At 51.9% G+C, this 355837-nt stretch carries 335 protein-coding genes, 7 tRNA genes, 1 other RNA gene, 8 pseudogenes and 2 CRISPR repeat arrays (1 of these 353 running past the window's edge); of the genes and pseudogenes, 230 read left to right on the forward strand and 121 right to left on the reverse strand.

Annotation, left to right across the window (positions count from 1 at the left end):
• A protein-coding gene (gene metC / locus ACLJNW_RS08680; RefSeq protein WP_000130262.1) for a cystathionine beta-lyase crosses the window boundary here: on the reverse strand, nucleotides 1-636 show its 5' portion. It extends 552 nt beyond the left edge of the window; the window shows 636 of its 1188 coding nt (coding positions 1-636); the start codon lies at nucleotides 634-636; the stop codon falls past the left edge of the window.
• 251 nt (nucleotides 637-887) lie between these two features.
• Between metC and exbB the strand changes: the two genes are divergently transcribed.
• Together exbB and exbD are read left to right on the forward strand one after the other, a co-directional pair.
• Nucleotides 888-1622: a tol-pal system-associated acyl-CoA thioesterase gene (exbB, locus tag ACLJNW_RS08685; protein ID WP_000527859.1), complete on the forward strand. Its 735-nt coding sequence runs from the start codon at nucleotides 888-890 to the stop codon at nucleotides 1620-1622.
• Nucleotides 1623-1628: 6 nt separating this feature from the next.
• A complete protein-coding gene (gene exbD, locus ACLJNW_RS08690) occupies nucleotides 1629-2054 on the forward strand; it encodes a TonB system transport protein ExbD (protein WP_001251476.1) in 426 nt (141 codons plus the stop codon).
• A gap of 113 nt (nucleotides 2055-2167) precedes the next feature.
• Here the strand turns inward: exbD and ACLJNW_RS08695 are convergent, their stop codons facing one another.
• From ACLJNW_RS08695 to ACLJNW_RS08705, 3 genes are all read right to left on the reverse strand, one after another.
• Nucleotides 2168-3052: an SDR family oxidoreductase gene (locus ACLJNW_RS08695; protein WP_000019032.1), complete on the reverse strand. Its 885-nt coding sequence runs from the start codon at nucleotides 3050-3052 to the stop codon at nucleotides 2168-2170.
• 123 nt (nucleotides 3053-3175) lie between these two features.
• Nucleotides 3176-3580, reverse strand: coding sequence for a hypothetical protein (locus ACLJNW_RS08700; protein WP_000665657.1), 405 nt, complete (start codon nucleotides 3578-3580; stop codon nucleotides 3176-3178).
• Entirely contained in the window at nucleotides 3567-3977 is a 411-nt protein-coding gene (locus tag ACLJNW_RS08705) for a hypothetical protein (RefSeq protein ID WP_000936445.1), read from the reverse strand. The genes ACLJNW_RS08700 and ACLJNW_RS08705 overlap by 14 nt, the downstream gene beginning before the upstream one ends.
• A gap of 103 nt (nucleotides 3978-4080) precedes the next feature.
• Between ACLJNW_RS08705 and ACLJNW_RS08710 the strand changes: the two genes are divergently transcribed.
• The 14 genes and pseudogenes from ACLJNW_RS08710 (at nucleotide 4081) to ACLJNW_RS08775 (ending at nucleotide 16268) form a co-directional block, all read left to right on the forward strand.
• A complete protein-coding gene (locus tag ACLJNW_RS08710) occupies nucleotides 4081-4584 on the forward strand; it encodes an ESA_00282 family adhesion-associated protein (protein WP_001673723.1) in 504 nt (167 codons plus the stop codon).
• A gap of 279 nt (nucleotides 4585-4863) precedes the next feature.
• Nucleotides 4864-5358, forward strand: coding sequence for a TIGR00645 family protein (locus ACLJNW_RS08715; RefSeq protein ID WP_000439335.1), 495 nt, complete (start codon nucleotides 4864-4866; stop codon nucleotides 5356-5358).
• A gap of 306 nt (nucleotides 5359-5664) precedes the next feature.
• On the forward strand, nucleotides 5665-7308 hold the full coding sequence (locus ACLJNW_RS08720; RefSeq protein WP_021000782.1) for a methyl-accepting chemotaxis protein: 1644 nt from the start codon (nucleotides 5665-5667) through the stop codon (nucleotides 7306-7308).
• An 84-nt stretch (nucleotides 7309-7392) separates the two neighbouring features.
• On the forward strand, nucleotides 7393-7680 hold the full coding sequence (locus tag ACLJNW_RS08725) for a DUF2623 family protein (protein ID WP_001059119.1): 288 nt from the start codon (nucleotides 7393-7395) through the stop codon (nucleotides 7678-7680).
• Between the two features lie 189 nt (nucleotides 7681-7869).
• Nucleotides 7870-8988: a hydrogenase 2 small subunit gene (gene hybO / locus ACLJNW_RS08730; protein WP_000145429.1), complete on the forward strand. Its 1119-nt coding sequence runs from the start codon at nucleotides 7870-7872 to the stop codon at nucleotides 8986-8988.
• A 2-nt stretch (nucleotides 8989-8990) separates the two neighbouring features.
• Nucleotides 8991-9977 carry a hydrogenase 2 operon protein HybA gene (gene hybA / locus ACLJNW_RS08735; RefSeq protein ID WP_001081721.1) on the forward strand — a complete coding sequence of 329 codons (987 nt, stop codon included), beginning with the start codon at nucleotides 8991-8993 and terminating at the stop codon, nucleotides 9975-9977.
• Nucleotides 9967-11145 (forward strand): Ni/Fe-hydrogenase cytochrome b subunit, encoded by a 1179-nt coding sequence (hybB, locus tag ACLJNW_RS08740; RefSeq protein WP_000017678.1) that lies wholly within the window; start codon nucleotides 9967-9969, stop codon nucleotides 11143-11145. The genes hybA and hybB overlap by 11 nt, the downstream gene beginning before the upstream one ends.
• Nucleotides 11142-12845: a hydrogenase 2 large subunit gene (gene hybC, locus ACLJNW_RS08745; RefSeq protein WP_000083044.1), complete on the forward strand. Its 1704-nt coding sequence runs from the start codon at nucleotides 11142-11144 to the stop codon at nucleotides 12843-12845. Before hybB ends, hybC begins: the two co-directional genes overlap by 4 nt.
• Entirely contained in the window at nucleotides 12845-13339 is a 495-nt protein-coding gene (locus ACLJNW_RS08750) for a HyaD/HybD family hydrogenase maturation endopeptidase (protein WP_001221962.1), read from the forward strand. The genes hybC and ACLJNW_RS08750 overlap by 1 nt, the downstream gene beginning before the upstream one ends.
• Nucleotides 13332-13820: a hydrogenase-2 assembly chaperone gene (gene hybE / locus ACLJNW_RS08755; protein WP_024154694.1), complete on the forward strand. Its 489-nt coding sequence runs from the start codon at nucleotides 13332-13334 to the stop codon at nucleotides 13818-13820. The genes ACLJNW_RS08750 and hybE overlap by 8 nt, the downstream gene beginning before the upstream one ends.
• Nucleotides 13813-14154, forward strand: coding sequence for a hydrogenase maturation nickel metallochaperone HypA (hypA, locus tag ACLJNW_RS08760; RefSeq protein ID WP_000544945.1), 342 nt, complete (start codon nucleotides 13813-13815; stop codon nucleotides 14152-14154). The genes hybE and hypA (ACLJNW_RS08760) overlap by 8 nt, the downstream gene beginning before the upstream one ends.
• Nucleotides 14155-14181: 27 nt before the next feature.
• Nucleotides 14182-14430 (forward strand): hydrogenase maturation factor HybG, encoded by a 249-nt coding sequence (hybG, locus tag ACLJNW_RS08765; RefSeq protein ID WP_000334887.1) that lies wholly within the window; start codon nucleotides 14182-14184, stop codon nucleotides 14428-14430.
• 75 nt (nucleotides 14431-14505) lie between these two features.
• A pseudogene (locus tag ACLJNW_RS08770) lies at nucleotides 14506-15558 on the forward strand (ABC transporter substrate-binding protein).
• Nucleotides 15558-16268, forward strand: coding sequence for a molybdate ABC transporter substrate-binding protein (locus tag ACLJNW_RS08775; protein WP_001748656.1), 711 nt, complete (start codon nucleotides 15558-15560; stop codon nucleotides 16266-16268). The pseudogene ACLJNW_RS08770 and the gene ACLJNW_RS08775 overlap by 1 nt, the downstream one beginning before the upstream one ends.
• A 67-nt stretch (nucleotides 16269-16335) precedes the next feature.
• On the opposite strand, the gene yghU is transcribed toward ACLJNW_RS08775, so the two are convergent.
• Complete coding sequence (gene yghU / locus ACLJNW_RS08780; protein ID WP_000774853.1) at nucleotides 16336-17202, reverse strand: glutathione-dependent disulfide-bond oxidoreductase; 867 nt, start codon at nucleotides 17200-17202, stop codon at nucleotides 16336-16338.
• A 226-nt stretch (nucleotides 17203-17428) separates the two neighbouring features.
• On the opposite strand from yghU, the gene gss reads away from it, so the two are divergent.
• Nucleotides 17429-19285, forward strand: a complete 1857-nt coding sequence (gss, locus tag ACLJNW_RS08785) for a bifunctional glutathionylspermidine amidase/synthase (RefSeq protein WP_000033690.1) — start codon at nucleotides 17429-17431, stop codon at nucleotides 19283-19285.
• A gap of 669 nt (nucleotides 19286-19954) precedes the next feature.
• On the forward strand, nucleotides 19955-21013 hold the full coding sequence (locus ACLJNW_RS08790) for a methyl-accepting chemotaxis protein (RefSeq protein ID WP_000475244.1): 1059 nt from the start codon (nucleotides 19955-19957) through the stop codon (nucleotides 21011-21013).
• Nucleotides 21014-21312: 299 nt separating this feature from the next.
• Here ACLJNW_RS08790 and uxaC read toward each other — a convergent pair whose 3' ends face one another.
• The 3 genes from uxaC to uxuA form a co-directional block, all read right to left on the reverse strand.
• Entirely contained in the window at nucleotides 21313-22725 is a 1413-nt protein-coding gene (gene uxaC, locus ACLJNW_RS08795; RefSeq protein ID WP_000190182.1) for a glucuronate isomerase, read from the reverse strand.
• An 11-nt stretch (nucleotides 22726-22736) separates the two neighbouring features.
• Complete coding sequence (locus ACLJNW_RS08800) at nucleotides 22737-24209, reverse strand: fructuronate reductase (protein WP_000437132.1); 1473 nt, start codon at nucleotides 24207-24209, stop codon at nucleotides 22737-22739.
• A 110-nt stretch (nucleotides 24210-24319) separates the two neighbouring features.
• Entirely contained in the window at nucleotides 24320-25504 is a 1185-nt protein-coding gene (gene uxuA / locus ACLJNW_RS08805) for a mannonate dehydratase (RefSeq protein WP_000815487.1), read from the reverse strand.
• Between the two features lie 404 nt (nucleotides 25505-25908).
• On the opposite strand from uxuA, the gene ACLJNW_RS08810 reads away from it, so the two are divergent.
• From ACLJNW_RS08810 to iraD, 5 genes are all read left to right on the forward strand, one after another.
• On the forward strand, nucleotides 25909-27213 hold the full coding sequence (locus ACLJNW_RS08810) for an MFS transporter (protein ID WP_000784371.1): 1305 nt from the start codon (nucleotides 25909-25911) through the stop codon (nucleotides 27211-27213).
• Between the two features lie 395 nt (nucleotides 27214-27608).
• Nucleotides 27609-28487 (forward strand): carbon-nitrogen hydrolase family protein, encoded by an 879-nt coding sequence (locus tag ACLJNW_RS08815; protein ID WP_000089254.1) that lies wholly within the window; start codon nucleotides 27609-27611, stop codon nucleotides 28485-28487.
• Between the two features lie 38 nt (nucleotides 28488-28525).
• A complete protein-coding gene (locus ACLJNW_RS08820) occupies nucleotides 28526-29449 on the forward strand; it encodes a polysaccharide deacetylase family protein (protein WP_000540888.1) in 924 nt (307 codons plus the stop codon).
• 724 nt (nucleotides 29450-30173) lie between these two features.
• Nucleotides 30174-30659 (forward strand): Hcp family type VI secretion system effector, encoded by a 486-nt coding sequence (locus tag ACLJNW_RS08825; protein ID WP_000338745.1) that lies wholly within the window; start codon nucleotides 30174-30176, stop codon nucleotides 30657-30659.
• On the forward strand, nucleotides 30659-31039 hold the full coding sequence (gene iraD, locus ACLJNW_RS08830) for an anti-adapter protein IraD (RefSeq protein WP_000988938.1): 381 nt from the start codon (nucleotides 30659-30661) through the stop codon (nucleotides 31037-31039). The genes ACLJNW_RS08825 and iraD overlap by 1 nt, the downstream gene beginning before the upstream one ends.
• A 135-nt stretch (nucleotides 31040-31174) precedes the next feature.
• Here iraD and ACLJNW_RS08835 read toward each other — a convergent pair whose 3' ends face one another.
• Entirely contained in the window at nucleotides 31175-32659 is a 1485-nt protein-coding gene (locus ACLJNW_RS08835; protein WP_024154695.1) for an NAD-dependent phenylacetaldehyde dehydrogenase, read from the reverse strand.
• Nucleotides 32660-32820: 161 nt separating this feature from the next.
• On the opposite strand from ACLJNW_RS08835, the gene ACLJNW_RS08840 reads away from it, so the two are divergent.
• The 4 genes from ACLJNW_RS08840 to ACLJNW_RS08855 all read left to right on the forward strand — a co-directional run bounded on the left by ACLJNW_RS08840 (nucleotide 32821) and on the right by ACLJNW_RS08855 (nucleotide 36754).
• A complete protein-coding gene (locus ACLJNW_RS08840; RefSeq protein ID WP_001092827.1) occupies nucleotides 32821-34122 on the forward strand; it encodes an NAD(P)/FAD-dependent oxidoreductase in 1302 nt (433 codons plus the stop codon).
• A 14-nt stretch (nucleotides 34123-34136) separates the two neighbouring features.
• A complete protein-coding gene (locus ACLJNW_RS08845) occupies nucleotides 34137-34511 on the forward strand; it encodes a cupin domain-containing protein (protein ID WP_000542980.1) in 375 nt (124 codons plus the stop codon).
• Between the two features lie 208 nt (nucleotides 34512-34719).
• Nucleotides 34720-36219 (forward strand): APC family permease, encoded by a 1500-nt coding sequence (locus ACLJNW_RS08850; protein ID WP_000475960.1) that lies wholly within the window; start codon nucleotides 34720-34722, stop codon nucleotides 36217-36219.
• Nucleotides 36197-36754 (forward strand): DUF3156 family protein, encoded by a 558-nt coding sequence (locus tag ACLJNW_RS08855; RefSeq protein ID WP_000092989.1) that lies wholly within the window; start codon nucleotides 36197-36199, stop codon nucleotides 36752-36754. Before ACLJNW_RS08850 ends, ACLJNW_RS08855 begins: the two co-directional genes overlap by 23 nt.
• A gap of 103 nt (nucleotides 36755-36857) precedes the next feature.
• Here the strand turns inward: ACLJNW_RS08855 and ACLJNW_RS08860 are convergent, their stop codons facing one another.
• Nucleotides 36858-37541: a helix-turn-helix transcriptional regulator gene (locus tag ACLJNW_RS08860; RefSeq protein ID WP_001275363.1), complete on the reverse strand. Its 684-nt coding sequence runs from the start codon at nucleotides 37539-37541 to the stop codon at nucleotides 36858-36860.
• 511 nt (nucleotides 37542-38052) lie between these two features.
• On the opposite strand from ACLJNW_RS08860, the gene ACLJNW_RS08865 reads away from it, so the two are divergent.
• Both ACLJNW_RS08865 and ACLJNW_RS08870 read left to right on the forward strand, forming a co-directional pair.
• Nucleotides 38053-39237, forward strand: coding sequence for an anaerobic sulfatase maturase (locus ACLJNW_RS08865; RefSeq protein WP_023203802.1), 1185 nt, complete (start codon nucleotides 38053-38055; stop codon nucleotides 39235-39237).
• Between the two features lie 68 nt (nucleotides 39238-39305).
• A complete protein-coding gene (locus ACLJNW_RS08870; RefSeq protein WP_020437852.1) occupies nucleotides 39306-41045 on the forward strand; it encodes an arylsulfatase in 1740 nt (579 codons plus the stop codon).
• A 47-nt stretch (nucleotides 41046-41092) separates the two neighbouring features.
• Here the strand turns inward: ACLJNW_RS08870 and ripR are convergent, their stop codons facing one another.
• A complete protein-coding gene (ripR, locus tag ACLJNW_RS08875) occupies nucleotides 41093-41971 on the reverse strand; it encodes an itaconate degradation transcriptional regulator RipR (protein ID WP_000423175.1) in 879 nt (292 codons plus the stop codon).
• 91 nt (nucleotides 41972-42062) lie between these two features.
• Here ripR and ripC point away from each other — a divergent pair, with 91 nt between their 5' ends.
• The 4 genes from ripC (at nucleotide 42063) to ACLJNW_RS08895 (ending at nucleotide 45251) form a co-directional block, all read left to right on the forward strand.
• Complete coding sequence (gene ripC, locus ACLJNW_RS08880) at nucleotides 42063-42905, forward strand: itaconate degradation C-C-lyase RipC (RefSeq protein ID WP_001112897.1); 843 nt, start codon at nucleotides 42063-42065, stop codon at nucleotides 42903-42905.
• A 23-nt stretch (nucleotides 42906-42928) separates the two neighbouring features.
• Nucleotides 42929-43456, forward strand: coding sequence for a (R)-specific enoyl-CoA hydratase RipB/Ich (gene ripB / locus ACLJNW_RS08885; protein ID WP_001094307.1), 528 nt, complete (start codon nucleotides 42929-42931; stop codon nucleotides 43454-43456).
• A 24-nt stretch (nucleotides 43457-43480) separates the two neighbouring features.
• Nucleotides 43481-44806, forward strand: coding sequence for an itaconate CoA-transferase RipA/Ict (ripA, locus tag ACLJNW_RS08890; protein WP_077910371.1), 1326 nt, complete (start codon nucleotides 43481-43483; stop codon nucleotides 44804-44806).
• Between the two features lie 64 nt (nucleotides 44807-44870).
• Nucleotides 44871-45251, forward strand: a complete 381-nt coding sequence (locus ACLJNW_RS08895; RefSeq protein WP_000582675.1) for a VOC family protein — start codon at nucleotides 44871-44873, stop codon at nucleotides 45249-45251.
• A 158-nt stretch (nucleotides 45252-45409) separates the two neighbouring features.
• On the opposite strand, the gene ACLJNW_RS08900 is transcribed toward ACLJNW_RS08895, so the two are convergent.
• A tRNA-Phe gene (locus tag ACLJNW_RS08900) sits at nucleotides 45410-45485 on the reverse strand.
• Nucleotides 45486-45590: 105 nt separating this feature from the next.
• The gene (locus tag ACLJNW_RS08905) at nucleotides 45591-46298 is read right to left on the reverse strand and encodes a DUF554 domain-containing protein (protein ID WP_000234462.1); all 708 of its coding nucleotides are present in this window, start codon (nucleotides 46296-46298) and stop codon (nucleotides 45591-45593) included.
• A gap of 424 nt (nucleotides 46299-46722) precedes the next feature.
• Between ACLJNW_RS08905 and ACLJNW_RS08910 the strand changes: the two genes are divergently transcribed.
• Nucleotides 46723-48858, forward strand: coding sequence for an ornithine decarboxylase (locus ACLJNW_RS08910; protein ID WP_023203803.1), 2136 nt, complete (start codon nucleotides 46723-46725; stop codon nucleotides 48856-48858).
• A 61-nt stretch (nucleotides 48859-48919) separates the two neighbouring features.
• On the opposite strand, the gene ACLJNW_RS08915 is transcribed toward ACLJNW_RS08910, so the two are convergent.
• The 4 genes from ACLJNW_RS08915 to mutY all read right to left on the reverse strand — a co-directional run bounded on the left by ACLJNW_RS08915 (nucleotide 48920) and on the right by mutY (nucleotide 52946).
• Complete coding sequence (locus ACLJNW_RS08915; protein WP_001049804.1) at nucleotides 48920-50176, reverse strand: nucleoside permease; 1257 nt, start codon at nucleotides 50174-50176, stop codon at nucleotides 48920-48922.
• Between the two features lie 216 nt (nucleotides 50177-50392).
• Nucleotides 50393-51478, reverse strand: coding sequence for a membrane-bound lytic murein transglycosylase MltC (gene mltC, locus ACLJNW_RS08920; RefSeq protein WP_000976289.1), 1086 nt, complete (start codon nucleotides 51476-51478; stop codon nucleotides 50393-50395).
• A gap of 112 nt (nucleotides 51479-51590) precedes the next feature.
• On the reverse strand, nucleotides 51591-51866 hold the full coding sequence (locus ACLJNW_RS08925; protein ID WP_000091706.1) for an oxidative damage protection protein: 276 nt from the start codon (nucleotides 51864-51866) through the stop codon (nucleotides 51591-51593).
• 27 nt (nucleotides 51867-51893) lie between these two features.
• Complete coding sequence (gene mutY / locus ACLJNW_RS08930) at nucleotides 51894-52946, reverse strand: A/G-specific adenine glycosylase (RefSeq protein WP_001148949.1); 1053 nt, start codon at nucleotides 52944-52946, stop codon at nucleotides 51894-51896.
• A gap of 154 nt (nucleotides 52947-53100) precedes the next feature.
• Between mutY and trmB the strand changes: the two genes are divergently transcribed.
• From trmB to ACLJNW_RS08955, 5 genes are all read left to right on the forward strand, one after another.
• The gene (trmB, locus tag ACLJNW_RS08935; RefSeq protein ID WP_000786893.1) at nucleotides 53101-53820 is read left to right on the forward strand and encodes a tRNA (guanosine(46)-N7)-methyltransferase TrmB; all 720 of its coding nucleotides are present in this window, start codon (nucleotides 53101-53103) and stop codon (nucleotides 53818-53820) included.
• A complete protein-coding gene (locus ACLJNW_RS08940) occupies nucleotides 53820-54146 on the forward strand; it encodes a YggL family protein (protein ID WP_001107559.1) in 327 nt (108 codons plus the stop codon). Before trmB ends, ACLJNW_RS08940 begins: the two co-directional genes overlap by 1 nt.
• Before the next feature lie 49 nt (nucleotides 54147-54195).
• Nucleotides 54196-54915, forward strand: a complete 720-nt coding sequence (locus ACLJNW_RS08945; protein WP_000984827.1) for a DUF2884 domain-containing protein — start codon at nucleotides 54196-54198, stop codon at nucleotides 54913-54915.
• A 188-nt stretch (nucleotides 54916-55103) separates the two neighbouring features.
• Nucleotides 55104-56150, forward strand: coding sequence for an L-asparaginase 2 (ansB, locus tag ACLJNW_RS08950; protein ID WP_000394188.1), 1047 nt, complete (start codon nucleotides 55104-55106; stop codon nucleotides 56148-56150).
• A 132-nt stretch (nucleotides 56151-56282) separates the two neighbouring features.
• Nucleotides 56283-57290, forward strand: coding sequence for a DUF1202 domain-containing protein (locus ACLJNW_RS08955; protein WP_024154697.1), 1008 nt, complete (start codon nucleotides 56283-56285; stop codon nucleotides 57288-57290).
• A gap of 91 nt (nucleotides 57291-57381) precedes the next feature.
• Here the strand turns inward: ACLJNW_RS08955 and hemW are convergent, their stop codons facing one another.
• Genes hemW through ACLJNW_RS08980 form a run of 5 tightly spaced genes read right to left on the reverse strand, consistent with a single transcriptional unit; the run spans nucleotide 57382 to nucleotide 60688 of the window.
• Nucleotides 57382-58518, reverse strand: coding sequence for a radical SAM family heme chaperone HemW (gene hemW, locus ACLJNW_RS08960; RefSeq protein WP_024154698.1), 1137 nt, complete (start codon nucleotides 58516-58518; stop codon nucleotides 57382-57384).
• Nucleotides 58511-59104 (reverse strand): XTP/dITP diphosphatase, encoded by a 594-nt coding sequence (locus ACLJNW_RS08965; protein WP_001174769.1) that lies wholly within the window; start codon nucleotides 59102-59104, stop codon nucleotides 58511-58513. The genes hemW and ACLJNW_RS08965 overlap by 8 nt, the downstream gene beginning before the upstream one ends.
• A gap of 7 nt (nucleotides 59105-59111) precedes the next feature.
• Nucleotides 59112-59402 (reverse strand): DUF167 family protein YggU, encoded by a 291-nt coding sequence (gene yggU, locus ACLJNW_RS08970; protein ID WP_001277205.1) that lies wholly within the window; start codon nucleotides 59400-59402, stop codon nucleotides 59112-59114.
• Nucleotides 59399-59965: a YggT family protein gene (locus tag ACLJNW_RS08975; protein ID WP_001094848.1), complete on the reverse strand. Its 567-nt coding sequence runs from the start codon at nucleotides 59963-59965 to the stop codon at nucleotides 59399-59401. Before ACLJNW_RS08975 ends, yggU begins: the two co-directional genes overlap by 4 nt.
• An 18-nt stretch (nucleotides 59966-59983) precedes the next feature.
• A complete protein-coding gene (locus ACLJNW_RS08980) occupies nucleotides 59984-60688 on the reverse strand; it encodes a YggS family pyridoxal phosphate-dependent enzyme (RefSeq protein WP_000997790.1) in 705 nt (234 codons plus the stop codon).
• 17 nt (nucleotides 60689-60705) lie between these two features.
• On the opposite strand from ACLJNW_RS08980, the gene ACLJNW_RS08985 reads away from it, so the two are divergent.
• Together ACLJNW_RS08985 and ACLJNW_RS08990 are read left to right on the forward strand one after the other, a co-directional pair.
• Nucleotides 60706-61686 carry a type IV pilus twitching motility protein PilT gene (locus ACLJNW_RS08985; RefSeq protein WP_001055658.1) on the forward strand — a complete coding sequence of 327 codons (981 nt, stop codon included), beginning with the start codon at nucleotides 60706-60708 and terminating at the stop codon, nucleotides 61684-61686.
• A gap of 131 nt (nucleotides 61687-61817) precedes the next feature.
• Nucleotides 61818-62504 carry an IclR family transcriptional regulator gene (locus tag ACLJNW_RS08990; RefSeq protein WP_000098324.1) on the forward strand — a complete coding sequence of 229 codons (687 nt, stop codon included), beginning with the start codon at nucleotides 61818-61820 and terminating at the stop codon, nucleotides 62502-62504.
• Between the two features lie 46 nt (nucleotides 62505-62550).
• Here ACLJNW_RS08990 and ruvX read toward each other — a convergent pair whose 3' ends face one another.
• The 8 genes from ruvX to metK form a co-directional block, all read right to left on the reverse strand.
• Nucleotides 62551-62967, reverse strand: a complete 417-nt coding sequence (gene ruvX, locus ACLJNW_RS08995; protein WP_000017096.1) for a Holliday junction resolvase RuvX — start codon at nucleotides 62965-62967, stop codon at nucleotides 62551-62553.
• Nucleotides 62967-63530 (reverse strand): YqgE/AlgH family protein, encoded by a 564-nt coding sequence (locus ACLJNW_RS09000; protein ID WP_001053167.1) that lies wholly within the window; start codon nucleotides 63528-63530, stop codon nucleotides 62967-62969. The genes ruvX and ACLJNW_RS09000 overlap by 1 nt, the downstream gene beginning before the upstream one ends.
• 215 nt (nucleotides 63531-63745) lie before the next feature.
• On the reverse strand, nucleotides 63746-64693 hold the full coding sequence (gene gshB / locus ACLJNW_RS09005; protein ID WP_000593248.1) for a glutathione synthase: 948 nt from the start codon (nucleotides 64691-64693) through the stop codon (nucleotides 63746-63748).
• Nucleotides 64694-64712: 19 nt separating this feature from the next.
• Complete coding sequence (rsmE, locus tag ACLJNW_RS09010) at nucleotides 64713-65444, reverse strand: 16S rRNA (uracil(1498)-N(3))-methyltransferase (protein ID WP_023203985.1); 732 nt, start codon at nucleotides 65442-65444, stop codon at nucleotides 64713-64715.
• Nucleotides 65445-65520: 76 nt separating this feature from the next.
• On the reverse strand, nucleotides 65521-66228 hold the full coding sequence (gene endA / locus ACLJNW_RS09015) for a deoxyribonuclease I (protein ID WP_000286124.1): 708 nt from the start codon (nucleotides 66226-66228) through the stop codon (nucleotides 65521-65523).
• Between the two features lie 95 nt (nucleotides 66229-66323).
• Entirely contained in the window at nucleotides 66324-66821 is a 498-nt protein-coding gene (locus tag ACLJNW_RS09020; protein ID WP_000856775.1) for a SprT family zinc-dependent metalloprotease, read from the reverse strand.
• A 78-nt stretch (nucleotides 66822-66899) separates the two neighbouring features.
• Nucleotides 66900-68294: a galactose/proton symporter gene (gene galP, locus ACLJNW_RS09025; protein ID WP_001113171.1), complete on the reverse strand. Its 1395-nt coding sequence runs from the start codon at nucleotides 68292-68294 to the stop codon at nucleotides 66900-66902.
• A gap of 492 nt (nucleotides 68295-68786) precedes the next feature.
• The gene (gene metK / locus ACLJNW_RS09030; protein WP_001062140.1) at nucleotides 68787-69941 is read right to left on the reverse strand and encodes a methionine adenosyltransferase; all 1155 of its coding nucleotides are present in this window, start codon (nucleotides 69939-69941) and stop codon (nucleotides 68787-68789) included.
• Between the two features lie 55 nt (nucleotides 69942-69996).
• Between metK and ACLJNW_RS09035 the strand changes: the two genes are divergently transcribed.
• From ACLJNW_RS09035 to ACLJNW_RS09060, 6 genes are all read left to right on the forward strand, one after another.
• Complete coding sequence (locus ACLJNW_RS09035) at nucleotides 69997-70296, forward strand: hypothetical protein (RefSeq protein ID WP_023198014.1); 300 nt, start codon at nucleotides 69997-69999, stop codon at nucleotides 70294-70296.
• A gap of 59 nt (nucleotides 70297-70355) precedes the next feature.
• Nucleotides 70356-70505, forward strand: coding sequence for a hypothetical protein (locus tag ACLJNW_RS09040; RefSeq protein ID WP_001751809.1), 150 nt, complete (start codon nucleotides 70356-70358; stop codon nucleotides 70503-70505).
• 85 nt (nucleotides 70506-70590) lie between these two features.
• On the forward strand, nucleotides 70591-70722 hold the full coding sequence (gene yqgB, locus ACLJNW_RS09045) for an acid stress response protein YqgB (protein ID WP_000729109.1): 132 nt from the start codon (nucleotides 70591-70593) through the stop codon (nucleotides 70720-70722).
• 8 nt (nucleotides 70723-70730) lie between these two features.
• Nucleotides 70731-72707 carry a biosynthetic arginine decarboxylase gene (gene speA / locus ACLJNW_RS09050; RefSeq protein ID WP_001278580.1) on the forward strand — a complete coding sequence of 659 codons (1977 nt, stop codon included), beginning with the start codon at nucleotides 70731-70733 and terminating at the stop codon, nucleotides 72705-72707.
• A 144-nt stretch (nucleotides 72708-72851) separates the two neighbouring features.
• Complete coding sequence (locus ACLJNW_RS09055; RefSeq protein ID WP_000032797.1) at nucleotides 72852-73583, forward strand: hypothetical protein; 732 nt, start codon at nucleotides 72852-72854, stop codon at nucleotides 73581-73583.
• A gap of 153 nt (nucleotides 73584-73736) precedes the next feature.
• Complete coding sequence (locus tag ACLJNW_RS09060) at nucleotides 73737-74537, forward strand: FadR/GntR family transcriptional regulator (protein WP_001576357.1); 801 nt, start codon at nucleotides 73737-73739, stop codon at nucleotides 74535-74537.
• A 314-nt stretch (nucleotides 74538-74851) separates the two neighbouring features.
• On the opposite strand, the gene ACLJNW_RS09065 is transcribed toward ACLJNW_RS09060, so the two are convergent.
• A complete protein-coding gene (locus ACLJNW_RS09065) occupies nucleotides 74852-74929 on the reverse strand; it encodes a hypothetical protein (RefSeq protein ID WP_023228383.1) in 78 nt (25 codons plus the stop codon).
• 840 nt (nucleotides 74930-75769) lie between these two features.
• Between ACLJNW_RS09065 and ACLJNW_RS09070 the strand changes: the two genes are divergently transcribed.
• The 6 genes from ACLJNW_RS09070 (at nucleotide 75770) to speB (ending at nucleotide 82089) form a co-directional block, all read left to right on the forward strand.
• On the forward strand, nucleotides 75770-77242 hold the full coding sequence (locus ACLJNW_RS09070) for a mannitol dehydrogenase family protein (protein ID WP_024154699.1): 1473 nt from the start codon (nucleotides 75770-75772) through the stop codon (nucleotides 77240-77242).
• Between the two features lie 2 nt (nucleotides 77243-77244).
• Nucleotides 77245-78261: a zinc-binding alcohol dehydrogenase family protein gene (locus tag ACLJNW_RS09075; protein WP_000853911.1), complete on the forward strand. Its 1017-nt coding sequence runs from the start codon at nucleotides 77245-77247 to the stop codon at nucleotides 78259-78261.
• A gap of 13 nt (nucleotides 78262-78274) precedes the next feature.
• Nucleotides 78275-79282, forward strand: coding sequence for an Ldh family oxidoreductase (locus tag ACLJNW_RS09080; RefSeq protein WP_000104231.1), 1008 nt, complete (start codon nucleotides 78275-78277; stop codon nucleotides 79280-79282).
• Between the two features lie 38 nt (nucleotides 79283-79320).
• Complete coding sequence (locus ACLJNW_RS09085; RefSeq protein ID WP_000965541.1) at nucleotides 79321-79815, forward strand: YhcH/YjgK/YiaL family protein; 495 nt, start codon at nucleotides 79321-79323, stop codon at nucleotides 79813-79815.
• A 192-nt stretch (nucleotides 79816-80007) separates the two neighbouring features.
• Nucleotides 80008-80964: an alpha/beta fold hydrolase gene (locus ACLJNW_RS09090; RefSeq protein ID WP_077910372.1), complete on the forward strand. Its 957-nt coding sequence runs from the start codon at nucleotides 80008-80010 to the stop codon at nucleotides 80962-80964.
• A gap of 204 nt (nucleotides 80965-81168) precedes the next feature.
• Nucleotides 81169-82089: an agmatinase gene (gene speB, locus ACLJNW_RS09095; RefSeq protein ID WP_000105550.1), complete on the forward strand. Its 921-nt coding sequence runs from the start codon at nucleotides 81169-81171 to the stop codon at nucleotides 82087-82089.
• Nucleotides 82090-82189: 100 nt separating this feature from the next.
• Here the strand turns inward: speB and ACLJNW_RS09100 are convergent, their stop codons facing one another.
• Complete coding sequence (locus tag ACLJNW_RS09100) at nucleotides 82190-82948, reverse strand: M48 family metallopeptidase (RefSeq protein ID WP_000701824.1); 759 nt, start codon at nucleotides 82946-82948, stop codon at nucleotides 82190-82192.
• Nucleotides 82949-83223: 275 nt separating this feature from the next.
• Between ACLJNW_RS09100 and tkt the strand changes: the two genes are divergently transcribed.
• Nucleotides 83224-85215 carry a transketolase gene (gene tkt, locus ACLJNW_RS09105; protein ID WP_024154701.1) on the forward strand — a complete coding sequence of 664 codons (1992 nt, stop codon included), beginning with the start codon at nucleotides 83224-83226 and terminating at the stop codon, nucleotides 85213-85215.
• A 43-nt stretch (nucleotides 85216-85258) separates the two neighbouring features.
• Here tkt and ACLJNW_RS09110 read toward each other — a convergent pair whose 3' ends face one another.
• The 5 genes from ACLJNW_RS09110 to ACLJNW_RS09130 are packed head-to-tail and all read right to left on the reverse strand — an operon-like array spanning nucleotide 85259 to nucleotide 88311.
• The gene (locus ACLJNW_RS09110; RefSeq protein WP_000956925.1) at nucleotides 85259-85915 is read right to left on the reverse strand and encodes an ABC transporter ATP-binding protein; all 657 of its coding nucleotides are present in this window, start codon (nucleotides 85913-85915) and stop codon (nucleotides 85259-85261) included.
• Nucleotides 85909-86586: an ABC transporter ATP-binding protein gene (locus ACLJNW_RS09115; protein WP_001524843.1), complete on the reverse strand. Its 678-nt coding sequence runs from the start codon at nucleotides 86584-86586 to the stop codon at nucleotides 85909-85911. The genes ACLJNW_RS09110 and ACLJNW_RS09115 overlap by 7 nt, the downstream gene beginning before the upstream one ends.
• On the reverse strand, nucleotides 86574-87281 hold the full coding sequence (locus ACLJNW_RS09120) for an energy-coupling factor transporter transmembrane component T (protein ID WP_020839035.1): 708 nt from the start codon (nucleotides 87279-87281) through the stop codon (nucleotides 86574-86576). Before ACLJNW_RS09120 ends, ACLJNW_RS09115 begins: the two co-directional genes overlap by 13 nt.
• The gene (locus tag ACLJNW_RS09125; protein ID WP_000124001.1) at nucleotides 87282-87860 is read right to left on the reverse strand and encodes an ECF transporter S component; all 579 of its coding nucleotides are present in this window, start codon (nucleotides 87858-87860) and stop codon (nucleotides 87282-87284) included.
• Between the two features lie 25 nt (nucleotides 87861-87885).
• Nucleotides 87886-88311 carry a PPC domain-containing DNA-binding protein gene (locus ACLJNW_RS09130; RefSeq protein WP_024154702.1) on the reverse strand — a complete coding sequence of 142 codons (426 nt, stop codon included), beginning with the start codon at nucleotides 88309-88311 and terminating at the stop codon, nucleotides 87886-87888.
• 373 nt (nucleotides 88312-88684) lie between these two features.
• On the opposite strand from ACLJNW_RS09130, the gene epd reads away from it, so the two are divergent.
• The 6 genes from epd (at nucleotide 88685) to ACLJNW_RS09160 (ending at nucleotide 94848) form a co-directional block, all read left to right on the forward strand.
• Nucleotides 88685-89731 (forward strand): erythrose-4-phosphate dehydrogenase, encoded by a 1047-nt coding sequence (gene epd, locus ACLJNW_RS09135; protein ID WP_000218338.1) that lies wholly within the window; start codon nucleotides 88685-88687, stop codon nucleotides 89729-89731.
• Between the two features lie 21 nt (nucleotides 89732-89752).
• A complete protein-coding gene (pgk, locus tag ACLJNW_RS09140; protein WP_000111274.1) occupies nucleotides 89753-90916 on the forward strand; it encodes a phosphoglycerate kinase in 1164 nt (387 codons plus the stop codon).
• Between the two features lie 102 nt (nucleotides 90917-91018).
• On the forward strand, nucleotides 91019-92098 hold the full coding sequence (fbaA, locus tag ACLJNW_RS09145) for a class II fructose-bisphosphate aldolase (protein WP_000034386.1): 1080 nt from the start codon (nucleotides 91019-91021) through the stop codon (nucleotides 92096-92098).
• A gap of 226 nt (nucleotides 92099-92324) precedes the next feature.
• Nucleotides 92325-93185: a small-conductance mechanosensitive channel MscS gene (locus tag ACLJNW_RS09150; RefSeq protein WP_000389833.1), complete on the forward strand. Its 861-nt coding sequence runs from the start codon at nucleotides 92325-92327 to the stop codon at nucleotides 93183-93185.
• Between the two features lie 187 nt (nucleotides 93186-93372).
• Nucleotides 93373-94008 carry an arginine exporter ArgO gene (gene argO, locus ACLJNW_RS09155; protein ID WP_000626863.1) on the forward strand — a complete coding sequence of 212 codons (636 nt, stop codon included), beginning with the start codon at nucleotides 93373-93375 and terminating at the stop codon, nucleotides 94006-94008.
• Between the two features lie 93 nt (nucleotides 94009-94101).
• Nucleotides 94102-94848, forward strand: coding sequence for an oxidative stress defense protein (locus ACLJNW_RS09160; protein WP_000669854.1), 747 nt, complete (start codon nucleotides 94102-94104; stop codon nucleotides 94846-94848).
• 265 nt (nucleotides 94849-95113) lie between these two features.
• On the opposite strand, the gene argP is transcribed toward ACLJNW_RS09160, so the two are convergent.
• Nucleotides 95114-96007, reverse strand: a complete 894-nt coding sequence (gene argP, locus ACLJNW_RS09165; RefSeq protein WP_000828348.1) for a DNA-binding transcriptional regulator ArgP — start codon at nucleotides 96005-96007, stop codon at nucleotides 95114-95116.
• Between the two features lie 153 nt (nucleotides 96008-96160).
• Between argP and rpiA the strand changes: the two genes are divergently transcribed.
• Both rpiA and serA read left to right on the forward strand, forming a co-directional pair.
• Nucleotides 96161-96820 carry a ribose-5-phosphate isomerase RpiA gene (gene rpiA, locus ACLJNW_RS09170; RefSeq protein ID WP_000189741.1) on the forward strand — a complete coding sequence of 220 codons (660 nt, stop codon included), beginning with the start codon at nucleotides 96161-96163 and terminating at the stop codon, nucleotides 96818-96820.
• A gap of 266 nt (nucleotides 96821-97086) precedes the next feature.
• Complete coding sequence (gene serA, locus ACLJNW_RS09175; RefSeq protein WP_001151627.1) at nucleotides 97087-98319, forward strand: phosphoglycerate dehydrogenase; 1233 nt, start codon at nucleotides 97087-97089, stop codon at nucleotides 98317-98319.
• Nucleotides 98320-98699: 380 nt separating this feature from the next.
• Here serA and ACLJNW_RS09180 read toward each other — a convergent pair whose 3' ends face one another.
• The 3 genes from ACLJNW_RS09180 to zapA form a co-directional block, all read right to left on the reverse strand.
• Nucleotides 98700-99296 carry a 5-formyltetrahydrofolate cyclo-ligase gene (locus tag ACLJNW_RS09180; RefSeq protein ID WP_001574944.1) on the reverse strand — a complete coding sequence of 199 codons (597 nt, stop codon included), beginning with the start codon at nucleotides 99294-99296 and terminating at the stop codon, nucleotides 98700-98702.
• Between the two features lie 20 nt (nucleotides 99297-99316).
• A non-coding RNA gene (gene ssrS / locus ACLJNW_RS09185) (6S RNA) lies at nucleotides 99317-99500 on the reverse strand.
• A gap of 41 nt (nucleotides 99501-99541) precedes the next feature.
• On the reverse strand, nucleotides 99542-99871 hold the full coding sequence (zapA, locus tag ACLJNW_RS09190; protein WP_001276011.1) for a cell division protein ZapA: 330 nt from the start codon (nucleotides 99869-99871) through the stop codon (nucleotides 99542-99544).
• 166 nt (nucleotides 99872-100037) lie between these two features.
• Here zapA and ACLJNW_RS09195 point away from each other — a divergent pair, with 166 nt between their 5' ends.
• From ACLJNW_RS09195 to ACLJNW_RS09230, 8 genes are all read left to right on the forward strand, one after another.
• Entirely contained in the window at nucleotides 100038-100616 is a 579-nt protein-coding gene (locus tag ACLJNW_RS09195) for a YecA family protein (protein ID WP_000027236.1), read from the forward strand.
• 25 nt (nucleotides 100617-100641) lie between these two features.
• On the forward strand, nucleotides 100642-101958 hold the full coding sequence (gene pepP, locus ACLJNW_RS09200; protein WP_000193682.1) for a Xaa-Pro aminopeptidase: 1317 nt from the start codon (nucleotides 100642-100644) through the stop codon (nucleotides 101956-101958).
• On the forward strand, nucleotides 101955-103133 hold the full coding sequence (gene ubiH / locus ACLJNW_RS09205; protein ID WP_001591945.1) for a 2-octaprenyl-6-methoxyphenyl hydroxylase: 1179 nt from the start codon (nucleotides 101955-101957) through the stop codon (nucleotides 103131-103133). Before pepP ends, ubiH begins: the two co-directional genes overlap by 4 nt.
• 125 nt (nucleotides 103134-103258) lie before the next feature.
• Entirely contained in the window at nucleotides 103259-104461 is a 1203-nt protein-coding gene (gene ubiI / locus ACLJNW_RS09210; RefSeq protein WP_001192144.1) for an FAD-dependent 2-octaprenylphenol hydroxylase, read from the forward strand.
• A gap of 454 nt (nucleotides 104462-104915) precedes the next feature.
• On the forward strand, nucleotides 104916-106010 hold the full coding sequence (gene gcvT, locus ACLJNW_RS09215; RefSeq protein ID WP_000068738.1) for a glycine cleavage system aminomethyltransferase GcvT: 1095 nt from the start codon (nucleotides 104916-104918) through the stop codon (nucleotides 106008-106010).
• Between the two features lie 25 nt (nucleotides 106011-106035).
• A complete protein-coding gene (gcvH, locus tag ACLJNW_RS09220; RefSeq protein ID WP_001295377.1) occupies nucleotides 106036-106425 on the forward strand; it encodes a glycine cleavage system protein GcvH in 390 nt (129 codons plus the stop codon).
• A 162-nt stretch (nucleotides 106426-106587) separates the two neighbouring features.
• Nucleotides 106588-109461 carry an aminomethyl-transferring glycine dehydrogenase gene (gene gcvP, locus ACLJNW_RS09225; protein ID WP_024154703.1) on the forward strand — a complete coding sequence of 958 codons (2874 nt, stop codon included), beginning with the start codon at nucleotides 106588-106590 and terminating at the stop codon, nucleotides 109459-109461.
• 448 nt (nucleotides 109462-109909) lie between these two features.
• Nucleotides 109910-110803 (forward strand): transporter, encoded by an 894-nt coding sequence (locus tag ACLJNW_RS09230; protein WP_024154704.1) that lies wholly within the window; start codon nucleotides 109910-109912, stop codon nucleotides 110801-110803.
• 47 nt (nucleotides 110804-110850) lie between these two features.
• Here the strand turns inward: ACLJNW_RS09230 and bglA are convergent, their stop codons facing one another.
• Nucleotides 110851-112284 carry a 6-phospho-beta-glucosidase BglA gene (gene bglA, locus ACLJNW_RS09235; RefSeq protein ID WP_001230141.1) on the reverse strand — a complete coding sequence of 478 codons (1434 nt, stop codon included), beginning with the start codon at nucleotides 112282-112284 and terminating at the stop codon, nucleotides 110851-110853.
• Nucleotides 112285-112442: 158 nt separating this feature from the next.
• On the opposite strand from bglA, the gene yqfB reads away from it, so the two are divergent.
• Both yqfB and trhA read left to right on the forward strand, forming a co-directional pair.
• Entirely contained in the window at nucleotides 112443-112757 is a 315-nt protein-coding gene (gene yqfB / locus ACLJNW_RS09240) for a N(4)-acetylcytidine aminohydrolase (protein ID WP_001182977.1), read from the forward strand.
• Nucleotides 112758-112918: 161 nt separating this feature from the next.
• Nucleotides 112919-113578, forward strand: coding sequence for a PAQR family membrane homeostasis protein TrhA (trhA, locus tag ACLJNW_RS09245; protein ID WP_000250289.1), 660 nt, complete (start codon nucleotides 112919-112921; stop codon nucleotides 113576-113578).
• Nucleotides 113579-113693: 115 nt separating this feature from the next.
• Here trhA and ygfZ read toward each other — a convergent pair whose 3' ends face one another.
• Nucleotides 113694-114674, reverse strand: a complete 981-nt coding sequence (gene ygfZ / locus ACLJNW_RS09250) for a tRNA-modifying protein YgfZ (protein WP_024154705.1) — start codon at nucleotides 114672-114674, stop codon at nucleotides 113694-113696.
• 248 nt (nucleotides 114675-114922) lie between these two features.
• On the opposite strand from ygfZ, the gene sdhE reads away from it, so the two are divergent.
• A complete protein-coding gene (sdhE, locus tag ACLJNW_RS09255) occupies nucleotides 114923-115189 on the forward strand; it encodes an FAD assembly factor SdhE (protein ID WP_000351186.1) in 267 nt (88 codons plus the stop codon).
• Entirely contained in the window at nucleotides 115170-115583 is a 414-nt protein-coding gene (locus tag ACLJNW_RS09260; protein WP_000244761.1) for a protein YgfX, read from the forward strand. Before sdhE ends, ACLJNW_RS09260 begins: the two co-directional genes overlap by 20 nt.
• A 52-nt stretch (nucleotides 115584-115635) precedes the next feature.
• Here ACLJNW_RS09260 and fldB read toward each other — a convergent pair whose 3' ends face one another.
• Nucleotides 115636-116157 carry a flavodoxin FldB gene (fldB, locus tag ACLJNW_RS09265; protein ID WP_001055885.1) on the reverse strand — a complete coding sequence of 174 codons (522 nt, stop codon included), beginning with the start codon at nucleotides 116155-116157 and terminating at the stop codon, nucleotides 115636-115638.
• A 112-nt stretch (nucleotides 116158-116269) separates the two neighbouring features.
• On the opposite strand from fldB, the gene xerD reads away from it, so the two are divergent.
• The 5 genes from xerD to lysS all read left to right on the forward strand — a co-directional run bounded on the left by xerD (nucleotide 116270) and on the right by lysS (nucleotide 122372).
• A complete protein-coding gene (gene xerD / locus ACLJNW_RS09270; RefSeq protein WP_024154707.1) occupies nucleotides 116270-117166 on the forward strand; it encodes a site-specific tyrosine recombinase XerD in 897 nt (298 codons plus the stop codon).
• Between the two features lie 23 nt (nucleotides 117167-117189).
• A complete protein-coding gene (gene dsbC, locus ACLJNW_RS09275) occupies nucleotides 117190-117903 on the forward strand; it encodes a bifunctional protein-disulfide isomerase/oxidoreductase DsbC (protein ID WP_024154708.1) in 714 nt (237 codons plus the stop codon).
• A 5-nt stretch (nucleotides 117904-117908) separates the two neighbouring features.
• Nucleotides 117909-119642: a single-stranded-DNA-specific exonuclease RecJ gene (recJ, locus tag ACLJNW_RS09280; RefSeq protein ID WP_001748681.1), complete on the forward strand. Its 1734-nt coding sequence runs from the start codon at nucleotides 117909-117911 to the stop codon at nucleotides 119640-119642.
• Nucleotides 119643-119746: 104 nt separating this feature from the next.
• A protein-coding gene (gene prfB, locus ACLJNW_RS09285; protein WP_010989230.1) for a peptide chain release factor 2 occupies nucleotides 119747-120845 on the forward strand; the annotation gives its coding sequence in 2 pieces (ribosomal slippage) (nucleotides 119747-119821 and nucleotides 119823-120845; 1098 coding nt in all).
• Between the two features lie 9 nt (nucleotides 120846-120854).
• A complete protein-coding gene (gene lysS, locus ACLJNW_RS09290) occupies nucleotides 120855-122372 on the forward strand; it encodes a lysine--tRNA ligase (protein ID WP_000003339.1) in 1518 nt (505 codons plus the stop codon).
• 75 nt (nucleotides 122373-122447) lie between these two features.
• Here lysS and idi read toward each other — a convergent pair whose 3' ends face one another.
• Nucleotides 122448-122993, reverse strand: a complete 546-nt coding sequence (gene idi / locus ACLJNW_RS09295; RefSeq protein WP_000133986.1) for an isopentenyl-diphosphate Delta-isomerase — start codon at nucleotides 122991-122993, stop codon at nucleotides 122448-122450.
• Between the two features lie 264 nt (nucleotides 122994-123257).
• On the opposite strand from idi, the gene actS reads away from it, so the two are divergent.
• Together actS and ACLJNW_RS09305 are read left to right on the forward strand one after the other, a co-directional pair.
• Nucleotides 123258-124016: an amidase activator ActS gene (gene actS / locus ACLJNW_RS09300; protein ID WP_000244328.1), complete on the forward strand. Its 759-nt coding sequence runs from the start codon at nucleotides 123258-123260 to the stop codon at nucleotides 124014-124016.
• Nucleotides 124017-124095: 79 nt separating this feature from the next.
• A tRNA-Gly gene (locus ACLJNW_RS09305) sits at nucleotides 124096-124169 on the forward strand.
• 92 nt (nucleotides 124170-124261) lie between these two features.
• Here ACLJNW_RS09305 and ACLJNW_RS09310 read toward each other — a convergent pair.
• Complete coding sequence (locus ACLJNW_RS09310; protein WP_024150980.1) at nucleotides 124262-124474, reverse strand: hypothetical protein; 213 nt, start codon at nucleotides 124472-124474, stop codon at nucleotides 124262-124264.
• Between the two features lie 208 nt (nucleotides 124475-124682).
• Between ACLJNW_RS09310 and vapB the strand changes: the two genes are divergently transcribed.
• The 10 genes from vapB (at nucleotide 124683) to ACLJNW_RS09360 (ending at nucleotide 134458) form a co-directional block, all read left to right on the forward strand.
• Complete coding sequence (gene vapB / locus ACLJNW_RS09315) at nucleotides 124683-124910, forward strand: toxin-antitoxin system antitoxin VapB (RefSeq protein ID WP_000557549.1); 228 nt, start codon at nucleotides 124683-124685, stop codon at nucleotides 124908-124910.
• Nucleotides 124910-125308, forward strand: a complete 399-nt coding sequence (vapC, locus tag ACLJNW_RS09320) for a tRNA(fMet)-specific endonuclease VapC (protein ID WP_000911337.1) — start codon at nucleotides 124910-124912, stop codon at nucleotides 125306-125308. The genes vapB and vapC overlap by 1 nt, the downstream gene beginning before the upstream one ends.
• 800 nt (nucleotides 125309-126108) lie before the next feature.
• Nucleotides 126109-126645, forward strand: coding sequence for an STM3031 family outer membrane protein (locus ACLJNW_RS09325; protein ID WP_001038506.1), 537 nt, complete (start codon nucleotides 126109-126111; stop codon nucleotides 126643-126645).
• A gap of 46 nt (nucleotides 126646-126691) precedes the next feature.
• The gene (locus tag ACLJNW_RS09330) at nucleotides 126692-127324 is read left to right on the forward strand and encodes a YfdX family protein (RefSeq protein WP_023202174.1); all 633 of its coding nucleotides are present in this window, start codon (nucleotides 126692-126694) and stop codon (nucleotides 127322-127324) included.
• A 718-nt stretch (nucleotides 127325-128042) separates the two neighbouring features.
• On the forward strand, nucleotides 128043-128627 hold the full coding sequence (locus tag ACLJNW_RS09335; RefSeq protein WP_024154709.1) for a fimbrial protein: 585 nt from the start codon (nucleotides 128043-128045) through the stop codon (nucleotides 128625-128627).
• Between the two features lie 120 nt (nucleotides 128628-128747).
• A complete protein-coding gene (gene stdB, locus ACLJNW_RS09340; RefSeq protein WP_024154710.1) occupies nucleotides 128748-131237 on the forward strand; it encodes a fimbrial outer membrane usher protein StdB in 2490 nt (829 codons plus the stop codon).
• A 40-nt stretch (nucleotides 131238-131277) separates the two neighbouring features.
• Entirely contained in the window at nucleotides 131278-132021 is a 744-nt protein-coding gene (gene stdC, locus ACLJNW_RS09345; RefSeq protein WP_024154711.1) for a fimbrial biogenesis chaperone StdC, read from the forward strand.
• Nucleotides 132018-133097: a fimbrial protein gene (locus ACLJNW_RS09350; protein WP_024154712.1), complete on the forward strand. Its 1080-nt coding sequence runs from the start codon at nucleotides 132018-132020 to the stop codon at nucleotides 133095-133097. Before stdC ends, ACLJNW_RS09350 begins: the two co-directional genes overlap by 4 nt.
• A 109-nt stretch (nucleotides 133098-133206) precedes the next feature.
• Nucleotides 133207-133713, forward strand: a complete 507-nt coding sequence (locus ACLJNW_RS09355; RefSeq protein ID WP_000093333.1) for a CaiF/GrlA family transcriptional regulator — start codon at nucleotides 133207-133209, stop codon at nucleotides 133711-133713.
• A complete protein-coding gene (locus ACLJNW_RS09360) occupies nucleotides 133700-134458 on the forward strand; it encodes a transcriptional regulator (RefSeq protein ID WP_024154713.1) in 759 nt (252 codons plus the stop codon). Before ACLJNW_RS09355 ends, ACLJNW_RS09360 begins: the two co-directional genes overlap by 14 nt.
• A 209-nt stretch (nucleotides 134459-134667) precedes the next feature.
• On the opposite strand, the gene ACLJNW_RS09365 is transcribed toward ACLJNW_RS09360, so the two are convergent.
• A complete protein-coding gene (locus ACLJNW_RS09365) occupies nucleotides 134668-135492 on the reverse strand; it encodes a nickel/cobalt efflux protein RcnA (RefSeq protein ID WP_000503695.1) in 825 nt (274 codons plus the stop codon).
• A gap of 121 nt (nucleotides 135493-135613) precedes the next feature.
• Between ACLJNW_RS09365 and rcnR the strand changes: the two genes are divergently transcribed.
• Nucleotides 135614-135886 carry a Ni(II)/Co(II)-binding transcriptional repressor RcnR gene (gene rcnR / locus ACLJNW_RS09370; RefSeq protein WP_000019953.1) on the forward strand — a complete coding sequence of 91 codons (273 nt, stop codon included), beginning with the start codon at nucleotides 135614-135616 and terminating at the stop codon, nucleotides 135884-135886.
• A 30-nt stretch (nucleotides 135887-135916) separates the two neighbouring features.
• Here rcnR and ACLJNW_RS09375 read toward each other — a convergent pair whose 3' ends face one another.
• The gene (locus ACLJNW_RS09375; protein WP_000036837.1) at nucleotides 135917-137146 is read right to left on the reverse strand and encodes an amino acid permease; all 1230 of its coding nucleotides are present in this window, start codon (nucleotides 137144-137146) and stop codon (nucleotides 135917-135919) included.
• Nucleotides 137147-137287: 141 nt separating this feature from the next.
• The gene (locus ACLJNW_RS09380; RefSeq protein ID WP_001519547.1) at nucleotides 137288-137743 is read right to left on the reverse strand and encodes a multidrug/biocide efflux PACE transporter; all 456 of its coding nucleotides are present in this window, start codon (nucleotides 137741-137743) and stop codon (nucleotides 137288-137290) included.
• Nucleotides 137744-137846: 103 nt separating this feature from the next.
• Here ACLJNW_RS09380 and ACLJNW_RS09385 point away from each other — a divergent pair, with 103 nt between their 5' ends.
• The 6 genes from ACLJNW_RS09385 to ACLJNW_RS09410 all read left to right on the forward strand — a co-directional run bounded on the left by ACLJNW_RS09385 (nucleotide 137847) and on the right by ACLJNW_RS09410 (nucleotide 144684).
• The gene (locus tag ACLJNW_RS09385) at nucleotides 137847-138710 is read left to right on the forward strand and encodes a LysR family transcriptional regulator (protein WP_001270769.1); all 864 of its coding nucleotides are present in this window, start codon (nucleotides 137847-137849) and stop codon (nucleotides 138708-138710) included.
• A 122-nt stretch (nucleotides 138711-138832) separates the two neighbouring features.
• Entirely contained in the window at nucleotides 138833-140011 is a 1179-nt protein-coding gene (locus tag ACLJNW_RS09390; protein WP_000665980.1) for an acetyl-CoA C-acetyltransferase, read from the forward strand.
• A gap of 429 nt (nucleotides 140012-140440) precedes the next feature.
• Nucleotides 140441-141277 (forward strand): 5-dehydro-4-deoxy-D-glucuronate isomerase, encoded by an 837-nt coding sequence (gene kduI / locus ACLJNW_RS09395; protein ID WP_000383274.1) that lies wholly within the window; start codon nucleotides 140441-140443, stop codon nucleotides 141275-141277.
• 56 nt (nucleotides 141278-141333) lie between these two features.
• Nucleotides 141334-142095, forward strand: coding sequence for a 2-dehydro-3-deoxy-D-gluconate 5-dehydrogenase KduD (gene kduD, locus ACLJNW_RS09400; protein ID WP_024154714.1), 762 nt, complete (start codon nucleotides 141334-141336; stop codon nucleotides 142093-142095).
• A gap of 353 nt (nucleotides 142096-142448) precedes the next feature.
• Complete coding sequence (gene araE / locus ACLJNW_RS09405) at nucleotides 142449-143864, forward strand: arabinose-proton symporter AraE (RefSeq protein WP_000253635.1); 1416 nt, start codon at nucleotides 142449-142451, stop codon at nucleotides 143862-143864.
• Nucleotides 143865-143976: 112 nt separating this feature from the next.
• The gene (locus ACLJNW_RS09410) at nucleotides 143977-144684 is read left to right on the forward strand and encodes an aspartate/glutamate racemase (protein WP_000848629.1); all 708 of its coding nucleotides are present in this window, start codon (nucleotides 143977-143979) and stop codon (nucleotides 144682-144684) included.
• Here the strand turns inward: ACLJNW_RS09410 and ACLJNW_RS09415 are convergent.
• On the reverse strand, nucleotides 144656-145591 hold the full coding sequence (locus tag ACLJNW_RS09415) for a LysR family transcriptional regulator (protein WP_000741798.1): 936 nt from the start codon (nucleotides 145589-145591) through the stop codon (nucleotides 144656-144658). The genes ACLJNW_RS09410 and ACLJNW_RS09415 overlap by 29 nt on opposite strands.
• Before the next feature lie 117 nt (nucleotides 145592-145708).
• Here ACLJNW_RS09415 and lysA point away from each other — a divergent pair, with 117 nt between their 5' ends.
• Entirely contained in the window at nucleotides 145709-146971 is a 1263-nt protein-coding gene (gene lysA, locus ACLJNW_RS09420) for a diaminopimelate decarboxylase (RefSeq protein ID WP_000056597.1), read from the forward strand.
• Between the two features lie 9 nt (nucleotides 146972-146980).
• On the opposite strand, the gene ACLJNW_RS09425 is transcribed toward lysA, so the two are convergent.
• Nucleotides 146981-148003: a LacI family DNA-binding transcriptional regulator gene (locus tag ACLJNW_RS09425; RefSeq protein ID WP_072161599.1), complete on the reverse strand. Its 1023-nt coding sequence runs from the start codon at nucleotides 148001-148003 to the stop codon at nucleotides 146981-146983.
• Between the two features lie 10 nt (nucleotides 148004-148013).
• Nucleotides 148014-149042 (reverse strand): HTH-type transcriptional regulator GalR, encoded by a 1029-nt coding sequence (galR, locus tag ACLJNW_RS09430; protein ID WP_000201028.1) that lies wholly within the window; start codon nucleotides 149040-149042, stop codon nucleotides 148014-148016.
• A 592-nt stretch (nucleotides 149043-149634) separates the two neighbouring features.
• Here galR and aas point away from each other — a divergent pair.
• Nucleotides 149635-151794, forward strand: a complete 2160-nt coding sequence (aas, locus tag ACLJNW_RS09435) for a bifunctional acyl-ACP--phospholipid O-acyltransferase/long-chain-fatty-acid--ACP ligase (protein WP_000896102.1) — start codon at nucleotides 149635-149637, stop codon at nucleotides 151792-151794.
• Nucleotides 151787-152989, forward strand: coding sequence for a lysophospholipid transporter LplT (gene lplT / locus ACLJNW_RS09440; protein ID WP_000004679.1), 1203 nt, complete (start codon nucleotides 151787-151789; stop codon nucleotides 152987-152989). The genes aas and lplT overlap by 8 nt, the downstream gene beginning before the upstream one ends.
• An 86-nt stretch (nucleotides 152990-153075) precedes the next feature.
• Here the strand turns inward: lplT and ACLJNW_RS09445 are convergent, their stop codons facing one another.
• The 4 genes from ACLJNW_RS09445 to mutH all read right to left on the reverse strand — a co-directional run bounded on the left by ACLJNW_RS09445 (nucleotide 153076) and on the right by mutH (nucleotide 156285).
• Nucleotides 153076-154116, reverse strand: coding sequence for an NADP(H)-dependent aldo-keto reductase (locus ACLJNW_RS09445; RefSeq protein WP_000558960.1), 1041 nt, complete (start codon nucleotides 154114-154116; stop codon nucleotides 153076-153078).
• Between the two features lie 190 nt (nucleotides 154117-154306).
• Nucleotides 154307-154525 (reverse strand): YgdI/YgdR family lipoprotein, encoded by a 219-nt coding sequence (locus tag ACLJNW_RS09450; protein ID WP_000758662.1) that lies wholly within the window; start codon nucleotides 154523-154525, stop codon nucleotides 154307-154309.
• Nucleotides 154526-154694: 169 nt separating this feature from the next.
• Entirely contained in the window at nucleotides 154695-155408 is a 714-nt protein-coding gene (locus tag ACLJNW_RS09455) for a TerC family protein (RefSeq protein WP_000895635.1), read from the reverse strand.
• Nucleotides 155409-155589: 181 nt separating this feature from the next.
• Nucleotides 155590-156285, reverse strand: a complete 696-nt coding sequence (gene mutH, locus ACLJNW_RS09460; RefSeq protein ID WP_001274930.1) for a DNA mismatch repair endonuclease MutH — start codon at nucleotides 156283-156285, stop codon at nucleotides 155590-155592.
• 682 nt (nucleotides 156286-156967) lie between these two features.
• Here mutH and rppH point away from each other — a divergent pair.
• From rppH to recD, 12 genes are all read left to right on the forward strand, one after another.
• Nucleotides 156968-157498, forward strand: coding sequence for an RNA pyrophosphohydrolase (rppH, locus tag ACLJNW_RS09465; RefSeq protein ID WP_000564481.1), 531 nt, complete (start codon nucleotides 156968-156970; stop codon nucleotides 157496-157498).
• A 12-nt stretch (nucleotides 157499-157510) separates the two neighbouring features.
• Nucleotides 157511-159757 (forward strand): phosphoenolpyruvate--protein phosphotransferase, encoded by a 2247-nt coding sequence (gene ptsP, locus ACLJNW_RS09470; RefSeq protein ID WP_000957888.1) that lies wholly within the window; start codon nucleotides 157511-157513, stop codon nucleotides 159755-159757.
• Between the two features lie 215 nt (nucleotides 159758-159972).
• Nucleotides 159973-160848 (forward strand): prolipoprotein diacylglyceryl transferase, encoded by an 876-nt coding sequence (gene lgt, locus ACLJNW_RS09475; RefSeq protein ID WP_000204645.1) that lies wholly within the window; start codon nucleotides 159973-159975, stop codon nucleotides 160846-160848.
• A gap of 6 nt (nucleotides 160849-160854) precedes the next feature.
• A complete protein-coding gene (gene thyA / locus ACLJNW_RS09480; protein WP_000816247.1) occupies nucleotides 160855-161649 on the forward strand; it encodes a thymidylate synthase in 795 nt (264 codons plus the stop codon).
• 184 nt (nucleotides 161650-161833) lie between these two features.
• Nucleotides 161834-162304 (forward strand): prepilin peptidase-dependent protein, encoded by a 471-nt coding sequence (locus ACLJNW_RS09485; RefSeq protein WP_000744668.1) that lies wholly within the window; start codon nucleotides 161834-161836, stop codon nucleotides 162302-162304.
• A complete protein-coding gene (locus ACLJNW_RS09490) occupies nucleotides 162295-162858 on the forward strand; it encodes a prepilin peptidase-dependent protein (protein ID WP_000029153.1) in 564 nt (187 codons plus the stop codon). The genes ACLJNW_RS09485 and ACLJNW_RS09490 overlap by 10 nt, the downstream gene beginning before the upstream one ends.
• Nucleotides 162855-163262, forward strand: a complete 408-nt coding sequence (locus tag ACLJNW_RS09495; protein ID WP_023204008.1) for a DUF2509 family protein — start codon at nucleotides 162855-162857, stop codon at nucleotides 163260-163262. Before ACLJNW_RS09490 ends, ACLJNW_RS09495 begins: the two co-directional genes overlap by 4 nt.
• Nucleotides 163247-163567, forward strand: a complete 321-nt coding sequence (locus tag ACLJNW_RS09500) for a prepilin-type N-terminal cleavage/methylation domain-containing protein (protein ID WP_000019291.1) — start codon at nucleotides 163247-163249, stop codon at nucleotides 163565-163567. Before ACLJNW_RS09495 ends, ACLJNW_RS09500 begins: the two co-directional genes overlap by 16 nt.
• Nucleotides 163568-163582: 15 nt before the next feature.
• Nucleotides 163583-166954: an exodeoxyribonuclease V subunit gamma gene (gene recC, locus ACLJNW_RS09505; RefSeq protein WP_000946831.1), complete on the forward strand. Its 3372-nt coding sequence runs from the start codon at nucleotides 163583-163585 to the stop codon at nucleotides 166952-166954.
• Nucleotides 166955-167131: 177 nt separating this feature from the next.
• Nucleotides 167132-170020 carry a pitrilysin gene (gene ptrA, locus ACLJNW_RS09510; RefSeq protein WP_023204009.1) on the forward strand — a complete coding sequence of 963 codons (2889 nt, stop codon included), beginning with the start codon at nucleotides 167132-167134 and terminating at the stop codon, nucleotides 170018-170020.
• Nucleotides 170013-173558: an exodeoxyribonuclease V subunit beta gene (gene recB / locus ACLJNW_RS09515; RefSeq protein ID WP_023204010.1), complete on the forward strand. Its 3546-nt coding sequence runs from the start codon at nucleotides 170013-170015 to the stop codon at nucleotides 173556-173558. Before ptrA ends, recB begins: the two co-directional genes overlap by 8 nt.
• A complete protein-coding gene (gene recD / locus ACLJNW_RS09520; protein ID WP_023204011.1) occupies nucleotides 173555-175390 on the forward strand; it encodes an exodeoxyribonuclease V subunit alpha in 1836 nt (611 codons plus the stop codon). Before recB ends, recD begins: the two co-directional genes overlap by 4 nt.
• Before the next feature lie 102 nt (nucleotides 175391-175492).
• Here recD and argA read toward each other — a convergent pair whose 3' ends face one another.
• Complete coding sequence (argA, locus tag ACLJNW_RS09525; RefSeq protein WP_023204012.1) at nucleotides 175493-176824, reverse strand: amino-acid N-acetyltransferase; 1332 nt, start codon at nucleotides 176822-176824, stop codon at nucleotides 175493-175495.
• A gap of 232 nt (nucleotides 176825-177056) precedes the next feature.
• On the opposite strand from argA, the gene amiC reads away from it, so the two are divergent.
• Nucleotides 177057-178310, forward strand: a complete 1254-nt coding sequence (gene amiC / locus ACLJNW_RS09530) for an N-acetylmuramoyl-L-alanine amidase AmiC (RefSeq protein ID WP_000011919.1) — start codon at nucleotides 177057-177059, stop codon at nucleotides 178308-178310.
• A gap of 109 nt (nucleotides 178311-178419) precedes the next feature.
• Here amiC and ACLJNW_RS09535 read toward each other — a convergent pair.
• Both ACLJNW_RS09535 and ACLJNW_RS09540 read right to left on the reverse strand, forming a co-directional pair.
• Nucleotides 178420-178496, reverse strand: a tRNA-Met gene (locus ACLJNW_RS09535).
• 29 nt (nucleotides 178497-178525) lie between these two features.
• Nucleotides 178526-178602: transfer RNA gene (locus ACLJNW_RS09540), tRNA-Met, on the reverse strand.
• 207 nt (nucleotides 178603-178809) lie between these two features.
• Between ACLJNW_RS09540 and mltA the strand changes: the two genes are divergently transcribed.
• Both mltA and tcdA read left to right on the forward strand, forming a co-directional pair.
• The gene (mltA, locus tag ACLJNW_RS09545; RefSeq protein WP_000678621.1) at nucleotides 178810-179907 is read left to right on the forward strand and encodes a murein transglycosylase A; all 1098 of its coding nucleotides are present in this window, start codon (nucleotides 178810-178812) and stop codon (nucleotides 179905-179907) included.
• Between the two features lie 109 nt (nucleotides 179908-180016).
• Nucleotides 180017-180823, forward strand: coding sequence for a tRNA cyclic N6-threonylcarbamoyladenosine(37) synthase TcdA (tcdA, locus tag ACLJNW_RS09550; RefSeq protein ID WP_023204013.1), 807 nt, complete (start codon nucleotides 180017-180019; stop codon nucleotides 180821-180823).
• A gap of 51 nt (nucleotides 180824-180874) precedes the next feature.
• On the opposite strand, the gene rarD is transcribed toward tcdA, so the two are convergent.
• From rarD to csdA, 3 genes are all read right to left on the reverse strand, one after another.
• The gene (gene rarD / locus ACLJNW_RS09555; protein WP_077905375.1) at nucleotides 180875-181762 is read right to left on the reverse strand and encodes an EamA family transporter RarD; all 888 of its coding nucleotides are present in this window, start codon (nucleotides 181760-181762) and stop codon (nucleotides 180875-180877) included.
• Nucleotides 181763-182061: 299 nt separating this feature from the next.
• On the reverse strand, nucleotides 182062-182505 hold the full coding sequence (gene csdE / locus ACLJNW_RS09560; RefSeq protein ID WP_000184199.1) for a cysteine desulfurase sulfur acceptor subunit CsdE: 444 nt from the start codon (nucleotides 182503-182505) through the stop codon (nucleotides 182062-182064).
• Nucleotides 182505-183710 (reverse strand): cysteine desulfurase CsdA, encoded by a 1206-nt coding sequence (gene csdA, locus ACLJNW_RS09565; RefSeq protein ID WP_000991056.1) that lies wholly within the window; start codon nucleotides 183708-183710, stop codon nucleotides 182505-182507. Before csdA ends, csdE begins: the two co-directional genes overlap by 1 nt.
• 192 nt (nucleotides 183711-183902) lie before the next feature.
• Here csdA and ACLJNW_RS09570 point away from each other — a divergent pair, with 192 nt between their 5' ends.
• The 4 genes from ACLJNW_RS09570 to rlmM all read left to right on the forward strand — a co-directional run bounded on the left by ACLJNW_RS09570 (nucleotide 183903) and on the right by rlmM (nucleotide 186901).
• Nucleotides 183903-184130 carry a YgdI/YgdR family lipoprotein gene (locus tag ACLJNW_RS09570; protein ID WP_000750393.1) on the forward strand — a complete coding sequence of 76 codons (228 nt, stop codon included), beginning with the start codon at nucleotides 183903-183905 and terminating at the stop codon, nucleotides 184128-184130.
• Nucleotides 184131-184476: 346 nt separating this feature from the next.
• A complete protein-coding gene (gene gcvA, locus ACLJNW_RS09575; RefSeq protein WP_000044409.1) occupies nucleotides 184477-185394 on the forward strand; it encodes a glycine cleavage system transcriptional regulator GcvA in 918 nt (305 codons plus the stop codon).
• An 18-nt stretch (nucleotides 185395-185412) separates the two neighbouring features.
• On the forward strand, nucleotides 185413-185808 hold the full coding sequence (locus ACLJNW_RS09580) for a DUF423 domain-containing protein (RefSeq protein ID WP_000203913.1): 396 nt from the start codon (nucleotides 185413-185415) through the stop codon (nucleotides 185806-185808).
• Nucleotides 185801-186901 (forward strand): 23S rRNA (cytidine(2498)-2'-O)-methyltransferase RlmM, encoded by a 1101-nt coding sequence (gene rlmM, locus ACLJNW_RS09585; RefSeq protein WP_023204015.1) that lies wholly within the window; start codon nucleotides 185801-185803, stop codon nucleotides 186899-186901. Before ACLJNW_RS09580 ends, rlmM begins: the two co-directional genes overlap by 8 nt.
• 58 nt (nucleotides 186902-186959) lie before the next feature.
• Here the strand turns inward: rlmM and fucR are convergent, their stop codons facing one another.
• From fucR to fucP, 5 genes are all read right to left on the reverse strand, one after another.
• A complete protein-coding gene (gene fucR / locus ACLJNW_RS09590; RefSeq protein ID WP_000642330.1) occupies nucleotides 186960-187670 on the reverse strand; it encodes an L-fucose operon activator in 711 nt (236 codons plus the stop codon).
• Nucleotides 187671-187727: 57 nt separating this feature from the next.
• Nucleotides 187728-188150: an L-fucose mutarotase gene (fucU, locus tag ACLJNW_RS09595; protein ID WP_000920848.1), complete on the reverse strand. Its 423-nt coding sequence runs from the start codon at nucleotides 188148-188150 to the stop codon at nucleotides 187728-187730.
• Between the two features lies 1 nt (nucleotide 188151).
• On the reverse strand, nucleotides 188152-189570 hold the full coding sequence (gene fucK / locus ACLJNW_RS09600; RefSeq protein WP_023204016.1) for an L-fuculokinase: 1419 nt from the start codon (nucleotides 189568-189570) through the stop codon (nucleotides 188152-188154).
• 100 nt (nucleotides 189571-189670) lie between these two features.
• Nucleotides 189671-191446 (reverse strand): L-fucose isomerase, encoded by a 1776-nt coding sequence (fucI, locus tag ACLJNW_RS09605; RefSeq protein ID WP_023204017.1) that lies wholly within the window; start codon nucleotides 191444-191446, stop codon nucleotides 189671-189673.
• 31 nt (nucleotides 191447-191477) lie between these two features.
• A complete protein-coding gene (gene fucP, locus ACLJNW_RS09610) occupies nucleotides 191478-192794 on the reverse strand; it encodes an L-fucose:H+ symporter permease (protein ID WP_000528622.1) in 1317 nt (438 codons plus the stop codon).
• Nucleotides 192795-193349: 555 nt separating this feature from the next.
• Here fucP and fucA point away from each other — a divergent pair.
• Nucleotides 193350-193997 (forward strand): L-fuculose-phosphate aldolase, encoded by a 648-nt coding sequence (gene fucA / locus ACLJNW_RS09615; RefSeq protein ID WP_000440819.1) that lies wholly within the window; start codon nucleotides 193350-193352, stop codon nucleotides 193995-193997.
• A 16-nt stretch (nucleotides 193998-194013) separates the two neighbouring features.
• The gene (gene fucO, locus ACLJNW_RS09620) at nucleotides 194014-195162 is read left to right on the forward strand and encodes a lactaldehyde reductase (protein WP_023204724.1); all 1149 of its coding nucleotides are present in this window, start codon (nucleotides 194014-194016) and stop codon (nucleotides 195160-195162) included.
• Nucleotides 195163-195253: 91 nt separating this feature from the next.
• Here the strand turns inward: fucO and xni are convergent, their stop codons facing one another.
• The 5 genes from xni to queF all read right to left on the reverse strand — a co-directional run bounded on the left by xni (nucleotide 195254) and on the right by queF (nucleotide 201785).
• Nucleotides 195254-196009, reverse strand: a complete 756-nt coding sequence (gene xni, locus ACLJNW_RS09625) for a flap endonuclease Xni (protein ID WP_023194889.1) — start codon at nucleotides 196007-196009, stop codon at nucleotides 195254-195256.
• A 170-nt stretch (nucleotides 196010-196179) separates the two neighbouring features.
• The gene (locus tag ACLJNW_RS09630) at nucleotides 196180-197547 is read right to left on the reverse strand and encodes an L-serine ammonia-lyase (protein ID WP_023204723.1); all 1368 of its coding nucleotides are present in this window, start codon (nucleotides 197545-197547) and stop codon (nucleotides 196180-196182) included.
• A gap of 58 nt (nucleotides 197548-197605) precedes the next feature.
• Nucleotides 197606-198895, reverse strand: a complete 1290-nt coding sequence (sdaC, locus tag ACLJNW_RS09635) for an HAAAP family serine/threonine permease SdaC (protein ID WP_000450462.1) — start codon at nucleotides 198893-198895, stop codon at nucleotides 197606-197608.
• A 564-nt stretch (nucleotides 198896-199459) separates the two neighbouring features.
• Entirely contained in the window at nucleotides 199460-200824 is a 1365-nt protein-coding gene (ppnN, locus tag ACLJNW_RS09640) for a nucleotide 5'-monophosphate nucleosidase PpnN (RefSeq protein ID WP_023204722.1), read from the reverse strand.
• Between the two features lie 112 nt (nucleotides 200825-200936).
• Nucleotides 200937-201785: an NADPH-dependent 7-cyano-7-deazaguanine reductase QueF gene (gene queF, locus ACLJNW_RS09645; RefSeq protein ID WP_000100463.1), complete on the reverse strand. Its 849-nt coding sequence runs from the start codon at nucleotides 201783-201785 to the stop codon at nucleotides 200937-200939.
• Nucleotides 201786-201853: 68 nt separating this feature from the next.
• On the opposite strand from queF, the gene syd reads away from it, so the two are divergent.
• From syd to ACLJNW_RS09665, 4 genes are all read left to right on the forward strand, one after another.
• Entirely contained in the window at nucleotides 201854-202399 is a 546-nt protein-coding gene (gene syd / locus ACLJNW_RS09650; RefSeq protein WP_000343990.1) for a SecY-interacting protein, read from the forward strand.
• Between the two features lie 611 nt (nucleotides 202400-203010).
• Nucleotides 203011-203340: a YqcC family protein gene (locus ACLJNW_RS09655; protein WP_023204721.1), complete on the forward strand. Its 330-nt coding sequence runs from the start codon at nucleotides 203011-203013 to the stop codon at nucleotides 203338-203340.
• The gene (gene truC / locus ACLJNW_RS09660; protein WP_000890030.1) at nucleotides 203340-204122 is read left to right on the forward strand and encodes a tRNA pseudouridine(65) synthase TruC; all 783 of its coding nucleotides are present in this window, start codon (nucleotides 203340-203342) and stop codon (nucleotides 204120-204122) included. The genes ACLJNW_RS09655 and truC overlap by 1 nt, the downstream gene beginning before the upstream one ends.
• Nucleotides 204123-204140: 18 nt before the next feature.
• Nucleotides 204141-204590 carry a flavodoxin gene (locus ACLJNW_RS09665; protein ID WP_000807736.1) on the forward strand — a complete coding sequence of 150 codons (450 nt, stop codon included), beginning with the start codon at nucleotides 204141-204143 and terminating at the stop codon, nucleotides 204588-204590.
• Nucleotides 204591-204739: 149 nt separating this feature from the next.
• Here ACLJNW_RS09665 and ACLJNW_RS09670 read toward each other — a convergent pair whose 3' ends face one another.
• Nucleotides 204740-204991, reverse strand: a complete 252-nt coding sequence (locus tag ACLJNW_RS09670) for a hypothetical protein (RefSeq protein WP_001626563.1) — start codon at nucleotides 204989-204991, stop codon at nucleotides 204740-204742.
• 79 nt (nucleotides 204992-205070) lie between these two features.
• Here ACLJNW_RS09670 and gudP point away from each other — a divergent pair, with 79 nt between their 5' ends.
• The 4 genes from gudP to ACLJNW_RS09690 all read left to right on the forward strand — a co-directional run bounded on the left by gudP (nucleotide 205071) and on the right by ACLJNW_RS09690 (nucleotide 210347).
• Complete coding sequence (gene gudP, locus ACLJNW_RS09675) at nucleotides 205071-206429, forward strand: galactarate/glucarate/glycerate transporter GudP (RefSeq protein WP_000097015.1); 1359 nt, start codon at nucleotides 205071-205073, stop codon at nucleotides 206427-206429.
• The gene (locus tag ACLJNW_RS09680; protein WP_000211806.1) at nucleotides 206426-207766 is read left to right on the forward strand and encodes an enolase C-terminal domain-like protein; all 1341 of its coding nucleotides are present in this window, start codon (nucleotides 206426-206428) and stop codon (nucleotides 207764-207766) included. The genes gudP and ACLJNW_RS09680 overlap by 4 nt, the downstream gene beginning before the upstream one ends.
• A 20-nt stretch (nucleotides 207767-207786) precedes the next feature.
• Nucleotides 207787-209127 (forward strand): glucarate dehydratase, encoded by a 1341-nt coding sequence (gene gudD, locus ACLJNW_RS09685; protein WP_000107113.1) that lies wholly within the window; start codon nucleotides 207787-207789, stop codon nucleotides 209125-209127.
• A gap of 77 nt (nucleotides 209128-209204) precedes the next feature.
• Nucleotides 209205-210347 carry a glycerate kinase gene (locus ACLJNW_RS09690; RefSeq protein WP_023204720.1) on the forward strand — a complete coding sequence of 381 codons (1143 nt, stop codon included), beginning with the start codon at nucleotides 209205-209207 and terminating at the stop codon, nucleotides 210345-210347.
• Between the two features lie 43 nt (nucleotides 210348-210390).
• Here ACLJNW_RS09690 and barA read toward each other — a convergent pair whose 3' ends face one another.
• Nucleotides 210391-213147: a two-component sensor histidine kinase BarA gene (barA, locus tag ACLJNW_RS09695; RefSeq protein WP_000186400.1), complete on the reverse strand. Its 2757-nt coding sequence runs from the start codon at nucleotides 213145-213147 to the stop codon at nucleotides 210391-210393.
• 57 nt (nucleotides 213148-213204) lie between these two features.
• On the opposite strand from barA, the gene rlmD reads away from it, so the two are divergent.
• Nucleotides 213205-214500, forward strand: a complete 1296-nt coding sequence (rlmD, locus tag ACLJNW_RS09700) for a 23S rRNA (uracil(1939)-C(5))-methyltransferase RlmD (protein ID WP_023204719.1) — start codon at nucleotides 213205-213207, stop codon at nucleotides 214498-214500.
• A 51-nt stretch (nucleotides 214501-214551) separates the two neighbouring features.
• On the forward strand, nucleotides 214552-216786 hold the full coding sequence (gene relA / locus ACLJNW_RS09705; RefSeq protein WP_024154716.1) for a GTP diphosphokinase: 2235 nt from the start codon (nucleotides 214552-214554) through the stop codon (nucleotides 216784-216786).
• Nucleotides 216787-217135: 349 nt separating this feature from the next.
• Here relA and ACLJNW_RS09710 read toward each other — a convergent pair whose 3' ends face one another.
• The 7 genes from ACLJNW_RS09710 to ACLJNW_RS09740 all read right to left on the reverse strand — a co-directional run bounded on the left by ACLJNW_RS09710 (nucleotide 217136) and on the right by ACLJNW_RS09740 (nucleotide 223918).
• Nucleotides 217136-218167 (reverse strand): hypothetical protein, encoded by a 1032-nt coding sequence (locus tag ACLJNW_RS09710; RefSeq protein WP_023204604.1) that lies wholly within the window; start codon nucleotides 218165-218167, stop codon nucleotides 217136-217138.
• A gap of 54 nt (nucleotides 218168-218221) precedes the next feature.
• A complete protein-coding gene (locus ACLJNW_RS09715) occupies nucleotides 218222-218758 on the reverse strand; it encodes a fimbrial protein (RefSeq protein WP_001079646.1) in 537 nt (178 codons plus the stop codon).
• Complete coding sequence (locus tag ACLJNW_RS09720; RefSeq protein ID WP_000832396.1) at nucleotides 218755-219225, reverse strand: fimbrial protein; 471 nt, start codon at nucleotides 219223-219225, stop codon at nucleotides 218755-218757. The genes ACLJNW_RS09715 and ACLJNW_RS09720 overlap by 4 nt, the downstream gene beginning before the upstream one ends.
• A gap of 14 nt (nucleotides 219226-219239) precedes the next feature.
• Entirely contained in the window at nucleotides 219240-219746 is a 507-nt protein-coding gene (locus ACLJNW_RS09725; protein ID WP_000178258.1) for a fimbrial protein, read from the reverse strand.
• A gap of 19 nt (nucleotides 219747-219765) precedes the next feature.
• The gene (locus ACLJNW_RS09730; protein ID WP_023204603.1) at nucleotides 219766-220539 is read right to left on the reverse strand and encodes a fimbria/pilus periplasmic chaperone; all 774 of its coding nucleotides are present in this window, start codon (nucleotides 220537-220539) and stop codon (nucleotides 219766-219768) included.
• 12 nt (nucleotides 220540-220551) lie between these two features.
• The gene (locus tag ACLJNW_RS09735; protein ID WP_071624329.1) at nucleotides 220552-223248 is read right to left on the reverse strand and encodes a fimbrial biogenesis outer membrane usher protein; all 2697 of its coding nucleotides are present in this window, start codon (nucleotides 223246-223248) and stop codon (nucleotides 220552-220554) included.
• Nucleotides 223249-223330: 82 nt separating this feature from the next.
• Nucleotides 223331-223918, reverse strand: coding sequence for a fimbrial protein (locus tag ACLJNW_RS09740; protein ID WP_000842512.1), 588 nt, complete (start codon nucleotides 223916-223918; stop codon nucleotides 223331-223333).
• Nucleotides 223919-224523: 605 nt separating this feature from the next.
• Between ACLJNW_RS09740 and mazG the strand changes: the two genes are divergently transcribed.
• From mazG to ACLJNW_RS09765, 5 genes and pseudogenes are all read left to right on the forward strand, one after another.
• On the forward strand, nucleotides 224524-225324 hold the full coding sequence (gene mazG / locus ACLJNW_RS09745) for a nucleoside triphosphate pyrophosphohydrolase (RefSeq protein WP_000210451.1): 801 nt from the start codon (nucleotides 224524-224526) through the stop codon (nucleotides 225322-225324).
• A 227-nt stretch (nucleotides 225325-225551) separates the two neighbouring features.
• The gene (pyrG, locus tag ACLJNW_RS09750; protein WP_000210863.1) at nucleotides 225552-227189 is read left to right on the forward strand and encodes a glutamine hydrolyzing CTP synthase; all 1638 of its coding nucleotides are present in this window, start codon (nucleotides 225552-225554) and stop codon (nucleotides 227187-227189) included.
• Nucleotides 227190-227271: 82 nt separating this feature from the next.
• On the forward strand, nucleotides 227272-228570 hold the full coding sequence (gene eno / locus ACLJNW_RS09755) for a phosphopyruvate hydratase (RefSeq protein ID WP_000036734.1): 1299 nt from the start codon (nucleotides 227272-227274) through the stop codon (nucleotides 228568-228570).
• A 135-nt stretch (nucleotides 228571-228705) separates the two neighbouring features.
• Nucleotides 228706-229377 carry a 7-carboxy-7-deazaguanine synthase QueE gene (queE, locus tag ACLJNW_RS09760; protein WP_001199963.1) on the forward strand — a complete coding sequence of 224 codons (672 nt, stop codon included), beginning with the start codon at nucleotides 228706-228708 and terminating at the stop codon, nucleotides 229375-229377.
• Between the two features lie 296 nt (nucleotides 229378-229673).
• A CRISPR array of direct repeats spans nucleotides 229674-231105; the repeat unit is 29 nt; unit sequence GTGTTCCCCGCGCCAGCGGGGATAAACCG.
• Nucleotides 231106-231263: 158 nt separating this feature from the next.
• Nucleotides 231264-232061: pseudogene (locus tag ACLJNW_RS09765) on the forward strand (MBL fold metallo-hydrolase).
• A gap of 87 nt (nucleotides 232062-232148) precedes the next feature.
• Here ACLJNW_RS09765 and queD read toward each other — a convergent pair.
• A complete protein-coding gene (queD, locus tag ACLJNW_RS09770) occupies nucleotides 232149-232511 on the reverse strand; it encodes a 6-carboxytetrahydropterin synthase QueD (protein ID WP_000108313.1) in 363 nt (120 codons plus the stop codon).
• 423 nt (nucleotides 232512-232934) lie between these two features.
• Between queD and cysJ the strand changes: the two genes are divergently transcribed.
• From cysJ to cysH, 3 genes are all read left to right on the forward strand, one after another.
• Nucleotides 232935-234734, forward strand: coding sequence for an NADPH-dependent assimilatory sulfite reductase flavoprotein subunit (gene cysJ / locus ACLJNW_RS09775; protein ID WP_023204597.1), 1800 nt, complete (start codon nucleotides 232935-232937; stop codon nucleotides 234732-234734).
• Nucleotides 234734-236446 carry an assimilatory sulfite reductase (NADPH) hemoprotein subunit gene (gene cysI / locus ACLJNW_RS09780; RefSeq protein WP_024154718.1) on the forward strand — a complete coding sequence of 571 codons (1713 nt, stop codon included), beginning with the start codon at nucleotides 234734-234736 and terminating at the stop codon, nucleotides 236444-236446. The genes cysJ and cysI overlap by 1 nt, the downstream gene beginning before the upstream one ends.
• A gap of 75 nt (nucleotides 236447-236521) precedes the next feature.
• Nucleotides 236522-237256: a phosphoadenosine phosphosulfate reductase gene (gene cysH, locus ACLJNW_RS09785; protein WP_023202642.1), complete on the forward strand. Its 735-nt coding sequence runs from the start codon at nucleotides 236522-236524 to the stop codon at nucleotides 237254-237256.
• A gap of 87 nt (nucleotides 237257-237343) precedes the next feature.
• Here the strand turns inward: cysH and sopD are convergent, their stop codons facing one another.
• The gene (gene sopD, locus ACLJNW_RS09790; RefSeq protein ID WP_023204595.1) at nucleotides 237344-238297 is read right to left on the reverse strand and encodes an SPI-1 type III secretion system effector SopD; all 954 of its coding nucleotides are present in this window, start codon (nucleotides 238295-238297) and stop codon (nucleotides 237344-237346) included.
• 444 nt (nucleotides 238298-238741) lie between these two features.
• On the opposite strand from sopD, the gene ACLJNW_RS09795 reads away from it, so the two are divergent.
• Genes ACLJNW_RS09795 through cas2e form a run of 8 tightly spaced genes read left to right on the forward strand, consistent with a single transcriptional unit; the run spans nucleotide 238742 to nucleotide 247192 of the window.
• On the forward strand, nucleotides 238742-241405 hold the full coding sequence (locus ACLJNW_RS09795; protein ID WP_024154719.1) for a CRISPR-associated helicase/endonuclease Cas3: 2664 nt from the start codon (nucleotides 238742-238744) through the stop codon (nucleotides 241403-241405).
• A gap of 11 nt (nucleotides 241406-241416) precedes the next feature.
• On the forward strand, nucleotides 241417-242976 hold the full coding sequence (casA, locus tag ACLJNW_RS09800; RefSeq protein ID WP_000368586.1) for a type I-E CRISPR-associated protein Cse1/CasA: 1560 nt from the start codon (nucleotides 241417-241419) through the stop codon (nucleotides 242974-242976).
• Nucleotides 242973-243521: a type I-E CRISPR-associated protein Cse2/CasB gene (gene casB / locus ACLJNW_RS09805; RefSeq protein ID WP_000029526.1), complete on the forward strand. Its 549-nt coding sequence runs from the start codon at nucleotides 242973-242975 to the stop codon at nucleotides 243519-243521. Before casA ends, casB begins: the two co-directional genes overlap by 4 nt.
• 13 nt (nucleotides 243522-243534) lie before the next feature.
• On the forward strand, nucleotides 243535-244593 hold the full coding sequence (gene cas7e / locus ACLJNW_RS09810) for a type I-E CRISPR-associated protein Cas7/Cse4/CasC (protein WP_023201011.1): 1059 nt from the start codon (nucleotides 243535-243537) through the stop codon (nucleotides 244591-244593).
• Nucleotides 244594-244603: 10 nt separating this feature from the next.
• Nucleotides 244604-245350, forward strand: coding sequence for a type I-E CRISPR-associated protein Cas5/CasD (cas5e, locus tag ACLJNW_RS09815; RefSeq protein WP_023204592.1), 747 nt, complete (start codon nucleotides 244604-244606; stop codon nucleotides 245348-245350).
• Entirely contained in the window at nucleotides 245332-245982 is a 651-nt protein-coding gene (gene cas6e / locus ACLJNW_RS09820) for a type I-E CRISPR-associated protein Cas6/Cse3/CasE (RefSeq protein WP_023204591.1), read from the forward strand. The genes cas5e and cas6e overlap by 19 nt, the downstream gene beginning before the upstream one ends.
• Complete coding sequence (gene cas1e / locus ACLJNW_RS09825; RefSeq protein WP_000144830.1) at nucleotides 245979-246899, forward strand: type I-E CRISPR-associated endonuclease Cas1e; 921 nt, start codon at nucleotides 245979-245981, stop codon at nucleotides 246897-246899. The genes cas6e and cas1e overlap by 4 nt, the downstream gene beginning before the upstream one ends.
• Complete coding sequence (gene cas2e / locus ACLJNW_RS09830; protein ID WP_023204590.1) at nucleotides 246899-247192, forward strand: type I-E CRISPR-associated endoribonuclease Cas2e; 294 nt, start codon at nucleotides 246899-246901, stop codon at nucleotides 247190-247192. The genes cas1e and cas2e overlap by 1 nt, the downstream gene beginning before the upstream one ends.
• A 96-nt stretch (nucleotides 247193-247288) precedes the next feature.
• A CRISPR array of direct repeats spans nucleotides 247289-247744; the repeat unit is 29 nt; unit sequence GTGTTCCCCGCGCCAGCGGGGATAAACCG.
• A gap of 14 nt (nucleotides 247745-247758) precedes the next feature.
• Here the strand turns inward: cas2e and ACLJNW_RS09835 are convergent.
• On the reverse strand, nucleotides 247759-248805 hold the full coding sequence (locus tag ACLJNW_RS09835) for an aminopeptidase (RefSeq protein ID WP_000490481.1): 1047 nt from the start codon (nucleotides 248803-248805) through the stop codon (nucleotides 247759-247761).
• A gap of 250 nt (nucleotides 248806-249055) precedes the next feature.
• Between ACLJNW_RS09835 and cysD the strand changes: the two genes are divergently transcribed.
• The 10 genes from cysD (at nucleotide 249056) to ACLJNW_RS09885 (ending at nucleotide 256497) form a co-directional block, all read left to right on the forward strand.
• Complete coding sequence (cysD, locus tag ACLJNW_RS09840; protein WP_000372384.1) at nucleotides 249056-249964, forward strand: sulfate adenylyltransferase subunit CysD; 909 nt, start codon at nucleotides 249056-249058, stop codon at nucleotides 249962-249964.
• A gap of 9 nt (nucleotides 249965-249973) precedes the next feature.
• Nucleotides 249974-251413, forward strand: a complete 1440-nt coding sequence (gene cysN, locus ACLJNW_RS09845) for a sulfate adenylyltransferase subunit CysN (RefSeq protein WP_023204589.1) — start codon at nucleotides 249974-249976, stop codon at nucleotides 251411-251413.
• Nucleotides 251400-252005 carry an adenylyl-sulfate kinase gene (gene cysC, locus ACLJNW_RS09850; RefSeq protein WP_001173663.1) on the forward strand — a complete coding sequence of 202 codons (606 nt, stop codon included), beginning with the start codon at nucleotides 251400-251402 and terminating at the stop codon, nucleotides 252003-252005. The genes cysN and cysC overlap by 14 nt, the downstream gene beginning before the upstream one ends.
• A 50-nt stretch (nucleotides 252006-252055) precedes the next feature.
• Nucleotides 252056-252379: a DUF3561 family protein gene (locus ACLJNW_RS09855; protein WP_001537530.1), complete on the forward strand. Its 324-nt coding sequence runs from the start codon at nucleotides 252056-252058 to the stop codon at nucleotides 252377-252379.
• A 190-nt stretch (nucleotides 252380-252569) separates the two neighbouring features.
• On the forward strand, nucleotides 252570-252881 hold the full coding sequence (gene ftsB / locus ACLJNW_RS09860) for a cell division protein FtsB (RefSeq protein WP_000517480.1): 312 nt from the start codon (nucleotides 252570-252572) through the stop codon (nucleotides 252879-252881).
• A gap of 18 nt (nucleotides 252882-252899) precedes the next feature.
• Nucleotides 252900-253610, forward strand: a complete 711-nt coding sequence (ispD, locus tag ACLJNW_RS09865) for a 2-C-methyl-D-erythritol 4-phosphate cytidylyltransferase (RefSeq protein WP_000741653.1) — start codon at nucleotides 252900-252902, stop codon at nucleotides 253608-253610.
• On the forward strand, nucleotides 253610-254089 hold the full coding sequence (ispF, locus tag ACLJNW_RS09870; RefSeq protein ID WP_001219245.1) for a 2-C-methyl-D-erythritol 2,4-cyclodiphosphate synthase: 480 nt from the start codon (nucleotides 253610-253612) through the stop codon (nucleotides 254087-254089). Before ispD ends, ispF begins: the two co-directional genes overlap by 1 nt.
• Nucleotides 254086-255135 (forward strand): tRNA pseudouridine(13) synthase TruD, encoded by a 1050-nt coding sequence (gene truD / locus ACLJNW_RS09875; protein WP_024154721.1) that lies wholly within the window; start codon nucleotides 254086-254088, stop codon nucleotides 255133-255135. Before ispF ends, truD begins: the two co-directional genes overlap by 4 nt.
• A complete protein-coding gene (gene surE / locus ACLJNW_RS09880; RefSeq protein WP_001221537.1) occupies nucleotides 255116-255877 on the forward strand; it encodes a 5'/3'-nucleotidase SurE in 762 nt (253 codons plus the stop codon). Before truD ends, surE begins: the two co-directional genes overlap by 20 nt.
• The gene (locus tag ACLJNW_RS09885; RefSeq protein WP_000253545.1) at nucleotides 255871-256497 is read left to right on the forward strand and encodes a protein-L-isoaspartate(D-aspartate) O-methyltransferase; all 627 of its coding nucleotides are present in this window, start codon (nucleotides 255871-255873) and stop codon (nucleotides 256495-256497) included. The genes surE and ACLJNW_RS09885 overlap by 7 nt, the downstream gene beginning before the upstream one ends.
• A gap of 138 nt (nucleotides 256498-256635) precedes the next feature.
• On the opposite strand, the gene ACLJNW_RS09890 is transcribed toward ACLJNW_RS09885, so the two are convergent.
• Nucleotides 256636-256794 carry a peptidase gene (locus ACLJNW_RS09890; RefSeq protein ID WP_223148970.1) on the reverse strand — a complete coding sequence of 53 codons (159 nt, stop codon included), beginning with the start codon at nucleotides 256792-256794 and terminating at the stop codon, nucleotides 256636-256638.
• On the opposite strand from ACLJNW_RS09890, the gene nlpD reads away from it, so the two are divergent.
• Together nlpD and rpoS are read left to right on the forward strand one after the other, a co-directional pair.
• Complete coding sequence (gene nlpD / locus ACLJNW_RS09895) at nucleotides 256724-257806, forward strand: murein hydrolase activator NlpD (RefSeq protein ID WP_223151197.1); 1083 nt, start codon at nucleotides 256724-256726, stop codon at nucleotides 257804-257806. The two genes, ACLJNW_RS09890 and nlpD, sit on opposite strands and share 71 nt — an antisense overlap.
• Nucleotides 257807-257868: 62 nt before the next feature.
• Entirely contained in the window at nucleotides 257869-258861 is a 993-nt protein-coding gene (gene rpoS, locus ACLJNW_RS09900) for an RNA polymerase sigma factor RpoS (protein ID WP_000081498.1), read from the forward strand.
• A 44-nt stretch (nucleotides 258862-258905) separates the two neighbouring features.
• On the opposite strand, the gene ACLJNW_RS09905 is transcribed toward rpoS, so the two are convergent.
• Genes ACLJNW_RS09905 through ACLJNW_RS09915 form a run of 3 tightly spaced genes read right to left on the reverse strand, consistent with a single transcriptional unit; the run spans nucleotide 258906 to nucleotide 261173 of the window.
• Nucleotides 258906-259142: a non-oxidative hydroxyarylic acid decarboxylases subunit D gene (locus ACLJNW_RS09905; protein ID WP_000562964.1), complete on the reverse strand. Its 237-nt coding sequence runs from the start codon at nucleotides 259140-259142 to the stop codon at nucleotides 258906-258908.
• Between the two features lie 10 nt (nucleotides 259143-259152).
• Nucleotides 259153-260580 (reverse strand): non-oxidative hydroxyarylic acid decarboxylases subunit C, encoded by a 1428-nt coding sequence (locus tag ACLJNW_RS09910; protein WP_024154722.1) that lies wholly within the window; start codon nucleotides 260578-260580, stop codon nucleotides 259153-259155.
• On the reverse strand, nucleotides 260580-261173 hold the full coding sequence (locus ACLJNW_RS09915; protein WP_023204587.1) for a non-oxidative hydroxyarylic acid decarboxylases subunit B: 594 nt from the start codon (nucleotides 261171-261173) through the stop codon (nucleotides 260580-260582). The genes ACLJNW_RS09910 and ACLJNW_RS09915 overlap by 1 nt, the downstream gene beginning before the upstream one ends.
• A 170-nt stretch (nucleotides 261174-261343) precedes the next feature.
• Here ACLJNW_RS09915 and ACLJNW_RS09920 point away from each other — a divergent pair, with 170 nt between their 5' ends.
• The gene (locus tag ACLJNW_RS09920; protein WP_000423338.1) at nucleotides 261344-261748 is read left to right on the forward strand and encodes a MarR family winged helix-turn-helix transcriptional regulator; all 405 of its coding nucleotides are present in this window, start codon (nucleotides 261344-261346) and stop codon (nucleotides 261746-261748) included.
• An 18-nt stretch (nucleotides 261749-261766) separates the two neighbouring features.
• Here ACLJNW_RS09920 and ygbI read toward each other — a convergent pair whose 3' ends face one another.
• Complete coding sequence (ygbI, locus tag ACLJNW_RS09925; protein WP_000613181.1) at nucleotides 261767-262531, reverse strand: DNA-binding transcriptional repressor YgbI; 765 nt, start codon at nucleotides 262529-262531, stop codon at nucleotides 261767-261769.
• Between the two features lie 196 nt (nucleotides 262532-262727).
• On the opposite strand from ygbI, the gene ltnD reads away from it, so the two are divergent.
• Genes ltnD through ACLJNW_RS09955 form a run of 6 tightly spaced genes read left to right on the forward strand, consistent with a single transcriptional unit; the run spans nucleotide 262728 to nucleotide 268806 of the window.
• Nucleotides 262728-263651 carry an L-threonate dehydrogenase gene (gene ltnD / locus ACLJNW_RS09930; protein ID WP_000206958.1) on the forward strand — a complete coding sequence of 308 codons (924 nt, stop codon included), beginning with the start codon at nucleotides 262728-262730 and terminating at the stop codon, nucleotides 263649-263651.
• Nucleotides 263645-264907 carry a 3-oxo-tetronate kinase gene (otnK, locus tag ACLJNW_RS09935; RefSeq protein ID WP_023204586.1) on the forward strand — a complete coding sequence of 421 codons (1263 nt, stop codon included), beginning with the start codon at nucleotides 263645-263647 and terminating at the stop codon, nucleotides 264905-264907. Before ltnD ends, otnK begins: the two co-directional genes overlap by 7 nt.
• Nucleotides 264904-265542 carry an aldolase gene (locus ACLJNW_RS09940; RefSeq protein WP_000209068.1) on the forward strand — a complete coding sequence of 213 codons (639 nt, stop codon included), beginning with the start codon at nucleotides 264904-264906 and terminating at the stop codon, nucleotides 265540-265542. The genes otnK and ACLJNW_RS09940 overlap by 4 nt, the downstream gene beginning before the upstream one ends.
• Before the next feature lie 4 nt (nucleotides 265543-265546).
• Nucleotides 265547-266323, forward strand: a complete 777-nt coding sequence (locus ACLJNW_RS09945) for an HPr family phosphocarrier protein (protein WP_024154723.1) — start codon at nucleotides 265547-265549, stop codon at nucleotides 266321-266323.
• 39 nt (nucleotides 266324-266362) lie between these two features.
• Nucleotides 266363-267313, forward strand: a complete 951-nt coding sequence (denD, locus tag ACLJNW_RS09950) for a D-erythronate dehydrogenase (RefSeq protein ID WP_001522900.1) — start codon at nucleotides 266363-266365, stop codon at nucleotides 267311-267313.
• Nucleotides 267310-268806, forward strand: a complete 1497-nt coding sequence (locus ACLJNW_RS09955) for a GntP family permease (RefSeq protein WP_000202725.1) — start codon at nucleotides 267310-267312, stop codon at nucleotides 268804-268806. The genes denD and ACLJNW_RS09955 overlap by 4 nt, the downstream gene beginning before the upstream one ends.
• A gap of 7 nt (nucleotides 268807-268813) precedes the next feature.
• Here ACLJNW_RS09955 and ACLJNW_RS09960 read toward each other — a convergent pair whose 3' ends face one another.
• On the reverse strand, nucleotides 268814-269779 hold the full coding sequence (locus tag ACLJNW_RS09960; protein ID WP_072202259.1) for a LysR family transcriptional regulator: 966 nt from the start codon (nucleotides 269777-269779) through the stop codon (nucleotides 268814-268816).
• 87 nt (nucleotides 269780-269866) lie between these two features.
• Here ACLJNW_RS09960 and ACLJNW_RS09965 point away from each other — a divergent pair, with 87 nt between their 5' ends.
• Together ACLJNW_RS09965 and ACLJNW_RS09970 are read left to right on the forward strand one after the other, a co-directional pair.
• Complete coding sequence (locus ACLJNW_RS09965) at nucleotides 269867-271075, forward strand: MFS transporter (RefSeq protein ID WP_024154724.1); 1209 nt, start codon at nucleotides 269867-269869, stop codon at nucleotides 271073-271075.
• Nucleotides 271072-271452 carry a DUF4440 domain-containing protein gene (locus tag ACLJNW_RS09970; protein ID WP_001070470.1) on the forward strand — a complete coding sequence of 127 codons (381 nt, stop codon included), beginning with the start codon at nucleotides 271072-271074 and terminating at the stop codon, nucleotides 271450-271452. The genes ACLJNW_RS09965 and ACLJNW_RS09970 overlap by 4 nt, the downstream gene beginning before the upstream one ends.
• Before the next feature lie 55 nt (nucleotides 271453-271507).
• Here the strand turns inward: ACLJNW_RS09970 and mutS are convergent, their stop codons facing one another.
• Nucleotides 271508-274075: a DNA mismatch repair protein MutS gene (mutS, locus tag ACLJNW_RS09975; protein ID WP_001005807.1), complete on the reverse strand. Its 2568-nt coding sequence runs from the start codon at nucleotides 274073-274075 to the stop codon at nucleotides 271508-271510.
• 158 nt (nucleotides 274076-274233) lie between these two features.
• On the opposite strand from mutS, the pseudogene ACLJNW_RS09980 reads away from it, so the two are divergent.
• The 4 genes and pseudogenes from ACLJNW_RS09980 to ACLJNW_RS09995 all read left to right on the forward strand — a co-directional run.
• Nucleotides 274234-274632, forward strand: a pseudogene (locus tag ACLJNW_RS09980) (cytoplasmic protein); the annotation flags it as partial.
• Nucleotides 274633-274850: 218 nt separating this feature from the next.
• Nucleotides 274851-275069, forward strand: a pseudogene (locus ACLJNW_RS09985) (hypothetical protein); the annotation flags it as partial.
• Nucleotides 275070-275225: 156 nt separating this feature from the next.
• Complete coding sequence (locus tag ACLJNW_RS09990) at nucleotides 275226-275894, forward strand: hypothetical protein (protein WP_000445914.1); 669 nt, start codon at nucleotides 275226-275228, stop codon at nucleotides 275892-275894.
• Between the two features lie 26 nt (nucleotides 275895-275920).
• Complete coding sequence (locus tag ACLJNW_RS09995) at nucleotides 275921-276415, forward strand: hypothetical protein (RefSeq protein ID WP_020899151.1); 495 nt, start codon at nucleotides 275921-275923, stop codon at nucleotides 276413-276415.
• 243 nt (nucleotides 276416-276658) lie between these two features.
• Here ACLJNW_RS09995 and pphB read toward each other — a convergent pair.
• Nucleotides 276659-277315, reverse strand: a pseudogene (gene pphB / locus ACLJNW_RS10000) (protein-serine/threonine phosphatase).
• 226 nt (nucleotides 277316-277541) lie between these two features.
• Between pphB and ACLJNW_RS10005 the strand changes: the two are divergent.
• A pseudogene (locus tag ACLJNW_RS10005) lies at nucleotides 277542-277957 on the forward strand (transposase); the annotation flags it as partial.
• Nucleotides 277958-278029: 72 nt separating this feature from the next.
• Here the strand turns inward: ACLJNW_RS10005 and ACLJNW_RS10010 are convergent.
• The 3 genes and pseudogenes from ACLJNW_RS10010 to ACLJNW_RS10020 form a co-directional block, all read right to left on the reverse strand.
• Nucleotides 278030-278557, reverse strand: a complete 528-nt coding sequence (locus ACLJNW_RS10010; RefSeq protein ID WP_000971649.1) for a GNAT family N-acetyltransferase — start codon at nucleotides 278555-278557, stop codon at nucleotides 278030-278032.
• The gene (locus ACLJNW_RS10015) at nucleotides 278554-278844 is read right to left on the reverse strand and encodes a DUF1778 domain-containing protein (RefSeq protein WP_000855694.1); all 291 of its coding nucleotides are present in this window, start codon (nucleotides 278842-278844) and stop codon (nucleotides 278554-278556) included. The genes ACLJNW_RS10010 and ACLJNW_RS10015 overlap by 4 nt, the downstream gene beginning before the upstream one ends.
• A gap of 269 nt (nucleotides 278845-279113) precedes the next feature.
• Nucleotides 279114-279292 (reverse strand): annotated as a pseudogene (locus ACLJNW_RS10020) (IS3 family transposase); the annotation flags it as partial.
• A gap of 240 nt (nucleotides 279293-279532) precedes the next feature.
• Here ACLJNW_RS10020 and ACLJNW_RS10025 point away from each other — a divergent pair.
• Nucleotides 279533-279859 carry a hypothetical protein gene (locus ACLJNW_RS10025; RefSeq protein WP_000393300.1) on the forward strand — a complete coding sequence of 109 codons (327 nt, stop codon included), beginning with the start codon at nucleotides 279533-279535 and terminating at the stop codon, nucleotides 279857-279859.
• Between the two features lie 272 nt (nucleotides 279860-280131).
• Here the strand turns inward: ACLJNW_RS10025 and ACLJNW_RS10030 are convergent, their stop codons facing one another.
• The 3 genes from ACLJNW_RS10030 to invH form a co-directional block, all read right to left on the reverse strand.
• A complete protein-coding gene (locus ACLJNW_RS10030) occupies nucleotides 280132-280479 on the reverse strand; it encodes a DUF1493 family protein (RefSeq protein WP_001669174.1) in 348 nt (115 codons plus the stop codon).
• Entirely contained in the window at nucleotides 280464-280913 is a 450-nt protein-coding gene (locus ACLJNW_RS10035) for an STM2901 family protein (RefSeq protein ID WP_000381612.1), read from the reverse strand. Before ACLJNW_RS10035 ends, ACLJNW_RS10030 begins: the two co-directional genes overlap by 16 nt.
• Before the next feature lie 431 nt (nucleotides 280914-281344).
• Nucleotides 281345-281788: an SPI-1 type III secretion system invasion lipoprotein InvH gene (gene invH / locus ACLJNW_RS10040; protein ID WP_000715096.1), complete on the reverse strand. Its 444-nt coding sequence runs from the start codon at nucleotides 281786-281788 to the stop codon at nucleotides 281345-281347.
• A gap of 456 nt (nucleotides 281789-282244) precedes the next feature.
• Here invH and invF point away from each other — a divergent pair, with 456 nt between their 5' ends.
• From invF to sptP, 22 genes are all read left to right on the forward strand, one after another.
• Nucleotides 282245-282895 carry a type III secretion system transcriptional activator InvF gene (invF, locus tag ACLJNW_RS10045; protein ID WP_001728903.1) on the forward strand — a complete coding sequence of 217 codons (651 nt, stop codon included), beginning with the start codon at nucleotides 282245-282247 and terminating at the stop codon, nucleotides 282893-282895.
• Nucleotides 282892-284580 carry a type III secretion system outer membrane ring protein InvG gene (invG, locus tag ACLJNW_RS10050; RefSeq protein ID WP_000848101.1) on the forward strand — a complete coding sequence of 563 codons (1689 nt, stop codon included), beginning with the start codon at nucleotides 282892-282894 and terminating at the stop codon, nucleotides 284578-284580. Before invF ends, invG begins: the two co-directional genes overlap by 4 nt.
• Complete coding sequence (invE, locus tag ACLJNW_RS10055) at nucleotides 284577-285695, forward strand: type III secretion system gatekeeper InvE (protein WP_000612171.1); 1119 nt, start codon at nucleotides 284577-284579, stop codon at nucleotides 285693-285695. The genes invG and invE overlap by 4 nt, the downstream gene beginning before the upstream one ends.
• 24 nt (nucleotides 285696-285719) lie before the next feature.
• Nucleotides 285720-287777, forward strand: a complete 2058-nt coding sequence (gene invA, locus ACLJNW_RS10060) for a type III secretion system export apparatus protein InvA (RefSeq protein WP_000927220.1) — start codon at nucleotides 285720-285722, stop codon at nucleotides 287775-287777.
• A 23-nt stretch (nucleotides 287778-287800) separates the two neighbouring features.
• The gene (spaK, locus tag ACLJNW_RS10065) at nucleotides 287801-288208 is read left to right on the forward strand and encodes an SPI-1 type III secretion system chaperone SpaK (protein WP_001164066.1); all 408 of its coding nucleotides are present in this window, start codon (nucleotides 287801-287803) and stop codon (nucleotides 288206-288208) included.
• Nucleotides 288205-289500 (forward strand): SctN family type III secretion system ATPase InvC, encoded by a 1296-nt coding sequence (gene invC, locus ACLJNW_RS10070; protein ID WP_000856766.1) that lies wholly within the window; start codon nucleotides 288205-288207, stop codon nucleotides 289498-289500. Before spaK ends, invC begins: the two co-directional genes overlap by 4 nt.
• Nucleotides 289478-289909 (forward strand): SPI-1 type III secretion system protein SpaM, encoded by a 432-nt coding sequence (spaM, locus tag ACLJNW_RS10075; protein ID WP_038804014.1) that lies wholly within the window; start codon nucleotides 289478-289480, stop codon nucleotides 289907-289909. The genes invC and spaM overlap by 23 nt, the downstream gene beginning before the upstream one ends.
• An 11-nt stretch (nucleotides 289910-289920) precedes the next feature.
• Nucleotides 289921-290931, forward strand: a complete 1011-nt coding sequence (gene spaN / locus ACLJNW_RS10080; protein WP_001626424.1) for an SPI-1 type III secretion system protein SpaN — start codon at nucleotides 289921-289923, stop codon at nucleotides 290929-290931.
• Nucleotides 290931-291842 (forward strand): SPI-1 type III secretion system protein SpaO, encoded by a 912-nt coding sequence (spaO, locus tag ACLJNW_RS10085; protein ID WP_000058736.1) that lies wholly within the window; start codon nucleotides 290931-290933, stop codon nucleotides 291840-291842. The genes spaN and spaO overlap by 1 nt, the downstream gene beginning before the upstream one ends.
• Nucleotides 291832-292506, forward strand: a complete 675-nt coding sequence (gene spaP / locus ACLJNW_RS10090) for an SPI-1 type III secretion system export apparatus protein SpaP (RefSeq protein WP_000526016.1) — start codon at nucleotides 291832-291834, stop codon at nucleotides 292504-292506. The genes spaO and spaP overlap by 11 nt, the downstream gene beginning before the upstream one ends.
• A 25-nt stretch (nucleotides 292507-292531) precedes the next feature.
• Nucleotides 292532-292792, forward strand: a complete 261-nt coding sequence (gene spaQ / locus ACLJNW_RS10095) for an SPI-1 type III secretion system export apparatus protein SpaQ (protein ID WP_000342503.1) — start codon at nucleotides 292532-292534, stop codon at nucleotides 292790-292792.
• A gap of 3 nt (nucleotides 292793-292795) precedes the next feature.
• Nucleotides 292796-293587: an SPI-1 type III secretion system export apparatus protein SpaR gene (spaR, locus tag ACLJNW_RS10100; RefSeq protein WP_000498965.1), complete on the forward strand. Its 792-nt coding sequence runs from the start codon at nucleotides 292796-292798 to the stop codon at nucleotides 293585-293587.
• The gene (spaS, locus tag ACLJNW_RS10105; protein ID WP_000097719.1) at nucleotides 293574-294644 is read left to right on the forward strand and encodes an SPI-1 type III secretion system export apparatus protein SpaS; all 1071 of its coding nucleotides are present in this window, start codon (nucleotides 293574-293576) and stop codon (nucleotides 294642-294644) included. Before spaR ends, spaS begins: the two co-directional genes overlap by 14 nt.
• A gap of 137 nt (nucleotides 294645-294781) precedes the next feature.
• Nucleotides 294782-295279, forward strand: a complete 498-nt coding sequence (gene sicA / locus ACLJNW_RS10110) for a SycD/LcrH family type III secretion system chaperone SicA (RefSeq protein WP_000386309.1) — start codon at nucleotides 294782-294784, stop codon at nucleotides 295277-295279.
• A 2-nt stretch (nucleotides 295280-295281) separates the two neighbouring features.
• A complete protein-coding gene (gene sipB / locus ACLJNW_RS10115) occupies nucleotides 295282-297063 on the forward strand; it encodes an SPI-1 type III secretion system needle tip complex protein SipB (RefSeq protein WP_000245782.1) in 1782 nt (593 codons plus the stop codon).
• Between the two features lie 27 nt (nucleotides 297064-297090).
• Nucleotides 297091-298320 carry an SPI-1 type III secretion system needle tip complex protein SipC gene (sipC, locus tag ACLJNW_RS10120; RefSeq protein WP_000909019.1) on the forward strand — a complete coding sequence of 410 codons (1230 nt, stop codon included), beginning with the start codon at nucleotides 297091-297093 and terminating at the stop codon, nucleotides 298318-298320.
• 70 nt (nucleotides 298321-298390) lie between these two features.
• Nucleotides 298391-299422, forward strand: a complete 1032-nt coding sequence (sipD, locus tag ACLJNW_RS10125; RefSeq protein ID WP_000932249.1) for an SPI-1 type III secretion system needle tip complex protein SipD — start codon at nucleotides 298391-298393, stop codon at nucleotides 299420-299422.
• Between the two features lie 18 nt (nucleotides 299423-299440).
• The gene (gene sipA / locus ACLJNW_RS10130; RefSeq protein ID WP_000258818.1) at nucleotides 299441-301498 is read left to right on the forward strand and encodes an SPI-1 type III secretion system effector SipA; all 2058 of its coding nucleotides are present in this window, start codon (nucleotides 299441-299443) and stop codon (nucleotides 301496-301498) included.
• Nucleotides 301499-301516: 18 nt separating this feature from the next.
• Complete coding sequence (locus tag ACLJNW_RS10135) at nucleotides 301517-301765, forward strand: acyl carrier protein (protein WP_001055579.1); 249 nt, start codon at nucleotides 301517-301519, stop codon at nucleotides 301763-301765.
• A gap of 43 nt (nucleotides 301766-301808) precedes the next feature.
• Nucleotides 301809-302069, forward strand: coding sequence for a hypothetical protein (locus ACLJNW_RS10140; RefSeq protein WP_000692254.1), 261 nt, complete (start codon nucleotides 301809-301811; stop codon nucleotides 302067-302069).
• A 26-nt stretch (nucleotides 302070-302095) separates the two neighbouring features.
• A complete protein-coding gene (gene sicP / locus ACLJNW_RS10145; protein ID WP_001147852.1) occupies nucleotides 302096-302488 on the forward strand; it encodes a chaperone SicP in 393 nt (130 codons plus the stop codon).
• Nucleotides 302475-304106 (forward strand): SPI-1 type III secretion system effector GTPase-activating protein SptP, encoded by a 1632-nt coding sequence (gene sptP / locus ACLJNW_RS10150; protein ID WP_024154725.1) that lies wholly within the window; start codon nucleotides 302475-302477, stop codon nucleotides 304104-304106. The genes sicP and sptP overlap by 14 nt, the downstream gene beginning before the upstream one ends.
• A 53-nt stretch (nucleotides 304107-304159) precedes the next feature.
• Here the strand turns inward: sptP and iagB are convergent, their stop codons facing one another.
• The 3 genes from iagB to hilD all read right to left on the reverse strand — a co-directional run bounded on the left by iagB (nucleotide 304160) and on the right by hilD (nucleotide 308341).
• Nucleotides 304160-304642 (reverse strand): SPI-1 type III secretion system invasion protein IagB, encoded by a 483-nt coding sequence (gene iagB / locus ACLJNW_RS10155; protein WP_000558930.1) that lies wholly within the window; start codon nucleotides 304640-304642, stop codon nucleotides 304160-304162.
• 17 nt (nucleotides 304643-304659) lie between these two features.
• A complete protein-coding gene (gene hilA, locus ACLJNW_RS10160) occupies nucleotides 304660-306321 on the reverse strand; it encodes a transcriptional regulator HilA (RefSeq protein ID WP_001120085.1) in 1662 nt (553 codons plus the stop codon).
• Nucleotides 306322-307411: 1090 nt separating this feature from the next.
• Complete coding sequence (hilD, locus tag ACLJNW_RS10165; RefSeq protein ID WP_000432699.1) at nucleotides 307412-308341, reverse strand: transcriptional regulator HilD; 930 nt, start codon at nucleotides 308339-308341, stop codon at nucleotides 307412-307414.
• Between the two features lie 315 nt (nucleotides 308342-308656).
• Between hilD and prgH the strand changes: the two genes are divergently transcribed.
• The 10 genes from prgH to avrA all read left to right on the forward strand — a co-directional run bounded on the left by prgH (nucleotide 308657) and on the right by avrA (nucleotide 316276).
• The gene (gene prgH / locus ACLJNW_RS10170; RefSeq protein ID WP_000450199.1) at nucleotides 308657-309835 is read left to right on the forward strand and encodes a type III secretion system inner membrane ring protein PrgH; all 1179 of its coding nucleotides are present in this window, start codon (nucleotides 308657-308659) and stop codon (nucleotides 309833-309835) included.
• A gap of 24 nt (nucleotides 309836-309859) precedes the next feature.
• Entirely contained in the window at nucleotides 309860-310102 is a 243-nt protein-coding gene (prgI, locus tag ACLJNW_RS10175) for a type III secretion system needle filament protein PrgI (RefSeq protein WP_000235228.1), read from the forward strand.
• An 18-nt stretch (nucleotides 310103-310120) separates the two neighbouring features.
• Entirely contained in the window at nucleotides 310121-310426 is a 306-nt protein-coding gene (gene prgJ, locus ACLJNW_RS10180) for a type III secretion system inner rod protein PrgJ (RefSeq protein WP_000020431.1), read from the forward strand.
• The gene (prgK, locus tag ACLJNW_RS10185; RefSeq protein WP_000621238.1) at nucleotides 310423-311181 is read left to right on the forward strand and encodes a type III secretion system inner membrane ring lipoprotein PrgK; all 759 of its coding nucleotides are present in this window, start codon (nucleotides 310423-310425) and stop codon (nucleotides 311179-311181) included. Before prgJ ends, prgK begins: the two co-directional genes overlap by 4 nt.
• On the forward strand, nucleotides 311153-311752 hold the full coding sequence (orgA, locus tag ACLJNW_RS10190) for an oxygen-regulated invasion protein OrgA (RefSeq protein ID WP_077910375.1): 600 nt from the start codon (nucleotides 311153-311155) through the stop codon (nucleotides 311750-311752). The genes prgK and orgA overlap by 29 nt, the downstream gene beginning before the upstream one ends.
• Nucleotides 311709-312389, forward strand: a complete 681-nt coding sequence (orgB, locus tag ACLJNW_RS10195; protein WP_000916654.1) for a type III secretion system linker protein OrgB — start codon at nucleotides 311709-311711, stop codon at nucleotides 312387-312389. The genes orgA and orgB overlap by 44 nt, the downstream gene beginning before the upstream one ends.
• Entirely contained in the window at nucleotides 312386-312838 is a 453-nt protein-coding gene (locus ACLJNW_RS10200; protein ID WP_000612179.1) for a type III secretion system effector protein OrgC, read from the forward strand. The genes orgB and ACLJNW_RS10200 overlap by 4 nt, the downstream gene beginning before the upstream one ends.
• Before the next feature lie 344 nt (nucleotides 312839-313182).
• Entirely contained in the window at nucleotides 313183-314070 is an 888-nt protein-coding gene (gene hilC / locus ACLJNW_RS10205) for an invasion transcriptional regulator HilC (RefSeq protein WP_000243998.1), read from the forward strand.
• A 384-nt stretch (nucleotides 314071-314454) separates the two neighbouring features.
• Nucleotides 314455-315210 carry a transcriptional regulator SprB gene (sprB, locus tag ACLJNW_RS10210; protein ID WP_001246659.1) on the forward strand — a complete coding sequence of 252 codons (756 nt, stop codon included), beginning with the start codon at nucleotides 314455-314457 and terminating at the stop codon, nucleotides 315208-315210.
• A 160-nt stretch (nucleotides 315211-315370) separates the two neighbouring features.
• Entirely contained in the window at nucleotides 315371-316276 is a 906-nt protein-coding gene (gene avrA / locus ACLJNW_RS10215) for a type III secretion system YopJ family effector AvrA (RefSeq protein WP_077910376.1), read from the forward strand.
• Between the two features lie 98 nt (nucleotides 316277-316374).
• Here the strand turns inward: avrA and sitD are convergent, their stop codons facing one another.
• The 4 genes from sitD to sitA are packed head-to-tail and all read right to left on the reverse strand — an operon-like array spanning nucleotide 316375 to nucleotide 319806.
• Nucleotides 316375-317223 carry an iron/manganese ABC transporter permease subunit SitD gene (gene sitD, locus ACLJNW_RS10220; RefSeq protein ID WP_000480210.1) on the reverse strand — a complete coding sequence of 283 codons (849 nt, stop codon included), beginning with the start codon at nucleotides 317221-317223 and terminating at the stop codon, nucleotides 316375-316377.
• The gene (sitC, locus tag ACLJNW_RS10225) at nucleotides 317214-318074 is read right to left on the reverse strand and encodes an iron/manganese ABC transporter permease subunit SitC (RefSeq protein ID WP_001104336.1); all 861 of its coding nucleotides are present in this window, start codon (nucleotides 318072-318074) and stop codon (nucleotides 317214-317216) included. The genes sitD and sitC overlap by 10 nt, the downstream gene beginning before the upstream one ends.
• Nucleotides 318071-318892, reverse strand: coding sequence for an iron/manganese ABC transporter ATP-binding protein SitB (gene sitB / locus ACLJNW_RS10230; RefSeq protein ID WP_000083151.1), 822 nt, complete (start codon nucleotides 318890-318892; stop codon nucleotides 318071-318073). Before sitB ends, sitC begins: the two co-directional genes overlap by 4 nt.
• Entirely contained in the window at nucleotides 318889-319806 is a 918-nt protein-coding gene (gene sitA, locus ACLJNW_RS10235; RefSeq protein ID WP_023203980.1) for an iron/manganese ABC transporter substrate-binding protein SitA, read from the reverse strand. The genes sitB and sitA overlap by 4 nt, the downstream gene beginning before the upstream one ends.
• Nucleotides 319807-319987: 181 nt before the next feature.
• Here sitA and ACLJNW_RS10240 point away from each other — a divergent pair, with 181 nt between their 5' ends.
• Nucleotides 319988-320332, forward strand: a complete 345-nt coding sequence (locus ACLJNW_RS10240; protein WP_023203979.1) for a nitrous oxide-stimulated promoter family protein — start codon at nucleotides 319988-319990, stop codon at nucleotides 320330-320332.
• Between the two features lie 61 nt (nucleotides 320333-320393).
• On the opposite strand, the gene flhA is transcribed toward ACLJNW_RS10240, so the two are convergent.
• The 6 genes from flhA to hypA (ACLJNW_RS10270) all read right to left on the reverse strand — a co-directional run bounded on the left by flhA (nucleotide 320394) and on the right by hypA (ACLJNW_RS10270) (nucleotide 326379).
• Complete coding sequence (gene flhA / locus ACLJNW_RS10245; RefSeq protein ID WP_024154726.1) at nucleotides 320394-322472, reverse strand: formate hydrogenlyase transcriptional activator FlhA; 2079 nt, start codon at nucleotides 322470-322472, stop codon at nucleotides 320394-320396.
• Nucleotides 322473-322690: 218 nt separating this feature from the next.
• Nucleotides 322691-323701 (reverse strand): hydrogenase expression/formation protein HypE, encoded by a 1011-nt coding sequence (hypE, locus tag ACLJNW_RS10250; protein WP_001059962.1) that lies wholly within the window; start codon nucleotides 323699-323701, stop codon nucleotides 322691-322693.
• Nucleotides 323698-324819 (reverse strand): hydrogenase formation protein HypD, encoded by a 1122-nt coding sequence (hypD, locus tag ACLJNW_RS10255; RefSeq protein WP_001212962.1) that lies wholly within the window; start codon nucleotides 324817-324819, stop codon nucleotides 323698-323700. The genes hypE and hypD overlap by 4 nt, the downstream gene beginning before the upstream one ends.
• Nucleotides 324819-325091 (reverse strand): hydrogenase 3 maturation protein HypC, encoded by a 273-nt coding sequence (gene hypC, locus ACLJNW_RS10260; protein WP_000334871.1) that lies wholly within the window; start codon nucleotides 325089-325091, stop codon nucleotides 324819-324821. The genes hypD and hypC overlap by 1 nt, the downstream gene beginning before the upstream one ends.
• Nucleotides 325082-325954, reverse strand: coding sequence for a hydrogenase nickel incorporation protein HypB (hypB, locus tag ACLJNW_RS10265; protein ID WP_000337636.1), 873 nt, complete (start codon nucleotides 325952-325954; stop codon nucleotides 325082-325084). Before hypB ends, hypC begins: the two co-directional genes overlap by 10 nt.
• A gap of 68 nt (nucleotides 325955-326022) precedes the next feature.
• Nucleotides 326023-326379 (reverse strand): hydrogenase maturation nickel metallochaperone HypA, encoded by a 357-nt coding sequence (gene hypA, locus ACLJNW_RS10270; RefSeq protein ID WP_000544461.1) that lies wholly within the window; start codon nucleotides 326377-326379, stop codon nucleotides 326023-326025.
• Nucleotides 326380-326588: 209 nt separating this feature from the next.
• Between hypA (ACLJNW_RS10270) and hycA the strand changes: the two genes are divergently transcribed.
• From hycA to hypF, 12 genes are all read left to right on the forward strand, one after another.
• On the forward strand, nucleotides 326589-327050 hold the full coding sequence (gene hycA, locus ACLJNW_RS10275; RefSeq protein ID WP_000158074.1) for a formate hydrogenlyase regulator HycA: 462 nt from the start codon (nucleotides 326589-326591) through the stop codon (nucleotides 327048-327050).
• Between the two features lie 145 nt (nucleotides 327051-327195).
• Nucleotides 327196-327804 (forward strand): formate hydrogenlyase subunit HycB, encoded by a 609-nt coding sequence (hycB, locus tag ACLJNW_RS10280; protein WP_001079163.1) that lies wholly within the window; start codon nucleotides 327196-327198, stop codon nucleotides 327802-327804.
• The gene (gene hycC, locus ACLJNW_RS10285) at nucleotides 327804-329630 is read left to right on the forward strand and encodes a formate hydrogenlyase subunit 3 (RefSeq protein WP_023203977.1); all 1827 of its coding nucleotides are present in this window, start codon (nucleotides 327804-327806) and stop codon (nucleotides 329628-329630) included. The genes hycB and hycC overlap by 1 nt, the downstream gene beginning before the upstream one ends.
• 2 nt (nucleotides 329631-329632) lie before the next feature.
• Nucleotides 329633-330556 carry a respiratory chain complex I subunit 1 family protein gene (locus ACLJNW_RS10290; RefSeq protein WP_000110563.1) on the forward strand — a complete coding sequence of 308 codons (924 nt, stop codon included), beginning with the start codon at nucleotides 329633-329635 and terminating at the stop codon, nucleotides 330554-330556.
• A 17-nt stretch (nucleotides 330557-330573) separates the two neighbouring features.
• The gene (hycE, locus tag ACLJNW_RS10295; RefSeq protein WP_001288155.1) at nucleotides 330574-332283 is read left to right on the forward strand and encodes a formate hydrogenlyase subunit HycE; all 1710 of its coding nucleotides are present in this window, start codon (nucleotides 330574-330576) and stop codon (nucleotides 332281-332283) included.
• A gap of 9 nt (nucleotides 332284-332292) precedes the next feature.
• Nucleotides 332293-332835 (forward strand): formate hydrogenlyase subunit HycF, encoded by a 543-nt coding sequence (gene hycF, locus ACLJNW_RS10300; RefSeq protein WP_000493773.1) that lies wholly within the window; start codon nucleotides 332293-332295, stop codon nucleotides 332833-332835.
• Nucleotides 332835-333602, forward strand: a complete 768-nt coding sequence (gene hycG, locus ACLJNW_RS10305; protein ID WP_000067419.1) for a formate hydrogenlyase subunit HycG — start codon at nucleotides 332835-332837, stop codon at nucleotides 333600-333602. Before hycF ends, hycG begins: the two co-directional genes overlap by 1 nt.
• Nucleotides 333599-334009 (forward strand): formate hydrogenlyase maturation HycH family protein, encoded by a 411-nt coding sequence (locus ACLJNW_RS10310; protein WP_001291915.1) that lies wholly within the window; start codon nucleotides 333599-333601, stop codon nucleotides 334007-334009. Before hycG ends, ACLJNW_RS10310 begins: the two co-directional genes overlap by 4 nt.
• The gene (gene hycI / locus ACLJNW_RS10315; RefSeq protein ID WP_023203976.1) at nucleotides 334002-334472 is read left to right on the forward strand and encodes a hydrogenase maturation peptidase HycI; all 471 of its coding nucleotides are present in this window, start codon (nucleotides 334002-334004) and stop codon (nucleotides 334470-334472) included. The genes ACLJNW_RS10310 and hycI overlap by 8 nt, the downstream gene beginning before the upstream one ends.
• Nucleotides 334473-334498: 26 nt before the next feature.
• Nucleotides 334499-335308 (forward strand): hypothetical protein, encoded by an 810-nt coding sequence (locus ACLJNW_RS10320; protein WP_000902281.1) that lies wholly within the window; start codon nucleotides 334499-334501, stop codon nucleotides 335306-335308.
• 200 nt (nucleotides 335309-335508) lie between these two features.
• The gene (hydN, locus tag ACLJNW_RS10325) at nucleotides 335509-336054 is read left to right on the forward strand and encodes an electron transport protein HydN (protein ID WP_001078791.1); all 546 of its coding nucleotides are present in this window, start codon (nucleotides 335509-335511) and stop codon (nucleotides 336052-336054) included.
• A 145-nt stretch (nucleotides 336055-336199) separates the two neighbouring features.
• Nucleotides 336200-338440, forward strand: coding sequence for a carbamoyltransferase HypF (gene hypF / locus ACLJNW_RS10330; RefSeq protein WP_023203975.1), 2241 nt, complete (start codon nucleotides 336200-336202; stop codon nucleotides 338438-338440).
• A 3-nt stretch (nucleotides 338441-338443) separates the two neighbouring features.
• On the opposite strand, the pseudogene ACLJNW_RS10335 reads toward hypF, so the two are convergent.
• The 3 genes and pseudogenes from ACLJNW_RS10335 to norV form a co-directional block, all read right to left on the reverse strand.
• A pseudogene (locus ACLJNW_RS10335) lies at nucleotides 338444-338526 on the reverse strand (hypothetical protein); the annotation flags it as partial.
• A gap of 10 nt (nucleotides 338527-338536) precedes the next feature.
• Nucleotides 338537-339670, reverse strand: coding sequence for an NADH:flavorubredoxin reductase NorW (norW, locus tag ACLJNW_RS10340; RefSeq protein ID WP_023203974.1), 1134 nt, complete (start codon nucleotides 339668-339670; stop codon nucleotides 338537-338539).
• Nucleotides 339667-341106: an anaerobic nitric oxide reductase flavorubredoxin gene (gene norV / locus ACLJNW_RS10345; protein ID WP_023203973.1), complete on the reverse strand. Its 1440-nt coding sequence runs from the start codon at nucleotides 341104-341106 to the stop codon at nucleotides 339667-339669. The genes norW and norV overlap by 4 nt, the downstream gene beginning before the upstream one ends.
• Nucleotides 341107-341291: 185 nt before the next feature.
• On the opposite strand from norV, the gene norR reads away from it, so the two are divergent.
• A complete protein-coding gene (gene norR, locus ACLJNW_RS10350; RefSeq protein WP_000010816.1) occupies nucleotides 341292-342812 on the forward strand; it encodes a nitric oxide reductase transcriptional regulator NorR in 1521 nt (506 codons plus the stop codon).
• On the opposite strand, the gene gutQ is transcribed toward norR, so the two are convergent.
• The 7 genes from gutQ to srlA form a co-directional block, all read right to left on the reverse strand.
• Nucleotides 342809-343774: an arabinose-5-phosphate isomerase GutQ gene (gene gutQ, locus ACLJNW_RS10355; RefSeq protein ID WP_001278206.1), complete on the reverse strand. Its 966-nt coding sequence runs from the start codon at nucleotides 343772-343774 to the stop codon at nucleotides 342809-342811. The genes norR and gutQ overlap by 4 nt on opposite strands.
• Nucleotides 343767-344540 carry a glucitol operon DNA-binding transcriptional repressor SrlR gene (gene srlR, locus ACLJNW_RS10360; protein WP_000804536.1) on the reverse strand — a complete coding sequence of 258 codons (774 nt, stop codon included), beginning with the start codon at nucleotides 344538-344540 and terminating at the stop codon, nucleotides 343767-343769. The genes gutQ and srlR overlap by 8 nt, the downstream gene beginning before the upstream one ends.
• Before the next feature lie 197 nt (nucleotides 344541-344737).
• Nucleotides 344738-345097 carry a transcriptional regulator GutM gene (gene gutM, locus ACLJNW_RS10365; protein WP_000255198.1) on the reverse strand — a complete coding sequence of 120 codons (360 nt, stop codon included), beginning with the start codon at nucleotides 345095-345097 and terminating at the stop codon, nucleotides 344738-344740.
• A 76-nt stretch (nucleotides 345098-345173) separates the two neighbouring features.
• Entirely contained in the window at nucleotides 345174-345953 is a 780-nt protein-coding gene (srlD, locus tag ACLJNW_RS10370) for a sorbitol-6-phosphate dehydrogenase (RefSeq protein WP_001077372.1), read from the reverse strand.
• An 11-nt stretch (nucleotides 345954-345964) separates the two neighbouring features.
• The gene (gene srlB / locus ACLJNW_RS10375; RefSeq protein WP_000111553.1) at nucleotides 345965-346327 is read right to left on the reverse strand and encodes a PTS glucitol/sorbitol transporter subunit IIA; all 363 of its coding nucleotides are present in this window, start codon (nucleotides 346325-346327) and stop codon (nucleotides 345965-345967) included.
• Nucleotides 346328-346338: 11 nt separating this feature from the next.
• Nucleotides 346339-347310, reverse strand: a complete 972-nt coding sequence (locus ACLJNW_RS10380) for a PTS glucitol/sorbitol transporter subunit IIB (protein WP_000199039.1) — start codon at nucleotides 347308-347310, stop codon at nucleotides 346339-346341.
• Nucleotides 347307-347870 carry a PTS glucitol/sorbitol transporter subunit IIC gene (gene srlA / locus ACLJNW_RS10385; protein ID WP_000573333.1) on the reverse strand — a complete coding sequence of 188 codons (564 nt, stop codon included), beginning with the start codon at nucleotides 347868-347870 and terminating at the stop codon, nucleotides 347307-347309. The genes ACLJNW_RS10380 and srlA overlap by 4 nt, the downstream gene beginning before the upstream one ends.
• Before the next feature lie 253 nt (nucleotides 347871-348123).
• Here srlA and mltB point away from each other — a divergent pair, with 253 nt between their 5' ends.
• The 9 genes from mltB to ACLJNW_RS10430 all read left to right on the forward strand — a co-directional run bounded on the left by mltB (nucleotide 348124) and on the right by ACLJNW_RS10430 (nucleotide 355837).
• Entirely contained in the window at nucleotides 348124-349203 is a 1080-nt protein-coding gene (gene mltB / locus ACLJNW_RS10390; protein WP_001582110.1) for a lytic murein transglycosylase B, read from the forward strand.
• A gap of 477 nt (nucleotides 349204-349680) precedes the next feature.
• The gene (gene pncC / locus ACLJNW_RS10395; protein ID WP_000132239.1) at nucleotides 349681-350178 is read left to right on the forward strand and encodes a nicotinamide-nucleotide amidase; all 498 of its coding nucleotides are present in this window, start codon (nucleotides 349681-349683) and stop codon (nucleotides 350176-350178) included.
• 84 nt (nucleotides 350179-350262) lie between these two features.
• Entirely contained in the window at nucleotides 350263-351324 is a 1062-nt protein-coding gene (gene recA / locus ACLJNW_RS10400; protein WP_000963150.1) for a recombinase RecA, read from the forward strand.
• 116 nt (nucleotides 351325-351440) lie between these two features.
• Nucleotides 351441-351941 (forward strand): recombination regulator RecX, encoded by a 501-nt coding sequence (gene recX / locus ACLJNW_RS10405; protein ID WP_001294863.1) that lies wholly within the window; start codon nucleotides 351441-351443, stop codon nucleotides 351939-351941.
• 235 nt (nucleotides 351942-352176) lie between these two features.
• Nucleotides 352177-354807 (forward strand): alanine--tRNA ligase, encoded by a 2631-nt coding sequence (gene alaS / locus ACLJNW_RS10410; RefSeq protein WP_000047224.1) that lies wholly within the window; start codon nucleotides 352177-352179, stop codon nucleotides 354805-354807.
• Nucleotides 354808-355041: 234 nt separating this feature from the next.
• Nucleotides 355042-355227 carry a carbon storage regulator CsrA gene (gene csrA, locus ACLJNW_RS10415; RefSeq protein ID WP_000906486.1) on the forward strand — a complete coding sequence of 62 codons (186 nt, stop codon included), beginning with the start codon at nucleotides 355042-355044 and terminating at the stop codon, nucleotides 355225-355227.
• Between the two features lie 303 nt (nucleotides 355228-355530).
• Nucleotides 355531-355623, forward strand: a tRNA-Ser gene (locus tag ACLJNW_RS10420).
• Between the two features lie 3 nt (nucleotides 355624-355626).
• A tRNA-Arg gene (locus ACLJNW_RS10425) sits at nucleotides 355627-355703 on the forward strand.
• Nucleotides 355704-355764: 61 nt separating this feature from the next.
• Nucleotides 355765-355837: transfer RNA gene (locus ACLJNW_RS10430), tRNA-Arg, on the forward strand.

Consider the following 355837-nt stretch of genomic DNA (forward strand, 5'->3'; position numbering starts at 1 on the left):
CAGATACTTAGTGCCCGCCTGGATAGAGATATCAATATCGAATTCCAGAGCTTTGAACAGAACGCCAGCCGCCCAGGTATTATCAATCATGATGACGGCTTCTGGCGCGACGCGTCTGACCGCACTAACAATGCTCGGAATATCATGTACTTCCATGGTAATAGAACCGGGGGATTCCAGAAATACGACTTTCGTGTTCGGCTGAATATGTTGCGTGATATCAGCGCCGATGAGCGGGTCGAACCAGCTTGTCGTCACGCCCAGTTTGCCGAGAATTTTGCTGCAGAAATCCTGGCTGGGTTCATAAGCTGTGTTGGTCATCAGGATGTGGTCGCCCTGCTCAACGAATGCCAGAATGGTGTTGGCGACCGCCGCCGCGCCGCACGGGAAGAGCGCGCATCCGGCGCCGCCTTCCAGTTCACACATGGCTTCCTGGAGCGAAAAGTGGGTCAGCGTTCCCCGGCGTCCGTAAAATAATTCGCCGTTGGCGAGATTGCGGGTAGCGTGTTTTTTGGCCTCGACGGTGTCAAACACCAGTGAAGAAGCGCGTTGAATCACACTATTCACTGAGCCAAGCGTGTATTTTTTGCTGCGTCCTGCGTTTACCAGTTTGGTATCCAACTGTTTATCCGTCATGTTGCGTTTCCTGATTTTAACCGTCTGGATGTCTAAACTAGCATGAATATAACCATCTGCACCCTGGCGACGTGTGATACAGATGAAAATTTTGCCAAAATAAAAACAGGTGGCTTTTTTAATGCGTAAGCGCAAAGAAAAAGCAGTAAAGGTGCGGCAGTATGTAAATAGTAATGAGAACGACTATCAATTCGACGTTGTTTTGATATTATTATGCTCAGATTTTGTGATTTGCGTCCTGGAGATACAGAGTGGGTAATAATTTGATGCAGACGGATCTTTCCGTCTGGGGCATGTATCAGCACGCCGATATTGTCGTGAAGTGCGTGATGATTGGTTTGATTCTGGCGTCAGTCGTCACCTGGGCTATCTTCTTCAGTAAAAGCGTTGAATTTTTCACTCAAAAGCGCCGCTTAAAGCGCGAACAACTGCAATTAGCCGATGCGCGCTCTTTAGATCAGGCTTCCGACATTGCGGCAGGTTTCAGCGCAAAAAGCCTCAGCGCACAGCTCATCAATGAAGCGCAGAATGAACTGGAACTCTCTCAGGGCAGCGAAGATAACGAAGGGATTAAAGAACGTACCGGCTTCCGTCTGGAACGTCGCGTCGCAGCGGTGGGCCGCTACATGGGACGAGGCAACGGTTATCTGGCGACGATCGGCGCCATTTCCCCCTTCGTCGGGTTGTTTGGCACCGTATGGGGCATTATGAATAGCTTCATCGGTATTGCGCAAACGCAGACCACCAACCTGGCGGTGGTTGCTCCTGGTATTGCGGAAGCGCTGCTGGCGACGGCGATTGGGCTGGTAGCCGCGATCCCGGCGGTCGTCATTTACAACATCTTCGCACGTCAGATAGGCAGTTACAAAGCGACGCTGGGCGACGTGGCGGCGCAGGTATTGCTGCTGCAAAGCCGCGATCTTGATCTGAATGCGAGCGCCAGTGCGCAGCCGGTACGCGCCGCGCAGAAATTACGGGTAGGGTAATGCGTCATGGCAATGCGTCTTAACGAGAACCTGGATGACAACGGCGAAATGCATGAAATCAACGTGACGCCGTTTATCGATGTCATGTTGGTTCTGCTGATTATCTTTATGGTGGCTGCGCCGCTGGCGACGGTGGACGTCAAGGTGAATCTGCCCGCTTCTACCAGTACGCCACAGCCGCGTCCGGAAAAACCGGTTTATCTGTCGGTGAAAGCGGATAACACCATGTTTATCGGTAACGATCCGGTGACGGATGATACGATGATTGCCGAGCTAACGGCCCTGACGGAAGGGAAAAAGGATACTACGATTTTCTTCCGTGCGGATAAAACCGTAGAGTATGAAACCCTGATGAAAGTGATGGATATGCTGCATCAGGCGGGCTATCTCAAGATTGGTTTGGTCGGCGAAGAGACCGCGAAAGCGAAATAAATATTCTGCTGATACTGTAGGCCGGGTAAGGCGAAGTCGCCACCCGGCTTTTTTTATTGCCTAAGATGGCGCCTTGCTTAACAGAATTGCGCCACCTTAATCGACTTCATGCGTTAGCCTAAATGTTCCCCGCCGCACACGCCGTGCACTTCTGCGGTAACGTAACTTGATTCCTGGCTTGCCAGATAGACATACACCGGCGCCAGCTCTGCCGGTTGACCGGCCCGCTTCATTGGCGTCTGCTGGCCAAACTGCGGAATTTTATCCTGTGTTTGGCCGCCGGAAATTTGCAGCGCTGTCCAGATAGGGCCAGGCGCGACAATATTCACGCGAATTCCTTTTTCCGCCACCTGTTTCGCCAGGCCGCGGCTGTAATTAAGGATTGCCGCCTTGGTTGCCGCATAATCCAGCAGGTGCGGACTGGGCTGATACGCCTGGATAGACGACGTTGTGATAATACTGGCGCCTTTTGGCAGCAGCGGAATCGCTTCCTGGGTTATCCAGAACAGGGCAAAAACGTTAACGGCGAAGGTTTGCTGAAATTGCTCGCTGGTCAGATCTTTTATCTCCGGGATTGCCGTCTGTTTACCGGCTACCAGCGCCAGAATGTCCAGCCCGCCCAGCGCTTCACGCGCCTTATGGACCAGCGAACGGGCGAAAGATTCGTCGCTAAGATCGCCTGGCAATAACACCGCTTTACGGCCGCACTCCTCAATCAGCGCTTTAACCTGCTGAGCGTCCTCTTCTTCCGCTGGCAGGTAGTTGATCGCGACATCTGCGCCTTCACGCGCGTAAGCGATAGCGGCAGCGCGCCCAATCCCGGAGTCGCCCCCTGTCACCAGCGCCTTACGATCTTTAAGGCGACCACTGCCGACATAACTTTTTTCACCACAGTCAGGAACAGGCGTCATTTTCGCCTGGACGCCGGGCGCCGGCTGTTTTTGCTTAGGATACTCGCCGGTGTAATACTGCGTGGTAGGGTCGTATAGATGAGACATTGAGCTTCTCCCTTCAGGTTAAACACCCTTTAAGCGTAGACACTTTTACTACCGTAAGAGGGAGAATCAGAACGATCCTTATGCTTCACCCGTATTCACAACAGAGTTAACTAGCCATGAAGGTTATTTTTCTTGCCGTGCGACGGTGGTGACGTTGCGCGTCCGGTAGTCGCCATCGGAAAGCTTACGCGTCAGACGTAGGGTTGCCGTCTCGCGAGCCAGCAGATGCTGCCAGTCACTTTCAAGACGAGACATAATTTTGTCTCGTAATTCAGGATGCTGCTCGATAATGGCATTGATGGTCGCGCCATAAATCTCCTCTTTGACCTGTAACGCATACATCTCCCGTCGGTTTTGCCACTTCAGGCGTACTAACGCCGCCGGTATGGATACCACCTCCTGAGTTACCTTTTCCAGGGTGGCATTTTTACTGGCGATTAGCGCTGCAAGATTTTGCTTTAAGATAAATTCATCACTTTTATGGTTGTCTAAAGCCAAATAAACGTTATTGTCTTCAACTTCTTTCATCTTTATGTTCCAGTGAATAAAATAGCGGCATATCGGTTTCGCGAGTGATTAAATTAAGCCAAATGGCATTGCCTTTTTCATTTATCATTGCGGTTTTATCCGCCAGTATTTTACTTAGCGTTTGGGCATCAATATCGCCTTCTGCCTGTAGTGCGTTTATCAGGCGGGCAAACGTTTCAATTTTAGCCACACAATACAGACGTTCTTTAATATGACGGTCGCGTTCTTCAAATAATACGTTTCTGTGTTGCCCGGCAGCGTTAGCGCTAATTAAAATATCGGGCTCGTAATCGCTGAGTTTTGTCTTTCCCTTAGGCAAATTTTTACTGTTTTCTGTGGCCTCAGGGGGCGGCGATGACAGGCGAAAATGAGAGGAAACCAGATGCTCAGGAAGCATGACTAAATATCCTTTACGATCAGTGGTATACTATTTTTAATAGTGTAGGTTTCGTTGACAATAACATGGCGTAATTTTAAAATCAAAAAAAATGGAGCCTGCTATGAACAGTATTTTTTATTCTGTTATTATATTGCTATTACTGACCGGCGCGATACTCTTCCTGATGTGGGAGGTTAATAAAAAACGTCCTGGTGGAAAAGTCATAAATTTAAATCAAACTGAACCCACGACAAAGGAAGAGGGCGAAGATCATTTCTCAGTATTAATGAATTCGATAACGCCGGTATGGTACTGGCGCGTTAACCATGAATATATCGATTTCCTTCATGCAACGATAAAACGAATGACAATGACTGAGTTGAATGAAACGCCTGGATTATTTGACGCACAGCGTCGTTGCAGCGACCTTAACTCTGCCGTTTATAAGTATTACGACAATATTAAGAAGCGTTGTCTGAACGGAGAAAAGGTGCCGTATTCGGATTTGGACGTCCTTAATTTACGCCAGTGTTTTCGCGAGTTCAGTCTTGAAGCCTACCCGGCATTGGTCGCGCTGGTATGGCCGGAATATCAGCGCCCGCAGGTTAACCCGGATGAGATTTAGAGCCTATCCCATTAGGGCTATTTTACTTGCCATTTTGGACCTGGGCAGTGCTCGCCAAAACGCGTTAGCGTTTTGAACGCCGCTAGCGGCGGCCCGAAGGGCGAGCGTAGCGAGTCAAACCTCACGTACTACGTGTACGCTCCGGTTTTTGCGCGCTGTCCGTGTCCAAACTGGCTGCGCCAATAACGCCTGGTGGGATAGGCTCTTAACTGGCATGTTGATCTGATGTTGCATGGTTGAGATATACTGTTGCTGGTTTTAGTTACCTGACAGGTCCCTATGGAACGCTTTCTTGAAAATGTAATGTATGCGTCTCGCTGGCTGCTCGCGCCGGTGTATTTTGGCCTCTCTTTGGCGCTGATCGCTTTAGCGCTAAAATTTTTCCAGGAAATTCTACACGTTCTGCCGAACGTTTTTGCCCTGGCGGAGGCCGATCTGATCCTGGTGCTGTTATCGCTGGTTGATATGACGCTGGTTGGCGGATTGCTGGTAATGGTCATGTTCTCCGGGTATGAGAATTTTGTCTCTCAGCTGGATATCTCTGCGGGCAAGGAGAAGCTGAACTGGCTGGGGAAAATGGATGCGACGTCGCTAAAAAATAAGGTGGCGGCATCGATAGTCGCTATCTCTTCCATTCACCTGTTACGCGTGTTTATGGACGCGAAAAACGTCCCGGATAACAAATTAATGTGGTATGTCATCATCCATCTGACCTTTGTCCTGTCGGCGTTTGTGATGGGCTATCTGGACAGATTGACGCGGCATAACCATTGAGCCGCCGTCAACGGCGGGGCAGTCGGGCAAAGGATGCTGAGCCCGGCTGTAAAACAGCGCTTCTTTAACGGTGGATAACCGTCTCCCTGCAGCCTTACGCAATATTTTTACTACATCTATTCATTTACTCAGTAATAACACTGAAAGATTTTCTCTGCGTTCACAGATATATAACATCTGCGGGTACGTAAACGGCGGTAACTGTAAAAAAATGGAGAATGCATTATATATTCTCCGCGCCTTGCCGATAACGAGAGTGCGTCATCGTCTGATGACTAATCTCTTATATTCAGCAAGGAAATTCATATGCGTTTGCTGCAAAACTTTACTATTCGTATGGTCATGCTGACGATACTGGGACTTTTTTGTCTACTCTGGTCGGGGGTGGGGTTATACAGCGTCCATGCTTTATCCGAAGTTTCGGAAGGAAATGATATTGACCGGCATCTTGTGCGGCAAATGACGGTGCTAAGCCAGGGTAACGATCAATATTTCCGCTTTGTTACCCGCCTTAGCCGCGCGATGGATGTAAAAATCGGCGGCGGCACGCCCGATTTTGCGCCCGCCCGGCAGTCGCTCGAGAATATGCGTCAGAAGCTGGAGGAGATGAAAGCGCTATCGCCAGGGCCGATGAACCCTGATATCTCAAGGGAGGTCTTGTCCAACTGGCAGGCCTTGCTGGAGAAAGGCGTCGTTCCTCAAATGCAACTGGCGCAGCAAGGATCGCTGACCGCCTGGAGCGAACATGCCAGTACGGTCACGCCCGCACTCAGTCGCGCGTTCGGCGCCAGCGCGGAACGGTTTAGTCATGAAGCTGGCGCCATGCTGGATAACACCCGCGTGATGGTCGATGGTAAAACCTATACCATCCGCATCCTGCTTATCACGGCGGTGATTCTGGGCATTGCTATCCTGATTTTTACCGATCGCTATCTGGTTGCAATGATGGTGAAACCGCTGGAGCGCATCCGTCAGCAATTTCAGCGCATCGCGCAAGGCGATCTTAGCCAGCCGATTGAAGCGTTGGGGCGTAACTGCGTAGGCCGGTTGGTGCCGCTACTGCGCGCGATGCAGGACAGTTTACGCGAAGCCGTGAGTACGATCCGCGCCGGAAGCGACAATATCTGGCGCGGCGCGACGGAAATTTCTACCGGTAATAACGATCTCTCTTCCCGAACGGAAGAACAGGCCGCCGCGCTGGAAGAAACTGCCGCCAGCATGGAACAGCTTACCGCAACGGTGAAAATGAACGCCGAACACGCCCGCCAGGCGAGTCAGCTTGCGGATGCCGCCTCGCTAACGGCAGGAAAAGGCGGTGAACTGGTTTCCGATGTGGTAGAAACAATGAACGGTATTTCCGCCAGTTCGCAGCAGATCGCCGAAATTACTACCGTGATTAATAGTATTGCTTTCCAGACCAATATTCTGGCCTTGAACGCAGCGGTAGAAGCGGCCAGAGCGGGCGAGCAGGGACGCGGCTTCGCGGTGGTCGCCGGTGAGGTACGTAACCTGGCCAGCCGCAGCGCGGGGGCGGCGAAAGAAATTGAAGCCTTAATTGGCGAATCGGTACGTCGCGTAGCGCAAGGCGCGCAGTTGGTCCAGGAGACCGGCGCGACGATGGACGCCATCCTGCGCGGCGTCACGGAAGTGACGACGATTATGAAACAGATCGCGTCCGCCTCCGAAGAGCAGAGTAAAGGTATCTCTCAGGTTGGCGTGGCGATCACGCAAATGGATAGCGTTACGCAACAAAACGCCGCGCTGGTTGAGCAGGTTTCCGCGGCGGCGGCGGCGCTGGAACGGCAGACGGAGGATTTGCAACGCTCCGTACAGCAGTTCCGGCTTTCCGCTAGTGAGCCGCAACAACGCGTAACGGCGAAAGCGGCGCCTGGCGTTCAGAGAATGGCGTCGACTCCCGCACAGTCTACTGATGAATGGGTTGCCTTCTGATGTGAAGCAAAAAAGCGCGTAATGCGCTGGCCTTCATTTAATTAGTCGCTATATAATTTATTATATAGCGACTAAGGAGGTCAGATGAATAATCATTTTGGGAAAGGGTTAATGGCCGGGTTGCACGCGCCATATGCATATAGCGCGCATCATGCGGTGAATTTCTGTTCTGAGTATAAACGTGGCTTTGTATTGGGTTTTACACACCGTATGTTCGAAAAGACCGGCGATCGTCAACTTAGCGCGTGGGAGGCTGGAATTCTGACGCGTCGCTATGGTCTGGATAAAGAAATGGTGATGGATTTCTTTAAAGAGAATCATTCCGGGATGGCGGTTCGCTTCTTTATGGCCGGTTATCGACTCGAAGGTTGATCCAACAGGGGTATTATCTTGCTTTAATTAATTACACTATCGCCTCTTCCCTTCGTTTTACTGTTCCGTCGAAGTATTATGGCGCACATAACCATAAAAAAAGTGTGGTAAATGGCGTACCGATCGCAATAACTTCTTCGCGAACAGTGCAAAATAAAAGCCAGGTCTTCGTAACGGAATAACTATAAAATGACTGGAGATAATACTCTCATCACTTCTCACGGCATTAACCGTCGTGATTTCATGAAGCTTTGTGCAGCACTGGCCGCTACTATGGGGCTCAGTAGCAAAGCCGCCGCAGAAATGGCAGAATCGGTATCCAATCCACAGCGTCCGCCCGTTATCTGGATTGGCGCTCAGGAGTGTACCGGTTGTACCGAATCACTGCTTCGTGCTACACACCCAACCGTTGAAAACCTCGTTCTGGAGACCATCTCTCTGGAATACCACGAGGTGCTTTCCGCCGCATTCGGTCACCAGGTCGAAGAAAACAAACATAACGCTCTGGAGAAGTATAAAGGGCAATATGTTCTGGTGGTGGATGGTTCTATCCCACTAAAAGATAACGGTATCTACTGCATGGTTGCCGGCGAGCCGATCGTGGATCACATCCGCAAAGCCGCCGACGGCGCAGCCGCGATTATCGCTATCGGTTCCTGCTCGGCATGGGGCGGCGTTGCTGCGGCTGGCGTAAACCCAACCGGCGCTGTCAGTCTGCAGGAAGTCTTACCGGGCAAAACGGTTATCAATATTCCAGGTTGTCCGCCAAACCCGCATAACTTCCTGGCGACCGTCGCGCATATCATCACTTACGGCACGCCGCCGAAGCTGGATGCGAAAAATCGTCCAACCTTTGCCTATGGCCGTCTGATTCATGAGCATTGCGAACGTCGTCCACACTTCGACGCAGGCCGTTTTGCCAAAGAATTTGGCGACGAAGGCCACCGTCAGGGCTGGTGTCTCTACCATCTTGGCTGTAAAGGGCCGGAAACCTGGGGCAACTGTTCTACGTTACAGTTCTGTGACGTTGGCGGCGTCTGGCCAGTGGCGATCGGTCATCCTTGCTATGGCTGTAACGAAGAAGGTATCGGCTTCCATAAGGGCATTCACCAGCTTGCTCATGTCGAAAACCAAACTCCGCGTTCAGAGAAACCTGACGTCAATATGAAAGAAGGCGGCAATATCTCTGCGGGCGCTGTCGGTCTGCTTGGCGGCGTAGTCGGTCTGGTTGCCGGCGTCAGCGTGATGGCGGTACGTGAACTGGGGCGTCAGCAAAAGAAAGATAACGCTGACTCACGGGGAGAATAACCGTGAACAGACGTGACTTTATTAAAGCAGCCTCCGGTGGAGCATTGCTGTTGGGCGCCGCGCCGTCTGTCAGCCATGCGGCTGCAGAAAACCGTCCGCCGATTCCAGGTTCGCTGGGTATGCTGTATGACTCCACTCTGTGCGTGGGCTGTCAGGCCTGCGTCACAAAGTGTCAGGATATCAACTTCCCGGCGCGTAACCCGGAAGGGGAGCAGACCTGGTCGAACAACGACAAGCTGTCGCCGTATACCAATAACATTATTCAGGTATGGCGTAGCGGCACGGGCGTGAACAAAGATCAGGAAGAGAACGGCTATGCCTACATCAAGAAACAGTGTATGCACTGCGTTGATCCTAACTGCGTTTCCGTTTGCCCGGTGTCGGCGCTGAAAAAAGATCCGAAAACCGGCATCGTCCACTATGACAAAGATGTCTGCACCGGCTGCCGTTACTGTATGGTCGCCTGTCCGTACAACGTACCTAAGTACGACTACAACAACCCGTTTGGCGCGCTTCACAAGTGTGAGTTGTGTAACCAGAAAGGCGTTGAGCGTCTGGATAAAGGCGGTTTGCCTGGGTGTGTGGAAGTTTGTCCGGCAGGGGCCGTCATTTTCGGTACTCGTGAAGAGCTGATGGCGGAAGCGAAAAAACGTCTGGCCCTCAAACCAGGCAGTGAATATCACTATCCGCGCCAGACGTTGAAAACGGACGACACCTATCTGCATACGGTGCCTAAATACTACCCACACCTCTACGGTGAAAAAGAGGGCGGTGGTACTCAGGTGCTGGTGCTGACAGGCGTTCCTTATGAAGATCTGGATCTGCCGAAGCTGGATGACCTTTCAACCGGAGCGCGCTCCGAGCATGTTCAACACACGCTTTATAAAGGCATGATACTACCCCTGGCTGCGCTGGCGGGCTTAACCGTGCTGGTTCGTCGTAATAGCAAAAACGACCATCACGATGGAGGAGACGATCATGAGTCATGATCCAAAACCGCTGGGCGGAAAAATCATCAGTAAACCGGTCATTATTTTTGGACCGTTAATCGTCCTGTGTATGCTCCTTATCGTGAAGCGTCTGGTCTTCGGGTTGGGCTCCGTTTCCGACCTGAACGGCGGTTTCCCATGGGGCGTCTGGATTGCCTTTGACCTGTTGATCGGCACTGGCTTTGCCTGCGGCGGTTGGGCGTTGGCATGGGCGGTATATGTCTTTAACCGTGGGCAATACCATCCGTTGGTGCGCCCGGCGTTGCTGGCAAGCTTGTTTGGTTACTCGCTGGGCGGCCTGTCGATCACTATCGACGTCGGTCGTTACTGGAACCTGCCGTACTTCTACATTCCAGGTCACTTCAACGTGAACTCGGTACTGTTTGAGACGGCGGTCTGTATGACCATCTACATCGGCGTGATGGCGCTGGAGTTTGCGCCTGCCTTGTTTGAACGTCTGGGCTGGAAAGTGTCGCTCAAGCGTCTGAATAAGGTGATGTTCTTTATTATCGCGCTGGGCGCGCTGTTGCCGACGATGCACCAGTCCTCAATGGGGTCATTGATGATCTCGGCGGGCTATAAAGTGCATCCGCTATGGCAAAGCTATGAAATGCTGCCGCTGTTCTCGGTTCTGACCGCGTTTATCATGGGCTTCTCCATTGTCATATTTGAGGGTTCGCTGGTTCAGGCAGGCCTGAAAGGAAACGGTCCGGATGAGAAAAATTTGTTTGTTAAGCTGACGAATACCATCAGCGTGCTGCTGGCGATTTTCGTCGTCCTGCGCTTTGGCGAACTGATTTATCGCGACAAGCTGTCCTATGCGTTTGCCGGCGATTTTTACTCCGCTATGTTCTGGATTGAAGTCGTCCTGATGGTCTTCCCGTTAGTGGTGCTGCGTGTGGCGAAACTGCGTAATGACTCTCGTATGCTGTACCTGTCGGCGCTGAGCGCGCTGTTGGGCTGCGCGACGTGGCGTCTGACCTATTCGCTGGTGGCATTCAACCCGGGTGGCGGCTACCACTACTTCCCAACTTGGGAAGAATTGTTGATTTCTATTGGTTTTGTGGCTATTGAGATTTGTGCATACATCGTACTCATTCGTCTACTGCCGATACTTCCTCCTTTAAAACAAAACGATCATAATCGTCATGAGGCGAGCAAAGCATGAGCCAGAGAATTACTATTGATCCGGTAACCCGTATTGAGGGTCATTTACGCATTGACTGCGAAATTGAGAACGGCGTCGTATCCAAAGCATGGGCGTCCGGCACCATGTGGCGCGGTATGGAAGAGATCGTGAAGAACCGCGATCCGCGCGATGCGTGGATGATTGTGCAACGTATTTGCGGCGTTTGTACGACAACTCACGCGATCTCCTCCGTTCGTGCGGCGGAAAGCGCGCTGAATATTGATGTTCCCGTCAACGCGCAGTATATCCGTAATATTATTCTGGCGGCGCATACCACCCATGACCACATTGTCCATTTCTACCAGCTCTCTGCGCTGGACTGGGTGGACATTACCTCTGCGCTGAAAGCCGATCCGGAAAAAGCCTCCGCGATGCTGGATGGCGTGTCGAGCTGGCACCTGAACAGCGCGCAAGAGTTCACGAAAGTTCAGAACAAGATCAAGGATCTTGTCGCCAGCGGTCAGCTAGGTATTTTCGCCAATGGCTACTGGGGGCACCCGGCAATGCAGTTACCGCCGGAGGTCAACCTGATTGCGGTCGCCCACTATCTGCAGGCGCTGGAATGTCAGCGTGACGCTAACCGCGTGGTGGCGTTGCTGGGCGGTAAATCGCCGCATATCCAGAACCTGGCGGTCGGTGGGGTGGCGAACCCGATCAATCTCGACAGCATCGGTACGTTGAACCTTGAACGCCTGATGTACATCAAATCGTTTATCGATAAGCTGAGCGATTTTGTCGAGCAGGTGTATAAAGTGGATACCGCAGTCATCGCGGCCTACTATCCGGAATGGCTGGAGCGCGGCAAAGGCGCGGTGAACTACCTGAGCGCGCCGGAATTCCCGACCGACGGTAAAAACGGCAGTTTCCTGTTCCCGGGCGGTTACATTACCAATGCCGATCTGTCGACATACCGTCCGATCACCTCTCACTCCGACGAATTCCTGATTAAAGGTATTCAGGAGAGCGCGAAGCACGCCTGGTACAAAGATGAAGCGCCGCAGGCGCCGTGGGAAGGCACTACGATCCCGGCTTACGACGGTTGGTCGGATGACGGTAAATACTCATGGGTCAAGTCGCCGACATTCTACGGCAAAACCGTCGAAGTCGGGCCGCTGGCGAACATGCTGTGTAAACTGGCTGCAGGTCGTGAATCCACGCAGACCAAGCTCAATGAAATCATTGCGCTTTATCAGAAGCTGACCGGCAAAACGTTGGAAATGGCGCAACTTCACTCTACGCTGGGTCGTATCATCGGGCGTACCGTTCACTGTTGTGAACTGCAAAACATATTGCAGGATCAATACAACGCGCTGATTGTAAATATCGGCAAAGGCGATTACACCACGTTTGTGAAGCCGAACATTCCGGCGACGGGCGAGTTCAAAGGCGTGGGCTTCCTGGAGGCGCCGCGCGGTATGCTGTCTCACTGGATGGTGATTAAAGACGGTATTATCAGTAACTATCAGGCGGTGGTGCCATCGACCTGGAACTCAGGTCCGCGTAACTTCAACGATGACGTGGGGCCGTACGAACAGTCGCTGGTCGGTACGCCGATCGCCGATCCGGCGAAGCCGCTGGAAGTGGTACGTACCATCCACTCCTTCGACCCTTGCATGGCGTGCGCGGTACACGTGGTGGACGCCGATGGCAATGAAGTGGTCTCGGTGAAGGTTTTGTAATGCGGATATTAGTCTTAGGGGTCGGCAATATTTTGCTGACCGATGAAGCCATCGGGGTGCGTATTGTTGAAGCGTTAGAGCAACGATACACCCTGCCGGATTTCGTTGAGATTCTGGATGGTGGTACGGCGGGAATGGAACTTCTTGGCGATATGGCGAGTCGGGATCATTTGATCATTGCCGACGCCATCGTGTCGAAAAAGAACGCGCCGGGAACCATTATGGTACTGCGCGACGATGAAGTTCCGGCGTTGTTCACCAACAAAATCTCCCCCCATCAGCTTGGACTGGCCGACGTATTGTCGGCCCTCCGCTTTACCGGCGAGTTTCCGAAGAAACTGACCCTGGTCGGCGTTATTCCACAGTCGCTGGAACCGCACATCGGCTTAACACCAACCGTCGAGGCGATGATTGAACCTGCGCTTGAGCAGGTTCTTGCTGCGCTGCGTGAATCCGGCGTCGAAGCAATTCCTAAGGAGACGGCGCATGTCTGAAACGTTTTCCGGATTCGACACGGCGCCCGTCGCCCGGGTTCAGGCGGCGTTTGAAGAGATAGCCCATCGTTCGATGCACGATCTTTCGTTTCTGCATCCGACTATGTCAGTGCATGTCTCTGATTTTACGTTATTTGAAGGACAATGGACGGGCACGGTAATTACGCCGTGGATGTTAAGCGCATTAATCTTCCCTGGCCCGGACCAGATCTGGCCCGGGCGTACCGTCGGTGAAAAACTCGGTCTGCAACTGCCTTATGGCGCGATGACCTTTACCGTTGGCGAACTGGAAGGCGTTTCGCAATATCTTGCCTGCTCGTTGATGTCGCCGCTTTCCCGTAGCCTGTCGCCGGAAGAGGGCGTCCGGCTGGCGGATGACTGCGCGCGGATGCTGCTATCCCTGCCGGTAAGCAATCCTGATGCGCCGCAGACAAGCCGGCGTGCGTTGCTGTTTGGCCGTCGGAGCTGTGAGAATGCATGAGCTGTCTCTTTGCCAAAGCGCCGTTGAAATTATTCAGCAGCAGGCAGAACAGCACGGCGTGGCGCGCGTCACCGGCGTATGGCTGGAGATAGGCGCGCTTTCGTGCGTTGAAGAGCGCGCGGTTCGTTTCAGCTTTGACATCGCCTGCCAGGGAACTTTAGCGCAAGGGTGCGAATTGCACATCGACTACAGACCGGCCCAGGCCTGGTGCTGGGATTGCAGTCAGGTGGTGGAAATTCTCAGGCATGACGCGCAATGTCCGCATTGTCATGGCGATCGCCTGCGGGTGGATACCGGCGATTCGTTGAAAGTAAAAAGTATTGAGGTCGAATAACCCGCATTTTATTTCAGGTGGTTAATTATGTGTATTGGCGTCCCCGGTCAGGTGCTGGCCGTCGGAGATGATATTCACCAGCTTGCGCAGGTGGAAGTGTGTGGCATCAAACGTGATGTCAATATTGCTCTGATTTGTGAAGGTAAGCCAGCCGATCTGATAGGGCAATGGGTATTGGTACACGTTGGTTTTGCGATGAGCATCATTGACGAAGACGAAGCGAAAGCCACGTTAGATGCGCTGCGCCGCATGGAGTACGACATCACCAGCGCGTGATCCCTTAATCACCTCTATTATATCGCTCTATAATCGTTGTATAATTATTTATATATCGATTATGGGGCGAAACCTATGAATAAATTTTTGCGCCAGCTCTCTCTGCTGGCGTTGCTTTTTTGCTGGCCGTTAATGTCACAGGCGGCGCGTACTTTTACCGATCAAATTGGCCGCCAGGTCACGGTTCCGGACACCGTCGACAGAGTGGTGGTGCTCCAGCATCAAACGCTCAATCTCCTTGTACAGATGAATGCCACTGACAAAATCGTTGGGGTCATGGCGAACTGGAAACAGCAATTAGGCGACGGCTATGCGCGTCTGGCGCCGGAACTGGCGCAAAAAGCCTCGCTGGGCGATCTAACGCACGTTGATCCTGAAAAACTGGTGGCGCTGCGCCCGCAGGTGGTGTTTGTCACGAATTACGCTCCGCAGGAGATGATCGACAAGATCAGCCGTCTTGGCATTCCGGTAGTGGCGATTTCGCTGCGCCATGATATTGCTGGCGAGCAGGCTAAAATGAACCCGACCCTGGCCGATGAAGAGCAGGCTTATAATCGCGGGCTGCGTGAATGAATAACGCTGATTGGCGATATCGTCAATAAACCGCAAGAGGCGAAAGCGCTGATTGAGGCGATGGATAAAGGTCGCAAGATGGTCAGCGACCGTTTGCAGTCGGTTCCTGAAAATGAGCGGGTTCGCGCCTATATGGCGAATCCGGAGCTGACCACCTACGGTTCCGGTAAATATACCGGTCTGATGATGGCCCATGCGGGGGCGCTGAATGTAGCGGCATCCTCGGTGAAAGGCTTTAAGCAGGTGACAATGGAGCAGGTGATCGCCTGGGATCCGCAGGTGATCTTTGTCCAGAATCGCTATCCAAAGGTCGTCAATGAGATCCTGCACAATCCCCAGTGGCAGGTCATTGACGCGGTGAAGCATCATCGGGTTTACCTGATGCCGGATTATGCCAAAGCCTGGGGATATCCGATGCCGGAGGCGGTGGGAATCGGCGAACTGTGGATGGCGAAAAAACTCTATCCGGAAAAATTCCACGATATTGACATGCAAAAGGCCGCTAACGACTGGTATCAACGTTTTTACCGTACTGACTATCAGGGCGTACAGTGATGCGAATACTGGCTGCGGGGAGCTTGCGCGTCGTCTGGCCGCAGCTAATGACGGCGTTTCAGGCGGATGCGGTATGTGATTTCGGTCCGGCGGGGCTGTTACGTGAACGCATCGAAGCGGGCGAAGCATGCGACTTTTTTGCTTCGGCGAACCTGGCGCATCCGCAGGCGCTGCTGGAAAGCGGGCGGGCGCTGCGGGTCGCGCCTTTTACGACGAACCGTTTGTGTCTGAGCGTGCGGGCACAGGCGATGCGTGAAGGCGAGGACTGGCTGTCGCTATTAACCCGGCGGGATCTGCGGATCGGCACCTCAACAGCAGGTTGCGATCCTTCCGGCGATTATACGCAGCAGCTTTTTTCGCGGATGGGCAACGAGGGCGAAGCGGTCCGAAAACGCGCGGTAGCGCTGGTTGGCGGCAGGCAGACTTTGCCGTTACCGGCGGGCCGGCTGGCAGCGGAATGGCTCATCAATCATGATTACACCGATATCTTTATCGGCTATGCCAGCTATGCTCCCAGGCTACGGCAGGTTAATTCGCTGCGAGTGATTGATATCCCGGAACCTTATAATCCCGTGGCTGAATATGGCTTTGCCTGCCTGAGCGAGCAGGGAAAAACGCTTGCCGACTTTTTACTATCAGCACGGGCGAGGTTGATTCTCATGCAACATGGGTTTAGTGAAGCGCCGAATATGACACACTCGCAGAACTGATAAGCGAAGCGTCAGCAGGGAATACCATGCCGGATGACGACATTACTACCTCATCCGGCATCATGGTTTAACTTTGACGTTTATCTTCGGTATTGTTTTCGAAGTCGCTGGCGTCATGGCGTTCGTGAAGCTGTTCGTTCAATGGGCCGTTGGTCCGGTTGACAATGCGCCCCCGCTTTACCGCCGGACGTTCGGCTACCTGTTTCGCCCAGCGTTGTACGTTTTGATAACTTCCGGCATCCAGAAACTCCGCTGCATCATAGACATTCCCCAGCACCACGTTGCCGAACCACGGCCAGATGGCCATATCGGCAATAGTGTACTCTTCTCCCGCGACATACGGGTGGTGAGCTAACTGCTTATCCAGCACGTCCAGCAGACGCTTGGCTTCCATGGTGAAGCGATTAATGGCGTACTCAATTTTTACCGGCGCATAATGATAGAAATGACCGAAACCGCCACCGAGGAACGGCGCCGCGCCCTGTAGCCAGAACAACCAGTTAAGGGTTTCTGTGCGCTTAGCCAGATCCTGCGGCAGGAAATGGCCAAACTTATCCGCCAGATAAACAAGAATTGCGCCCGACTCAAAAACTCGAATCGGCGGGTTGTGTGAGTTATCGCGCAGCGCCGGGATTTTTGAGTTCGGATTGATGTCAACAAAGCCGCTGGAGAACTGATCGCCCTCGCCGATGCGAATCAACCAGGCGTCATATTCGGCGCCGGTCACGCCCAGCGCCAGGAGCTCTTCCAGCATAATAGTCACTTTCTGGCCGTTAGGCGTCCCCAGCGAATAAAGCTGTAACGGATGTTTGCCGACGGGCAGCGTTTTGTCGTGCGTCGGGCCGGAAACCGGGCGATTAATGTTAGCGAACGCGCCGCCGCCGGATTTATCCCACGTCCAGACTTTTGCGGGTTGATAAGTATTATCTGCCATATTGATCTGCCTTCACAGTGGTGGTGTTGAAGCAGTGTAGCAGCTTGCTAACCGGACATTTAACCGATTGGGACATTCCGGCGAGTGAAATTTTAACCTTCTGGCCTCAGTGTGCCTTATTGAGGTGTATGATTATGTCGACCTCTGTCCGGTTAGTGTCACAGAGCAGACAATCAGAGCGAAATCACGCCAGGCTGCTCAGGCGGTCTTGTTTTGAGGTAAGTGCATGAGCAAAGGAACCACCAGTCAGGATGCCCCCTTCGGGACATTATTGGGTTACGCCCCCGGCGGCGTAGCGATCTACTCTTCAGATTACAATTCCCTCGATCCGTGGGACGACGACGACGCAGCTTTTCGTAGCTACATCGACGATGAATACATGGGGCATAAATGGCAGTGCGTGGAATTTGCCCGCCGTTTTCTCTTTCTGAATTATGGCGTTGTTTTTACTGACGTCGGCATGGCCTGGGAAATTTTCTCGCTGCGTTTTCTGCGCGAGGTCGTGAATGACAATATTTTGCCTTTGCAGGCCTTCCCGAACGGTTCGCCGCGCGCGCCGGAGGCCGGGGCGTTGCTCATCTGGCAAAAGGGCGGCGAGTTTAACGAAACCGGGCACGTTGCGATTATCACCCAACTCCTGGATAACAAAATTCGTATTGCTGAGCAAAACGTTATCCACACGCCATTGCCGCCAGGGCAGCAGTGGACTCGCGAACTGGAAATGGTCGTAGAAAACGGGTGTTACACCCTGCGCGACACCTTTGATGACACGACGATTTTAGGCTGGATGATCCAGACCGACGACACGCAATACAGTTTGTCACAGCCTGACATCGCGAATCAGTCGCTGGCGATTCGCGGCGCAAGACTGCCAGAGAAAGGTCAGTTTGACGGTCAGTGGCTGGATGAGCGCGATCCGTTACAAAAAGCCTATGTACAGGCGAACGGGCACGTTATCAATCAGGACCCGTACCAGTATTTTACCATCACCGAGAGCGCTGAACAGGAGCTTATCAAAGCGACCAATGAGTTGCATTTGATGTACCTGCACGCCACGGACAAAGTTTTAAAAGACGATAATCTGCTGGCGCTATTCGATATCCCCAAAATTCTTTGGCCGCGCCTGCGCCTCTCCTGGCAGCGCCGTCGTCACCATATGATCACCGGTCGTATGGATTTCTGTATGGATGAACGCGGGCTGAAAGTCTATGAATACAATGCCGATTCCGCATCATGCCATACCGAAGCGGGATTAATTCTCGAAAAATGGGCTGAGCAGGGCTATACCGGTAAAGGGCATAACCCGGCGGAGGGCTTAATTAACGAGCTGGCAGGCGCCTGGAAACACAGTAAAGCGCGTCCTTTCGTCCATATCATGCAGGATGATGATATCGAGGAGGACTATCACGCGCAGTTTATGCAGCAGGCGCTGCATCAGGCCGGTTTCGCGAGCAAAATTCTCCGCGGGCTGGGCGAGTTGCGCTGGGATGACGCCGGGCAGTTGATCGATGGCGACGGACGGCTGGTGAATTGTGTCTGGAAAACCTGGGCGTGGGAAACGGCGATGGAGCAGATACGCGAAGTCAGCGAGACGGAGTATGCCGCAGTGCCTATTCGTACCGGGCACCCGGAAAATGAAGTCCGGCTGATTGATGTATTACTGCGCCCGGAAGTGTTGGTGTTTGAACCGCTGTGGACGGTGATCCCGGGTAACAAAGCGATCCTGCCCATCCTGTGGTCGCTCTTCCCGCATCATCGCTATTTGCTCGACACGGATTTTACCGTTAACGATGAGCTGGTGCAGACCGGCTATGCGGTAAAACCGATTGCCGGACGTTGCGGTAGTAATATTGATTTGGTGAGCCATCAGGAAGAGCTCCTGGATAAAACCAGCGGCAAGTTCGCCACGCAGAAAAATATCTATCAGCAGTTGTGGTGCCTGCCGAAGGTCGCCGGGAAGTATATTCAGGTCTGTACGTTTACCGTGGGCGGTAACTACGGCGGTACGTGCCTGCGCGGCGATGATTCATTAGTCATTAAAAAAGAGAGCGATATTGAACCGTTAATCGTCATCAAAGCGTAACGGGGTCATTCTCGTCGGGATATCGGCGTGGGTGCCGATATCCCGCCTGTTGTGTTTACCAGCGAACGGCTATCAGCCTGCCATTTACTGGTAACATATGAGAAATAATATCACAAATTATTCTTAACTTTTCTGACGCAGGCGGTGACGCTCGCCGCGTTGGCGCATCCGTTTCCTGATTTTCGACTAATCGATACTTTTTGCGGCTGGTTACGCTGCCCCCATTCCTTTGGATTTAGGTCATGCCTGTTTGGCTGGTAAACGGACAGCATAATATATTGATGAGTCCAAATGATATTATTGGTCATATAAAAAGTTTACGTTAGGTTATTTTTCTATTGCAAAAGTTTGCGTTTAAACCCTGTCTGCAATCTTCGTGGCGAGATATAGCTACACCTAAGTAAATGCAGTTAATTATTATTCAGCTATTGTTGTCAGCCTTGTAAATAATATTTCCGTATAAAGCGAAACGACTTCCATCATGACTATTAATGGTATTGTTGAATAGTTTACCTTGTAATTATTTAAGTTTGGTGGACGTTTTGTCTTATTCTGGTGAGCGTATGGTTATGGCAGATGACAGCCGATTTTTCATTATGTTAGCATGAGTTGATAATACTTTATCCAGGCATAGATCAGGATGTCCACATATAATAAGGAGAATGGTATATGTTTAAAAAAGTATTAGGCTTGCGCCACTGGAATAATAATGTTGTAAAAATACCGCCGCCAGCAGCAGAATCTGGCGCTAATGCGTCTGACGTGGTGATGGATACTCCTGAGCCTTATGAGCGGATACTGTGTCAAAAAATTCTGATGGGGATCTCGACGATCGATATCATTCGTAATGCCATCATTAAATCCTGTGAGCAGCTCAACATTGAAAAAGAACGCATTAATGAACTTAACGAACAGAATGATAAAGCCAGAAGTTCATTAAAATCGCTCGTGGAATTTATCACCGAAATTGGCACGACTTCATCGGATATTGGCTGTCGTATGGGCGACTTAAATACCTCCTTAACGCAAATTAATGCGTGTATTAAAGAGATACAGAAGATCGCTAACCAGACCAATTTGATAGCGATTAACTCCGCGATCGAGGCCGCGCGCGTAGGGGATGCCGGGCGTGGTTTTAGCGTTATTTCGAAAGAGGTGAAAAACCTGTCCGAAGATGTTAAACACAGTTCGAAAAGCGTCAGTACGTTAACCTCTGTAATCAAAGATAATACGGCCAGAGTGAGTGAGGTACTGGATAACCAACAGCCGGTTATTGATAATATTACGACTAACATAAATCAAATTGTGGAGTCTATTGGCATCGTCATCGATAAATCGCTGAGCATGAAATCGGTCATGCAGTACATCTCTACGGTGCAGTTTTTGAATATTGTCAAAGTTGACCATGTTATCTGGAAAATGGAAGTCTACAAATTACTCTTAAATAAAGACATAAACAGTAAAATAACGATGCACGATCAGTGTCGGCTGGGGAAATGGTACTACGGCTTTGAAGGACAGCAGTTTAGCAATTACTACAGTTTCCGTAGTCTGGAAGCGCCTCATAAAGAGGTGCATACCGCTGGCCACTCTGCGCTGAACTATTTTGCCGCAGGCGATATGAATGCGATGTCGCAAGAACTCGACAGAATGGAGCGATCCAGTAATGAGGTGGTTAACCAGCTGGAAATGCTGGCTGTCGATTTGTTAAAAGAAACCACACTGTGAAGTCATGAGTTATTACCGTATAACCAACAGGAGCCATCATCAACAGGACTGATGTATCGCACTTTCTGCACTGGAGTTATTCCGGACAGAGAAAAGAAGCATGACGCAGAAGATGGCTGTGTTTGTTCACCCGAATCACTTACCTTAGTAAGTGATTCGGGATTAATCAGCGACATCTTTGCTTTTTATCGGCGGCCAGACTTTGGCTGGAAAAGTGCGTTACTGCTAAATTTCTCACTCTCTTACCGCCTTCCTGCCCCTCGAAATACCTGAGACCTGTGCTCACAGATTAATAGCGATTATTTAATCGTGAAATAACGCTGGGCATTATTGAAGCAGATATCCTGAACCATACGGCTTAGCATCGCTTCATCATCAGGAATCTCTCCGTCCTGCGCCCACTGTCCCAGCAGGTTACAGAGAATACGACGGAAATATTCATGTCGCGTATAAGAAAGGAAACTGCGGGAGTCGGTCAGCATCCCGACAAACTGACTTAACAGTCCCATTTGCGACAGTTGCTCCAGTTGGCGCAGCATACCGTCTTTCTGATCGTTAAACCACCAGCCGGAACCAAACTGCACTTTTCCGGCAATTCCCGGCCCCTGGAAGTTACCGATCATGGTCGCCAGGACTTCGTTATCACGTGGGTTCAGGCAATAGAGGATAGTCTTGGGCAGTTCATTGGTCACATCCATACTGTCGAGCAAACGGGAGAGCGCCCAGCTAATGTTATTATCGCCAATGGAGTCAAAGCCGGTATCCGGCCCCAGCAGGCGGAACATCCGGGTATTATTGTTACGGATCGCGCCAATATGTAGCTGCATCACCCAGCCGCGCGCGGCGTACTGGCGGCCCAGCCAGACCAGCACCGCCGTGGTAAACTGGGCGATCTCAAGTTCGCTCAGCGTTTCGCCAGCCAGACGTTTGCCCAGAATGGCGTCAAGCTGCGCGTCGTCGGGCACCGGCGCAAATCGCAGCGTTTCAATGCCATGATCCGACGCGCGGCAGCCGCAGGCGGCGAAATGGTCGAGGCGGCGAGTGAGCGCCTGACGTAAATCGTCGAAACGGGTAATGCTGACATCTGCCGCCGCTTCCAGTTTCCTCAGGTAATCGACAAAGCCGTCCAGTTCGATTTTGAAAACTTTGTCGGGGCGCCAGCTTGGCGCGACTTCAATATCAATGCTGTCGTCGGCGGCTATCTGGCGGTGATATTCCAGAGAATCTATCGGGTCGTCGGTGGTTCCGACCATCCGCACATTCATCTGCTGCATAATACCGCGCGCGGAAAAGGCCGGCGTCGCCAGTTTCTCATTACACTGCGTCCAGATACTTTCTGCGGTATCCGGTCCGAACAGCGTACCTGTAATGCCAAATGGACGGCGTAGTTCAAGGTGCGTCCAGTGATACAGCGGATTACCCAGCGTTTTTGGTACGGTATTGGCCCAGGCCATATATTTTTCATAATCGCTGGTCTCTTTGCCGGTGATCAGCGACTCATCCACGCCTGCGCTTCGTAGCGCTCGCCATTTATAGTGGTCGCCTTCCAGCCAGATCTGACCGAGGTTATCGAAACGGCGATCGTCGGCGATTTCCTGCGGACTTAAATGGCAGTGGAAGTCATAAATCGGCATGGGCGCGGCGTATTTATGGTACAGCGTGCGGGCAATGTCGTTTTTCAGTAGAAAATCTTCAGTCATAAACGTAGCCATGATTTATCTCCTTACTTAGCCAGCGCTTCTACCGTGGCTTTCGCGCCATTCTGCAATAGCTGTTGGTAAGCGTCGGTAACGGCTTGCACAAATTCGTGGTTCTTCGGCAGGTCGTTGCCAAAGATAGACTCGATGGCCAGTAGCCCGCGAACGCGTTCTTCCGGCGTCTGATATTGCTGATGAATCGCCTGATACTGTGCAAGCAGCGGATCGACGACATCAATGGTTTTACCTTGCTCATCGACACCGCCGACATAACGCATCCATCCGGCGACGCCCAGCGTCAGGCGGCGATAGTCATCGCCCTGTTGCAAGTGCAGACGTACCGGGTCCAACAAACGCTGCGGCAGTTTCTGACTGCCATCCATCGCGATCTGCCAGGTGCGGTGTTTCAACGAGGGGTTAGTGAAACGCGCAATCAACAAATTCGCATACCCTTCCAGATCGGTGCCTTCCGGCATTGACAACGTCGGCGCTTGTTCATCAAGCATCAGCGCCAGCGCCGCGCGACGGTAAGCCGGGTTAGTCATAGTATCGGCGATAGTGTCATACCCGCCGAGATAACCCAGATAGGCGAGGAAAGAGTGACTGCCGTTAAGCATACGCAGCTTCATCATCTCAAACGGTACGACATCTGCAACGAATTGCGCGCCGACGGTATCCCAGTCCGGGCGACCATTCACAAAGTTATCTTCGATGACCCACTGGCGGAAGGGTTCGCAGGCGATAGCGCAGGGATCATAAACGCCTAACTGGTCGGCAACCAGTTGTAGCGTCTCTTCGGTCGCTGCCGGAACAATGCGGTCAACCATGGTGCAGGGGAAGGTCACATTGTCGGCAATCCATGCGGCGAGGGCGGCATCGCGAGCTTTCGCCAGGCCGAGGACGGCAGCCTTCGCGACGTGACCATTCTCGCGCACGTTATCGCACGACAGCACGGTAAAAGCTTTCAGTCCTTGCTCCCGGCGCATGTTTAGCGCTTCGACAATATAGCCAATGGCGGATTTAGGCTGCTGTGGATGGGCAAGATCGTTTTGGATCAGCGGGTTATTGACATCAAGCTCGCCGCTGGCGGGGTCGGTGCAGTAGCCTTTTTCGGTCACGGTTAAGGAGACGATGGCGGTTTCCGGGCGCGCCATTGCCGCCAGAATCCCTGCATGACCGTCGAATTCAGGGTGTAGCGCTTCTTTCATTGAACCGATAATTTTCAGTTCGGTGCTTTCTGCGCCGCGTTCTGCAACGGTGTACAGCAGATTTTGCGCTTTCAGGTTCGCGATCAGCCGCGCGTCGTTACCCGGCATCAGGTTCACTTCACAAATGCCCCAGTCGCTGTCGCTCTTTTCCAGTAGATGATGGGTAAAGAGCGCCTGGTGCGCGCGGTGAAACGCCCCGCAGCCCAGATGCACAATACGGGATACCAGACGTGATTTGTCCCAGTTTGGGCGGGCGACGGAAACCTGGGCGGTGGCGATATTCTGTTCCATTGCAAACTCCTGTCATTCGACGTCTTCGCCCGCGATCTCCGGGGCGAGGCATGTTGCTATTGCATTGAGTAGGGGAAATCGCATGACGCGTCGCGCCATGCGAAAGAAGGTTATTTGCTAAAGAAAGCGCGCTGGATAGCCAGTTCGACGCCGCGGACTTCCGCAAGCCCTTTCAGACGGCCAATGGCGGAATAACCCGGATTCGTTTTCTTCTTCAGATCGTCCAGCATCTGATGACCGTGGTCCGGGCGCATTGGGATCAGATCGTCGCTACCTTCGGCTTTACGACGGTGCTCTTCTTCCACAATCGCTTTAACGACTTCATACATATCCACATCGCCGTGCAAATGGGCGGCCTCGTGGAAGGTCTTCGGATTCTCTTCGCGCAGCGTAGAACGCAGATGCGTAAAGTAGATGCGCGGACCAAATTGCTTGATCATATCAACCAGATCGTTGTCGGCGCGCACGCCGTAAGATCCGGTACACATGGTGAAGCCGTTCGCCATGCTATTAACGGTTTCCACCATCCATTGCATGTCTTCAATGGTAGAGACAATGCGCGGCAGGCCGAGAATAGGGCGCGGCGGATCGTCAGGGTGAACGGCCATACGCACGCCAACCTCGTCGGCAACCGGAATAATGGCTTTCAGGAAATAGGCAAAATGTTCACGCAGTTTTGCTTTATCGATATCTTTATACGTCGCCAGGTGTTGACGGAACTGATCCAGCGTATAGCCTTCTTCCGCGCCAGGTAAACCGGCAATAATGTTGCGGGTCAGACGTGCTTTGTCTTCCTCGCTCATGGTGGCGAAACGCCGCTCTGCCTGAGCAATCTCTTCTGCCGTATAGTCGGCTTCTGCTCCCGGACGCTTCAGGATATGCAGTTCGAACGCGGCGAATTCAATCTGGTCAAAACGCAACGCTTTGGAACCATCCGGTAATACGTATTCCAGATCCGTACGTGTCCAGTCCAGTACCGGCATAAAGTTATAGCAAACCGTATAGATACCGCATTGCGCCAGGTTACGCAGCGTTTGCTGGTAGTTTTTGATCCATAAATCGTACTGACCGGTGTGGGTTTTGATATCTTCGTGGATAGGTACGCTCTCTACCACAGACCACTCCAGACCCGCCTCTTCAACGATAGCTTTACGTTTCTGGATCTCGTCTACCGACCAAATTTCTCCATTCGGGATATGGTGTAACGCCGTTACCACGCCGGTTGCGCCAGCCTGGCGTACATCTGACAGCGTTACCGGGTCGTTAGGTCCGTACCAGCGCCAGGTTTGTTTCATATCTCGTTTCCTCTTCTTGCGATAACGTCTTCGTGGTTGACCCATTGCCAGCCAACATCGAAACGTGCTTTGTAAACCCGTTCTGCTCCCTAAATTCAACCAAAATTTTTCTCATGTCAACCTTATTGTCTAAATTGGCTAACCAAATCACAAATATCATCATTCACGGTCTGCCAATTTTATTTATTTGATCTGTGTCAATTTTTGCTGGGTGAAAAGCATTCACCATTCAACTTGAAATGAGTTGATGTATTTATTTCAAGAATATTAAGTGCGGGAGTTGCCGCCAGATTTTGACCGGTCCGGATGAGAAAATATTGATTGGTCAACCAATTTTTGTGATTTCAGTTTTCCCGCTACAGGTCAGACGGCGCGGAGCTAATGTTTTTTAACGAGGCTTTATCATGAAGATGACAAAATTAAGATGGTGGATTATCGGCCTGGTCTGCGTAGGGACCATCGTAAACTACCTGTCCCGTAGCTCGCTTAGCGTTGCGGCGCCAGCGATGATGAAAGAACTCCATTTTGATGAGCAACAATATTCCTGGGTGGTGAGCGCCTTCCAGCTTTGTTACACCATTGCGCAGCCGATCACCGGCTATTTGATGGATGTCATCGGACTGAAAATCGGCTTCTTTATCTTTGCCTTGTTGTGGTCGCTGATCAACATGGCGCACGCGCTGGCCGGCGGCTGGATAAGTCTGGCATTTCTGCGTGGTCTGATGGGGCTAACCGAAGCGTCAGCGATTCCGGCCGGGATTAAAGCCAGCGCCGAATGGTTCCCGACGAAAGAACGCGGTATTGCGGGGGGACTGTTTAATATCGGTACTTCGATTGGCGCGATGCTGGCGCCGCCGCTGGTGGTCTGGGCGATGCTGACCTTTGCTGATAGCGGCATCGGTACTGAAATGGCGTTTGTGATTACCGGTGGGATCGGCGTGCTGTTCGCCATCACCTGGTTCCTGATTTATAACTCGCCAAATAAACACCCGTGGATCACCCACAAAGAGCTGCGTTATATCGAAGACGGCCAGGAAAGCTATCTCCAGGACGATAATAAAAAACCGGCCGTTAAAGAGATCGTTAAAAAGCGTAACTTCTGGGCGTTGGCGATTACCCGTTTTCTGGCTGACCCGGCATGGGGAACGCTGAGTTTCTGGATGCCGCTGTATCTGATTAACGTGATGCATCTGCCGTTAAAAGAGATCGCCATGTTTGCCTGGCTGCCATTCCTGGCGGCGGACTTTGGCTGCGTTGCAGGCGGTTTCCTGGCGAAGTTCTTCATGGAAAAGATGCACATGACCACGATCAATGCGCGTCGTTGTAGCTTTACCATCGGCGCTGTTTTGATGATTTCGATCGGTTTTGTCAGCATTACGACTAACCCGTATGTCGCCATTGCATTGATGAGTATTGGCGGTTTTGCGCACCAGACGCTGTCTACCGTCGTGATTACCATGAGCGCTGACCTGTTCAAGAAAAATGAGGTCGCGACGGTTGCCGGTCTGGCAGGATCTGCGGCATGGATGGGACAGTTAAGCTTCAACCTGTTTATGGGGGCATTGGTCGCTATTATCGGTTACGGCCCGTTCTTCATTGCACTCAGTCTGTTCGATATTATCGGCGCCATCATCCTGTGGGTACTGATTAAAGATCCAGAAAAGCACCACCCGCCAATGACGGAACAGCCGCTGGCGTCTCACCGCTAAAGCTGTCTCGGTTTCACTGGCCTGATAAGCGAAGCGCTACCGGGTTCTAACGGCCACCTTCGGGTGGCCGTCTTCATTACCCTTATCAGTAAAAATACGCGTTGGTTTTATACCAGCGCGTTATCATTTAGTTTGCCTGATTATTTTCAGATGCTGAAAATAATATTGTGGTAAGGGTTATTGTTTTTCGCCTGGATTTTTATCGACTCTCTGTCTCGCTGCGATCATCGATAAAGTCCCCTTTATGTAAATAAAGGTTCAATGCTTCTACTCTTTTCCCCATATATTTTGCGCAGCTTCACAAAAAATAACCTGATGTCGTAATGTCCGCTCCCTAATATTCTCCATGCGCTATACGTTAATTTAAGTTTAAATTTCATGCCGGGGATATCACGATGTCACGTAATTTTACTGTTTCAGCCTGTCAGTATATTGTTACCGAAATAAACACTTTTGAAGATTTCATAACAAAGGTAAGGATACTTCTTAATAAAAGTCAGGGTGCTGATGTCGTTATCTTCCCGGAGCTATTTACCATTGAGTTATTTACATTATTGAAAAAATGGCAAGAAAGACCCATTTCACACCTTACTTTAATTGATCAGTTCACGGATGCCTATAAGCAGCTTTTTCAACAGGAAGCGAAAGAAAGAGGACAGTTCATTATTGCTGGCTCTCATCTGGAGCAGACTGGAGCAGATCGCTATGAGAATGTTGCGCATATATGGGGACCCGATGGCGAACATTATGCTCACAGTAAGACGCATATCTTCCCGGCTGAACGGGGTTGGTATACTCAGGAAGGCGATAAAATGGCTGTTTTTCAACTGCCATTTGCAAAGGTGGGTTTTAATATTTGTTATGAAGCAGAAATACCGGAGTGTGCCGCGACGCTGGCGGAACAGGGTGCGGAGTTAATTTTAACGCCTTCCGCTACGTTTACTGAACAGGGATTTTGGCGAGTCAGGCATTGTTGCCACGCACGTTGTATTGAAAATCAAATTTATCTTGTTCACTGTTGCCTGGGCGGAAACCCGGGCGGGCCACTGCCAGGCTGCTGGGCCCGAAGTTCAATTTTAAGCCCCTGTGATGTCGTGTGGAAAAATCCACAAGGTATTATCGCAGAGGCGCACGTCAATCAAGAGGATGTCATTTCAGGAGAAATTAACCTCGATGTTCTATATGAAAATAGACTTGGGGGGGCAGCAACAACGTTCAAGGACAGACGCAGAAAAGCAGGCATATATAATATCTGGCCATCACACATTAAATAACAGAATGTGTCCCTTCTATGTATTAGCTGGAGGTCGTTATGGGATATTTAAAATTACCTGAGGGTAAAAGGATTGCGGTCAATCTTGGTGTTGATGTAGATGCTCAGTCTTTATGGCTGGGCGGATTTAATCGACCGTCGCCATCCTTTATGTCACGAGGAGAGTTTGGTGCTCAAGTTGGCGTACCAAGGCTTCTGAAATTGTTCAAAGAAAATAATATCAAAACCACCTTTTTTATTCCCGGACACACTGTAGACACCTTCCCGGAAATCATTAAAGCAATTTTTGATGCCGGGCATGAAATCGCTCACCATGGCTACTATCATGAAAATCCGACGCTGGTGAATCGTGATACAGAACGCCGACTTATGGATCTGGCGTTCGCCTGTTATAAAAGACATTTCGGCATACGCCCTGTGGGATACCGTTCTCCCTATTGGGATTATAGCGAGAATACGCTGGATCTTCTGGAGGAAGCCGGTTTTCTCTATGACAGTAGCCTGATGGCGAGAGATCTTGTGCCTTACCATCCTCAACGTTGGCAGGTGAATTGGGAGACGGGAAATATCGCAGGCCCGGCCAGCGCGATTCTGGAAATTCCTGTTAGCTGGTATCTGGATGATTTTCCCGCACTGGCGTATACCGGCAACCAGGAGGGGATGAGCGATACTGACGGTGTTCTGCGACGCTGGAAGGATATTTTTACCTATGCTTATCACCATCAGGAAAACGGTTTATATGCGATGGCCCTTCATCCGCAGATAATCGGTCATGGGCATCATATGATGATGTTGTCACGTTTGATTGAACATATTAAAGGGCATGATGGCGTATGGTTTGCAACCTGTGAAGAGATAGCCAGTGTCTGGGTGGATGACGAAGAGGATCGACAAAAAATGCTCCGTCCTGATGTTCGTGGCGTAGCGCCGGTTCCGGATGATTATGGCTGGCCAGGCAAATGATATCACCTCATGACAATGTTAATATCAGTCGGGTAACGGATTACCCGGGCAGAAGTTACCTGTTTGCCCGCTCGTTAATGCATATTGTCCATCAGAAAGGGAGACTATCCCGGGACGTATAAAATCTTTTTTATTTCGGTCAAAACGTTAATCAACGAGAATAGTTTTTTTTTGATTTAAATCATTTTTTAGTGTTCACAGGATAATAATCAAATAACATTTGTAATGTGAGTATTAAGAAAAATAAAATTTCCATAGTGATTAATTTTTATTTAACGCTTTGATTTTTAATGTTTTTGTATGTGTTAATTGATGTAAATCAATTTGGATTTTTTTATTAAATAAGTAAAAATTAAGTTGATATTTGCTTTTTGATGTGTTTTTTATATATAGCTGATTATTATTCTGAAATGTCAATTTTTGAATAACGACGCTGTGATACCGGCACCAGGGATACTTTGCGATAAAAGGGATTGAATATGGCAGAGAGCGTTCAGTATAACCTCAATTGTATTTGGCCACAGCGGGCCAAAACCCTCTATTGCTTTGCAACCAGCGGAATAACGTTCATCAGACGTGGGTAAACGTCGGCAAAATCCCTGCAAACCTGGCGTTTTTCACGCTGTGTTTTTTGGTAGTTGCGCTTTTAATAAGAGTCACAAGCGTTGGCCGCTGGTATTCGTCTGGCTGCTGAACTGCCACTTGATCAACAAGGAGATAAATCATGGATGCGATTTTTTTAAAGCTCGACAATATCAAAGGCGAAAGCCAGGTTGAAGGCTTTGAAGATCAGATAGAGATCATGTCTTATAGCCACAATGTGGCAATGCAGGTAAATAACGATATTAGCCTCACCGAGCGGACTTCCGGGCGTGCGCATGTTGGTGAAATGTCGCTCACCAAATTTGTCGACCTCGCCACGCCTGTGCTCAATGAGTACTGCTGTAGCGGGAGGCTAATTAGAACCGCGGTGCTGACGTTGTGCCGCAATGACGACGGCAAAATGCGGTCGCTTATCGTTTATACCCTGACAAACGTGCTGATATCACAACTCAGTGTTAGCGGCGGCGCCGGCGGTAAGCCGGTGGAAACGATGTCGCTGAACTTCACGAAAATCAAATGGCAAATCACTGCCGAGAAATCAGACGGCGCTCAACAGGAGTCCAGAACGTCAGTATGGGATCTGGCGATGGACCAGATAGGGAAATGATGATGACGCCAACCATTCCGGTCGCGCTATTCGACAGGCTCTTGGTTGAGGGGATAAGCCCACATGAATTGGTACGACGCAAGTTAATGTGTTTATTCAACTCTTGCGCCGTGCCAGGTGGCGAGACATTACCGCCGCTGCTCACTCGGGGTATGCCGGAATGGCACGAGGTGAATGTGGGTGACAAACGGGTTCTCAACTGGTTTTGCCGTGAGCTTCGCGCTGCTATTTTACGTTATGAACCGAGCATCAACATGCTGAAAGTCAGTGTAAAAGATGCCCATCATCAGACGCTGGCGTTGTCTTTGGAAGCGATGTTACAGGATGAGTCTGAACCGTTAAGGCTGGAGATAGCCTACTCTAACGGTAGATGGCGCTAGTAATGCAGGAAGGAACGCCGGGCCGGGCGTTTAACATTATCCCAAAAGCAAAAAAACGCAGCGAGCGAACCTGATAATCAGGCAGACAGTCCACCTTTCGGTATGGTTGATCTGCCTGCATCATTTTCAGGATGGTTAATAACGGACCATGACAGATTTAAGTTCGGTATAGTCATCAATAAACGCGCTGCCAAATTCACGACCACTACCCGATCCTTTCATCCCTCCAAAGGGTACCGCGGGATCGAGGAAGGTATGCATATTGACCCACACCATGCCAGCATCAATATCTTCAGCGTAGCGTAATGCCTTAGACATATTTTCCGACCACACACTTGCAGCAAGGCCGAATGGCGAAGCGTTGATATGCGAAAGCGCCACTTTTTCATTCTGATAACCGATAAAGCTACAGACAGGGCCAAAGGTCTCCTCGTGCATCAGCGTACTGTTTTTACTACGCACTTTTACCGCCGTCGGCTGTAAAAAGTACCCTTCGCCGGGTAAAGTTTCACCGCCGTAAACAATGGTATCCCCTTCTTCCCGTGCGCGTTGAATCAGACGCAGCACTTTTTCAAGCTGAACCTGATTCGCCAGCGGGCCCATCACCGTTTTTTCATCTAAAGGCGAGCCGGGCACGATCTCCGATAACCGTTGCCTGAGGAGCGTCATGACCGTATCCAGTTTTTCCTGGGGCAGATAAAAACGCTCTGCGGCAGCACAAATCTGTCCTTGATTCAGATAACCGGCTTCAAGAATACCGTTGACCATGGCTTGTGCCGAGAGATCATTGAGAAACAGCGCCGCATTTTTCCCTCCCAGTTCGAGGGTAACGCGTTTTCCTGACGATGTTGCCGAACGCCGGACTTTCTCACCTGTCGCAACTGACCCGGTGAAACTCACTTTGGCGCAATCTGGATGCGCGATCAGCTGTTGCGCTATCTCACCGCCAGCACCGTTTACCACGTTAATTACGCCATCAGGGAAACCTGCCTCTTTAGCCAGCTCAGCGACTCGCAGCAGTGTCAGCGGGGTATATTCACTTGGTTTAATGACGATGGTGCAGCCACATACCAGCGCTGCGGCCAGTTTCCAGATAGCAATCATAATTGAGAAATTCCACGGCACAATACCGACGACCACGCCAATGGGTTGGCGTTGGGTAAACGCTGTGTATCTCTCTTCTCCCATTGATGGCAGGGAGACATTCAGCGTTTCACCGGTTATTTTTCCTGCCCAACCGGCAAAGTAACGCAGGAAGGCCACTGACTGATCGAGTTCAAGACCGCGCGACAGCATAATCGTTTTACCTGAACAGACGCTTTCCAGTTGAGCTAACTCTTCACGATGAGCGGCAAGAGTATCAGCCAGTTTCAGCAGTAATGCGCCGCGTTGTAACGTTGGCATTTTACGCCAGACATCAAACGCCCGTCTGGCGCTCTGCATGGCCTGTTCTGCCTGCGCAGGGGTTGCCGACACAACGTCGGCGATGATTTTGCCGGTGGCTGGGTTAGTGACCGAGAAGTTCGTGCCGTTTCCGGCCTGACGTTCACCTGCAATAAATTGTCCGTGTCGTTGGCGTAAAAAAGTCGTTACTTCGGCAAGTAATGTCACATCGCTCATCAGAAGTGCCTGTAGGTCAGGAATATACGTTTTTCCATCCCAACATACTTTTTCGGAACTGAATATCGTTCCAAAGAACGTCATTCTTCCGGACGATATTTTGTAAAACGTTACCGTGCTGTGATAGCGGTCTTAGTCAAGCGTGATGACAAGGTAACGCGATGAATACAAAAATCGATGCGTTGAATTACTACGGCGCGACGAAAAAATACCCGTTGCATTTTCCTGCTCTGCAAGGGGATATTGATGCCGATGTGGTGATCATTGGCGGTGGCTTTTCAGGCATCAATACCGCGCTGGAACTGGCGGAGCAGGGGATCACTAATGTTGTCGTTCTGGAAGCCCGCCATCTTGGGTATGGCGGCACCGGGCGAAACGGCGGTCAGGTAATGGCCGGTATAGGTCACGACATCGAAGCCGTTAAAAAATATGTAGGCGCAGCGGGAATGGAGACGCTGTTTAAAATCTCGAACCTCGGCGCAGGCATTATTCGGGAGCGAATTCGTAAATACCATATTGATGCTGATTTTGTCCCCGGATATGGTTATCTGGCCTACAACCAGCGGCAGTTAAAAACGCTGCAACAATGGGAAAAAGAATTCAAAGCCGCTACGCCGGAAGACGATATTGAACTCTATACCGGTAAAGACGTGCAGCAGGTTATCGGTTCCGACGTCTACTGCGGTGTTCTCAAGCATATGGGGGGAGGGCATGTCCACTCGCTGAATTTATTGCTGGGCTCCGCTCAGGCTGCGAATTCGCTGGGGGTGAAGATATTCGAATATTCACCTGTGGTTGAGGTCAGTTACGGTAAAACTGTGCGGGTACGTACTGCGATGGGCAGCGTAAAAGCAGCCAAATTGCTGTGGGCCTGTGATAGTTTTCTCAATAATCTGGAACCAGAAATTTATAAGAAAACGCTGGTTACTTATTCTTATCAGGTCTCTACAGAACCTCTCTCCAGCGAGCTTGTTGAGCGGATCAGTCCCTTGCGCGGGGCTTTTAGCGATATCCGCCCGGTTATAAATTACTACCGTCTCACAAAAGAAAACCGTCTGCTGTTTGGCAGCGCCACAAGGTTTCTTGAATATACCCCGCACGATTTTGCTGCCTGGAACCGCACTCTGTTGACGGAGGTCTTCCCTTATTTGAAAGACGTTAAAATCGATTTTGCCTGGGGCGGACCGATGGCCTGTAGCGCGAATCTGTTTCCGCAGATTGGCACGCTTCGTGAACACAATAATGTTTTTTATGTTCAGGGTTATTCCGGATTTGGCGTCACGCCTTCCCATATTGTATGCAAAATCCTGGCCGAAGGAATAAATGGCGGTTCCGAGCGGTATCGTCTGATGAGTAGCATTCCCCACGCGACAATTTATGGTCGCGACAGTCTACGTCTATTGCTGGTCAGTGCGGGAAAACTGATACATCAAACAGCCGGTTTCTGGAAAGGCCGGAATTAACCAGGAGAACATTAATGCACGCTTTTAAACTCAATCAACCTGTTCCTGAATTACAGCCAATCGGGAGTGTCAGCCTGTTGGGGGCGTTGCCAACAGAAGGCGATCCCCAGGTCGCCGTTGCGATGATTTACGGTAAACCTGAGGACGTATTTACCTGTGGACTGTTTTCATCGACCCGCGGCGGTTTCACTATGATTTATCCCTTTACCGAGCACGCAACCGTGCTGGAAGGGGAAGTGGAACTCACTGTTGCGGGTCAGGAACCGATACGTTTTTCACCAGGCGATAGTTGGTTTGTTGAACAGGGAACCGAAGTGGCATGGAAAGTTTTAACGCCCCGTTTTGTAAAACATTATCTGGCAAACGTTGAAAGCCATAAGCAGGGTTGAATCCTTTAATTGTTCGTCAGTAGCGTTGGCATCACTGGGGAGAATAACGCGCTCCCCACTTGCTATTAGCGCATGCGGGGACGGCGTCACAACGTTATTTACCGTTATCCCTCTTCAGGACGATACCTGTTAGATACGGTGCCTGCCATAAATAAGCGTTATTCCGGAGCGGTAATTTATTGTTGTAATAATAGTGAAGAGGTTGACCATGTTTAAAAACAGACTTGCCAGCCATCTTGAACGTGGCGTTATTGGTTTCCCCACGACGCTTGCCAGCTCCGTCGGGCTGATTATGGCAAGCCCGGTGATCCTGACCGTGACCAGTGGTTTTGGCTCAGGGGGAGATACCTTTGCTCTTGCGGTATTACTGGCATTTATTATGATGCAAGCGCAGATTACCACCTTTGCCGAAGCGGCAACGCTTATTCCCACGACTGGCTCCGTCTACGACTATATTTCCTGCGGGATGGGGCGTTTTTTCGCTATCACCGGTGCGCTTTGCGCTTACCTGATCGTACACATTTTTGCCGGCACGGCAGAAACGATTCTCGCTGGCGTCATGGCGCTGGTGAACTTTGAGTCTGTTAGCGAACACGTGGCCATGCAGCACAATACCTGGATGGTTGGCGTCGGCATGGTAGTGGTTTTCGGGTTACTGAATGCCATTGGTGTTGAAGTATTTGGCAAGGTGGAAGTGTTTCTTACATTCGGTATGTGGACTACCCTGACCATCTTCGGTTTATGCGGGATCCTGTTATCCCCGGTCACTCATCATTCCGGGTGGTTTGGCGCACCGCTTGATGTCAGTAATCTTTCTGGTCTGTTTGGTTATATTGGCATGGCGATGTTTATGTTCGTCGGTTGTGAACTGGTCACGCCAATGGCGCCGGAAATTAAAAAAGCGCATCGTACGATTCCCAGAGCGATGGCGCTTGGCCTTTTAGCGGTGGCAGGTTGTATGTTCCTCTATGGCGCTGCGATTAACCGGCAAGTAAATAATGTGGTTGTCGATGCGGCAAACCATATCTTTTTACTGGATACGCCGATGGCTATTCCCGCCTTTGCCAATCGTGTCATGGGACATGTCGGGCAATACTGGCTGGGCGTGGGGTTGTTGTTAGCGGGATGTGCGACGATTAATACGCTAATGGCGGCAGTACCGCGTATTATATACGGCATGGCGCTGGACGGCGCTTTGCCGCGGTTTCTGACCTGGTTGCACCCCCGCTTTAAAACACCGGTCATCGCCATCGCATTCGGTGTTGCGATTCCCTGTTTACATGCCTGGTATCTGAACGGTGATATCGACCACATTGTTCCGCTGATCCTCGCTGCGGTCTGCGCCTGGGGGGTAGCTTATCTGCTGGTAACGTTATCGGTCGTTATCTTACGTATTCGGCGCCCCGATTTGCCACGCGCTTACCGGGCCCCCTGGTTTCCCTTACCTCAGATTATTTCGAGCGTGGGTATTATTATCGCCATTATTAATATCGCGCCTCCAGGAATGAACAGTCGGGATGTACTTATACCATTCGGTATTATGCTTGGATTGACTGCCGCCTATGCCTTATTCTGGACATTATGTGTGCAACGGGTTAATCCTTTCCTCCCGCTTCCGGTAGAAGAGGTCGTGGAACGGGCGATGGGCAATTATGAAAAGCGAAACAATGAAGAGATGACGCCAGATGTCCTCCGCCCCCTGGTTTAAGAACGCATTAATGAATATGGTGTTACGTGATTTGAGCGGCTGGCGTTGTGAAAAATTGACCGAACATAGCGCCGTGCTGCATCTGAATGCATTTACCCAGGTTATCTGCCATGCTCAGCAAAAACGGTTATTCATGGCCAGTATTCACAGTTGTGAATTCAGGGTGAAAGGCACAATCAATTATCCTTTGCAGGGCAAAATTCGCGTTCATCAGCCCGGATGGCTGAAACGTTATCCCGTCATTTTTACTGGCAGCAAAAGTACCGCCGGGCTGATTAACTATCTTAATTGTTTCCCCAATTTACAACAGGCACTGAGTGAACTGGATTATCGTCGGTTTACGCTGGTTTTACATCATAAGGAATGGTATTGCAGCATTGAGCTATGGGCTGCTAGCGAAGTAGTTTGTAAAATGCCGCCGCTGCGCCGTTATCTGCGGCTTGAGCGGCACCAGCGTGTTCTTCTGCTTAGTGTGATAAATATGATCAATCAGGCCATGAATCAATGGCTGCAACAGGATACCGACGCCAGATAATATGACATTTTATTGAGGCATCAGATCAGAGAGTGGTATTAATTCAGGCATATATGACAATGGGGAAAAGACCCGCAATTGACGCGGGTTAAAAAGCACGCTTTCACATATGCTGTGAATGTTGTACCGAAGACATTCTGGTTCGGGAAACCAGTTCCGTGCGATTTATCACTTCTGTTTTAGCAAAAATATTACGTAAATGCGTTTTCACTGTTGAGAGAGAAATATTCAACTGACGGGCAATCAATTTGTTGCTGGCCCCTTCGCAGACCATTCCCACAATTTCACGCTCTTTGGCGGTCAATATTGACTCCAGATCGTTGTCTTCCTGAAGAGAATCATGAATCGCCAGTCCCAGTAATGGTTGTACTGCCTGGGCTCGCAAACGCTCTTCGCTGGAAAAAGGTATATCGCGCATTAATGAAATGCCCGCGATAATACGATGGCCCCGACGAATAAAGATCTCAATCATGTCGCACACATGATTAGGTAGCATAAATTCATGATAATAATGGCGATGTCGGGCACAGATACCGGGCGTCATCGTCGCTACGGTAACAACCTGTTGGCCGAACCGGGAAGGCGATAGCGGGTCTAATGGTTGAAAATGCTCCAGATATTGTTGGTGTGTGCTATTAGAAATGTTATGTAAAACATAGGCTTCTGGCTTTAAATAAGCATTAACACGATAAAAAACCGCCGACGACAGAGGAATGAGTTGCGCAATGCTCTGTAAGCAATGGAGAGTGATCCCGTCATTATGGCCAGTAGTTGATAAGGCTGACATGTTATCTCCTTCCATCCGGATGAGCGCGTCGGGGCGCAGTAAAATAGTGGTATGTTGAAACATACAATTTACATTCGGTTAACACAATCATTCACATGTTAATAATGTGACGTATGTTGCGGTATTTTTTATAACATCTTGAAAATAAATGATTTTAATTTAAATCCTGTCTGGTTTTCTAAAAAATAATTTAAAATTATTAATATGATTTTTTTCTGTCGCGGTTGACTCATCTCCTGAAAATGCCGTGAGTTCTCGTCCTTCAGGACGATATTCTTTTGAGACGACTGTTCTATGATTTTCTGTAATAGCGCAGGTTAACAGAGACTTAATTTCTGGCTCAGACAGGATTTGCTAAATAACGTTTCAATAGCGTCATGCGCTATGCAGAAAACCGGCGTATCAATAGATACAGCCTGCTCTCGGCATTCTGCCCGCAGCGCCAGACGAACGCTATTGCGAAATGTGAGTCATGTCTCCGCATCAGAAATGATAACTACAGGACAGAATAATGTTGAATCTCAACACATTACGGCAACAACAAATCCCCGTAATGACGGAATATCGCGCGCAGATACCCTTTCATATTCTGGCAAAGCCCATAGGCCCTGCATGTAATCTGGCCTGCCGCTATTGTTATTATCCACAGGGCGAAACGCCCGTAGAAAAAATGAATGAATCAACGCTGGAGATTTTTATTTGTCGCTATATTGCGGCGCAACCTGCCAGTGCGCGTGAAATTAATTTTGTCTGGCAAGGCGGTGAACCGCTTTTAGCCGGAATCGGTTTTTATAAAAAGGTAATAGCGCTTCAACAACGATATGCGCCTGACGGCGTGACGATCAGTAATAGTCTGCAAACGAATGCGACGTTGTTAAACGATGCCTGGTGCCGTCTGTTTCGCGACAATAATTTTACTATTGGCATCAGTCTTGAGGGCAGTGAAGACTTGCAAAATCATCATCGTCCGGGCAAACGCGGCGAGGCCAGCTATCCGGCGGTGTTGCGGGGAATCACATTGTTACAACACTATCGAGTCGATTTTAATGTACTGATTGTCGTGCATGATGACATGGCTCGCCATGCGGCAGCCATCTACGATCATGTTGTTAGCCTTGGCGTTCGTTATCTGCAATTTCAGCCACTGATGAACGAAGGCAACGCCCTACAGCAACGTTACCAATTGAGTGCGGATAACTGGGGACGTTTCATGATTGATATCTGGCGTCAATGGCGCAAACGCGGCGATATGGGACGGGTTTTTGTGATCAACATTGAACAGGCATGGGCACAATATTTTACGCATATCAGCGCCACCTGTGTCCATTCCGCCCGCTGCGGCACGAATCTGGTCATGGAGCCGGACGGCAAACTCTATGCCTGCGATCATCTGATTAATAGCCAGCATTACCTGGGACAGCTTGCTAATAATACGTTAGCGCCAGCCGTAGATTCCGCAACCCGGCTTCCCTTTGGTATTAAGAAAAGCCAGCGCCGGGAGTGTCAACGGTGTTCTGTGAAAATAGTCTGCCAGGGAGGCTGCCCCGCACATATCAACAGTGCCGGCTACAACCGACTTTGTAGCGGCTATTACTCTTTTTTCACGGAGATTCTGGCTCCGCTACGCGCCTGGCCCCGGAATCTGAATGGACTGAAGGCCTGGCGTGCTGACGTTATGGGCAGATTTTCGGGCTGATGGTCCCTCTTGCCGCATTTGCCTGCCGCTCTTGTACAACATCCGTAGTCTGAAATGGAGAATAAGCCGTGAAAAAAGAAGTAACACTTGCCACACTCAGCATTATCTTCTCCGGTACGGCACACAGTACGCAAAACGAACGTCCTGATATTATCGTGATTATCGCTGATGATATGGGATATTCTGATATCACTCCCTTCGGTGGGGAAATCCCAACGCCTAATTTGCAGGCGATGGCTGAGAACGGCGTGCGGATGAGTCAATATTACACGTCTCCCATGTCTGCTCCCGCCCGTGCGATGCTATTAACCGGGAACACCAGTCAGCAAGCGGGTATAGGCGGTATGTGGTGGTATGAAAATACCATAGGTAAGGAAGGCTATGAATTGCGCCTGACTGATCGGGTGACGACCATGGCTGAACGCTTTAAAGATGCTGGTTACAATACGCTGATGGCGGGTAAATGGCATCTTGGTTTTACGCCAGGCTCGACGCCAAAAGATCGGGGCTTTCGTCATTCTTTCGCCTTGATGGGGGGAGGCGCCAGTCACTTTGATGATGCCGTGCCGCTGGGAACCGTGGAGATATTTCATACCTATTATACCCGTGACAATCAGCGCATTTCACTGCCCTCCAGTTTTTACTCCAGCGAAGCCTATGCCAGCCAGATTAATCGCTGGATCAGCGAGACGCCACGGGAACAACCTATCTTCGCGTGGTTGGCCTTTACTGCGCCACATGATCCTCTGCAGGCGCCGGATGAATGGATTAGTCGTTTTAAAAGTCAGTATGAACAGGGCTATGCAGACGTCTATCGTCAGCGTATTGCTCGTTTGAAGAAACTGGGTTTCCTGCGTGATGACATACCTCTGCCAGGACTGGAACTTGATAAAGAATGGCAGGCGATGACCCCGGAACAGCAGAAATATACGGCGAAGGTGATGCAGGTTTACGCTGCTATGATCGCCAATATGGATGCACAGATTGGTACCGTTATTGAGACATTAAAAAAGACCGGGCGCGATAAAAACACGATTCTGGTCTTCTTAAGTGATAATGGGGTGAATCCGGCAGAGGGCTTTCACTATGAATCTGAACCAGATTTTTGGAAGCAATTCGATAATAGTTACGAAAATATTGGTCGTAAAAATTCATTTATCTCTTATGGTCCCCACTGGGCTGATGTCAGCAATGCGCCTTATGGTCGCTATCACAAAACGACCAGCGGTCAGGGGGGAATTAATACCAGTTTTATGATTTCCGGTCCTGGTATCATCCATCATGGCGCCATAGATAACGCCACGATGGCGGCGTATGATGTTGCGCCCACGCTCTATGAATTTGCAGGTATTGATGCCAGTAAATCATTATCTGAAAGACCGACACTGCCAATGATCGGCGTGAGTTTTAAACGCTATCTGACCGGTGAAAGTCTGCACGCGCCTCGCACACAATATGGTGTTGAACTCCATAATCAGGCGGCCTGGATAGATGGGGAATGGAAATTGCGTCGTCTTGTCACAGTATTCCCACAGGCGGGTAATGCGCCATGGGAATTATTCAACCTGCAACGTGACCCCCTGGAAACGCATAATCTCGCAGCAAATTATGCGGATAAAGTGAAAATACTGAGCAGCGCATATGAGGCATTTGCAAAACAGACAATGGTGCTTTATGCCAAAGGCAAGCTTATCGATTATGTGGGTATCGACAGTAAAACCGGGCGTTATCTGGCTGTCGATCCACAGACATTGCAGCCAGTTCCTGCTCCGTTAGCGATTCCTTTAGACACAAAATCGGACCAATAATTATTGGTTACGTTTCAAATGATTATTCAACGCTCACATAACCGCATTCAGCCAGTGACTTTCAGGATGAAGTTTCTCAGCGTTGGCGATGTATCGCCGCGCCGGTATGCCAGAGCCAGCTTTGCGACGGGCATCTGGTCTGCAACGGGGCGGTATACTACTCCCTTGACATTAACCTGTCTCATTGAATCTGGAACCATCGACACGCCCATCTCTGCCGACACAAGGTTAATGACTGACGAAATTTGCGGCACGAGTTGACCAATTTTCGGTTCAAAGCCCGCTTTACCGCAGGCCTTGATCACTGCGTCATAAAGCGACAGGCCGATTTCACGTGGGAAGAGTAAAAAAAACTCATCTTTGAGAATCGAGAGTGCAATCTGTTTACACGCCGCAGCAGGATGCGTTTCTGCCAGCACAATAACCATTGGCTCTTCAGACAGTAACCTGAGCTGGAACCGTTCATTGCCTGTAAAACCGGGTCTCAGAAAGGCAACATCCAGCGATCCTTCATTCAATTCATCAGCCAGTTGGGTTGTATTTCCTTCCTCAAGCTGCAAACGAACGTCAGGATAAGCCCGCTTGAAAGTACGGATTGCGCTGGGCACCACACTGTTAAATGCCGCAGAGGCAGTAAAACCCACCCTTAACACGCCCGACTCCCCCCTGGCGACACGCTGCGCCGCCAGCACGGCTCTTGTCGCGGTAGCAGGCATCCCTTTAACAACATCATAAAATGCTTTTCCAGCCTCGGTTAATTCCGCGCCATGAGGCACTCTCCGGAATAGCTGCGCTCCCAGCTCTCTTTCCAGATCCTTAATCTGTTGGCTTAGCGGCGGCTGACCTATGCCTAATTTTGTCGCAGCCCGCGTGAAATGCCGCTCTTCAGCGACGGCGAGAAAATAGCGAATATGGCGCAGTTCCATCCTCATCTCCAAAAGCAATTAAGAATGGCACTATCATATATTGGAAGAATGAAACCAGCGAGCGCATAGTGAGGTTAACAGGAGGTGCAATATGCCCGATATTTCTCATACACCGACACGTAGCTGGCTTTTTACCCCAGCAATTCGACCAGAACGTTTCATAAAAGCAGTTGAAAGTGCGGCGGATATTTCTATTATCGATCTTGAAGATTCCGTCACCCCGAATGACAAGGCGCAGGCCCGGAAAATTGCGATGCAGTTCCTTTCATCCCGACCAAACTCATCGCTGAAAATAGCATTAAGAATTAATGGAATGAATACTCATGCTGGCATTGAAGACCTGCATATGTTACTGGAATGCCGTTTTTTTCCTGATTACATTATTCTTCCAAAAACAGAGTCAGCCGCGCACCTGCAAATCGTGGATAGTCTTATCATGATGGCTGGTTCTGATACTCGCCTTATTGGCATTATTGAGTCAGTTGTTGGGCTTAATGCCGTAGAGTCTATTGCGGACGCCACCCCCAGACTCTGCGGGTTGATGTTTGGCGCCGCAGATATGGCGGCTGACATTGGCGCCACACCCGCCTGGGAGCCTCTTGCGCTGGCGCGGGCCAGAATAGTGGCTGCCTGCGCTATGAAAGGGCTTCTTGCAATAGATGCTCCCTTCTTTGATATAGGCGATTTTTCAGGTCTGAAAGAGGAAACGCTGCAGGCGCTCAGTTTTGGTTTTTCTGCAAAATCGGCTATTCACCCCGCTCAGATTAGTGTAATCAACGCCGCATTTACTCCTACAACGGCAGAAATTAATCATGCTCGTGCAGTACTGACAGAGAATGCCAAAGGCGTCGGGATCGTTAGCGGCATGATGATAGATGCAGCCGTTGCCCGTCAGGCCCGGAGATTACTCGCCCGGGCAGGGATCTTTTCCTGATTTTATTAACAGAGGAATTGATTATGAACACGTTATTACCCGCTTATAAAACCATTAGCGAGGGGCGCTACCGAGAAATTTCGGGTCTTTACTGGGAGGATTTTCATCCCGGTGATGTTTTTGAACATCGTCCCGGCCGGACGGTTCTGGACGCTGATAATGTGTGGTTTACCCTGCTCACTCTCAATGTGCAGCCGGTCCATTTCGATGCGGCTTACGCCAGCAAAACGGAATGGAAAAAGTTACTGGTTGATTCAACGTTCACTCTGGCGCTTTTAACCGGTATGAGCGTGCGTACTGTCAGCGCCAAGGTCGTGGCCAATCTTGGCTGGGATAAGGTACAAGCCGTCCATCCGGTTTTCGCAGGGGATACACTTTATGCTGAAAGCACTGTACTCAGCAAACGCCTGTCAAATAGTCGCCCGGGACAAGGCATCGTTACCGTTCGGACATGTGGTATTAACCAGAATGGTGTAGAGGTCATGCGCTTCGAACGAACAATGTTAGTTTATTGCTGTGGATGTTCGCCTGAAGAAGACGCTGCTTATTGAGAAATCGCCCTGAGGTTTAGAGTCATGATGAATGTTAATGCAGTGTATGCCGAAAAATGCGTGACGCCTGACGAGGCGGTTACTTTAATTACCTCCGGCAGTCACCTCTCTATGGGAATGTTTGCAGCAGAGCCTCCAGCTTTGCTGAATGCGCTGGCAAAGCGAGCGAAAAGGGGAGAAATCAACGATCTGCGGGTTTACTGTTATGAAACAGCCAGCATTGCCGGGAACACTATTTTCCGTTATGAGCTAAGTGACTATATTCATCTCTACAGTATGTTTATTACCGGTATTGAACGGGCTTTAATACGTCAGGGGATTGAGAGTTCCGGGCGAAAAATAGTTAACTATGTACCTTCAAATTTTCATCAGGCGACGCGATTACTGGCTGATGATATTGGTATTGATACCTTTATTCACACCGTGTCCCCTATGGATAAGTATGGCTATTTTAATTTTGGAACTGGAAACGATTATTCCACCCGGATTGCGAGGACAGCTAAAAAGCTTATTGTCGAAGTTAACAAATATATGCCGCGCGTTCATGGAGAAGGTGCTGCAGTCCATATTTCAGAAATTGACGCCATTGTTGAAAACCATGTCCCTTTAATTGAACTACCAATACGTACTGCCGTAGCCGAAGATATTGCTATCAGTCAGATTATCGCTTCTCTTGTGCCAGATGGCGCTTGTCTCCAGATGGGGGTCGGCGCATTACCGGAGCTCATCTGTAATGCGCTCAAGGAACATAATGATCTGGGGGTCCATACAGAGGCGCTGAATCCGGGGTTGGTAAGTTTGATTCAACAAGGCGTCGTTACCAATCAGCGTAAAAATATCGACCGGGGAATGTCTGTATTTACTTTTGCTATGGGACAAAAGGATATGTATGACTATCTCAACGACAACCCCTCTTTTTTTAGTCGGCCTGTCGATTATGTTAACGATCCGGGGATCATTGCGCAAAATGAGAATGTTGTCTCCATTAACGCTACCTTACAAATCGATCTCACTGGTGCCTGTAACTCTGAATATTTGCTTGGACACCAGTACAGCGCTTCAGGAGGGCAATTGGATTTTGTCAGAGGCGCATATGCATCTAAAGGAGGTCGTTCCATTATTACGACCCGCTCAACGGCCGCGAATGATACGATTTCTCGTATTGTTCCCCGCCTTGAGGGGCCTGTAACAACCCCACGAACGGATACGCACTGGATAGTCACTGAATTTGGCTCCGTAAACCTGAAGGGGCTCTCTTCAACCGAGCGTGCGCTCAGCATCATTGAATTGGCACATCCCAATTTTCGGCAGCAACTTAGAGTAGATGCAAAAAAAATGCATCTGATTTAAAAGTAGGTTAATGCTATTTTTTAATGTAGCATCCCTAAAATATAAACATCATGAGTCTATTCAAATGATAATTGACAGAATTGATCACCTTGTATTAACGGTATCTGATATATCAACCACAATAAGATTCTACGAAGAGGTACTTGGTTTTTCTGCGGTAACATTTAAACAAAACAGAAAAGCGTTAATATTTGGAGCGCAAAAAATTAACCTCCACCAGCAAGAAATGGAGTTCGAACCAAAAGCGAGTAGACCAACGCCGGGATCTGCCGATTTATGTTTTATTACATCGACACCGATAAATGATGTTGTGTCTGAGATCTTACAGGCAGGCATTTCCATTGTTGAAGGCCCGGTTGAGAGAACTGGAGCCACAGGCGAGATAATGTCTATCTACATCAGGGACCCTGATGGAAACTTAATTGAAATTTCGCAGTATGTTTAATGTTAAAACTTACTATTACTGCCTTTATTATGATCACGCATCCGTTTATATTGGTCTAATGGAGATCATATGGCAATAATTTCTGGAAAGAGTCTATGTTCAAACTTATTGACTTGAAGACATCGAGGAATTCATAAGAAAGCATAAAAAAGGGAAGGTGGTGCCCGGACTCGGAATCGAACCAAGGACACGGGGATTTTCAATCCCCTGCTCTACCGACTGAGCTATCCGGGCAACGAGGCGCATTAAACCGTAATCGCCTCGCTTCGTCAACGAAATTTCTTCAAATCAACGTAGACTGCACAATCTATCACCACTTTGTTGTTATTGCACGCAGAGTCAGGCAAAAAACATCGCCCATGCGGCGGAGATCGGCATCGCCAGCAACAGCGCCGGGAGCATATTCACTACCGGAAACATTTTGATTCCACATACACGCAAGCCGGTTGCCACCAGCAGCAGTCCGCCCACGGCGCTAAAGTCGCCCATCATTGCCGGCGTAGTCAGTGGAAGAATGAGGGTGGCGCAGGCGGCAAGCGTTAACTGGATAATCAACATCGGTGCGCAAATCGCCGAAACGGCGATGCCAAGCGAACAGGCGAAAATAATGGCAGTGAAAAAATCCAGAAAAGATTTAGCGATCAAAATGTTTGGATCGCCGGTCATCCCTTCATGCATCGCGCCGAAAATACCGGTGCCGCTGGCGCAAAAAAGTACAATGATAGCGACGTAACTTTGAATAAATGAGTCGTGTGTCGGCTTCTTACCCGATGCTATAAATAATTGTTGGATTTTCGCGACTGCGCCATTAATGCCTTTTTCCAGCAAACAAAACTCGCCGATAAGCGCGCCGACCAGCGTCGCCAGCACCATCACCGGAAGATTAGCGCACTTCATCACCAGCAGAATGCCAATTCCCAGAGAGCACAGACCAAAAATAGACGTCATTGAGACGCGAATCCGTTCTGGCAGACGCTGACTTAACAGCGCGCCAATAACGCCGCCGAATAAAATTGCGCCAGCGTTAATAAAAGGTCCAATTACCACAATGACTCCTGTTATTTGTCTTTCAAATTGCCTTATTATCACGCGATTAAGCTGTTAATAGCTTGATTATCTGTGACGTATAGAGCGCTGATTTTACCTTGCGCCGTCTGGTGAAAGGTGCCATGATTGCGCGAAATTTCTCCTGCCAGCATGGGGCTCGCCGGGATGAACATAGCGCCTTTATATTGTCTTCACTGTCGCCTGACTGCGCGAGGTTTGCCCCTTTCTTTCCTTTTTTTTGTCGTCCCCGCTATGCGGTGAGGGCAGCGCACGCTCACTGCAGGACAACAGTAAAATCAGAAACAGTCTGTTTTTACTGATGTCTGGCGGTCGGAGCTGGTATCCAGTTTGACCCGGCATCTCGTTGGGCAAGGCATCGGCCTTGTCCGGGGTTACTCTACTCCCGAAACGGGTATTTGCGCTTATGAAATCAATGAATATTGCCGCCAGCGGTGAACTCATCCCCCGTCTCTCCACCCACCGAAACGTAGTGGCGCTGGACAGTACCGACTTTACCGATGTGGCCGCAGTCGTCATTACCCCTGCCGACAGCCGTAGCGGTATTCTGGCGTTGCTTAAACGCACCGGTTTTCACCTGCCGGTATTTATGCTTGCGGATGAACCCGTCAGCGCGCCTGTCGGCGTTACGGCGGTAATCGGCGGGAACGCGCAGGAATGGCTGGAGCTGGAAAACGCTGCCTGTCGCTACGAAGCGGAACTTCTGCCGCCCTTTTATGGCACCCTGACCCAGTATGTCGACATGGGGAATAGTACCTTTGCTTGCCCGGGGCACCAGCATGGCGAGTTTTTTAGAAAACATCCCGCAGGCCGTCATTTTTATGACTTTTTTGGTGAAAACCTGTTTCGTGCGGATATGTGTAACGCCGATGTGAAACTTGGCGATCTGCTAATACATGAAGGTTCTGCCAAACACGCGCAGAAATTTGCGGCAAAAGTGTTTAATGCGGATAAAACCTACTTTGTGCTGAATGGAACTTCGGCGGCGAATAAAGTGGTCACCAACGCCCTGCTGACGCGCGGCGATCTGGTGCTGTTTGATCGTAATAATCACAAATCCAACCACCACGGCGCCCTGATTCAGGCCGGGGCGACGCCGGTCTATCTTGAAGCGGCGCGTAACCCGTTTGGTTTTATCGGTGGTATTGATGCGCACTGTTTTGATGAAACGTACCTGCGCGACCAGATTCGTGACGTGATGCCGGAAAGCGCCGATGCATCGCGTCCGTTCCGCCTGGCGATCATTCAACTGGGTACCTATGACGGCACTATTTACAACGCCCGTCAGGTGGTGGATAAAATCGGGCATCTCTGCGATTACATTCTGTTTGACTCCGCGTGGGTAGGCTATGAGCAGTTTATCAATATGATGGCGGATACCTCGCCGTTGCGGCTGGAGCTTAATGAAAACGACCCTGGGATCTTTGTGACCCAATCGGTACATAAGCAACAGGCGGGGTTCTCACAAACCTCGCAGATCCACAAAAAAGATAACCATATTCGCGGCCAGGCGCGTTTTTGCCCGCACAAACGCCTGAACAACGCCTTCATGTTGCACGCTTCGACCAGTCCGTTCTACCCGCTGTTTGCGGCGCTGGATATCAATGCCAAAATCCACGAAGGGGAGAGTGGTCGCCGCCTGTGGGCGGAGTGCGTTGCGCTGGGCATTGACGCGCGTAAAGCCATTCTCGCCCGTTGCAAACTGCTTCAGCCCTTTATCCCACTGGTGGTTGACGGCAAGCCGTGGCAGGCACATCCGACGGAGACCATTGCCAGCAATCGTCGTTTCTTCAGTTTTGAGCCCGGGGCGAAATGGCATGGCTTTGAGGGTTATGCGGATGACCAGTATTTTGTCGACCCCTGTAAACTGTTACTGACCACGCCAGGTATTGATGCCGATAGTGGGCGGTACACCGAATTCGGCATCCCGGCGACCATTCTCGCCCACTATCTGCGTGAGAACGGTATTGTGCCTGAGAAGTGCGATCTCAACTCGATTCTATTCTTGCTGACGCCCGCCGAGAGCGAAGAGAAACTGGCGCGGCTGGTCGCGATGCTGGCGCAATTTGAACGGCACATTGAAGACGATACGCCGCTTGCGGATGTATTGCCGACGGTTTTTCAGAAATACCCGGTGCGCTACCGCGATTACACCCTGCGTGAGCTATGTCAGGAGATGCACAATCTGTACGTTAGCTTTGACGTTAAGGATCTGCAAAAAGCGATGTTCCGCAAAGAAAGCCTGCCGCATGTGGCGATGAACCCACAGGATGCCAACAGCGCCTTTATTCGCGGCGATGTAGAGCTGGTGCGTATCAGCGAGGCGGGCGGGCGTATTGCTGCCGAGGGGGCATTGCCATACCCGCCGGGCGTACTGTGCGTGGTGCCGGGGGAGATTTGGGGCGGCGCGGCGCAGCGTTATTTTTTGGCGCTGGAAGAGGGCATCAATCTGTTGCCTGGTTTTTCGCCGGAATTGCAGGGGGTATATAGCGAGACCGATGCCGATGGAATTCAACGCTTGTACGGATATGTTTTAAAGTAACGTTGCCTGCAGGCCGGATAAGGCATTTACACCTTATCCGGCCTGCGAAACAGGGCAAGGATTAATGTGCAACGGGTTGCGAACTTGCCGGAACGCGAACGTGTTTGTATTTGAACAAGGCTACGAACGCGAAGGCCAGCACCAGCGAGTAGCCTGCGAAGATGAGCCACACGGTCTGCCAGTCGGTAATGCCGTTTTGAGTGTAATACTCCACCACTTTACCGCTCACAATGCCGCCCAGGATACAGCCGAAGCCATTGGTCATCATCAGGAACATCCCCTGCGCGCTGGCGCGGATTTCCGGGCGTACTTCTTTTTCGACAAACACCGAGCCAGAAATGTTGAAGAAGTCGAAGGCGCAGCCGTACACAATCATCGACAGTACCAGCAGAACGGTACCGAACGGCGTCGGGTCGCCATAAGCGAACAGGCCGAAACGCAGCATCCACGCCACAATACTGATAAGCATAACGTTCTTAATACCATAACGGCTCAGGAAGAACGGAATGGTCAGGATGAATAACGTTTCAGAAATCTGCGAAATCGACATCATCACCGAGGCGTGCTGCACGATAAAGCTACTGGCGAATAGCGGATCTTTATCAAAGCTATGCAGGAAGGTGTTGCCAAACATGTTAGTGATCTGCAGTTCCGCGCCCAGCATCATGGAGAAGATGAAGAAAATCGCCATCCGCTTATTTTTAAACAGCGCAAAAGCGTCAAGGCCCAGCATTGATGTCCAGCTCTGGTTTTTCTGTTGGTTCGCCACCGGAATGTGCGGCAGGGTAAAGGTAAACAGTACCAGCAGAACGGAAAGCGTCGCGCCGATATAAAGCTGCATATGGCTCAGCTCGAAACCGGAGAAACTCACGCCCCACATCGCCAGAATAAAGCCAATGGTGCCCCAGATACGGATAGGCGGAAAGTCAGTCACAATATCCATGCCGGCAGACTGCAGGCGGTAATACGATATGGTATTGATCAAGCCCAACGTCGGCATATAGGCCAACGAGTTAAGCAGGATCACAAAGAACATCGCCCCAGGCGTAGTGACTTCCGCGGCCATGAATAGCGTGATGGCGCCGACAACATGACACAGGGCATAGACCCATTTCGCGCTCAGCCATTTGTCAGCCACAATGCCTAACAAGGTCGGCATAAAGACGGCGGCAATCCCCAGTGAACTATAAACTGCGCCAATAGATGCGCCGTCAAATTTTAAGGTGACGAACATATACGAGCCCAGGGTAGTGAGCCAGCTTCCCCACAGACAGAACTGCAGAAAAGAGAGTATTTTAAGCTGCAGCTTAAGATTCATGTTAATTTCCTCACACCTGAGAGCGGATGAATGTTTTAAAAGGCACATTTGCCGTTGTGATTTGGTGTGATTCTATCAATGAGAGGCGGGCTTTTTTTGTTACCTGTGACAAATATTTGCAAACAATTTCTGATTGCAAAGCAAAAGGGTGACGGAGTTAACACTTTTACCTTTCCCGCCTCTGTCATTTGCCAACCAGAGGCGGGATGCGATGGTTTATCGGCGGCGATACGATCGCTGGGCGGAATTCACCTTATACAGATAGCGGCGCGACTCCGCAGATGGATGTCGGGTGGTTAATATCTGGTACACATCCCCCGGCGACATGCGGTTAATCATATTCGCGGCCTGAATCTTATCGTTCGAGAATACGCGTAATACGCTGCCTGCGCCGCCATTGTAGGCGGTAATGACCGCATAGCGCCGCGACGTCGGATTTTCGATACCGCTCAGATAGACATTATTCAACATCGCCAGATACGCTGTGCCGGTATCGATATTGCTGGCGGGGTCGAACAGGAAGTTACGGCTTGGCGTGCCGGACTTACCCTGAGAACGGAAAACATCTTTCCCGGCGCTGTGTTGCACTACCTGCATCAGGCCCAGCGCATCCGCGTGGCTGACCGCATACGGGTTAAACGAGGACTCCGTTTGCATAATCGCCAGAATCAGCGACTCGTCAACGCCGTATTTACGGGAGGCCTGGCGTACCATGCCAATGTATTTATGCGCGCGTTTATCAAGGTGGTTCGGCACCAGATTAATGGTGACGCTGTAAATAATACGCAGGCCGTTACTGCGGCTTTTGAGCCGCGTTTTCAGCAAGTAATCCGCGAATGTCGTGGCGCGGCCTTCCCAGCGAATAGGCTGGCCGGTATTGTCGAGGACCTGACCATACAGGAAGGGTTCTTTAGAAATTTTTATGTCATCGACATCGGAGTAAAGATCGACGGAGGTTGGGTCGTCACCCATGAGCAACGTTTTAATAATGGCCCGGCGCAGATGTGCGGTAGGTTCCGTCCCGGCGATGGTTTCAACGGTAATGGTCCCATCATCAAAGTTGATGTGGCTACGGGTCTGGAACTGATCGGTATATTTGACGTAGTCTTTCGGCCCGGCGATCAGGACTTCCTTATATCCCCACAGATTTTCAATATTGTTGGCAAATTGCCCCATCAAAATATCAAAGCCGTTGGTATCCTTGACCCAGGCTTCATTATACGTCTCGCCTTTTTTGGTCGAACTGGAGCAGGAGATGAGCAACGGCGCAATAACAGCAAGCGCGAGTAATTTTTTCATCATTCCGGGAGTGCATGTTGTGTTGTCGTTATGCCATGTTGCCGGGCAGCGGCGCTAAGGGCTTATCCGGCATAACTCACAGGCCGAATAAGCGCAGCCTCATTCAGCAACGGGCCTATTTTTTATCTTCCGGCGTATAACCTTCGATATGAACGTCTTTGCCTTCGAACAGGAAGCTCACCATCTCCTGTTCCAGCAGCTTACGGTGCTCGGCGTTCATCATGTTGAGCTTTTTCTCGTTAATCAACATGGTCTGCTTATGCTGCCACTGCGCCCACGCGTCCTTAGAGATCTCGTTATAGATACGTTTTCCCAGTTCGCCAGGGTAGAGCTGAAAATCTTGCCCTTCAGCGTCGCGTTGCAGGTAAGTACAAAAAATCGTTCTGCTCATAAGTCATCCTCTTCATCGACCGGGGCGTTAAACTGGCGCTCCGGTACGTAACTGCTGTAACAAGCGCTCCACGGGGGCCGCCAGTCCGACTGACGGCGGTTGCGCTAAGTTATACCAGAGCGCGCTGCCTTCATCCATGCAGGCGTCCAGTGACGACACGGGAAGCCACATAGGCACAATATCCAGGTGGAAATGGCTAAATGTGTGGCGAAACGCGTTAAGCTGGGTCAAATTATCAGCGTTAACATGCCGTTGCGCCAGCCATTCACGTAATTCAGCTTCGCTGGCGAACTGCGGAAAGCAGTAGAGTCCGCCCCATAAACCGCTGGGAGGACGCTGCGCCAGGAAAATCTCCTGATTATGCTGTAACAATAAAAAGTAACCCGTCCGCTCCGGCAACGTCTGTTTCGGTTTCTTGCCCGGATAGCGTGACCAGCTTTCATGCGCAGCGGCGATACAACCGTTTTGCAGCGGACACAGGGTGCACTTTGGCTTTGAACGCGTACAAACCATCGCGCCCAGATCCATCATCGCCTGATTAAAACGCTCCACGCCGTGTGCGGGCGTCACTTGCTCGCTCAGCGTCCACAGCGTATTCTCCACCTCTTTTTTTCCAGGCCAGCCGCTAACAGCATAACAGCGAGCCAGCACACGTTTAACGTTTCCATCAAGAATCGGATAATGTTTACCTAACGCGAGGGAGAGAATTGCGCCGGCGGTTGAACGCCCGACGCCGGGGAGCGCGGCGATTTCGGCAAAAGTTTGCGGGAATTCTCCACCGTGAAGCGTCGCCACCTGTTGCGCCGCTTTATGCAAATTACGCGCGCGGGCGTAATAGCCGAGCCCGGTCCATAAATGGAGCACTTCATCCAGCGGCGCATTCGCTAAATCCGTCACCGTCGGAAAGCGCGCCATAAATCGCTCAAAGTAAGGAATCACCGTCGTCACCTGCGTTTGTTGCAACATGACTTCCGAGAGCCATACTTTGTAAGGCGTCTTGTTAATTTGCCAGGGCAGCGTTTTCCGCCCGTATTTGTCGTACCAGTCCAGAACCTGGGCTGAAAATTGAGACGCTTGCATGGAAACTCATTCATTATTGCCGGGGGCAAGATTGCAGCACAGAGGCCGCAGGGTGTAAACCGGAACTTTCCGCAGTGCGCTTCATGCTTGCATCCGGCAACTAACTTTGGATAATGCCCGTTTTCAGAACTCAAACACAGCAGACTACACTTTTATGAAAAACGACGTCATTTCACCGGAATTTGATGAAAACGGTCGCCCGCTGCGCCGCATTCGTAGTTTTGTTCGTCGCCAGGGGCGACTGACAAAGGGGCAAGAACACGCGCTGGAAAACTACTGGCCGGTGATGGGCGTCGAGTTCAGCGAAGCGCCGGTAGATTTCGCCACGTTGTTTGGTCGCGAAGCGCCGGTGACGCTGGAGATTGGTTTTGGCATGGGGGCGTCTCTCGTGGCGATGGCGAAAGCGCGCCCGGAGCAGAATTTCCTCGGCATTGAAGTGCATTCACCCGGTGTCGGCGCGTGTCTGGCATCCGCTCATGAAGAGGGCGTTGAAAACCTGCGCGTCATGTGCCACGACGCGGTAGAAGTGTTGCATACAATGATTCCTGACAATTCTTTATCGATGGTTCAGCTCTTTTTCCCTGACCCGTGGCATAAAGCGCGTCATAATAAACGCCGTATCGTTCAGGTGCCGTTTGCTGAACTGGTATTGAGCAAGCTGAAATTGGGCGGCGTTTTCCATATGGCGACCGACTGGGAAGCGTATGCGGAACACATGCTTGAAGTCATGTCTTCTATCGACGGGTACAAAAATCTGTCAGAGAGCAATGATTATGTACCGCGCCCGGAATCGCGCCCGGTAACGAAATTTGAACAACGTGGCCATCGTCTTGGTCATGGCGTATGGGACTTAATGTTCGAGAGGGTGAAATAATGGCAAAGAACCGTAGTCGTCGTCTGCGTAAAAAAATGCACATTGACGAATTCCAGGAATTAGGATTTTCGGTGGCATGGCGTTTTCCGGAAGGTACATCTGAAGAGCAGATCGATAAGACTGTCGATGACTTTATTAATGACGTTATTGAGCCTAATAAACTGGCGTTTGACGGCAGCGGCTACCTGGCCTGGGAAGGGCTGATTTGTATGCAGGAAATCGGTAAATGTACCGAAGAACATCAGGCGATTGTGCGTAAGTGGCTGGAAGCGCGCAACCTTGAAGAAGTCCGAACCAGCGAACTTTTCGACGTTTGGTGGGACTAATAAGTACAGGGTCGGCAAATGCCGGCCCGCTTTGTCTTGAGGGAAAGTTATGATGCGCAAAACGCTGCTGGCGGCAGTGCTAACGTTTACGGCGATGGCCGCTCATGCAGATTACAAATGCAGCGTCACGCCGCGTGACGATGTGATCCTGAGTCCACAAACGGTGCAGGTGAAAGGTGAAAACGGCAACCTGGTGATCACGCCGGACGGCAATGTGATGTACAACGGTAAGCAGTACACCCTTAGCGCCGCGCAGCGCGAGCAGGCGAAAGATTACCAGGCGGAACTGCGAAGCGCGCTGCCGTGGATTGATGAGGGCGCCCGATCGCGCGTCGAAAAAGGCCGCGTGGCGCTGGATAAAATCATCGCTAAAGAGGTGGGCGAAAGCAGCAACATGCGTAGCCGTCTGACGAAGCTTGATGCGCAATTAAAAGCGCAAATGAACCGCATTATCGAACATCGTACGGACGGCCTGACGTTCCACTATAAGGCTATCGACCAGGTGCGTGCCGACGGTCAGCAGTTGGTGAATCAGGCGATGGGCGGTATTTTGCAGGACAGCATTAACGAAATGGGCGCCAAAGCGGTGCTTAAAGGCGGCGGCAATCCTTTACAGGGCGTGATGGGCAGTCTAGGTGGTTTGCAAACCGCTATCCAGAACGAATGGAAAAACCAGGAGAAAGATTTCCAGCAGTTTGGCAAAGATGTCTGTAGCCGCGTAGTGACCTTAGAAGATAGCCGCAAAGCGCTGGTTGGCAGCCTGAAGTAATCTTTCCTTTTTAAACAATGGCGCAGATCGTATCTGCGCCTTTTTATTCTGTTTTTTCCTGCATTTTGTTATCCATCTCTAAAAAATACTCTCTGTCGGATATATATCGCTGGTTAATCGTATGGCGTCACATTATTCGTCTGCAATATAGAGATAATGCGACCAGTTGACATAACTGGAGATATAACATGGAGTTTTTCAGGAAAACGGCATTAGCTGCTCTGGTAATGGGTTTCAGCGGCGCAGCGTTCGCTTTACCGAATATCACCATCTTAGCGACCGGCGGAACGATCGCTGGCGGTGGTGATTCAGCAACAAAATCAAATTATACGGCAGGTAAAGTCGGCGTCGAAAATCTGGTGGATGCCGTTCCTCAATTGAAGGACATTGCGGTAGTGAAAGGCGAGCAGGTCGTTAACATTGGCTCGCAGGATATGAACGATGAAGTCTGGCTCACGCTGGCGAAAAAAATCAATACCGAGTGCGACAGCACCGACGGTTTCGTGATCACCCACGGTACTGATACGATGGAAGAGACCGCTTATTTCCTCGATCTGACCGTGAAATGCAATAAACCGGTGGTACTGGTCGGCGCGATGCGTCCTTCCACGTCAATGAGCGCAGATGGCCCGTTCAACCTCTATAATGCGGTAGTAACAGCGGCTGATAAACAGTCTGCCAACCGCGGCGTGCTGGTGGTAATGAATGATACCGTTATGGACGGACGCGACGTCACTAAGACCAATACGACTGACGTGGCGACGTTTAAAGCGGTTAACTACGGCCCGCTGGGTTATATCCACAACGGTAAAATTGACTACCAGCGTACGCCAGAGCGTAAACATACCACTTCCACCCCGTTCGACGTGTCGAAGCTGACCGCGTTGCCGAAAGTCGGTATCGTTTATAACTATGCGAATGCGTCCGATCTGCCGGCAAAAGCGCTGGTAGACGCGGGTTATGACGGGATCGTGAGCGCAGGTGTGGGTAACGGCAACCTGTATAAAACGGTCTTTGATACCCTGGCGACCGCCGCGCACAACGGTACGGTAGTGGTGCGTTCTTCACGTGTGCCGACTGGCGCAACCACGCAGGATGCGGAAGTTGACGATGCAAAATACGGCTTTGTCGCTTCCGGCACGCTGAACCCGCAAAAAGCGCGTGTCTTACTGCAACTGGCGTTAACCCAGACTAAAGATCCAAAACAGATCCAGTCGATGTTCAATCAGTATTAAAGATAATGCCCCGGTCGGAAGGCCGGGGCTATCTTTGGAAGACCTCTCGCACAACCAACACTATTATCTTGCTAATTATCATCCTGGTTATGATAATTGTGGGCGTCATGTCTCTGGACGGGAGGTCCACAAGTGGTTCGACAATGGATTGCTGGCGCAGCGCTGTTTGCCCTGATTTCAGGCTATAGTTGGGCAGAGGTTGCTCAACCCTCCGATAACATCTTAAAAGAACAGTTTAGTAAGCAGTACCACGGCATACTTAAACTGTATTCCATTACCTTAAAAAATCTTGATTCGACGGGCAATCAGGCCACCTGGTCTGCCGAAGGGGATATTTCTTCCCGTGAAGATATGTATACCGGCGTTGGTATGGCGGCGGATTATTATTTTGTTGAAAAAACCTGGACCAAAGATCGTCCCGTTAAATTTTCTGCCATGTTAACCAGTAAAGGGACGCCAGCCTCTGGCTGGACGGTGAACTATTACTCATTACAAATGGCAGCCAGCGATCAGGGCCGGGCTATTGACGACATTAAAACGAATGATAAATACCTGATCGTCAACAGTGATGACTTTAACTATCGGTTTGGCAACATTGAAGCCTCCTGGCGTGCGCAGAAAGCGTCGATCCCCGGTCTTGAAGAACAACTCTCTGCCCTGGATAAGAAAATAGCGGTAGCTAAAAAAGAAGCGGACGCGTATTGGGGAAAAGGCGCTGATGGGAAACCGTTGACCCGCGCCGAGGCGTTTAAAAAGACGTTAAAAGAGCGCGATGATTATGTAAAAGCCAACGATAGCAGCGTATATGCCGAGAAATACGAAAAAGAGGTCTATCAACCGGCATTAGACGCGTGTCGTAAGCAGAGTGAGCCGTGCAATGAAGCGGCTATTCAGCAGAAAAGAGATTTAGACATACACGAGCAACGGCGGCAGGTATTTTTGAAATCAGAAGAGCTGCGTCGAAAAGCGCAGAATGACTGGATAACGTTAGAGAAAGGACAATATCCGCTGAATATAGCGGTACAGAAACTTCAGATGCAACAGAGTGATATCCGTGTGAAAATTATGGATATTAATGACGGTTACGAGCGCTGGAAAAAAGATACGGACGATTTGCGTCGTAAAGGGGTTATTAAATAATGCGCTTGCCGGCGGCGCATTAACCGCCACAGGTCGGTAAGCGTCGCGCCATCAGGTATTTTACCCGCTGGCGCGACAGGCTTATTCCTTGTTATTCCGCGAGAAACAACTCAAGAAGAGAGTTTAAAAACAGTTTACCGTGCCGGGTAATCTGCCAGTATTGCTCGCATTCGGTCAGGTAGCCCTGGGCAATAGCCTCGTCGATTGGCTGACGAATAACCGCTTCCGTAAGCCCGGTGTAGTCGACAAATTCGGCGCGAGGCGCGCGCTCCAGCAACCGAAAACGGTTCATAAAGAACTCAAAGGGTTTGTCATCATCACTCACGTCACGCTGGCTTTCCTGGTAACGTCCCTGCATATAACCGCGTGGGTGACGGGTTTTGGTGGTGCGCAAGATCCTGCTGTCCGGGAAGGTGACTTTACCGTGGGCGCCGCAGCCAATACCCAGATAGTCGCCAAAGCGCCAGTAGTTCAGATTATGCTGGCACTGATAACCGGGTTTGGCATAGGCCGACGTTTCGTATTGCTGATAGCCCGCGGCGGTTAATAACTGGTGGCCCTGATCAAAGATATCCCACAGAGCGTCATCGTCCGGTAAAACCGGCGGACGCGAACCGAACAAAGTGTTGGGTTCAATCGTCAATTGATACCATGAGAGATGCGGCGGATTAAGCGCAATCGCCTGTCGCAAATCATTCAGCGCCTCTTCCAGCGTTTGATCCGGCAATCCATGCATCAAGTCGAGGTTAAAGCTGCGTAGCCCAAGTCCATTTGCCAGTCTTGCTGCCCGCATCGCCTCTTGTGGACCGTGAATACGGCCAAGACGTTTCAGCTTAGGCTCACTAAAGCTCTGCACGCCAATGGAGATCCGGTTTACGCCGGCGCGCTGATAGTCGATGAAGCGGTCGGCTTCGACCGTGCCGGGGTTCGCTTCCATGGTAATTTCCGCATCCGCCGCCAGATTCAGGCGCGCGCGCGCGCCGTCCAGCAGCGTTTGCATCGCCGGCCCGGAAAGCAGGCTTGGCGTACCGCCGCCAATAAAAATGGTCTTTACTTCACGCCCTTGCGCCCAGGCGACGTCGGCATCCAGATCGTTTAACAGATGCTGGACGTAGTCGTCATGCGGCACCTCGCCCTTCAACGCATGGGAATTGAAGTCACAATATGGACATTTTTGTACACACCAGGGAATATGAATATAAAGACTGAGCGGCGGTAGTTTAGCCATTGCGTAACGCATCCAGCAGCAGCTTGAGCGCTTGTCCACGGTGGGAAATCGCGCTTTTTTCTTCACGGGTCAGTTCTGCGGCGGTTTTGCCTTCAGACGGTACGAAGAAAATGGGATCATAGCCAAATCCGCCATTTCCGGCCGCCTGGCGAGTAATGACGCCAGGCCAGCTACCGTGACAGACTATCGGTGTGGGATCTTCGGCATGACGCAAATAAACCAGTACACAATGGAATCGCGCCTGGCGTTTGTCGTCCGGAACATCTCGTAGAGTATGCAGCAGTTTTTCCAGATTTTGCTGATCTGTCGCGTTTTCGCCAGAATAGCGCGCGGAATAGATACCCGGCGCGCCGCCTAAAACGTCAACGGCCAGACCGGAGTCATCGGCAATGGCGGGCAGACCGGTCATTTTAGCGGCATGGCGCGCTTTGAGAATCGCGTTTTCAATAAACGTCAGGCCGGTTTCTTCCGCGGAGTCAACGCCCAGTTCCGTTTGCGCTACCACATCAAGCCCAAAATCGCTTAACAGCGACGCGAGCTCGCGCACTTTACCGGCGTTGCCGGTTGCGAGAACAACTTTTTGCATGGAATACCTACTCAGTTAACGCCGCAATTTCCGGCGGGATCTGTTGCGGGTGAATAATTTTTACCTGTTTGTGACGGCCCAGCTCGCCTTTTTCGATGACGATCTGACTTTTCGCCACGCGAAACTGTTTACCAAGAAACTTGGTCAGATGGCTGTTTGCCTGACCGTCAACCGGCGGGGCAGTAATGGCGACTTTCACCTCGTCGCCATGTAAGCCCACAATACTGTCGCGGCTGGCTTTCGGCTGAATATAAAGCCGTAACACCAGACCGTCTTCGCAGCGAGTCACAGCACTCATAGCGCCATCCATAGCCCCGGCAGCAACATGTTGCCTGTCGCTTGTAAGACTTCAGCGATCCCCATATTAACGACATACAGCAGCAGCACCAGAACCATCGGCGAGAAGTCGATGCCGCCCATCGCAGGCAGTATACGGCGAATCGGGCTGAGCAGCGGCTCGGCAAGCTGAATCAATACATATTCAATCGGGCTACGACCCTGGCTCACCCAGCTCATGATAGCCATGACCAGCAGCACCCAGAAGATCAGCAGGCCGATTGTTTTAAGCAAGATAAGCACTGCGGCAATCCAGATAATCGCCTGAAACGTAATGACCTTAAACAGCACTATCGCCTTAATAACGCTAAGAATAAACGCCACCAGCAGGGAAGCGCTGTCAATCGGCCCCATTGGTGGGATAATACGACGCAGCGGTCCGATGATGGGCTGCGTAATTTTCACCACGAACTGGGAGAAAGGGTTGTAAAAGTCACAGCGGGCCCACTGCATCCACACGCGCAATAATAGCACCATGGTATACAGCTCAATTACCGTTGAGAGCAGGAAGGTCAACGTATTCATGGCGTTCCTCAGTTTTCCTTAATTTTTTGTGTAATCACGAGCACCAAAGATAGCGGTGCCGATGCGCACCATTGTGCTACCTGCCGCAATCGCGGCTTCCATATCGTCGCTCATACCCAGAGATAAGGTATCAACGTCAGGGTAGCGCGCTTTCAGCCCGGCAAATGCTACAGCCATTTGACGTGCGACTTCAAACTGCCTTACATAATCTGACTCTGGCGCCGGGATCGCCATCAGTCCGCGAAGCCGCAGACGCGGCAGTGTTGCCACCGCCGCGGCCAGCTCATCCAGTTCCGCCAGCGGAATGCCTGATTTGCTGTTTTCATCGCTGATATTAATTTGGATCAGAACATTTAGCGCCGGCAGATTATCCGGACGCTGTTCGCTCAGACGCGAGGCGATACGCAGGCGATCGATGGTATGACACCAGTCAAAATGCTCGGCCACCAGCCGACTTTTGTTGGACTGTAAAGGGCCTATAAAGTGCCAGTGCAGGCCTTCCACTTTCGCTTCCTGAAAGTGGCGGATTTTTTCCACCCCCTCTTGTACATAATTTTCACCAAATGCCCGTTGTCCGGCGGCAATGGCTTCTGCGATGTCGCTCGCAGGTTTGGTTTTACTCACTGCAAGCAACGTAACTTCTTCTGAAGAGCGGCCGCAACGCGTCGCCGCGGCGGAGATTTTGTCCCGGATGTGTGCCAGGTTATGCGCGATATCGTTCATTTTCCGAGGATGTTTATATGAATATGGAAGAAATTGTGACGCTTAGTGTAAAGCATAACGTCTCGGATCTACACCTGTGTAACGCCTGGCCTGCGCGATGGCGCAAACAAGGACGCATGGAGACCGCGCCTTTTACCGCGCCTGATGTCGACAGGCTTCTGCTTGATTGGCTTAATGATGCGCAACAATATCAGTGGCGAACGCACGGCCAGCTTGATTTCGCCGTCTCGCTGTCTGGCACGCGGCGCCTGCGCGCCAGTGCGTTCACACATCAACAGGGAACGTCGCTGGCGCTACGGCTATTGCCCGAGCGTTGTCCTGATCTGGCGGAAATCCAGACGCCGCCGATAGTACCCGCACTGCTTGCCAGCGAGAACGGACTGATTCTGGTCACTGGCGCTACTGGCTGCGGGAAATCCACTACGCTGGCGGCGATGGTGGGACATCTTAATCAACATGCCGATAAACACATCCTGACGCTGGAAGATCCTATTGAGTACCGTTACACCAGCAAGCGTTGCCTGATACAGCAGCGGGAAATCGGCCAGCATTGCGCCACTTTTGCCGCCGGGCTGCGCGCGGCGTTACGTGAAGATCCCGATGTCATTTTACTGGGAGAGCTGCGTGACAGCGAGACCATTCGCCTGGCGCTGACGGCGGCGGAAACGGGGCATCTGGTACTGGCAACCCTGCATACTCGCGGTGCGGCGCAGGCGGTGGAAAGATTAGTGGATAGTTTTCCGGCGCAGGAAAAAGAACCGGTACGCAGCCAACTGGCGGGTAGTCTGCGCGCCGTACTATCACAAAAACTGGAGGTCGACAGACAGGATGGGCGCGTGGCGTTGTTTGAATTACTGATTAATACGCCAGCCACAGGGAATTTGATCCGTGAAGGCAAACTCCATCAGTTGGCCCACGTGATACAAACCGGGCAGCAGCAGGGGATGATGACATTCGCCCAGAGCGCGCAATGGCGTCAGGCGCAGGGACGACTGTAGCGAAGATGGCGGCGTAGGGGGGTTGTAAAGTGTTGACTGGCGCGGTGGATTGAACGGCATGCAGGCTTGTATCCTGGCGAACCGGCGTTAAAATCGCAGCTTTGTTAAAACCACAGCGAAGCCATTTAACGATGTCATCACAACCGAATCAAAGCCTGATAGATGGCATTCGCTGTCTGCAATATCTGGTCTCCAGCGACCGTGCTATCGGATGTCGCGAGCTTGCCCGGCTGATGGATATTAATACCACGCGCGTTAATCGCCTGTTAATGACGATGGCCTCTATTGGACTCACGATGCAGGATGAGCACCGACGCTATTTACCCGGGCCAGGCATTCATGCTTTGGCGGCGCAGGCGATTCGTGGTTCAGCGCTGTTCTCCCATGCGTTGCCTATCCTTGAACGCCATGCGCCCAAAGACATCGTGGTGGCATTAGGCGTGCTATGGGAAGACCAGATTATCTATATTTATCACTCTACGCCGGGTTCGCAGGGAAGTCAGGCGCTGGCGGGGTTTCGCATGTGCCCGGCCTGGCAGTCGGTAACAGGAGTGGCGTTACTGGCGGCAGAAAGCGATGAGGCGCTAATGCAGCGTTTTACTCCGGAGCAGTGGCGTAATCTGGCGCCGCATGTGGCGCAGCAGCGCCAGCGGGGATACGTGCTGTGGCATCACGCTGATGGTGAAGTTTCTATGGCGCAACCGCTAGACAAGCACGCCGCAGCGCTGGCCTTTGCGGGAATGTGGCGGATTGATGAGGCGGAGGCGGCTGCGCGTTTACAGGCGTTGAAGGCATTAAACCAGCTTATTGCCCAGTAAGCCTGGCAACCGTGACCGCGTTATCCGCCTGCTGACAAAAACGGCTTTAATACCCCTGTTCAAAATAGCTTTCGAGGATAATCACGGCGGAGGCCGAGTCCACTTTGCCTTTGTTCAGTGCGCGATACCCACCTCGTTCAAACAGACCGGAGCGTGCTTCAACGGTGCTGAGTCGTTCATCGTGCAGCGTGACAGTTACCCCGAAACGCCCATGAATACGGTTGGCGAATTTACGTGCGCGCGCCGTCAGCGGCTGTTCAGTGCCATCCATATTGAGCGGTAGCCCGACAATAATTTCGTCCGGCTGCCACTCTTTCAGCAAACGTTCAATGAGCGTCCAGTCGGGCGTGCCGTCCTGTGCTTTGATTGCCGGAAGCGGACGGGCGGTGCCGGTAATGCGTTGTCCTATTGCAACGCCGATGCTTTTTGTGCCGAAGTCAAAGGCCAGTAAGGTGCCGCTCATCAGGCGTGCCCCGCAACGCCAGGCATGGTCAGAATATCAATGCCAATAAGTTTTGCCGCTTCGCGCCAGCGCTCGGCAATGGGTGTTTTGAACAAAATATTGAGATCGGCGGGCGCGGTAAGCCAGGCGTTATCAAGCAACTCTTGTTCAAGCTGGCCTTTATCCCAGGAGGCGTAGCCCAGCGCGACCAGCACATCGGAAGGCTGTTGTTGGGTACCTAACGTTTCCAGCACATCGCGGGAGGTGGTAATCACGGTATTGTCTGAGATACGAATGCTGGAGGCGAAACGTGACGGCGGAGTATGGAGAATAAATCCGCGATCTTCCGCCAGCGGGCCGCCGAGCATCACGGCTTTATCAAGACGAATTGCCGAATCGCGCGGTTCCGGCGTAATTTTTAGTTTTTCCAGAATCCCTTCAATTTGCAGATTTTCCAAAGGTTTATTAATAATAATCCCCATAGCGCCGTCCTGGTTGTGCTCGCAAATATACACTACGGAACGGCGGAAAATCGGGTCCTGGAGCGCAGGCATGGCAATAAGAAAGTGATGCTGTAAATTCATTGTCAGAGGTTCTGTTTCCTGGTTCAAAAAAACGACAGCGTTCAGTATGTGGGGAAAGCGGACGGTTGTCACTCATATAAGCCGTCTTTTGCCAAAGGACGGCGGCCTTATCGGGCAATAGACTGCCGGATGGCGATGCTGACGCGCCGCCTTATCCGACCGGGGCGGCGTGATTGCTCAGGCCCGGTAAGCGCACGCCACCGGGCAATAAACGTTTACTTCGCCAGACGCGCTTCGATGGCGTCCATCAACATCCCGGTGATAGAGATCGGGTATTCCGCTTCAATTTCACGCACGCAGGTTGGGCTGGTCACGTTAATTTCCGTTAAGCGGTCGCCGATAATATCCAGACCGACGAAAATAAGCCCTTTGGCTTTAAGCGTTGGCCCAACGCGGCGGGCGATTTCCCAGTCGCTTTCGCTCAACGGACGGGGTTCGCCGCGACCACCAGCCGCCAGGTTGCCGCGGGTTTCGCCGCCCTGCGGAATACGCGCCAGGCAGTAAGGCACCGGCTCGCCGTCGACGACCAGTACGCGCTTATCGCCATCTTTGATCGCGGGCAAATAGTTCTGCGCCATGCAGTAGCGGTTGCCCAGCTCGGTCAGCGTTTCGGCAATAACGCCTATGTTAGGATCGCCTTCCTTAACGCGGAAAATGGACGCGCCGCCCATACCGTCCAGCGGTTTCATAATGATATCGCCGTGCTTTTCCCAAAACGCTTTGAGCTGCGCTTTATTGCGCGTTACCAGCGTTTCCGGCGTCAGATCGGCAAACCAGGCAGTATACAGTTTTTCATTACAGTCGCGCAGGCTTTGCGGTTTGTTGACGATCAGCGTCCCTTCTTCTTCAGCGCGTTCCAGAATATAGGTCGCATAAATAAACTCGGTATCAAACGGCGGATCTTTACGCATCAAAATGACGTCCAGATCGGCGAGTTTAATCTCCTGCTCGCTGCCGAACTCGTACCATTTATCGTAATTTTGCTCCACGCTCAACGTTCGCGTGCGGGCGCGGGCTTCGCCGTTAATCAGATAAAGGTCGGCCATCTCCATATAATGAAGTTCATAACCACGACGTTGGGCTTCCAGCAGCATAGCGAAACTGGTGTCTTTCTTGATGTTGATGTGTGCGATGGGGTCCATCACGATGCCGAGCTTGATCATTATTTTCTCCGTTAACGCTTCATCCTAAGTCGCCAAAACGCACCTGTAGCGCAGTAATGGCGGTGAGCGCGGTTGTCTCAGTACGCAGAACGCGAGGTCCTAACAGAATATCAGTAAACTGATAGCGCGCGGTCATCGCGATTTCGTCCGCCGACAGCCCGCCTTCCGGGCCGATTAGCAGTCGGACGCGTTCAACCGGCAGCGGCAGAGTGTTAATGCTGGCATGGGCGCGCGGATGAAGATTGAGCTTCAGCCCGGAATCTTGCTCGGCGCACCAGGCTTCCAGCGCCATCGGCGGGCGAATTTCCGGCACCCGGTTACGCCCGCATTGTTCGCAGGCGGCGATGGCGATCTTTTGCCACTGCTGGCGCTTTTTGTTCAGACGTTCACTATCCAGTTTAACGCCGCAGCGCTCAGAGAACAGTGGCGTAATGAGGCTTACACCCAGTTCGATCGATTTCTGGATAGTAAATTCCATTTTTTCACCGCGCGACATCACCTGGCCCAGATGGATATGTAGCGGCGATTCACGATCGTCGATTTCGCCTTTCATCACTTGCACTTCAACGCTTTTCTTACTGGCGCTAATGATTTCAGCATCGAATACCTGATTACTGCCGTCAAACAGCTGTAACGCTTGTCCCGCTCCCATGCGCAGTACACGACCAATATGGTTGGCCGCATCTTCGCATAACGAAATCTGCGTACCGGACGTCAACAATTCAGGGTGATAAATGCGGGGAATACGCATAATAAAAAAATCCGCGTCATGGCCCCGGCGTTTGGCTATCCAGGGCATGGGTTAACAAGAATCCCGCTAGTGTAGGTTAGCTCTTTCGCGCCTGGCAAGCGCGTTGCACATAGGGATTATGATTACCCTGGACCTTCGCGATACGCGCATCGCGCTCGCACTCCCAGGCGGTAACGGGGTACTGCTTATCCCAGACGTTAAAAAGCTGCGTTTGTTGGCGGGAAAGTTTCAGTTGGTATTGGTCGCGCATATAAAAATAAGTGCGGGCGATTGCGCCACGGGCGCGGGCGGGCGGCTCGGCGAGCTTCGCTTTGAAATCTACTTTCATGGCGCACTGCCCGTACTGACCTTCGCCGCCGTTCCACTGGCTATACATAAAGTTGCCGCGATCGCCATTCACTTCGCCAATCGCGGGTTGCAGGTTATGCATATCGCTTTCCATTTTGCGGTAGACCGGGTCTTTAGCGCAGTTTTTTCGCCCGCCGTCCTGCCAGCACTGGCGCTGATGACCGAATTGCCAGGCGGGGACAACGTGCTCCCACTCAATGCGTCTGGCGCGATTCTCGTTTTTACGCACCTTATAGCCGCAGGACTCCAGGTCTACGACGCCTTTTTTACCCTGCCAGCGGATTTGGCACCCGCAGTAAAAGCTGCCGGGCGCGTCAGCATTGACTTTGACGCTCGCCGCTTTGGCCTGAGAAAAATTGTTAATGCCATCGGCCAGGGCCTGGCCTGAAAACGCTGCGGCCAGCAACGCAGCGGCAAAAGAAAAATTACGGTACATTGCACACTCCATAGCAAAACGAGCCCGCAACGTAACGAAAGTTGTGTCTGTATGCAATCAGTCCGCTCAGGAAAGTTCCCGGACGTTTCGGGAAACTACCCGGCGACCAGTGGTTCGCCGCAGTGAACGCAACGATAAACCGCTTCGCCGCGTACTACCCGATTATGACGGCGGACGGTGAGTTGATGTTGCTGGCATTGGCAATGATAGGGAAAGGTATTGCGCCGTACGGATTGCAGCGCAAATTGATGGGTACGTCTGGCCGGAACGCCCAGCACGCTTTCCATCATCCACTTCCATTCCTTGCCATGCGGAGCCTTGCGTCCGAAGTGCTTCCACACCAACAGATGCGCCAGTTCATGCGGCACGACCTCTGCTATAAAGGTGTCGATGTTTTCCAGCAGTAACACCGGGTTGAGGCGGATTTCGTAGCTCTCCAGCCAGGCGGTGCCCGCCGAGGTGCCGCGTTGCGTATACACCAGTTTCGGCTCCGGATAATGTCTATCGAGCTTGAGGTTCGCCTGGGCGAGATTTTCCCGCAGACGGCGCATCACGGCCTGCTGGATAGCGATAGGGAGACGAGGGGTTTTCATAGCGGCAGAGAATAGTGCGACGGAAGAGGGACTGCAAGAAAAACGCTTCCTCCTGTGGCAGGAGGAAGCGTGGAGGGATTAGTCGTGGGCGCCGATTTCGCGCAGTTTACGACCTTTCATCAGGTTACGTTCAATGTGCTCCAGCGAAACGTGTTTGGTTTCCGGCACCAGCCACAGGGTCAGCAGGATAAACAGCACGTTCAGGCCAGCGTAGACCCAGAAGGTGTTGGCGTTACCCAGATTGTTCAGCATGGTCAGGAACGTTGCGCCGACGATCATATTGGCGATCCAGTTGGTCGCGGTGGAGCAGGTGATGCCGAAATCGCGGCCTTTCAGCGGCTGGATTTCGGAGCACAGTACCCAAATCAGCGGACCAGCGCTCATCGCAAATCCAATGATGAACATCAGCAGCATAGCGATAGCGAAGTATTGTGCAGACGGCGAATGGATGCCGATGTGCATCATCGTACCCAGAATCCCCATACCAATCGCCATGACCAGGAAGCCCAGCGTCAGGGTCGGCTTGCGGCCCCAGCGGTCAACCAGGCCGATAGCGATGAAGGTTGCCAGCACGTTAGTCAGACCAACAATAACGGTGCCCCACATCTGCTCCGTGGTATTCGTGTATCCCGCCAGTTCGAAGATTTTCGGCGCGTAATACATGATGACGTTCATCCCGGTAAATTGCTGCATGACCTGCAACAAAATGCCAAGAAACACGGCGCGGCGGAAGTTGCTGTTCTCTTTGAACAGCGCCCAACCGCTCTGTTTAACCTGCAAACTTTCGCGAATTTCATCGAGCTCACGTTTTGCTTCCGCACTGGTGTCACGCAGGCGCAACAGGACGCGTTCAGCATCATGGAAACGGCGTTTCGCCGCAAACCAGCGCGGGCTGTCCGGCAAGAAGAAGACGCCGATCAACAGCAGAATGGCCGGGATGATGATCACGCCGAGCATCCAGCGCCATGCGCCGCTGTAGCTGAACGCGGTATCTGACAGATAAGCGCCCAGAATCCCGATGGTGATCATGAGTTGGTACATTGAGATCATACTGCCGCGAATTTTTTCCGGCGCGATCTCGGACAGGTACAACGGTGCAGTGTAGGAAGCGACGCCGACGGCCAGACCCAGCAGCACGCGAGAAATAATCAGGACTTCAACGTTAGGCGCCGCAGCGGAGAACAGCGAACCGGCGACGAACAGGATAGCGCCGATCATCAGGCTTTTTTTACGACCCAGCTTAAAGGAGAGCCAGCCGCTGCCGACAGCGCCGACGGCAGCGCCAAACATCATGGAGCTGACCACCCATTCCTGAGTGTGTGCGGTAATCTGAAACTCGTCGGTAATGAAGGGTAAAGCACCGGCGATAACGCCGATATCCAGGCCAAAAAGTAATCCTGCCAGGGCTGCAAGAAAGCAGACAAAAAATGTCATGGCCTTGTTGGAACGCCCTTGTTTTTTATTGTCAGGCATTATGCCCTCCGGTTGGGTTAGCAATTTTATCGATGTTAAGAGTAGGTGAGTACGCCGTAAAAAGATGTGAGGCTAATCACAATGGTGTAATCGTTTACACTACTATTTATCTCGGTGATTATTTAATTATCTGAAAAATAATAGTTTTAATAATCTTATAACCATATCAATCGCCTGGTATTCAGACAAAGTTGAAAAATTATGTAATATTTTCATCGCAGAATTAGCATACCGATAGTGATGTAGTCAGTTCTTAATGAAAATGAATGTAACCGCTTTCATGATGACTGAAACTGAATGATAAAAAGTGTAGTCGAAGAAACGAAAGGGGAGAGTGGATTGTGCTGCGCATCACAAAAAGGTCAGTATAAATTCACGCTGGAATATCTGATAACGTTGCGTGTATCAGCAATGATAAAGGCCAGCAGAGCGCTGGCCTTGATAAGTACGGTATGGTTTCCCTGACTGAAAAACAGCGTCAGGCGCGGGCGATTATTTCAGACCGGCAGCATCGCGCAGCAGTTGCGCTTTGTCGGTTTTTTCCCATGGGAAGTTTTCGCGACCGAAGTGGCCGTAAGCCGCAGTTTCTTTGTAGATCGGGTGCAGCAGATCCAGCATCTGAATCAAGCCGTACGGGCGCAGGTCGAAGAATTCGCGCACCAGCAGAATCAACTGTTCAGCAGGCACTTTTTCAGTACCGAACGTTTCCACCATGATGGACGTCGGCTCCGCTACGCCGATAGCGTAGGAGACCTGGATTTCACAGCGATCCGCCAGACCTGCCGCCACGATGTTTTTCGCGACATAACGCGCAGCGTAAGCTGCAGAACGGTCAACTTTAGACGGATCTTTACCGGAGAAGGCGCCGCCGCCGTGACGCGCCATACCGCCGTAGGTATCAACGATGATCTTACGACCGGTCAGACCACAATCGCCCATCGGGCCGCCGATAACAAAACGCCCGGTTGGGTTGATAAAAAACTTAGTGGACGTATTTAACCATTCAGACGGCAGAATGGGTTTGATGATCTCTTCCATCACCGCTTCTTGCAGCGATTTTTGGTCGATATCTTCTGCGTGCTGCGTAGAGAGAACCACGGCGTCGATACCGACGATTTTGCCGTCGTCATACTGGAAAGTGACCTGGCTTTTTGCATCCGGACGCAACCATGGCAGGGTGCCATTTTTACGCACTTCAGCCTGACGCTGTACCAGACGGTGCGCGTAGGTGATTGGCGCAGGCATCAGTACGTCGGTTTCATTTGTCGCGTAGCCAAACATCAGGCCCTGGTCGCCCGCGCCTTGTTCCAGCGGGTCTGCGCGGTCAACGCCCTGGTTGATATCCGGAGACTGTTTGCCAATTGCGCTCAGTACCGCGCAAGAGTTGGCGTCAAAGCCCATGTCGGAATGCACATAGCCAATTTCGCGCACCGTATTACGGGTAATCTCTTCGATATCGACCCAGGCGCTGGTGGTGATCTCACCGCCAACTAAAACCATGCCGGTTTTAACGTAGGTTTCACAGGCGACGCGTGCTTTCGGATCCTGTTGCAGGATAGCGTCCAACACGGCATCAGAGATTTGGTCTGCGATTTTGTCAGGATGCCCTTCTGATACGGACTCAGACGTAAAAAGGTGTTTTGCCATATTTAATTTCACCTAAGGAGAATTTAGTTAGCTCAAACTGTTGTGCGGAATAGTCATGACAGAAGATTCTACCATGAGTCTGAAGGTCACTGACACTGGCAGTCTGAGTGTTAATCGGTATGGATGGATTAACATCTGGACGGCTATTTTAGGTCACTTCTTCGCCCAATTTCCAGCTTTTTTTGAAGGCCGTCGCAATGTCGGTCAAAATCAGGCGGTAAACGTTTCTGATAATGCTGACATTATGCGCATTTATGCTTTGCTTTTTTTCTGCGTTCTGGGTATAAAACGCGACGCGCGGCTCATACAAAAGCACACGACGTTTTCTTCGTGTCGCCACTTCCAGCCGGGTTAAAACGTTGCTTTGGCTTGTGGGTTCGTCTTACGAGGCGGCCGTGGAGGTGATACGAGATAATGAACCGTTGTATTCTGCTGAATCTGTCGCATCGTTCTGGTGCGCGCATGTCCCCCGCAATCTGCATCTCTGCTTTGCATACCTGCCGATGTTATACCCATCTCGGCGCTTCTCAGGATTCCAGAGCCGGCAATGGCGCTGAAGACTGAACAAGGGCGCTCTTGTTAACGCAAGAGTTTTCTCGTGGTTTCGCCGAACCGTTATCTGTGAGTTCGGTTACGTGTTTACAATGATATGAAAAAGAAACCGGTCGCGCAGGCGGAGCATCAGCGCTATCTGCTGGAAAATCCGCTTGTCTATGGGTTGTTATCGCGTCTTCGGATTGCGATAGTAGTCAACTGTTTTACACTTGCTAATAAAAATTGAGGTTCGCTATGTCTGACGACATGTCTATGGGTTCGCCTTCGTCAGCAGGCGAACAGGGTGTACTACGCTCCATGCAGGAGGTTGCAATGAGCTCCCAGGAAGCCAGCAAGATGCTGCGCACTTACAATATTGCCTGGTGGGGCAATAACTACTACGACGTCAACGAGCTGGGCCATATTAGCGTATGCCCCGATCCCGACGTACCGGAAGCGCGTGTCGATCTTGCCAAACTGGTGAAAGCGCGCGAAGCGCAAGGTCAGCGTCTGCCGGCGCTGTTCTGCTTCCCGCAGATCCTGCAACACCGTTTGCGTTCAATTAACGCGGCGTTTAAGCGTGCGCGTGAATCTTACGGTTATAACGGCGACTACTTCCTCGTTTATCCGATTAAGGTCAATCAGCATCGCCGCGTGATCGAGTCCCTTATCCATTCCGGTGAACCGTTGGGGCTGGAAGCGGGGTCAAAAGCGGAATTGATGGCGGTGCTGGCGCATGCCGGCATGACCCGTAGCGTGATCGTCTGTAATGGTTATAAAGACCGTGAATACATTCGGCTGGCGCTGATTGGCGAGAAGATGGGCCATAAGGTTTATCTGGTCATCGAAAAGATGTCTGAAATCGCGATTGTGCTGGAGGAGGCCGAGCGCCTGAATGTGGTTCCTCGCCTGGGCGTGCGTGCGCGTCTGGCCTCTCAGGGGTCCGGTAAGTGGCAATCCTCCGGCGGCGAAAAATCAAAATTCGGCCTGGCGGCGACCCAGGTGCTGCAACTGGTGGAGACCCTGCGTGACGCCGGGCGTCTGGACAGTCTGCAACTGTTGCACTTCCACCTGGGATCGCAGATGGCGAACATTCGCGATATCGCGACCGGCGTGCGCGAGTCCGCGCGTTTCTATGTTGAGCTGCATAAGCTGGGCGTTAATATCCAGTGCTTCGACGTGGGCGGCGGTCTGGGCGTGGATTATGAAGGTACCCGCTCGCAGTCCGACTGTTCGGTGAACTATGGCCTGAACGAATATGCCAATAACATCATCTGGGCGATTGGCGATGCCTGCGAAGAGCATGGTTTACCGCATCCGACGGTGATTACCGAGTCTGGCCGCGCCGTCACTGCGCACCATACGGTACTGGTCTCTAACATTATCGGCGTGGAGCGTAACGAATACACGGATCCGACAGCCCCTGCTGAAGATGCGCCGCGCGCGCTACAAAATCTGTGGGAAACCTGGCAGGAGATGCATAAGCCTGGCACTCGCCGCTCGTTGCGTGAGTGGCTGCATGATAGCCAAATGGATCTGCACGATATTCATATCGGCTACTCTTCCGGCGCGTTTAGTTTGCAGGAGCGCGCCTGGGCGGAGCAACTTTATCTCAGCATGTGCCATGAAGTGCAGAAGCAACTGGACCCGCAAAACCGTGCGCATCGCCCGATTATCGACGAACTGCAAGAGCGGATGGCGGACAAAATGTACGTCAACTTCTCGCTGTTCCAGTCAATGCCGGACGCGTGGGGAATCGATCAGCTCTTCCCGGTACTGCCGCTGGAAGGGTTAGATCAGGTACCGGAACGTCGTGCCGTGCTGCTGGATATAACCTGTGATTCCGATGGCGCTATTGACCACTATATCGATGGCGACGGTATCGCCACGACGATGCCGATGCCGGAATACGATCCAGAGAATCCGCCGATGCTCGGCTTCTTTATGGTCGGTGCCTATCAGGAGATCCTCGGTAACATGCACAACCTGTTTGGCGATACTGAAGCGGTTGACGTGTTTGTCTTCCCGGATGGTAGCGTCGAGGTTGAACTGTCGGACGAAGGCGATACCGTTGCGGATATGCTGCAATATGTGCAACTGGATCCGAAAACGCTGTTAACGCATTTCCGCGACCAGGTAAAACAGACGGATCTGGACGATGCGTTGCAGCAGCAGTTCCTTGAGGAATTTGAAGCGGGACTGTACGGTTATACTTATCTTGAAGATGAGTAATTAAGAGTATTCCGCTTGTGGGTCGATTTAATTATTTAAGTCGACCCTTTTATATTTTATAAATTCTTAATTATCAGCGGTGCCGCTTCTCTATGTGATTTTATGGGCCTACAATCCCCCTAATAATTAAAAAGGGGTATGAGTATGAGCAAATTTAAATTTAATGCCGTCATTGTTGGCTTGTTTTTGCTGTTAGGCGGCTGTTCCAGTGGAATGCAATCTAATAATGGCTCTTCATCCGACGTCGGCACCGCCTGGGGCGGCGACGTGCATTCATCGGTACAAAGCGTTTCGGTAGAACGTGTCGATCGAGAACCTGCCGAAATGGTGATAATAAATTACTCCACTCAATATCCGTCAGGTTACGATAAAGTTTATAGTATACGTATCAGCGATCTTGAATATGCTGTGCGCGACGCTAATTTTAATTCGATTCCAATTACTCGTCGCTACAACGCATCAATGGGACAATGGCAATATAGTATTCCTGCAAGATCAGGGATGAACTATCAGTTATATATTCGTAATTACAGTCATGATACCAATTACGAAATCGTCGCAACGGTTGATGGCCTGGACGTGTTGAACGGAAAAGCAGGCTCGCTGAATCATCATGGCTATATTGTTAACGCCGGCGATTCACTGGCGATTAAAGGGTTTCGCAAAGATAAACACACTGAGGCGGCATTCCAGTTCGCCGACGTAGCTGACGCTTATGCGGCCCACTCCGCGCAGGGCGACGTACGCAACATCGGCGTCATTGGCTTTGCCGCTTTTGCATTGCAGGGTAAAGCAACAAATACGCTACCGCCTTGTTCCTCGCAGGCTTTCCCGGCGGACAATAACGGGTATGCGCCGCCGCCCTGCCGCAAATAAACCCGGCATCAAACGTCAAATATGCGTTATGGGAATCAGCGCCTTTCCTGCCGAGTCTGGTGGGGAAGGACTGTGTGACGCGCATAGCCGTAGGTTGCGGGAAAGAAACGACCACTCTCTGACAGGGAAATTGTTTACCATAAACATTAGGATTTGTTTACACTACCCTCAAGTGGAGCAATTGCTGTCTACATAGGTATGTGCATGGAACAAATTTTAACCAAGCGGCGCTATTTTGATATAGGGCTGCAAATAGAAGAACTACTCTATTCAGGGGTATTTAAAGCTGGCGAGCGACTTCCGGCGGAGAGAGAACTTAGCGAGCGTTTTCAAACCAGCCGCACGACGATTCGTGAGGCGATTATTATGCTTGAGCTGAAGGGAGTGGTAGAGGTTAAGCAAGGCGCAGGCACTTACTTTATTGATAGTCTGGAGAAAATCAATCAAAAAGCGCTCTTGCCTTACTCAGACATTGGCCCCTTTGAATTGCTACAGGCCCGGCAGGTCATCGAAAGCAACATCACCGGTTTTGCCGCTACGCAAATAAGATTTAATGAACTTAAGCAGCTTAAACGTATTATTGAGCAGCAGGAAAAGCAGATTGGCGGCGACAGCGACAAATTTGAAGAACTGGATCGCCAGTTCCACAATATCATCGCGGAATCTACGCAAAATCGTGTATTAATGAAACAATCTGCCGAGCTGTGGCGGGCTGTCAGGACCGAAAATCCGCGCTGGAAGCAGTTAAACTATAAGTATTTACATAAGAAAGAGTTAAGAATGAAATGGGTGGAAGATCACCGTAGTATCTTCCTTGCATTGCAAAAACGCGATGCTGAGCAGGCCAGACAGGCTTCGTGGACCCATCTTGAAAACAGTAAAAATGAGCTGGTAAAAATCTTCCAACAGGATGATTCGCTGGAAGATTTTGATGATTTTTTCTTCGCCACCTGACGGCTATTTTCAGGCGGATGACATTTTTGTCAGCGATTAACCGGGCCTGCCGCCAAAAACAAGCCCGGAGAGAGGGAATCAGGCTTCGTAAACGCTCAGCTTATCCCAGTCAAACTCTACGCCAATGCCGTAGGTGTCCGGTGCCACGGCGCGATAATTGTCGACCACCAGCGGATGTTTGGTATATTGATCGATCGGGAAACTGTGAACCTCCAGTCAGCCAGTCTCGAATGCGGAAACCAGTCTGACGTGTAATTCCTGCATACCGAGCGAGCATACCAAACGACCGCCATTCGTCGACAGACGCGCCGCCTTCAACCAGCCATTTTCCACAGCGGCAGTTTTTCACGTTTGCCTTTCAAATCCCAAAGGGCGATATCCACCGCAGACATCGCAAACGATGCGATGCCTCCGCGACCCACATAGTGAATATGCTATTCCATAAAGTCATAGATATCGTCAATCGCAGCGCCTCTTTCCCTGACAGTACCGGGGCAAGATCGTGGTCGATCATCGCTTTAATTGCATACCCACCCTTTCCGCCGGTATAGGAATATCCGGTGCCAGTTGAACCGTCTTCCAGCGTAATCGTCGTGGTTACCAGTTCGAAATGGCTATTATGCCATGTTTCGCGTCAACTAAGACCTCGGCCAGAGGGGCTTTGAAAGCTTTGTTTCAACGTGCCTAATCTGCGTCTTCATCAATTTTTTCCTGTTTTTAATCAATGGATTAATTTGCCAATTACGTCTAAAGGCGGCTCACTCCTCATCGCTTTAGCAGCGACCCGGATGATCAAAACCGTAACTGATGTTCTTAGGTTAACGTTGATGCTGATAATAAATTGAGTTCATTAATTCACTAGACAAATTATCAGGGTTGGTTTGCTGTATTTCGGGTGATTATTGAACCAATCATGCGTGACATATACGCTTGCAGCGGGCGTGTTATTCAATAAGATATTGTTTTTCATGTGGTTTAATGATTACGGGTTGTATGGGTGGTATGCCAATTCGTGGCCGATTTTTCTAATCAAAATCACGCTTTTGTGAATCGTAAAATTTATCCTGAGAAGTGCTTTTTGTAACTAATTGATAAATAAATTATTTTTATTCATTGGCTATTAGTCAGCATACCATGATAAAGAATTTGGTGCCATGAGTGTGATCATATTCACGGATTTTGGTATGCTGTTTAAGCAGAATTGGTAAACAAAACAGGAGTGGGAAAAATTCATGGACACCATAGCTCGCCAGTTAGACGCCGCAAGGCACCAATTCAAAACGACTTATTCACGTCAGGGAATGGAAGCCAACATCGTACATATTGGATTTGGCGCCTTTCACCGTGGTCACCAGGCTGTTTATAACGATCTCACGAATGAGATAACCGACAACCGCTGGGGGATTTTTGAACTAAATCTGTTCGGCGATGCGGAGCTGGTGGATGCGCTAAATGCGCAACAGGGGCTGTTTTCAGTGGTGGAAACGTCAGCCAGCGCCATCAATAGTCGCCTGGTTCGTACCGTCACCGGCGCGTTGCATACGCCGAAGTCAGGTATTCAGGCGGCGATCGAGAAGCTGACTGAGCCGCAGGTAAAAATTGTTTCGTTGACGATAACGGAAAAAGGTTACTGCACCGATCCGCGGTCCAGAACGCTCGATCTCAGCCATCCGCTCATCAAACACGATCTTGCCGATCCTGAACATCCCCGGTCAGCACTCGGACTGATCGTCGAAGCGCTACGGATACGCCGCCAGCAAGGGCTTCCCCCGTTTAGTGTACTGTCGTGCGATAACATTCCGGAAAACGGTCATTTGACCAAAACGGCGATCGTTACGTTTGCCGATAATCTCGATCCGCAACTGGCGGCCTGGATAGCGAAGCATGTCACCTTTCCTGGCACCATGGTCGATCGCATCGTGCCGGCAATGACGCCAGAGCAATTTGACATGATTAAAGACCAGATCGGTTTTGCCGATCCCTGCGGCATCGTATGCGAGGATTTCCGTCAGTGGGTTATCGAAGATAATTTCGTTGCCGGTCGTCCTGACTGGGATAAAGCAGGGGCGATGTTCGTCTCGGACGTGCTTCCCTATGAAGAAATGAAACTTCGTATGCTGAATGGCAGCCATTCGTTTCTCGCCTATAACGGCAGCCTGGCTGGATATGAGTTTATCTATCAGTGCATGGAAGACGACGCTTTTAAAACCGCCGTACATCATTTAATGACGGAAGAGCAGGCAAAATCGCTGCGCCCGAATTTGGCGGTAGATGTACATCAATATGCGCAGTTGCTCATTGATCGATTCAGCAACCCGAATATTAAACATAAGACCGGACAGATTGCGATGGACGGTTCTCAGAAGCTGCCTCAGCGGGCCGTCGATCCTTATCTGACGCTCCAGGCGCGCGGCGTTAAGGGCAGGGCGTTAGCGACGCTGATTGCGGGCTGGCTCCATTACGTCATTAATACCCTCTCTCAGGGGCAGAGTGTGGCCGACCCGCTCAATGATACTTTCAATGCGGCTATTAAAAATAAAAACACGCGATGGGAACAAGCGCTGTCTTTGCTGCAGATAAATAGCATCTTTGGAACGCTGGCCGGCGACAACGCAGACTTTTTAAACGACATTCAGCAGGCCTTTAACCATATTGAGTTACATGGCGTCACGGCCACCATTCACCGTTTATCTTCAAAGGGTTAAGTATGAAAACGCTTATCTGTAATAATCCGGGAAATATTGAATACATTGAAAGGGATATTCCTCATTTAAAAGACGATGAAGTACTGTTAAAAATTAAAGCGGTTGGTATTTGCGGCACCGATATCCATGCGTTTGCCGGCCGCCAGCCCTTTTTTGCCTATCCGCGCGTGCTGGGTCATGAAATTTGCGGCGTGGCTGAAATGTTGGGTAAATCGTGCAGCACGGCGAAGGTCGGCCAACGCTATAGCGTTATTCCCTGTATTCCTTGCGGCGCTTGCGCAGCCTGCCGGGAAGGAAAAACCAACTGCTGTGAGAACGTCTCGCTGTATGGTGTTCACCAGGACGGCGGCTTTAGCGAATATCTGGCCGTTCGTGAACAAAATCTGGTTGAACTGTCGGATAACCTCACCGACAGCGCGGGCGCGCTGGTTGAGTGTTTCGCCATCAGCGCCCATGCAGTACGCCGCGCTGACGTGAAGCCGCAGCAAAACATTTTGGTGGTCGGCGCCGGGCCGATTGGGCTGGCCGCCGCCGCGATAGCAAAAGCCAAAGGCGCTCGCGTCGCGGTAGCTGATATTGACGCCGAACGCCGTCGTCTGGTCGCCGAAAAGGTAGGCGTTGCAACGCTCGATCCGTCGTCAGACGACTATATTGATGCGCTGAAAGCCTGTTTCTCCGGTGAATTGGCCGGCACTGTGCTTGATGCCACCGGCAATAAATCCTCCATGAGCCGCGCTGTCGATCTGATTCGTCACGGCGGAAAAATCGTCTTCATCGGGCTGTATATCGGCGAGCTCGTCATTGACGATCCGACCTTCCATAAAAAAGAGACCACGCTATTGAGCAGCCGTAACGCGACGCGGGAAGACTTCGAATGTGTCATTGAGCTAATGGCTCAGGGCGCTATTAGCGAAACAATGATGAAAAACCAGGAATTCGATTTCTATACGTTCGGCAACCAGTACCAGAAGAACGTGGTAGAAAACAAAAAATTGGTTAAAGGCGTTATCAAATTTTAATAGCGGGATAGTTATGTCAACAATATTAGTCAAAGAAAATGAATTGAAAGCGCTGGCGTTTAATAAACTCACCCAGGCGGGTCTTGACGCGCAAACGGCGCAGCAGGTAGCCGACGTTTTGGTTCATGCCGATATCACCGGCGTTCACTCCCACGGCGTTATTCGCGTAGAGCACTATTGTACCCGCCTGAACGCAGGCGGGCTCAATCCAAAAGCAACATTCAGCATCGAACAGATTTCGCCTTCTGTCGCTATTCTGGACTCTGATGATGGAATGGGGCACTGCGCGCTGATAAAGGCGACAGACCACGCTATTAGTCTGGCAAGAGAGACGGGGCTGGGCTTCGTCAGCGTCAAAAATACGTCCCACTGCGGCGCGCTCTCGTGGTTTATTGAGCAGGCGACAAGCCAGGGAATGGTGGCTATCGCCATGACGCAAACGGATACCTGCGTTGCGCCGTATGGCGGCGCGGAGCGCTTTCTGGGGACTAACCCAATCGCCTTCGGCTTCCCCGTTAAAGACAGCCATCCGATGATCGTCGATATGGCGACCAGCGCCATTGCGTTTGGTAAAATTCTGCACGCCAAAGAAACCGGGAAACCAATAGGTCATGGCCTGGCGCTGGATAAAGAGGGACATATCACTACCGATCCGCATAAAATTGAAAATCTGCTGCCCTTTGGCGGACACAAAGGTTCTGGTATTGCCCTGGCGATTGATGCGCTCACGGGCGTCCTGATGGGGGCAAACTTTAGCAACCATATTGTTCGGATGTATGGCGACTATGACAAGATGCGCAAGTTAGCGAGTCTGGTTATCGTTATTGATCCGCAGATGTTGGGCAATCCGCTGTTTTCCTCAATAATGAGCACAATGGTCAATGAGCTAAGGGCTGTAAAACCGATGCCCGGTGTTGATAAAGTGCTGGCGCCAAACGATCCGCAAATCGCCTATAAAGAAAAATGTTTAAAAGAAGGTATTCCTGTGGCTGAGGGTATTTACCAGTACCTGATTGGCTGATAATTATAATCACGACCATTATTTAGGATAACTATAGTATGCTATATGGAAATATAGAGCAGCTTACTTTATTACCTTACGTTAACAACATTATTAAAAAACTTATCATCGAAGCGGTGAAGATAGCTGAAGATCAGCCTGCTGGTAGATATGAACTTTCTTTCCCGGAATCATTTCTTATGATAAGCGAAGGAGAAACACACTCTTCGTTAAACCGCAAAGCTGAACTTCATAAAAAATATATCGATGTTCAGATTTTACTAAGCGGTTATGAGGAGATTGGCTATTCCAACAAAATTGATACCAGGATAAAGGAGCTTGAGCATCTTCCTGATGACATCATCTTTCCTGAATGTGTCGCTAATGAGCAGTTCGTTACATTAAATCCTGGCGATTTCGCGCTTTTTTATCCAAACCAGGTCCACCGTCCGCTTTGTACGCGTGGTAAACCTGCGCCGGTTAAAAAAGCGATTGTGAAAATTCCGGCCACGGCATTTAGCGAGTCAAGCTTGCCCTGTCAGACGAAGGAATAAAGAAAGCGCCAAATGCAATTCAGGAAGAGACCTTCAAGTCATCCTGAATTACAGCCAGAATGAATAAGGTGGCACTTTTCTGACTTCAGAGCCTTTTCGCGTTGAGGCTAATCGCGGAAAGGCTTTTTACGTTCTGTAAAAAGAGGATGCGGGGTCTCCCCGGTAAATAAGTGAAAATGATACAAATCGATTTTGATGTTATTTTTGTTCAATCTGAATAATATGGTCTTTTACACGGAAAGTGATTGGCGAGGTGTTATGAATCATATTTTTAAATTAGCATTTATTTTTATTGTCAATATTATATTTTTAATAAATGCTTCAGCAACAACGATGGACAAAGATAAATTTGTGGAAGCGAATGGTATCAAAATTCATTACGTTGAAGAGGGCGAGGGGCCTCCGCTGCTGTTGATTCATGGTGGTGGTCTGACGGCGAAAAGTTGGCAGGGATTAGCGAAAGAGGCATCTCGATATTTTCGCGTCATCATGCCGGACAGTCGTGGACATGGATTAACCAATAACCCGCAAGGAACGTTTAGCTATGATCTGATGACGGAAGATATGGCGGCTTTTGTTAAAGCGCTGAAGATGGAAAAACCGCTGGTGATGGGTTACAGCGATGGCGGCATGGTCGTTCTGAAGTTAACCAGCCGATACCCGGATCTAGCGCGCGCTGCTATCGTCGGCGGCGCAACGCATCGCTTTGCTACGACCCATTACATGCAGGGGATGGAAATTTTTTATGGTAAAGGAATGCCTCAGGGGCAATTGACGGATCGCGATCTGGATAAAATGGCTTCGGATGCGCCCGGGATGGTTAAATTTTATCAGAACATGCATCATCCAGAGCAAAAAGACTACTGGCGCACGTTCCTCAAAGGTGTCTGGCCAATGTGGACAACGCCCACATCGCTGACGGAAGAAGAGGTGAAAAAAATCCACATTCCGGTGCTATTACTGGACGGCGACCGGGATGAATTTTTCACCGTTGAAGAGGTAACGCAGCTGTACCGGCTGCTGCCTCAGGCGGAGATGACCCTCATTCCCGGTAGCGGTCACGCCATTTTCCAGACGCCAGGAAAAACACCGCTGTTTTACGCATTAGTGCTTGAGTTTTTACAGCGGCAACTCCCTAAGGCCTCTTAACTGACCGCGATGGACGTATGAGCCTACTGATTTGCGCTGGATATATATTTTTTTCGGGCGTTGTCTACTGTACCTGGCTAAACTGACTTCAATAATGCGGTCTGTCAGAGTAAACTTTGAGCCGTAAACAAATTCAAACCCTTCCTCGTCGGGCCTAACGACGCGGGAGGGTTTTTTTATATTGACTAAGAAGAGGTTTTTGCCATGAGCACCTTAGGTCATCAGTACGATAACTCACTGGTTTCTAATGCGTTTGGTTTTTTACGTCTGCCAATGAACTTCCAGCCGTATGACAGCGATGCCGACTGGGTGATCACTGGCGTACCGTTTGATATGGCAACGTCCGGTCGCGCTGGCGGTCGTCATGGCCCGGCGGCGATCCGTCAGGTGTCGACCAACCTCGCCTGGGAACATCACCGTTTCCCGTGGAATTTTGACATGCGCGAGCGCCTGAACGTCGTGGACTGCGGCGATTTGGTGTATGCGTTTGGCGATGCCCGTGAGATGAGTGAAAAATTACAGGCGCACGCTGAAAAACTGCTGTCTGCAGGCAAGCGTATGCTCTCTTTCGGCGGCGACCACTTCGTCACGCTGCCGCTGCTGCGCGCCCACGCGAAACATTTTGGCAAAATGGCGCTGGTACATTTTGATGCGCATACCGATACCTACGCTAACGGCTGCGAATTCGATCACGGCACGATGTTTTACACCGCGCCGAAAGAAGGCCTGATCGATCCGCATCATTCGGTACAGATCGGTATTCGTACTGAGTTTGACAAAGACAATGGCTTTACCGTGCTGGATGCCTGCCAGGTCAACGATCGCGGCGTGGATGATATTCTCGCTCAGGTGAAACAGATCGTCGGCGATATGCCGGTCTATCTGACCTTTGATATCGACTGTCTGGACCCGGCGTTTGCGCCTGGTACCGGTACGCCGGTGATCGGCGGCCTGACCTCCGATCGCGCCATTAAACTGGTACGCGGTCTGAAAGATCTGAACATTGTCGGTATGGATGTAGTGGAAGTCGCGCCGGCTTACGATCAGTCGGAGATCACCGCTCTGGCGGCCGCGACGCTGGCATTAGAAATGCTCTATATCCAGGCGGCGAAGAAAGGCGAGTAAGTTGTTTTGCCGGATGGCGCTGCGCTTATCCGGCCTACAGCTGATTGATGCTTGTAGGCCGGATAAGGCGTCCACGCCGCCATCCGGCACTGTTCGGGGATTATTTGATCCCGTCCGCGCTCATACGATCGCGCACATGCTGTGCGCGTGCGGCGGACGCCGGGTGATCGTCGAACATCGAGCTTTGACGACCCGCTTCCAGTTTTGCCAGTTTCTCAAAGCTGGTGGCAAGTCCTGCCGGACTGATACCGCGTTTGCGCAACAGATCGTAAGAATAATCATCCGCTTCGGACTCCTGACGCTGGGAGAACTGCGAGTTCACCAGTTTTTCGCCAAGATCGCCAAGCTGTGATTGCGACAGGCTGCCGACAACGCCTCCTGCCGATGCCGCCGCGACGCGCACGGCGTTAGTGCCCAGCGCGACCTGCATCCCTTTCTTTACATGACCCAGCGCGACATGGCCCATTTCATGGCCGATCACGGCTTCAACTTCGTTGTCGGTCATCATATCCATCAGTCCGCTGTAGACGCGAATACAACCGTTCGCCATGGCAAACGCGTTGACGTCTTTCGTCTCGTAAACCTTATAGTTCACCGGCTGGCCGTTAATGTTATCCCCCAGCGCAGCGGCAATTTTTGCCAGTCGTTTAGCGTATTCGCTGCTCGCCGGCGCGATTTTCGCTTTGCTGTCGAGCTCTTGACAGGATTGATCGCTCAACGCTTTTACCTGCGCATCGCTTAACGTATAGGCCTGAAAAGCTTCAGCGCCCGAAGAAAGCAGTCCATTAGAGTCCATATTCTGGCAACCGGTCAGCACCGTCGCCATGCCCAAAGCAAGCAGTAAAGCGCGAATTTTCATTTTTCTCTTCCATACGAATTAATATTATTTTGAAATGCGCTCGTTGCAGATGAATTAGCGCCTGGGTTAAGTATAAAGAAAAGCGTGGCAGGCAAGTTAGCTAATTGCGCAACATGCGAGCACGATCCGGAGATTTCTGAAGCGGTAAAAGGATGTTCCATGTACATGACGCGCGGCTTGGGGTAAATTGTTGGCAAATTTTCCGGCGTAGCCCAAAACGCGCTGTCGTCAAGTCGTTACGGGCATGGCCTTTCAACATCCGATCTGGAGTCAAAATGTCCTCACGTAAAGAGCTTGCCAATGCTATTCGTGCGCTGAGCATGGACGCAGTACAGAAAGCCAAATCCGGTCACCCGGGTGCCCCGATGGGTATGGCTGACATTGCCGAAGTCCTGTGGCGTGATTTCCTGAACCACAACCCGACCAACCCGTCCTGGGCCGACCGCGACCGCTTCGTGCTGTCCAATGGCCACGGCTCAATGCTGATTTACAGCCTGCTGCACCTCACCGGTTATGACCTGCCGATGTCCGAACTGCAGAATTTCCGTCAGCTACATTCAAAAACCCCGGGTCACCCGGAAGTGGGCTACACCGCTGGCGTTGAAACCACTACTGGCCCGCTGGGTCAGGGTATTGCCAACGCCGTCGGGATGGCGATTGCCGAGAAAACTCTGGCGGCGCAGTTTAACCGTCCTAGCCACGACATCGTTGACCACTTCACCTACGTCTTTATGGGCGACGGCTGCATGATGGAAGGCATTTCTCACGAAGTGTGCTCTCTGGCTGGTACTCTGAAACTGGGCAAACTGATCGCGTTCTATGATGACAACGGTATCTCTATCGATGGTCACGTTGAAGGCTGGTTCACCGATGACACCGCGAAACGTTTTGAAGCCTACGGCTGGCACGTTATCCGTGGCATTGACGGTCACGATGCCGACGCCATTAAACGCGCCACGGAAGAAGCTCGCGCCGTGACTGACAAACCGTCTCTGCTGATGTGCAAAACCATCATCGGTTTCGGTTCGCCGAACAAACAGGGTACCCACGATTCCCACGGCGCGCCGCTGGGCGACGCGGAAATCGCGCTGACCCGCGAACAGTTGGGCTGGAAATACGCGCCGTTCGAAATCCCGTCTGAAATCTACGCCCAGTGGGATGCGAAAGAAGCCGGCCAGGCGAAAGAGTCTGCATGGAATGAGAAATTCGCGGCTTATGAGAAAGCCTTCCCGCAGGAAGCTGCTGAATTCACTCGTCGTATGAAAGGCGACATGCCGGCTGACTTCGATGCGAAAGCGAATGAATTCATCGCTAAACTGCAGGCTAACCCGGCGAAAATCGCCAGCCGCAAAGCGTCCCAGAATGCCATCGAAGCCTTCGGTCCGCTGTTGCCGGAATTCCTCGGCGGCTCCGCTGACCTGGCACCGTCTAACCTGACCCTGTGGTCCGGTTCGAAAGCGATTAACGAAGATGCCGCAGGTAACTACATTCATTACGGTGTGCGCGAATTCGGTATGACCGCTATCGCCAACGGTATCGCCCTGCACGGCGGTTTCCTGCCGTACACCTCCACCTTCCTGATGTTCGTCGAATATGCCCGTAACGCAGTGCGTATGGCAGCGTTGATGAAACAACGTCAGGTGATGGTGTACACCCACGACTCCATCGGTCTGGGCGAAGATGGCCCGACGCACCAGCCGGTCGAGCAGGTGGCAAGCCTGCGCGTAACGCCGAACATGTCCACATGGCGTCCGTGCGACCAGGTGGAATCCGCGGTGGCGTGGAAATATGGCGTAGAGCGTCAGGATGGCCCAACCGCGCTGATCCTCTCCCGTCAGAACCTGGCGCAGCAGGAACGTACTGAAGAGCAACTGGCGAATATCGCCCGCGGTGGTTACGTACTGAAAGATTGTGTGGGCCAGCCGCAGATTATCTTCATTGCGACCGGTTCAGAGGTTGAGCTGGCGGTTGCCGCTTACGAAAAACTGACTGCCGAAGGCGTGAAGGCGCGCGTGGTTTCCATGCCGTCCACCGACGCGTTCGACAAGCAGGATGCGGCTTACCGTGAATCCGTGCTGCCGAAGGCGGTCTCTGCGCGTGTGGCGATTGAAGCGGGTATCGCTGACTACTGGTTCAAATACGTCGGCCTGAACGGCGCTATTGTCGGGATGACCACCTTCGGTGAATCCGCCCCGGCAGAGCTGTTGTTTGAAGAGTTTGGCTTCACGGTGGACAACGTGATCGCCAAAGCGAAAGCACTGCTGTAATCCTTAATACGGCATAAAACGGGTCGCTTCGGCGACCCGTTTTTTATTCTCCCTTTGACAACCTGCCGTTTTCCAGCCGTACCACCCGTGAAAAATGACGCCGGGTAAACGCAGCGTCATGGCTAATCGCCACGACGCTGGTTCCCCGTGCCCGGCATGTCGCCAGCCAGTGTTCAAATACGGTTAGCCAGTGGGCGTCAAAATCCCGGCTGGGTTCATCCAGCAATAACACAGGCGGCGCCATCGCCTCCAGACTGGCGACCGCCACCATCCGGCGCTGTGCGGCGTGCAGATCAAGCGGGTGCGCCTCGGCGACGTCCGTTAGCTGGCATAACCGCAGCGCGGCCTGCGTGCGCCGTGAAATTTCCTCTGCCGATAAGCGTTGTAGTTTCAGCCCAAAAGCGACCTCTTGCGCGACATTGCTGTGGAAAATCTGGTTTTCCGCTTCCTGAAAGAGTACGCCGATAGCGGCGGCGCGTTGACGATTTTTAAGCTGCGCAATCGGCTCTCCATTAAGCGTTACCGAGCCGGAAGTGGGGGAAAGCAGGCCGGCCATAATCCGTAACAGTGTTGATTTTCCCGCGCCGTTATCGCCGGTCAACGCCAGCCATTCGCCGTCACGAAGTTCAAGCGAGATAGCGTGCAGACAGTCGGCTGCGGCATCCGGCCAGCGATAAGCGACCTGATTTAACGTCAACATAATGGGGTTAGCGCTCCGTCGCGCAATTGCCATACCCGCTGGCATCGCGTCAGAAAAGGAAAATGGTTACGCTCAAAAAGCACAATGAGAGAATGACGTTCCAGCGCCCACTGTTGTAGCCGTTCCAGCAGCATCCCGGTGGCCGCTGACGTCAGCCGACTGAAGGCTTCATCAAGAATTAACAGTCTGGGCTGCATGGCAAGCGCGCTGGCAATTACTACCCGCTGCGTTTCGCCGCCGGAGAGCGTGCCGGGATGGCGATGGCGTAACGACTGGCAGTTTGTCAGGGTCAGCGCCTCGTCAATGCGCCGTAGAATTTCCGCTTCATGGAGGCCGAGATTCTCCGGGCCAAACGCCACCTCTTCCTCTACGCTAAAGGTACAGCCGGAAAGCTGTAAATAAGGCGATTGCTGCACCAACTGGATGGTGGGCGACTGTTCTACCAGCGGGAGCTGCCCGATAGGGACGCCAAGCAGTAAGCCTGTGCCGTCAATATCACCGGGAAGATAATCCGGATACCAGCCAGCCATCAGTTGCGCCAGCGTACTTTTTCCGCTGCCGTTATCGCCGACTATCGCCACTATTCCGGGTGTTGAATAGTGGAAATCAAAACATGCCGGCGGGCGTGTCGCATCGGACGGAAGATAACGAAACTGCTCTAACGTAACCATATCCACACTCCCGCTTCCGCCAGTATTAGCAGTACCATGCCATACCGCGCAACCCGTTGTAACATGCTATCTTTCGGCGCCCACAGCGTGGTTCGGGCTCGATGCAGCCGAAACCCCCGCATATCCAACGCCGCGCCGCGTATTGTCAGATCGTTAAGCGCATTTTGCGTAAGCGGCACGATCAGCGCAGGCATTGCCCGTAGCCGCTGATACCAGCCTTCATCCAGCGGTACGCCACGCGCGCGCTGGGCTTCATGAACGATCGTCAGTTGTCGTTTGAGCTGTTCGACGACCAGCAGAGGGCCAGCGAACAGGTAAGCGATGCCGGGCGGCAGACGTGAAGCGAACAGGGCGCGAATAAACCGCTGAACCGGCACATACTGCATCCATAGCTGCGACGTCGACACGATCGCCAGCAGACGTAGCCATAGCGTAACGGCATATATCCAGCGCTGCGGATCGCGAGGCTGCCCGCTTATCCATTCCGTTAGCCAACCGCCATGTACCAGCCATAGCCCAAATCCTAAAGACAGCATCAGCCAGGCGACATACTTCGCCCGCCGCCGCGTTGATTTCAGCGCCAGCAGACAGAGGAAGGCCGCCGCGCTATAAACCGGGAGCACGGTCTGCGCAGGGAGTAGCAGCGTGGTGCAGGCCGCCAGCGCCCATAAGGTTAACGAGGTAAACGGATGCATTTAGCGTACGGCTGACATCGCAGGAAAATGCCGTGTCGTACGTAACGGTAGCTGACGCAGCAGCACCCAAACGATGATCGCCGTCAGAATTTTATCGACCAGATTAGCGCCTATGACGGTAATCGCGACTGACTCCACCAGGTTTTGGCCCATTGAATGCATCCAGGCGACGAACAAATCAGCGCCGCTGCCGGTAACGCCGCCAAAAAGTGCGGTACGAAGCGGTACGGCGACCAGCGTCACCGCTAACGTAATGACGACCCCGCTGACGATCACTTTGGGCAGGGTACGAAACCAGCCTGCGCGCGCCAGCCACCCGGCGACCAGACCGATAACCATCGCTACCGGGGCAAACGCGGCAGCGATAGGATCGGTAAGCAGCCCCCACAGCAAGTTGGTCAGAAGCCCAGTCAACATGCCGATGAACGGCCCTAACAGTACCGCGCTAATTAAGGTGCCGATCGAGTCGAGAAAAATAGGCAGCTTCAACATGCTAATAAGCTGTCCGCCAATCATATTGATGGCAATAGCGATGACAATCAGCACCAGAGACTGGCTGGAAAACGGGCGACGCGCCATAAAGTACCTCTTAAAGAGTCGTCAATTAACGGGAAGAAATATGCAGTTCGTCATAACCGGAAATGGCGCACGGTTGACGGCTGAACGTCAGCGCTGGCAGCTCGCCGATAACCAGCTCCAGCGTGGTACGCACGGTACACCCTGGCATCATATGGCCGCCGAGCATGGCCCCGTAGGGATCCGATACCGCGAGATGCAGATGCTCGCCGGTCAATTCAAGCGTGCCGTTTAGCGAGATAACTTCAAACGTGCCGGTGAGCGATGTGGTCGCCTTTTGCCCGGCATAACGCAGCGCAACGTCGGTCAGACTGCCGGTACACCCTGCAATCCAGGCGGCATGTAATTGGTTCTGTTGCACAAAGGCGTGTAATTGGGAAAACACTTCCTGGCCGGGAAGCAGACGAAGCGCGTAAAAGCGCGCTGTAGAGGCATTGTGGTGAGATACAGTCATCGTTACAGGACTCCGAGACTCGGACGTGGCGCTGATAATATAGACGCTGGCGACAGCGCTTTCTGATATAAATCAGTATTTGTGACGCGACGATGAAAAGATCTGACGGATGTACTGGTGATTCTTAAATATGGAATAAATTGCAGCGTAAGCGGCCATGAAATGTGATGCAGGTCAGATAACTGTCTTCTTCGACTGGACAAACATTCCTTTTATTCCCCGTTTCGCTTATTCTAGCTGAAGCGTTTCAGTTAATTAAATGTTCGACAATTAACCAATCAGTCGCAGTTTGCGACAGGTGAGGTTTTACTCGACAATGAGCTGCATTACTCTGTCAGCCTCATCTGAATCGGGATAGCCTTGCAGGAGACCTATGACCGTACGCATAGCGATTAATGGCTTTGGTCGCATCGGGCGTAACGTGGTTCGTGCTTTGTATGAATCCGGACGTCGGGCGGAAATTACCGTGGTGGCCATCAACGAGCTGGCGGATGCCGCAGGCATGGCGCATTTGTTGAAATACGATACCAGCCACGGGCGTTTTGCATGGGAGGTTCGCCACGAGCGCGAGCAGCTTTTTGTCGGCGACGATGTCATTCGTATTCTGCATGAACGAACGCTGGCGGATCTGCCGTGGCGCGAACTGGGCGTGGATGTCGTGTTGGATTGTACGGGCGTATATGGCAACCGGGAGCATGGCGAGGCGCATATTGCCGCTGGCGCGAAGAAAGTGCTCTTTTCTCATCCGGGCAGCAACGATCTTGACGCCACCGTCGTTTTTGGCGTGAACCAGAATCAACTGCGTGCGGAACATCGTATTGTCTCAAACGCATCCTGTACCACGAATTGCATAATTCCCGTCATTAAATTGTTGGATGATGCTTACGGCATCGAGTCTGGTACCGTCACGACGATCCACTCCGCGATGAACGATCAGCAGGTGATCGACGCGTATCACTCCGATCTGCGGCGCACGCGCGCGGCCAGCCAGTCGATTATCCCGGTAGATACAAAACTGGCGGCAGGCATTACGCGTATATTCCCGCAGTTTAACGACCGTTTTGAGGCGATTGCGGTGCGCGTTCCAACCATTAATGTGACGGCGATCGATTTAAGCGTAACGGTGAAAAAACCAGTAAAAGCCAGTGAAGTCAACCAGTTGCTGCAAAAAGCAGCACAAGGTGCATTTCATGGTATAGTTGACTATACGGAATCACCGTTGGTCTCGATAGATTTTAACCACGACCCGCACAGCGCCATTGTTGATGGCACGCAAACCCGGGTCAGTGGCGCCCACCTGATCAAGACGCTGGTCTGGTGCGATAATGAATGGGGCTTTGCTAACAGGATGCTCGACACCACGTTAGCGATGGCCGCAGTTGGTTTCAGGCTCGACGCGTCAGCGTCGACAAAACTTTAAGCATCATTGAGAGGATTCACCATGTCTGTAATTAAGATGACCGATCTGGATCTGGCCGGGAAACGCGTTTTTATCCGTGCGGATCTGAACGTACCTGTTAAAGAAGGGAAAGTGACCAGCGACGCGCGTATCCGCGCTTCTCTGCCGACCATCGAACTGGCTCTGAAACAGGGCGCGAAAGTGATGGTAACTTCCCACCTGGGTCGTCCTACCGAAGGCGAGTACAACGAAGAATTCTCTCTGCTGCCGGTTGTTAACTACCTGAAAGACAAACTGTCTAACCCGGTTCGCCTGGTCAAAGATTACCTGGACGGCGTTGACGTGGCCGAAGGTGAGCTGGTGGTTCTGGAAAACGTTCGCTTTAACAAAGGCGAAAAGAAAGACGACGAAGCGCTGTCTAAAAAATATGCCGCCCTGTGTGACGTATTCGTGATGGACGCCTTTGGTACCGCGCACCGCGCGCAGGCTTCTACCCACGGTATCGGCAAATTTGCTGATGTTGCGTGCGCAGGCCCGCTGCTGGCCGCTGAACTGGATGCGCTGGGTAAAGCGCTGAAAGAACCGGCTCGTCCGATGGTGGCTATCGTTGGTGGTTCTAAAGTATCTACCAAACTGACCGTTCTGGATTCCCTGTCTAAAATCGCTGACCAGCTGATTGTCGGCGGCGGTATCGCCAACACCTTCGTTGCCGCTCAGGGCCACAGTGTCGGTAAATCCCTGTACGAAGCTGACCTGGTTGACGAAGCAAAACGTCTGCTGACCACTTGCGATATCCCGGTTCCGACCGATGTTCGCGTTGCCACCGAGTTCTCCGAAACCGCACCGGCGACTCTGAAATCCGTTAACGACGTGAAAGAAGACGAGCAGATCCTGGATATCGGCGATGCTTCCGCTCAGCAGCTGGCTGAAATCCTCAAGAATGCCAAAACCATTCTGTGGAACGGCCCGGTTGGCGTGTTTGAGTTCCCGAACTTCCGTAAAGGGACTGAAATCGTGGCGAATGCCATCGCTGATAGCGAAGCGTTTTCCATCGCTGGCGGCGGCGACACCCTGGCGGCAATCGACCTGTTCGGCATTGCTGACAAAATTTCCTACATTTCTACTGGCGGCGGCGCATTCCTCGAATTCGTGGAAGGTAAAGTTCTGCCAGCCGTAGCGATGCTCGAAGAGCGCGCTAAGAAGTAATCGTTACGGGCAGGGGATTCCTGCCCGTTGATTTATCGCCGATCTGACATTCAGGGCGGCCCGTGTTTTTTCCCAAAGCCCGACGATACAGGACAACGAAACATGTCTAAAATTTTTGATTTCGTAAAACCAGGCGTGATCACTGGTGATGACGTACAGAAAGTGTTCCAGGTAGCAAAAGAAAACAATTTTGCTCTGCCGGCAGTTAACTGCGTGGGCACTGATTCCATCAACGCTGTTCTGGAAACCGCTGCAAAAGTTAAAGCACCGGTCATCGTTCAGTTCTCCAACGGCGGCGCGTCCTTCATCGCGGGTAAAGGCGTGAAAACTGACGTACCTCAGGGCGCGGCAATCCTGGGCGCTATCTCTGGCGCGCATCACGTTCACCAGATGGCTGAACACTACGGCGTGCCGGTTATCCTGCACACTGACCACTGCGCGAAGAAACTGCTGCCGTGGATCGATGGCCTGCTGGACGCGGGTGAAAAACACTTTGCGGCTACCGGTAAACCGCTGTTCTCTTCTCACATGATTGACCTGTCTGAAGAGTCTCTGCACGAAAACATCGAAATCTGCTCCAAATACCTGGCGCGCATGTCCAAAATTGGCATGACTCTGGAAATCGAACTGGGTTGCACCGGTGGCGAAGAAGACGGCGTGGACAACAGCCACATGGACGCTTCTGCCCTGTACACCCAGCCGGAAGACGTTGATTACGCGTACACTGAACTGAGCAAAATCAGCCCGCGTTTCACCATTGCCGCTTCCTTCGGTAACGTACACGGCGTTTACAAGCCGGGTAACGTGGTTCTGACCCCGACTATTCTGCGTGATTCTCAGGACTATGTTTCTAAGAAACACAACCTGCCGCACAACAGCCTGAACTTCGTTTTCCACGGCGGTTCCGGTTCTACTGCTCAGGAAATCAAAGACTCCGTAAGCTACGGCGTAGTGAAAATGAACATCGATACCGATACCCAATGGGCAACCTGGGAAGGTGTTCTGAACTACTACAAAGAAAACGAAGCGTATCTGCAAGGTCAGCTGGGCAACCCGAAAGGCGAAGATCAGCCGAACAAGAAATACTATGACCCGCGCGTATGGCTGCGTGCTGGCCAGACTTCGATGATCGCTCGTCTGGAAAAAGCATTTAAAGAACTGAACGCGATTGACGTTCTGTAATATAGTCTGCTGATTGAAATGGCTTCCCTCGGGAAGCCATTTTTTTATCGTTATTTCCGGAGAGCGGCGTTAGTTAGCGCTTTCATCCGGCCAACTCACAATGTACCTGCCTTTTTTGGGATGATGCCGAAAAATGGCATATTCTTCTGTTTTTGTTTACCTTTAAAAAGTTCTTTTCGTGAGAATGATCTCATTTGCTTGTTTTGCTATGACCAAGGAATATTGAATGGAAGATTTGAATGTTGTCGACAGCATAAATGGTGCGGGCACCTGGCTGGTACGCAACCAGGCGTTATTGCTCAGCTATGCTGTGAATATTGTTGCGGCTATCGCTATTATCATCATCGGCTTGATTGTAGCGCGCGTGATCTCCAATACGGTAAATCGTCTGATGCGTGCGCGTCATATTGATGCGACAGTGGCCGACTTTCTTTCTGCGCTGGTGCGCTATGGGGTTATCGCTTTTACGCTGATTGCGGCTCTGGGTCGCGTGGGGGTTCAAACCGCCTCGGTTATTGCCGTACTGGGTGCCGCTGGTTTAGCCGTTGGCCTGGCATTACAGGGATCGCTTTCTAACCTTGCGGCTGGGGTATTGCTGGTTATGTTCCGTCCGTTCCGCGCCGGTGAGTATGTCGATTTAGGCGGCGTTGCCGGTACGGTACTTAACGTGCAAATCTTTTCCACGACAATGCGCGCGGTAGACGGCAAAATTATTGTGATTCCGAATGGCAAAATTATCGCGGGAAATATCATCAACTATTCTCGTGAGCCGGTTCGCCGCAACGAATTCATTATTGGGGTGGCCTACGATTCGGATATCGATCAGGTGAAACAGCTGCTCACGACGATTATCGAGTCCGACGATCGTATTTTAAAAGATCGCGAAATGACGGTGCGTTTGAATGAGCTGGGCGCCTCATCAATTAATTTTGTGGTGCGTGTCTGGAGTAAAAGCAGCGACCTGCAAAATGTCTACTGGGACGTGCTGGAACGTATTAAACGTGAATTCGACGCCGCTGGTATTAGCTTCCCGTACCCGCAGATGGACGTCAATTTTAAACGCGTGAAAGATAACGCCGCGGAGTAATTTTTCTCCCGCGCTGCGCTTATCCGCCTCCAGTATTCTCTGGTTATTGAGCGGATAAGCGTAGCCGCCATCCGTTATTCAGTCTCTTCATTAGCTTTTCTTATTAGTGATTAAAATTATCAATTTCCGCTAATAATATTCCCGCGCTATAGTCTGCCTTTAAGAAAAATAGCTCAGGGTAGTTAACGTGATATCTTATTATTTTCAAGGGTTTGCCCTTGGCGCCGCCATGATCCTTCCGCTTGGCCCGCAAAATGCGTTTGTGATGAATCAGGGAATTCGTCGCCAGTACCACCTCATGATAGCGCTGCTTTGCGCGTTAAGTGATTTAGTCCTTATTAGCGCCGGTATTTTTGGCGGCAGCGCGTTGCTGATGCAGTCGCCGTGGCTGCTGGCGCTGGTCACATGGGGCGGGGTCGCGTTCTTGTTATGGTACGGTTTTGGCGCGCTGAAAACGGCAATGAGCAGTAATCTGGAGCTGGCCAGCGCCGAGGTTATGAAGCAGGGGCGCTGGAAAATTATTGCTACGATGCTGGCGGTAACGTGGCTGAATCCGCACGTTTATCTGGATACGTTTGTCGTGTTGGGCAGTCTCGGCGGACAACTGGCTATGGAGCCAAAGCGCTGGTTCGCCCTCGGCACGATTAGCGCGTCGTTCTTATGGTTTTTTGGGTTAGCGCTACTGGCGGCCTGGCTTGCGCCTCGACTGCGTACGGCGAAAGCTCAACGCATTATCAACATTCTGGTTGGGGTGGTGATGTGGCTTATCGCCTTCCAACTGGCGCGGGAAGGCGTCGCGCATATGCACGCGCTTTTCAACTAAGCGTTGTCTGATGGACAACAGGCCGATATCCGCTAAGCTTGCCTGCATGCGCCCTGTATATCAGGGCAATGACTGCAATATGGAGGAGAGACTGTGAAGTTCAAAGTGATGGCCCTGGCGGCATTAGTGGGTTTAAGTGCAATGTCGGCGCAGGCAAGCGAATTGCCGGAAGGCCCGCACATCGTGACTTCCGGTACGGCAAGCGTCGATGCTGTGCCTGATATCGCCACCTTAGCGATTGAAGTGAACGTCGCGGCGAAGGACGCGGCGACGGCGAAGAAGCAGGCCGATGAGCGCGTGGCGCAATATCTTTCCTTCCTTGAGCAAAATCAGATTGCGAAAAAAGACATTAGCGCGGCAAATCTGCGCACGCAGCCAGATTATGATTACCAAAACGGTAAAAGCATTCTGAAAGGGTATCGCGCGGTGCGAACCGTTGAGGTGACGCTGCGTCAGTTAGATAAACTCAATTCGCTGCTGGACGGCGCGCTGAAGGCGGGTTTGAACGAGATTCGTTCGGTATCGCTGGGCGTGGCGCAACCGGACGCCTATAAAGACAAGGCCCGCAAAGCCGCCATTGATGACGCGATTCATCAGGCGCAAGCGCTGGCAGCCGGTTTTAACAGTAAATTGGGGCCAGTTTACAGCGTTCGTTACCATGTCTCTAATTATCAGCCGAGTCCGGTGGTGCGAATGATGAAAGCCGCAGATGCTGCGCCGGTATCCGCGCAGGAAACTTACGAGCAGCCGACCATTCAGTTCGACGATCAGGTCGATGTGGTCTTCCAGCTTGAACCTGGAACAGGGCAGACGTCGACAACGGCCGCCAGCACGCAGTAATCTTGCCCGTCCTGGGCGCTTCCAGGCCGCGTTTTCTCCCGGTGTTCTCATTTTTTGCTCCGTATTACGCAATGAAATGAAGATTTGCTGATACGGTGAGCGTTTTAAATCGTCTTGCCGCCAGCAAAAAATAGCCAATGGCGCGTCGTTTTTTGCCGCCTGAACGCAATGATTTTGTGATGAATTTCAAAGAAGCGACGGGGGAATAATGGGGCATGCAGGCCGGATAAGACGTTCACGCCGCCATCCGGCATTCATAGAGAGGCTAATCCTGACGCAGCACCTTGTGCCCGTACTCCAGCAGCGCGTCGGTCACTTTGCGCATCATCCGGCTTTCCGGGGCAAAGCGGTGCCAGTAAAGCATCCGGCGTTGTAGCAAACCAGGCGTTAAGTTGATCAACTCGCCGCTTTCCAGCTCTTTCTCAATCTGCAGGTGAGGGATCATGCAGCAGGTCGTGCCCTGACGCGCAAGCTGTACAAACGCTTCGGATGAATTAACGATATGGCACGGCACGCTGCCGGGCGGTAGATCGAAATTCTGTTGCAAAAAGGCCTGATGCATATCATCCAGATGGTCGAACGCGACGGCGGGCGCTTTCAGCAGCGACGACCGGGTAACGCCATTGGGGAAATAGCGCTCGGCAAACGGCCTTGACGCGACAAACAGATAGTCGAGCGCGCCCAGTTTGTCTACCAGGCAACTGGGCAGCGCCTGATGCTGAATACTCACCGCGCCCACCACCTCGCCGCGCCGCAGACGTTCTTGCGTGCGCGTTTCATCTTCCACCTGTAAATTGAGACGGATAGGGGAGTCCGCCAGCACCGGCGCCAGCGCCGGAAGCAGCCAGGTCGCCAGACTATCGGCGTTAACCGCCAGCGACAGCAGCAGCGGTGTAGAGCCGGTTTGTTCATCGCCCAGCCACTCTTCTTCCAGCAGTTCAACCTGACGCAGCAGAGCCAGTAATTTTTGCCCTTGCTCCGTAGGGCGAGGAGGAACGGTACGCACCAATAAAGGTTGTCCGAACATATTCTCAAGCTGTTTTATGCGCTGTGAGACGGCGGATTGCGTGATGCACAGCTTCTGGGCGGCGCGCTCGAACCCTCGTTCACGTATAACGGCATCCAGCGCCTGTAGTGTTCTGTAGTCCGGACGTTTCATTGTTGTGTCATGCTCCTGTTATTTTTTTCCGCACTATGACATAAATTTGCCGTCGGTACAGATGAAATCCGTAGCCTGTGTACGGACACGGAGATTTTTCCCGACAATGTTCTATAATGCGGCTGTATTTTCACACCACAGGCGAAACGATCTATGACGCAGGATGAACTGAAAAAAGCGGTAGGATGGGCGGCACTTCAGTATGTACAGCCCGGCACCATTGTGGGCGTTGGTACAGGCTCAACGGCCGCACACTTTATTGATGCGCTGGGCACAATGAAAGGCCAGATTGAAGGCGCGGTCTCCAGCTCGGACGCCTCGACTGAAAAACTCAAAGGCCTCGGTATTCACGTGTTTGATCTCAACGAAGTGGATAGCCTGGGTATCTATGTCGACGGCGCGGACGAAATCAACGGTCATATGCAGATGATCAAAGGCGGCGGCGCGGCATTAACCCGTGAGAAAATTATTGCTTCCGTGGCGGAGAAATTTATCTGTATTGCGGATGCCTCTAAACAGGTGGATATTCTTGGCAAATTCCCGTTGCCGGTCGAAGTGATTCCGATGGCGCGCAGCGCGGTCGCTCGTCAACTGGTGAAGCTGGGCGGGCGTCCGGAGTACCGTCAGAACGTGGTCACGGATAACGGCAACGTGATTCTGGATGTTTATGGTATGGAAATCCTTGATCCCATCGCGCTGGAAAACGCCATTAACGCGATTCCGGGCGTCGTGACCGTAGGGTTGTTCGCCAACCGTGGCGCCGATGTCGCACTGATCGGCACGCCGGACGGGGTGAAAACCATCGTAAAATGATCCCGCCAGGCGTATTTCCTGCCGCGTAAAAAATTCGGTCAGGGCAAATTTGGTGACATGTATCACGTTTAATCGTTTGCCCTGCCGATCCCTCCAAAGAAAAAGTTATTCCCGGTATTTTCATCTGCTATTTCCCGCTGTATGCGATTCCTTCACGACGCTGGCGCAAACGTTCATATTGCCGTGATAATTTTTTTTGATATGTTGAAGGACGGATGCAAATCCACACACAACATCAGATGGCAAAAAAAGACAGGATCGGGGAAATGGCAAAGGTATCGCTGGAGAAAGATAAAATTAAATTTCTGCTGGTTGAAGGGGTGCATCAAAAGGCGCTGGAAAGCCTTCGTGCGGCAGGTTACACCAACATTGAATATCACAAGGGCGCGCTGGACGCTGAACAGTTGAAAGCGTCCATCCGCGATGCCCACTTCATCGGTCTGCGATCCCGTACTCATCTGACAGAAGAAGTGATTAACGCCGCAGAGAAGCTGGTGGCGATTGGCTGTTTTTGCATCGGCACCAACCAGGTGGATTTAAATGCGGCGGCAAAACGCGGTATTCCGGTCTTTAACGCGCCATTCTCGAATACCCGTTCCGTGGCGGAGCTGGTGATTGGCGAGCTATTGCTGCTGCTGCGCGGCGTGCCGGAAGCGAACGCCAAAGCGCACCGCGGCGTATGGAATAAACTGGCGGCGGGATCGTTCGAAGCGCGCGGTAAAAAGCTTGGCATTATCGGTTACGGCCATATCGGAACGCAGTTGGGCATTCTGGCGGAATCGCTGGGGATGCATGTCTATTTCTATGATATTGAAAATAAACTGCCGCTCGGTAATGCAACTCAGGTGCAGCATCTGTCTGAATTGCTGAATATGAGCGATGTGGTCAGTCTGCACGTACCTGAAAACGCCTCCACCAAAAACATGATGGGCGCAAAAGAGATTGCCCTGATGAAGCCGGGTTCGCTGCTGATTAACGCCGCGCGCGGTACGGTGGTAGATATCCCGGCTTTGTGCGACGCGCTGGCGACGAAACATCTGGCGGGGGCGGCTATCGACGTCTTCCCGACGGAACCGGCCACTAATAGCGATCCGTTTACCTCTCCGCTGTGCGAATTCGATAACGTGATCCTGACGCCGCATATCGGCGGCTCGACGCAGGAGGCGCAAGAAAACATCGGTCTGGAAGTCGCAGGAAAACTGATTAAGTACTCGGATAACGGCTCGACGCTGTCCGCCGTGAACTTCCCGGAAGTGTCGCTGCCGCTGCACGGTGGTCGTCGCCTGATGCACATCCACGAAAACCGCCCGGGCGTATTGACCGCGCTTAACCAGATCTTTGCCGAGCAGGGCGTTAACATTGCCGCACAGTATCTGCAAACCTCCGCCCGAATGGGGTATGTGGTAATTGATATAGAAGCCGATGGCGATGTGGCGGAGAAAGCGCTGCTGGCGATGAAGGCGATTCCGGGCACCATTCGCGCCCGTCTGCTGTACTAATTTCCGCTAAATGGGCAGGAGATGACCTGCCCATCCTTTCTCTGGTTTCCCTGCCTCAACATCTCTTCGTGTAACGCATACATTCTGTTTTCGAGCCTTGCCGCAATTGGTAATTAAAGGCAGCGTTGCGTGTTGTACAGCAATAAAAGGAATTTACGATAAGGGCTCAGCATAGCGCTGAAACGGGAAAGCCCCTACCGAGGCAGGGGCTCTAAAAAGGAAAGGGACGATGATGAGATACGTCATCATGCTGCTGATCCTGTTAATCATCGCTTGCCCAGCATATTAACAGTGAGTACGCAGGAGGGAGGTTCGCCTCCCTCACCCTTCACCGAGAAATTTAGGTCAAAAAAGCGACGCTGTCAATCGACAAAACACGGCTACCACTCCCAAATTTTGGACGGCGTCACCACCGCAGGCAGCGGGATATCCCACTCTTCAACTGGCAGTTTTTCTACTAACTGGCAATCATGCGCGTAGCCCACGGGCTGGATCTTATGCTGCTGCCAGTTTTGCAACGTACGGTCATAAAATCCGCCGCCCATCCCCAGGCGCTGCCCGCCTTCGTCAAACGCCACTAATGGCGTTACCAGCACATCCAGCTTTGCCAGCGGCAATACGTCGCGGACATCAAGCCGTGGCTCCCGGATCTTTAAGCGGTTGGTCACCAGCGCACTCTGCGGATGATAGTGCAGGAACAGGAGGTTGCCAGGGCTGAAGGGATGAAGAACCGGAAGGTAGACGCGCTTGCCTGCTCGCCATAGCTGTTCAATCAGCGGCTGGGTGTCGAGTTCGCCATCAAAGGAGAGAAACACGGCGACAGTGTGCGCCATCACGACGGGAGGAAAGCTGAGCATTCGGGCGGCGGCCTGTTGACCAAAACGGCGTTGCTGCTCTGGCGTTAGCGCACGGCGACGTTGCCGAATCATCCGGCGGATTTCTTGTCGTGATAAAGAGAGTTCGGGAAGTTGCGTCATGGCTGTCGCCAGTCAGAAGGGGAATCTCCGAGATGCCGCCGCAGGCTGTAACCCTTGAACCCTTGGTTCAAGGTGAATGTGTCGTCACAGTTTTAAGGCTTCTCGGACGAACCGAGCATGCTCACCAACCGCGGAGCGCCACATTCTTGTGGTATGAAATATCGGCTCAGGGGACTGGCCCGCTTGCAAACATCTCAGAGAAATTCTGTTTTCACAATCACTTTACCATAGTAAAGCGAAAAGTGTTATTCAAAGTTTTGGCCCGTTTTTTCGGTTATGCGACCTTGATCAAGCAACGCCTGTTCGATGGTCTGTTGTAGCATCCGAATACGTTGTTCCATGCTCGCCGCGTAATCGCGGGTCTTCGCTTTTTCCTGAGTTAACTCATAGCTGATATTCAATGCGGCAATGAAAACCAACTGCTCAGTATTTGTGACTCTAGTGCGAACTTTCAGATCTTGCAACCGCTGATTCAGATCGTCCGCAGCCTGATTCAACGCATCCCTTTGGTCAGGCGGGCAATTCACTCGCAGTGAACGGCCAAATATTTGGATATCGACGGGTTGTGCAGACATGCCACCTTCCTGCTGATTGACTGCGCTGCCTTCGTCTCCAGACCCAGGGTCCGCGAAGGGGCGACACTATAGCTACCCTGGTGTGAAGATACAAGCCCTTTTCTGGTTCACCAGGGTCCAAAGTGGTAGCATATCATGAATATCCTCCCTTTGATGACGAATGCTTATGTCTATACAGAACGAAATGCCTGGTTACAACGAAATGAACCGGTTTTTGAATCAACAAGGGGCCGGTCTGACCCCGGCTGAAATGCATGGTTTAATCAGCGGGATGATTTGCGGCGGCAACAACGACAGCTCATGGCAGCCGCTGTTGCACGACCTGACGAACGAAGGTCTGGCCTTCGGGCATGAGCTTGCTCAGGCGCTGCGCAAAATGCACGCGGCGACCAGCGACGCGCTGGAAGACGACGGCTTTCTTTTTCAGCTTTATCTGCCTGAAGGCGACGATGTCAGCGTATTCGATCGCGCAGATGCCTTAGCCGGGTGGGTTAACCACTTTTTGCTTGGCCTCGGCGTAACGCAGCCTAAACTTGATAAAGTCACCGGCGAAACGGGTGAAGCGATTGACGACCTGCGTAATATTGCGCAGCTTGGTTATGATGAGAGCGAAGATCAGGAAGAGCTGGAGATGTCGCTCGAAGAGATCATCGAATATGTCCGTGTTGCGGCGCTGTTATGTCATGACACTTTCACGCGCCAACAGCCGACCGCGCCGGAAGTGCGTAAACCGACGCTACACTAAGAAAAAACGAAATGGAGGCCATGTCATGACTCAGCAGGAATACCAACGCCGTCGCCAGGCATTACTGGCGCAAATGCAGCCCGGCAGCGCCGCGCTGATCTTTGCCGCGCCGGAGGCGACGCGCAGCGCAGACAGTGAATATCCGTATCGCCAGAGTAGCGACTTCTGGTATTTCACCGGTTTTAACGAACCGGAAGCCGTGCTGGTACTGATTAAGAGTGATGACACCCACAACCACAGCGTTTTGTTCAACCGCGTTCGCGACCTGACTGCGGAAATCTGGTTTGGTCGCCGTTTAGGACAGGATGCCGCGCCGGAAAAACTGGGCGTTGACCGGGCGCTGGCGTTTAGCGAAATCAACCAGCAACTCTTTCAGTTGCTTAATGGTCTGGATGTGGTGTACCACGCGCAGGGCGAATATGCGTATGCCGACGAGATTGTTCTGGCTGCGCTGGAGAAGCTGCGTAAAGGCTCCCGCCAGAATCTGACCGCGCCGGCCACCATGACTGACTGGCGACCGATCGTCCATGAGATGCGCCTGTTCAAATCGCCGGAAGAGATTGCTGTCCTGCGCCGCGCCGGGGAAATTAGCGCGCTGGCGCATATCCGCGCGATGGAAAAATGCCGTCCGGGGATGTTTGAGTATCAGCTGGAGGGGGAAATTCACCACGAATTTAATCGCCACGGCGCGCGCTATCCCTCCTATAACACCATTGTCGGCAGCGGCGAAAATGGCTGTATCCTGCATTACACTGAAAACGAAAGTGAAATGCGCGACGGCGATTTAGTGCTTATCGACGCAGGTTGTGAATATAAAGGTTACGCGGGCGACATCACGCGTACTTTCCCGGTGAACGGGAAATTTACGCCAGCTCAGCGTGAAATTTATGACATCGTTCTGGAATCGCTGGAGACCAGCCTGCGACTGTTCCGTCCTGGTACCTCTATTCAGGAGGTGACCGGCGAAGTCGTGCGCATCATGATAACCGGGCTGGTGAAGCTGGGGATTTTGCAAGGAGAGGTTGATCAACTGATTGCCGAAAATGCGCATCGTCCTTTCTTTATGCATGGCTTGAGCCACTGGCTGGGGCTGGATGTTCATGATGTCGGCGTTTATGGGCCGGATCGCTCCCGTACCCTGGAGCCGGGCATGGTACTGACCGTAGAGCCAGGCCTCTATATCGCGCCGGATGCCGACGTGCCGGAAGCGTATCGCGGCATTGGCGTTCGAATTGAAGATGACATTGTCATTACCGAAACCGGTAATGAAAACCTGACCGCTGGCGTTGTGAAGAAGGCGGATGACATTGAGGCATTAATGGCGGCGGCGCGGCAGCAATGAGCGTCATTATCGTTGGCGGCGGCATGGCAGGCGCGACGCTGGCGCTGGCCATCTCTCAGTTCAGTCATGGGACGTTGCCGGTACACCTGATTGAAGCGAAAGCGCCTGAAGCCGACGGTCATCCCGGCTTTGACGCCAGAGCGATTGCGCTGGCGGCGGGCACTTGTCAGCAACTGGCGCGAATTGGCGTCTGGCAGGCGATTTCCGATTGCGCAACGGCAATCAACACCGTACACGTCAGCGATCGCGGCCATGCCGGATTTGTGACTCTCGACGCGCAGGACTACAGTCTGGCAGCGTTGGGGCACGTTGCGGAGCTGCATGATATCGGGCTGCGTCTGTTTGCGCTCTTGCGTAAAGCGCCAGGCGTTACGCTGCACTGCCCGGAGCGCGTAGCCAGCGTGTCGCGTACCCAACAGCAGGTTAACGTCACTCTGGAAAACGGCAATGTGATAGCTGGCAGCGTGCTGGTGGCGGCTAACGGTACCCACTCCGCGCTCGCGTCAGCCTGCGGCGTTGACTGGCATCAGGAGCCTTACGAACAGTTAGCGGTGATAGCGAATGTCGCGACCGCTATCCCGCATCAGGGACGCGCCTTTGAACGTTTTACTCCCAATGGCCCGCTGGCGATGTTGCCGATGTCGCATGGCCGATGTTCGCTGGTTTGGTGTCACCCGCTCGACCAGCGCGATGAGGTGCTGAGCTGGTCCGACGCGCAGTTCTGCCATGCATTGCAGGCCGCGTTCGGCTGGCGGCTGGGGCGAATTACTCAGGCCGGTAAGCGCAGCGTGTATCCGCTTGCCCTGACTACGGCGGCAAAAGTGTTTACTCACCGGACTGTCATGGTCGGCAATGCGGCGCAGACGTTGCATCCTATCGCCGGACAAGGGTTTAATCTCGGTCTGCGCGATGTCATGAGCCTGGCGGAAACGCTGGTCGCGGCACAGGACGCGGGCGAGGATATTGGCGCCTGGCACGTGTTATCGCGCTATCAGCAGCGTCGTCAGGTTGACCGGGATACGACGATTGGCGTAACGAACGGTCTGGTCCATCTGTTTGCAAATCGTTGGGCGCCGCTGGTTATTGGGCGCAATATCGGTTTAATGGCGATGGAATTATTACCGCCTGCGCGCGATGCGCTGGCACAGCGGACCTTAGGTTGGGTTGCGCGTTAAGCAGATCTGTAGGCCGGATAAGGCATTTACGCCGCCATCCGGCATCGTGTTCGTAAAAATACCGGATGGCGGCTTCGCCTTATCCGGCCTACGGTTTTGATTGTTCCGGTTTCCAGGAGTAAATAGTGCAAAGTGTTGATGTAGCAATAGTTGGCGGAGGCATGGTGGGACTGGCTGTCGCCTGCGGCTTGCAGGGGAGCGGTTTGCGCGTTGCGGTACTGGATCACGTTGTCCCCCAGCCGTTGGCGAACGATGCCCCGCCTCAGCTTCGGGTGTCGGCGATTAATGCCGCCAGCGAAAAACTGCTTACCCGTCTTGGCGTATGGTCAAACATTGTGGCGCGACGGGCAAGTTGCTACCACGGTATGGAAGTCTGGGATAAAGACAGCTTTGGCCGTATTACGTTTGATGACGCAAGCATGGGATATAGCCATCTGGGGCATATTGTTGAAAACAGCGTCATTCACTACGCATTGTGGCAAAAAGCGCAGCAAGCGGCGGATATCACCTTAATGGCGCCAGCGGAGTTACAGCAGGTTGCCTGGGGAGAGAACGACGCCTTCCTGACTTTAAAAGACGGCGCGATGTTAACCGCGCGTCTGGTGATTGCCGCGGATGGCGCCAACTCCTGGCTGCGTAACAAAGCGGATATTCCCTTAACTTTCTGGGACTACCGCCACCATGCGCTGGTAGCGACTATCCGCACCGAAGAGCCGCACGGCGCGGTTGCTCGCCAGGTGTTTCATGGTGAAGGTATTCTGGCGTTTTTGCCGTTAAGCGATCCGCATCTGTGTTCCATTGTCTGGTCGCTTTCTCCGCAGGATGCGGAGCGTATGCAACAGAGCGGCGACGAGGCGTTTAACCAGGCGTTGACTATCGCCTTCGATAATCGGCTGGGCTTATGCCGCCTGGAAAGCGAACGGCAGGTTTTTCCGCTGACGGGCCGCTATGCTCGCCAGTTTGCCGCGCATCGTCTGGCGTTGGTCGGTGATGCCGCGCACACCATCCATCCGCTGGCAGGGCAAGGCGTCAACCTCGGCTTTATGGACGCGGCCGAACTGGTGGACGATCTGCGCCGGCTTCAGCGCCAGGGCAAAGACATTGGCCAACATCTTTATCTCCGTCGTTATGAGCGTAGCCGTAAACATAGTGCGGCGATGATGCTTGCCGGGATGCAAGGTTTTCGTGACCTGTTTGCCGGCGAAAACCCGGCAAAAAAATTGCTGCGCGACATCGGACTGAAACTGGCGGACACGCTCCCCGGCGTCAAACCCCAACTGCTTCGCCAGGCAATGGGGCTAAACGACCTTCCGCAATGGCTTCGTTAAGCGTCTGACTGCACGCCAGCAAGAGTTTGAAACCCGTCACACTTTGCTTTCCCGGCTATCGCGCCGGGGGGCTTTCCTCGTTTGAAATAATCTAATTTCACCGCTTATTTCGCATTATATTTTCTAATGCCGCTATTTTTGGCGAACGCGATTTTCGACATTTTTTCCGCATTTAATATTAATTTATGTTGTAGTAAATCGTATCAGCTTCCTTTTTATGACGGTTATTTAGCGTAATAGTGGTTTTTTGTGCTGATTGGGTTTTAGCATTTTTTAGTCATAAGCTAATGTGATGGTAAATTCAGCCTTATGGTTTAGCGCCTGGTTCGGTGGTAAGTTCAGGAGCAAGAGAACGTTTGCGTCGGCGCAGGAAAAAGGGCGTCGATGCCAGGTTTCGTGGCGAAGATTTCCCATGAAAATGGTTGTTAGCCCCCGCTAATTCAACGAGGAAAAGATGGCCCAACAGACGCCTTTGTACGAACAACACACGCTATGCGGCGCCCGCATGGTCGATTTTCATGGCTGGATGATGCCCCTGCATTACGGCTCTCAGCTTGATGAACACCACGCTGTGCGCACCGATGCCGGGATGTTTGATGTATCGCATATGACCATTGTCGATCTTCATGGCAGCCGCACCCGGGAGTTCTTGCGTTATCTGCTGGCAAACGACGTCGCGAAGCTAACGAAGACGGGTAAAGCCCTCTACTCCGGTATGCTTAACGCATCGGGCGGCGTGATTGATGACCTTATCGTCTACTACTTCACTGAAGATTTCTTCCGTCTCGTTGTTAACTCCGCCACCCGCGAAAAAGACCTCTCCTGGATTACCCAACACGCTGAACCTTATGCCATCGACATCACCGTTCGTGACGACCTGTCGCTGATTGCGGTACAGGGGCCGAATGCGCAGGAAAAAGCGGCGACTCTGTTTACTGACCAACAGCGCCATGCAGTAGAAGGTATGAAGCCGTTCTTCGGCGTTCAGGCGGGTGATCTGTTTATCGCTACCACCGGTTATACCGGCGAAGCGGGCTATGAAATCGCCATGCCGAATGAAAAAGCGGCGGATTTCTGGCGTGCGCTGGTGGAGGCGGGCGTGAAGCCGTGCGGTCTTGGCGCGCGCGACACGCTGCGTCTGGAAGCAGGCATGAACCTGTACGGTCAGGAGATGGATGAAGGTATCTCTCCGCTGGCGGCTAATATGGGATGGACTATCGCCTGGGAACCTGCTGACCGCGACTTTATTGGCCGTGAGGCGCTGGAGATGCAGCGTGAAAAAGGCCATGAGCAGCTTGTCGGTCTGGTGATGACCGAGAAAGGCGTATTGCGTAATGAACTGCCGGTGCGTTTTACCGATGCGCAGGGCAATCAGCAAGAAGGCATTATCACCAGCGGGACGTTTTCCCCAACGTTGGGCTACAGCATTGCGCTGGCGCGCGTTCCGGCGGGCATCGGCGAGACGGCGATTGTACAAATTCGTAACCGTGAAATGCCGGTAAAAGTGACTAAACCTGTTTTTGTGCGTAACGGCAAAGCCGTCGCGTGATTCATCCTTTTTTGGAGATTAATTGATGAGCAACGTACCCGCAGAACTGAAATACAGCAAAGAACACGAATGGCTGCGTAAAGAAGCGGATGGCACTTACACCGTTGGCATTACTGAACACGCTCAGGAGCTGTTGGGCGATATGGTTTTTGTTGATCTGCCGGAAGTCGGCGCGACCGTAAGCGCGGGCGACGACTGCGCCGTGGCGGAGTCCGTAAAAGCGGCGTCCGACATTTATGCGCCGGTAAGCGGCGAGATCGTGGCGGTAAACGATGCGCTGAGCGACTCCCCGGAGCTGGTGAACAGCGAACCGTATGCCGGTGGCTGGATCTTTAAAATCAAAGCCAGCGATGAAAGCGAACTTGAATCGCTGCTGGATGCCACCGCGTATGAGGCATTGTTAGAAGACGAATAATGTTGTGCCGGATGGCGCTAATGCTTATCCGGCCTACTCACTGCAACGCGAATGATTTTGCGTATTCGTTTTCGCACGCGTAGGCCCGGTAAGCGTCAGCGCCACCGGGCAATTGAGTTAGAGACAATCACGATTCACTGCACGTTTCAGGAACCATCGCCCATGACACAGACGTTAAGCCAGCTTGAAAACCGCGGCGCTTTCATTGAACGCCACATCGGACCGGACGCCGCACAGCAACAAGAGATGCTGAATGCGGTTGGCGCCGAGTCGTTAAACGCGCTGACAGGTCAGATTGTGCCGAAAGACATTCAGCTCGCGACTCCGCCGCAGGTTGGAGAGGCGGCAACCGAATATGCCGCACTGGCGGAATTAAAAGCCATCGCCGGGCGTAACAAGCGCTTCACGTCGTACATTGGCATGGGCTACACCGCCGTGCAGCTACCGCCGGTTATCCTGCGCAACATGCTGGAAAATCCAGGCTGGTACACCGCCTACACTCCTTATCAGCCGGAAGTCTCTCAGGGGCGTCTGGAAGCGCTGCTCAACTTCCAACAGGTGACGCTGGACCTGACAGGGCTGGACATGGCTTCCGCCTCGCTGCTGGATGAAGCGACCGCCGCCGCTGAAGCGATGGCGATGGCAAAGCGCGTCAGCAAACTGAAAAATGCCAACCGGTTCTTTGTCGCCTCTGATGTCCATCCGCAAACTCTGGACGTCGTGCGTACTCGCGCCGAAACCTTTGGCTTTGACGTCATTGTGGATGACGCGGCGAAAGCACTGGATCACCAGGATGTGTTTGGCGTGCTGTTGCAGCAGGTTGGCTCCACGGGCGAAATTCACGATTACAGCGCGCTGATTAGCGAACTCAAAGCCCGTAAAGTGATTGTCAGCGTCGCCGCCGACTTTATGGCGCTGGTGCTGCTTACCGCGCCGGGTAAACAGGGCGCGGACATTGTTTTCGGTTCTGCGCAACGCTTCGGCGTACCGATGGGGTACGGTGGCCCGCACGCGGCGTTCTTTGCCGCCAAAGATGAATTCAAACGCTCCATGCCAGGCCGTATTATCGGCGTATCAAAAGATGCGGCGGGCAATACCGCACTGCGCATGGCGATGCAGACTCGCGAGCAGCATATCCGTCGTGAGAAAGCGAACTCCAACATTTGTACCTCGCAGGTACTGCTGGCTAACATCGCCAGCCTGTATGCCGTTTATCATGGTCCGGTCGGTCTGAAGCGCATTGCGAATCGTATCCACCGCCTGACCGATATTCTGGCGGCAGGTCTGCAACAGAAAGGCTTAAAGCTGCGTCATGCGCACTACTTCGACACCCTGTGTGTGGAAGTGGCTGATAAAGCTGCGGTACTGGCGCGTGCGGAAGCGACAGAGATCAATCTGCGCAGCGATATTCATAACGCGGTGGGTATTACGCTCGATGAAACCACCACCCGTGAGAATGTGGCGCAGTTGTTCAATGTTTTGCTGGGCGACAGCCACGGTCTGAACATTGAAACACTGGATAAAGACGTGGCGCTTGATAGCCGTTCCATTCAGCAAAGTATGCTGCGTGACGATGCGATTCTGACGCATCCGGTATTTAACCGTTACCACAGCGAAACCGAGATGATGCGCTATATGCACTCGCTGGAGCGTAAAGATCTGGCGCTGAACCAGGCGATGATCCCGCTGGGTTCCTGCACCATGAAGCTGAACGCCGCCGCCGAGATGATTCCTATCACCTGGCCGGAATTCGCTGAACTGCACCCGTTCTGCCCGCCGGAACAGGCCGAAGGATATCATCAGATGATTAGCCAGCTTTCTGACTGGCTGGTGAAACTCACCGGGTACGACGCCGTCTGTATGCAGCCTAACTCCGGCGCACAGGGGGAATACGCGGGGCTGCTGGCGATTCGTCACTATCACGAAAGCCGCAACGAAGGGCATCGCGATATCTGCCTGATTCCGGCCTCTGCTCACGGCACTAACCCTGCTTCTGCACATATGGCAGGAATGCAGGTGGTGGTGGTCGCCTGTGATAAGAACGGCAACATCGACCTGGACGATCTGCGGGCAAAAGCAGAACAACATGCTGCGAACCTTTCTTGCATCATGGTGACCTATCCGTCCACCCACGGCGTGTATGAAGAAACGATCCGTGAGGTGTGTGAAGTTGTGCACCAGTTCGGCGGTCAGGTTTACCTTGACGGCGCGAACATGAACGCTCAGGTCGGCATTACCTCACCGGGCTTTATTGGCGCGGACGTTTCGCACCTCAATTTGCATAAAACTTTCTGCATTCCGCACGGCGGCGGCGGCCCAGGCATGGGACCGATCGGCGTGAAAGCGCATCTGGCACCGTTCGTACCGGGTCATAGCGTGGTGCAAATCGAAGGCATGTTAACCCGTCAGGGCGCGGTTTCTGCGGCGCCGTTCGGTAGTGCCTCTATCCTGCCAATCAGCTGGATGTACATCCGCATGATGGGCGCAGAAGGCCTGAAGCAGGCAAGCCAGGTCGCGATTCTTAACGCTAACTACATTGCCAGCCGTCTGAAAGATGCCTATCCGGTACTGTATACCGGTCGCGATGGCCGTGTGGCGCACGAATGTATTCTTGATATTCGCCCATTGAAAGAAGAAACCGGCATCAGCGAGCTGGATATTGCCAAGCGTCTGATCGACTACGGTTTCCATGCGCCAACCATGTCGTTCCCGGTGGCGGGCACGCTGATGGTAGAGCCGACGGAATCTGAAGGTAAGGCTGAGCTGGATCGCTTTATCGATGCGATGCTGGCTATTCGCGCAGAGATTGACCAGGTGAAAGCGGGTGTCTGGCCGCTGGAAGATAACCCGCTGGTGAACGCGCCGCACATTCAGAGCGAACTGGTCGCCGAGTGGGCGCATCCGTACAGCCGTGAAGTTGCCGTATTCCCGGCAGGCGTGGCAGACAAATACTGGCCGACGGTGAAACGTCTGGATGATGTTTATGGCGACCGTAACCTGTTCTGCTCCTGCGTACCGATTAGCGACTACCAGTAATTTACTGATTCGACTGTTTTCTAAAGGCGCTTCGGCGCCTTTTCAGCTTGTTAATAAAGTGCGTTTTGTTTATGTCGGATGCAGTGTGAGTGCCTTATTCAGGCTACAAAGTGTTACTAATTCAATATATTACAGTAAATCGTTGGCTCCTGTCAGGCAACCTGGCGTTTGTATCAGTGTATTAGCCAGAATTAAATTACCGGCTTTTTAGAGTTTAATGATTCATTGTGCATCATTTTTACCTTGCTGTTATTTAATCAAAACAACACAGTATATTTACATGTAGTTACAAATAGTTTCTCTCCGGAATCGTTATTTACCTCTCAATATAGTTACAAAAATTTCCGTATATTAAATTCATCAAGTTATTAATTTAAATTAAAAATAACCATAAATAACGTAAATATTTATTAACTTAGCGCTTTGTTTTTTATACCTGGAGGGAATAATGAAACGATTTATATTTCTGCCATTAATGACATATTTTCTATTAATGAATGCAATGGCAGCTGACGGAGAAAATAATCCCAGTAATCTATTAGGTGCACCAGTTAATACCGCTATTTCTGGTGGTTCAGTATTGCCGGAAGGAAAGTTATTAACCGCCGTGAATAGCTCATTTCGCGATAAAGATCATCAAATCGAGGGGCACGGAAGTCCGGATGTTTACTCCCAGATATGGTTATTGAAGATTCGTTACGGTTTGACCGACAGACTGGAATTATCAACTGTGGGTTCCTATATCAATAACAAACGAGACAATCTGTCTCCTGAGCACATAGAGGGAATGGGCGACCAATCGGTGGGGGTCAATTATGCTTTAATGAGCCAGCGAATAGGTGATCCGTTTTGGGTTACGGTAGGCGGGGCATTATTACTACCCACCGGGCAAGATGGAGATAATCATTTGCCTGGGAATAGCGCCTGGGGAGGAAGAGTAACACTCACTTTAACAAAATTATTTACTCCTAACATTAAAGGGGATATGGGTTTTGTCTATCAGGGACCATTTGAGCGCGGTAACCAGGACGTGAAACGAGGTAACGAATTCCAGTGGAATACCCAGGTGCGGTATATGTTTAGCGATTTACCGCTGGATCTTGGTCTGGAAAGTGCCTACAGCAATAATGCCTCTGGAACGAAAAAACTGTCTAATGGCAGCGTAATTAATAACCATTCTGGAACTACCGAATGGGTTGTTGGTCCGTCATTTAATATTGCCGTCGATTCACTGAAATTATGGTTTGGTGCCGGAGCCTTCTTCCCGGTAATGCAGGAAGCGAAGTCGCCAACCAAAATGGAAAATGTACGCTGGGAATTTAAAATAGGTAAGACCTGGTAAGACTCGTTCAAAGTGTTACCCGCCGACTGGCGGGTAACGTGCAGGAGTTAAAGCTTCTCGCCGTTGCTGGCAATCACCTCTTTGTACCAGTTGAAGCTCTTCTTACGCGAACGCGACATATCGCCCGTACCGTCATCGTGCTTGTTCACGTAGATGAAGCCGTAGCGCTTGCTGTACTGACCGGTGGTGAACGACACGCAGTCGATGCAGCCCCACGGCGTGTAGCCCATCAGGTCGACACCATCGTAAGTCACCGCTTTTTTCATCTCTTCAATATGGGCGCGCAGGTAGTCAATGCGATAGTCGTCGTTGATGCTGCCATCTTCTTCTACTTTGTCGTAAGCACCAAAACCGTTTTCGACAATAAACAGCGGCTTTTGATAGCGTTCGTACAGTTCACACAATGAATAACGCAGGCCCACCGGGTCAATCTGCCAGCCCCAGTCAGAGGCTTTAACATAGGGGTTCGGTACGCTGCCTTCAAAACCGGAAATCGCATCGCCGCTACCGCCTTCGGCTTTGACCGCGTTGGTCATGTAATAACTGAAACCAAGATAATCGCAGGTGCCTTCGCGCAGCACTTCAAGATCGCCATCTTCCATTTTGATGTTAAATCCGCGGCGCTCCCACTCGTTCAACACATAGGACGGGTAATAGCCGCGCAGCTGCACATCGGTAAAGACGTAGCGTTCACGCATCGACTCCTGAGCAAACATCACATCTTCTGGTTTACAGGAGAAAGGATACAGCGCGACCATCGCCAGCATACAACCCACTTTCATCTGCGGGTTAATGCGACGTGCCGCTTTTACCGCCAGCGCGCTGGCGACAAACTGATGATGTAAGACCTGATACATGGTTTCTTCTGGATTCTCATGCTCGGTATACACCACGCCGGAACAGCAGTAGCCAAACAGCGGCGCGCGCCAGTTTCGCTGATTGTTGATTTCGTTGAAGGTCATCCAGTATTTGACCTTATGTTTGTAGCGTTCAAACACGACTTCAGCAAAACGGACAAAGAAATCAACGACCTTACGATTGGTCCAGCCGCCGTAGTGCTGTACCAGATGTAATGGCATTTCAAAGTGGGAAAGGGTAATGACCGGTTCGATGTTGTATTTGAGTAACTCATCAAACATGTCGTCGTAGAATTTCAGACCGGCCTCGTTTGGCTGGGATTCGTCGCCATTCGGGAAGATACGCGTCCAGGCAATAGAGGTACGGAAGCATTTGAACCCCATTTCGGCGAAAAGACGGATGTCTTCTTTGTAATGTCCGTAAAAATCCACCGCCTCGTGGTTCGGATAGTATTTCCCAGCAACGACATTCTGGGTGATTTCGCGTGGCACGCCGTGTGCGCCGCCGGTTAGCACGTCGCAGATGCTGGGGCCTTTACCGTCTTTATTCCAGCCGCCTTCAACCTGGTGGGCGGCAACCGCGCCGCCCCATAAAAAATCTTTTGGCAGGGTGAGTTTTCTCATTGTTGCATAATCTCAATTTATTTAGTCTGTTATCATTCATTCTGCACCAAATGACATGTAAAGCGTACGCAAAATTCCAGGGTGCTCGCGTGTCGGGGCAAGAACACATTCAGATCGTAACATCCACTTCAAGGGGTCATATTCAGGGGGATAACCACATGCAGCCAAATGACATTACTTTCTTTCAACGTTTCCAGAATGACATTCTGGCAGGGCGTAAAACCATCACTATTCGTGATGCCTCCGAGTCCCACTTTAAAGCAGGCGATGTGCTACGCGTGGGGCGGTTCGAAGATGATGGCTATTTTTGCACAATCGAAGTGACAGGAACGTCAACTGTGACGCTGGATACGCTGAACGAAAAACATGCGCAACAGGAAAATATGTCGCTTGATGAGCTGAAACGGGTCATTGCTGAAATCTATCCCAACCAGACGCAATTTTATGTGATTGATTTTAAATGCCTTCGATAAATATGAACGCGTGTTAGTTGAGTTTTTGTAATTAACTTATTGAATAATAAGCAAAATTTAATTTTGCGAATTTATTTTTAGCTAACATGTGTTCACTGGAACCATTCTCAGTTACGCTAGAGGCGCAGTTCATCGTTATGAACGTTTCTCCGGAGTAAGTTATGGTGCAAAAACCATTAATGACGCAGGGATATTCGCTGGCTGAGGAAATCGCCAACAGTATTAGCCACGGCATTGGATTGGTATTTGGTATTGTCGGCCTGGTGCTGTTGTTGGTTCAGGCGGTAGAGGCGAATGCGGGTATGACGGCTATCGCCAGCTACAGTTTATATGGCGGGAGCATGATCCTGCTTTTTCTTGCCTCAACGCTTTATCATGCCATTCCTCATCAGCGGGCAAAAATCTGGTTAAAGAAATTTGATCACTGCGCTATCTATCTGCTCATTGCCGGAACCTATACGCCATTTCTGCTGGTAGGTCTGGATTCGCCGCTGGCGCGCGGACTAATGATTGTGATCTGGAGCCTGGCGCTATTCGGTATCCTCTTCAAGTTGACGATTGCGCACCGATTTAAAGTGCTTTCACTGGTTACGTATCTGGCAATGGGCTGGCTGTCGCTGATAGTGGTTTATCAGTTGGCGATTAAGCTGGCGATAGGCGGCGTGACGCTGCTGGCGGTAGGTGGCGTCGTTTACTCGCTGGGCGTAATTTTCTATGTTTGCAAACGTATACCTTATAACCACGCCATCTGGCATGGCTTTGTGCTGGGCGGCAGCGTGTGCCACTTCCTGGCCATCTATTTGTATGTGGGACAGGCGTAATTCCCGGATGCCCGTGCCGGATGGCGGCGCTGTCGTACCTTATCCGGCCTACGAGAACAGCACGTGCGAGCCTGATGGCGTTGCGCTATCAGGCTATCCGGCTTTTAACGTGATATCACTCTTCCAGCGAGTAGGGCAGCGGGACGATATGCAGGGTGTTGGCATCGTCGCGAACGCGGAAGACGCTTTCGGCTTCTAAATCGTTATTCATGACGGCCTGAACCAGTAACTGACCGTCGTCTAACTGCGCCGCCGCCAGAATAGCGCCGGTACGACGCCAGTTCTCGCCCATCTGTAGCTCCAGATCTTCTCCTGCTTCCGGTACCCGGCTGGCTTTGCCCGCCAGCAACCAAAGCGCGCGTTTATTGGCGCCGCGGAATTTTGCCCGTGCGACCATCTCCTGTCCGGTGTAGCAGCCTTTCTTGAAGCTGATGCCGCCCAGCGCCTGTAGGTTAGTCGCCTGGGGGATAAACTGACCGCTGTTCGCCGCGTCAATCACCGGAATGCCTGCTTCAATATCCAATGCCAGCCACTGTTGGCTGTTATTCAGTTCGGCTTCGCCATGCAACTTCTCCGTTAACATGTTGGCCGTCGCGACATCGGTGACAAGCAGGAATCGTTCCGCAGGATGTTCAAACCATAGCAGCGTGGAGGCGCCGTCTCTGACCACCTGATTTTTGCTATTGGGCAGTTCGCTAAAGACATTAGCCAGCGCCGCGCGGGCCTGAAAACCGGCCACGCCAAGCAATACGCGTTCGTCATCTGGCGCGATGACCACTTTGGAAAATACGGCGTACTTTTTCAGCTCCGTTAATTGCGCTTCACGCACGCTACGGCGTTCAATCCAGGCGAAACCGTCGCGCTCACGGAACAGGCGCAGAGTGCTCCACATCTTACCTTTAGCATCGCAGTGGGCGGCGAGAAGGTGTTGCTGTTCAGTCATCTGGCTTACGTCAGCGGTGACCTGGCCCTGAATATACTTTTCACTGTCTACGCCGGTAATGGTCGACAGCGCCCAGTCGTCAAGCGCGATCAGCGTCAGCGGCAGGCGGGCTGACGATGAAGGATGACGTGGTGGAAAGGAGATAAAAGCCATAAATAATGTCCTGGTTAGCTGCAACAATAATGGTTAATGGTAAAAGAGCCATCGGTCATTGCAAGTGCTTTAAATAGCCCATTGAGAGCGGATTGATCGTTTTGCGAGACGGTATCCAAAATGGATGAACATATTGATTCCCAGCTTTTATTTCGCGATCGCGTTCCAGATTACTGAGATTCCCGTAAAACAACGCCAAAAACACGTTACAATAGCCCGGTACTTCATTTTCGCGAGGCAGGAAGAACATGGATATTCACAATAAAGCACGTATTCACTGGGCATGTCGTCGCGGTATGCGCGAACTTGATATTTCCATCATGCCGTTTTTTGAACATGAGTACGATAGTTTAAGTGATGAAGAAAAGCGTATTTTTGTCCGTTTGTTGCAGAGTGATGACCCGGATTTATTTAACTGGTTAATGAATCACGGTAAACCGGCTGACGCTGAACTGGAACAGATGGTCCGACTCATTCAGACACGGAATCGGGAACGTGGTCCTGTGGCAATCTGATTTACGCGTCTCATGGCGCGCTCAGTGGATCTCATTGCTCATTCATGGGCTGGTTTCTGCGGTGATTTTATTGATGCCCTGGCCGCTGAGTTATACCCCGTTATGGATGATACTACTGTCGCTGGTCGTGTTTGACTGTGTACGTAGCCAGCGCAGGATTAATACCTGCCAGGGAGAGATCAAGCTACTCATGGACGGTCGCTTACGCTGGCAGGGGCAGGACTGGACGCTCTTGCGTCCGCCCTGGTTACTGAAGAGCGGGATGGTGTTGCGTTTACGCGCAGAGTCTGGACGTCATCAGCATTTATGGCTGGCGGCGGATAGCATGGAAGAAGCGGAATGGCGTGAGTTGCGTCGGATACTGTTACAGCAGCCGATATCAGGCCAACACTGACGGAACGGCGTAAACGCGGTTCCGTCGAGAGGGAAGTACAGCGAGTAAGGTTTCAGGCGTAGTGTTCGGCCATTTCGCCGAGAATTTGTTCACACCAGGTCTGTATACGCTCATCGCTGAGATCGTACTGGTTCGTTTCATCCAGCGCCAGGCCGACAAACAGTTGCCCATCCGCAATGACCGGTTTATTGCTGGTAAATTCGTAGCCTTCTGTGGGCCAGTAGCCGACAAATTTAACGCCTTTGAGGGCAAGTTTGTCATGCAACATACCCAGCGCATCCAGGAACCACTCGCCGTAGCCGAGCTGGTCGCCCATACCGTAAAGCGCAACGATTTTGCCTTCCAGATTGAGATCGTCCAGTTGCTCCCAGACGGCTTCCCAGTCCTCCTGAATTTCGCCAAAATCCCAGGTGGGGATGCCTAAAATGAGCACGTCGTACTGCTCCATTAAGGCGGGGGCGTCATCCTTGAGGTTATGTAATGTCACCAGCTCCGGGCCGAGGATATCGCGAATTTTCTCTGCGGCCATCTCGGTGTAGCACGTGCTGGAACCGTAAAAAAGACCCATGTTCATTACGTTACATCTCGATTCTGCTATAGCGTTGCGGGTAGTGTAACAGAATCACTGCATTCACGGCACAATGAGGCATAATGCACCAAAAGTAAGCGTGAAGTAGGGAGCGCGAATGGAACAGGATTTAGCGCGTATTGAGCAGTTTCTGGATGCCCTGTGGCTGGAACGAAATCTGGCGGAAAATACATTAAGAGCGTATCGTCGCGATTTATCGATGGTCGTTGCGTGGTTGCATCATCGCGGAAAAACGCTTGCGACGGCGCAGGCTGATGATTTACAAACGCTGCTGGCTGAACGGGTGGAGGGCGGATACAAAGCGACCAGCTCCGCACGCCTGTTAAGCGCTATGCGGCGCTTCTTCCAGCATCTGTACCGTGAAAAGTATCGTGAGGATGATCCGAGCGCGCAGTTGGCCTCGCCTAAGCTTCCGCAGCGTTTACCGAAAGACCTTAGCGAGGCGCAGGTTGAGCGGCTCTTGCAGGCGCCGCTTATTGATCAACCTTTGGAGTTGCGCGATAAAGCTATGCTGGAAGTGCTGTATGCCACCGGTTTGCGCGTGTCGGAACTGGTGGGGCTGACAATGAGCGATATCAGTCTGCGGCAGGGCGTGGTGCGGGTTATCGGTAAAGGCAATAAAGAGCGGTTGGTGCCGTTAGGCGAAGAGGCGGTATATTGGCTGGAAACGTATCTGGAGCATGGGCGTCCCTGGTTACTCAATGGCGTATCGATTGACGTATTGTTCCCCAGCCAGCGTGCGCAGCAGATGACGCGGCAGACCTTCTGGCACCGTATTAAACATTATGCGGTACTGGCTGGAATCGATAGCGAAAAACTATCGCCGCATGTTTTACGTCACGCTTTCGCCACGCATTTGCTGAATCACGGCGCCGACTTGCGCGTTGTACAAATGCTACTTGGGCATAGCGATCTTTCGACGACACAAATTTATACGCATGTCGCAACGGAGCGTTTGCGTCAACTTCATCAACAGCACCATCCGCGGGCATGAGTGCTGACAGGAAAGGATAGTTTATGAAAAAGCGTTTTATGATGTTCACTTTACTGGCGGCGGCGTTTTCAGGCGTGGCCCATGCGGATGATGTGGCTATCCGTCAGTCGCTGGCTAAGCTGGGCGTTCAGAGTACGGAAATTCAGGCCTCGCCAGTGGCAGGGATGAAAACCGTCCTCACTCACAGCGGCGTACTGTACGTCACTGATGACGGCAAACATATTATTCAAGGGCCGATGTATGACGTAAGCGGCGCGCATCCGGTAAACGTGACGAACAAACTGCTGATGAGCCAGCTAAATGCGCTGGAAAAAGAGATGATCGTCTATAAAGCGCCGGATGAGAAACATGTCATTACTGTTTTTACCGATATCACCTGCGGCTATTGTCATAAGCTACATGAAGAGATGAAAGATTATAACGCGCTGGGGATCACGGTACGTTATCTGGCCTTCCCGCGCCAGGGGCTGGAAAGCCAGGCGGAGCAGGATATGAAATCTATCTGGTGCGCCAAAGACAAAAACAAAGCGTTTGATGACGCCATGGCAGGTAAGGGCGTGAAACCGGCAAGCTGTGACGTGAACATTGCTGATCATTATGCGTTGGGCGTGCAGTTGGGCGTCAGCGGTACGCCAGCCATTATATTGAGTAACGGCTATGTGGTGCCTGGCTATCAGGGACCGAAAGAGATGAAAGCGTTTCTTGATGAGCATCAAAAACAGACCAGTGGTAAATAATACGCGTGAAACAACAGAGACAACTTCGTCGGCGCGAGGCTGATGAGACGGCGGAACTCCCCGCCGATCTTCCTCCATTACTACGACGTCTATATGCCAGCCGGGGCGTTCGTAGCGCCCGCGAACTGGAGCGCAGCGTGAAAGGAATGCTGCCCTGGCAACAGCTTAGCGGCATAGATAACGCGGTGGAGATCCTCTACAACGCCTTTCGCGAAGGTACCCGCATTATTGTTGTTGGCGATTTTGACGCCGACGGCGCGACCAGTACTGCGCTAAGCGTATTGGGAATGCGTGCGTTGGGATGTGACAACATCAGTTATCTGGTGCCTAATCGCTTTGAAGACGGCTACGGTTTAAGCCCGGAAGTGGTCGATCAGGCGAAGGCGCGCGGCGCGCAGCTTATCGTCACCGTAGACAACGGCATCTCATCCTACGCCGGCGTAGCGCATGCAAAGACGTTGGGGATTTCGGTGATCGTGACCGATCACCACCTGCCTGGCGACACGTTGCCGGATGCCGAAGCAATTATTAATCCCAATCTGCGCGACTGCGAATTCCCGTCTAAGTCGCTGGCGGGCGTCGGCGTGGCGTTTTACCTGATGCTGGCGTTGCGAACATTTTTGCGCGACAAAGGATGGTTCGACGAGCGTGGCATCGCGCCGCCGAATCTGGCGGAGCTGCTGGATTTAGTGGCGTTGGGAACGGTAGCAGACGTTGTGCCGCTGGACGCCAACAACCGTATTCTGACCTGGCAAGGGCTAAGTCGTATTCGTGCCGGGAAATGCCGTCCGGGAATTAAAGCGTTGCTGGAGATATCGAATCGCGATCCGCAGCAGCTTGCCGCCAGTGATTTAGGCTTCGCGTTGGGGCCTCGCCTGAATGCCGCCGGCAGGCTGGATGATATGTCCGTTGGCGTGGCGTTACTGTTGTGCGACAACCTCGGCGAAGCGCGTGTTCTGGCCAGCGAGCTGGATGCGCTTAACCAGACGCGCAAAGAAATAGAGCAGGGGATGCAGGCGGAAGCGCTTATCCTGTGCGAAAAGCTTGAGCGCAGTAGTGAAACGCTTCCGGGCGGTCTGGCGATGTATCATCCTGAATGGCATCAGGGCGTGGTCGGAATTCTGGCGTCGCGCATTAAAGAGCGTTTTCACCGCCCGGTGATCGCCTTTGCGCCTGCGGGCGACGGCACGCTAAAAGGCTCAGGTCGTTCGATTCAGGGGCTGCATATGCGCGATGCGCTGGAAAGGCTGGATACCCTTTACCCTGATCTGATGATCAAGTTCGGCGGTCATGCGATGGCGGCGGGATTGTCGCTGGAAGAGCATAAATTCGAGCAGTTTCAGCAACGTTTTGGCGAGCTGGTGACGGAATGGCTCGATCCTGCCCTGTTGCAAGGCGAGGTGATCTCCGATGGTCCATTAAGCGCGGCGGAGATGTCTATGGAAGTGGCGCAACTGTTGCGGGATGCCGGACCGTGGGGGCAAATGTTCCCGGAACCGTTATTCGATGGTCGTTTCCGTCTGCTACAGCAGCGTCTGGTGGGCGAGCGCCACCTCAAGGTGATGGTGGAGCCCGTCGGCGGCGGCCCGCTGTTGGATGGCATCGCATTTAATATTGATACGACCTGTTGGCCGGATAACGGCGTGCGGGAGGTAGAACTGGCTTATAAACTGGACATTAACGAGTTTCGCGGCAACCGTAGTTTACAGATTATTATCGATGATATTTGGCCGCTATGATCGGGGCGATTTAACAACACTTTCGCTGTAATTAAGGGGCGAAATCCGCTAATATTTCGCCCTTATAACTGCATTTTGACAAGTCAAATAAAAGAAATCAGACCATGTTTGAAATTAACCCGGTGAATAACCGCATTCAGGACCTCACGGAACGCACCAACGTTCTTAGGGGGTATCTTTGACTACGATGCTAAGAAAGAGCGTCTGGAAGAAGTAAACGCCGAGCTGGAACAGCCGGATGTCTGGAACGAACCTGAGCGCGCGCAGGCGCTGGGAAAAGAGCGTTCATCGCTCGAAGCGATCGTCGATACGCTTGATCAAATGACTCAGGGGCTGGACGACGTTTCCGGGCTGTTGGAACTGGCGGTAGAAGCTGACGACGAAGAGACGTTTAACGAAGCCGTCGCGGAACTGAATACGCTGGAAGAGAAACTGGCGCAGTTGGAATTCCGTCGGATGTTCTCCGGCGAGTACGATAGCGCCGATTGCTATCTCGATATTCAGGCCGGTTCTGGTGGTACTGAAGCGCAGGACTGGGCCAGCATGTTGCTGCGTATGTATCTGCGTTGGGCGGAAGCGCGCGGCTTCAAGACAGAAGTCATTGAAGAGTCGGAAGGGGAAGTCGCCGGCATTAAGTCCGCGACTATCAAAATCTCCGGCGAATATGCCTATGGCTGGCTGCGCACTGAAACCGGCGTACATCGTCTGGTGCGTAAAAGCCCGTTCGACTCCGGCGGTCGCCGTCATACCTCGTTTAGCTCCGCATTTGTGTATCCGGAAGTGGACGACGATATCGATATCGACATTAACCCGGCGGATCTGCGTATCGACGTCTATCGCGCGTCTGGCGCAGGCGGTCAGCACGTTAACCGTACGGAGTCCGCCGTGCGTATCACCCATATTCCCACCGGGATCGTGACGCAGTGCCAGAACGACCGTTCGCAGCACAAAAACAAAGACCAGGCCATGAAGCAGATGAAAGCGAAGCTTTATGAACTGGAGATGCAGAAAAAGAACGCTGAAAAACAGGCGATGGAAGACACTAAGTCCGATATCGGCTGGGGAAGCCAGATTCGTTCCTATGTCCTGGACGATTCCCGCATTAAAGACCTGCGTACTGGGGTGGAAACCCGCAATACACAGGCGGTACTGGACGGTAGTCTGGATCAATTTATCGAAGCAAGTTTGAAAGCAGGGCTATGAGGAATCAACATGTCTGAACAAAACGCACAGGGCGCTGACGAGGTAGTCGATCTCAACAATGAAATGAAGGCACGTCGCGAGAAGCTGGCTGCACTGCGTGAGCAGGGTATCCCGTTCCCGAACGATTTCCGTCGTGACCGTACCTCAGACCAACTGCACGCAGAGTTTGACGCGAAAGAAGCTGAAGAACTGGAAGCGCTGAATATTGAAGTGTCCGTCGCGGGCCGTATGATGACTCGCCGTATTATGGGTAAAGCCTCTTTTGTTACCCTGCAAGACGTAGGCGGCCGCATTCAGCTGTATGTGGCGCGCGATGATCTGCCGGAAGGCGTTTACAACGAGCAGTTCAAGAAGTGGGATCTTGGCGATATCCTCGGCGCGAAAGGTAAGCTGTTCAAAACCAAAACCGGCGAGCTGTCTATCCACTGCACCGAACTGCGCCTGCTGACGAAAGCGCTGCGTCCGTTGCCGGATAAATTCCACGGCCTGCAGGACCAGGAAGCGCGCTATCGCCAGCGTTATCTGGATCTCATCTCTAACGATGAATCCCGTAACACCTTCAAAACCCGTTCGAAGATCCTGGCTGGTATTCGCCAGTTTATGGTTGCTCGCGGCTTTATGGAAGTCGAAACGCCGATGATGCAGGTGATCCCAGGCGGCGCGTCTGCCCGTCCGTTTATCACCCATCACAACGCGCTGGATCTGGACATGTACCTGCGTATCGCGCCGGAACTGTACCTCAAGCGTCTGGTGGTTGGCGGCTTCGAACGCGTATTCGAAATTAACCGTAACTTCCGTAACGAAGGCATCTCCGTGCGCCATAATCCTGAGTTCACCATGATGGAACTCTATATGGCGTATGCGGACTACAAAGACCTGATCGAGCTGACTGAGTCTCTGTTCCGTACGCTGGCGCAGGATGTTCTGGGCACCACCCAGGTTCCGTACGGTGATGAAGTGTTTGACTTCGGTAAGCCGTTCGAAAAACTGACCATGCGTGAAGCGATCAAGAAATATCGTCCGGAAACAGATATGGCTGATCTGGACAACTTCGATTCCGCGAAGGCGATTGCTGAAAGCATCGGCATTCACGTCGAGAAGAGCTGGGGTCTGGGCCGTATCGTCACCGAGATCTTTGACGAAGTCGCTGAAGCGCATCTGATTCAGCCGACCTTCATCACCGAATATCCGGCTGAAGTGTCTCCACTGGCGCGTCGTAATGATGTGAACCCGGAAATCACTGACCGCTTCGAGTTCTTTATCGGCGGTCGTGAAATCGGCAATGGCTTTAGCGAGTTGAACGATGCGGAAGACCAGGCGCAGCGTTTCCTGGATCAGGTTAATGCAAAAGCGGCGGGCGACGACGAAGCCATGTTCTACGACGAAGACTACGTGACGGCGCTGGAACACGGTTTACCGCCGACAGCGGGTCTGGGAATTGGTATCGACCGTATGGTGATGCTGTTTACTAACAGCCACACGATTCGCGACGTTATTCTGTTCCCGGCGATGCGTCCGGTGAAATAAGATGTAAATTGCCGGATGGGGCATTAGCCGCCATCCGGCATCTCTTTGTTCAGGCGTAGCGCCATCAGGCAATCTTTAACGCTGGCAGTAATTGAGCAGTCGTTCACGCGCTTGTTCGTCTGACGCTTGCATGACCATCCACGGGCTAAATGCCCACGGCGTAGCGAGAAGGCTTTTCCATACGCTTTTAAATTCGCTCCACTGATAGTCCATCACCTCTTCGCTGTTAACCTGTAACACACTGGTTGCCCGCGCGGCAAATACCGGACAGACTTCATTTTCCACAATACCGTTTGGATCTGTCGCCCGATAGCTGAAGTGCGGATAGACGGGGGTGAGATCGGTAATTTCCACGCCGAGTTCGAACCGACAACGGCGGATGATCGCCTCTTCGGTGGTTTCGTCTTGTTGCGGATGACCGCAAACCGAATTCGTCCACACGCCTGGCCAGGCTTTCTTGCTCAGCGACCGTCGTGTTACCAGCAACTGACCATCTTCGTTAAATAGCCAGCAGGAGAAAGCCAGATGCAAAGGCGTATTAAGCGTATGAGCCGCATACTTTTCCAGTGTGCCGGAAGGCTTATCCTGCTCATCCAATAAAACGACATGTTCCTCAGTCATGAAAGCTCCTGAAAATTAAAATGACCCGGCAGCATGGCCAGGCCATATACTCAGACGATCAGCGTAGCGCATAACAGAAAGAAAGGCATTACCAAAACAGGCCCTGACAGAACGCAGACGAGCACCATTGTGCCGTGAGTCGATATTATGCTGGCATATCGGATATTCGCGGCATCATCATCCGCGCGGACCCTTTCCGGCGTCAATGGATTGGGCATACGGCATTTGGCTGCTATCATAAGGCGTCTGTCAATAGAGTGAGGAATGGTTTTGAGCGCAGGACGCCTGAACAAAAATAGCCTGGGTATTGCGGTGCTGTTATGCACAGGGCTGCTGCTGGCGGGGTGTTCCAGTAATTCCGGCTCAGGAACGTATTCCGGCTCCGTCTATACCGTTAAGCGCGGCGATACGTTGTATCGTATATCGCGCGCTACGGGAACCAGCGTGAAAGAACTGGCCCGACTGAATGGCATTTCTCCGCCTTATACTATTGAGGTGGGGCAGCGAATTAAAGTGCGCGGCAGCGCAAAGAGTAGCAGTTCAACACGCAAAACCAGCAATAAAACAGCAACAAAAACTGCTGCGGTCAGACCGTCATCTTCGGTGCCAAAATCCTCCTGGCCGCCGGTGGGGCAGCGTTGTTGGGTATGGCCTGCTAACGGTAAAGTGATTTTACCTTATTCCACCGCGGAGGGCGGAAATAAGGGGATCGATATTGCGGGCGCGCGCGGAACGCCTGTTTATGCGGCGGGAGCGGGTAAAGTTGTCTATGTCGGGAACCAGCTGCGCGGTTACGGCAATCTCATCATGATTAAGCACAATGAAGATTACATTACGGCTTACGCTCATAATGACACCATGCTGGTTAATAATGGACAAAGCGTTAAAGCGGGGCAAAAAATCGCTACGATGGGCAGCACGGATGCCGCATCCGTAAGACTACACTTCCAGATTCGCTACCGGGCGACGGCCATCGATCCGCTGCGTTATCTGCCGCCGCAGGGGAGTAAACCGAAGTGCTGACGGCGAATTAATCGCCAGTCAGCCAGTAAGTCTCTTGCCAACCAGAGCGTAAGGTTTATAATGCCTTACGCATCTCAAAGCGGGCGTAGTTCAATGGTAGAACGAGAGCTTCCCAAGCTCTATACGAGGGTTCGATTCCCTTCGCCCGCTCCAGACAACTACCTTCTAATGTCTACTAACTCCACGAATTTACAGCAATTTTTCCTGTCTGAACGTCTGCCGTTTCTTATGTAACCCCATTCTGGTTAACGATCCGCCTCCGAAGAGGTGAAGGAATAGTCCATCAGACGGATTTCCTGTCGCGCGGTCTCAATTATCTTAAGAACAAGCTGGAGATCTGTACCTTCCGGATAAAATCCTGCCTCAATGATGGCTGCGTAAGTATGCGGTACTGGCGCACACCGAGCCAGACCGAGCAAACCGGGCAGAAGCCATGGGCACATATGTTTTTTATGCATTGTTTGCATGGTATTTCCTTCATTGGATGTATTCAGAAATGCCGGAGTCGGGGAAACTCGCTTTCCCCGATTGCCGGGGTTGGACAAGGATGCCCTGCGGAGTGCGCGTCATGTGACTGGATTATTTTTTCCTGTATATCTCTTTGACATATACATCGCCTCTACTCATAATGGATATACGCGTTGTATATCCAGAAAGGAGGCAGTTATGCACACAACACTTTTTTTTAGTAACCGGACCCAGGCAGTCAGATTGCCTAAATCGATATCCTTTCCGGAGGATGTGAAACATGTCGAAATCATTGCGGTTGGTAGAAGCAGAATCATTACTCCAGTCGGAGAATCCTGGGACAGCTGGTTCGATGGCGAAGGCGCCAGTACTGATTTTATGAGCACCAGAGAACAACCCGCAGTACAGGAACGGGAAGGATTCTGATGCTGAAATTCATGCTTGATACCAATACTTGTATTTTCACCATCAAAAATAAGCCCGAACACATCAGAGAACGCTTCAACCTCAATACATCCCGAATGTGTATCAGCTCCATCACCTTAATGGAGCTGATTTACGGTGCTGAAAAAAGCCTGGCGCCGGAGCGTAATCTTGCCGTCGTGGAGGGATTTATCTCCCGCCTTGAGGTTCTGGATTACGATACACAGGCAGCGATACATACCGGTCAAATCCGTGCCGAATTGGCCCGCAAGGGAACACCTGTCGGGCCTTATGACCAGATGATTGCTGGCCATGCCCGTAGCCGCGGACTGGTCGTCGTCACAAACAATCTCCGCGAATTTGAACGCATTCCGGGTATCCGAATCGAAGACTGGTGCTAATTTCTGCATCAGATGTTATCCCCGGATTCAAACTCTTTTCCGGATTTAGTGGCACAGTCAATTTGGTTACCTGCTTAATGGTGGTTTGCATCACATTTTTAGCTGGTGGTATTTTTTATGTTGACTGGAGATATCTGCCAACAGCATAACTTTTACGGCCAGATAATAAATAAAAGAGTACCAAAATGTCGTATTCTGACATGTTTACGAAGGGAGTACCGCTCCCTTCTTTTTTTCCTGGATACTCACTGAACAATGCCGTTACTGCCCGATAACTGCCGCATCCCCCTCTCCATAGCCGTTTCCTGCAACTTAAATCACAGACGTTGATTTACCAGGCCGATATGCCTTCTTTCCCGTTATATACCCTTCATACTTCAAGTTGCTTATGTGTTGGCTACGGATTACTCAGTCCATCCATGGGCCTCGCCCTGACGGGCCGTCGCACGCGACGTTCAAGTCTGCTCCCGGCAGATTTGTTGCTCTCCCCGGTCACAGCGTTATCTATGCTCCCGGGGACTCACTCCCTTGCCGCCTTTCAGCAACTCAAATTATTTTTGGTATATATCAGTGAACTTCTATTTTTGTCAGTTTTTATTTTCCAGTTTATTTATTATTAAATACTGTTTCTGGCCTAGATATATTTTCGTGAATAGCCTCCCGACAGCCGGAGATAAAGTTATTTGCTGGCGTAACAGTGCTCATAATTTAAAAGATTTATTTATAGTTTGTTATCACGGAAAGATTTTAACTTAATACATGCCAGTAAGGCATCAGGTAAAATAACCGGAGAGAAGAAGATGAACAAAATGCTATTAGCCGGAAGTACCGGTATTGTTCTGCTGTCTGCTGCAGCCAGTCCGGTATGGGCAGACGATAATGCCAGTACATTTTCACTTGGATACGCCCAGTCCCATACTAATCACGCCGGGACGTTGCGTGGGGTACGGCTGGCAAACAACTATGAAATGTCACCGGACTGGGGGCTGACAACCTCATTTGCATGGCTAAATGGAAGCCAGCGCTATTCCGATGAAAGCAGTAATGGTCGTGTAACAACCCGTTATTACTCCCTGCTTGCAGGCCCCTCATGGAAAATAAATAACCAGTTAAGTCTGTATAGTCAAGTGGGCCCCGTATTATTGCATCAGCGTGATCACGGGATAAATGAGTCCGACAGTAAGGTCGGATATGGTTATTCTGCTGGCGTGGCTTATACCCCGGTCAGTAGTGTCGCTATAACTCTGGGTTATGAGGGAGCGGATTTTGATGCTACCCATAACAGCGGAAGCCTTAATAGCAACGGCTTTAATCTTGGCGTGGGTTACCGGTTCTGAATAGGATAATACGATAAAAAATGTTACTTTGTGGAGATGATGGATTATGAAAAGCCATATTATGCCAGGCGTTGCGCTGATGTTTATCCTGTTTTCAGGAAATATTATGGCCGCAACAAACATGACTGATAACGTTACTCTGAATAATGACAAGATATCCGGACAGGCCTGGCAGGCCATGCGTGATATCGGAATGTCGCGATTCGAGTTGTTTAATGGTCGGACCCAAAAGGCGGAACAACTGGCTGCGCAAGCAGAAAAACTCCTGAACGATGACAGCACTGACTGGAAGCTGTATGTCAAATCAGATAAAAAAGCCCCAGTTGAAGGAGACCACTATATTCGGATAAATTCATCGATTACGGTAGCAGAAGATTATCTCCCTGCGGGCCAGAAAAATGATGCTATTAATAAAGCAAACCAGAAAATGAAAGAAGGAGATAAAAAAGGGACTATAGAGGCCCTGAAACTAGCAGGCGTCAGTGTTATTGAAAATCAGGAACTCATTCCTCTTCAGCAAACCCGTAAGGATGTGACCACAGCGCTTTCCTTGATGAACGAAGGAAAATACTATCAGGCAGGTCTATTACTGAAATCAGCTCAGGATGGCATAGTTGTAGACTCTCAGTCAGTTCAGGAATCACCCACGCCCCCCGTGCAGCACGACGCCGCGCATTAATATCCCCCAGCCTGCTGTATATATTACAGCAGGCAGCATTATGTCTGACAGCTATTACCAGTTTGCTCTTTGCTGTCGGCATTGTTTTTAAAATTCATCCGTGAAGTTCAGTAATGTCAGGGTACCTGCATTTATATCTATTGTGATGCCCATCACAAATACAGAAGAATATCATTTCATTTATTATTTTTTATTCCTTCCACTTATGATGGTTCATAATGATTTATTAAGTTAATGTTTTGGAATTAAATGCCTTTTACTTGCGTTATATCCAGTTTTTTATGCTACCAGTAATTTCATTGTTATATATGATTAGTATTATGTTTTGTAAATATCCAGTGTAATGGAAAAGCAAAACATACATTCCCGATAATATATTACAAAATATTTCATGTCCGCTGCGAATATCTGTCTGTTAGGTATTCACCCGCTTATAATTACATTAAAAAGTATTTCTTTGATGATTATTCTTAAATTACGATCATAATCATCGATCGTATCGATCTATTTTTATTGTTTTAATTTGAATGAGAATTTTCTTACAACTGATTAGGCATTAGCTGAAATCAATATTTTTCGATGGAAAGTTCAGGTGCTTCGTTTAACACCAGGCGTTTATTATTCATGCGAATCTTTTCTGAACGCTTTCATTAATACCCTCAGAGTTGTTTTCAGCCTTTGCAAAATAATTCTCATTCACCCAAAGGACATATTATCTATGCGTAATAAAATAATACTTGCCATGGCGGCTGCCGGTATGATGTATGGCGCTTCTGTATTTGCCGCCGGTACAACGCCCACAGCAGGCCCGTTCGGCTCAGGTAAAATTACCTTCACCGGCACTATCACCAACTCACCCTGTGATGTCGCACCGGGTGACGATGCGATTACTGTTCCGTTTGGACAGATTTCTTACCGTAAACTGAATACCGCTGACGCAACTACGGACTCAAAACCGTTCACCATTCACCTGCAGAACTGTGCTTTCGATGCGGGTAGCTCCGATGTACCTGGCTCCGCAGGGCTAATGTCTAAAGTGACTGTTTCTTTTTCTGGCACGGGAGACAGCACTCATCACGCATACATCAGTACCGGCAGCGCTGAGCATGTTGGTGTCCAGCTATTAAAAAGTGACAACTCCACAATTATCGAGCCCAACACCCCGATGCCGGATGGCGAAGCTCAGCAACTGCAAAATGGTAATAACGAACTCAACTTCTTTGCCCGCCTGATTGCCCTGAGCACTGGCGTCACCCCCGGTGATGTCAACGCCTCCGTCACCTACAAGCTGAAATACCTGTGATTTTTACGCGGTAAATAACGACAGGGATAAGCCGTCCACGGAGGGTTTCGGGCGGCTTTCATATCTGACCACGCCTGCGGGCTGTCTGTTACACGGACGACAACACGAAAGCGCCATGCCATGAAAATTACCCGGCTTGCCATTCTGATTACCCTGACATTTTCCGTCCTGAAGTCGCAGGCCACGGAGTTCAATGCCAGCCTGCTGGACAGCGGGAACCTGTCTAACGTGGACCTCACGGCCTTCAGCCGCGAGGGGTATGTGGCGCCCGGTAACTATATTCTCGATATCTGGCTCAATGACCAGCCGGTACGGGAACAGTATCCGGTCAGGGTTGTACCGGTTGCCGGACTCGACGCGGCCGTCATCTGTGTGACAACAGACATGGTGGCCATGCTGGGTCTTAAGGATAAGATTATTCATGGCCTGAAACCCGTTACCGGTATCCCGGACGGGCAATGCCTTGAGCTGCGCTCCGCTGACAGTCAGGTACGGTACAGCGCTGAAAATCAGCGTCTGACCTTCATTATTCCCCAGGCCTGGATGCGTTATCAGGACCCGGACTGGGTGCCCCCTTCACGCTGGAGCGACGGCGTCACCGCCGGCCTGCTTGATTACAGCCTGATGGTCAACCGCTATATGCCGCAGCAGGGGGAAACCTCTACCAGCTACAGCCTCTACGGCACCGCCGGGTTTAATCTCGGCGCCTGGCGATTGCGGAGCGATTACCAGTACAGCCGTTTTGACAGTGGGCAGGGCGCATCACAGTCCGATTTTTATCTGCCGCAGACGTATCTGTTCCGTGCCTTGCCAGCACTGCGCTCAAAACTGACGCTCGGACAGACGTACCTCAGCTCCGCTATTTTTGACTCCTTCCGCTTTGCCGGGCTCACTTTGGCCAGCGATGAGCGCATGCTGCCGCCCTCTCTTCAGGGGTATGCCCCGAAAATTAGCGGCATTGCGAACAGTAATGCACAGGTCACCGTCAGCCAGAATGGTCGCATTCTGTACCAGACCCGGGTGTCGCCGGGGCCTTTTGAGCTTCCCGACCTGAGCCAGAATATCAGCGGCAACCTGGATGTCAGCGTCCGGGAAAGCGACGGTAGCGTCCGGACCTGGCAGGTCAACACGGCCAGCGTCCCCTTTATGGCACGCCAGGGACAGGTTCGCTATAAGGTGGCCGCCGGACGTCCGCTGTACGGCGGGACGCATAACAACAGCACGGTCAGCCCTGACTTCCTGCTCGGGGAGGCCACCTGGGGAGCATTTAACAACACGTCGCTGTATGGCGGCCTCATTGCCTCCACCGGCGACTACCAGTCCGCGGCGCTCGGGATCGGCCAGAATATGGGGCTGCTGGGCGCTCTGTCTGCGGACGTCACCCGCTCAGATGCACGGTTGCCGCATGGGCAGAAGCAGTCCGGTTACAGCTACCGTATCAACTATGCCAAAACGTTTGATAAAACCGGCAGTACCCTGGCGTTCGTCGGATACCGCTTTTCGGACCGCCATTTTCTTTCCATGCCGGAGTACCTGCAGCGTCGGGCCACCGACGGCGGCGATGCATGGCATGAAAAACAGAGCTACACCGTGACTTACAGCCAGTCCGTTCCGGTACTCAACATGAGCGCGGCCCTCTCGGTAAGCCGGCTCAATTACTGGAACGCACAGTCCAACAATAACTACATGCTCAGCTTCAACAAAGTGTTCAGTCTCGGCGACCTTCAGGGGCTCTCGGCCTCGGTGTCGTTTGCCCGTAACCAGTACACCGGCGGGGGGAGCCAGAACCAGGTCTACGCCACCATCAGTATCCCGTGGGGTGACAGCCGCCAGGTGAGCTACAGCGTGCAGAAGGATAACCGGGGCGGCCTGCAGCAGACCGTGAATTACAGCGATTTCCATAACCCGGATACCACATGGAACATCAGCGCCGGTCATAACCGCTATGACACCGGCAGTAACAGCAGCTTTAGCGGCAGCGTGCAGAGCCGTCTGCCGTGGGGTCAGGCGGCAGCGGACGCCACCCTGCAGCCCGGACAGTACCGCAGCCTGGGCCTGAGCTGGTACGGCTCGGTGACCGCCACCGCCCACGGCGCCGCCTTCAGCCAGTCGATGGCCGGGAATGAGCCTCGCATGATGATAGATACCGGAGACGTGGCCGGTGTGCCGGTGAACGGCAACAGCGGGGTGACCAACCGCTTCGGGGTGGGCGTGGTGAGCGCCGGCAGCAGCTATCGGCGCAGCGATATTTCGGTTGATGTGGCCGCCCTGCCGGAGGACGTGGACGTCAGCAGCTCCGTCATCAGCCAGGTGCTGACGGAGGGCGCGGTGGGCTACCGGAAGATTGACGCCAGCCAGGGGGAGCAGGTGCTCGGTCATATCCGACTGGCTGATGGCGCCAGTCCGCCGTTTGGCGCTCTGGTAGTGTCCGGGAAAAGCGGCAGAACCGCGGGGATGGTCGGAGATGACGGTCTGGCCTACCTGACAGGTCTCAGCGGGGAAGACCGCCGGACCCTAAACGTGTCCTGGGATGGCCGGGTGCAGTGCAAACTCACCCTGCCGGAAACGGTGACACTCAGTCGGGGGCCGCTGTTACTGCCCTGCAGATAAAAATATCCCTGTCACAGAGCAGGACTAACGGAGAAAACAGGTGAAAAACAGCAGAAGAAGCCGTGTGATTTTACTCGCGCTGGCGGCAGCATGGAGCCAGTGCAGCCCGGCGGCCGTCAATGTCGACCGGACCCGTATTATCATGGATGCGCCGCAGAAAACGGTGGCCATCACGCTGAATAACGATGACAAAACCACGCCGTTCCTGGCGCAGTCCTGGGTGACGGATGCTGACGGGGGGAGAACCGATGCGCTGATGGCGCTGCCGCCGCTGCAGCGTATTGATGCCGGACAGAAATCCCAGGTCCGCATCACCCAGGTTCGCGGGCTGACAGATAAGCTCCCTCAGGACAGGGAAACACTGTTCTGGTTTAACGTGCGGGGCGTTCCCCCGAAGCCGGAAGACGACAACGTCCTGCAGCTGGCCATGCAGAGTCAGCTGAAACTGTTTTACCGTCCGAAAGCCATTATCAGAAGCAGCAGTGACCAGCCGGAAAGAAAGCTGACTGCTGAGCGGAATGCGGGACATCTGACCCTCAGAAACCCGACGCCGTACTACATCACTGTGGCGTGGCTGGGAGCAGACCGCAGCCACAGGCTCAGCGGTTTCCGCGAGGGCGTGATGGTGCCGCCCCTGGGGAGCCTGCCTTTAAAGGCTGTTCTGCCGGCAGAAACCCGGACGCTGTGGGTGGGGTATATTGATGATTACGGTGGACTGCAGATGAACCGCTACGCCTGCGATGCCCTGAACTGCGCGTTTAAGGACGCAGGGGCGACATCATGACAGGACGATTATTCAATATGAAATCACTGATACTGTCAGGTGTGTTTCTTTTCTTTGCTGTCTGTGATTCTGCGAGGGCAAACTATGACTGGTCAAAATGTGATGCCAATGGAAATGTAAATATTCAGAATATCAGTCTGAAGGGAGGACAATATTTACAAGGGCAGGAACTACAGAGGGTTACCGTTCCGATCAGTTATACCTGCTATACAAAATGGAGCAGTTTTGGTTCACTTAGTTACTCCGCAGCTATGTATCTTTCCGGTATGGGGCAGGTAGTAAATGCGCTAAAAAGTACCGGTTTGGGAATGGATATCATTGCTCAGGAAGGGAGTCTGGCGCCAGTCACATTTACATGGAAGGAGATACAGGCAGGGTTTTCTGGGTGGGGCAAGTCAAAAACATTCGGGCAATGGATGGCGCCTGAGAAAACATATAATCTGAGCGGAACCCTTACGTTACGTATATTTGTCGAATCCTCTTTTAAAAATACTTTTGTGAACATAAACATTCCGGCAACTGTGATTCATATTTTACCCTATAACCCAACACAACCTGGGATTTCTGTTGGGCCACCAACTGTTCCTTACACATCTTTAACCGTTTCTGCCTTTAATATCAGGTTTATTCCAGACAATTCTGGCAGGGTTATTATTTCTCCCTCTGTTGTCAATCTTGGACATTTTTATACGGAATATAAGGAAACCATGGTGCCCAGGGAAGTACCTTTCACCGTTACAGCACAACAGAATGTCGGAACGCAGATCCCGTTCGTCGCCCCACTGGCTATAGAGTTCAGGACCAACGGTCTGGCACTGGCAGATGCTGACAGCACCGTGATTCTTAAGAATAATAAACAAGAAAACAATGGTTTCAGACTGTCGGTAATGGATGTGGATAATAACACACCAGTTAAATTTAATGTGAAAACAGATATGGGATCTATCCATCTTGATAACGGTGCCGGTGGCAGAATTATAAAACAGTATAAAGCAAAGGTCGAAGCTATACCCGGTGCGGTAATTAAAACAGGTGCTTTTTCAGCCGCAATGACAGTGATTGTTACTTACAATTAGCAGGATTAAATACCATTTCCTGATAGTTAATTAAAAAATAGCTATAAATTTATCTTTATGATTATTTTTTTCTTCTCGGTCTTTTTCACTAAAAAAACGGAGAGTTTGCATGTCTTCTGATAAATCAAAAGGGAAGATAGTTTTTTCAGGTAACGATATTCATTATCCCGGACAGACCAACCATGATGCCTGTTTTATTCCGGTAAGTGTCCGCCAGTATGCCGGCGAGCCCCTGTATATCATCGTGGCACACTGGTGCCTGTTGCAGCAGAACTGGGTTCAGCGTAACCAGATAGCAGAGGCGTTTCACATCACGGCCAGACGGGCCAGCTACCTGATTGCCTATCTGCGAAGCAAAACATCGCGGGTGGTCAGCATCTGCCGTCACCAGACCCTGCCCAATAAAGCACGACGCTATGAGATTTATGTTATCCGGGTTCTTGACAGTCCCACCCCGTCCACGCGTCGTGAAAAAGCCGGACCGCCGCCGGTATCAAAACGCCGGGTCGGTAATGGTGACAGGTCGATGGCAAATGAACTGTGGAACCGGCTGTGCAGTAACAGAAATGCGGGGAAGATCCTGAAAAAGAAGGAGGATGAGGATGACGGAACATAACCGGATACCGGCCCGGCAGATTATCGTTTACGGTGACTGCTGGCCGGTGACGATCGCCGTGGCACACCTGGTCCGGAGATTTATGCCGGGCTGCAACTGTGAAACCGCATACAGGCAGCCTGTTCTGTTGCAGCAATTACGTCGGAAACCGGAGGCCATACTGATACTGTGTCTGCGTCCCCGTGAACATCTCTTTTTGTTCTATTCCCTGAGACAGATACTGCCGGACTACCCGGTTATGATTATCAGCGATGAGCTGTTTTTCAGCGACCGGGTGGTACTGAAGGTATACGGCGGCATCCCGGCGCTGCTGGAGCCGGAACTGGCGGAGATACTTATCCGGGGGCGGCGGGGTGAACAGTGGGCCGGGGGCGCACGCCTGCGCAGGACAGGAGCGCTGGACGCCTTTTTGTTATCTCCGGCTCCGGTGACGGGCTTTCTGGAAGTGCCACCGATATTTAACAATCCGAAGCGGTTGATGAACTATATGGACCAGTTGATGCACCGGGAGATACTGGCATGCGGAGTGAGCCTGGCCCAGTTACGCTTGCTTCAGGAAGTTTACCGTGGACGGGGAAGGCTGTCAGCGTTGTGTGGAAGGCTGAATACGCAGGAGAAGCAAATCTGGCAGGACAAATACCGGTTACTGGTGAAGCTGGGAATGCGGAACCGATTACGGGAACTGCTGTTTGGTACCCGGTTTTGTAAATCACTGCAGCGAACTCCGTTTATCGCTCCGCAATAACCCGCCTCCGGCAACCCTATCCAGAAACACTGACACTCCGGCTAAACCCGGTGGCGGTGGGGTATGTTTTGCCTGTGGTGTAGTGGAGTAAAACACAGAATTCAGGCGGGACGCTGAATGTATGGCCTTTCATACCGTTTGATAAGTAAAAACGCTTCTGGAATGAAACCCGACGTGAATGATACGGCCTGAGCAGAAGCGTTACATATTTACTGCATGATCCCGGTATAGCCATGAATTCCCATATACACGCCGACCAGACCAATCAGAATGCTCGAAAAATAGGGCGCCCGCCGGGCAAGCGTCGAAAAACCACTCCAGCGCTTTGCTGCCTGTTGAACGCTTATCGCCGCGCCAACGCCTACCGTCACCAGCGTTAATGCCAGGCCAAGACTAAAGCTCAGCACCATCGTGGCGCCCAGCGTAAACGCTTTAAGCTGGATACAAATCAGTAAAACAGTGATCGCAGCCGGACAGGGGATAAGCCCTCCGGTCAGGCCGAATAGCAGGATCTGTCCATTAGTCACTGTTTGACCATCAAAACGGCGTTGAATATCGGCAGCATGGGCGCGTTCATGGGCATCCTGATACGCTTTTGACGTTGCGCCTTCCGGATGTATGTGACCATGATGGTCGTGGTCGTGGTCGTGGTCGTGGTCGTGGTCGTGATGATGGTTTCCCGCCAGCCACTGCTGCTCGCCTCGCCATGTCCGCCAGAACATCCAGCACGCGGTGCTCAGAATAATGATCGCAGAAATTAACTGCAGCCATGGTTCCACTGATTGTGCGGTGAATGCCCGGCTAAGATACATCCCACCCAGAGCGATTAACCAGACGATCGCGGTATGAGAAAGCGTTGCTGCCAGACCGAGCATGACAGCCTGTTTAACCGTACCTTTAATGGCAATGATAAAAGCCGCCATCATAGTTTTGGAGTGCCCTGGTTCAAGCCCGTGCAAAATACCTAATAAAATGGCGCTGGGAATGAAGAACCAGCCGTTTCCTTGCTGAAGAAGTGTCGAAAATTCACCCATGAGAATGATTCTTAGTTGTTTTATGTGGGTGTCATTCTACTCCCCCCCAGTATGGAATACTACCCCCCAGTAGCATCGTAATGCTATAATTTGTATTCGTTAATGTTAGTGAGGTGTTGCAATGTCACATACCATCCGGGACAAACAAAAGCTTAAAGCCAGAACCAGCAAGATTCAGGGACAGGTGATAGCGCTAAAAAAAATGCTGGATGAACCGCATGAATGCGCGGCCGTGTTACAACAGATCGCGGCGATTCGCGGCGCGGTAAATGGCTTAATGCGCGAGGTGATTAAAGGGCATCTGACCGAACATATCGTTCATCAGAGTGATGAAGCCAGACGTGAAGAAGATCTGGACGTAATATTAAAGGTGCTGGATTCTTATATAAAATAGCCGGGAGTTATATCCCGGCTATCTTTTACTTTAGCCGAAAAACATCACCGATACGCAAAGTAAACCGACGACCAACGTAATGAAATTACCTACTGAACGGTAGGGTTTCAATGCCGGTATCAGGTACGTTGACAACGTGGGCATAATAAACAGAATCATCGCAATGAGCGGGCCGCTAATGGCATAAATCATAGAGATGGCATTCGGGTTAATACAGCAAATAATAAACGTAATCCCGGAAACCAGCATGATAGATAGTGCGCGATTGAACGCCCGGCTTTTTTTCACGCCAACCTGCTGTAGGGTGGTTCTTACCATTTCGGTTGCGCCCTCGATGACGCCGAAATAGGTGCCGAGGAAAGATTTCGACATGGCCACGACGGCAACGATAATACCGGAAATAGAGAGCCAGGCCGGCGCATTGGGCATCATCGAGAGCGCGGAAAGGATGGTAACGCCTTCGTTGCGCGCGTCTTCAATGTATGACGGCGGAATGGAGAGCAGGCAGCTAAAGACAAAGAACAGCACGCTCAGGCAGATAATCAGATAGGCGACCTTCATGATCTTTTTGCATTTATCCATGGCCTGATCGCCAAAATTTTCCCGTCTGTCGATGGCAAACGTCGAAATAATGGGCGTATGGCTAAAAGCAAAAACCATCACCGGAATAGAAATCCATACCTGGTGCAACGTGTGACTATCCAAAGACATCTGCCCGGTCAGTAACGAGGGTTGCCAGCTTCCGGTTAAGTAGAGCGAAAGGAACAAGAAGTAAGCGATAAGTGGAAAGACTAAAAAGCCCATTACGCGAAGAGTGGCATGTCTTCCCATTAAGAAAATCATATTCAGGATAAGTACTACGCCGAAGCTAACTGCCATCCGGATGCGAATATCTATCTGAATATGCTTCGCTAATTGCTCTGTCAGGGAATTGGTAATCGCCACAGCATAAATTAATACCACGACAAAAAACGCAATGAAATAAAGCGTGGTAATAATACTGCCGATTTTCTTGCCGTAATAATGAGTAACGGCGCCAGTAATTCCCTCACCTGCAGAAGTCTTTGAGGAAAGAATAAACTGACACAGCGCTTTATGCGGCCAGTATGTTAGAGGCCAGGCGACCAGCGCGGTAATAAATAGCACGATTGCGCCTGCCGATCCCAACTGGATGGGAAGGAAAAGAGTGCCTGCGCCTACAGCCGTTCCGTATAATGCAAAACTCCAGAGAGTCTCATCTTTTGACCAAATTTTAGACATTATTTGAATTTATCAACTATAAAACACACAAAAAGAAGCGCAATTTACCATAAATAGCGTCAGTTGGGGGCGTTTTAAGCAGATGGATGTCGTGGAGGAGGAGGGCCGGGAGCGTTGCGATCCCGGCAAAAAAGAGCAATATCATGCACTAACGCGCTGTTGGCGGCGGGTCACTATTCGCTGGCGTAAAACATCGTATGCCCAGTTGTACAGCATCGTGTACGGCAAAAAGAACAGGAAGAAACCAATTTCCAGGGTGAATGCTTGTAGCAGGCTGACATTCAGTACCCAGGCGACAATACTCACGCCAATGACAATAAACCCACTTTCAAATCCTAACGCATGGAGTGCGCGCACTTTGGCGGTTCGTCTCACCTGATGCGCAGGCCACAGTCGATCAAACAGAGCGTTATAAATGATATTCCAGATCATGGCCGTCGTTGCCAGCAATATCGTCAGGCCGCCCATCTCCAGCACCGAGCGCTGCATTAGCCAGGCGGTCGTTGGCGCCAGTATCGCAGTCGCAATACCTTCAAAACAGACAGCATGGAAAATACGCTCCGGCAGCGAGCGACGTTGTATGGCGTCATGTTGCATAAACGAAAAAACCTTACTCTTAATCAAACGAAAGAAATTTCCGCTATTTTATCGTTTAATGTGATACCTAAAAGATAACATCCATCGATAAAGTAGATAGGTTATGCGTTACTCACCTGAAGCGTTAATGGCATTTGTTGAGACCGTTTCTTGCGGTTCGTTTTCTGCGGCGGCGCGCCGCCTGCGTAAAAGCCAGTCCACCATTAGTACCGCCATTGCGCATCTGGAGGCGGATCTGGGATTTTCATTATTTGATCGATCTTCGCGCCAGCCCGTTCTGACCGAAGAAGGAAAACGGGTGCTTAGCTATGTTCAGGCTATTTTATCGGCGAGCGACCGTCTGGATGAGGTGGCGCTGACGTTATCCGGCGAGACGGAGGCAAGACTCACGTTTGTCCTCTCTGATACCCTGCATCCTGACAGTCTGGAAGAGTTAATGGCGCAGTTTGATCGTCAATTTCCGCATACCGAGTTTGAATGTTTGATCGGAGAAAATGATGATGTCATCGACCTGCTGCAAAAAGGGCGCGCCCAGATAGGCCTGATTGAAGCGCGTGATGACTATCCCACAGACATTGGCGCGACGCGTCTGCCTGTTCAAAGCTGGATGGGGGTTTATGTGGCGACCACGCATCCGTTGGCGTCGCAGACGAACCTGCAATGGGAACAACTGCATACCTGGCGCGAGCTGCGTCTGAATACCTACCTTGACTCTAACGCCAACATTACGCGCGGCCCGGCCTGGTCAGCGCCAAACTATTTATTGCTGTTGAGCATGGCGGTTCAGGGATTTGGCTGGTGCGTATTGCCCTGCGCGCTGGTGGAAGAGTTTGCGGCGGAAAAACCGCTGGCGCAGCTGGATGTTCCTGGCTGGCCGAGGGCGATTGCTATTGATTTGCTGTGGAACAAGAAGACGCCGCCCGGAACGGCGGGGAACTGGCTTCGCTACCATTTGCAGCAGAAATAAGCTGCGTCACCGTCAAATCAGCGTCATTTCCTTTGTGATAAAACTCACTTTTTTTAAACAATCAAGATAACTAATTTTAACAATGCTCTACTATGGCGGTGTCATTTTGCGCTGAGGTGGTAATGAAAGAGGTTGTGATAGTGGGGGCTTTACGGACACCCATCGGCTGTTTTCAGGGAACGCTGGCCCGTCATTCCGCCGTCGAGCTGGGGAGCATGGTCGTAAAAGCGTTAATTGAGCGCACCGGCGTGGACGCTAACGCTATCGATGAGGTCATCCTCGGTCAGGTGCTGACGGCTGGCGCCGGGCAGAATCCGGCGCGCCAGTCAGCCATCAAAGGAGGGCTGCCGACTACCGTTTCCGCTATTACCATTAATGACGTTTGTGGTTCCGGTTTAAAAGCGTTGCACCTGGCGACGCAGGCTATTCAGTGCGGCGAAGCGGACATTGTTATTGCGGGCGGGCAGGAGAATATGAGCCGTGCGCCGCATGTCCTCAATGACAGCCGTACCGGCGCGTTGCCTGATGCCGACAATCTGGTGGATAGTCTGGTACATGATGGCTTATGGGATGCCTTCAACGATTATCACATTGGCGTGACGGCAGAAAACCTGGCGCGGGAATATGGCATCAGCCGCGAGTTACAGGATGCTTATGCGCTCAGTTCGCAGCAAAAAGCCAGGGCCGCGATTGATACCGGACGTTTTAAAGATGAGATTGTCCCCATCGTCACGCAACGTAATGGGCAGACCGCAATTGTCGATACGGATGAACAACCGCGGGCCGACGCCAGTGCGGAGGGGTTAGCCCTGCTGCATCCGGCGTTTGATAGTTTAGGTTCGGTGACGGCGGGTAATGCCTCCTCAATCAACGATGGCGCCGCCGCGGTGATGATGATGAGCGAGGCGAAAGCCCAGGCGCTGGGGCTGCCGGTGCTGGCGCGCATCCGCGCGTTTGCCAGCGTCGGCGTCGATCCTGCGCTAATGGGGATTGCGCCGGTATATGCTACCCGGCGCTGTCTGGAGCGTGCCGGCTGGCAACTGACGGAGGTCGACCTTATCGAAGCCAACGAAGCGTTTGCCGCCCAGGCGTTGTCGGTAGGAAAAATGCTGGAATGGGATGAGCGACGGGTAAACGTTAATGGCGGCGCGATTGCGCTGGGGCATCCCATTGGCGCTTCCGGCTGTCGAATTCTGGTTTCACTGGTGCACGAAATGGTTAAACGCGACGCGCGAAAAGGCCTGGCGACGCTGTGTATCGGTGGCGGCCAGGGCGTTGCTTTAACCATTGAACGCGACTGATCCTGCGCCAGCCACCCTTTTCCTGCTTCAGTATTCCGTCATAAAAAGCCCTCTATCACGAGGGCAAAGCCAGTGACAGACCCCCCTTTTTCGTTATAGCGCGGAACGTCTTGCCGCGTCGGGCATTGCAGACGCATACCGCTTTTAATTCAATTCGCACATCAGACCTCGTTCTAAAACAAGCTTCAATTTTTATCTGAGTAACCGCATACAGCACTTGGCGCACATGTCTGAAAATCAGACAAGTGTGTAAATTTTAGCGCCGATCGTGATCGCTACAGCAGTTTTAAAAATAACCAACCATATAAATGAAACGTTGTTTTATTTATTGTTGAAAACCTTTATCCAGGCGACTATGATGCCGTTAAATAAATCAAAACAGTGTTTTGATTTTATGCCATTGCGATCGATTTATCATTGGAGGGAAAAGTGGACGTAAGGCAAAGCATCCATAGCGAGCACGCTAAAACGCTGGACACCCAGGCGCTGCGACGCGAGTTTTTAATAGAAAATATTTTTGTCGCTGATGAATATACGATGGTCTACAGCCATATCGACCGTATTATTGTCGGCGGCATTATGCCCGTCAGCCATTCTGTTGAAATCGGCGGAGAGGTGGGTAAACAGCTTGGCGTTTCCCGGTTACTGGACCGCCGCGAGCTGGGCGTCATTAATATTGGCGGCGCGGGCGCCATTATCGTTGACGGGCAGCGCCATGATATTGGTCATCGTGATGCTCTGTATATTGGTAAAGGGGCGAAAGAGCTGGTCTTCGTCAGCAATGAGGCGAGCAGACCGGCGAAGTTTTATTACAACTGCGCGCCAGCGCATACCGCTTATCCGACGAAAAAAGTGTCGCCTGCCGACGTTGCGCCCGTCACCTTAGGCGATAACCTCACCAGTAACCGTCGCACCATCAATAAATACTTCGTACCGGATGTACTGGAAACCTGTCAGCTCAGTATGGGACTCACCGAACTGGCGCCCGGCAATCTATGGAACACCATGCCATGCCATACCCATGAGCGCCGTATGGAAGTGTACCTCTATTTCAATATGGAAGAGGACAGTTGCGTTTTCCATATGATGGGGCAGCCTCAGGAAACCCGTCATATTGTAATGCGTAATGAACAGGCGGTTATTTCCCCAAGCTGGTCAATACATTCCGGCGTTGGCACCAAAGCCTATACGTTTATTTGGGGCATGGTGGGAGAAAATCAGGTCTTCGATGACATGGATCACGTTGCGGTACAAGATCTGCGCTAGTCGCGACCGGTGATAACGCCTGTGCGTGACAGGCATGACAAAAATAAGGATTAACAATGATTTTGAATGCATTTTCTCTTGAAGGTAAAGTCGCGGTTGTGACGGGGTGCGATACCGGATTGGGGCAGGGGATGGCGTTAGGGCTGGCGGAAGCGGGCTGTGACATTGTCGGTATTAACATTGTTGAACCGACGGAAACTATTGCGCGCGTCACCGCTCTGGGACGTCGTTTTTTAAGCCTGACAGCCGATCTGCGCCAAATCGATGGTATTCCGGCGCTACTGGAACGGGCGGTGACGGAATACGGTCATATTGATATTCTGGTGAATAACGCGGGTTTAATCCGTCGTGAAGATGCGATTGATTTCACGGAAAAAAACTGGGATGACGTCATGAACCTGAACATCAAGAGCGTGTTCTTTATGTCTCAAGCGGCGGCAAAACATTTTATTGCCCAGGGCAACGGCGGCAAAATTATTAATATCGCGTCTATGCTCTCCTTCCAGGGCGGCATTCGCGTTCCGTCTTATACCGCGTCGAAAAGCGGCGTAATGGGAATAACGCGTCTGATGGCGAACGAGTGGGCGAAACACAATATCAATGTGAACGCCATCGCGCCGGGCTATATGTCCACGAATAATACCCAGCAATTGCGCGCTGATGCACAACGTAGCGCCGAAATTCTCGACCGTATTCCGGCTGGACGTTGGGGGCTACCGGGCGATTTAATGGGCCCGGTAGTCTTCCTGGCATCCAGCGCCGCTGATTATATTAACGGCTATACCATAGCGGTAGATGGCGGTTGGCTGGCGCGTTAATCCGCTACTGACAAATGCGTTTCTGGGAAAATCGACGCTTTGGCCGAAAAAACTGATAAAGCCCTGTCCTCGTACAGGGTTTTTTTATGATCTTATTAGCATAGTCCATATTGTGGGTTTAACTTAATCCATATATTATTAAATAATAGCTATAATCAATGATTTAACTTATTGAAATATTGGTGGTTTGAAAAAATACCTGGCAACGGCGTTAAATTTAAAAAGTGTAATATCCATCACATATCGCTATAGCGTAGCCATTTAATCCATATTTATGCCGTTTCCAGCCTGACACTTGAGGAAGAGTATCCCGTACTTTCAGGCTATGTCTTACTCTGTGGTGGCAGGAAAATATGGTCTCTATTAATGACTCTGCTTTAACGCCGCGTTCGCTTCGCGACACACGACGTATGAATATGTTTGTTTCGGTTTCTGCGGCGGTAGCGGGACTGTTATTTGGTCTGGATATCGGCGTTATCGCCGGGGCGCTGCCTTTTATTACCGACCATTTCGTGCTGACCAGTCGGCTGCAGGAATGGGTCGTCAGCAGTATGATGCTTGGCGCGGCAATTGGCGCATTATTTAACGGCTGGCTTTCATTTCGGCTGGGGCGTAAGTATAGCCTGATGGCCGGCGCGATTTTGTTCGTGCTCGGCTCGCTGGGGTCGGCGTTTGCTTCCAGCGTGGAAGTATTGATTGGCGCCCGCGTGATACTGGGCGTAGCAGTAGGGATTGCGTCCTATACCGCGCCGCTTTATCTCTCTGAAATGGCAAGTGAAAATGTTCGCGGCAAAATGATCAGTATGTATCAACTGATGGTGACGTTAGGCATTGTGCTGGCTTTTTTATCCGATACGGCATTCAGCTACAGCGGCAACTGGCGCGCGATGTTGGGCGTACTGGCGCTGCCTGCGGTGTTGCTCATTATTCTGGTGGTATTCTTGCCGAATAGTCCGCGTTGGCTGGCGCAAAAAGGTCGCCATATTGAAGCGGAAGAGGTGCTGCGTATGCTGCGCGATACCTCGGAAAAAGCCCGTGATGAACTGAATGAGATTCGGGAAAGCCTCAAACTCAAGCAGGGCGGGTGGGCATTATTTAAAGCTAACCGTAATGTTCGCCGCGCCGTGTTCCTCGGTATGTTGCTACAGGCAATGCAACAGTTCACCGGCATGAACATCATTATGTACTATGCGCCGCGCATTTTTAAAATGGCCGGCTTTACCACCACGGAACAGCAAATGATCGCCACGCTGGTGGTCGGACTGACCTTTATGTTCGCGACGTTTATCGCCGTCTTTACGGTCGATAAGGCCGGGCGTAAACCGGCGTTAAAAATCGGTTTCAGCGTAATGGCGTTAGGGACATTGGTGTTGGGCTACTGCCTGATGCAGTTTGATAACGGTACGGCATCAAGCGGTCTCTCCTGGCTTTCCGTTGGGATGACGATGATGTGTATCGCCGGTTACGCGATGAGCGCCGCTCCGGTGGTGTGGATACTGTGTTCGGAAATCCAGCCGCTGAAATGTCGTGATTTTGGCATTACCTGTTCAACCACGACAAACTGGGTATCGAACATGATCATCGGCGCGACATTCCTGACACTGTTGGACAGCATTGGCGCGGCAGGTACATTCTGGCTCTACACCGCGCTGAATATCGCTTTTATCGGTATCACTTTCTGGCTGATTCCGGAAACCAAAAATGTCACCCTGGAGCATATCGAACGCAAGCTAATGGCGGGCGAGAAGCTAAGAAATATTGGCGTGTAATCCCCCCTCCCATGCCGGATGACGCCTGTTATCCGGCATGATGAAAAATAGACTGGAAACGGATGTGTAAGTTTGCTTCACTGCCATAATGCTTTACAAAAAGGAGAGCGCAGTGAAAACGATCGGACTGTTGGGTGGTATGAGCTGGGAATCGACTATCCCTTATTACCGTTTAATCAATGAAGGCATTAAACAGCAGCTGGGAGGCCTGCACTCGGCGAGCTTACTGCTGCATAGCGTAGATTTCCACGATATTGAAGTATGTCAACGCCGCGGCGAGTGGGATAAAGCGGGCGATATCCTGGCGCAGGCCGCCCAGGGGTTACAGCAGGCGGGCGCAGAAGGCATTGTGCTATGTACCAACACCATGCATAAAATCGCGCACATTATTGAATCTCGTTGTTCTCTGCCTTTCCTACACATCGCGGATGCTACCGGGCGAGCTATCGCCCGTCAGGGGTTGCATCGCGTGGCGCTATTAGGGACCCGCTATACGATGGAGCAGGATTTTTATCGCGGGCGGCTGGAACAGCAATTTGCGATTGAGACCATCGTGCCGGAGGCGGACGATCGGGCGCGTATCAATCAGGTCATTTTTGACGAGCTCTGTCAGGGGACATTCACTGACGCGTCGCGCCACTATTATTTACAGGTTATCGAACAACTGGCTGCGCAAGGCGCGCAGGGCGTTATTTTTGGCTGCACTGAAATAGGTTTGCTTGTTCCCCAGACGCAAAGCGCGCTACCGGTTTTCGATACCACTGCAATTCATGCCGCAGATGCCGTGAGCTTTATGCTTTCGTCATCGGCCCCAGAATAACCTCCAGCGGTTCGACCAGGCGCGAAAGATGCGTTTGTAAATGCTTACTGAAGGCGTCAACCAGCGCGGAGGCGGGGCGGTGTAGCGGGCGAATCAGGCTGACGGTAAAGGGCACGTCAATGCTGAAGCGGCGAACGGTGACGCCGCTGGCGGCATAGTCCAGCGCGGTCAGCGGGTTAACGATCGAAACGCCCGCCCCGGCGCGCACCATCGCGCAGACGGAGGCCGCGCTATGCGTTTCCACCACCATTCTGCGCTTCACCTGATGTTCGGCAAATAACGTATCCAACAACTGTCGATAGCTGTCCAGGCGGGAGAGGCTGATAAAGTTTTCCCCCTGAAAATCGTCTGGCGTCAGCACCGTTTTGGCGGCAAGCGGATGGTCGCAGGGCAGTACGCACACTTCATTTAGCGTTAGTAACTCGGTACGGGTTGTTCCTGCCGGGGCATGAAGCGTCTCCGTCAGCCCTAAGTCGTGGCGCTGAGCGGAGAGCCACTCTTCCAGCAACGGCGACTCCTGCGGCACAATATTCAGGCTGACATCCGGATAACGCGCCAGAAAAGGCGGTAGTAGCGGCGGCAAAAAGGATTGTGAAAAGACCGGCAGGCAGGCGATAGAGAGTTCGCCCTGACGGAACTCGCGCAGACTTTCCGCCGCACTGACGATGCGATCCAACCCATACCAGGAGCGTTGTACCTCTTCGAACAGGCGTAGCCCTTGCACCGTCGGATGTAAGCGCCCGCGTGTGCGCTCAAACAGCGTTAATCCCAGCACTTTCTCAAAACGCGCCAGCTCGCGACTGACGGTAGGCTGCGAGGTATGCAGCAGCCGCGCCGCTTCGGTGAGATTTCCGGCGGTCATTACGGCATGAAAAATTTCAATGTGACGTAAATTAACGGCAGCCATACGTTTCCCTGAATCATTTATCCCATATCATTTTTGCATAGACTGACAATAAAACGATATTTTTTATTCTTTCTAAGGTATGGCGTAATCGTTAAAAAGCCTGTTCCGGAGTTTGTTATGTCATTGCCGCATTATTACGCTGAAACTGACCTTAACGCTGAAAATTTGCTCAGATTGCCTGCTGAATTCGGCTGTCCGGTCTGGGTCTATGACGCGCACATTATTCGCCGTCAGATAGCCGCCCTGCAGCAGTTTGACGTCGTGCGTTTTGCGCAAAAAGCCTGTTCGAACATTCATATCCTGCGCTTAATGCGCGCGCAGGGCGTCAAGGTGGATTCTGTTTCATTGGGGGAGATCGAACGTGCGCTGGCGGCGGGCTACGATCCGCAAACGTGCCCTGATGATATCGTTTTTACCGCCGATGTGATTGACGCCGCCACGCTGGCGCGCGTCAGCGAACTGCATATTCCGGTCAATGCCGGTTCGGTAGATATGCTGACGCAGCTTGGTCAGGTTTCGCCTGGGCATCGCGTCTGGTTGCGCGTGAATCCTGGCTTTGGTCACGGGCACAGCCAGAAAACCAACACCGGGGGCGAAAACAGCAAACACGGCATCTGGCATAGCGATCTTCCGGCGGCGCTGGCGATAATGCAGAAATACCGACTGAAACTTGTCGGTATCCATATGCACATTGGTTCCGGCGTCGATTATGGCCATCTGGAGCAGGTTTGCGGCGCGATGGTACGCCAGGTGCTGGAATGTGGTCAGGATGTGGAGGCGATTTCGGCAGGCGGCGGACTCTCGATACCTTATCGTGAGGGAGAAGAGCCCGTTGATACGCGCCATTACTATGGTCTGTGGAACGCGGCGCGCGAGCAAATCGCCCGCCATCTGGGACATGCGGTCAAACTTGAGATCGAACCCGGACGTTTTCTGGTGGCGCAATCGGGCGTGCTGGTAACGCAGGTGCGTAGCGTAAAACAGATGGGAAGCCGCCATTTCGTGCTGGTAGATGCGGGTTTTAACGATCTGATGCGCCCGGCGATGTACGGTAGCTATCACCGTATTTCGGCGCTGGCGGCGGATGGTCGCGCGCTTGAAAATGGCCCGTGGGTCGAGACGGTGGTCGCCGGGCCGCTATGCGAATCAGGCGATGTTTTTACGCAGCAGGAAGGGGGAATGGTTGAAACACGCGCCTTACCTGCGGTCATCCCCGGCGATTACCTCGTATTGCACGATACCGGCGCGTACGGCGCGTCTATGTCATCGAATTACAACAGCCGCCCGCTCCTGCCGGAAGTACTGTTTGACAATGGACAGGCGCGGCTGATCCGCCGTCGTCAGACCATTGAAGAGCTGTTAGCGCTGGAGATGCTCTGAAGCGCATCATTAGGCCGGACGTTGAAAAAACGGGCCTGCGGCGACGGACTCGCGCAGAATCAGCGTGCCGGTAAAGGGTGGGATCGGGGCGACCGGCTCGCTGTTCGCCAGACGAACGGCCTGATCGATCGCGGTGGCTATCATATCCTCGATGGGTAAATAGACTGTTGAAAGCCCCGGTTCAAGCCAGGTTGCGCCCGGCGCATCGTCAAAACCAAACAGCGACACATCCTGCGGGATGCGTAATCCGGCCTGGCGCAGCGCTTTTGCCGCGCCCAGCGCCGTGTCATCATTACAGGCGAATAGCGCGCTAAACGTGACGCCTTCCTCCAGTAATTCCCGGCAGGCGTCATAGCCGCGCGTCAGCGTGTAATCGCCGTATTTCACTTTTGCCGGTTGCCAGGGAATACCATACTTTTCCAGCGCCTTGCGATAACCCGCTACGCGTGATGTGCCAGTGGGAGTATGAACAGGCAGCGTAATACAGGCGATATCGCGATGGCCCTGCGTAATCAGGTATTCCACCGCCTGGAATGCCGCCGTCTCCTGCTCGAAGAAAATAGCGCGATCGCGGGCCTGAGTGACGTTGCGATTAATAATCACCAGCGGCATTTCCGTGGCGTCAATCAACGACAAAATCGCCGGCTCATCCATATAGCGAGTGTAAAGAATAATAGCGTCGCACTGTCTGTCGGCCAACATTTGTACGGCTTTCTGCTCTCGTTCCGGCGTATCGTGACCATCGGTGACGATCAACTGCTTGTTATGCAACTCCGCCTGGCGCGACGCCCGGCGCAACAAACTGCCGAAATAGAAGCCGTCAAACGTAGAGACGACCAGACCGATGCTGTTGCTGGTGCGATTCGCCAGCGAGCGTGCCAGCAGGTTGGGGCGATAGCCCAGAGCCTGCATCGCCGTAAACACTTTCTGGCGCGTGCTTTCTTTTACCTGCCCCGTCCCATTCAGCACTCGTGAGACGGTGGCCTTTGATACGCCCGCATGGCGGGAAACATCCAGCATTGTCGCCATCATGCTACCCTGATTAATCGGTTGTCGACAGGTGCCCGGTATCCGTCGGCGTGGATACCGAATGTCGGCGTACCAGTGTCGGACTAAATACATGGGTCACTTCCGGCGTAGGGCATTTCCCTGCCAGCGCTAAGGCCAGCTCCGCCGCCTGTGTCGCCATGGTGACGATCGGATACCGAATGGTGGTCAGTCGGGGACGCACATAGCGTGAGACCAGTACATCATCAAAACCGATGAGCGATACTTCGCCCGGCACCCCCACGCCATTATCATTTAATACTCCCATCGCGCCGGCCGCCATCGAGTCGTTATAGCAGGCCACCGCGGTAAAATGTCTGCCGCGGCCTAATAACTCAGTCATCGCCTGCTCGCCGCCGCTTTCATCCGGTTCGCCGAACGTCACCAGCCGATCGTTAGCCGGGATATGGCTTTCCGCCAGCGCATCGTAATAGCCCCTCAGGCGATCTTCGGCATCAGAGATAGTGTGATTGGAACAGATATACCCAATACGCGTATGACCTTGCTGGATCAGATGCCGGGTCGCCAGCCATGCCCCGTAACGGTCATCCAGCGCGACACAGCGGTGTTCTAACCCCGGTAAAATGCGGTTAATCAGCACCATGCCGGGGATTTGCTTCATTAATGAGGCCAGGTCCGCATCCGGAATCATTTTGGCGTGTACCACTAACGCTGCGCAACGATGACGAATCAACTGTTCAATAGCCTGACGCTCTTTTTGTTCGTTATGATACCCGTTGCCAATCAGTAAAAAATTGCCGGTGTGATACGCCACCTGTTCAACGGCTTTCACCATCGCGCCGAAAAAAGGATCGGAAACGTCGCCGACCACCAGACCGAGGGTTTCCGTTGCCTGCTGTGCCAGCGCGCGCGCGTTGGCGTTAGGGTGATAGCTCAGGGACTCCATTGCGCTGGTCACCGCCAGCCGGGACGCTTCGCTGGCTTTTGGCGAATCGTTAATAACGCGAGAAACGGTGGCGACTGAAACACCGGCCAGTCGGGCTACATCTTTTATGGTCGCCATGATAATACCTATAGTGGGTAAACGCTTACATTACGCCAGTTTTACGGAAAATGAACGTCTGTTCAAGCCTCTTGCCCCGCCGTGTCGGGCAAATGTGACCTGCACGGGAGAAATGCGTCTGTAAAGTGACAATACAAATCTTTCGTTACAGTTTGCGAAGCGCTGTTGCGATTGTCTGCTGGCAGGCCAGCGAGTCAGGTTGATAGAGTGGTGATCCCAGAGGTATTGATAGGTGGAATCAACGTCATTGTTGATCACACGAATTACACCAACCTGCGTAGAGATGCGCAGGTTTTTTTTTGTTTCGCCTGAACCTGTAACAGTAACGGATAATTTACACAACTCGTTGCATTTCCGTTTATTCCTTTGCGTTTTCGGACTGGCGATGCAGACGCGCGAAGCCCACAATCAAGATCCCAGAGGTATTGATTGGTGAGATTATTCGGTACGCTCTTCGTACCTGTCTCTTGCACCAACCTGCGCGGATGCGCAGGTTTTTTTTCGAACCTATTTTGCTATCGCTCCTGTTACGCAACTCGTGTAATCTGCCACAATTCATCTTTTAGCGAATTGTCGGCCAAAGGGAGTTGAAATGCTGTTTGGATTTTTCCGTAACCTGTTTCGCGTGCTTTATCGTGTGCGCGTCACTGGCGATGTCCGGGCGCTACAGGGGAACCGGGTCTTAATTACCCCCAATCACGTTTCATTTATCGATGGTATGCTACTGGCGCTGTTTTTGCCGGTACGGCCTGTCTTTGCGGTATATACCTCCATCAGCCAGCAATGGTATATGCGCTGGTTAACGCCGCTGATCGATTTTGTGCCGCTCGATCCCACTAAACCCATGTCCATTAAACACCTGGTGCGTCTGGTGGAGCAGGGGCGTCCAGTGGTGATTTTCCCGGAAGGGCGGATTTCCGTGACCGGCTCGCTGATGAAAATTTATGACGGCGCAGGCTTTGTGGCGGCAAAATCGGGCGCAACCGTCATTCCGCTCCGCATTGACGGCGCGGAGCTTACCCCTTTCAGTCGCCTGAAAGGTCTGGTTAAACGGCGCTTATTCCCCCGTATTCAGCTTCATATTTTACCGCCGACGCAAATACCGATGCCGGAAGCGCCGCGCGCGCGCGACAGGCGTAAAATAGCGGGTGAGATGCTGCACCAGATCATGATGGAAGCGCGTATGGCGGTGCGCCCGCGCGAGACGTTATACGAATCGTTGCTGGCGGCGCAATATCGTTACGGCGCGGGTAAAAACTGTATTGAGGACATTAACTTTACGCCGGATACGTATCGTAAGTTACTGACCAAGACGCTTTTTGTTGGCCGGATTCTGGAAAAGTACAGCGTTGAGGGCGAGAAAATCGGTTTAATGCTGCCGAATGCCGCCATCAGCGCGGCGGTGATTTTCGGCGCGGTTTCTCGTCGCCGCATTCCGGCCATGATGAACTACACGGCGGGGGTAAAAGGGCTGACCAGCGCGATTACCGCGGCGGAAATTAAAACGATTTTTACCTCCCGCCAGTTCCTCGATAAAGGTAAATTGTGGCACCTGCCGGAGCAGCTAACGCAGGTTCGCTGGGTTTACCTGGAAGATTTAAAAGCGGACGTCACACCCGCCGACAAGCTGTGGATTTTTGCCCACCTCCTGGCGCCGCGACTGGCGCAGGTAAAACAGCAGCCGGAAGACGCGGCGATCATTCTTTTTACCTCCGGCTCGGAAGGGCACCCGAAAGGGGTGGTGCACAGCCATAAAAGCATTCTGGCGAACGTCGAGCAGATAAAAACGATTGCGGATTTCACCGCCAATGACCGTTTTATGTCGGCGCTGCCGCTCTTTCACTCGTTCGGTTTGACGGTGGGCCTGTTTACGCCGTTGTTGACCGGCGCGGAAGTGTTTCTTTATCCAAGTCCGCTGCACTACCGCATTGTGCCGGAACTGGTCTATGACCGTAACTGTACCGTGCTGTTTGGTACGTCAACCTTCCTCGGCAACTATGCGCGCTTTGCCAATCCGTATGATTTTTATCGCCTGCGCTATGTGGTGGCCGGTGCGGAAAAACTTCAGGAGAGTACCAAACAACTGTGGCAGGATAAATTCGGTCTGCGCATTCTTGAGGGCTACGGGGTAACGGAATGCGCGCCAGTAGTCTCGATTAACGTGCCGATGGCGGCTAAGCCTGGCACTGTTGGCCGCATTCTGCCTGGCATGGACGCGCGTCTGCTGGCGGTGCCCGGTATTGAAAACGGCGGTCGGCTACAGCTGAAAGGGCCGAATATCATGAATGGCTATCTGCGCGTGGAAAAACCGGGCGTGCTGGAGGTGCCGTCGGCGGAAAACTCCAGAGGCGAAACTGAGCGCGGCTGGTACGACACGGGCGATATTGTACGCTTCGATGAAAATGGTTTTGTGCAGATTCAGGGGCGCGCGAAACGCTTTGCGAAAATTGCTGGCGAAATGGTCTCGCTGGAGATGGTCGAGCAACTGGCGCTTGGCGTTTCGGCGGACAAAATGCACGCTACCGCCATTAAAAGCGATGCCAGCAAAGGTGAAGCGCTGGTACTGTTTACGACTGACAGCGAACTCACCCGAGAAAAGTTACAGCACTATGCTCGTGAACACGGTATTCCGGAACTTGCCGTCCCGCGTGATATCCGTTATCTGAAGCAGCTTCCCTTGCTTGGCAGCGGGAAACCCGATTTTGTGACGCTGAAAAGTTGGGTGGATGCGCCGGAACAACATCATGAGTGAGTCAGTACGTACTAACACCTCCATCTGGTCGAAAGGGATGCTGTCGGTGATTGTCGCGCAGTTTCTCTCGGCTTTTGGCGATAATGCGCTGCTGTTCGCGACGCTGGCACTGCTGAAAGCTCAGTTTTACCCGGACTGGAGCCAGCCTGTTTTGCAAATGGTGTTTGTGGGCGCTTACATTCTTTTTGCGCCGTTTGTCGGCCAGATAGCGGACAGCTTTGCCAAAGGCCGGGTGATGATGGTCGCCAATGGTCTTAAACTGGCGGGAGCGGCAGGTATCTGCCTCGGCATAAATCCTTTTGTCGGTTATACGTTGGTCGGGATTGGCGCGGCGGCTTATTCTCCGGCGAAATACGGTATTCTGGGCGAACTGACGACGGGCGATAAGCTGGTGAAAGCCAATGGCCTGATGGAAGCCTCTACGATTGCGGCGATTTTGCTCGGTTCCGTCGCGGGCGGCGTATTGGCCGACTGGCATGTCATCGCTGCGCTGGTTGCCTGCGCGTTGGCCTACGCTGGCGCAGTGGCGGCGAACCTGTTTATCCCGAAGCTTGTGGCGGCGCGTCCAGGACAATCCTGGCGGTTGTCGGCGATGACGCGTAGTTTCTTCAGCGCTTGCGTTGTCCTTTGGCGTAACGGTGAAACGCGTTTTTCGCTGGTGGGGACCGGGCTATTCTGGGGCGCAGGCGTGACGCTGCGTTTTCTGCTGGTGCTGTGGGTGCCGGTGGCGCTGGGGATTACGGATAACGCCACGCCGACTTACCTGAACGCCATGGTGGCGGTAGGCATTGTGGTCGGCGCGGGCGCGGCGGCAAAACTGGTGACGCTGGAGACCGTATCGCGCTGTATGCCCGCCGGGATTTTGATTGGCGTTGTGGTTGCGATCTTCTCATTACAGCACGCATTGCTGCCTGCTTATGCCTTGTTGCTGTTGATAGGTATGCTGGGCGGCTTTTTTGTGGTGCCGCTCAACGCTTTGCTCCAGGAGCGCGGTAAGAAGAGCGTTGGCGCCGGGAATGCCATTGCCGTACAAAATCTGGGCGAGAATAGCGCCATGCTATTAATGCTGGGACTGTACTCGCTGGCGGTGCTGGTTGGCGTTCCGGCAGTGGCGATAGGTATCGGCTTTGGCGTGCTGTTCGCGCTGGCGATCGCGGCGCTGTGGATCTGGCAGCGCCGGCAGGCATCATACTGAGTGAATATGCCGGGCGGCGAGTGCGTGTTATCGGGCTTACATTGTCTCTGTAAGCCCGGAAGCGTAGCGCCACCGGGCACTGACCATCACGGCGCCGGATAGGTATAAACCTGATGCGCCGCCTCAATCTCCGCCAGAACCTCTTCGCTTAACGTCAGATGCAGACTTTCCACATTCGTCTTGAGCTGCGCCATCGTGGTTGCGCCCAGTAACGTACTGGCGACAAACGGCTGGCGGCGAACAAAGGCCAGCGCCATCTGCGCCGGATCAAGATTGTGACGCTTCGCGATATCGACGTAGGCGGCAACGGCTTTTTGCGCCTGTTCGCCGCTGTAACGTGTGAAGCGGCTGAACAAGGTATTCCGCGCGCCTGCGGGTTTGGCCCCGTTCAGGTATTTACCGGTTAATGTGCCAAACGCCAGACAGGAGTAGGCGAGCAATTCAACACCTTCATACTGGCTGACTTCCGCCAGCCCGACCTCGTAGCTGCGGTTTAACAGGCTATAGGGGTTCTGGATCGTGACAATACGCGGCAGGTCATGTTTTTCCGCCAGATGCAGATAGCGCATAACGCCAAACGCTGTCTCATTTGAAACGCCAATATAACGAATCTTACCCGCTCGCTGAAACTCACTTAGCGCGTCTAGCGTCTCCAGTAGACTTACTACTGGCGTGGAGTCCGTCCAGTTATAGCCGAGTTTACCGAAGCAGTTAGTGGGGCGCTGCGGCCAGTGCACCTGATACAAATCCAGATAGTCGGTCTGCAATCGGGTCAAACTGTCGTGTAGCGCTTCGCGAATATTTTTACGATCCAGCGCCTGATGAGGCCGGATGCCTTGATCATTATTACGTGCCGGTCCGCTAACTTTGCTGGCGATGATCAGTTTTTCACGGTTGCCGCGTTTGGCGAGCCAGTTACCGATATAGGACTCCGTCAGCCCTTGTGTTTCCGGGCGCGGCGGTACCGGATACATCTCGGCGGCATCGATAAGGTTAATGCCATTTGCGATGGCATAGTCGAGCTGTGCGTGAGCGTCGGCTTCGCTGTTTTGTTCACCAAATGTCATTGTGCCCAGCCCTAGCGTACTTACTTCGAGCGAGCTGTGGGGTATACGGTGATAGTGCATAGCCGTTTCCTTTTTATTATGAAGTCAGAAATTCCCGACAAAGGACAATAAAAATGGCAGAGGGAAGGCAAAAGGGAAAGTAAAATTGCAGGCTGCGCGGCGTAATTGTTACCGGGCGTGGTCGCCACGCACCGTTACGGGACGCAGCCTGAAGGCCTGCAGAACGCTGACCTTGATCACAGGCCACCGCTTAACGTTCGATGATTTGGGATACTTCGTCACGGTTGATTTGCATCTCGTTTCCCTGTGCATCGGTATAGCTGACCAGACCGGTATCATCGTCAACTTGCGGTTTTCCATCGGTCAGGATCATACGACCATCTTTCGTCGCCATTACATAATCGCTGCTGCATCCGGATACCGCAAAAGCCAACCCTACTGCGGAAATTACAACTGCCCACTTTTTCATCCGTTTGTCCTCACGTAGCCTGCATCTGATAATAGTCTGTTAATCATATGTCTGATAATAGTCTAGTAATAACGCGCAGCTCTGCATGTCGGAAGCAGCAAAATCTTAATCTGTGAGAAGAAAGGAAATAAAGTGAGTATTCGCTCCCCGGCGGGGGAGCGAGACAGGATTACAGCGGATTCTTTTTATTACGCAACAGGTTCAGGCTCTCTACTGCGATAGAGAAGAACATGGCGAAATAGATATACCCTTTCGGAACGTGAACGTCGAAACTTTCCAGAATCAGGGTAAAGCCAACCAGGATCAGAAAGGAGAGCGCCAGCATTTTTACCGACGGATGGCGATCAACAAACTCGCCGATGGGCCGTGCCGCAAACATCATGACACCCACGGCAATAACGACTGCCGCCATCATAATAAACAGATGATCGGAGAGACCAACCGCTGTGATAACTGAATCAAGGCTGAAAATAATATCCAGCAGCATAATCTGCACTATTGCGCCCAGGAAAGAAGAAACCCGGGTTTTTAACCCTTCTTCTTCGCCTTCGATGGACTCATGGATCTCCTTGCTGGCTTTCCAGATTAAAAATAACCCGCCCAGTAGAAGAATGAGATCGCGGGCGGAAATCGCTTCGCCGAAAAGCTCAAACAGCGGATTAGTCAGCCGAGTGACCCAGGCGATTGACGCCAGCAGCGCCAGGCGCATAACCATCGCCGCCGCCAACCCAAGCCGCCGTGCGTGGTTTCGTTGCGCCGTGGGAAGTTTTGCTACCACCAGAGAAAGAAAAATAATGTTGTCGATCCCAAGTACAATCTCCAGCAGCGTCAGCGTACCGAGCGCCAGCCAGGCATTAGGATCGGTTATCCATGCAAATAACATCGAACAAAGTCCTGCCAAAAAAAGAAGCGGTAATTATAGGCCCGTCGAGTGACGGGCGAAAGCCCAGACTGAATTTGCGCAACCAGGAACGGTGTAAAATAGCGGCGTCAATACGCTTACGTTTATCCGGCGCCGGCCCGATGCGTAGCCATAGCGGAGGCGCATTTGCGTGTAATGGACGTTACGGATTCTGCAATAAAAAATGGCGAGCCAGCAGCGCCTGCGTAAAATTTTTTTTCAGATAAAATCCACGCGGTAGCGTCAAAATAGGTTCCCCGCGCGCGCCGATAGCCTCGGTGAGCGCCCTGGCATTGGCGGCTTTGGGCCGCAGTTGCAAGACTTCGCCATGACGGGCGGTAATGCGTTCCACCTGGCCCAGCACTATCATGTCCATCAGCTCTTCCCAGTCGAGGCGTAGCTGCCTGTCCTCTTCTTCACTCGGACTCCAGAGTAGCGGCGAACCTACGCGGCGTTCGGCTAACGGTATGCTGCGATCGCCTTCGACAGGCACCCATAGCACGCGCTTCAATTTATGCCGTACGTGACTTGTCTCCCAGGTCACGCCGCTGTTACCGGTTAACGGCGCCACGCAAACAAAGGTTGTTTCCAGAGGACGACCCAGACTATCCACCGGGATGGTTTTCAGTTCTACGCCTAACGCGGCGAAATCCTGCTCCGGCTTGCTCCCGGCGCTGGCGCCGAGCCAGATCTCCAGCAAGACACCGATCCAGCCTTTGTCTCGCTTCAAATCTTTAGGCGTGGTAATGCCGGCCATCGCCGCCAGCTCGCCTAACGTATAGCCGGAAAGCTGCCGCGCCTGGGCTAACAGCAATGCTTCCGAAGCAGGCGGAGTCAGTAGCGGACAAAGAGCGGACATGACAATTACCTTAGGTCAAAAAATGAGCAGTGATTTTATACCGTATGGGCAGAGTTTATCTTTTTCTGTGTCTTATATTCAATAGACTGATTTTTATTGCCTTTTTTGTGTTGTTTCTTCGTGTTGCGCAACGCTGAAGCGGGTTTTTCAATTCTGGTCACTGACAATAAACAGGATCTTACACTATGTTATCCACAGAAAGTTGGGATAACTGTGTAAAACCACCACTACTGTTTCCATTTACAGCCTTGACGTGCGACGAAAATCGAAAATTCAGACAAATAGTGCGTAAGTTATTGGCACAATCTGTGGATAAAACCGACGCTGGTTGATCTTTCATCAGCATAAGGATCTTAGATGTGATGCTGGTCACGCTTTATGAAGGTAGCATGTAAGATTTGTCTATAACGCAATGAATATAAGGCACTATTTTTACTGTCTCCAGCATGAGGAATTCAGACTGTTCTGGGTTTTCCCGTGGTAATTCCATACTTCTTCACAACTATATCCACAGAAAAGGTGAATAAAATGGCGCAAGGGCGTCATCATCTGTTTATAACTCGGCTATTTACTGTGAGTTATTCAATTGTTATTAGGCTGTGTCACTATTACAGAGTGGTTTACCGCCTCACTGGAGTATGAAACAATCGTTCATATATAAGGTTTATGTTGAGGTAGTCCGGTGATTGATGACGATGGCTACCGCCCAAATGTAGGTATCGTAATTTGTAATCGTCAGGGGCAGGTGATGTGGGCCCGGCGATTTGGTCAGCACTCCTGGCAGTTCCCGCAGGGCGGGATAAATCCAGGGGAGTCGGCAGAACAGGCGATGTACCGGGAACTGTTTGAAGAAGTTGGGTTAAGCCGTAAAGATGTGCGGATCCTTGCTTCTACTCGCAACTGGTTGCGTTACAAGTTACCAAAACGTTTGGTGCGTTGGGACACAAAGCCGGTATGTATCGGCCAGAAACAAAAGTGGTTTCTTTTGCAGTTAATGAGCGCCGACGCCGAAATCAATATGCAAACCAGCAGTACGCCGGAGTTTGACGGCTGGCGCTGGGTAAGTTACTGGTATCCGGTTCGACAAGTGGTGTCATTTAAACGCGATGTCTACCGCAGGGTAATGAAAGAGTTTGCAAGTGTTGTCATGGCGCTTCAGGATAATCCCCCTAAGCTACAAAGCGCGCCTGCTTATCGACGTAAAAGAGGTTAAGCCACGCAAATTATGCTCACTCGCCTGCGCGAAATAGTCGAAAAAGTGGCCAGTGCGCCGCGTCTGAACGAGGCGCTGAATATTCTGGTCACGGATATCTGTCTTGCGATGGATACAGAGGTTTGCTCGGTTTACCTGGCCGATCATGACCGACGCTGTTATTACCTGATGGCGACGCGGGGGTTGAAAAAACCGCGTGGTCGAACCGTTGCGCTTGCGTTTGATGAGGGGATCGTCGGTCTGGTGGGCAGACTGGCGGAACCCATTAACCTTGCCGATGCGCAAAAACATCCCAGCTTTAAATACATTCCTTCGGTAAAAGAGGAGCGTTTTCGCGCGTTTCTCGGCGTGCCGATCATTCAGCGTCGCCAACTTCTCGGCGTGCTGGTCGTACAGCAGCGCGAATTGCGCCAGTACGATGAAAGCGAAGAGTCTTTCCTCGTCACGCTCGCTACGCAAATGGCGGCTATCCTGTCACAGTCGCAGGTCACAGCGCTGTTCGGGCAATACCGGCAGACGCGAATCCGCGCGCTTCCTGCGGCGCCGGGCGTGGCTATCGCAACGGGCTGGCAAGACGCGACCATGCCGCTGATGGAACAGGTTTACGAAGCGTCTACGCTGGATACCTCTCTTGAACGCGAACGACTGACCGGCGCGCTGGAAGAGGCGGCGAACGAGTTCCGACGATACAGCAAACGCTTTGCCGCCGGCGCGCAAAAAGAGACGGCGGCCATTTTCGATCTGTACTCACACCTGCTTTCAGACGCCAGACTGCGTCGCGAACTCTTCGCCGAGGTCGACAAAGGCGCTGTTGCGGAGTGGGCCGTTAAAAAAATCATCGAAAAATTTGCCGAGCAATTTGCGGCGCTAACCGATAACTACCTCAAAGAACGTGCGGGAGACTTACGCACGCTGGGGCAGCGGCTGTTATTCCACCTTGATGATTCAGTTCAGGGGCCAAACGCCTGGCCGGAACGTTTTATTCTGGTCGCGGATGAGCTGTCGGCGACCACCCTGGCGGAGCTGCCGCAGGACAGGCTGGCGGGCGTTGTGGTGCGCGACGGCGCGGCAAACTCGCATGCGGCGATTATGGTGCGCGCGCTCGGTATCCCGACCGTCATGGGCGCTGATATCCAGCCTTCGGTGCTACATCGCCGTACGTTGGTGGTGGATGGCTATCGCGGTGAATTACTGGTCGATCCTGAACCCGTGCTTATTCAGGAATATCAGCGGCTCATTAGTGAAGAGATAGAACTCAGTCGTCTGGCGGAGGACGACGTCAATCTTCCCGCCCAACTGAAAAGCGGCGAGCGAGTCAAAGTGATGCTGAATGCCGGGCTCAGTCCCGAGCATGAGGAAAAGTTAGGCAGTCGGATCGACGGTATCGGCCTGTACCGTACTGAAATTCCCTTCATGCTGCAAAGCGGGTTTCCCTCGGAAGAAGAGCAGGTGGCGCAGTATCAAGGGATGCTGCAAATGTTTAACGATAAACCGGTGACGCTGCGGACCCTGGATGTGGGAGCGGATAAGCAACTGCCCTATATGCCGATCAGCGAGGAGAACCCGTGTCTGGGCTGGCGCGGGATCCGCATTACGCTGGATCAGCCGGAGATCTTTTTGATCCAGGTCCGCGCGATGCTGCGCGCCAATGCGGCGACTGGCAACCTCAGCATTTTGCTGCCGATGGTCACCAGTATTGATGAAGTCGATGAAGCGCGGCGTCTGATCGAACGCGCCGGGCGCGAGGTCGAGGAGATGATCGGCTATGCGATCCCGAAACCGCGTATCGGCATTATGCTGGAAGTACCATCAATGGTATTTATGCTGCCGCATCTGGCTAACCGGATCGACTTTATCTCGGTCGGCACCAACGATTTAACGCAATATATCCTGGCGGTAGATCGCAACAATACCCGCGTGGCCAGTATTTACGACAGTCTGCATCCGGCTATGCTGCGCGCACTGAGCATGATTGCGCAGGAAGCCGAAAAAAATGGCCTCGATCTTCGCTTGTGCGGCGAGATGGCGGGCGATCCGATGTGCGTGGCGATTCTTATCGGTCTGGGATATCGCCATCTTTCGATGAATGGCCGTTCGGTAGCGCGTGTGAAATATCTGCTGCGGCATATCGATTTTGAAGACGCGCAAACCCTTGCCAGACGCAGCCTTGAGGCGCAGATGGCGACCGAAGTGCGTCATCAGGTGGCGGCGTTTATGGAGCGCCGCGGGATGGGGGGATTGATTCGCGGAGGGTTGTAACGACTGGAGCGGGAAAAGAGAGTGACTGTGGATTCACGGCACAGACAACACGCCTGCAAGATGAAAGACAATGCGTATACATATCTTTTAACGGTAATCGGCATCTCGCTTTTAACCCTTGTGCTATTATTCGCACCTTTGGAGCGTCTGCAACGCGCAGGCGCGCTTATCAATCGCTATCTCTTCAGCGAAATAACAAGAAATTGTGGTGACAGATGACCAGTAGCTATCTGCATTTTCCGGACTTTGATCCGGTCATTTTCTCAATTGGGCCCGTCGCGCTTCACTGGTATGGCTTGATGTATCTGGTGGGGTTCGTTTTCGCGATGTGGTTGGCGGTGCGTCGCGCTAACCGTCCGGGAAGCGGTTGGACCAAAAACGAAGTTGAAAATTTACTCTATGCAGGTTTCCTGGGGGTCTTCCTGGGGGGACGTATTGGCTATGTCCTGTTTTATAACTTCCCTCTGTTTCTGGATAACCCGCTCTATTTATTCCGCGTCTGGGACGGCGGCATGTCCTTCCACGGCGGGCTTATCGGCGTGATACTGGTGATGATTATCTTCGCCAGGCGCACGAAGCGCTCGTTCTTTCAGGTGTCTGATTTTATTGCGCCGTTAATTCCGTTCGGCCTGGGCGCCGGGCGTCTGGGCAACTTTATCAACGGTGAATTGTGGGGGCGCGTCGATCCTGACTTCCGGTTTGCCATGCTCTTTCCTGGCTCACGCGCGGAAGATATTGCGCTGCTGCCGTCACATCCGCAATGGCAGCCTATTTTTGATACCTACGGCGTATTGCCGCGCCACCCTTCCCAGTTGTATGAACTGGCATTAGAAGGCGTGGTGCTGTTTATCATCCTTAATCTCTTTATTCGCAAACCGCGTCCGATGGGCGCAGTCTCCGGATTATTCCTGATTGGCTATGGCGCGTTTCGTATCATTGTTGAATTCTTCCGCCAGCCGGACGCGCAATTTACCGGCGCGTGGGTACAGTACATCAGCATGGGGCAGATTCTCTCTATCCCGATGATTATCGCTGGCGCGATCATGATGGTTTGGGCATATCGCCGCCGCCCGCAGCAACACGTTTCCTGAGGAACCATGAAACAGTATTTAGAACTGATGCAAAAAGTGCTGGATGAAGGCACACAGAAAAACGACCGTACCGGCACCGGCACGCTTTCCATTTTTGGCCATCAGATGCGTTTTAACCTGCAGGAAGGCTTTCCTCTGGTGACGACGAAACGCTGCCATTTACGTTCAATTATTCACGAACTGCTATGGTTTTTGCAGGGCGATACCAACATCGCTTACCTGCACGAAAATAATGTCACCATCTGGGACGAATGGGCTGATGAGAACGGCGATTTAGGCCCGGTTTATGGTAAGCAGTGGCGTGCATGGCCAACACCGGATGGCCGCCATATCGATCAGATCGCCACGGTCTTAAGCCAGCTTAAAAACGACCCGGACTCTCGTCGTATTATCGTTTCTGCGTGGAACGTCGGCGAGCTGGATAAGATGGCGCTGGCGCCGTGTCACGCCTTTTTCCAGTTTTATGTCGCAGATGGAAAACTCTCCTGTCAGCTTTATCAGCGCTCCTGCGATGTGTTCCTCGGTCTGCCGTTCAACATTGCCAGCTACGCGTTACTGGTGCATATGATGGCGCAACAGTGCGACCTGGACGTCGGCGATTTTGTCTGGACCGGCGGCGACACGCACCTGTACAGCAACCATATGGAGCAGACGCACCTGCAATTAAGCCGTGAACCGCGCGCGCTGCCGAAATTGGTCATTAAGCGTAAACCCGATTCGCTTTTTGACTACCGGTTCGATGATTTCGAAATTGAAGGCTATGATCCGCACCCCGGTATTAAAGCGCCGGTCGCTATCTAAGCGCTGACGATCCTGCCATAACCGACGTCATCGCGCGTCGGTTTTTTTTACCCTTTGTCTCAATCTTCGGCGCGGATTCCTGAAATTTTGCAACGCGCTGCAAGACATGAACTTTTTTCCGTAACGCGCCGAACAATCTGTATTTGGCGCTCGTTATTTTTGCCCCGCCCGCCATACTGCCGATATGAAAAAACAACAGGGCTATACGCTCATTGAAACGGTGGTCGCGATGTCGCTCATTATCATTCTCAGCGCCACAGGACTTTATGGCTGGCAACGCTGGCAGCAGCAACAGCGACTGTGGCAAACCGCATGTCAGGTGCGGGATTACCTGCTGCAACTTCGTGAGGACGCTCACTGGCATAACCGCGATCATATTCTTCGCGTGGTCAGCGAAGGCGGTTCATGGTGCTTTGTCAGCTCTGTTGCTACGCAAACATCGTGTACGCCATCTTCCCCCTTTGTGTTTACGCCCGACTGGCGTGATGTCGTCCTTGCCGATATCACGCCGTCGTTAGCCTTCTTTGGCCTGCGCAATACGGCATGGGCAGGGCACATCGTACTGAAAAACGCTGCCGGAGAGTGGCGTCTGGTCGTCTCCTCCTGGGGGCGAATCAGGCTATGTGAGCGTAATGAGGCCGCCACGTGTCAATAACCACGCGAGGGTTCTCGCTACTGGAGGTTGTGCTGGCGATGGCGATAGGTTCCATTTTACTGCTTGGGTCCGCACGATTTTTACCGGCGCTACAGCGTGAGATCTGGCACAACACGCGACAGTTATCGCTGGAAGATGAAATCTGGCAGCGAACCTATACCGTAGCGAAGCATCTTCAACGTGCGGGTTACTGTCATGGCCACTGTATTGGCGAAGGGTTACATCTTGCCGAACAGGGGCAATGCGTCATCGTTCAGTGGGACGGGAATAATAACGGTGTCTGGGATACCATACCGGCGAAAGAGGCCGACCAGACCGGGTTTCGTGTGAAGGATAACGTTCTGGAGACATTACGCGGAGCAACATCTTGCCAGGGTAAGGGATGGGAAAAAATGACCGATCCCAATACGGTACTCATCACGGCGTTTACCGTTGAGCGCCGGGATATAACGGGATTCTCGCCAGTGCTCATGCTGCATCTGCGCGGCGCCAGCAAAGCCGAGCCTCAGACGGTTATTGACGCGCAATACAGCGTAACGGGATTTAATCTGTGAATCGGGAACGTGGCGCTTCTTCGCTAATACTGGCGCTTTTAATACTGATTCTGGGCAGTCTGCTACTGCAAGGCGTAAATCAGCAGCAGGCCAGCTATGCCACTCGCGTGACGACGCAGAGCCTGGCGATACAACGCCAGGCGCTCGTACAGTCGGCGCTGGAATGGGGGCGGGGGCAGCTATGGTCAGGCGTAACCGAAATGGAATGTCGGCGCTATTCCCCTTCAGGAGCGAGGGTCTGTTTGCGGAGATTATCGGGGGATGAGGTGGTGATGGCGGCGCAAGATGATGGCATGACGTTATGGCGTTTGGGCAACGTCATTCAGGGAAGCATTGTCTTTTCTCCCCACGGCTGGAGCGATTTTTGTCCGTTAAAAGAGGTGGCGTTATGTCGCATCCCCTGAATTTACAACGCGGGTTTAGCCTCCCGGAAGTTTTAGTGGCGATGGTTCTAATGGTAATGATCGTCACCGCGCTGTCAGGCTATCAGCGGGTATTAATGCACAGTTTTGCATTACGACACCAGTATCTCCAGATCTGGCGGCAGGCGTGGCAGCAAACGGCGCTGTATCCATTTTCGCCTGCTGAGGACTGGAAGGCCAACCGGATGCAGACAACGCAATCGGGATGTGTCAGCATCAGCGTCACGATGGTTTCACCCTCTGGCAGGCAGGGGCAGATGACGCGCTTGCATTGTCCAAATCGTTAATCGTCAGGAGTAATTATGTTAAGGGTCTACCACTCCAATCGTCTGGATGTACTGGAAGCGTTGATGGAATTCATCGTCGAACGCGAGCGGCTGGATGATCCCTTTGAACCAGAAATGATTCTGGTACAAAGCACGGGTATGGCGCAGTGGCTGCAGATGACCCTTTCACAAAAGTTTGGTATTGCGGCGAATATCGCTTTTCCATTACCGGCGAGTTTTATCTGGGAGATGTTTGTCCGCGTGTTGCCGGATATCCCCAAAGAAAGCGCTTTCAGCAAACAAAGCATGAGCTGGAAACTGATGACCTTGCTGCCGCAGTTGCTGGATAAGGATGAGTTTGTACTGCTGCGCCATTATCTGACCGACGACACCGATAAACGCAAACTCTTTCAGCTTTCCGCGCGCGCCGCCGACCTGTTCGATCAGTATCTGGTTTATCGGCCTGACTGGCTTACGCAGTGGGAAGCGGGAAAAACCGTGGAAGGTCTGGGGGAGGCGCAAAACTGGCAGGCGCCGCTGTGGAAAGCATTGGTGGAATATACCGCCGCGCTGGGGCAGCCGCGCTGGCATCGCGCCAATCTCTACCAACGCTTTATTCAAACGCTGGAAAGCGCGACCGCCTGCCCGCCAGGGTTGCCGTCCCGCGTTTTTATTTGCGGTATTTCCGCGTTACCGCCAGTGTATCTCAGAGCATTGCAGGCGCTGGGTAAACATATTGAAATCCATCTCCTTTTTACTAATCCGTGTCGGTATTACTGGGGGGATATTAAAGACCCAGCCTGGCTGGCAAAACTCATGGCTCGCCAGCGTCGTCACAGTTTTGAAGACCGTCATTTACCGTTGTTCCGTGAAAACCAGAATCCGGAAGCCTTATTTAACAGCGACGGTGAACAGGATATCGGTAATCCGCTACTGGCCTCATGGGGAAAACTGGGGCGGGATTATATCTACCTGCTATCTGAACTGGAAAACAGCCAGGAGCTGGATGCGTTTGTTGATATTACGCCAGATAATCTTTTGCATCGGATTCAGGCGGATATCCTTGAACTGGAAAGCCATGCGGTGGCGGGCGTAAATCTTGAGGAGTATTCGCGCAGCGACAATAAGCGTCTGCTCGATCCCGAGGATAACAGCCTCTCTTTTCACGTTTGTCACAGCCCGCAGCGCGAGGTGGAGATACTGCACGATCGCCTGCTGGCGATGCTGGAAGCCGATCCGACGCTAACGCCGCGCGACATTATCGTTATGGTGGCTGATATTGACAGCTATAGCCCGTTTATCCAGGCGGTATTTGGTAGCGCGCCAACGGAGCGCTATCTGCCTTATGCCATTTCCGATCGGCGGGCGCGTCAGTCACATCCGGTGTTACAGGCATTTATCAGCCTACTTTCGTTACCGGACAGCCGCTTCGTCTCCGAGGATGTTCTGGCGTTGTTAGACGTACCGGTATTGGCAGCCCGCTTTACGATCAACGAAGAAGGGCTGCGTTATTTGCGCTTGTGGGTCAATGAGTCAGGCATTCGCTGGGGAATTGACGATGACAACGTACGCGAGCTGGAACTTCCTGCCACAGGGCAGCATACATGGCAATTTGGCCTGACGCGTATGCTGCTGGGGTATGCGATGGAAAGCGCCCAGGGCGAGTGGCAGTCGGTTCTGCCTTATGACGAATCCAGCGGTCTGATTGCCGAGCTGGTCGGGCATCTGGCTTCGCTGTTGATGCAGCTTAATATCTGGCGGCGCGGTCTGGCGCAGGAGCGACCGCTGGAAGAGTGGCTGCCCGTTTGTCGCGACATGCTCAATGATTTCTTCCTGCCCGATGCGGACACGGAAGCGGCAATGACATTGATTGAACAGCAGTGGCAGGCCATTATCGCCGAAGGCGTCGCGGCGGAATATGGCGACGCGGTACCGATTTCGCTACTGCGGGATGAACTGGCGCAGCGTCTGGATCAGGAACGTATTAGCCAGCGCTTCCTGGCGGGCCCCATCAATATTTGTACGCTGATGCCGATGCGTTCCATTCCGTTCAGAGTCGTTTGCCTGCTGGGAATGAACGACGGCGTATACCCGCGCCAGCTTGCGCCGTTGGGCTTTGACCTGATGAGCCAAAAACCCATGCGCGGGGATCGAAGCCGTCGCGACGATGACCGCTACCTGTTTCTGGAAGCGTTAATCTCGGCGCAGCAAACGCTGTATATCAGCTACATCGGTCGCTCCATCCAGGATAATAGCGAACGCTTTCCCTCTGTACTGGTGCAAGAATTGGTGGATTACATCGGGCAAAGCCACTATTTGCCGGGCGACGAAACGCTGACCTGTGATGAGAGCGAAGCACGAGTCAAAGCGCATATTACGCGTCTGCATACCCGTATGCCTTTTGATGCGCAAAATTACCAACCCGGCGAACAGCAAAGTTATGCCAGAGAGTGGTTGCCCGCGGCGAGTCAGTCGGGAAAAGCGCATTCTGACTTTGTGCAGCCGCTTCCTTTTACGATGCCGGAAACATTGACTCTGGAAAGTCTGCAGCGTTTTTGGGCCCATCCGGTACGCGCATTTTTTCAGATGCGGCTTCAGGTTAATTTCCGCTCGGAAGAGAGTGAGATTCCTGATGCGGAACCGTTTGAATTAGAGGGATTGACGCGATATCAACTTAACCAACAGTTGCTCAATACGCTGGTTGAAGAGGACGACGCCGAACGCTTGTTCCGCCGTTTCCGGGCTGCGGGAGAGTTGCCTTACGGCGCGTTTGGCGAAATATTCTGGGATGCGCAATGTCAGGAGATGCAGCAACTGGCAAGCCGGGTTATCGCCTGTCGTAAGCCGAGCCAAAGCCTGGAAGTGGATCTGCTTTGCAATGGCGTTCAGCTAACCGGCTGGCTACCGCAGGTACAGGAGGATGGATTATTGCGCTGGCGTCCCGCTTTAATCAGCGTTGCGCAAGGTGTGCAACTTTGGCTGGAACACCTTGTCTATTGTGCCAGCGGCGGGAGTGGCGAAAGTCGTCTGTTTTTGCGCAAAGAGGGAGAATGGCGATTTCCGCCACTTGATAAAGCGCAGGCAATGGCTTACCTGGCGCAACTGATTGAAGGCTACCGGGAAGGCATGTCTTCTCCGCTATTGGTACTGCCGGAAAGCGGCGGCGCATGGATAAAAGCCTGTTATGACGCTGAAAATGATGTCATGTTAGACGACGATGACACCTTACAGAAGGCCAGAACAAAGTTTCTACAGGCTTATGAAGGCAACATGATGGTGAGCGGCGAAGGCGAAGATATCTGGTATCAACGTCTTTGGCGTCAGCTGGAATCTGAAACGTTGCAGGCTATCATTGCGCAGTCACGGCATTACCTGTTACCGCTGTTTCGTTTTAGTCAGTCTCGTTGATTGTATGAAAATCGCGCCATTAAAAGGCTTCGACTATGATGCGCTCTTCGTCACGGACTGATTACTGATAAAAAAATGCTGCCTGGTTCAGCACAATAATATCCCGTTCCGCTCAGGTCGATGGTTTACGTGACCATACAGATGAGTGGGAATGAAAGTTAATGATGAGGTCCGTGAATGCCCCGCAGCACCTGGTTCAAAGCGTTATTGTTATTGGTCGCCCTCTGGGGGCCTGCAGTTCAGGCGGATATCGGTTGGCAACCGCTGCAAGAAACTATCCGTAAAAGCGATAAAGATACCCGGCAGTATCAGGCGATACGTCTTGATAATGGCATGGTGGTGTTGCTGGTATCCGATCCGCAGGCTGTAAAGTCGCTTTCTGCGTTAGTGGTGCCCGTTGGATCGCTTGAAGATCCTGAGGCTCATCAGGGGCTTGCTCATTATCTTGAGCATATGTGCCTGATGGGGTCAAAAAAATATCCGCAGGCGGATAGCCTTGCCGAATACCTTAAAAGACATGGCGGTAGCCACAACGCCAGCACCGCGCCTTATCGAACAGCCTTCTACCTGGAGGTTGAAAACGACGCGCTTCCAGGTGCCGTAGATCGCCTGGCCGACGCCATTGCCGCGCCATTGCTCAATAAAAAGTATGCCGAACGCGAACGAAACGCGGTGAATGCCGAGCTGACGATGGCGCGCACCCGCGACGGTATGCGTATGGCGCAGGTAAGCGCCGAAACCATTAACCCGGCGCATCCAGGCTCGCACTTTTCTGGCGGCAATCTGGAAACGCTAAGCGATAAGCCGGGAAATCCGGTGCAACAGGCGTTGATCGCTTTTCATGAAAAATACTATTCATCTAATCTGATGAAGGCGGTGATTTACAGTAATAAACCCTTGCCGGAACTGGCGCGTATTGCTGCCGCAACCTATGGCCGCGTGCCGAATAAACAGATTAAAAAACCGGAAATTACCGTACCTGTCATCACCGAGGCGCAGAAGGGCATCATTATTCATTACGTGCCGGCACTACCGCGTAAAGTGCTGCGCGTGGAGTTTCGTATTGATAACAATAGCGCGCAGTTCCGCAGCAAGACCGATGAACTGGTCTCTTATCTAATTGGCAATCGTAGCCCGGGGACGCTCTCTGACTGGCTGCAAAAACAAGGACTGGTCGAAGGTATTAGCGCGGATTCCGATCCGATTGTTAATGGTAACAGCGGCGTATTTGCCATTTCGGCAACGCTGACCGATAAAGGTTTGGCCAATCGTGATGAAGTCGTCGCGGCTATTTTCAGCTATCTCAATATGTTACGTGAAAAAGGGATAGATAAACGTTACTTTGACGAGCTGGCGCATGTGCTGGATCTCGACTTCCGCTATCCGTCGATTACCCGCGATATGGACTATGTCGAATGGCTGGCGGACACTATGATCCGCGTCCCGGTAGCGCATACGCTGGATGCGGCGAATATCGCCGATCGTTACGATCCTGCCGCTATCAAAAATCGCCTGGCGATGATGACGCCGCAGAATGCGCGCATCTGGTACATCAGTCCCCAGGAACCCCATAATAAGATTGCGTATTTTGTGGATGCGCCTTATCAGGTCGATAAGATTAGCGAACAGACGTTTAAAAACTGGCAGCAAAAAGCACAGGGCATTGCGTTGTCGCTGCCGGAGTTAAACCCCTATATTCCTGATGATTTCACGCTTGTGAAGAATGACAAAAACTACGTGCGGCCAGAACTGATTGTCGATAAAGCGGATTTGCGTGTGGTTTATGCGCCGAGTCGTTATTTCGCCAGCGAGCCAAAAGCTGACGTGAGCGTGGTATTGCGTAACCCGCAGGCGATGGACAGCGCCCGCAATCAGGTACTGTTCGCCCTTAATGATTATCTGGCGGGAATGGCGCTCGATCAGCTCAGCAACCAGGCGGCAGTGGGCGGCATTAGCTTTTCTACTAACGCCAACAATGGTCTGATGGTCACTGCGAACGGTTATACCCAGCGTTTGCCGCAGCTTTTCCTGGCGTTGCTGGAAGGATATTTTAGCTACGACGCCACGGAGGAACAGCTGGCGCAGGCGAAATCCTGGTATACGCAGATGATGGATTCTGCGGAGAAGGGAAAAGCCTACGAACAGGCGATTATGCCAGTGCAGATGATTTCGCAGGTGCCTTATTTTTCCCGTGATGAACGTCGCGCTTTGCTGCCGTCCATTACGTTGAAAGAGGTGATGGCCTATCGTAATGCGTTAAAAACGGGCGCTCGTCCGGAATTTCTGGTTATAGGGAATATGAGCGAAGCCCAGGCGACCTCTCTGGCGCAAGATGTTCAAAAACAGCTCGCGGCGAACGGATCGGCGTGGTGTCGTAACAAAGACGTGGTGGTTGAGAAAAAGCAGTCCGTAATATTTGAAAAAGCGGGCAGTAGCACCGACTCCGCGTTAGCAGCGGTCTTTGTCCCGGTCGGCTACGACGAGTACGTCAGCGCCGCCTACAGCGCGATGTTAGGTCAGATTGTTCAACCGTGGTTTTACAATCAGCTACGAACCGAAGAGCAACTGGGATACGCCGTTTTTGCCTTTCCGATGAGCGTTGGCCGTCAGTGGGGAATGGGATTCCTGCTACAGAGCAACGATAAACAGCCCTCTTACCTGTGGCAACGCTATCAGGCATTTTTCCCTGACGCCGAGGCGAAGCTGAGGGCGATGAAGCCGGAAGAGTTCGCCCAAATTCAGCAGGCGATCATTACGCAAATGCGCCAGGCGCCGCAAACGTTGGGCGAAGAAGCATCCCGTTTAAGCAAGGATTTCGATCGGGGTAATATGCGCTTTGACTCGCGTGATAAAATCATCGCTCAGATAAAATTGCTGACGCCACAAAAGCTTGCCGACTTCTTCCACCTGGCGGTGGTGGAACCACAAGGTATGGCAATATTGTCACAGATTGCTGGTAGCCAGAATGGAAAAGCAGAATACGTGCATCCGACAGGCTGGAAAGTGTGGGATAACGTCAGCGCATTGCAGCAAACGTTACCTCTAATGAGCGAAAAGAATGAATGATGTCGCCGAGACTCTTGATCCTCTACGCTTGCCCCTGACAGGCGAGCGTTTGATTGAAGCATCAGCGGGCACAGGCAAAACGTTTACTATCGCGGCGCTGTATCTGCGGTTATTGCTCGGCCTGGGCGGCAGTGCCGCATTTCCCCGCCCGTTGACCGTTGAAGAACTGCTGGTGGTAACCTTTACGGAGGCCGCCACTGAAGAGCTGCGTGGGCGAATCCGCAGTAATATCCATGAGTTGCGTATCGCCTGTCTGCGGGAAAGCACGGATAATCCGCTTTATGCCCGCTTGCTGGAAGAAATTAGCGACAAAAAGCAGGCCGCACAGTGGTTATTACTGGCGGAACGACAAATGGACGAGGCCGCGGTTTTTACCATCCACGGTTTTTGCCAGCGTATGCTCAGCCTGAACGCTTTCGAATCCGGTATGTTGTTTGAGCAACAGCTTATTGAAGACGAATCTTTGTTGCGTTATCAGGCCTGCGCCGATTTCTGGCGGCGTCATTGCTATCCGCTGCCGCGCGACATCGCGCAGGTGGTGTTTGACGTGTGGAAGGGACCGAAGGCGCTCTTAAAGGATATCGATCGTTATCTGCAGGGCGAAGCGCCGGTCATTAAAGCGCCGCCATCGCAGGAGGAGACGCTGGCATCGCGTCATGAACAGATCCTGGCGCGCATCAACCAGGTGAAGCAGCAGTGGTGTGAGGCGGTTAGCGAGCTGGACGCGCTGATCGAATCATCCGGCATCGATCGCAGAAAATTCAACCGCGGCAATCAGGCGAAATGGATCGAAAAGATCACCTCGTGGGCGCAAGAAGAGACGAAAAACTATCAATTACCCGAGGCGTTGGGAAAATTTTCACAGCGTTTTTTAGCTGAGCGCACCAAAGCTGGCGGCGTGACGCCCCAGCACCCATTGTTTGTCGCCATCGATAACCTGTTGGGCGAACCGCTATCGATTAAAGATCTGGTTCTTACCCGAGCGCTCTCAGAGATCCGTGAAACGGTGGCTCAGGAAAAACGCCGGCGCGGCGAGCTGGGGTTTGACGATATGCTCAGCCGTTTAGATACCGCGCTGCGTAGTGAAAGCGGCGAGGCGCTGGCTGCGGCGATTTGTACCCGTTTTCCGGTGGCGATGATCGATGAATTTCAGGATACCGACCCACAACAGTACCGTATTTTTCGCCGTATCTGGCGACATCAACCCGATACGGCGCTATTGCTGATTGGCGATCCTAAACAGGCGATTTATGCGTTTCGTGGCGCGGATATCTTTACCTACATGAAGGCTCGCAGCGAAGTGAGCGCGCACTATACCCTTGACACTAACTGGCGCTCCGCGCCGGGGATGGTGAATAGCGTTAACAAGCTGTTCAGTCAGATGAATGACGCCTTTATGTTCCGCGATATTCCCTTCAGTCCGGTAAAGTTTGCGCCCAGAAACCAGTCGCTGCAATTTAAAGTGAATGACGCGCCTCAACCGGCGATGACCCTGTGGCTAATGGAGGGGGAAAGCTGCGGTTCGGGCGATTATCAAAGTTATATGGCGCAGGTGTGCGCCACGCAAATTCGCGACTGGCTGCGTGCCGGGCAAACGGGCGACGCGCTGCTGACGAACGGCGATTCGTCGCGGCCCGTTCGCGCCTCGGATATTAGCGTGCTGGTGCGCAGCAGGCGGGAAGCCGCGCTGATACGGGATGCGCTGACCTTACTGGCGATCCCCTCCGTCTATCTTTCTAACCGCGACAGCGTATTCGAAACGCTCGAAGCGCAGGAGATGCTGTGGGTGTTGCAGGCGGTGATGGCGCCCGAACGTGAGAATACGCTGCGTAGCGCTCTGGCGACATCAATGATGGGCCTTACCGCGCTGGATATCGAAACGCTTAACAATGATGAAAATGCGTGGGATGCGGTTGTCGAAGAGTTTGATGGCTACCGACAGATTTGGCATAAACGCGGCGTGATGCCTATGCTGCGCGCGCTAATGTCGGCGCGCAATATTGCTGAAAACCTGCTGGCGACGGCGGGAGGCGAACGTCGGCTGACGGATATTTTGCATATTAGCGAGCTGTTACAGGAAGCCGGTTCGCAGCTGGAAAGCGAACATGCGCTGGTGCGTTGGCTGGCGCAGCATATCCTTGAACCCGATAGCAATGCTTCCAGCCAGCAACTACGTCTGGAAAGCGATAAGCATCTGGTGCAAATCGTCACCATTCATAAATCGAAAGGTCTGGAATACCCGCTGGTCTGGTTACCTTTTATCACCCATTTCCGCGTGCAGGACCAGGCTTTTTATCACGACAGGCACTCCTACGAGGCGGTGCTGGACCTTAGTCACGCCGAAGAGAGCATAGCACTGGCGGAAGCCGAACGCCTGGCGGAAGACCTGCGCCTACTTTATGTCGCGCTGACCCGTGCAGTGTGGCATTGCAGCCTCGGCGTCGCGCCGCTGGTGCGGCGTCGTAGCGATAAGAAAGGCGAGACGGATGTGCACCAAAGCGCGCTTGGGCGACTCCTGCAAAAAGGCGAACCGATGGATGCCGCAGGCCTTCGCGCCTGTATTGAGGCGCTATGCGACGAGGATATCGTGTGTCGAACGCCAGGCAGTACGGATAACGACCGCTGGCAAATTGCCGCTGCATCGCACGCGGAACTCAGCGCCAGAACGCTGCAACGTCTGCTTTATGATAGCTGGCGCGTCACCAGTTATTCCGGTTTGCAGCAGCGGGGACATAGCGTGGCGCAAGATCTTATTCCTTGTCTCGACATTGACGCCGCAGGCGTTGGCGAAGCGGCGGAAGCGCCGGCAATGACGCCGCATCACTTTCCTCGCGGGGCATCGCCGGGAACATTTTTGCACAGCCTGTTTGAAGAGCTTGATTTTACTCAACCGATAGACCCCCAATGGGTACAGGAAAAACTGGAGCTGAGTGGTTTTGAAACGCGATGGGAGCCCGTACTTACCCGCTGGCTGAACACCGTGTTACACGTTCCCCTTAACGAGACGGGCGTTAGTCTGAGCGTGCTGACCGGGCGTGAAAAACAGGTCGAAATGGAGTTTTATCTGCCGATTGCCCAGCCGCTTACCGCCGGAGAGCTGGATGCGTTGATTCGTCGATACGACCCGCTTTCAGCAGGTTGCCCTGCGCTGGATTTCATGCAGGTTCGCGGCATGTTAAAGGGCTTTATCGACCTGGTTTTTCGTTATGAGGGGCGCTATTACCTGCTCGACTATAAATCTAACTGGCTGGGCGAGGATAGCGCCGCTTATACCCAGGCGGCGATGGCTACGGCGATGCAGGCGCATCGCTATGATTTGCAGTACCAGCTTTATACGCTGGCATTGCATCGTTACCTTCGTCATCGCATGGCGAATTACGACTATGAACGCCATTTCGGCGGCGTCATCTATCTCTTTTTACGCGGGGTGGATAGCGAACGTCCGCAGCAGGGTATTTTTACCACTCGCCCTGCGGCGGCGTTAATTAACCAACTGGATGATATGTTTGCAGGTGAAATGAGTGAGGAGGCGCAATGACAATCCAGGAGCGGTTGCTGGAGGCCGTTGAACAAAAACTCTTACGGCCCATTGATGCCCAGTTTGCTTTAACCGTCGCCGGTAACGACGATCCCGCCGTGACGCTGGCGGCAGCGCTGCTTAGTCATGACGCAGGTGAAGGTCACGTGTGTCTGCCGTTGTCGCGTTTAACGTTAACGGAGGAGGCGCATCCCTTACTGGTCGCCTGGATAAGCGAAACGGCTACGCCAATCGACTGGAAAAAGCGGTTACTGGCGTCTGCGGCGGTTAGCTGCGGCGATAGCCCCGCGCCGTTAATTCTGTGCGGCGATCGTCTCTACCTGAATCGCATGTGGTGCAACGAGCGTACGGTTGCGCGCTTTTTTAACGAGGTTAACCAGGCCATCGCCGTAGATGAAGATCAGTTATCCCGTATTCTGGACGCGCTATTCCCTCCGACAGACGAGGTGAACTGGCAAAAGGTGGCCGCCGCCGTAGCGCTAACTCGCCGTATCTCCGTGATTTCAGGCGGTCCCGGCACCGGTAAAACCACCACCGTCGCGAAGCTGCTGGCGGCATTAATTCAAATGGCGGATGGCGAACGTTGCCGTATCCGGCTGGCAGCGCCGACCGGGAAAGCGGCCGCACGCCTGACGGAGTCGCTCGGCGCGGCGTTGCGTCAGCTTCCACTTACCGATGCGCAGAAAAAGCGTATACCGGAGGACGCCAGTACGCTGCACCGACTGCTAGGCGCACAGCCCGGCAGCCAGCGATTACGCCATCATGCGGGCAACCCGCTGCATCTGGACGTGCTGGTGGTCGATGAAGCATCAATGATTGATTTGCCGATGATGTCACGTTTGATTGACGCTCTGCCGCCGCACGGGCGGGTCATTTTTCTTGGCGATCGCGATCAGTTGGCATCCGTTGAGGCGGGCGCTGTGTTGGGCGATATTTGCGCCTATGTCAACGCAGGGTTTACGGCGGAACGCGCCCGACAGCTAAGTCGACTCACAGGGAGCGCCATTCCGGCGGGGGCCGGAACGCAAGCCGCATCTTTACGCGATAGCCTCTGTTTATTGCAAAAGAGCTACCGTTTCGGCAGCGATTCTGGCATCGGCAAGCTGGCGGCGGCAATTAACTGCGGCGACAGGTCGGAAATCCAGGCTGTTTTTCAGCAGGGGTTTAGCGATATAGAGAAGCGTACATTGCAAAGCAGCGACGATTATGCCGGGATGCTGGATGAAGCGCTGGCGGGCTATGGTCGCTACCTGCGGTTGCTGCATGAGAAAGCGGCGCCGGAGGCAATCCTGCAGGCTTTCAATGAGTATCAACTGCTTTGCGCGCTGCGCGAAGGCCCATTTGGCGTGAGGGGATTGAATGACCGCATTGAGCAGGCGATGGTGCAGCAACGAAAAATTCAGCGGCATCCGCACTCTCGCTGGTATGAAGGGCGTCCGGTAATGATTGCGCGCAACGATAGCGCGTTGGGGCTATTTAACGGCGATATTGGTATTGCGCTCGATCGCGGGCAGGGGTTACGCGTCTGGTTTGTGATGCCGGACGGCACGATCAAGTCCGTTCAGCCCAGCCGTCTGCCGGAACATGATACAACCTGGGCGATGACGGTACATAAATCACAGGGGTCTGAATTTGATCACGCCGCGCTGATTTTACCCAGCCAACGTTCGCCGGTCGTGACGCGGGAGCTGGTGTATACCGCGGTTACGCGGGCGCGGCGGCGGTTATCGCTGTATGCCGATGAACGGATCCTGGCAGGCGCGATTGTGACGCGTACAGAACGGCGCAGCGGATTAGCCACCTTATTTGATGAAGTCAGTCGTACCGGATAAGAAGAGTTCTCGCCGGATGGCGACGCGTAGCGTCTTATCCGGCCTCCAAATGATGCTTTCGAGCGTAGGCCTGATAAGCGTAGCGCCATCAGGCCCCCCTTGTTATCCTAAATCTGCCATCAGCACCTTTGAACGTCGCTGATAGTTATACATTTTTTTCTTGCTCTCAGGCAGTAACTCAATATCGACAGGCGTAAAACCGCGCTCCTGGAACCAGTGAATACTGCGCGTCGTCAACACAAACAATTTACGCAGCCCCATTTGCCGTGCCTGGGCGGCAACCCGCTCCAGAAGCACTTCTCCACGCGATGAGCTGCGATAATCCGGATGTACCGCTACGCAGGCCATTTCGCCTATTTTCTCTTCCACAAAAGGATACAGCGCCGCGCAGGCGATAGTCATATTATCGCGCTGAATAATGGTAAATTTATCGATCTCCATCTCCAGTTGTTCACGGGAACGGCGTACCAGAATGCCCTGCTGTTCCAGTGGGCGGATAAGCTCCAGAATACCGCCAATATCGTTGATGGTAGCGCGGCGGATCTGCTCGGCGCTCTCCATGACGATCTGCGTACCGATACCATCACGCGAGAACAATTCCTGTAATAGCGAGCCATCTTCCTGATAGCTGATCAGATGGCAACGACGAACGCCGCTACGACAGGCTTTTACCGCGCCGCGCAAAAAACGTACGGTTCCGGAGTTGTAATCGCCCTGCGCTTCCAACTCTTCCACCCGCGCCTGTGCTTCATTCGGGAAGAGTTCAGAAATGATGCCGCCCTCGCTATTGGTAACGCCCTGAGAAGAACAGAAACCGATCATTTTTTCCGCTTTCAGTTTAACGGCGAGTTGAGTGGCAATCTCTTCTGAGGTCAGATTAAAACTTTCGCCGGTCACTGAGACGGCGACCGGCCCCATCAGAACGATCGCGCCGTTATCCAACTGGCGGTTGATCGCATCTTCATCAATGCGCCGGATACGGCCGCTATGACAGTAGTCCACGCCATCATCAATGCCCAGCGGCTGCGCAATGGTGAAATTGCCACTGACGACATTAATGTGCGCGCCCTGCAACGGCGTATTGTTCAGACTCATCGACAGACGGGCGGTAATATCAAGCTGGAGTAAACCGGCGGCCTGTTTCACCAGCTCCAGTGCTTTGGCGTCCGTCACCCGCGTGTTTTTGTGGTAAATCGGTTCATGATGATGCGCGGCCAGATTGGCGTCGATTTGCGGTCGCGCGCCATACACCACGACAAGGCGAATACCGAGGCTATGCAGTAGCCCGATATCGCTAACGATGCTGGAAAAATTGTCATGCTCAATGGCTTCGCCGCCGAGCATAATGACAAAGGTTTTTCCGCGATGGGTGTTGATATAGGGAACTGAATGGCGAAACCCTTCTACCAGTTCGGTTTTACGTTCCTTTATCATTGCGCGCCCCACTATTGAATTATTATTCGAAATTAGTGTATTTTTATTCTGTTTTTGCCCTCTGTGCAAGCGTAAATTTTATGCGGTCCGATCACTTTTCTTAGTAATGCCGTGAATATAAAAAGAATGTTTACCCTTTTATAGATGACAGATTATGCGTCATTCGCTAAAGTTTCCGGTCAATTTGGATGAACTTTGTATGATCTCTATTTAGTTTTTGCTCGGGAGAAGCATGTCGGGAGCCAATTCAGCAATCAGCCGTCGCCGTTTACTACAAGGCGCGGGCGCCATGTGGCTATTAAGCGTGAGCCAGGTCGGGCTGGCTGCCGTAAGCCAGGTCGTTGCGGTGCGTATCTGGCCTGCGTCCAGCTATACCCGCGTCACGGTAGAGTCGAATCGTCTGCTGAAATATAAACAATTTGCCTTAAGTAACCCGGACCGCGTGGTAGTAGATATTGAGGATGTGAATCTGAACTCGGTGCTTAAAGGCATTGGCGCGCAGATTCGCAGCGACGATCCGTATATCAAATCCGCAAGGGTAGGGCAGTTTGATCCTAAGACTGTGCGTATGGTCTTTGAGCTAAAACAAAACGTGAAGCCGCAGCTATTTGCGCTGGCGCCTGTGGCAGGCTTTAAAGAACGTCTGGTGATGGATCTTTATCCTGCCAATGCGCAGGATATGCAGGATCCGCTGCTGGCGCTGCTGGAAGACTACAATAAAGGCGATCTGGATAAACAGGTGCCGCCTTCGCAAAGCGGGCCGCAGCCCGGTAAAGCGGGGCGCGATCGTCCCATTGTCATTATGCTTGATCCGGGACACGGCGGCGAAGACCCCGGCGCGATAGGCAAATACAAAACACGTGAAAAAGACGTGGTGCTCCAGATAGCCCGCCGCCTGCGCGCGTTGATCGAAAAAGAAGGCAACATGAAGGTCTATATGACGCGCAATGAAGACATCTTCATTCCGTTAAAAGTCCGGGTGGCGAAAGCGCAGAAACAGCGCGCCGACCTGTTTGTCTCTATTCATGCGGATGCCTTCACCAGCCGGCAGCCTAGCGGTTCATCCGTATTCGCGCTATCGACCAAAGGCGCCACCAGTACTGCGGCGAAATATCTGGCGCAAACGCAGAACGCCTCGGACTTAATTGGCGGCGTGAGCAAAAGCGGTGACCGTTATGTCGACCATACGATGTTCGATATGGTGCAATCGCTGACCATTGCCGATAGTTTGAAATTCGGTAAAGCGGTGTTGAAGCAGCTTGGTAAAATTAATGACCTGCATAAAAACAAGGTCGAGCAGGCGGGGTTTGCGGTGTTAAAGGCGCCCGATATTCCGTCTATTCTGGTCGAGACGGCGTTTATCAGTAACATTGAAGAAGAACGCAAGCTCAAGACCGCGACGTTCCAGCAACAGGTCGCAGAGTCGATTCTGGCGGGCATTAAAGCGTATTTTGCCGATGGGGCGACGCTGGCGAGAAGAAGTTAACCTGAGATGACGGCGAGTTTATTGCGCGGGTAAGTAGGATGCTGCCCGCACTGTCGTTGCGGACCAGACGACAGATACAAAAAAACACCCGTAAGGGTGTTCATTAAGTTGGTTGCGGGGGCCGGATTTGAACCGACGACCTTCGGGTTATGAGCCCGACGAGCTACCAGGCTGCTCCACCCCGCGTCCGTCTAAACTTGCATTCTCATTGTAATTGGTTGCGGGGGCCGGATTTGAACCGACGACCTTCGGGTTATGAGCCCGACGAGCTACCAGGCTGCTCCACCCCGCGTCCGTGGATGCGCACTATACTCCGCTGAGCTTTTGTTGCAACCCTTTTTTCATATAAATCGCTAATTTCTCATGAATTGCGCAAATACACCGCAGATAGCGCGATTTTTAAACGAATTTACATAATGAGATCGCGATCGCATTTCATTACTTCGGACGGTTTGTTATCTTCACCGGGCACTTTCGATTACGCAGAAGACGAGACACCATGAAAGGACGTTGGGCAAAATATGTGGCGACAGGCGTAATGCTGGCAATGCTGGCTGCCTGTTCATCAAAACCGACCGATCGCGGTCAGCAATATAAGGACGGGAAATTTACCCAGCCCTTCTCCCTGGTAAACCAGCCGGACGCAGTGGGTGCGCCGATTAATGCTGGTGACTTTGCCGAGCAGGTCGACCAGATCCGTTCCGCGTCGCCGCGTTTATACACCAATCAAAGCAACGTCTATAACGCTGTCCAGAACTGGTTACGTTCCGGAGGCGATACGCGCACTATGCGCCAGTTTGGTATCGATGCCTGGCAGATGGAAGGCACCGACAACTACGGTAACGTCCAGTTCACGGGCTACTATACGCCCGTCGTTCAGGCTCGCCATACGCGCCAGGGCGCGTTCCAGTACCCTATCTATAGTATGCCGCCAAAACGCGGGCGCTTACCGTCCCGCGCCCAGATCTACGCAGGCGCGCTGAGCGATAAGTACATCCTGGCCTGGAGTAATTCGCTGATGGATAACTTTATTATGGATGTCCAGGGCAGCGGTTATATTGATTTCGGTGATGGTAGTCCGCTGAACTTCTTTAGTTATGCCGGTAAAAATGGCTGGCCTTATCGCAGTATTGGTAAAGTGCTTATCGATCGCGGTGAAGTGAAAAAAGAAGATATGTCGATGCAGGCTATACGCGAATGGGGAGAGAAGCACAGCGAAGCGGAAGTGCGTGAATTACTGGAGCAGAACCCGTCGTTCGTCTTCTTTAAGCCGCAATCTTTTGCGCCGGTCAAAGGTGCCAGCGCTGTACCGCTGATTGGGCGAGCATCCGTCGCCTCCGACCGCAGCATCATTCCGCCTGGCACGACCTTGTTGGCGGAAGTACCGTTGCTGGATAACAACGGTAAATTTAGCGGTCAGTATGAGCTACGTTTGATGGTCGCACTGGATGTCGGCGGAGCGATTAAAGGCCAGCACTTTGATATTTACCAGGGAATTGGCCCGGATGCCGGGCATCGTGCCGGATGGTATAATCACTATGGTCGCGTCTGGGTGTTAAAAAGCGCGCCGGGCGCCGGTAACGTGTTTAGCGGCTGATTGTGGTATTCTGCGACAACCGGATTGCCCGATAACGCGATCGCTATCGGGCCTGAAAATAGTGAGCAGGGGTGAGGAATAACCTCACCTTTTTTTATTCTGAGGTCATATGTCAGTGGTGATAAGTGATGCCTGGCGCCAACGCTTTGGCGGCACCGCGCGTCTGTACGGTGAAAAAGCGCTGCAGCGGTTTGCTGAGGCGCATATCTGCGTCGTAGGAATCGGCGGGGTGGGATCATGGGCGGCAGAGGCGCTGGCGCGTACGGGCATCGGCGCGATTACGCTGATTGATATGGACGATGTCTGCGTGACCAATACGAACCGTCAGATCCATGCGTTGCGTGATAACGTCGGGTTGGCGAAAGCGGAAGTGATGGCCGAACGGATTCGGCAAATTAACCCGGAGTGCCGGGTAACGGTTATCGATGATTTCATCACGCCGGATAATGTGGCGGGTTATATGAGCGCGGGTTTTACCTATGTCATTGACGCCATTGACAGCGTTCGTCCAAAAGCCGCGCTGATTGCGTACTGTCGCCGATATAAGGTTCCTTTAGTGACCACTGGCGGCGCGGGCGGGCAGATCGATCCGACGCAAATCCAGGTCGCTGATTTGGCGAAAACCATCCAGGATCCGCTGGCGGCAAAACTGCGTGAGAGATTGAAACATAATTTTGGCGTAGTGAAGAACAGTAAAGGTAAGCTGGGCGTGGACTGTGTTTTTTCCACCGAAGCGCTGGTTTACCCACAGGCGGACGGTTCCGTATGCGCGATGAAATCTACCGCAGAAGGGCCAAAACGGATGGATTGCGCCTCTGGCTTCGGCGCGGCGACGATGGTTACGGCAACGTTCGGTTTTGTCGCCGTTTCCCATGCGCTGAAGAAGATCATGGCTAAAGCGGCGCGACAAGAATAAAAGGACGGGGCGGAGTGTCACGCAGACGCGTATCCGGCCCTGCGCCCTTCGTTAGCGAAAGAAGCGCTGTACCCTGCCGAACACCGGTTTCAGACGGGCGCGGAGATAATGGGAATATAAATTTTCAGATATGCATAGAAACAACCCGAACCATACTGCACAAAAGCAGAGCAGTTCCGCGTAATTAATGTGCTCGCCAAATATCATAATGGCAAGTAAGAACTGTAAAGACGGCTCTATATATTGCGCCAGTCCGGTGACAATCAACGAGGTGTGATTTAACGCGATGGCAAATAATACCAGTGGAATGATCGTCACTGGCGCCGTCATGACATACAAAAAGAAAGGAGTATTAGCGGATATAAGTGGTCCGGTATCGCTAAAGAGAAAAATTAATAGTGAGACAGGCAATGCCCATAATGTTTCAATCGTTATCGATGTCATCACATCATAATGTATAAACTTTCGCGCCAGGCCATATAGCGCAAATGATAATCCCATGGTTAGCGCCAGCGCCGGGAAATGCCGTAGCATGATAATTTGAAAAGTCAGGCCGCAGACACCGGAAAAAACGGCGATGGCCTGAAACAACGACAGTTTTTCTTTAAGAAAAATGCATCCCAGCGCAATAACAAATAGCGGGTTGATAAAATAGCCGAGGCTGGCATCAAGTACCAGATGATGGGTTAGCGCATAAATAAAAGATGACCATGAGACAATCATCAAAAGTCCGGCGATCATGCAGAAGAAAAAAGATTTTTTATCTTTCCAGGCATCATGAAATCGCGTTCGCTGCCGAAATAACAATCTTACTGCCAGTAATAATGGAATTGACCAGAACACCCGGTATATCAATATTTGTGCGAGATTTCCCCCTGATAAATATTGATAATATAAAGGTGTTAACCCCCATAATATAAATGCCAGTACCACAAACATGGTACCGCTACGCAGATATTTTTCCACTTATCCATATCCTGTTATAACTTCACCCGATACGTATGAATTTTCCAGTTCACCTGCTACGCTACATCGAGTGGCTTTATTTACTCTAAAATCTTCACGCCGTTTTAACATGGATTCTAACATTGTAATTTCATTGTGATAGCTGATAAAAATCAAAAGAATGTTTATCAGGGAAATCTGACGCCGAAACTAATAAAGTGACTGGATTATTTTATCTGCATCGCCTGACCGCCGCGGACGGCACTGTCAGGCGACAGGATATTTACGCTATTTCAACGCTTATGCGTTGCGGCAACAATCGCTTCGCTCAGCGCGTTCAGCCCCTGACTGCGTGAGGCGCTAAGCTGGGCGCGTAAACCCAGCTCATCAAACAGCGCCAGCGGTGAACGAGCCTGTAATTCGGCGGCGTTTTTTCCTTCCACTGCGGTGAGCAATACCGCCAGCAGGCCGCGGACAATCCGCCCCTCACTGTCGCCGAAAAAGTGCATTGTTCCGTTATCTGATCGGGTGAAACCCAGCCAGACACGATTCTCGCAGCCGGCTATCTCCTTCGCCTGCGCTTTGCATTCATCCGGCAGAGCGGGGAGCTGTTTTCCTAACAGAATCAACTGACGATATTTATCCTCCCACTGGGTCAGCGGGAGAAAGATAGCGCGTAACGTCTCTTCCGTTACCGTTGTGCCGAACGGGTGTCCGGTATAAAGAGGGTTTGTCATTAATCCACCAGCAGTTCCAGCGCGCGGTCAACGGCGTTAACCAACGCATCCACATCATGTTGGGTATTATACGGCGCAAAAGAGGCGCGCAGAGTCCCTGTGACGCCAAGTTCCGCCAGCAATGGCTGGGCGCAATGTTGCCCGGCCCGGAGCGCAATACCGTATTCCGCCAGCAGCGTCACCATATCGCCGTGGTGCACGCCGACAAAATCAAAGGCCAGCAGGCTGGAGTCCTGGCAGCGGAACGAACGAAAGCCCGGGCGTTTCGCCAGTGCGTCTTCCGCCAGCGTCGCCAGCCCCCGGCTCCAGTTTTCGGCCTGTTCAATATCGATATCGGACAGCCATTCCAGCGCAGCGCTCAGGCCGATGACCCCGGCGACGTTCGGCGTCCCCGCTTCCAGCTTCCAGGGAGCGCTTTGAGTGGTGAAGCCTTCAAAGCTAACGTCACGGATCATCTTGCCGCCGCCGAGCCAGGGCGACATCGCCTCAAGAAGCTCCGGCTTACCGTACAGCACGCCGATACCGGTCGGGCCATACAGTTTGTGAGCGGAAAAAGCATAAAAATCGATATCAAGCTGCTGAACATCCGCCGGGAAGTGTACCGCGCCTTGCGCGCCATCTACCATCACGACCATTCCCGCTGCGTGAGCGGTGCTGATAGCGCTTGCGAGATCCGGACAGCCGCCCGTTACGTTCGACATTTGCCCCAGCGCCAGAATGCGGCTGCGCGACGTGATCAGTTCCGGCAGACGCTCAACATCAGGAAGACGTCGGTCATTAAGCGGCAGTTTTATGACCTGCGCGCCGGTTTGTTGCGCCACCATCAGCCAGGGCACAAGGTTGGCGTGATGCTCGGCGACGCTAACGATAATTTCATCGCCGGGGCGCAGACGAGGACGGGCGTAACACTGCGCCACCATGTTGATCGCTTCGGTGGTGCCGCGTGTCCAGACGATACTTTTTTCATCGGGCGCGTTTAACAGTCGCGCCGCTTTTGCTCTGGCCGCTTCATATTGCGCCGTCAGGCGCTGCGCCTGCGCAAACTGGCTACGATGAACGTTACCGGCGCTCAAACAATAAAACTGGTGCGTGGCGTCAATGACTGCCTGTGGCTTTAATGCCGTGGCGGCGCTATCGAGATAAACACCCGCATCGGCTAGCGCGGGAAACTGCGCGCGAAACTGCGTGGGATTAAAAGCGTTCATGATATTCCTCGGTTCAGTTTACCGATCGTGGCGTAAAAGCGCGGCTGATACAAGGTTTGTCCTAACCATCGGAATCGTCTGTATATCCTGGCGAATTATGTAAAGGAGGTTATGCTGAATAATGTTAGGCGAATGTTTAAGCCTGTTACGGAGTCCGCTTTAAATAGCACAAACAGCTTTAAGGAGAAGAAGATGAAAAAGACTGCCGCAATTATCTCTGCATGTATGCTGACTTTTGCCCTGAGCGCCTGTTCCGGTCCTAATTACGTTATGCACACCAATGATGGACGTAGCATTGTGACCGACGGTAAACCCCAGACCGATAACGATACCGGTATGATTTCGTATAAAGACGCTAATGGCAACAAACAGCAGATCAATCGTACTGACGTGAAAGAGATGGTGGCTCTGGAAAACTAACCGTTTGTTATACAAAAAAAAGCACCGCAATATGGCGGTGCTACATTAATCACTATGGACAGACAGGGTAAATGTACAGGAAGTGAAAAAGGGTAGTCTCGCTACCGTGGTCTGAATCGCAGACCAATTGCAAACACAACAACACAACATCACAACCGTAAGCCAAAAGCCCATCAGAACACGCATTCCGATAAAACTTTTCGTTCCGGCTCAGGAAGTGCCGCCACTATAGGTATTTGCTGGTAGAACCTCAACGGACAATTTATAATGTCTCAGATTAAAAAAACTAATAGGTTACATGTTGTTACCTATTTGTTAAATTCATTCGACATTAAGTCCAGAGGCCATGTCAAAACGATTACCTCCTTTAAATGCGTTACGCGTTTTTGATGCTGCCGCGCGCCATTTGAGCTTTACGCGAGCAGCGGAAGAACTTTTTGTGACGCAGGCCGCAGTAAGCCACCAAATTAAGTCACTTGAGGATTTTTTGGGGCTAAAACTGTTCCGCCGCCGCAATCGTTCGCTGCTGCTGACGGAAGAAGGCCAAAGCTATTTTCTCGACATTAAAGAGATATTTTCCCAGCTCACGGAAGCAACGCGTAAGCTCCAGGCGCGCAGTGCCAAAGGGGCGCTGACGGTGAGTTTACCGCCCAGTTTTGCCATCCAGTGGCTGGTGCCCAGGCTCTCCAGCTTTAACTCAGCTTATCCGGGAATTGACGTTCGGATACAAGCCGTTGACCGTCAGGAAGATAAACTGGCAGACGATGTCGATGTCGCGATTTTTTATGGCCGGGGAAACTGGCCGGGCTTGCGCGTCGAAAAATTATACGCAGAATATTTACTGCCCGTCTGTTCTCCTTTATTACTCACAGGCGAAAAACCGTTAAAAACGCCGGAAGATCTGGCGAAACACACGCTATTGCACGATGCCTCCCGGCGTGACTGGCAGGCCTATACTCGTCAGTTAGGGCTCAACCATATTAACGTTCAGCAAGGGCCGATATTTAGCCACAGCGCGATGGTGCTACAGGCCGCTATTCACGGACAGGGGATCGCGCTGGCGAATAATGTTATGGCGCAGTCGGAAATTGAAGCCGGGCGACTGGTGTGTCCATTTAACGATGTTCTGGTGAGTAAGAATGCTTTTTATCTGGTTTGTCATGACAGCCAGGCAGAACTGGGTAAAATAGCCGCCTTCCGTCAGTGGATTTTGGCGAAGGCGGCGACGGAGCAAGAAAAATTCCGTTTTCGTTACGAACAATAATTAACTTAGGGTATGACCATGACCAGCCGTTTTATGCTGATTGTCGCCGCTATCAGCGGTTTTATTTACGTTGCTCTGGGCGCGTTCGGGGCGCATGTTTTGAGTAAAACCCTGGGCGTGGTTGAAATGGGCTGGATTCAGACCGGCCTGCAATATCAGGCGTTCCATACGCTGGCGATCTTTGGCCTGGCGGTGGCGATGCAGCGCCGTATCAGCATCTGGTTTTACTGGAGCAGCGTTTTTCTGGCGCTGGGCACGGTGCTGTTTAGCGGCAGCCTGTACTGCCTTGCGCTTTCGCATCTGCGCCTGTGGGCGTATATCACGCCTGTCGGCGGCGTCAGTTTCCTGGTGGGCTGGGCGCTATTGCTGATTGGCGCCATTCGTATGAAACGTAAGGGCGCGAGCCATGAATAAAGTTGTATTGCTCTGCCGTCCGGGGTTTGAAAAAGAGTGCGCTGCAGAAATTACCGATAAAGCGGGAAAACGGGAAATATTTGGTTTTGCACGCGTAAAAGAGAACGCAGGCTATGTCATTTATGAATGCTACCAGCCGGAAGATGGCGAAAAGCTGATTTCAGAACTGCCGTTCAGTTCGTTGATTTTCGCCCGCCAGTGGTTTGTGGTGGGTGAACTGCTGCAACATTTACCGCCGGAAGACAGAATCACGCCGATTGTCGGCATGTTGCAGGGCGTAGTGGAAAAGGGCGGCGAGCTGCGAGTTGAAGTCGCCGACACCAATGAAAGTAAAGAACTGATGAAGTTCTGCCGCAAATTTACGGTGCCGCTGCGCGCCGCTTTGCGTGATGCGGGCGTATTGACGAATTATGAAACGTCGAAGCGTCCGGTCGTTCATGTCTTTTTTATCGCGCCAGGATGCTGCTATACCGGTTATTCGTTCGCGCATAACAATTCACCGTTTTATATGGGCATCCCGCGTTTGAAGTTTCCGTCTGATGCGCCGAGCCGCTCAACGCTGAAACTGGAAGAGGCGCTCCACGTTTTCATCCCGGAAGATGAGTGGGATGAACGTCTGGCGAACGGCATGTATGCGGTGGATTTGGGCGCCTGTCCCGGCGGATGGACGTACCAGTTAGTGAAGCGCAATATGTGGGTCTACTCCGTAGATAACGGCCCGATGGCGCAAAGCCTGATGGACACCGGACAGGTGACCTGGTTGCGTGAGGATGGCTTCAGGTACCGTCCGAACCGGAATAATATTTCATGGATGGTCTGCGATATGGTGGAGAAGCCGGCCAAAGTCACCGCGTTAATGGCGCAGTGGCTGGTGAACGGCTGGTGTCGGGAGACGATTTTTAACCTTAAACTGCCGATGAAAAAACGCTATGAAGAGGTGTCGCATAACCTGGCGTATCTTCAGGCGCAGTTGGATGAGCACGGCGTTAATGCGCAGATCCAGGCGCGTCAGCTTTATCACGATCGCGAAGAAGTGACGGTACACGTGCGTCGGTTGTGGGCGGCTGTTGGCGGACGTCGCGACGAGCGATAAAAACGCGTTGCCGTCGTCCGGCGCGTCATCAGCGCCGGATGACGCACGCTTATCCGGTCTACGATTGCGGCGCATCTGAAACAATATGCGTCACGTCATCCAGATGGCCGATGCGCGCCTCTCCTGAACGATTAAATTTACTTTTATCAATCAATAATAAAGACTGCGAGGCGCGCCTGAGCAGGATAGATTTAAAATCGGCGTTGATCGCATTGGAGTCCCACAGATCGCCGCCGCCGTCGATCCCCTCACAGGAAAAGATGAACAGATCGATATCAAGCGATTTTAGCTGTGAGATAAGCGACGGATTAACATAACAGCCATATTTACGTTCAAGCTGGCCGCCGGAACTTATCAGCGCAATGCGTTCGCGTTTTCCCAGCTCCTGACAGATAGGATGGCTATTGGTAAAAACCTGAATGGGAATATCCGGCAACTGGCGGGCCAGATACCAGCAGGTTGAACTGGCATCCAGCGCAATCGTCATTCCTTCTTCTATCCACGCTAACGCTTCACGGGCAATATCGGCTTTGTGCGCATAATGGCTTTTCAGGCGGATATGGAATGGATCGCCGCTGTCCTGATTTTCACGATGAATATATTTAGCTCGTCCGTGATTACGCAGCACTTTTCCCTGCGTCTGTAGTTCACTGAGATCGCGGCGGATGGTCTCTTTACTGACGTTAAGCCGGGTGGCCAGCGCTTCGGTGGTCAGACTTTTATGATTGATCAGCAGATCGACTATCGCTTGTTGGCGTGCCGCTTTCATTTTTCTCACCCCATCATTCGATGAACGCCCGCGTCATGCGGGCGCACCGGCAAGAGATTACGGCGTTACCCCTTTTTTTAAAAGAATATTTCCGTACTTCGCGCACTCACCTGTGATAACGATCGCAAACGCTTTTTGCGCCCGCTCATAAAACGCATAACGGTCGATACGAACGATATCCGGGCACGGCGCTTCTAATGACAAAGCATCGCGATAGCGCGCTTCAACGCTGGGGTCGAGCGTGTCGCCTTCCACGGCGGCCATCATTACCAGCGGCGGGGCGTAGCTATCCAGCTCAAAGAGCGGAATAATTGCCCGCAGTAGATCGCTGACGCTAAGACCATCGGCGCGAATCACCTGTGGGCCCAGGCTATGCGCGGGAAAGTGAGCGTCGGAAAAAATGATTTCGTCCCCGTGGCCCATCTCGGCCAGCACTTTGAGCAGTGTCGGGGAAATTAACGGTGAAATGGTTTTTAGCATTTCATACTCCCTCAATAATTTCGGGTTCGGTTTGCGGCCAGAAATAGCGATACTGATAATTGACCTGCGCGCGCGCCTGCTCCGGGCTACTAAATTCGCCTACGCCGTACCAGCCAAACATGGCAGCGCCGGCCACGGTGGTTTCCGCGTCGTCCAGCACCTTGATAGGGATAGCAAGCTGATTCGCTTTAATTTGATTCCATAAAGCGTTGCGACTGCCGCCGCCAACCAGTAACAGTTCTGTGGCGTTAAAATGACCGATTTTCTCCAGCGTGCGCAGATTACGCTGAAGTTGCGCCGTCAGGCCTTCCAGCGCGGCGCGATAGAAATGGCCGCGGGTGGTATTGAGCGTCACGCCCTGCCAGCCTGCATTTTGGCAGGCGAGCAGATCGCACTGCATCCGTACGCCTTCCGCGCCAGCGGGAATAGCGCGCGCTTCGTCGATCAGCGTTTGCCATGGCGTTTCCGGCGTCCACAGCAGTTTTCGTACCCATTCGAGTACGCCGGAGGCCAGCCACTGCATTCCGGGGTTATAAAGCCCCGACTGACTGTCCAGTTCACAGGTCGAGCCCGGATACTGACTGAGCAGCGAGGTATCCACCTGACCGCTGCGCACCATCAGAATCTCCCAGGTTCCGGAGGAGAGCACTGGTTCACCTTGCTGCGCGCCAGCGCCGAATAACGCGAACTGAGTATCGTGTCCGGCAGAGATCACCGGCACACCCGCCGGGAGACCGAGTAGCCTGGCCGCGTCTGTCTGTAGCGTGCCTATCGGGGCGCCCGCTTCCACGATACGCGGGAACAGGCGGCGCGCCAGGCCCGTCGCCTGCAGGATTTCCGGACTAAAGTCGCGCTGATGGATATCCAGTAGTTGGCTGGTGCCTGCCATAGTGATATCGGTCGTAAACTCACCGGTCAGACGGTGGTTAATCAGCGACGAGATAAACAGCCAGCAGTGAGCTTGTTCCAGCAGGCGCGGATGATTCTCTTTAAGCCAGACCAGTTTATACAGCGTGTTAAAGCTGAACGCGCCGACGCCGGAGAGCGTCTGCAATTGCCGGGGCGAGATAAAGCGCTCAATCGTTTCCATCACGGCAGCGGTTCGCGGGCATTTCCAACTGATGACCGGGTAGAGCAGCTTACCCTGCGCATCGACCAGCGCGCCATCGACGCCGAAAGTAGTCACCGTAATACCGCGAACAACACACTCCGACAGGGCGCTGGAGAGTGACCTGCAGCAGTCGGCGAAACGTTGCAGGATGGCGTCCAGCGACCACTGATGCCAGGCGCTATTTTCTGCGGCAATGTCGCTGGCGTTAGCGGTTGAGGCGCGGGCGACAATTTTCCCCTGGCGATCAACGGCGATCGCCCGAACGTTAGTCGCACCGCAGTCGAGAACCAGGATAACGTCTTGTTTCATAGATAACTCCATAAACGCCGCCTGATGGCGCTACGCTTATCCGGCCTACGGTTCACGCGCCCGTAGGCCCGGTAAGCCTGCGCCACCGGGCTAAGCCGCATTAACGTTTATACAGCGGGCCATAATTCTGGCAGGCGCGATAATCCTGGCCTTCGATATCCATACCGTGAGCCGCCCAGGCGGAAGGACGGTAGATCTTCGCCTCCTCCACGTTGTGCATACATACCGGGATACGCAGCATTGCGGCGAGAGTAATAAAATCCGCCCCTACATGGCCGATGGTGAGTACGCCGTGGTTAGCGCCCCAGTTCGCCATCACCGAATAGACATCGGTAAACGGGCCTTTGCCGGTAAGACGCGGCGCAAACCAGGTGGTAGGCCAGGTAGAGTTGGTGCGGGCATCAAGCTGATCGTGCATCGCTTTCGGCAGTTCGACGCTCCAGCCCTCGGCGATTTGCAGTACTGGTCCCAGGCCTTTGATGATATTCACGCGGGTCATGGTGAATGGCACGCCGCCTTCGGTCAGGAAACGGGATGAGTAGCCGCCGCCGCGGAAGTATTCGTGAATCGCCGGGCACCATTCGGTGGCCGCCAGACACGCATCCGCCTCTTGTTGGCTGATTTCCCAGTGTGGTTTCATGGTCGGCTTGCCTTCGCTGTCGCGCTGTTTACAGGCACCGTCCAGAGCGGCAGAACCGGAATTAATCAGGTGAATAATGCCGTGTTCCGCCAGGCCGCTGAGCGCCTGGCCGGTGACGCGTTCTACGGCTTCCGGCGACCAGTAGGTTCGCACGTCGGCGAATATCTGCGCGGTACCAGTGAGTTGATGGCCAAACAGCATCGCTACGCCGTTCAGACTGTCATTTTCGGTGGCGACGACAAACGGTTCGCGTACGCCGTTCCAGTCAAAAGAGCTATTGAGCAGCGCTTCGGCGGTATCGCCATTCGGGTATTGATCGGTCCAGTGGCGCTGGCCCTGAAAGCCGGCGGCAATGGCGTTGTAGCCCAGCGATTCTTCAACTAACCCTTTGTCCGCCAGCGTCTTGTTGCCCTGCATCATGTCGCGAATACACATCGCCATCAGCAGGCTCTCTTTTAACACCGCGCGGTTCTGGGCTTCATTGCGCTTATACTGCGAGGCGTTCTGATCTTCGCCGTAGCGGAAGTTTTTATCCGCCCACGCCAGCGCTATCTCCAGTTCGGCCTCATCATAAATTTTTTGATCGATACGGCGGCGCAGTTCGGTCATATCTACCGCTTGCACCTTCATGCCCAGCCAGGACTCAAAGAAGTTATGATCGACAATGGAACCCGCGATCCCCATCGACACGCCGCCGACGGAGAGGTAGCTTTTGCCTTTCATGCTGGCTACCGCTAACCCTGCCCGCGCAAAACGCAGCAGTTTTTCTTCGACGTCGGCGGGAATGGAGGTATCGTCGGCATCCTGCACGTCATGGCCATAAATGGAGAACGCCGGAATGCCTTTCTGGCTGTGCGCCGCCAGCGCCGCGGCAAGGTAAACCGCCCCAGGACGCTCTGTGCCGTTAAAGCCCCAGATGGCTTTTGGACGCATCGGGTCCATATCAATGGTTTCGCTGCCATAGCACCAGCATGGCGTAACGGTAATGGTCACGCCCACGTTTTGGCTGCTGAATTTTTCTTCACAGGCGGCGGATTCCGCCATTCCGGCAATACAGGTATCCGCAATGACGCACTCCACCTGAGCCCCGCAGGCGTGGCGGATTTTCTCGGTGATGAGCGCCGCCGTCGCTTTCGCCATGTTCATGGTTTGTTCTTCGAGCGACTCGCGTACGCCCATACGACGTCCATCAATCACCGGGCGGATACCGATTTTCGGTAAGCTGATTTTTTTCATGACAGATTCCTCACGTTATTCGGATAAATGTTCAGTTTGTCGCCGCTTGTGAACGGAAACGGGCAAAAATGAAGATGACGGCAAAGCACAATGCCGGAACCAGTTCGGCGGTCGGGATTTTGCCTGCGGCGTCGCTAACGAAGCCCATTACTGGCGTGACAATACCGCCGCCAATGATGGTCATGACGATAAAAGACGAGCCGTACTTAGTGTCCTGTCCCAGATTTTTGATACCCAGCGAGAAGATGGTCGGGTACTGGATTGACATAAATGCGCTACACAACGTCAGCGCCAGCAGGCCGATATGTCCGCCGCTAAAGGCGGAAATCAGACACAGGAGCATGGCAAACAGGGCGTAGGCGGCCAGCACTTTATGCGGCGCGAAGCGGCTGATAAGCCAGGTCCCGGTGAAACGGCCGATAAAGAAGCACACCATCGTGCCGGTCAGGTAGTTGGCGGCGAAACCGGGCGTCATTCCAGGGATCTCCTCAATGGCGTAGCGGATCAGATAGCTCCAGCAGGCGGTTTGCGCCCCCACGTAGCAGAACTGCGCCAGCACCGCCCAGCGCCAGTGGCGGATACGGATGAGTCGGGAGAGAGAAGATAAGAAAGAGCTTTGTTTAGCATCGCTATGATCGTCACTTTGCAGGGCCGGAAATTTGGTCAGCATAATCAGCAGCGCAACTACTAATACGATGGCGACGATAATCATGTATGGCGTTTGTACCGATAACACCAGGCTGTGTTTATAGGCGCTAAGCTGATCCGGCGTCATTTTATCAAGCGCTTCTTGCGATTGATGCGGCACGTTAGACAAAATAAGACTTTGCCCAAACACAACGGCGATAATAGCGCCAAAGGAGTTAAAAGTTTGCGCCAGATTAAGCCGGAAATGTCCGCCGCTTTCTGGACCTAATACCGTAACAAAAGGGTTGGCTGCAGTTTCAAGGCAACCTAAACCGGCGGCGATGATAAACAGGCCAATTAAAAACAATGTGTAATTCATTATCTCGGCGGCAGGCCAGAATAATGCGGCGCCAACAGCATACAAAAAAAGCCCGGTGATAATCCCTGCTTTATAACTGAGTTTTTTCATCAAAATCCCAGCAGGAATTGGAATGACGAAATAACCGAAATAAAAGGCTGACTGAATAAGTCCGGCCTGAAAGTTAGTTAGCGTAAAAGCTTGTTGAAACTGCGGTAATAAAATGTCATTCAGATTATTGGCGACGGCCCACAGAAAAAATAGCGAGCAAAGTAAGGCGAATGGAATAATGTAGCGCTTGCTCTTGCTTTGCTCTGCATCCACAGCACGAAAACTCTGCGTTTGTATTGTTGTGTTTCCCATAGCATCCTCATCGGTTCAGAAGCTTTTGCGTGCGGTCGGTTCTGGTCACCAGACCGTAAAATTAGGTGAGTTCGCTTTTCTTACCGGTAATAAATTGGCGTCCGGAATGAACTCATGGATTCATTTTCAAATAAAAAAGGCCTTTTAATATGATGGCGGTCACATTTATACCTGAGAGCAGAGCGTTCTGTGATTATCATCACTTTAATTTTCATAAAAAAATGACCGTTTGAGATGTTTAATTTAAAAAACCACAGACTGAATGCCCGAATTAAATTATTGCCACGAAAACGGGCAGTAGTAACTTATTCTTCATTTTTGCCCGTTTTAAAAAATATTATTAAGAGCGGGCATTTATCGGCGAGAGAAACGGTAGTCGTCTGGTTTATCGTGGCGAATTAATTGATGTGAATCACAAAATATCGTTATTTAAATTCCCTTCTCTTTATTCAGTATGATGATAGTTGCTAACTATTCGATTATTTCAACAGGACAGCAGCGCGATGCGAAAGGCGGTTTTGTTGTCTCATTTTGAATCACAGAGAGAGGTAAATAATGGAACGAAATAGACTGGCGCGGCAGATTATTGATACCTGTCTGGAAATGACGCGGTTAGGGTTAAATCAGGGGACGGCAGGTAACGTGAGCGTACGTTATCAGGGCGGATTGCTGATTACGCCGACGGGGATCCCCTACGAGAAGCTGACAGAGTCGCACATTGTCTTTATTGATGCTGACGGTCAGCATGAGCAGGGCAAGCTGCCTTCCAGCGAGTGGCGTTTTCATATGGCGGCATACCAGACGCGCCCTGACGCCAATGCTGTGGTACATAACCACGCTGTCCATTGTACGGCAGTCTCGATCCTGAATCGCCCGATTCCGGCGATTCACTACATGATTGCCGCCGCGGGTGGAAACTCTATTCCCTGCGCGCCCTACGCCACTTTTGGCACCCGCGAACTTTCTGACCATGTTGCCGTGGCGCTTAAAAATCGTAAAGCGACGCTGTTACAGCATCACGGGCTTATCGCTTGTGAAGAAAATTTAGACAAAGCGTTGTGGCTGGCGCATGAAGTGGAAGTGCTGGCGCAGCTCTATTTAAGTACGCTGGCCATTGTCGATCCGGTACCGGTACTGGATGACGAGGCGATCGCTATCGTACTGGAGAAATTTAAAACTTACGGATTACGTATTGAAGAGTGATGTCAGGAGACAGGCGATGGCGAACAGAATGATTCTGAATGAAACGGCATGGTTTGGCCGGGGAGCGGTGGACGCATTAACCGATGAGGTGACGCGCCGCGGTTATCATAAAGCGCTGATTGTTACCGATAAAACGCTGGTGCAATGCGGTGTGGTCGATAAAGTGACAAGCAGAATGGATGCCGCAGAGCTGGCGTGGGAGATCTATGCGGGCGTGATCCCTAATCCTACGATTTCCGTTGTCCAGGAAGGGCTTAAGGTCTTTACCCAAAGCGGCGCGGACTATCTCATCGCCATTGGCGGCGGTTCTCCGCAGGATACCTGCAAAGCGATCGGTATTATCAGTAACAATCCGGAATTTGCCGATGTGCGCAGTCTGGAAGGGCTATCGCCGACCCGTAAACCCAGCGTGCCGATTATGGCGATCCCGACAACGGCGGGAACCGCGGCGGAAGTCACTATCAATTATGTGATTACCGATGAAGAGAAACGGCGCAAATTCGTTTGTGTCGATCCACATGATATTCCGCAGGCGGCATTTATCGATGCCGATATGATGGACGGTATGCCGCCCGCGCTGAAAGCGGCAACGGGCGTGGATGCGCTAACCCATGCTATTGAAGGCTATATTACCCGGGCCGCATGGGCGCTGACGGATGCATTACATATCAAAGCCATTGAGATTATTGCTGGCGCGCTGCGCGGCGCCGTAGCCGGAGAAAAAGAGGCCGGTGAGGCGATGGCGCTGGGGCAATACGTTGCCGGGATGGGGTTTTCCAATGTGGGGCTGGGGCTGGTGCATGGGATGGCGCATCCGCTGGGCGCGTTTTACAACACGCCGCATGGCGTCGCGAATGCTATTTTGCTTCCGCATGTGATGCGTTTCAATGCCGGGTCTACCAACGAGAAATTCCGTGATATCGCCCGGGCGATGGGGGTGAAGGTAGAAGGATTGAGTCTTGAAGAGGCGCGTAATGCCGCAGTGGAAGCCGTATTTACGCTAAATCGCGATGTGGGAATTCCGCTGCATTTGCGTGATGTCGGCGTTCGAAAAGAGGATATCCCGGCGCTGGCGCAGGCGGCGTTCGATGATGTCTGTACGGGCGGCAATCCGCGTGAAGCGAGTCTGGCGGACATTGTCGAACTGTATCATACCGCCTGGTAATTTTGCCGGATGGCGCTGCGCTTATCCGCTCTACATTTCGTGCAGTTCTGTAGGCCGGATAAGGCGTTCACGCCGCCATCCGGCAACAAAACTACCGCGCCAGCCGTAGCTGCTGTAAGTTTCCGTCGATATGTAAATCGGTTTGCAGACGTGCAATATCGCGGCAGAGAAATGCCATTTCTCTATGCGTCTCAAGCTTTTTGCGCCACTTTTCCGGCACCTCGTCCAGATGGGCGTAAATTCCCTCCAGATTTTGAAACTGAACCAACAGCTGGGTCGCGCTTTTAGGGCCGATACCGGCAACGCCGGGGACTTTCGAACTACTGATTCCTGCCAGACCCCAGTAATCCGGCAACTGCCGGGGGAGTACGCCAAACTCTTTTTCAATAAACGGCGCGTCCAGCCAGCGTTTCTGGAAGTAGTCGCGAATGCGCAATCCCGGAGAGAGCAACTGGCAATAGCCTTTATCGGTTGACACAATGGTTGCCTGGTGTCCGGCTTCGGTAACTTTTAGCGCCAGCGTCGCCGCCAGATCGTCCGCTTCGTTACCGTCTGATGCCCAACAGCGTACGCCGCGCTGTTCAAACGCGGCGCGTAGGGCGGGCATTTCATTATGTAAATCGTCAGGCATCGGCGGACGTCCTGCTTTGTAGTCCGGCAAACGCTGGTGACGCCAGCCGCTGCTGCGCGCGTCGTCATCAAATACCGCTACGGCATGGGTTGGCTGGCTGTGGATAATCAATTGATCGAGCGCGTGTTGGCAGGTTTCCACACAGGGCGATCCCTGAACGGCGTGAATACGGCGAATCAAATTGAGCGCGTCGACGATAAGCAGATGAGCAGCCACGGTGTTCTCCCTTACAAACCTGCGCGTAGGGTAACATTCACGGCGGGGGGAGGCGAGCATTGCGAAATAGCGCTATCCGTAGGCCTGATAAGCGAAGCGCCATCAGGCAACAAAAGCCGGATGGCGGCGAGCGCCTTATCCGGCTTACAGATCCTAAAATGTGCTGAGAATTAATCGCAGGTAACGATCTTCATCGCCAGGCCGCCGCGCGAAGTTTCGCGGTACTTAGCGTTCATGTCTTTACCGGTTTCGTACATGGTCTCAATCACTTTATCGAGGCATACGCGCGGTTCGCTGGTACGGCGCAGCGCCATACGCGCGGCGTTGACCGCTTTGACTGAAGCAATTGCGTTACGCTCAATGCAGGGAACCTGTACCTGACCGGCAACCGGATCGCAAGTTAACCCCAGATTATGCTCCATGGCGATTTCTGCGGCGATGCACACCTGCGCCGGGCTACCGCCCAGCAGCTCGGCCAGACCCGCTGCCGCCATGGAACAGGCCACGCCGACCTCTCCCTGACAACCCACTTCGGCGCCGGAAATAGAGGCGTTCATCTTATACAGCGAGCCAATCGCGCTGGCGACCAGCATATAGCGAGCAAGCGAGTTAGCATTTACTTCGCGGATAAACTTGTCATAGTACGCCAGCACCGCCGGAACAATACCACATGCGCCGTTAGTCGGGGCAGTGACTACTCGTCCGCCTGCGGCATTCTCTTCGTTCACCGCCAGCGCGAACATATTGATCCAGTCGACGACCGCCATCGGATCGGTGGTGGTCTTATCCTGACTGACCAGCACCCGACGCAGCGCCGCCGCGCGACGCGGAACGCGCAGTTTGCCCGGCAATACGCCCTCGGTGGTGATACCGCGCTCAATACCGCTGCGCATCACCTCCCAGACCCTGGCGAAGTGCTGCTCCAGCGCTTCTTTACTGTGCAGAGCCAGTTCGTTTTGCATCATCAGACCGGAGAGCGACAAACCCGTCTCCTGGCAGTGGCGCTGTAAATCCGCGGCGGTTTTGTAAGGGTACGGTACGTTAACGGGTTCGCTATTCGTCAAACCAAAGTGCTCTTCATCGACGATAAAGCCGCCGCCGATGGAGTAGTAGGTTTGGCTGTAGAGCGCTTTATCGCCCGCCAGCGCGGTAATACGCATCCCGTTCTCATGCAGAGACAGGTTGTCGGCGTGGAAATTCATGCACTTATCGACCGGAAATTCGACTTCATGCTGCCCATTAGCCAGTAGTAAACGCCCATGGGTGTTCACATCCTGGATAAAGGACGGAATGGCGTCGATATCGACGGTGTCCGGCAGATTCCCCGCCAGGCCCATAATAATGGCGATATCAGTGTGGTGGCCTTTACCCGTCAATGACAGAGAGCCGTAGACATCCACCACGACGCGGGTGACATCTGTAAGAATATGGCGGGCAATCAGATCGTCCGTGAACTGCTTGCCTGCTTTCATTGGTCCGACGGTGTGAGAACTGGAAGGGCCAATGCCGATTTTAAAAATATCGAATACGCTAATCATAGGGCATCCATTGCGGTTGTATCATAGAGAAGCGCCGCGGTAAGCGGCGCTAAAGGACTTAGCTGAACAGTGAGTAGAAAATAGCGGAGATGGCAATCAGGCCCATAATCACAACGAATACGTTGCTGATATGACCGCTGTACTTACGCATTGCCGGTACTTTCTGGATGGCATACATCGGCATCAGGAACAGAATCATCGCGATGATCGGGCCGCCCAGGGTTTCAATCATGCCCAGGATGCTGGGGTTCAGCGTCGCCACAATCCAGGTGGTGACCAGCATGAACAGCGCGGTAATTTTATTCAGTTTGTTGATTTCGATGGATTTACCTTTACCACGCAGCGATTTAATCACCATCCCGTTAAAGCCTTCACGCGCGCCAAGGTAGTGGCCGAGGAAGGATTTGGTGATAGCAATCATCGCAATGATCGGCGCCATCCAGGCGATGATCGGCGCGTTAAAATGGTTCGCCAGGTAAGACAGAATAGAGATGTTCTGCTCTTTTGCCGCCGCCAGATCTGCCGGCGTCAGGCTCAGCACGCAGCTGAAGACGAAGAACATCACGGTCAGCACCATCATGATGTGGGCGAAGGCCAGAATTTTAGAACATTTCTTCTCAGCGCCTTCACCGTACTCTTCACGCTTCGCAACCGCGAAGGAGGAGATGATCGGGGAGTGGTTGAAAGAGAAAACCATCACCGGAATCGCCAGCCACAGCGTCATCCACAGACCGTTACCGGTAGACGCGGCGGAATCAAAGGACAGCGTTTCCAGCGCCGCGCCGTTCCACTGCGGGATCAGGTACAAGGCCAGCAGCATCAGCGCAGCGACGAACGGGAATACCAGGATACTCATCGCCTTAACGATCATTTGCTCGCCGAAGCGCACGATGGTCATCATGCCAACAATCAGGATCAGGGAAAGAATCGCCCGCGGCGGCGGATTAATCGCTAACTGGTGGGTCAGGAAGCTTTCCACGGTATTAGTAATCGCCACGCTGTAAACCAGCAGGATGGGGTAAATCGCGAAGAAGTAGAGCAGGGTAATCAGTTTACCTGCGCCGATACCGAAGTGTTCCTCAACGACTTCAGTGATGTCTTCACCCGGGTTTTTACCGGACAGCACGAAGCGGGTTAAACCACGGTGTGCGAAAAAGGTCATCGGGAAAGCGAGAATCGCCATGATGATGAGCGGAATCATGCCGCCGACGCCTGCGTTGATCGGCAGGAACAGAACGCCCGCGCCGATTGCCGTGCCGTAAAGGCCCAGCATCCACATGGTATCCGTTTTGCGCCATGCGCTTCGAGAGTCAATCGAAGCAATCGTGCTGGTCTGAGTGGTTTCCATCTATTTCTCCTGGAGGATGCTAAAAATCAGGTTGCTGGTCTAATCCAATGAAAAAAGACCTGATCGTAAAATGAAATCTGCTTAGGGACGCTTTTTATATAATTTTTCGCCGTAATAATTTTCGGGCGGAAAGATACATTTAAGTGATGAATCTATCAGTGATCCCGATCTCAAATGCAATAATCCGCTTCTTACATGGATAAATTTGGACCATTAATCTATTAAAAAAACGTCATAACGAATTTCCGGGCGCGAAGGCTACCATTAACGATATAAGGCCGGAAAGATTGGGGCGCAAGATACGGAGGTTTGACTATAAAAATCAAGGTTTTTAGTGGATTCTTGCGAAGAATGAGAGTTTGAACCGATAAATCACGGTAAGAGGAGTCAGGTAAACGTTTGCCTGGCAATCTATTTATGATGAATTATAAATGGTGTTTATAAAACAATGCGGGCTATGCCTCTGATGATCATCATAAAAAATGAAGGAATACGTGAATCGCCATACCGCAATGAAAGGAATGGGAGAAGCGCCCGGCTGCTGGCGGCAACCGGGCATAAGCGTTAAGCGCAGATCTCGTAACAGGGGATGTAGGCGGAACCTGGCAATTTCATACGATGCTGCGCGACGAATCCCTGCAGCAGATCGTCCATGCGACGTATCATCTCTCGATCGCCGTGGATTTTATACGGACCATTAGCTTCAATGGCGCGTATCCCGACCTCCTTCACGTTCCCCGCGACAATACCGGAGAAGGCGCGTCGCAGATCCGCCGCCAGAATCTCAACCGGCTGATCCGGGTACAGTTTCAGGTTGGCCATATTCTCATGCGACGGCTCAAACGGCACCTGCAGATCCGGTGCAATACGCATCGACCAGTTAAAACTATAGGCGTCGCCGGTATCGCGGCGATTCTCTTTCACTTGCGGCATCGCTTTCTTCATCAGTCGCGCTACCTCCGCCGCATCGTCAATGATGATGCGGTAATGACGGCGGGCCGCTTCGCCCAGCGTATGGGTAATAAACTCATCCAGCACGCGGAAGTAATCGGCGCTCTCTTTTGGTCCGGTCAGGATCAGCGGCAACACCTGATTTTTATTGGCTGGATTCATCAGAATCCCCAGCAAATAAAGCAGCTCTTCCGCCGTACCCACGCCGCCCGGGAAGATGATGATACCGTGTGCGATACGGACGAACGCTTCCAGGCGTTTTTCGATATCCGGCATGATGATCAGTTCATTCACCAGCGGGTTAGGCGGTTCAGCCGCAATAATGGAAGGTTCAGTCATGCCGATAAAGCGGCTGTCTTTATAACGCTGTTGCGCGTGACCGACCGCCGCGCCCTTCATGGGGGCTTCCATCGCCCCAGGGCCGCAGCCGGTGCAGATGTTCAGCTCGCGTAATCCCAACTGCGTGCCGACGCGACGGGCATACAGGTACTCGTTTTCGTTAATTGAGTGGCCGCCCCAGCATACCACCATGTTTGGCGCTTCGCCGACGTGCAGCGCCCGGGCGTTGCGCAAAATAGAGAACACCAGATTGGTGATATGTGTTGAGCTTTCAAGATCCAGATGCTGGAAACGGCCGGCATTGTGGATCTGCCCATTCACAAAGAGAATGTCGCGCAGCACCGCGAACAGGTTAGCCTGTAGCGCACGAATAATCCGCCCGTCAACAAAAGCGTCTTCAGGCGGATTAATCAATTCCAGCTTCACGCCGCGCTCGCGGCGCAGTACGTTAATATCGAAATTTTCAAAGCGGGACAGCAGCTCTTTGCTGTTGTCGGTCAGGCTGCCGGAGTTAAGAACGGCAAGTGAACAGTTACGAAACAGTTGATACAGGTCGCTACTGGCCGTGCGTTTCAGCATGTCCACTTCCAGTTGCGACAACATATCCATTGAGCCAAGCGGGCTAATATGTGTAATCAAGTAAACTCCTTATGGGACGCAACACGCCATTCCCTGTTGATTACAATAGCCCTGGCTGATGACCTTTCACAACCTTACATGCGCAATCCGGCACGCAAAATTGACAAAAAAATTACTGTCGCGCCAGCCTGCCTGTGGCGGGCACGAAATCGGTATTGCTGCGCCAGGGATTAATGTCCAGCCCGCCGCGGCGAGTATAGCGCGCATAAACGCTTAACGTTTCCGGCTGGCAGAAGCGCAGAATGTCATTAAAAATACGCTCTACGCACTGCTCGTGAAATTCATTATGGTGACGGAAGGAGACCAGATAACGCAGCAGTTTTTCCCTGTCGATTTTGCGCCCGCGATACTGAATTTGTATCGAGCCCCAGTCCGGTTGGTGGGTGATCAGGCAGTTGGATTTCAACAGATGACTGACCAGCGTCTCCTCTACTTGCTTCTCGCCGCTGACCGCATGTTGCAGATAGTCGGTAGTAAACTGGTAGTTGTCGATACTGATATCCTGATCGTCAATACAGGTGCCGTGGAAATGGGCGACAGGCTGTCCTTCCAGCTCATCAAGACGATGAAGCCTCACGCTAACGTTGCCCTGCGCGCAGGCGCGCAGATCGCGCTCCAGCGTCTGGCGCACCGTCTCCCAGGTGTCAAAGCGCGTCTGGTTAAAGCTGTTCAGATACAGTTTAAAACTTTTGGATTCGATTAAATTAACGCTGGTGTAATCCAGTTCGACATGCCCGACGGCGACCTGCGGAAGACCCTGGCTGTTAAGCCAGGAAAGTTCATACAACGTCCAGATATCCGCGCCGTGGAACGGCAAATTATCGGCTGTTAATCCGAGCGGGTCGCGATTCAAACTGCGCGGTACGCCCTGCAGCAGGCTGGCGTCATAATTGTCCCGGTAATCCGTTGATTTTCCGAGAGTCAGGCCATCAAGAGCCTGATGGTTTTCATAAGAAGACATGTTTCACCGTCATAAACCAGATACACTATGCGTCAAGTGTATCCTGGCTTTTATGAAGAGAGAAACTGGTGGACGAACTGACAGCGCAGGCATTGAAAGCCTTTACGACGCGTTACTGCGACGCGTGGCAAGAAAAACACGGTAGCTGGCCGTTGAGCGAAGAACTGTATGGCGTACCTTCTCCGTGCATTATTTCTTCAACCCGCGATGCCGTTTACTGGCAGCCGCAACCTTTTGAAGGCGAAGAAAATGTAAACGCGGTTGAACGCGCCTTTGATATTATGGTACAACCTGCGCTCCACGCGTTTTACACCACGCAGTTTGCTGGCGACATGCCCGCGCAGTTTGCGGATGAAAAGCTTACGCTACTGCAAACCTGGAGTCAGGATGACTTTCGGCGCGTGCAGGAAAATCTGATAGGCCACCTGGTCACGCAAAAGCGGCTCAAGCTTCCTCCCACGCTTTTTATTGCGACGCAGGAAAATGAGCTTGAGGTCATTTCGGTCTGTAACCTGTCCGGCGAGGTGATTAAAGAAACGCTGGGCACCCGTAATCGCACCGTTCTTGCCGCAACGCTTGCGGAATTCCTTACGCAACTTAATCCTCTTCTGTAATCGTTTGCCCTAACGGGTGTGAGAGATCTCTTACAAAGTCTGTAGGAGATCGCCAGGATATCAGCGGATACTGAGTTCCGTTTTCTTATGTAAGTCTATATAAAACAACTAATTAAAATGTTTTTGCGCACTTTCATATGAAAATTTACTTAAGGTATTGTCTGTAAGCGTCTTGTAAGACAAGGTGAAACAGGCGATTCTATCTTCGTCGACAGGGAGTCGTACAACGAAGCGAACGTCAGGATGATGACGCTTCAGCAGGACACGCCAGGATGGTGTTACAAGGAAAGGCTTCAGGATGAAGCAAAGTGGAAAGCGCAGGATGCGTTAAAGGACACCTCCAGGACGGAGAACGAGAGCCGATCAGGATGTTCGGCGGGTCTGGATGACCAGGGACGCTTCAGGAAGAAGCTATCACATCGGGCGATGTGCGCAGGATGCAAACGTTCAGGATGAACAGGCCGTAAGGTCACAGGAAAAGTTGTCACGGATGAGCAGGGAGCACGAAAAGTAGCTGGAATGCTGCGAAACGAACCGGGAGCACTGTTTATACAGTGCTCCCTTTTTTTTGTTATTCTTCGCGCCAGATTTTCATCATTGAGGTTTTTAACATGACGACTCATGACCGTGTGCGTCAGCAGTTACATACGCTTGAAACGCTGCTGCGCGAGCATCGCCACTGGCGGCAGGATGCGCCGCAGGCGCACCTGTTTACCAGCACCCAACCATTTTTTATGGATACCATGGAACCGCTGGAATGGCTGCAATGGGTATTGATTCCACGTATGCATACCCTACTTGATAATGCGCAGCCGCTGCCCGAGGCATTTGCCGTCGCCCCTTATTATGAAATGGCGCTGGCGGCGAATCATCCGCAGCGGGAGGCGATCCTGGCGGTTTTGCAGGATCTGGATGCGCTATTCGTCCGCGATAAATCCTGATGCTGGAGATCCTCTATCAAGACCCGTGGCTGGTTGCCGTGAATAAACCCGCAGGCTGGCTTGTTCACCGGAGCTGGCTGGATCGCGACGAAAAAGTCGTGGTCATGCAAACGGTGCGCGACCAAATCGGCCAGCATGTTTTTACCGCCCACCGTCTCGACAGACCCACGTCGGGCGTACTGTTAATGGGGCTGTCCAGCGAAGCGGGACGCCGTCTGGCGCAGCAGTTCGAGCAGCACCACATCCGTAAACGCTACCATGCCATTGTGCGCGGCTGGCTGATGGATGACGCGGTACTGGATTATCCGCTGGTGGAAGAGCGCGATAAAATTGCCGATAAATTCGCCCGCGAAGATAAAGCGCCCCAGCCGGCTGTAACGCAGTATCGCGGACTGGCGACGGTCGAAATGGCGGTACCGACCGGGCGTTATCCCACCACGCGTTATGGTCTGGTTGAGCTGGAACCAAAAACGGGACGTAAGCACCAGCTCCGTCGTCATCTGGCGCATCTGCGTCATCCTATCATCGGCGACAGTAAACATGGCGATTTGCGACAAAACCGCAGCGCCGCAGAGCATTTTGCCTGTCGTCGCCTGATGCTTCATGCCAGTCGGCTTGAGCTGACGCACCCCTTCACCGGACAGCCGTTGATGATTCAGGCCGGGTTGGATGAAACCTGGATGCAGGCGCTGACACAGTTTGGCTGGCGTGGACTTCTCCCTGACAATGAAAGGGTTGAGTTTACGGCGGCGTCCCGGCAGGATGAGACTCATCAGGCATAATTCAGGGAGATACGCATAATGGCAGAAATTGGTATTTTTGTCGGGACCATGTATGGCAACTCACTGCTGGTGGCGGAAGAAGCGGAAGCGATCCTCGCCAGACAGGGCCACAGCGCGACCGTGTTTGAAGATCCTGAACTGTCCGACTGGCAGCAATATCAGGATAAGGTTGCGCTGGTCGTTACCTCGACGACCGGGCAGGGCGATCTACCGGATAGCATTGCGCCGCTCTTTCACGGCATTAAAGATACGTTGGGTTTTCAGCCAAACCTGCGTTACGGGGTGATTGCGCTAGGTGATAGCAGCTACCCCAATTTCTGTAATGGCGGCAAACAGTTTGATGCCCTGTTGCAAGAGCAAAGCGCGCAGCGGGTGGGGGAGATGTTATTCATTGACGCCAGCGAACATCCGGAGCCGGAGAGCCAATCCAATCCCTGGGTTGAAAACTGGGGAACTTTACTTTCCTGAGGTAAATCCCTCCCCCCTACGGGAGGGTACCTTTTCGTTTGCTTGCGTTGCCAGTAAGCAAAATCACGACCTGTACACAGTGTAAAGTAACTGAATCGTGTTAGCTTTGGGCATATGCCCGCAAAAGCGGCAGTTTTTTACGGGCGTTTTCATGTAATCAAGCGACCTGTTTCACATTCTTCTCTTTTTACTCCTCCTGCGTCGACGCCGACGCCTTCTGATTTCATTTCCGTGAAGTGGCTTCCACTGTCCTGGGCTTTTGCCATAAACAGGCGTAATTCATCGCCAAAATACTGTGTTGTTGCACGGTGAGTGTGTGTGGCGCGCTTTTTATACTTCTCCTGCCAGTGAATAAAAGCATGCAGCGTGCAAAGCAAACGACCTAATAAAAGCTGCAACAAGGAAACGTTATCTCTGATTCCCTACCGGTTGTGCAGTTCAGAGTGAGCGTAGCTAACGCGAAATTTCAGGAGTGCAACAATGAGTTCATTAAGTCACGCGGCGAGCAGTGCGGAGAAACGCACGAACGCCCGCTACTGGATAGTGGTGATGCTGTTTATCGTCACATCCTTCAACTACGGCGACCGCGCCACATTGTCCATTGCCGGCTCAGAAATGGCCAAAGATATCGGCCTTGATCCGGTAGGCATGGGCTATGTTTTTTCTGCTTTTTCATGGGCCTATGTTATCGGGCAGATCCCGGGCGGCTGGCTGCTGGACCGCTTTGGTTCCAAACGCGTCTATTTCTGGTCTATTTTCATTTGGTCAGTCTTCACCCTGTTGCAGGGTTTTGTCGATATCTTTAGTGGTTTCGGCATTATTGTCGCCCTCTTTACGCTTCGTTTCCTGGTCGGTCTGGCGGAATCGCCTTCTTTCCCGGGCAACAGTCGCATTGTTGCAGCCTGGTTCCCGGCGCAGGAGAGGGGAACGGCGGTGGCCATCTTTAACTCCGCGCAATACTTTGCCACGGTTATTTTCGCGCCAATTATGGGCTGGCTGACGCACGAAGTGGGCTGGTCGCATGTCTTCTTCTTTATGGGCGGGTTAGGGATCATCATCAGTTTTATCTGGTTGAAAGTTATCCATGAACCAAATAACCATCCGGGCGTAAATAAGAAAGAGTTGGAGTACATCGCAGAAGGCGGCGCGCTGATCAATATGGATCAGAAAGACACCAAAGCGAAAGTACCGTTTAGCGTCAAATGGGGCCAGATCAAACAGCTGCTGGGCTCTCGTATGATGATTGGCGTTTACATCGGTCAGTACTGTATTAACGCATTGACCTATTTCTTTATTACCTGGTTCCCGGTCTATTTGGTCCAGGCGCGCGGCATGTCGATTCTCAAAGCGGGCTTTGTCGCCTCGGTTCCTGCAGTCTGCGGCTTTATCGGCGGCGTGTTGGGCGGCATCATTTCCGACTGGCTGATGCGTCGTACTGGCTCCCTGAATATCGCGCGCAAGACGCCGATTGTGCTGGGAATGTTGCTGTCAATGGTTATGGTGTTCTGTAACTATGTGAACGTGGAATGGATGATCATCGGCTTTATGGCGTTGGCCTTCTTCGGTAAAGGTATCGGCGCGTTGGGCTGGGCAGTAATGGCGGATACCGCGCCGAAAGAGATCAGCGGTCTTTCCGGCGGCTTGTTTAATATGTTCGGCAATATCTCCGGTATTGTGACGCCAATCGCGATTGGTTACATCGTTGGCACCACCGGTTCCTTCAACGGCGCGTTGATCTATGTCGGCGTACATGCCCTGGTGGCCATCATCAGCTATCTGGTGCTGGTAGGTGATATTAAGCGTATTGAACTGAAACCTGTCGCAGGACAATTATCATGACAACGCAATCCAGTCCCGTTATTACGGACATGAAGGTCATTCCGGTTGCCGGACATGACAGTATGCTACTCAACATCGGCGGCGCGCATAACGCGTACTTCACCCGTAACATCGTCGTCCTCACCGATAACGCCGGGCATACTGGCGTCGGCGAGGCGCCGGGCGGAGAAGTGATTTATCAGACGCTGGTCGATGCTATTCCGATGGTATTAGGCCAGGAAGTCGCCCGCCTGAACAAAGTGGTGCAGCAGGTGCATAAAGGCAACCAGGCTGCTGATTTTGACACCTTTGGTAAAGGCGCATGGACGTTTGAACTGCGGGTTAACGCGGTGGCAGCTTTGGAAGCGGCGCTGCTTGATCTACTGGGGCAGGCGCTTAATGTGCCGGTCTGTGAACTGTTAGGACCCGGTAAACAGCGCGATGCCGTCACCGTGTTGGGCTATCTCTTCTATATTGGTGATCGCACTAAAACCGATCTGCCGTATCTGGAAAGCACGCCGGGCAGTCATGAATGGTATCGCCTGCGCCATCAGGAAGCGCTGAACAGCGACGCGGTCGTGCGGCTGGCGGAAGCGTCTCAGGATCGCTACGGCTTTAAAGATTTTAAACTCAAGGGCGGCGTGCTGCCGGGCGAACAAGAGATTGATACCGTTCGCGCGCTAAAAAAACGCTTCCCGGACGCACGTATTACCGTGGATCCGAACGGCGCCTGGCTACTGGATGAAGCCATTGCGTTGTGCAAAGGGCTGAATGATGTACTGACCTACGCGGAAGATCCGTGCGGCGCGGAGCAAGGATTCTCTGGTCGTGAAGTCATGGCGGAGTTCCGCCGCGCGACAGGACTGCCGGTGGCGACCAATATGATTGCCACCAACTGGCGTGAAATGGGACATGCAGTGATGCTCAACGCGGTAGATATTCCTCTTGCCGACCCGCATTTCTGGACCCTCACCGGCGCCGTTCGCGTGGCGCAACTGTGCGATGACTGGGGGCTAACCTGGGGCTGCCATTCGAATAACCATTTTGATATTTCACTGGCGATGTTTACCCATGTCGGCGCGGCGGCGCCAGGCAAACCCACCGCTATTGATACGCACTGGATCTGGCAGGAGGGCGATTGCCGCCTGACTAAAAATCCGCTGGAAATTAAAAACGGCAAAATTGCCGTTCCGGATGCGCCAGGACTGGGCGTGGAGCTTGACTGGGAACAGGTGCGAAAAGCGCATGACGCGTATAAAAAGCTGCCAGGCGGCGCGCGTAATGATGCAGGCCCGATGCAATACCTGATCCCCGGCTGGACTTTTGACCGCAAACGCCCTGTTTTTGGTCGTCACTAATTCTGAATAAGGACACAGTTATGAGTACTCAATTTACGACGCCTGTAGTGACTGAAATGCAGGTTATCCCGGTTGCGGGTCATGACAGTATGCTGATGAACCTGAGCGGCGCGCACGCCCCGTTCTTCACGCGCAACATCGTCATTATTAAAGATAACTCCGGTCATACCGGGGTCGGCGAGATTCCTGGCGGCGAAAAAATTCGCAAAACGCTGGAAGATGCGATCCCACTGGTGGTGGGAAAAACGCTGGGTGAATATAAAAATGTCCTGACCGCCGTTCGCAACCAGTTTGCCGATCGCGATGCGGGCGGACGCGGTTTACAAACGTTCGATCTCCGTACCACTATCCATGTGGTGACGGGCATTGAAGCGGCAATGCTTGACCTTTTGGGCCAACATCTGGGCGTCAACGTCGCTTCGCTGTTAGGCGACGGTCAGCAGCGCAGCGAAGTCGAAATGCTGGGTTATCTGTTCTTTGTCGGCAATCGCAAGGCTACGCCGCTGCCGTATCAGAGCCAGCCGGATGAGCAATGCGACTGGTATCGTTTGCGCCATGAAGAGGCGATGACGCCGGAAACGGTAGTGCGTCTGGCGGAAGCCGCCTATGAAAAATACGGCTTCAACGACTTCAAACTGAAAGGCGGCGTGCTGGCGGGCGAAGAAGAGGCCGAGTCAATCGTGGCGCTGGCGAAACGTTTCCCACAAGCGCGCGTTACGCTCGATCCAAACGGTGCCTGGTCGCTGAACGAAGCGATCAGCATTGGTAAATACCTGAAAGGTTCTCTGGCCTATGCAGAAGATCCGTGCGGCGCGGAGCAGGGTTTTTCCGGACGTGAAGTGATGGCGGAATTCCGTCGCGCGACCGGATTACCGACGGCCACCAATATGATAGCGACCGACTGGCGTCAAATGGGGCATACGCTGTCGCTGCAATCCGTCGATATCCCGCTGGCGGACCCGCACTTCTGGACTATGCAAGGCTCTGTACGCGTGGCGCAAATGTGCCATGAGTTCGGTCTGACCTGGGGCTCGCACTCTAACAACCACTTTGATATTTCGTTGGCGATGTTTACCCATGTTGCCGCGGCGGCGCCGGGCAAGATCACCGCGATCGATACCCACTGGATCTGGCAGGAAGGCAACCAACGTCTGACTAAAGAACCGTTTGAAATTAAAGGCGGCATGGTGCAAGTACCGACCAAACCGGGTCTGGGCGTTGAGCTCGATATGGATCAGGTGATGAAAGCGCATGAGCTCTATCAAAAACATGGCTTAGGCGCGCGTGACGACGCGATGGGAATGCAGTACTTAATTCCTGGCTGGACGTTTGATAATAAGCGTCCTTGCATGGTGCGTTAAGTCAGAGCCGGTTCCGTAAGGAACCGGTTCTTCTCTGGGTGTATGCTTAACAGGATCAACATGCGTAAGGACGACTTATGAAAATAGTGATCGCACCAGACTCGTATAAGGAAAGTTTGAGTGCTCTTGAGGTAGCGACCGCCATTGAACAAGGATTTCGCGAGATCTGGCCTGACGCCGATTACCTGAAATTGCCGCTGGCTGATGGCGGAGAAGGTACTGTCGAAGCGATGGTTGAAGCGACGGCGGGTCGAATCGTGCATGTTGAGGTCACCGGGCCGTTGGGGCATCGCGTCAATGCGTTTTATGGGCTTTCCGGCGATGCGCGTTCCGCATTCATTGAAATGGCGGCCGCCAGCGGGCTGGAGCAGGTGCCGCCCGCGCAACGCGATCCGTTGAAGACCACGTCATGGGGAACTGGCGAGCTGATCCGTCATGCGCTGGATGCGGGCGTTGAGCATATCATTATTGGTATCGGCGGTAGCGCCACCAACGATGGCGGCGCGGGGATGGTACAGGCGCTGGGGGCCAGGCTACGGGATGCGCAGGGCAATGATATTGCGCAAGGCGGCATTGGGCTGGAAACACTCGCCAGCATTGATATCAGCGGCCTGGATAAGCGTTTGTCGGCGTGCCATATAGAGGTCGCCTGCGATGTCACGAATCCCCTTACCGGCAAAGAGGGCGCGTCTGCGGTTTTTGGTCCGCAAAAAGGGGCGACGCCGGAAATGATTGAACGCCTGGATACGGCATTGACTCGCTATGCGCATTTGATTGCCCGCGATCTGCATGTCGATGTGTTGGATCTGGCAGGCGGCGGAGCGGCAGGCGGCATGGGGGCGGCGTTATACGCGTTTTGCGGCGCGCAGCTACGGCGTGGTATTGAGATTGTCACCGATGCGCTTCATCTGGAAGCGTGTCTTGCGGATGCTGATTTAGTCATCACCGGCGAGGGACGCATCGACAGCCAGACCATTCACGGTAAAGTCCCTATTGGCGTGGCAAACATCGCCAAACGGTATAACAAGCCGGTAATTGGTATAGCGGGTAGCCTGACGGCGGACGTTGGCGTGGTTCATGAACATGGGCTTGATGCCGTTTTCAGCGTGATTTATACCAGCTGCACGCTGGAGGACGCGCTGAAGAATGCGAGTGAAAACGTACGAATGACCGCGCGCAACGTGGCTGCAACGCTGAAAGCGGGGCAACAGTTACGCTGAGTTGTAGGCCGGATAAGGCGGTCACGCCGCCATCCGGCGAATATCAGCCTAATATCTTCTTCGCTTCACGCGCGACATTATCCATCTCATCCAGCAGCTCCAGAAACTCAGGCTCCAGCTCCTCTTCGTGGACGCCGCTGCGAAGCTGTTGCTCAATAAGCTGGCAAAGGTTCTTCATCCGCGGTACGCCGCTATAGCCGCAGCTCCCGTGTAGCTTATGGACCAGATCGACCAGGCCGTTGGGATTTTCTCCCACCAGTTGTTCTTCAATTTTGTTGCGCACTTCCGGCAGAAAATCAATCAGCATTTGCAGCATATCCCGCGCCAGATCGGGCTTACCGGCAGCCTGGCGGAGCGCAAGCTGCCAGTCGAGCGTTGCATTCGGATTGAAGATAAATTCAGCTGGTTCCGGCGCCATCAGACGCGCTGCTACGTTGGCGCCAGGTTTATAGCGCAGCAACAGATTATGCAACTTCTCTTCTTCTATCGGTTTAGCCAGATAGTCGTTCATGCCCGCGCTGAGCAACTTCTCTTTTTGCCCGGCCATCGCATGTGCCGTAACGGCAATAACCGGTGTTTGCTGCTGATGAGGAAGCTGGTGAATCAATTCGCAGGCGCGTATGCCGTCCATATCCGGCATCTGAATATCCATCAAAATCAGATCAAACTGCATTTGTTTCGCCCGATCCACCGCCTGATGTCCGCTATCACAAAGCTCTACGTGCTGGACTTTATCTTCCAGTAACGCGCCGATAAGCTTCAGATTAGCGGGATTATCATCAACCGCCATAACCGTCATGGTGATTTTACTGGTATCCATTAGCAGCGGTTCAGGATGGTGATTCAACTGGCAATATTCTGTCAGCGCTGGCAACAGGCGCGTTGACGTCAATGGTTTTAACAGACAGGCCGCCGCGCCTCCTTGTTTCAGCTTTTCGGCGTTAATTTGCGCATGGCAAGGTAGCGCCAGCAGTAGAAAGTCCGTCATTGACGCCGCTTTCGCCAGACGTTCATGCTGCATGGTGAGCGGCTCGCGGAAGGTCACCGGAACGCTCAAAATCATAATATCGTAGTGCGCTAACGGCAGCGCGGAGAAGGTCGGGCTGTAAACCACCTCCACCGGCGTGTCGCTCAGTAGATCCAGGGTACATTGCGCGGCGGTAGCATTCGGTTCGACATAAGCCAGCCGTTTTCCGGCCAGACATGCGGTCGACGGCCCGTCAATAATAACATTTGGGTTAAGATCAAGATTAATATGAAACCAGAAGGTCGAGCCGCGATTAGGCTGGCTGTGGAAAGAGATATCCCCGCCCATTTCGTTGACCAGCTTTTGCGTAATCACCAGCCCAAGCCCGGTGCCGCCGTGACGGCGAGAAATACTGGCATCGGCCTGGCGAAACGCCTGAAACAGTCGCGACTGGTCGCGTTCCGGAATGCCGATCCCCGTATCCCGGATCTGCACTTCAATCTGTACTTTGGTGTTACTGAGCGCCCGCTTTTCTACCAGAATATCGATATTGCCACTCTCGGTGAACTTAATGGCATTACCCACCAGATTAGTAATGACCTGTTGCAGGCGCAGCGGGTCGCCAATCACATTATCCGGGACGTCGTTTTTAATATTTAACGTCAACTCCAGCCCTTTATCATGCGACGAGTGGGCCAGCAGCGTAACCACTTCATCCAGCGTGTTGCGCAGTGGAAAAGGGATACTTTCCAGAATGAGCTTACCGGCTTCCAGCTTGGAGAAGTCGAGCACGTCATTAATGATCGCCAGCAGATTATTCGCGGAACGCTCAATGGTGTTCAGATGGTCACGCTGGGTGGGGTTCAGCTCCGTTTTTAATGTCAGGCGGGTAAAGCCAATGACGCCGTTCAGCGGCGTTCGCAGTTCGTGCGACATGTTCGCCAGGAACTCCGACTTAATACGCGCCGCTTCCTGGGCGCGCTTTTTCGCCAGATCCAGCTCAACGTTTTGGATTTCCATCTGCTCAAGGGTTTCACGCAGGTCTGAAGTGGCCTGATCGATATTATGCTGCATCTCTTCGTGATAGGCGGCAAGCGACATCGCCATGGAATTAATGCCGTTTTTCAGCATATCCAGTTCGCCCAGCATAAATCCTTCCACACGGCTATCCAGTTGTCCGCGGCGAATGCGGTCAACGGTATTCACCATATTACGGATAGGCCCGGTGACATCGCGCATAAGCCGCCAGCCAAAGATTAGCGCAATGCCAATACAAAAAAGCATCATCACGCTGGAGATAAAAATCTCTTTGTATTGCTGTAGCCTGACCGACTTGAGATCCAGTTCAAGCGCCACATACCCCAGCATATTTTTGGTATTTTTCGCGTCAGCAATCGCTGACTCGTCCGGCGAATAGCTCTCCGAGATAATCGGGGTGCGCAGAATCATAATATCGCCGTGGCGATCAACGCTCAGACGACGTGGAAACGGCGCTCCGGCGGGAAGCTGCATCTGTGAGGGGTCCAGATGGAAATTAGACGTTACAAACAGGCGGTTATGATCGTCATAAACGGAAATTGCCCGCACAATATCAGAGTGTCTGCGGTGCAGGACGCTGATAAGTTGGCCGATAGACTCCCGGTTTTGTAAGTTCATACCATATTCGCTGGAGACGGCGAGCGGTTCAATAATACTGGCGCCGGCATCTTCCAGTTGACGCTGCAGGTCGTTATAGCGGTGCACTACAAAAAAGATACTGAGCAGCAAACCTATCAGGACGGTCGGGGCCAGGATCAGAATCATCATGCGTGCGCGCAGGCTGTAGTTGGTCATGGAGTTCCGTTATGGGACAATTAGGGTCACACTGTTAAATTGAGAAAAAGCTGGTCAATGGCGCAATTCTACTCTGCAAAACGGCGCGTGACGACGCGTCAGATCATAACCGTTAAAGTCAATGACCTCGATTCATTTGGTCAGGGCGTAGCCCGTCATAACGGAAAGGCGCTGTTTATCCCCGGTTTATTGCCTGAGGAAAGCGCAGAAGTCATTATTACAGAAGATAAAAAGCAATTTGCCCGCGCACGCGTTTCGCGCCGTTTGAATGATAGCCCGGAACGAGAAACGCCGCGCTGCCCGCATTTTGGCGTCTGCGGCGGTTGTCAGCAACAGCATGTCAGCATCACCCTGCAACAACGCAGCAAAAGCGCGGCGCTGGCGCGTTTGATGAAACACGAGGTGAATGACATCATCGCCGGTGCGCCCTGGGGTTATCGGCGTCGTGCGCGGTTAAGTCTGAATTGCCCGCCGGATAAACCGCTGCAAATGGGATTTCGCAAAGCGGGTTCCAGCGATATCGTCAATGTCGAACAGTGCCCCGTTTTGGCGCCCCAGCTTGAAGCATTGCTGCCCCGAATCAGGGCGTGTCTGGCGAGTTTACACGGCACCCGACATCTTGGGCATGTTGAGCTGGTACAGGCGGGAAGCGGTACGCTGATGATTCTGCGCCATACCGCGCCATTAAGTGCGGCGGATAAAGAAAAACTGGAACGCTTTTCGCATTCTGAGGGATTGTCTCTGTTTCTGGCGCCGTTTAGCGAGATACTGGAAACGGTATCTGGCGAGGCGCCCTGGTATGATTCGCACGGCTTACGTTTAGCCTTCAGTCCGCGAGACTTTATTCAGGTTAATGAGGCGGTAAACCAGCAAATGGTCGCCCGCGCGCTGGAGTGGCTTGATGTGCGCGCCGAGGATCGTGTCCTGGATCTGTTCTGCGGAATGGGGAATTTTACGCTGCCGCTGGCAACGCGCGCGGCAAGCGTGGTAGGGGTTGAGGGCGTTCCGGCGCTGGTAGAAAAAGGCCGTGAAAACGCCATCCGCAATGGTTTACATAATGTGACATTCTTCCATGAGAACCTGGAGGAAGATGTCACGAAGCAGCCGTGGGCGAAAAACGGCTTTGACAAAGTCTTACTCGATCCTGCGCGTGCGGGGGCTACAGGAGTGATGCGACATATTATAAAATTAAAACCTATTCGCATTGTTTATGTATCCTGTAACCCGGCGACGCTGGCGCGCGATAGTGAAGCGCTGGTCAATGCGGGATATGAGGTTACGCGTTTAGCGATGCTCGACATGTTCCCGCACACAGGACATCTGGAATCAATGGTTCTGTTCGAGCGCATGTAATGATTACCGGCTTACCGACTTCGGTAGGCCTGGTCCCTTAAGGAGAGGACGATGGTCGCGGTAAGAAGTGCACATATTAATAAAGCTGGTGAATTTGATCCGAAGAAGTGGATCGCAAGCCTGGGAATTTCCAGCCAGCAGTCGTGTGAGCGCTTAGCCGAAACCTGGGCGTATTGCCTGCAACAGACACAAGGACATCCGGATGCGGATCTGTTGCTGTGGCGTGGCGTGGAGATGGTAGAAATTCTTTCCACGCTGAGTATGGATATCGACACGCTGCGGGCGGCGCTACTGTTCCCTCTGGCCGACGCCAACGTAGTCAGCGAAGATGTACTGCGCGAAAGCGTCGGCAAATCTATCGTTACCCTGATTCATGGCGTGCGCGATATGGCGGCGATCCGCCAGTTAAACGCCACTCATAACGACTCTGTTTCTTCGGAGCAGGTTGATAACGTCCGTCGAATGTTATTGGCGATGGTGGATGATTTCCGCTGCGTGGTCATCAAACTGGCCGAGCGAATCGCTCATTTGCGCGAAGTGAAAGAGGCGCCGGAAGATGAGCGCGTGCTGGTGGCGAAAGAATGTACCAACATCTATGCGCCGCTCGCTAATCGTCTGGGCATCGGGCAACTGAAGTGGGAACTGGAAGACTACTGTTTCCGCTACCTGCATCCGGCGGAATACAAACGCATCGCCAAACTGCTGCATGAGCGCCGTCTCGATCGCGAACATTACATCGAAGAGTTTGTTGGACATCTGCGCGCCGAAATGAAAAACGAAGGCGTGCAGGCGGAAGTCTACGGACGACCAAAACATATTTATAGCATCTGGCGCAAAATGCAGAAAAAGCATCTGGCGTTTGATGAACTCTTTGACGTGCGCGCCGTGCGTATCGTCGCTGAACGTCTGCAAGACTGCTACGCCGCGTTGGGGATAGTGCATACGCACTATCGTCACCTGCCGGATGAATTCGATGATTATGTCGCTAACCCCAAACCGAACGGTTACCAGTCTATCCACACCGTGGTCCTGGGGCCGGGCGGTAAAACCGTTGAGATCCAGATCCGTACCAAACAGATGCATGAAGACGCCGAACTGGGCGTGGCGGCACACTGGAAGTATAAAGAAGGCGCCGCGTCCGGCGGCGTGCGTTCCGGTCATGAAGACAGAATTGCGTGGCTGCGTAAGCTGATCGCCTGGCAGGAAGAGATGGCCGACTCCGGCGAAATGCTGGATGAAGTGCGCAGCCAGGTGTTTGACGATCGGGTCTACGTTTTTACGCCAAAAGGCGACGTGGTTGACTTGCCTGCCGGATCTACGCCGCTCGATTTTGCTTACCACATCCACAGCGATGTTGGGCACCGCTGCATTGGCGCTAAAATTGGTGGGCGTATTGTGCCATTCACCTATCAGTTGCAGATGGGTGATCAAATTGAAATTATCACGCAGAAGCAGCCGAATCCCAGCCGCGACTGGCTGAATCCAAACCTGGGCTATGTGACGACCAGCCGCGGACGCTCGAAAATTCACGCCTGGTTCCGCAAGCAGGATCGTGACAAAAATATCCAGGCTGGACGGCAGATCCTCGACGATGAGCTGGCGCATTTGGGGATTAGCCTGAAAGAGGCCGAAAAACATCTGCTGCCGCGCTACAACTTTAATGAGCTGGAAGAGTTGCTGGCGGCGATAGGCGGCGGCGATATCCGTCTTAATCAGATGGTGAATTTCCTGCAATCACAGTTCAATAAGCCGAGTGCAGAGGAGCAGGATGCAGCGGCGCTGAAACAGCTTCAGCAAAAAACATACGCGCCGCAAAATCGTCGTAAAGACGACGGGCGCGTGGTGGTAGAAGGCGTGGGTAATTTGATGCACCACATCGCCCGCTGCTGCCAGCCGATTCCGGGGGATGAAATTGTCGGCTTCATTACTCAAGGGCGAGGGATTTCCGTGCACCGGGCCGACTGCGAACAGCTGGCGGAACTGCGCTCCCATGCGCCGGAGCGGATCGTAGAGGCGGTATGGGGCGAAAGCTACTCGGCGGGATATTCGCTGGTGGTGCGCGTCCAGGCCAACGATCGCAGCGGCTTGCTGCGCGATATCACCACTATTCTGGCTAACGAAAAAGTCAACGTGCTGGGCGTCGCCAGCCGCAGCGACATTAAACAGCAGATCGCCACCATTGATATGACCATCGAGATCTACAACCTGCAGGTGCTGGGCCGCGTGCTCGGTAAGCTGAACCAGGTGCCGGATGTGATTGATGCACGGCGACTGCACGGGGGGTAAAGTGAAACGTTATTATCTACAAAGTAGTCTGATATATCTACCCGTTATACTTTACGTTGCCTGTGTGTTTGCATGGCCCGGCTCTCCGGGCCTCGCCCTAAAGGGCCGCCGTAAGTGGCGTTCACATCGGCCTTGCCAATTTGTCCTCGCTCCCCCCAGTCACTGACCAGCGTAAGCCCCGGGGATTGATGGGGGACATCCTTGTCCCCCACCGCAGGCAGCCTTCGGCTGTTCAAATTCGTATCAGACGAATTTGTCACTGCGTCGCCGCCTGCCTGCAACTCGAATTATTTAGGGTATATGAGTATAAAAGTATGCAATCGTAAACTCAGATCTATTAAGAAAAATACTATTGCCAGGGCAAAATAACTGTCACGCTGCAATTAGTATCAACGTTTATTCGTTCCCAGTTGCCGATTATTCTTCCCAGTTCGCCATTGTTGCATGCCCCCATATCACCATTCCTACATTGATAATCTACATTTGTTTTAATCCTGCTATCAGCACAAACTACATTGATCGTGCTATTTTCCAATGTATAATCGAATCCTTCACCCCACGTGACATTTTTCTCCTTATACATCAAATAAATTTTCCCTAGTTCTATATTTTCTGCCTTATCGTTATAATGAAGTTCATTATAATTTAACACGGAGTTCTTATCCAAAGACGCAGTTATGAAACCAATCGGCGATGCAACCGTATAAGTTGAATTGTTATTCGTAAAAACAGAACCTGTCCCAGAATGATATTTGTATTGACCGCATCTAGGTACCGTAAAAATAAACCCGGGATCATATAGTGGTGGCATTGTTATGTTAGAAATAACACCCGTATTAGGGGTTGGTGTTATTGCGCCTGTATTAATTACTACTGCACCACCAATCGCCATACCCTGAAAGCCACTGCCATCCATCGGGATCTCTGTTATATATCTCATTGTTCCTGTAGCATATAATTTACTTTCGATAATTGACATGCCATTATCTGTCCTTACAGGTACAGCTTTGTCTGTGTCATAACCAGTAACAAAGCATGTTATGCCGTAATAACCAGGAAAATTACCATTGAGTAATGTACACTGGGCATCTGTATTAACTTTGACATCTGCTGTTGTATATAAATTAACTGTTATGCCACCAATAAACATAGATATGAGACTTCCATTAAGCAGGGTTGCCTCATATTTTGCTGGAATAACAGTGCTATCATGCGGCCAGCTTTTGCATTGTGAGAATTCAGCCTGTTGAGCCTGAGGTAGTACTAAATAATTTGTTGAGTCACGTATTACTAATGGTTCAATCATTACATTTTGGTTAATGGCCTGAGTTATCCCAGGATATGCAATTATACTTAGAAAAAATAATACTTTTTGATTCATTTAAATTTCCATTATTTAAATAAAATATTAGAAATGAGTATATAACTTGAGAAGTTACTGATATTCAAAACTCACTGTTGCGCTACCCGAAAATTCCCCCGGCATAACCTCTTCACCAGCGTATTTTTGCAGCCTGGCCTGCAAGTTGATGGTGGTAATCCCTTCTTTCAGCACAAAAGCTGTACCCACTGTTGCATTGATACTCACTGGTTGCTGTGCAGCCGTTTCCACGCCAATCGCAAAACCACTGGCTTCCGACGAGGGCTCCAGCGCCAGCAGTCCGGGCAGGGTACTGTCTTCAACGCCCTGAAAGGTCACCAGCACGCCGTTGGCTAGCGCTGTTTTGCAATCCTGGAGGCTAAGTGTGAATGGAACAGGAGTCGTTTGCCCGCTGGCGTCGAAATTGTCACTGCCAATAGTATGAAAATCCACCGTCGCCATCGTGTCATTATCCACTACCAGGTTACAGGCGCCGGCAACCAGCTTACCGCTGTAGTGCACATTAGGCGTGGCGGCAGGTAGCGTATTGCAAACCGCCCATAACATTACGCCTCCGATCAAATGCCCGGCAGTTTGAAAAATACGGTTCATTGGTAATCCACCTGTAACGTGGCAAAAGCCTCAAAATCGCCTTCGGCAGGCTCTTTACCGGGCTGTTTTACCGGCACGGCTTTTAATGTGGGAAGCGATGACTCATCGATGGTTAGCGACGTGCCGGGAGGAAATACCGTGCCGTTCTGCTGAAGTTCAATGCCCAGCTCAGGGACATTGGTGGTTAAGGCATTTGCGGAGTAAGGCGTCGCCGTGCCCAGATAGCTCAACGTAAAAGTTAATGCGTCATCGCGAAAGCTGCTGTCGCAGGTAAGGGTCCACGGGATCTCGGTCAGGTAATTGACGCCGTCAATATTATCAATAATCACGCTACCAAAACTGACCTCCAGCGTTTCACCATTATTGATAGTACAGGCGGGCGGGTTTATCAGTTTGCCGTGAAAGGTCAAATTGTCGGCGCAGGCAAACTGGGTGATTAAAAGCGTCAGGATAAGCACCCTTTTCACTATGAATCTCTCCATCACTGGTAATCCACGACTAACGTCGCACTGGCGTTAAAATCGCCCCCCGCTAACTGCGTGGTGGGCTCTTTAACCGGTACGGCTTCCAGCTCCGGCCCATTGCTGCCGCTCAGGGTGAAGTTCAGCCAATCCGTTATGCCAACCGGAACCAGTTGCTTATTGCCCGCCTGCTGAATACGGATGCCTAACCCCTGCACCGAAGTTTGCAGAACCTGCTCCCCGCTGATGGTGGTAGTGGTCCCCTGAATTTGTAGCTTCAGATAGTCGCTCGCTCTGCCATCGCAGTTCAGGCTGTAGCCCACAGGTTTCGTTTGAGAAGCATCGCCAACTTTGGTGGTCAGGACATCGCCAAACTCTACGGAAGCGCCGCCTATCGTACAGGGCGGTGGTTGAGTGACGACCAGATGCAGCTCCAGTTGCACGGTTTTTGTGCCGGCAGCCTCGGTGCCGGTAACGAATCCACCGCACAGCAGCACCAGTATTTTCCAGCGAGTCAACATCGTCATGGATCTCTTTCGCACAGGATTACTTATTCGCTTTCTTCTCAGCGTCACGGGTTTTTTCCTCATTGACCTTGCAGGTATTCCCTGAGCAGGTAAAAACCAGCAGGCGATGGCCGCCGTAATCATCGACGTAGCCCACCACCGGCGAGCTGCCGAGCGAGGCATCTTTGATGGGAGAGGTCACTTTTTCACGCGGGGCAATCAGCAGGTTTTTAAAGCCGGAGGCGGTTTCGTTCTCTTTGCTACCGGCATTGCTGATGATGAGGTAAAACGGTGTGGGGTTGTCGAAGATCACACCATCGCCCTGGTAGGTCAGCGTGAGCTTCGTCTGCCACGGGTGCGTCTTATCCACCTGCCGGGCGACGGCTACCGGGCGGTAGAAAAACTTAATACGCGTTTGCAGCGCCAGCTGGAGCGTATTAGGCTTATCGCTTTTCGGCGGAATTTCCCGCACGTTGAAATAAAACAGACTTTCCCGGTCCTGCGGTAGGCTAGCCGCGGCTGGTAACGGCTGGACTTTAACCTGCCCGTCGGATTTTGGCTCAATACGCTGCAGTGGCGGCAGGGCGGTAAAATAGCGGGTATCTTTGGCGAACTTATCGTCTTCCAGCCACGCCTGTGCGAGGTAGGGCAGAGTGGCGTTGCCGTTTTTCAGCGTGACGGTGATTGAATTTTCATTGCCGTTAAAAATAACGCGGGTACGATCCGGCACAATCGCGCTGTGCGATACCAGCGGCGCAGCCAGTAATACCGAAGCGATAAGCGCCTGGCGCTTAAAATGGTTGGTCTTGTTCATTACAGGTTCCCTTTATTCCATATCCTTGCGATTCACCGCATGGTTGTCAGCCAGCGGTATGGGCGGGGTTTGAGTGGTTGTCGCCACCGGCGCGGCCGGTTGGCCATCGGTTTGCGTATGTTCCTGGATTAGCGGTTGCGCAGGCAGCGGAGAACTTTTCTGCGGTGCGGTGGGGGGCTGACCTTCCAGCATTTTGCACGGCAGCAATAGCGCGTTGGCCAATAGCTCCGGTGTAAACGTGGGCGGGAGTGATGCTTCACACTGCGCCGCGCCATCCCAGAAGACTTTCAATGTTTCCCCGGCTTTTACGCCCGCCAGCCAGGCGTTGCCGTCATCGGCCACCAGGCCCAACTGCTGCTGGCGTTCGTTTTTCACTTCGGCGCCGAACGGTGGGAAGTCGCCGTCTGCCAGCCGGAAAACCGCCATCATTTTCTCGCCGCTGACCACGTCAAAGTGACGGTAGCCGATGGCGCCTTCGGTGAGCGTGATCTGCACAACCGACTTAGTAGCTTCCGCCTTCTCCGGCAATTTGTTCAGATCGATACGCGCCAGGCTGCGCGAATAGCTTCCGACATCCGCAATCACGGCCTTGCCGAAAATGTTGGTTGAGGTTGGCGAGCCGTTACCGCTAACGGGGACGTCCGCAATGCCGTCGGTATCAACCAGCAAACGTGTGCTGCCCGCTAAACTTCCCCGGTGTAGCGCGCCGCCCTGGGTGGTTAGCGTCATGCCGCCGCGCAGCGACATACCCAGCGAACGGTACGATCCTTCTTCATAATCCGCGCTCAGATCGATGTCCGTCAGCGCGCCCTGATGGCTGTAATAACCGTCTGCCTGTGCGCCTTGTTCATCCTGCCCGACGTGAAGCTGCCAGTTATCGCCGTTCTGGCTGTGGCCGGAATAGCCGAGCTGATTACGGTGTTGACTACCGTTAAACGTACCGTTGTAGCTGATGGAATCATTGCCCCAGGGAACAGACAGCGAGATATAGACGCCATCATCTTTATCACCGTTATATTCGCTGCGATAGCCGTTCAGCGACGCACTGAGATTTTTTATCGACCCTAAGTCGAAGTACCAGGAAAGAGACAGGTTATAGTTACTCTGATCCGGGCTGTCCCAGAAGGTACTGCGTGAGTAGCTGAAATAGGCGCTCATGCCTTGTTCACGGAAGTTCTGGTTATAGGTGACCGTATAGCGTTCTTTTTCGTGACCGGCATTGAGATGATGATAGGTTTTCGCATCCAGATAGTCGCTCATGCTCATAAAGTTCTTTTCTGAGAAGCGGTATCCGGCAAAGGTTAGTCGGCTGTCGATTTCATCAAAGTCACGGGAGTAGCTGATGCGATATGAGTTACCCTGCAGCGTTTCGCCGTCAAACCCGTCGTCTTGCGGCATGTGGGCGATGGAGTGCGTAATGTCGACCGCCACCGCGCCCACCACGCCAAGATCCTTACCGCTTCCCAGCGCCACGGCCTGATAGTTGCTTTCTCCAATTGCGCCGCCATAGAGCGACCAGCCGTTGGTGACCCCCCACGAAGCTTCCGCCGAGGCGAATGTGCCGGTAATGGGGTGATGATCCCAGTCCTGCGGGCGGCCCAGCGCCATCTTGTAGCGCACCATGCCGGGGCGCGTCAGGAAGGGAACCGATGCGGTGTTAACGTCAAACTCCTGGGTCTGACCGTTCTGCTCTTCCACGGTGACGTGCAACGTACCGGAAACGGACTGGTTGAGATCCTGAATACGGAACGGTCCTGCGGGCACCTGCGTTTCATACAGTACGCGCCCCTGCCAGGAGACTTTGACTTTGGCATTAGAGCGCGCAATGCCCACGATCTCCGGCGCATAGCCGCGCAGTTTCGGCGGCAGCATCTGATCGTCAGAAATGACGCTGGCACCGATATAGTTAAAGCTGTCGAAAACATCGGACTGGAGATAGCTTTCGCCCAGCGTAAGTTTGGCCCCGAGCGTCGGTAGTGCGCGATAGGCGTAGTAGCGGCTCCAGCTCTGATCGTGGAGGGTGGAAGTGTTCTCGTCATCGTCACGATGGTCGTAGCTGGCCTGCCAGTCGGCCCGCAGTCGCCATGCGCCCAGGTTCGCGCCTAACGTCCCGTTGCCGCTGATGCTTTGCTCTTCGCTGCCGCTTTCTTGATCGTGGCGGAGCTGATTATTAATGTTGTAATCCAGAATTATGCCGGGAATACCATTATCCCAGCGGGCGGGTGGGTCCCAGTCGACATCGCTGTATTCCATATACGCCTGGGGTAAATTCACCAGCAGCGTGGAGTGTCCCAGGTCGGCCTGAAAATCCATGCCCTTCAGTGAATCTGGCGCCAGACATTGTCGTTCACCGTGCATTATCCAGACGAGTTTTTCCGCGAGTTCCGGTTTTATACCCAATTGCGTAACTAATTCTGGTTCTGCGCAAACCTCACTTCCTTGTGGATCATGTTCTGGTATAACCCAGTTAACAGGAAATTCCTGCGGCAGAGTCTGTCCGTTAATTTTAATTTGTAAGAGGTAGACGCCTGGCAGAATAAAACCCTTACGAGAAAACTGTGCAATGTTAACGTTATCGCGATTTTTTACATCGAGGAAATCGGTATTAAATTCGATGTCTTTGCCTGACGCGCTATAAGGGGAGACGCTTAGAAGCATTCCCACTCCGCACGCTATTGGGCAAAGAACACTTTTCCATGTGTTATTCATCAAATATATTCCGCAATAAAACTCAACAGGAATACCCTACCTAAAGCGGCAGGGTATTATCGTCGTGACTCTGTTAACTGAATTACAGGTAAGAGATAGTGACGTTGGCGGCGCTGCTGAATTCACCTGTGCCTACGGTGCCGGTTGCTGCGCCAACCAGCCAGGCGGTGAAATTCAGGCTTTGCTTCTCATCAAGAATGGTATCTCCGTCCAGGTCCGCAATGGCCTGTGTATAGGTATCGCCCAGTTTGATATTGTTTTTGCCAGCATCGCCGATTGCCAGGCTTACATTGCTAATAGCGCCGGTGCCGTCAGTCTTCATCAGCGCGAGATTATCCGTGGCGCCTGTAGCCGCTGTGGTTCCACTACCTGTAGTGAATACCACATTCATATTTTTCTCGGTAGCCCAGGTACAACCCTCAAGATCGATATGAAAGGTACGGGCATTGTTGATGGTCGTTTTACCATTACTCAGCGTGCCATTACCGATACTTGAACCCATATTGACTGTTTGATCTTCCGTATCCAATGTGACGGAGCAGGGGGAGTCAACAATATTACCAAGGAAAGTGACCTTCGCTGTGTTGCTACCCGCGGCTTGAGCGCCGGAGACAATTCCCATAACTAAAGATGCAGTTACTGCCAGTTTACAAAAATGAGATGACTTCATCGTGTTATCCTTAATTAACGTGTTTTATGGCAACATTTTGTACGCGTATACCAAGGGATATGCGGCATAGAGCCATGCTGCGGGCTTTGGGTAAAAATAGGTCATAATAAAAATATTATATTTCTACATTTTTATGAGTATATTCTTATGAGCTGAATAATCGTACCTGCTCATAGAATATTATATGTAATACTTTCAATATATTTATTTCATGTATGTTCCAGAAAAAAACAAAAAAAGTGGTCTTTTTTGAATATTAAACTGGCGTGCATGCTACTCGTTTTTGCGTAAAAGTGAAATAATTTATTTTTTTTGAAAGGGAAGACTCTTTGGGTAGGGGGCTTATAGCGTTTGCATGATTTTTTACTTAATTGATGTTATTTATAATGCTTGGTGCAAATATCTGTTTTTTTAATAAATTAGTTATATGGTTATTATATTGTTGTGTATCGATTAATAATTTTAAAGTTATACGGGAAAGGTAGCATTCAACACCTGTTAACAATATATTTTATTATATAGGCGTTACCGTAGTGTCTCTGTGCGTGAATGGTTAAGAATAATACGTTACAATTGTCGCTAGTATTTACAACCGATTAAAAACCATGACAACTAACCATCAAATTGACCGTCTTCTCACCCTCATGCAGCGCCTGCGCGACCCGGAAAACGGCTGTCCGTGGGATAAAGAGCAGACCTTCGCCAGCATCGCGCCTTATACGCTGGAAGAAACCTATGAAGTACTGGATGCGATTGCGCGTGAGGATTTTGACGATTTGCGCGGAGAACTGGGCGACCTGTTGTTCCAGGTGGTGTTTTACGCGCAGATGGCGCAGGAAGAAGGCCGCTTCGATTTTAATGATATCTGCGCTGCCATCAGCGACAAGCTGGAGCGCCGCCATCCGCATGTTTTTGGCGAGCTTTCCGCGGATAATAGCGAAGAAGCATTAGTTCGCTGGGAGCAAATCAAAACGGAAGAGCGCGCGCAAAAAGCGCAGCATTCCGCGCTGGACGATATTCCGCGCAGCTTACCGGCCTTGATGCGCGCGCAAAAAATCCAGAAACGTTGCTCAAACGTGGGCTTTGACTGGACGACGCTGGGACCGGTCGTCGATAAGGTCTATGAAGAGATCGATGAGGTGATGTTCGAGGCGCGGCAGGCGGTTGTTGATCAGGCTAAACTGGAAGAGGAAATGGGCGATTTGCTCTTTGCCACGGTCAACATGGCGCGTCATTTAGGTACGAAAGCGGAGCTCGCTTTGCAAAAAGCGAACGATAAATTTGAACGTCGTTTTCGCGAAGTTGAACGTATTGTCGCAGCCAGAGGCCTGGAAATGACCGGGGTGGACCTGGAAACAATGGAAGAAGTTTGGCAGGAAGTAAAACGCCAGGAAATTGATCTCTAAAGGTTTTAGGCGGTCAAGAGCGATTTGTGTGATTTTTTAAATAACAAGCGCTTGATTTACGTCAAAAACATTTACCTCAAAGGGGCTATTTTCTCCCTCCCTGTGTGAATGTCAGCCTGACGAAGAGGAGGAATAATGAAAGTTTGTGGCGTAGGTCATGTTCGGGTATACTGCTTTCCCGTCCTGGTTATTCCATCGTCTTTTAAACCTAACTTCTCAGGTTCCGCATGACAACGAACTATATTTTTGTGACCGGCGGGGTCGTATCCTCTCTGGGTAAAGGCATTGCCGCAGCCTCCCTCGCAGCCATTCTGGAAGCCCGTGGTCTCAACGTGACCATCATGAAACTGGATCCGTACATCAACGTCGATCCGGGTACTATGAGCCCAATCCAACACGGGGAAGTGTTCGTTACTGAAGACGGCGCTGAAACCGACCTGGACCTGGGGCACTACGAGCGTTTCATCCGCACCAAGATGTCTCGCCGCAACAACTTCACGACTGGCCGCATCTACTCCGACGTTCTGCGTAAAGAACGCCGTGGCGACTATCTGGGCGCAACCGTACAGGTAATCCCTCACATCACTAACGCGATTAAAGAGCGCGTGCTGGAAGGTGGCGAAGGCCACGATGTGGTACTGGTGGAAATCGGCGGTACCGTCGGTGATATCGAATCGCTGCCGTTTCTTGAGGCGATTCGTCAATTGGCGGTAGATATCGGTCGTGAACACGCGCTGTTTATGCACCTGACGCTGGTACCTTACCTGGCGGCTGCGGGCGAAGTGAAAACTAAACCGACTCAGCACTCCGTGAAAGAGCTGCTGTCTATCGGTATTCAGCCCGATATTCTGATTTGTCGTTCCGATCGCGCGGTTCCTGCCAACGAGCGTGCAAAAATTGCATTGTTCTGTAATGTGCCGGAAAAAGCCGTTATTTCAATGAAAGATGTCGATTCCATTTATAAAATTCCAGGCCTGTTGAAATCTCAGGGGCTTGATGATTATATTTGTAAACGATTCAGCTTGAACTGTCCGGAAGCTAACCTGTCTGAATGGGAACAGGTCATTTACGAAGAAGCGAACCCGGCAGGCGAAGTGACTATCGGCATGGTCGGCAAATATATTGAACTGCCGGATGCCTATAAGTCGGTGATCGAAGCGCTGAAACACGGTGGTCTGAAAAACCGCGTTACCGTCAACATCAAATTGATCGATTCGCAAGATGTTGAAACGCGCGGCGTCGAAATTCTGAAAGATTTGGACGCTATCCTGATCCCCGGCGGCTTCGGCTATCGTGGCGTTGAAGGTAAAATCGCCACTGCGCGCTATGCGCGTGAAAACAATATTCCTTATCTGGGCATTTGCCTGGGGATGCAGGTTGCGTTGATTGAGTTCGCTCGTAACGTGGCCGGCATGGACAACGCCAACTCAACGGAATTTGTGCCAGACTGTAAGTACCCGGTTGTGGCGTTAATTACCGAGTGGCGCGATGAAGACGGTAACGTTGAAGTCCGTAGCGAGAAAAGCGATCTGGGCGGCACCATGCGCCTGGGCGCGCAGCAGTGCCAGCTTAGCGATGACAGTCTGGTACGTCAGTTGTACGGCGCGTCGACGATTGTTGAACGTCATCGCCATCGTTACGAAGTCAACAATATGTTGTTGAAACAAATTGAAGCAGCGGGTCTGCGTGTCGCAGGCCGTTCCGGTGATGATCAGTTAGTCGAGATCATTGAGGTACCGAATCATCCGTGGTTCGTGGCCTGTCAGTTCCATCCGGAATTTACTTCCACGCCGCGTGATGGACATCCGTTGTTCGCTGGCTTTGTTAAAGCCGCCAACGAGCATCAGAAACGTCAGGCGAAGTAAAAAAGTTAGAACGGCGGTGCACCCTCAGCGGTGCACCGTTTGTCTGAAGTTTTAGTTTAACTAGTGACTTGAGGAAAACCTAATGTCCAAAATCGTTAAAGTCATCGGTCGTGAAATCATCGACTCCCGTGGTAACCCGACTGTTGAAGCTGAAGTACACCTGGAAGGTGGTTTCGTAGGTATGGCGGCGGCTCCGTCAGGTGCTTCTACTGGTTCCCGCGAAGCGCTGGAACTGCGCGATGGCGACAAATCCCGTTTCCTGGGTAAAGGCGTAACCAAAGCTGTTGGCGCGGTTAACGGCCCGATCGCTCAGGCTATTCTTGGCAAAGACGCTAAAGACCAGGCTGGCATCGACAAAATCATGATCGACCTGGACGGTACTGAAAACAAATCTAACTTCGGTGCAAACGCCATTCTGGCTGTCTCTCTGGCTAACGCCAAAGCTGCTGCTGCCGCTAAAGGTATGCCGCTGTACGAGCACATTGCTGAACTGAACGGCACTCCGGGCAAATACTCCATGCCGGTTCCGATGATGAACATCATCAACGGCGGCGAGCACGCTGACAACAACGTCGACATCCAGGAATTCATGATCCAGCCGGTTGGCGCGAAAACGGTTAAAGAAGCCATCCGTATGGGTTCTGAAGTTTTCCATCACCTGGCAAAAGTGCTGAAAGGCAAAGGCATGAACACCGCTGTGGGTGACGAAGGCGGCTATGCGCCGAACCTGGGCTCCAACGCGGAAGCGCTGGCTGTTATCGCTGAAGCGGTTAAAGCGGCTGGTTACGAGCTGGGTAAAGACATCACCCTGGCGATGGACTGCGCAGCATCTGAATTCTACAAAGACGGTAAATACGTTCTGGCTGGCGAAGGCAACAAAGCGTTCACCTCCGAAGAATTCACCCACTTCCTGGAAGAACTGACCAAACAGTACCCGATCGTTTCCATCGAAGATGGTCTGGACGAGTCTGACTGGGACGGTTTTGCATACCAGACCAAAGTACTGGGCGACAAAATCCAGCTGGTTGGTGACGACCTGTTTGTAACCAACACCAAAATCCTGAAAGAAGGCATCGAGAAAGGCATCGCTAACTCCATCCTGATCAAATTCAACCAGATCGGTTCTCTGACCGAAACTCTGGCTGCAATCAAGATGGCGAAAGACGCTGGCTATACTGCTGTCATCTCTCACCGTTCTGGTGAAACTGAAGACGCTACCATCGCTGACCTGGCTGTTGGTACCGCTGCAGGCCAGATCAAAACCGGTTCTATGAGCCGTTCTGACCGCGTTGCTAAATACAACCAGCTGATTCGTATCGAAGAAGCTCTGGGCGAAAAAGCACCGTACAACGGTCGTAAAGAGATCAAAGGCCAGGCGTAATCCTGCTTTTAGCTCTTAACGTAAAAACCCGCTTCGGCGGGTTTTTTTGTATCTGTTCAATAGCGCAGCCGCTGTGCATGACCGGGCAGACGAAATCTGCAATAATTAACGATTATCCCCTTAACAGAGAACGCTATGCAGTACCCGATTAACGAGATGTTCCAGACCCTACAAGGCGAGGGTTACTTTACCGGCGTCCCCGCTATTTTTATTCGTTTACAGGGATGTCCGGTCGGCTGTGCCTGGTGCGATACCAAACACACCTGGGATAAACTTAGCGATCGGGAAGTGTCCCTGTACAGTATTCTTGCAAAAACCAAAGAGAGCGACAAATGGGGGGCTGCGAGCAGTGAAGATCTGCTGGCGGTGATTAATCGTCAGGGCTATACCGCGCGTCACGTTGTCATCACCGGTGGAGAACCCTGTATTCACGACCTCATGCCGCTCACCGATCTGCTTGAAAAGAGTGGTTTTAGTTGTCAGATTGAAACCAGCGGGACGCATGAAGTGCGCTGTACGCCTAACACCTGGGTCACGGTTTCACCAAAAGTGAATATGCGCGGAGGATATGACGTGCTTTCCCAGGCGCTGGAGCGCGCCAATGAAATCAAGCATCCCGTTGGGCGAGTTCGTGATATTGAGGCGCTGGATGAACTGTTAGCCACGTTGAGCGATGATAAACCGCGCGTGATTGCTTTGCAGCCCATTAGCCAGAAAGAAGACGCGACGCGTCTGTGTATTGAAACGTGTATTGCACGTAACTGGCGGCTGTCTATGCAAACGCATAAATATTTAAATATCGCCTGATGCATTACTAATCTTACAGACGGCCTGCCGATGCCGTCTGTGACTCATCCATTACCTTGCATTGTTTATTTTCTCTATGTGAATTTCGATGAGTGTATAAAAGCGCTGATAAATTTTTCCATAGCGATGCACGGATCGCGCTATTTTGGTAAATTTAAAGAAAAAATCATTCTATGAACTTTTTTGCATCAAAATCAGCAAATTAGCTGTTCTTTAATAATTTAAATTGTTGCGATTATGTTGGTGGAATGTGGTGCTGATAAAAAGTAGTTTATAAACAATGATATACGTTTAGTGTGTTCCCCGCGCCAGCGGGGATAAACCGTTAGTCGCACCACCGGAACCTACCTGCGCCTCGTGTTCCCCGCGCCAGCGGGGATAAACCGTTGTCATGCGGCGCTGCGAGCGTGCGGCCTTTGTGTTCCCCGCGCCAGCGGGGATAAACCGCGTCCAATACGAGCCGAGTGCGCACGCCCTTAGTGTTCCCCGCGCCAGCGGGGATAAACCGGGCTAGCCTACCCTTTAAGGGGTTCCACAACGGTGTTCCCCGCGCCAGCGGGGATAAACCGGCTGCCAGCACTACTACCCGCCGTCGTTCCGCGTGTTCCCCGCGCCAGCGGGGATAAACCGCGTTTATGGCCGGTGCAAAATTTGGTGCTAATGTGTTCCCCGCGCCAGCGGGGATAAACCGCGCCGCGAGGTGATCGAGATGCTTGAGGGTATGTGTTCCCCGCGCCAGCGGGGATAAACCGGTATCTCGAAGAGCGTCAAAAAAGCCGGAATGGTGTTCCCCGCGCCAGCGGGGATAAACCGGGGCATGAGTGCTACTGCTTTCAACCCGAAAGGTGTTCCCCGCGCCAGCGGGGATAAACCGATAAATTATCGGGAAATCATAATCAGCGCCGCGTGTTCCCCGCGCCAGCGGGGATAAACCGTCGAGTTCTGGCATGTCAGACTGACGTATCGCGTGTTCCCCGCGCCAGCGGGGATAAACCGAAAACCCTCAAATATGCGTAACGGGAGGCTGGGTGTTCCCCGCGCCAGCGGGGATAAACCGGGGATCGCGCTGGCGGTCGCATCCGTTGCCGTGTGTTCCCCGCGCCAGCGGGGATAAACCGTCAGCGTAGGTTGTTGACGTCCCCACCAGCCCGTGTTCCCCGCGCCAGCGGGGATAAACCGCCATTTTTGATCATCTCCTCCAGCCTGCTGAGGTGTTCCCCGCGCTAGCGGGGATAAACCGTGGGAACCGTCAAGGCCCGAGGGTGACGGCTGGTGTTCCCCGCGCTAGCGGGGATAAACCGGATTGTTCAGATTGGGAATTTGACCAACGCCCGTGTTCCCCGCGCTAGCGGGGATAAACCGGTTACTGTATTATCTCTCGCATAGACCCGGCAGTGTTCCCCGCGCTAGCGGGGATAAACCGCCTGAGGAGATATTCACCTTCCTGCATTTCATGTGTTCCCCGCGCTAGCGGGGATAAACCGTCTGGTGGCTGCCTCATATTGTTGCGCATCTAGTGTTCCCCGCGCTAGCGGGGATAAACCGAAAAAAATGCGATCGGTACTCAACCCGGCCACGTGTTCCCCGCGCCAGCGGGGATAAACCGCGCCGGTTTCGGTGGGGGCTGAATCCTGAACCGTGTTCCCCGCGCCAGCGGGGATAAACCGTGGGACATTCTCGCTAGTCACGGTCATGTCATGTGTTCCCCGCGCCAGCGGGGATAAACCGTGCGCCAACGACTGGAATTTTTGCGTGTAGCCGTGTTCCCCGCGCCAACAAGGATAGCCGTTGCATAATCATAATCTGTGTACCAGTAATGGCTGCTACAAACCTGTAAAGTAAAAAGGCCGCGTTTTCCCGGGGAGGCTTTTATACAGGAGAAGGCCATGGCGTTAAGGATCAGGGTATTGCTCGAAAATCATAAGGGAGCTGGAGCGGATAAATCGTTGAAGGCCCGGCCAGGATTAAGCCTGTTGGTCGAGGATGAGTCTACGTCGATCTTGTTCGATACCGGCCCTGATGGCAGTTTTATGCAAAACGCGTTGGCGATGGGGATCGATCTGTCCGATGTGTCTGCTGTGGTGCTTTCGCATGGTCATTACGATCATTGCGGCGGCGTGCCGTAGCTTCCTGATAACAGTCGAATCATCTGCCATCCCGATATTGCGCGCGAACGTTATGCGGCAATGACTTTTCTCGGTATTACCCGAAAAATAAAAAAATTGTCGTGTGAGGTGGACTATTCACGCTATCGAATGATGTACACGCGTGACCCCCTGCCGATTGGCGAAAACTTTATCTGGTCAGGGGAAATACCGCTGGTCGCGCCTGAAGCCTACGGCATTTTTGGCGGCCACGATGCGGAGCCGGACTCTATTTTGGATGAGGGCGTACTGATTTACCAATCGACAAAAGGATTAGTCATCATTACGGGATGCGGGCATCGGGGGATCGCAAATATTGTCCGGCACTGTCAGAACATTACCGGTATAAAGCGGATTTACGCGCTTGTCGGCGGATTTCATCTCCGCTGCGCATCACCGTTCACGATGTGGCGAGTCAGGCGCTTTCTGCAAGAACACAAACCTGAAAAACTATGCGGTTGTCACTGTACAGGGGCCTGGGGGCGGTTGTGGCTACCGGAAATAACCGCACCTGCAACCGGTGATGTGCTGCGTTTTTAACACCGCGCTGGACAATGTTTTCACTGATAAAACGTCGTGTGGATGGGCTGGAATCAATTTGGCATCCAGCCCACGCGTTAATAAACCTTATTCGCCGCGATAGACGCAGCCGGCTGTACAGGTCTCTTTCACCATCACGGCGCTCAGTAGCGGCACGACGGGCTTAACCTGATCCCAAATCCATTTCGCCAGCACTTCGCTGGTGGGATTGGACAGCCCTGGAATATCATTCAGATAGTAGTGATCAAGACGATCGTAAGTAGGTTTAAACGCCGCTTTGAGATCCGCGAAATCCATAATCCAACCGGTATGCGGATCGACTTCACCGGTAATTTCGAGACGCACCATAAACGAGTGTCCGTGCAGGCGGCCGCACTTATGCCCTTCAGGCACGTGAGGCAGGCGGTGAGCGGCTTCAAAGGTGAAATCTTTATACAACGTGGTGGACATGATGAACTCTCAGGCAATAAAAAAACCGCCGTAGGGTACCGGAAAGCGCATTTTTTATCATTAACTAAAACCATTCTCCGCCTTGTGACGGGCAATTAATTTAAGAATTTCCAGAAAATTTAATAATTATCAATCAATTATGAAATCGATTTTGGCGTTAATAACGATAACTAAAACAGGTTAGTTCATTTGGTTATTTGTTATTTCCAACCCTTCTTTAATTGTTATTCCTCTCACCGTTACCCTTATCCTTAGTTTGGGATTTATCGCTTATACATTTCATCTTTCAAGCCGCATCTGTGTTGACTGCGTTTACTCACCCCAGTCACGTATTTATGTACGCTCCTGGGGCGCGCTCAGCTTACAGCGAACTTGAATGATTTTGTGTATAGATCCGCTTTGCTTACTGGAACATAACGACGCATGACGACACCGGCTCCACTGACTGGGTTGCTTCCGCTTAATCCGGAGCAACTGGCGCGCCTTCAGGCCGCGACAACCGACCTTACTCCCGAACAGCTTGCCTGGGTCTCCGGCTATTTTTGGGGCGTACTGAACCCGCGCTCAGGCGCTGTTGCCGTCACGCCTGCTCCTGAGGGGAAGATGTCGGGGATTACGCTTATCTCCGCTTCGCAAACCGGCAATGCGCGTCGTGTGGCGGAAGCGCTGCGTGATGATCTGCTGGCGGCCAACCTTAATGTGACACTGGTGAACGCCGGCGACTACAAATTCAAACAGATTGCCAGTGAAAAACTGCTGGTGATAGTGACGTCCACTCAGGGAGAAGGCGAGCCGCCGGAAGAGGCCGTCGCGCTGCATAAGTTCCTGTTCTCGAAAAAAGCGCCGAAACTGGAAAACACCGCTTTTGCCGTGTTTAGCCTCGGCGACACCTCTTATGAATTTTTCTGCCAGTCCGGAAAAGATTTCGACAGCAAACTGGCGGAACTGGGCGGTGAACGCCTGCTCGACCGTGTCGATGCTGACGTTGAATATCAGGCAGCTGCCAGCGAATGGCGCGCCCGCGTGGTTGATGTTCTGAAGTCCCGCGCACCTGTCGCGGCACCTTCGCAATCCGTCGCTACTGGCGCGGTAAACGACATCCACACCAGCCCCTATACCAAAGACGCGCCGCTGACCGCGACCCTCTCCGTGAATCAGAAAATCACCGGTCGCAACTCGGAAAAAGACGTTCGTCATATTGAGATTGATTTAGGCGACTCCGGTCTGCGTTACCAGCCGGGCGATGCGCTGGGCGTCTGGTATCAGAACGATCCGGCTCTGGTGAAGGAACTGGTTGAGTTGCTGTGGCTGAAAGGCGATGAGCCGGTGACGGTTGACGGTAAAACCCTGCCGCTCGCCGAAGCGCTGGAGTGGCACTTCGAGCTGACGGTGAATACCGCCAACATTGTTGAGAGCTACGCGACCCTGACGCGCAGTGAGTCGCTGTTGCCATTAGTGGGTGATAAAGCGCAGCTCCAGCACTACGCCGCGACCACGCCCATTGTTGATATGGTGCGTTTCTCTCCGGCACAGCTGGATGCTCAGGCGCTAATCGACCTGCTTCGCCCGCTGACGCCGCGCCTCTACTCTATCGCCTCTTCGCAGGCGGAAACTGAAAACGAAGTCCACGTCACCGTTGGCGTGGTTCGTTATGACATTGAAGGCCGCGCCCGCGCCGGTGGCGCTTCCAGCTTCCTCGCCGACCGCGTGGAAGAAGAGGGCGAAGTGCGTGTGTTTATTGAACACAACGACAACTTCCGCCTGCCAGCTAACCCGCAGACGCCGGTCATTATGATTGGCCCCGGCACCGGCATCGCGCCGTTCCGCGCCTTTATGCAACAGCGTGCGGCGGAAGGGGCGGAAGGCAAGAACTGGCTGTTCTTCGGCAACCCGCACTTTACCGAAGATTTCCTCTATCAGGTGGAGTGGCAGCGCTACGTGAAAGAGGGGTTGTTAAGCCGTATCGATCTCGCCTGGTCACGCGATCAAAAAGAAAAAATTTACGTACAAGACAAGCTGCGTGAACAGGGTGCCGAGCTGTGGCGCTGGATCAATGATGGCGCGCATATTTATGTCTGCGGCGATGCCAGGCGCATGGCCGCAGATGTCGAAAAAGCATTGCTGGAAGTGATCGCTGAATTCGGCGGTATGGACCTCGAATCGGCAGATGAATATTTAAGTGAGCTGCGCGTGGAGCGCCGTTATCAGCGAGATGTCTACTAATGAGCGAAAAACATCCAGGCCCACTGGTGGTCGAAGGTAAACTGTCCGATGCCGAGCGCATGAAGCTGGAAAGCAACTATCTGCGCGGTACCATTGCGGAAGATCTGAACGACGGTCTCACCGGTGGTTTTAAAGGCGACAACTTCCTGCTAATACGCTTTCATGGCATGTATCAGCAGGATGACCGCGATATTCGCGCCGAGCGTGCGGCGCAGAAGCTGGAGCCACGTCATGCGATGCTGCTGCGCTGCCGCCTGCCGGGCGGGGTGATTACTACGACGCAATGGCAGGCGATCGATAAATTTGCGGCGGATAACACGATTTATGGCAGTATCCGTCTGACCAACCGTCAGACCTTCCAGTTCCACGGCATTCTGAAGAAGAACGTTAAGCCGGTGCACCAGATGCTGCACTCGGTGGGGCTGGATGCGCTGGCAACCGCTAACGACATGAACCGTAACGTGCTGTGCACCTCCAACCCGTACGAATCGCAGTTGCACGCGGAAGCCTACGAGTGGGCGAAGAAGATCTCCGAACATCTGCTGCCGCGCACCCGTGCGTATGCGGAGATCTGGCTCGATCAGGAGAAGGTCGCGACCACTGACGAAGAACCGATCCTCGGCGCAACCTATCTGCCGCGTAAATTTAAAACCACGGTGGTGATCCCGCCGCAAAATGATATCGATCTGCACGCCAACGACATGAACTTTGTGGCGATTGCCGAGAACGGCAAGCTGGTCGGCTTTAACCTGCTGGTGGGCGGCGGTCTGTCTATTGAGCATGGTAATAAGAAAACCTACGCTCGTACGGCCAGCGAGTTTGGCTATCTGCCGCTGGAGCACACCCTGGCGGTGGCCGAAGCGGTAGTGACGACGCAGCGCGACTGGGGTAACCGTACCGACAGGAAAAATGCCAAAACCAAATACACCCTTGAGCGCGTGGGACTGGAGACATTTAAAGCGGAAGTCGAGCGTCGCGCGGGGATCAAATTTGAGCCGATCCGCCCGTATGAGTTTACCGGTCGCGGCGATCGTATCGGTTGGGTGAAAGGGATCGACAACAACTGGCACCTGACGCTGTTTATCGAAAACGGTCGTATCCTGGATTATCCGGGGCGTCCGCTGAAAACCGGTCTGCTGGAGATCGCGAAGATTCATCAGGGCGAGTTCCGTATCACCGCTAACCAGAACCTGATTATTGCCAGCGTGCCGGAAAGCCAGAAAGCGAAGATCGAGAAACTGGCGCGCGATCATGGGCTGATGAATGCCGTGAGCGCGCAGCGTGAAAACTCAATGGCCTGCGTGTCGTTCCCGACCTGCCCACTGGCGATGGCGGAAGCCGAGCGTTTCCTGCCGTCGTTTACTGACAAAGTGGAAGCGATTCTGGAAAAACACGGCATTCCTGATGAGCATATCGTGATGCGCGTGACCGGCTGCCCGAACGGCTGTGGTCGCGCGATGCTGGCGGAAATTGGCTTAGTAGGGAAAGCGCCTGGTCGTTATAACCTGCATCTTGGCGGCAACCGCATCGGGAGTCGTATCCCTCGGATGTATAAAGAAAATATCACCGAGCCGGATATTCTGGCCTCGCTGGATCAACTGATTGGGCGCTGGGCGAAAGAGCGCGAAGCGGGTGAAGGCTTCGGCGACTTTACGGTGCGTGCGGGCATCATTCGCCCGGTGCTCGATCCAGCGCGTGATTTCTGGGAATAACCTGAATTGCCGGATGGCATCTGTGTAGGCCTGATAAGCGCAGCGCCATCCGGCAAGGCAAACAGTGAGGAACTTATGTCCCAACTCGATCTCAACGCATTGAATGAACTGCCAAAAGTCGATCGCGTACTGGCGTTGGCAGAAGCCAACGCCCAACTGGAAAAACTGAGCGCCGAAGAACGCGTGGCCTGGGCGCTGGAAAATCTGCCCGGCGAATACGTGCTCTCCTCAAGCTTTGGCATCCAGGCGGCGGTGAGCCTGCACCTGGTGAACCAGATTCGCCCGGATATCCCGGTGATCCTCACCGATACCGGCTATTTGTTCCCGGAAACCTATCAGTTTATTGATGAGTTAACGGACAAACTCAAACTCAACCTGAAAGTTTACCGCGCGGGCGAAAGTCCAGCCTGGCAGGAAGCGCGCTACGGCAAACTGTGGGAGCAGGGCGTTGAGGGCATTGAGAAATACAATGAGATCAACAAAGTCGAGCCGATGAACCGGGCGCTCAAAGAGTTAAACGCGCAGACCTGGTTTGCGGGTCTGCGTCGCGAGCAGTCCGGTAGCCGCGCGCATTTACCCGTTCTCGCTATCCAGCGCGGCGTGTTTAAAGTGCTACCGATTATCGACTGGGATAACCGCACGGTTTACCAGTATCTGCAAAAGCACGGTCTGAAATACCATCCGCTGTGGGATCAGGGCTATCTGTCTGTGGGCGATACGCACACCACCCGCAAATGGGAGCCGGGTATGGCGGAAGAAGAGACACGCTTCTTCGGACTGAAACGTGAGTGCGGGCTGCATGAAGGGTAATTGTCCTTACGCGGTATGATTATACCTGCTGCTATGAAAAATCCGGCAGGCAGCCGGATTTTAAATTGGTTATATTACTGGCTATCTTTATGTCAGTAATATATTACGACTGCACCCATCTTTACCAATGTGCAAAGAACGTTCATGCGTTAGATATAGCTTTTCAAGAATTACATCAATAAACATTTTTTTTGCATGATAGTCGTTATAATCCTGATTAAGTTTTTTTAAAAAACCGGAATTTGTTGGTTTAAACTCTGCAAACGGTGAATAGGTATGTAGTAAATAGGAGATGCATGGATGCATCATGCTAAAAGCGACTTCACCTTGTACCTCCTGATAACCTATTTTGCAAAACTGAGTTGTAGGCTCAAAGTTACCTGCATTAATACAGGCCAGCATCGATTTTTCATCTTCAGTAAGCGAGTCCTGCCATTCGACAAGCGGGTGGTCTGGAGCCTCTGCGGGACGCATCATCTCATAAACCGCCGCTTTGATTTGTGCATTGCCCGTCACTTCTTTTCGTAGTGTAGAAATCGACTCCTGAAGTAATTCCGGGTGCCAGGTCATCTTCGCACCAATCACCTCGCATATTTGTAAAAATAACTGTCTCTCCTCTCTACTCATAGATTCTATCACTGCATCATCTGATATATTGAGGATGTCCTTAATATTGCTTTGGCTGATCACCGTGTCGCCGACCATAAGTAAAAATTGTGTCTGAGAAGCGTCCAACTTGATAGTAAACAGATCCTGATGAGCCGGGCAGGCCAGATGTTGTAGCCGTTTAAAGGCGTAAATTTTATTTATATCCTCTATGTTAACTTCCATCTCTCCAGGTTCACCACGGCCCTGCCCGTGAATGATGGAGTGTAACACTTCCAGCGCATGGTCCTTTTTTTCCGCTCTAAAATGATCCTGGACTTTATCCCAACCCCCCATATGGATTGCTTTTTCTTTATCTGCGCTTAACAGATGAGCAAGCCGACTTTCATTAAGCGTATAATTTTGATGATTACCGAAGCTTAAAGTGACTGGCATAATATTTTCCTTCAAATTTATATTATTCAATATCCGGAGTAAAATATATCGTTCAATTCTCTCTTTTTTATTAAACAGATAAAGTTTACTACAGGAGAGAATTTGAACGACATTATTAATACAGCACATTTATGGTTGGTAATCCTTTGTGGTGACGATAATTCAGACAAAAGGTAGATGATTCGCCGCAAATGGTCGTTTTTTTTAAATTTTGGTTTATGCAGAAGGCATTGGAGGAAGCCTCTTTGAGCGCTTCTTCCAGAAGAAAAAGGCGGAAAAATTTATAATAATTATTCGTGGGGTAAATATTTCTGAAGAATATATAAAATTGAGCGGGCATATTTAAATATAATCTCAGGAAGTGCAATTTTTGTGAGGTATATCAACAAAAAAGACCATTAAAAAGGCGTAGAGTGCTTTTATTATCCACATGCTGGAGTTTACGTGTCGATATATCACTATTGGGGAAAGTCTCGACGAGGAGAAACTGACGGCGGTGATGATTACCATTTGCTTTGCTGGCATTCTTTAGATGTTGCGGCTGTGGGTTACTGGATGGTGATAAATAATATTTATTTTATTGACCACTATCTAAAAAAATTAGGCATCCAGGATAAGGAGCAGGCGGCGCAATTTTTTGCCTGGATTTTATGTTGGCATGATATTGGAAAGTTTGCTCATTCCTTCCAGCAACTATACCGTCATGAGGCTTTAAATATCTTTAATGAGCCTACACGGCATTATGAAAAAATCGCGCATACCACGCTGGGATACATGTTGTGGAACTCCTGGCTAAGTGAATGCCCTGAATTGTTTCCTCCTTCTTCGCTTTCAGTTCGTAAAAGTAAGCGCGTTATGGCGCTTTGGATGCCAGTCACTACAGGTCATCATGGACGCCCTCCAGAGGCAATCCAGGAGCTGGACCATTTTCGCCAGCAGGATAAAGACGCGGCAAGAGATTTTCTTCTGAGAATAAAAGCGCTCTTTCCTTTAATTACTTTGCCTGAAGCCTGGGATGAAGATGAGGGTATCGACCAATTTCAGCAACTTTCCTGGTTTATTTCCGCTGCGGTTGTACTGGCTGACTGGACTGGTTCTGCCAGCCGTTATTTTCCGCGTACTGCGGAAAAAATGCCTGTTGATACCTACTGGCAGCAAGCTCTCGCTAAAGCACAAACTGCCATCACGCTATTTCCCTCAGCGGCGAATGTGTCTGCCTTTACGGGCATAGAAACGCTTTTCCCTTTTATTCAGCATCCCACACCGTTACAACAAAAGGCGCTTGAGCTGGATATCAACGTGGATGGCGCCCAACTCTTTATTCTTGAAGATGTCACCGGGGCCGGAAAAACAGAGGCGGCGCTCATATTAGCTCATCGACTGATGGCGGCAGGTAAAGCGCAGGGACTCTATTTTGGACTGCCGACAATGGCGACAGCCAACGCGATGTTTGAACGTATGGCGAACACCTGGCTGGCGCTGTATCAGCCGGACTCCCGTCCCAGCCTGATTCTGGCGCATAGCGCGCGTCGCTTAATGGATCGTTTCAATCAGTCAATATGGTCGGTCACTCTTTCTGGTACGGAAGAACCCGATGAAGCGCAGCCTTATAGTCAGGGATGCGCCGCCTGGTTTGCCGACAGCAATAAAAAAGCGTTGTTGGCGGAGGTTGGCGTAGGCACGTTGGATCAGGCGATGATGGCGGTAATGCCATTTAAACATAACAACCTGCGGTTACTGGGTCTTAGCAACAAGATTTTACTGGCTGATGAGATCCATGCCTGTGATGCATGGATGTCCCGAATACTTGAAGGTTTGATTGAACGGCAGGCCAGTAATGGCAACGCCACTATTCTGTTATCTGCGACGCTATCGCAGCAGCAGCGAGATAAGCTGGTGGCGGCATTTTCCCGTGGGGTGAGGCGTAGTGTGCAGGCGCCGTTGCTAGGCCATGACGATTATCCCTGGCTGACTCAGGTCACACAAACAGAGCTGATTTCTCAGCGGGTTGATACACGCAAAGAGGTTGAGCGTAGCGTAGATATTGGCTGGCTACATAGTGAAGAGTCGTGTCTTGAACGTATAGGTGAAGCAGTGGAAAAAGGAAACTGTATCGCCTGGATACGTAACTCCGTTGATGATGCGATTCGTATCTATCGCCAGCTTCAACTGAGTAAGGTCGTCGCCACGGAAAACCTTTTACTCTTCCATAGTCGCTTTGCTTTTCACGATCGTCAGCGGATTGAGTCGCAGACGCTGAATCTCTTTGGCAAACAGAGCGGCGCGCAACGTGCCGGTAAGGTCATTATCGCCACGCAGGTAATCGAACAAAGTCTGGATATTGACTGCGATGAGATGATCTCTGATTTAGCGCCGGTGGATTTATTAATTCAGCGGGCCGGTCGACTACAGCGTCATATTCGCGATCGTAACGGTCTGGTGAAAAAGAGTGGGCAGGATGAGCGAGAGACGCCAGTGCTGCGCATTCTTGCTCCGGAGTGGGATGACGCGCCGCGAGAGAACTGGTTATCCAGCGCCATGCGTAACAGCGCCTATGTCTATCCCGATCATGGGCGCATGTGGCTGACGCAGCGCATATTACGTGAGCAGGGGACGATTCGGATGCCGCAATCTGCCCGCTTGTTGATTGAGTCGGTCTACGGTGAGGATGTCAACATGCCGGTTGGATTTGCAAAAACCGAGCAATTGCAGGAAGGCAAATTTTATTGCGACCGGGCATTTGCCGGCCAGATGCTGCTTAACTTTGCGCCGGGCTACTGTGCTGAAATTAGCGATTCTTTACCGGAGAAAATGTCAACGCGGCTGGCGGAAGAGTCTGTCACGCTGTGGCTGGCGAAAATCGTGGATAGCGTCGTAACCCCTTATGCCAGCGGTGAACACGCCTGGGAGATGAGCGTGCTGCGAGTACGTCAGAGCTGGTGGAATAAACATAAAGACGAGTTTGAAAAATTAGACGGCGAACCCTTGCGTAAGTGGTGTGCGCAACAGCATCAGGATAAGGATTTTGCCACGGTGATTGTGGTGACGGATTGTGCCGCTTGTGGTTATTCGGCGAATGAGGGATTGATTGGCATGATGGGGGAATAACGAATACAGATATGGACAATTTTTCGCTTTTAACAACGCCCTGGCTCCCCGTCCGTTTCAAAGACGGTTCCACGGGCAAACTGGCTCCTGTCAATCTGGCAGATGAAAACGTGGTGGATATCGCCGCAACGCGAGCAGATTTGCAGGGAGCGGCCTGGCAGTTTCTGTTGGGATTGCTGCAATGCAGTATCGCGCCGAAAAGATACAAAAACTGGGAGGATATCTGGTTTGATGGATTGCATGCCGATGCGCTCCATAAGGCATTAGCACCGTTAGAACACGCTTTTCAGTTTGGCGCGGAAACGCCGTCTTTTATGCAGGATTTTGAAGAATTACCCGACAATAAAATAACTATAGCTTCGCTATTACCGGAAACACCAGGTATTCAAACTACTGAGTTAAATACAGATCATTTTATCAAACGTGGCGTAATGGAATGTTTTTGCCCGCATTGTGCCGCGTTGGCGTTGTTTTCAATGCAGCTTAACGCTCCTTCCGGCGGACAAGGCTACCGCACTGGGCTGCGCGGCGGCGGGCCGCTGACTACATTGATTGAATTGCAGGAATATCAGGGAGAGCGGCAAACGCCGCTCTGGCGCAAGCTGTGGCTCAACGTGATGCCGCAGGATGCTGCGGATCTGCCTTTGCCTGTCGTCTATGATGCGGCTGTATTTCCCTGGCTTGCCGCAACACGTACCAGCGAGCCACCAGCTCATACTATTACAACAGATGAGCAGGTAAATAAATTACAAGCATACTGGGGGATGCCACGCCGTATCCGTCTGGATTTCGCGACAATACGTCAGGGAGTGTGCAATATCTGCGGTAATAATAGCGATGAGCTGCTAATCCAGATGTTGGTCAAGAATTATGGCGTTAATTATGACCGCTGGCGGCACCCATTAACACCACATCGCCTGCAAATAAAGAATAGTAAGGGATTTGAACCTGTTATAACCCAACCAGGTGGACTTCTTTGGCGAGATTGGCTGGGACTAAGTCAAGAAAACCCGACGGAAAAGAATACCGAATATCCGGCACAGGTGATTAAAGTGTTTAATGCCCGAGAGCTCAGGAATATCAAAGTAGGCTTGTGGGGATTTGGTGCCGATTTCAAAAAAATGAAAATCCGCTGTTGGTATGAGCACCACTTTCCGTTGCTGATGACGGAAGGTCTGATCCCTGATTTACGTAAAGCAACACAAACTGCTACCCGACTCCTCAGCCTGCTGCGCAGTGCGCTAAAAGAAGCGTGGTTCGCCAATGCGAAGGGCGCCCGCGGTGATTTCAGTTTTATCGACATTGATTTCTGGAACCTGACGCAGGGGCGCTTTCTCAATCTGATCCACGATCTGGAAAACGGCCACAAGCCGGACGAAAGGCTGAATAAATGGCAAAGAGAACTTTGGCTGTTTACCCGTTGTTACTTCGATGATCACGTCTTTACCAACCCCTACGAGAGCAGCGATCTGGAGCGCATCATGAAGGCGCGCAAAAAATATTTTACCTCATCGGCGGAAAAGCAAAGCGCGAAAGCCGCCAAAGCAAAGAAGCAGGAGGCTGCTGAATGAGTATTGTGCAAGAGGATCACAAAGCCACGCTGCGCAAATGGCATGAGGATTTGCAGGAGAAGCGGGGTGCACGGGCCAGCTTGCGGCGCAGTAAAACGGTGAATGAGGCCTGCTTGTCTGAGGGATTTCATTTGCTGTTAATGCAGACGCATTCGTTGTGGAAAAACAAGGCAGACTGGCATGTTACTGCATTGGCAATTACTGCGGTACTGGCTGCGCATATCAAATTTATTGATGAGCGACAGAGTTTTGCTACACAGCTTGGACAGAAGAAGAGTGGTGACAATCCGGTAATGTCAAAACTACGCTTCTCCCGCCTGTCTGCGGTGAAAAATCCCGACGAGCTATTACGCCATTTGCGTCGTGCAGTGCAGTTGCTTGATGGTTCGGTAAATCTAATTTCTCTGGCGGACGATATTTTCCGCTGGTGTCAGGAACAAGACGACTTGCTGAACCACCATCGCCGCCAGCAGCGGCCAACCGAATTTCTCCGTATCCGCTGGGCGCTGGAATACTACCAGGCTGGCGATAACGAACAAGATTAACAGGGATATCTTTATGACAACGTTTATTCAGCTCCATTTACTGACCGCTTACCCCGCCGCTAACCTGAACCGTGATGATACCGGTGCGCCAAAAACCGTGGTGCTTGGCGGAGCAACACGTCTGCGTATCTCCTCTCAGAGCCTGAAACGCGCCTGGCGTACATCTGAGTTATTTGAACAGGCATTAGCTGGCCATATTGGTATTCGTACTGGTCGCATTGCTCGTGAGGCGGCGCAAATCCTCGTTGATAGCGGCATTGACGCCAAAAAAGCGGTTGAGTACGTCAAGAACATCGCCAACTGCTTTGGCAAGGTAAAAGAGGATAAGAAACCCAAAGATGAGTTGACGAATGCTGAAACCGAGCAACTGGTGCATATCAGCCCTGCTGAGTTTGAGGCCGTGAAAGCGCTGGCGCGCCGTCTGGCAGAAGAAAAACGTCCGGCAACAGAAGAGGAAGCGGAACTGTTACGTCACGATCGCATGGCCGTCGATATTGCCATGTTTGGCCGGATGTTAGCGAAGAAAACTGATTTTAACGTGGAAGCCGCCTGCCAGGTCGCCCACGCCTTCGGCGTCAGCGAAACGATCATCGAAGACGATTTCTTTACCGCTGTGGATGACCTACGCCAGGCATCGGCAGAAGATGCAGGCGCAGGCCATCTCGGCGAAACCGGCTTTGGCTCCGCGCTGTTTTACACCTATATCTGCATCGACAAAGATCTGCTGGTGAAAAACCTGAACGGCAATGAAGAACTGGCAAACAAAACGCTGCGCGCCTTTACTGAAGCGGCGCTGAAAGTGTCGCCGACCGGCAAACAGAACAGCTTTGCCAGCCGTGCCTATGCCTCGTGGGCGCTGGCCGAAAAAGGCACCGACCAACCACGTTCACTGGCGGCCGCGTTTTATGAACCGATCAACGGTACAGACCAATTGAACGTTGCGGTTAAGCGTATTACCGCGCTGCGTGAAAATATGAATGCGGTCTATGTACAGGAGACGGCGTTCAAAGACTTTAACGTGATGAATCAGCAGGGAAGCATGGAAGACGTGCTTGACTTCATCTGCGCGTAAGGGGCGGCTTATGAGCCAATATCTGGTTTTTCAGCTTCACGGGCCGATGGCCTCCTGGGGCGTGGATGCGCCAGGCGAAGTGCGCCACAGCCATGAACTTCCTTCGCGTTCTGCGCTGTTGGGGTTATTAGCTGCGGCGCTGGGTATTCGCCGCGATGAGGAGGAACGGCTAAACGCCTTCAATCGTCATTACCAATTTTTGCTGTGCGCCAGTGGTAACCCGCGCTGGGCGCGGGATTATCACACGGTGCAGATGCCGAAAGAGGTACGTAAGGCACGTTACTTCAGCCGCCGTGAAGAGTTGCAGGATCCTGAGTTACTGAGCGCGCTGATTTCCCGACGCGACTACTACACCGACGCCTGGTGGATGATCGCTGTCAGCGCGACGCCGGACGCGCCTTACACGTTGGCGCAGCTTCAGGCGTCGTTACAACATCCTGTGTTCCCGCTGTATCTGGGGCGCAAAAGTCACCCTCTGGCGTTGCCGCTTGCGCCGCAACTGCTGGACGGGCGTGCGCCGGATGTCCTGCGTGAAGCATATCGTTGGTATCAGGATCAATTCAATACGCTGAAACTGACTCTCCCCGGATTACAGAATGAATGCTGGTGGGAAGGTGAACACGATGGCTTAACGGCGAACAAAATTTTACGTCGTCGCGACATGCCGTTGAGCCGCCAGCAATGGCTGTTCGGTGAACGTAGCGTGAATCAGGGGCCGTGGCTCCGCAAGGAGGACGCGTGTATCTCTCAAGAATAACGCTGCACACCAGCGAGCTTTCGCCGGCACAGCTCTTGCATCTGGTGGAGCGCGGCGAGTACGTGATGCACCAGTGGTTATGGGATCTCTTTCCCGGCGGCAAGGAACGGCAGTTTCTTTATCGCCGCGAAGAGTTACAGGGCGCGTTTCGCTTTTTTGTTCTCTCACAGGAACAGCCTGCCGCCAGCACGATTTTTGACGTACAGACTCGCCCGTTTGCGCCAACGCTGAGCGCGGGACAGACGCTGCGGTTTAACTTGCGCGCCAATCCGACAATTTGCAAAAACGGCAAGCGTCACGATTTGCTGATGGAGGCGAAACGCCAGCGTAAAACGCAGGGTGATAGCCAGGATATCTGGTCTTATCAGCAGCAGGCGGCGCTGACGTGGTTGGCGCGCCAGGGGGAACAAAATGGCTTCACCCTGCGCGAGACGAGCGTTGATGCTTATCGGCAGCAGCAGATACGTCGCGGGAAAGATCGGCAGATGATTCAGTTTAGCAGCGTGGACTATACCGGCGTGCTGGTGCTTAACGATCCCGCGCTTTTCCTGCGACGTCTGGCGCAGGGATACGGTAAAAGCCGGGCGTTTGGCTGCGGAATGATGATGATCAAACCCGGAGACGACGCGTGACGTTCGTACCGCTCAACCCGATCCCGTTAAAAGATCGAACCTCGATGATCTTCCTCCAGTACGGTCAGATTGACGTGCTGGATGGGGCATTCGTGCTGATCGATAAAACAGGAATACGCACGCATATTCCCGTCGGTTCGGTCGCTTGTATCATGCTGGAACCGGGAACGCGGGTTTCCCATGCGGCAGTGCATTTGGCATCAACGGTCGGTACCCTGTTGGTATGGGTGGGCGAGGCGGGAGTGCGGGTCTATTCCTCCGGACAACCCGGAGGCGCACGAGCCGATAAGTTGCTTTATCAGGCAAAGCTGGCGTTAGATGATGACCTGCGGCTTAAAGTAGTCCGCAAAATGTATGAACTGCGTTTTCGTGAGCCGCCTCCCGCCCGTCGTTCCGTTGAGCAACTGCGCGGTATTGAAGGATCCCGTGTGCGGGCGACCTATGCATTACTGGCGAAGCAGTATGGCGTGAAATGGCATGGTCGTAACTATGATCCGAAAGACTGGGAGAAGGGGGATGTCGTCAACCGATGTATTAGCGCGGCGACATCGTGCCTGTACGGGATTTCAGAAGCGGCTATCCTGGCGGCGGGATATGCGCCGGCTATCGGTTTTATCCATAGCGGTAAGCCGCTTTCTTTTGTTTATGACATTGCCGATATCATCAAATTTGAATCGGTGGTGCCCAAAGCATTTGAGATCGCCGCTCGTCACCCGGCGGAACCTGATAAAGAAGTGCGCCTGGCCTGCCGGGATATTTTTCGCAGTTCGAAGCTGACCGGAAAATTGATCCCGCTGATCGAAGAGGTGCTCGCTGCCGGTGAAATTGAACCACCTCAGCCTGCGCCGGATATGTTGCCGCCAGCAATACCGGAACCTGAATCACTGGGTGATAGCGGCCATCGGGGGCATGGTTGATGAGTATGGTGGTTGTGGTCACGGAAAACGTACCGCCGCGCCTGCGGGGACGTCTTGCCGTCTGGTTACTCGAGGTTCGTGCAGGTGTTTATGTTGGCGATACCTCGAAGCGTATTCGGGAAATGATTTGGCAACAGATCACACAGCTTGGCGGTTGCGGAAATGCCGTCATGGCTTGGGCGACCAACACGGAGTCGGGATTTGAGTTTCAGACATGGGGTGAAAACAGACGTATTCCGGTAGATTTGGATGGACTGCGTTTGGTTTCTTTTCTTCCTGTTGAAAATCAATAAGTTGAATGTTCTTTAATAATAAGGAATTGTTATCTTACCGTTGGTAGTTTGTTATGTAGTAAAAAAGGGCTTTTAGAACAAATATATAGTTTTAGTGTGTTCCCCGCGCCAGCGGGGATAAACCTGTCCCGTACGAGATACTCCAGCGCCTGCCCGCGTGTTCCCCGCGCCAGCGGGGATAAACCGGAGTAATGGATGCCCTGCCCGGCGATTGGATTGTGTTCCCCGCGCCAGCGGGGATAAACCGAACGAATTGAGACTATTAGAGATTATTCGCCTGTGTTCCCCGCGCCAGCGGGGATAAACCGGCAACCCATTAATTAACTAAGCAGTAATAAACGTGTTCCCCGCGCCAGCGGGGATAAACCGGGTTAACCAGGGGTTTTTCCCCACTATTTCGCGTGTTCCCCGCGCCAGCGGGGATAAACCGGCAGAAACAGAAACCGGATATGAGCCATCCATGTGTTCCCCGCGCCAGCGGGGATAAACCGAGGGGCGTTCCGCAGTCGGCAAGGGCTGAAAAATGTTCCCCGCGTCAGCGGGGATAAACACGTTTCACCAGCATATCAGGACGTTTTTTCCGCCTTCGCCAGCTCTTTTACCAACGGCAGCATTATCCGCACTACATCGCGGCTACGGCGCTCAATCCGCCCTGGCAGCGCCTTGTCAATATGCTGTTGATTATCAAGCCGTACGTCGTGCCAGCTATTGCCGTTTGGGAAGGATGCATTTTTCACGCGTTGCTGGTATCCGTCTTTTTTACCCAGATTCCAGTTCGTCGCCTCAACAGAAAGCACCGATATTCCCGCTTTATCGAAAACCTCCGCATCATTACAGCAACCCGTTCCTTTGGGGTAGGATGGATTGCGTCCCGGATTGGTGTTGGCGGCGATACCATAACGGCGCGCAATCGCTAATGCCCGATCGCGGGTCAGTGTACGCACCGCTTCAGGCGTATTTTTCCCGCTATTAAAATAGAGCTTGTCGCCAACAATCAGGTTATCGAGATTAATCACCAGCAGCGTATTTTTCTTCTCAGCGTCACTCATTCGTTTGAGTAAATTTTCCGCGCCTAGCTTTCCCTCTTCTTCCCCGCTGGTGGCGATAAAACGAATCCCGTAATGGGTCGGTATATCTTTCAGACGCGCCGCCAGTTCCAGCATAACGCCTAATCCCGCGGCATTATCATCCATTCCCTGTAACGTTAAACCGCCCAGATTGGCATCGACATCAGCGTCGCTCTGCGGAGCGTACGTATCCAGATGCGCCATAATGATGATCTGTTGCGGCACTCGCCCTTCATGGGCGGCGATGACCGTACTGCCCGTCACGTTATGCCAGTTTTTGCGATTATCCTTCGTGGTATAAATAAATCGGCTATTAAACGTTCGAATATCGCTTTGGTATCCCATCTGGGTAAATTGTTGGCGTAAATAATCGGCAGACAACATCTCGGCGGGGGAGCCCGTCATTCTCCCGGGAAAAAAGGTGGCGATATGTCGTGCCTGAGTATTCGCTATTTCACCAGGCCCTGGTGATGCTGCTTGTGCAGGAAGGATAAAGCCTACGCCGAGCGCCAGAATGACGGCAAAGCGGCGCGTTGCGGAAAACATAATGAGTCCTTAAATACAGAACAAAATTTTACGTGGCTAGTATGAAACCGCGATCGTGTTAATACAATTTCATTTGCTCCTAAATGCTGGCAATCCGGTACGTTAAGCATTTTTTGATATTGGTTTTTGGGCCGCGTTATTCCTTTGAGGAACTACTCATTCCAATTCGTCATTTCATTCACTCTCCTGCGCTCCCTATAGTCGTGTAATCGAAATGTTTAGCAAAAAACGGTATTGCAAAGGAACGGTTATGGATCAAAAACGACTCACCCACCTGCGGCAACTGGAGGCGGAAAGTATCCACATTATCCGTGAAGTGGCAGCGGAATTCGCTAATCCGGTCATGCTGTACTCCATTGGTAAAGACTCCAGCGTCATGCTGCATCTGGCGCGTAAGGCGTTTTATCCGGGTACGTTACCGTTCCCGCTATTGCACGTTGATACCGGTTGGAAATTCCGTGAGATGTACGCCTTTCGCGATCGTACCGCCAACGCATATGGCTGCGAGTTGCTGGTACATAAAAATCCGGAAGGCGTGGCGATGGGCATCAATCCGTTCGTTCACGGTAGCGCTAAACACACCGACATTATGAAAACCGAAGGGTTAAAGCAGGCGCTGAATAAGTACGGTTTTGATGCCGCGTTCGGCGGCGCACGGCGCGATGAGGAAAAATCCCGTGCGAAAGAACGTATTTACTCCTTTCGTGACCGTTTCCATCGCTGGGACCCGAAAAATCAGCGTCCAGAGTTGTGGCGTAACTATAACGGTCAGATTAATAAAGGCGAAAGTATACGCGTCTTCCCGCTCTCCAACTGGACAGAGCAGGATATCTGGCAATACATCTGGCTGGAAAACATCGACATCGTGCCGCTGTATTTGGCTGCTGAACGCCCGGTTCTGGAACGTGACGGCATGTTGATGATGGTGGATGACGATCGTATCGATCTCCAGCCTGGCGAAGTCATCAAAAAAAGGATGGTGCGCTTCCGTACACTTGGCTGTTGGCCGCTCACCGGGGCGGTGGAATCCCACGCGCAAACGCTGCCGGAAATTATCGAAGAGATGCTGGTTTCTACCACCAGCGAGCGCCAGGGGAGGATGATTGACCGCGATCAGGCGGGGTCGATGGAGCTTAAAAAACGTCAGGGGTATTTCTAAGGAGCCGCTATGAACACCATACTTGCACAACAAATCGCCAATGAAGGCGGCGTCGAAGCCTGGATGATTGCCCAACAGCACAAAAGCCTGCTGCGTTTTTTAACCTGTGGCAGCGTTGATGACGGTAAAAGTACGCTGATAGGTCGTTTGCTGCACGATACCCTGCAAATTTATGAAGATCAGCTCTCTTCTCTGCATAATGACAGTAAACGTCATGGCACGCAGGGAGAAAAACTCGATCTGGCGCTGCTGGTAGATGGGCTGCAGGCCGAGCGTGAGCAGGGCATTACTATTGACGTCGCGTACCGCTATTTCTCCACGGAAAAACGAAAATTTATTATCGCCGACACGCCGGGCCATGAACAATATACCCGGAATATGGCGACCGGAGCGTCCACCTGCGATCTGGCGATCCTACTGATCGACGCGCGTAAAGGCGTGCTGGATCAGACGCGTCGCCATAGCTTTATCTCCACTCTGTTGGGGATCAAACACCTGGTAGTGGCAATCAACAAAATGGATCTCGTTGGCTACCGCGAGGAGACCTTCGCTCGTATTCGCGAAGATTACCTGACCTTTGCTGAACAGTTGCCGGGCGATCTGGATATTCGCTTTGTCCCGCTTTCGGCGCTGGAAGGAGATAATGTCGCCGCGCAGAGCGCGAATATGCGCTGGTACAGCGGTCCGACGCTGCTGGAAGTCCTGGAAACGGTAGACATACAGCGTGCGGTAGACCGTCAACCGATGCGCTTTCCAGTACAATACGTTAATCGCCCAAATCTTGATTTTCGGGGGTATGCCGGCACTCTGGCGTCTGGTAGCGTCAAAGTCGGAGAGCGCATTAAAGTGCTGCCGTCCGGCGTGGAATCCAGCGTGGCGCGTATCGTTACTTTTGATGGCGACAAAGAAGAAGCCTGTGTGGGCGAAGCCATTACCCTGGTACTCAACGACGACATTGATATTAGCCGCGGCGATCTGCTGCTGGCGGCAAACGAGACGCTGGCACCTGCGCGGCACGCTGCGATCGACGTGGTATGGATGGCGGAACAGCCGCTGGCGCCGGGCCAAAGCTACGACGTTAAACTTGCGGGTAAGAAAACCCGCGCGCGTATCGAGGCTATTCGCTATCAGATTGATATCAACAATCTGACCCAACGAGACGTCGAAAGTCTGCCGTTAAACGGTATTGGTCTGGTGGAGATGACATTCGATGAGCCGCTCGCGCTGGATATTTATCAGCAAAATCCGGTGACGGGCGGGCTGATTTTTATCGACCGACTTTCTAACGTTACCGTGGGCGCTGGCATGGTGCGGGAACTGGACGAACGCGGAGCGACGCCGCCCGTGGAATACAGTGCGTTTGAGCTGGAGCTGAATGCGCTGGTACGCCGTCATTTTCCGCACTGGGACGCCCGAGATTTGCTGGGAGATAAACATGGCGCTGCATGATGAGAACGTGGTCTGGCACTCTCATCCCGTTACTGTCGCCGCCCGTGAACAGCTCCACGGCCACCGTGGCGTGGTGCTGTGGTTTACCGGACTCTCCGGTTCGGGAAAATCAACGGTGGCCGGCGCGCTGGAAGAGGCGTTACATCAGCGTGGCGTCAGTACCTACCTGTTGGATGGCGATAATGTGCGCCACGGTTTGTGCCGTGATTTAGGCTTTAGCGATGCCGATCGCCAGGAGAATATCCGGCGGGTAGGCGAAGTGGCCAGCCTGATGGCGGACGCCGGCCTGATTGTTTTGACGGCATTTATTTCTCCGCACCGCGCCGAGCGGCAACTGGTAAAAGAGCGCGTCGGCCACGATCGTTTTATCGAGATTTATGTCAATACGCCGCTGGCTATCTGTGAACAGCGCGATCCTAAAGGGTTGTATAAAAAAGCGCGTGCGGGCGAGTTGCGTAACTTTACCGGCATCGACGCCATTTACGAAGCGCCTGACTCGCCACAGGTTCATCTTAATGGTGAACAATTAGTAACAAATTTGGTTTCCCAATTATTAGACCTGCTGAGACGGCGCGATATTATCAGATCCTGAGACACCACCGGGCTTGTATGCCCGGTATGGTCAAGGTTACAGGATTTAATATGCGTAATAGCCATAACATTACTTTCACAAGGTCAGACGCCTTCATGGTCGACGATGACGCCACCAGTGCATTTCCGGGGGCGGTGGTCGGCTTTGTGTCATGGCTGCTGGCGTTGGGGATCCCTTTTCTGCTTTATGGCCCTAACACGCTGTTTTTTTTCCTCTATACCTGGCCCTTTTTCCTCGCGTTAATGCCGGTATCGGTGATTATCGGCATTGCGTTGCATCTGTTGGTAAAGGGCAAAATACTTTTTAGCATCATGTTTACTCTACTGGCCGTAGGCGCGCTGTTCGGCGCGTTATTCATATGGCTATTAGGGTAGACGGGTTATCACTGTGCCTCCGGTCATAATTCAAACCGTAACCAACAATGAGATTATGTTCTCCTTACTCGGGTATACGTAACATCCGGCAAATGTGGTACATTTGCCGGCGTTGTCGCGGCAATCCCGTCCTTAATGTGGAGTCACAGAGGACGTTATGGGATGATGATGCCGTTTTTCAGGGGGCAGGATGGGTAAACTAACGCTGCTGTTGCTGGCTTTACTGGTCTGGCTACAGTACTCGCTGTGGTTCGGTAAGAACGGCATACATGACTATAGCCGCGTCAACGATGATGTGGTCGCGCAGCAGGCGACAAACGCCAAACTTAAAGCGCGTAACGATCAGCTTTTTGCCGAAATTGACGATCTCAATGGCGGCCAGGAAGCGATTGAGGAGCGCGCGCGCAACGAACTTAGCATGACCAAACCGGGCGAAACCTTCTATCGTCTGGTGCCTGACGCCTCAAAACGCGCGGCAACGGCGGGGCAAACTCATCGATAAACCATCCAGGGATTTAACATGGCAGCCACTTTATTGGACGTTTGCGCCGTGGTGCCGGCTGCCGGATTTGGCCGCCGAATGCAAACAGAATGTCCTAAGCAGTATCTCTCAATCGGTAATAAAACCATTCTGGAGCACTCAGTTCATGCGCTGCTGGCGCATCCTCGGGTGACACGCGTTGTTATTGCTATCAGCCCTGGCGATCATCGCTTTGCCCAACTTCCGCTGGCGAATCATCCGCAAATCACCGTTGTGGATGGCGGCAACGAACGCGCTGATTCTGTTTTGGCCGGGTTGCAGGCCGTTGCAAAGGCGCAGTGGGTGCTGGTGCACGACGCGGCAAGACCCTGTTTGCATCAGGATGACCTTGCGCGGTTGCTGACCATCAGCGAAAACAGCCGGGTCGGCGGTATCCTCGCCAGTCCGGTGCGCGACACCATGAAACGCGGCGAACCGGGGAAGAACGCTATTGCCCATACCGTAGAGCGCGCCGATTTATGGCACGCGCTCACCCCGCAGTTTTTCCCCCGCGAACTCTTGCACGATTGTCTGACGCGTGCGCTGAATGAAGGCGCGACCATCACCGACGAAGCGTCAGCGCTGGAATATTGTGGTTTTCATCCGGCGCTGGTAGAAGGTCGCGCGGATAACATCAAGGTCACCCGTCCGGAAGATCTGGCGCTGGCGGAATTTTATCTGACCCGAACCATCCACCAGGAGAAAGCATAATGCGAATTGGACACGGTTTTGACGTACACGCGTTTGGCGGAGAAGGGCCGATTATTATTGGCGGCGTGCGTATCCCTTATGAAAAAGGGCTATTGGCGCATTCCGATGGCGATGTGGCGTTACATGCGCTGACCGATGCGCTGCTGGGTGCGGCGGCGCTTGGCGATATCGGCAAGCTCTTCCCGGATACCGATCCGGCATTTAAGGGAGCGGATAGCCGCGAACTACTGCGTGAAGCCTGGCGTCGTATTCAGGCGAAGGGGTACACCCTCGGCAACGTAGATGTCACCATTATTGCGCAGGCGCCGAAAATGCTGCCGCATATTCCGCAAATGCGTGTCTTTATCGCCGAAGATCTCGGCTGCCATATGGATGAGGTTAACGTGAAGGCGACGACGACGGAAAAGCTCGGATTTACCGGACGCGGAGAAGGCATTGCCTGCGAAGCGGTCGCGTTGCTGATGAAGGCGGCGAAATGACAGAGTTTGACAATCTCACCTGGCTGCACGGAAAACCACAAGGTAGCGGATTGCTGAAAGCGAATCCGGAAGATTTTGTGGTGGTTGAAGATTTAGGCTTTACGCCGGATGGTGAAGGCGAGCACATTTTGCTGCGTATTTTGAAAAACGGTTGCAATACCCGTTTTGTCGCTGACGCGCTGGCGAAATTCCTGAAAATTCACGCTCGCGAAGTGAGCTTTGCCGGGCAAAAAGATAAACACGCCGTTACCGAGCAGTGGCTGTGCGCGCGCGTGCCGGGGAAAGAGATGCCCGATTTCAGCGCCTTTCAGCTGGAAGGTTGTAAAGTGCTGGAATACGCGCGTCACAAGCGTAAGCTGCGTTTAGGCGCGCTGAAAGGCAATGCCTTTACTCTGATGTTGCGTGAAATAAGCGATCGCCGCGATGTCGAAACACGATTGCAGGCGATTCGCGATGGCGGCGTGCCGAACTATTTCGGCGCACAGCGATTCGGCATTGGCGGCAGCAACTTGCAGGGCGCGCTGCGCTGGGCGCAAAGTAACGCGCCGGTGCGCGATCGCAATAAACGCAGTTTTTGGTTGTCGGCGGCGCGTAGCGCGTTGTTTAATCAAATTGTTCACCAGCGGCTGAAGAAACCAGACTTTAATCAAGTTGTTGACGGCGATGCGCTACAATTAGCGGGGCGTGGAAGCTGGTTCGTCGCGACATCTGAAGAACTGCCTGAATTGCAGCGCCGGGTAGACGAAAAAGAGCTGATGATTACAGCGTCGTTGCCGGGCAGCGGAGAGTGGGGAACACAGCGTGCGGCGCTGGCGTTTGAGCAAGATGCCATTGCCCAGGAAACGGTGTTGCAATCGCTGTTGCTGCGCGAAAAAGTAGAGGCGTCGCGCAGAGCGATGCTGCTTTATCCGCAACAATTAAGCTGGAACTGGTGGGATGACGTTACCGTCGAGTTACGTTTCTGGCTGCCCGCAGGCAGTTTTGCCACCAGCGTAGTAAGGGAACTGATCAACACAATGGGTGATTATGCGCATATTGCTGAGTAACGATGACGGGGTTCACGCGCCCGGTATACAAACGCTGGCGAAAGCGCTGCGTGAGTTTGCTGATGTACAGGTCGTAGCCCCGGATCGTAACCGCAGCGGCGCGTCTAATTCCCTCACGCTGGAATCTTCGCTTCGTACTTTTACCTTTGATAATGGCGATATCGCCGTACAGATGGGGACGCCGACCGATTGCGTCTATCTGGGCGTTAATGCCTTAATGCGTCCGCGTCCGGATATTGTCGTTTCCGGTATTAACGCGGGTCCGAATCTGGGCGATGATGTGATCTATTCCGGTACTGTCGCCGCGGCGATGGAAGGTCGTCATCTCGGCTTTCCGGCATTAGCGGTCTCCCTTAACGGCTATCAGCATTATGATACGGCTGCGGCCGTGACTTGCGCGCTTTTGCGAGGGTTAAGCCGGGAGCCGTTGCGTACCGGGCGTATTCTCAACGTGAATGTCCCGGATCTACCGTTAGCGCAGATTAAAGGCATCCGCGTGACTCGCTGTGGTAGCCGCCATCCAGCGGATAAAGTAATCCCGCAGGAAGATCCGCGCGGTAATACATTGTACTGGATTGGCCCGCCGGGCGATAAATACGATGCCGGGCCGGATACCGATTTCGCGGCGGTGGATGAAGGCTACGTCTCCGTCACGCCGTTGCATGTGGATTTAACCGCGCACAGCGCGCATGATGTGGTTTCAGACTGGTTAGACAGCGTGGGAGTTGGCACGCAATGGTAAGTGGACGTGTACAGGCTCTTCTTGAACAATTGCGCGCGCAGGGCATCAGAGATGAGCAGGTGCTTAATGCGCTTGCTGCAGTGCCGCGCGAGAAATTTATTGATGAAGCGTTTGAACATAAGGCCTGGGAAAATATCGCTTTGCCGATAGGCCAGGGTCAGACGATTTCGCAGCCCTATATGGTGGCGCGAATGACGGAACTGCTCGAACTGACGCCGCAATCCAGGGTGTTGGAAATTGGCACCGGTTCCGGCTATCAGACGGCGATTCTGGCGCATCTGGTGCATCACGTTTGCTCCGTTGAGCGGATTAAGGGGCTGCAATGGCAGGCGCGCCGCCGCCTGAAGCAGCTCGATTTACATAATGTTTCTACCCGTCATGGCGATGGCTGGCAAGGCTGGCAGGCGCGTGCGCCGTTTGACGCTATCATTGTGACGGCTGCGCCGCCGGAAATTCCTACCGCGCTCATGGCACAGTTGGATGAAGGCGGCATTCTTGTTCTGCCCGTGGGCGATGAGCAGCAGTTTTTGAAACGCGTGCGTCGCCGGGGCGGCGAATTTATTATCGATACCGTGGAGGCCGTTCGCTTCGTCCCGTTAGTCAAGGGAGAGCTGGCCTAGTTTGCTCTGCAAACAGCCACTATTACGCCTGATGAAGCCGAAACGAATACCTGGAGTTTTCCTGGTTATTCCCGGTGGGTTAAGCGTATCGTGAACACATTTTCCCGTGTTCACTTAATGCGTTGCACGGTTCTTACGTCACTGGTTGTTAACCAAATTTTTTCCTGGGGGATAAATGAGCGCGGGAAGCCCAAAATTCACCGTTAGTCGCATTGCGGCACTATCACTGGTTTCACTATGGCTGGCAGGTTGTACCAGTTCGTCAAACCCTCCGGCGCCGGTCACGTCTGTGGACAGTGGGTCGTCATCAAATACCAATTCCGGGATGTTGATCACACCGCCGCCAAAAATGGGCGCGACGACGCAACAAACGCCGCAACAAGCGCCGCAAATTCAACCCGTTCAGCGTCCTGTAACGCAGCCCATGCAAACTCAACCGGTCGCGGAACAACCCGTGCAGATGGAAAATGGGCGAATTGTATACAATCGCCAGTATGGGAATATTCCGAAAGGTAGCTATACGGGGGGAAGTACTTACACCGTGAAAAAGGGTGATACGCTTTTTTACATCGCCTGGATTACCGGGAACGATTTCCGCGATCTGGCCCAGAGAAACAGTATTTCTGCCCCGTATAGCCTGAATGTAGGGCAAACTTTGCAAGTTGGTAATGCATCCGGTACGCCAATTACTGGCGGAAATGCGATCACCCAGGCGGATGCAGCACAGCAAGGAGTTGTGACCAGGTCTGCACAAAATTCCACCGTTGCAGTTGCGTCTCAACCAACAATTACGTATTCTGAGGGCTCAGGTGAACAAAGTGCTAACAAAATGTTGCCAAACAACAAGCCTGCTGGGACGGTTGTCACAGCGCCTGTAACGGCACCAACGGTAAGCACGACCGAACCAAATGCAAGCAGTACGTCAACCAGCGCGCCGATTTCCGCATGGCGCTGGCCGACGGATGGCAAAGTGATCGAAAACTTTGGCGCTTCCGAAGGGGGCAATAAAGGGATCGACATTGCAGGCAGTAAGGGACAGGCTATCGTCGCAACCGCTGATGGGCGCGTCGTATATGCCGGTAACGCACTGCGTGGTTACGGTAATCTTATTATCATCAAACATAACGATGATTACCTGAGTGCCTACGCCCATAATGATACGATGCTGGTCCGGGAACAACAGGAAGTTAAGGCGGGGCAAAAAATCGCTACTATGGGTAGCACCGGCACCAGCTCTACACGCTTGCATTTTGAAATTCGTTACAAGGGGAAATCCGTAAACCCGCTGCGTTATTTACCGCAGCGATAAAGCGGCGGAACCAGGCTTTGACTTGCTAGTTCCGTCAAGGGATCACGGGTAGGAGCCACCTTATGAGTCAGAATACGCTGAAAGTTCATGATTTAAATGAAGACGCGGAATTTGATGAGAACGGAGTAGAGGCTTTTGACGAAAAAGCCTTGAGTGAAGAGGAACCCAGTGATAACGACCTGGCTGAAGAAGAGCTGTTATCGCAAGGGGCCACACAGCGTGTGTTGGACGCGACTCAGCTTTACCTTGGTGAGATTGGGTATTCACCACTGTTAACAGCCGAAGAAGAAGTCTATTTTGCGCGTCGCGCACTGCGTGGAGATGTCGCTTCTCGCCGTCGCATGATTGAGAGTAACCTGCGTCTGGTGGTAAAAATTGCCCGCCGTTATGGCAATCGTGGACTGGCGTTGCTGGACCTGATTGAAGAGGGCAACCTGGGGCTTATCCGTGCAGTCGAGAAGTTTGACCCGGAACGCGGGTTCCGCTTCTCAACATACGCAACCTGGTGGATTCGCCAGACAATCGAACGGGCGATTATGAACCAAACCCGTACGATTCGCTTGCCGATTCACATTGTTAAAGAGCTGAACGTATACCTGCGCACCGCACGTGAGTTGTCGCATAAACTGGACCACGAACCGAGTGCGGAAGAAATTGCAGAGCAACTGGATAAACCGGTTGATGACGTCAGCCGTATGCTTCGTCTCAACGAGCGCATTACCTCGGTAGACACCCCGCTGGGCGGTGATTCCGAAAAAGCGTTGCTGGACATCCTGGCCGATGAAAAAGAGAACGGTCCGGAAGACACCACGCAAGATGACGATATGAAACAGAGCATCGTCAAATGGTTGTTCGAACTGAACGCCAAACAGCGTGAAGTGCTGGCGCGCCGTTTCGGTCTGCTGGGATATGAAGCTGCGACACTGGAAGATGTAGGCCGTGAAATCGGTCTTACGCGTGAACGTGTTCGTCAGATTCAGGTTGAAGGCTTGCGCCGTCTGCGCGAAATTCTGCAGACGCAGGGGCTGAATATCGAAGCGCTGTTCCGCGAGTAAGTACCCTTGTCAAAAAAAGGCCAGTCGATAGACTGGCCTTTTTTTTACCGTTTGTCTTCTGCCAGCAGCGGCGGGATACTCGGCACCATTGGCGCGTCATCAATATCTTTTTGCGTCATGCGAAACGCTTGTGGATAGTGTTCGCGGCTGGTACGGCGTAACGGTTCGGTATCGCGCCAGGTATACAGACAATGCTGACACTGATATACCGTCCAGACTCCTTTTACCGGCGAAGTCGCCATGAGTTCAATATGTGCATCGGCACAGCGTGGACAAATCATCGGTTACTCCTTATTTACGGTTGGCCAGCATGGCGGCCAGCTTTTCAGCCCAGGCTTTAGTTTCCGGTAAATCAACAACCGGCTGGCTATAGTGACCACGGTTATCTGGCGCAACCGGCGTGGTGGCGTCAATGATCAGCTTGTCGGTAATCCCCGCCGGGCTTGAGCCCGGGTCCAGTTCCAGGACGGACATATTCGGTAGCTGTACCAGATCGCCTGCCGGATTCACTTTCGACGACAACGCCCACATCACCTGTGGCAGATTGAATGGATCGACATCTTCATCGACCATGATCACCATCTTCACATATCCCAGACCGTGCGGCGTCGTCATCGCTCGCAGGCCCACCGCACGGGCAAAGCCGCCGTAGCGTTTTTTGGTCGAGATGATGGCCAGCAAGCCGTGGGTGTACATGGCGTTTACCGCCTGCACTTCCGGAAATTCGGCTTTCAGCTGTTGATACAGTGGCACGCAGGTCGCCGGCCCCATCAGGTAGTCGATTTCCGTCCACGGCATCCCCAAATAGAGCGATTCAAAAATGGGTTTGCTGCGGTAAGAGACCTTATCGATACGCACCACGGTCATGTTGCGACCGCCGGAATAGTGGCCGGTAAATTCGCCGAACGGCCCTTCAATTTCACGTTTACGGCTTTCGATGACCCCTTCAAGAATGACTTCAGATCCCCACGGTACATCAAAACCGGTCAGCGGCGCGGTGGCGATAGGATAGGGGCTTTCACGCAGCGCGCCTGCCATTTCATACTCTGACTGATCGTATTTCAGCGGCGTTGCGCCCATCAGGGTAATGATCGGATCGTTACCCAACGTGATCGCAATCGGCAGATCTTCCCCGCGCTCTTCAGCTTTGTGCAGGTGCAATGCGATATCATGCATCGGCACTGGTTGCAGACCCAGCTTACGCTTGCCTTTAACTTCCATGCGGTAGATGCCGACATTCTGCTTGCCGAAGTTATCGGGATCGAGCGGATCGCGTGATACCACACAGGCTTTATCCAGATAGAATCCGCCGTCGCCGTCGTTCAGACGAAACAGCGGCAGGATATCAAACAGGTTGATTGCGTCGCCGTCGACGGTATTTTCCGCCCAGCCCGGATTCGCCCGCCGTTCCGGCGCTACCGGAAAATTGTCCCAGCGGCGAATAAATTCATCGATCTGTTTTTTAACCGGCGTGTTAGGCGGCAAACCCAGTGAGATGGCATGGTTCTGCCAGGAACCGATGGTATTCATCGCCACGCGGGCGTCGGTAAAACCACGAATATTGTCAAACCACAGCGCGGGCGCGCCATCGCCGATGCGTCCCGTTGCGTTGGCAGCGGCGGCGAGATCCGGCTCCGCATTCACTTCCTCGCTGATTTTCAGCAGTTGTCCCTGCTGATCCAGCGCATGTAAAAAACTGCGCAAATCATCAAATGCCATTATCCATTCTCCTGTGAAAAATTTGCTGCCTGTCGCAGTCCTTGCCAGCGGCGCGCGCGCGTATGCTCCAGACCAAACTGGTCGAGAACGCGCGCCACGATGTGCTGGATAATATCGTCAACGGTTTGCGGCAGGTTGTAGAACGCGGGCATGGGCGGCACTATCGCCACCCCCATACGAGAAAGCGCAAGCATGTTTTCCAGATGAATCGTGCTGAGCGGCATTTCCCGCGGCACAAGCACCAGCTTGCGACCCTCTTTCAACACGACATCGGCAGCGCGTCCCACCAGCCCCTCGGCATAGCCGGCGCGAACCCCCGCCAGTGTTTTCATACTGCAGGGGATAATAATCATGCCGTCGGTACGAAATGAGCCGGAGGAAATGGTCGCCGCCTGATCGGCCGGGCTATGACAATAATCTGCCAGGGCGGCTACCTCAGCGGGCGTGTAGGGCGTCTCCAGTTCAATAGTGGTTTTCGCCCACGTTGACATTACCAGATGCGTTTCAACATCAGGTATCGCCCGCAATGCCTGGAGTAGCTCGACGCCAAGCGGCGCGCCGGTCGCACCGGTCATCCCCACAATCAATCTCATTTCTTACCTCAAATATCGTTCGTATACGAACATTTTGATCAAAATACGCCCACACGGCCTTTGCGACAAGATCGCTCCCGACGCCTGCGCACGTTTAGCTAAAGCATTCGTCATTAAAAAACCGTGCATAAGTCGTTATGATAGAAAAAGTTAATTTATCCGGAGCGCTCATGGAGTTACGAAACACCGCGTTTCATCTGTTACGCCAACTTTTTCAGCAACATACCGCACGCTGGCAGCATGAACTACCGGAGCTCACCAAACCTCAATATGCGGTGATGCGCGTTATTGCTGAACATCCGGGTATTGAACAGGTCGATCTGACCGAAGCGGCGGTCAGCACTAAAGCGACGCTGGCGGAGATGTTAAGCCGGATGGAAAATCGTGGGCTGGTAAAGCGAGAAAACGATCCGCTGGATAAACGTCGGCGTTTTGTCTATCTCACCGTTCAGGGCCAAACGTTGCTCGCCGCCGCGATACCACTGGGGGATCGCGTTGACGATGAGTTTTTGGGGCGACTGAGCGCTGAAGAACGCGAACAGTTTACGCAACTGGTACGCAAGATGATGACGTAAGCGGCTTGCGCCGCTTCGCTATTGTTTGGCCATCAGCAGTGAGATATCCACTTTGGCCAGCGCCCGAATTGCGCTTTCCGGCAGGCCGTCATCGGTGACGATTTGGTTGAATTCCGCCAGCGGTAACGCCAGCCATGTAGCTACCTGGCCGTATTTGGTCGCGTCGCACACCAGAATTTTTTGGCGGCTGGCGCTGGCGACGGCCCGTTTCACCGTGACTTTATCTTCTGCCGGCGTTGAAATACCGCGCACGCTCCAGGACGAGGCGGAAATAAAGGCCTGGTCAATCATCAGCCCGCGCAAAAGCGTCGCCGCGGCTTCACCGACGCACGACCGGTTTTCCCGGCATACCGCCCCGCCAGTGTGAATAATTGTGCAACCGCTATTGTCCATCAGGTAATCGGCGATAACGAAATCATTCGTTACCACCGTAAGTTTATTCATCGTAACCAGCTGCCTGGCAATCGCCAGCGTGGTCGTACCTGCATCAAGGTAGATACAGCTTTCTGGCTGTACCAGGCTGGCGGCCAGTTTGCCAATCGCCGCTTTCTGCGGCGTCGCCAGTTCGGTTTTGATCTGATGCGAGGGTTCGTGCGCCACGCGAGTCGATGATTGCACGCCGCCAGAGACCTGGATTACCGCGCCTTGCTGCTCCAGTTTTTGTAAATCACGGCGGATAGTCATGTGGGATACATGCATGCGCTCGGTCAGTTCAGCGATACTGACGATGCCTTTCTCCGCCACCATATCAAGAATGATTTGTCGACGCTCAGTAGGTATCAACGTCTGCTCCTTTCTTTAGTCCTGTCGCGATTTTACGCGATTTCTCGTCACAGCGTGTGAAGTTCTATGAGGATTGCCTTCACAAAAAATAACACATTTTGTTATTTTTTGTGAAATAACTCACCGCAATTGTTTACAAAAACGCCTATATTCACATAACAAAACATAATATCACGTAAATTAACATGGAGTGATAATGACAACAGGAACTGATTTTCATGTCGGCATTGTGGGGCTTGGCTCAATGGGAATGGGCGCTGCGCGTTCATGCCTGCGCGCCGGGCTTTCCACATGGGGGGCCGATCTTAACCCGCAAGCGTGCGCGAATCTTCTTGCTGAAGGGGCTTGTGGGGCTGCCGCCAGCGCCAGGGAGTTCGCCGGCGTCGTGGATGCGTTAGTCATTCTGGTCGTCAATGCCGCCCAGGTCAGACAGGTGTTATTCGGTGAGGATGGCGTCGCCCATCTGATGAAACCCGGAAGCGCGGTGATGGTTTCGTCCACGATCTCAAGCGCCGACGCACAAGAGATCGCCGCGGCGTTGACGGCATTGAATCTTAACATGCTGGATGCGCCGGTTTCCGGCGGCGCGGTAAAAGCGGCGCAGGGCGAAATGACGGTGATGGCCTCCGGGAGCGAGGCGGCATTTACCCGCCTGAAGCCTGTGCTGGACGCCGTTGCCAGCAACGTTTATCGCATCAGCGATACGCCGGGAGCAGGCTCAACCGTCAAAATCATTCATCAACTGCTGGCTGGCGTGCATATTGCGGCGGCGGCCGAAGCGATGGCGCTGGCCGCGCGGGCCGGTATTCCTCTGGACGTGATGTATGACGTCGTGACCCATGCCGCCGGCAACTCCTGGATGTTCGAAAACCGTATGCAGCATGTCGTTGACGGCGACTATACCCCGCGTTCGGCCGTCGACATTTTTGTCAAAGATTTGGGGCTGGTTGCCGACACGGCGAAAGCGCTGCGCTTCCCCTTACCGCTGGCCTCTACGGCGTTAAATATGTTCACCAGCGCCAGTAACGCCGGTTATGGCAAAGAGGATGACAGCGCTGTGATCAAAATTTTCTCGGGGATTACTCTGCCTGGCGTCACGCCTGAGGAGCCGTCATGTTAAAAATTGGCGTCATTGCCGATGATTTTACCGGCGCGACCGACATCGCCAGTTTTCTGGTCGAAAACGGGATGCCGACAGTGCAGATCAATGATGTCCCAACCGGGACGCAACCGGAAGGGTGCGACGCGGTGGTTATCAGCCTGAAAACCCGCTCATGCCCGGCGCAAGAGGCGATAAAACAATCGCTGGCGGCGCTGGTATGGCTGAAAAAACAGGGCTGCCAGCAAGTCTATTTCAAATATTGCTCGACTTTCGATAGTACCGCCGAAGGCAATATCGGCCCGGTCACCGATGCGCTGATGGTGGCGCTGGATACCTCATTTACCGTGATTTCTCCCGCGCTGCCGGTTAACGGACGCACGGTTTATCAGGGCTATCTGTTTGTCATGAACCACTTGCTGGCGGAGTCCGGTATGCGCCACCATCCTATCAATCCGATGACCGACAGCTACCTGCCGCGTCTGATGGAAGCGCAGGCGCAAGGGCGCTGCGGCGTTATTCCGGCTCAGACGCTTGATGAAGGCGTTGCCGCGACCCGTGCGGCGCTGTCGCGTTTACAGCAGGAAGGATATCGCTACGCGGTACTTGACGCGCTCAATGAGCGGCACCTGGAAATTCAGGGCGAGGTTTTGCGTGATGCTCCACTGGTGACCGGCGGTTCCGGGCTGGCAATGGGGCTGGCGCGTCAGTGGGCGAAGCACGGCGTTTCTCAGGCCCGTTCCGCAGGCTATCCGCTGAGCGGTCGCGCGGTGGTGCTTTCCGGTTCCTGTTCGCAAATGACGAATCAGCAGGTGGCTTTCTATCGACAACATGCTCCCACACGCGACGTTGATGTGGCGCGCTGCCTGTCATCCGAGGCGCGCGAGGCCTACGCCGAAGCGCTGGCGCAGTGGGTGTTCAGTCAGGACAGCGAACTGGCGCCAATGATTAGCGCCACCGCCTCCACGCAGGCGCTGGCTGCCATCCAGCAGCAATATGGTGCTACCGAAGCCAGCTATGCGGTAGAGGCGCTCTTTTCCCTGCTGGCCGCTCGCTTAGCGGAAGGCGGTATCACCCGGTTTATTGTGGCGGGCGGCGAAACCTCGGGCGTGGTGACGCAAAGCCTCGGTATTACCGGTTTCCACATTGGACCGTGCATTTCACCCGGCGTGCCGTGGGTCAACGCGCTCCATGCGCCAGTCTCGCTGGCGCTAAAGTCAGGCAATTTTGGCGATGAATCCTTTTTCATCCGCGCTCAAAGGGAGTTTCAGGTATGACGACACTGGCAAAAGAAGAGCACGCTTTGCGAGAAGAGATGGTCAGGATAGCCGCCTCGTTTTTCCAGCGCGGCTATGCTACCGGCTCGGCAGGCAACCTCTCGCTGTTACTGCCGGACGGCAATATTCTGGCGACGCCCACCGGTTCGTGTCTGGGTAATCTCGACCCGCAGCGGCTATCCAAAGTGGACCCGCAGGGCGAATGGCTCAGCGGCGATAAACCGTCTAAAGAGGTGCGTTTTCATCTGGCGTTGTATCGCAATAACCCTTGCTGCAAGGCCGTGGTTCATCTGCACAGCACCTGGTCAACGGCGCTTTCCTGCCTCGAAGGACTGGACCCGCAAAATGTGATTCGCCCGTTTACCCCCTATGTGGTGATGCGGATGGGCGACATTCCGCTGGTTCCCTACTATCGCCCGGGGGATGACCGAATTGCCCGCGATTTGGCAGCGCTGGCGGCCCGGCATCAGGCCTTTTTACTGGCTAATCATGGGCCGGTCGTGTGCGGGGAGAATTTGCAGGAAGCCGCTAATAATACCGAGGAGCTGGAAGAGACGGCAAAGCTGATTTTTATCCTTGGCGAACGCCCGATTCGTTATTTAACCACCGAAGAAATTGCGCAGTTAAGGAGATAACCCGATGCCGCGTTTTGCCGCCAATTTGTCGATGATGTTTACCGAAGTGCCGTTTATCGAGCGTTTTGCCGCTGCTGCCGAAGCCGGTTTTCAGGCCGTTGAGTTTCTGTTCCCCTACGGCTTTGCCGCCAGCGAGATTAAAGCCCAGCTATCGCGTCATGATCTGACGCTGGCGCTGTTTAATACTTCGGCGGGCGATACCGCGGCGGGCGAGTGGGGACGTGCCGCGCTACCGGGGCGCGAACACGACGCGCGCGCCGATATTGATCTGGCTCTGGAATACGCTCTGGCGCTGGAATGTGAGCAGGTTCACATCATGGCGGGTGTAGTGCCGGATGGCGCTGATGGCGCACGTTATCGCGCCACGTTTATCGATAATTTGCGTTATGCCGCCGACCGGTTTGCCGCCCACGATAAACGTATTTTGATCGAAGCGCTGAGTCCCGGCGTTAAACCCGGCTACCTCTTTTCCAGCCAATATCAGGCGCTGGGCATCGCAGAAGAGGTTGACCGCCCGAATGTGTTCATCCAGCTCGACACTTTCCATGCGCAAAAAGTGGATGGCAATTTGAGTCACCTGATTCGCGAGTACGCGGGCCGCTATGCCCATGTACAAATCGCCTCGATACCGGACAGACATGAACCGGATGATGGCGAGATCAACTACCCGTGGCTGTTCCGGCTGTTCGATGACGTAGGTTATCGCGGCTGGATAGGCTGCGAATACCAACCACGGAATACCACTCAGGACGGGCTTGGCTGGTTTAACGCCTGGCGCTAACCCTGAACTACCCTACACAACAATAAAGAGGACATCCGGATGCAGATTATCATTACCGGCGGGGGCGGCTTTTTAGGCCAGAAACTCGCAAGCGCCTTATTAAACTCATCGCTGGCGTTTAACGAACTGCTTCTTGTTGATTTAAAAATGCCTGCACGGTTATCAGATTCTCCTCGTTTACGCTGCCTGGAGGCTGACTTAACCCAGCCGGGCGTGCTGGAGAATGTGATTACCGCTAATACCTCTGTTGTTTATCATCTCGCTGCGATTGTCAGCAGTCATGCGGAAGACGATTTCGATCTGGGATGGAAAGTTAACCTGGATCTTACCCGCCAGTTACTTGAGGCGTGTCGTCGGCAACCGCAGAAAATTCGTTTTGTCTTCTCCAGCTCGCTTGCCGTTTATGGCGGTACGCTGCCGGAATGCGTCACCGATACCACCGCGCTCACGCCGCGCTCGTCTTATGGCGCGCAGAAGGCTGCCTGTGAACTGTTGGTCAACGACTATACCCGCAAAGGCTATGTGGATGGGCTGGCGCTGCGTTTGCCGACGATCTGTGTTCGCCCGGGTAAACCAAACCGCGCCGCTTCTTCTTTTGTCAGTGCGATTATTCGTGAACCGTTGCAGGGCGAGACGACCGTCTGCCCGGTGTCGGAAAGTTTGCGGCTGTGGATTTCCAGCCCAGCGACGGTGATCCATAACCTGTCGCTGGCCGCAACGTTACCCGCGCCTGGCGAGGCGAGCAGCATCAACTTACCGGGGATCAGCGTAACCGTGGGCGAGATGCTGGAAACGTTGCGTCAGGTGGGCGGTCAGGCGGCGCGCGATCGGGTTACGCATCAGCGCGATGAAGGCGTCGAGAAAATTGTCGCCTCCTGGCCGGGACGTATCGATAACCAGCGTGCGCTGGCGTTAGGTTTTGTCGCCGATAAACGCTTCGATGACATTATCGAACGCTTTCGACAAGATGATATGGAGGGGAGGTCATGACAAGTTTACCGACCCCAATTATCGGCCTGATCGTTGCCGTTTTCGTGCTGGTATGGCTGGTGTTACGCACCCGTGTTCATGCGCTGATCGCGATGCTGGCGGCGGCCTGCATCGCCGGTCTGTTGGGGGGAATGGGCATTGATAAAACGCTCTCTGTCATCACCAGCGGATTCGGTACGACGCTGGGCAGCATTGGCCTGGTGATTGGTCTCGGCGTAATGATGGGGCGCTTGCTGGAGGTTTCCGGCGCGGCGGAGCGTATCGCCTGGAGCTTTATCAAATGGCTGGGGAAACGCCGTGAAGAGTGGGCGCTGGCGATCACGGGTTATATTGTCAGCATCCCCATTTTCGTCGATTCCGCTTTTGTCATTCTTTATCCGGTGGCGAAAGCGCTGGCGAAAAGCGGTAAGCGTTCGCTACTGACGCTGGGCGTCGCGCTGGCGGGCGGGCTGGTGGTCACTCACCATACGGTACCTCCGACGCCAGGCCCGCTGGGGGTAGCCGGGATTTTTAACGTCGACATCGGCGCAATGTTATTGACCGGGATGGCGCTGGCGGTGCCCTGTGTGATCGGCATTGTGTTCTATGCGCAGTGGCTGGATAAACGCTACCCTGATTTCGTGCCGCGTACGCTGAACGCCGATGAAGTCAATGCCGCGCTGGAGCAGTACAATAAAGAGAAAGAGCAAAAGGATCTGCCGAGCCTGACGCTCTCTCTGCTGCCTATTGTGGTGCCGATCGTGCTGATCTTCCTGAAGGCTATCTGTTCCACCCTCGCCACTGTAGAAGGATGGTCCGGCCTGGCGACGCATCCGGTGGTACAGGCAATCAACTTTGTGGGAAGCCCAGTGATCGCGTTGGCCATCAGCGTTCTGCTGGCGGTGTATACGCTGGTGCCGCGCATGGATAAACATACCACCGCAGAGCGTCTGGAAGAGGGCTTGCAAAGCGCCGGGATTATCTTACTGGTCACGGGCGCTGGCGGCGCGTTGGGCGCGATCCTGCGCGACAGCGGCGCGGGGCAACAGCTGGCGGAGCAGGTTGCCAACCTGCCGATCTCGCCGATCCTGATCCCGTTTATCGTGGCGACGTTGGTACGCCTGATTCAGGGATCGGGGACGGTGGCGATGATCACTGCCGCCTCGATTTCCGCGCCGATCCTGGCGCAGATCCCCGGCATCAATATGTTGCTTGCCGCTCAGGCCGCAACGATGGGGTCGCTGTTCTTCGGCTACTTCAACGATAGCCTGTTCTGGGTGGTTAACCGCATGATGGGCGTCTCTGATGTCAAACAGCAGATGGTGGTTTGGTCTGTACCGACGACCATTGCCTGGGCGATTGGCGGCACCGGCGTGGCTCTGATTAACCTGCTGTTCGGTTCCGGCGGCAGTTGGCTCGATCCGTTACTGCCGATTGTCGTTCTGGCGGCAATTATGCTGTGGGTGCGTTGGCAGGCGCAGGGGATCAAAGACAAGCTGGTAGTTAAGGATTAAGACGGTATTATCCGTCCGGGAGCGCAATGCTCCCGGACTGGCTACAATGATGGGCGTGCTCCCCGCAATCCCATTGCGAACGTAAAAAATCAATAAATGCGCGTACTTTTGTCGATACATGGCGGGCGTCCGGGTAAACGGCATAAATGCCCTGACGGGGAAAATGATAGTCGGGTAACACGTGAATTAACGTTCCCTCCTCCAGTGCGGTGTTGACTAACCATTGCGGCAGTAATGCGACGCCGCTTCCCGCGAGAGCGAAGGCCATCAGCGAGCGCGCGCTGTCGACAGAAATTTTGCCGGCTTTGCTTATCTCCAGGCGTGAGCGTTGGCCATGATTATTCGTTACTGTCCACCGTAGCGGGGTAGGTAATCGCTCATGAATAATCCATTCCGCCTGGGCCAACGACTCCAGTGACGACACAGGGTGGCGGGCGAGCCACTGCGGCGCGGCGACCGGCAGAATGGTAAAGCGGGATATCAGCGCGGCGCGATAGCGGGAGTCCGTCAGCGAGCCAAGCCGAATCGCCACATCAAAGCGCTCGGCAATTAAATCGGCATGATGTGATGAGGACATATGCCGAATACGGAGATCGGGATGGCGCTGACTAAACTGCGCCAGTACCGGAATGACCACCTGTTCGCCAAACTCGGACGTAGTGGTAATACGTAACTCGCCGCCCAGCCCACTATGGCTGGCACGCACTTCATCCTGCAAATTTTTCGCTGCATTGAGTAAATTCACGCCTTTTTGGTAAAAGAGGACGCCGGCGTCTGTGAGCGTCAGTCGTCGGGTGGAACGTAGCAGTAACGTTACGCCAAGCTCTTTTTCAAGCTGCCGAATATTAAAACTCACTACCGCTTTTGTTTGGCCCGATGCGGCGGCGGCGGCCGTGAAGCTGCCGCTATCTACCACGGCGATAAACAGCGACATACGCTGCAAATTGAGCATGGCGAGCTCCTTTACTGTCAAAATTATTTTGACAGTATATCGTTGAAGCGCGGACTTATCTGGCTTTCTCCGGACGGCTACATTAGCGCCTCTGACGGAGGATGCATAATGACGTATCGCAGTAAAGTGGCAGTGGTTTACCTGCTCGGCTTCTTTCTTGATCTGATTAATTTGTTTATTGCCAGCGTTGCTTTTCCTGCGATGTCCGTGGATCTGCATACGTCCATATCGGCGCTGGCATGGGTGAGTAACGGTTATATCGCAGGATTAACGCTGATCGTTCCGTTTAGCGCGTTTCTTTCACGTTATCTCGGCGCACGACGGCTGATCATATTTTCGCTCATTCTGTTTAGCGTTGCCGCCGCTGCCGCAGGTTTTGCCGATTCCTTACACAGCCTTGTTTTCTGGCGTATTGTGCAGGGGGCGGGCGGTGGCTTATTGATCCCGGTTGGTCAGGCGTTAACCTGGCAACAGTTTAAACCACATGAACGCGCTGGCGTGTCATCGGTTGTCATGATGGTGGCGCTACTGGCGCCGGCATGTTCGCCTGCGATTGGCGGGCTGCTGGTGGAAACGTGCGGCTGGCGCTGGATATTCTTTGCCACGCTGCCAGTGGCCGTTCTCACTTTATTGCTCGCTTATCGTTGGCTGAACGTCGCTTCGACGACAATGGCGTCAGCAAGATTACTCCATCTGCCGTTGTTGACGGACAGGCTGCTGCGTTTTGCCATGATCGTCTATCTGTGCGTGCCGGGTATGTTCATTGGTATCAGCGTGGTCGGGATGTTTTATCTACAGAACGTTGCGCAGTTATCGCCTGCGGCGGCGGGGTCGCTGATGCTTCCCTGGTCGATCGCTTCATTTGTCGCCATTATGCTTACCGGACGTTACTTCAATCGGCTTGGGCCGCGTCCGCTGATTATCGTCGGCTGTCTTCTTCAGGCCGCAGGGATACTGCTTTTAACTAACGTTACGCCTGCGACATCGCACCGTGTACTGATGATGATATTCGCCTTAATGGGCGCTGGCGGCAGTTTGTGCAGCAGTACCGCGCAGAGTGGCGCTTTCCTGACTATTGCTCGCCGGGACATGCCTGACGCCAGCGCGCTATGGAATCTTAATCGTCAGATCAGCTTTTTCCTTGGCGCGGCGCTGTTGACGCTGCTGTTAAACGCGCTCCAGCGCGTTATGTCGCTTGAGGTTGCTTATCGCTGGACCTTTATTGCCGCCGCCGGTATCACCCTGCTGCCCCTTATTTACGCTGTCTGTCTGAACAATAGACAGACGCTTCTGTGCCTGAAAAAGGAAAGACCATGAATCCATATAAAGAAGAAATTATTCACGCCCATGCGGCGATTGAGAACTGGCTTAGTAAGGGGATGGGGAGCCTGGCGGCGTTGATAGCGCGTTTTGCTGCTGATTTTACGATGATAACGCCAGGCGGTGTTTGTCTGGATTATCCGGCGCTGGGCGCTTTTTTCCAGGCGCAGCGCGCGTGTCGCCCGGGTCTGGTTATCGTGGTTGAGCACATTGACCTTGTGGCGGAGTGGCCGGAAGGTGCCGTGCTGCGTTATCGTGAGCGACAGCAACTGCCGGGCCAGGCCGAGACGGTACGCTGGTCGACGGTCATTTTAAAAAGGGAAAGAGGACGGATAGTCTGGCGTCATTTACATGAAACGACAGTCACAGCCTGAAAAGCCTGTTCCGGCGCGCAGACCCGATAGCGCGGCGCTATCGGGCCCGACACGTTTACACCAGACTTTTCAGCCGATAGATCCACTCCAGCGCCTGGCGTGGCGTCAGGGAGTCCGGATCGAGATTCTCCAGCGCTTCAACGGCAGGCGATGTCTCCTCCGGGGCGGCAAGCAACGACATTTGCGTGCCGTCCACCTGCGTTGCCGCCGCATTGGGAGAGATGCTCTCCAGCTCGCGGAGTTTTTGGCGCGCGCGTTTGATGACTTCTTTAGGGACGCCCGCAAGCGCCGCGACCGCCAGGCCATAGCTCTTACTTGCCGCGCCGTCCTGCACGCTGTGCATAAACGCGATAGTATCACCGTGTTCCAGCGCATCCAGGTGGACGTTCGCCACGCCTTCCATTTTCTCCGGTAATTGGGTCAGCTCGAAGTAGTGGGTAGCGAACAGCGTTAACGCTTTAATCTTATTCGCGAGATTTTCCGCGCAGGCCCAGGCCAACGACAGCCCGTCATACGTGGAGGTACCGCGCCCGATTTCATCCATCAATACCAGACTGTTTTCCGTGGCATTATGCAGAATGTTCGCGGTTTCGGTCATCTCCACCATAAAGGTCGAACGCCCGGAGGCCAGGTCGTCCGCTGCGCCGACGCGGGTAAAAATACGGTCGATGGGGCCGATTTCCACGTTTTGCGCCGGAACGTAACTGCCGATATAGGCCAGCAGGGCAATCAATGCCGTTTGTCGCATATAGGTACTTTTACCGCCCATATTGGGGCCAGTAATGATCAACATCCGGCGCTGCGGCGATAAATTGAGCGGGTTGGCGATAAACGGCTCATTCAGTACCTGTTCAACCACCGGGTGGCGGCCTTCGGTAATACGGATACCGGGTTTATCGGTAAATGTCGGGCAGGTGTAATTCAGCGTCCAGGCGCGTTCGGCCAGGTTAACCAGCACATCCAGCTCCGCCAGAGCGTTCGCGCTCTGCTGTAAATCGGCCAGATGCGGCAACAGCAGATCAAACAATTCGTCATATAGCTGTTTTTCCAGCGCCAGCGCTTTGCCTTTCGAGGTCAGAACTTTATCTTCGTACTCTTTAAGCTCAGGAATAATGTAGCGTTCGGCATTTTTCAGCGTCTGGCGACGCACGTAATTGATGGGCGCCAGATGGCTTTGACCACGGCTAATCTGAATGTAATAACCATGTACCGCGTTATAGCCGACTTTCAGCGTATCCAGCCCGGTACGCTCGCGCTCGCGAATTTCCAGACGATCGAGATAATCGGTGGCGCCGTCCGCCAGCGCGCGCCATTCGTCCAGCTCTTCATGGTAGCCGGGCGCAATAACGCCGCCGTCGCGGACCAGTACCGGCGGCGCGTCAATAATGGCGCGTTCCAGGAGGTCGCGCAGTTCGGCGAAATCGCCCATTTTTTTACGCAACGCCTGTACCGGCGCGCTGTCAACGGTTTCAAGCTGAGCGTGCAATTCCGGCAGCTGCTGGAAGGCGTGACGCATTCGGGCGAGATCGCGCGGACGCGCGGTGCGCAGCGCCAGACGCGCAAGGATGCGCTCCAAATCGCCGACCTGACGCAGCACCGGTTGCAGTTCGCTGACGGTGTCCTGCAAGGCGCCGATGGTCTGCTGGCGTTCACGTAATATGTCGGTATTTCGTACCGGCATATGCAGCCAGCGTTTAAGCATTCGGCTACCCATTGGCGTCACGGTACAGTCAAGCACCGCGGCGAGGGTATTTTCGACACCGCCGGCCAGGTTCTGGGTAATTTCCAGATTGCGGCGGGTCGCGGCATCCATAATGATGCTGTCCTGCTGGCGTTCCATCGTAATGGAACGAATATGCGGCAGGGAGGTGCGCTGGGTATCTTTTACGTACTGTAACAGGCAGCCTGCCGCACATAATCCACGCGAGGCATTTTCGACGCCGAAACCGACCAGATCCCGCGTACCGAATTGCAGATTTAACTGCTGGCGGGCGGTATCAATCTCAAACTCCCACAACGGGCGACGGCGCAGACCCCGGCGTCCCTCTATTAACGCCATTTCAGCAAAATCTTCGGCATACAACAGTTCGGCGGGATTGGTGCGCTGCAGCTCTGCGGCCATCGTTTCACGGTCGGCGGGTTCGCTCAGACGAAAGCGCCCGGAGCTGATATCCAGCGTGGCGTAACCGTAGCCTTTACCATCCTGCCAGATAGCCGCCAGCAGGTTATCCTGACGCTCCTGTAACAGGGCTTCATCGCTGATGGTGCCAGGCGTAACGATACGCACGACCTTACGTTCAACGGGACCTTTGCTGGTGGCCGGATCGCCAATCTGTTCGCAAATAGCGACGGATTCGCCCTGATTGACCAGTTTCGCGAGGTAGTTTTCTACGGCGTGGTGCGGGATACCCGCCATAGGGATAGGTTCGCCAGCCGATGCGCCGCGTTTGGTCAGCGAAATATCGAGCAACTGCGACGCACGCTTTGCGTCGTCATAAAACAGCTCGTAAAAGTCTCCCATACGATAAAATAGCAGGATCTCCGGATGCTGGGCTTTCAGCTTGAGATACTGCTGCATCATCGGGGTGTGGTTGGAGAAGTCCTTATCAAATGACTCATTCATATTGATTTTACTCGTTTTTTTATTCTTTCAAGTGCTCATGTGGCCCCGGGTAAAACCCTTATAAACTCACATAAACTCATAAATTTGTAGCTCACCTGTAGCCTAAAATGTGACAGGTTACATTCTCATCATTCCTGGACTACAACAGGGGTGATACTTTGAAAACAACTCTCAGCCAGCCTTTCATTATCAACAAGTTAAGTATTAATGTTAAGCCTGCACTCAGTCGCTCTGGAAAAATCGTTTTCGAAGCTAATCCAGCTCAAAAACTCTACATTGTTTTCGATGACCACAGAGAAGCTCCTGCTGGTTTCGGGGTAAAAGCCAGTTTGACGAAAAAAACCTACGTAATCCAGCGAAGAGTAGCCTCGTCAGATCGTAATGTCAGTGAGGGTAGGAAGCCAAGTTCTGTCTTGAAAGTAAAAGTTGGAAATGTGTTCGATTTTCCAAATATTGACGAAACAAGGCAAGCTGCCAGGCAATTAGTTCAGACCATGCTCGCAACAAAGAGAAATTCCAACAAAATTAAGAGGGAAACGGATGCTTCCGAACTCAAAATGAGACTGTAATTAAAATTGTGTAATTGCCTGATTTTGATATGTTCGATTCAACATCAAAAGCTGGTTGCTTTATGGACGAAAAACAGTTGCAGGCTCTGGCTAATGCATTGGCCAAAATCTCAAAATACCTGAAGATCTCAGCCCGTTCGATCGTCTGCTGAAGAAAAACCAGACCCGCATTTCCGGCATAGATAAATAGATAACCAACATGCTATCAAAAGCGTACAGTGTTTCCGACGGACGAGTCAGTGAAAAAGGTCGTGTGACTGGCAATTCAGGCCGACATCCGAAAATGGACAATGTCGCTAAGGGACTGGCTCATGACAACGAGTCGCTTTATTATCACGCTCGGGTTCGGTAGCCGCCTGGACGTTCACTTCCGAGAAAGGCATTTACACCGAATGGTGTATAGGCTCGTGGTTGGTCTTCGGTGAGAGGCAGGATGTCTCTCATTAATCTCCGGGAGCGTACAATAGTTGCTCCGGCAGCCTGAAGGATGAAGTGTATATAACCTAAAACATAACGGATATAGCTTCCTTACTCAACCTGACGTAATACGCCGACAGTAAAATCAGGGATACCATACCATCATGGAAAGTCGTCAATACACCCGGCATCTTTCGCTTTCGGAGCTGAAATGGTTTGCTATCGGGATCGGTTTTTTTATTCTCAGCATAGCAACAGCCACCGTGAATTATCGGCTTTCCGGTATATCGCTACTGGTGGGCCTGTTGTTTATCATCTGGAAATTCAGCGTCACAGTTCTGTTTCTGTTTACGCCGCGCAGGATGACGTTAACCGAAACCGCGTTGCAGGCCGGGCATCGTGTTATCCATTACGATGCGCTTGAATCAATGCGTCTGCTCCACCAATCCGACAAACTCATCTTGCGCCACAGTGGCGGCAAGAAGTACGTCATCTACCTTGATTTCTGGAACGATGGCAACGGAATTTACGACCGACTGGCTGCTGAACTTGTCCGGCGACACGGTTCTGCGCTGGGGGCGCGCCTCGCCGCCGATGGACGTCTTAAATTCGGCAAAGTGACCGCGCTGGCGGATCGGCTTGAACACAAAAACCGGGCGGTGCCGTATGCGCAGATCGCCAGTATTCGCACCCAGCGCGAGGAGGGGGCTGGCAGTTCAATGAGCTATCTGATGATTAGCACCGCTACGGGCCGGATCTGCAAAATCGACCGCTCCACTATCGTCAATGAGCCGCTGCTGCTCAACTTTCTTTCCCAGCGTTTACCCGCCTGACGACATTTTTATACAAGGATGAATCAATGGAACTGTACGTATCAAAAACCAGCCAGCAAAACATGCCTGTGGAGTTCAATATCTATTATTCCAGATCTAAAACGTTGGTTGGTATTGTGTTCTGGATTTGTATGATGGGAGTTTTTATTGCGCTGGCGGTGAATATGGCCACCGATCCCGAGGAGCCCAAAACTGGCGGTGCCGTCTTTATGGGACTTATTTGTTGCGGCAGTCTGTTATTTATTGTGCGCCTGGCTCGCTCATTTTTAAGCGCGGCAAAGCCGGCAGTCACCATCAGTCGTGAAGGTATTCGCTTCTGTAATGGCAAATTCGCGGCCTGGACAAATATCGCCGAAAACACCTGGCATTCACAGAGCATTAACTTCATCCCGGCCGCCGCCGGTATTAAGATTGTGTTGCATGAAGGCAAGCCGATCCATTTCGCCACCACGGTTATTGCGCTTTCTTCCGATAGGTATCTTGAGATGTGCGATCTTTACTCGTCTCAGGCGCTCGAGTAACTACCTGCGTCGGATTACGGCTTCGTTTTTTGATCTGCGATCTTAATGCTGAAATGGGCAGAAAAACGCGAAATTTAGACGCTATTACGAATGGGCAATGGTACTTATTGAAGGCTATATCATTGCCCATAATGCAGGGAGGGTTAATATTCTATGATAGAATTCTATGTTTGAATATATATCCTCAGAATACAAAATAAAGTAACGCTATCGTTGCGTATATTACATAATTCTATTTCCAGATTACTTTATTTTAAAAAAAGACAGATTGCCTGAACAGAAAGAACCTGTGTCAATGTAGATTTGATTGGCGAATGTTGTTGTGTAGTCAACAATCATATGGCCGAAGATAAAAGTATCCGCACCGCGTATTGGATGGATATTCCCCTGTAACGAACCAAGCAGACGATCGCGTGACTATAGAACGCTATCAATATCAACTTGCTTCCCATAATCGTAGCTGTCATCTGGATAATCGGCATGGGCAATCACGTACTTCTTTGAGGACGTTTCAACTTCTATGATGTGAGGACGCTGCTTAAAAGTTAGTAATAGCTCAGTGGCTTCTTGCCTGTCTTTTTCGGTGACCGAGTCGTACCAGTAACCACCGTTTACATACCAGAAATTGCCATCCTGTGTTTCAAAAGCGTCAAGCGCCATAGCTTCATGATTACCCACTACAGAAATAAACCATGGGGTATTTAACAGTCTCAGTGTTTCAAGGTTTTCTTTTCCTCGATCAATGTTATCTCCAGTGGAGATCAAGAGATCGGTATCAGGAGAGAAATTTAATTGAGCCAGTCTGGTTAACAATAAGGAGTAACATCCATGAATATCACCAACGACCCAAATGTGGCGATAGAGATCGCTGTTGATGTCAGCATAACGAATTAATTCCATGATGTTCCTATAGCACAATTTTGGAGGCTGGTATTATAACAAAGAAGTAGGGTGATATTAATTTTTATTCTTTAAAATACACAGTTATTAAAATAACCTACAAGCTAGAAATCAACAGATAATATATATTTTATGAATCGGTTAATTAAAGTAGACGATGTGCTTGAAAGATGCACGATTTCTCGCGCAACACTTTCCTGATTAATTGCAAAGGCATACTTTCCCGCTCAGCGGCTCGACAGATGCGCAGGCACTGCCGGGGCTGATTAGCCAGACTCACCGTAAAATCAGGGAAGCCTCGGCTGACGGCGCTTATGACACGCGCTATTGCCATGATGTGTTATTAATCAGGCCGCTAATCCCGCCACGAAGCGGTGCGCGATACTGGCCGGGCAAGTACCATGAGCGTAACCACGCGGTGGCGAATCAACATCGGAGCGGCAGCAATGAGGTCTGGAAAAGAAAGTGGGCTATCACCGTCATTCAGTAGTGGAAACAGCGATGTTCCGTATCAAAACCTTGCTGGGCGGCCATCTGAGCCAGCGGAACTATGGTGCGCAGGTGGGGGAAGCGATGGCGATGGTCAAAGCGCTGAACCGGATGACGTTGTTGGCAATGCCGTCCAGCGTCAGGCTCGTATAACGAGTGCTCCGGTGGGAGTCCTGTATCCTTATCGTTGGCCGATTCTGAATTATTCAACAAAGCCTCATGTTGTCATAACCTACCAGATGCAGATAAAGCAGCATAAAGCGTTTTAAACGACAGCAACAAGGAAAGGGGTTGATCGTTTAATGGTACTGCGCCAAATCCTTTGTACCAGTCGCAGACCTGTTTATTTTTGGCATCAATAAGCAGGGCTACGCCGCCGACCTGCAAAGCCGCCTGTATGCAACGCTTTCCGGCAGATAACAAAAGTTGTGCTCCCAGCCCTTGCCCCTGCATAGATTTGTCTACGGCTAAACGACCCAGACGAAACACTGGCACATCATATCTCCCTAATCCTTTGCTGATTGCGCCGGGAACCTGTGCATATATCAGTGATGCAGGACTGACTGAGTAAAAGCCGTGGATACGTGTAACATCCGAATTATCAAGCGCAACATAGGTTTTCGTTGTCCCTTTCTCATGATTTTGTAGTGCATGGCGTTGTAGGAATTGGTTCAGATCGGCATCCCCACAATCAAAATTCATTCGATTGTGGGTTTTCCCTATCGCGGCCTCATGCCAGTCTGTAAACATCATTTCTTCATGTCCGGCAGGGCGAAAGCAGCGGCAAGAAGCTTTTCATTCGGCGCTGGCGGGTTATCTAAAATTTCCATGATCATTTGAGTATCACGCTCCGTCAGATATACCCGTTCGGCGGCATCAACAATCTTCTGTGCGACAGGTAGTACGTTACTGACCACAAAATCCGTCAGGTTGGTTTGCTGGATTGCCGCAGCGCGGACTATCAACTTTTTGGCATCCGTCGATACACGTAACGACAGTCTTTCGTTAGATTCTATAGCTATCTGAGGCATGGTTTTCATCCTCCTGTTTATGAACAATATGTACAATTATAATACATATCTGTACGCTTTCAAGGTGTACATGTGAGGCTGATATAGTCCAGGCATGGCAAGAAGGTCGTTCACTGTCTTTAAACAGGGGATTAACTTCGGTTTATCGCGATTGTATTACTTTAATCTCACTGATTACGTATCATCAGGGAGTTTGCTAAATATATTCATGATTCTCTTTTTTGCCGTAACTGCTTGATTGATCCTACCCGCGTAATAGGGACACAACCCTAAGCGGCGGACATCTCCTGCTCACGTTCAGAAGAAGAGAGCTGAGTTTCGCCAGCTGTAGATCTGTGATTTATACAGGTTAAGCTCGCTGGTGGCAGCGGCCACCCCAATGCGTTCCGCCAGTTTCAGGGCTTTCAGGCGTGTGCTGCTTGCGTGGCTTATTGGTGGTTGATGCTGGTTTTGTCATGTGAGTCACCTCTTGCTTGAGCGTTTACTCACTTAGTTGCGTGTCCACTATTGCTGAGTAAGATCAGAAGGTTAAAAATCAACAAAGGCTCAACGGCGTGCATTAGGCCCTGGTGATGAAGGTGGCATATGGGAGGATATATATCCTACACTTTCATCCGGATGATGTAACAAAAATACAGGTATCGGTAATGAAACAATCATCACCGTTTAATAGAGGCCCATATATTGAGGTTCCATAATGGAAGAAGTTAACTCTGAATTCACAATCGTTGTTGAGTCTGATCTGGATAAATATGAGTTAATTGATTTTTTATCCCAAGGGATTCCAGACATAATAAAAGTGAACTTATTATATTTAAGATACGAAAATACAATGATTACAATAGAAATAAATTATGACTGTAATCCTAAGTTGATAAATGAGAATGATGGTTGGCTGTATTATAAATATGAATTAACGGTATTTTCCATGGAGAATACCTCGTATGAATATCAGTATGAATTAGCGAATAAAATTATGAATGCTCTACGTGAGGCGGGATATCTGGCAGAATCAATTTGGTAATATACCGGTACCTATGTAACAGCATCGTCGCCACCATACATGCAGGCTAAAAAAGAGTGAATAGTCAAGTACTTCAGAAATATCTACTCGCGATATACCACCAGAACCAAATGGTCAATTTAAAACGGATGGCGTCAGAGTTACTGGTGGTCGAAAGGTAGATACAACACATTATTTTAATTTGAAAAGTATATGAAATTTACTACTTTTAATTTTAATCGATTAACAAAATTCATAGTAATTAGCTCCTGATTAATTCGACATATTTTTCATTAATCATAAAGCCATTTCCCAGCTTTCGCTGATTCAGAAAACATTCTGATTGTTAAAGGCTTACGAGTTCGTTCTACATCTTCCCGTTTTAATTTAAACCATCGTGTAAGCAGTGGAGTATTCTCCCAAGGGAAATAACACGACCATTTAACTTGTGATAAATCTACATTAAATTTTTTTTCAAATTTATCCAAAGCTTCATGCAGGTCATCGCCTGGAGCTTCAAATAAATCAGAATCAAGTTCTAATGGGATTTCTTTCCAATTGCTGTCTAAATATCCGGGAATCTCTTCACGGAAGAGTGCTAACACCTCTTGCTGAATTGTGTCCATCAAAAGGATGTCCATTGTATACGATCTTTAGGGCGTGCTATTAGGTTGTATTTTGCCTGAGTTCTCCTTGATACCTGGTAAATTGAATTCACAAGACCAACCCAACCTAACCATGGAACATATCGTGCTATGACTGCGGCAAGATTATTTGTTTTTCGCATTCTTATACCAACGGGTGTAGGAACTCTAATACCAAAAGGAGTTCGTGCATTTCGTAAAAGCATTCTCCCATACCTGGAGATAACACTTGTCCCTTTGATTGCCTCTCCCGGTTTCGTTCTGGTTTTTAACCACGGTTGCCCGGCGAGGATAGCAGCACCTGACTCAATGCCAATCCCAAGTTCATCACAAAATTGCTCAAGGAAAATTACATCAAATAGTTCACCTGCTGACAGGTTCGATTGTCCGTGGTAGAAGTAGGTTCCGTTTAGTTCTTCTGTCGTATCCATTCAATCACCTTATAGACTGTTTGCCATTCATTCCAGGCATCGGGACGTTTCTGCCGCTATACTAGCCTGGTCGTCAATACGCTGTCACGGGTAAAAAGAACGTTATCCGCGAAAAGTGGATGGGGTATCGTAAGAATGCCAACATGTGGGGCAAGAGGGGGATGTCAGTTTACCGCGATATACGAGACGATAGTTTGTCAGTATAAGTTTCGGCTATTTTCCCGAGTCTGGAAGACAGTTCTTTATCGCCAATAAAAAAAGCAGCAGCGAGGTGCTGCTGTATCAAAAAGCAGATTGATAAATGCAACGTAAGAGACAAATGGCCAACCGTAAAAGTGACCATAGCTATAATAATTATATTGATATTAAGTGGCAATGCAAAATATGGTCTTAATTATATCATGATGAGTTCAGCCAACGGTGATATGGCCTTATAAGGCTTGCAGTCTTTCATGGGCAGCAAGTAACGTCTGATATATGCTTAAATTCTTACTTCCGGGTTCAAGCAAAACTTTTTTAAATTCGGTCATGAGTTGCTCTTCATCTTCTTTCGAACGCATGTATTGTGGATGTTCCTGGAAGAAGGTGAGCGCCTGTTCTTTGGTTTGTTTATATTTTTCGCAAAAAATGCTTGAGCTGATTGCGCTATTTTTTGATGCGGAATTATCAGCGTTCTGGTTTGATAATGATTTATTCTTCGCAAGGTCTGACGGCACATACGGAAGAGACTGACACTCATCAATACTATTTGCGTTGGCCAGTTGCTCTTTCTGAGCGCCAGGTTGCTGTACCGGTTTGCTCACGGAGGAAGGGAGGGGCACCTGAGCACAGCCGATCAGTAAAAAGACAGGAAGACAGCTATAAAATTTTTTCATATTAACTCCAACTACAGAAGAATGAGGCGCCATGTTTTTACACAACCGTCAGAACGTTATCTGACAATAGTTATAAGGGGGCGAATGCGTTTCAGGAATGCTAGCAAAAAAAACTCCTGATATAAATAATTAATTCTCCATCCCGATGACAATATCTGAATTTTTGCGGCTGCAGAACAATAAGCCAGAATTTATATACTATGAGCTGATTTTCTATTTTAAATCAGCGAGCGCTGTGCAAGTTGGCTAATTTAATTAGCGGGTGGCATCAGTTTCATAATGATTGCATCAGGATTTTGCCACCCGCTCCCGGTATTGTTTACATATTAAAATGATTTTTAACTGGTGCTGACAACTATGCTAAATACGCAGGAAGTACTTAAAGAAGGAGAGAAGCGGAAAATCCGCAGCCCGGAAGCATGGTTTATACAGACGTGTTCCGCGCAAAAGCTGCATATGTCATTTTCTGAAGGCCGACACAATGAAAACTGCCTGATTCAGGAAGGCGCGCTGCTTTTTTGCGAGCAGGCTGTTGTCGCACCAGTATCAGGAGACCTGGTTTTTCGACCGTTAAAAATTGAAGTACTCAGCAAATTACTGGCATTTATCGATGGCGCAGGATTAGTGGACACGACATATGCTGAATCCGATAAATGGGTTTTGCTGAGTCCTGAGTTTCGCGCTATTTGGCAAGATCGTAAACGCTGCGAGTACTGGTTTTTGCAGCAAATTATTACGCCTTCTCCGGCCTTCAATAAGGTACTGGCGCTGTTACGAAAAAGCGAGAGTTACTGGTTGGTTGGCTATTTACTCGCTCAGTCAACCAGCGGCAACACGATGAGAATGCTGGGAGAAGACTATGGCGTTTCTTATACCCATTTTCGTCGTTTGTGCAGCAGAGCGTTGGGCGGAAAAGCGAAGAGTGAATTACGAAACTGGCGTATGGCGCAATCGCTGCTGAATAGTGTAGAAGGCCACGAGAACATCACCCAATTAGCCGTTAATCATGGTTACTCATCGCCTTCACATTTTTCTAGTGAGATCAAAGAGCTGATCGGCGTTTCGCCGCGGAAATTATCAAATATTATTCAATTGGCAGACAAATGAAGACACATATTCTTTTGGCCAGAGTGCTGGCATGTGCCGCGCTTGTTCTGGTTGCACCTGGTTATTCTAGTGAAAAAATACCTGTAACGGGAAGTGGGTTTGTTGCGAAAGACGATAGCCTGCGGACATTTTTCGATGCCATGGCGCTACAGCTAAAGGAGCCTGTCATTGTTAGCAAAATGGCGGCACGAAAAAAAATTACGGGCAACTTTGAGTTTCACGATCCTAACGCATTACTGGAGAAGCTTTCCCTACAACTGGGGCTGATTTGGTATTTCGATGGGCAGGCTATCTATATTTATGACGCCAGTGAAATGCGCAATGCCGTGGTTTCTTTACGCAACGTCTCACTCAATGAGTTCAACAATTTTCTAAAACGCTCAGGCTTATATAACAAAAATTATCCGCTACGTGGCGATAACCGTAAAGGAACATTCTATGTTTCAGGGCCACCCGTTTATGTTGATATGGTGGTCAACGCCGCCACCATGATGGACAAGCAAAACGATGGTATTGAGCTGGGACGCCAGAAAATAGGGGTGATGCGTCTGAATAATACCTTCGTGGGCGATCGTACCTACAATCTGCGCGATCAGAAAATGGTTATCCCCGGTATTGCCACGGCCATTGAAAGGTTATTGCAGGGAGAGGAACAACCCTTAGGTAATATTGTCAGTAGCGAACCCCCGGCGATGCCAGCGTTTTCAGCGAATGGAGAAAAAGGTAAAGCAGCAAATTATGCCGGTGGCATGAGTCTGCAGGAAGCTTTAAAGCAAAACGCCGCGGCGGGCAATATTAAAATCGTGGCCTATCCGGATACCAACAGTTTGTTAGTAAAAGGAACGGCTGAGCAGGTGCATTTTATCGAAATGCTGGTTAAAGCGCTGGATGTCGCCAAACGTCACGTAGAATTATCCCTGTGGATTGTCGATCTTAATAAAAGCGATCTGGAGCGTTTGGGCACTTCATGGAGCGGCAGCATTACTATTGGGGACAAACTTGGCGTGTCATTAAACCAGTCTTCAATAAGTACCCTCGATGGCAGTCGATTCATCGCCGCGGTAAATGCGTTAGAAGAGAAGAAACAGGCGACGGTGGTTTCGCGCCCGGTATTACTGACTCAGGAAAATGTTCCCGCTATTTTTGATAACAACAGAACGTTTTACACCAAGCTGATTGGGGAACGTAATGTGGCGCTTGAGCATGTAACATACGGAACAATGATCCGAGTGCTGCCCCGTTTTTCCGCAGATGGTCAGATAGAAATGTCGCTGGACATTGAAGATGGCAACGATAAGACGCCGCAATCTGATACTACCACCTCCGTAGATGCGTTACCCGAAGTCGGGCGAACGTTAATTAGCACTATTGCGAGAGTGCCGCACGGAAAAAGTTTGCTGGTCGGGGGTTATACACGGGATGCAAATACCGATACTGTCCAAAGTATTCCGTTTTTAGGCAAATTACCGCTTATTGGTAGCCTGTTCCGTTATTCCAGTAAGAATAAAAGTAATGTTGTTCGTGTGTTCATGATTGAACCAAAAGAAATTGTCGACCCGTTAACGCCGGATGCCAGCGAATCGGTAAACAATATTCTGAAGCAAAGCGGTGCCTGGAGTGGGGACGATAAGTTACAGAAATGGGTTCGTGTTTATCTGGATAGAGGTCAGGAGGCAATTAAATGATTCCTGGCTCAACCTCCGGTATTTCATTTTCCAGAATATTGTCCCGGCAGACATCTCATCAGGATGCGACCCAGCATACTGATGCGCAACAGGCGGAAATACAACAGGCCGCAGAGGATTCGTCTCCAGGGGCGGAAGTACAAAAATTTGTCCAGTCGACGGACGAAATGTCAGCGGCGCTGGCGCAATTTCGTAACCGTCGCGATTATGAAAAAAAATCCAGTAATTTATCTAACAGTTTTGAACGCGTGCTGGAGGATGAGGCTTTACCGAAGGCGAAGCAAATCTTAAAGCTAATTAGCGTACATGGCGGCGCGTTAGAAGATTTTTTACGTCAGGCGCGTAGCTTATTTCCTGACCCCAGTGATTTAGTCCTTGTGTTACGCGAATTGCTTCGTCGTAAAGACCTGGAAGAGATCGTGCGGAAAAAGCTGGAGTCGTTACTTAAGCACGTTGAAGAGCAAACCGATCCGAAGACCCTCAAGGCAGGGATTAATTGTGCGTTGAAGGCCCGGCTTTTTGGGAAAACATTATCGTTAAAACCAGGCTTATTGCGCGCCAGCTATCGGCAATTTATCCAGAGTGAATCACATGAAGTGGAGATTTACTCTGACTGGATAGCCAGTTATGGCTATCAACGTCGACTGGTGGTACTGGATTTTATTGAGGGTTCGCTATTAACCGATATTGACGCGAATGACGCCAGTTGTTCGCGCCTGGAGTTTGGCCAGCTTTTACGACGCCTGACGCAACTTAAAATGTTGCGCTCCGCTGACCTACTGTTTGTGAGTACATTGTTGTCGTATTCGTTTACCAAAGCGTTTAATGCGGAGGAGTCGTCGTGGTTACTACTGATGCTTTCGCTATTGCAACAGCCACATGAAGTGGATTCGCTGTTAGCCGATATTATAGGTTTGAATGCGTTATTGCTTAGTCATAAAGAACATGCATCCTTTTTGCAGATATTTTATCAAGTATGTAAAGCCATACCCTCTTCACTCTTTTATGAAGAATATTGGCAGGAAGAATTGTTAATGGCGTTACGTAGTATGACCGATATTGCCTACAAGCATGAAATGGCAGAACAGCGTCGTACTATTGAAAAGCTGTCTTAATTTAATATTAACAGGATACCTATAGTGCTGCTTTCTCTACTTAACAGTGCTCGTTTACGACCTGAATTACTGATTCTGGTACTAATGGTGATGATCATTTCTATGTTCGTCATTCCATTACCTACCTATCTGGTTGATTTCCTGATCGCACTGAATATCGTACTGGCGATATTGGTGTTTATGGGGTCGTTCTACATTGACAGAATCCTCAGTTTTTCAACGTTTCCTGCGGTACTGTTAATTACCACGCTCTTTCGTCTGGCATTATCGATCAGTACCAGTCGTCTTATCTTGATTGAAGCCGATGCCGGTGAAATTATCGCCACGTTCGGGCAATTCGTTATTGGCGATAGCCTGGCGGTGGGTTTTGTTGTCTTCTCTATTGTCACCGTGGTCCAGTTTATCGTTATTACCAAAGGTTCAGAACGTGTCGCGGAAGTCGCGGCCCGATTTTCTCTGGATGGTATGCCCGGTAAACAGATGAGTATTGATGCCGATTTGAAGGCCGGTATTATTGATGCGGATGCTGCGCGCGAACGGCGAAGCGTACTGGAAAGGGAAAGCCAGCTTTACGGTTCCTTTGACGGTGCGATGAAGTTTATCAAAGGTGACGCTATTGCCGGCATCATTATTATCTTTGTGAACTTTATTGGCGGTATTTCGGTGGGGATGACCCGCCATGGTATGGATTTGTCCTCCGCCCTGTCTACTTATACCATGCTGACCATTGGTGATGGTCTTGTCGCCCAGATCCCCGCATTGTTGATTGCGATTAGTGCCGGTTTTATCGTGACTCGCGTAAATGGCGATAGCGATAATATGGGGCGGAATATCATGACGCAGCTGTTGAACAACCCATTTGTATTGGTTGTTACGGCTATTTTGACCATTTCAATGGGAACTCTGCCGGGATTCCCGCTGCCGGTTTTTGTTATTTTATCGGTGGTTTTAAGCGTACTCTTCTATTTTAAATTCCGTGAAGCAAAACGTAGTGCCGCCAAACCTAAAACCAGCAAAGGCGAGCAGCCGCTCAGTATTGAGGAAAAAGAAGGGTCGTCGTTAGGACTGATTGGCGATCTCGATAAAGTCTCTACAGAGACCGTACCGTTGATATTACTTGTGCCGAAGAGCCGGCGTGAAGATCTGGAAAAAGCTCAACTTGCGGAGCGTCTACGTAGTCAGTTCTTTATTGATTATGGCGTGCGCCTGCCGGAAGTATTGTTACGCGATGGCGAGGGCCTGGACGATAACAGCATCGTATTGTTGATTAATGAGATCCGTGTTGAACAATTTACGGTCTATTTTGATTTGATGCGAGTGGTAAATTATTCCGATGAAGTTGTTTCCTTTGGCATTAATCCAACAATCTATCAGCAAGGTAGCAGCCAGTATTTCTGGGTAACGCATGAAGAGGGGGAGAAACTCCGGGAGCTTGGCTATGTGTTGCGGAACGCGCTTGATGAGCTTTACCACTGTCTGGCGGTGACGCTGGCGCGCAACGTCAATGAATATTTCGGTATTCAGGAAACAAAACATATGCTGGACCAACTGGAAGCGAAATTTCCTGATTTACTTAAAGAAGTGCTCAGACATGCCACGGTACAACGTATATCTGAAGTTTTGCAGCGTTTGTTAAGCGAACGTGTTTCCGTGCGTAATATGAAATTAATTATGGAAGCGCTCGCATTGTGGGCGCCAAGAGAAAAAGATGTCATTAACCTTGTGGAGCATATTCGTGGGGCAATGGCGCGTTATATTTGCCATAAATTCGCCAATGGCGGCGAATTACGAGCAGTAATGGTATCTGCTGAAGTTGAGGATGTTATTCGCAAAGGGATCCGTCAGACCTCTGGCAGTACCTTCCTCAGCCTTGACCCGGAAGCCTCCGCTAATTTGATGGATCTCATTACACTTAAGTTGGATGATTTATTGATTGCACATAAAGATCTTGTCCTCCTTACGTCTGTCGATGTCCGTCGATTTATTAAGAAAATGATTGAAGGTCGTTTTCCGGATCTGGAGGTTTTATCTTTCGGTGAGATAGCAGATAGCAAGTCAGTGAATGTTATAAAAACAATATAAGGGCTTAATTAAGGAAAAGATCTATGCAACATTTGGATATCGCTGAATTAGTTCGTTCCGCACTGGAAGTAAGTGGTTGCGATCCTTCACTCATCGGAGGAATAGATAGCCATTCAACAATTGTTCTGGATTTATTTGCATTGCCAAGTATCTGTATCAGCGTCAAGGACGATGATGTATGGATCTGGGCGCAATTGGGTGCTGACAGCATGGTGGTATTACAACAGCGGGCTTATGAAATCTTAATGACCATAATGGAAGGATGCCATTTTGCCCGCGGCGGGCAATTACTACTGGGGGAGCAGAATGGGGAGCTAACGCTTAAAGCCTTAGTGCATCCGGATTTTTTATCTGACGGTGAAAAGTTCTCTACTGCCTTGAATGGGTTTTACAACTATCTGGAAGTTTTTAGTCGGTCGCTAATGAGATGAAAACACCTCGTTTACTGCAATATCTGGCCTACCCACAAAAAATAACCGGCCCAATTATTGAGGCGGAATTGCGCGATGTAGCCATTGGCGAACTGTGTGAAATACGCCGTGGCTGGCACCAAAAACAGGTTGTTGCACGTGCGCAGGTGGTTGGCTTACAGCGGGAACGCACCGTGCTGAGCCTTATCGGCAATGCCCAGGGGCTGAGCCGCGATGTCGTGCTTTATCCCACTGGACGTGCGTTATCGGCGTGGGTGGGATACTCGGTATTAGGCGCGGTGTTGGATCCGACAGGGAAAATCGTTGAGCGTTTTACCCCTGAAGTGGCGCCGATTAGCGAAGAACGCGTTATTGATGTCGCACCGCCGTCTTACGCTTCACGCGTTGGCGTCCGTGAACCGCTGATTACCGGTGTGCGCGCGATTGACGGGTTATTGACCTGTGGCGTAGGCCAGCGAATGGGCATTTTTGCCTCCGCAGGATGCGGTAAGACCATGCTGATGCATATGCTGATCGAGCAAACGGAGGCGGATGTCTTTGTTATCGGTCTTATCGGTGAACGAGGCCGTGAGGTCACTGAATTCGTGGATATGTTGCGCGCTTCGCATAAGAAAGAAAAATGCGTGCTGGTTTTTGCCACTTCCGATTTCCCCTCGGTCGATCGCTGCAATGCGGCGCAACTGGCGACAACCGTAGCGGAATATTTTCGCGACCAGGGAAAACGGGTCGTGCTTTTTATCGATTCCATGACCCGTTATGCGCGTGCTTTGCGAGACGTGGCACTGGCGTCGGGCGAGCGTCCGGCCCGTCGAGGTTATCCCGCCTCCGTATTCGATAATTTGCCCCGCTTGCTGGAACGCCCCGGGGCGACCAGCGAGGGAAGCATTACTGCCTTTTATACAGTACTGCTGGAAAGCGAGGAAGAGGCGGACCCGATGGCGGATGAAATTCGCTCTATCCTTGACGGTCACCTGTATCTGAGCAGAAAGCTGGCCGGGCAGGGACATTACCCGGCAATCGATGTACTGAAAAGCGTAAGCCGCGTTTTTGGACAAGTCACGACGCCGACACATGCTGAACAGGCATCTGCCGTGCGTAAATTAATGACGCGTCTGGAAGAGCTCCAGCTTTTCATTGATTTGGGAGAATATCGTCCTGGCGAAAATATCGATAACGATCGGGCGATGCAGATGCGGGATAGCCTGAAAGCCTGGTTATGCCAGCCGGTAGCGCAGTATTCATCCTTTGATGACACGTTGAGCGGTATGAATGCATTCGCTGACCAGAATTAAAGTATTGCAGCGGCGCTGTACGGTATTTCATTCACAGTGTGAGTCGATATTACTTCGCTATCAGGATGAGGACCGCGGGCTGCAGGCCGAGGAGGAGGCGATCCTTGAACAAATAGCGGGTCTGAAATTGTTATTAGATACGCTGCGTGCAGAAAACAGACAGCTCAGTCGTGAGGAAATTTATACGTTATTACGTAAGCAGTCTATTGTTCGCCGGCAGATAAAAGATTTAGAACTCCAGATTATACAAATTCAGGAAAAACGGAGCGAGCTGGAAAAGAAAAGGGAAGAGTTTCAGAAAAAAAGTAAATATTGGTTGCGCAAAGAAGGGAACTATCAACGCTGGATAATCCGTCAGAAAAGACACTATATCCAGCGAGAGATACAGCAGGAAGAGGCCGAGTCATAGGAGATAATTTAATGGGCGATGTGTCAGCTGTCAGTTCATCCGGGAACATTTTATTGCCGCAGCAGGATGAGGTTGGCGGTTTATCAGAAGCATTAAAAAAAGCGGTGGAAAAACATAAGACAGAATATTCCGGTGATAAAAAAGATCGCGACTATGGCGATGCTTTCGTAATGCATAAAGAAACGGCTTTACCGGTATTACTGGCGGCATGGCGACATGGCGCGCCAGCGAAATCAGAACATCACAATGGCAACGTTTCTGGTCTGCATCATAACGGAAAAGGCGAACTCAGGATTGCTGAAAAACTGTTGAAAGTCACTGCTGAAAAATCTGTCGGTTTGATTTCTGCGGAGGCCAAAGTAGATAAATCCGCAGCGTTGCTATCGTCTAAAAATAGGCCGTTAGAAAGCGTAAGCGGTAAAAAATTATCTGCTGATTTAAAAGCCGTGGAATCCGTTAGTGAAGTAACCGATAACGCCACGGGAATCTCTGACGATAATATCAAGGCATTGCCTGGGGATAATAAAGCCATCGCGGGCGAAGGCGTTCGTAAAGAGGGCGCGCCGCTGGCGCGGGATGTCGCACCTGCCCGAATGGCCGCAGCCAATACCGGTAAGCCTGAAGATAAAGATCATAAAAAGGTTAAAGATGTTTCTCAGCTTCCGCTGCAACCAACCACTATCGCCGATCTTAGCCAATTAACCGGCGGCGATGAAAAAATGCCTTTAGCGGCGCAATCAAAGCCGATGATGACTATTTTTCCCACTGCCGATGGCGTGAAAGGAGAGGATAGCTCGCTGACTTACCGTTTTCAGCGCTGGGGAAATGACTATTCCGTCAATATTCAGGCGCGGCAAGCAGGGGAGTTTTCGTTAATACCGTCAAATACGCAGGTTGAACATCGTTTGCATGATCAATGGCAAAACGGTAATCCCCAGCGCTGGCACCTGACGCGAGACGATCAACAAAATCCGCAGCAGCAACAGCACAGACAGCAATCTGGCGAGGAGGATGACGCCTGATGTCATTGCGTGTGAGACAGATTGATCGTCGCGAATGGCTATTGGCGCAAACCGCGACAGAATGCCAGCGCCATGGCCGGGAAGCGACGCTGGAATATCCGACGCGACAGGGAATGTGGGTTCGGTTGAGCGATGCAGAAAAACGGTGGTCGGCCTGGATTAAACCTGGGGACTGGCTTGAGCATGTCTCTCCCGCTCTGGCGGGGGCGGCGGTTTCTGCTGGCGCTGAGCACCTGGTCGTTCCCTGGCTTGCTGCAACAGAGCGACCGTTTGAGTTGCCCGTGCCGCATTTGTCCTGTCGGCGTTTATGCGTAGAGAACCCCGTGCCGGGAAGCGCGCTGCCGGAAGGGAAATTGTTGCACATTATGAGCGATCGGGGCGGCCTGTGGTTTGAATATCTTCCTGAACTGCCTGCAGTCGGGGGCGGCAGGCCGAAAATGCTGCGTTGGCCGTTGCGCTTTGTAATCGGTAGCAGTGATACGCAGCGTTCGTTGCTGGGCCGAATCGGGATCGGAGATGTACTCCTGATTCGTACTTCCCGTGCGGAAGTTTATTGCTACGCGAAAAAGTTAGGTCATTTCAACCGTGTTGAAGGGGGAATTATTGTGGAAACGTTAGATATTCAACATATCGAAGAAGAAAATAATACAACTGAAACTGCAGAAACTCTGCCTGGCTTGAATCAATTGCCCGTCAAACTGGAATTTGTTTTGTATCGTAAGAACGTTACCCTCGCCGAACTCGAAGCCATGGGGCAGCAACAGCTATTATCACTGCCGACCAATGCTGAACTTAACGTTGAAATTATGGCGAATGGTGTTTTGCTGGGTAATGGCGAACTGGTACAGATGAATGACACCTTAGGCGTTGAGATCCATGAATGGCTGAGCGAGTCTGGTAATGGGGAATGATATCTCATTAATTGCCTTACTGGCATTTTCCACCCTGTTGCCATTTATTATTGCGTCAGGAACCTGTTTCGTTAAATTTTCTATTGTATTTGTCATGGTGCGTAACGCCCTGGGATTGCAGCAGATACCTTCAAATATGACGCTTAACGGCGTCGCATTGCTGCTTTCTATGTTTGTTATGTGGCCCATAATGCATGATGCCTACGTCTATTTTGAGGACGAAGATGTCACCTTTAATGATATTTCGTCATTAAGTAAACACGTTGATGAAGGCCTGGATGGTTATCGCGATTATCTGATCAAATATTCAGATCGCGAGTTAGTTCAGTTTTTTGAAAACGCGCAACTGAAGCGTCAGTATGGAGAAGAGACCGAGACGGTAAAGCGTGACAAAGATGAAATTGAAAAACCATCAATATTTGCGTTATTACCTGCTTATGCGCTGAGCGAAATAAAAAGCGCGTTTAAAATTGGTTTTTATCTCTATTTGCCCTTTGTTGTCGTCGACCTGGTGGTATCCAGCGTGCTACTGGCGCTGGGGATGATGATGATGAGTCCGGTGACGATATCTACACCTATTAAGCTGGTGCTTTTTGTCGCGCTTGATGGCTGGACCTTACTGTCTAAGGGATTGATATTACAGTATATGGACATTGCAACATGACATCATTACGAGACGGGATAGTTAAATGGATGATTTAGTGTTTGCAGGTAATAAGGCGCTCTATCTTGTTTTGATCCTGTCAGGGTGGCCGACGATTGTCGCAACGATTATCGGCCTCCTGGTAGGGTTATTCCAGACGGTAACGCAATTACAGGAACAGACGCTGCCTTTTGGCATTAAATTACTTGGCGTGTGTTTATGCTTGTTTTTACTGTCTGGCTGGTATGGCGAAGTTTTACTCTCTTACGGGCGTCAGGTGATATTCCTGGCGTTGGCTAAGGGGTAAAAAATGTTTTACGCGTTGTACTTTGAAATTCATCACCTGGTTGCGTCTGCGGCGCTAGGGTTTGCTCGCGTGGCGCCGATTTTTTTCTTCCTGCCGTTTTTGAATAGCGGGGTATTAAGCGGCGCGCCGAGAAACGCCATTATCATCCTGGTGGCATTGGGAGTATGGCCGCATGCATTGAACGAGGCGCCGCCGTTTTTATCGGTGGCGATGATCCCGTTAGTTCTGCAAGAAGCGGCGGTAGGCGTCATGCTGGGCTGTCTGCTGTCATGGCCTTTTTGGGTTATGCATGCGCTGGGTTGTATTATCGATAACCAGCGAGGGGCAACGCTAAGTAGCAGTATCGATCCGGCAAACGGTATTGATACCTCGGAAATGGCTAATTTCCTGAATATGTTTGCCGCTGTCGTTTATTTACAAAACGGCGGTCTGGTCACGATGGTTGACGTGTTAAATAAAAGCTATCAGCTATGCGATCCGATGAACGAGTGCACGCCTTCATTACCGCCGCTATTAACGTTTATTAATCAGGTGGCTCAAAACGCGTTGGTTCTGGCCAGCCCGGTGGTATTAGTGCTGTTGCTGTCAGAAGTATTCCTGGGTTTATTGTCGCGCTTTGCTCCGCAAATGAACGCTTTTGCGATTTCACTGACGGTAAAAAGCGGCATTGCCGTTTTAATTATGCTGCTTTATTTCTCTCCGGTACTACCGGACAATGTACTGCGACTCTCTTTCCAGGCCACAGGGTTAAGCAGTTGGTTTTACGAGCGAGGGGCGACGCATGTCCTCGAATAAAACAGAAAAACCGACTAAAAAACGGCTGGAAGACTCCGCTAAAAAAGGCCAGTCATTTAAAAGTAAAGATCTCATTATCGCCTGCCTGACGCTGGGAGGAATTGCCTATCTGGTGTCGTATGGCTCATTTAATGAGTTTATGGGGATAATTAAGATCATTATTGCGGATAATTTTGATCAGAGCATGGCTGACTACAGTTTGGCCGTTTTTGGGATAGGGTTAAAATATCTGATTCCATTTATGCTGCTCTGCTTAGTGTGTTCCGCATTACCGGCGTTATTACAGGCCGGTTTTGTGCTGGCGACAGAAGCATTAAAGCCTAATTTATCGGCGTTAAACCCGGTAGAAGGGGCAAAAAAACTTTTTAGTATGCGCACGGTTAAAGATACGGTCAAAACCCTACTGTATCTCTCATCCTTTGTGGTGGCCGCCATCATTTGCTGGAAGAAATATAAGGTTGAAATCTTTTCTCAGCTAAATGGCAATATTGTAGGTATTGCCGTCATTTGGCGTGAACTTCTCCTCGCATTGGTATTAACTTGCCTTGCTTGCGCATTGATTGTCTTATTATTGGATGCTATTGCGGAATATTTCCTGACCATGAAAGATATGAAAATGGATAAGGAAGAAGTGAAGCGTGAAATGAAGGAGCAGGAAGGGAACCCAGAGGTTAAATCTAAAAGACGTGAAGTTCATATGGAAATTCTGTCTGAACAGGTGAAATCTGATATTGAAAACTCACGCCTGATTGTTGCCAACCCCACGCATATTACGATCGGGATTTATTTTAAACCCGAATTGATGCCGATTCCGATGATCTCGGTGTATGAAACGAATCAGCGCGCACTGGCCGTCCGCGCCTATGCGGAGAAGGTTGGCGTACCTGTGATCGTCGATATCAAACTGGCGCGCAGTCTTTTCAAAACCCATCGCCGTTATGATCTGGTGAGTCTGGAAGAAATTGATGAAGTTTTACGTCTTCTGGTTTGGCTGGAAGAGGTAGAAAACGCGGGCAAAGACGTTATTCAGCCACAAGAAAACGAGGTACGGCATTGAGCCGCGTAAAGCAGTAGCGATGTATTCATTGGGCGTTTTTTGAATGTTCACTAACCACCGTCGGGGTTTAATAACTGCATCAGATAAACGCAGTCGTTAAGTTCTACAAAGTCGGTGACAGATAACAGGAGTAAGTAATGGATTATCAAAATAATGTCAGCGAAGAACGTGTTGCGGAAATGATTTGGGATGCCGTTAGTGAAGGCGCCACGCTAAAAGACGTTCACGGGATCCCTCAAGATATGATGGACGGTTTATATGCTCATGCTTATGAGTTTTATAACCAGGGACGACTGGATGAAGCTGAGACATTCTTTCGTTTCTTATGCATTTATGATTTTTACAATCCCGATTACACCATGGGACTGGCGGCGGTATGCCAACTGAAAAAACAATTTCAGAAAGCATGTGACCTTTATGCAGTAGCGTTTACGTTACTTAAAAATGATTATCGCCCCGTTTTTTTTACCGGGCAGTGTCAATTATTAATGCGTAAGGCGGCAAAAGCCAGACAGTGTTTTGAACTTGTCAATGAACGTACTGAAGATGAGTCTCTGCGGGCAAAAGCGTTGGTCTATCTGGAGGCGCTAAAAACGGCGGAGACAGAGCAGCACAGTGAACAAGAAAAGGAATAATTATGGTAAATGACGCAAGTAGCATTAGCCGTAGCGGATATACCCAAAATCCGCGCCTCGCTGAGGCGGCTTTTGAAGGCGTTCGTAAGAACACGGACTTTTTAAAAGCGGCGGATAAAGCTTTTAAAGATGTGGTGGCAACGAAAGCGGGCGACCTTAAAGCCGGAACAAAGTCCGGCGAGAGCGCTATTAATACGGTGGGTCTAAAGCCGCCTACGGACGCCGCCCGGGAAAAACTCTCCAGCGAAGGGCAATTGACATTACTGCTTGGCAAGTTAATGACCCTACTGGGCGATGTTTCGCTGTCTCAACTGGAGTCTCGTCTGGCGGTATGGCAGGCGATGATTGAGTCACAAAAAGAGATGGGGATTCAGGTATCGAAAGAATTCCAGACGGCTCTGGGAGAGGCTCAGGAGGCGACGGATCTCTATGAAGCCAGCATCAAAAAGACGGATACCGCCAAGAGTGTTTATGACGCTGCGGCCAAAAAACTGACGCAGGCACAAAATAAATTGCAATCGCTGGACCCGGCTGACCCCGGCTATGCACAAGCTGAAGCCGCGGTAGAACAGGCCGGAAAAGAAGCGACAGAGGCGAAAGAGGCCTTAGATAAGGCCACGGATGCGACGGTTAAAGCAGGCACAGACGCCAAAGCGAAAGCCGAGAAAGCGGATAACATTCTGACCAAATTCCAGGGAACGGCTAATGCCGCCTCTCAGAATCAGGTTTCCCAGGGTGAGCAGGATAATCTGTCAAATGTCGCCCGCCTCACTATGCTCATGGCCATGTTTATTGAGATTGTGGGCAAAAATACGGAAGAAAGCCTGCAAAACGATCTTGCGCTTTTCAACGCCTTGCAGGAAGGGCGTCAGGCGGAGATGGAAAAGAAATCGGCTGAATTCCAGGAAGAGACGCGCAAAGCCGAGGAAACGAACCGCATTATGGGATGTATCGGGAAAGTCCTCGGCGCGCTGCTAACCATTGTCAGCGTTGTGGCCGCTGTTTTTACCGGTGGGGCGAGTCTGGCGCTGGCTGCGGTGGGACTTGCGGTAATGGTTGCCGATGAAATTGTGAAGGCGGCGACGGGGGTGTCGTTTATTCAGCAGGCGCTAAACCCGATTATGGAGCATGTGCTGAAGCCGTTAATGGAGCTGATTGGCAAGGCGATTACCAAAGCGCTGGAAGGATTAGGCGTCGATAAGAAAACGGCAGAGATGGCAGGCAGCATTGTTGGTGCGATTGTTGCCGCTATTGCGATGGTAGCGGTCATTGTGGTGGTCGCAGTTGTCGGGAAAGGCGCGGCGGCGAAACTGGGTAACGCGCTGAGCAAAATGATGGGCGAAACGATTAAGAAGTTGGTGCCTAACGTGCTGAAACAGTTAGCACAAAACGGCAGCAAACTCTTTACCCAGGGGATGCAACGTATTACTAGCGGCCTGGGTAATGTGGGTAGCAAGATGGGCCTGCAAACGAATGCCTTAAGTAAAGAGCTGGTAGGTAATACCCTAAATAAAGTGGCGTTGGGCATGGAAGTCACGAATACCGCAGCCCAGTCAGCCGGTGGTGTTGCCGAGGGGGTATTTATTAAAAATGCCAGCGAGGCGCTTGCTGATTTTATGCTCGCCCGTTTTGCCATGGATCAAATTCAGCAGTGGCTTAAACAATCCGTAGAAATATTTGGTGAAAACCAGAAGGTAACGGCGGAACTGCAAAAAGCCATGTCTTCTGCGGTACAGCAAAATGCGGATGCTTCGCGTTTTATTCTGCGCCAGAGTCGCGCATAAAAACTGCCAAAATAAAGGGAGAAAAATATGTTAATTAGTAATGTGGGAATAAATCCCGCCGCTTATTTAAATAATCATTCTGTTGAGAATAGTTCACAGACAGCTTCGCAATCCGTTAGCGCTAAAGATATTCTGAATAGTATTGGTATTAGCAGCAGTAAAGTCAGTGACCTGGGGTTGAGTCCTACACTGAGCGCGCCTGCGCCAGGGGTATTAACGCAAACCCCCGGAACGATCACGTCCTTTTTAAAAGCCAGTATTCAAAATACCGACATGAATCAGGATTTGAATGCTCTGGCAAATAATGTCACGACTAAAGCGAATGAGGTTGTGCAAACCCAGTTACGCGAGCAGCAGGCAGAAGTCGGAAAGTTTTTTGATATTAGCGGAATGTCTTCCAGTGCCGTTGCGCTGTTGGCTGCCGCGAATACGTTAATGCTGACGTTGAACCAGGCTGATAGCAAACTGTCTGGTAAGTTGTCATTAGTCAGTTTTGATGCAGCTAAAACGACAGCAAGCTCCATGATGCGCGAAGGGATGAATGCGTTGTCCGGTAGTATTTCCCAGAGCGCGCTTCAGTTGGGGATCACTGGCGTGGGCGCCAAACTGGAATATAAGGGGCTGCAGAATGAAAGAGGCGCGCTTAAACATAATGCCGCGAAGATCGATAAACTGACCACTGAAAGCCACAGTATTAAAAACGTGCTGAACGGGCAGAATAGCGTCAAACTCGGTGCTGAAGGCGTCGATTCTCTGAAATCGTTAAATATGAAGAAAACCGGTACCGATGCGACGAAAAATCTTAATGATGCGACGCTTAAATCTAATGCCGGAACCAGCGCCACGGAAAGTCTGGGTATTAAAGACAGTAATAAACAAATCTCCCCTGAACATCAGGCTATTCTGTCGAAACGTCTTGAGTCTGTCGAATCCGATATTCGTCTTGAGCAGAATACCATGGATATGACCCGAATCGATGCGCGCAAGATGCAGATGACGGGCGATCTGATTATGAAGAACTCGGTCACGGTCGGTGGTATTGCAGGGGCGTCCGGGCAGTACGCCGCTACTCAGGAACGTTCCGAGCAGCAAATTAGCCAGGTGAATAACCGTGTTGCCAGCACCGCATCGGACGAAGCCCGTGAAAGTTCACGTAAATCGACCAGCCTGATTCAGGAAATGCTGAAAACAATGGAGAGCATTAACCAGTCGAAAGCATCCGCACTCGCTGCTATCGCAGGCAATATTCGCGCTTAATCTGAAAGGTCATCTATACGCCATCATGGGTGTGATTTAATCGCGCTCCTGATGGCGAACTGGGGATATTATGCTTAATATTCAAAATTATTCCGCTTCTCCTCATCCGGGGATCGTTGCCGAACGGCCGCAGACTCCCTCGGCGAGCGAGCACGTCGAGACTGCCGTGGTACCGTCTACCACAGAACATCGCGGTACAGATATCATTTCATTATCGCAGGCGGCTACTAAAATCCAGCAGGCACAGCAGACGCTGCAGTCAACGCCACCGATCTCTGAAGAGAATAATGACGAGCGCACGCTGGCGCGCCAGCAGTTGACCAGCAGCCTGAATGCGCTGGCGAAGTCTGGCGTGTCATTATCCGCAGAACAAAATGAGAACCTGCGGAGCGCGTTTTCTGCGCCGACGTCGGCCTTATTTAGCGCTTCGCCTATGGCGCAGCCGAGAACAACCATTTCTGATGCTGAGATTTGGGATATGGTTTCCCAAAATATATCGGCGATAGGTGACAGCTATCTGGGCGTTTATGAAAACGTTGTCGCAGTCTATACCGATTTTTATCAGGCCTTCAGTGATATTCTTTCCAAAATGGGAGGCTGGTTATTACCAGGTAAGGACGGTAATACCGTTAAGCTAGATGTTACCTCACTCAAAAATGATTTAAACAGTTTAGTCAATAAATATAATCAAATAAACAGTAATACCGTTTTATTTCCAGCGCAGTCAGGCAGCGGCGTTAAAGTAGCCACTGAAGCGGAAGCGAGACAGTGGCTCAGTGAATTGAATTTACCGAATAGCTGCCTGAAATCTTATGGATCCGGTTATGTCGTCACCGTTGATCTGACGCCATTACAAAAAATGGTTCAGGATATTGATGGTTTAGGCGCGCCGGGAAAAGACTCAAAACTCGAAATGGATAACGCCAAATATCAAGCCTGGCAGTCGGGTTTTAAAGCGCAGGAAGAAAATATGAAAACCACATTACAGACGCTGACGCAAAAATATAGCAATGCCAATTCATTGTACGACAACCTGGTAAAAGTGCTGAGCAGTACGATAAGTAGCAGCCTGGAAACCGCCAAAAGCTTCCTGCAAGGATAACAGAAGAGGATATTAATAATGGTTACAAGTGTAAGGACTCAGCCCCCCGTCATAATGCCAGGTATGCAGACCGAGATCAAAACGCAGGCCACGAATCTTGCGGCGAATCTTTCCGCAGTCAGAGAAAGTGCCACAACGACGCTGTCAGGGGAAATTAAAGGCCCGCAACTGGAAGATTTTCCCGCGCTGATCAAACAGGCGAGTCTGGATGCATTGTTTAAATGCGGGAAAGACGCTGAGGCGTTAAAAGAAGTTTTTACCAATTCAAATAATGTCGCCGGTAAGAAAGCGATAATGGAGTTTGCCGGGCTCTTTCGTTCAGCGCTCAACGCCACCAGTGATTCTCCTGAGGCGAAGACGCTACTGATGAAGGTAGGGGCAGAGTATACCGCGCAAATCATAAAAGATGGCCTGAAAGAAAAGTCAGCTTTTGGGCCATGGCTGCCAGAAACAAAGAAAGCGGAAGCGAAGCTGGAAAACCTGGAAAAGCAGCTGTTAGATATTATCAAAAATAACACTGGTGGTGAATTAAGTAAATTATCGACGAATCTTGTTATGCAGGAGGTGATGCCCTATATTGCCAGCTGCATTGAACATAACTTTGGCTGTACGTTAGATCCGTTAACCCGCAGCAATCTTACGCACCTTGTTGACAAAGCGGCGGCGAAGGCGGTTGAGGCGCTTGATATGTGCCACCAAAAATTAACGCAAGAGCAGGGTACCAGCGTAGGACGGGAAGCCCGGCACCTTGAAATGCAAACGTTGATACCCCTGCTGCTACGTAATGTTTTTGCACAAATTCCTGCAGATAAACTGCCTGACCCTAAAATTCCGGAGCCTGCGGCTGGACCAGTACCTGATGGTGGGAAAAAAGCAGAACCTACGGGTATTAATATCAATATTAATATTGATAGCAGTAACCATAGCGTGGATAACAGTAAGCATATTAACAATAGCCGAAGCCATGTCGATAATAGCCAGCGCCATATCGATAATAGCAACCATGATAATAGCCGGAAGACGATTGATAATAGCCGAACATTTATTGATAACAGCCAACGCCATGGCGAGTCACACCATTCGACTAACAGCAGCAACGTAAGTCATAGTCATTCGCGTGTGGATTCGACTACGCATCAAACGGAGACGGCACACAGCGCCAGCACAGGGGCAATTGACCATGGCATCGCGGGTAAAATTGACGTCACGGCTCATGCGACGGCAGAGGCTGTGACCAACGCTTCATCCGAAAGTAAAAATGGAAAGGTGGTCACGTCAGAAAAAGGCACTACGGGTGAAACACCCTCTTTTGATGAAGTCGATGGCGTAACCAGCAAGAGCATTATCGGCAAGCCGGTACAGGCCACGGTGCACGGCGTTGATGATAATAAACAGCAAAGCCAGACGGCAGAGATTGTGAATGTGAAGCCGCTTGCCAGTCAACTGGCTGGCGTCGAGAATGTTAAAACCGATACCTTACAATCAGACACGACGGTAATTACAGGTAATAAAGCCGGTACGACCGATAATGATAATAGTCAGACAGATAAGACTGGCCCATTTTCTGGTTTGAAGTTTAAGCAAAATAGTTTCCTCTCAACAGTACCGAGCGTTACGAATATGCATTCAATGCATTTCGACGCCCGTGAGACGTTTTTGGGTGTGATACGTAAAGCCCTGGAGCCAGATACCTCCACACCGTTCCCTGTACGCAGAGCGTTTGACGGCTTGCGTGCGGAAATATTACCCAATGACACGATAAAGAGTGCAGCGTTGAAAGCGCAATGTAGCGATATTGACAAGCACCCAGAATTGAAAGCGAAAATGGAGACTCTCAAAGAGGTCATTACTCATCATCCACAAAAAGAAAAACTGGCTGAGATTGCACTGCAGTTTGCCAGAGAGGCGGGGCTGACCAGGCTAAAAGGGGAAACTGACTATGTGTTAAGTAATGTGCTGGACGGCCTTATCGGAGACGGTAGCTGGCGAGCTGGCCCGGCTTACGAGTCATACCTGAATAAACCTGGCGTGGATCGGGTTATTACTACCGTTGATGGCTTGCACATGCAGCGTTAATTAACCGGGAAAGATGCGATGAATATGGATATTGAAGCAAGAGTCAAAAAAGTGATCACCTCCTGTATTGCCGTTGATGTTGATAGTATCAATGGTCAGACCCATCTGGTTGAGGATCTTTACGCTGACTCATTGGATTTAATTGATATTGTATTTGGTCTTAGTGAGGAGTTTGACATTAGTTGCAATGAAAACGATCTTCCTGATATGACGACCTTTGCGGATATATGCCGTGTTGTTAAAAAAAGTCTTGAGTCCAGGGTGTAGTATTTTTCTCTCGCTTGACAACAATTGAATAAGATTAATTGTTATGAAAATCATCACACATGTAGTACCCGGTTCAGGTATGGCTGCAATATATGATGATATTGCTGACAGTTCGCGTTTTGTTATTAAAGGCAAGTTACGTCATGTTGAAAATGATCCGAAGGAGCTGCTGATATGTGTTCCGATGCGTAGTGAATGGCTATTCTACTGGATTAAAGGAGAGAAATATTGCGCCCGGCGATGGGCGCGAAAAAGTATCAAGACATTGTGTAACCAGATTAAATTTGAAGAAGCAATCTTATAAAAGATATAATTCAAGAGGAAAGTAAATTGCAAGCACACCAGGATATTATCGCTAATATTGGTGAGAAATTGGGTTTACCGCTCACTTTTGACGACAACAATCAGTGCTTATTATTACTCGATAGCGATATTTTTACGTCTATTGAAGCTAAAGATGATATCTGGTTATTGAACGGTATGATTATACCGTTATCGCCTGTTTGTGGCGATTCTATCTGGCGGCAGATTATGGTGATTAATGGTGAACTGGCTGCGAATAATGAAGGTACGTTAGCGTATATTGATGCCGCAGAGACGTTGTTGCTTATACATGCAATTACCGATCTGACAAATACTTACCATATTATATCGCAGCTTGAGTCATTTGTGAATCAGCAGGAAGCGCTCAAAAACATACTGCAGGAATATGCTAAAGTATGAGGAGAGAAAATTGAATAATTTAACGTTGTCTTCGTTTTCAAAAGTTGGTGTGTCGAATGATGCCCGACTTTATATTGCTAAGGAAAATACTGATAAGGCATATGTTGCGCCTGAAAAATTTTCGTCAAAAGTATTAACCTGGCTTGGAAAAATGCCGTTATTTAAAAACACTGAAGTGGTGCAAAAACATACGGAAAATATCAGAGTACAGGACCAAAAGATTTTACAGACATTTCTCCATGCACTAACGGAAAAATATGGGGGAACAGCGGTTAATGACGCACTGTTAATGTCCCGTATAAATATGAACAAACCCCTTACCCAACGTTTAGCAGTGCAGATCACGGAGTGTGTAAAAGCTGCTGACGAAGGGTTTATAAACCTTATTAAGAGCAAGGATAATGTTGGTGTCAGGAATGCCGCTTTAGTCATAAAAGGCGGCGATACAAAAGTGGCAGAAAAAAATAACGATGTTGGAGCAGAAAGTAAGCAACCTTTACTCGATATCGCGCTAAAGGGACTTAAAAGAACATTACCGCAACTGGAACAAATGGATGGAAATAGCCTGCGAGAAAACTTCCAGGAGATGGCTTCAGGTAACGGCCCGCTGCGTTCATTAATGACGAATTTACAGAATTTAAATAAAATTCCAGAGGCTAAACAACTTAATGATTATGTTACAACGTTAACAAATATTCAGGTCGGTGTAGCCCGGTTCTCACAATGGGGAACCTGTGGAGGAGAGGTTGAGAGGTGGGTTGATAAAGCCTCTACTCATGAATTAACCCAGGCTGTAAAAAAAATTCACGTTATTGCTAAAGAACTGAAAAATGTTACAGCTGAACTTGAGAAAATAGAAGCCGGCGCGCCAATGCCACAGACGATGAGCGGACCGACACTGGGCCTGGCACGATTTGCGGTCAGCAGCATTCCAATTAATCAGCAAACCCAGGTGAAACTGAGCGATGGAATGCCTGTGCCAGTGAATACGTTAACTTTTGACGGTAAGCCTGTGGCATTAGCCGGTTCGTACCCAAAAAATACGCCGGATGCGCTGGAAGCGCATATGAAAATGCTTCTTGAAAAAGAATGCTCGTGCCTGGTGGTGTTAACGTCGGAAGATCAGATGCAGGCAAAACAATTACCACCCTATTTCAGAGGGAGCTACACCTTTGGCGAGGTGCATACCAACAGCCAAAAAGTGAGCTCAGCCAGTCAGGGAGAAGCGATAGACCAATACAATATGCAACTGTCCTGCGGGGAAAAGCGGTATACAATCCCGGTATTGCATGTGAAAAATTGGCCAGATCACCAGCCGTTACCGTCTACGGATCAGTTAGAATACCTGGCGGATAGGGTGAAAAATAGTAACCAAAATGGCGCGCCGGGGCGTAGTTCATCAGATAAGCATTTACCGATGATTCATTGTCTGGGCGGAGTGGGGAGAACCGGAACGATGGCGGCGGCCCTTGTACTTAAGGATAATCCTCATAGTAATCTGGAGCAGGTACGTGCAGATTTCCGGGATTCACGGAACAATAGAATGCTGGAAGACGCCTCACAGTTTGTACAACTAAAAGCAATGCAAGCCCAGTTGCTTATGACGACGGCAAGCTGATAAAAATATAGCTTACTTTTAGAACTATCTGAAAGTAAGCTATTCCTGTCTCATTATTTGTTTACCGCGATAGAAAGTCTTTTGTTTTTCTCTTCTGCTGACATCCCTTTTAATTTTCTGTAATTCTCCCAAATTTTTTTAGCATAACGTTTCCTTATATCCGATCGTTTCGGCGACGTCCCGGCATTATAAGCGCCAACGGCCTCCCAGCTATAACCGTAGATTTTCATCATATCTGATAAAATGGATGCGCCCACAATGACAGAAATGCAGGGGTCCTGTAACAACTGTTTTTCACTAATCCCCATTTTTTTCAGCCTTTTCATATGGAAGCTGTTAATTTGCATCAGGCCAAGATCGGTTGAACCATCTCGGTTATGACCAATGGCGCCAGGTTTCATCGCCGATTCCTGCTGGGCGATAGCGTAAAGTAGTTCGGATTCAATATTGAACATTTTTTCAGCCTGAAGCCAGCAATCAGCCCATGCTGTATTTATGCTAAGCAACCAGATTACGATGATAAAAAAATAATGCATATCTCCTCTCTCAGATTTTACCGTAATTTAATCAAGCGGGGATCCTGTTTCCATCTTTTGAACCAAATATTGTCTTCGTTTTTAAATTTATTCCACATTTTCTCGGCAATAGCTTCGCCGTGGGCAACCAGCACTAACGGTAATAATCCCGGATTATTATCAATACGCTGTTCACTTTCCAGAAATTCTCTTATCGTTGGTAAGGCACGCTCGCTATTCTGACAGTATTCAGCATAAAGAAGATTAACAGCAATAAGCCCTGTAATTTCCTGCGTGGATATTTCTTTAGTTAATTTTCGTGCCAGTTCATGTTTACCTTTAAGCGAAAGAAACATAACCTGCATACTTAATAATATTGGATTATCCTGTAGGTGTTGTGAGCGTAATTCATCGCCTAAACGTATAGCATCATCAATACCGGTATGATAATAGGTAATCCACAGCTTAGTGATCCCTGCGGCTGCACGCGTTGGGTCCAATTTTAAACACTCGTTAATCGTTTGTAAGGCCTCCTCCAACTGACCAGCCATGAAGAGATTCCAGCCATAATAATATTTAATATCTGCAGAGATGGGCGAAAGTAAGTTAGCTTGTTTGAATAGCAAACTCCCGACGATGTATTCTGAGTGAATCGTATTAATTAGCCCCAGTAATCCTAAAGCTTGTGGATTATTGTGGTCCAGCTCTGTCGCCTTAATCGCATGTTCTTTAGCTTTGATCATAGCGTTTTGTTTATCAAAAATCCCCATTTGCGCCATGCTGAGGTAGCATTCTGCCAGCGCACAGTAAGGCGCAATGCTGTTTGGCGACATGTTAACGCATTGAGTCAGCAATTTAAGCGCTTGCTGTAAGCTATAGGGGGTGTATTGATTTAACTCATGCTTACCGCGTAAGTAAACCATAGTACTGTCAATCGAATTTAGCTCGCTAATCTGCTTTGTGTCCCAGCGAAGCCCGGGAATACATCTGAGCAAAAGATTCGCAATTTTGTTTTGCAAGAGAGAAGCGGGTTGGTGTTCTATCAACTTAATGCTTTCCTGGTGCAGCAGGTGATAACCTTTAACCCGAACTATCTCAATCTGTACAATATTATCATTACCATCGGGTATCATCTGCCCGGAGATATAATAATCGGGGCGTAATTGATCCATGAGCTCAAGAATATCCTTAACACTGCGGCAGTTCTTCGTAATGGTCACCGGCAGCACGCTCAGGCCAAAGGGCGCATACTGCGATAATCCCTTCACGATAGAGTAATGCAGACTCTCGGATTGAACCTGATCCTGCATCTGAAAAGGAAGTATCGCCAATGTATGAGTCGTAGGTTGCGGCGCTGGCGGAGACACCACTACGACCGGACGATTAAACCGATAGCCCTGTCCGTACAGTGTTTCAATGTAACGATGCTCTTTATCTTCCGACAGAATACGTCGTAAGGCATAAATACAGCGGGTAAGAGATTCTTCGTTAACTTCCGCGTCGCCCCATACCTGGTCCAGTAAGGTGTTTTTACTCACAATCTCGCCGGCGGCTTCGAGCAGGATGACCAGAACGGCATATTCTTTTGGCGGAATATTGACTTTCTTTTCTGAGCGTAGCAGGGAGCCGTCCATGTTGAGTATGAAATCATCAAAGACGAATTTTTTATTCGATACAGGAACAGGATTAAAATGTGGCATGATAATAGTGTATTCTCTTACAGGGTGAAAAGTTATAATAACTAATACAAGTCGTTAGGATAGAATCTACTGTTTCAGTAATTCTGCTGTTAGTACTAACGGTCAGGTTGAGCTTTTATTATGAGCTTAATGTCATATTCTACGGGCTCGGGTTTATATGTTTTTAACATTTGATTATTTAGCTTATGCCTGTGCTTTAAATAACTGACATGTTGGTAATAATATTGTTATAACTAACTGTGATTATCGAATGGACGCTGCCGTATATCCTGGTGCAGAGAGAGTCAGCGCCGGGCATCTAAATATTTACATATTTAACTTGGCCTCATTGCAATAGAGATTAGTTTTGTAGCTATCTTACTGCATTTTTTTGGGGTGTAAATGCTGCTTATTATATCTTCATGGTTAATGGTCTGATAATTACACCATCAGAACCATTTTTCTCGAAGATTTCCACTAAATGACCATTCGTTGAAAGTTTAAGAGTGTAATTTGTCTTAGGTTCCAAAATATAAATGAAAGACTGTTTTTAATGGTGCGCTTATTTTTATATTTTTTTGCAAAATAATGATATCGTCTTTTCTTTACTCCCTTCAGTTATAGCGTCAAAAAGGCAGGAGGGTTATGAGCAGTATCATCCTCAGGCTGGCTCCAGGCATTATATCGATATCAGGAGGAAGAGAGGAGGTATGCCTGGCAGAAAGCTAACAAGCGTGACTGTTTCGGTATAAACCGTTCAGGCAAATAGTTCTCAGAGGGAACGGATGATGTATAAATATGAATAAAATGCCGGCCTTAATCCACAGGGTTAAAGCCGGAAGGAGATAGTGTCATCTGGACGAATTCTTACGCTGTGAATAAGGCAATATCGTTTTACCAGTCATCATAGCGATGACAAGTTCACAAAAATCGTGTTATATAATCAGCCTTACTTTAAATTACCAGAGATATCAGTATAAGCTGTCTTCCGGACAGAACAATGATATTGAATAGCCTCCCATCCTGATAGAGCGTGTTAATGCGCAGTCTGAATTTTAAATTATTACAATTTTAATAAAAATCTTTACTTAAGTGACAGATACAAAAAATGTTAATGGTTCGCCATTTTTATGAATGTCGATGGCGTAGTTTTAAAATATTTTTTGAAACATTGAATGAAGTAGGACGTGCTGTCATAACCACATTTTAATGCTACAGCATTAACATTATGGTTGCCTATGCGTAAAAGTTTTGCTGCCTGATTCATTCTTGCCGATAAGTAGATGTCGCTAAAGCTGGTACCTTCTTCTGCAAGTTTCCGTTTGAGCGTTGACGTACTCATAAATATATGATCGGCAACATCCGTAAGCTTCCACTGTCTACTGGGTGACGAAGATATAATGTTGTAAACGCGCTCCTTTAACGTTATCTGAGCCGAGCTAAGGATGATCTCATAACTCTCCGGGAGTCGGAGAAAAGCAGTAAGCAGGAACAGCAGAAAATAAGGAATTAACTCTTCATTTTCAATACAACTTTTGTTGTTACAGTTACTGCAACCTTTGCTTGTATCCTTCGTACAGGAGAACGCCGTTTTCAGATGTTCAAATACCTCTCTTCTGGCAGGAAAGTCAGGCGTATAGAAGATTTTCTGCGCTTTCTCTGTGGGTACCGCCATTTTGGTTTGCTGCTCGTTTGGGATAAGTGCATAGAGAGCGCCAAGTCGTTGCGTCGGTATCTCGAGTATATCGAAATCCATGTGGCCATTGACCTCTTCAAGCGTCACGTTAACTACCTGCTCTTTTTTGAGCACCAACATCCCAGGTTCGTCACAGTAAATCGTATCGTGATTATTGCTAATCGTCAGTTTACCGCTCCGAAAGCAAACTAAAGTGAAACTGCTTACATAAAGATTTTTGATGGTAACCTGCTGAGTCTGACTTTTAATTTGCTGCCGGGTATTTGTCAAAAGTGATTTTAATTTCTGTAAGTTATCTGCGGCAGGACGCTGATGACTATTACTTACAAAGGTTACATTTTCCATATTATCCCTTTGTTGATGTTATTTTAATGTTCCTTACTGGTATCCTACTGAAAAAATCTGAGTTGTAAATGCTCTTTATTAGCGTGTGTTGGCAATGGTCTGATTGTTACACCAAAAGAACCCAAATTTGGGTAATTTATCTACAGTAGTTTAAGCCCCAATGGGGATGATGGTTCTTTTAATATGTGTTGAGACGCATTATACAGAATAAATTGATTTTATTTCTCACTTTTCATTCTATTTTCATCAGGAATCCCTGTGTCCTGTGCGGTAATCTGCTGCTATCGAGAACGACAGACATCGCTAACAGTATATATGGAAACATCAAAAGAGAAGACGATAACAAGCCCTGGGCCATACATAGTTCGATTACTTAACAGCTCACTGAACGGCTGTGAGTTTCCATTGCTGACAGGCCGAACACTCTTTGTGGTAGGTCAGAGTGATGCGCTCACTGCTTCAGGCCAACTCCCTGATATACCTGCCGATAGCTTTTTTATCCCGCTGGACCATGGCGGAGTAAATTTTGAAATCCAGGTGGATACGGATACGACCGAAATTATACTCCATGAGCTGAAAGAAGGAAATTCTGAATCTCGTTCGGTGCAATTAAATACGCCAATACAGGTCGGTGAATTGCTTATCCTGATTCGCCCGGAAAGCGAGCCGTGGGTGCCCGAGCAGCCTGAGAAGTTAGAAACGTCTGCAAAAAAGAACGAGCCGCGTTTTAAAAACGGAATTGTAGCCGCACTGGCCGGGTTTTTTATATTGGGAATTGGGACTGTGGGGACGTTATGGATACTTAACTCGCCGCAGCGGCAGGCCGCAGAGCTCGATTCGTTATTGGGGCAGGAGAAGGAGCGTTTTCAGGTGTTGCCAGGCCGGGACAAAATGCTCTATGTCGCTGCGCAAAATGAAAGAGATACGCTGTGGGCTCGTCAGGTTTTAGCGAGGGGCGATTATGATAAAAATGCGCGAGTGATTAACGAAAACGAAGAAAATAAGCGTATCTCTATCTGGCTGGATACCTATTATCCGCAGCTGGCTTATTATCGGATTCATTTCGATGAGCCGCGTAAACCCGTTTTCTGGCTAAGCCGCCAGCGAAACACGATGAGCAAGAAAGAGCTCGAGGTGTTAAGTCAAAAGCTGAGAGCGCTAATGCCTTACGCGGATTCGGTTAACATCACGTTGATGGACGATGTTACCGCAGCAGGCCAGGCGGAAGCGGGGCTAAAACAGCAGGCGTTACCTTATTCCCGCAGGAATCATAAGGGGGGCGTAACGTTTGTTATTCAGGGGGCGCTCGATGATGTAGAAATACTCAGAGCCCGTCAATTTGTCGATAGCTATTACCGCACATGGGGAGGACGCTATGTGCAGTTTGCGATCGAATTAAAAGATGACTGGCTCAAGGGGCGCTCATTTCAGTACGGGGCGGAAGGTTATATCAAAATGAGCCCAGGCCATTGGTATTTCCCAAGCCCACTTTAATTTAACGCAAATAAGGAAGTCATTATGGCAACACCTTGGTCAGGCTATCTGGATGACGTCTCAGCAAAATTTGATACGGGCGTTGATAATCTACAAACGCAGGTAACAGAGGCGCTGGATAAATTAGCAGCAAAACCCTCCGATCCGGCGCTACTGGCGGCGTATCAGAGTAAGCTCTCGGAATATAACTTGTACCGTAACGCGCAATCGAACACGGTAAAAGTCTTTAAGGATATTGATGCTGCCATTATTCAGAACTTCCGTTAATCAGTTATAAGGTGGATTATGTCGATTGCAACTATTGTCCCTGAGAATGCCGTTATAGGGCAGGCGGTCAATATCAGGTCTATGGAAACGGACATTGTCTCGCTGGATGACCGGCTACTCCAGGCTTTTTCTGGTTCGGCGATTGCCACGGCTGTGGATAAACAGACGATTACCAACAGGATTGAGGACCCTAATCTGGTGACGGATCCTAAAGAGCTGGCTATTTCGCAAGAGATGATTTCAGATTATAACCTGTATGTTTCTATGGTCAGTACCCTTACTCGTAAAGGAGTCGGGGCTGTTGAAACGCTATTACGCTCATGATTCGTCGATATCTATATACTTTTCTGCTGGTAATGACCCTTGCCGGCTGTAAGGATAAGGATCTTTTAAAAGGACTGGACCAGGAACAGGCTAATGAGGTCATTGCCGTTCTGCAAATGCACAATATAGAGGCGAATAAAATTGATAGCGGAAAATTGGGCTATAGCATTACCGTTGCTGAGCCTGATTTTACCGCTGCGGTGTACTGGATTAAAACTTATCAGCTTCCTCCCCGGCCACGGGTGGAAATAGCGCAGATGTTCCCGGCGGATTCGCTGGTATCGTCTCCGCGAGCTGAAAAGGCCAGGTTATATTCGGCTATTGAACAGCGACTGGAACAGTCATTACAGACGATGGAGGGCGTGCTCTCCGCCAGGGTCCATATTAGTTATGATATTGATGCTGGTGAAAATGGCCGCCCGCCAAAACCTGTTCATCTGTCGGCATTAGCCGTATATGAACGAGGTTCGCCGCTTGCGCATCAGATCAGCGATATCAAGCGTTTCTTAAAGAATAGTTTTGCCGATGTGGATTATGACAACATTTCTGTTGTGTTGTCAGAACGTTCTGATGCCCAATTACAGGCTCCCGGCACACCAGTAAAACGTAATTCTTTTGCAACCAGTTGGATTGTGTTGATTATTTTGTTATCCGTGATGTCAGCAGGCTTTGGCGTCTGGTATTACAAAAACCATTATGCCCGCAATAAGAAAGGCATAACGGCTGATGATAAGGCGAAATCGTCAAATGAATAGGCAGCCATTACCCATTATCTGGCAAAGAATCATTTTTGATCCGTTATCGTATATCCATCCTCAGCGGTTGCAGATAGCGCCGGAAATGATTGTCAGACCCGCCGCCAGGGCGGCGGCAAATGAGTTAATACTGGCGGCATGGCGGCTTAAGAACGGAGAAAAGGAGTGTATTCAAAACTCACTGACGCAGCTGTGGCTGCGTCAGTGGCGCCGACTGCCGCAAGTAGCGTATTTACTCGGTTGCCATAAACTGAGAGCCGATCTGGCAAGGCAGGGAGCCTTGCTTGGCCTGCCGGATTGGGCGCAAGCATTTTTGGCAATACATCAGGGAACAAGTTTATCTGTCTGCAATAAGGCGCCGAATCACCGGTTTTTACTTAGCGTCGGGTATGCACAGTTAAATGCCCTAAATGAATTTTTACCTGAATCTTTAGCACAGCGTTTTCCTTTGCTTTTTCCTCCATTTATTGAGGAGGCATTGAAGCAGGATGCTGTAGAAATGTCAATTTTGCTACTGGCCTTACAATATGCTCAAAAATATCCCAATACCGTCCCCGCTTTCGCCTGTTGAGGGGATACTGATAAAGCGTAAAACGCTGGAACGTTATTTCTCTATTGAAAGATTAGAACAGCAGGCGCATCAACGGGCTAAGCGTATTTTGCGAGAGGCGGAAGAAGAGGCAAAGACCTTGCGGATGTACGCCTATCAGGAAGGTTACGAGCAGGGAATGATAGACGCGTTACAGCAGGTCGCCGCTTATCTTACTGATAATCAGACAATGGCCTGGAAGTGGATGGAAAAAATACAGATTTATGCCCGCGAGTTATTTTCAGCTGCGGTCGACCATCCCGAAACGCTTTTAACCGTCCTGGATGAGTGGCTAAGGGATTTCGATAAGCCTGAGGGGCAACTTTTTTTAACACTGCCAGTTAATGCGAAAAAAGATCACCAAAAACTGATGGTGTTGCTTATGGAGAACTGGCCAGGCACTTTTAATCTTAAATATCATCAGGAACAGCGCTTTATCATGAGTTGCGGCGATCAGATCGCAGAATTTTCACCTGAACAATTTGTTGAAACGGCAGTAGGCGTCATTAAGCATCATCTTGATGAACTTCCACAAGACTGCCGGACAATTTCTGATAACGCCATTAACGCACTTATTGATGAATGGAAGACAAAAACGCAAGCGGAGGTTATAAGGTGATACCGGGTACGATTCCGACTTCTTATTTGGTCCCGACAGCAGATACTGAAGCGACGGGTGTGGTTTCGTTGAGTGCCAGGGCCGCTATGCTGAATAATGTGGATAGCGCGCCTTTAAGCAATGGCGGCGACGTTGATCTTTATGATGCATTCTACCAACGACTTTTGGCGCTTCCTGAGTCAGCCTCTTCTGAAACGCTTAAAGATAGCATTTATCAAGAGATGAATGCCTTCAAAGATCCTAACAGTGGTGATTCGGCTTTTGTTTCTTTTGAGCAGCAAACGGCTATGCTACAAAACATGTTAGCAAAAGTTGAACCGGGCACCCATTTATATGAGGCTTTAAACGGGGTATTAGTTGGTACAATGAACGCACAGTCACAAATGACCTCCTGGATGCAGGAGATTATTTTATCGGGCGGGGAAAACAAAGAGGCAATTGACTGGTGAACCCCCATTGCTGGCGATTTGTGATAAGGTATGGTGTATATATCAGCAAATAATGCAGAAAATGCACCATGCCAGTGTGTCTATCTTATTGATGTATATGGATTATTAAGATGTCTGCCAGCCGTTTTATTCTGAAATGATTATATTAATATTGTAAGCTTTTATTACAAAATTGTGCATAAAGTTTGTAAGGGTATCTTTTTGTGACGAAATGAACGCGCGTTGGAATGTAATTATTGGCTATAATAATAAAAAAATCGGATTTAAATCATCTCTGTGAGTTTTAATTATTTGTTTATAAGAATATAACGATTTTGAGTTCCTTATAGCACACAGGATAAAATATGGTATTGCCTTCAATGAATAAATCAGTTGAGGCCATTAGCAATAATCACCTTCAACAGCCGAACAAATTTCCATTAATAAATGGATTAGCTGACGTAAGAGACTATTATGTCGCAAACTGCTTATTGTTTAAACTTAATAAAGGCAGTTTGCGAATTGAAAACGAATTTGGGGAGTTCATCGAACAATCTGCGCCGTGTTTATTTTTATTGGAAAAAGATCAAACAATCACGCTTAGTATGAGCGAAATAGAAGGGCATATTGATTTTTCTTCACTGGAAGTTTCCTATGACTTAATGCAAAAATTCTACAAAGTTTTTTACAGTACAAGAAACTATAATGATCGAGAGCTATCATTAAAAACGAAACCAAAGTATTTTTTTCATGCGGACTTGTTGCCAGGGATGAGTGATACTTTTGACTCTATTTTGCATGGTGTGGCATGTCCACGGGTTTGTAGTAATGTGAGTATTGATGATCATGATTATTCATATTTCTCATTGATGTATCTTATATCGGCATTTGTACGTAAGCCCGGTGGGTTTGATTTCCTTGAGCGAGCAATAAAAATTACGACAAAAGAGAAAGTTTATAACATTATTATCAGCGATCTCACCCGCAAATGGTCACAGGCTGAGGTGGCAGGAAAGCTGTTTATGAGCGTATCAAGTCTGAAGCGAAAACTGGCCGCTGAAGAGGTGAGTTTTAGCAAAATATATCTGGATGCTCGTATGAATCAGGCTATAAAATTATTACGTATGGGGGCTGGAAATATTTCACAAGTCGCGACGATGTGTGGCTATGATACGCCTTCTTATTTTATCGCTATTTTTAAACGGCATTTTAAGATTACACCGCTTAGCTTTATGCGTACGATGAACCATTGATTTGTGAAATTATTTTAAACGTTACTATCTGTTTGCGTTACAGATACCAAATATTTTTTTAATCGTAGTGTATATTTCAGTATCGCTACACCAGTGATATATAGTTAATGAAAGGGAATCGAAAGCGTTCATTGTCAGACATACATGGCCACCAGGCGTCGGGCAATCGTTGTACTCTAAGAGATTACAGTAAAGTAAAACAGCAAATTTAATCATTATCAGATTTGTAAAAGGAATTCATTTCGGTAACGACATTGCGCATGTAATAACGTATCTGGTCTTATTACCTTTGTAGTAAGAAGGCGTTATCTACTTGCGCAGTAGTCGCCCAGGAAGAAAAATCATTACCGAAGCTGTGGTCAGTTTTCAAAAAAGGATAAATAAATGAGAAATGTAATTATATACGGTATTAACTGGACTAATTGTTATGCCCTTCAGTCTATTTTTAAGCAAAAATATCCGGAAAAGTGCGTTAAAACGTGTAACTCATTAACCGCACTTTTGCATTCTCTATCCGATATGCCGGACGCCGGGCTGATTTTAGCTTTGAACCCGCATGAGCATGTTTATCTTTTTCATGCGTTGCTGACGCGGTTGCAGAACCGTAAAGTTTTGGTAGTGGCAGATCGCTTGTATTATATCGATCGCTGTGTGCTGCAATATTTTGGCGTTATGGATTATGTTTTAAAAGACGAACTATCCTGCGCTATCCGCTCGGAGCGAGAGAAGCTCCGTCTTCCGGAAGCCTGGCTGCGTTTCTGCCACAGGCCACAAAAGAAAACCGTGGCTGCTACGTATGCTTTTAATGCCGGCGAGACGCCGGAAGAGGTATTGTTTAATATCAATCAATACGCCTGGTGGAATCTACCTCCCGGTGTCACGCAGGCGAAATATGCGCTGCTGATATTATTATCCTCCGGACATCCGGCAATTGAACTGGCGAAAAAATTTGGTCTGGGAACAAAAACCGTCAGTATTTATCGTAAGAAGGTTATGTATCGTTTGGGGATGGACTCTTCACCGCTATCGCTGTTCCGGGGACTGAAACTAGACGCGCATTTACAGCGCACTGCTTTTGCACATAACCCTGCTGTACCTGACGATAATTGCGCGTTACCGATTGCGGTAGGAATGAATTAAAATATTTTTTATCATTTATGACCATGTGTTGAGCTTTTATTATAAAAAAGATTTTTTGAGTAGTAATTCTTATATATAATCATCCGGAGGTGGCTGGTAGCCTGGCTCAATCATTGAGGCATATTTTTGCAGGCAATATATTGAATCTGAAAAGTTAAAGATGATATTTTCGGTGCAGGAGCTATCATGTGGAGGGAAAAGTATGCTAAGTCCTACGGCTCGTAATATGGGGGCGAGTTTATCGCCGCCTGACGTCAGCGGGGAGCTAAACACCGAAGCATTGACCTGTATTGTTGAGCGTCTGGAAAGTGAAATTATAGATGGCAGCTGGATTCATATCAGTTACGAGGAAACCGATCTCGAAATGATGCCTTTTCTTGTTGCACAGGCCAATAAGAAGTATCCAGAGTTAAATCTTAAATTTGTTATGTCAGTCCATGAGCTTGTTTCCTCTATAAAGGAGACCAGAATGGAAGGCGTTGAATCTGCCCGATTTCTCGTAAATATGGGAAGTTCAGGTATCCATATTTCAGTCGTCGATTTTAGAGTTATGGACGGAAAGACATCGGTGATTTTGTTCGAACCAGCAGCGTGTAGCGCTTTTGGACCTGCTTTACTGGCGTTGAGGACCAAAGCAGCTCTTGAACGTGAACAATTGCCTGATTGTTATTTTGCTATGGTCGAGCTGGACATTCAACGAAGCTCTTCTGAATGCGGTATTTTTAGCCTGGCGCTCGCCAAAAAACTTCAGCTTGAATTTATGAACTTAGTAAAAATTCATGAAGATAATATTTGTGAACGTCTGTGTGGTGAAGAACCTTTTCTCCCGTCCGATAAAGCAGACCGCTATCTGCCGGTGAGTTTTTACAAACATACTCAAGGCGTACAACGATTAAATGAATATGTGCAGGCCAATCCGGCGGCGGGAAGCAGTATAGTAAACAAAAAGAATGAAACGCTTTATGAGCGATTCGATAACAATGCCGTTATGCTAAACGATAAAAAACTCTCTATATCCGCTCATAAAAAAAGGATAGCTGAATATAAGTCTTTACTTAAACCGTAATGAAATTATGAGGTTGCCTGCCAGAGGAAATCCTTCCAGCGCCATAAAACTACTCTATATTATGACCGTATGTTTCCTGAATAGCAGGCAAAAAAGTGTTAACCTTGCGCCTCTGGTACGATTTCATTACTCCTGTCGCGCCATGTTGCGTAAATAAATACCACAATAAACACGATGGCAAATAATACCACGATGGTCGGCGCTGGCGCGCTATCAAGGTAAAAAGACAGATAGACACCCGCAAAAGCGGTAATAACTGACAGACTCACCGCTAATCCCAGCGCGCGCGCAAAGCGTCGCGTCAGCAAAATGGCAATTGCGCCGGGGGCGATAAGTAGTGAGATTGACAGAATAATGCCCACCGATTTCAGCGTGGCGACGATAGTCAGCGCAATCATACATAGCAGGCCATAATGCAGTAGCGTGGTATTCAGCCCGCTGGCTTTCGCCTGGTGCGGGTCAAAAGCGTGTAGCAGGAGATCTTTCCATTTCAGCCCTATGATTAACGCAATACCCAGCGCAATAACCGACGTTTGTACGATATCCCCCAGCGATACGCCCAGCATATCCCCAAACAGGATGTGATCCAGATGCACTTCCGATTGAATAGAAACATAGAGCACCAGACCTGCGCCAAACATCCCGGAAAAGACGATGCCCATCACCGTATCACGTTTGATGCGGCTGTTATCGTCCAGATAGCCGGTGGCGATAGCGCAAAATAATCCGGCAATGAAAGCGCCAATCGCCAGGGGGATCCCCACAATATATGCCAGCACGACCCCGGGGAATACCGCATGACTCATTGCGTCGCCCATTAACGCCCAGCCTTTTAACACTAAAAACACGGACAGTAAGGCGCAGGGAATCGCTACAATGACCGAAACCATAAGGGCGTTCACCATAAAATCAAACTGAAAGGGTTCCAGTAACGTTGTTAAGAACATGTCGGCTCCTTCTGCAGGCGGGCGCGTCGACGGTTGGCTAACAGACCGTGTTTCGGGGCGAAAATAAAGGCCGTGATGAACAGTAAGGTTTGCATGACGACAATAATTCCGCCAGTGGCGCCATCCAGCCAGTAGCTAAGCCATGCGCCCAGAAAACTGGTCAGGCTGCCAATCACGACGGCAATCATGAGCAGACGTGGAAAACGGTCGGTGAGTAACCAGGCCGTCGCGCCCGGCGTGACGACGAGACAGATCACCAGGAACGCCCCAACGGTTTGCAGGGCCGCCACGGTAGAGACGGACAATAGAGTGAAAAACAACAATTTTAGTCGACCCGGATTAAGCCCGATAGAACGCGCATGGGTCTCATCGAAAAAGACGACCATCAAATCTTTCCACTTTAACAGCAGAATCGTCAGCGAGACTGCGCCGATAATCGCCAGTTGCGCAATATCCGCTGGCGCGATCGCCAGCACGTTGCCGAGAATAATCGTCTGGATATTCACCGACATCGGATTGAGCGACACCATAAAAAGGCCGACGCCAAAAAAAGAGGAGAAGATAAGCCCGATAATCGCGTCTTCTTTCAGGCGTGAGCGTTGGTTAAGAAAGAGCATACTGCCTGCCGCCAGTCCGCCGGAAAGAAACGCGCCGAGCGAGAAGGGCAGCCCTAACATCCAGGCGCCAGCGACGCCAGGCACAATAGAGTGAGATAGCGCATCGCCAATGAGCGACCAGCCTTTGAGCATCAAATAGCAGGAGAGAAACGCGCACAGACCGCCCACCATTGCGGAGACCCACATCGCGTTGAGCATATACTGGTAGCCAAACGGCTCAACAAGCCAGTTCATGACGATTTTCCTCCGCTGGCCACGCGCCGGGAAATAAAGGGGCGCTCGTCATCGGTGATGATGTGCTCTTCGCCTCCGCTTAGCGCGATATGGCGTAGAACGCCGCTAAACGCCTGTTCCAGATTCGCGGCGGTAAACGTGGTTTCGGTAGGGCCGCTGGCCAGTACGGTTCCTTTAATCATTACCGTATAGTCGCAAAACTCGGTGACGGAGCCGAGATTATGCGTTGAGACCAGCATCGTGCGGCCTTCATCGCGCAGTTCCCGTAGTAGATCGATGATTCGCGCTTCGGTTTTTACATCCACGCCGGTAAAAGGTTCATCCAGCAGGATTACTTGTCCATCCTGAGCGATGGCCCTGGCAAGAAACACACGTTTTTTCTGCCCGCCGGACAGCTCGCCAATCTGCCTGTGACGATATTCCTGCATATCCACCCGCGCCAGCGCGGCGTCAACACAGGCGTGATCATGCGCACTGGGACGGCGTAGCCAGCCCATATGGCCGTAGCGTCCCATCATCACCACATCTTCTACCAGCACCGGAAATGACCAGTCCACTTCTTCCGATTGCGGAACATAAGCAATGAGGTTTTTTTTCAGTGCCTTGTTGACTGACTGTTGCAGGATAGTGATATCGCCCTGCGCAAGATGCACAAAGCCCATTAACGCTTTAAATAACGTAGACTTACCGGAACCATTTACGCCTACCAGCGCGGCGATTGAACCGCCAGGCACCTGAAAAGTGGCGTCCCGTAGGGCGGTATGACCGTTGCGATACGTCACCGTGACTTGATCAACGGTAATCGCAGATTGACTCATTGTTTACTCCTCAGTCCGTCGTTAATGCCGTTGACGATGGTTTCGGTCGTGACGCGCAGCAGATCCAGATAGGTTGGCACAGGGCCGTCAGCGGCGCTCAGAGAATCGACATACAGTACGCCGCCATAATGCGCGCCGGATTCACGCGCGACCTGGCGGGCGGGTTTATCGGAAACCGTACTCTCGCTAAAGATGGCGGGAATATGGTGCTTTTTAATGGTATCAATCACTTTACGCACCTGTTTTGGCGTCCCCTGTTGATCGGCGTTAATTGGCCAGAGATAAAGCTCTTTCATGTCATTATCGCGCGCCAGGTAAGAGAACGCGCCTTCACTGGTGACCAGCCAGCGCTGATCGGCGGGAATTTTTTCCAGTTCGGCACGCAACGGATCGGCCATCTGGCGAATTTTCGCTTTATAGCGTTCGGCATTTTGCTTATAGATCTGCGCATTATCCGGATCGTACTTCACCAGGGCGTCGCGAATGTTATCGACATAAATCAGCGCGTTTTCTGCCGACATCCAGGCGTGCGGGTTCGGTTTACCGTTATACGGGCCTTCGGTAATGCCCATCGGTTTGACGCCGGTAGAGACGACGACTTCCGGTACGCCGGAAAGGTGCTGATAAAAGCGGGCAAACCATCGCTCCAGGTTCAGACCATTCGCGAGGATAAGCTGTGCCCCCTGCGCTCGTTTAATATCGCCGGGCGTTGGCTGATACTCATGGATTTCAGCGCCGGGCTTGGTAATTGAGCTGACTTCCGCTGCGTCGCCCGCCACGTTTTTCGCCATGTCGGCAATAACGGTAAACGTGGTGATGACTTTAAATTTCTCTTTTGCATAGGCTGGCGATAGCGCGAGTATCGCAACAATACCGGCAAGCAGGAGTGTTTTCAGACGATGTAGATTCGTCATAGTATCCCTCGCAACAATGTGGTTAATTAATCATCGAATATAGCCTTTGCTATGTTATATAGCACAAGGCATGAATAAATGAAAATAATTCTTATTTGCGTAATGGCGACGATATGCAGTGATAGTGCTAAAGAGGGATAAGGTGTAAAATAAATGCTTCTTAATGTTCGGAGAGAGCACGATGCCTGGTAAACGTATCGCTCGTGAAAAACTGACGATCAAAAAAATGATCGCGCTGTATGAAAGCCAGTGTCCACAGGCGTCAGCGGTGCAGGGGCATTACGACGCGCTGTTCACCTACGCGCAAAAACGTCTTGATAAATGCGTATTTGGCGAGGAAAAACCCGCCTGTAAGCAGTGCCCGGTGCACTGCTATCAGCCGGCTAAACGCGAGGAGATGAAGCAGATTATGCGTTGGGCAGGTCCGCGAATGCTTTGGCGGCATCCTGTCCTGACCGTGCGGCACCTTATCGACGATAAGCGCCCCGTTCCGGAATTGCCGGAAAAATATCAGCGCAAGAAGTGAAGGGGAAGCGCCAGGCCTACGGCGCGCATCATCTCCTGGCCGGATCAGATCCGGCAACCCGTTACGCTAACGCGTCTTTATCAATACCCAATCGCTTCATACGCGACAGCAGGGTGGTTCGTTTAAGCCCCAGACGCTGCGCCGCGCCTTTTGGTCCAGCCACTACGCCATTGGTCTCTTTCAGCACGCGTATAATAAGCTGATATTCATCTTCGCCTTCTTTGGCGCTTTCAGTCGCAACAGGCGAGGTATCGGGCGTTACGGCGGTAATATCCGGTAGCGACAGTTGTAGCACATTGCCGCGCGTCAGCAGCACGGCGCGCTCGACGACATTCTCCAGCTCGCGAACGTTCCCCGGCCATTCCATGCTGCTAAGCGTGCGCAGCGTTTCGGCGGGAATGCTGTCGATATTACGCCCCATTCGGCGGGCGATTTTGAAAGTGAACGCTTTGACCAGTAGTGGAATATCTTCCGGACGTTCGCGCAACGGAGGAAGCTGGATCGGAAAAACATTCAGCCGATAGTAGAGATCGTTACGGAATTCGCGATCGGCGACCATTTTTTTCAGATCGCGGTTAGTCGCGGCGATCAGCCGCACGTCGGTCTGGATCAGTTTATTGCTGCCGAGACGTTCAAACTCTTGCTCCTGAAGGACGCGCAGCAGCTTAGGCTGTAGCTCCAGCGGCATGTCGCCCACTTCATCCAGAAACAGCGAGCTTTTATCCGCCAGCTCGAAACGGCCAATCCGCTGCGCGCTGGCGCCGGTAAACGCGCCGCGCTCATGACCAAACAAATCGCTTTCCAGCAGCCCCGCCGGCATCGCGGCGCAGTTCATCTTTACCATCCTGCGCCCGCTACGTCCGCTCAGGTTGTGAATGGCGCGGGCAATCAACTCTTTACCGGTTCCCGTTTCGCCCAGAATCAGCACGGTACTGTCGCTCTGCGCCACCATCTCAACCTGCTTTAGCACGTTGTACATCGCTTCGCTGCGTCCGATGATCTCGCCAAACTCGCTGTCGACGTTATTAAGCTGCTCCGTGAGCGCCAGGTTTTCGTCGACCAGGCGTTCCTTCAGTCGGTGGATTTCCTGATAGGCCAGCGCATTATCCACGGCAATGGCTACCCGTTCGGCAATCTGACGCAGCAGCTTGAGGTTGGCGGTGGTAAACACTTTTTCTTCGCACTGGGCCAGTTTGAGCACGCCAAGCATCGTCTTGCCGGACATCAACGGCAGCAGGCAAAGCGTCTGGATCTGATTGCCCCAGGTATCGAACAGCATGCGTTCGTAGGGGGCAAGCGGATCGCGTTCGTTGAGGTTGATAAGCAGCATCTCTTTACTTTTAAAGACGTGCTCCGTGAGCGTGCCGGCTTCGTCGACTTCGCTCTGTTCGTGCGCCGGATGATGCTCATCAAGGTAGTGGGTGGAGTAGATATTCAGCTTATTTTTGCGATGGCTGCGCAACACGATGCTGATTGCGTCGATATTGAAATAGTGGTGGATCTCTTTTGCGACTTCGCTTACCAGCTCATCAATATCCAGACGCGACAGGACGGCGTTGGTAATCGCAACCAGAATACGGAAGTTATCGCGTTCGCGGCACAATAGATCATAATCGACATTATTGTTTACCCGGTTTTGAATTTGCTCGGCGACCACGCCGACAATTTGGGTAAACGTATGCAGACGGTCATATTCCTTTTCACTCCAGGGGCGATCTTCCTGACGGATGAATTCGCAGCCGCCGAAAATACGGCCCTCCGCGGCTAAAGGAAGCAGACAGTAATGACCAAATTCAGGGTAGAGGCCGCTCGCGGCAAGCTGCGGCCAGGTTTCGGTAAACTCATGGAAATTACAGTGCAATGCATCGGGGCGAGAAAGGATGCGACGTACCGGGCCGTGCGCCAGTACGGTTTCATCTTCATATTCAACAGGACGGCCATTTTCTCGCGTCGCATAATATTGTGCGCGTTGCGACTGCGCCTGCCATAGCACAATGCCGGCGCTGTCGGCGAGCGCTGAACGCTTTACCAGTTGCGAAAGCGCTTCACTGAGCGACGCCAAATCGGGCTGCTGCAATAAGGTACGAGTGATATCGAACAAGCCTTGCTGTCCAAGATCGCTCATGGGTGTATACGACATGTTGCTTTTCCAGGAAAATACCGCAAAACGGTGCGAAAACGGTAAATGAATTATAGGTATAAGTCGTAAGTTATTGCCGGATGGCTGACCGCAAACTCGCTGGTCACACACTCCGTAGGCCTGATAAGCAAAGCGCCATCAGGCGTTCATGCAGCGTTAATGCCGGATGTCGACGCAAATGCGTCTTATCCGGCCTACAGTATGCTGCCAACAGGCTGCTAGCATATACGAGGTAATGGTTCGGCGTGTGGCAAATCAAGGGTTCGCTTCACGCCATAGAGTCCGGCTAAGCGAACGCCTTTGCGCTCCACGACTTCGCCAATCAGCGCTGCATCACGTCCCAGCGGATGCGCGCGTAATGCCGCCAACGCCCGATCTGCGGCCTGCCGTTCAACGGCAATCACCAGTTTTCCTTCGTTGGCAAAGTTCAGGGCATCCAGCCCCAACAGCTCGCAGACGCCGCGCACGGCAGGTTTGAGCGGCAGTGCGGATTCGGACAATTCAATACCGTAACCGCAGGACGCCGCAAACTCATGGGCGACCGCATTCACGCCGCCGCGCGTGGCGTCACGCAATGCCTTCACTCCGTCAATATGACGCAGCGTCTGAATAAGCGGCGTTAATACTGCGCAGTCGCTCGCCAGCTCGCCATCCAGTCCCAGTTGCTCACGCAGGTTGAGGATAGTGGCGCCGTGATCGCCAAGCGTACCGCTGACTAACAGCACATCGCCAACGCTCAGCGTTTGCGCGCCCCAGCGAATATCGGCGGGAATCGCCCCCATGCCGGCAGTGTTGATAAACAATTTATCCGCCGCGCCGCGCTGCACAACTTTGGTGTCGCCGGTTACAATGGCGATACCCGCTTCCCGCGCGGTCGCCGCCATGCTATTGACCACGCTTTTTAACGTCTCCATCGGCAGCCCTTCTTCAAGGATAAAGCCGCAGGAGAGATAGCGGGGGATCGCGCCGCTCACCGCAACGTCGTTCGCCGTACCGCAAATCGCCAGTTTGCCGATATTGCCGCCGGGGAAAAAGAGCGGATCGATCACATAGCTATCGGTAGAAAACGCCAGACGGTCGCCCTCCGCCGTCAGCTGCGCCAGCTCCAGACGCGCCTGATCTTCTTGTTCCGCCAGCCACGGGTTGGCAAAGGCCTCCATAAACAGGCTATTAATCAACTGTTGCATAGCCTGGCCGCCGCTGCCGTGGGCGAGTTGTATATTGTTCAAACTTCACACTCCTGCTGACGATACTGATACCAGGCGGCGCATGCGCCTTCGGAAGAGACCATCAGCGCGCCGAACGCGGTCTCTGGATTACATGTTTTACCAAATAGCGGGCACTGATGCGGCTTGCATCTGCCGGTCAGCACTTCGCCGCAGCGGGCGCGCGGATCGTCATAGACCTGCTGCGGCGCTGGGCGGAAATGCGCTTCGGCGTCAAAGCGCTGATACTCCGGCGTCAGGTGGACGCCGGAGGATTCAATCACGCCCAGGCCGCGCCACTCGCTGTCGCCATTAACGCAGAACACATCGGCGATGGCCTGCTGCGCCAGCATGTTTCCGGCATCCGGCACCACGCGACGGTATTGGTTTTCAACCTGGCTTAGGGCCGCTATTTTCTGCTCAACCAGCATGACCACGCCTTGCAGTAGATCAAGCGGTTCGAATCCAGCCACCACTAACGGGCGATTAAAATCGGCGGCGATAAACTGGTACGCCTCGGTGCCGATGACCATGCTGACGTGGCCTGGCGCAAGAAAGGCGTCAATGCCGTTGTCCGGCTGCTCCAGTAGGCTACGCAGCGTCGGGATCAGCGTAATGTGCTGGCAGAAAAAGTAGAAGTTTCGCACGTCACGCTGTTTTGCCTGCTGCAGCGTGATGGCGGTGGTCGGCATGGTGGTTTCAAAGCCCAGCCCGAAAAATACCACTTTGCGGGTCGGGTTATCCTGCGCCAGCTTCAGCGCGTCCATCGGAGAATAAACAATACGCACATCCGCGCCGCGCGCTTTAGCCTGCAACAGAGAACCCTGTTTCCCCGGCACGCGCATGGCATCGCCAAAGGTGCAGAAAATCACCTCCGGATGACTGGCGATTTCCACGCAACTGTCGATACGTCCCATCGGCAGCACGCAGACCGGACAACCGGGGCCGTGAATAAACTCCACGTTTTCGGGCAGTAACTGATCGAGACCAAATTTAAAAATCGCGTGGGTATGACCCCCGCAGACTTCCATAATGCGCAACGGACGTTCGGCAGTGTAAGGAAGAAGGGCGGCGCGTTCACGCAGGTGTTCAATGAGCTGCATTACCTGTTCCGGCGCACGGTACTCGTCAACAAAACGCATTATCTCTCCTCACCATACAGCAGTGCGCCGACGTCCGGCTCAACATCAAACATATTTTGTAGCGCGTCGAGCGTGTCGCGCGCTTCCGCTTCGTTAATGACGCTCATGGCGAATCCGACATGAACCAGCACCCACTGACCCAGACGCGGCTGACCGTTTTCATCACAACTGCCGACTAATGTGAGATCGACGTCGCGCTGAATGCCGCAGACGTCAACTTTTGCCTGATTGCCGTCAATGGCGCGGATTTGACCCGGCACGCCTATGCACATCGCTGCGCCTCCAGCCAGGCCAGCCACTGATCCATGCCTTCGCCGCTGGTGGCGGAAATCAGGATAATTTCAATCTCCGGGTTCACTTCACGCGCGCTGGCGATGCACTTCTCAACGTCAAAATTGAGGTAGGGTAGCAGATCGACTTTATTGAGCAGCATGAGCGACGCAGCGGCAAACATATGGGGATATTTCAGCGGCTTATCTTCACCTTCGGTCACGGAAAGCACTGCGACTTTATGCTTTTCGCCCAGATCGAAGCTGGCCGGGCAGACAAGGTTACCGACGTTTTCGATAAACAGAATACCATGGTCATCCAGCGGCAGGCGCGGCGCGGCGTCGGCGATCATTTGCGCGTCAAGATGACAGCCTTTACCGGTGTTGACCTGAATGGCGGGCGTGCCGGTAGCGCGGATGCGGGCGGCGTCGTTCACTGTCTGCTGGTCGCCTTCAATTACCGCGCACGGTACACGGTCTTTCAATTTCATTAGCGTTTCGGTCAGCAAGGTGGTTTTACCGGACCCGGGGCTTGACACCAGGTTGAGCACCAGTTGCTGGCGGGCGGCGAAACGGGCGCGGTTGCGCTCAGCCAGACGATTATTTTTGTCCAGCACGTCGATTTCAACCTCCAGCATCCGCCGCTGACTCATACCAGGCGCGTGGGTTCCGGCTTCGCCGTGGCCGTAATGCAGATCGCCTTCTGCGGTCTGACTTGGGGCAAAGTCAGGCGTTTTAATGCCGGTAATATTCAGCGCCGGGCGAGCCGCTGGGGCAAAGGGCGCGCTACGAAACGCTGAGTGCGGATTATGTTCATCGCCTTCTATATAAAGGTTGCCTTCAGCGCAACCGCAAGTCGTACACATCGCTTACTCCTGATCTTTTTCTTGTTACAGGCTTTCTGCCGGATGGCGACGCGAGCGTCTATCCGGCATTAATCTTCAGTTTCATCAATCTCTATGCGCCGAATTTGTAAGCCGTCATCGGCCACAATTCGCAGCGTATCGCTATGACATTGCGGACAACGACGTACACGGTGGGTTAACAACGTGACATATTGTTGACAATGCTCACACCAGCATTCGGCTTCCTGTTCTTCGAGGTGCAGTTTACAACCTTCTGCTATCGTGCCGCGGCATACCAGATCAAAACAAAAGGAAAGAGCGCTGGTTTCCACGCAAGAAAATGCGCCAATTTTGATCCAGACGGCTGTCACACGTTTTGCACCGTATGCTGAAGCCTGTTGTTCAATCAATTCCAGTGCCCGTTGGCAGAGGGTGATTTCGTGCATATCGCCTCCCGTAGTGGTTGCCCCTGTAAAGCAATATTTATGCCAATATTTGTATCCCCTGGCAGGTCAATGTCGACAATGACGAAATGACATGTCGTCACCGCGTCGAAACGGCAGTAACTGTGCGCGTCTTCCATTAAAAACAATAAGTTAAAAATTGGCATGGAAAATGCTTAACGCAGGCATCTCTGTTAAACGGGTAACCTGACATGACTATTTGGGAAATAAGCGAAAAGGCCGATTACATCGCGCAACGGCATCGTCGCCTACAGGACCAGTGGCATATTTACTGCAACTCGCTGGTTCAGGGGATCACCCTCTCGAAAGCGCGCCTGCATCACGCAATGAGCTGCGCGCCGGAAAGGGATCTTTGCTTTGTCCTGTTTGAGCACTTTCGTATTTACGTCGCGTTGGCGGATGGTTTTAACAGCCACACCATTGAGTACTACGTTGAAACCAAAGATGGCGAAGATAAGCAATTGATTGCACAGGCGCAGCTCGATATCGACGGCAAGGTTGACGAACGGGTTAACAACCGCGATCGCGAGCAGGTACTGGAGCACTATCTGGAAAAAATCGCCAGCGTTTACGACAGCCTCTATACCGCTGTAGAAACCAACTCGCCGGTTAATTTGCGCCAATTGGTAAAGGGACACAGCCCGGCGGTATAAGCCTGAGGCGTTGCCCGCTTTGATTCGCGATGTGGCGTTGCGCCATGTCATGAATGTTTTGGGGATGGGCGTGTCGATAAGTGTCGAAAATGACATTTCAACGGCATGTTTTCGTCAAAAATGACAATCACCTGAGGAATGCCTGGTGAATCGTTTTGTAATTGCTGACTCCACTCTCTGTATCGGCTGCCACACCTGTGAGGCCGCCTGTTCAGAGACGCATCGCCAGCATGGCCTGCAGTCAATGCCGCGCCTGAAAGTGATGCTGAATGAAAAAGAATCTGCGCCGCAGCTTTGTCACCACTGTGAAGATGCGCCATGCGCCACGGTATGCCCGGTTAACGCGATTAATCGCGTTGACGGCGCTGTCCAGCTTAATGAAAGCCTGTGCGTGAGCTGCAAACTGTGCGGTATTGCCTGTCCGTTTGGCGCTATTGAGTTTTCCGGCAGCCGTCCGCTGCATATTCCAGCGAACGCCAATACGCCGAAAGCGCCGCCCGCGCCGCCAGCGCCTGCGCGCGTCAGTACGTTGCTCGACTGGGTGCCGGGCGTACGCGCTATCGCGGTGAAATGCGACCTGTGCAGCTTTGACGAGCAAGGCCCGGCCTGTGTGCGGATGTGCCCGACTAAAGCGCTACACCTGGTGGATAACACGGATATCGCCCGCGCCAGCAAACGTAAACGTGAGCTGACGTTTAATACCGATTTTGGCGATCTCACCTTGTTTCAGCAGGCTCAGAGTGGGGATGCATAATGAGTTCACTTTCACTGATTACTAGCGGCGTCGCGTGGTTTGCCGCCGCCGCCGTTCTGGCGTTTCTGTTTTCGTTTCATAAAGCGCTGAGCGGCTGGATTGCCGGTATCGGCGGCGCGGTCGGCAGCCTGTGTACGGCTGGCGCGGGGTTCACCGCACTGACCAGCGCCGTTACGGTTAGCGGCGTGATGCCGTTTACCGGCCACATGCTGCAAATAACGCCGCTGAATGCTATCTGGCTGATTACGCTGGGGCTGTGCGGTCTGTTCGTCAGCCTGTTCAATATCGACTGGCATCGCCATCCACAGGTAAAAGCCAACGGACTGTTGGTCAACCTGCTGATGGCGGCAGCCGTCTGCGCCGTGGTCGCCAGTAATCTGGGGACGATGGTGGTGATGGCGGAAATCATGGCGCTCTGCGCCGTGTTCCTCACCGGCGGTAGCAAAGAGGGCAAACTGTGGTTTGCGCTGGGCCGTCTCGGTACGTTGCTGCTGGCAATCGCCTGCTGGCTGGTGTGGCAGCGCTACGGCACGCTGGATCTGGGGTTGCTGGATCAACGCGCTCAGCAACTGCCGCTGGGCTCCGATATCTGGCTGCTCGGCGTTATCGGCTTTGGTCTGCTGGCCGGGATTATCCCGCTACACGGTTGGGTGCCGCAGGCGCACGCCAACGCCAGCGCTCCCGCCGCCGCGCTGTTCTCGACCGTGGTGATGAAAATCGGGCTGCTGGGCATTCTCACGCTATCTCTGCTTGGCGGCAATGCGCCGCTGTGGTGGGGCGTGGCGCTGTTGGTGCTTGGGATGATCACCGCCTTTGTCGGTGGTCTGTACGCGCTGATGGAGCATAACATTCAGCGCCTGCTGGCCTATCACACGCTGGAAAATATCGGCATCATTTTGCTCGGTCTGGGCGCAGGCGTTACCGGGATTGCTCTCAATCAGCCGGTACTGATCGCGCTGGGTCTGACCGGCGGGCTCTATCACCTGCTGAACCATAGCCTGTTCAAAAGCGTGCTGTTTCTGGGCGCGGGCAGCATCTGGTTCCGTACCGGTCATCGCGATATCGAAAAACTGGGCGGTATTGGTAAACGGATGCCGGTTATTTCTATCGCCATGCTGGTCGGTCTGATGGCGATGGCTGCGTTGCCGCCGCTGAACGGCTTTGCCGGCGAGTGGGTGATTTACCAGTCCTTCTTCAAACTGGGCAACAGCGGCGCGTTTGTTGGTCGTCTGTTAGGACCGCTGCTGGCGGTTGGCTTGGCGATTACCGGCGCGTTGGCGGTGATGTGTATGGCGAAAGTTTACGGCGTGACGTTCCTTGGCGCGCCGCGCACGAAGGAAGCTGAAAACGCCAGCTGCGCGCCGATCCTGATGGGCGTCAGCGTGGTTGCGCTGGCTATCTGCTGCGTACTGGGCGGGGTTGCCGCGCCGTGGCTGCTGCCGATGATTTCCACTGCGGTACCGTTGCCGCTGGAAACCGCGCACACCACCGTATCGCAGCCGATGATCACGCTGCTGTTGGTCGCCTGTCCGCTACTGCCGTTCATCATTATGGCGATGTTCAAAGGCAACCGTCTGCCGTCGCGTTCTCGCGGCGCGGCCTGGGTGTGCGGCTACGACCATGAGCAGTCGATGGTGATTACCGCGCACGGTTTCGCCATGCCGGTGAAAGAGGCCTTTGCCCCGGTACTTAAACTGCGTAAATGGCTTAACCCGGTATCGCTGGTGCCGGGCTGGCAGAACGCGGCGGCCGCGGTGCTGTTCCGTCGTCTGGCGCTGATTGAGCTGGCGGTGCTGGTGGTGATTGTGGTTTCACGAGGAGCCTGAAAATGAGTGTGTTTTATCCGTTAATTCAGGCGCTGGTGCTATTTGCCGTTGCGCCATTGCTGTCCGGTATTACTCGCGTGGCGCGCGCCCGTCTACACAATCGCCGTGGGCCGGGCGTGTTGCAGGAGTACCGCGACATTATCAAACTGCTCGGTCGTCAGAGTATTGCGCCCGCTGATTCCGGCTGGGTTTTTCGCCTGACGCCGTTTGTGATGGTCGGCGTGATGCTGACTATCGCCACCGCGCTGCCGGTCGTCACCGTTGGATCTCCGTTGCCGCAACTGGGTGATTTAATCACCCTGATTTATCTGTTCGCGATTGCGCGCTTCTTCTTCTCTATTGCAGGCCTGGATACCGGCAGTCCGTTCACCGCGATCGGCGCCAGCCGTGAAGCGATGCTCGGCGTGCTGGTGGAGCCGATTCTGCTGCTGGGTCTGTGGGTCGCCGCGCAGGTTGCGGGTTCAACGCATATCAGCAATATCGCCGATACCATTTATCACTGGCCTGTCGCGCGCAGTATTCCGCTGATTCTGGCGCTGTGCGCCTGCGCCTTCGCCACCTTTATCGAAATGGGCAAGCTGCCGTTCGACTTGGCGGAAGCGGAGCAGGAGTTGCAGGAAGGGCCGTTGACCGAATACAGCGGTAGCGGCTTTGCGGTGCTGAAATGGGGCATCAGCCTTAAGCAACTGGTGGTGCTGCAAATGTTCGTCGGCGTGTTTCTGCCGTGGGGACAGATGGAAACCTTCAGCGCAGGCGGACTGTTGCTGGCGCTGGTGATTGCCGTCGTCAAGCTGATTGTCGGCGTACTGGTGATCGCCCTGTTTGAAAACAGCATGGCGCGACTGCGTTTTTGCGCCACTTCACGCGTGACCTGGGCCGGTTTTGGGTTTGCGTTTTTAGCCTTCGTCTCCTTGCTGGCGGCGTGATTTAAGAGAGTTTGAGCATGTCTGAAGAAAAATTAGGTCAACAATACCTTGCGGCGCTGCACCAAGCGTTTCCGGGCGTCGTGCTGGACGAAGCCTGGCAGACCAAAGATCAGCTGACTATTACGGTAAAAGTGAACTATCTGCCGGAAGTGGTGGAGTTTCTTTACTACCAGCAGGGTGGGTGGTTGTCGGTGCTGTTCGGTAATGACGAACGCCAGTTGTGCGGCCACTATGCCGTTTATTACGTGCTGTCGATGGAGCAGGGCACGAAGTGCTGGATTACCGTTCGCGTTGAAGTAGATGCCAATAAGCTGGAATTCCCATCCGTTACGCCGCGCGTGCCGGCTGCCGTGTGGGGTGAGCGCGAAGTACGCGACATGTACGGTTTAATCCCGGTCGGTCTGCCGGACGAGCGCCGTCTGGTGCTGCCGGACGACTGGCCGGATGAACTCTATCCGCTGCGTAAAGACAGCATGGATTATCGTCAGCGCCCGGCGCCGACCACCGATGCGGAAACCTACGAGTTCATTAACGAGCTGGGTGACAAGAAAAATAACGTGGTGCCGATTGGCCCGCTGCATGTCACCTCCGATGAACCGGGCCACTTCCGTCTGTTCGTCGATGGCGAAAACATTATCGACGCCGACTACCGCCTGTTCTACGTCCACCGTGGTATGGAAAAACTGGCGGAAACCCGCATGGGTTATAACGAAGTCACCTTCCTGTCGGATCGCGTGTGTGGTATCTGCGGCTTCGCGCACAGCACTGCCTACACCACTTCCGTGGAAAACGCGATGGGCATTCAGGTGCCGGAGCGTGCGCAGATGATCCGCGCCATTCTGCTGGAAGTGGAGCGTCTGCACTCGCACCTGCTGAACCTAGGCCTCGCCTGCCACTTTACCGGCTTTGACTCCGGCTTTATGCAGTTCTTCCGCGTGCGTGAAACCTCCATGAAAATGGCAGAGATCCTTACCGGCGCGCGCAAAACTTACGGACTGAACCTGATCGGCGGGATTCGCCGCGATCTGCTCAAAGAGGACATGATCCAGACCCGTCAACTGGCGCAGCAGATGCGTCGTGACGTGCAGGAGCTGGTTGACATGCTGCTGAGCACGCCGAATATGGAACAGCGTACCGTGGGTATCGGTCGTCTGGACCCGGAAATTGCCCGTGACTTCAGTAATGTCGGCCCGATGGTGCGCGCCAGCGGTCACGCCCGCGACACCCGCGCCGACCACCCGTTTGTGGGCTATGGCCTGCTGCCGATGGAAGTGCACAGCGAGCAGGGCTGCGATGTGATTTCTCGTCTGAAAGTCCGTATCAACGAAGTTTACACCTCGCTGAATATGATCGATTTCGGTCTGGATAATCTGCCGGGCGGCCCGCTGATGGTGGAAGGCTTTACCTATATTCCGCACCGTTTTGCGCTCGGCTTTGCCGAAGCGCCGCGTGGCGATGATATCCACTGGAGCATGACCGGCGACAACCAAAAGCTTTACCGCTGGCGCTGTCGTGCCGCGACCTACGCCAACTGGCCGACGCTGCGCTATATGCTGCGCGGCAACACCGTCTCCGATGCGCCGCTGATTATCGGCAGCCTCGACCCTTGCTACTCCTGTACCGACCGGATGACCGTGGTCGATGTGCGTAAGAAGAAGAGCAAAGTCGTGCCGTACAAAGAACTTGAGCGCTACAGCATTGAGCGTAAAAACTCGCCGCTGAAATAAGGAATCGCCATGTTTACCTTTATCAAAAAAGTTATCAAAACCGGCACGGCGACCTCGTCTTATCCGCTGGAGCCGATTGCGGTTGATAAAAACTTCCGCGGCAAGCCGGAACATAATCCGCAGCAGTGCATCGGCTGCGCCGCCTGCGTTAATGCCTGCCCGTCGAACGCGCTGACGGTGGAAACCTTACTGGCAACCAATGAGCTGGCGTGGCAGTTCAATCTTGGCCGCTGCATCTTCTGCGGTCGCTGCGAAGAGGTGTGCCCGACGGCGGCGATTAAACTGTCGCAAGAGTACGAACTGGCAGTGTGGAAGAAAGAAGACTTCCTGCAACAGTCCCGCTTCGCGCTGTGCAACTGCCGCGTGTGCAATCGTCCTTTCGCGGTACAGAAAGAGATCGACTACGCCATTGCGCTGCTTGCGCACAACGGCGACAGCCGCGCGGAAAACCACCGCGAAAGCTTTGAGACCTGCCCGGACTGTAAGCGTCAGAAATGCCTGGTGCCGTCCGACCGTATTGAACTGACTCGCCATATGAAAGAGGTCAGCTAATGAGTAATTTATTAGGCCCGCGTGACGCCAACGGCATTCCGGTACCGATGACGGTGGATGAATCCATCGCCAGCATGAAAGCGTCTCTACTGAAAAATATTAAGCGTTCGGCATACGTTTACCGCGTGGACTGCGGCGGCTGTAACGGCTGTGAAATCGAAATCTTTGCGACGCTGTCGCCGCTGTTTGATGCCGAGCGTTTCGGTATCAAAGTGGTACCGTCGCCGCGTCATGCCGATATTCTGCTGTTTACCGGCGCGGTGACCCGCGCCATGCGTTCTCCGGCACTGCGCGCCTGGCAGTCGGCGCCGGACCCGAAAATCTGTATCTCTTATGGGGCCTGCGGCAACAGCGGCGGCATCTTCCACGATCTGTACTGCGTCTGGGGCGGTACCGACAAAATCGTCCCGGTGGATGTGTATATTCCAGGCTGCCCGCCAACGCCTGCGGCGACGCTGTATGGCTTTGCGATGGCGCTTGGCCTGCTGGAGCAGAAAATCCACGCCCGCGCGCCGGGTGAGCTGGACGATCAGCCCGCAGAGATCCTGCATCCGGATATGGTGCAGCCGCTGCGCGTGAAGGTGGATCGCGCGGCGCGCCGGCTGGCGGGTTATCGCTATGGTCGTCAGATCGCCGATGATTACCTGACACAGTTGGGGCAGGGCGAGCAGCAAGTGGCGCGTTGGCTGGAAGCGGAAAACGATCCGCGTTTAACCGAAATTGTCACCCATCTCAATCATGTTGTTGAAGAGGCGCGTATCCGATGAGCGAAAAGGTGGTGTTCAGTCAACTGAGCCGTAAGTTTATTGATGAGAACGATGCGACGCCTGCCGAGGCGCAGCAGGTTGTCTATTACAGCCTGGCGATTGGTCACCACCTGGGGGTCATCGATTGTCTGGAGGCCGCGCTCACCTGCCCATGGGATGAGTATCTGGCGTGGATCGCCACCCTGGAAGCCGGTAGCGATGCCCGGCGTAAAATGGAAGGCGTGCCGAAGTATGGCGAGATCGTCATCGATTTCAACCATGTGCAAATGCTGGCGCGCGCGTTTGATGAGGCGCGCGCCGCGCAGACCCCGCAGCAGCAAGAATGGAGCAAACTGATGCTCAGTATGCTGCATGACATTCATCAGGAAAGCGCCATCTACCTGATGGTGAGGAGGCTTCGTGACTGACGTTTTACTCTGTGTCGGCAACAGCATGATGGGCGACGACGGCGCAGGCCCATTACTGGCGGAAATGTGCGCGGCGCAGCCGAAGGGGAATTGGGTGGTGATTGATGGCGGCAGCGCGCCGGAAAACGACATTGTGGCGATTCGCGAACTGCGCCCGCAGCGTCTGTTGATTGTCGACGCCACCGACATGGGACTTAATCCGGGCGAGATCCGCATTATCGATCCGGATGATATCGCCGAAATGTTTATGATGACCACCCACAATATGCCGCTCAACTACCTTATCGATCAGCTGAAAGAGGATGTCGGCGAGGTGATTTTTGTTGGTATCCAGCCGGATATCGTCGGGTTTTATTATCCGATGACTCAACCGATTAAGGACGCGGTAAACATCGTCTATCAGCGCCTGGAAGGCTGGCTGGGAAACGGCGGATTTGCCGCGCTGGAAGCGCCGGAGGCGTAAAATGCGCACATATTTAGGGAGAATTTGTGTTACACGGCAAAGGTTGTAAGAAGGACGTGAAGATTATCGTATGGAGCGGACTGCTATTTCTCTGCCTCGCCGCACGCGCACTGGCCACCGGTGTTGTCGGTTACCTGCCGATGAGCGACGGTGAATATGCGCAAAAGCGTGCGCTAAAGCCTCTGTTGACCCTGCCTTATTCTGTATCGCCCGACCAGACATGGCATTTTCGCCAGGTCGGAGTCAGTGGCGTGACGCTACTGCCGGAGCCGAAAAAAGATAACGAATGGCGGATTAGCGGAAAAGACAGAGCCGGTAATTCGTGGGTTGTCCCGGTGGGAAGGCTGATTAATTTGGCGGGTAATGCGCAATTTTATCGCGCTGACCTCGATCGTAACGGCATTCAGGATCTGGTTATCTGGTTGGGCAATCCTGGGTTGGGCCTGGCGCCGAGCGCGCAATACATCATTTTCACCTTTCTCAATAATGGCCGCCCCTGCGTCTTTGAACCGTGGGGGTTTTATACCGCCACCGATACTGGCGTCGATGATTTGCTTGATTTACAGGGCAATGGGCGCACGCAACTGTTGGATATGCAGTTTGACTCAGGCTACTGGATAACCAATTTATATCAGGTGAAGGACGCCCGCTGGCAGCGCGTACACGGCTGGTTTGGCCGGTTGAGTTATCCGGCGCTGACCCGTTTTAATCACTATCCTGGCCGTAAATTAATTATCAAACCTATTGCCGGAAGGAATCCGCAAACGGACGATCTTTCCCTTACGCAGCGCTGTTTAATACGCGGTAACGTATTGCCAGGCGTTAATCAGGATTGATGCCAGTTGCGGTGCAGAGTTGGCTAGCTATCACTGCAAATCTTGACCACCACTGGCGACATTACGTGTCATCGACACTTGTGACGATGACACGTAAATGCTCACGAAAATAGAAATAATATTCTTAAATAACAATGAAATAAAAATTGGCACGATTCGTGTATATATCGGCACATCATCTGTTATTGCTGGAGAATTTGATGAACCGTTTCATCATTGCAGACGCGAGTAAGTGCATTGGTTGCCGTACCTGTGAAGTGGCTTGCGTCGTATCCCATCAGGAAAATCAGGATTGCGCATCGCTGACCCCTGAAACCTTTTTACCTCGTATCCATGTCATCAAAGGCGTGAATGTTTCCACGGCAACGCTGTGTCGCCAGTGTGAAGACGCGCCGTGCGCCAACGTTTGCCCGAATGGCGCCATCAGCCGTGACAAAGGCTTTGTTCATGTGATGCAGGAGCGCTGTATTGGCTGTAAAACTTGCGTAGTGGCATGTCCTTACGGTGCCATGGAAGTGGTGGTACGTCCGGTGGTTCGCAATAGCGGCGCGGGGCTGAACGTGCGTGCCGAAAAAGCCGAAGCCAACAAGTGCGATCTGTGTCACCACCGTGAAGCCGGTCCGGCCTGTATGGCCGCTTGCCCAACGCACGCCCTCATCTGCGTTGACCGCAATAAGCTTGAACAGCTGAGCGCGGAAAAACGCCGTCGTGCGGCGCTGGATTCAACGGCATCGCTGCTTTTCTGATTTCTGCGATTGCGCGTAGAATACGCCACAAAGCATTGCCGGATGGCGGCATCAATGCCTTATCCGGTCTACGGTCCGTGCGGTTGTAGGCCTGATAAGCGTCGCGCCATCAGGCATCCGGGTTCGATGATGGCGGGAAAATAAGATGGCGATAGACACACCTTCCGGCGTACAGCTACGCATTCGGGGCAAAGTACAGGGCGTCGGTTTTCGTCCTTTTGTCTGGCAGCTGGCGCAGCAGTTGCGATTACACGGCGACGTGTGTAATGACGGCGACGGCGTCGTCGTTCGGCTGCTGGAAGAACCGTCGCAATTTATTGCCGCGCTCTATCAGGATTGCCCGCCGCTGGCGCGCATTGACAGCGTTGAACACGCGTCGTTGGTATGGGAGCGCGCGCCGACGGATTTCGCTATTCGTCAGAGCGCAGGCGGTTCGATGAACACGCAAATCGTGCCGGATGCGGCGACCTGCCCGGCATGTCTTGCCGAGATGAATACCCCAGGCGAGCGGCGCTACCGTTATCCTTTCATCAATTGCACCCACTGTGGACCACGCTTCACCATTATTCGTGCTATGCCCTATGACCGGCCATTTACGGTGATGGCGGCGTTTCCCTTGTGTCCGGAATGCGACAGCGAATACCGCGATCCGTACGATCGCCGTTTTCATGCCCAGCCCGTTGCCTGTCCGTCATGCGGGCCGCATCTTGAGTGGCGGAGCCAACATGAACGAGCGGAAAAAGAGGCGGCTTTGCAGGCGGCGGTCGCCCAACTGAACGCCGGAGGCATTATTGCCGTTAAAGGGCTGGGTGGTTTTCATCTGGCCTGCGACGCGCGCAACGATAACGCAGTGGCGATGCTGCGGGCGCGTAAACATCGTCCGGCGAAACCATTGGCGGTGATGTTGCCCACGGCGCAAACGCTGCTGACCGCGGCGCGTTCGCTGCTGACCACGCCAGCGGCCCCGATTGTGCTGGTGGATAAGCAGTATATACCTTCGCTGAGTGAGGGCATCGCGCCAGGACTTACGGAGGTGGGTGTGATGCTGCCAGCCAACCCATTGCAACACCTCTTGTTGCAGGAGCTCAATTACCCGCTGGTGATGACATCCGGCAACCTGAGCGGCAGACCGCCCGCCATCACCAACGAACAGGCGCTGGACGATTTACACGATATTGCCGATGGTTTTCTGTTGCACAATCGCGACATTGTACAGCGCATGGACGACTCTGTCGTGCGCGACAGCGGCGAAATGCTGCGTCGTTCGCGGGGATACGTGCCGGACGCGATTGCGTTGCCGCCCGGATTTCGCGATGTGCCGCCGATACTTTGTCTGGGCGCGGATCTGAAAAACACGTTCTGTCTGGTACGCGGCGAACAGGCGGTTGTCAGCCAGCATTTAGGCGATCTCAGCGATGACGGTATCCAGGCGCAGTGGCGCGAGGCATTGCGTCTGATCCAGTCAATCTACGATTTTACGCCAGAGCGTATCGTCTGTGATGCGCATCCGGGCTATGTTTCCAGTCAGTGGGCCAGTGAGATGCGTCTGCCGACAGAGACGGTGTTACACCATCATGCCCATGCGGCGGCTTGCCTGGCCGAGCATGGTTGGCCGCTGGACGGCGGAGAGGTGATTGCCCTGACGGTAGACGGTATCGGCATGGGTGAGAATGGCGCGCTATGGGGCGGAGAATGTTTGCGGGTCAATTATCGCGAATGCGAGCATTTAGGCGGTTTACCCGCCGTGGCGCTGCCGGGAGGCGATCTGGCTGCCAAACAGCCGTGGCGTAATCTGTTAGCGCAGTGCCTGCGCTTTGTGCCGGACTGGCAGGATTACCCGGAGACAGCGGGGCTGCAACAGCAAAACTGGAGTGTCCTGGCGCGCGCCATTGAGCGCGGCGTCAATTCCCCGTTGGCCTCTTCCTGCGGGCGGTTGTTTGACGCGGTGGCTGCCGCGCTTCGCTGCGCGCCAGCATCGCTTAGCTATGAGGGCGAGGCCGCCTGCGCGCTGGAGGCGCTGGCCTCTCAATGCGCTAACGTTGAGCATCCGGTAACGATGCCGCTTAACGGCGCTCAACTGGACGTCGCTGTTTTCTGGCGGCAATGGTTGAACTGGCAGGCCACGCCCGCGCAACGCGCCTGGGCTTTTCATGATGCGCTGGCGTGCGGGTTTGCCACGCTAATGCGCCAGCAGGCTACGGCGCGGGGGATAACCACTCTGGTCTTCAGCGGCGGGGTGATACACAACCGCTTACTTCGCGCGCGTCTTGCCTTTTATCTTTCTGATTTTAAATTGTTATTTCCGCAGCGGTTACCGGCGGGCGACGGCGGGCTGTCGTTTGGACAGGGCGTGATTGCCGCAGCGCGAGCGTTAAGTGAAGTGTAGGGCGCCGGATGGCGGCTGCGCCTTATCCGGCCTGTAAACAGATGCTCACTCGTAGGCCGGATAAGACGCGAAGCGGCGCTATCCGGCATCACAGGCTTATACCGACAACGTTTTCAGCAGTGCAAAGGCCTCTTTCATGCGGTCTTCACTTACCACAAAGGCGCGTAGTTGGCCTTCTCCGCTCATGCCTTTGGCAATCATACCGTCAGATTCTGCGGTAATCTGCCAGCTCAAATCGCGGCGCTGAGTTTCTCCCGCCAGATGCAGCGGCAGTTCCGGCGTTTTGACTTTGACCAGCATCGCCGGTAGCTTCAGCGGCGCGTTGCCGCCAAGCAGATTTTTCGCCAGGTACATCGCGCTTAACTGGATTGGTTGCAGGAAGGGCAGCACCTGACCGTTGATCTCCGCGCAGTCGCCGATCACATAAATATCCGGGTGACTGGTCTGTAGATAGCTATCCACGCAGACGCCGCGGTTGACGACTACCCCGGCGCGGCGCGCCAGAGCGGTTTCCGGGCGTAAGCCGGTGGCGGCAATCACCGCATCGACCTCAATACTATGCTGGCTTACCAGCGTAGCGCGGATACCGGCTTCGGTTTTCTCCAGTTTTTGCAACTGCGATTTCAGCAGCAGATGCACCCCCATATCGGTCAGGTGATGCTGTAAGCGACTGCTCACTTCCGGTGGCATCAGTGAGGCGAGAAGGCTGGCGGCGTTATCCATCAGCGTTACCGTTTTCCCGGCGCGGCAGAAATCCATCGCTAATTCACTGCCAATGAGACCGCCGCCGACAATCAGCACTCGCTGCGCGTCGCGCAGTTGTGTCTCACAGGCGCGGTACTCCTGCTGGCTATTCAAAGTAAGCATTAACTCACGTCCTGCAATCGGCGGCACAAAGGCTGTCGCCCCGGTCGCCAGTACCAGCTTGTCGTACTGCCACTGCTTATCCTGACTTTTCACCACATGGGCATCGGCATCAATGTCAGCAACCCAGGTATGCGGGAACAGTCGCAGATTAAACTGTTCAGCAAATTCCCCCGCTAACTGGCGGGTGAGATCATCGGCGCGCTGCGACTGGCTGATAACGTGGCTGAGATCGGGCTTGTTGTACTCATCCATGCTGTCCGCCGCAATCAGAGTTAACGGCACATGCGCATCTTGTTTACGGATATTTTTGACGAGCTGGCGGGCGGCGAAGCCCGACCCAATAATGATGATCCCCCGACTCATTTTGCCTCCGTCGCCAGTACGTCGAACACGTCTTTACCTAATGAACATTCCGGGCACAGGAAGTTATCCGGCACCTCGCTCCACGGCGTACCCGGCGCGACATCCTGCAACGGCTCGCCCAGCGCAGGGTCGTAAATCCACTGGCATACGCTGCATTGCATTTTGGGGCCGAGGTCTGCGGCGGCGCAGGTTGTGGTTTCTTCGACTGGCGCGGTTTTCTGTGTGGTTTCCGGCAGCGGAGCAAGCGCCCACTGACGCGCGATGTCGCGACCATGCTGACGGCACAACTCCAGCGCATCCAGATCCGGACGCCATTTCGCTTTCAGACTCAGGGACATTTCAAAACCGGCATCCTGTAAGCGCGTGGACAGTCGATCCACCGCGCCGCCGCTCCAGCCATGAGAACCGAAGGCGCTGGCGCGTTTGTTGCGAAAGCGCAGGCCGGTCATCTCTTCCACCAGACCAGCGATTTTCGGCATCATCACGTTGTTCATGGTAGAAGTGCCGACCAGCACGCCTTTCGAACGGAAGACATTGGTCAGTATTTCATTTTTATCGCTGCGGGCGACGTTAAAGATTTTGACCGCCACGTTCGGGTCCACTTCATTGATACCCTGCGCGATGGCATCCGCCATCATGCGAGTATTGTTCGACATGGTATCGTAGAAAATAGTGATACGATCTTCCTGATAATCTGCCGCCCATTTCAGATACAGTTCCACGATTTGCGTTGGGTTGTCGCGCCATACCACGCCGTGTGAGGTGGCAATCATATCCACCGGCAGGTTGAAGCCGAGGATTTCGGTAATTTTTGGCGTTACCAGACGGCTGAACGGCGTCAGGATATTGGCGTAGTAGCGCTGGCATTGTTCAAACAGTTCGGTTTGGTCCACTTCATCATTGAACAGGCGCTCGTCGCAGTAGTGCTGACCAAAGGCGTCGTTGCTGAATAACACCGCGTCGCCGGTCATATAGGTCATCATGCTGTCCGGCCAGTGCAGCATCGGCGTTTCCACGAAGATCAACTGCTTGCCGTTGCCGATATCCAGCGTATCGCCGGTTTTCACCACCTTAAAATTCCATTCCGGGTGATGGTGATGGCCGTTGATAGAGTCAATGGCGTTGGCGGTACAGTAGATAGGCGTGTCCGGGATCTGCGCCATCAGTTCGGTCAGCGCGCCTGCATGGTCTTCTTCGGCATGGTTAATGATGATGTAGTCGATATCCGCGAGGTCGATTTCACTGCGCAGATTTTGCACAAACTCACGGCTAAACTTATGATCGACGGTATCGATCAGCACATTCTTTTCTTCACGAATGAGATAGCTGTTATAGCTGCTGCCGCGCAGCGTTTTGTATTCAGTGCCGTGAAAATCACGTACTTCCCAGTCGCGTTGGCCAACCCAATGAATATTATTTTTAACCAGAATAGACATAACCACCTCAATTCATTCAACGTTTACAAAAAGTTGTTTTGCTTATTGCAGGTAGTGTGCCAATTTTACATCTTATTGATTTATATGAATTTATAATAAGTTTGTATTTTTGATATAGTCAAAAAGACTATAAATGATGCTGTCAATATGACACTATAGGTTGTCAAAATGACAATGAGGTAACCATGAGTTTTTCCGTGGAGGTATTGGCGGGCATCGCCATTGAGTTACAACGCGGCATTGGGCATCAGGATCGTTTTCAGCGGCTGATTACTACGCTGCGTCAGGTTCTGGCGTGCGACGCCTCGGCGCTGTTGCGTTATGAATCACGACAATTTATTCCACTGGCGATTGATGGCCTGGCGCAGGACGTTCTCGGCAGACGTTTTACCCTGGAAGGGCATCCGCGCCTGGAAGCCATCGCTCGCGCGGGGGACGTGGTGCGTTTTCCGGCTGATAGCGATTTACCCGATCCGTATGACGGGTTAATTCCCGGACAGGAAAGCCTGAAAGTCCACGCCTGTGTTGGTCTGCCGCTGTTTGCCGGACAGAACCTCATCGGTGCGCTGACCCTTGATGCTATGACGCCGGAGCAGTTCGAGGTATTTAGCGATGAAGAGCTGCGGCTTGTCGCCGCGCTGGCCGCCGGGGCATTGAGCAATGCGCTGTTAATTGAACAACTGGAAAGCCAGAACATGCTGCCGGGGTCGTCAGGCGTGTTTGAACCGATAAAAGAGACGCACATGATCGGCCTGTCGCCGGCGATGACGCAGTTGAAAAAAGAGATCGAGATTGTGGCGGGCTCCGATCTTAACGTGCTGATCGGCGGTGAAACGGGGACTGGTAAAGAGCTGGTGGCGAAAGCCATTCACCAGGGCTCCCCCAGAGCGGTCAATCCGCTGGTCTATCTCAACTGTGCCGCGCTGCCGGAAAGCGTGGCGGAGAGCGAGTTGTTTGGTCATGTAAAAGGGGCTTTTACCGGGGCTATCAGTAATCGTAGCGGTAAGTTTGAAATGGCGGATAACGGCACGCTGTTTCTGGATGAGATTGGCGAACTGTCGCTGGCGCTACAGGCCAAGCTACTTCGCGTGTTGCAGTATGGCGATATTCAGCGCGTCGGCGACGATCGTAGCCTGCGCGTGGATGTGCGGGTGTTGGCGGCGACCAACCGTGACCTGCGTGAAGAGGTGCTGGCGGGGCGTTTTCGCGCCGACCTGTTCCATCGCCTGAGCGTTTTCCCGCTCTTTGTGCCGCCGCTGCGCGAGCGCGGCGATGATGTGGTGTTGCTGGCGGGCTATTTTTGCGAGCAGTGCCGACTGCGGCTGGGGCTGTCCCGCGTGGTACTGAGTCCCGGCGCGCGCCGCCATTTGCTCAACTATGGCTGGCCGGGCAACGTCCGGGAGCTGGAACATGCCATTCACCGTGCGGTTGTACTGGCGAGAGCGACCCGGGCAGGGGATGAGGTGGTACTGGAGGAGCAGCATTTTGCCTTGTCAGAGGACGTTTTACCCGCGCCGTCTGCGGAAAGCTTTCTGGCGCTGCCGGCCTGCCGCAATTTGCGCGAATCGACGGAGAACTTCCAGCGAGAGATGATTCGCCAGGCGCTGGCGCAAAATAATCACAACTGGGCGGCCAGTGCGCGGGCGCTGGAAACCGACGTCGCCAACCTGCATCGGCTGGCGAAGCGTCTGGGACTGAAGGATTAGATAATCCCCGCCTGGTAGAAATCCTGCAGGTTAATGGCGCCGGTGAGTTTGCCGTTTTCATCGACCACCGGCGCGGCGGTAATTTTGCGTTTCATCAGGAGCTCTTTGGCGTCAATGGCGCGGCTTTGCGCCTGGAGCGTAATACCGTTGGGCGTCATGGCTTCGCTTACCGGCGTGGTGAGCGCGCCGCCGCCCACCAGCCAGCGACGCAGGTCGCCGTCGGTAAAGACGCCTTTCACAACATGTTGCTCATCGCAAACCGCCACCAGCCCCAGCCCGGTACGGCTAAGTTCCAGCATGGCATCCATCACGCTGGTGGCGAGCATTACCTGCGGTATTGCATCGCCCTGGCGCATCAGGTGATGCACATTATTGAGCAAACGCGCGCCCAGTGCGCCAGCCGGATGCGAACGGGCGAAATCTTCTTCGTTAAAACCGCGCGCCTGCATGACCGCCATCGCCAGCGCATCGCCCATCATCAGCGTATTGACGGTACTGGATGTCGGCGCCAGATGCATCGGACAGGCTTCACGCTCGACGGAAATATCCAGAACGGCTTTTGCCGCTCGCCCCAGCGGAGAGTGAGGTTTACCGGTCATCGCCAGCAGCGCGACGGATTTATCTTCCAGACGTGGGATGATGAGGTCGAGTTCTTTTGCGCCGCCGGAATAGGAGATAAATAACATCACGTCGCGGCTTTCAATCATCCCCAGATCGCCATGCAGTGCTTCCGCCGGATGAACAAAAAAAGCGGGAGTACCGGTACTGGCAAGCGTCGCGGCGATTTTTTTACCAATATGACCTGATTTACCAATGCCGGAAACGATCACTTTGCCTTCACAGTGAATAATGATATTGGCGGCGCGGACAAAATCATCGCCCAGACGCTCCGGCAGACGGCTGGCTTCCTGTAGCTCCAGCATTAAGGTCTGACGGCCCGCGTTTAGTAGTGCATCACTCATTGCTTTCTCCGGTTATGATTACTTCAATCCCTTTTGCTTCCAGCGCCTGACGAAATGCCGGATCGATCCCCGCGTCCGTGATCAGTTTGTCGACGGTTTCCAGACTGCACACCACATTGGGGCTTTTACGACCAAATTTTGAGGAGTCCGCCATCAGAATCACCTCGCGTGCTGCATTGCACATTGCGTTACTGACGGTGTAAACCTCATTGAACGTGGTCACACCGACATTCAGGTCAATACCGTCAGTTCCCATGAAAAGTTTATCAAAGCTGAATTGCTCAAAGGCGTTTTCCGCCAGTTGACCGTGAAACGACGCCGATTTTTTACGGAAGGTGCCGCCGGGCATCAGGATAGTTTGTTCGTTGTCCAGTTCCGATAGCGCGTTAACAATATGGAGGCTGTTGGTCATCACCGTGATGTTGCTAAAACGCGAAAGCAACGGCACCATCTGTAACACGGTACTTCCGGCGTCCAGAATAATGGAATCGCCATCATGGATATATTTCACAGCGGCTGCGGCTATCAGCGCTTTTTTGTGGGTGTTGATAAGCGTTTTGTGATCAATAGGCGGATCGGACTCTTCTTTATTCAACACCACGCCGCCATAGGTGCGGATGACGGTTCCGGCATTTTCCAGAATGACCAGATCTTTACGGATAGTGGTGCCTGTCGTGTCAAAGTACTGGGCCAGTTCTTCAACCGAGCATTTTCCCTGTTTTTGCAGGTGCTCCAGAATCGCGGCCTGACGCTGACGAGGTTTCATAGGCGTGATTACCCTGACTTATGTATTTACCCGTCATACTTCACGCTGCATGTGCGTTGGCTTTCCTCGCTCACCCCGGTCACGTACTGATGTACGCTCCTGGGATTCACTGCGTCGCCGCCTTCCTGCAACTCGAATTATTTAGGGTATTGGTTGCAAAATGATAATTTCGCAAGCTATACGCATTCACAACGAAATTACCCATGTTTCAGTTTAAGCGCCAATGATAGTGCATTCTGCGCGAGCGAATCATGGGGAAAGATCACATCAGGCTGTAATTCATGCAAATGTTTTCCTTGCATTGCGGCAATTTTAACCGGTCTGGCGAATACCGTAAGGCCTTTCATCAATAAAGTGTCCGTCACCCGCTGCTGTTCGTCCAGCGCCACGGCAACCACCACCCGGGGCTTAAAACGCCCGCCGGAGCGCCCGACGCCGACCCGCCCCTGTTGGCTAAGTTTATCGAAGGCCCGATTAAAGCGGGAAATCTGCCAGCCGCCCAGCGCCAGTTGCGCACACCAGGCGATAACGGCGACGGTAATCAGAGTGGAAACCATAATGTGCTCCTGTTGTTTTGCCGGATGGCGGCGTAACCGTCTTATCCGGCTTACGGCGCCATCCGGCAATTCACGGTCAGAACATCACTTGACCGCCGGTTACGTTGATCGACTGCCCGGTGCAATAAGACGCTTTCGGGCTGGCATAAAATAGCAGCATGTTCAGCACATCCTGATAATCACACCCGCGTTTGAGCGGTACTTTATCAATGTAATACTGTTCCACCTCGTCGGGCTTAATGCCCAGTTTAGTGGCGTATTGCGGCAGCAGTGACTGGAACATTGGCGATTTCAACAGGTTGCCGAGCATCAACGAGTGTACGGTAATGCCGTATTCCGCCAGATCCAGCGCCAGAGACTGGGTTAACCCCACGCCGCCGAATTTCGCCGCGCTGTAGCCGGAGTTGTGTTTACTGCCCACTTTGCCGGATTTAGAGTTAATCTGAATAATGCGCCCCTGAATGCCGTCGCGGATCATCAGGCGGGAAAACTCACGGGCGCAGAGGAAATAGCCCACCAGATTCACCTGTAGCGAGCGGTCAAAATCGCCCAACTGGAAATCGCTGATAAACGCCGCTTTGGCGATACCCGCGCTGTAAACCAGCAGATCGACGCGCCCGAAAATCTCGTCTACGCCGCGGGACAGCGCCAGCACGCTCTGCTCGCTGGTGGCGTCGGCGCCAAAACCGTACGCCATACCTTCGCCAAAATCGGCGTTAATTTCCTGGGCGACATTCGCGGCTTTATCGCTTTGAATATCAACGACCGCCACGCGGTATCCTTCTTCTGCAAGCCCACGGCAAAGGAATGCCCCCAGGGTCTGGCCTCCGCCAATGACAACGGCAACTTGATTCATGTTTTTTCTCCTTAAGCGACAAACGTCAAAATACAGCCCGGCGCGATATCGTCCGGTACAGGCCCCGCAACGTGTACGGTGCCGGGAAATTCCGCTTCACGCAGACCATCGAAGCGCAAAGTGATATGCCCCAGTTCACGCAGGTTTTGCTCGGCTACGCTGCCGACCGCCGTGACCGGATAGCAATGTTGGCCCAATTCACACCGCGCGCCAGGCTGCAGCGCGCCGGTCAGTTCGCCATGACAATGGATGAAGCAAAATTCTTCGATATCCGCCGGCGCGCCTTCCCGAAACGTAATCAGCATCTGTTCGCCGAGCGCCTCCTTCGCGCTCTGGCCGATACGGGTGATGGTGGTTTGATAAATCACGCTCATGTCTGAACCTCTTATTGATAGATAAAGCCGGAAACAAACCAGGCGATAAGTACCGTGGGCGCGCCAGTCAGGAAGCGTCCGACCAGCACAGAAGGTACGCCGACGCGAACGGTGTCTTGTTTCGCTTCCGCCAGTGACAGGCCGACCGGGATAAAGTCGCAGGCCGCCTGCGCGTTAATCGCGAACAGGGCGGGAAGCGCCAGATGCGGGGGGATATTGCCCAGGCCTATCTGAACGCCGATCAGGACGCCAATGACCTGAGCGATAACCGCGCCAGGGCCGAGAAAGGGCGACAGCAGCGGGAAAGAGCAGATCAATGCCAGCGTCACCAGCCCCAGTGGATGGCTGGCTAATGGCGCCAGGCCGTGGGCGATCCAGTCGCCAAGACCTGAGGCCATAATGATGCCGATCAGCGCCGAAACGAACGCCATAAACGGCAGGATTGTTTTCAGGACCGTATCAATGGTGTCGCGACCGGACTGGAACAGTACCGCCACGGCGGAGCCCATTCCCATACCGACTTTTGCCAGCAGCCCGTCGCTCTGCTCGGTGATTTTTTTGCTGGTGTCGTAGTCACGTCCTAATGTCGTTTTGGCAGGCTGGGGGCTGGCAGGCGTTTCGCCGACAAGAGTAATGTTTTCTTCTTTTACGCCGGAGACATAAATATCCTCAACAATATACTGCGCCAGTGGGCCGGACTTACCCGTCGAGTGAATATTAATGGTTGGAATCCGGCGTTTCGGATAGATACCGCAGCGCAGTGTACCGCCGCAGTCGATAATGGCCGCGCCGATTTCCGCTTCCGGCGGTTCGCCTTCTTTAAAGCCGTCCACCGCTTGCCAGCCTGTTAGTTGCGCCAGTTTGTCGACGATCGCCGGGCGCGTACCGGCTGTGATATAGACGATCTTTTTGCCTGGCGTAACGTCCAGTTCAAGCGGGCCGCCCCAGCCGCCGGCGCCTTTCTCAATACGAACCCGTGTCATGATACCGCTCCTGTCAGATGAACTTTCTGCTCAAGTTGAATCCCCATTTTTTTCTCAAAAATAGCGGTGGTGAGATCGGTGACCCAACCGCGGAAGAAGTTCGTCACCAGACCTACCAGCAGATAGCTCACCGCGAGCGGGCCGAGAGGAAGCCCTAACGTGGTGAGTCCGCTGGCGATACCCAGATAAACAAACAGTTCGCCGGGATTGATATGCGGAAACAGACCGTTCATGGAGTGACAGCTATAGGAGGCCGCCGCGTAATAGCTCGGCTTGTACTTCTCCGGCATAAAGCGTCCCAAACTCAGGGTCATCGGATTACAAAAAACAAATGTCCCGATACACGGTAAAAGCAGGTAACGAGATAGCGGATTTCCGGCACAACGTTGGGCAAAACGCTCAATACGCTGCTGGCCGATAAAATTGATGAGCGCATTCATGATAACCAGCAGGCTTATCAGTAGCGGAAGAATACCTGTCACCATACCGGTAAACACCTCTCCGCCTTTCTGGAATAACCCGATGAACCACTCCGCACCATGTGTAATGGTTTCGATCATTGTTCTCTCCTGTAGGGTTTTTAGTTTTCTTGCTAATTTCCTGTTCATTGTAATCATGTTGAAAGATTCAAAAGTGTTATTGTGATCGCAAAATAAAAGAAAAATATTTTAAGTTGAAAGATTGCGGGGGTGGGGGAGCGAATACAAACTGAAAAGAGGAGAAAGGTGATTTATTCTCTTGTGCCGCTTCCTTGTGCGGCGGGGGATGCTTTACCATACTTCTCCCTGGCTGAATTTGTTTAATGGATGTCTCATGTTCAAGCGTCGTTATGTAGCGTTACTTCCACTTTGCGTATTGCTTGCTGCCTGTAGCAGCACGCCAAAATCTTCCGAGACTCAAGCGACGACGGGCACGCCTTCCGGCGGCTTCCTGCTTGAGCCGCAGCATAACGTCATGCAGATGGGCGGCGACTTCGCCAACAACCCTAATGCGCAGCAGTTCATTGATAAAATGGTCAGTAAACACGGTTTCGACCGTCAGCAGCTGCAGGAGATCCTCTCGCAGTCTAAAAGACTGGATTACGTCCTGCGTCTGATGGACAGACAAGCGCCGACCACTCAGCCGCCCGCCGGACCAAATGGCGCCTGGCTGCGCTACCGCAAACAATTTATTACGCCGGATAACGTGCAAAACGGCGTCGCGTTCTGGAATCAGTATGAAGACGCGCTGAACCGCGCCTGGCAGGTATACGGCGTACCGCCGGAAATCATTGTGGGCATCATCGGTGTGGAAACCCGCTGGGGACGTATCATGGGGAAAACACGGATTCTGGACGCGCTGGCGACGCTGTCATTTAACTATCCGCGCCGGGCGGAATATTTCTCCGGCGAGCTGGAAACCTTCCTGCTCATGGCGCGCGATGAGCAAGACGATCCGCTCAATCTGAAAGGTTCCTTTGCCGGCGCGATGGGCTACGGCCAGTTTATGCCATCTTCCTATAAAGAATATGCGGTCGATTTCAATGGTGATGGGCACATTAACTTGTGGGATCCGGTAGATGCCATCGGCAGCGTGGCGAACTATTTCAAGGCGCATGGTTGGGTGAAAGGCGATATGGTTGCGGTGCCGGCGAGTGGTCAGGCGCCTGGGTTGGCGAATGGTTTCAAAACAAAATACAGCCTCTCTCAGCTTGCCGCCGCAGGCTTAACGCCGCAGCAATCGTTGGGCAATCATCAGGAAGCCAGCCTGCTGCGTCTGGATATCGGTACGGGATACCAGTACTGGTACGGCCTGCCGAACTTCTACACCATTACCCGATATAACCACAGCACGCATTATGCGATGGCGGTTTGGCAACTGGGCCAGGCGGTAGCGCTGGCGCGGGTGCGCTAATTTACGCTTAGGGAGGGGAGCACCCCCTCCGCTATTATTATGGCTTTTTGGGCTGATTCTCTGCCTGCAAGTGGGATATCTTCTTTGATAGTGCCAGACTATATCCCAGACATCCTAGGCCTAAGATAATTTGACCGCCGTCATACGGTTCAAAATAGCCTGACGACAATATATTCAGTACTCCCATTCCTAATGAACATACTCCACCCACAATTAACCACAGCCGTAGTTGACAGGATTGTTTCAGTTTGTGCTGTGCGCTTTCCGTTTTTTTGAGTGACATCCTTGCTTTCTCTCCGTACGTGTAAATTTAGCGACATGGTACTGCTATTTAGTCATGTGCTACCTCTTTCATTCTGCATAAATAACCTGCTGGCATTTTTTCGGAATCCGACTCGTAAAATCGACAGCTCGTCCCCATCTCTGGTGAGAAAGTGTTATCTTGTGCGGCAGGATTTCTAACTGACAGAGGTCATGATGACTGACAGTGAACTGATGCGGCTTAGCGAACAGGTCGGGCTGGCGTTAAAAGCGCGCGGGGCGACCGTAACGACAGCGGAGTCCTGTACCGGCGGCTGGCTGGCGAAAGCCATTACCGACATCGCCGGAAGTTCCGCCTGGTTTGAACGCGGCTTTGTCACCTATAGTAATGAAGCCAAAGCGCAGATGATTGGCGTGCGTGAAGAGACTCTGGCGCAGCATGGCGCGGTCAGCGAACCCGTAGTGGTCGAAATGGCGATCGGGGCGCTGAAGGCCGCTCGCGCCGATTTTGCTGTCGCTATTAGCGGGATTGCCGGGCCGGATGGCGGCAGTGAAGAAAAGCCGGTTGGTACGGTGTGGTTTGCTTTCGCCAGCGTCAGCGGAGAAGGGATTACGCGTCGGGAATGCTTCAGCGGCGACCGTGAATCGGTGCGTCGACAGGCGACGACGTACGCGCTACAAACCCTGTGGCAACAATTTCTACAAAACACTTGATACTGTATGAGCATACAGTATAATTGCTTCAACAGTACGAATTCACTATCCGGTTCAATACCAAGTTGCATGACAGGAGTAATAATGGCTATCGACGAAAACAAACAGAAAGCGTTGGCGGCAGCACTGGGCCAAATTGAAAAGCAATTTGGTAAAGGCTCCATCATGCGTCTGGGTGAAGACCGTTCTATGGATGTGGAAACTATCTCCACCGGTTCGCTTTCACTGGACATCGCACTCGGTGCGGGCGGTCTGCCGATGGGGCGTATCGTCGAAATTTACGGGCCGGAATCTTCCGGTAAAACGACCCTGACGCTGCAGGTGATTGCCGCTGCGCAGCGTGAAGGTAAAACCTGTGCGTTTATCGATGCGGAACACGCGCTTGACCCTGTTTACGCACGCAAGCTGGGCGTCGATATCGATAACCTGCTTTGTTCTCAGCCGGATACCGGCGAGCAGGCGCTGGAAATCTGTGACGCGCTGGCGCGTTCAGGCGCGGTGGACGTCATTGTGGTCGACTCCGTAGCGGCGCTAACGCCGAAAGCGGAAATCGAAGGCGAAATTGGCGACTCTCACATGGGCCTCGCGGCGCGTATGATGAGCCAGGCGATGCGTAAGCTGGCGGGGAACCTAAAACAGTCCAACACGCTGTTGATTTTCATCAACCAGATCCGTATGAAGATTGGCGTGATGTTCGGTAACCCGGAAACCACCACCGGCGGTAACGCGCTGAAATTCTACGCCTCTGTTCGTCTTGATATCCGTCGTATTGGCGCGGTGAAAGAGGGCGATAATGTCGTGGGTAGCGAAACACGTGTGAAAGTGGTGAAAAACAAAATCGCCGCGCCGTTTAAGCAGGCCGAGTTCCAGATCCTCTACGGCGAAGGCATCAACTTCTATGGCGAACTGGTTGACCTGGGCGTGAAAGAGAAGCTGATCGAGAAAGCGGGCGCATGGTACAGCTACAACGGCGAGAAGATTGGCCAGGGTAAAGCGAACGCGACTACTTGGCTGAAAGAGAACCCGGCGACAGCGAAAGAGATCGAGAAAAGGGTTCGTGAATTACTGTTGAGTAATCAGAATGCCACGCCCGATTTCGCCGTTGACGATAGCGAAGGCGTTGCAGAAACCAACGAAGATTTTTAATCATCAGGTGATGGTGGGTCGGACAAAACGAAGCCGCCATTCAGCAAAACGTTAAATTACCATCAAGGGCTGCATTTATGCGGCCCTTTTGGCATTTACCCCTGTTAAGGTTTTTTATGAGTGAACCCACATCGCGCCGTCCCGCTTATGCTCGTCTCCTTGATCGTGCGGTACGTATTCTTGCTGTCCGCGATCACAGCGAGCAGGAATTACGGCGTAAACTCTCCGCGCCGGTGATGGGCAAAAATGGGCCGGAAGAGATTGATGCGACGGCAGACGATTATGAACGCGTGATCGCCTGGTGCCACGAACATCACTATCTTGATGACGAGCGCTTTGTGATGCGCTTTATCGCCAGTCGTAGCCGCAAAGGCTATGGCCCGGCGCGTATTCGCCAGGAGTTGAATCAGAAAGGCATTTCCCGTGAATCGACTGAAAAAGCGATGCGAGAATGTGAAATTGACTGGAGTGAAATGGCACGTGAACAGGCCGTTCGCAAATATGGCGAGCCGCTCCCTTCAAACTTTTCAGAAAAGGTTAAGGTACAGCGCTTTTTGCTCTATCGCGGGTATCTGATGGACGATATCCAGCAAATATGGCGAAATTTTGCAGATTGAGCGCATACGGGATTTTACTTCCCGGTAAAGAAAACTTATCTTATTCCCACTTTTTCCGTCTGGACGCGGGTTGCTTAACGGCGAACAGCGTCTGCGACGAATATTCCTTAAATACACAAAATCATTCAAGCCGCATCAAAGCGGCAAGTGAGCCTCGGGAACGCGTGACCGGGAAACTCGCAGCCAACGCAGAGGCGGCCTGAAGGATGAAGTGTAGCTTGATTTCAGGATAATTATGAGCAAGAGCACCGCTGAGATCCGTCAGGCGTTTCTCGACTTTTTCCATAGTAAAGGGCATCAGGTAGTTGCCAGCAGTTCCCTGGTGCCTAACAATGACCCCACTCTGTTGTTTACCAATGCCGGGATGAACCAGTTCAAGGATGTTTTCCTTGGGCTCGATAAACGTAATTATTCCCGTGCAACCACTTCCCAGCGTTGCGTACGCGCGGGGGGTAAACACAACGATCTGGAAAACGTCGGATACACTGCACGTCACCATACTTTCTTCGAAATGCTGGGCAACTTCAGCTTCGGCGATTACTTCAAACACGACGCCATTCAGTTCGCATGGGAATTACTGACCGGCGAAAACTGGTTTGCTCTGCCAAAAGAGCGCTTATGGGTCACCGTCTATGAAACCGACGACGAAGCCTATGAGATCTGGGAAAAAGAAGTCGGCATCCCGCGCGAGCGTATCATCCGTATCGGTGACAATAAAGGCGCGCCATACGCATCGGATAACTTCTGGCAGATGGGCGACACCGGTCCCTGCGGTCCGTGCACCGAAATCTTCTACGATCATGGCGACCACATCTGGGGCGGCCCTCCGGGAAGCCCGGAAGAAGACGGCGATCGCTATATTGAAATCTGGAACATCGTCTTTATGCAGTTCAACCGTCAGGCTGACGGGACGATGGAACCATTGCCGAAACCGTCTGTAGATACCGGTATGGGGCTGGAGCGTATTGCCGCGGTACTGCAACACGTTAACTCTAACTATGACATCGACCTGTTCCGCACGTTGATTGAAGCGGTAGCGAAAGTCACCGGCGCCACCGATTTGGGTAATAAATCGCTGCGCGTTATCGCCGACCACATCCGTTCTTGCGCATTCCTGGTTGCCGATGGCGTGCTGCCGTCGAATGAAAACCGTGGCTATGTGCTGCGTCGCATTATTCGTCGCGCGGTTCGTCACGGCAACATGCTGGGCGCGAAAGAGACCTTCTTCTACAAGCTGGTTGGGCCGCTGATTGAGGTAATGGGCTCCGCAGGCGAAGAGTTGAAACGTCAGCAGGCGCAGGTCGAACAGGTTCTGAAAACGGAAGAAGAGCAGTTCGCCCGTACGCTGGAGCGCGGTCTGGCGCTGCTGGATGAAGAACTGGCGAAATTGCAGGGCGACACCCTGGACGGCGAAACCGCTTTCCGTCTGTATGATACTTATGGTTTCCCGGTCGATCTAACGGCGGACGTCTGCCGTGAGCGCAACATCAAAGTCGATGAAGCCGGTTTTGAAGCCGCCATGGAAGAGCAACGCCGTCGCGCGCGCGAAGCTAGCGGTTTTGGCGCGGACTACAACGCGATGATCCGCGTTGATAGCGCTTCTGAATTTAAAGGTTATGACCATCTGGAACTGAACGGCAAAGTGACTGCTCTGTTTGTCGATGGTAAAGCGGTTGAAGCGATTAACGCGGGACAGGAAGCTGTTGTCGTGCTGGATCAGACCCCATTCTATGCGGAATCAGGCGGTCAGGTTGGCGATAAAGGCGAGCTGAAAGGCGCTGGATTTACTTTCGCTGTGGACGACACGCAAAAATATGGTCAGGCGATTGGTCACCTCGGCAAATTGTCTGCGGGCGCTCTGAAAGTGGGCGATGCGGTACAGGCTGACGTAGATGAAGCGCGCCGCGCACGTATCCGTCTGAACCACTCCGCCACGCACCTGATGCACGCGGCGTTGCGCCAGGTGCTTGGGACACACGTTGCGCAGAAAGGTTCGCTGGTTAGCGATAAAGTGCTGCGCTTCGACTTCTCGCACAATGAAGCGATGAAGCCGTCGGAGATTCGTGAGGTTGAAGATTTGGTGAATGCGCAAATTCGCCGCAACCTGCCGATTGAAACGAACATCATGGATCTCGACGCGGCGAAGGCGAAAGGGGCCATGGCGCTGTTTGGCGAGAAATATGACGAACGTGTACGCGTTCTGAGCATGGGCGATTTCTCTACTGAACTGTGCGGCGGTACTCACGCCAGTCGTACCGGTGATATCGGTCTATTCCGTATTATCTCTGAGTCCGGCACCGCAGCGGGCATTCGTCGTATTGAGGCGGTAACCGGTGAAGGCGCTATGGCCACCGTTCATGCGCAAAGCGATCGCTTAAACGATATTGCGCATCTGCTGAAGGGCGACAGCCAGAATCTGGGCGACAAAGTGCGTGCCGTGCTGGAACGTACACGTCAGCTGGAAAAAGAGTTGCAGCAGTTGAAGGACCAGGCCGCAGCGCAGGAGAGTGCAAATCTTTCCAGTAAAGCGGTCGATCTCAACGGCGTGAAGCTCCTGGTTAGCGAGCTTGCTGGTATTGAGCCGAAAATGCTGCGAACCATGGTTGATGATCTGAAAAATCAACTGGGGTCTACCGTTATCGTACTGGCAACGGTTGTTGAAGGTAAGGTTTCTCTGATTGCGGGCGTGTCGAAGGATGTGACCGACCGGGTTAAAGCAGGGGAATTGATTGGTATGGTCGCTCAGCAGGTGGGCGGTAAGGGTGGCGGTCGTCCGGACATGGCGCAAGCCGGTGGTACGGATGCGGCAGCTCTGCCTGCAGCGTTAGCCAGTGTACAAGGCTGGGTCAGCGCAAAATTGCAATAATTATAAGCGTTCGTTGGCGCCGCAGCCCATGCTGCGGCGTTTACGTCAACGCTATCGACAACGATAAAGTCAGGTTGAAGTTTTGTATATCGGCTAAACTTAGGTTTAACAGAATGTAATGCCATGACTGCTTACACCTAAGGTGTTTGTCATCGCTTACTTTTTGGCGTTATATGATGGATAATGCCGGGATACAGAGAGACCCGACTCTTTTAATCTTTCAAGGAGCAAAGAATGCTGATTCTGACTCGTCGAGTTGGTGAGACCCTCATGATTGGCGATGAGGTCACCGTGACAGTTTTAGGGGTGAAGGGCAACCAGGTGCGTATTGGCGTGAACGCCCCGAAAGAAGTTTCTGTCCATCGTGAAGAGATCTACCAGCGTATCCAGGCTGAAAAATCCCAGCAGTCCAGTTACTAAGGTTTTCGCGTCTCACTTTTCGGGTGAGACGCAGCCTCTCTTCTCGCTCGCCCGCGTTGTCCCTTCATGACTTTTTTCAACCTCACTGTTGATATGGTGCGCTTTTGGCGGCCAGCGTGTCATCAAATTATCTGTTGATAAAACACTCTTTTTGGCTTTTTTACAGACTAATTGAGCGTGAAGTGTGCAAACGATAAAAGCTCTGGAAAAATTGTTTGACTTATAAGTCCCAGAAAGTAATATGTGCGCCACGCAGCGACGATGAGCAGAACAAGTTCTTCGAAGCACTCGTAAGAGGCGTGTGGTGAGGTGGCCGAGAGGCTGAAGGCGCTCCCCTGCTAAGGGAGTATGCGGTCAAAAGCTGCATCCGGGGTTCGAATCCCCGCCTCACCGCCATTTGCATCCGTAGCTCAGCTGGATAGAGTACTCGGCTACGAACCGAGCGGTCGGAGGTTCGAATCCTCCCGGATGCACCATCTCTTACTTGATACGGCTTTCCCGCGGTATCAATATCTGCAGTAAAGTAAGTTTCCCGATGCATCCGTAGCTCAGCTGGATAGAGTACTCGGCTACGAACCGAGCGGTCGGAGGTTCGAATCCTCCCGGATGC

The sequence above is a fragment of the Salmonella sp. SAL4457 genome (assembly GCF_046548235.1).
Taxonomy (GTDB): domain Bacteria; phylum Pseudomonadota; class Gammaproteobacteria; order Enterobacterales; family Enterobacteriaceae; genus Salmonella; species Salmonella enterica.

Bases quoted from the DNA above. Each gene is read 5' to 3' on its own strand.
- exbD (WP_001251476.1), top strand. From the start codon at position 1,629: ATGGCAATGCGTCTTAACGAGAACCTGGATGACAACGGCGAAATGCAT.
- ACLJNW_RS08695 (WP_000019032.1), bottom strand. From the start codon at position 3,052: ATGTCTCATCTATACGACCCTACCACGCAGTATTACACCGGCGAGTAT.
- ACLJNW_RS08700 (WP_000665657.1), bottom strand. From the start codon at position 3,580: ATGAAAGAAGTTGAAGACAATAACGTTTATTTGGCTTTAGACAACCAT.
- ACLJNW_RS08705 (WP_000936445.1), bottom strand. From the start codon at position 3,977: ATGCTTCCTGAGCATCTGGTTTCCTCTCATTTTCGCCTGTCATCGCCG.
- ACLJNW_RS08710 (WP_001673723.1), top strand. From the start codon at position 4,081: ATGAACAGTATTTTTTATTCTGTTATTATATTGCTATTACTGACCGGC.
- ACLJNW_RS08715 (WP_000439335.1), top strand. From the start codon at position 4,864: ATGGAACGCTTTCTTGAAAATGTAATGTATGCGTCTCGCTGGCTGCTC.
- ACLJNW_RS08720 (WP_021000782.1), top strand. From the start codon at position 5,665: ATGCGTTTGCTGCAAAACTTTACTATTCGTATGGTCATGCTGACGATA.
- ACLJNW_RS08725 (WP_001059119.1), top strand. From the start codon at position 7,393: ATGAATAATCATTTTGGGAAAGGGTTAATGGCCGGGTTGCACGCGCCA.
- hybO (WP_000145429.1), top strand. From the start codon at position 7,870: ATGACTGGAGATAATACTCTCATCACTTCTCACGGCATTAACCGTCGT.
- hybB (WP_000017678.1), top strand. From the start codon at position 9,967: ATGAGTCATGATCCAAAACCGCTGGGCGGAAAAATCATCAGTAAACCG.
- hybC (WP_000083044.1), top strand. From the start codon at position 11,142: ATGAGCCAGAGAATTACTATTGATCCGGTAACCCGTATTGAGGGTCAT.
- ACLJNW_RS08750 (WP_001221962.1), top strand. From the start codon at position 12,845: ATGCGGATATTAGTCTTAGGGGTCGGCAATATTTTGCTGACCGATGAA.
- hybE (WP_024154694.1), top strand. From the start codon at position 13,332: ATGTCTGAAACGTTTTCCGGATTCGACACGGCGCCCGTCGCCCGGGTT.
- hypA (WP_000544945.1), top strand. From the start codon at position 13,813: ATGCATGAGCTGTCTCTTTGCCAAAGCGCCGTTGAAATTATTCAGCAG.
- hybG (WP_000334887.1), top strand. From the start codon at position 14,182: ATGTGTATTGGCGTCCCCGGTCAGGTGCTGGCCGTCGGAGATGATATT.
- ACLJNW_RS08775 (WP_001748656.1), top strand. From the start codon at position 15,558: ATGCGAATACTGGCTGCGGGGAGCTTGCGCGTCGTCTGGCCGCAGCTA.
- yghU (WP_000774853.1), bottom strand. From the start codon at position 17,202: ATGGCAGATAATACTTATCAACCCGCAAAAGTCTGGACGTGGGATAAA.
- gss (WP_000033690.1), top strand. From the start codon at position 17,429: ATGAGCAAAGGAACCACCAGTCAGGATGCCCCCTTCGGGACATTATTG.
- ACLJNW_RS08790 (WP_000475244.1), top strand. From the start codon at position 19,955: ATGTTTAAAAAAGTATTAGGCTTGCGCCACTGGAATAATAATGTTGTA.
- uxaC (WP_000190182.1), bottom strand. From the start codon at position 22,725: ATGGCTACGTTTATGACTGAAGATTTTCTACTGAAAAACGACATTGCC.
- ACLJNW_RS08800 (WP_000437132.1), bottom strand. From the start codon at position 24,209: ATGGAACAGAATATCGCCACCGCCCAGGTTTCCGTCGCCCGCCCAAAC.
- uxuA (WP_000815487.1), bottom strand. From the start codon at position 25,504: ATGAAACAAACCTGGCGCTGGTACGGACCTAACGACCCGGTAACGCTG.
- ACLJNW_RS08810 (WP_000784371.1), top strand. From the start codon at position 25,909: ATGAAGATGACAAAATTAAGATGGTGGATTATCGGCCTGGTCTGCGTA.
- ACLJNW_RS08815 (WP_000089254.1), top strand. From the start codon at position 27,609: ATGTCACGTAATTTTACTGTTTCAGCCTGTCAGTATATTGTTACCGAA.
- ACLJNW_RS08820 (WP_000540888.1), top strand. From the start codon at position 28,526: ATGGGATATTTAAAATTACCTGAGGGTAAAAGGATTGCGGTCAATCTT.
- ACLJNW_RS08825 (WP_000338745.1), top strand. From the start codon at position 30,174: ATGGATGCGATTTTTTTAAAGCTCGACAATATCAAAGGCGAAAGCCAG.
- iraD (WP_000988938.1), top strand. From the start codon at position 30,659: ATGATGACGCCAACCATTCCGGTCGCGCTATTCGACAGGCTCTTGGTT.
- ACLJNW_RS08835 (WP_024154695.1), bottom strand. From the start codon at position 32,659: ATGAGCGATGTGACATTACTTGCCGAAGTAACGACTTTTTTACGCCAA.
- ACLJNW_RS08840 (WP_001092827.1), top strand. From the start codon at position 32,821: ATGAATACAAAAATCGATGCGTTGAATTACTACGGCGCGACGAAAAAA.
- ACLJNW_RS08845 (WP_000542980.1), top strand. From the start codon at position 34,137: ATGCACGCTTTTAAACTCAATCAACCTGTTCCTGAATTACAGCCAATC.
- ACLJNW_RS08850 (WP_000475960.1), top strand. From the start codon at position 34,720: ATGTTTAAAAACAGACTTGCCAGCCATCTTGAACGTGGCGTTATTGGT.
- ACLJNW_RS08855 (WP_000092989.1), top strand. From the start codon at position 36,197: ATGTCCTCCGCCCCCTGGTTTAAGAACGCATTAATGAATATGGTGTTA.
- ACLJNW_RS08860 (WP_001275363.1), bottom strand. From the start codon at position 37,541: ATGTCAGCCTTATCAACTACTGGCCATAATGACGGGATCACTCTCCAT.
- ACLJNW_RS08865 (WP_023203802.1), top strand. From the start codon at position 38,053: ATGTTGAATCTCAACACATTACGGCAACAACAAATCCCCGTAATGACG.
- ripR (WP_000423175.1), bottom strand. From the start codon at position 41,971: ATGGAACTGCGCCATATTCGCTATTTTCTCGCCGTCGCTGAAGAGCGG.
- ripC (WP_001112897.1), top strand. From the start codon at position 42,063: ATGCCCGATATTTCTCATACACCGACACGTAGCTGGCTTTTTACCCCA.
- ripB (WP_001094307.1), top strand. From the start codon at position 42,929: ATGAACACGTTATTACCCGCTTATAAAACCATTAGCGAGGGGCGCTAC.
- ripA (WP_077910371.1), top strand. From the start codon at position 43,481: ATGATGAATGTTAATGCAGTGTATGCCGAAAAATGCGTGACGCCTGAC.
- ACLJNW_RS08895 (WP_000582675.1), top strand. From the start codon at position 44,871: ATGATAATTGACAGAATTGATCACCTTGTATTAACGGTATCTGATATA.
- ACLJNW_RS08910 (WP_023203803.1), top strand. From the start codon at position 46,723: ATGAAATCAATGAATATTGCCGCCAGCGGTGAACTCATCCCCCGTCTC.
- ACLJNW_RS08915 (WP_001049804.1), bottom strand. From the start codon at position 50,176: ATGAATCTTAAGCTGCAGCTTAAAATACTCTCTTTTCTGCAGTTCTGT.
- mltC (WP_000976289.1), bottom strand. From the start codon at position 51,478: ATGATGAAAAAATTACTCGCGCTTGCTGTTATTGCGCCGTTGCTCATC.
- ACLJNW_RS08925 (WP_000091706.1), bottom strand. From the start codon at position 51,866: ATGAGCAGAACGATTTTTTGTACTTACCTGCAACGCGACGCTGAAGGG.
- mutY (WP_001148949.1), bottom strand. From the start codon at position 52,946: ATGCAAGCGTCTCAATTTTCAGCCCAGGTTCTGGACTGGTACGACAAA.
- trmB (WP_000786893.1), top strand. From the start codon at position 53,101: ATGAAAAACGACGTCATTTCACCGGAATTTGATGAAAACGGTCGCCCG.
- ACLJNW_RS08940 (WP_001107559.1), top strand. From the start codon at position 53,820: ATGGCAAAGAACCGTAGTCGTCGTCTGCGTAAAAAAATGCACATTGAC.
- ACLJNW_RS08945 (WP_000984827.1), top strand. From the start codon at position 54,196: ATGATGCGCAAAACGCTGCTGGCGGCAGTGCTAACGTTTACGGCGATG.
- ansB (WP_000394188.1), top strand. From the start codon at position 55,104: ATGGAGTTTTTCAGGAAAACGGCATTAGCTGCTCTGGTAATGGGTTTC.
- hemW (WP_024154698.1), bottom strand. From the start codon at position 58,518: ATGGCTAAACTACCGCCGCTCAGTCTTTATATTCATATTCCCTGGTGT.
- ACLJNW_RS08965 (WP_001174769.1), bottom strand. From the start codon at position 59,104: ATGCAAAAAGTTGTTCTCGCAACCGGCAACGCCGGTAAAGTGCGCGAG.
- yggU (WP_001277205.1), bottom strand. From the start codon at position 59,402: ATGAGTGCTGTGACTCGCTGCGAAGACGGTCTGGTGTTACGGCTTTAT.
- ACLJNW_RS08975 (WP_001094848.1), bottom strand. From the start codon at position 59,965: ATGAATACGTTGACCTTCCTGCTCTCAACGGTAATTGAGCTGTATACC.
- ACLJNW_RS08980 (WP_000997790.1), bottom strand. From the start codon at position 60,688: ATGAACGATATCGCGCATAACCTGGCACACATCCGGGACAAAATCTCC.
- ACLJNW_RS08985 (WP_001055658.1), top strand. From the start codon at position 60,706: ATGAATATGGAAGAAATTGTGACGCTTAGTGTAAAGCATAACGTCTCG.
- ACLJNW_RS08990 (WP_000098324.1), top strand. From the start codon at position 61,818: ATGTCATCACAACCGAATCAAAGCCTGATAGATGGCATTCGCTGTCTG.
- ruvX (WP_000017096.1), bottom strand. From the start codon at position 62,967: ATGAGCGGCACCTTACTGGCCTTTGACTTCGGCACAAAAAGCATCGGC.
- ACLJNW_RS09000 (WP_001053167.1), bottom strand. From the start codon at position 63,530: ATGAATTTACAGCATCACTTTCTTATTGCCATGCCTGCGCTCCAGGAC.
- gshB (WP_000593248.1), bottom strand. From the start codon at position 64,693: ATGATCAAGCTCGGCATCGTGATGGACCCCATCGCACACATCAACATC.
- rsmE (WP_023203985.1), bottom strand. From the start codon at position 65,444: ATGCGTATTCCCCGCATTTATCACCCTGAATTGTTGACGTCCGGTACG.
- endA (WP_000286124.1), bottom strand. From the start codon at position 66,228: ATGTACCGTAATTTTTCTTTTGCCGCTGCGTTGCTGGCCGCAGCGTTT.
- ACLJNW_RS09020 (WP_000856775.1), bottom strand. From the start codon at position 66,821: ATGAAAACCCCTCGTCTCCCTATCGCTATCCAGCAGGCCGTGATGCGC.
- galP (WP_001113171.1), bottom strand. From the start codon at position 68,294: ATGCCTGACAATAAAAAACAAGGGCGTTCCAACAAGGCCATGACATTT.
- metK (WP_001062140.1), bottom strand. From the start codon at position 69,941: ATGGCAAAACACCTTTTTACGTCTGAGTCCGTATCAGAAGGGCATCCT.
- ACLJNW_RS09035 (WP_023198014.1), top strand. From the start codon at position 69,997: ATGACAGAAGATTCTACCATGAGTCTGAAGGTCACTGACACTGGCAGT.
- ACLJNW_RS09040 (WP_001751809.1), top strand. From the start codon at position 70,356: ATGAACCGTTGTATTCTGCTGAATCTGTCGCATCGTTCTGGTGCGCGC.
- yqgB (WP_000729109.1), top strand. From the start codon at position 70,591: ATGAAAAAGAAACCGGTCGCGCAGGCGGAGCATCAGCGCTATCTGCTG.
- speA (WP_001278580.1), top strand. From the start codon at position 70,731: ATGTCTGACGACATGTCTATGGGTTCGCCTTCGTCAGCAGGCGAACAG.
- ACLJNW_RS09055 (WP_000032797.1), top strand. From the start codon at position 72,852: ATGAGCAAATTTAAATTTAATGCCGTCATTGTTGGCTTGTTTTTGCTG.
- ACLJNW_RS09065 (WP_023228383.1), bottom strand. From the start codon at position 74,929: ATGTCTGCGGTGGATATCGCCCTTTGGGATTTGAAAGGCAAACGTGAA.
- ACLJNW_RS09070 (WP_024154699.1), top strand. From the start codon at position 75,770: ATGGACACCATAGCTCGCCAGTTAGACGCCGCAAGGCACCAATTCAAA.
- ACLJNW_RS09075 (WP_000853911.1), top strand. From the start codon at position 77,245: ATGAAAACGCTTATCTGTAATAATCCGGGAAATATTGAATACATTGAA.
- ACLJNW_RS09080 (WP_000104231.1), top strand. From the start codon at position 78,275: ATGTCAACAATATTAGTCAAAGAAAATGAATTGAAAGCGCTGGCGTTT.
- ACLJNW_RS09085 (WP_000965541.1), top strand. From the start codon at position 79,321: ATGCTATATGGAAATATAGAGCAGCTTACTTTATTACCTTACGTTAAC.
- speB (WP_000105550.1), top strand. From the start codon at position 81,169: ATGAGCACCTTAGGTCATCAGTACGATAACTCACTGGTTTCTAATGCG.
- ACLJNW_RS09100 (WP_000701824.1), bottom strand. From the start codon at position 82,948: ATGAAAATTCGCGCTTTACTGCTTGCTTTGGGCATGGCGACGGTGCTG.
- tkt (WP_024154701.1), top strand. From the start codon at position 83,224: ATGTCCTCACGTAAAGAGCTTGCCAATGCTATTCGTGCGCTGAGCATG.
- ACLJNW_RS09110 (WP_000956925.1), bottom strand. From the start codon at position 85,915: ATGTTGACGTTAAATCAGGTCGCTTATCGCTGGCCGGATGCCGCAGCC.
- ACLJNW_RS09115 (WP_001524843.1), bottom strand. From the start codon at position 86,586: ATGGTTACGTTAGAGCAGTTTCGTTATCTTCCGTCCGATGCGACACGC.
- ACLJNW_RS09120 (WP_020839035.1), bottom strand. From the start codon at position 87,281: ATGCATCCGTTTACCTCGTTAACCTTATGGGCGCTGGCGGCCTGCACC.
- ACLJNW_RS09125 (WP_000124001.1), bottom strand. From the start codon at position 87,860: ATGGCGCGTCGCCCGTTTTCCAGCCAGTCTCTGGTGCTGATTGTCATC.
- ACLJNW_RS09130 (WP_024154702.1), bottom strand. From the start codon at position 88,311: ATGACTGTATCTCACCACAATGCCTCTACAGCGCGCTTTTACGCGCTT.
- epd (WP_000218338.1), top strand. From the start codon at position 88,685: ATGACCGTACGCATAGCGATTAATGGCTTTGGTCGCATCGGGCGTAAC.
- pgk (WP_000111274.1), top strand. From the start codon at position 89,753: ATGTCTGTAATTAAGATGACCGATCTGGATCTGGCCGGGAAACGCGTT.
- fbaA (WP_000034386.1), top strand. From the start codon at position 91,019: ATGTCTAAAATTTTTGATTTCGTAAAACCAGGCGTGATCACTGGTGAT.
- ACLJNW_RS09150 (WP_000389833.1), top strand. From the start codon at position 92,325: ATGGAAGATTTGAATGTTGTCGACAGCATAAATGGTGCGGGCACCTGG.
- argP (WP_000828348.1), bottom strand. From the start codon at position 96,007: ATGAAACGTCCGGACTACAGAACACTACAGGCGCTGGATGCCGTTATA.
- rpiA (WP_000189741.1), top strand. From the start codon at position 96,161: ATGACGCAGGATGAACTGAAAAAAGCGGTAGGATGGGCGGCACTTCAG.
- serA (WP_001151627.1), top strand. From the start codon at position 97,087: ATGGCAAAGGTATCGCTGGAGAAAGATAAAATTAAATTTCTGCTGGTT.
- ACLJNW_RS09180 (WP_001574944.1), bottom strand. From the start codon at position 99,296: ATGACGCAACTTCCCGAACTCTCTTTATCACGACAAGAAATCCGCCGG.
- zapA (WP_001276011.1), bottom strand. From the start codon at position 99,871: ATGTCTGCACAACCCGTCGATATCCAAATATTTGGCCGTTCACTGCGA.
- ACLJNW_RS09195 (WP_000027236.1), top strand. From the start codon at position 100,038: ATGTCTATACAGAACGAAATGCCTGGTTACAACGAAATGAACCGGTTT.
- pepP (WP_000193682.1), top strand. From the start codon at position 100,642: ATGACTCAGCAGGAATACCAACGCCGTCGCCAGGCATTACTGGCGCAA.
- ubiH (WP_001591945.1), top strand. From the start codon at position 101,955: ATGAGCGTCATTATCGTTGGCGGCGGCATGGCAGGCGCGACGCTGGCG.
- gcvT (WP_000068738.1), top strand. From the start codon at position 104,916: ATGGCCCAACAGACGCCTTTGTACGAACAACACACGCTATGCGGCGCC.
- gcvH (WP_001295377.1), top strand. From the start codon at position 106,036: ATGAGCAACGTACCCGCAGAACTGAAATACAGCAAAGAACACGAATGG.
- gcvP (WP_024154703.1), top strand. From the start codon at position 106,588: ATGACACAGACGTTAAGCCAGCTTGAAAACCGCGGCGCTTTCATTGAA.
- ACLJNW_RS09230 (WP_024154704.1), top strand. From the start codon at position 109,910: ATGAAACGATTTATATTTCTGCCATTAATGACATATTTTCTATTAATG.
- bglA (WP_001230141.1), bottom strand. From the start codon at position 112,284: ATGAGAAAACTCACCCTGCCAAAAGATTTTTTATGGGGCGGCGCGGTT.
- yqfB (WP_001182977.1), top strand. From the start codon at position 112,443: ATGCAGCCAAATGACATTACTTTCTTTCAACGTTTCCAGAATGACATT.
- trhA (WP_000250289.1), top strand. From the start codon at position 112,919: ATGGTGCAAAAACCATTAATGACGCAGGGATATTCGCTGGCTGAGGAA.
- ygfZ (WP_024154705.1), bottom strand. From the start codon at position 114,674: ATGGCTTTTATCTCCTTTCCACCACGTCATCCTTCATCGTCAGCCCGC.
- sdhE (WP_000351186.1), top strand. From the start codon at position 114,923: ATGGATATTCACAATAAAGCACGTATTCACTGGGCATGTCGTCGCGGT.
- fldB (WP_001055885.1), bottom strand. From the start codon at position 116,157: ATGAACATGGGTCTTTTTTACGGTTCCAGCACGTGCTACACCGAGATG.
- xerD (WP_024154707.1), top strand. From the start codon at position 116,270: ATGGAACAGGATTTAGCGCGTATTGAGCAGTTTCTGGATGCCCTGTGG.
- dsbC (WP_024154708.1), top strand. From the start codon at position 117,190: ATGAAAAAGCGTTTTATGATGTTCACTTTACTGGCGGCGGCGTTTTCA.
- lysS (WP_000003339.1), top strand. From the start codon at position 120,855: ATGTCTGAACAAAACGCACAGGGCGCTGACGAGGTAGTCGATCTCAAC.
- idi (WP_000133986.1), bottom strand. From the start codon at position 122,993: ATGACTGAGGAACATGTCGTTTTATTGGATGAGCAGGATAAGCCTTCC.
- actS (WP_000244328.1), top strand. From the start codon at position 123,258: ATGGTTTTGAGCGCAGGACGCCTGAACAAAAATAGCCTGGGTATTGCG.
- ACLJNW_RS09310 (WP_024150980.1), bottom strand. From the start codon at position 124,474: ATGCATAAAAAACATATGTGCCCATGGCTTCTGCCCGGTTTGCTCGGT.
- vapB (WP_000557549.1), top strand. From the start codon at position 124,683: ATGCACACAACACTTTTTTTTAGTAACCGGACCCAGGCAGTCAGATTG.
- vapC (WP_000911337.1), top strand. From the start codon at position 124,910: ATGCTGAAATTCATGCTTGATACCAATACTTGTATTTTCACCATCAAA.
- ACLJNW_RS09325 (WP_001038506.1), top strand. From the start codon at position 126,109: ATGAACAAAATGCTATTAGCCGGAAGTACCGGTATTGTTCTGCTGTCT.
- ACLJNW_RS09330 (WP_023202174.1), top strand. From the start codon at position 126,692: ATGAAAAGCCATATTATGCCAGGCGTTGCGCTGATGTTTATCCTGTTT.
- ACLJNW_RS09335 (WP_024154709.1), top strand. From the start codon at position 128,043: ATGCGTAATAAAATAATACTTGCCATGGCGGCTGCCGGTATGATGTAT.
- stdB (WP_024154710.1), top strand. From the start codon at position 128,748: ATGAAAATTACCCGGCTTGCCATTCTGATTACCCTGACATTTTCCGTC.
- ACLJNW_RS09350 (WP_024154712.1), top strand. From the start codon at position 132,018: ATGACAGGACGATTATTCAATATGAAATCACTGATACTGTCAGGTGTG.
- ACLJNW_RS09355 (WP_000093333.1), top strand. From the start codon at position 133,207: ATGTCTTCTGATAAATCAAAAGGGAAGATAGTTTTTTCAGGTAACGAT.
- ACLJNW_RS09360 (WP_024154713.1), top strand. From the start codon at position 133,700: ATGACGGAACATAACCGGATACCGGCCCGGCAGATTATCGTTTACGGT.
- ACLJNW_RS09365 (WP_000503695.1), bottom strand. From the start codon at position 135,492: ATGGGTGAATTTTCGACACTTCTTCAGCAAGGAAACGGCTGGTTCTTC.
- rcnR (WP_000019953.1), top strand. From the start codon at position 135,614: ATGTCACATACCATCCGGGACAAACAAAAGCTTAAAGCCAGAACCAGC.
- ACLJNW_RS09375 (WP_000036837.1), bottom strand. From the start codon at position 137,146: ATGTCTAAAATTTGGTCAAAAGATGAGACTCTCTGGAGTTTTGCATTA.
- ACLJNW_RS09380 (WP_001519547.1), bottom strand. From the start codon at position 137,743: ATGCAACATGACGCCATACAACGTCGCTCGCTGCCGGAGCGTATTTTC.
- ACLJNW_RS09385 (WP_001270769.1), top strand. From the start codon at position 137,847: ATGCGTTACTCACCTGAAGCGTTAATGGCATTTGTTGAGACCGTTTCT.
- ACLJNW_RS09390 (WP_000665980.1), top strand. From the start codon at position 138,833: ATGAAAGAGGTTGTGATAGTGGGGGCTTTACGGACACCCATCGGCTGT.
- kduD (WP_024154714.1), top strand. From the start codon at position 141,334: ATGATTTTGAATGCATTTTCTCTTGAAGGTAAAGTCGCGGTTGTGACG.
- araE (WP_000253635.1), top strand. From the start codon at position 142,449: ATGGTCTCTATTAATGACTCTGCTTTAACGCCGCGTTCGCTTCGCGAC.
- ACLJNW_RS09415 (WP_000741798.1), bottom strand. From the start codon at position 145,591: ATGGCTGCCGTTAATTTACGTCACATTGAAATTTTTCATGCCGTAATG.
- lysA (WP_000056597.1), top strand. From the start codon at position 145,709: ATGTCATTGCCGCATTATTACGCTGAAACTGACCTTAACGCTGAAAAT.
- ACLJNW_RS09425 (WP_072161599.1), bottom strand. From the start codon at position 148,003: ATGATGGCGACAATGCTGGATGTTTCCCGCCATGCGGGCGTATCAAAG.
- galR (WP_000201028.1), bottom strand. From the start codon at position 149,042: ATGGCGACCATAAAAGATGTAGCCCGACTGGCCGGTGTTTCAGTCGCC.
- aas (WP_000896102.1), top strand. From the start codon at position 149,635: ATGCTGTTTGGATTTTTCCGTAACCTGTTTCGCGTGCTTTATCGTGTG.
- lplT (WP_000004679.1), top strand. From the start codon at position 151,787: ATGAGTGAGTCAGTACGTACTAACACCTCCATCTGGTCGAAAGGGATG.
- ACLJNW_RS09445 (WP_000558960.1), bottom strand. From the start codon at position 154,116: ATGCACTATCACCGTATACCCCACAGCTCGCTCGAAGTAAGTACGCTA.
- ACLJNW_RS09450 (WP_000758662.1), bottom strand. From the start codon at position 154,525: ATGAAAAAGTGGGCAGTTGTAATTTCCGCAGTAGGGTTGGCTTTTGCG.
- ACLJNW_RS09455 (WP_000895635.1), bottom strand. From the start codon at position 155,408: ATGTTATTTGCATGGATAACCGATCCTAATGCCTGGCTGGCGCTCGGT.
- mutH (WP_001274930.1), bottom strand. From the start codon at position 156,285: ATGTCCGCTCTTTGTCCGCTACTGACTCCGCCTGCTTCGGAAGCATTG.
- ptsP (WP_000957888.1), top strand. From the start codon at position 157,511: ATGCTCACTCGCCTGCGCGAAATAGTCGAAAAAGTGGCCAGTGCGCCG.
- lgt (WP_000204645.1), top strand. From the start codon at position 159,973: ATGACCAGTAGCTATCTGCATTTTCCGGACTTTGATCCGGTCATTTTC.
- thyA (WP_000816247.1), top strand. From the start codon at position 160,855: ATGAAACAGTATTTAGAACTGATGCAAAAAGTGCTGGATGAAGGCACA.
- ACLJNW_RS09485 (WP_000744668.1), top strand. From the start codon at position 161,834: ATGAAAAAACAACAGGGCTATACGCTCATTGAAACGGTGGTCGCGATG.
- ACLJNW_RS09500 (WP_000019291.1), top strand. From the start codon at position 163,247: ATGTCGCATCCCCTGAATTTACAACGCGGGTTTAGCCTCCCGGAAGTT.
- recC (WP_000946831.1), top strand. From the start codon at position 163,583: ATGTTAAGGGTCTACCACTCCAATCGTCTGGATGTACTGGAAGCGTTG.
- ptrA (WP_023204009.1), top strand. From the start codon at position 167,132: ATGCCCCGCAGCACCTGGTTCAAAGCGTTATTGTTATTGGTCGCCCTC.
- recB (WP_023204010.1), top strand. From the start codon at position 170,013: ATGAATGATGTCGCCGAGACTCTTGATCCTCTACGCTTGCCCCTGACA.
- recD (WP_023204011.1), top strand. From the start codon at position 173,555: ATGACAATCCAGGAGCGGTTGCTGGAGGCCGTTGAACAAAAACTCTTA.
- argA (WP_023204012.1), bottom strand. From the start codon at position 176,824: ATGATAAAGGAACGTAAAACCGAACTGGTAGAAGGGTTTCGCCATTCA.
- amiC (WP_000011919.1), top strand. From the start codon at position 177,057: ATGTCGGGAGCCAATTCAGCAATCAGCCGTCGCCGTTTACTACAAGGC.
- mltA (WP_000678621.1), top strand. From the start codon at position 178,810: ATGAAAGGACGTTGGGCAAAATATGTGGCGACAGGCGTAATGCTGGCA.
- tcdA (WP_023204013.1), top strand. From the start codon at position 180,017: ATGTCAGTGGTGATAAGTGATGCCTGGCGCCAACGCTTTGGCGGCACC.
- rarD (WP_077905375.1), bottom strand. From the start codon at position 181,762: ATGTTTGTGGTACTGGCATTTATATTATGGGGGTTAACACCTTTATAT.
- csdE (WP_000184199.1), bottom strand. From the start codon at position 182,505: ATGACAAACCCTCTTTATACCGGACACCCGTTCGGCACAACGGTAACG.
- csdA (WP_000991056.1), bottom strand. From the start codon at position 183,710: ATGAACGCTTTTAATCCCACGCAGTTTCGCGCGCAGTTTCCCGCGCTA.
- ACLJNW_RS09570 (WP_000750393.1), top strand. From the start codon at position 183,903: ATGAAAAAGACTGCCGCAATTATCTCTGCATGTATGCTGACTTTTGCC.
- gcvA (WP_000044409.1), top strand. From the start codon at position 184,477: ATGTCAAAACGATTACCTCCTTTAAATGCGTTACGCGTTTTTGATGCT.
- ACLJNW_RS09580 (WP_000203913.1), top strand. From the start codon at position 185,413: ATGACCAGCCGTTTTATGCTGATTGTCGCCGCTATCAGCGGTTTTATT.
- rlmM (WP_023204015.1), top strand. From the start codon at position 185,801: ATGAATAAAGTTGTATTGCTCTGCCGTCCGGGGTTTGAAAAAGAGTGC.
- fucR (WP_000642330.1), bottom strand. From the start codon at position 187,670: ATGAAAGCGGCACGCCAACAAGCGATAGTCGATCTGCTGATCAATCAT.
- fucU (WP_000920848.1), bottom strand. From the start codon at position 188,150: ATGCTAAAAACCATTTCACCGTTAATTTCCCCGACACTGCTCAAAGTG.
- fucK (WP_023204016.1), bottom strand. From the start codon at position 189,570: ATGAAACAAGACGTTATCCTGGTTCTCGACTGCGGTGCGACTAACGTT.
- fucI (WP_023204017.1), bottom strand. From the start codon at position 191,446: ATGAAAAAAATCAGCTTACCGAAAATCGGTATCCGCCCGGTGATTGAT.
- fucP (WP_000528622.1), bottom strand. From the start codon at position 192,794: ATGGGAAACACAACAATACAAACGCAGAGTTTTCGTGCTGTGGATGCA.
- fucA (WP_000440819.1), top strand. From the start codon at position 193,350: ATGGAACGAAATAGACTGGCGCGGCAGATTATTGATACCTGTCTGGAA.
- fucO (WP_023204724.1), top strand. From the start codon at position 194,014: ATGGCGAACAGAATGATTCTGAATGAAACGGCATGGTTTGGCCGGGGA.
- ACLJNW_RS09630 (WP_023204723.1), bottom strand. From the start codon at position 197,547: ATGATTAGCGTATTCGATATTTTTAAAATCGGCATTGGCCCTTCCAGT.
- sdaC (WP_000450462.1), bottom strand. From the start codon at position 198,895: ATGGAAACCACTCAGACCAGCACGATTGCTTCGATTGACTCTCGAAGC.
- queF (WP_000100463.1), bottom strand. From the start codon at position 201,785: ATGTCTTCTTATGAAAACCATCAGGCTCTTGATGGCCTGACTCTCGGA.
- ACLJNW_RS09655 (WP_023204721.1), top strand. From the start codon at position 203,011: ATGACGACTCATGACCGTGTGCGTCAGCAGTTACATACGCTTGAAACG.
- truC (WP_000890030.1), top strand. From the start codon at position 203,340: ATGCTGGAGATCCTCTATCAAGACCCGTGGCTGGTTGCCGTGAATAAA.
- ACLJNW_RS09665 (WP_000807736.1), top strand. From the start codon at position 204,141: ATGGCAGAAATTGGTATTTTTGTCGGGACCATGTATGGCAACTCACTG.
- gudP (WP_000097015.1), top strand. From the start codon at position 205,071: ATGAGTTCATTAAGTCACGCGGCGAGCAGTGCGGAGAAACGCACGAAC.
- ACLJNW_RS09680 (WP_000211806.1), top strand. From the start codon at position 206,426: ATGACAACGCAATCCAGTCCCGTTATTACGGACATGAAGGTCATTCCG.
- gudD (WP_000107113.1), top strand. From the start codon at position 207,787: ATGAGTACTCAATTTACGACGCCTGTAGTGACTGAAATGCAGGTTATC.
- ACLJNW_RS09690 (WP_023204720.1), top strand. From the start codon at position 209,205: ATGAAAATAGTGATCGCACCAGACTCGTATAAGGAAAGTTTGAGTGCT.
- barA (WP_000186400.1), bottom strand. From the start codon at position 213,147: ATGACCAACTACAGCCTGCGCGCACGCATGATGATTCTGATCCTGGCC.
- rlmD (WP_023204719.1), top strand. From the start codon at position 213,205: ATGGCGCAATTCTACTCTGCAAAACGGCGCGTGACGACGCGTCAGATC.
- relA (WP_024154716.1), top strand. From the start codon at position 214,552: ATGGTCGCGGTAAGAAGTGCACATATTAATAAAGCTGGTGAATTTGAT.
- ACLJNW_RS09710 (WP_023204604.1), bottom strand. From the start codon at position 218,167: ATGAATCAAAAAGTATTATTTTTTCTAAGTATAATTGCATATCCTGGG.
- ACLJNW_RS09715 (WP_001079646.1), bottom strand. From the start codon at position 218,758: ATGAACCGTATTTTTCAAACTGCCGGGCATTTGATCGGAGGCGTAATG.
- ACLJNW_RS09725 (WP_000178258.1), bottom strand. From the start codon at position 219,746: ATGACGATGTTGACTCGCTGGAAAATACTGGTGCTGCTGTGCGGTGGA.
- ACLJNW_RS09730 (WP_023204603.1), bottom strand. From the start codon at position 220,539: ATGAACAAGACCAACCATTTTAAGCGCCAGGCGCTTATCGCTTCGGTA.
- ACLJNW_RS09735 (WP_071624329.1), bottom strand. From the start codon at position 223,248: ATGAATAACACATGGAAAAGTGTTCTTTGCCCAATAGCGTGCGGAGTG.
- ACLJNW_RS09740 (WP_000842512.1), bottom strand. From the start codon at position 223,918: ATGAAGTCATCTCATTTTTGTAAACTGGCAGTAACTGCATCTTTAGTT.
- mazG (WP_000210451.1), top strand. From the start codon at position 224,524: ATGACAACTAACCATCAAATTGACCGTCTTCTCACCCTCATGCAGCGC.
- pyrG (WP_000210863.1), top strand. From the start codon at position 225,552: ATGACAACGAACTATATTTTTGTGACCGGCGGGGTCGTATCCTCTCTG.
- eno (WP_000036734.1), top strand. From the start codon at position 227,272: ATGTCCAAAATCGTTAAAGTCATCGGTCGTGAAATCATCGACTCCCGT.
- queE (WP_001199963.1), top strand. From the start codon at position 228,706: ATGCAGTACCCGATTAACGAGATGTTCCAGACCCTACAAGGCGAGGGT.
- queD (WP_000108313.1), bottom strand. From the start codon at position 232,511: ATGTCCACCACGTTGTATAAAGATTTCACCTTTGAAGCCGCTCACCGC.
- cysJ (WP_023204597.1), top strand. From the start codon at position 232,935: ATGACGACACCGGCTCCACTGACTGGGTTGCTTCCGCTTAATCCGGAG.
- cysI (WP_024154718.1), top strand. From the start codon at position 234,734: ATGAGCGAAAAACATCCAGGCCCACTGGTGGTCGAAGGTAAACTGTCC.
- cysH (WP_023202642.1), top strand. From the start codon at position 236,522: ATGTCCCAACTCGATCTCAACGCATTGAATGAACTGCCAAAAGTCGAT.
- sopD (WP_023204595.1), bottom strand. From the start codon at position 238,297: ATGCCAGTCACTTTAAGCTTCGGTAATCATCAAAATTATACGCTTAAT.
- casA (WP_000368586.1), top strand. From the start codon at position 241,417: ATGGACAATTTTTCGCTTTTAACAACGCCCTGGCTCCCCGTCCGTTTC.
- casB (WP_000029526.1), top strand. From the start codon at position 242,973: ATGAGTATTGTGCAAGAGGATCACAAAGCCACGCTGCGCAAATGGCAT.
- cas7e (WP_023201011.1), top strand. From the start codon at position 243,535: ATGACAACGTTTATTCAGCTCCATTTACTGACCGCTTACCCCGCCGCT.
- cas5e (WP_023204592.1), top strand. From the start codon at position 244,604: ATGAGCCAATATCTGGTTTTTCAGCTTCACGGGCCGATGGCCTCCTGG.
- cas2e (WP_023204590.1), top strand. From the start codon at position 246,899: ATGAGTATGGTGGTTGTGGTCACGGAAAACGTACCGCCGCGCCTGCGG.
- ACLJNW_RS09835 (WP_000490481.1), bottom strand. From the start codon at position 248,805: ATGTTTTCCGCAACGCGCCGCTTTGCCGTCATTCTGGCGCTCGGCGTA.
- cysD (WP_000372384.1), top strand. From the start codon at position 249,056: ATGGATCAAAAACGACTCACCCACCTGCGGCAACTGGAGGCGGAAAGT.
- cysN (WP_023204589.1), top strand. From the start codon at position 249,974: ATGAACACCATACTTGCACAACAAATCGCCAATGAAGGCGGCGTCGAA.
- cysC (WP_001173663.1), top strand. From the start codon at position 251,400: ATGGCGCTGCATGATGAGAACGTGGTCTGGCACTCTCATCCCGTTACT.
- ACLJNW_RS09855 (WP_001537530.1), top strand. From the start codon at position 252,056: ATGCGTAATAGCCATAACATTACTTTCACAAGGTCAGACGCCTTCATG.
- ftsB (WP_000517480.1), top strand. From the start codon at position 252,570: ATGGGTAAACTAACGCTGCTGTTGCTGGCTTTACTGGTCTGGCTACAG.
- ispD (WP_000741653.1), top strand. From the start codon at position 252,900: ATGGCAGCCACTTTATTGGACGTTTGCGCCGTGGTGCCGGCTGCCGGA.
- ispF (WP_001219245.1), top strand. From the start codon at position 253,610: ATGCGAATTGGACACGGTTTTGACGTACACGCGTTTGGCGGAGAAGGG.
- truD (WP_024154721.1), top strand. From the start codon at position 254,086: ATGACAGAGTTTGACAATCTCACCTGGCTGCACGGAAAACCACAAGGT.
- surE (WP_001221537.1), top strand. From the start codon at position 255,116: ATGCGCATATTGCTGAGTAACGATGACGGGGTTCACGCGCCCGGTATA.
- ACLJNW_RS09885 (WP_000253545.1), top strand. From the start codon at position 255,871: ATGGTAAGTGGACGTGTACAGGCTCTTCTTGAACAATTGCGCGCGCAG.
- rpoS (WP_000081498.1), top strand. From the start codon at position 257,869: ATGAGTCAGAATACGCTGAAAGTTCATGATTTAAATGAAGACGCGGAA.
- ACLJNW_RS09905 (WP_000562964.1), bottom strand. From the start codon at position 259,142: ATGATTTGTCCACGCTGTGCCGATGCACATATTGAACTCATGGCGACT.
- ACLJNW_RS09910 (WP_024154722.1), bottom strand. From the start codon at position 260,580: ATGGCATTTGATGATTTGCGCAGTTTTTTACATGCGCTGGATCAGCAG.
- ACLJNW_RS09915 (WP_023204587.1), bottom strand. From the start codon at position 261,173: ATGAGATTGATTGTGGGGATGACCGGTGCGACCGGCGCGCCGCTTGGC.
- ACLJNW_RS09920 (WP_000423338.1), top strand. From the start codon at position 261,344: ATGGAGTTACGAAACACCGCGTTTCATCTGTTACGCCAACTTTTTCAG.
- ltnD (WP_000206958.1), top strand. From the start codon at position 262,728: ATGACAACAGGAACTGATTTTCATGTCGGCATTGTGGGGCTTGGCTCA.
- otnK (WP_023204586.1), top strand. From the start codon at position 263,645: ATGTTAAAAATTGGCGTCATTGCCGATGATTTTACCGGCGCGACCGAC.
- ACLJNW_RS09940 (WP_000209068.1), top strand. From the start codon at position 264,904: ATGACGACACTGGCAAAAGAAGAGCACGCTTTGCGAGAAGAGATGGTC.
- ACLJNW_RS09945 (WP_024154723.1), top strand. From the start codon at position 265,547: ATGCCGCGTTTTGCCGCCAATTTGTCGATGATGTTTACCGAAGTGCCG.
- denD (WP_001522900.1), top strand. From the start codon at position 266,363: ATGCAGATTATCATTACCGGCGGGGGCGGCTTTTTAGGCCAGAAACTC.
- ACLJNW_RS09955 (WP_000202725.1), top strand. From the start codon at position 267,310: ATGACAAGTTTACCGACCCCAATTATCGGCCTGATCGTTGCCGTTTTC.
- ACLJNW_RS09965 (WP_024154724.1), top strand. From the start codon at position 269,867: ATGACGTATCGCAGTAAAGTGGCAGTGGTTTACCTGCTCGGCTTCTTT.
- ACLJNW_RS09970 (WP_001070470.1), top strand. From the start codon at position 271,072: ATGAATCCATATAAAGAAGAAATTATTCACGCCCATGCGGCGATTGAG.
- mutS (WP_001005807.1), bottom strand. From the start codon at position 274,075: ATGAATGAGTCATTTGATAAGGACTTCTCCAACCACACCCCGATGATG.
- ACLJNW_RS09990 (WP_000445914.1), top strand. From the start codon at position 275,226: ATGGAAAGTCGTCAATACACCCGGCATCTTTCGCTTTCGGAGCTGAAA.
- ACLJNW_RS09995 (WP_020899151.1), top strand. From the start codon at position 275,921: ATGGAACTGTACGTATCAAAAACCAGCCAGCAAAACATGCCTGTGGAG.
- ACLJNW_RS10010 (WP_000971649.1), bottom strand. From the start codon at position 278,557: ATGATGTTTACAGACTGGCATGAGGCCGCGATAGGGAAAACCCACAAT.
- ACLJNW_RS10015 (WP_000855694.1), bottom strand. From the start codon at position 278,844: ATGAAAACCATGCCTCAGATAGCTATAGAATCTAACGAAAGACTGTCG.
- ACLJNW_RS10025 (WP_000393300.1), top strand. From the start codon at position 279,533: ATGGAAGAAGTTAACTCTGAATTCACAATCGTTGTTGAGTCTGATCTG.
- ACLJNW_RS10030 (WP_001669174.1), bottom strand. From the start codon at position 280,479: ATGGACATCCTTTTGATGGACACAATTCAGCAAGAGGTGTTAGCACTC.
- ACLJNW_RS10035 (WP_000381612.1), bottom strand. From the start codon at position 280,913: ATGGATACGACAGAAGAACTAAACGGAACCTACTTCTACCACGGACAA.
- invH (WP_000715096.1), bottom strand. From the start codon at position 281,788: ATGAAAAAATTTTATAGCTGTCTTCCTGTCTTTTTACTGATCGGCTGT.
- invF (WP_001728903.1), top strand. From the start codon at position 282,245: ATGTCATTTTCTGAAGGCCGACACAATGAAAACTGCCTGATTCAGGAA.
- invG (WP_000848101.1), top strand. From the start codon at position 282,892: ATGAAGACACATATTCTTTTGGCCAGAGTGCTGGCATGTGCCGCGCTT.
- invE (WP_000612171.1), top strand. From the start codon at position 284,577: ATGATTCCTGGCTCAACCTCCGGTATTTCATTTTCCAGAATATTGTCC.
- spaK (WP_001164066.1), top strand. From the start codon at position 287,801: ATGCAACATTTGGATATCGCTGAATTAGTTCGTTCCGCACTGGAAGTA.
- invC (WP_000856766.1), top strand. From the start codon at position 288,205: ATGAAAACACCTCGTTTACTGCAATATCTGGCCTACCCACAAAAAATA.
- spaM (WP_038804014.1), top strand. From the start codon at position 289,478: ATGCATTCGCTGACCAGAATTAAAGTATTGCAGCGGCGCTGTACGGTA.
- spaN (WP_001626424.1), top strand. From the start codon at position 289,921: ATGGGCGATGTGTCAGCTGTCAGTTCATCCGGGAACATTTTATTGCCG.
- spaO (WP_000058736.1), top strand. From the start codon at position 290,931: ATGTCATTGCGTGTGAGACAGATTGATCGTCGCGAATGGCTATTGGCG.
- spaP (WP_000526016.1), top strand. From the start codon at position 291,832: ATGGGGAATGATATCTCATTAATTGCCTTACTGGCATTTTCCACCCTG.
- spaQ (WP_000342503.1), top strand. From the start codon at position 292,532: ATGGATGATTTAGTGTTTGCAGGTAATAAGGCGCTCTATCTTGTTTTG.
- spaR (WP_000498965.1), top strand. From the start codon at position 292,796: ATGTTTTACGCGTTGTACTTTGAAATTCATCACCTGGTTGCGTCTGCG.
- spaS (WP_000097719.1), top strand. From the start codon at position 293,574: ATGTCCTCGAATAAAACAGAAAAACCGACTAAAAAACGGCTGGAAGAC.
- sicA (WP_000386309.1), top strand. From the start codon at position 294,782: ATGGATTATCAAAATAATGTCAGCGAAGAACGTGTTGCGGAAATGATT.
- sipB (WP_000245782.1), top strand. From the start codon at position 295,282: ATGGTAAATGACGCAAGTAGCATTAGCCGTAGCGGATATACCCAAAAT.
- sipC (WP_000909019.1), top strand. From the start codon at position 297,091: ATGTTAATTAGTAATGTGGGAATAAATCCCGCCGCTTATTTAAATAAT.
- sipD (WP_000932249.1), top strand. From the start codon at position 298,391: ATGCTTAATATTCAAAATTATTCCGCTTCTCCTCATCCGGGGATCGTT.
- sipA (WP_000258818.1), top strand. From the start codon at position 299,441: ATGGTTACAAGTGTAAGGACTCAGCCCCCCGTCATAATGCCAGGTATG.
- ACLJNW_RS10135 (WP_001055579.1), top strand. From the start codon at position 301,517: ATGAATATGGATATTGAAGCAAGAGTCAAAAAAGTGATCACCTCCTGT.
- ACLJNW_RS10140 (WP_000692254.1), top strand. From the start codon at position 301,809: ATGAAAATCATCACACATGTAGTACCCGGTTCAGGTATGGCTGCAATA.
- sptP (WP_024154725.1), top strand. From the start codon at position 302,475: ATGCTAAAGTATGAGGAGAGAAAATTGAATAATTTAACGTTGTCTTCG.
- iagB (WP_000558930.1), bottom strand. From the start codon at position 304,642: ATGCATTATTTTTTTATCATCGTAATCTGGTTGCTTAGCATAAATACA.
- hilA (WP_001120085.1), bottom strand. From the start codon at position 306,321: ATGCCACATTTTAATCCTGTTCCTGTATCGAATAAAAAATTCGTCTTT.
- hilD (WP_000432699.1), bottom strand. From the start codon at position 308,341: ATGGAAAATGTAACCTTTGTAAGTAATAGTCATCAGCGTCCTGCCGCA.
- prgH (WP_000450199.1), top strand. From the start codon at position 308,657: ATGGAAACATCAAAAGAGAAGACGATAACAAGCCCTGGGCCATACATA.
- prgI (WP_000235228.1), top strand. From the start codon at position 309,860: ATGGCAACACCTTGGTCAGGCTATCTGGATGACGTCTCAGCAAAATTT.
- prgJ (WP_000020431.1), top strand. From the start codon at position 310,121: ATGTCGATTGCAACTATTGTCCCTGAGAATGCCGTTATAGGGCAGGCG.
- prgK (WP_000621238.1), top strand. From the start codon at position 310,423: ATGATTCGTCGATATCTATATACTTTTCTGCTGGTAATGACCCTTGCC.
- orgA (WP_077910375.1), top strand. From the start codon at position 311,153: ATGATAAGGCGAAATCGTCAAATGAATAGGCAGCCATTACCCATTATC.
- orgB (WP_000916654.1), top strand. From the start codon at position 311,709: ATGCTCAAAAATATCCCAATACCGTCCCCGCTTTCGCCTGTTGAGGGG.
- hilC (WP_000243998.1), top strand. From the start codon at position 313,183: ATGGTATTGCCTTCAATGAATAAATCAGTTGAGGCCATTAGCAATAAT.
- sprB (WP_001246659.1), top strand. From the start codon at position 314,455: ATGAGAAATGTAATTATATACGGTATTAACTGGACTAATTGTTATGCC.
- avrA (WP_077910376.1), top strand. From the start codon at position 315,371: ATGATATTTTCGGTGCAGGAGCTATCATGTGGAGGGAAAAGTATGCTA.
- sitD (WP_000480210.1), bottom strand. From the start codon at position 317,223: ATGTTCTTAACAACGTTACTGGAACCCTTTCAGTTTGATTTTATGGTG.
- sitC (WP_001104336.1), bottom strand. From the start codon at position 318,074: ATGAACTGGCTTGTTGAGCCGTTTGGCTACCAGTATATGCTCAACGCG.
- sitB (WP_000083151.1), bottom strand. From the start codon at position 318,892: ATGAGTCAATCTGCGATTACCGTTGATCAAGTCACGGTGACGTATCGC.
- sitA (WP_023203980.1), bottom strand. From the start codon at position 319,806: ATGACGAATCTACATCGTCTGAAAACACTCCTGCTTGCCGGTATTGTT.
- ACLJNW_RS10240 (WP_023203979.1), top strand. From the start codon at position 319,988: ATGCCTGGTAAACGTATCGCTCGTGAAAAACTGACGATCAAAAAAATG.
- flhA (WP_024154726.1), bottom strand. From the start codon at position 322,472: ATGTCGTATACACCCATGAGCGATCTTGGACAGCAAGGCTTGTTCGAT.
- hypD (WP_001212962.1), bottom strand. From the start codon at position 324,819: ATGCGTTTTGTTGACGAGTACCGTGCGCCGGAACAGGTAATGCAGCTC.
- hypC (WP_000334871.1), bottom strand. From the start codon at position 325,091: ATGTGCATAGGCGTGCCGGGTCAAATCCGCGCCATTGACGGCAATCAG.
- hypB (WP_000337636.1), bottom strand. From the start codon at position 325,954: ATGTGTACGACTTGCGGTTGCGCTGAAGGCAACCTTTATATAGAAGGC.
- hypA (WP_000544461.1), bottom strand. From the start codon at position 326,379: ATGCACGAAATCACCCTCTGCCAACGGGCACTGGAATTGATTGAACAA.
- hycA (WP_000158074.1), top strand. From the start codon at position 326,589: ATGACTATTTGGGAAATAAGCGAAAAGGCCGATTACATCGCGCAACGG.
- hycC (WP_023203977.1), top strand. From the start codon at position 327,804: ATGAGTTCACTTTCACTGATTACTAGCGGCGTCGCGTGGTTTGCCGCC.
- ACLJNW_RS10290 (WP_000110563.1), top strand. From the start codon at position 329,633: ATGAGTGTGTTTTATCCGTTAATTCAGGCGCTGGTGCTATTTGCCGTT.
- hycE (WP_001288155.1), top strand. From the start codon at position 330,574: ATGTCTGAAGAAAAATTAGGTCAACAATACCTTGCGGCGCTGCACCAA.
- hycF (WP_000493773.1), top strand. From the start codon at position 332,293: ATGTTTACCTTTATCAAAAAAGTTATCAAAACCGGCACGGCGACCTCG.
- hycG (WP_000067419.1), top strand. From the start codon at position 332,835: ATGAGTAATTTATTAGGCCCGCGTGACGCCAACGGCATTCCGGTACCG.
- ACLJNW_RS10310 (WP_001291915.1), top strand. From the start codon at position 333,599: ATGAGCGAAAAGGTGGTGTTCAGTCAACTGAGCCGTAAGTTTATTGAT.
- hydN (WP_001078791.1), top strand. From the start codon at position 335,509: ATGAACCGTTTCATCATTGCAGACGCGAGTAAGTGCATTGGTTGCCGT.
- hypF (WP_023203975.1), top strand. From the start codon at position 336,200: ATGGCGATAGACACACCTTCCGGCGTACAGCTACGCATTCGGGGCAAA.
- norW (WP_023203974.1), bottom strand. From the start codon at position 339,670: ATGAGTCGGGGGATCATCATTATTGGGTCGGGCTTCGCCGCCCGCCAG.
- norV (WP_023203973.1), bottom strand. From the start codon at position 341,106: ATGTCTATTCTGGTTAAAAATAATATTCATTGGGTTGGCCAACGCGAC.
- norR (WP_000010816.1), top strand. From the start codon at position 341,292: ATGAGTTTTTCCGTGGAGGTATTGGCGGGCATCGCCATTGAGTTACAA.
- gutQ (WP_001278206.1), bottom strand. From the start codon at position 343,774: ATGAGTGATGCACTACTAAACGCGGGCCGTCAGACCTTAATGCTGGAG.
- srlR (WP_000804536.1), bottom strand. From the start codon at position 344,540: ATGAAACCTCGTCAGCGTCAGGCCGCGATTCTGGAGCACCTGCAAAAA.
- gutM (WP_000255198.1), bottom strand. From the start codon at position 345,097: ATGGTTTCCACTCTGATTACCGTCGCCGTTATCGCCTGGTGTGCGCAA.
- srlD (WP_001077372.1), bottom strand. From the start codon at position 345,953: ATGAATCAAGTTGCCGTTGTCATTGGCGGAGGCCAGACCCTGGGGGCA.
- srlB (WP_000111553.1), bottom strand. From the start codon at position 346,327: ATGAGCGTGATTTATCAAACCACCATCACCCGTATCGGCCAGAGCGCG.
- ACLJNW_RS10380 (WP_000199039.1), bottom strand. From the start codon at position 347,310: ATGACACGGGTTCGTATTGAGAAAGGCGCCGGCGGCTGGGGCGGCCCG.
- srlA (WP_000573333.1), bottom strand. From the start codon at position 347,870: ATGATCGAAACCATTACACATGGTGCGGAGTGGTTCATCGGGTTATTC.
- mltB (WP_001582110.1), top strand. From the start codon at position 348,124: ATGTTCAAGCGTCGTTATGTAGCGTTACTTCCACTTTGCGTATTGCTT.
- pncC (WP_000132239.1), top strand. From the start codon at position 349,681: ATGACTGACAGTGAACTGATGCGGCTTAGCGAACAGGTCGGGCTGGCG.
- recA (WP_000963150.1), top strand. From the start codon at position 350,263: ATGGCTATCGACGAAAACAAACAGAAAGCGTTGGCGGCAGCACTGGGC.
- recX (WP_001294863.1), top strand. From the start codon at position 351,441: ATGAGTGAACCCACATCGCGCCGTCCCGCTTATGCTCGTCTCCTTGAT.
- alaS (WP_000047224.1), top strand. From the start codon at position 352,177: ATGAGCAAGAGCACCGCTGAGATCCGTCAGGCGTTTCTCGACTTTTTC.
- csrA (WP_000906486.1), top strand. From the start codon at position 355,042: ATGCTGATTCTGACTCGTCGAGTTGGTGAGACCCTCATGATTGGCGAT.